Raw genomic sequence first — 449798 nt, forward strand, 5'->3', positions numbered from 1 at the left:
TTCCCTTTCCGGCGGTTCCGACTCTATCAGATCCTTTCGGCGTCTGATTCCCAGTCAGCGGGTGTTGTCTTCCCGGCTGTTGGGCCGTTCCGACGTCTCAAACCTTAGCGGATCCGCCTCCCGTTGCCCAATCGGGCCTTAGTGGCTCGACCGGACAGCACGGAGACCCGAAATCGAATTGAATTCGGGCGCGCCGAAATCAACCCGGTCGGGAGATCGTACTGATGGTGTGAGTGCCGCTCATGCGGCGGAGGTGCTGTCGAAGAACCGTTACGGCTCCGCGGCAACCCGAAGAACTATACGGATCGGGCAGGGCAGCGTCAACCACCCCTGTCAAGATTTTTTCCCGGCCCCCCTGACCTGCGTCAGTCCAGGTCGGTGAGGCGGCCGCCGGCGTCGGGCTGGGCGTGCTCCACGCGGCGCAGCAGCCGGGTGAGGACCTCGCCGAGCACACCGCGTTCTGCGGGAGAGAGGTCCTGGAGCAGGTCCTCCTCGAAGACGGAGGCGAGCCGCATGGCCTCCAGCCACTTCTCACGGCCCTCGGGCGTCAGCTCGACGATCACCCGGACCCGGTTGGACTCGTCGCGCTCCCGGGTGACCAGACCTTCGGCGACCATCCGGTCGATGCGGTGGGTCATCGCGGCCGGGGTGAGGCCGAGGCGCTTGGCCAGCTCGCTCGGGCCCAGGCGATAGGGGACTCCGGAGAGGACCAGGGCCTTGAGCACCTCCCACTCGGCGCTGCTGATGCCGAGGGCCGAGGTCTGGCGGCCGTAGGCGACGTTCATCCGGCGGTTGAGGCGGGACAGCGCCGAGACGACCTTCTCGACCTGGGGGTCGAGGTCCTGGAACTCGCGCTGGTAGGCGGCGATCTGTTCGTCGAGTGTCGGCTCGCCGGCGCCGGTGGTGTCGGCCATGCCCGAAGTATCGCACGAACGGGCTTGGCGTTGAAGTCCTTCACGATGTAGTCTTTAGCTTCGAACTTTAGCTTCTAAGTCTTCAGACTTCAGCAGTCCGCTGACTTAACGACCTGAGAGAGGTGAACGTGACCAGGGCGATGGGCGCAGCGATGCGCCGGATCCACGTGGGCAACGCACTCAGCGCGTTCGGGCTCGGCTTCACCGTCCCCTACCTGTACGTCTATGTGGCGCAGGTGCGGGGGCTGGGTTCCATGACAGCGGGGTTCGTGCTCGCTGTCTTCGCCGTGGCCGCGTTGATCGTGCTGCCGTTCGCCGGCCGGGCGATCGTGCGGCGCGGCCCTCTGCCGGTCCTCCTCACCGCCCTGGTCATGGCCTCGATAGGCGCGCTGAGCCTCGGACTGGCGGGACAGGCGGCCACCGTGCTGGCCGCGGCCGCGCTGCTCGGGGCCGGGCAGGCCGTGATGCAGCCGGCGCTGGCCACGATGATCGTGGACTGCTCGACGTCCCAGAACCGGTCGCGGGCGTTCGCGACGCAGTTCTTCCTGCAAAACCTGGGGCTCGGCGTCGGTGGCCTGATCGGCGGCCACCTGGTCGACACCACCCGGGTCTCCTCCTTCACGCTCCTGTTCGCGATCGAGGCGGCGATGTTCCTGCTGCTGGCCGGGGTGATGTCGACGGTGCGGATACCGCACGCGCCGCGGCTCGCGGACGTCCCCGGGTCGGCGGCGAAGAGCGGCTGGAAGCAGCTGCTCGGGAACCGCGCGATGGTGCAGCTGTGCGTGCTGGGCTTCGTCCTGTTCTTCGCCTGCTACGGCCAGTTCGAGTCCGGGCTGAGCGCGTACGGCGTGGAGGCGGCGGGGATATCGACGTCCGCGCTGGGGACGGCGCTGGCCGCGAACACGCTGATGATCGTGGTCGCCCAGTTCGCCGTGCTCCGGTTCGTGGAACGCCGGCGGCGGTCCCGGGTGATCGCGGCGGTCGGGCTGGTCTGGGCCCTCGCGTGGGTCGTGGCGGGGTACGCCGGGCTCGGGCACGGGAGCCAGGAGATGGCGACGGCCGCGTTCGTGTCGACGTACGCGCTGTTCGGGCTCGGTGAGGCGATGCTGTCGCCGACGGTCGCCCCGCTGGTGGCCGATCTGGCTCCGGCGGGCCAGGCCGGTCAGTACAACTCGGCGTTCGCCCTGGTGAAGCAGCTCGCGCTGGCGGTCGGCCCGGCGGTGGGCGGCCCGCTCGCGGCGTCCCTGCCCGCGCCGTACGTGGTGACGTTCCTGTTGTTCTCGCTGGGGATCAGCGTCCTGGCCGTACGGCTCGGACGGCGGCTGACCCTCGCCCAGGACCAGCCGTGGCTCGCCTCGAAGAGCGTGGTCGTGGCGCGGGGCGGAGCTGCCGCGGAGTCCGTCTCCGCGTAGCGGCGGTACGGGCCGGTGGGGCACCACCCGCTCGCCCTCGCCGCTTCCCGCGCCCCGGCACGGGCGCGGGAAGGCGTGCGATCAGTCCGCACACCCGCGGCGGCACCTCGCGGTCGTGCCGGTCGCTACCCCTTGGGCAGTACGAACTCGCACCACACCGCTTTCCCGCCGCCCGGGGTTCTTCGCGACCCCCAGCCGGAGGCGATCGTCGCCACGATCGCGATGCCCCGGCCGGACTCGTCGCCCGGTTCCGCGCGGCGGCGGCGCGGCAGGTGGTCGTCGCCGTCCGTGACCTCGATGATCAGGCGGCGGTCGGTGCGGCGCAGCCGCAGCCGCATGGGCGGGGTGCCGTGCTGGAGCGAGTTGGCGACCAGCTCGCTGGTGGCGAGGACGCCGAGGTCGTGGAGTTCGACGGGGAACCGCCAGCTGGTCAGGACGCCGGAGGCGAAGGCACGCGCGCGGGGTGCCGCCTCGACGCCGCCGAGCAGTTCCAGAGCCGCGTTGCGGAACAGCTCGCCGTCGGCGCCGGTGCGGGCCGGGTGCTGGAGGACGAGGACGGCGACGTCGTCGTCGTGGTCGGCGGTGACGCCGGCGGAGCGGACCAGGCGGTCGCAGACGACCTGCGGGGTGCCGGTGGCTCCCGCCAGCGCGCGTTCGAGCGCGGCGATGCCCTCGTCCAGGTCCTCGTCACGGCGTTCCACCAGGCCGTCCGTATAGAGGACAGCCGTGGAGCCGGGGCCCAGCGGTACCGAGCCCGACGTGTGGATCCAGCCGCCGGTGCCGAGCGGCGGGCCGGTCGGTTCGTCGGTGCGCAGCACGGTGCCGGTCTCGTCGCGGACCAGGATCGGCAGGTGGCCGGCCGAGGCGTAGACCAGCCGGCCCTCGTTCGGGTCGTGGATGGCGTAGGCGCAGGTGGCGATCTGGTTGGCGTCGATCTCGGTGGCGAGGCCGTCGAGGAGCTGGAGGACCTCGTGCGGGGGCAGGTCGAGGCGGGCGTAGGCGCGGACCGCCGTGCGGAGCTGGCCCATGACGGCCGCGGCCCGCACGCCCCGGCCCATCACGTCGCCGATGACGAGCGCGGTGCGGCCGCCGCCGAGGGTGATGACGTCGTACCAGTCGCCGCCGACCGCGGCCTCGGTGCCGCCGGGCTGGTAGGTCGCGGCGATGCGCAGGTCGTCCGGCTGTTCGAGTTCCTGCGGGAGCAGGCTGCGCTGGAGGGTGACGGCCGTCTCGCGCTGGCGGCGCTCGCTGGCGCGCAGCCGCTCGGCCGCCTCGGCGTGGTCGGTGACGTCGGTGGCGAACAGCAGGACGCCGCCGTCGTGGTCGGCGTTCTCGGCGACGGGTGTGCAGGTGAACGTGTAGGTGCGGCCGTCGAGGGCCTTGCGTGACTTCAGGGTGCGGGGCTTGCCGCTGCGCAGGACCTGGTCGAGGAGCGGGAGGAGACCGAGTTCGACGAGTTCGGGAAGGGCCTCGCGGGCGGGGGCGCCCGGGGGACGTACGCCGAAGGCCGCCGTGTAGGCGTCGTTGACGTACGCGATGTGGTGGTCGGGGCCGTGGACGAGGGCGACCAGGGCCGGGACGCGGTCCAGGACGTCGCGGGCGGGCAGTTCGTCGACGGCGGGCACACAGGGCGAGTCGTCAGTCAGTTGTTCGACGCGGGCAGCGGGCACGGAGCCTTCGCCCCGTCGGTCCGGGGGGACCGCGTGCTCGGTCCGCGCTGCGGCGCGGCGCTGCGTTCCGGGGAGCCGGGCGCTCCAGCGCGTGAAGTTCACGAATCCTTGCCTCGTGTCGTCGTCTCCGGCCTGCTTCGGGAGCGGCCGGGGTCCGGGGCATGTCCCCCGGTGCAGTTCTGGGGAGAAGCCTTGTGCTCGGTCGGGGGGCAGTCTGGCAGGGTGGCCGTCGGCGGCGACATCCGTCAGACGCCGGGGCGGGCCGTGGAGTTCCTGAGTTCCGTCAGGACGACCCGTTCGAGTCGTCGGAAGGACTGTGAGGAGGCTTTCCACCGGCCGCGAGTTCGAACTCCGCTCGGGGATGTTCGAGTGACCCGAGCGAGACGATCTCCCGCTTGAAGAGCCCGGAGAGGATCCATTCGGCGAGCACACGGGCCTTGCGGTTGAAGGTGGGCACCCTGCTCAGGTGGTAGACGCGGTGCATGAACCAGGCAGGGTAGCCCTTCAGCCTGCGTCCGTAGACCTGGGCGACGCCCTTGTGGAGTCCCAGGGAGGCGACGGAGCCGACGTAGGCGTGGGCGTAGGTGTCGAGGGGTTCGCCGCGCAGCGCGTGGACGACGTTGTCGCCGAGGACCTTCGCCTGCCTCACCGCGTGCTGTGCGTTGGGCGCGGTCTCGGTGCCGGGGGCGGCGGCGGTGACGTCGGGAACGGCGGCGGCGTCGCCCGCGGCCCACGCGTGGTCGACGCCGTCGATCGTCAGCTCGGCGGTGCATTTCAGCCGCCCGCGCGGGGTGAGCGGAAGGTCGGTGGCGGCGAGGACCGGGTGCGGTTTGACGCCGGCGGTCCACACGAGCGTGCGGGTGGGGAAGCGCTGGCCGTCGCTGAGGACGGCGACGCGGTCGGCGCAGGACTCCAGGCGGGTGTCCAGCAGTACCTGGATGTTGCGGCGGCGCAGCTCGGTGACGGTGTAGCGGCCCAGTTCGCGGCCGACCTCGGGCAGGATCCGGTCGGTGGCCTCGACGAGGATCCAGCGCATGTCCTCGGGCTGGACGTTGTGGTAGTACCGCGTGGCGTAGCGGGCCATGTCCTCCAGCTCGCCGAGGGCCTCCACGCCCGCGTAGCCGCCGCCGACGAAGACGAAGGTGAGGGCCGCGTCGCGGATCGCGGGGTCGCGGGTCGAGGAGGCGATGTCCATCTGCTCGATGACGTGGTTGCGCAGGCCGATGGCCTCCTCGACGGTCTTGAAGCCGATGCCGTGCTCGGCGAGACCGGGGACGGGCAGCGTGCGCGCGATCGAGCCGGGCGCGAGGACCAGTTCGTCGTACGGCAGGAAAGTGGCGCCTTTTCGCTCCTCGGCGGTGGCGAGGGTGGTGACTTCCGCGGTGCGCTTGGCGTGCTCGATGGACGTCACCTCGCCGATGACGACATGGCACCGGTCCAGAACGCGCCGCAGGGGTACGACGACATGACGAGGAGAAATCGAACCGGCGGCCGCCTCGGGCAGGAACGGCTGGTACGTCATGTAGGGATCGGGGGTGACGACGGTGATGTCGACCTCGTCCCGCCTGAGCTCCGCCTTCAGCTTCCGCTGGAGCCGCAGGGCCGTGTACATCCCGACGTAGCCGCCGCCGACAACGAGAATGCGCGCACGTTCCTTCACCATCCCATGACGCACCCGTGACTGTTGTTTGTCCACAGCCCCGGCAATTTGTGTGACCGGCGGACCGGTTCGGGGCGTGCCCGGCACCTGGTCAGGACCGGACGAAAGGGGCCAGGTCAGTGGGGGCGGGCGAGGGGGCGCGAAGGTGGTGAATCGGGATGTACGCGACCCGTACTCCGATCGGGGGGCGCTCCGTGCGGAACGTCCCCCTTCTGAATTGACAGCCTCTCAACTATGTTCGTGTGTCGACGGGGTGTAGGGGATGTGGCCGAACGGTCCGCGACGGGCGGGTCCGCCCGGCCGCCGGCCGATGGATCGGCGACAGTTCCACTCGCTCCGGCCTTCAAGTGCGGGGAGCGTCTCCGGGGGGAGACGTCATTAACCGGGGGAACACAGATGCATATTCAGGACACGCATTGGGCAACGGCTTCCGCGCTCGCGACGGGCGGCGGAGCGGTGAGCGCGGCGACGGGCGGGCGCGGCGACGGCCCGCGGACGACACCGCTGCGGGTGGACGCACAGCGCAATCTGGAGCACGTCCTGCGGGCGGCGCGCGAGGTCTTCGGTGAACTGGGCTACGGCGCGCCGATGGAGGACGTGGCGCGGCGGGCGCGGGTCGGGGTCGGCACGGTGTACCGGCGCTTCCCCAGCAAAGACGTCCTGGTCCGGCGGATAGCCGAGGAGGAGACCTCCCGGCTGACCGACCAGGCGCGCGCGGCGCTCGGGCAGGAGGACGAGCCGTGGTCGGCGCTGTCGCGGTTCCTGCGGACCTCGGTGGCGTCCGGGGCGGGGCGGCTGCTGCCGCCGCAGGTGCTGCGCGTCGGAGCGCCGGAGGAGGTCGGCGGGGCCGAGGAGGTCCGGGTGCCGCAGCAGCGGACGCAGCCGGCCGCGGGCGAGTTGCGGCTGGTGCCGGAGGAGCGGGAGCCGCTGGCCGCCGACGCCGACGACGCGGGCGCGGCCGCGCTGCTCGAGGTCGTCGGGCGGCTGGTGGAGCGGGCTCGTGCGGCGGGTGAGCTGCGGCCGGACGTCTCGGTCTCCGACGTGCTGCTGGTGATCGCCACCGCGGCGCCCTCGCTGCCGGACCCGGCGCAGCAGGCGGCCGCTTCGTCGAGGCTGCTGGACATCCTGCTGGAGGGGCTGCGGTCGCGGCCCTGAGGCAGCCGTGCCGGAGGGTGGCCCGCGCGGAGCCGGTTTCCCTTCCGGGTGACCGGTGGTGCGCCGCGCTGACCCGTGCGCTCGGACGAGTGGTAGGTCCGTCGCCCGGGGCCCCGGGAGGAAGCCGGTGTGGCAGTCTGACCCGGTGATTCGGTCGGATTGGGCAGGGGCATCGGGGGCGTTCCGCGATGGACGGTGACGGGTGGGACGAATCCGCCGGTGAGGAACTGACCTCGCCGCAGGTGCCCAGTCAGGGCGGGCGGGCCGGTGTACCGCCCGTCGGCGAACCGCCGGAAGGGAACGTTCCGGCACAGCGCAGCGGCAGTGTGCTGCCACCGCCCCGTGAACAGCCCCCCGCCGACGCCCAGTTGATCGAATGGATGCGCGGCGGCGACGACTCGGCGTACGAGGAGCTCTACCGCCGGCACGCGGACGCGGTACGGCGCTACGCGCGCACCTGCTGCCGGGACGCGCACACCGCGGACGACCTGACCGCCGAGGTGTTCGCCCGGATGCTGCAGGCGGTGCGCGGCGGATCCGGGCCCGAGTACGCCGTGCGCGCCTACCTGCTCACCTCCGTCCGGCGGGTCGCCGCGCAGTGGACCAAGTCGGCCCGGCGTGAGCAACTGGTCGACGACTTCGCGGTGTTCGCGGCGGAGTCCGCGCGCGGCTCCGACGTCTCCGACGCCGACACGCTCGATCTGGGCGCCGACGTACGGGCGATGCACGAGGCCGAGCGGTCGCTGGCGATGCAGGCCTTCCGTTCGCTGCCCGAGCGCTGGCAGGCCGTGCTGTGGCACACGGAGGTCGAGGACGAGTCGCCGAGCGAGGTGGCGACCTTGTTCGGGCTGGACGCCAACGGCACGCGTGTGCTGGCCAGTCGCGCCCGCGAGGGCCTGAAGCAGGCCTACCTCCAGGCGCATGTGAGCGCCTCCCTCATCGACGACGAGGAGTGCGCCCGCTACGCCGACCAGCTCGGCGGCTACGCCCGCCGCAAGCTGCGCATCCGCGCGGAACGGGGGCTGCGCAAGCACCTGGAGGAGTGCGCCAAGTGCCGGCTGGCCGCCGCCCAGATCGAGGAGGTCGCCGCCGGCATCCCGGCCGTCGTACCGGTCGCGGTCATCGGCTGGTTCGGGGCCGCCGGGTACGCCAAGGCGCTCGGGATCATCGCCGGCGGCGCCGGAGTGGGGGCCGCGGGCGCGGCCGCCGCGGCGGGCGGCTCGTCCGGCGGGGCGGGCGGTGGCGGTGCCGCGACCTCGGAGGGGCTGGGGGCACCGGTGAAGGCCGGTATCGCGGCCGGGGTCGTCGCGGTGGCCGCCGCCGCACTGGCCCTCGCCCTGGTGAACGACGGCCACCCGGCCAAGGAGGCGGCCCGCCCGGCCCCCACCACGCCGGTCGTCGAGCCCGGCACACCGACTCCGGCCCCCGCCCCGCCGAAGCGCGCGCCGCACCCCGAGCCGGTCGTCCTCGCCCCCGCGCCCGCCCCGAGCCCGACCCCGACACCGTCCCCCACACCGAAGCCCAGCCCCACCCCGACCCCCACTCCCCCTCCGGCACCCAGGCCGGCCCCGACGCCGACGCCGACACCCACTCCGCCGCCCGCTCCCCCGCCGGCCCCGGTCGTCTACCGGTGGAGCGAGCTGCGCTTCGACCTCACCGGCGACGGCACCCGGCCCGAGATGCGGCTCGGCGAGAGCAGCTGGGTGTGGCAGCGGTACGGGGTGACGGTGGCCGGCGAGCGGTACGCGAACGGCGTCACCGTGCACGGCCCGTCCTCCGTCACCATCGACCTCAACCGCGAGTGCACCGCCTACGACGCGATGGCCGGCGTCGACGACATGACCCTCGGCCTCGGCAAGGCCGCCTTCGCCGTCTACGCGGACGGGGAGCGGCTGTGGCGGTCAGGGACGGTCGAGGGCGGGCAGGCCGCCGTCCCCGTGCACGTGGACCTCACCGGCCGCCGGACCGTGCGCCTGGAGGTCGAACCGGGCGACGGGTTCGACGCGTTGGGGCTCGCCGACTGGGCCGATTCGAGGTTCACCTGCCGGTAGCCGTGCCCAGGGGCGTCCCGCTCGGCTCGCTCAGCTCGCGCAGGACGTCCTCCTCGGTGAGGGACGCACCGCGGGCGCGCTCGGCCGCGTAGCGGTCGGGGGTCAGTGCCGTGCGGGCGGCCGCGTCGATCTGCTCGGCGCGGGTGCGCTCCGGTTCGGAGCGCGGGCCGCCGGCCCGCCAGTGGTCGGTGGCCGCGAACAGCCGTACCGCGCCCGCCAGATCGCCGATCCGGGCCAGCAGGTCGGCGGCGACGTCCACGAGGGCCGCGGTGATCACCTCGGCGCAGCGGGCCTCCATCGCCTCGCGCAGCCCGTCGGCCACGATCGGCAGTCCGTGCCGCGGGCCGTCCTCCATCGCCGAGATCAGCGCCTCGACCGCGCGGAACCCCGCCGTGAACTGGGGAGGCGGGGTGCCGCCCAGCGTCGCCTCGCGCGACTCGTCCAGGTACCCGCGGGCACGGGCCGGGTCTCCCTCGTGCTGGGCCATGTGCGCGCGCAGCAGCGCCACGAACGCCTTCGACTCGGCGACCCCGTACCGCTCGGAGGCCTCGCTCGCCCGGTCCAGGGTGTCCCGTGCGGCCGCCAGGTCACCGGAGCGGTAGGCGATCTCGGCGAGCCGCGCGATCAGGAACGGCGTCTCGGCGTGCGCGCCGACCTCGTGGGCCAGCCGCATCGCCTCCGCGTACTCGGCCTCCGCCTCCGCGTACCGGCCGCGCGCCATGGCGGCCTCGCCGGCCGCGCTGCACACCTGCGCCCGCATCCAGCGGTCCCCGACCCGCCGGCTGAGGATCCGCAGCTCCGCGAGGTCCTCGTCGACGCCCCGCAGATTGCCGGGCGAGTCGACCAGGACGTGAGCGCGGTACATCAGGGTGGCGCCGATCTCCCAGTCACCGCCATAGGCACGGCAGTTGGCGACGACGGCGGACATGTCGGGACCGGCGTCCGCCGTGAGGCCGAGGAACCAGGCGGTCAGCGGCCAGACGATGCCCGGCAGCCGGGCGGAGCGCGGACCGCCCGCCTCGAAGGAGGACCGCACCAGCGCGACGTACTCCGGGGCCCGCTCGTCCTTGGCCAGCCCGGTCGGGACGGACTCGGAGGTCAGCAGCAGGTCGAACATCCGCAGGTCCATCCGCAGGTCGTACAGCGGATGCCCGCGCTCGGCGTCCGGCGCGGCCAGCAGCGCGCCCACCGGGTCCGCCGCGTCGGCCAGCGCGCGCAGCTCCTCCGGGCCCGCGCCGTCCGGCAGAGCGTCCCGCGCGACGCCCAGACGCAGCACCGCGCCCATCCAGGCCATGGCCTCCAGGCGGTAGTTCCGCAGCCACCAGAACCAGCTGACGGCGAGGACGATCCGGCCCGCCAGTGCCTCGTCGCCCGCCCGCACCGCGCGGTCGAGGGCGGCGCGGATGTTGTCGAGGTCGGTCTCCAGGCGGCGGATCCAGGGCAGTTGTTCCCCGGACCGCAGCTTGGGATCCGCCTCCTCCAGCAGCGCCCGCACCCAGGTGCCGTGCCGGCGCTCGGCGGCCGCGCGCAGCCCGGGGACCTCGGCGGCACGTTCGGCGGCGTACTCGTGGATGGTCTCCAGCATGCGGTAGCGCATGCCGCCGGTGCCGTCCGGACCGTCCGGGGCGGCGACGACCAGGGACTTGTCGACGAGCGCCCCGACGAGGTCGGCGACCGGGCCGGTGCACACGGCCTCCGCCGCCGTGAGGTCCCAGCCGCCGGCGAAGACGGACACCTCGCGCAGGACCGTGCGCTCGCCCTCGTCCAGCAGGTCCCAGGACCAGTCGACGACCGCGCGCAGGGTCTGCTGGCGGGGCAGGACCGTGCGGCTGCCGGAGGTGAGCAGGCGGAAGCGGTCGTCGAGCCGGTCGGCGATCTGCCGGGGCGTCAGCAGTCGCAGCCGGGCCGCCGCGAGTTCGATGGCGAGGGGCAGGCCGTCCAGACGGCGGCAGATCTCGTCCACCGCGGTCCGGTCGCCCGGTGCGCCGGGGCGGGCGACGGCGGCGCGTTCCTCGAAGAGCCGGTGCGCCTGTTCCGGGGCCAGCGGCTCGACCGGGCGCACCGACTCGCCGGGGACGCCGAGGGGTTCCCGGCTGGTCGCGAGGATCGTGAGGTCCGGGCAGTGGGTGAGCAGGGTCTCCGCGAGGGCGGCCGCCGCTTCGATGACGTGTTCGCAGTTGTCGAGGATCAGGAGCAGGCTGCGCCGCGCGCAGTACTCGATGAGCAGGGCCGTGGGGTCGGCCTGCGGGGGCGCGAGTTCGTTGCTCAGCAGCACGGTCTCGCGCAGACCGAGGGCGCTGACCACCGCGCCCGGCACCGCCTCGGGCCGGTCGAGCGGGGCCAGCTCGACGAGCCATGCCTGCGGGAGCGCGGCGGCGGCCTCCTCGGCGAGGCGGGTCTTTCCGGAGCCGCCCGGTCCGGTGAGGGTGACCAGGCGGGCCCCGCGCAATTCGGAACGAACCGCGTCGAGTTCGGGTTCCCGGCCCACGAAGGAGGTGAGCCGCGGACGCAGGTTGCCGGTGCGCGGCGGGGGCGGGACGGGCGGGGCCGGTTCCTGTCTGAGCAACGACGCGTGCAGCGACCGGAGTTCCGCGCCGGGGTCGGTGCCGAGGCCGTCGGCCAGGGTGCGGCGGGCGGTCTCGTAGGCGGCGAGGGCGTCCGCCGGGCGGCCGGCGTCGCGCAGGGCGCGGATGAGCAGGGCGTGCAGCGTCTCGTCGTACGGGTGCGCCGCGGTCAGCGCGGTCAGCTCCGGTACGGCGTCGCAGGCGCGGCCCAGGCGGAGGGCGGCGTCGGCCCGGGTACGGGTGGCTTCGAGCCGCAGGGCCTCGGGGCGGGCGGCGGCCGCCGTCCGGTCGGGCAGGTCGGCGAGGGCGGGGCCGCTCCACAGGGCGAGGGCGTCGGTGAGCAGGCGGTGCGCGGTGGCCGGGTCGGCGGCGGCCGCGCCCTCGCGGACCCGGCGTTCGAAGACGTGCAGGTCGACGTCGTCCTCGGTCGCCTCCAGCCGGTAGCCGCCGGAGGAGGAGCTGATGCTGTCCCTGCCGAGGACCCGGCGGAGCCGGCCGACGAGGGCCTGGAGAGCGGCCGGGGCGTCCTGCGGCGGGTCGTCGTCCGCCGCCCAGACCTCCTGGATCAGGGTCTCCGCGGTGAGGGTGCGATGCGGGTGGAGGGCGAGGACGGTGAGCAGCGCGCGCAGGCGGGGGCCGCCGACGGGTATGGGGGTGCCCTGCTCATCGGTCGCTCGGGTGACACCCAGGATTCGGTACCGCACCGGCTCATTGTCACCGGCCCACGGCAACGGGGCACGGGGGTTTCAGAGGCGCCCCACCCCCACCAGGACCGCGAGGAACTGCGCCAACACCCCCCACGGGCACATAGCCCCGACCCACCGCACAGCACCCCACCAGGGGCGCGAGGAACTGCGCGAACAACCCCCACCGGCCCGCAGCCGAAGAAGAAGCCGAAGCCGAGGTCGACGTCGAAGTGCCGGAGGCCCCGTCACGCCCCCGACGCCAGCGCCCCCCGCATCGGGCGGATCCCCGCCGGAACCGCACGCGCGCGGGCCGGTGTCCCCGTCCAGCAGGTCCCCCGGCGGGACAGCAGGCGGCGGAGCCACAGCTCCAGGGAGACCAGGTCGGCGAGGCCGTCCAGCGGCAGGGGCTCGCCCGCCGCCGCCGCGCGGACCGCCCGGCGGACCACCCGCGCCTCCACCAGCCCCGCCTGCGCCAGCAGCGGCGTGGAGAAGAGGGCGATCAGGTCGTCGGCCGCGACCCGCAGCCCGGTGCGGGTGGCGGCGGCGGAGGAGGCGTGGGAGGTGGCGCCCCAGCCGGGCGGGAGGTCGGCGACGCCGGCGCCCTCCAGGACCGTGCGGAGGATGGCGGCGCGGGCCCCCGGCTGCACGCGCAGGGCCTCGGGCAGGGCGCGGCAGGCGCGGACCACCTGGTTGTCGAGGAAGGGGGCGTGCAGGCGCTGCGAGCGGATCTCCGCGGCCTGTTCCAGGACGCGGATGTCGGCCGCGTGCCGGGCCAGCACCGCACGCGCGCGGTAGTCGCCGGGACGCTGGCCGGGCCCGACGCCGGACCGGTTCGCCGCCCCCTGGAGCAGAACCGATACTTCAGCCAGTGCCTCCCCCGTCAGCCACCGCGCGGCGGGCCCGGGTCTCGCCCAGCTGAGCGCCGCGAGCGACGCGCCCACCGCGCCCCCCGGCTCGTCGAAGCGGCGCCGCAGCAGGCGTTCGGCGAGCGACTCGACACCCGCGCCGTACGGCGTACGCGCGAGCCGTCGTGCCGCGCTGTACACGCGCGCGGAGACCATCACCGAGCCGTCGGCCTTGGCGAGCGCGGCGACCGGGCGGACCAGGTGCCGGCGCTTGCGGTCCATCAGCAGGTCGGCGAGGCGCGCGGGGTGCGCGTCCAGGACCTGGCGGGCGCCGTAGCCGGTGAAGTGGTCGGCGCTGCCGGCGGCCAGGCGGGCGCGATGTCTGGCGGCGTGCACCAGGGAAGGCCCCGGTTCGTCGGTCAGCGGGCCCTCCAGGTCGGCGTAGGGGAGCATGTCCTCGCCGCCGGTCACCACCACGTGGTGCAGCCGCGGGTTGGCCGCCAGGTTCCCCGCCCGTTGGAGTTCCGCCTCGCGGCCGCCGACGGCGAGGTCGTTGAAGGTGACCGCCAGCAGGCGCTCGCCGGCGCCCGTGCCGTGGCCCAGGACCGTGCCGGGCATGCCGGGCAGTCCGGCGGCCAGCAGGGCGAGGGTGCCGGAGGCGGGGCCGCCGGACAGGTCGGCGCCGATGCCCGGCACCGGCATCCCGCGCGCCGCACGCCGTTCGGCGGGGCCCATGCCGGGCACCGGACCGGGGTCGATGTCCGGGACGTGCCGGGGTGCCGACAGCCGCGCGCGTACGGCTTCTACGAGTGCGTCCCGTACGGCGTCCACCGCGCGGTCGGGGTCGGCGGCGGGCGCCGCGACGGCGAGCGAGGCGACCTGCTCGTACCCGGCGACCTCGCGCGCCCCGGTGCGCAGGATCAGCGCATGCCCCGGCGGAATGCGCCGCACGCCCTCGTACGGGGTCGAGTCGTGCACCGCCGCCGGTACGTCCGGGGCGGCCAGGAGGGCGGCGAGGTGGCCGTAGTCGAGGTTGGCCTCGATCAGGTCGGCGAGCGGCAGCGCGGCCGTGGCGTAGGCCGTACCGCCTGCCCAGGGGGTGTGGAAGACCGGGCGTGCGCCGGCCAGGTCGCCGCAGACGGTGATCCGGCGGCCGACCTGGACGACGGCGGTGTAGCTGCCGGACCAGGCGGTCAGATGCCGGAGTGCGCCCCCGCGCGCCGTGAAGAGGCCGAGGCGCAGCTCCTCGTCGGTGGCGCCGCAGGTGCCGAGGACGGCGATGCGGTTCTGCGCGTCGGCCCTGATGACGCGCACCTCGTCGGGGCGCCAGTCGCCGACCGCCCAGAGCGGGTCCGGGTCGCCCCACAGCAACTGGGAGCCGACGGGGTGGACGGTCTCGCCGTCGTAACCCGTGGCGCCTGCGGAGCCGAGCGTGGGGGCACCGGAGGCGGTGCTGCTCCATCCCACCAACCACCGCATCGACGCCTCCACAGGCTGTGGACAACCATGCACGGGTACGAACCGAGCCCCATGCTGCCATGAAGGACCGGCTGCGGAGTGGCGGTGGGGCCGCCTTTGATCCTCGGAAGTTTTCCGGGAGTTGCCGCAGGACCGGCGCCCGTGCGGCCGGTGCGCGAACGTCGCCTCGAAGCCGAACCGCCGTACGGCACAAGGTGGCTGCGACGCGAATGCGCCCCCTGTACGCTCCCTGAGAACGCCCTTCGCGCCCTCAATTCCCGTGGTAGGAGCGTTGATCGCCCGCAGAACGATGGGGCGATTTTCGGCCAATTCGGCGAGGTCGGTGCGGCGGTGCGCACGCTCCGTACATGCTTTGCGCACCGCACGCACTCGTACTCGAACGCGCACAGTCCGGGAGGCGGGCATCGCCTCCCGGACCGGTCCGCCACCCGCGGGGATTGAGGTGGCGGTGTCCCCCAGCCCACTGGATCCAGTACAGCGGGCCGACCCACGCACCACCCATGGAATCGCTCCCCCGATGGCCGGAGAAGAGCGCACGCACGGGCGCACGGCCACACGGCGGGGGCACGACGCGACCTGGTGTGCACGGTGCGTATATGGGCCGCACTCGCGTACGGACCACAATCCCGCCATCCGGAACAATGCCCCTTAACGCTTGGGATGCGGCGAACTACGCTGGGTTTACGAATGCCGCGTGGTTATGCCAGCGCGGCAGCCGTCTGTGTCGAGGGGTGGCGCATGTCCAGGGAGCAACGCGGGCCGAACGAAAAACTCGGCACCGTTCTCGCCCTCGCGGGAATCAGCAACGCAGGACTCGCGCGACGCGTCAACGATCTTGGCGCTCAACGCGGGTTGACTCTTCGCTACGACAAGACGTCGGTGGCGCGCTGGGTGTCGAAGGGCATGGTGCCGCAGGGCGCCGCGCCGCATCTCATCGCGGCCGCGATCGGCCAGAAGCTCGGCCGCCCGGTGCCGCTCCACGAGATCGGCCTGGCGGACGCGGATCCCGCGCCCGAAGTGGGCCTCGCCTTCCCGAGGGACGTCGGACAGGCGGTCCGCTCGGCCACCGAGCTGTACCGGCTCGACCTCGCCGGCCGCCGGGCCGGTACCGGCGGCATCTGGCAGTCGCTGGCCGGTTCGTTCGCGGTGAGCGCGTACGCGACGCCCGCCTCGCGATGGCTGATAACCCCCGCCGACAGCTCCGTCGCGCGCGAGGCGAACGCCGCGGAGGCCTCCGGCGCACCGCTCAAAGTCGGCCACAGCGACGTGCAGAAGCTGCGCGAGGCGGCCGAGGACGCGAGACGCTGGGACTCCAAGTACGGCGGCGGCGACTGGCGTTCCTCGATGGTGCCGGAGTGCCTGCGCGTGGAGGCGGCGCCGCTGCTGCTCGGCGCGTACTCCGACGAGGTCGGACGGGCGCTGTTCGGCGCGAGCGCCGAACTGACCCGGCTGGCCGGGTGGATGGCCTTCGACACGGGACAGCAGGAGGCCGCGCAGCGGTACTACATCCAGGCGCTGCGGCTCGCGCGCGCGGCGGCCGACGTGCCGCTCGGCGGGTACGTCCTGGCATCGATGTCGCTGCAGGCGACCTACCGCGGGTTCGGCGACGAGGGCGTCGATCTCGCGCAGGCCGCCGTCGAGCGCAACCGTGGCCTGGCCACCGCCCGGACGATGAGCTTCTTCCGGCTGGTCGAGGCGCGCGCCCACGCGCGTGCCGGTGACGCGCAGGCCGCGGGGGCCGCGCTGAAGGCCGCCGAGGGCTGGCTGGAGCGGGCACGGGAGGGCGACAACGACCCCTCCTGGCTGGGCTTCTACGGATACGACCGGTTCGCCGCCGACGCCGCCGAGTGCTACCGGGACCTGAAGGCGCCGCGGCAGGTGCGGCGGTTCACGGAGCAGGCGCTGTCGAAGCCGACGGAGGAGTTCGTGCGGTCGCACGGGCTGCGGCTGGTCGTCTCGGCCGTCGCCGAACTGGAGTCCGGAAACCTCGACGCGGCCTGCGAGCAGGGCGTGCGGGCCGTGGAGGTCGCCGGGCGGATCTCGTCGGCCAGGACCACCGAGTACGTGAAGGATCTGCTGCACCGGCTGGAACCGTACGGGGACGAGCCGCGGGTGGTGGAGCTGCGGGAGCGGGCGCGGCCCCTGCTGATGGCACCGGCGTGACAGCCGCCCCCGGCCACCGCCGGGGGCGGTCCGTCCCGGCGCGCGGGGGACGTTTCAAAGTGATGTCAGTGGCGCAGTGCACTATCGAGCGTGGGAGGTGGTGCGGGTGTCCGCCGGGGTCGCCTATGACTGTGATGTGCTCGTCGTCGGGGGTGGGATCGTCGGGCTGTCCACGGCGTACGCGATCAGCCGGGCCGCGCCGGGCACCCGGGTCACCGTCCTGGAGAAGGAGGCCGGGCCGGCACGGCACCAGACGGGCCGGAACAGCGGGGTCATCCACAGCGGGATCTACTACCGGCCCGGGTCGCTGAAGGCGCGGTACGCCGTCAAGGGCGGAGCCGAGATGGTCAAGTTCTGCGCGGAGTACGGCATCGACCACGCCGTCACCGGCAAGCTGATCGTCGCCACCGACCGGGCCGAGCTGCCCCGGCTGCACGCGCTCGTGCAGCGCGGCCGGGAGAACGGGATACCGGTCCGTGAGCTGGGGAGCGCCCAGATCGCGGAGTTCGAGCCCGAGGTGCGGGGGCTGGCCGCCATACACGTGGGGACGACCGGCGTGTGCGACTACGTGGAGGTCGCCCGGCAGTTCGGCGAGGCGTCCGGGGCGGAGATCCGCTACGGGGCCCGGATCGAGCGCGTCGACCGGCGGCCGGAGCGGGGCGTGGCCGTGCGCACCGAGCGCGGGGACGTCGTACGCGGGCGCGTGCTGGTGAACTGCGCCGGGCTGTACTGCGACGAGATCGCCCGGCTGGCCGGGGACGACCCGGGGATGCGGATCGTGCCGTTCCGCGGGGAGTACTACGAGCTGGCGCGGCGGGAGCTGGTGCGGGGGCTGGTCTACCCGGTGCCCGATCCGGCGTTCCCGTTCCTCGGCGTGCACCTCACCCGGGGCATCGACGGCGGCGTGCACATCGGACCCAACGCGGTGCCGGCGCTGGCCCGGGAGGGGTACGGCTGGGGAGTCGTCCGCCCCCGGGAGGTCGCCGGGACGCTGGCCTGGCCGGGATCGTGGGCGCTGGCCAGGCGGCACTGGCGGTACGGCGGCGGCGAGCTGCGCAGGTCGGTCTCGAAGCGGGCGTTCACGGCGGCCGTACGGCGGCTGCTGCCGGCCGTGACGGAGGCGGACCTGGTGCCTGCGCCGGCCGGGGTGCGGGCGCAGGCGGTGCTGCGGGACGGCTCGCTGGTCGACGACTTCCTGATCAAGGAGGGCGCGCGGACGGTGCACGTGCTGAACGCGCCCTCGCCCGCGGCGACGGCCTCGCTGCCCATCGGCCGGGAGGTGGCGCGCCGGGCGCTGGCGATGCTGGACTCGGTGTGACGGCCGCGGTGGCCGGGCCCGGCCCTGCCGGCCGGTTCCGCACGGGCCGTAAAATCGACGGCACTGTGTCTGACTCGCTCAATGCCCCAGAAGCCCCCAGGCCCGCCGAGACCGTCCCCGGCGCGGGCACTCCGCACGTTCCCGGTGTGCCGGTGCGGCACAACCGGGCCAAGGGGGAGCCGCGGTTCCCCGACGGGCCCAGCGCCGATCCGGCCGGATCCCACTTCGAGCGCCGGATCCGCAGTTTCCAGCCACGGCGCAGCCGGGTCACCGCCGGGCAGGCCGACGCCCTGCAGCGGCTGTGGCCCAAGTGGGGCCTGGACATCGACGGGCAGCACGTCATCGATCTCGGCGCGCTGTTCGGGAACGGCAACCCCGTCGTCCTGGAGATCGGCTTCGGCATGGGCGAGGCGACCGCGCAGATGGCCGCAGGGGACCCGGACACCAACATCCTCGCCGTCGACGTGCACACGCCGGGGCAGGGGAACCTGCTCAACCTCGCCGAACAGAACGGTCTGTCCCACGTCCGGGTCGGCAACGGGGACGCGATCATCCTGCTGCGGGAGATGCTCCCGCCCGAGTCGCTGGACGGGCTGCGGGTGTACTTCCCGGACCCCTGGCCCAAGAAGCGGCACCACAAGCGGCGGCTGATCCAGCCCGAGTTCCTCGACCTCGCCGCGACCCGGCTCAGGCCCGGGGCCGTCGTGCACTGCGCGACGGACTGGGAGCCGTACGCCGAACAGATGCTCGACGTCCTCGACGCGCACCCGGCGTTCGAGAACACCCAGGCCGGGGGCGGTTTCGCGGCACGTCCCGAACACCGGCCGCTGACCCGTTTCGAGGGGCAGGGGCTGGACAAGGGTCACGTGGTGAACGATCTGCTCTTCCGTCGCGTACAGCATCCGGTGCAGCAGGGCGAACCGCACCGACAGGAGTCACCTCGTTAGGGTCGATGCCGTGGCCACCTCCCCGCCGCCGTACCCGCCGTATCCGTCGTACCCGCCGCACCCCGCCGGTGCCGGGCTGCGGCATCCCCGCTGGTGGCAGCGGCGCTGGGTGCGCTACGGCGCGCTGGGCGGCCTGCTCGCGGTCTCCGGGCTGGTCATCCTGGCGCTGGTGCGTGAGCAGACCGGCACGGAGGGGTTCCTGGTCGGGCTCGGCCTGGCGGTGCTGCCGGTGCCGCTGCTGATGGGCGCGTTCCGCTGGCTGGACCGGGTCCAGCCGGGACCCTGGCGGAACCTGCTGTTCGCGTTCGCCTGGGGAGCGTGCGCGGCCGCGCTGATAGCGATCGTCGCCAACAGTTTCGCGACGCGCTGGATAGCGACGGCGACCACGGATCCGAGCAGCGCGGACACGCTCGGGGCGACCGTGATAGCGCCGATCGTCGAGGAGTCCGCCAAGGCCGCGGCCGTGCTGATGGTCTTCCTGTTCCGCAGACGCGACTTCACCGGGCTCGTCGACGGCGTGGTGATAGCCGGGATCACCGCCACCGGGTTCGCGTTCACCGAGAACATCCTCTATCTCGGTACGGCGTTCGGCACCGACCGGCTCTCCGGCGATTCCGGTATCGCCTCGGTCACCGCCGCGACGTTCTTCGTCCGCATCGTCATGTCCCCGTTCGCGCATCCCCTGTTCACCGTCCTCACCGGCATCGGCTTCGGCGTCGCCGCGCTCTGCGGGGAACGCCAGCGGGCGCGGCGGGCGCTCGCCCCGGTGGCCGGGCTGCTGCTCGCGATGGGCATGCACGCGCTGTGGAACGGCTCGTCGTCGTTCGGGCAGTACGGGTTCTTCGCCGTGTACGGCATGTTCATGGTGCCGGTGTTCGGGCTGCTGACCTGGCTGGCGGTCTGGACCCGGCAGCGGGAGCTGCGGACCGTCCGGGAGGAACTGCCCGCGTACGTGTACGCCGGCTGGATGGGACCGGCCGAGCCGTTCGTGCTGGGCTCGATGCGGGCGCGGCAGATGGCCCGGGAGTACGCCGCCTACCACTTCGGCAAGCCGGCCGGCCGTGCGGTGGCCGCCTACGAGGCGGACGCGACGACGCTCGCCCTGCTCCGCCGCCGGGGACGGCGGGGCCGGGCGGACGCCGACTTCACGGTGCGGGAGCGGCAGCTGCTCACGGCGCTGTGGGACCGGCGCGAGCTGGTCCGTCCGGCCCTGGACTACGCGGCCCGCGCCGCGGCCCCGAACGGCCGGCCGGGGTACGGGGCCTACCCGCCCCCGGCCGGTGGCGCACCCGGCTGGTACGGGGCCCCGGCGCCGTACGCGCCCCACAACCCGTACGGCGGCTCGTACGCGCCGAACAACCCGTACAGCGGCTAGGGCCTCACGAACCTCACGCGGAGGCGGCCGTGAGCCGGTTGAGTTCCTGCTCGGTCAGCTCCAGGCCGGCGACGGCCAGCAGGGCCGGCAGCTGCTCCAGCGAGCGGGCCGAGGCGATCGGGGCGGTGACGGTGGGCTGGGCCGCGAGCCAGGCCAGGGCGACCGTGGGGACCGCGGCGGAGTGGGCCTCGGCGATCTCGTCGAGGGCGGCCAGGACCTTCGGGCCCCGCTCGGTCTCCAGGTACTGGGCGGCGCGGCCCGCGCGGGCGCTGTCCACCGCCGCGCCGGGGCGGTACTTGCCGGTGAGGAAGCCCGCGGCGAGCGCGAAGTACGGGACCGCGGCCAGGCCCGTGCGGGAGGCCAGCTCCTGCAGGGCGCCCTCGTAGGTGTCGCGGGAGACCAGGTTGTAGTGGGGCTGGAGGGCGACGTACCGGGCCAGGCCCTCGCGGTCGGAGAAGTCCAGCGACTCCTGGAGCCGCTCCGCGGTGATGTTGGAGGCGGCGATGTGCCGGACCTTGCCGGCCCGCACCAGCTCGTCCAGGGCGCCGATGATCTCCTCGACCGGGATCTCGGGCTGGTCGAAGTGCGTGTAGTACAGGTCGATGTAGTCGGTGCCCAGGCGGCGCAGGGACGCGTCCGCGGCGGCCTTGATGTTCGCGCCGGACAGGCCGGGGTACTCGGGGTGCTGGCTGACCTTCGTCGCGATGACGACGTCGGCGCGGTTGCCGCGTTCCTTGACCCACTTGCCGATGACGGTCTCGGACTCACCGCCCTGGTGGCCCTCGATCCAGGCCGTGTACGCGTCGGCGGTGTCCACGAAGTTGCCGCCCGCGTCGGTGTACGCGTCGAGGACGGCGAAGGAGGCGGTCTCGTCGGCGGTCCAGCCGAAGACGTTGCCGCCCAGGCAGAGCGGGAACACCTCCAGATCGGAGGCGCCGAGCTTGCGGAGGGAGCCGGATGCGGGAGAAGCGGAAGAAGGGGTCATGTCCCAGTTCAACACCGGCCGCCTGCGGACCGATGCCGCCGCAACGCGAAGTTCTCGTAAAAGCGGAAGGCCCCGGCCCGGCCCGGGACACACCGGACCGGCAGCCCTGACGTCGGGGGGGTGTCGTCAGGGCCGCCGGGGATCAGTGGGGTCGGTCAGGGGTTGAGGCCCTTGCCGCGCAGCCAGGTCATCGGGTCGATGCCGGTGGCCTGGCCGCCGGGGTGGACCTCCAGGTGGAGGTGCGGGCCGGTGACGTTGCCGGTGGCGCCGACCCGGCCGATGACGTCGCCGGTGGCGACCTTCTGGCCGACCTTGACGCCGATCGAGGACTGGTGGCAGAACCACAGCTCGGTGCCGTCGTCGAGGGTGAGGATCGTGCGGTAGCCGTAGGAACCGGCCCAGCCGGCCTCCGTGACGGTGCCGCTGTGCACGGCCTTGATCAGGGTGCCGGTGGGAGCGGCGAAGTCGAGGCCGGTGTGGTACCCGGAGGCCCACATGGAGCCGGCCTGCCCGAAGGTGCCGGTGATCGTGTACGAGACGACCGGCAGCGTGTACTGCTTGGCCAGCGCGGCGAGCCGCTTCTGCTCGGCCTGCGCCTTCTCGGCGGCCTGCGCCTTCTCCTTGGCGTCCGCGGCCTGGGTGGCCGCGGCCTTCTCCGCCTTGGCCTCGGCGTCGGAGACCGCCTTGTCGGCGGCGGCCACGGCCTTGGCGGTGGCCCGGACGTCGATCTGGGTCTGCTGCTGCTCGGCCTGGGCGATGATCCGGCTGCGCAGTGCCTCACCGGCGTCGGAGGAGGAGTCCGCGTCGGTGGCGGTCGCCGTGGTGACGCTGCTGAGCGCGGTCTGGGTGGCCTGGTGGCCGGCGCCGTCGCCGAGCAGGGAGTCGACGGAGGACGGCAGGTCGGGCAGCGAGATGGAGACCGGCGGCTTGCCGGTGTTGGCGCTGGCCATGCCGCCCGCGCCGACGGCGGCGATGACACCGACGCCGAGGACCGTGGAGCTGCGGGCGAGTCCGCCGCCGCGCTGCTTGGAGACGCGGTGCCGGCCGCGTACCGGGGCGAGGGACTCCTCGGTGGGGTTCCACTCCTCCCAGGGGCCCTCGTCGGTGCGCAGGCCGCCGTAGCCGTAGGCCTCGGGCTGACGCTGGCTGGGCACGAACGGGGCTGTCGGAGCAGGCCGGTTGGACGCCACGCGGGCGCACTCCTTTCCTTCCGCTGCCTACCGGGTTAGCTGACGGGTTCGGAGCAGGAAGGTCTCCTACGCGCGTATACCGGCCGTTTCGTACCCGGCGACATACGTGCGATTCACCCCAAGTAGGTGGTTCCCCGGTTCCCTTGCGGGATTCGGCGCGTGCGCACGGAGCCGTCGCGGGTGACGGCTGGGACGACCGCGCTGCGTTATCGAACGTTAATAGACGCGGCTGGCAGATTCCAAGCCGTTCTCCTTGATCATTAAGCTTTCAAAGCAAGGACTTACCTGCCACGAACGGTCAAAAACGGTCGAGTTGGCCGTGCGTTCTGCGCGGCACAGGAGTCACGCGCGTTTTGATGGTGACTCAGATGTTATGCGGAGGGCTTCCGTCCGCACACCGAGGGTGACATCCCCCTGGACGGGCGCTCAGGTGCGCCGCACCACCAGCAGCGCCATGTCGTCCGCCATCCGGCCGCCGGTGTGCCGGCGCACCTCGGCCGCGAGACGGGCCAGCAGCGCCCCCGGGGCGGTGCCGGCCCGGCCGGCCAGCCGCCGCTCCGGGTCGAAGAACCGGCCGTGCGCGTCCCGGGCCTCGGAGAGGCCGTCGGTGTGCAGCAGCAACGCGGCCCCGCCCGGGAACGGCCGCTCGGCGGCCCGGTCCGGCCAGGCGCCCAGCTCGCCCATCCCCAGCGGCAGCGCGGCCTCGGACACCTCGACCGGGCGCACCGTGCCGTCGGCGTGCAGCAGCAGCGGCGGCGGATGGCCCCGGTTGACGACCCGGACCGTGCCCTCGCCGTGCGGGAGTTCGGCGAGCACGGCGGTGGTGAACCCCTCGAACGTGTCGACGCCGCCGCGCCGGACGCCCTCGCGGGCCAGCGCCCGTTCCAGCCTCCCCGCCACCGCCTCCAGCGAGGCCTCCTGCTCGGCGGCCTCCCGGAACGCGCCGAGCACCACCGCGACGGCGGCGACCGCGCCCATCCCCTTGCCGCGGACGTCGCCGACGACCAGCCGCACCCCGTACGGGGTGTCCTGGACGGCGTACAGGTCACCGCCGACGAGAGTGCCCTCCTGGGCCGCCTCGTAGCGGGCGGCGATCTCGAAGCCGCCGATCCGTTCGGCGGGCTCGGGCAGCACCGCGCGCTGGGCGGCCTCGGCGACCTCGCGGGCGGAGGCCAGCCGCTGGTCGCCGCGGCGCACGACCCGGTTGATGCCGGCGGCGAGGGCGGAGACGGTGGCCACGGTGGTCAGCTCGGTGACGGCGTCCGCGTCGGGCACGTAGCCGAAGCGCGCGTGCACGGCGTAGACGGCGAGGAAGGAGGCCAGGCCGGTCAGGACCGTGGTGCGCAGGGAGGAGAGGGGAGCGGCGACCAGCGGGGCGGCCGTGAAGAACGGCACGGCCGTGAAGGCGACCGGGGTGAGGGCGTCGTAGAAGACACCGCCGACGATCAGCAGGGCGGGCAGCAGGCGGGCCAGGGTGCGGACGGTCACGGACCCGTCCTCCGGCGCCTCTCCGAAGCCCACGGTACGACTCTCCTCTGTTCCGGGATCCCCCTGCGTGTCCGTCCAGATTTGCGGCTGCGAGCGGAGGGCGGCGAGCGGTGTGGGCCGGGCGGATGAGCGCGGGCGGATGTGACGACGGACACGTGCCGGTGGACGCCGGTCCGGGCCGGACACGACTCAGGGCCGGAATCCCTGTTCGGAATTCCGGCCCTGGGCCTTCAGTAGCGGGGACAGGATTTGAACCTGCGACCTCTGGGTTATGAGCCCAGCGAGCTACCGAGCTGCTCCACCCCGCGTCGGTGAAACCAGCATACGCCATCGGAAGAGGGCGAGTCACATCGGTTGAACGCGGTCAGCTCAGCAGGTGGCCGTTGGGGGCCTTCGCCAGGTCCTCGTACGCGCCGAGCACCAGCACCGCCACCCCCGCCTCACGCAGCGCTCCCGTCCCGTCGGCCGCCTCGACGAAGGTGTCCGGTTCGCGCCACGCCGTCACCACCCGCCGCACCCCGGCCCGCAGGATCAGCTCGGCGCAGGGATGCGGCCGGGAGGCGCGGCGGGTGCAGGGTTCGAGGCTGGTGTAGACGGTGGCGGTGGCCAGCCGCGGGTCGTCCGCGGGGATCTTGGCCAGGGCCGCCTCCTCCGCGTGCACGACGGGGTCGCCGGCCTCGCGCGAGTGGCCGCGGGCCAGTTCCGTGCCGTCGGCCGCGACCACCACGGCGCCGACGCTGAACGCGGTCCGCGAGGGCGGGCAGTCGGCCGCCAGTTCGCAGGCGATCCGCAGCCAGTGCCGGTCGGCGGCGGACACCGACCCGCCCGCGCCGGGCGCGGTGGGCTCGTACCGCATCAGGACGACGTCCTCGATACGGCGGCTCTCCACGAGCCGCAGCCGTCCCGCCTGGTATCCGCCGGGCCCGAACAGGCGCGGCGCCTTCGGGTCGCCGACGAAGAGGGGCGCCAGGACCAGCTGCAGTTCGTCGGCGAGGCCCTGCTGGAGGAGCTGGGTGTGGACGGTGCCGCCGCCCTCGACCATCAGCCGGCCGACCCCGCGCGCCTCGTACAGGTCCCGCAGCAGCGCGGGCCAGTCGAGCGCGGTGCCGAGGGAGACGACGTCGGCGGCGACACCGAGGCCGCGGATCCGCGCCGCGCCCTCGTCCGTGGTGTACACGACCTTCTCGCCGCCGGTGTGCCAGAACCGCGCGTCCGGGTCCAGGTCGCCGGTCGCGGTGACCGTGACCTTCAGCGGGTACTCGGGCCGGCCCGCGGCGACCCGGGCCGCGCGCCGGCCGGGGTCGTTGACCAGCAGCCGCGGGTTGTCCGCGCGGATGGTGCCGGCGCCGATCAGGATCGCGTCGACGCCGGCCCGCACCTCGTCGACGCGGTCGAAGTCGGCCGGGGAGGAGAGCAGCAGCCGGTCGGGGCCGGTGTCGTCGAGACAGCCGTCGAGGGAGACGGCGGCGGACAGCAGGACGTAGGGGTACGGCATCGGACGGGCTCACTCCCGGGGGCGACGGGCGGGCTGGGTCGAGGACGGCAGGCTTGGTTAAAGTTTGAAACAAACCTACACTGGCGGCATGACGACTCGCTGGCTGACGCCGAAGGAGCAGAGCGCCTGGCGCGCCTACATCTCGGCGACGAACCTCCTGGACGACGCGCTGGACCGGCAGCTCCAGCAGGACGCCGGCATGCCGCACCTGTACTACGGCATCCTCGTCAGTCTCTCCGAGGCGCCGGAGCGCAGGCTGCGCATGACCGACCTCGCCGAGAAGTCGAAGATCACCCGGAGCCGGCTGACGTACGCGGTGACCCGGCTGGAGAAGGACGGCCTGATCCGGCGCGAGGACTGCCAGTGGGACAAGCGCAGCAGCTTCGCCGCCCTGACCGACGAGGGCATGGCGGTCCTTGAGCGGGCCGCGCCGGGGCACGTCGAGACGGTGCGGGCGGCGGTGTTCGACCACCTCTCCGCCGAGCAGGTCGCGCAGCTGGAGGAGATCAGCTCGGTGATCACGCGGGCGCTGGAGGGGGACGCGTCGACCCCGCGGCCGACCTCCGACGAGGTTCCCTGGCGCCGGCGGTCCTCGCCCTGTTCCGGCCCGTCGTAGGGCCTCTCCGCAAGGACCTCCGCCGCCGGACGGCACACCGGCGGGAGCGTGTGGATATTCCCCTGAAACGCTGTTGCTTCAAATTTAAAACGTGGGTACGGTTCCCAGCGGTGGATCTGCTTCAAATCTGAAGCAGGCGCCGCCGCCGTCCTGCACCCGGACACAGGAGAACCGATGCCCGACTTCCCCGCCGCCACCCAGCGCGCCCGCGTCCGGGTTCCGCTGCGCTTCACCGACGGCTACACCGTCGACGCCGAACTCGTGACCTTCCACGGCCTCGCCGACGGCCAGGAACACGTCGCCGTCGTCCTCGGCGACCCCGCGCCCGGCACGCTCCCGCTGGTCCGCCTGCACTCCGAGTGCCTCACCGGGGACGTCTTCGGCTCGGCCCGCTGCGACTGCGGACCGCAGCTGCGCGAGGCCGTCGAGCGCATCGCGGAGCGCGGCGGCGTCCTGCTCTACCTGCGCCAGGAGGGACGCGGCATCGGCCTCTACAACAAGCTCGACGCCTACGCCCTCCAGGACCAGGGCCTCGACACCTACGAGGCGAACGCCGCCCTCGGCCTCCCCGAGGACGCCCGCGACTACACCGCCGCCGCCCAGATGCTCGCCGCCCTCGGCCTCAGCGAACTCGACCTGCTCTCCAACAACCCCGACAAGGCCGAGCAGTTGCGCGGCCTCGGAGTCACCGTCCGCGACCGCGTGCCGACCGGTGTCTTCCGCACCGCGCACAACGTCCGCTACCTGCGCGCGAAGGTCCTGCACACCCAGCACACGCTGCCGCTCGGCGAACTGACGGACCTCAACGCGGGCTGAGGCACCGCCGCGCCGTCACAGGCTCAGGGCGATCGCGGCGCCGATGCCGCCGAGGCCGAGCGCGACGGCGGCCTCGGGCCAGCCGCCGTCGCCCCACCGGAAGAGCCGGTCGACCGCCAGCCGGCCCGGACCGATCGCGGCGAGGCCGAGGGCGACCACGCAGATGGCGACGTTGTACTCCACGCCGCCGTCCTCGTCCCAGAAGCCGTGCGCCGCGGTGACGGTCACCATGGCGTTGATCATCACGCCGACCACCGCGGCGGCCGCGAGCGGCGTGAGCAGCCCGACGAGCAGGCCGAGACCGCCGAGGAGTTCGGAGAGCCCGCCGATCACGGCGAAGAGCTTCCCCGGGTGGTAGCCGAGGTCGGCGAATCCCTTGCCGGTGGCGGTCAGACCGGGCCCGCCGAAGAACCCGAACAGCTTCTGGGAGCCGTGCGCGGCCAGGAACAGTCCGAAGGCCAGCCTGATGAGCAGCAGCCCCCAGTCGCCGGCGGTGGTGTGCCGCTCACGGTCCCGCTGCGCCGGCTGCCGCGCGCGGACCGAGGGCCAATCCGTAGTGCGCCTGGCCATGTGAGAACTCCGGTACGGACGACGATGAGGCGTCTCCCCTGCCGGGAAAGGCGTCGTTGGACCGGACGGCGGCGAGCGCGCGCCACCGCGCCGCGTCGGCCGCCCCTACCGATGCTTCCGCACCCGCGCCGGGCTCGCACGTCGGGAGCGGCGCGTCACCCGCGGCGGTTCCCGCTCGGCGCCGGGCCGTCAGGCGAGCCGGTCGGTGTAGCGGGTGGGCGCGAGGCGGGCGTTCGGATCGGTGAGGACATCGCCCTTGACCAGCGCGAACATACCGGCGGTCGGGTCGGTGACGACGGTACGGTGATCGCCCTTGCGGGACAGCGTGAGCCGGTCCAGCTCGTCCAGGGGGAAGACGCCGGGTCCCGCGATGTCCCGGACGCCGTTCAGCGGGGCGCCCGCGGCGACCTCCGCGACCGCCGAGGCCACGTCGGCGGCGGCGATGGGCTGGACCGGCGTGGCCGGCAGCCGGACGGTGTCCGCGTCGGAGGTCGGGGAGTTCGTCAGGTCGACGACGACGTCGGCTCCGGCCGGCGCCTCGTCCAGCCCCTGGCCGCCGAGCACGTCGACACCGGTGGACTTCGCATGCGGCACCGCCTCGTGCCCGGCCGCGCGCAGCTCCCTGACGACCTGCGATCCGATCAGCCCGGTACCGCCGATGACTGCGATCTTCATGACATGCCTTTCGCGAGGCATACGACTGCTTTTGCACAGAGGCTGATGGACGGAGACCTGACGCCGTTCGGGATCCTGGCGACCATCGTGGGGACGGTGGGTGGCATCGTCATGGCGCTCATCAACCGGGACCGGAGGGCCGACGACGGGCCGCCTGACCCGGCGCTGGAGGCGATCCCCGAGCCCAAGGACGCCCCGGATCTGACCACCGTCGAGGGCATCGCCCGCATGGCCGTTCGGCAGGGCCGGCGGATCCGGCAGCTGGAGGTCGCGCAGGGGGACGACCGAGCCCGGCTCGGAGCGATGTCCCGGTACCTGCTCGTACTGAAGACCACGACCAGGACACTCGGCGGGTCCGTCCCCCGAGCCGGACCCATGCGTCTGACTGCGGCCCCGCCTTCCTTCCGGAAGGCGGGGCCGCTTTCGTGCATCCGGGGCGGTCACCCCCCGATGGCCGCCAGCGCGAGTTCGGTGTCGGACAGGTCTGGCAGGACGGCGTCGGCGCCTGCAGCCACCAGGTCCGCTTCGGTGGTACGCCCTGTGGCCACGGCGACCACGCGAACTCCAGCCGCGCGCCCGCCGGAGACGTCGGCCGGGGTGTCGCCGAGGAAAACCGCGTCGACAGCCGTCGCCCCGGACCGCGCCAGCGCCGCGCGCAGCAGCTCGGGGCGCTGGTCGCCGTCCTCGCCGTAGGCGCCATCGTCCAGGCTGAGGTACGAGTCGAGGCCGAACACGGCGAGCTTCACCTCGGCGGCCGCCCGGACGTTGCCGGTGACCACGGACTGGTGGACGCCGCGTCCGGCGAGAGCAGCGAGGACGGCGGCGGCCCCGGGCAGCGCGTGGCCGCGCTCCCGTAGCTCGGCGGCGCGGCGGACGTGCACGCTGCCGAGGGCGTCAGCGAACTGGGTGAACAGGTCGTCGCTGTAGGGGATGTCGTGCAGGCGCGCGGTCTCCCGCAGGATCACCCGCTCCGTCGACCCGGTCACGTCGGCCTGCTCCCGCAACGGCACCCCTGTCACCTGCTCGAAGGCGTCGGCCCACAGGTGGCCGCCGAGCCCTCGCGTGGCCATCAGCGTGTGGTCGATGTCCCACAGAACCAGCTGCGGCACCGACAGCTCCTCTCCGTGAACCAGGCGTCTCTGCCCGCCAGGAACCCTACGCTCGAAGCAAGCAGCGAGGAGCGGCATGATTGCAGCAGACCTCCCCATCGGGGACCGGATCAGGCACTACCGCGGTGGCCGCCGCCAGGACACCGTCGCCGGGCTGGTCGGTATCTCCCCCGACTACCTGTCGCAGATCGAACGCGGTGTCAGGATGCCGTCCCTGCCCATCCTGTACGCCCTCGCGCGGGAGCTGGGAGTTCCGGCGGCCGCTCTGCTGTCCGAGCAGACCCCAGCAGACGAGGGAGCTGCCGACACCGCCGAAGCCGCGGTGGGCCGGGCCCTGCTCGGGTACGGCCCGGCGCGCAGCAGCGCCCCAGCGGCGGGAGCCGATCTGAGAGACCGGGTGGAGGTCGCCTGGCGCAGCTGGCAGACCAGCGGCACCCGGTTCACCGAAGCGGCCGGCACCCTGCCCGCCCTCGTCGCCGACGTCGAGCACGCGACCCGGGCGGCGCGGACCGGTACGGACGCGGTGGAACGGCGCGTCGTCCTCCGAGCCGCCGCCGACCTGTACTGCCTGCTCCGCTCATACCTGCGCCGTACCGGCAGAGTCGACCTCGGCACCCTCGCCGCCGACCGGGCCATGCGCGCGGCCGAGGACGCCGACGACCCGCTGCGGATCGCGGCCGCACAGTGGAACCTGGGGCACGTCCTGCTCGCGGCCGGCCAGCCCGCCGAGGCGGAGGAACTGGCGCTGCGGGCGGCTGAGCAGGTGGCCGCCGCGCAGATCGCCGAGATGGAGCGGGCGGCGATGGGCGGCGCCCTCCAGCTGGTGGCAGTGGTGGGCGCAGCGCGGCGCCGCCGGTGGTGGGAGGCCCGGGAACGGCTGCGGGAGCACGCCGCGCCCGCCGCCCGGCAGGTGTCCGACGACACCAACGTCGCCAGGACGGTGTTCGGCCCGACCAACGTGGCACTGCACGCGCTGTCCATCGACATGGAGGCCGGCGAGACCGGCGAGGCCCTGCACACTGCGAACGCCATCGATACGAGCAGCATTCCGTCCCTGGAGCGCGAGTTCACCTTCGGCCTGGAGGTGGCTTCCTGCCACAGCCAGCGCCGGGACGATGCCGCGGTCCTCCTCGCCCTCCTTGGGCTGGAGGCCGTCGCCCCGGAGGATCTGGCGCGGACGCCTCTCGCCCGGCAGCTGGTCCTCACCGTGATCCGTCGCGCGCGGGCGATGCACGCCCGGCAGGCCGAGCAGCTCGCCGAGCGGATCGGCCTGGTCTGACGAGCGCGTGGCTCACCCGAGCTGTGAGCTCGGGTGGATCGCCGCAGGTCTGCATACGGTCGATGGTGTGAGACGGATCATCGTGACCGTGGAGGCCTGACCATGCCCACCGAGACCCCGAGTCCCAGCCTGAGTTCCGAGGCGGCGCTTCCGCTGCTCCTGCTGCCCGGCCCGGACAGCCTCACCGAAGAGCAGCGGAGCGGCACGGCCTGTGTGTGGACCGGGGCTCCGCTCACCACCGAGACGGCCGTCGACCTCGGCGAGCGCCGCGACGACTTCGGTGTGCTGTGGTTCCCCCGCTCCAACAAGCGCGGCATACACGACGCAACCATGCACACCCTGCACCTCCACACGCAGGCCTGTGAGCAGTGCACCGACGACTACCGGGCCTGCGAGACCGGGTACGCCCTGGTTCGCCTGGAGAGGCGGTACCGGTAGCCATGGCGATCTGCGCACGCTGCGACAAGAGGATCAAGGGCAAGCCGAAGACGTGGCAGAACCACGGAGGCACGGGCGGTGGGGCCACCGTGACCGTCTGTCCGACGAGCTGTCGGCCGCTGCCTCGCCAGACTCAGCCGAGCGGGCTCGGCCGTTGAAGCTCCCGGTCCCGGCGCAGACGGCGTGTCGGGTCCGGGACGGCGGCCGCCCCGCATGCCCCGCCGGGGCGGCCGCTCAGCGCACCAGATCGGCCAGCGGAACGCCGATGACCCGAAAGATCCGTAACAGCATCTCCAGGCTGGGGTTTCCGCTGCCACCCACGATGGCCTGATACGGGCTACGGCTGTGGAGAGGCGCCAAGGCGGTCCGGGTGGCCGCCCGCGCTGCGTTCCAGCCGACCTCTCGGGCCAGCAGCGGGCCGGCATACGGCCGAGCGCGGGCCCTGAAACGGCGTCGCCCCCAGCTCGAAGTACCTATGAGCTGGGGGCGATTCGGTAGGCCGTGTGGGACTCGAACCCACAACCAATGGATTAAAAGTCCACTGCTCTGCCAATTGAGCTAACGGCCCGGGCGATGTTGCCTCCCCGAGCATAGCCGGACGGAGCCGTGTCGCCGATCGGGTATCGGGGTCACGGCCGCGTCGCGCGGCAGAAGTGGCCCGGAGGGTCAGAGATCGACCAGTTTGGCGGTGTCCTCGTGGCGGGCCGGGTCCGGGCGGAGGAACCAGTTGCGGGCCGAGACCCGCCACCAGATCGCGGCGAAGCCGAGGACCGCGAGGACGGCCACCGGGGCGTAGTTGAAGGACTCCCAGGTGACCGGGGAGACCTGCGGGAGCATGAAGAGGACGGTGATGACGCCGACCCAGGTCACCGAGACCACGCCGATCACCCCGGACCAGCGGCCCAGGTGCCACGGCCCGCGTTCGAACGCGGCGCCCTTCCTGACCCGCAGCAGCGTCGGGATCACGTAGGCCACGTACAGCCCGATGACCGCGATGGAGGTCACCGCGGCGTAGGCCGTGTAGTTGATCAGGTACGGGAGGCCGAGGGCGAGCGCGGACAGGGCCGCCAGCCAGACCGCCGCGACCGGGGTGCGGGTGCGCGGGCTGACCGTGTGCCAGACGCGGGAGAAGGGGAGCGCGCCGTCGCGGGAGAAGGCGTAGATCATGCGGCTGTTGGCCGTCACCGACGCCATCCCGCAGAAGAGCTGCGCGCCGATCACGACGAGCAGCAGCAGCTTGCCGGTGGTCGCGCCGAGCGCGTCGAGGAGGATCTGGGCCGGGGGCGCGCCGGTCGGGGACGCCAGTTCCTTGTCGTAGGACTGGATGGCGAAGGTGAAGCCGAGGAGCAGGACGAAGCCGGCGATCCACGACGTCCAGATCGAGCGGACGATGCCGCGCGGGCCCGCCGTCGACGCGTCGTGGGTCTCCTCGGTCATGTGCGCCGAGGCGTCGTACCCGGTGAAGGTGTACTGGGCCATCAGCAGGCCGAGCAGGACGACGTAGGGGCCGCTGCTCCAGCCCGTCTCGTTGACGAACTTCGTGAAGACGAAGGAGGCCGACTGGTGGTGGTCGGGGACGAACGTCAGCGCGCCGACGATGACCGCGACGCCGACGACGTGCCACCACACGCTGACGCCGTTGAGCAGGGCGACGATGCGGACGCCGAAGGTGTTGAGCAGGCCGTGCAGCACGAGGATCGCCGCGAAGAGCAGGATCGTGCGGCCGGGGGTGACGGTGAAGTCGAACTGCAGGTTCAGGTAGGCGCCGAGGAAGGACGCGGCGCCGAAGTCGATGCCCGCGGTCACCGCGACCTGGCCGAGCACGTTGAACCAGCCCGTGAACCACGCCCAGGCGGCCGCGGAGCGCGGCGGGGCCAGGCGGTGGGCCCAGAAGTACAGGCCCGCCGAGGTGGGATAGGCGGAGCAGATCTCGGCCATGGACAGGCCGACGAAGAGGGTCATCAGGCCCACGGCCACCCAGCCCCAGGTGATCACCGCGGGACCGCCGGTGACCATGCCGAAGAGGTAGAGGGTGAGACAGCCGGAGAGGACCGAGATGATCGTGAAGGAGACCGCGTAGTTCGAGAAGGCCGACATCCGCCGGGCCAGGACCTGCGTGTAGCCGAGTTGGGCCAGGCGCTCCTCGTCCGAGGCCGCTTTGCCTATCGCGTCATCTGTCATGCCCCCAGCGATTCCCTCGCCGGGGGCGTGACATGCATCACAGCTTGGCTGAAAACGCCCTGGAACCCGCCGGAAACAGGCCTGGAAGAGACCCCTGTCGTGCTGCCGGCCCGTCGCGATCCTCACCCGGGCCGCGAACGTCCCCTTGCCGCTGCCGTAGCACCGGAACCGGTTGTTCGCCTCGCCCTGCGCGAGGATGTCGCCGCCGCCGTCCCCGCAGTGCCGAACGACGATCCCGTGGAAAGTTCCCGAGCAGCGGAAAGGGCCCGCACGACCGGAGTCGTACGGGCCCTTCCTCAGCTCACTCGGTGTCAGCCGTTGCGCTTCCAGCGCGGCTTGTCGTCGCGGCGGCCGAAGGAGCCGGTGCCGCGGTGGTCGTCACGACGGCCGTAGGGGCGGTCGTGGCCGCCGCTGCGGAAGCCCGGACGGTCGTCGCGGTGGTCGCGGTTGAAGGGGCGGTCGCTGCCCCGGTGGCCGGACGGGCGGTCGTCGCGGCGGAAGCCGCCACGGTCGCCGCCGTCACGACGGTCGTCCCGGCGGAAACCACCGGAGGGACGCTCGTCACGACGCTCGAAGGAACGGCCGCCACGGTCACCGTCACGACGGTCGTCGCGGCGGTCGTCCCGGCGGAAGCCGCCGGAGGGACGCTCGTCACGGCGCTCGAAGGAACGGCCGCCGCGGTCGTCCCGGCGGAAGCCGCCCGAGGACGGGCGGTCGTCGCGGCGGAAGCCGCCACGGTCGCCGCCGTCACGACGGTCGTCACGGCGGAAACCACCGGAGGGACGGTCGTCACGACGCTCGAAGGAACGGCCGCCACGGTCACCGTCACGACGGTCGTCACGGCGGTCGTCCCGGCGGAAGCCGCCGGAGGGACGCTCGTCACGGCGGTCGCGGCGCTCGTAGTTGCCCCGCTCGTCGCGCTGCTGGCGCGGACGCTCGTACGAGGCGGACTCCTGCCGGGCCGGCGCCTCGGCGGCCGGCTGCTGCTCCGTCGCCTCGACCGCGGCCTCGGTCGCGGCAGCGGCCTCGGCCACCGCCGTCTCCGGGTCGTCGCCGCGCTCGCGGGCCGCGCGGACGACCAGGCGGTCGGCCTCCTCGCGCAGCTCGACGGCACGGCGCTGCGCCCGCTCCAGCTCCTTGGTGAGCTGGGCGACCTCGCGCTCGGCCTGCTGCGCCGCGTTGCCCGCGGACTCGGCCTGGACCTCGGTCATCGAACGGGCGCCGGTGATCTCGGCGACCTCGGGCTCGAAGGCCGTGCCGGAGTTGATGATGTGACGGCCGGCGTCGACGCCCGCGTCCTCCATCAGCCGGAAGATCTGCCGGCGCTGGTGCGGGAGGGAGAGGGAGACGACGGTTCCGGTGCGGCCGGCACGGGCGGTACGGCCCGCGCGGTGCAGGTAGTCCTTGTGGTCGCCGGCCGGGTCCACGTTCAGGACCAGGTCGATGCCGTCGACGTGGATGCCGCGGGCGGCGACGTCGGTGGCGACGAGCGCGTTGACGTACCCGTCCTTGAAGTCGGCCAGCGTCCGGGTGCGGGCACCCTGGGTCATGCCGCCGTGCAGCGCGTCGGCCTTCACACCGGCGTCGCGCAGCTGCTCGGCGATCCGGTCGGCGCCCAGCTGGGTGCGGACGAAGATGATCGTGCGGCCCTTGCGGGAGGCGATCGCGGCGGTGACCGGCGCCTTGTCCTTGGGCTTCACGATGAGGATGTGGTGGGACATCGTCGTGACGTTGCCCTGGGCGCTGTCGACCTCGTGGGTGACCGGGTCGGTCAGGTAGCGCTTGACCAGCGTGGAGATCTCGTTCTCCATCGTGGCCGAGAACAGCATCCGCTGGCCGCCGGCCGGGACCTGGTCGAGCAGCTCGGTGACCTCGGGCAGGAAGCCCAGGTCGGACATCTGGTCGGCCTCGTCGAGGACGGCGATCTGCACGTCCTCCAGGGAGCAGGCGCCGCGGTTGATGATGTCGCGGAGACGGCCGGGCGTGGCGACGAGGATGTCGACACCGCGCTCCAGGGCGTAGATCTGGTTGCCCATGGACGTACCGCCGCAGACGACCTTCATCTTCAGGCCGAGGACGTCGCCGTACGGCTGGAGGGCGTCCGCGACCTGCATGGCCAGCTCACGGGTCGGGGTGAGGATGACGGCGCGGGGCCGCTTCTTCTCGGTGCGGCCGCCGGCCAGCGTGGCCAGGGTCGGCAGACCGAAGGAGAGGGTCTTGCCGGAGCCGGTGCGGCCCCGGCCGAGGATGTCCTTGCCGGCCAGGGCGTCCGGGATGGTCGCGGCCTGGATCGGGAAGGGGGTGGTCACACCGTTCTGCGCGAGCTTGCGCACGACGCCCTCGGGGAGGCCGAGGTCGGCGAAGGTGATCTCAGGGGTGGTGTCAGTGGTGTCGGTGGTGGTGTCAGCGGTCTCCTCGGAGACCTGGTTCACCAGCTCGTTGTCCTCGTTGTTCTCGGACACGACGAACTGATCAGTACTGGACACGGACATGCGAATGCGAAACCTTCCGGAGTCTCTTCGGCACGCGCCCGTCAACTCCGTGATTCGCTCACGACCGCCTCAATGCGGTCCGCCACGGCAAGGGAGAGTACGCGCCACACGGCGCGCTCTGTGGTGGCGCCGGGCAAATGGGATCAAACGATCTACCACCATACGCACCCAACACCCCTCAAGGCAAACCCGCCCTCAAACGCCCAGCTCACACCGCCTGCGACGTTGATCCAGAACCGGCGCTCGGGAGGGCGCGGACGCCTAGGCGGGCAGGCCCGCGCGCGGAGCCGGCTCCCGTTGGACCAGTTGCGGCCCGGTGTCCTCGTGAGCCGACGACGAGGGCTCGGCGGACGGCGGGTCGGTGTCCGGCGGTGGCGGCGTCGGGGAGGCCGGCGGCGGTGTGGGGGAGGCCGGCGGCGGGGTCGGGGAGGCCGGCGCGCCCGTCGGACCGGCCGGCGCCCCCGGAGCCCCGCTCCTGCCCGGCTTCACCGGCACCGTCGGCCCGGCGCTCGCGCCCTTCGTCGGCTCGGCGGACGCCGACCCGGACTCCCCCGGCCTCGGTTTCCCGCCGTGGCCGCGCTTCCCGTCGGCCGCCTCGCCGCCGTAGCCCGCACCGCCCTCGCCGGACACCCCGGAACCGCCGTCGGCCTCCTCACCGGCGTGGTGACCGGCGGAGTGCGACGGCTTGGCCTTCCCCGCGTCGTCCCCGACGTTCACACAGCCCGCGGCGGCCGCGACGGCCAGCACGGTCACGGCCAGACGGGCGGGTACGTACAAGGGGCGCACGGCGGCCACCTCCGAGGGCGGAGAAAGGAGTCAACCTCACCAACTCCCGCCGCCCGCAAGAGGACACGCAACCGACGTGTCACCCGTACCCCAGTGCGTGCAGCCGCGCGTCGTCGATGCCGAAGTGATGGGCGACCTCGTGCACCACGGTGACCTCGGTCTCGGCGACGACCTCCTCGCGCGAGGAGCACATCCGCAGCGTCGGACCGCGGTAGACGGTGATCCGGTCCGGCAGCACGCCCGCGTACCACTCCCCGCGGTCGGTCAGCGGGGTCCCCTCGTACAGCCCGAGCAGCTCGGGGTCGGACGGGTCGTCGGGCTCGTCCTCGACGAACACCGCCACGTTGTCCATCAGCCGGGTCAGCTCCGGCGGGATCCGGTCGAGCGCCTCGGCGACCAGTTCCTCGAACTCCTCGCGCGTCATCTCCAGCACACGCCCATTGTCCGGCACGAAGCACCGGTACGAGAGCCCCGGACGTCCCGGCGTCCTCGCATACGCGCCCGCAATCCTGGGCATACGGCACCAATGGCCAGCGTCCGAGCCCGAGCCCGTACCCGCCTCCCCGATCTGGAACTGGCCCCCGACGCCCATGCGCCGCCCGTCTGGATGCGGATCCTCGGCCTGACGGCCGTCGTCCTGGCCGGTGCCTGGCTCGGCCTGCTGGTGGTCGGGAACGTCCGGGCCCAGGTCGGCCCGATGGACACGACGATGACCCTGCGCCCGTCCCTGCACGGCGGCACGAAGATCAACGTCTCGCCGCTGGGCGCGCTCTCCCTGGACACGCACACCGCGCCGGTCCGCCTGGACGTCAACGTCGACCAGCTCGACCCGGTCCGCTCGCAGGCCTTGGTCGACCACCCCGAGCGCCTCTCCGGCCTCCAGGACGAGGTCGCCCAGGACGTCGAGCGCGGCACCCTCGACGTGGCCGTGCGCTCCTGCGTGGCCGTCGTCTGCGGCGCCACCGCCCTCGGTCTCGCCGTCTACCGCCGCCCGCGCCGCGCCCTGACCGCCGGCGGCCTCGCCCTGGCCCTGCTCGCCGCCTCCGGCGTGAGCGCGTACGCCACCTGGAACCCCGAGTCGGTCCTGGAGCCGAGGTTCTCCGGCCTGCTCTCCTCGGCCCCGGCCCTGGTCGGCAACGCCCGCAGCATCGTCACGGAATTCGACGTCTACCAGAAGGAGTTGGCGCGGCTGGTGACCAACGTGACGAAGCTGTACGACGCCACCTCCACGCTCCCCGCCTACGCGCCGGACCCGACCACCCTCCGCGTCCTGCACGTCTCCGACATCCACCTCAACCCGGCGAGCTGGAAGATCATCGCCTCGCTGGTGGCGGAGTACAAGGTCGACGTGATCGTGGACTCCGGCGACACCATGGACCACGGCACGGCCGCCGAGAACGCCTTCCTCGACCCGGTCGCCGACCTGGGCGTGCCGTACGTCTGGGTCCGGGGCAACCATGACTCGAAGACCACCCAGCGCTATCTGTCCCGCATGAAGAACGTGCACGTCCTGGACGACGGCCGCGCCGAGACGATCGCCGGGATGCGCTTCGCCGGGATCGGCGACCCCCAGTTCACGCCCGACCGCTCGGCCGCGCCGGGCGGGGACGCGGCGGAGGAGCAGGCCGGTGACCGGCTGGCGACCGCCCTGCGGGAGCAGCGCGCGGCCGGCACACCCGTGGACGTGGCCGTCGCCCATGAACCGACCGCCGCGCGGATGACCGACGGCGAGGTGCCCCTGGTCCTGGCCGGCCATCTGCACCACGAGCAGAACGAGGTCCTGGCGCACGGCACCCGGCTGCGGGTGGAGGGCTCCACGGGCGGCAGCGGCCTGCGGGCGGTCGAGGGCAAGTATCCGGATCCCATCGAGGCCTCGGTCCTCTACATCGACCGGGACACCCGGCGGCTCCAGGCCTGGGACGAGATCAGGCTGGGCGGCCTGGGCGAGACGACGGCCGAGGTCAGCCGGCACCTCACGACGGACACGTTCGACCAGCGGCTCCGCGGCGGACAGCCGGACGGCACGCCCTCCTCCCGGAAGGGCCCGTCAGCCCCGGGAAGCACCCCGCGCACCCCGACGCCCTCGGGGCCGTAAACCGTTTTGGCGATCCTCCCCGCCATCCCATATGCTTCTCACGTCCCCGACGCGCTGAGAAGCGCCCAGGCGGGCCGATAGCCCTCATCGTCTAGCGGCCTAGGACGCCGCCCTTTCAAGGCGGTAGCACGGGTTCGAATCCCGTTGGGGGCACAGCGCTTACGGTCCCCCTGACCAGCGAAAACGTCGGTCAGGGGGACTCTTTGTGTCTATAACGTCAGCACCGTGTCAGCACACATCTGATTTACGGTGCGCTGCATGGCGTACATCAAGCAGCGCGCAAAGAGCGACGGCACGTTCAGCCACACGGTGATGTGGCGTGGCCCCGAGGATCAGGACGGCAAGAGGAAGCAGGAATCGGAAGTCTTCGATGACGAGATGGCCGCCGAGCGCTTCAAGGACCTGGTGAACGGTCACGGCCAGGACTGGCCGCCGGGGTGGGTGCGCGGCTGCGGCTTCGTCACCGATGTACGCGAACCCGGCGAACTGTTCGAGCCCTTCGCGCTTCACTACATCGGACAGCTCACCGGGGTCCAAGGCGACACCAAGGCCGAGTACCGCAAGCTGGTTCACCAGAAGCTCTCGCCGTGGTTCCGCAGCTACTCGATGCGCGAGGGAGAAGGCGGGCTCACCTCGGACCACATACGTTCATGGGTCAACGACCTGGAGGCCGGTCGACTGGCGCCGCATGACGTGGAGGGCACCCGACGCCGCAAGCTCAGCCCGAAGACCATCCGGAACGTTCACGGGCTGCTCTCCGGCATCTGCCAGAGCGCGGTTGAGCGGAACCCGCCCCTGCGGACGAAGAACCCCTGCGCAGGCACTCGGCTCCCCCGCAAGGACGATGGCGTCGAAGACGAGATGGTCTTCCTCGAACGTGATGAGTGGGCACTGCTGCGCTCTCACCTGGTCGACCAAGACGCCCGCGAACTGGCCGACGCCCTTGCCGAGACCGGCGCTCGCTGGGGCGAGATTACGGCTCTCCAGCCTCGCGACCTCGTACGACGAAACGGCCGGCCAGCTATCCGCATCCAGCGTGCCTGGAAGCGCGACGAGGACGGCGCCGCATACCTCGGCGCCCCGAAGACCAAGAAGGCCCGCCGGACGCTGGTGATCACGACCAACCTGGACCAGATGCTCCGCAGGCGGGCGAAGGGGATCACCCCCAACGATCTCCTCTTCCAGGGCCCCAAGGGCGGTCGCTGGGACACCTGGACCTTCCGTAGCCTGCGCTGGCATCCGGCGATCGAGGGTGCCCGTGCCGACGGCCTCACCAAGGCCCCGCGCGTGCACGATCTACGGCACTCGCATGCTTCCTGGCTCATCGCTGCGAAGGTTCCCCTCCCGGCCATTCAGGGCCGCCTCGGGCACGAGTCCATCACCACGACGGTCGACCGCTACGGCCACCTTCTGGACGCCTTGGACGACGAAGTCATCGCCGCGGTCGACTGGGCCATGAACCCGAATGCACCCCTGGCCGTGTCAGCCCTAGCTGCGTAATCGCTGTGCTTCTCCCGCCCCTCGGGGGCGGGAGAAGCACAGCGATCAGGGCGGCACCAGCGGGGCGGGCAAAAAACTCATTTCAGCCCCACGGTCTCCGTCGGGTATAGTCAGCGTCGGTTCAGGCGCCAGCGCCGGAACCGACCCACAACATCACGTTCCCCCTAGCGGGTATCTGATGTGCGAGGTCCTGTGGAGCAGTTTGGAGTGCTCGCCACCCTGTCAAGGTGGAGGCCGCGGGTTCAAATCCCGTCAGGACCGCTGAAGTTCTTCATGAACTTCTTGGCTGGGTAGCTCAGTTGGTACGAGCGATCGCCTGAAAAGCGATAGGTCGCCGGTTCGACCCCGGCCCCAGCCACAACTAAGGCCCCAATCTCCGGATTGGGGCCTTGTGCATGTCGCCGAGCGTCTGCCGCCCGTGGTGCAGTGGGGCACACCGCCCGATCACATCGAAGCTAGTCCCCATAGACCAAATGGCTGCACCTCAATGGCCGCTTTGCCTCTTCGCCCCGGCGGCGACGCCCGTAAGGCGTCGCCGCCGGGGCGAAGACGCCAACGGCTCATGCTGCTGCGGACGGACGGGCGCGCACGGGGAAAGTCTGCCCCATGCTTCGTTCGATCGAGATTCTGATCGCCACGCGCTCAGGATCCGGCGCCGGCGTACGCCCATATCGCTCCCCGTAACGGGCAACAGCTTCCTGGACGATCGCCTCTTCGGCGCACACCTCCGCCACGCCTTCGAGCGTCGCCCAACGGCCCCCGTCAACCTGGCACACGGCCACGCGAGCTTCACCGCCCCACGCAAGGATGTTGGCTACTTTGCGGCTGGATTTGCGGGTAATAACCGTGGCCACTCCAGCAGCCGCATCTATGGTCACGCCGACCGGTACGACATGAGGCCGTCCATCGGGGCGCAACGTGGTCAATGTACACAGATGGTACTCGGCCCAGAACTCCAGGTAGCTGTCCGGCTGATCGGATATCGCGTTCGACATGACTGAAAGCCTAAACGTACCGGTTGCCCGAACTGCCCTGGAGTGACCGCTGCCACAGCGCTATAGATCTGGGTTTTTATCCCCTTCGGGGGCCTTTACGAAAGTATCCCCATCGTCAAATGTCTCAGATCAGTAACGGAGTCGCTGAGCACTCCCCACGGATTGATCAGTGCACGCCAGAAATTAAATTCCCAGTTCAGAGCACTTCTCGCCATTTGACACGCCCGTTTTAGGACGCTTTTACCACTCGCGGTTACCTGCGGTCCACAAGAATCGATCATGACTTTTAGGCCATGTCTCGTCAGACGCGTCACGTACTGTCCACAGAGGTTCCCGAAGGCTCCATGGGTCGCCGACTCGGGGTCTCATCGTGCGTTCGCGCATGTGACATCTGACAAGGCAAGAGACCCTGGACGCCACGGCATCCCACGATCTCCACGAGGTAGTGGAAAGAGCGCAGGCGTATCCGGCGTGGTCGCTTCCGGCCCCGGGAACCTGACGTCATTGGCTTCGGCGCGGTGCCGCCCGGCTTGGGGGAGCCATCACCTGCCGGTTGGAAGGATTACTCAGTGTGGTCGCATAAGAGGGGCCGGATCGCGGCGGAGTCTGGAACTCCTACTCAGGACGCAGCCCTCCGCCGGCGCCTCGGGCGTTGGCGGCCAGCCGCGGCCCGGACGGTGGAAAAGGATCTGCATCGCCTGATTCGCCGCGAGCTGCAAGACCTCGGGGTCACTCCCCCGCTCGACGTTGATGAACTCTGTCAGGCCCTGAGCCGACGCCGCGGGCGTCCCCTGTACCTGCGCGCAGCTCCGCTGCCCAAGCCCGGCCCCTCGGGTATGTGGGCCGAGTACGACACCTACGACGTGATCCTTTACCAGCAGGAGACAACTCGCCTGCACCAAGACCACATCATCCTGCACGAGGTCGGGCACATCCTCGTGGCCGAGAACGAGGGTGCTGCCGAGGACACCTCCGGAGAGGTGGAGATCGACACGTCGGTTGCCGAGCCCGATGAGGAGGCGTCGGCCGTAGACGTGGAGGGGTGGGCCACTCTGATGCCGGTCTTCGGCGTCGAGTCGATCAAGCGTGTCGCCCAGCGCTGCTCATACGACGACGGCGAGGAGTGCTCCGTCGAGCTTGTGGCAACGATCATCCTTGAGTGGTCGGCTCTGCTCGCAGACTCCACTCCTCCGGCCGATGACCCTGCCCTGCGACGGGTCGAGTCCGCGCTTGGCGACCGGCGAGGGTGGCTGTAGAACGTGGAATTCCTGCTCTTGGGGCTCCTGGCTGCGTTGGTCTGGAAGCTCTACCAGTGGAAGCGAAGTCCGCAAGACGCCCCTCTTCGCTCGGTCACTCTCTGCCTGCTGTGTGCCGCGATCTCATACCCCGTGGCGATGCCCGGCGGTGCGTCCGGCGTCGACACTGTCGCCGGCCACGGGACGGCGAAGCTGATCCAGAATGTGCTGCTGCTGCTCGCGGTGTACTTCCTGATGTGCTTCTACCTCTTCTCCGCTGCCGACGAGGACGCGGGCCGGCGCAGGGCTCGTACGGAGGCCGTCGTCGTCGCGGGCGTCGCGGTGGCTATCACCGTGGCTGCCGAGTCTGTGCCACACGAGGTGTTCGCCGGATCCTTCAGTACGGCGGACATGACAATTCCGCAGATCTCTTTCTTCTACGGCGGCGCTGGCCTCTACCTGATGTACGCCCTCAGCATGGCGTGCCGGTGGACTCGCCGCTATGCCCGCATGTCCCGGCGCCCTCATTCCACTGGGCTCTGGATGACCGCCGCGGGTCTGGGCGCAATGGCGGTAGCCTGCGCGATCCGCGCAGTCATTGTCGCCGTTCGCGCGGCAGGCGTAGAGGTATCCGAACCGCTGATGGCCGCCGTCGCCTTCCTCCTGGTGGCGTCCGTCCTCACGTTCGCGGCGGGCATCACGTACTCCGGAGCCCGCGCCCGGATCTCGTCTCTGCGCCTCTGGCTCCGCCACCGGCGCGATCACCGTCGCCTTGGTCCGTTGTGGGAGCTACTGGCAGAGGCCTACCCGGACAACGTGCTGCGGCCGGCGTCTGCGGCGGCCCTGGACCGGTGGCGGGCCCGCGGCGTGCACCGGCGCTACCACCGTCGCATTGTGGAGTGCCGCGACGGCTTGGTGGACATCAGCCCGTACCTGCTGGATGAGGGCGACGACGGCACGGTCCTCAACATCGACTCCGCTGAGCTTGCCGCTCGGCTCCGCCGGGCCTCCGCCCGGATCGAGAAGGGCGTTCCCGCGCCCCGCCGCGCGGTTCCCCTCGCGATGGCGCTGGGCAGCGACCGCGAGTCCGATGTGAAACAACTGATTGCGGTATCCGACGAACTGCGCGCAGCCGCATGACCTCGCACGATCAAGGAGTCACGATGCTGATTACCGGTGGACGAGTGCTCGTCGACTCGGGGACCTACCTGGAAGACGGCGCCATCCTCATCGAGGACGAGTCGATCGTCGCCGTCGGGCCACGCAAGGAGATCGAGGAACGGGCCGGGGCCGGCGTGCCCCGATTCGAATTCGGCGGAACCGTTCTGCCCGGCCTCATCGACGCCCACGTGCACTTGGCCTTCGACGGCGGCCCCGACCCCGTCGCGACCCTCCAGGGCTCCACGGACGATGCCCTCTTCGAGGACATGCGTCGTCGCGCCGAGCAGCTTTTGCGCAGCGGCGTCACTACGGCCCGAGACCTCGGGGACCGCGGCGGACTAGCTCTTCGCCTGGCGACCGAGATCAACGACCGCCGCACGGCCGGACCGCGGATCGTGTCCGCGGGCACCCCGGCCACCACCCTCGGCGGCCACTGCCACTTCCTGGGCGGCGAGGTCTCCGGGGAAGCCGAGATCCGCGACCTCGTACGGCGCAACCTCGCGTCCGGGGCAGGAGTCATCAAGGCGATGGTCACTGGTGGGGGCCTGACGAAGGACGGCCCCAAGAGCCACCAGAGCCAGTTCTCCGCAGAAGAACTCGCCGCCCTGGTGGAGGAAGCCCACGCGGCGGGCGTACCCGTCGCGGCCCATGCGCATGGCGCCGACGGCATCGCCGCAGCCGTTGAGGCGGGCGTCGACACCATCGAACACTGCACTTGGATGTCGAGCGACGGCCTCGACTTCCGGCCCGACGTGGTCCAGCAGATCATCGCGAAGAACATCACCGTGTGCCCGGCCGTGAGCCCACACTGGCAGATGCTCCCCAAGTTCTTCGGCGAGGAGCGTGCCGCCGCCATGTTCGACCTGGTGCGGCAGATGGCTGAGGCCGGTGTCCGCTTGATCGCCGGAACTGACGCGGGCGTTCAGCGTGCGGGCTTCGACGGCTTGGTTCCGGCGCTGGGGTTCTACTCGCACCTGGGCCTGTCGAACGCCTCGATCATCGACATGGCGACGTCGCAGGCGGCCGATGCCCTGGGCCTGGGGGACGTCACCGGCAAGGTCGCTCCTGGCTTCCGCGCGGATCTCCTCCTGGTCGACGGTGACCCGCTCTCAAATCTCTCCGCGCTGAGCGGAGTCCGGGCCGTGTTCGCCTCAGGCCGGCGCCACGAGCCGACCAGCAGGGGCGGCCGGTAGGGATTAAACGCCAGTGCCGTGCTTCTGGCACGTGCACGACCCCGTGTATGGCAGAACGACTTCCACCGGCTCGGCCGATGTGACAGTACGTGTGCCAGCCCCCGACACGACACGCTATGCCCGCGGAGCGGGATCAGTGAAGCGGCGCCGGGATAGAACTGGGGTCGGGTCCTGTCCAATCGCGGACGGCACCGCACCCAGACGAGCCGGCGAGTCCCGGCGGGATGTGAAGGGCACGAGTATGGCCAGCGGCACCGTGAAGTGGTTCAACGCAGAAAAGGGCTACGGATTCATCGAACAGGACGGCGGCGGACCGGACGTGTTCGCGCACTACTCCCAGATCTCCGGCAGCGGGGGGTACCGCGAACTCGTCGAGGGCCAGCATGTCGTGTTCGACGTGACTCAGGGCCCGAAAGGGCCCCAGGCCGAGAACATCGTCCGCAGCTGAGTTCATCAGTAGACAGTCAGCACAGTACGAGGTGGCCGGAGGTTTCGGCCTCCTGAAGACGTGAGGCCAGGTGACCAGGCATGAGGTCCCTGGCCCCATGTACGCCGGCGGACGCGTCCAGTCCATCTTGGCGCCAGCTGCGTCTGGGCAGCAGACTGTCAGTGGCTGCTCGGGGCCTTTGGCCTGCACAGGCTAGAGTGTCGAGATGAATACTCTGGGTGACGATGACGGGCTGTTGAGGGATGTCCGCCGGACGCTTGTGCGTGCCGGGTTCGATCTGGCGTCGTCCGACGAGGACGCGGATGGCCTGCGGGTGCGTCGGGAGGCGGATGCCGTAGACGTGACGTGGGAGCCCGGATCCGGTTTTGACCCTGCGGGTCGGCTCCAGGCAGGGAACGAGGGCATGCGCTCGGCTCTGCGTCACGCACTGACGGTGGTCCTGGTGCAGGCCGGTCATGCCGTCCAGGTGGGTCCCTTGACCGGCGAGGTACAGGTCAGGCTGGTTTCCTGATCCCACGGTCGTGGATCCCGTGAGCGTCATGCGGCGGGTGCGTGTAGGCGAGGCGTGTGTGGCCACTCGTGCATGGGTTGGGACAGCAGCCCCTGGGTCCCTTCGCCGCCGCGGCGGCGAAGAGACACCGCCTGCGGCGGGTGCGAAAATGTGAAGACGGGGGGCTGGCGCCGTTTTGGCGGGGCAGCTGTTCCTATGGCCCTGTCCCCGGTTTCAGAGGACTCTGTCATGCAGCCACCGCGTGAACCGTCCGCACCGGACGATCCTCAGAACGAGGAGAAGATGGCCCGACTGCAAGAGGAGAACGCGCAGTTGCGGCAGGCGGTCGATTCCCACGCGGTGATCGACCAGGCGATCGGCGTGCTCATGGCGGTGCGTCGGGTCCCCCCGGCCGACGGGTGGCACGTGCTACGCGAAGTCTCACAGCACGCCAACGTCAGGCTTCATGCCGTCGCCGACGAAGTCACCGGCTGGACCCTGGGCGAACGACCGATGTCGGCGCCGGTTCGTAAAGAACTGGAGGCCGCCCTGCAACGCTGGCGGCTCCGCAACTCCTACTGCCTGTCCCAGGAGAACGGACATGCGTGACCCGGGAGTGGAAGCATCCGTCAAGGACGCAGGCCGGGCGCGGTAAGTGCGCGGCGCACAATGGCCGTTCCGGTCCGTTCGTGCTCGCGACCTGAGCATCACGGTTACACGGCTCTCCCGTATCAGCCGTACGGGGGGACACAGACTGAGTGCCACCCGCAAGCACATGGTCTCCATCAGGCAGTCGTGCCAATTAGACCGGGGCCGGTGTCCCGTGTGCACGCCGTCCGAGGTTAGGTCAGGGGCAGCACAGGGAGGGGCCCGCCGGTAGGCCGGGCCCCTCCCTGTGCTGCGGCGGGGGGTCAGATACCCCGGTGGGTCTCGTAGTAGCCGCCGACCTGCTGGTGGTAGCCGGCGTCACCGAGGTGCTTGTCCTTGTCGAACTCCGGGGAGTCCTTGATCTGGTCCTTGGTGAGGCCGACGTAGATCTTGCGCTCGTCCGGGTCGACCGTGCGCACGGTGCCGGCGGGCAGCAGGACGTGCTTGCCGAAGATCCACACTCCGGTGTCAACGACGAGGTAGGCGGAGTCGACGTCGTCCGAGTGCTTGTCGACCTTGCCGATGCTGCCGTCGGTGGCCTCGACCTTGTAGCCGGTCAGGTCGGTGCCCGCGGTGTAGCCGGTGGTCGGCTGGTAGCCCCAGATGCTGTCACTCATATTGCACGGCTCCCTTGCAGAGATTCGCTACGTCCCACAGCTATACCGCGGGTTTGCTTTTCCGGAACGCCTTCCAATAGGTGACGTTCCCTCAGAATGCCGGGTGCCCCCGGCTTTCGCGGCTCACACCTTCGCGTCCTGAAAAGACGGGACGACCGGAGACGGCGTACTGGAGGCCGTGGTTCCCGGCGTCACGGCCGTCTCCGGCCGTTTACTTCCCGTACCCCGGATCGACAGGAAAACCGCTCCCCTCACGACAGCAGCACCAGAACGCCACCAGGGGGGTCCCGACGCGTTGGCGCCGAGACCCCCCTGGTGGATGGGCTGTTGGGGGCCGCCTACCAGCGGTACCAGCGGCCGCGCTTGCCGCCGCTGGTGGGACGGATCACGAACCCGAGGACCCACACGATCAGCACGATGACCGCGATCCACCACAGGGCCTTGAGTGCGAAACCGGCACCGAAGAGAATCAGAGCAAGAAGAAGAACAAGCAGAACGGGAACCATAGTTATCAACCTCCGGGCCGTCGTGTGTCCCGCGGATCGCTCTCCACTCCCACGGATCCGATAAAGGTTTTATAACCCCGCCGGCTGCGACTGACGGTGCGGCAAGCCCTCAGGTTTGGAAATGCCGCCGGGGGTCACCCGGAGGGCGTACTTGAATCCCGAGCGAGGCAGGAGTGAGTGGCTGTGGCTGCGGACGAGAAGGCTCAGGCCAAGGGCGAGCAGGCCAAGGGCAAGGTCAAGAAGCTTGCCGGCGGCGCAGTCGGCAACGAGCGCCTGAAGGCCGAAGGGAAGGCCGAGGAGTCCAAGGGCGACCTGCGCGCGGCCAAGGAGAAGGCCAAGGACGCGATCAAGCCCAAGTAGACCGCACCACTACAGATCCCGGGCACCGGTAGGTGTCCGGGATCCGTGCTGTCCGCCCCCTAAGAACGCAGCCCGCTGCATGCGGCCCACTCTGACGTCCCAGGTTCACGACCGCGGACGGCGCGAGCTTAGCCATTGCTGCCTGGGTCGGCCCTTTCGATGACCTCGCTGGCGATCTCATTCAGGATCGACAGGACATCGGCCGGCAGCCCCTCGGCTCCCATCCCGCGGGCACGGACGCGGCCGACCTTCCCCTGCTTGGCCGCGTACATGAGGCGAAGCCCTTCATAGACCTGCCTGGCCACGTCCTCGTTCTGCTCGAAGTAGAACTTCGAGACGTCGAAGAACTTGGCCAGACCTTCGAGGACGACGGGCAGCGGGTCGTCCTTCGCACCCGTGCGCAGGTCCTCGATGCCCGCCGCCGACGTGACCGCGGAGCCCGCGTAAGCGTTGACCGCATCCGCGATCTCCTGATCTCCCGGCGAGGGGCGCCCCGGGTAGGAGCGCTCCAGAAGGAGGGTGATCTTCTCGGCCAGCGTCTCCGGCACCTTGTCGGCCTCGGCGACGACCTCGTCAGGCTCTCCGAAAGACCGCTCCTGGGCACGCTTCAACTCGTCCTCGGTCACCCCGTAAGCAGCCGCCAGGAGAGGGATGTACCGGTCCTTGAGCCGCCGGACGCCCTGTTCAGCTCCAGACACCGGGCCATCGCTCTTGGTTCCGATGATCGCCCTGGTCTCGTACCGATAGAGGCCGGCGTCGCATCGCAGGTCCATCAGATCGGGCGAGCCGTCGCGCGGGAAGAGATCATCCAGGTCTCGGTTCAGCGCCCTGGCGAGAGCAGGCAACTTCTCCTGGTCGGGTGTCGTAGCCCCCGACTCCCAGCCCGCCACGGTCGAGTCCGCAGCACCGAGGGCAGACGCCACCTCGGTCTGCGGTACGTCGGCGGCTCGACGTACCGAGCGCACGCGTTCTCTGTCGAAACGGCGAGCTGGCATCGGACCTCGTTTTTTGTGTGAACCGAGGAAATCTCGGACTGTTGACTTTTGATGCGAACCAAGATAGCTTCATCTTAGCGAAAAACGAGGGGGTTCGCACCCCTCTCAGCTTTCGCCCACCTGCGGTTCCCATCGTGAACCGGTCCGGTGGAGAGGGGATATCGCGCAGCACTCGGGCGCGGCTCTTCCCCTGAAAACGCCACCGGCGTCCGAGAGTTCGCAGCTCTCGGACGCCAGACAGCTCGTGATTCGCCGCCCCCGACAAGGGCGCTGGTCACTCGCACGGCCACTCCGTGTCCTTTCGCATGGCACGACGGAGCGGCTTACCACATAGAGGAGTGTCGCATGTCCCCTGCTACGGACTGCAACCCGAAGGTGGAGATCCCTTCGGGCCCGGCCGAACGGCTGGCTGCACAACTGGCGTCCATGCTGCCGGAGGCCGCCGTCGTGCAGGTACGCCTTCAGGGGCCTCAAACCCTGTGGCCCCACCTTGGCCTGACGGCCGTGACCGACCGAGGTCGTCACCTTCGCGTCCCTCGGGCCAAGGCGCTCACCATCGCCCGGTGGATGATCCGCTCGTTCCCCCATGCCGGATGGGCGGCCTCGGGCGGACACGCCTTCGACCTGCGGACGGCTCAACTGCGCGGGCTGGACGCGTGATGGCGGCCGCGGCACCGGCGATTGCCGGACCGGCCCTGGACGTACAGGGACTCGTAGCCGTGGTCGACCTCTTGGCTCAGGCCGGCGGCCTGGACGCCCTGCTGGGCAACCGGGCGACGGATTCCCGCGACAAGCGTCTGCACATCGGATACAGCGAGGCTGCCGAACGGCTGAACATTCCGGAGAAGTGGCTGCGTGAGCGCATATCGACGCTCCCGCACCGGAAGTTCGGGAAGTTCGTTCAGTTCACGGAGGATGACCTCCACGCAATTTCCGATATGCACTTCGTCAGCCCTGGTTCTAAATCCCAAAGGGACGATGAGTCGGCGCTGATGGCGCTTCAGCCCTCAAAGCGCTCTCGTAAGCGTTCCTGATCTCCTCTCGCGCCCGACTGTCACCATTTGCGGCGCTGCGAACATCGCGAGATATCAATGAGCATTGACATATCAGGCCTCATCGAGGCTGCACACCAGGGAAATTGGCTACCTCTCATAGAGGAGTCTAAGAAGGCTCCGGGGAAACACTGGGCCGAATCGGCTCGGTGTACGAACCAGGACATCAACATGTTCGTGCCTCTCGTAGACGGACCACGAGAGGACCCCGACGTGGTGAAAACCAAGCTGGGAATCTCTCTCAACCGTCCGCGTAATCTCTGCGGGTCATGCCCGGTGGCCGTCGCCGCCCGATGCCTGGTGGAATCCCTCAAGGATGACGACGAGTACGGAATACGAGGCGGGCTTTTGGCCTCCGAGCGCTCAGAGTTGCGGCGCGCGTGGCAGGACCGGGACACCGAGAAAGCCGTGGAAGGCGCGCTCCGAGGATGCACCGCACCCCTGACCAAGCTTGCTAGGGAAGCCGTGATCGCCCGCTTCGCTACCGATCCCTCCTTCGACGCGGCCGCTGTCGCGCGCGGGCTCGGAGTAACGCACGAGTACCTATTGAAGCTCGCACGTCGCTACCGAAAGTCGCAGGCCGAACAAGGCAGCCCCTCGCTCCGAGTCGTCGCCTGAGTCCGCTCCCGAAGAAACGATCCTTCCGCACGGCGGACCCTGCGTCCACGGAGTTCTCCCCCATGCTTCAGAACAACCCCTCCGGACTTCGGCCTGTAAATATCTGCGCCGCGATCCGCGAGATTGCACCCTCAGCCGCACTCGTGCGGGTTTACCCCCAGCGTCGGTCTGTTACCCACCTCTTCGAATCGGACTTCTACCGCATGCTCATCGACCGCAGGAGCGAAGAAGAAGTGGCCCGCGTAATCAGGCGCGAATTCGGAAGGCTCGCAGACTGGCGCCTAGCTCACGATTTCTACCTCCCAACTGAAACGCTATACCTCGCTCCGGAGCCACACCAAAACGGTTACATCCCGGAGGACGACCACTCTTTCGGCCTCTCCCTCCACCGTCGAATAGCGGTAGCTGGCGGTGAGCGTTGATGAGCGACATAGCAACGGAACTGATCTGGTCGCAATCAAAGTCGTGCAGGGGATCACGCCTCGTCATGCTGGCGCTGGCCCGTGAGGCGGACGACAACGGCAAGGCCACGCTGACCTTGGACGAAATAGCCGGACTCACCCGCCTGACACCTCGCTCGATAACGAAATGCTTGGGGGAGCTGGCGAAACTCGGGGAACTCAGCCACGAGCGGGGAGGCGGAGCCTCCAACCCCAACACCTACTCGATACTGCTGTGCCAGGCGGGCGACCGCACCGGTTCAGAGAAGAAACTTCCCACTCTCCGCCCCGATGAGGGTAACAACTTCCAGGAAGTTACCTCCCAGAACTCCGCTTCGGAAAGTGGAAGCGGGAAGTTTCAGCGCAAAAATTCGGAAGTTTCTTCCTCGCGCACGCGTGGTGGTAATACTCCCTACGGGAGTATTACCACCACCAAAGAGCAAGCTAGCTTGCTGGGACCGCGTCGAGAGAACTTCATCGACAAGCAGGACTCCGTGAAGGTTCCCGACGGAGCGAAGGACCTGGTAACAGCGATAACGGGCGCTGGAATGCTCGTCGGCTGGCGCCTGACCGAATCCGAATGGGACCGGGTAACAGCTCTCGCAGCGCGCTGGGGAATTGAACGTCTGGTCGAGATGGTGGCGCGTCGATGGAACGCCGACCGGCCGCCACAGTCCGCCCGCTATCTGCTGCGAATCTGGGCGGATCTCCCGTCTCACGCTTCTGCCGCCGTCCCACAAGGAAATGTCGTGCCGCTGCGCCGACAGTCCGCAGGCTGGATCCCCTTTCAGAACACCGCAGCCCCCAGCGCCTACCAGAACGGATTTTGAGCATGGCAGAGCCGGAACGCGCGGGCAGCGCCAGGTCAATGCGCGCCATGGAACGAATACTCGCTGCGAAAGGACTTCAGGTCGTGCCGGACTCCAACCCTGCCGACGAGGTACCGGAAGAGAACCCCGGAGACCTCGAATGGCACAGCCGGGCTCGGGCCGACTATGCGCTGAGCCGCTGGCGGAGGGCGACCCCTCCCCGGTTCCGAGACGCGGAGGCCACGCTGCCGGAGGTCGTCCAGTGGGCCGACCGCGCCCTTGCGGACAACGCCACCGCCGGTGCTCTGCTCCTCACCGGCCTCACGGGGACGGGCAAGACGCACCAGGCGTACGGGGCCTTGCGAAGGATCGCGGCCGGCGCACCGGATCGCTTCGAGCTGATCGCCGTGAACTCGGCGGACATGTACGGCAACCTGCGGCCGTCACAGGTCATGGGCGCCTCGGAACACGAACTGCAACGGCTCAGCCGGGTCCAGTACCTGCTCCTCGATGACCTCGGTACGGCGAAGACCTCGGAATGGACCGAGGAAGTCACGTACCGGTTGATCAACTACAGGTACAACCACTGCCTACCGACGATCATCACGTCCAACCTTCCGGCTCGCGACGAGAACGGGCCGGACCTGAGCGACTTCGTCGGGGCGCGCGTGGCGAGCCGCCTGGCGGAGATGGTCACGACCCTGGTGCCGATGATCGGCGCCGACCGGCGTCGTGGCGGGAGGGCGGCCTGATGCCCGTCCGTCTTCGCGGAGCCTCCCGCGATGCCGCCGCACTGTCCACAGCCTGTGCATATGTCGGCCCGCGCAGCCGGTACGCGAACCCCTTCACGGCCGGGGTGCGCTCCCCGCTCGGTTCTCCGATGGACGGCGCGGAAGCAGTGGATCTCTTCGCCGCCACCCTCCGGGGCCCGGTAGGCCGCCACTACGCCGCTCGCTTCGCCCGAGCGCTTCACGGGCTCGACCTGATGTGCACATGCGCCCTTGACGCTCCGTGCCACGCAGACGTCCTCCTCCGTCTCGCCAACGAGTCCGGCGACGGAACCGCACTCCGCACCACCGATCTTCTGGAAGGCCCCCGATGAGTCACCCGATCATGTTCGCTGCGGCCAAGCGGCTCACCAGCGCGGAAGACCGGCGCAAGACCGCTCGGGAAGCGGTGTTCCGTACCTGGGGTCCACGGTCGATCACGGCCGCGTCAAAGCACGCACGCACCCTGTTGGGGGATGCCGCAGTCACGCTCGACTGGGAGGTGCTGGGCCTGCTCAGCTTTGAAGAGCACCTGCAAGCCTTCGCTTCGCTCGCCACGACCGGGGGCCAGCACCTGGAGCTCTATTACACCGACCAAGGCGGCACGGAACGGCTCTCGCTGCGGGTCTCGTGCGTGAGCTGCCCGAGTCAGCACGTGCACGAGGTGACGTCCCTGGAACAGCTCGGACAGCTCCTCTCGCAGACCCCGGCCTGGCAGGACATCGCGCCCCGCGAAGGGGGCAACCTCTGATGTCGCACACGCACATAGACACGACGGCGGGAACCGAACGGCAGGGCTACAGCCTGCGCGGTATGACGGCGTGGGATCGTAGCGCGATCATCCTGCTCGGCGCGGCCGGCTTCGCCTTCTCGTACGACGCCCTGCGTCAGATCGCCCTCGCGATCCACGCAAGGGAGAACCTGTCCTACCTGTTCCCGGTGTTCATCGACGGGTTCATTGCCTACGGCGTGCGCGCGATCGTTCTCCTGCGTCACGAGCGGTTCGCCGCGCGGTTCTACGCGTGGGTCCTGTTCCTTTCGGCGACCGGGGCGAGCCTCGGCGCGAACGCTCTGCACGCGATCACGCTGAACGATTCTCCGGCGGCCGGACGGTCCGCGCTGCACTTGGCGGACAGCGTCGTGGGGGTACTTTCGATGCTCGCGCCGCTCGCGCTGGCGGGGTCGGTCCACCTCTACATCCTGATGGCGCGGACGGCTGAGCGGGCGGTCCCGGACGGGAAGGAGACCGGTCCCGGACCGGTCCGGAAGGAGACTTCGACGCTCGAACGCGTCGCGGTCGAGCCGGGTCCTCGTCCGCTGGAGTCACCGGTGCAGACGGTCCGCCAACCGTTGCCCGGCGGTCCGTCCGCACTGGTGCAGTCCACCGCAACCGCAGTTGACCTGCACAAAGGCGCGGTTGAGCCCAAGGACCATGCGCACGCTGCCGGTACGGCGGTCTTCCCGTCCGCGGAGGCGGACGGCGGGGAGACGGACGGCGGGACTGCGGACGGACCGGTTCCCGCATCGCCGGGCCACGGTCCGACCACCGCCCCTTCGCCAGCCACCGATCCATCCGCTCCGGCGGCGGTCCGCGACGCTGCGGACGGAGAAAAGCCGTCCGTCCCGGACGGCCCGGAGGGTTCGCAGAACCGGGAGACGGACGACGACTGGCTGACGGATTTGCTGCCGATCGCACGGGCCGCCTGCGACCGGGCCGGACGGATCAGCCGTGAGGTTGTCGGCGACGCCGTCCGCAAGCATCAGGCGATCAGCAACGACCGCCTTGGTGTGCTGCTGACCCGGCTGAAGGAAGAGGACGACGAGGGGGCCAGGACACCCGCCGCCGCCTCCAGCGCCCTCTGGTGATTGCATCTCATGACGGGCCCGGGACCTGTGCGGCTTGTGCAGCGCAGGCCCCGGCCGGCCCGCTTGATCAGAAAGGAACGACGATGTGGTCTCGCCGACGCGACCGGGCGGAGGACGCCGTCCGCACCGATGCCGCACGGGCAGCGTCCGCGCTCACGCTGCACCTCCAGGACGGAGGCGGTCTTGTGGCAGTCCAGGTGCGCGGCCTTGCCCTCACGGCCGGTGAAGTCGCTTTCGCTGACGTGTCGTGTTCCGCCGCTCGCTTCTACGGGACGGACATCGAATATCCGACCTCGACCGGGTACTTCGAGCACCACCCGACCTTCGGCCGGCGCTGGGTGACCAACCGGCGCCTCGACGCCCGTCGGCGGCAGGAAGCGGAGGAGGCAGCCCTCCCCCAGTGGCGCGATCACACCGCGGCCCGAGTGGTGCTCACCTCGGCCGGGGTGCGCCTCCTGCCGGTGGGCGCCCGTGAGTGGATGCCCTTCGACCACGCCCTCCTAACCGGCGTCACCGCTGAACCGCCCGTCGTAGTGCTCTCATACAGCACGTGCGCGCCCCTGCTCCTGTCCGGCCCGGCCACGCCGTGGCTCGGCGTAGCGATCGAGCACCTGCGCCACGGGGCCGCGTAGGCAGCAGAACCTCCATCGGGACGAAAGCCGGAACTTAATTCCTAGAATTAAGTTCCGGCTTTTTTCGTGATTCGAGTTGTCCGCGAACTCCTGCAAGGATTCAGGCACGGCCAACGCCACAGGGCGCTTTCCGGCCGTAGAGATAACTCGTGATCTCGCCCGAATCTCGGAAGGGGCTGATGGCCTTGATATGAGTAACGCGCTCGACAGCTCAACCGTCTCGCAGATGCGAAACACGGTCGAACCCTTCCGCAGATGAGACAGGCGAATAGAGCTACACGCTCCGGCCTGCTTTGCGATTTCTCCGGCATTCGCCGGTAAAGCCCGCAGGAGGAATCCCCCCTTCTTCCTGCGAAGGAGCGGTGCGGCCCTCCGCCCCCGCAGGGCCGCACCGCTCGCTCTTCCGAAATCCCATGCACCAAGGTTGTGGTCCCCGCATGCCTCGATCCACCCGCTTCATACCCATATCAGCCGCGATAGGAGTGGCTGGTTCTCTGGCCTTCCTGTCGACCGGCTGCTCCAGCTCAGCCAACGACACCTCCGCGGCCCCGACCGCGTCGGCACCGCCGCAGTCCGTCTCGGCGGGCATCCTCGACACGGCGACGCCGTACAGCGGCGCTACCGCTTCCACCTCACCTGCCCGACTCCCGCACGACGTTGAGCGGGCCGCGCGGGCCTTCACCGTGGCCTACGCAGAGCACGACGCCCGCGACGGCGCAGACAGCTCGTACGCCGAGGCCGGCGCTCGGGCCGCCCGGCTCGCCTCGGGGGAACTCGCGGGCGTACTCGCCCAGAAGCGACCGAGCCAGGACGCCGCCTGGGCCGCGCTGCGGGCCGAGAAGGATCGCCAGACGGCCAAGATCACGGCCGCCGTGGTCCCCGACGGGGCACCCGCGGTGACAGCCTCCTCCGCTCTCGTCCGCGTGAGCTACACCCTCACGACCACCCCCAAGTCCGGGCACCCGCGCAGCAGTAGCGAACAACTCGCGCTCCGCCTGGAGCACACCTCCACGGGCTGGCGCGTCACCGCCCTGCCCTGGGCGTGACGGGCCGCGATGAACAAGGGCACGCAAGCGGGCCTGGGACTCGTCACGGCCGGGCTCATCACCGGTGTCGCCATGCTGACCACGTTCGGAGGGGCCGACAGCGCCTCCGCGCAAGGGGCCGGTCCGGGAGGCGGCATCACGACGGACGCCCCCGTGCCGGGCTGGGTCCGTGAACTGATCAACAAGCACGCGGGCGAGTGCCCGCAGGTCACAGCCTCGCTCCTGGCCGCTCAGCTCTACACGGAGAGCCACTTCGACTCGGGCGCAACCTCGCCCGTCGGCGCCCTCGGCATCGCGCAATTCATGCCGGGGACCTGGGCCCAACACGGCAAGGACGGCGACGGCGACGGGATCAAAGACGTCCGCAATCCCGCCGATGCCATCGCCGCGCAGGCCGCCTACGACTGCACCTTGGCCGACGAGGTCAAGAACGTACCGGGCGACTCGACGGACAACATGCTGGCCGCGTACAACGCGGGCGGCGGCGCGGTGATCAAGTACGGCGGCATCCCCCCGTACCCCGAGACCCGCGACTACGTCCGCAACATCCGCTCACTGGCGTCGAAGTGGGCCGACGCCGTCCGCCCGGACGCTCCGGCCGGCAAGGGCGCCGCCCGCGCGATCTCGGCCGCGAAGACTGCTCTGGGCACTTGGTACCAGTGGGGCGGCAGTTGCGTCATGCCGTACAGGGGCATGGGCGGCTGCGACTGCTCCTCGCTCACCAAGATGGCCTGGTCAGCGGCGGGAGTGAACTTGCCGCGCACCACGTACGACCAGGTCCACGCAGGGACCGCCGTCAAGGCCGTCTCCCAACTCACTCCGGGCGACCTGCTGTTCTCCGTACCCGGCTCCGCCGGGCCTGAGCACGTCGGTATGTACATCGGCGGCAGCCAGGTCATCGACGCCCCGCACACCGGCGCTCAGGTCCGGATCAAGCCGCTCTCGTACTGGAAACCGCAGATCATCGCGATGCGGCACGTCGGCTAATCACGCCTAAGCATCTCAAACCATTACTTACATCACTAAGGGGCTGAACATGCATAACCTTCTCTCTGCCGCATCCGATCCCTCCCTGCAAACGACCCTCGCCGCCGGTGCCGATGTCGTGTCCGGCGTGAAGCCGGACTGGGGCCCCTTCAGCAAGCTCGGCGGCACGGCGAAGGTGATCCTTGGCGTCATCGCGGCTGTCGTCCTCGTCGTCGGTGCCGGTGCCTTCCTCGCGGGTGTCGGCAAGTCGAAGGGCTGGTTCGGTGAGGGCCACTCAACGATGGACAGCTCACGCGGCAAGGGCATGATGGTCGGCGGTCTGACCTGTGTCTTCCTCGTGGCCAGCTTCGGCACCATCTTTGCCATCACGTACAGCATGGGTGTGTGACCGGTGGCTCCCCGATCACGGACGAACGTCTCCTTCAAGGCCAGCGGAGCCCGCCGCCCGTCGGCAGGTCTCTGGGGCATCGCCGCCGGCGGTGCGGCGGTGATCACCGCGGCCGGGGTGATCGTCAGCATGGCGACCGGCACCGCTCCGACCAAGGCGCCCTCGGCGCCCGCACCCGCTCACGTGGCTCCGCAGGCGAGCGGCGAAGGCGTGCGCGAGCTGCACGGTGTCCCCGTCGGCTACCCGCACACCCGTTCCGGCGCCAAGGCCGCTGCGGCCAACTACACCACGGTGTACGGCAGCTCGGGCTTCCTCACGGACAAGGACGCCCGTCACCGCGCGGTGGCCATTATGGCGGCCAAGGGCATGGCCGGATCGGCGGCGAAGAAGGCCGACCTCGCGGCCAAGAACGCGGTCGGCTCCCTGCGGGGGGACAACTCCAAGGCCTCCGCCAATAGGACCATCGCCCGTACCGGCGTCCTCTCCGCTCACGTTCTGGGTTACGACGCCCACGGCGCGATGGTGCGGCTGTGGACAACCACGGTTCGCGGCAGCGCGGTCGGCCACGCAACGCCGAAGAACGGCTTCCAGTCGGTGACGGTCACGCTCATCTGGGAGTCGAACGACTGGAAATTGAGGGACAGTTCGACCTCGGCGGGGCTCGTCGCTCCGATCGACGCACGGCAGGCGTCCAACGTGCCGGGCGACTTCTCGGACTACGTTCCAGCTGCTGCAGAAGACCCCGTGCTGAGCGGCACCGAGGACCAGAGCGGCTTCCCGGCCCCGTACGGACACAGCGAGCGCGGGGCTCGTGCCGCCGCCGTCAGCGCGACCATGCTCTACGGCGATCCTCGGTTCTTCACCGATGAGGACTGGCGGCACCGGATGCTGTCGGCCACGGCCGCGTCGAGTGTGCTGGACTCGGTCACCTCGGACGCCGACTCGACGGCTCGTCTGGTCACAGAGAACCGCGGCGTCGGCTCGGACGGTACGACCGCCGAAGGCAGCGAGCTGGTCACACGGACCGCAGCGCTCGCCACCCGCTCGATCTCCTATTCGGATCAGGCCGCGAGCGTTGACTTGTGGACGGCGTCGGTGGGCGGCGTCGCCGGGAACGACGAGACGGAGCGCCCGCAGGTCGCCTTCCTACGGATGATCGTGGACCTGGTCTGGGAGGACGGCACCTGGAAGACGACGGCTGTCACGCCGTCCGAGCCGCTGGTGCCGTCTCCGCCGGCCATGCAGGAGGCGGACCCGGCCAAGGGCTTCGCGGACGTGGGGGGTGCCAGCAATGCGCCTGCGACTGCGTGACGATGCCCCCGGACTGCTGGTCGTCGAGCAGGGAACGCCGGGTCGCTGGCGCCGCCGCCTCCAGACGGTGGCGATGGTCAACGTGATCATCGGGTTCGTGTTCGTGCCCTCGGCGTCAGCCAATCCCTTCTGCTACATCCCGATGGTGTGCGAGGCGCGGGCGGCGATCGACTTCGCGACGGATCCACTGGGGTTCCTGCTCCAGAAGCTCACCGAGGCGAACATCTGGTTCCTGCGCAAGATGCTGGAGCTGATGCAGAACACGTCGAAGGTCGACCTCACATCGGCCGGCTTCCTGAAGCAGTACGCGATCATTTTCGCGGCCTCCAGTCTGCTCACTGCGGCCCTGTGGCTGGTTGCTGTGGCCAAGCGGGCGGTCCGCGGAGTCTCCGTGACCACCGCCGTGGGTGAAGCCATCGGCTTCCTGCTCCTTCAGTTCATGGTCAACGCTTTGACCCCGGGCGCAATTGCCCTGCTGATGAGGGCCATTGACGAGGTCACGGCCATCTTCGAGCCGTACGCGACGAGCAACTTCAAACCGTTTCTGGAGAACACCCTCAAGGTCATGGCCGCGGACCCCACCGAGGGCGTGGGGCAGCTGCTGGTCGTCAACCTGATCATGATGTGTGGTGCCCTGCTGATGTGGATCGAACTCCTGATCCGCAGCGCGGCCATCTACGTGGCCGTCGCGCTCGGGCCCATCGTCAACGCGGGGCTCGTCGACAAAGATCTCTGGGGCAAGTCCAAGAAGTGGTTCGGGGCGCTCTTCGCCATCGGCCTGAGCAAGCCGGTCCTCTTCGCCTTGCTGGGTCTCGGCGGCGCGATCCTCAGCGACACCTCGGGAAGCATGTCCGACGCAGTCTCCAAGATCCTGGTCGGCGCGCTGATCCTCCTTCTCGCCGTCTTCGCGTCGGCCACCCTCTACAAGTGGGTTCCGGCCTTCGGCGACGAGATGACCAGCCTCCACCACGACCGGAAGAACGCCCAGTCCTCCGGGCCGGCCGCCGCGATCGACGGTCCCGGACAGCACGCCAACCGGGCGATGGGCGCACGGGTGCAGGACTCCTTGGTCGGCCGCTCCAAGTCTGCCGGTACCAAGACCACGGGTACCGAGAGCGCTGGCGCGAAGATGGGCGGCGGAACGGCTGTGGCCGGACCGGTCGCGGCCGGGGCCACCCTCGCCAAGGCCGGTATGGACGTGGCGAAGAACCGGGCTACCACTTCCCCCGGCGCGCAGGGCACCGACGCCGCTGGCGGCGAAAGGCACGAGCTGTCCGAAGGACAGCAGGGCGCGGACTCCGCCGGTACGTCCGGTGCACCGGCCGCCGCACGTCCGCAGGGGGCAACGTCCGATCCGGTGGTCAGCTCGTCCCCGGACTGGTCCTCGGCCGGTGGCCGCGCCTCGGCCGCCCGGCCGCCGAGTGCCAACGGCGTTCCGAGCACGGTTCAGCCGCCCCCACCGCCGTCACCCGGTCCGGGCGCTTCGGGTCCGACACCGCCCGCCTCTCCCTCCTCTGCATCAGGAACCTCCTCGGGTTCCGGGCCCTACGTCCCGCCCCCGCCGCCGTCGCGGCCTTCGGGCGGCCAGGCACCCGGACGACCGAACCCCAGCAAGGATCAGTGACACCCCATGTCGACTCGTACGTATCAGTTCGGAAAGCACCGCCCCACGGGACTGGTGGGCCGCCGCGACCTCGGCGAACAGGTCGTCCTCGGCATCGGCGCCGTCTCCGGCATCCTGTTCGGCTACCTCTTCAGCGGCGTCACGGCCGTCGCCGCGATGTGCCTGGTCCTGCCGATCCTGCTCGCCCTGGTCATCGTGTACGCCCCGTACCGGCCCAAGGGCACGTCCCAGCGGCGCACGCTGTACCGCTGGTGGCGGATCAACCGGTACCACCGCAAAGCGCTGCGTCGCACGGGCGGCGTGTGGGTGTCCCCGGCTGTCGAGGCCGGCGTGCGCGCGAACGGCACGCCGCCGGACGCAGCCCTGGTAGAGCCGGAGGGCGTCACGGGAATGACGTGGGTGCCGGTCACGGTCCGCGGGCAGCAGGCCGTCGTGATCCTCCAGCCAGAGGCCGGATGCGTCACGGCCACGCTGGAGATCGCCTCGCCCGGCCTCGGCGGCAAGGAGGTCAATGAGCAGGTCGTCGCCCTGGAGCGCTGGGGCGAACTCCTCGACGCCTTCGGCAACGTCGAAGAGCACCCGGTGAAGCGGATTCAGGTCCTCGCCCGGCAGATGAAGAGCGACCCCTACGCACACCAGCGGTTCATCGCGCAGCGCGACGAGTCGGCCGCGACGGCGCACGCCCCGCAGTGGCTGAAGGACTCCTACGACGTGCTCGCCGACGCCGTGTCGACCAGCGCGGAGGAGCACCGCTACTACATCACCATCCACGCGAAGTTCACCCGCGACCTGGCGGCCGAGGGCGCCGCCCGCGGCACCGGTGACGAAGGGATCGCCGCCGCGATGACCGCGTACCTGGATGAGCTGTGGTCCCGCGCAGAAGACGCCGACCTCTCCGTGATCGCGCCCCTGGACGCGGGCCGGATGACCGCGTTCATCCGGAACTCCTACGACCCGGACCACGCCATCTGGGACACCGACCTTCAGCAGGCGCACGCCTTCCCCCGCAACGTCGACGTCCGCAACGGCGCCCACCTCTCCACCCGCGCGGCGGGCTCCACCGAGAGCTGGTACCACGCCACGGCCGCCGTCGTCGGATGGCCGACCACCCCCGTCGGCCCCGACTTCCTCTCGCCCCTGCTCATCGGGATGCCCGACGTCATCCGCACCATCTCGATCACGCAGCAGCTCGAACCGAACGACAAGGCCGTGGAACGGATGCTCGCTGAGGACACGAACAACCAGGCCGAGATGGACCGCGACCGCAAGCGCGGCAAGGCCATCGACCCCCGCGACCAGATCGCCGCCACCGCCACCGGATCACGCGGCATGACCCTCGCGTCCTCCGGCGCGGCCGGCTCCGCCGTCGTCGGCTACATCACCATCTCCTCGCGCAGCGCCGAGGAGCTGGAGCGCACCAAGCGCACCACCGCCTCCCGCGCCCGCAACGCGCACCTGCGGATCGAATGGCTCGACCTCGAACACGCCCGCGCCTTCGCCACGACCCTTCCCCTCGCCGGAGGCATCAAGTGACTGATCTCCTCGACCTCGCCCCGCTGTCGCCGATGCACGAGACGGTGCGCCGTCCGCTCCACACCGAGACGACCACCAGCCAGGCCCTGTACCTGCCCATCGCCCCGCCGACCCTCGGCACGGCGGGCGCGATCATCGGCCGCGAGCTGTACAGCGGCAAGGCGTTCATCTACTGCCCCTTCTCGGCCTTCGGTGACGGCCTGCCCGGCGGCAACATGATCGTGATGGGCGACACCGGCAGGGGAAAGTCGGCCCTGACCAAGACCTACGCCGCCCGACAGATCCGTCTCGGCCGTCAGGTCGTCGTCCTGGACACCAAGGAACAGAAGGAGCGCGAAGAGGGTGAGTGGGCCGCACTTGGGCGCTCGCTGACCGGCAAGGCCCCGGTGAAGTTCGCGCCCGGCGGCGGCCGGGGCGCCTCGTGCATCAACCCGATGGACCCCGCCATCGCGGGCAAGCGGCAAGTCGAGCTGGTGCGCACCATCGTGGAACTCGGTCTGGGCAGGAACCTGGACGAGTTCGCCGGCTCCGCGCTCCGCATCGCGATCCGCCGGGCCCACCAGCGGGCCGGGGACCTCGGCCGCACCCCGGTCCTGGCCGACGTCGCCGCCTCGCTGCGGTCCCCGGAAGAGTCCGACGCGACGGCCAAGCAGCGCACGCGGGACGAACTTCTCGGTGACGGCCTGGAGGCGTCCTACGTCCTGGACCGCCTCTGCGGAAGCGAGCAGGACGCGACCGGCGACCTCGCCGGCATGCTCGACGGCCCGACCAGCCTCGGCGTGGATCTCAACGCCGACATGATCGTCTTCGACCTGACCAAGGTCCCGTCCGGCGGCGTCGCCATGACCATCCTCGTCGCCGTCATCAGCGTATTCCTCGAAGAGGTATGGCTCCGCCCGCTGTGCGAGTGCGGAACGGAACCGGGAGCACACGACCGCATCGTGGTTGACGCGAACTCAGGCGCCTGGGAGCTGGGGCCGAACCAGAACACCGGCTGCCGCCGCTACACCCAGCGCAAGCGCATCCTCGTCTGCGAGGAAGCCTGGCACATCCTCGGCACACCCCAACTCGCCAGCCTGCTGGAGAAGTTCCTCAAGTTCGCACGGGGATACGGCCTGTCCTGCATCTTCATCGTCCATCACCTGTCGGACATCGACGACAGCCCGGAGACTCAAGCGGCCCTGAAGATGGCCGACACCATCGTGATCTACAGCCAGAAGAAAGCCGAAGCGGAAGCGACGGTGGCCCGGCTGGGCCTGCCGTCCTGGACGGCCGAGCACATCATGCGCCTGCGCCGCGGTATCGCGCTGTGGAAGGTCGGCGAAGTGATCTACCCCGGCGTCCAACACCTCTTGGTCGAGGCCGAGCAGCACCTGTGCTTCTCCTCCGGCTCGATGACCGATCTGACCAACACCTCCCCGGACACCGAATGAGTGGCCACCGCCGCCACGCCGCCGCCCCTTTCCCCGCAGATTCGGAACGAGCCTCCTCTATGACCGTCAACACCGACCACTCAACGACCCGCGCCGACGAACGCACGGTGCGAGAGGACATCGACCAGCTGCACGCCGAAGCCCTCGACCTCGCCCGGCACGCGAAGGAACTGGCCCTCGTCCTGGACCACGGCGACTACTCCGCCGCCGGAGGGCGCGTGCATTCGGCCGTCGCCCACATCTGGCGGGCCGCTGAAGACCTGCACGGCGCCTTCCACACAGCGCCTCCGCGCTGTGCCGGCCCCGATGCGTCGATGTCGCGGCTGTGCGGCCGACGGATGCGCTACCTGGCGGCCCGCGTCGCCCGGAGGGCCGAGTAGTGGACCTCATGCCCGGCGGCATCTCGCTGGCCCTGTACGCCGTGACGGCCGTGTTCGCCCTGGCCCTGGTGACGCTCTATTTCCTGCTCAACCGCGGACGGCGCAACGCCGGATTCGCGAGCAAGGGACAGCTCAAGCGCCAGATGTCGGCCAAAGCAGTCCTGAAGGCCACCGAGATCAGGCCCTCCCTGCGCAGCAACGACGACCACAGCAGCCGCGCAGCCGGGGTTTGCTTCGCGAAGAAGCGCTCCACCGTCCGCTGACTGTCCCCCTACTCGCTCCGGAGTACGTCATGCACCACCCCCTCGACCCCCACGATTACGGCTACTCGCTGGGCGTCTCGCAACGTCCAAAGGGTGTCGATCTCTGGTCCCGTGCCGACAAGGCGTGCCGGGTCATTGGCCCGATGGGCAGCGGAAAGACGCTGCGCTTCTTCGCCCCGCTCGTCCGCCGCTGGGCCGGCCCGGTCCTGGCCACCTCGACCAAGCCTGATCTGGTCGAACTGACCCTCGACGCGCGGCAGCGGGATGGCCGCCCCGTCGCGGTCTTCGACCCGCAGAACATCGCGCCGAGCCTCCCGAAATTCCGGTGGACGCCGATCAACGGCGCAGCCGACACGGAGGTGGCAATGATGCGCGGCAAGGCGTTCATCGCAGGCTCACGCACCCCCAACAGTGCGGCACAGTCGAGCGAAGGCAGCGCCTTCTACAAGGGGCAGGCCGCCAAGATCCTCGCTGCCTTCTTCCACGCCGCCGCCCTCGACGGCGCGTCCCTCGACTGGGTGCTGCGGTGGGCCCGCAAGCTGACCGACCCGGCGCCCCTTGGCATCCTCGACGCCCACCCGGGCGCCGGCCCCGGCTGGGCGGACATGCTCCGCACGGCGACCACCGGAGACAGCCGCACCGTCGGCAACACGGCCTCGACCCTGGACGCGGCACTCGAACCCTTCATGCACCAGTCGGTGATCAACGCCCTCCAGGGAGACGGCGAGGAACCCACGGACTTCGGCTCGTTCCTCGACGCCGGCGGCACCCTCTATCTCCTGGGCAAGGACAGCGAGGTGAACAGTGTTGCGCCGCTAACCACCGCGATAGCCGAAGACCTGCTGGACCTCGCGGAGGCGCACGCTCTCGCCGCCCCGGCCGGGCGGCTCGACCCCGCTCTCCTCGCGGCTCTGGACGAGGCGCCGAACATTGCGCCCATCCCTTCCCTACGCCAACGAGTGGCTGACGGCCGGGGCCGCGGCATCACAGTCGTCTACGGCCTCCAGGCGTGGGCGTCCGCTCGTGCCCGCTTCGGCGAGGAGACCGCCAAGGAACTGGCGGCCTTCACCAACAACGTCATCGTCCTGCCCGGGGACAAGGACCCCGACTTCCTGAAAGACATGTCTGACCTGTGTGGTCAGGTCGAGCGAGAGCGCACGACGCGGACCACGTCCGGCGGGGACCGCGGCGGTCACTCGACGGCCACGCACATGGCGCTCGAACCCGTCCTCCGAGGAGACGAGGTCAGGGGCCTACCCGAGGGCCACGCCCTGGTCCTCGCGGACAACTTGCCACCGATCGTCACCCGGCTCGATGGCATGTGGACTTGGGATTCCTGGTCCGAGATCGAGGAGCACGTCCGGGACCTCCGAGCCGCCAACGAAACCGAGCGGACCCGGCGGGCCACCGAGAAGAGGAACCAGGCCAAGGCACACGCGGCGGCGTGGGCCAGCCGTGAAGGAGCGGCTGCCGCATGACCGAAACCCTGACCCACTTCGAGCCCTTCCCCGAGCCGCCCGCGCTGATCCTGGAGTACATCGCGGAGCGGAGCACCGAGGAATCCGTGACCACCGACGGTCCCGCCCCGTGGGACCTCGGGGCCCTTTCCGCCGAGTTGATCGCGCCGATGCCCGCCTGGCTCGACTCCGTGTGCCGCTGGCTGAACCGGACGTACGCCTGGCAACCGCAGGATGTGATCCCACCCTGCTGGGCGAAGCACGAGAGCCTGGCATACGAGATCGCGGCCCTGGCCTTCGCCAGGGGAGACGCCCACGTGGACGCGGGCTCGGCGCTGATCTGGCACGACCAATACGACCGCTTCCTCACACGGATGAACAAGACGCTGGGCAAAGCCGGCGACGAGTGCCGCGTCGGCAAGCACGACGAGCGCCCAGCGCGATTCCAGCTCGCGGCCTGGCCCGCCGCCAAGGGCGAGGAGACGGGAGCTGCGGGACGATTCGAGGAGACGGCCGGATGATGACGGACCCGAATATGGTCTTTTCGATGGACCCTCGTCACGGACTGGTGGCGCGAAGCGGCTGGGAGCAGGAGGAAGCCCGCACCGTGCTCCGTGATCTCGGTTGGGAGTGGGCGGAGGAACCGCACGCGCTGATCCCGCCGGACGACGTACCAGCGGGCGACGCCGGTATTCAGGCGGTCGCCGAACTGCACCTTCACGGGCATCGCACCGGATATTCGGTGGGACCATACGGCACGATGCGGCTGAGCCTCGGACGGGCGGAGCAGGTGTTTACGAAGCTTGCGGCAGTGGAAACTACCAGGGTTACGCCCGGCGCTCCCGAAATTGGGCACCAAAGACCTTGGAGCCGGGGGTGTCATTACGGCGAAAACGACACATTGCTGGACACCATCCCAACGCAAGAACTATTCGGTCCGGGCATTTGACGGCCCTAACTGGATTAGTAGTAGCGAGTGAGACGTCCGGAACACCGGTAGTCACCCGTACCAGACCTCACGCCAAGGAATCGGCTGCCCCCAGCGGAATCCTGGCCACCTCCTTCCACGTCATCGTCTTCGACCTCTCAGCGGTCTTGGCCGTGACGTCGACAAGATAGATGGCAGAGATGTAAAGAGGGGCGTGGCTTGGCCTGATACGGCGCAGTCGGCGCTGGACCTCATCCGAATCAGCGGAATCGTAAGCGTACGCAGTTGACAAATGCTGAACGCTCCACGGATATTGCGCAGCCTCCGCTCCGCACACTCTCCGGATGGTTTCGCGAGTGGCATTGTGGAGGGAGGCCAGGTCCTCATCGGGATGCAGATCGGCAATGACTCCCGTGTGATAACTCAGAAGTGACCCAACCATGACTTCCAGCGGCTTTACGCCCGCCAACCGCTGATTCAGAGTATCCACCAATTCCTGCCGCTCTTCCTCCGGGACGGCGGAAGCTGGACGACCACTGATTTGGTCGATGTTGATGTGAAGCCACCGCGGCTCGACCGGACACAATGGGAACCCTTCACTGATTAGCGCTTTATTCGAGTCAGTGATGAGGTTGATCAGTGGCGAATGGCGAGGGTCAGCGAGATCCACCAATACATAAACGTGAAGAACGCTCTCAGCACTCCACGCCTCCGTTCCGTGTAAGAACGTCAAAGCCTGCACCCTATGAACTCCAAGCTAGAGATTGATGCCAAACAGACCAGAGGGTTGTCCGTCTCGGCAGTGTAGCCGTGTTACCAATGGGCCATGCAGAAATCGGGCCTTTCGCTGGTCCGGTGCCTTGAGAACCGGACGTCGATAGCCGGCTGGTTCAGGAGGCTGGCCCTCAGACCACATCGCACAAGGAGACGACTACAGCAAGTCGTCTATGCGGCGGTCCAGGAACGGAGAAGAGAGAGCATGGCGAAGTACGGCCTGGGCGTAGTTCTTCACTGGCAGGTTCGCGGCGGCAGCATTCAGGGCGAGAGTCTCGTACTCGTGGTCGTCAAGAGCAACGACGACGTTCCGGGTGGGAGCGATCCCCAGGCTCCGTGGCGTGTAGGGGCGGTGTAGGTGCTCTGTCAGGAGTTCCGCGAGTAGTTCGGGGACCGGGGCGCGGGGCAGCTCGCCCCGACGAATCCAGCGTCCGACGCGCGTGTGGTCGATGGCGATTCCCAGGTAGCCCCGTTGCGTCGCACGCCTGTTGAGAAGCCGCGCGGTCTCGTGATTACTCCATCGGGCAGCGGCCAGGGCGACGGCGAGCAGGTAGTTCGGCGTGGTCACTGTGCGTCTCCTGCGCTGGTGGAAGTGGACGGACGGCTGGTGCGGATGGTGTGGGGGTGCGGATGCGTTCGCACCCCCACACCCCGTAGAGGCCACTCCGACGGAGGGGGATGGTGCTGACAGAGCACTCAACTTCCTTGTAGTGCATGCGAGTTGGGATGGCTGATGCCATCTCGGAGGAGGCAGTTTCATGTGTGAGACCGCAGTCCCCAGGATCAAATCGACCGTGCCCGCCGGCGGTCTCGATCTGACCCGTGTCCACTTCGTCGGTGTCGGCGGCACGGGCATGCTGCCGGTCGCCCGCGTCTGCATCGAGGGGCAGCATGCCCATGCCGTGTCCGGCAGCGACCACCGGACGTCGGAGGGGCTGAAGGAGCTGGCCCGGCTGGGTGCCAGCGTGCATACCGGGCACGCTGCCGAGAACGTGCCGGCGGACGCGACCACCGTCGTGTTCACGCACGCGATCGGACCGGACAACCCGGAGATCCAAGAGGCGCTGCTGCGCGGCATTCCCGTGGTGCACCGCTCCGCGGTGCTGAACGCGCTGATGGGGACCCGCCGCGTGTCGGTCGCCGTGATGGGGACCCACGGCAAGACGAGCACGACGGGGATGATGGCCTTCGCGCTCGACCGCATGGGGCAGGAACCGGGGTACGTCGTGGGCGGCGACCTGGACGGGCCGGGCAGCGGCGGCCGTTCCGGCGCGGGCGGCTTCTTCGTCGCCGAGGTGGACGAGTCGGACCGCTCCCACGTCGGTGTGTCGATGCGGGTCGCGGTGATCACGAACATCGCTCACGACCACCCGGAGAACTACGCCGAGGAGAGGGACCACATCGACGCGTACGAGGAGTGCGTGCGGACCGGGCTGCACGCGGACGGCGCGCTGGTGCTCAGTGCCGACTCCCCCGGATGCCGCGAACTCGCCTCCCGGCTGGCGATGTCCGGCGGTCCGAGGGTGGTCACGTTCGGCATGTCGTCGGGAGCGGACTGGCGCTTGACCGACGTGGTCAGCGTCGGCGGGCGCGGCTCGGCGACGCTGCGCGGGCCGGGCGGCCGGGAACTGGACCTCGCGCTGCGCACTCCGGGCGTCCACCAGCTGCTGAACGCTGCTGCCGCGGTCGCCGCCCTGGACGTCCTGGGCCAGGACAGCGACCTGGCGGTGCAGCAGCTGGCCGACTTCAGGGGTGTGGCGCGCCGGATGACCCCGGCCGCCGAAGCGGCCGGGGTGAGCATCTGGGACTCCTACGCCCACCATCCCGACGAGGTGAGTGCGGACCTCGCGGCGGCGCGTTCCCTCGCCAGCCCGGCCGGCCGCGTGATCGTGGTGTTCCAGCCGTCGGACCAGGTGCGCCTGGCGGCGTTCGGCACCGCGTTCGGCACGGCGCTGGTCGGCGGCGACGAGGTGGTGCTCACGGACGGCACCAGCCTCCTCGCCGCGGGGGCCCTGGAGCGGCTGGCCGCCCAGGTCGGTGACGCGGGTGGCAGCGTCCGGTGGGTGGAGCGGGACCGGGCCAGGGCCGTGGAGTGCGTGGCCATGATGGCTCAGCCGGGTGACGTGGTGGTGCTGATGGGCACCGGTGACCTCGCCGAGGCGGGCCCGATGCTCCGAGCCGCGCTCAGCGGGGTCGTCTCCGCGGCTGCCTAGGCGCCCGCGGGGTCGGGGTCCAGTTGCCGCAGCGTGTCGGCAAGCTGCTGCAACTGGACGCCCCGGCTGGCTTTGAACAGCACGACGTCGCCCGGCCGCAGCGTGTTGCGGAGCAGATTCAGGGCGGTGTCCTGGTCGGGGAGATGGACGGCTTTCCCGCCGCCGCCGGTCACGCCTTCCTGCATCCATCCCGCTTCGTCCCCTCCCACCAGGATGATCTGGTCCAGGTCCAGCCCGGCCGCGTAGCGGCCCACGGACTGGTGCGCATCCCGTGCCTGGTCCCCCAGCTCGTTCATCCGGCCGAGGACGGCCACCGACCGCTGGTCGCGGCCTCCGGTCATGGAGGCGAGCGCATCCAGGGAGTGGCGCATCGAATCGGGATTGGCGTTGTAGGCGTCGTTGACGATCGTGACGCCGTCCGGGCGGGTGGTCGTCTCCATCCGCCAGCGCGAGCGCGGAAGGGCCTGCGAAAGCCGAGTCGCGATCTGGGCGGTGTCGAGTCCGGCGTTGCGGCCGACGGCGGCGGCCGCCAGGGAGTTGTGGACCTGGACGTCGCCCACGAACTGGAGCGAGACGGGGGCGCTTCCCTCCGGGGTGACGAGGGTGTAGGAGGCGTGGCCGTTGCCGTCGACCGTCACGTCCTGGGCGCGGATCGTGGCCTGCTCGCTGAGTCCGTAGGTCACAACCCGGGCCTGGGTGCGGTCCCGCATCTCCCGTACGTAGGCGTCGTCGGCGTTGAGGACCCCGAGTCCGCCGGGCTGGAGTGCTTCGATGATCTCGCCCTTGGCCTGGGCGATGTTGTCCCGGCCGCCGAATTCGCCGATGTGCGCGGTGCCGACGTTGGTGACGACGCTGACGTCGGGCGGTGCGATCTGGGTGAGGTCACGGATGTCCCCGATGTGCCGGGCCCCCATCTCCAGGACGAGGTGATCGGTCGCCACGTCGGCCAGCGTGATGGTCAGCGGCAGGCCGATCTCGTTGTTGAACGACTCCGGGGTGGCCACGACGGTGCCGGGCAGCACCTGAGCGATGAAGTCCTTCGTGCTGGTCTTGCCGGCCGAGCCGGTGATGGCCACGACGGTGGTGTGGCCGAGCCCGTCGTGCAGGAGGAAGCGGCCGATCCGCGCGAACGCGGCAAGGACGTCGTCGACGACGATCGCGGGCACGCCGACGGGCCGGGTGACCAGGGCCACGACGGCGCCCTTGGCGGCGGCGGCCTTCGCGTAGGCGTGGCCGTCGGCGCTCTGCCCCTGAAGAGCGAGGAAGAGGGATCCGCGGCGGGCTTCGCGGGAGTCGAACACGGCGGGCTGCGTCACCTGGACCTCGGGGTCGGGGACATCGGTGAGACGCCCCCCGGTGACGGCCGCCATGGTGGTCAGTGTCATGGGGTTCACGGGATTCTCCCTGCTCAGGTGGTGGTTGGTGACGCTACCGGGCGGGACACGGGGGTCTGCGCAGGTCTGCGTCGTACGGTGCGGCGTGGGCCGACGGAGACACCCCGGCCGCCGAAGAAGGCGCCGAAGCGGTCCAGGGGCAGGACAGCGGCCCGGGTGTGCGGGGTGTGGCCGCTCGGATTGCGGAAGTGGACCCGTCCGTCCCGCAGGCCGGTGACGAGTACGAGGTGCCCGCCGGTGCGCTCCGGGTCCAGGTCGGGGCGCCGGATCTCCTTGGACACCGACGCCAGCACCATGTGGCCGCTGTCGAGAAGGGCGGCGAGGCCGTCCAGGTCGAGTTCGCCGTGCACGGTCGCCGGGAGGCCGTGGGTTTGACGGACGTACTCCGTGAACGGTGCGTAGATCAGGCCCTTGATCGTGCCGTCGGCGTTCTGACCGTAGGCACCGAACCGGCGGGCGCCACGCAGGAGCGTGAACAGGTACGGCGCGTGCCCGCTCTCGCTCTGGTGGAGCAGGATCATGCGCAGGCAGGCGATGCCGCAGATGTGCCGGCACCAGCGGGCGTACGCCGCGCGGGAGGGAGCACCGGTCTCCGCCCACGCCGGGTCGGCTGCCGGGTCGTAGCCCTGGTACGCGATGCGTTCGATCAGATCGGGTGACGCGTACTGGGTGACCACCGGAACCGGCTCGTGGACCCGGCCTGTGGCGGATGGGGTGTCAGCGCAGCACAGCAGCATGGGTGTTCCGTTCGGTTTCCATGGCGGCGTCGAGGAGGGTTCGGTACGAGGGCCAGTCGACGTTGCCGCCGGAGACGACGACCCCGACCGGTCCGTCCGGCAGACGGTCAACGCACTGGAGCAGGCCGGCGAGCGCCACCGCCCCGGAGGGCTCAGCGGCCGTGCTGTAGTGGCGCCACAGGTGCGCCATCGCGCCGGCGATGGCGCTTTCGGAGACGGTGACCACGTCGTGGATCAGCGGCTTGATGATCTCGAAGGGCAGCCGGGCGGGCTCGGTGTGGCGAAGACCGTCGGCGATCGTGTCGGGGGGCGGGATCGGCATGAGACGGCCCGCGCGGACAGAGCGGTGCATGTCGTTCGCGGTAGCCGGTTCGACCCCGATCACGCGCAGGTGCGGGTTGTGGCCCATCGCGGCGAGCACAGAGCCCGCGGCGAGTCCGCCACCACCGACGGGCACGACGAGCGCGACCAGGTCGGGGACTTCCTGCATCATCTCCCAGGCGACCGTCCCGGCCCCGGCGATGACGGCGTGGTGGTTGGAGGAGGGGATCACCGTCCAGCCCGCACGGTGCGCGATCTGCTGCACGAGAGCGTCACGGTGGTCGCGATGCCGGTCGTACGTGATGATCTGCGCGTCCAGAGCGTCAAGGGCGTCGCGTTTCGATGCGGGGGCGTCGCTGGGGATGACGACGGTGGCACTGGTGGTGTGGTGGAGCGCGGCGTGCGCGAGGGCCAGGGCGTGATTGCCGGAAGAACCCGCGATGAATCCTGCGGCGCGCTGGTCGCTGGTGGAGGTGGCCACCGCGTAATACGCGCCGCGGAACTTGAAGGACCCGCCGACCTGCTTGGTCTCGTCCTTGACCCACACGGACCGGCCAACAAGCGAGTCGAACACCGCGGAGGAGACCATCGGCGTCCGGACAGCGGTGCGCCGGACCAGTTCCATGGCCATCAGGACACTGGCAGAGGTCATCCGTCCCGCACCGTGGTTTCGCAGGCTCATGCGTGGGCCCGCCGATCGGTGCGGGCCCCGCGCAGGATGTGGCTGACCAGCTGCTCGTAACTGATGCCGGCGGCCCGCGCCATCCGGGCAAGGTTGCCTTGGTGGCTCAGCCCCGGCAGAGAGTTGGCCTCCAGCCACAGGGCTTGCCCGTCCGGGGTGACGATGAAGTCGTGGCGGCTGTAGCTGTGACAGCCCAGAGCGCGATGTGCGGCGACAGCCTGCTCGCGCACCGCCGCCTCCACCTCATCCGCCAGCGGGGCAGGGCAGCGATAGACGCACTGGTCGCTGTTCTCCTTCGCGGCCTGCGTGTAGATCCTGCCACCGGTCTCGGCCTCGATCGCAGGAAGCGTGTCGAGCCGCCCGGTCTCGTCCTCCAGTACCCCGACGCTGACCGACCGCCCGCGGTGGTATGTCTCGGCCATCAGGTCGGTGGTGAAGCCGTCCAGCAGTGCCTCTCTCAGCTCGTCGATGCCTCGGGGGAGGCGAACACCGACCGAGCAGCCTTCGTTGACGGGCTTGACGATGATGTCCGGCCCGAGCAGGCCGACCACTCGCGCAGCCTCGGTATCCCCCTTCACTTCGCGGCTGACGGGCGTGGCCGTGGGAGTCAGGACGCCGGCCGCCTGCACGACGGCCTTGGCCGTGAGCTTGTGCATCGATATGGCAGAGGCCAGAACACCGGACCCGGTGTAGTCCAGGCCACGGGTCTCCAGGTAGCCCTGGAGACGGCCATCCTCACCTCCTCGACCTGCGATGGCCAGAAAGACGGTGCCAGCACCGTCGAGCCGGCCGCTGAGTTCATGTCGGTCGTCCCGGAGATCAACGGCACCGGTCTGCACCCCCATCCCCTGGAGCGCGCTCACGACCGCACGCCCGGAGAGCAGGGAGCGGTGCCGTTCAGCTGACCACCCCCCGGTGATCACGACCACCCCCTTCGGGTAGTCATCTTGGCTGACGAGCGGGATGGTCATCGGCGTTCTCCTTGGGCGTGCGGCGCCGGGCTGGTCGTCCGGAGGAAGAGAGTGTGGGCGGTTCGTCCGGGGCCGGAGCGGGCTTCGGTCCGGCCCCGGGGCGGGGCACCCGACCGCCAGGGCGGCCGGGCAGCGGGATGAGCAGCGCCGAGGTTCGAAACCCCGCTTGGGGCTGCTCGACCGGCTCAATGACTGGGTCGCGGTACTCCGCAGTAATGGGGAGTCACAGCGGCCGCATCGGGGGCGGGATGTTCTCGGCATCTGCCGCGCCGAGCCCTGCACAGCCGGTTGGTGGCATGAAGGGCGTGCGCGGCAGCCATTAGGGAGCGGGGGCTCTTGGCCGGTCCTGGATGTGCGGCGTGCCGACCGCCGCTTCGCCGTGCCGGGCGGGAGCCGGGCCCTGCTTCACGTAGCGGTCGGCCCGCTCCTCCACCGCCGCCCCTGCCTGCAACCGGCGCCCGGTCCACAACACCACGAGCGCGATGAGAAGGGCCGGCACAACCCGGTAGACGCCGGGAACCAACACCTGGACGCTGGCGGCGCTGAGGTCGATTCCGGCGTGGACCGCCATGAGCGGGAGGAGGCGCTGATAGCGGCGGTACAGCCAGACCCGGCCGGCCGCGTAGAGGGCCATGGCGATGGCCGGGAGTCCCATGTAGGCGTGCGCCAGGACCTCGGCCAGGCAGATGAGCGTGTAGATCTCCCATGCGGGCCTGCGGATGGCTGTCAGCAGAGCCGCGGTGCCTGCCACCATCACGAAGTCCTCGACGGCCACGGCCGTAATCGCCGCCAGGCCGATCGTCCCGACGTCGTGGATGCCGAGCACGTCCCACTGGCTGCCCCGCATGACGGGAACGCCGTCGATGTCGGTCAGGAGCCCCGTCAGCAGCTTGGAAAGGCCCCCGGCGGCTATGCACACGAGGCTGACCGCCGTCGCGATCCGCCAGTCCCGCAGCCGGTCGCGGGCCGTGGCCGGGAACCACCCCGCCGGGCACACACCGTGCGCCCGGCAGACCTCCCACGCGAGCCAGGCGACCGTGCAGCCGAACACGGTGATAGCCGTCCGCCGGCAGGGGACCAGTCCGGCCGCGTACATGGACACCGCTCCGCACAGGACTGCGGCGCCGCGCACCATCAGGCGGCGTCGGCACGAGACCTGGTCCAGGGTGGTGCGGGCGATCACCAGCGCTGACAGCCAGAAGAACACCCAGCCGCCAAGGACGAATTCGCACACTCGGATCCACCGCAGGTCCTCCGGCGTCCACCGGACGCCGTACGCGGCCGCCGAGTACAGGACGTCGCTGGCCAGGGGCCGGAACGAGACCAGCACCAGTAGCGCGACCACCTGCGCGTACACACGGCCGGCCGGTGCGTCGGTGGACGGGGCGGCGGCCCGGTCCCGGGGAAGGCGGCCGGGAGCGAAGAGCAGGTCCGCGGCTTTCTCACGGAGCAGCGCCCGAGGCCCGAAGCGAGTCGTCACGCGCGGTCCCCCGTCGTGAAGGGGGCGTAGCCGTCGACGTCGTACACCCACAGCTGGTTCCACGGGTCGACGGCCGCACCGAACCGAGCGCTCTGCTGCGTCAGGTCGAACAGCAGGGCCAGCACGATGGCGGTGATGCGGTCCCAGCTGTCCTCCGCTATGGCGGGCAGCACGGTGGTGCGCACCGGGGCCGTCACGAACACGGAGGGGCGTTGGGGTAACAGGGGATGGCCTGCGCCGCGGTGCAGAGCGGAGCGAAGCGGTGTCACTGGAGGAGGTCCAATCGGGTTGTGTCGCGTCTGTCACCGGGCCGGGGGAGTTCCTGCGGCTCGGTGACGGGGTGTGGAACCCGTGCGCGGCAGGTGGCAACGCGGCGCTGCCGCACACGGGAGTCGGGAGCGGATCAGGGATTACGCGGCCGTTCTCGGTTTCGCCCAGAACCGTCTCCCAACCCTCGCCCTCAACAGCAGAGCGCCGGGAGACGGATTCCTAGACCGACCGGTGAAGTGCCGTCCGCGTACGGGGGATCGCCGGCCGTGAGGCGTGACGTCTGGAGCGATGTGGGTCAGGCCGCTGCCGGGTATTGCCTGGCGGCCCGGTCCAGTACAGCCGTGAGGGTCATGGCACGTTCGTCCCTGGCGGTTGCGGCCTCCTCCGCCCGGAGGTCACCGAACTTTGCCCGGTACGCCCGCACCACCTTGTTCTTCATCAGCATGGAGGCGATGAGGCCACGCTGGTCCTCGCTGACCATGCCCAGCCTGTCCCGCAGGCTGACGGCGCAGAGCAGGCGGTTGGCGTGCATGAGACCCATGTAGTCGTCGGCGCTCATGTCATCGGGCGCCCACAACTCGGCGAGGTGCCGATTCGTGGCCACCTGGGTCAGCCAGTCCATCTGGACGCGGGCGGCGGCGATCTCGGTACGGTCGCCGTGGTGCCGCTTCTCCTGGCGGATGCGGGCGGCGCCCACGATGGCAACAGCCGCCGAAACGGCGACTGCGGCGGTGAGCACGGCTGTGGTGGACTTCATGCGTGTGCATTCCCTTGTTGGCACGGAAGATCCAATCGGTTGTGTCGCTTGTGGTGCTCCTGTCACCGAGCCCGGGGAGGTCCTGCGGCTCGGTGGCAGGGGGTGGAACCCGCGCGCGGCAGTTGACGACGACGGGGCTGCCGCGCACGGGAGTCGAAGGGTGTCCCGCGAGCAGATCCGGGATTAGGCGGCCGTTGGATCGGGGTGGGTCCAGGCGGCTTCGGCGGCCAGCCGCTCGGACCACTCGATCTCGGTTTCGCCCAGAGCCGCCTTGGCCAACTGGATGCGTTGGAACTCACCGGTCCCGGCCGGCGGGTAGGTGTACTGGATGTCGCGGAAGAGGCGTTGGAGCGGGTAGTCGCCGTCCAGGGCGCGGGCGCCGTGCAGTTCCATCGCGTCCCGTGCGGAGGCCGCGGCGAGTTCGTGGCCGGTGTGCTTGGCACCGATGAGATGGGAGTCGCAGGGCTCGCGCCGGTCGAGGAGGTGGACGGCGTGATAGGCCAGGACCAGGGCGTTTTGGAGGCGGGCCTGCATGGCGCCCAGGCGGTCCCGCAGGATGGGCAGGTCGGACAGGTGCCCGTCGTAACGGGGCCGGCCGGACAGCCACTGGGCGGTGGTTTCCACCAGGGCTTCGTGGATGCCGAGGCTGACGGCGGTCAGGTTGGGGCGGCCGTACAGGATGCTGCTGCTCTGTGCGATGAACAGGCCCTGGCCCACGTCCCCGAGCACGTTGGCGTGGGGTACGCGGACCCGGTCTAGCCGTAGAAGGCCGGCGGTGAAGCCGTGCATGCCCAGACCGGGCCGGTGCCGGTCCACACTCAGCCCCTTGCGGTCGTGCTCGACCAGAAAAGCGGTCAGGGCCTGGGAGGCGGGGACGTCGTTCGGCGCGGTGCGCGCGATGACGACGTGGAGGCCGGCCAAGTGGCTGTTGCCGATGTGAACCTTGCTCCCCGTGATCACCCACCAGCCGCCATCGGCCTCGGCTTCGGTCTGGATGCCTCCGATATGGCCGCCCGCCTGCGGCTCGGTGACCGCGATCGAGAGGAGGAGGGTCCCTGCCGCCGCCTGCGGGAGCCACCGCATCTTTTGCTCGGGGTTTCCCCAGTGCTGCACCGCGCCTATCGGTATGTGACCCGCCTGGAGCTGGGCTGCCGCAGCCGCGGACACCACGCCGGTCCGGTGGATGAGGATCGTCTTGGCGACGTGTCCGGCCGCCATCCCGCCGTACTGCGTGGGAATGGTCACCCCGAACCAGCCCCTCTGTGCCATGAGCTGGGCGGTCCTGCGCTCCACCTTCTGGGGGGATGCCTCCATGCGCGGCACGCGGGGCGCGACGTGCTCGGCGGCGAACGCGTCGGCTTCGTGCCACAGCTGGCGATGGGCACCCGTGAGATAGAGGTTGAGTGCGGTCGGTGGGCTGGTGGGCATAGTCGTCTCCCTCTCCCTATGCGGGGTCGCAAGGCGGAGTGCGGCCGGATCCCCTGTTGGGGCCGCCAAGTGGGGGGTGGCGAGGCGGATCTCAGCGGGCAGACGTGTGGCTCGTGAAGGCGTCGAGAACCAAGGCGCCGCCGCCCTTCACGGCCTCCAGCAGGCGACGGGCGTCGGTGCGCGGGCGAGGCTCGGGGTCGATCCCGCACACCGTGCCCAGCACGACCCCCTCGTAGATCAGCGGAGCGCCGAAGTAGCTACGGATGCCGACCATGTCCACCACGAGGTTGCCGGCGAAGCGCGGGCTGGCGTGGACGTCGAACAAGGGAAGAGCCCTTTTCCGCTGGACCACGGCCGGGCACCATCCGTGCTCCAGGCTCATGGTGCGGCCGAGGATCATGTGGCCCGAGTCGGGCGGCGGATTGTGAAGGCCGACGAAGGTCTGCTCGGCGCGGAAGATGTTGACGAAGCCGTAGAGCAGACCGGTGGCCTCGGCGATGTGGTCCGCGAACTGGTCCATCAGGTCGTCCGGACCGGTGGGCACGCCAAGGCGCAGGAAAAGTTCCTCCCGAGCCTGCCTCTCGGCGATCTCCTCGGCCTGAGCCTGGCTCACCAGCTCCTGGCCCGAGCGGATGGCGCCAGGCAGCGGGACGATTGCCTCCTGCTGGCCGGGCGCGGGACGTAAGCCGGTTGCGGACCTGCGGGCGAGCGAGGGCGCGTAGGAGGTGCTGTGGTCGGTCATCAGGCGTCCAGAGAGGTGAGAGAGGCGGGGAAGAACGTCAGGGCGTGGTCGACGAGGCGAAGCAGGACTGCGGCAACCGACGTGGGATCGCGGGCGTCGCAGGTCACCACGGGGATATGGGCCGCCAGCTCGAAGGCCCGCCGGATCTCATCGAGGGGGTAGCGGTGGGCGTTGTCGAACTGGTTCACGGCTACGACAAACGGCAAGCGGGTGCGCTCGCAGAACGTGACGGCCGTGAAGCTCGACTCCAGCCGACGCGTGTCGGCGAGGACCACGATGCCCACCGCGCCACGGGCCAGGTCGTACCAGAGATCCACGAAACGGTCCTGCCCCGGCGTGCCGAACAGCATGAGTTCGATCGGCATGGGCAGGTCAAAGCCGACTCGGCCGAAATCGAAGGCAACGGTCGTGCGCCTCTTCGCCTCCACACCGAGAAGGCTGTCGGTAGCGGTGCTGGCGTCGGTCAGGTACTCCTCGGTGGAGATCGGTTCGATCTCGCTGACCGCGCTGACCGCCGTCGTCTTGCCGACTCCGAATCCTCCGGTGACCAGGATCTTCAGCACGGCCGGGCCGCCCGCGTCCTGGACCACGGGCTCCTGGCCTGCGCGGTCAACAGGCCTTAGCTGCGGCGTCGGACCACTTGCGGGTGAGACCGGCACGTAGTGCCTCCAAAAGCTGTTGGGTCGGGCGGTCCCCGACAGGTGAGTCAGGGGAGTCCGCGGGCGTGTAGGCAGCGGTGACGGAGAGCACCAGGACGCGGGCGTCAACCAGATCGGAGATCAGCACCCGGACCGCGGTGAGCGGGAGACGGATGGTGCCGGCCAACTCCGCGACCGACCGGTGCCTTTGGCGGCACAGCTGCACTATCTGCTGATACGCCTCCTCGGACAGTCCTGGGCCGGCTCTCCCGCTCCCGGCCACCAGCACGGTCTCCGGACTGAGCCAGTGGCGGGGACGGGTGCGGCCCCCGGTCGCGAGGTAGGGCCGCACGAAGGCACCGCCTGTCCCCTCCCGCGCCTGCAGCGGTGTCTGCCAGCGAGTCCCGCTCATCAGGCGCTGCGGACGGCCGCGACCATGTACGGGGCGAACCGGTCCACGAGTTCACCCATTTCGTAGCCCACCGTGCTCGCGCTGGCCATCGGTGCGGCAATCACCGCCAAGACCGTGTCGACCGCGCCCGCCGTGTTACCCGGCTGGTTCGGGAACACCGCGCTGGTCCCGGCGATCGTCACGAAGATCAGCGCGTCCTCGCGCTCGATCATGGCCATCTGGAGACCGCCCCTGCCGCCCTGCGGGCCCGGGATGTTCTCGGACAGCGAGGCCAGCGTGCCAAAGGTGGCCGCCCACTTGTCGGCCTCGGTCGGGGGCATCGCGCTGTTCACCAGCTTGAGTCCGTCACGGGAGACCAGCAGCGCGTGCGCGACCCCCGGTACGTCTTTGACGAACTCCTCCAGCAGCCCGGCCAACTGCTCGCGGGCCTTCAGCCCGGACGGGGTGGCCGTCACGGTGTCGCCACCGTTGTCGTAGGTCATCAGAAGTCACTCCTGCGGTTCGGGCCGGCCGCCATCACGCGGCGGCCTCGGGTGGGGGGTCTACGGCTGTGCGGTTGGCGCCGCGGTTCCGGATGAGTCCGACCCGCCGGAGAGCGGCCTGCTCTGCGACCGGACCGCGTCGACGCCGCCCTTGAACGCACCGGCCAGGCCGTATCGCGGCCGGGTAGCTGCGGGCCTGAGCCGGGCTGGGTCGGGTAGCGCCGGCTGCTCGGTCACCACACGATGAGGCAGGGGCGGGGCCGCCGGGGCAGCGTGCCCTGCGGAGGGAGGTGCACCCGTCCCTGGCCCAGGCGCTGTGCGGACCGGCTGTACATGCGATGGCGGCGCGGGCTGTGGGACCGGGGCGACGGGAGGCGCCAACGACACCAGCAGCTTGTCCGGGACAACAACCAACGCGGTCGTTCCCCCTGTGGGGTTCTCCACCAGCTGAACGGATATGCGGTGGCGGCGGGCGATCCGCGCCGCGGTGAGCAAACCGAGGCGTCCCGCGCTGACCAGCGCGCCCACGTCGACTTGATCGGGTTCGGTCAGCAGGCGGTTCCACCGCTCGCGGTCGCCCGATCGCATCGGGATGGCAACGCGGTCCTCGATCTCGATCGCCAGGCCCCTCGCTACGTGCTGGGCCCGCACGTGCACCTTTGTAGCGGGGTCGGAGAACTGCGTGGCATTCTCGATGAGTTCGGCCAACAGATGCGTCAGATCGGGTCCCACATGGCGGGGAAGGCCAAGCTCGGCTCCTACCGTGCTGGCAGCCACCGTGACCCTCGTGTAGTGCAGGATCTCCTGGTTCGCGCCCCGCAGCACCTGCATCACGCTCACCGGTTCACGCGCGCTGCGCAACGACTCGCCGGCGACCACGGCCTTGCTCTCGACCCACCGCCGCAGCCGGGTCACCAGATGATCGAGTGCGAAGAGCACCTCCAGCTGGTCAGGGTCCTCGGTCCCCGCCTGCAAGGCGTCGAGCTTCTCCAATGCTCGTGCCACCAGGGCGTGCTCGCGCTTGGCGAACTGGTGGAGCATGGACAGAAGCACCGCCGACTGCGACTCGTCGTGCACTCGCATCAGCCCTGCGACTGCCTGCACCTGAAGCTCAGCCAGCAGAGCCACCGCTTCGTCCGCAGATCCGGTCTCCTCAAATGGCGGGAGGCTTTCGGGGAGAGCCACCTTTCCACCCCGGCACAGCTCGTCCGCCGACCAGGCCACGAGCTTGTCCACAGCCGTCGCTGCTTCAACGACGCGTTGGAATTGCGCCGCGTGCATCGTCTCCACGGCCGTCGCCGTCGCTCGTGCCCGTACAACCCCCACGCCTGCGGCCGCCAAGAGCCCTGCGGCTAACCCCGTGAGAAGCAAACCGGCGGAGCCCGAAACCGTCCACCAGATGACGACGGCACCGCCCAGTACGGACATGACGATCACCAGCGGTGCAAGGACAGCAGCGCGGATCTTTTCGAGCAGAATCTGATCCACCGCAACTCGACGCTTTCTCCTACGCCGACCGTGGGGGGCTGGTCGAGCAGAGGGCTGGAGGGCAGGCATGGGGTCCTCAAAGTCAGGTCCAGCAGGGACGGTGGGCTGGCAGTACGTGTCAGTCAGCGGAGAGGATGGCTCGAACGGTCTTGCTGACGGCCTTGCCGTCCGCGTCCGCCTTCGCATCCCACGAGAGACAGCCTTTGTAGTGGGTGACCCACTGGAGGCCGTGGGGTTTGCCCGCGACATCGATGCCGTGATTGGCAACCTCACCGAAGCCGGGAAAGTCGGGGAACGCGTCGTCCACCTCGATGCGCAGTCCACGGGTTTTGGCGTCCACGATCAGACGTAGTGTGACGGTGCCGTCGGGAAAGGGCTCGCCGTGTTTGACGGCGTTGTCAACGAGCTTGTCGGCGATACGAGCCGCGACGTCGACGTCGCCCTCCCAGCTCCCGATCGTCAGCCACGGCCGCACGCGCTGACGCACAAGAAGGCCCGCAGCCGTAATGGCCTTGACCGAAATACCCAACTCGAAGGCTGGCTCCGCCTCTAGCCTCAAGGGCAAGGGCGTGACATCGGCGTGTGCGCCGGAACACAGCTGCTGGACATCGTTCGTGAGCCCGTCAGCGAAGAAAGATGTGGAGGCGGATGTCCAGTCGGTCACGACTGCCCCTCCGTCGGCGGCACTGCGAGACGGCACCAGGTCTCAGCGCCGGCTTTACTGGTGCCCCAGGACCCGCCGTGCTCCACAGCAATGGCATCGACCAGGTAGAGACCTCGCCCTGACTCCGTGGTGGCGTCCGTCGGTTTGAGCGACGCTTCCCCTGGCATTCCGTCCCTGACGACGATGTGCAGGTAGCCATCACGGGTGGTGATGATCACCCGACCTTCAGCCGTGCCGCTGTGTCTAACCGCATTGGTCACCAGCTCCGATACGACCAGCTGCACCGCGTCGATCAGGGTATCCAAGCCGTTAAACCTGAGCTTGGCCGCCGCGATCCGGCGCATGACGCGAACCCGGGCAGCGGCTTCAAGACTCGGCTGGGAATTGGAGACAAGTGGACCGATTGCGAAACGCTCGTCCATCAGATTCTGGTCACGGGCCCATACCATTAGGGTCCTTCGCACGGCTGTCGTGGTCATCACGTCCTCTTGGGGGGAGCGTGGGGCCGACCGGACAGTGCGCTTCGGGCATGGCTGTAGTGCGGTAGGGGTGTGTGGATCCGTACTTGAAAGGGCTTCAGCAGGTTTGCGTCGACAGTCGCTCTGCTGGGCCTGGGCGTGCTTCGTCGTCATGGTCGGCTCCATGTCGAAGTGGCCAGTGACGACATGGTGCAAGCACGACTAGGCCCTAACTATCACGAGCTGATGATAGTTAGGGCCAAGGCCTTACCTTCTGCGACTAGCGAGTGGTCAGCCACGATCCGTAAGAGAGGAAACTCTCCGGAAGCCGCCTGTGCGCGGCCTCCAATCCGCTGTAGGTCTCCCGCACCGTCGGGTGATACTTCGCCTGCTGTGGTGCCGCCTTACGAGCCTTAAGGAGGCTCTGAAAGGACGCTTCGAGCTTGCTTGTCCACATCTGTGCGCGAGCAACCTCCGCGTAGTGATGACTTGTTCGCGACTTCGGCCAGTCGTTCGGGATGGCGAGACCCGTAGCTGCCTCGACAGCTTCGCCGTACTGGTCGAGTTCGGCTAGGACGGAAACGCGATGGACCCAGACGTTGACGGGGCCGAAGGTCAAGTAGTGCACCTTGACCGCCTCTCCAGTGGTGCCCGCGATTCGCTGCGCCTCTGCGAGATGGGACATTGCGTTGCCTTGATCGTGCGCCCGCCCGGCCATCACGGCGCCCCCCAAGTGAAGCTGCCCAGTGACGACGTCGCGTTCGTAGGACGGGTCCGCTTGCTGGAGGGTGGACAGCCCCTTGTTGACGAGGCGCTGGCCGATCTCGAACTTCCCCTCGCGCAGGTAGCTCAGAGCACGCAGATACTGATACATGCCGCCGAGGACAGCATCGGAGCCTCGTTCCGCAGCCCAGTTCATGCGTGCGAGCGAGAGCTGCGCAAGATCGGGAAATCCAAGCTTGGCGGCAACGTCGTAGGCCGTGCGGTAGAAGGACGCGAGTGTCAGCCACCCCTCCGTGCTACTCAACGTCTGGGCTACCGTCGTGGCTTCCTCAATGAGCCCGGCGACACTACTGGCGGCTTTCTTGATCTCACCGGCGCGTACAGCCACCAGAAGCGCATCGGCGTCACTCTTGAGCTCATCGAGAGCTCGGGGGCGAACGTCAGAGTCTGCCCCGAGGTCGTAAATGTCCAGCGCCTCCCTGATAGGCCGTATCAGGATGTCGAGTTCATCCGTGCGCAACTCGTCCGTGTAGGGCTGGCCAACGACTGTGGCGACCTCGATGCGGAGGCCGCGAGCAAAAGCAGCGACAACGTGTGGGGTGGCCGCAATGACACCCTGCTCTGTCTTCGTGTACGTGCTGTACGGGATCCCGGTCAAGTCTGCGACGGCTCGTTGAGTGAGATGGCGTTCGCGGCGCAACCGGGCCATCCTCACACCGGTGTCGTCTTCGGGCAGAGCGTGCATACTGGCTCCTGTTCTGCGTCGACAACAGAACAGTACCTGCGGTCGGCTCCGTAGGGGCACGGACGAACTCCGCTCCGCCGATGGAGTGGGGTTATCCGTGCTTCCGAAGCCCTCCCCCTCACCGAACGACGCGTCCTTCGGGTAGTTCCCACGCGTTCACCTACATCAGCGGGGAGTCCGGCTCGGTCTCTGGAGTCTCACGGGGTCGCGGGAGGTCAGTCGCGGCCCGGAAGGTAAAGGGAGGTGCCGGCTTCGGGGCGAACGAGAGGTGTGGCTCTTCAACCACCGCCGGTTGCCCACCGCCCTGAGCACGGAGCGCCATCTCCCTTTCGAGCCCAGACACTCGGTGCTCAGCACCACGAGCGACGCTCCTCATCTTGACTGCCTCCGTTCGGAGGTGCTGGGCGCTCTGGTTGTCCTTCTCTTGGGCGCGGCGTAGGAGAACCGCCACCTCCTGCTCAGACATGTTCACTTCGGCAAGCATGACTTCGAATTCGCTCGCAGGGCCCGCGGCCTCCATCAATCCTTTGATCTGCCCCTGCAACCACTCCAGCTCACGACGGCTCTCTTCGTGTCCGCGGAGCAGATCGTCGCGACCGGCTTCCACTGTGGCTCGGGCATCACCCCGCAGCACCGGCCACCCCAATCGGCCTCTGGCGGCCAGCTGGCGTTCCAGCCCGTCAAGGCGCTTCTCGGCATCCTGAAGGCCCGCAGTGCGCTCGGTGAGCACTCTTTGCTTCGCCTGCACGTCGCTGATCGCAGTAGCTCGGTGTGCCACATCGTCGCGTCTCCGCCTGAGGGCGAGCACGTTCGAGCCTGTGCCCGCCTGGGCTTGCTGCGTGGCGCGATCGGCTGCTGCCCCGGCCTCTTCTGCTGCTGCCCCGGTCGCACGGGCCGCCACCATCGCCTTGCGAATCGCTTCTCGCAGGGACGAATTACTGAGGTGCGCGAAAGGTCGATCTCCTGGAGACATGGCATCCGCAGCCGACGTTGCGGAACGCTCGGCAGTGCTCAGGCCAGGTCGGCCCGCTGGCAGAAGTACTTCATCGGGACCGTCTTCCGCATGCGGACGTTGGGCTCCCAATCCACGCTGGGTCTGGAGGTCCGCTACGGCCTGGCGGACGTGGGCGGGGACCGAGTTCTTCGGGAGATCGGTGAGGATCATGCGTTCCTCGGTGCCGTTCTCGATCTCGCGGATGAGACCCGCGACGGCGCGGTCAAGCTGTTCCTGGTCGGTGAGTGCGTCGCCATGGCGGGCGCGGTCGGCGTCGGTCTCGTAGACGGAGAGCGGCAGGAAGAGGTGGGACTCCTTCTTGTCGCGGCTCATCATCGTGTAGAGGGCGTTCGCCTGCGCGCCGGGTCCGTAGACAAGGGCCTCCTGGACCGTGAGTCCCTGGGACTTGTGGCCGGTGATCGCGTATCCGAGGCTGAGTCCGCCCTGTGCGATGTAGTCGGCGTCCACCCATTCGGCAACGTCACGGTGGCCGTCGTCGGTCCCCTCGCGCCACTCGACCAGCACGCGGCGTTCCTCGTCCACGGCGCGCACGATTCCGCGGTAGCCGTTCAGGACGTCTTCGCTCGCGCCTCGGCTCCTCTTGCCCCGGTAGTCGTTGATACGTAGGAGGACCTGGTCACCGACGGACAGAGTCAGCTCACCGCCACCAGGCAGCGCGTATACGTGCTCGGGACCGGTGAGGTCGCCGTTCTCCTTCCGCAGCGCGCGGGCGCCGGCGTTCAGCTCTTCCACGATCTCGTTGGTGGCGGCGAGCATGAGGAGCTGCTGCACGGCGGTGTGGTCGTCGGTGTGCGCGGCCCGCTTGTCTGCCCAGATGGTGAGCATCGCGGCGAGGGTGGCGTCCTTGTCCGCGAGAGCGTGCACGCGGCCGGTCCCGGCGAAGGTGCGGAGGGTTTCCACGCGCTTGTCGTCTCGCCACAGTTCCAGTGCGCGGCGCTCGGCCCAGTCCTTCTGGCGGAAGTTCTCGGTGAGGCTGAGCCCTCCGACGATGTGGTGTACGGCGGCGAAGCTGCCGCCGATGCCGGGCGAGTGGAGCTGCTTGGGGTCACCGATGCCGACGATCTTCGTGCCGGTCTCAGCGGCGTGGGCGAGAAGTTCGGCGATGTCGCGGTCATCGCACATCGCGGCTTCGTCAACGACCAACACGTCCACGCCGGTGAGGCCGGAGCCTCCGTTGCGGATGCCGGTGAGCCAGGACGCGAGGGTGCGCGACTCGATGCCCGCTTCGGCCTTCAGGTTCGCGGCGGCGACGGCGGCCGTGCTCGCGCCGGCGATGACGAGACCGTGGGCCTCCCATGCCTGCCGCGCGGTGTCCATGATCGTGGTCTTGCCCGATCCGGCGATGCCTTCGACGGAGTCGATTCCGTGCCCGGCCGTGAGCAGCCGTTCGAGGACGGCACGCTGTTCGTCGGAGAACGTGAAGCTGCCGCCGTGCTGGGCTTCGACGGTGGACAGGGTCATGTCGACCGTGTCGCTACTGACTACCCCGGCCTGCTCGGTGAGGCGCCTCTCCGCCTCGGAGACGATCAACGTCTCCGCGGCCACGACGTCCGCCGTGGTGTACCGGTCGGCGTGCGCGAAGTGCTGGGCGCCCTTCGGGTTGAGCTGGACCGCGTAGCCGGCGTGCCGGAGTACGGAGTTAGTGAGCTGTTCGGCTTCGGCGGCGTCCGCGACGCCGTACGGGAGCGCGTCCAGCACGGCGGAGATGGCGGCGGCGTGCGTGAACTCTTTGGAGTGGCTGGTCAAGCCGGTCTTGGGGTCGAAGACCTGGGCGCACAGCTCGTCCAGGGTGGGGTTCTGCTCCGGTCGGTCTCGCTCCATCGCGCTGGCTGCGATGGCGTCGGGGTCGTCTCCGGCCGCACGGCCTTCGGCCTGCCAGTAGGCGCGGAGAACATCGTCCCCGACCCCGGCGGCCTCGCCGTTCTTCGCGGCCTTGGACGCGGTGGAAGCGGCGGTGCGCTCGCGGGTCGTGGCGCTGTCGTAGTCGATGCCGAGTTTCGTCAGCAGCTCGCGGACCTGGCTGTCGCGCTTGCTGAACAGCCGGATCGTGGCCTCGGGAATCGCCGCGATCTCCCACGCGCCGGTCCGCTCCTCGCGGCGGAAGCTGATGCCGAACTCGTTGGTCAGCTCGCGGCGGATGCGGGCGTTCATGAGGGACTGGGTCGCGCGGGTGTGCCGGTGGAGGTCGCGGCCCCCGCTGGCCATCGTGGACCACTTGCCGTCGGTGCCCTTGACCATGTTGGCGAGGGTGAAGTGCAGGTGAAAGTGGGGGTCGCCGTACGGGGCACCGTCGACGGGTCGGGCGGCACGGTGGACCATCATCCAGCCGGAGAACCCGCTCGTCTTCACGGTCCTGGCTTCTTCGCCGTCGCCGTGGTGGCCGCGCATGGCGTACGCGGTCCACCGCTCCAGGGCGCCGATGGATTCGCGGCCGGCGGCCGTGTAGATGCCCTCGACCTGAGCCGCGATCTCCTCGGGCGCGTACGCGAGGAACGCGGACTTCGACTTCGCCAGGTCCAAGGTGACGTCGGCACCGCGGTTGCCGACTTGCACGCGGCCTTCGAGGAGCGCGGCCTTGATCTCCTCGGCGTCCCACACCTCCTCGGGCGTGAGCCCTGCGGCCTTGGCCATCGCGACGGCTTCGCGGACGTCCATCGGTAGGTCCCGGAGACGGCGTGCACCCTCGCCTTCGGTCTGGGCGTACCGGCGCTTCATGGACGCGGCGTCAAACAGGTCGGCGGGCTGCTGGCCGGTCTCGGTGGCGCGGGCCTCGACCGCACGCAGGAGTGCACGGGCGTCCAGGTGGCCGCCCGCCTCGGCGGCGACGGCCTTCTCCACCACGTCTTCGCCGTAGAGGTCGACGGCGTCGATGCCGACTGCCTCGGCGAGCTTCAGCACCGTCGAGACGGGGACACGATGTGACTCCCCGAACCGCTTGAGCTGGCTCTCCATCCGGCGGAAAGCGTCCTGCTTGCGCTTGGAGTCGAGCAAGGAGGCCGGATTCACGCTGCGCTCGGCGGCGGCGCGGCGGATGGCGCGGGCCAGCGGAGCGGCGGGGAGCTTGGCGGCCGGCGCGATGGCCAGCTTGGGGTCCACGAGAGTCTGCCCGGTCCGGGGATCTTCCCCGAGCATGAGGCGCCGGGCGGCCGGGAACTGCTCGGGGGCGAGCACGCTGCCGGGCACGATGCCGAACTCGCTGAGCCCGCCGCCGATCCAGACCAGGGGCCGTTCGCTGGCGTCCAGGTGGTAGTCCACCTGTCCGTCCGCGCTCCGGGCGGGGAGGGCCTGTTCGCCGTAGAGGTCGTGGGCGTCGAGCCCGGCTGCTGCGGCGACTTCGACGGCGTCGAACCCGGTGAACCGCGCAGCGCCCTTGCTGCGGAGGAGTCCGCGGGCGCGGAAGAAGGCGCGCTTGGCCTCGCGGTTCGCGAGGAGGGAGGCGAGGGGGGCACCTGCGGCTTCGGCCTTCGCCTCGATGGCGGCAATGAGCGGCGCGGCGTCGACCGCGACAGACTTCCCGCATCCGTGGCCGCCGGTAAGGCGGTACTCAACCTGCTCGTCGGAGGGGCCGATCATGGTCACCCATCCCATCGGCCCACTCACCCCCCGCCCTCATCCGGTCAGTTCCGGCCGTCTTGGCTGATTGTATCGTCACGAAGTGACGATACCTTGGTCCTCCGATTTGAAGTCGAGATGTGGCAAAAGGAAGAACCTCGCAGCTCAAGGAGGTAGTCGACCTGAAGGGTCGGGTAGGTCGCTAGCAGGGCGCTGGTGTGACTGTTACCTGGAGCGGACGAGTCTGCTCATCCGCTGATGACTCTCCAACTCAGCTTGATCGGGGCGCCGTACGAGGTGATGACGTAGCCTCTCCCCCATGACCACCCGCCTTCAGCCAGCCCCCGCAGCGCGTACCGCTACGCTGGCGTGGCGGGCGATGTGGTCTCACTCCCTGGCGGACCTTGGCATCCACCCGGCGATCCGCAGCGATGCCCCGGGCGAGGCGGGGCATGGTGTGTTGCTGGTGACCAACATGGTGTCCCACGGCCTGCGCCGCTTCCAAGCTTTGGCTTCGGTCAGCGAATGGCTGCGTGACCTGGGGGACTCCGTACGCAGTGAATGGGGGGCCGGGTCCAGCCGCCTGATGGCTGGTGATGACGTGGCCCGCCTCCTCCTCCGAACGTCGGAGGAAGCCGGCGGTATCCCGTCCAGCGCTTCTGGTCTGCTTCACGGACTTGCGCCGACGCCGCCCCCCTACCGCATTGTGATGCTCGACGGATACCACCGGTATGCCCCCTTGGACGGACTCCCTCGTCTGGCCGCCGGCTCAGGAAAGACCCGGCTTCTCTTCGAGATGCTGGTCAGCCGACTAACTACACGCCTAAATCGGCTGAGCCGAGACGGCCGTGCTCCTACGGCGGTTGAGGCCACCCACATCGCGGACGACGCGTACGCCCTCTCAGCTCTGTTGCTGCACCTCGCGTGGCGTCTCCTGGCCGGCCGTGTCAGGTTCACCGGGCATCTCGTCGCCATTCCACCCAACGAGTGCTCGCCCTGCGGTGTCCTACGGCTGGCGGCCCCTCGCGTCCCCCGCGCTCCCGGAGTGGGCCCGGTTCCCGGCCCGACCGAGTTCGCCCTCGCTGCATAGCTTCGCGCGGGGGTACCGAGACCCGCGTGAGGTTGATCGTGAAGACGTCCCACTGGCTCCTCCTCTACCTGCTGCTCCTCTCCCTGCTGCTGATGCCCGTGCTCCTCGCGCACTACGGCCCACGAGTTCGCCAACGTGCGCGGCGCATCCGGTCATGGGCGGCGCACTTGAAGCGGCGGGCCGTCGCCGCGTTGCGGCGACGGCTGTGGCGCTGGCTGACGGAGCCCCCCACCGACGACGCCCCGGACGGCGCTCCCCCAGCCACTCCCTTGCGCCCGCGGCCCTGAACGGACACGCACATGGGGAGGGCCCCACCCCTCTGAGGGGTGGGGCCCTCCCCATGTACACCGTCTACTTCACCGGCCAATCACCGAACGGCACTGGTGTCTGCCCGGTGGCATCTCGAACAGCTTCTTCGGTCCCACAAACGGCGCAGATCCGAACGTCACGGTCAACCGTGATCCGGGATCGAGCGGACCGTTCACCGAGCGGGCCACCGCAGCGCGGGCATCGGGTGTCGGGCATGGGTCACTCCCCGGGGTGCTCGCGGGCGGACTTGATGATGTTGTTCCAGGTCGGGCGCGAGTAGGTCTTCTCCGTCAGCCCGAGGAGCTGGGGGATCAACTCGGCGTTCGTGGCCTTGGGGTTTGCCTCGATGGCTTGCCGGGCGAGGGTCAGCCGCTCGTCTCCCTGGTAGGGGTAGGCCAGGCCCTTGCGACCCGCAGTGCGGCCGCCGGCGTGCCCGCGGCCCTTGCGGTCCGCGAGGTACTGCCACAGGCGCCAGCGCTTCCACTTCGGGCGGCGCCGGGTCGGTAGCTCGTCCCAGCCGTCGGGCTCGGGCCATCCCTCGGGCGGGTTCTTGACGTAGTGGGAGACGGTGGCGGAGTCAGCGAACCCGCAGACCTTCGCGGCTTCGGCGGGGCCGACCATCTCTTCGGGGTCGCCGTCTAGCTTCGGCGGGTGGGTGGTGGCGGCGGCGGCCCGCTGCCGCTGAAGTTCGTGGTGCCACGTCGCCCAAACGTCGCCGTCCCAGTGCATGACACCGTCGATGGTGTCCGCGACGGGCGGGTGCCCGTTGTTCTCCCGGTCGGTCCACAGGTTCTGAAGGGTCGGCTCGCTGATGCCGTGGACCTTGCGCAGGTCCGCGCGCGAGTAGAGCGTGCGGCCGGTCTTCGGGGACACGGTCGCCTCCTGTTCTTGGTCGCGGTCGTGGCCGCTCGGCGCGGTCACTGGATGTCGTCCGGGTCTGGGGCCGGCGCCCACGTACGGCTGCCCGCCGGTTCGAGCCGGGTGAGGGTGGCGATGTCTGCCAGGGGGACGGCTGCGGCCCAGTCGGAGCGGCCGGGGTGGTCGACGGGGAGGTTGAGCACGAGGTGCCGGCCGGTCGGGGGGAAGTCCTCGACGATGACGAAGCTGTCGTTGGGGTCGGCGCCGATGCTGTTACCTCCTCTGAGCTGGGCGATGTCGCCGGGCTGGGGACAGTCGGGGTGTCGGTCGCATAGCATGGTGTGGTCTTTCTGGTGAGAGAGACACCGACGGCCAGCGCCTTGTTGCCCTTGTGCGCTGGCCGTCATCTGTTGTCTGGGGTGCGTTGCGCCCTGTGGGACGCACGGCCGGTCGGAGGTTGCCCGCTCCGCTGACGGCGGGGTAATTAAACCACCTTTGGATCGAGTGGGGCGGAGCCCTGATCCGGAGGACGGCGGTCATCAGAAGAGAGCCCCTTGATCTGTGGGGCGCCCGACGCGGTCGGCGGGTTGTGGGGGGATGCGGAGTTCGTAGCGGGGGCGGCCCGCATGCGGCGGGGCGTGGGCTTCGCGGCGGTACTGGCGCCACGCCACGACAGGGGCGCCTTGGTCGATCCAGCCCGCCGGGTACTGGGATGTGAGCTGACGCCAGCGGCGTCGGCTCCTCGGGATCCTCCATCGGTCTCCGACCGTGGTGATCGGTGGCAGCGTTCGCCAGCCGGGGAAGCAGTGGTCGTGGGCGTCCTCCACCGCTTCGTTGTCGCCGTGCCCGAACCCGTCGCCGCTGCGCACGGGGCCTTCCCATTGGCACGCGAGACATCCGCCGCGGAACTGTTGCTCGTCCCCCCGGTGGCCGGTCGGCCTCCTGCGGGAGAGCAGGGTCGGGGTGTGGTGTGCGGGCGGGTCCAGTTCATGGCCGAGGTCGCAGTAGGCGCCGCCGGGGTGTCCGGGCTGGATGTGCCACGCCTGGGCCGCGCTCTCGGGTCGGTGTCGTGTCCGTGCGTTGCGCACTCGCCAGTAGTGCGTCTGCCTTGCCCGTGCTCCGGTTGGCTCGGCGACGGTGGCGGTCACGACGTCCTGCTTCCGGCGGCGAGCACTTCGCGGAGGGGGTCCGCGAGCGCGGCCTGTTCGCCGGGGGCGTCGAGGAACCGGGGCCCGTATGCGCGGCGGACGGCGCGGCGGGCGTCCTGGTGGCGGTCGAGTTCCGGGTAATACGGGGATCGGTCGAGCACGTCATAGCCGTGGTGGGTGAGCACGTCGGCTATGAGCGACCGGACCTGTACGGGGTCGAGGGCGGAGAGGTCGGTTTCCCCGGGGGCCGCGAGGAGTACGCGGATCAGCTCGGTCGCGCTGAGCCGGGGGTGGAGGGGGACGCTTACTCGGTGGACGCCGTCCCGGCTGGGGGTGGCGGCTCCTCGGCGGCTCGGTGTCCTGGTGGTGCTTCGGTCTTGTGTCGTCTCGTCCATCGCGGGGCCTTCGGTGACTCGGGGTGCTGGCGGGCTTCGGGGTCAGAACAGGGCGTGCTCGGCGCGGGCGGCGGCAGTGCGGAATGCGCGGGCGGCGTCGGCGGCGGTACGGCCGGGCTCGGCGCTCCACCGGTCGATGACGTCGCGGTGCAGGGCCTTGGCGGCGGTGGGGTCGGCGGCGTCGACGGGGTGACCGGCGAGAGTTTCCGCGAGGAGGGCGAACGCCTGGTCGCGTGCGCGGTCGATGCGGTCCCAGTCGTACGTCCGGCCGGCGGCTCCCCGCCCGTGGCCGGCGGCGACCTGGAGGGCGCCGCGCGGCCAGCACGGCAATGTGGCGGTGCGGCCGGGACCGTCGAACAGGTGCGGGCCCTGGTGGATGCCGACGTGTTCGATGTGGCGGGCGGCCCATTCCAGGATGGCGGCGGGGGTGTCCGCGATGACGATGCTTTCGGGGGTGTGGTGGGTCGGCACGGTGCTGTCCTTCGGGAAGGGCGGGGGCGGCGGCACGTGGCCGCCGCCCCTCGGTCGGGCTGCTAGTGGTAGGCGGGGATCAGTCGGCGGACCTGGTCCTCTCCGATGCATCCGCCCTTGTGGCGGCGCGCGCTCGGCGGCTCTCCGTTGCGCCCGCGTAGGTGGCTCCAGAACTTCGGGCCTTCCCAGTCGCACAATTCGCAGGTGAGGTACCAGTGGTTATCGCTGCCGGGGAACCCTGTGAGCACTGCCCGCCAGTAGTGGGCCGCGAGTCCTGCGAATGCGGTCTGCGCGCCCTCGGTGTTGCGATCGTTGACCGGCATCCGCGGGTGCAGGAGGGGCACCGGTCCGCACAACGGCGTGGGGGCCTCGGCGAGCACCTGTTCCAGGGGGACCGCGCCGATCCGACCGGCGGCGTACTCCTCGGCAAGGTGGGCGGCGGCCATGTCGGTGCCGGGGGTTCCCTTGGGCGGGCGGCGGAGGTTGCGTTCGCCTGCGGTGGTGAGGACGAGCCAGTCTCGGTGCCACCGGTAGGCGCGGCCGATGACCTGGTCGTCGCCGATGATCACGGGGTATCGGCACTGGATGTCGGGGGTGCCGACGCGGTACGTCGGGACGGTGGCGCTGCCCCCGGTCGCGGGGACGATGAGCCTGCCCGCTTCGGTGTCGGGGACGGTGATGGTCGCGGGTCGTTCGAGGAGTTGCGTGGTCATGGTGGTGCCCTGTTCTGGTGAGAGAGGGGGCCCGCCCCGGCGCGGTCGGCCGCCGGGCGGGCGGGGGCGCGGTTACGCGGCCGCGGCCGCCGGGGCCTGCGGGGCGGCGGTCCACTCACGGCGCGGGGTGATGCCCAGCTCGCTGAGGACCGGCGCGTGGCTGCCGTTGTCCGGGACCCATTCCCAGTCGGCGCCCTCGGTGCCGGGCCGGTCGGTCCAGATGAGCATGTAGGAGCGGCCGGAGGTGCGGGGGTCGCCGCATACGGCTTGTGCTTCGCGGCGGGTCATCGCCCACAGGGCACGCCGCTTGCGGGAGCGGCTGGAGCCCTTCGAAGCGATCAGCACCAGCGCCATGCCGTCCGGCCAGTTCGCCCACGCGGCCGGGGTCGCTGCGGCGGTCGGCTTCCCGACCGGCACCTGTTCCTCGACCGCCGGGGACTGCTCGGCCTGTTCCTGCGGTTCGGTGCCCGGGGCCTGGGGCGGCGGCTGCATCTCGTCGGCGCTCTTACGCCCGGACACGCCGTCGTAGGGGGCAGTCCATGTCCAGTCGTCGTGCTGGTTGCCGGTGGCGCGGACGATGCGCTTGCCGGTGCTGTTGTGGATGTGCGGGATGGTCACGGACTTCGGGTTGACCCGCAGGACCTCGTACCAGGTTCCGCGGTAGAGAACGAAGTCACCGCGCTTGAAGTCGGCCCGCGACCACACCTTGAAGCCTTCGGCTTCGGCGTCCTTGATGACCTTCTCCCAGTGGGCAATCTCCTCGGCCAGCTCCTGGTGCTCGATCTCCAGCTCCGGGTCTGCCGGGTTCCGGGAGAACCCCTTGGCGGACTGGCCGCGCTGCCACTTCTCGACCGCGCGGAGGTCGGCTTGCAGCTTGTCGAGACGGCGGAGCGTGCGGCCGGGGTCCTTCTTGAACTGCTGGTAGTTCGCGGCGGCCTGCGCCCGGCCGCTCCAGTGGGCGGCGCGGTCGTGCTCGCTGATGCTCTTGCGCATCGCGTCGTCCATCCGCGCGTGATCGCGGCGGGCGCGGCCCTCGGAGTGATGACCGACGAGGATCGGCTGACCGAAGGCGAACCGCTCGGATATGTCGTGGCTCTTCCGGTGCGCGGCCTCGGAGGACTGGGCGGCGCTGGCGGCGTACCCCCCGAACCGGTCCGCCCGGCCTTCGGCCCTCTCCTCCCGCTCCTCCTCGGCCTCGCTGAAGCTCCGGCGGTCGGCGTTGTCGACGGTCAGCGTGACCTCGAACCCCTTCTCCCGGAGTCGCTGCGCGAGGCGTTCGAGCGAGGGGGTGTAGGTGGCGTGGTCGCGGCTGTGCGGGAGGTACCAGCAGTCAAGGTTCCTGCTCCAGCGGAAGGGCTGGCGCTGGGTGCGGCCGTACTCACGGAGTCGCAGGATCTCGGCCGATCCGTCGTCCCGGCTGGTCCCCTCGATCAGGGTGCCTTCTCGGCGGGTGTGGGTGATCTCGATAGTCACTGAACTGGTCTTTTCTGGTGAGAGTTTGTGGTCCGGCCGCAGGGCGGACCGTGCGTCGGCAGCGGCGCTGCACCCCCGGCGCGGGCCGTGAGGGACGATCGGCTCGCGGGTCGTCGCGCCTGCGCGGCGGCAGGGGCAGTCGCGCCCCCGCGGGGCGCGTCCGCTGCGGTCCGGTGCCCGTCGTCGGTCGGCGGAGCCGCCTGCGGCGGAGTCGGCCGGCGGCGGTGAACGCACCGGGCCATGTGCTGCCGCCCCGAAGGGGTGTCCGCTGGGGTGCTGGGGGCCTGCCGGTCCGGAGGGTTGCCCTCCCCCGGACCGGCAGGCCTCGGTGTCAGCTGCGGTGGAGCGTGTGGCGGGCGGCCGGGGCGGCGTCGGCCAGTCCGGTCCGCTCGCGCCACGTCTGGCGGACGGCGGCGCGGAGCGCGTCCCCGTCGTCGTAGGCGAACCGGCCCCGGCGCAGGCTGCGGACGATGTCGCGGAACGTGTCCTGGTGCATCGTGGTGAGCGTGTCGTCCAGCGGGGTCAGCTCGTGCGGGAACATCGCCTGGACGGAGTCGCCCGGCTGCGGGGCTCCGAGGGTGAAGTACCAGACCACGGACATGGTGGCCTCGTCCGCGAACTCCGGCCCGCCGAACGGGCCGACGACGACGGCCGGGCGGGTGTCGAGTTGGTGGCCCCGGAACCAGGGTCCGGCGATCACGAGCGTCGCGGTGGGGAAGTCCTGGACGGTGGGCTTCTGGTCGGTGGTGAGCATGTCGTGTCCTGTCTGGTGAGAGGTTCCGCCGGGGCCGGTCGGCCCCGGCGGGGGTGTCGGTCGGGGGGTTGCCCTCCCCCTTCCGACACAATTAATTAAACCATGTTCTTGGGTTCGGGTCAACCGGTTACGGCAAGTTCGCGGCGGCGTTCGGCGGCGGCCCGGACTGTGCTTGCGATGGCGCGGCCGGTCTCGATGGCCCGTACGGCGGCCTCGTGAACCGGGGGCTTCTTGCCGTCGGTGATGATGCCCGCGAGCGGCGGCATTACGGCGGGGCCCGGAGCGATTCCGAGGATGAGCGCGGCGACGTGGGCGGCGGACGCAACTTCCGCTTCGCGCTGCCCGTACACGGGTGCGTCAAGTTCGCTGATGCGCCGAAGCGCGGAGTTGTAGAGGTGGAGGCGGACGGCGTAGTCGCACTCCCCGTCGGCGTCGAGTACTCCATCGGCCCCGGAGATGGCGGCCCAGACATCTTCGACGGTGAACCGCGCGGGTGTGGGCGGCTCGTAGGCGTCGCCGTCGGTCTGGCTGATGTCGAAAACCGGTCCGGCCTTGAAGCCGGACACCCTGCGCGCCTCACCCCCGGCGGCCTCGTCGGCGGCCTCCCGCTGCCCGCCGTCGGCGGCTGCGGCCGTGGCCTCCTGGCCACTCTCGGGCCGCCGCTTGATCGGCGTCCAGATACGGAGCGAGGTGGAGCCCTTGGCCGGGAAGCGTCCGACCTTCCGCCAGTCGCCGGAGCTGAGTATGTGGGTGGCGTTGGGGTGCTGGGCCGCGACGGCAATGCAGTTGGTGGGGCTGCGGTCGTCGCGGTCCGTGTGGGTGAGGTTCGCGGCCGTGCGCATAACGGTGGCCCAGAAGTCTTCGCTGCTGACCATCGCCCCGTACGCACGATCCATCACAGATTCGAGCTCGCCGCGCATCTTGGCGGAGTAGGCCCGGCGCTCTTCGTCGGTCATCTTCGGCTTGCGGGGCATGTCGCGGTCCTCCTGGTGAGAGATAGACGTCCGGGGCCGGCTGGCCCTCGGGAGTGTCGGTCGGGGGGTTGCCCTCCCCCTCCCGATACCATTAATTAAACCACGTTCTTGAGTGATCGGCAACCCCTACATCCAGTACAACTCCGCTTCACTCACGTCTTGATATGTGGCTATGACCTCGTCCTCTATTTGTGTCCAGCGCTCAAGGATATTGGGGGCAGTCTTCTTTCCGCTGGCCGCCTGCGTGGCCCTGCGCCACTCGATGGCGATTTTCAGTGTGCGAAGTTGGGAAAGGGTCAGCTCCCATCGGCCGGAGTCTGGGAGTAGATCGCCGTAGGCCATCTCTACGGCATTGTTGATGTGCTCGGTTCCGGACCACACGTTGTGAGCGGCCTGGAGCGCAAGAGCGCGCTTGAGGGTGCACCGGAGGTGCGGGGCCTGCACGATCCATTGCGGCTCGATCACGAATATGTCGGCGCTCATCCTGGGGCCTTTCTGGGGGGGGCGGCGCGCTGGCAGCGCGCCGCCGTAACGAAGGGGGAGTTAGAGGGTGTATCCGTCGACGTATTCGCCGCGTTCTCCCTCGGGAGTCTGGACGTGGGGCAGGAATCGGCCCACCGCGAATACGACGGCGTCGGCGATGATCCGGGGGACGTCGTTGAGTACGAGACTCACGGTGTCACCGTCGAGTCCGATGCGGACTTCGCCCGGTTCAAGATTCATGTAGACAAGGGCGGTTGTGCCGTCGATCCGGGTGCGCGCTCCGGGGAGTCGGGCGGAGAGATCGCGTGCGGCTGCCTCGACGTCCCGGCACATTTCTGCCTGTGCGCGGTTGTGCTCCTTCACGCGCTCATGAACGTCACGGTGCACGGGGATGAGATCTGCGGCGATCCGGGCCGCGATGTTTGCCGGGTCCTCGCTCATGTCGACTCGGACCGTGTCGCGCTCGCCCCTGCGGAACGGGTAATCGGTGGTGGGGAACGCGCCCCGGATGTGCAGGTGTCCGGGGTCGTCGAACCGCTCGGAGAGGTGGAGCTGTCGGCCGTCCAGGTGCGTGAACGTGGCGGCGTGGTCCAGCTCCTGGACGCCGTGACGCGCGGGCTGCGGTCGCCAATTCCCGCCGAGTTCGAGGGCGATCGGGTGGGACAGTTCCGCGACGGTGAGACGCGTGTTCATCGTTCATCTCCTGGTGAGAGAGGTTGTCGGCGGCCGGTCGGCCCGCCGTGCGCCGGTCGGGGGTTGCCCTCCCCTTCCGACATCACTAATTAAACCATGTTCTAGGGGATGGGTCAACCTGGATATGGGCTCTGACCTGCTCTTTTTCACCCCCACCCGCCCGCACCCGCCCGGCCGGGCCCGGCCACAACGGGCCTGGGCGGGGTTCCCTCCTCGGTCGGACAGCTCCGCCGTACCAGGGTTCCGGGCGCGGTGTCCTGGCTCGCGAAGCGACCGCGAAGCGGCTCGGCCTGGACGCCGTGTCCGGGTTCCTGGTACGCCCCCTGGGTGTCCGGCCGAGGAGGGAACCCCGCCTCCACCTGCACCACGACGCTCCCGCACCCAACCGACCAGCCCCCACCCCCTCCGAGGAGGACCCGCCGGAGGCACAGCCTTTCCACACCCGACGGCACCCGACGAAGCCGTTCGGCGAATTGCGGTTGGCCGGATGGCGCCCTGGATGCGTCACCGTCACCAGAGGGCGGGTTGCACGGCGGTGTGCCGGTGCCGGGGCAGGATGAGCCGGGCGGGCGGGCTCGTGACGAAGTTCACCGCGGGGCTCGGCGTGTGCGTGCCGTGGCAGTGGCCGCCCTCGTCCTCCCATCGGTCGGCGGCGTCGCGCTCGGCGCGGGCCCGCTGTTCGGTGAGGGTGACCGGCTTCCGGTACAGGTTCCGGGCGCTGGAATCGAGCGGTGGGAGCACGCGGGCTGCGGCCTTCTGGTCGTCGCGGCGCTTGTGGCGTCGCCGGACCCGGGCGAACCGTGCCTCGTAGGCGGCCTGGTCGCTGTCGTGGAGTCCGGCGGGGTGCAGCCGGGCCAGTTCAAGGGCGACTTGGCCCATCGGGCTGGGGGTCAGTACGCGGGTGCCGTCGTCCTGGCGAACGGCGACGAGGAACCGTGCGGCGAACAGTGCCTCGGTCCGGTCGCGGCTGATCCGCCGGCCACCGTTCCACACGCCGTGCCGGGCTGCCTGCCGGGCCCTCCCGTCTCGCCAGTACAGGCGCCCTGACTCGGCGGCCTCCAGGACGCGGACGTGCCCCGCCGTCCAACCGAGTTCGGCAACGTGGCCCTCGGCGAGATACCGGTTCATCACCATCCGGTCCCGGTTGTACGCGTCCATGCCGGTGGCCGCGCGCTCCTCGGCCTCCCGCCCTGCCTCTTCCCGACGACGTTCGGTCTCCCGCTCGGCGTACTCGGCCGCCGTCAGCTTTCGCTCCAGCTCGGCCCACAAATCCTGGGCTGTTGTCTGGACTTCGGCGGCCGACTGCGCCCGAACAGCGTGGGTGACGGCCTCACGGGCGCAGTACAAGGGGGCACTGTCCGGCATGGTGAGGTCGCCGGCGTACTGCTCGGCGCGATCGGCCCATCTCTCGGCTTCGACGGCTTCCTTGTGCGCCGCGTGCATGATCGCCTCCAGGCGCGCGACGGCGCCGGATCGGCTGCGGCACACGGCGGTCATGGCGTCGTCGGCTGCGGTGACTGCAAGGATCGCGGCCTGCCGGGCGATCTGGATGCAGGTCTGCGGAGATGGGTCTCCGGGGTGGACAACCTGATGCTGGGCGGCTGGTGCGTTCTCAGGCATGGGGGATGTTCCTCGGGATATCGGTGGTGCGGTCGGCGATGCGCCGTAGGGCTTCGGAGAGGTCCCGCCCGTCATCGTGCGGAGCGCGATGGACAGCGCCGTCGTGCCCGAAGGGCACGCCCTTCGGCCCGGCGTCCGGACGGGGCGGGAGGGCCGTCCGCGGCCCGGACGTTCCGGCCGGCTCCGAGCCGGGCCAGGCTGAGCCGTCCCGGAGGGACGCCCTTTCGTACGGGGCCGGGTGACCGGCGCCGGCCGCCGACATGGGCGGCCCCGCCGGATGGTGGGCGCTGCGTGGGGTGGGCGGCTCGATGCCGCCCACCCCACGGCCCGGCGGCCGGGATCCGGCCGGGCGGTGGCTCCCGCCCGGCCGGGGTGCTGCTACGCGGCGACCAGTTCGCGGGCGGCGACGCGGCACCGGGTGAGCACGGTCTGTGCGGTCTCGCCGTAGATGCTGTGGTCCTTGACCGTGCCGGTCAGCTCGACCTCGTCCCCCTGATCGGGAACGTCGGCGGCGGAACTGAACCAGACGAACACGTTGCCGCTCGGGTCCTGGAACTTCACCAGTCGGCGGCGCTGGGCGTGGTAGCCGTAGGTCCGGCCCTCCAGTTCGATCACGGTGGTGACGGTGGCGGCGGTGGTGATCCGCTCGCCCACGGTGCCCTGCGGCCGGGAGTTCTGGGCGGCCCGCTCGGTGGCCTCCTTCTCCTGGTCGCGGTACCACCCCGCGATGGCGGACACCAGCGTCGGCAGGTGGCGCGGGTCGACGGTCTCTCCCTTCGCCAACTGGCCCACCTTGTGGCGGTAGTCGGAGAGGCTTCCGTGTCCCTGGACGGCCCATGCCCGGACGGCTGCGGCGGTGGTCGGCGCGTCGGGGTCGGCGTCGATGGCGGCCCGCCAGTCCATCGGGGCCTTGCGGTCGAAGAAGTACGCTTCGACGCCGTCGGCGGTCGGCATCTTGTTCTTCCACTGCTCGGACCGGCTGTAGAACCTTCCCTCCGTCTTCACGATGGCGGCGGTCACCCGCAGGACCTCGATCACCGGGACCCGGAGATCGGCCGGGATGCCGCCGCCCTCGCCGTCCCAGTCCGAGTCCTTCAGCGTGCCGAACCGCCACAGGGCCTCAAGTCCCTTGATCGGCAGACCGGTGTACGGCTCGACGCACGTCGTGCCCAACTGCCGCATCTCGCCGTTCTCGTGGCGGGCAAGGTAGGTAGCGGTGCGGTGCCGGGCGACGGCGCACCCGTGGCAGAAGTTCTCGATGGCGCGGTACTGGCGGGCGGCCTCGGCGTCCTGCTCGGGCAGACCGGGGAACAGGCTGGTGATCGTCTCGCCCTCCTCGTCGTGGTCCAGGCGGGCGATGACGGTCCAGCCGTGGTGACGGGGGATGTCACCGGAGATCGTCACGGTGACGGTGGGGCGCTGGCCGATCAGGCGGCCGTCGATGTCGTGGTAGTCCGCAAGGAACGGCTTGGAGATGTCCAGCGAGTACGCGCTGAGGTGGTGGACGGCGGCACGGGCGTTGGTCGCCTCGACGAGCTGACGGACGCGGGACTGGGCGGTCGCGGGGATGGAAAAACGCATGGCTGCGCTGGTCATCGTGGGTGCTCCTGCTGGTGAGAGAGGAATCGCGGGCCGGGCCGAGCGGGTTGCCCTCCGCGTACGGCCGGGGTCGGGCCGACTGGCGGCCCGTCGTGTCGGAGGGGGGTTGCCCTCCCCCTCCGATACCATTAATTAAACCATGTTCTGGGGTGTGGGGCAAGCATCCCGGCCGGGGATGTCGAATGCCGCGCGGTCGCGCAGGAACGCGGCGAACAGGGCGGCGGTGTAGCTGTCGGCGGTGCCGTACGTGCGGCGGCAGTCCAGCGCTCCGATGCGCTCGCCCCGGTGGCGGACGGGGAACGGCTGGCCGGGGGCCGGGATGGCGAGCGCGTACAGTCCGCGCGGGGTATCCACTCGCAGGACGACGGCGGCGGCCTGGCGGTCGTAGGCGGCGGACCAGCGGCGGGGCCCGATGCCGAACTCCGCGAGTCCGCCCGCGATGGCGCGGGCCTGCATGAGGTCGGCGGTGGTTCCGGGGTCGGGCTCGGCGGGGGCGGGGACGCATCCGCAACCGTGGTCGTCGGCGTGGGTCTCGAACAGAGCTGTACGGGTCACTGTGGGCTCCTGGGGTGGCCGGGGGCGGGGGTCCGCCCCCGGCGTCGGGTGGCTGAGGTGGTTAGGCGGCGGCTTCTTCGTCGCTGGCCGGGTCGTCGGCCTCCTCGGCTTCCGACTCGCCCGCCTCCTCGTCGGTGCCGAACTCCTGCTCGGCTTCCGGCGCGCCGCTGCCGGACGTGATCGCGCGGGGCTTCTTCTTCGACGGGTCGTAGGGCTCCCCGTCCACGACCGACTGCTCAATGGGCGTGAGCGGGTACCCGAGGGACGCGAGCACCTGGAACCAGCGGCCGGTGGGCTTCCGTGTCCACGGGGCGTGCTGGCCGTCCGTCCTCCACGCGGCGCGGTTCGCGCACTTTTCCCGGACGGCGGCGATGGCGGCGAACTGAAGCTGCGGGGCCCTGCGGGGGTCCTTGGCGACGTGCCCGGCGAAGCTGCCCCGGTCCTTGGCCTGCGCGGGGTTCAGCCCCAGGAAACCGGCCAGAATCTCGGTGGTGCCCTCCTTGTTCAGGTCGTCACTGATGCCCCAACTGCCGTTCAGGAGAGCATTATTGACGTGTGCGATCAGGGTGTTGGTCGTGGTCTTCGCAGGGTTGCGCTGCTTGATCAGGTCGGTGATCCACTTGCGGCGAAGGGCCTCGGCCGCGTCCCAGTCGATGTTCCCCTTCTTGACGGCGGCTCGGGCCGCGCGCTCGGCCTCCACTTCGGCAGCGGTCTTCGTGCCACCGCTGCCCTCGGGCACCGTGTGCCCGTACAGACCGGGGGCGGAGCAGTAGGGCTCATAGCGGTCACCCCTCCGCTCATCGAAGATCCACACAAGCCCCTTGCACTCGGCGTGCTCCTCGGTGCTGATGCCGCGCAGTCGTGACACGGGCATGGCGCGCTCGGACAGTTCCTCGGCGTCCCGGATCCTCTTCCCGGCCGCCTCCAGTTCCGCGCGGTGCGCCTCTGCCGCGATCCGCTTGTCTCGCTTGGTCCGCTCGACGGCGATGGCCCACTCGACATCGCGTGAGCTGGCGCGCACCTTGGCGGCGGCCTTACTGATCGCGTCGAGTGCTTCGGGGTCGTCCGCGAACTCCGAGAGCGCAGCCAGGTGCTCAAAGGTCCACTCGTAGCTGCTCGCGCCGCTGACGGCGGCCGACAGCTTCTCGTCGGACCGGACCTTGACCAGGGTCTTGACGTCCTTCTGCCGTACGCCTGCGGCCTTGGCGATGCGGCCGACCTGCGCGCCCGCCTCGGCCGCGCTGAACATCGCCTGGTTCATCTCGGCCGGGGTGAGGCTCTTGCGGTGCTGGGCGGTCGTGATCATGTCGAGGAACTGTCCGGCCGCGTCGCGGTCGTCGTTCTCCCACTCGTACGGCAGGTGAGTAAGGCCCGCGTCCGTCGCGGCGTGGTAGCGGCGGTTTCCGTCGTTGACCTGGAGGACTCCGCCGTCAAGTCGCTGGATCTTGACGGGGATGCGGCACCCCTCAATGCGGAGGGATTCCAGGAACGGCGCGTTGAGGTCGAGGTCTTCGCGGGCGTTCTTCGGGTGCGGGGTAAGCGCGTCGATCCGGATTACGGGGCGCGGGGTGACCGGCACGGTCTCCAGCCCTGCGGCGACGGCGGCGGCCAGTCGCTGGAATCCGTCGATAACCTGCGGCACGTCGCCGTGGGTGCGCACGACGTACAGCGGCTCCACGACGCCGTTGTCCTTCACGTCCGCCAGCAGATCGGCCGGGGCCTCAATGTCGCGGACGTTGCCGGGGTGCGCGGCCAGCTCGGCGACCGTGAGGGTCGGCCACGGGGCAGGGGCGGTCTGGACGCCGGCCTGGGCCTTGGTGTTCGTCATCGGTCCTTCTCTTTCTGGTGAGAGTTCGTCGGGCGTTCGGCCCGGTGGGGTGTCGGTCGGAGGGTTGCCCTCCCCCTTCCGAGACCATTAATTAAACCATGTTCTTGGAGGTGGGGCAACCGGGGGTGCTGTGATCGCGGTCACTCGGGTGCAGGGCTGTGGCGGTGCGGATCATGGCGGCGGCCTCGACGGTGGTCCGCTCGGGCTCGTCCCCCCAGCACCACAGGAGGGTGCGCCGGTAGGCGCCCTCCGTGAGCCGCAGCTTTCGCCACCGGACCCCGGACACGGGGCGGCCGTTGACCTGGTTGCTGAGCACCACAAGGGAGTCGAACAGAGCGCGCTGGAAGATGTCCCACGGTTCTCCGCATACGGACCAACGGGGCCGGACGGAGCGCACGCCGCGCTCCCATGCGTGCAGCACGGTGCACGGGGCGGTGTCGCCCATCCGGCCGGGCTGCCAGAGGTGGTCACCCTGGTAGAGCCCGACACGCTCGATGTGGTCGGCGGCGGCGGTGAGGATGCGGGCGGGGGTGGCCGCAGTTCGACGCTGGGGCACGGCGTTCTCCTGGAAGGGCGAAAGGGTCAAGAGGGGCTGACGGCGGGCTTGGCCTGGTTCAGTTCGGACCATTCAAGGAAGTCCTGCTGGGCGGTGTCGTAGCTCTCACCGTGGTAGTGGCCCTGCCACCACTCGGAAGGGTCGGGGCCGAAGGACTTCGGGACGACGGCGGTAACCCATTCGTCGCCGTTGTGGAGCAGCACCGTACGCATGCCGGTCCTGCGGTTGGTGTGGAAGCTGAGCACTTCGTGGTTGCCGATCTTCACGGCTTGCCCTCCGGGGCGTCTTCGAAATTCCGGGGCGCGGCCGATCAGGAACCGCACCGGGGGCGGGGCCGGGGCGGCGGGCTGCCGCCCCGGCGGGGACGAGTGGTCAGGCTGCGAGCACTCCGGCGGTCTGGGCACCGATGCGGCGGGTGCCTCCGATGTCGGCGCGGTTGCCTGCGGCGGCTCCGTCGCCGTATCCGCTGCCGCTGTACGAGCCGCGCGAAGTCCTGACGTGCGGGTGCTCCTTGCGGTAGGCGGCCTCCACCATCGCGTCGCGGTCGGCCAGCACGAGTTCACCGCTGCGGCCCGTGGCCGACGTTTCCCCGCTGGCGGCGGCGCGGGCGGCCTGCTCGATCGCCTTGAGCCGTTCTATGACGCGCTCGATGAATCCGATGGTCCACGAGTTACGCCATGCTCGGGCACTGCGGACGCCGTACGGGACAACCTGCGCGTTGAGCCCGCCGAGCATCTGGATCAGGAGAGAGGTGTAGAGGACTTCGGCGCGCTGAACGTCGGACTCGTAGCCGACGATGTGAACACGGCGCACGCTGCCCCGCACGCCCATGTGCACGGCCTTGCAGCCGACGTTCTGCGCGATGAAGCAGAAAAGGCGGACGCGAGACATGGACCACGGGTTGGGGAGGTCGATGTACCGCGCGGTGACCGCGTCCCGCGACGGCTGCCCGTCGCTCAGCAAGGCCTCTTCGACGCCGTACTTCGCCATCATTTCGAACGCCCGCTTCCGGGCCAACTCCGCCTCCGACTCCGGCGTACGGGGGTCCTCCGCCTTGGCGAGCAGAGCGCGGATGGTGTCGAGTTTTCCGGGCGCCTTCATGGTGCTCACGTGCGTTCTCCTGGTGAGAGAGGTTGTCGGCGGCCGGTCGGCCCGCCGTGCGCCGGTCGGGGGTTGCCCTCCCCTTCCGACATCACTAATTAAACCATGTTCTAGGGGATGGGTCAACCTGGATATGGGCTCTGACCTGCTCTTTTTCACCCCCACCCGCCCGCACCCGCCCGGCCGGGCCCGGCCACAACGGGCCTGGGCGGGGTTCCCTCCTCGGTCGGACAGCTCCGCCGTACCAGGGTTCCGGGCGCGGTGTCCTGGCTCGCGAAGCGACCGCGAAGCGGCTCGGCCTGGACGCCGTGTCCGGGTTCCTGGTACGCCCCCTGGGTGTCCGGCCGAGGAGGGAACCCCGCCTCCACCTGCACCACGACGCTCCCGCACCCAACCGACCAGCCCCCACCCCCTCCGAGGAGGACCCGCCGGAGGCACAGCCTTTCCACACCCGACGGCACCCGACGAACTCGTGGTTCGAGATGTCCGCGGACCTGTGCCTACGGTGCGCGCGACGAGCACTGATTTCGAACAGGACTGGGGGCACGGATGAGCACCAATTCAGCAGGGCCGGTGAGCGCGTCGGAGCTGCGGCGACGGGTTCGCGCTGCTGAAGCACTGAAGGCGAAGACGCGCGAAATGGCCGCCGCGAACGCGCTGACCGCACGAGAGGCCGCGGCGAAGGCGGCAAGGGCGAAGGAAGAGGCCGACGTCACCGCGCGGGAAGCCGCTGCTGTCGTCCTGCGCCTGTTCGACAACGACGCCGAGTTGGTCTCGGAACTGCTGGGCGTCCCGGCGGAGGAGTTGGAACGGGAGGCGAAGCCTGTTACCGCCGCACGGGCGAAGGAGGTCATCGAGGAGCTGCGGGCCCGCGCCGAGAGGCCCCGCCCCACCCGATCCCGTAAGCCTCGACCGGATGCCGCCGGCGCGGCTTCCCTCACCTTGGACACCCCGCCCCCGGCGGTCACGACGGATGACGGCCGAGCTGATGCCGCCTGAGCACGACTCCGGGCCCGGCCTCTTCCCGCTCTCGGCGGTAAACGGGGCCGGGCCCGTTCACGTTGACGAGCAACTTTCGCTCATCGGCGAGCCAACGCCCGTCCGCATACCATCTGTTGAGTGGAAGCGCTGGCTGGCCGACGAGTCCGTACAAGCCCGGTACTGGGCGAAGGTCTACCAGACCCCGTCAACCGAGGACTGCTGGTTCTGGACGGCGGGGGTCTCAAGCACCGGCCACGCCAGCTTCAGGGCTGCGTCGCGGCCGGGTAGAACGCGAACGGGCACGGTGCCGGGCCATCTGTTCGGATACCAGCTCGCGCACGGTGTCATCCCTCGACTCGGCTGGGAAACCGACAGCCCGACCGTCTGCCACACCTGCGACAACCACTCCTGCCAGCAGCCGGCACACCTCCGGCTCGGCACGGCGGCGGAGAACCGAGCCGAATGGCTGGCCCGGCGCAGAGACCCCGGTAGCCCGTTGGCTGACCTGCGTGGCCCAGCTGGCCGCTCCCGCGCAATCGGGGCGACGATTCGAGCCGGCCAGGCCCGCGACGAATCCGAGGCTGAGATCATGAGTCGCCTCCGAGTAGCGATCGCCGCGGGTCGTCCCCTCTGCCTCTGGTGAGTCGCCGCCATCCTTTTGAGGGCGCCACCAATGAACGGCGACCAGACGATCAGCCCGCCAGTGGCTTCGGAACGAATGGAGGCAGGGGCTGGTCCGTCCGCGACGGCCAGGTACCTCACCTGTCCGGCCGCTCCGCTGTTGGCTGCGCGCACGAACAGGCCTCTGCTGACGTTCAAGAAGATCACCGCTGTGCTCGACGTGGAGTCCGAGCAGACGGCCCAGATCCTCTACCGCCGCAAGGTCGGCGCCCTCGACGGCTCGGCTTCCGGGATGGACGGCACCCTCGTAGGAGCGGCCGGGATCAGGCTTCTTCCCTGCCTTCGTTCACCCACCTCACGGCATCGGCGAGGTTCGCGGCGGTGCCGGCGGGCTCGTAGGAAAACCCGTTCCATTCCTCTAGGGCGCGGGGCTCGTCGGGGCGTAGGTGTCCGCCACCGTCGTGGAGGGGGCGGTGCCGACGGTGGATGTCCAGCGGCGGGCGGCGTCGCTTGTTGTACGCCGCGAGCGGGTCGTCGGCGTCGGCGTGGGGGATCGCGCGGGACGGCTGATTCGGCGGTCCGGGTCGGCAGTGCTTGCCCATGCCTTCGATGGTCTCAGGCGGCGACGGTGGTCGGCCGAGCTGCGGCAAGGTCCGCTGCACGGGTGCGGACCTCGTCCATGTCGCCAGTGCGGTAATGGCGGGCGGCGTCCAGGAGGATGTTCAGCCGGGAGGCCACGAGGGCGGAGTCCACACGGGCGGCGTCGTTCAGCGCCTGGTGGGCAGCGGCGGCGCCCTGCTCGGGCTCCCCCTCGGCGAGCAGGGCGGCGGCCAGGCCGATCCGGTCCATGACCTTCACCCGGTCGAAGCCGGGCCTGCGCAGCCGCAGGGCGTCGGTGAAGTACACGCTGGCGGGCCGGTGATCGCCGTGGATTCCGGAGAGGTCACGGGCGGAAACCGCACGGGCGCCTGCGTGCTCGGCCGCGTCGAAGTACGCCACCCACTGCGGAACGTCGTCGCCGAGGCCTGCGGCCACCAACTCGTCGGCGGCGCCAAACTGCCGCTCGGCGCTCTGCTCGTCGCCGAGTGCCGCGTGGACTCTCCCGGTCTGGGAGGCGACCAGTGCCCGGGTCGCGGGCAGCGTCGCCTTCTTCCCGGCGATGCCGAGGAGGCCGAGGGCGTCCTGGGGATGCCCGAGGTAGATCATCTGGTGGGACATGCGGGTGACGATCTCCACCCCGCGGTCGGGTTGCTCTGCCTCGGTGGCTGCATAGATGCCGTACGACCAGTAGCGCTGAGCGATGGCGTACCGACCGCTGTCGTGGCTGACCCACCCGGCCAGAGCTGCAAGGTCGGCGGTCGCCGCGAACACCCGCGTCTTCAGGGAGGCGGGGACGCCGTCCTGGATACGGCGGGCGACTTCGGCGAGCTGGGCGACGATCGCGGAGCGGTAGAGGCCGCCGCCCTTGGAGGCATCGGCCTTCGTGAAGAAGGTGGTCACCTCCTCCAGCGCGGCGGTGGTGTCGGCGTCGAAGCCCTTGGTGCTGGGGTTCAGCCGGCGAGCGGTGCCGCCCAGCATCCGCTCGGCGGCGAGAATGAGCGGGGCGCCGAGGGCGAGCTTGAGGGTGTCGCGGCGGTCGAGGAAGAGGTCCATCTGGGTCCATCCGGCCAGGGTCTGGGCGGCTGCCTCGGTCAGCAGCGGGAGCTGGATGCTATCCAGTGTGGGTCCGGCGGCGGTCAAGCCGAGGTCACTCGGGGTGAGGGGCTGGCCGGCCGCGTCGGAGATCACCCTGGCGAGCAGGGACGGGACCGGTGGGCGGGGGCGTTCGCCGTCGATCCAACGGCGAATGCGGGTGGCGTCCGGGGCGACCTGCGGGTGACCTTGGCGGATCCCTTCCGCGGCGGTGCGGCGGGCGATCTCGCCGTGGGACAGGCCGGTCGCCGCGATCCACAGCGCCAGGTGCGCATTGCCCGATCTGCTCGGCACCGATGCCTCCCCTCTCCGCCTCAACGTCACGGAGCGTGGCCTTTTCGCGACGGTTCGCCACACCTACGGTACTGGTCAGAAGTGGGGGCAGGAGCGGATTCTGCATCTGCGGTAGCCGTCCGGCTATCGGCATGAGGCACAGAGGAAGGACGAACGCATGGCAACGCTTGCACCCAAAACTCCGTGGGCGATGAGGCTGGTCACCGACCGGCTCCCGGTCGGCCCGCCGCCGTATGCCGCGGTGGCGCTAGACGCGGCGACGCAAACCGCCCTCTACACCGACGCCGCCGGCCAGGTGGTGGAAATGGGCAAGCACGGCACGAACAAGACCGTCGGTACAGCGTCGACGTCCGGTGGCGGCGACGGGCAGAACCCGCAGCCGCAGACGCAGGACGACAACACCACCGACTACGCGTCGGACTGATCCGATGGCCTCCACCGTCCTGGTCGTCACCGCGCTGGAAGACGTCACCGCGGACTACGTGATCGCCGCACTGAATGAGCGCGGGGTGCCCGTGGTACGGGTCGACCCGGCCGACCTCGGCGCCGGGCTGTCCTTCGGCGCCCGCATCGGCGCGGGGTTATCGGCCTGGGACGGGCACCTGGTCACCGGCAGCCGGGAGGTGGAGCTGGGGGAGGTGGCGGCGGTGTACTACCGTCGCCCCACCCCCTATGCCGCCCGGTTCGAGTACCTGCCCGCCCAGCAGCGCGACTTCGCCGCCGCCGAGGCCCGGCACGGGCTCGGCGGCGTCCTGAACCACCTGCATAGCGCCACGTACGTCAACCACCCCAGCGCGGTGACCGCCGCGGACTTCAAGCCCGCCCAGCTCCAGCGCGCTGCCCAGCTCGGCCTGGCCATCCCGCCGACGCTGGTCACCAACGACGCCGAGCAGGCTCGCAGGTTCGCCGCCGACCACGGTTCCGTGATCTACAAGACGTTCCGCGGCCTGCCCCGCGCCCAGGACGGGCACACCGCAGCAATCTGGGCCCAACGCGTGGACCCCGACACCTTCGACGACACGCTCGCGGTGACCGCCCACCTGTTCCAGGCCGAGGTCCCCAAGACCGGCGATGTGCGCGTCACCGTGGTCGGGAAGAACGTCTTCGCCCAGCAGATCGCCGCGCCGGACGGCGCGCTGGACTGGCGGCGCGGCGACTGGGACTTGCTCCTTCACGCCCCCATCACTGTGCCGGCACCGGTCGCGGCCGCGCTGCACAGCTACCTGGCCGCGTTCGGCCTGGTCTTCGGCTGCTTCGACTTCGCCCTGACCGGCGACGGCGACGCGGCACAGGATTGGGTGTTCATCGAGTGCAACCCCAACGGCCAGTGGGGCTGGCTGCCCGATGCCGCCGCCATCACAGGGGCGTTCGCCGACATCCTGACCACAACTACGGAAGGAGGCGGACCGCGATGATGCCCGCCGATCTGGAAACCGATGCCGCCCGTCTGCGCGAGGCCATGGTCAAGGCTCTCGCCGCAGACGGCGCCCTTGCCGACCCCGGCTGGCGGGCGGCGGTCGGGAAGGTGCCCCGGCACCCCTTCGTGCCGGGCTTCTACCTGCCCGCCGATGAGCGCGACGGGCAGGGCCTGACGGTGTGGGAGCCGGTCACCGCCGAAGCCGACTACGGCCGGTGGCTGGCCGCCGCCTACTCCGACGCCACGCTCATCACGCAGTTCGACGGCGATGAGACGGACTGGAAGGCCCCCGCGGCACGGCACGGCGGCGCCCCCACCTCCTCGTCCACCCTTCCTTCGCTCGTTGTACGGATGTGGGCTGATGCCGACGTGCAGGAGGGACACATGGTGCTGGAGATCGGCACCGGCACCGGCTACTCCACCGCGCTCGCATGCGAGCGTTTCGGCTCCGCCCATGTCACATCGATTGAGGTCGACCCCCACCGGCTTGAGCGAGCCGCGAGTGCGCTGTACAGCTGCGGCTACACCCCCACCCTCGCTGTGGCGGACGGCATGTACGGGTACTGGCCGGAGTCGCAGTTCGACCGGATCGTGGCCGCCTGCTCCTTCCGCGCGATGCCGCCCGCGCTGCTGGCCCAGACCCGGCCTGGTGGGAAGATTCTTCTCACGCTGTCGGGCTGGCTCTACGGCTACGCACGGGTGCTGCTGACGGTGGCCAAGGACGGCACCGCGGAGGGGCCGCTGCTGGGTGGCACCGTGTCCTTCATGTCCGCGCGTACGCACGCAGCGCCGGCGTTCGGCAACCCCGCCCACTGGGCCGCGGGGCTGCCCACGACTGCCCGAGCCACGCGGCACAGCCCTAAGCGGATCACCGCCGCGACCCAGGAAGCGTTCCACCTGCGCTTCCTCGCCCAGAGCGCGGTCCCCGACGCGCAGATGACCACAAACGGGGAGACGGTGCTCCTGGTCGACGTCGTCACCGGCTCAGCCGCCGCCGTCGCCCCCGACGGCAACAGCTGGGCCGTGCGCGAGGGCGGGCCGACCAACCTGTGGGAGCGGATCGAGCGCGTCCTCGACGCCTACGACGCGGCCGGTGCCCCAGGGCCGGAGACGTTCACCCTGCACGTGTCCGGCGGCGGACAACACCTGCGGCATCCGCAGATTCCCGGCCTGCAGATGCCCTGGCCCTGATTTGCCCGTCTGCTCCAGGCTGCTCAGAGGGGGAAGGTCTTCTCCGCCGCTGCGAGGTGATCGCCAAGCAGACCGCGCGCAACGAGCTGCACAGCGACCCCGACGTGCGGTACTGGTGTATGGCCTGGTCACTGAGATCAACCAGGGCGCCATCTCCACGCCCCGTTGCCGACCGCTCCTCCGCCCGGTCTGTACGGGCGCGGCCCGGCACCTTCCGGGCCGACGTCGGTGTCGGCGTACGGCAGGAGGACGCCAGGTGCGGCTCCCCAGAGGGGTACCTAGACCCACTGTATGGCAACAGTTGTTGCAGGTCAGAGGCATTTCCTGCTTCAGTCCTGCACGGGAATTGCCTAGCCAATGTTGTTCGGAGGAGCTGCACCGATGCGCCCGTTCGCGGTCAGACTCTCCTTGAGATGCCTCTGGCCTCCCGTCAGTATCAACCCGTACAAGGCCGGTTACTGCGCTCGTGACTGGCTGGCAGGCTGGGATGGCTGGACCAGGTTTGAGCTGCGAAGACTCCCTCCGGCTGCCCGCGCCCCCGCACCATTCATGAGTCGGTCAGGGAAGAGATGTAATGCTGCGCGGACGGCTCACGTTTCACAAATTGACGGTCGACCAATTAGGGCCACTTTCGGAGGCGTCTGTAATTGGCAGCCGCCGCGCGAAATTTAAACGCTGTCCGGGGTCAATTAAGGGACGGCAATGCGCCATGATTGCTTAATTGGATTTAGAGTCGTGCTACCGTAGCCGCAGTGGTTCACACATCAGTGTGGCCCCCGCGAGTCTCGCGGGGGCCACGGGGCTAGACGTGGACCCGGGGGGATCCGCCCACGCGCGGGCGGGTCTCCCCTTGCTTCTTCGCAGGTCAAGGGTCCAGTTCGTCTGCGATGCGAATCGCGTAGTAGACGACCTTGAGTCCTGCACCTACGAGCTTCAGCGCCGGCAATACTGCCCGGATGAAGCGGTAAAGCTGGGTCTCGTCCGGCCTGGGATCGGTGATCTCAGGTTCGGACAATGTCTCGTCACCCCCTTTCAGTACGCGGGCCGACTGGAGTCGGCCGACCGTCCGGGAACAACGCCGATCACTTTACACTGGCGCCGGTGTAGATAAATCGCGTGATGGTGTTCCGTGTGCCGGTGCCGAGATTTCCCCGCCGGAAACCGTCAGGTTGACGCTATAGGGTGCCCTCAAATCTGCAGGTCAGGCGGGTCGCAAATACCGTGCGCCCAGCAAGCGGATTTCTTATGGAATGACATAAGCGTGATGGGCGTCACAGGGGCGCCTGGTTGGGGGCGCCCCTGAGGCTCGGCCGGCGTCGCGGACCTGGCGGACCGTATCGGCCGGTGGAAGTCCGTCCGGGTCTGCCTTCCTGGGGGGCGTCGTGATCGTCGGCCACCGGCCCGTCGACGGTGTGTGCCCTGGATCTGCCCGTGTGCCGCCCGCGCTGGCCGCAGAATTCGAACACTGCCCGAATTTGGGCTGTGGGCGGTACGCCGTTCCGGCGGTCGCTCATGAGGTGGTACCGGCCGTCGCCTCCGAGCGCGGCGACCCGGGGCGAGACCGGCGTGGACACGCCCGACAGGTGGCACGGCTTCCCGGCCTGCTCCCGGACCATGTCCTCGATCCGGTCCGCCCCGAGGGGGCCGTACTCCCACAGCAGCTTTGCCCGACGGTACGGGGGAAGATCATCGAGGGTCGGCATGAGCGGCATCGCGCCGGACAGCACTGACAACGCCGTCCGAGGCCGTCATCCGGTCCAGCCGACCTCGTACACCTCGATGTCGCCCCGTACGCCACCCACTCAAGCCACCCCTAGTGCACCGCACCCTCCCAGCCCCAGGCGCTCGCCACGCTCATGACTCCGCCACTTCACAGCCGTCACGGTTCGGAACACGGCACCCTCGGTACAGAATCCCGGAATCATGGTGGCGTGCGTCCTCCTCGGAGATCCAAAATTTGCAGTCACAACGACACGGCTTCCCGTGCTGACATGTCAGCACGGGGGCAGGATCGAGGAGGATCCAGCTAGACTCAGGAGGACTCAGAAGGGCGTAGATACTGCGCCCCCGCGCGTCGTCGCAGGTCAGGAAGGTAAAGCTTTCGGGTTCGAATCCCGTTGGGGGCACGCAAGATCGTGTGCGACACTGTTGCACGCAAAGCTTGGTCCTGTGGAGCAGTTTGGAGTGCTCGCCACCCTGTCAAGGTGGAGGCCGCGGGTTCAAATCCCGTCAGGACCGCTGGGGTTTCACGTGAAACCTCGTGGCTGGGTAGCTCAGTTGGTACGAGCGATCGCCTGAAAAGCGATAGGTCGCCGGTTCGACCCCGGCCCCAGCCACAATGAACAGCCCCTCCGGAATCCGGAGGGGCTGTTTCGCGTCATGAGGCACTGCCGTGCCGTGGTCGCCGCGTCTTGGGAAAGATCAGAGCGGACTATGGCATTCCTTTGAGATCACGCTGCGAGCATGACGGCAGCATGCCAACGCCGTGCCGGACGCTCCGTGGAGACCTCATGCACAGACCCCGCCCCGCCGCAGCACTCTCCCTCGCCACGATCGCCGTCGTGGGGGTGCTGAGCGGCTGGGGAACCGGGGCCGCGGTGGCCGACCCGGGATCCGGCGGAACGCTCTACGTGGACCACGACATCCGGTGCAGCGACAGCGGGACGGGAGCGCAGAGCCTGCCGTTCTGCACGGTGCAGGCCGCGGCGGACGTGGCCGAACCCGGGGACACGGTCAGGATCCTCGGAGACCCCCTCTCCCCGTACACGGCACCGGTCACCGTCACCCGGTCCGGGACCAGCGACGAACCGATCACCTTCAGCGGGGCGCCCCTGCCCCCGACCCGCCTGGCGGCGGTCCTCGCCGCACCCGCCTCCGCACCGGCCCTGACGCTGAAAGGCGTGCACGACGTACGTGTCGAGTCGCTGACCTTCAGCGACGAGCACCACGGGGACGTGGTGGCGGTGACCGGGTCCGGGCATGTGACCCTCGACCGGCTGACGGTGACCAACTCGGCCCCGACGGTCCCCGTCACCGGAACGGCGATCGGCGTGGACGGCACGTCCTCGGACGTGACCGTGTCGCGGAACTCGGTCTACCCCAACACCGCGTACGGCGTCCGGGTGGCACCGGGAGCGGCCCGGGTCACGGTGACGACCAACGTGATCCTCACGCAGCAGCAGGGCGGCATCGCGGTGTCGGGCGCGACCGGCACGGACGTGACCGGCAACACCGTCTTCGCGCCCTGTGCCACCGCGATCTCGCTGGACGGCGCGAGCTCCGGCGTGGTGGAGAACAACGTGGCCGCCTTCGTCGGCAACGGCTCGCAGCAGACCGGCGACTGCCCGGCGCCGACCGCTCCGCTCTACGCGGTGTCGGCCGACTCCGCGAGCCACGTCACCGCCGACTACAACGCGGTGACGCACCAGCAGTCCTCCACCGCCGCGGCCCGTACCGAGTACGCCTGGGCCGGCACCTCCTACCCCTCCAGCGGAGCGTTCCGGGACGGGACCGGCCAGGGCGCGCACGATCTCGACGGGATCACCGCGGGCCTGGCGGCGCCCTCCGAGCACTCCCCGCTGATCGACTCGGCCGACGCCACCGCGCCCGGCGCGCTCGACACCGACCAGGCAGGGCACGCCCGGGTAGACGACCTGCTGGTCGCGAACACCGGCAACGGCACCGGCCACCCCGACCGGGGCGCCCTGGAGCGGCAGGACACCCTCACCGTCTCCGCGGGCGACGAGCCGGCGCCGACGCAGGGGCTCGCGCCGCTCGGCATCTCCCTGAAGACCGACGCCACCAGCGCCTGGGGCGCGGCCCTGGCCTACTCGGTCGACTTCGGCGACGGCAGCGACCCGGCCACCGGCACGCCCGGCACCACGGTCGCCCACACCTACACCACGCCGGGGCGGTACACGACGCGCATCACGGTCACCGAACCCGACGGGACGACCACCGAGAGGTCCTACGCCGGGGTGACGGCGGGCACGGCCGCACCGCCCGCCGCCGCCCTGTCCGTCGCCCCGGAGACCTCGGACGGCCAGGTCGACGCCGGGTACGCGCACTTCACGGTGCCCATGCCGGCCAACCCGTGGGAGGTCGCGTACCGGACCCTGGACTACGGCGACGGCACGTACGACAACCTCGGCTCCGCCACCCTCGCCACCCACCAGTACCCGGCCCCCGGCACCTACACCGCCACCCTGACCCAGACCGACCTGCTCGGCCGGACCACCACCGCCGGCACCGTCTTCCACTCCGCGGACGCCTTCGTCGCCGTGACCCCGCAGTACGACACCCACAGGACGATCGCCGCGCACGGTGTCCTGAACCTCTCGGCGGCCACCCTGCGGGCCGACGCCGGGGGCGTGGACGCGGCACAGCTCCAGCTCGTCACCAGCGCCGCGAAGGCGAGCGGCACGCTCACCCTCTACGCCCACGGCACCACCCGCCCGGGCACCGCCGCCACCGCCTTCGAGCCGGGCCGCACGACCAGCGCCGTCACGACGGTGAAGGTCACCCCGACCGGGTCGGTCGACCTCTACAACGGCAGCTCCGGTGCGGTGACCGTCGACGTCGCCACCGTCGGCCTCCAGTCCCACGCCCAGTACGCCGACACCTACCACCCGGCCACCCCGGTCCGCCTGCTCGACACCCGCACCGGCACCGGCGCCACGCGGAGCCCGGTCAGCGGCGGCCACTCGGTCACCCTCTCCGTCGGCGGCACCCACGGCGTCCCGACGACCGCGCGGGCGCTGGTCCTGAACGTCACGGCGACGACCACCAAGGCGTCCGGGAACCTGACCGTCGCCACGCACGGCACCGGCGACTCCGCCGTGACCGGCCCCTGCTGGACCACCGGCCAGACCGTCACCACCCAGGTCGTCATCCCCGTGCGCGACGGCAAGGTCGTCCTGCACAACGCGAGCAAGGCGTCGGCGAACCTCGTCGCGGACCTCGCCGGCTGGTACGGCGGATCCACCGCGGGCGGCGCGGAGTTCCGGCCCGTCACCCCGGTCCGCGTCCTCGACACCCGTACCGGAACCGGCGCCGGCAAGGTCGCCAGGATCGCCGCGCACGGCACCGTCAAGATCAAGGTCGTCGGCGCGCACGGCGTCCCCGCCACCGGGGTGAGCGCGGCCGACCTGAACCTGACCGTGCCGGCCCCGTCCGGCAGCGGCTACCTCGTCGCCCATCCCGACGGCACCACGCGCCCCGGCGTCTACTCCCTGAGCTTCACCAAGGGGCACACCGCGGCCGGCCGCGCCCTGGTCAAGGTCGGCGCCGACGGCGCGATCGACCTCTACAACGCCGGCACCGTCCCGGTGGACGTCTACGCGGACCTGGTCGGCGACGACCTCGTCTTCCCGGCGGGCTGATCAGCCTCCTTGGCGCCGGGGCGGGCCCGGCGCTAGGTTCTGCCGCGTCGAGTCGTCGTCAGGGTGGGGAAGATGAGCCGGGACCAGGACGTGGAGCTGGAGAAGGTTCGCGCGAGATACGGCCTGCTGGCCGTCGTCATCAGCAACCTCGCGATCGCCGCGGTCGCGGTGTTCGGCGTCTGGCGGCTGAGCGGTGACACGTCGGTGATCATCGGCGTGCTGACCGCGGCCTTCACCGCGGTGAGCAGCATGACCACGGCCTACCTGGGCATCAAGGCCGTGTCGAACGCGGCGAAGTCCATCGCCGCGGCCACCGCCCCCACGGCCCCGGCCCAGCCCGCCGCGGCCCCGGCACCCGCCGCGGACGCCGCCGACTCCGCGGCCACCGCTCCCGCCCCGCGCGCCGGGTAACCGGCCGCCGGCGCCCGGCCGAACCGCCGGAGGCAAAAGCGTTCGCCAGGAATTTCCCCGAGGTGAGATCCTGGACCGCGTATGTCTACGCATCCCGCCCCCGCCCTCGGCGCCCTCGCTCCCCGCCTGACCGAGCTTTCGCTGCGCGACGCGCACCGGCTCGGGCGCAGGCTGGAAGGCGCACGCAAGATCCGTAAGCCGGAGGCCCGCGCCGCCGTCCTCGCGGAGATCGAGACCGAGGTGGCCAGGGCCGAGGAACGGATGGCCGCCCGACGTGCCGTCGTGCCCGCCGTCTCGTACCCCGAGCAGCTGCCCGTCAGTCAGAAGAAGGACGAGATCGCCGAGGCGATACGCGACCACCAGGTCGTGATCGTCGCCGGTGAGACCGGGTCCGGCAAGACCACGCAGATCCCGAAGATCTGTCTGGAACTCGGCCGCGGTGTGCGGGGCATGATCGGGCACACCCAGCCCCGCCGGATCGCCGCCCGCACGGTGGCCGAGCGGGTCGCCGAGGAGCTGCGCACGCCGCTCGGGGAGGCCGTCGGCTGGAAGGTCCGCTTCACCGACCAGGTGAACCCGGACGCCACCTTCGTGAAGCTGATGACGGACGGCATCCTGCTCGCCGAGATCCAGACCGACCGCGAGCTGCGCGCCTACGACACGATCATCATCGACGAGGCCCACGAGCGGTCCCTCAACATCGACTTCCTGCTCGGCTACCTGGCCCAGCTGCTGCCCAAGCGGCCGGACCTGAAGGTGGTCATCACCTCCGCCACCATCGACCCCGAGCGGTTCTCCCGGCACTTCGGCGACGCCCCGATCGTCGAGGTCAGCGGCCGGACGTATCCGGTGGAGGTGCGCTACCGGCCGCTCCTCGAAGAGGACTCCGAGGACGCCGACCGCGACCAGATCACCGCCATCTGCGACGCCGTCGAGGAGCTTCAGACCGAGGGCAAGGGCGACATCCTCGTCTTCCTGTCGGGCGAGCGCGAGATCCGGGACACCGCGGACGCGCTGGAGAAGAAGAACTACCGGTTCACGGAGGTACTGCCGCTGTACGCGCGGCTCTCGCACGCCGAGCAGCACCGCGTCTTCCAGCCGCACACCGGCCGCAGGATCGTTCTGGCGACCAACGTCGCCGAGACCTCGCTGACCGTGCCCGGCATCAAGTACGTCATCGACCCCGGCTTCGCCCGCATCAGCCGCTACAGCCACCGCACCAAGGTGCAGCGGCTGCCGATCGAGGCGATCAGCCAGGCCAGCGCCAACCAGCGCAAGGGCCGCTGCGGCCGGACCAGCGACGGCGTCTGCATCCGGCTGTACGACGAGGACGACTTCCTCGCCCGCCCGGAGTTCACCGACGCCGAGATCCTGCGGACCAACCTCGCCTCCGTCATCCTGCAGATGACCGCGGCCGGCCTCGGCGACATCGAGAAGTTCCCCTTCATCGACCCGCCGGACCACCGCAACATCCGCGACGGCGTGCAGCTGCTCCAGGAGCTGGGCGCGATCGACCCGGACGAGAAGGACCCGCGCAGACGGCTCACCGACAGCGGCCGCAAGCTCGCCCAGCTGCCCGTGGACCCGCGGCTGGCCCGGATGGTCCTGGAGGCCGACAGGAACGGCTGCGTCCGCGAGGTCATGGTCATCGCCGCCGCGCTCTCCATCCAGGACCCGCGCGAACGCCCGGCCGACAAGCAGACCCAGGCCGACCAGCAGCACGCCCGCTTCCGCGACGAGACCAGCGACTTCCTCGCCTTCCTGAACCTGTGGCGGTACGTCAGGGAGCAGCAGAAGGAGCGCGGCTCCAGCTCCTTCCGGCGGATGTGCAAGCAGGAGTACCTGAACTTCCTGCGCATCCGGGAGTGGCAGGACATCTACACGCAGCTGCGCACGGTCGCCAAGCAGATGGGCATCCACCTCAACGAGGAGGACGCGCCCGGCGACCGCGTACACGTCTCGCTGCTCGCGGGTCTGCTGTCGCACATCGGCATGAAGGACGTGAAGGACGGCACGAAGAACGAGTACCTGGGTGCCCGCAGCGCCAAGTTCGCGATCTTCCCGGGCTCGGCGCTGTTCAAGAAGACGCCCCGGTTCGTCATGTCGGCGGAGCTGGTGGAGACCTCACGGCTGTGGGCCCGGGTCAACGCGAAGATCGAGCCGGAGTGGGTGGAACCCCTCGCCGGGCACCTCCTGAAGCGGACGTACAGCGAACCGCACTGGGAGAAGGACCAGGCCGCCGTGATGGCGCTGGAGAAGGTCACGCTGTACGGCGTGCCGATCGTCGCCGACCGGAAGGTCAACTACGGCCGGATCGATCCCGAGGTCAGCCGCGAGCTTTTCATTCGCAACGCACTGGTCGAGGGCGACTGGCGCACCCACCACAAGTTCTTCGCCGACAACCGCAGGCTGCTCAGCGAGGTCGAGGAGCTGGAGCACCGGGCCCGGCGCCGGGACATCGTCGTGGACGACGACACGCTCTTCGACTTCTACGAGCAGCGGGTGCCCGAGCACGTCGTCTCCGGCGCCCACTTCGACTCCTGGTGGAAGCGCAAGCGGCAGGAGCAGCCGGAGTTCCTCGACTTCGAGCGCGCGATGCTCATCCGGGAGTCGGCGGAGGCGGTCACCAAGGCCGACTACCCGGACTCCTGGCGCCAGGGGCAGCTCAAGTTCCGGGTGACGTACCAGTTCGAGCCGGGCGCGGACGCCGACGGCGTGACCGTGCACATCCCGCTCCAGGTCCTCAACCAGGTCAGGGACGAGGGCTTCGACTGGCAGATCCCGGGCCTGCGCGAGGAGGTCGTCACCGAGCTGATCCGCTCGCTGCCCAAGCCGATCCGCCGCAACTACGTGCCGGCGCCGAACTTCGCCAAGCGCTTCCTCGACTCGGCGGTCCCGCTGCAGGAACCGCTGACCACGACCATGGCGCGCGAGCTGAAGCGGATGGTCGGCGTGCCCTTCGAGGCCGAGGACTTCGACTGGGCGAAGGTCCCGGACCATCTCAAGATCACCTTCCGGATCGTCGACGAACGGCGCCGGAAGCTGGCCGAGGACAAGGACCTGGAGGCGCTGAAGCTCCGGCTGCGGCCCAAGGCCCGCCAGGCCATCTCGCAGGCCGCCGCGGCCACCGCGGAGCGCGAGGGCGGCGAGTCGCTGGAGCGCTCGGGCCTGACGGACTGGACGATCGGCACGCTCACCCGCGTCTTCGAGACCCGCAGGGCCGGCCAGCCGGTGAAGGCGTACCCGGCGCTCGTCGACGACGGCGACACGGTCTCGGTGCGGCTCTTCGACACCGAGGAGGAGCAGGCCGAGGCGATGTGGAAGGGGACGCGCAGGCTGATCCTCCGCAACATCCCGGTCAACCCGGCGAAGTTCGCGTCCGAGAAGCTGACGAACGCCCAGAAGCTGGCGCTGTCCGCGAACCCGCACGGGACGATCCAGGCCCTGTTCGACGACTGCGCGATGGCGGCCGCGGACAAGCTGATCGGCGACTTCGGGGGCCCGGTGTGGGACGAGGAGTCGTACCGGAAGCTGTACGACAAGGTGCGCGCGGAGATCGTCGACACGACGGTCCGCACGGTCGGGCAGGTGCAGCAGGTGCTGGCCGCCTGGCAGGCCTGTGAGCGCCGTCTGAAGGGCGCCGGGAGCCCCGCGCTCCACGCGAACCTGACGGACGTCCGCAAGCAGCTGGACGCCCTGGTGAAGCCGGGGTTCGTGACGTGGGCCGGCATCCGCCGCCTGCCCGACCTCATGCGCTACCTGGTGGCCGCCGACCGGCGTCTGCAGCAGATGCCGACCAACGTCCAGCGGGACACCACCCGGATGGAGAAGGTCCACGAGATGCGGGACGAGTACGCCTGGCTCCTGGAGCAGCTGCCCAAGGGCCGGCCGGTGCCGCAGCAGGTGCTGGACATCCGCTGGATGCTGGAGGAGCTGCGGGTCAGCTATTTCGCGCACGCGCTGGGCACGGCGTATCCGATCTCCGACAAACGGATCGTGAAGGCGATCGACTCCGCGCTGGGGTGACCGGCCGGGCACGCTGAGTGAGTTCGACCAGGACCCTCACCCTCCTGTACAGTCCTTCTCGCAGCACAGCGCAGACAAAGTGCCGCAAAACCTGGTCCTGTGGAGCAGTTTGGAGTGCTCGCCACCCTGTCAAGGTGGAGGCCGCGGGTTCAAATCCCGTCAGGACCGCATCGAATGAGGCCCGCATCCCGCAAGGGACGCGGGCCTCTTTCACGTCCCGCCCGTCCCGCGCCCGCGCTCCGCGCTCCGTGCGCCGCCCGCGCTCCCGGGCCCGCGTGCGCGAACACCAGTGCCCCGTGAGGCGCGTGGGCCCGCACGCCGTCCCCGCGGGCGGCCGGGCGCCGGTGGCGGCCCACTGGGCGGTGGCCGGGGCCCGCAGGTGCGCTCTTGACGGGGTCACATTCGGTCGGTACCCAGAAGACAGGGCTCGCTTCCCCTCGGCCCCCCTCCTGGAGGTGGCGTATGGCGGCTTCGGCGCGGCACGAGACGCGAGCCCTGCTGCGGGCCCACCTGGCGGCCGCCTCGTCGTACCGGCACCTGACCCGGAACTGCCCGGTCTGCCATCGGCTGCTGCGGCTGGCCATGGACTCCGCGCCGTGCGCGACGGAGGCACCCGAGGACTCCGCGGAGGACGAGGGATCCGTCGGCGTGTGAGCCGCCGCCGGCCCCAACGCCCCTTCCCCCGGGGGGTGGTGGAACCTCAGACTCCATTAGCGCACCTGGGGCGGTACAAACAAGCCGTGCGGTATGTGACGGGAGTCACCGTATAAGTTCCTGAAACAACGGTACTTACCCCCCGCCTACACCAAGTCAATTTAATATGTGCAATTGCACCACCCTGAGACGCCTCCCACGGTATGCCCGCGGACTCCCCCCGGACCTCCCGCCACCCCCGTTCCGGGCGCGTTCACAGCAGATCCGACAGGCCTCCCCAGACTCCGACAAGGGTGCGCACAGAAGCGTCCGCCAGGATCGGCCGGATCCCACGGACGCACAAAAAAGATCGCGCTGGACCCGGCGGAGTCCAGCGCGATCTACGACGCACCCTGTGTCGCTGCCTGAAAAGTTCTGTCGGCGTGGGCGTGGGTCCCGTTGGGGCAGGTCCCGCGTCGCTCGGAGCTAGGGTTCGGGGCACCTCGACCAGTTGGGGGACCGGCCGGTTTGCCCGCTATTCAGTTGGTCAGGCCTCGCTGCGCTGCTGCGGAATGCCCGCGAGCAGTGCGCGGACCTCAGCCTCGCGATAGCGCCGATGTCCGCCCAGCGTGCGGATCGACGTGAGCTTGCCGGCCTTCGCCCACCGCGTGACCGTCTTGGGGTCGACACGGAACATGGTGGCGACCTCAGCCGGGGTCAGCAGCGGCTCGGCATCAGGGGTGCGAGCGGTCATGAGCGGCCTCCTCGGGAGAACCGAACCTTCTCGGTTCTTTCCTCTAAATTCTGCACCTTGACCCGCGTTGCCCGAAATGGCGGACGCGAGTCGAGTCGGTTATAGGACGAACGGCTTGTCCTCGGCACTACAACTACACCATCCGTCCAGCCGCGTCGGCCAAACCGATGGAATTGCCCTCCCAGGTAGTCATCAGCCGCGGAAGCCGATGGACCATGCCATAGCGGACAGTCACGCCACTGTGACGATCAGTCACATGGCGATCAGGAGGCACCAGACCCCCCAAAGCGAGTGCAATGCTGAGATTCCGCCCACAGTGCACCACAAGTGGACGGAAGGAGCCCTCCCCGGACTCCTTGTCCTATTTTGGCACGAGGAGTGGCAAGAGGCGCAAGAGCCGTGTAAGTGCGGTCCGTCACCCTTGACGCAAAAGCCCGGATCGGGACCAACGTCCCGTGCGTTCACTGAAGTGCCGTCAACGTACGTTGTTTCATGGCATCTGGGCCGTGACCTACATCACTCGGCACTCACCCGTCACCGAGGTGTCATCCATCTGTCACACCATCAGGTGATCCGACAGTCAGTACGGAATGATCGGCTCCCGCGCTCAGACCCGGGGCCCGGATCCGGCGCTCAGTTCGCGGACCGACGGTCCCTGACCGCCCGCCAGCGCTCCACCAGCCGCCCGTACGCCTCACCGGCCGCGGCGCCGTCGCCCTGCCGCAGCGCCTCGATGCCGGCCGCCACGTCGGCCGCCGAACGGTCGCCCTCCAGGTCGCCGGCCGGCAGGGCGTGCACCAGGCCGCCGTAGTCCAGCTCGACCAGGGACCGCGGATGGAACTCCTCCAGCCAGCGGCCCACGTCCACCAGGCCGTCGATCAGCGGCCCCTCGTCGATGGTGTCCTTGAGCGTGCGCAGCGCGCGGGCGACCCGGCGCCGGGCCTGCACCATCGGCGTGCGGTAGCGCAGCATCGGCGGGATCTCGCCGGTGCCCTTCTCGTACCGGCGCTCCTCGTCGGAGACCAGCACGAACCAGTTCAGCGGCACCTGCCAGGTCGCCGTACGGATCCAGGGCCGGGCGTCGGGGTTGCGGGCCAGCCAGCGCTCGTAGTCCATCGTGGCCTGCCGGCGCACGACCGGCGGCAGCATCGCGTCCAGGACGAGGTTCGGCAGCTCCTCGGGCAGCTCCTGCAGGGCCTGCCAGCCGCGCAGCCGCGTCCGCCACGGGCACACGCACACCACGCCGTCGACCTCCAGCACGAAGGCCTCGGCGCTCTCCTGCACCGGCACCGGGACCGGCGGGGTGGGCAGCAAGTCGGCCAGCGAGCGGCGCAGTTCGTCCTGGTAGGAGGGGCGCTCGGCACGGCGGGCGTACCGCATCCAGTGGCCGCGCTCGGGCTCCGGGAAGGCGGCCAGCGGCTCGTACACACGCAGGTACGCCGCGTAGGGGACGATCACCGAGGACACCTTGGGCACGCCTGCTCCCTCCCCATCCGACCGGGCTCGAAACCAGCGGAACCCACTACGGAGCAGCCGCGAAACCACAGCAAATCGTCCCACGCTCATACGTGCGTACACGGCGCGGGAGAGTGATCCTGAACACGGCGCGGATGGTGGGCGGGCAATAGCTCTACGCTCATGCCACGGCCCCCGCCACCCGTACGGAGGCCCCCCGTCTCCACTCGCCGCGAACACAACCGGGAGTCACCACAGTGACCGACGTTTCCACCGGCGTCCTGCACACCCTGTTCCACTCGGACCAGGGCGGTCACGAGCAAGTCGTGCTCTGCCAGGACCGCAAGAGCGGCCTCAAGGCCGTCATCGCCATCCACTCCACCGCGCTGGGCCCCGCCCTCGGCGGCACCCGCTTCTACCCGTACGCCAACGAGGAGGAGGCCGTCGCCGACGCCCTCAACCTCGCGCGCGGGATGTCGTACAAGAACGCCATGGCCGGGCTCGACCACGGCGGCGGCAAGGCCGTGATCATCGGGGACCCCGAGCGCGACAAGACCGAGGAGCTGCTGCTCGCCTACGGGCGGTTCGTGGCCTCGCTCGGCGGCCGGTACGTCACCGCCTGCGACGTCGGCACCTACGTCGCCGACATGGACGTGGTGGCCCGCGAGTGCCGCTGGACCACCGGCCGCTCTCCGGAGAACGGCGGCGCCGGCGACTCCTCCGTGCTCACCGCCTTCGGCGTCTACCAGGGCATGCGGGCCAGTGCCCAGCACCTGTGGGGCGACCCGTCGCTGCGCGGCCGTACCGTCGGCATCGCGGGCGTCGGCAAGGTCGGCCACCACCTGGTGGAGCACCTGCTGGAGGAGGGCGCCCGGGTGGTGATCACCGACGTGCGCCAGGACGCCGTCGGCCGGATCTCCGACCGGCACGCCCAGGTCGCGGTGGCCGCCGACACCGAGGCCCTGATCCGCGTCGAGGGGCTCGACATCTACGCCCCGTGCGCGCTCGGCGGCGCCCTGAACGACGCGTCGGTGGCGGCGCTGACGGCGAAGGTGGTGTGCGGCGCGGCCAACAACCAGCTCGCCCACCCCGGCGTCGAGAAGGACCTCGCCGACCGCGGGATCCTCTACGCGCCCGACTACGTGGTGAACGCCGGCGGCGTCATCCAGGTCGCCGACGAGCTGCACGGGTTCGACTTCGACCGGTGCAGGACGAAGGCGGCGAAGATCTTCGACACCACGCTGGCCATATTCGCTCGTGCGAAGGAGGACGGGATTCCGCCCGCCGCGGCGGCCGACCGGATCGCCGAACAGCGGATGCACGAAGCGGCAACGGCGGGTGGCCGCTGACCGAACGCCGGGTTTCCGCACGGATTTCCGGTACCCGCCGGCGGGCAGTTGGAGAGAACTCTCACGTTCGTCGGCGGGTCGCCCGCCAGGAAGTGGTTAAAATCGTCGTTGACCAGCGGGGACGGGGCACCTCGCGGGTCGTGCAGCCAGGCGCGTGGTGCGGGCGACGTACCGTATGGGCGCGGGCTCAGGTACCGTGGAAGCCCTACGGACCGGTCTCTCCGAGGAGAGTCCGTTCCGGATCATGAACGCGTGTCAGACTCTGGGGCCGTCGAGCCCCGTCACCGAGGGGGTCGAGCCATGGGGCGCGGCCGGGCCAAGGCCAAGCAGACGAAGGTCGCCCGCCAGCTGAAGTACAACAGCGGTGGGACTGACCTGTCACGTCTGGCCAGCGAGCTGGGCGCATCGACTTCGAGCCAGCCGCCGAACGGCGAGCCGTTCGAGGACGACGACGAGGACGACGACCCGTACGCCCAGTACGCGGATCTCTACAACGACGATGACGACGAGGACGAGGACGACCAGTCCGGTCCTCAGTCTCAACATCGTCGCGGTGCGTAATGCCTGCGGCTGCTTAGCCGTTCACCGACCCGGTCCGGGGTTTCCACGCCGGACCGGGTTTTGTGCTGGCCTCACGTGCCGGCGGGTCTACGCGTAGTCGCCGACCAGTTCCGCACCCGTGGTGTGGTCGCCGCGCTCGGTGATCTCGCCGGCCACCCAGGCGTCGACCCCGCGGTCGGCCAGTGCGGCCAGGGCCACGTCGACCGATTCCTGCGGCACCATCGCGATCATGCCGACACCCATGTTGAGCGTCTTCTCCAGTTCGAGCCGCTCGACGTTGCCGGTCCGGCCGACCAGGTCGAAGACCGCGCCGGGCGTCCAGGTCGTCCGGTCGACGCGCGCGTGCAGGTGGTCCGGGATCACCCGGGCCAGGTTCGCCGCCAGCCCGCCGCCGGTCACGTGGCTGAACGCGTGCACCTCGGCGGTGCGGATCAGGGCCAGGCAGTCCAGCGAGTAGATCTTGGTCGGCTCCAGCAGCTCCTCGCCGAGGGTGCGGCCGAACTCCTCGACGTGGGCGTCGAGGGCGAGCCCGGCCTGGTTCAGCAGCACGTGCCGGACCAGGGAGTACCCGTTGGAGTGAAGCCCGGAGGACGCCATGGCGATCACCGCGTCACCCGTACGGATACGATCCGCGCCGAGCAGCCGGTCGGCCTCCACGACGCCCGTACCGGCACCGGCCACGTCGAAGTCGTCCGCGCCGAGCAGGCCCGGGTGCTCGGCCGTCTCGCCGCCCACCAGGGCGCACCCGGCCAGCACGCAGCCCTCGGCGATGCCCTTGACGATCGCGGCGACCCGCTCCGGGTGGACCTTGCCGACGCAGATGTAGTCGGTCATGAAGAGCGGCTCGGCGCCGCACACCACGATGTCGTCCATGACCATGGCGACCAGGTCGTGGCCGATGGTGTCGTACACGCCCAGCTGCCGGGCGATGTCGACCTTGGTGCCCACGCCGTCCGTGGCGGAGGCGAGCAGCGGGCGCTCGTAGTGCTTGAGGGCGGAGGCGTCGAAGAGGCCGGCGAAGCCGCCGAGGCCGCCGAGGACCTCCGGCCGCCGGGTCTTCTTCACCCACTCCTTCATCAACTCGACGGCGCGGTCGCCCGCTTCGATGTCGACACCGGCAGCCGCGTAGGAGGCACCGGAAGGCTGGCTCTCAGACATTGCCTGGGATCTTTCGGGTTGATGACAGGGCTTACGGGCGACGGATCGCGTCGGCCGCGGCCGTGGCTGCCGGACCGGCGGCCAGCTCGGTCTCCAGGAGCTGCTTGCCCAGCAGTTCGGGGTCCGGGAGCTCCATCGGGTACTCGCCGTCGAAGCAGGCGCGGCACAGGTTCGGCTTGGCGATGGTGGTCGCCTCGATCATGCCGTCGATGGAGATGTAGGCCAGGGAGTCGGCGCCGAGCGAGGTGCCGATCTCGTCGATGGTCATGCCGTTGGCGATGAGTTCGGCCCGGGTGGCGAAGTCGATGCCGAAGAAGCAGGGCCACTTCACCGGCGGCGAGGAGATCCGGATGTGGACCTCGGCCGCGCCCGCCTCGCGCAGCATGCGCACCAGCGCCCGCTGGGTGTTGCCGCGCACGATCGAGTCGTCGACGACGACCAGGCGCTTGCCCTTGATGACTTCCTTCAGCGGGTTCAGCTTCAGGCGGATGCCGAGCTGCCGGATGGTCTGCGACGGCTGGATGAAGGTCCGGCCGACGTAGGCGTTCTTGACCAGACCGTTGCCGAAGGGAATGCCCGAGGCCTCCGCGTAGCCGATGGCCGCGGGGGTGCCGGACTCCGGGGTCGCTATGACCAGGTCGGCGTCGGCCGGGGCTTCCTTGGCGAGCTTCCGGCCCATCTCCACGCGGGAGAGGTACACGTTCCGGCCGGCGATGTCGGTGTCGGGGCGGGCCAGGTACACGTACTCGAAGACACAGCCCTTGGGCTTCGCATCCGCGAATCGCGAGGTGCGCAGACCGTTCTCGTCGACGGCGACGAACTCGCCCGGCTCGATCTCGCGCACGTAGCTGGCGCCGCAGATGTCCAGGGCGGCGGACTCGGAGGCGATGACCCAGCCGCGCTCCAGGCGGCCGAGGACCAGCGGACGGATGCCCTGCGGGTCGCGGGCCGCGTAGAGGGTGTGCTCGTCCATGAAGACGAGCGAGAAGGCGCCCCGGACCTTCGGCAGGACCGCGTGCGCGGCCTCCTCGATGGTCAGCGGCTTGCCGTCGGCGTCGACCTGGGCCGCGAGGAGCGCGGTGAGCAGGTCGGTGTCGTTGGTCGCGGCGACCCGGGTGGACCGGCCGTGGGTGTCCTTGGGGAGGTCGGCGACCATCTCGGCGAGCTGCGCCGTGTTGACCAGGTTGCCGTTGTGACCGAGCGCGATCGAACCGTGCGCGGTGGCGCGGAACGTCGGCTGGGCGTTCTCCCAGACGGAGGCACCGGTGGTCGAGTAGCGGGCGTGACCGACCGCGATATGTCCCTGGAGCGATCCGAGGGAGGTCTCGTCGAAGACCTGGGAGACCAGCCCCATGTCCTTGAAGACGAGGATCTGGGAGCCGTTGCTGACCGCGATTCCCGCGGATTCCTGGCCCCGATGCTGGAGGGCGTACAGCCCGAAGTACGTGAGCTTGGCGACCTCTTCACCGGGAGCCCAGACACCGAAGACGCCGCAAGCGTCCTGGGGGCCCTTCTCACCGGGGAGCAGATCGTGATTGAGGAGACCGTCACCACGTGGCACGGCACCGAGTGTAGGCGAGATCGACCACTGGTCCGAATTGGGGATGTCCGGCCGGAGTGGATCTACGACCACGGCCGCACTGGTGGGTTTCTACATTTCCGCTGGTCAGCGCGGTGAGAGGATTCTCCAGCCGGGGCGCTTTCGGGCGCACCGGGGCCCGCGCAACCCCCTCACACCGTATCTCTGAGTGAGGTGTCGCACATCATTCGGGGCGCCGGAGGTCACTTCCGGACCAGCTCGACCCGGTCGCCGCCGGCCGCGGTGAGGGTCAGTTCCCTGCCGTCGGCGCGGGTGGTGAGCGGGCCCGCGGTGAGGACACCGGCGAGGGCGCGCTCGAAGGCCGTGCGGGCGCCGTCGCAGGCCATGCGGGTGGTGCGGAGGCCGCCGAGGCGGATCCGGTCGTCGGTGATCCGTGCCGTGGCGCTGAACCGGTTGCAGCCGAGGCCGCCGGCGGCCCGGCCGTCGTCGATCCGCAGGTGGGCGCGGGACGGGGCGTCCCGGGTGGTGCCGTGCGCGGTGACGCGGGCGACCGTCCACTCGATCCCGGTCACCGCCGGCCGGCTCGCCACCGACTCACCGGCCCGCTCGCCGCCGCAGGCCACCGCGAGCGGGACGAGCACGGCGGTGGCCGTCATGGTCAGGGTCCTGTGCCGTGTGCGCTGCCTGTACCCGTACATGCCGGTTCGACGGATCGCACCGGCCGGCCGGTTCCCTCAGCCCATCAGGGGCAGCAGGCCGCCGATGTCCGCGCGCTCGCCGCTGGCGCTGACCCTGGCCTGCGCCAGGGCCTCCTGCCAGGCCAGCCGCCCGGTGGCCAGCCGGATCCAGGTCAGCGGATCGGTCTCGACGACGTTCGGCGGGGTGCCCCGGGTGTGCCGGGGGCCTTCGACGCACTGGACCACGGCGTACGGCGGCACCCGGACCTCGGTGGAGCCGCCGGGCGCCTTGACCGCGAGCGCGTCGGCGAGCAGCCGCGTACAGGCGGCCAGGGCCTGCCGGTCGTGGGGGACGTCGAGCCCCGGGACGGCCGCGCCGAGGTCGTCGGTGTGCACGACCAGCTCGACGGCCCGGGTGACCAGGTAGTCGTCCAGGGACATCGCGCCGGCGCTGGTGGCGAGCAGCCGACTGCCGGGGTGTGCCGCCAGCAGGGCGCGGAGGCCGTCGTCGGCTGCGGCGAGGTAGGCGTCGAGGTCGGGATGGCCGTCGGCGAGGCGCCGGGTGAAGTCGGAGATCGCCGCGGAGTTGGCGGCGGTGCGGAAGGGCCAGTCGAGGAGGACCGCGTCGGCCTTGGCCGGCTCGGGCTCGTCCAGGGCCCGCTGGACGGCGGTGAGGGCCATGCCGATGTGGGCGACGAGGTCCCGCACGGTCCACTCGCCGAGCCGGGTGGGCAGCGCGAGCTGCTCCGGGGTGAGGGTGCGGACGGCGTCCCGCACGTGGGCGAACTGGGCGAGGACCGCCGCACGGGTCCGGGCCGGGTCGTACGTCCTGGTGCGCTTCTTGGCGGGAGGCATGCCGGCGAGCGTATGCCCGCGACGCCTTCCCGTCGTCCTGGGTGACCTCTCGCAAGCGCATGCCGGCAGGCACGGGCCGTCCGCTCTCCGGTCCAAAAGGGTACGGACGTCATCTGCGGCGGTCGGAGGCGATCACTCGCGCGTGTGATGAGCACGGAATCCCGCCCCACGCCGCCCCGGTGTCCGACGACACTGGCCTTCGCCTGGAAGGGGGTGCAACATGACGGTTATGGCCGAGCGCACGTCTCAGATGTCGGTGGAGGAGTTCGAAACGATCGCCTCCACCGCTCCCGAGACCGTCACGTTGGAGTTCATCGACGGACGGATCGGGGTCAAGAAGGTGACGGACGGAGACCACGACACCATCGTGTCCTGGCTGGCCCGGCGCTGTATGCAGACCAGGCCAGACCTGGACCTGTACTACGGCCGAGGGCTCCGGGTGGAGGCCTATCGACAAGGCAGGGCGAGACCGGACGCAGTACTCGCGCCGGAGGCCCATTTCGCAGGATACGGCGAGTGGGCCGACCCAGAAGGCGCGCTCATGGTCGTCGAGATCACCTCGTACGACTCGGACACCGACCGGCGGGACCGGCACGAGAAGCCGACCGCTTACGGGCAGGCCGGGATCCCCCTGTACCTCCTGATCGACCGGGACTCCTGCACGGTCACGGTGCACAGCGGCCCGGACCGGCAGATCGGCGGCTACCGCACCGTCCAGACCGCGAAGTTCGGCGAGACGGTGGTGCTCCCGGATCCGATGGGCATCGAGCTCGACACGGAGATCCTCAAGAACTACGTCCGATGAGGCTGCGAAGGCCCCGCCCGGACACATGAGTCCGGGCGGGGCCTTCGGCGTCGCGGCAGGGGCTACCCGAGCAGGGCCTCGATCGTGCCCTCGTGGGCCTCGCGGAGTTCGTCCAGGGTGAGCGCGAACTCGCCCTGGATCTCGACCGTGTCACCGTCCACGACACCGATGCGCGCCACCGGCAGGCCGCGGGCGCCGCACATGTCGTTGAAGCGGACCTCCTCGGAGCGCGGCACGGCCACGACAGCGCGGCCCGCCGACTCGGAGAGCAGGAACGTGAACGCGTCGAGCCCGTCCGGTACGACCAGCCGCGCGCCCTTCCCGCCGAGCAGCGCCGACTCCACGACCGCCTGGATCAGACCGCCGTCGGACAGGTCGTGCGCGGAGTCGATCATGCCGTCGCGGGAGGCGGAGATCAGGATCTCGGCCAGCAGGCGCTCGCGCTCCAGGTCGACCTTCGGGGGCAGGCCGCCGAGGTGGTCGTGGACGACCTGGGACCAGGCCGAGCCGCCGAACTCCTCGCGGGTGTCGCCGAGGAGGTAGAGCAGCTGGCCCTCCTCCTGGAAGGCGACCGGCGTGCGCCGGGCGACGTCGTCGATGACGCCGAGGACGGCGACGACCGGGGTCGGGTGGATGGCCGCCTCGCCGGTCTGGTTGTAGAGCGAGACGTTGCCGCCGGTCACCGGGGTGCCCAGCTGCTGGCAGGCGTCGGCCAGGCCCCGGACCGCCTCGGCGAACTGCCACATCACCGCCGGGTCCTCCGGCGAGCCGAAGTTCAGGCAGTCGGAGACGGCGAGCGGCTTGGCGCCGGTCGTCGCCACGTTCCGGTAGGCCTCGGACAGCGCCAGCTGCGCGCCCGCGTACGGGTCGAGCTTGGCGTAGCGGCCGTTGCCGTCCGTCGCGATGGCGACGCCGAGGCCGCTCTCCTCGTCCACACGGATCATGCCGGAGTCCTCCGGCTGGGCGAGGACGGTGTTGCCCTGCACGAAGTGGTCGTACTGCGAGGTGATCCACTTCTTGGAGGCCTGGTTCGGGGAGCCGACCAGCTTCAGGACCTGGTCCTTCAGCTCCTCGGCGGTCGCCGGGCGCGGCAGCTTGTTCGCGTCGTCCGCCTGGAGGGCGTCCTGCCAGGCCGGGCGGGCGTAGGGGCGCTCGTAGACCGGGCCGTCGTGCGCGACCGTGCGCGGGTCGACGTCGACGATCTTCTCGCCGTGCCAGAAGATCTCCAGGCGGTCGCCGTCGGTCACCTCGCCGATGACGGTGGCGATGACGTCCCACTTCTCGCAGATCTCCAGGAAGCGGGCGACCTTCGCCGGCTCGACCACCGCGCACATGCGCTCCTGCGACTCGCTCATGAGGATCTCCTCGGGCGAGAGCGTGGAGTCGCGCAGCGGTACGTCGTCGAGGGTGACGGTCATGCCGCCGGAGCCGTTCGAGGCCAGTTCGCTGGTCGCGCAGGACAGGCCCGCCGCGCCCAGGTCCTGGATGCCGACGACCAGCTTCTCGGCGAAGGCCTCCAGCGTGCACTCGATGAGGAGCTTCTCCTGGAACGGGTCGCCGACCTGCACCGCGGGACGCTTCGACGGCTTGGCGTCGTCGAAGGTCTCGCTCGCCAGGATGGAGGCGCCGCCGATGCCGTCGCCGCCGGTCCTGGCGCCGTACAGGATGACCTGGTTGCCCGCGCCTGAGGCCTTGGCGAGGTGGATGTCCTCGTGCCGCATCACGCCGATGGCACCGGCGTTGACCAGCGGGTTGCCCTGGTAGCAGGCGTCGAAGACGACCTCGCCGCCGATGTTGGGCAGGCCCAGGCAGTTGCCGTAGCCGCCGATGCCGGCGACGACGCCGGGCAGCACGCGCTTGGTGTCGGGGTGGTCGGCGGCGCCGAAGCGCAGCGGGTCGACCACGGCGACCGGACGCGCGCCCATCGCGATGATGTCGCGGACGATGCCGCCGACACCGGTCGCGGCGCCCTGGTAGGGCTCGACGTACGACGGGTGGTTGTGCGACTCGACCTTGAAGGTCACCGCGTAGCCCTGGCCGACGTCGACGACGCCGGCGTTCTCGCCGATGCCGACGAGCAGCGCGTCGCTCTGCGGGGCCTTCTCGCCGAACTGGCGGAGGTGGACCTTGGAGGACTTGTACGAGCAGTGCTCGGACCACATGACCGAGTACATGGCGAGTTCGGCGCCGGTCGGGCGGCGGCCGAGGATCTCCACGACCCGCTCGTACTCGTCCTTCTTCAGGCCGAGTTCGGCCCAGGGCAGCTCGACGTCGGGGGTCGCGGCCGCGTGTCCGACCGTGTCCAGAGGCGTCCGGCTCATGCGCCCACCAGCTTCTTGAGGATCGAGGTGAAGAAGGGCAGACCGTCGGTGCGGCCGCTGCCGATGAGCGGCTCGACGGCGTGCTCCGGGTGCGGCATCAGGCCCACGACGTTGCCGGCCTCGTTGGTGATGCCGGCGATGTCGCGGAGCGAGCCGTTCGGGTTCAGGCCGAGGTAGCGGAAGACGACGCGGCCCTCGGCCTCCAGCTTGTCCAGCGTGTACTCGTCGGCGACGTACCGGCCGTCCATGTTCTTCAGCGGGATGTGGATCTCCTGGCCCTCGCGGTAGTCGCCGGTCCAGGAGGTCCCCGCGTTCTCCACCCGCAGCTTCTGGTCGCGGCAGATGAAGTGGAGGTGGTTGTTGCCGAGCATCGCGCCGGGGAGCAGATGGGCCTCGGTGAGGACCTGGAAGCCGTTGCAGATACCGAGGACCGGGAGGCCGGCCTTCGCCTGCTCGATGACGGTCTCCATCACCGGCGAGAAACGGGAGATGGCGCCGGCCCGCAGATAGTCGCCGTACGAGAAACCACCGGGAAGGACCACCGCGTCGACCTGGTGGAGGTCCTTGTCCTTGTGCCAGAGGGCCACCGGTTCGGCACCCGCGAGCCGGATCGCGCGCTGGGTGTCCCGGTCGTCCAGACTTCCCGGGAAAGTGACGACGCCAATACGAGCGGTCACTTGGCCGCCTCCGCGACTTCGTCGACCCGAACGGTGAAGTCCTCGATCACGGTGTTGGCGAGGAAGGATTCCGCGAGGTCGTGGATGCGGGCGAGCGCGGCCTCGTCGACCGGCCCGTCAACTTCCAGTTCGAATCGCTTTCCCTGACGTACGTCGGAGATGCCTTCGAAACCCAGGCGCGGCAGCGCACGCTGGACCGCCTGGCCCTGGGGGTCGAGGATCTCCGGCTTGAGCATGACGTCGACTACGACGCGTGCCACTGGCACTCCCGGTGTTGTGGTGCTGGCTGCTGAGCAGTTACCCGCCGGTGCTCCGACAGGCGTCTTCAGACTACCCGCACAAAATTTCTACGCGGGTAGAGTTGTAGGAAACTACGTGAGCCGCATCACGATCGGGTGACGGCGGGGGATCCGCACGAAAAGTTCTGGGAAAGTTCCCCGGGTTCGCCCACGACATCTATTGCGCCGGAGACACGCGGCGGATTTAGTCGGGCTTCACTTTGTATTGCCAGGCACTGTACAAATGAATTGGCAATAGCCGATACTCGGCACGTCATCTCCACCGTCGCGTCATCGCCGATGAGCTGTATAGACGTGCCACTCGAAGGGACCGATATTCGTGGCGCAGAAGGTCGTGGTCACTCTCTTTGACGACATCGACGGCTCGGAAGCGGCGGAAACGATCGCCTTCGGACTCGACGGCAAGTCGTACGAGATCGATCTGAATCAAGCCAACGCCGAGGAACTGCGCAAGGCGCTGGAACCGTACGTGTCGGCCGGCCGCAAGCGGTCGAAGTCCGGCAAGGCGTACAAGCAGACGGAGGTCGCCCCCGACCCCGCCGCCGTCCGCGCCTGGGCGCAGGCGAACAAGATGGACGTCCCGGCGCGCGGCCGCATCCCGAAGAAGGTCTACGAGGCGTTCAGCGCCGCGCAGTGAGGCGCGGCGCGGGCTGCCCTCAGGGACCGTCACCGAGCCCCGAGGGCAGCCGACTTGCGCTACCCCCCTGCTGATCAGCTAATGTCTGGAGCACGCCGAGGGGCGAGGCCGAAAGGCCGAATCCCAAGGAGTACATGCGGGTGTAGTTCAGTAGCAGAACATCCCCCTTCCAGGGGGAAGGCGCAGTGTGCAATTCCTGTCACCCGCTCTGCACCGCCGGTCCTGGTCATGCTTGTGGATCAGGTAGGCTGGTGCTCGCACCGATCGGTGGGAGCCGGTCGGGAGCAGTGCGGACGTAGCTCAGTTGGTAGAGCGCAACCTTGCCAAGGTTGAGGTCGCGAGTTCGAGCCTCGTCGTCCGCTCCAGCTCACGAGAGAAACCCCAGTCGTATGACTGGGGTTTTTTCGTGTCCCGTGACGCGCTCTGACATTTGTCATGGCGAGTGATGACACCGCGCACTGCCACCGGGTCCGGGCGCCGGGGACGCTCGTTCCATGGAAGCCATCGAGGACAACGAACACGTGATTGAGGTCACAGACCTCCGGCGTGCCTACGGGGGCGGGTTCGAGGCGGTCCGCGGCGTCACCTTCTCCGTGGACCGCGGGGAGATCTTCGCGCTCCTCGGCACCAACGGCGCCGGCAAGACCTCCACCGTCGAACTGCTGGAGGGCCTCGCACCGCCGAGCGACGGCCGGGTCCGGGTGCTGGGCCACGATCCGCACCGGGAACGGGCCGCCGTACGGCCGCGCACCGGCGTGATGCTCCAGGAGGGCGGCTTCCCGTCCGAGCTGACCGTCGCCGAGACCACCCGCATGTGGGCGGGCTGTACGACCGGCGCGCGGCCCGCGGCCGAGGCGCTCGGCCTGGTCGGGCTCGCCGGAAAGGCCGACGTCCGGGTCAAGCAGCTCTCCGGCGGCGAACGGCGCCGCCTCGACCTGGCGCTCGCCCTGCTCGGCCGGCCCGAGGTGCTGTTCCTCGACGAGCCGACCACCGGGCTCGACGCCGAAGGCCGCGGCGCCACCTGGGAGTTGGTGCGGTCCCTGCGCGACGCCGGGACCACGGTCCTGCTCACCACGCACTACCTGGAGGAGGCCGAGGACCTCGCCGACCGGCTCGCCATCCTGCACGAGGGACGCATCGCGGCCGCCGGAACGCCCTCCCAGGTGACCGCGGACCGGCCGGCCCGGATCTCCTTCGAGCTGCCGCTCGGCTACTTCGTCGGCGACCTGCCGCCGCTCGCCGCCCTGGGCGTGTGCGGTCACGAGACCGACGGCCGGGCGGTGCGGCTGCGGACCCGCGAGGTGCAGCGGACCGCCACCGGCGTACTGGACTGGGCAGAGCGGACCGGCGTCGCGCTGGACCGGCTGGAGGTGCGGTCGGCCTCGCTGGAGGAGGCGTTCCTCGGGATCGCGAAGGAGGCGGTCGTATGAGCACGGCGGACCTCGCCGCGGCCGGGCGCCGGGCGGCGCGTGCCGCGTCCTGGCGGCGGCTGAGCGCGCTCGGCCGCGCCGAACTGCTGCTCCTCGGCCGCAATCGCGGTGCGGTGCTCACCGCGCTGCTGGTGCCGCTCGCGCTGCCGTTCAGCGTGCGGCCCGTGATCGACCAGCCCGGCCTGAAGGGCCAGGGGCTGGACGTCGGCACGCTGATGCTGACCGCCGCGACCGGCTTCTCCTTCCTCTTCGCCGTGTACACGCCCCTGGTGAGCGCCTTCGTGGCCCGTCGCGAGGAACTCGTCCTCAAGCGGCTGCGCACCGGCGAACCGGCCGACGCGGAGATCCTCGCCGGCACCGCCCTGCCCGCCCTCTGCCTCGGCCTGGCGCAGGCCCTGGTGCTCGCCGCCGGCTGCGCGGTTTTGCTCGGCGCGGGTGCGCCGAAGGCGCCGTACCTCACCCTGCTCGGGCTGCTCCTGGGCCTGCTGCTCGGCGCCGCGCTCGCCGCGCTCACCTCGGCCGTCACCCGGACCACCGAGAGCGCCCAGGTGACCGCGCTGCCGCTGGTCCTCGTCTCGATGCTGGGCTCGGGCATCGCGCTGCCCACCGATGTGCTGCCCGACCGTGCCGCCTCGGTCTGCGCGTTCCTCCCGCTCTCCCCGGCCGTCCGGCTGGTCCGCGCGGGCTGGACCGGCGGACTCGGACCGGCCCAGGCCACGGGCACGATCCTCCTCGCGCTGGCCTGGACCGCGGTCGCGGTGTTTGCTGTACGGCGGTGGTTCCGCTGGGAACCCCGGCGCTGAGACCCCGCCGGGCGCCCCGGCGCGGGGCGGCGACGGCGACGGCGGGACGGGACCGGGCGGCACAGGACGACGCGGAACGGCACAGGACGGCGCGGGACGGGACGGGACCGGGGATGAGCGGGGCAGGCGGCTGGTGGCGGGCGAAGACCACGCCCGCCAAGGTCGAGACGTACACACGCTGGTCGTTCCACTTCTTCGCGGTGATCGAGGTCTCCGCGATCGGACTCCCGGTGACCGGGCAGGGCGGTGCGACGCTCTCCGGCCGGCTGGTCGCGCTGGTCGCCGCCCACGCGGTGCTCTGCGCCGTGACCGCCTCCCGGGCGCTGGACTGGACGCGGGGCCGCCGGGAGCAGCCGGTGCGCATGCTGTGGGTGCTCGGCGCGGGCACGTACCTCTTCGCCACCCTCGCGCTCTCGCTGCGCGGGAACGGCGATCCGGGCGACGGCGCGCACGGCGCGGCGGCCACCGTCTTCGTGGGGATCCTGGCCTTCGGCGCCGGCACCACGGCGCTCGGCGTGCGCGACCGGCGGCGGGCGCTCGCGCTGATCGCGGGCTTCGCGTGCGGGGCGGCCGTGGTGTCCTGTGCGCTGGGCGTGCCCTGGATCGCCGCGCTGATCACGGCGGTCGCGGTGCTCGTCGCGGGCGGCTTCCTCGCCGCCACCTCGGTCTTCTCCGTCTGGCTGCTCAACGCCGTCTACGAGCTCGACGAGGCCCGGGAGACCCGGGCCCGGCTCGCCGTCGCCGAGGAACGGCTCCGGTTCGGCCGCGACCTGCACGACGTGCTCGGCCGCAACCTCGCCGTGATCGCCCTCAAGAGCGAACTGGCCGTGCAGCTGGCCCGCCGCGAACGGCCCGAGGCCGTGGAGCAGATGATCGAGGTGCAGCGGATCGCGCAGGAGTCGCAGCGGGAGGTGCGGGCCGTCGTACGGGGCTACCGCGACGCCGACCTCGCGGCCGAACTCGCGGGCGCGCACGGCGTGCTGAGGGCCGCGGGCATCGACTGCACGGTGACCGGCGACACCGCGGGCCTGCCCGTAGAGGTGCAGTCGGCACTGGGCTGGGTGGTCCGCGAGACGACCACCAACGTCCTCAGGCACGGGAACGCGGAGCGGTGCACGGTGAGTCTGCGGGTGACGGAGGGACGCGTGGTGCTGACGGTGGAGAACGACGGGGTCACCCCGCCGACCGGTGGCGGGACCGGCGGGTCCGGCATCGCCGGGCTGCGGGAACGGCTCGCGGCGGTGGCCGGGACTCTGGAGGCGGGACCGGTGCGCGCGGACGGGTTCCGGGTGGTGGCCTCGGTGCCGCTGTCCGGCCGGACGGCCGGCGCGCGGGTGGGCGGAGTCGCCTCATGACCGCTCCGGTACGGCTGCTGCTCGCCGACGACGAGCACCTGATCCGCGGTGCGCTCGCCGCGCTGCTCGGCCTGGAGGACGACCTCGTCGTGGTCGCCGAGGCGGCCACCGGGCCGGAGGCGCTCGCCATGGCGCGGGCCCACCGGCCCGACGTGGCGGTCCTGGATCTGCAGATGCCCGGCGCGGACGGTGTGAGGGTCGCCACATCGCTGCGGTCCGAACTGCCCGGCTGCCAGGTGCTGATCGTGACCGGCCACGGCCGCCCCGGACACCTGAAACGGGCCCTGGCCGCCGGTGTGCGGGGATTCGTCCCGAAGACCGTCAGCGCGCAGCGGCTCGCGGAGATCATCCGTACCGTGCACGCGGGAAACCGCTACGTCGACCCGGAGTTGGCCGCCGACGCGATCTCCGCCGGGGACTCGCCGCTGACCGCGCGGGAGGCCGAGGTACTGGAACTGGCGGCCGACGGCGCGCCGGTCACGGAGATCGCCGAGCGGGCCGCGCTGTCGCCGGGAACGGTACGGAACTACCTCTCCTCGGCGGTCACCAAGCTCGGTGCGGAGAACCGTCATACGGCAGTGCGTCTCGCACGGGAGCGAGGTTGGGTATAGTTGCTCTCGCGCCACGGCGCATGCGGACGTAGCTCAGTTGGTAGAGCGCAACCTTGCCAAGGTTGAGGTCGCGAGTTCGAGCCTCGTCGTCCGCTCCACGGAGAAGGCCCCCGGTTTCCACCGGGGGCCTTCCGCGTTCACGACCAGGTGTTGCCCGTCAGCCGCTCGTACGCCTCGACGTACTTGGCCCGGGTCGCCTCGACGACCTGGTCCGGCAGCGGCGGCGGGGGCTGCTCGCTCCTGCGGTCCCAGCCGGACTCGGCCGACGTCAGCCAGTCGCGCACGAACTGCTTGTCGAACGACGGCTGGGCGCGGCCCGGCTCCCACTCGTCGGCCGGCCAGAAGCGGGAGGAGTCCGGGGTGAGCACCTCGTCGGCCAGGACGAGGGTGTCGCCGTCGAAGCCGAACTCGAACTTGGTGTCGGCCAGGACGATGCCCCGGTCGCGGGCGATGTCCCGGGCCCGCCCGTACACCGCGAGGGTGGCCTGGCGCAGCTGGGCGGCCGTCTCGGCACCGACCTGCCGGGCGACCTCCTCGTAGGAGACGTTCTCGTCGTGCTCGCCGACCTCGGCCTTGGTGGCCGGGGTGAAGATCGGGGCGGGCAGCTCGGAGCCGTCGACCAGGCCCTCGGGGAGGGCGAGTCCGCAGACCGTGCGGGACTCCTGGTACTCGGCCAGGCCCGAGCCGGTGAGGTAGCCGCGGGCCACGCACTCCACCGGGAGCATATTCAGCGACTTGCAGATCAGGGTGCGGCCCGCCCAGTCGGCGGGCGCGCCCTCGGGCAGCTCGGTGCTGACTACGTGATTGGGCGCGAGATCGGCGAGCTTGTCGAACCACCACAGGGACAGCTGGGTGAGCACCCGGCCCTTGTCGGGGATCTCGGTCGGCAGCACCCAGTCGTACGCGGAGATGCGGTCGCTGGCGACCATCACGAGGTCCCCGGCCGCGTTCTGGTACAGCTCGCGCACCTTGCCGGTGTGCAGATGCACCAGGCCCGGCACCTCGACGGGCTCGGGCTTTTCAACGAATCCGGACACGGTTCCTCCCCGTGGTTCTGTACAGGTGCCCCCGATTCTCCCGTATGCCGGGTTGCCGTCGGACACGGGGTCAGTCCCGTTTGCAGATGCGGTCCAGGAGATTGGCGGTGGCGCGCTGGACCCGGGGGTCGACGTGACCGGGGCGGTCCAGGGCCGGGGACCAGGCGAACGTGCCGGAGGCGAAGACCAGGGCGCCGGAGGGGGCGCGGTAGAGCGAGGTCTCCTGATGGCGCAGGACGCCGTCGCCGTCGGTGTACGGGGAGTGCGCCAGCAGAATGCGCTCCTCGTGCTCGGGCAGCGCGGTGCGCGGGAAGTAGCGGTCGGCCTCCCCGGCCACCAGGCCCGGCAGTTCGTCGCCCTCCTGCGCGCCGGTGGCCTCCCACAGCCAGTGCCGTGCGTTGCGGACGATCAGCGGGTGCGGCTCGGGGACCCGCCCCGCGTACTGGATGCCGACCGTCTGCTGCTCGGCCCGGTCGATCTCGCGCCAGAGCACGGCCCTGCCGGGTCCCTTGCGTTTGCGGCAGGTGAGCAGGCGGTCCGCGACCCCGGACGGGGACGGCCCCAACTCCACCTGCCAGTACATGGTGTTGGCCGAGAGGAAGACCAGCGAGGTGCCGCTGTCGCGGGCCAGGTCGACGGTGCGGCGCATCCGCGGCGACCAGTACTCGTCGTGCCCCGGGAAGACCAGGCCCCGGTAGCGGGCCGGGTCGACCCGGCCGGCGTGCAGGTCGCGGGCGTCGGCGTAGGCGAGGTCGTAGCCGTAGCGCTCGGCCCAGCGGATGAAGTCGTAGGCGTGGCCGACGTGCAGCGGCAGGCCCGCGCCCGCGTACGGCCGGTCGAAGGAGACCGTGGTGGCCGCGTCGGCCTCGCCGAGCAGCCGGCCGCCCTCGTCCCAGGCGTGGTACAGGCTGGCGCCGGTGCGGCCGTCCTCGGGGTAGAGGTTGTAGGCCTGCCAGGTGATGTCCGGCAGCAGCAGGAGCAGGTCGGCCGGGTGGTTGTCGCGGATCGTGAACGGTACGTGGGAGCGGTAGCCGTCGGCCGTGGTGAGCACGGCCACGTAGGCGCCGATGCTCCAGTACGACGGGACCTGCAACCGCCAGGACAGCCACCAGTGGTGGCAGGAGACCGTGCGGTCGGCGGCCAGCGGCGGCGGCTGCACGATGCCGGACAGCCGCGGGCTGGTGGTGATCTTGGCGGCGCCGTCACCGCCGTAGTGGCCGATCCGGTAGACGTCGACGCTGAATTCCTGCGGCGGATCGACGGTGATGTGGAAGTCGACGGCCTCGCCGGGACAGACCGCGCCGGTCGAGGTGAAACCTTTGATCTGCCGGTGCACGTCGTCCGCCGAGCGGGGGCCGCCGGCGCTGCGGGGCGCCGGGATCCGCGGGTTCTCGCCGGTCGGCTGCGGCCGGCTCGGGTCGACGTACCAGGGGACGACGTGACCGGTGTCGTCGAAGTAGGTCTCGCTGCCGCGCAGCCAGGGGACCGGCCCCAGGCCGAAGGGATCCGTGACGGCGTGCGCGAGTGCTCCCGACTCCCAGCGGCGGATGTGGTCCGATGCCATGGTGGCTCCCCTCCCTCGTGCCCCCGTGAAACGTGCTGGGACGAGTCGTCGTGCGGTGGCGCGGTCCCGGGCGGATGCCGGACCGTGGCCGGCTGTCCTGTGGCGCTTGTCTTATGTCGGATGCGCTTGCCATATGACCGAACGGTCCCAGCACATCACATAACGCACGTGTCCGGTCACGGTTCGTTGTGAATTTGCCTGAAGTGGAACGCTTCGCTCCGCCAAAGCCCCGAAACGCCGAGGTCAGACCAGCCGTACGGGCTTCTCGGGACGTATCCCGGACTCGACCAGCCAGGCTCGCAGCGGGGCCGGGTCTCCCTCCTCGATGAGACTGAGGACTCTGGGCGTCAGGTCGGCGGCTCGCTCGCCGTCGACCAGCAGGGACGGGCCGTCGAGCCAGTCCAGGCCGGGGGTGGCTCCGGCGGTGTCCACGGCCGCGCAGCACACCATCGCCCGGACGTGGTCGGCGAGCAGCTCGCGGGCGGTGCGCGGGGGCTGGAGGGGGAAGAGGGGCAGCGCGCAGTCGTCCCACAGGGCGCTGTGGGGGCCCTGTCCGGCGGGCGCGGGCCCGTCGGGGCCGGGAGTGGCCGCGGCGGCCTCCTCACGGGCGAGGGCGGCGGTGAGGCCGGCGGCCAGGGCGGCGCTGCACTCGGTGCCGGCGGCCTCCTCGGCGTCCTCGGCGTCCTCGGCGGGGGCCGGCGCCTTGGGCCCGTCGGGCGCGGCCGGTTCGGTCAGGTGGTCCAGGACCCGGGCCAGCGTGGGGCCGCCGGGATCGGGGGCGGCGGGGTCGAGGGTGGCGCGGACGCCGAGGGAGTCCAGGACCCGGTGCAGCCGGGCCGCCTCGGTGCGCCAGGTGCGGTCGACGACCTCCTCCGGATACTCCTGCCAGGCCACCGGCGACCAGTCGGGACCCGGTTCGGCCGGGCCGCCGTGGAAGAGGCGGGCGGCGAGCAGCGAGGCCGCCTCGTCCACCAGGCCCGGCTCCTCCAGCAGGTCGCAGGCGGGCCGCTCGCCGAGCCGGGAGGCGAAGCCCTCGGCCAGCCGGTCCCGCCGGGACAGTTCGGTGAGTGCCGCCACCACGCCCGCGTCCAGCCGGGAGGGCCAGCGGCCCATCCGCCAGGCGGGCAGGGCGACCCGGGTCAGGAGCCGGTCCCAGCCGGCGTAGGCGAGGCCGACCTGTTCCTGGGCGACGATCCGCAGGCCGTAGTCCACGGCCTGCGCGCGCTCGGCGGCCGCGGCGGCGACTCCGCGCTCCATCAGCGCCGCGTGCTCCCGGCAGCTCCGCAGCAGCAGCCGGGCCACCCAGCCGAGGCCCGCGCACACCAGGCGGGTCGCCGGACATCGGGCGGCCGTCGAGGAGACGGCGACCGTCGCGTCCAGACCGCGCACGAAGCGGCGGGCGGCGGCTATGTCCGGCTGCGCGGAGGGGCCCGTACCGGCGACGACCGGGGCGAGGACGGCCCGCAGTTCGCCGACGCGCATCCACCACAGGAACGGGGAGCCGATGACGAGCACGGGTGCGGCCGGTACCCGGCGGTGCGGGCCCGGACTGCCGAGCTCGTCGCGGCCCTTGGGCGCGGGCGGGCCGTGCGCCGGATGGGTGCGGTCCTCCAGCCAGCTGTCGCAGTCCGGGGTGAGGGCTATCGCGGAGGGCGCCGGGACGTCGAGGCGGTCGGCGAGGTCGCGCACCATCCGGTACAGGTCCGGGGCGGACTCCTCCGGGATCGGGACCGTCGGGCTCACGGCCGGCCGGGCGCGGGCCACGACCAGCGCGACACCGGCGGCGGCCAGCAGGACGACGACGGCGAGCGCGCCGACCGTCCAGCGGGCCGTGTCCCAGCCGTGGCCCACGAAGTGCCCGGTGGAACCGCCGGCCAGCAGGATCACCGTGGCCGCCGCCGGCAGCAGCGCCACGGCCAGGGCCCGGCCGCGGACGCGCAGCACGGCGAGGGCCCGGGTCCGCGCCGCCTGCGCGCCCGCCTCCACACCGATTCCGCTGCTGGTACTGGTCACCGGGACCTCACCCCCTCCCTGCTGTCCTCGGCCTGTCCTGGCTGTTGCTCACTCCCCCACTGTGGCACCCGCCACTGACATCGCAATGCCGGTGGGCCAAGTGCCGGAACGCCTGCGCCGCACCATAGTTGGGGCCTCGGCCCCCGTCAGCCGGATGGGGCATCGGTCACTCGATGGAATGGCTTTGGTCAGAGGTGATCGACAGACAGCAATGATCAGGCCCCGGATTTCGGGGTCCGGGGCCTGGTCGGGATCGTTCGGTGACGCGGCGGCGGGCTCAGGCCTCGGCCGCCGCCTTCGCCGCGATGTCCGTCCGGTGCTGCGAGCCGTCGAGCCCGATCCGCGCCACGGCCGCGTACGCGCGCTCACGCGCCTGGGTCAGGTCCTGTCCGGTCGCGGTGACCGAGAGGACGCGGCCGCCGGCGCTGACGACCGCCTCGCCGTCCCGCTTCGTGCCCGCGTGCAGGACGTAGGCGTGCGGGGCGTCCTGGGCGGCCACCGCGTCGAGCCCGGTGATGGGGTCGCCGGTGCGCGGGGTGCCCGGGTAGTTGTGGGAGGCGACGACCACGGTGACCGCGGCGTCGTCGCGCCAGCGCAGCGGCGGGAGGTCGTCGAGGGTGCCGTTCGCGGCGGCGAGCAGGACACCGGCCAGCGGGGTCCGCAGGCGGGCGAGGACCACCTGGGTCTCGGGGTCGCCGAAACGGGCGTTGAACTCGATGACCCGGACCCCGCGCGAGGTGATCGCGAGACCGGCGTAGAGGAGTCCGGAGAACGGGGTGCCGCGGCGCCGCATCTCGTCGACGGTGGGCTGCAGCACCGTCTCCATGACCTCGTCGACCAGCTTGGGGTCGGCCCAGGGCAGCGGGGAGTAGGCGCCCATGCCGCCGGTGTTCGGGCCCAGGTCGCCGTCTAGGGCCCGCTTGAAGTCCTGGGCGGGCTGGAGCGGGAGGACCGTCACGCCGTCGGTGATCGCGAAGAGGGAGACCTCGGGGCCGTCCAGGAACTCCTCGATGACCACGCGGTCGCACTCCGCGGCGTGCGCGGTGGCGGTCGCCAGGTCGTCGGTGACGACGACGCCCTTGCCGGCCGCGAGCCCGTCGTCCTTCACGACGTACGGCGCACCGAAGGCGTCGAGGGCCGCGGCGACCTCGTCGGCGTCTGTGCAAACGTACGAACGGGCGGTGGGCACGCCGGCCGCCGCCATCACGTCCTTGGCGAACGCCTTGGACCCCTCGATCCGCGCGGCCTCCCCGGAGGGGCCGAAGACGGGGACGCCCGCCTCGCGCACGGCGTCGGCGACCCCGGCGACGAGCGGGGCCTCGGGGCCCACCACGACGAGATCGGCGCCGACTTCCCGGGCCAGGGCGGTGACGGCGGCACCGTCCAGGGCGTCCACCGGGTGCAGCTCGGCGACCTCCCCGATACCGGCGTTGCCGGGGGCACAGTGCAGCGCGGTGACGTCGGAATCGAGGGACAGAGAGCGGCACAGGGCGTGTTCGCGGGCGCCGCTGCCGATGACGAGGACCTTCACGGGGGCCAGCGTAGCCGGGCGGGGGTACTGGAGGTTCCTCCAAGGGGGGGCGCGGGGGCGGGGAGGGCCGCCGCGCGGGAGGTCACTCGTTCTGGAACTCGTCCACCACGGTCGCCCCCAGCTCCCGCACGATCAGCTCGTGGCCGGAGAGGGCCGACTCGTCGAGATCGGGGTCGTCCTCCTCGGGGATGTCGTCCTCAGGGGAGACGGGAGGCGGTTCGGGGGCCACGGGCGGCGGGGCCGCGGACGCCGGTGACGCCTGCGGCGGAGCGGACTGCGGTGCGGGCCGGGGAGCCGCCGAACGGGCCGGGGCCGCCGGGGCGGCGCCGCCGTAACCGGACGGCGCCGCGGGCGCGCCGCCGTAACCGGGACCGGCCGGGGCCGAGCCGCCGCCGCCCGTCGGGTCGACGACCGCCTCGATCCGCCACGTCACGCCGAACTGCTCGGTCAGTGCCTGCCGCAGCACGTCCTCGCTGCCGCTGCTCGCGAAGTTGTCGCGGGCACCGGCGTTGACGAAGGCGAGCTGGAGGGTGGTGCCGTCGAAGCCGGCGACCTGGGCGTTCTGGCTGAGCAGGATCCAGGTGAAGCGGCGGCGGTTCTTGACCGCCTCCAGGATGTTCGGCCAGAGGTCACGGGGGTTCGGGCCGCCGACGGGAGCGGCGGCCGCAGCGGCGGGGGAGGCCTGCGCGGAGGGTGCCGGGGCGGCCGGAGCCGCGGCCGGCTGGGCCGCCGGGGCGCCCGCGGCCGTGGGCCAGCCGCCGGGGCGCCGGGCGACGCCGCCACCGGCGGAGGCGGCGGTCGGCCAGGCGCCGGGCGCGGCGGCGGGCGCGGTGGCGGCGGGCGGGGCCGCGGCGGCGGCCGCGGGGGCCGGAGGAGCCGCCGGGGCCGAGGACACGGGTGCCGGGGACACGGGTGCCGTGGACACCGGCGCGGACGGCTGCGGGGCGGACGGCTGCGGGGGCGCCTGCTGGACCGGCGCGGGGGCGGGCTCGGGTGCGGCGCCGCCTCGTACGGCGGCGCGGGCCGCGGCGGGGCCGCCGCCCTGCGGGACGGCGCCCTGCGGCACCTGGGGCGCCGGATGGGCCTCGGGCCCCGGCACGTATCCCATCGCGGGCGCCGCGCCGCCCCCCGAGAAGTTGACGCCCCGCTCCAGCCGGTCGAGGCGGGCCATCAGGGACCGCTCGTCGCCGTAGGCGGCCGGGAGCAGCACGCGCGCGCAGATCAGCTCCAGCTGGAGCCGCGGCGAGGTGGCGCCGCGCATCTCCGTCAGGCCCTCGTTGACGAGGTCGGCGGCGCGGCTCAGCTCGGCCGCGCCGAACGTGCCGGCCTGGGCCTGCATCCGCTCCAGGACGTCGGCGGGCGCGTCGAACAGCCCCTTCTCCACGGCGTCCGGGACGGCGGCGAGGATCACCAGGTCCCGCAGCCGCTCCAGCAGGTCGGCGACGAACCGGCGCGGGTCGTTGCCGCCCTCGATGATGCGGTCGACGACCTCGAAGGCGGCGGCGCCGTCACCGGTCGCGAAGGCCTCGACGACGGAGTCGAGCAGGGACCCGTCGGTGTAGCCGAGGAGGGAGGTGGCCATGGCGTAGGTCACACCGTCGGCTCCGGCCCCGGCGAGCAGCTGGTCCATGACGGACATGGAGTCACGCACGGAACCGGCGCCCGCGCGCACGACGAGGGGCAGCACGCCCTCCTCGACGGGGATGTCCTCCTTGCCGCACACCTCGCCGAGGTAGTCCCGCAGCGTGCCGGGGGGCACCAGCCGGAAGGGATAGTGATGGGTCCGTGACCGGATGGTCCCGATGACCTTCTCGGGCTCGGTGGTGGCGAAGATGAACTTCAGGTGCTCCGGGGGCTCCTCGACGACCTTGAGCAGCGCGTTGAAACCGGCCGACGTGACCATGTGGGCCTCGTCGATGATGTAGATCTTGTAGCGGCTTCCGGCGGGGCCGAAGAACGCCTTCTCGCGTAGCTCACGGGCGTCGTCCACACCACCGTGAGAGGCCGCGTCGATCTCGATGACGTCGATGGAACCCGGCCCGTTGCGCGCGAGGTCCTGGCAGGACTGGCACACGCCGCAGGGCGTCGGCGTCGGACCCTGCTCGCAGTTCAGGCAGCGGGCGAGGATCCGTGCGCTGGTGGTCTTCCCGCACCCACGCGGCCCGCTGAACAGGTACGCGTGATTGACCCGGTTGTTCCGCAGCGCCTGCTGCAACGGGTCGGTGACATGCTCCTGCCCGATGACCTCGGCGAACGACTCCGGGCGATAGCGGCGGTACAGCGCGAGAGACGACACACATACGAGGTTATAGGCGCCCACTGACAACCAGCCCCGCCCGCAAACGCAAGCGCCCCCCACGCACCCGCCAGAGCCGACCTACCCTTGCTGCCTTCCGGCCCTGGGGGAGTTCAGTCAGATAGCGCCGCGTGAGGGGCTCCGCACAGAGTACCCGACGTCAGGGGGTGAGAACGAGTTCGCGAGCACTCCTCCCGGTCATGTAATGTCTCCAGCGGAGGATTCGCCTAGAGGCCTAGGGCGCACGCTTGGAAAGCGTGTTGGGGGCAACCCCTCACGAGTTCGAATCTCGTATCCTCCGCCAGTGCCTCACCGGGCACGATGTCGAAGGGCCCCACCGCAAGGTGGGGCCCTTCGACGTTGTCCTCAGACCCCGTTGTCCTGGTTTTTGTCCACAGTGGGTTTCTCCGGGGATCCCCAGATGGCTTCGGCGATCTTCCGGGCCACGTCCTTGAGCATGGCGTCGGGCACGTGGAGGTACCGCGCCCGCATGCTCGCGGAGGTGCCCGGCTCCCAGCCCATGATCTGGTCGATGACTCGGGCCGGGACACCGAGCAGCATGAGCACGGTGGCGGCGGTGTGCCGGGCGTCGTGCAGCCGGCCGTTCCGCACCCCGGCGTCTTCCAGCAACCTCTTCCAGTCGTGATAGTCCGTGTTCGGGCTGAGCGGGCCACCCAGCAGCTTGGTGAACACGTAGTCCGACTCGGTCCACAGGTCACCGGCCGCCTTGCGCTCTCGCGCCTGCGTCTCGGCATGGGCTCGGAGCATGGCGACCAGCGGGCCCGGCAGGGGCACGGCGCGTCGGCCGGCACGGGACTTGGTGTTCTTCGTCTCGCGCCTGACCTGCGCCTTGTCCGGGCAGTACCCCGCCTTCCGGCCGCACGGCGAGTCTTCCGCGCACCCGTGCTCGTACCGGGGGCGGAGGCGGTTCCGGCGCAGCTTGAGGTACTCATTGGTGAGGTCGACGTCAGACCAGCGCAGGCCGAGCGTCTCGCCCTGCCTCAGTCCGAGCGCCAGTGCCAGCATCCAGCGAGCGCTATTGCGGCGTTTGTTGGCTTCGAGCAGCAGGCACTGCACCTCTTCCACGGAGTAAGGCTCCACCTCGGATTCGTCCTCTTCCATCCGCGGCGGCTTCGCCAGTGCGGCGGCGTTCTTCGCCGCGTAACCGCGCCGTACCGCCTCCCCCAGCGCGGTACGGGCCGTGCGATGGGCCTGGTGAGCCGTTCCGGCCTTGCGCGCACCGTTCGCCTGCATGCGACGGTACAGGCTTTCCAGGTGCTCGGGCTGCAAGCGGTCAAGGCGGTGCTTGCCGACGCCGGGCACGAGGTGAACGCGAACGGCGACCTCGTACCCGTCGTAGGTGTTCTCACTGACGGTCGGCTTGGCAATGTCCTCAACCCAGTGTTGAAGCCACTTCTCAACCGTCCACGCCTTGCCCGGCTGCTGTGCAGAACCCCCGTCGCGCTGCTTCTCCAGCTTCTTGACCTCATCAACCAGGTCCTCGCGCGTCTTGCGCGTCAGGTGCCGTCGGTAGGGCTCCCCGTTGTCCTTGTAACCCATCGGGACACGCGCGTGCCAACGGCCATCCGCACCCAGGTAGACAGCGGATTCGCCGTTAGCGCGGCGAGTGCCCTTCTTCTTCTCTGCCACAGGCAGGCTCCTGCTTCTTGATGCGGGAATTGGAAACCGGGGCGGCGGATTGCCCAAGCGGCAGCGCGGCCGCCCCGGGCGCCATCAAGCGGCGCGGTAGACGGTGCGGAGGCGAGCGACGTACGCGGCCGGCGCGTCGGCGGGAACGCGACGGAGACGGCCGACGGGTACGGACTCCAGCTCCCCGGAGCGGATGAGCGCGTAGCACGTGGTCCTGCCGATGCGGAGGCGCCGGGCAGCCTCTTCGACGGTCAGCAGCACGAGGGTGGGGTCCATGACATCGGCGACCTTGACCGTGTCCATGTGGATGACGCTCCTTCGTCTCGCGTGGTGGGAGTTGGGAGCGGGGCCCTTCCGGGCCCCCTTCTGAGGGGTGCTACTTCCGCTACCGCCGCTACCGCGCAGGTCAGGGGCCTGTTCGGGGTAGCGGGAAGGGGTAGCGGTAGCGGATGGGTAGCGGGACGGTAGCGGCGACTCGGGGCCGTTGCCGCTACCGCGTTGTTGCTGGTCAGGCCAAGTTTTCGGTGCCGGGTAGCGGAGGTAGCGGACTTTCCGGGGGTGGGGGGCAGTAGCGGGCCCACGCGTCCCACAGATCGGCGGCGTGATAGCCCTTGAGGACGCTCCCGGCGGTCTTGATGTTGCGGGAGGCGATCGGCTCGTTGTCCGCCGTCATGTACTCGGCGAGCATCCGCGACAACCGGCGGTTGTCGAGCGGCTTGCCGTGCAGATCGGCCCACGGCGCGTCGTCCAGGGCGTTGAGCCGGTCCAGGATGGCGACGGTGGGCAGGCGGTCGATACCGACCATGACGTGGTCGCGCAGGTCGGCGAGCAGCCGGATCCCGAGACTGCCCTTGTCGTTGGCCGTGGACGCGGTCACCAGCGCCACACACGCGGCACGGGCCCGCTCGGGCCACTCCCCGCCGACCGCGTCCGCGATGGCCAGCAGCGGTTCCCACACGTCCGCCGGCCGGTCGGTGACCCCCTCGGGCATGTCGGGCCAGGCGCCCATCACGACCCCCCGCGCGTGTTCGGCCCATGCGGCGAGCCGGTCACGGAGCTTGTGCCCTTCCGCCTCGTGGACGCGGGCCCGGAACGATTCCACGCGCTCGTTGCGGGCCCGCCGGCGCATCCGGATGATGACCGACCGCGTCATGATCGTGTCCGGGAGCGAGCCGAGACCCGCGACCGCAACCGCGCAATACGAAGGGAACTCCTGAACGGTCTGGTTGCCGCCGTCTCCGACGCACCGGTAGGTGACCCCGGTCCGGCGGTGCCCGGCGTTCAGGAACCCCCGCAGTTCCTCGTTCTCCCCCGCCTTCGGGCCGAACACGGTGTCGATCTCATCGAAGAGGATCGTGGGCCGGCCGTTCGGGTTGGAGACGGAGCGGAACAGGGCGGCGGCGGACGCGTTGACCGCCGTCATCGGGGCGGGCACGAGGGTTTCCACGATCTCCAGCGCGCGGGACTTCCCCGACCCCGGCTCCGGGGACAGGAACGCCAGGCGTGGGGTGGAGTCGAAGCAGTCGAGCAGGTGGGCGTGCGCGTCCCACAGCGCGACGGCAACGTAGGCCGCTTCGGTGGGGAAGACGTTGAAGCGGCGGTGGAAGGCTTCCACCTCGTTGAGCAGCGCGGCGCCGTCGATGACGTCGGTCATGCGGCGGCCCTCCCTTCGGTGAGCGAGGCGGCGGCCCCGGTGCATTCCTTGGCCCGGTGGTACTCGTAGTCGGCGATCAGCGCGGCGACGTCGGGGGCCCCGGTCGCGGTGGCGGTGAGCCCGCACGCGCAGGCACAGGCGGCGGTGGGGGTGTCGGCGTAGCGCTTGGACCAGCGGGCGCCGTCGTAGGGGTGGCGGTAGACCGGCGGCGCGTAGACGCGGATGCCGGGCCGTTCCGGCGTCGGGTCCGGGAGGGTGCCTGTGCGCGGGTCAGGGCTTGTCCGGACGCCCTTGCGGGCGGCGCCTTTCGGCTCGCCCACGGCCACCGCGTCCACAGGCTGTGGAGCGGCGCGCGGGCCGTCCGGAGTGGTGGGGATGCTCTTCAGGAGGGGGCGGGATCGGGGGCTCATGCCGCCTGCCTGCGACCGGTGTTGTGGGTGATGGACCAGTCCAGAGCACTACGGAGGGTCGACCGGCACTCGGCAGCCGACAGTCCGGCCCCTTGCCCCGCCTCCTGAAGAGCGTCCTCGACCACGTGCCGGGGGAGGTCGCCCCACGCGACGAAGCGCCCCAGAGCACGCGCCGCCCGGAACAACGAGCCTTCCCGCGAACCCTGTTGGGCCATCGCCACGTTCCGGATCTCGTTGGCGAGTGCTACATCCGCATATCGCCGCGATTGCCCCGCTACGGCCCCTGAGGGGGTCTGTGCGGGCTTGGGGGAGGGTTGCAGGACGCTTTGGAGCCAGTACGGCAGAGGGGCCACCACAGGGGCGCACGGGGCTTCGTAGGCTCCGGCGGGGGTGATGCTGCCGGCGGCGACCACGTATCCGCCCCACGCTCGGGTGTCGACCGAAGGGGCCACGGTCCCGGCGGTGTTGGCGAGCCGGACGCCGTGCGGTGCGGTGAAGTACAGGTGTTCCCCGCCGCTTGCGGTCCGGACGCGGTAGGTGTCGGGGACGGCGTGCCCGGCGCGCTCGCAGAGCGCTCCGAAGGTTGCCGCGCCGCCAGGCGCGTCCGAACTGCCCTTGCCCTTGCCGTTGTTCTTGGGTACGTCCAGGTCGACGACCAGCAGCCCGGAGGGGCCGCATGCGATGCCGACGTTGAACGGGGCCCGTGACCATGCGGCGCGGATGCGGGCCGGGTCGGTGGTGGCGCGCTGCTCCCACTTCCGGTGCCCGGCCGTGCACTCCCCGGTGCCGGGGCACGCGCGTTCGCCGTGGAGGGCCGGGGGCTTGGCTCCGGGGCGTAGGGGGAAGACGTGCCAGCCGCGTCCGGCGGCGTCTAAGGCTGCATGGAGCAGCGCGGTTTGGGTGTCATGGGTCATGCTGGATGTCTCCAGTTCCTCGTACGGATGCTGGGTGACAAGGGCGGCCCCGCGACTTTGGCGAGAGGTGGGGCCGCCCTTGGCGTAGCTAGAAGGGGGGTTCGCTGCTGTAGCCGTTGGGCGGGGTGCGGCGCGTCCAGCGGGGCAGGGGCAGCAGGGTCATGCGCCAGGTCGACCAGCACGGGCACGGCTCGATGTCACTGCCCCAGTACTCCCCGGTGTCGGGGTAGCTGTAGTGCTGCTCGATGCCCCCCAGTCCCTGGCAGTCCGGGCAGTCGGGGCGGGGGGTGTCGGTCAGGATCAGGGCGCGGCGGGTGTAGTCGATGACCTTGAGTCGCAGACGGAACATGAGCGTTGGATCTCCTGTCAGCCGTTGTGCTCGTTGTGGGTGCGGGCGATGACTCCGTAGGTCTTGCTGCTGGTGTGGTGCTGGCTCACCGGCGCCCGGTAGTGGTGGTGGGTCTCGGTGTGGACGCCCTTGAGGGAGCGCAGCGCGGTCCCGATCGCGGCGAACACTCCGGCGACGGCGGCGATGGGCAGGGTGACGAACAGGACCGAGGTGAGGGAGACGGCGGCGAAGCCCTGGCAGGCGAGCCAGACTCCGCAGCCGACGCCGACGAACGCGGCTCCGACGCCGATGCCGGCGACGGCGGTCCCGGCGGCCCACGCGGGCACGATCCGCCGGTCCGGCTGCATGACCGGGGGCGTGTCGCCGTAGGCGGGAAGCGGGCTGTCGTCCCGGTAGCTGGTCGGGGTGTCGGGGGCGGGCTTGTAGGCGTCGGCGATGATCCGGGCGGCTTCGGCTGCGGCCACGTCGTCGCTCATCCGGACGCCCGGCGCGGACGTGTCGGGGGTGGTGTCGGGGTGCATGCGGAATCCCTTCCGGTCACGGTCCAGGGAGGAGAAGGCACCCCCTTCCGGGGGCGCTGAGAGGGGGGTTCAGGGGCCTGACCTGCGCTGCCTCCCTGCCTCCCTGACTGATCATTCATGCAGGTCAGGGCCAGGGAGGCGGGTCAGGGAGGGGGTCAGGGAGTTCTCCCTGTCTCCCTGACCCGGCACGGTTCGACTCCCTGTCATTCGGAAGCGGAAGCGGAACCCTGGTTGTCGCGGTCGGCGAGCGCGCGGGTGATCCGGTCGCGGGCGATGGTCATCTTCCCGTCGGACTTGTAGGGCTCGGCTCCGGTGCCGTCCAGGACGCCGGTCAGATCCAGGAACGACCATCCGCCGTAGGTGCCGGCGTCCAGCGCGGCGAGCCGGGCGAGAACGTCCTTGGTCCGCACCCTGGCCGCGTCGCCCATCACCTGCGCGATGTCGGCGAGCGGGTCACGCGGCGCGTCCGACTTGACCACGCTGAGGGTGGTGACCCCGTCGCGCAGGGCCTTGGCCCGCTCGCAGATCGTGTACGCGGCGTCGTTGTCGATGTAGTGCGTGCGGACCGTGATGGACGCCTGGCCCTTGGGGATCTCGATGCCGTCCGAGGCGACCACGAGGGTTCCCTTGTCCAGACCGGGACGCAGCAGGTGAGGGGCCGCGCCGCCGTCAACGGCCTTGTCCCCCAGCGCCATGCGTGCCTGTGACTCGGTGCCGAGCGCGAGGGAGGCGCGGGTGTGGGCGCCCTCGCGCACGAGCTTGGGAAGGTTCTGGTCGGTGGGGTCCTGGGTGCCCTGCCAGAGCAGCACGTTCACGGCGCGGCCCTGGTTGTGGACCTTCCGGCAGGCCATGAAGTACCGGGAGTTGGACTTGGACCCGCCGTACGGGCGCTTCTCGTCGTCCTTGACCGGGCACATGAACGCCACCTGCGCTTCGTCCACCAGCAGGATGAGCGGCGGGAACTCGGTGCCGGGCGGGGCCTGGAGACGGCGGTTCATCTCCTGAACGCCGGCCTCAACCATCTCGGTCGCCTCGATCACGTGCTCATCGGTCGGGCCCTGGATCAGGACCGTGGCCAGACCCTCGAACATGGCCCAGTCACCTGCGCCCTTGAGGTCGGCGATCCGGAACTCAATGGTCCTGTCCAGGACCGCCCACAGGGCGAGCGCCCGCAGTCCTGCGGTCTTGCCCTGGTTCGACATGCCGGTGACCAGGATCATCCGCTGGAACAGGCTCAGGGCCGCCGCGTCGCCGCGCAGGTCCTGACCCCACGGGGCCTTGCCCTTCTTGTAGTCGGCGGTCATCGTCTCGTCGGTGACCAGCGGCGACGGACCGATCGGCTCATCCAGCGCACCCGAGTCGGCGACCCACAGGCGGACCGTGCGGGCGGCCGGCGGGATCGTGATGAACACCTCGTGCTCGTGCCGGGTCAGGTTCTCGGCAAGCTTCCGGCGCCGGTTCTGCACCTCGATCGTGGACACCCCCGACGGAAGCGTGACGTCTACCTCGACACCACAACCCGCGATCCGGATCGGCCCCAGCATCGACGCGCCGGCGTCGCCCATCTCCTTGATGGCGTTGCGCAGCGCGGGTACTCCGAGGTCGCGCAGGGCCTTGACCACGATCGAGGGGGTGATGGGCTCGCCGTCGCTCGATCGGTGCTGCTCGGGCAGCGACCACGACGGGGCGGCCTTCTGGTGGGCGCCCACCGACCAGAGGGCGAGCAGCGCGAGGAACGGGCCGATCGTGACGGCGGGACCCCAGACGACCTGAACGATGGTGATCATCAGGTTGATGAACTTGATGACCGCCATCAGCGGCGTGACCACCTCGGTCACGTCCTTCGTGGCGATGGCCATGCAGACCCCGAGCGCGACCAGTAACCCAACGCCCGTGCCGGCGGACACGGCGGCGCCCTTGGCCGCTTCCACCGGGGAGTGGAGGAGGTCCATGCGGCGGCGGTGGCGTGCCTCCCGGAAGTGCTGGCCGCGCTCTTCCCACTCGCGGGCCTCTTCCAGGTTCCCCGCCGCCTCAGCGGCCCGCATCAGCCGCTCGTAGCGGGCGGGGGTGCGGGCCTCCCACGCGCGGCGGGTGACGATGCGTCCGCCGCCGTAGACGTAGAGGGCGTGCCGGGCCGCCGCGCGGGCCGACGTCTTGGTGACGTCGTGCGTCACGGCCGTACGGATGGCCCGCCCGGAGCGGATCCACAGCGGCAGCCGCGGGGCGGGTGCCGGGTCGGGGACGACCGTGAGGACCGTCGGGCCGTGGGCGTCGGCGGCCGGGTCGGTGGGCTTGTGGAGGTCGATGACGTTCTCGGTCATGACGGCAGGTCTCCTGAACGGGAGGCGAGGGAGGGAAGGTCGGTGCACCGTGCGCGCTGTTCGGCACGGCTGAGCTGGGACGACTCGGTGCGGGGGCCGTCGACCCAGCAGAACGGGCGGATCGTGTCGGCGGCGGTGAAGACCCGGATGGCGCTGCCGGCCGGGGCGTCGGGCAGCGGGTAGACGCGGGCCCGGTCCACGCTGGCCAGCAGGCGGGCGCCGTGGTGCTCGCACCCGTTCGCCCCGGCGTTGAAGGCGTCCAGCACGGTCACCACGACCGGACCGACACAGCCGGTCGGGTCGTCGGGGTGAGCGGCGGGGCAACGGCGGTCCATGCTCACCACCACCCGGAAGACGTCTTCTTGGCCTTGGCCTGCGCGTACTCGGTGACGATCCGCTGGCGCTCGCCGTACAGGGCGGTCAGTTCGGCGTTCAGCCGGTTCTCCACCGACGATCCGATGGAGTCCATGCGGGATTCGGCGCGGCCGGTGGAGCGGCCCTGGTGGATGCTGCGGGCGCCGCCGGCCATCGCCCGGAACATGTCCCGGCGCTCACGGCCGGTCAGCGGCCACCACTCACCCCGGCGGACCGCTTCCAACTTCTTCTGCGTCTTGCTGATCTCGCGGTCCACGCGGCGGGTGTCGGGCTTGCCCATCTCAGACGGTCCCTTCCGGGAAGGCGCACGGCGTGCAGGCACCGAGCGCGGTGGGGATGACGTAGCCGGCGTCACGCCGGCAGGCGGGGCAGGTGCGGCGGGCGGCATTGGCCTTGGCGAGCGCCGCCCATCGGCCCGCCGTCATGGGCCGGACCGGCTTGGCCAGGTCGACCCGGTACAGGTAGGCGACCAGCGGCGGGCGCCTGCGGCGGGGGCGTTCGAGCTGCGCGGCCACCTGCTGACCGCCGGGGCGCAGGTTGCGGGCCCTGAGTTGGCGGCGGGTGGCGTAGCCGTCCGGGGCCAGGTGCCACCGGAACACCGGCAGCGCGGCCATCAGGCGACGCGCTTCCAGGACGCCCGAAGGCGGACCTCGGATGCGGAGTGGCCGGCGGCGCGGAAGCGGGTGGCCATCTCCCGGTACGACAACGGCGGCTGCTCACTGAGCCGGATGGCGTCTACCACGACGTCGAGTGCGTCATCGGTGAGCGCGGGACCGGACTCCAGCGCTGCAACCGTCTCCGAGGGGCCCCAGACGGGCAGTTCCCAGGAGGGGGTGACGTCGGGTGTGACGCGGGCCGTCACGCTGTTCAGGGCCCGTCCGGTGCTCTCGCCCTTGCGGGCGGTCTCCAGCTTCGACCACGCGTCGGCGAGGGTGTCGGCGGTCCGGGCTTGGACGCGGGCGACGCGCGCCCCCGCCTCCGTCACGGCCGTCAGCCGCGTCTCTTCCGTGGACGCTTCGGCACGGAGCCGAGCGCGGGCTACGGCCGCGTCATCGCGGGCGTCTTGCTGAATGCCCCGGATCAGGTCCAACGCCGCCGGGGTGAGTGCGGTGCGCTCCCACAGGCCGTGGACCAGCCACAGGGCCTTGGCGGCGACCGGCAGCCACGCCACGGCCAACCACGCGCCCTGAGATGTTTCGTCGGCGAGCAGGGCGTGAGTGACCAGGACCCCGGAGGCGACGGCGCCGAAGCCCCAGCCGACGCCGGTCACGGCGTTGCTGTGGTCGCCCTGCGCGGCCAGGCGGCGTTCGTATGCGAGGGTGGCGAGCCAGCCGCCGTCGATACCGAGGCCGACGACCAGGGCGACGCCCTTGGGCATCGACTCCCCGAGCCACATCACGACCACAGCCAGGGTGAGGACCATGGACACGGCGGTCATGGCGACCGCCGGCAGCACGGTCAGCAGCCGTTTGGCGTTGATGTTCCTCATGCCGCACCGCCGGGCAGGCTCGCGCCGGCCGTGCGGTTGACCAGGGCCACCCGGGCGGCGAGCGCACGGCGGCGGGCCCGACGAATCCGGCGGTCGTCCAGCTCGGTGGGGGTGCGGTCCAGGGTCATGATCTGCGCGTCGAGCAGGTCGACGTCCGCCAGGATTACGGGCATCTCCAGCTCGATCGCGTCCAGCTCCGCGGCCGTGGGTTCCATCCACGGCTCGAACGCGGTAACAGCGTCCTGAACAGTCACGATGGGGTTCATAGGGTCTTGTTCCTCTCATCCAGGAACGGCCCGAACAGCGGCCCCGGTGTTCCAGCACCGGGGCCGCACGCCGTTGAAGTCGGGTGATCCGGCTCCCCTCAGCGCTGCACGTACAAGACGTGCAGCGGAGGCAACCGGCCGCAGCGCAGTGAGTGGTGCGGTGGTCGTGCGGGTGTCTCCTTCGGGAACGCGGGCTCCCGTTTCAGGCGTATGGAGAAGCGACCCTTCGGTCTGAGCCCTCCGGTTGACCAGGGGTCCGGGTCCCTCGGCCTGCTCTGTCCCAGGCCCCTTCGCCGCAGGGCAGCCCTGAGAAAGCACAGGAATGCCCGAGGCGCTGTAGCTATTGTCCGTACAATGGCTACAGACAGGATGTTGGCAGAGCCTAGGTGTGACTGCAAGGGCATTGGCCACATTGACTAGACAATGGAGTCGGTGAGCGGCTTCCATGGGAGGCATGGCAGTGACTCGTCTCGGGCGGAACCCGATGTACCAGCAGATCGCGGACACGCTGCGGGAGCAGATCACGTCCGGGAAGCTCGAACCAGATGCGAAGCTTCCGACGGAAGGGGAGCTGCGTGATCAGTACGGCGTGTCGCGGGAGACCGTGCGCAAGTCGCTCGCTCAACTCGTGAACGAGGGGCTCGTCATCTCGGCGCGTCCGCAGGGGCACTTCGTCCGGCGCCGCCGGCCGATGGTGTTCCGCCCCCAAGCCGAGTTCCGGAAGCGGCCGTACTCGCCGGAGATGGACGCCTTCATGACCGAGTACTCGGCAGAGGGGCGCGAGCCACAGCAGGTAATCGAGGTGGCCATTGTGGAGCCGCCGGAGGACGTAGCCAAGCGGCTTCGCTTGGAACCGGGCGAACTGGTCGCAGTGCGGAAGCGCGTTCGCTACCTCGACGGCGAGCCGTTCAACATCAATGACAGCTACTTCCCGCTCTCGATGGTGCGGGATTCGGAGATCATGCGCCCGGAGGACATCGCCCGGGGCGCCAATGAGGTTCTAGCCGAGCTTGGATACCGGCAGGAACGGGCGCTGGACGAGCTCTACATCCGGATGCCCACACCGGAGCAGGTGCGCCGCCTGGACCTCGGTCCTGGAACACCGGTCGGCCTCCATGTCTTGACCGGATTCACAATCGAGGGGCAACCCGTGCGGGTCGCAGTGACCGTGCTACCCGGTGACCGACACGTGATCTCCTACGAGCGACAGCGCGAAGCGCCGAACGAGGACGCATGAAAGATCTACTCATTCGCCCCGGGCGCCTTGATGAACTGGGCACCGTAGAAGCGCTGCTGCGTGAGGCGTCTGCATGGCTTGCCTCGCGCAACATCGACCAGTGGCAGTACCCGCCGCACCGTGATCGCATCACGGTGGCTTTGGAGCGGGGCGTGTGCTTTCTCGCGTTCCAGTACGGCGAGCCGATCGCAACCATTCAGGTGGACGACTTCGCAGACCCCGAGTTCTGGACTCCGGACGACAAGCCGGACACGGCTCTTTACGTTCATCGCATGGCCGTAAGGCGCGAGACGGCCGGCGTCGGCGTCGGCGGCATGCTATTGGATTGGGCGTCGGAGCATGCCGCAGCGCAGGGCAAGCAATGGCTGCGGCTGGATGCGTGGAAAGATAACAAGGGTTTGCACCGCTTCTACAAAGGCGCAGGTTTCACGCTCCTCCGTATTGTGGATCTTCCGCACCGCAGGTCAGGAGCCCTGTTCCAGCGCGCAACCGGGTGGGCGTCTGACATCAGCAGTTGACATCAGCACGGTCGTACAACGGCGAACGAGAGTGGCGTGCGCGGGGTGCTTCCATCCCGTCTGCAATCGACCCAGGCAGAGCCGAGCAGACGCGGCCCATAGCGTCCAGGTCGTTCGTACAGTGGCGCGCTCCATCCGGACGCCATGAACCACGCCCGCTCCACGGTATGTGGGCCGACGGCAGACGGGATGGAAGCCGGGGTGAGTGGTGGGAACGAATCGAGCGGACCGGTTACGTCATGTGCGGGATCTCAGACTGCCGACCAGCCACAGAGAGCAAGCGATAGTGTTTCTGCCCAACCTTGCCCGACTGAGACCTTTGGACGGTTACCTCTAGCGTGACCTCGACATCCCGGTCGAGATTTTCCTTTACTGCCGGAATTAGAGAATCATCCACGTAGCCATGAATTTCAGTCCCGGCCTTAGTCTCGAAATAAAAGATTTGGCGCCTCGTCCGTAGGCCATCCAATCGGCCGAGCATCTTCGCTGTGACTCTCTCTTCGCGGGCAACCTCTAGTCGCCTACGGATCTCTCGGGCGTGGCCAGGAGTCAGCTGCGACCGAAGCTTCTCACCTCCCCGCCGGGTAAGAGTGAGGCCTACGCTTACCTCAGAATTGAATCCGTCGATCAGATCAGAAACGGCGCGCCTGACCACCGGTGAAGCACCCATGAGTGAATCAATGGAATCCTCGTCTTCCCCTGTCTCCGGCAGCGCTCTAATTAGCTCCGCCATCCCGATTTCCGCCCAGCCTGGGCCATCGAGGGAAACCACATCGTCGTGCGCATGGTCCACGTTCGGAGTCAACTTGACCGACAAGGAACCGAAAGCGGCTGAAGCTACATTGAATCGGGCAACTTGAAAATCTTCGGGGAATAGCCTGACCACGTCAGCTAGGCGGGAGCGCCGAGACTTCGCCAAACGAGCTACTGCGCGCTGGATTCGCCGCAGAAAGTCTCCGGCGTCATTCGCGGATACCGCGTGATCGGGGGCAAGCTCATCGCGAAGATAAACCTCGAAGTCCGCCGTTGCAGCAGGCGTCATAGCGAGATCGGGAATCTTCTCTGCCGCCGCCATGAGGGAAGCGCGCCGGATGGCTGCCAGAGGGCCACCCAGATCCGCGTTCTCCAGTGCGCGGGCATGTAGATGACGGAGGTCGTTGGCTACCATGTCACCTCCAGATATCCCTTACTTGCGCCCGGCGTGATCGTGCCATCTGCCTCTTTGATGCTGGACCAGGTAAGGTCCCACATCTTGAGAGCATCTTCGTCAATTGACAGGACGAAGAAGCAGTCGATCAAACCGCCCATTGGCTGAACCCTCGGTGTTGTGAAGCCAGGCTGCTTAACCTCTACACCCTGCAAGGTGAGCAACTGAACAAGGCGCTCCTCCTCGGCGGGACCGAAGTTCTGCACTTCACCCGGATCGACGATGATCACCATGTCGATGTCCTTCGGTGCCGTCGGCTTGTGCGTACAGAACCCACCGTCTACCCACAGTGTGCCGTGTGAGAAGAGCTGGCGCAGTAGAGAGTAGTGGATCTTGAAAGCGTCGAAGATGAGTTGTCGCGCTTCCTGATGAGGAGCGCGAGCCACGAAAAGATCATGCATCTCTTCGAGGCTTGCAGGGTGCTTTCCCGCAGGAAGCCGCCCGTGTGGGGTGAGCTGAAGAATGGCAGCCCCCTCTCCTCGCCGCCCCACTGTGGGCAACACTGCCATGAGAGCCATACCCTACCCGTCCCCCCTTAGCACGCGGCAATCCTGCTGTTCCAGGAGCTTTCGGTGCTAGAACCGTGAATCGGCAGCTAGGTTCGCCATCCGGCTGTCGTCTAGCAAGGTCTCGGCGTGTGCAGACCTGCCGATACGGCCGCCGTGGCGCCCGCGGCCCTCTGCGGCTGGCACGGGGAAGCCTAGCTCCGACGACCGACAGCAGCGGTAGGTACCGGGGGCGAAATGCTGGATGCGTGCACCGAAGGTTCCCTCACGGACGGGGACCCCTCGCTGCCTATGGGCTGCCCGTCTAGGCGATGTGCCCCCGCGCAGAGCTCACCGCCCATCCAGGGAGGGCACGTACAGCAGCGGCGTACCGCAACCACAGCAACCGGCTATGCCCAGCAGTGCCCATCGGCGCCCTTCCGGCAGCCTGTATGACCCCTGATGACTGATCTCTGTAGAGCTACGGATCAGGTGGTTGTAATCGGTTCGGCCGACTGTTGAGACGGTAGAACTGCCAGCCCGGACCTCCTCAGCCACTCCTCGTACCGCCAGTGCAGAGCATCGGTGTGCGGGCGCTTCGGCAGGTCCCGTAGATGAGCCTTCGTGATGCGCAGGTCATCGAGGGTGGGACCGCCTGGCACTGTTACGACGTCGAGCGTGTCCGGGTGGAAGGCGAAGAGATACGCGTCGTAGGCACGGTGCAGAGCGGCATTGAGAGGGATGCCGTTGCGGGGGTCGTTTGTGCCGTCCTCGCTGACCGGGCGAAGGTGGGCGGCATCGAGCATCTCCCGAACTGTGATGTCCGTCAGGGGGCAACGCGGCGAGTAGCGCTGGAAGACACGTAGCTTGAAACGTGGCTGGCCAGGGCGCTCGGTCACGTCTCGCCGACTTCGCCGGGTTTCGTTCCCCGTGAGGACGAAGGGCTCGTCGTCTGAGTGATCCTCGCTGAGCACCTGCTCGGGGGGCGTCTCGTCGTACGAGAGCAGGAACGTACTGCTCTGGTCGTCCCATCCCTCGACCCAAGCAAGGCGTGCGATGCGCCACTCAGATCTAGGCGTCGGTTTGGCGGAAGTGAAGATCGGCAACCGTAGGTCGGCTGCCGCCTTCATCGCGTTAATCTCCGCGGCATCGCGCCCGCCGGGCCGCGCGGTCTGCGGGTAACGGTAGAGCGCCCCGTCTTCGGTGAAGTCGTCTGAGTAGTGAGCACCGGTGTGGAGGATGCCGACAGCGATTCCGCCGTCGTGGATGGCGTCAGTTCTGGCTACGTCCGCCCAGACGCCCTGTCCGCCGCCGTAGGCGCCGTACTCGCGTAGGGCCCGTGCCGGGACCCTACTCAGGTCAGGGTTCGTCGCTCGCAGATGCGACCACACGGCGAGCCGCCAGGCACGCTCTCCTTCGACCGACTTCGGTCGACCATCAACGATGACGAAGCCCAGGCGGGCGAGCATGCGGTTGGCGTGGTCCCGTCCGCCGCTGATGACCGGCTCGGGGAGGATCCCGTGTTGGTGCTTATGGGCCACGTTGAGAACGGCTTTGGCGTCGTACAGCTTCTCGTCGTGCTGTAGGTAGAACTGGTTCGCTCGGTCGAAATCGTGAGCGGCGAGGAAGGTGTCCCGCCCCGCTTCGTCGTACTCGGCCAACGTATCCAGCACCGCTTCCCTGCTGATCTCGCCCCTAGTCATGGCGGAAGCCTAGGCCGCACCACCGACAGCGCTGCCATGTCATGTCGGTATGCGCCCGCGACGGGCCATAGGTGAGTGGCCCGGCGCGTGCGGCCCCACCGACGAGCGAGCAGGACACCCGGCCGGCCGGCTCCCGGCACGCACCATGCACCGTCACGCCGATCGTTTCTGCGGTGAATTCGGTGGCCCACCCGGGTGAGAGCCCCAGGGAGCGGCGCGCGGCCCGGTATCCGCTACCGGTACACCCACTGGCGTGATCAAGAACGTGCTGCGCGCTCTGCCCGCGCTCGCCCTGACCGTCCTCCCGCTCGCCGCTCCCGCGGTCGCCGCCCCCGCTGGAGACCGGCCGGCCGGACAACTCCCGGCAGCCGTGGTATCCGCCGCGGCCGCCCGAATGGCCCCGCCGTCAGCAGCCGAGGTGCCGCTGTTCGAAGCTCTGTCATGGATCACAGAGGCCGAGGAGGGCTCCCGGAACGGCTACAGCCGGGAGCAGTTCAAGCACTGGAACCGGGGTGAGAACCCGTCCGACGGCTGCGACACCCGCAAGGAAGTCATCCTGTCCGAGGCGCTGGAGGCCCCCGAGGTCGGCCCCAAGTGCGCCCTGAGCGGGGGCCGCTGGTTCTCCGAGTACGACCAGAAGTGGGTGACGTCCTACCGGGACCTGGATGTCGACCACATGGTCCCGCTCGCCGAAGCCTGGGACTCCGGGGCCGCGGGTTGGACGGCGGCCCGCAGGGAGGCGTACGCCAACGACCAGGGCGCACCCAACAGCCTGATCGCAGTCTCCGGCAGCTCGAATCGCTCGAAGGCCGACAAGGACCCAGCGGACTGGATGCCGGTCCCGGTCGACCGCTGCAAATACACCGTCGACTGGGTCGCCGACAAACTCCGCTGGCGCCTGACTGCCGACGTCGCCGAAGTCCAGGCACTGGACCGCTTCGCCGAACAATGCCCAACTGCGACCGTCACCTACCAGCAGGCCCTCTAGGACCTTCCCTCAGCATGTAGGCGGCTGGACAAAGGGGTGGAGACGCATCACCGAGGTTCCAGCCTTGTGAGCATGACGCAGGCAGCGGCGCAGGAGTCGCCTGGTGGGGAAACGGTGCTACTCCTGCGCCGAAGTCTCCGCACTCTTAGATATTCGACCGGGTGACTCGGAGATTACCCGCGTACGATGTCTACAACATCGAGGGCACTCCGGGCACCACGACCGTAAAAAAGCGTAATCGAAATAAGCCCCGTTGCCCCCATGAGTGCGGTAATTGCGGGATCCGGCATATCGAAGAAGGAAACCGCAATAGCCGTTCCTGCGATCAGCGTTGCCGCCAGCACCAGACGTAGAGGCTCCCAGTCCCGCCCAGGCTCGATGCCCTCCAACTTGTCCGGCGCAAGGAGTGCTCCGTACAGACCGCGAGAATAGTTCTCCGCAATTTCTAAAATGCACACAACAACAGCTTTTAGGGATTCGCTGGGGGCTCTATCAAGGTCCTTCTCGATCTTCTCTAGAGCCGCAATGACGATGCGTTGGTGAGTCCTCAACCTGCGCGCTCGTGCGGAGAAAATTGGAACGTATGCGCTCTGGTGCTGCCGTGCCAGTTGCCGCTTCAGGGTTCGCAAATCGCGGAACAGTCGATTCATGTTCTGGGCATGATTTCGTACCCCCATCCGTCGCACACGATCCGCAGAGATCGCCACAGCGGCAATTCGGCCAATGAGTACAGTTTGGCGGGCCATGGCAGATTTACTTCGCCTACTGCTTACGCCGAGCGTTGTGATGCGCATCGCTAGAGCATACGGAACTCCGACGAGTATCGTGAAGGCTACATAGAAAAAAAGGTGTAAAAAAGGAGGGTGACGGCAATCAGTGCGGCCAAAAGTACGGGCATACCGACAAGCTGATCCGCGAAACCTTGCACCCTTTTCTGCGGTGGGCGATAACTGCTACCGACCGTAAAGGCAAATCTCTCGTACCAGAAAATGACTTGAGCATACAGGGCCATGAGTACGATGATTAGAGCCGCATGAATAAACCGAAAAGGAATTTTGTAGTTTCGCGCCCACGCCCATCTATGTAGTGCAATGCGCACCCGAGGAGAAGGTCTCTCAACTCCTAGGCTGCTCAAGGCTGCGTAGAACGTGGGCAGAGTCTTACGCGATCTCTCGGAAGAAATGAAGGATTCGATGCGCAACGGACCCCCTGAGTCGATATTTCCTCTCAGTCGAGCGTAGCGGCGGATGGGGCGGGAGGGGCCGTGGATGCGTGAACTGTGTAGGTGCCGAGGATCGGCACGTTAGGAATCTACGTTGCCTAGAAGGCGCACGGTCCAGCTTCCTAGGGGGCGCCGGAGGGAGCGTGCGGCCAACCTGCGGCCAGCGCGCCGTTTGTTTGGTCCAGGGCGAAGATTGAATGGCCAGGTCACGGCCTTAGTCGATCGCAGTACCGGGCCGGTCTTGAAAGCCGCTGTGCTGCCTGCGGAGTGCGTACCCCCTGCTTCATCAAGCCCCGGCTGCGCTCCGCTCCGCCGCCGCTCCTGCCTTCGGCCCGCTTCGGCGGGCGGCGCCGACGTACCCCATAGCGGCTGGGCGGTCGCGCCAAGTCATCCGAGTGCTCAGATCCTCTGACGTTCGTTCAGGTCCCTAAGTAGATCAGGAGAATCGGCGACGGCAGCTCGGACGTCCGCCATAGCCCTCCTAAGACGTGCTCTCCAAAAGAGACGTGAGCGTAGTGGATGCCAAAGCGCGTGGTAGACGACCTCGGTTGCCGCATTCAAGCCACGGACATACCGGGTGGCCAGACCACCGCCATACTCGGGGTCGGGGTATTGCTCAAAGCTGCGACGGCTCTCCAAGAAGAAGGCGACCCGAGTTCTCGAGTACCACTCGGACACTTCGCGTGGTACTCCGGCAATCATCGCGGCCGACTCAAAAGCGTGGACTGCCCTGCGCAGTCGTCCCCACTCTTCTGGATCACCTTGGGACCAGACTGCTTCCTCTAGAGCCGTCATTGCTGCGCGAGCAGCAGCGCGAGCCTGACGACGCTCGGGTGCCGCACTGACGTACTGGGCAACGACTGCACCTACGCTGCCCGCCCCGAGGAGCTGAAGCACCCCCACAAGATCCGCCACGTAGGGACCGTATCAGCGGCCAACTGTCCATCTAAGGCGTTTGAGGAACCGGGCCGTTACTGGGCCGTCCTAGGGGACTGAACGACGGCCAACGGCCCCTTCCGACCGCCCTACTGGACACTTCGCAGGTCAGAGGAGCACTCGCCCAACCTCCCCGAGAGCGGTTGCTGTCCTCTCCTTGTCCTGGTCTTTGTCCAGTGCACCCACGACCACCACTGTTCGTGGACGTACGCGAGCCCCGTCTGACCTGCCCCGCGAACCTCAGCGAACGCCTCCGGACGGCCGCGCGGACAGTTGGAAAGCGTGTTGGGGGCAACCCCTCACGAGTTCGAATCTCGTATCCTCCGCCAGTGCCTCACCGGGCACGATGTCGAAGGGCCCCACCGCTTGCGGTGGGGCCCTTCGACGTTCTCCGTCTCAGTTTCCGTCTCAGTTCGTTTTCGGGAGCTCCCAAAGCGCGTCGCCGACTTGCTGCGCGACTTTGCGGAGCATGGTCCCAGTCACGTGCATGTACCGAGCACGCATTCGGGCCGCTCCCCCAGGCTCCCAACCCATGATCGAGTCGATCACGACGTCCGGGACGCCGAGGATCAGCAGGACGGTCGCGGCGGTGTGGCGAGCGTCATGGAGACGGCCGTCCCGCACGCCCGCGTCCCTGAGGAGCCGCTTCCAGACGTGGAAGTCGGTGTTCGGGCTCAGTGGTCCGCCGATCGGCGACGCGAAGACATACCCCTTGCCCTCCCAGTCGGCACCGGCCGCGATCCGGTCCAGCCCCTGAGCTTCCTGGTGCTGGCGAAGAATCTTGATCAGCGGATCGGGCAGGCCGATGGTGCGCCGACCCGCGCGGGACTTGGTGGACTTGTGCTCGCGGCGCGTCTGCTCCTTCTGAGGGCAGTAGCCCGCCTTCCGGCTGCACGGGTTGGCGCCACATCCGTGGGCGTATCTGGGACGCAGCCGGTTCTTACGGATGCGGACATACCCCGCGTCGAGGTCGACGTCTTCCCAGTGCAGGCCGAGCGCCTCACCCTGCCGCAGCCCGAGCGCCAGGGCAACGACCCAGCGCGCGCTGTTGCGGAGCTTGGCCGCTTCCACGAGCAGGCTCCGAACCTCCTCCATCGTGTACGGCTCGATGTCCTCCTCTTCGAGCCGCGGAGCCTTGGCGATCTCCGCCGCATTGGTGACGACGTGCCCACGACGCACAGCCTCGCCAAGGGCCACTCGGATCGTCCGGTGGGCGTGGTGGGCGGTGCCGGCAGAACTCCCGGACTGCTGCATCTTCCGGTAAAAGCGTTCGAGGTGCTCCGGCTCCAGGCGGTCGAGCTTGTGAGCACCCAGGCCGGGGACGAGATGCACGCGTACGTCGACCTCGTACCCGTCGTACGTGTTCTCCGAGACGTAGGGCTTGGCAATGTTCTCGACCCAGTGCTCAAGCCAGGATCGGAGCGTCCAGCTCTGCCCCGGCTTCCTCAACTTCCTGTCGTCCCGCGCCCGCTCCATCTCGCGGACGGCCTTGGTCACCTCAGCCTTGGTCTTGCGCTCGATGTGGCGGCGGTCGGGCTTGCCGTCATCACGAACGCCGACCGTCACCCGACCGTGCCACTTCCCGTCCTTGCCGAGGTAGATGGTCGAGGCTCCGTTGGGCTGGCGAGTGCGCTTCTGCTCTGTCACGTCGTCCCCCTCAGGCCGCGTGGGCAGGTCGGTGGCGAAGCTTGGCCACGTAGGCGGGTACGGCGTCGGCGGGGACCCGGCGGAGCCGCCCAACCGTGACGGACTCGATCTCTCCGGCGAGGACGAGCCGAAAGCACGTCGTACGGCCGATACGGAGTCGACGAGCGGCTTCCTCGACGGTCAGGAGGGCCAAGGACGGGTCGAAGGGTTCAGCCATGAGTGGGTTCTCCTTCCGTTCCGGGGGTGGGTTCGATGGATGCGGCGAGCCAGGCTTCGGCGTCGGAGAGGCCGGTGCCGGCGAAGACCCAGTGGGCGAGGACGTACGTCGTCTCGGGGGTCGGTTCGCTCGTGACCGCTTGGGCTCGGCGCCATTCGGCGCGGGCGGTGCGGAGGGCGCCGAGGGTGGTGGAGTAGCGGCGGGATTTGGTGGAGAAGTGGCCGCGGAAGCCGAGCATGTGGGCCCAGGCGCGCAGACGGAGGTGTTCGAGCTCCTTGCGAGCGCCGAGGGTCCAGGCGGTTCGGATGAGGCGGCGGGCGTGGTCGCTGATGTCGAGCTGGGCGAGTTCGGCGGCGAACTTCAGTGGGCGGTCGAGAGCTCCCGTGGCCGTCTCGGCACCCTTGGTGGCGTACTTGGCGATGTATGCCGCTACGGCCCGCTCGGTCAGCTCCTGGCCGTCGTCGAAGTCGGCGGATCGGATCGTGCGGACGTCGAGTTGGCGGCCGAAGGTGAAGGTGTGCGGGCGTCCCTCGATGAGCGGGCCGTCGACTCGGACCTTGGACGCGGCCGCGCCGATGGCGTCGGTGAGCAGCTCGGCGGTGGCCCAGGCCGGGGGCGGGGTGTCCCCGCCGCCGGGGCCGTCGAGGCGTATGACGGCGTGGAAGTGGACCGCGCCGCGCTTCTGGTACTCGGCGACCTTGGCGAAGGACACGCGGGCGTGGTCGCGGAAGGCGCGTTGGGAGAGCCCGGCACGCTTGGCGACCTCCCGGCGGAGGTAGGTCGAGAAGCGTCGCCAGAGGGGTCCGGCATGGGCGTTCCAGAGGACGGCCGACTCGTAGTCGTAGGTGTCCGGGTCCAGCGGGGTCCCGAGTGCTTCGTCCTCCGAGGCGTGGCGGGTGCCGCAGCGGCAGGGGCGGCCGTCGGTGCGGCGGTTGTGGACCGGGCCGAACCCAGGGGCGGTGAGGGTGGCGAAGACGCGCGGATGGGCCGCGACGCGTTCGGGGGTGCCCTTGCCGCCGCGCAGTCCGGCGGTGATCAGTTGGAAGGTGTCGCGGCGGTACACCTCGGCGCAGGCCGGGCAGCGGGTGACGCGGCGGTTGTTGCAGCGGACGAGAAGTTGGCCGGCCGGGAGGCTGTTCGAGTCGAGGTGCTGGAGGATCCGGCCTATCTCGCCGGTCGCGGTGTCGACGTCGTACTCGGTGCGGTGGCCGTCCAGGCGTATGGGGTGGGTGCAGCCGCCGAGCCCGGAGAGCTGCCGGAGGATACCGGGCAGGGTGCCGTGTGAGGCGAGCTTGGCAAGTTCCGGAAGTGGCGGCGGAGTACTGCGGGTGAAGATGGCGTCTCCTTCTGGCTGGCTCGGTCAGGAGTGATGGGCCCCGGGGCGGCCGACTGCATGGCGGTGCTGTGGCCGCCCCGGAGGCGGGCGCGGTTCAGCGGCGGTGCTGGTCGCGGAGCAGGGAGCGCAGGACCACGGCGGCGACGGCGACGGATATCGCCGTGACGGCGACAGCGGCCAAGAGCGCGGTGAGGACGACTCCGCCGACGAGGACGACCGCGACCGTCTTCTGATCGAGGGAGACCGACGGAAGCGAGTGACGGGCGGGAGCCGGGTCGGTCGGCGTGTGGGTGTGCGCGGGCGGCGGTGTCGGGTTGTCCGGGTACTTGGGCAGGAACACAGCGAGCCTCTCCATGTCTACTCGTCTAGTCATGTGAGCCGTTTATGACGGTCACGCCGGAGCGTGTGCCGGACTCGATGGCGGGGGCGAAGAAGGTGTGCGAGAGCCAGAAGCCGAAGAGGGCGATCAGGACGACGACCCAGGTACGTACGCCGAGGTACTTGATCGCTCCCCAGACGAAGAAGCCGAGGACCAGGACGAGCGGCAGGCTGACGGTCACGGTGTAACGGTTCCTTTCAACGGACGGGGCAGCGATGGGTGCGGGCGGCGAGTTCGGCGGCGGCGCGGCTGTCGTAGTCGGCGGAGAAGTTGCAGCGCGGGGCGGTGCAGGCGGCGGTGTGCTTCTCCCGGCCGCGATGGTCGTAGGCGGTGCCGACCTGCACGGGGCCGATGCGGGTGACGTTGCGGAAGCGGCGGTTCGCGGACATCGGGCTTCCTTTCAGAGGTGGGCGGCGATGGCTTCGGCCATGGGTGCTGGGACGCCGAGGCGGGCCCGGAGGGTCGGGGTGTCGATCGGGGCGCCGGTGCGGGTGTGATGCTCGGCAGCGACCTTGCGGGCGTGGTCGATGAGGGCTGTCGGGACAGGGACGGGAGGATGTTCCGCCGGTGCCTCGATGACGGGCGGGGCCGGGGCTTCGGGGACGGGTTCGGGCTCGTTCTCCTGGTTGTCGATGACCTCGGCACGGTCCGGGGCCGTCTCGGGAGCCGAGTGGGCGAGGAGGGTTCCGCCGAGGAAGGCGACGGCGGGCCAGCCCGCGACGAGGATGCGCAGCCAGGCCGGGACGTCGGCCAGGTCGAGCAGGCCGGCGGTGGCGACGTTCGCGCCGAGGGACGCGGCGAGTGCGATGACGAACCAGCACCAGGCCGCCGCCTTGCCGGTCCCGGAGCGCAGTCGACGCCAGGCCGCGACAAGCAGCAGGTCCACGGACACCGGGTAGGCCCAGGCTTTCCAGCCGTCCTGCCCGGCCGCCGTGGCGATGTCGTGGATGTGGGCGAAGGACAGCGCGGCAGCGATGAGCGCCTGCACGAGTACTGCGTCGACCCGGGCCAGCTGGGCACGCACGATGGCAACTCCTTCCGGATTCGGGGCGTGGAGGAGTAGGGACGTGGCGTGAGGAGGTCACGCCGACCGGTGAAGAGGTGTGGGAGCAGCTAGGCGACGTCGGCCAGCGGCTCGACGGGCCGTACGGGCACGTCGGGGCGGAAGGGCTTCAGCGCGGGTACGTCGGGGGCCAGGTGGGCCGTCTCGCGGCAGATGTCGGAAGCGTCGCCGAGGGAGAGGTAGGGCGTGCGGATGCGGGACCAGCCGCCGGACGTGTCTCCCGCGACGGCGAGGCCGGGCAGCTCAGGGGCGATGGCACAGGCGGCGAGAACGGCTTCCGGGGCGATGTCGCCCAAGGCCATCTTGGCCGAGGCTTCGTCGTTGACGCGGTGGCACACGCGGCCGGTCAACTGGGCCCGGAGCATGGTGGCGCCCTTGCCGAGTTCGGCGCCGAAGCGCTGCCCGCACACCTCCAGATAGATGCCGGCCGCGCGGCCGAGCTGGGCGAGCCGGATGAGCTGCGTGACCATCTCGTCGCGACGGTCTTCGTCCTTGCGGGTGGCCGTGAGGAACAGTTCGGCCACCTCATCGACGAACAGGACGACGGGCACGGGCCGTTCGTTCTCGGGCAGTCCCCAGATGTCCGAGGTGATCTCCTCGTCCGGGGTGCCGGGTGCGATGCCCTGTCGGGCCTTGATCAGGTCGTATCTGTCCTCCATCTCCTTCACGAGCACGGGCAGCAGTTCCGCGGCTTCGTCCGGGTCGGTGGCGAGGGCGGACAGGCGCGGGGCGAACGGCGCCAGCTCGACGCCGCGCTTGCAGTCGATGCCGGCGAGGGCGACGGGCTGCGAGGCGAGTCCGGAGACGAGATGGCGCAGGTACATGGACTTGCCCGAGAGCGTTGCACCGAGGGTGAGTTGGTGGGGTACGGCCCGGTAGTCGCGTACGAAGGGCATGGCGTCCTCCCGCAGCGCGACCGGGACCTTGAGGAGCCTGGCATCGAGCTTGCGAGGCATCCGCACCTTGCGCAGGACGTCGAAGCCGACGAGCCGCAGTTCGACGACACCCGGCTTGACGGTGGAGACGTAGACGGCGTGGACGCCCCAGGCGTGCCGCAGGCGTTCTGCCGAGGCGGCGACGTCGGCGGGTTCTTGCCCCGGAGCGAGGCGAAGGCGGACCCGTAAGCCGGTGGTCGTGGGCCGGATGATGCCCCGGCGGGGCGGTACAGGCCGTACCTCCCGCCGTGTCGTGGCCTTGACGGCGAGGACCCGCAGTCGGGACGGGGCCACGGTCAGACCGCAGGCCTCCATGACGGAGGCGTACGAGCCGAGCAGCCGGACGGTGGATATCGGACCACCGACGGCCGACCAGTACAGGGCCGGATGCTTGGCCCTGGTGTAGGCGGCCCCACCGCCGAGCGCGGCAGCAGGACCCCCCACTTCCAGAAGCGACACGAGATCGGTCATCAGGCCGTGGCCCCCAGAGCGGCCGGGAAGGCAGCCGGGGTGACGGCGGCGGCCCGGTAGGCGATGCCGTGACGCTGCTGCCCGTTGAACACCGACTCCCACGGCCGGGCGATGAGCCCCGGCAGCGAGACGGGCGAGCCGAGGGCCAGCCCTTCGGACACGCCGCCCTCCGGGACGGTGACCTTGATGAGTGAGGACTCTCCGTCCTCGATGTACACGACGCCGACGGTCATCAGCGCCTCACCGCTCACGGCGTCCTTGGCGATCTCGCCGGTCTGCCGGTCCCGGACCTTCGGTTCCGGAGCCTCCGTCAGCAGGATCGTGGCGGCGGCGGTCTCAACACGGATGGTGCGCAAGGCACATACCACTATCTACTCGTCTATACAAGAAGCGATCCACGAACCCGACTCGCCGGGCTCACGTGACCACCCTGCCACACAACTTGCCAACTCGTCTATACGAGTAGGCCTGTTGGGGTGTACGAGTTCGAAGAAGCGTCCCCACGCACCCGCCAGCAACCCTCCCTGCATCATCCGAACGAACCGTCTTCCCGCACGACGAACAGGTCGCATCCGTCATGTTCGAAGCGGACCCGCCCGTCGAACTCCGAGGCGGCGCGGGTACAGACTCCCCAATCCCGCCCCAGCTCCCCGCTCAGCGCGACCCAGTACCGACAGCCGCCGCACTGCTCGTCGTACCAGTCGTCCCGATAGTCAGACCGGCGCGTCGACCTGTTCTGCACCTGCGACCAGCGTTTATGGCACGCGTGGTTGTGCGCGCGGTCGTCACCCGTCCACGTGCCGCCGGATACAGCCGAGTCCCCGCTCATGTGGCCGGGAGCTGGTACGACAACACGTAGGCGTCCGCCGCCATGACCGTGTCGCAGACTTCGACGGGCCGCTTCTCGGTGTCGAAGGCGGTCCGGATCAGGTGGATCACGGGCACGCCGGCCGCCAGGTGGAGCGTCTTCACCTCGGCGGGCGAGGGCATCCGGGCGCGGATCTCCTCCTCGAAGTGGTCGAGACGGTGGCCGAGTTCTTCGAGACGGGCGTAGATGCCGCCGGGGCCGGGGTTGGGTTCGGCGATCTGCGTACCGCGGGCGATGTCGAGGGGCAGGTAGGAGGTCGCGAACTCGACCGGCCGCCCGTCGAGGAGGTACCGGCGTCGCCGTGCGAGCACCCGCCGCACGGAGCCCAGCCGGGCGGAGACGTCCTGGCTGGCCTTCTCTTCCTTCACTTCGAGGCTGTCGACCTGGGGGTGACTGCCGGCGGCGTCCGCCTCCACGATGAACGCGGACTTCCCCTGCTCACGGTGGCGCCGGGCGAACCGGTCGGAGGCGAGTCGCCGCACGGGCGGGCGCGGCCGGACGAACACGCCCTTGCCGTGCTCGGCGTGCACCAGACCCTCGCCCGTGAGGATGGAGAAGGAGTTCCGGACGGTCATCCGGGACACCCCGTAGTGGTCCACCAGCTCCGCTTCCGAAGGCAGCTTCTCGCCCTCACGGAACTGCCCGCGGTCGATGGCTTCGCGCAGTTGATCGGCGATCTGCCGGAAGACCGCACGATCGCTCGTGGGGTCGAGATCACCGAGGAGGCCCGAAGGAAGCGAAGGGCTCACGTGTGTACTCCTTTAGGTATCTAGACGAGTGGGCGAGTGTTGTTGCTACGGTGGAGAGCCTAGCCATCCGAGAGGGCCGAGGAACGTGAGCACAGAACGCCCGCACTCCGTGAGCGTGGCCGGGGTCGTCGTCGACGGCCAGGGCCGGGCCCTCTTGATCCAGCGCCGGGACAACGGCAAGTGGGAGCCCCCGGGCGGCGTCCTCGAACGCGAGGAGACCATCCCTGAGGCCCTGCAACGCGAGGTCCTCGAAGAGACCGGCATCAAGATCGCGCTTCCCGCGACCCTCACCGGCGTCTACAAGAACATGACGGGCCTGATCGTCTCTCTGGTCTTCCGCTGCGAGGCTGCCGACGGCACGCCCACTACCGGCGACGAGACCCGCGCACTGCGCTGGGCCACCCGTGAAGAAGTCTCCGAACTCGCCGACGAGGCTTACGCGATCCGCGTCCTGGACGCACTCGACGCGACAGCTCCGCCGGCCATGCGCGCCCATGACGGCGTGAAACTCGTCTAGTCCGAACCCGCTGCACATGGCGGCCTACCAGCATGAAGGAACTTGTATGCACGAGTATACGAGTAGAGCGCGGGTCTGGGGCCTGTCTTGCCCAGGTTTCCCGGAAGAGGTCAGCCGGGCCCGCCGCTGGACCCGGGACATCCTGCGCGGCTCCCCTTTAGCCGACGACGCCGAACTGATCGTGAGCGAGCTGAGCGCGAACGCGATCCTTCACACAGCGAGCGGTGCCGAGTGCGGCAGCTTCCACCTGGCCGTGGCCGTCTCGGCGCAGGTGATCGCGGTATCGGTGACGGACGACGGCGGCACGGGCATGGCCCCCAAGGCCGAGCACCAGGACCAAGACGCCGAACACGGCCGCGGACTCGGCATGGTCAGCGCGCTCGCTCACCGGGTCGTCGTCCGTCAGAGCCAGGCCGGCCACACGGTCACCGCGGAGCTCTTTACCGACGGCCTTCCCGGCGGCCACCCATGCTGAGGACGACGACCAGGCCCGGATTCTGGTGCGAATGCTGGACCCGCCGCCTGGACGACAAGCAACCACCGACGCTCCTCGGCTCCTACGACGCGTACACCGAGGTCGAGGCGAACAACTGGGTCTCCACGATCCTGCGGACCATTTCACCGGCCCTCGACACGGACACCTCCCAGGAAGCGTGGGGACAACTCCACGACCACCGGGTCAACACCCGCCGAGCCCTGATCCGCCGTGTGCCCTGGACAGTCTCAGTCACCCACGCCCGCACACTCGTCACCTGGACCGTGAGCCCGGTGGCCTATCTGCCACTCGCACACCGCCAGAGCACCGAACTCCCGCGGTGCGCCTACACCTTCAAGACCCATCAGCCCTAAACGACGAAGTGAGTTACAACTTTCTCTACTGGTTCAAGCCCCGGCTGCGCTCCGCTCCGCCGGGCGGGCTCCCGGCGCCGCTCGGGGCGCCGCTCCTGCCTTCGGCCCGCTCCGCCCCGGCTGCGCCAACGCCCGCCCACACGTGGATAGGCCCGGAGGCCATGAGTCAAGCACCCGACGTTCATGGCCCACGGTCACAGACGATGCCTCCGGCGGGGGATCGGCCGGCACCGGGATGGAAGGGGCGCCGTTCCCGGCCGCGGGCACATCGTGGCGAGCGTTGGGGGCTCCCATCCCGTCCACCATCGACCCAGGCAGAGCCGAGCAGACGCGGCCCATGGCGTCCAGGTCGTTCGTCCAGTTGGGCGCTCCACCTGGACGCCATGAACCACGCCCGCTCCACGGTGTGTGGGTCGACGGCGGACGGGATGGGAGCTGGGGAGAGTGGTGGGTTGAGGTAGAGGATGTTGCCATGGCAGATGAACCGAGACGCCCTCTCAGCGAGCTTCGGCAAGGCGAGACAGTTCAAGCAACGATCACTAGTCACCGGCCATGGGGCCTCACGGCAAAGCTCGACGAGTACGACCCGGTGGGCGCCTCACTGGACGCGATTCGCCGCGGAAGCGAGCCGGGAGTGAAGCGACTCGTGCAGGAGCTGCCGCCCGTGGGAGAGACCGTCGACCTCGTCATAGGCGAGGTGCGTGATTGGCACAGCAAGCCGTGGATATGGGTCGACCTCACGGCACCTAGTCCAGCCGAAGACTGACCGTGCCCCGGCATGCCCGATCGAGCGGTGAGCAGGCAGCGAGAGCCGAGCTGTCAAGGGCGCCCGGATCGTCTGACACCAGTGGCTGACACCAACAACGGCGTACGGCGCCGATCAACGCCGAACCTCAGCGGCAGCCGGACCAGGGTTCAACGGATGCTCACCGTGGTCGACAGGTACATGCGATCGACCTGATAAGGATGAGGTCAGAGTGCAAAGCCTGCGTTCGGGGCGCTGCACGGCCGGCAAGCAATGAACGACGCCCCACCAGCTTGCCCCCAGCCAGAGTCCACTGATCGTGGGCCGACGGCGGCAGCTCCAGCCCAGAGTCTCGGAGCCGACCTCTCACCATCGCTGGCGACGATCGCACATGGGGCCTACGTGCAAGCGACGCAGCTTCCGAGGTCTCCGGCCAAGAAGAGGGTGCAATTCTGCCGCCGGTCAGCCGGGTAGATAGCACCAAGGCAGATCGGATCATCCCCGGCTGCTCGCAGGGCCCGAACTGCCTCGGCTAGCCCTGCCTTGCTGATGCCCTGCTCAAGCAGGCACTCCTCACGCCACGCCCAAACATCCCATAGGCGACGAGCCGAGACAGGATTGTTGGACCAGACCACAAACTCAGCGCCGGCAGCGAGGCGCTCGACTGCCTCGCGTGAGCGATCGCTCCCATTGCTCTGCAACAGAGCCACGAGTCCCTCACGGTTCACACGCACAGTATGACGGGCGCGTTCGGATGTGCCTGCGGGAGGAAGCTGAGCGTCTCGTCGAGAGTCCAGGCCGTGGGCACCCGCCACGCCTAGGATCAGCGGCTATGAGCGACTCGGACAGCGTTCTTGGCTGGCTGCAGGGGTGGTACGCCGAGCAGTGCGACGGCGATTGGGAGCACGAATGGGGTGTCAAGATCGCGACGCTCGACAACCCTGGGTGGACCATCGCCATTGATCTTGAGGACACTTCGCTCGAAGAACGCGAGTACCCCAAGCAGACCATCAGGCGCGGCCCCCATGACTGGATCTTCGCGCGAGTGGTAGACCATCAATTCGACGGCGCCTGCGGTCCCGGCAACTTGACCGAGCTCCTGACGATGTTCCGGTCGTGGGCCGAAGAGCGCTAGCTGTACAGCAGCGGAGTACAGCAACCACCGCGACCGGTCCCGTCCCGTAGCGTCCTTGTAGACCCGAAGCGCGGCCTGTATGACCGTCACTGACCGATCTATCTAGAGCTACGGATCAGAAGGTCGCTGACATCCACGGCTGACATCAACGACGCCGGACGGAGGCGTATGCCAGCGCCCGTGTCCGGCCGTCGCACCAGTCGACGACCCCAGCCGGAGCGCGCCCGGATCGAACTTACAAGGCGGCGGTCGTGGGGCTCTCGCACACCCAAGGCTCCTCCGTCCGTCCTGGCGCGAGGCGAGAAAGCAGTGCAACCGGTGAGCCTCCTGAGGTGTCGTATGGAGCATGATCGACATACGTGTGCGGCACGTCTTCCGTGCTTCTTCGCTCGTGGTGGTCCTGGCGTCTTTGTCGCTCGCCTGCTCTGGCGGCCAGGGCGCGGCTCCGGGTGACGGGAAGTCCCCCGTCACCGATGTCCGCAAGACGGCATCGGCCGCTGCGGCCGAGGGGACGCCTGCCCCGAGCACAGCGCAACCGGCACCGGGAGCCGGTGTCGAGAAGGTCCGCGACGTGTTCGCCCAGCTTCAGGCCACCTACAACGACGGGTGCACGACCCCGGGGAACTGCGAATACTTCCTCGGGCGCGTGTTCGACAACCTCAGCGCTCTCGACAAGGCGATGGAAGCGGATCCTCAGGGCCCTGGACATTTCAAGGAGCCCCGTGCGTGGATCGCGCAACTCCGGACCAGACTGGGCGGCGACAAGTCCTTCGAAAACCTCAAAAAGCACCAGGACCTGCTCACCGGAACGCGGGACAAGATCAATGCCTGGATGCAGAACCACCCGGAGGACTACCGATGAGCCGAGGCAGAGCCGCAACGACATCGCCGTCATCTACCGGGAGGCCGAAGCCGTACAGCACGGAAGTCAGCAACCTCAGTAACCGAGACTGTGCCTCAAAAGCCAGCCACGGCTGACTGAACAGCGGGGAACCGATCAGCCATCTACCGCGCGCCTGTGGGCCTCCGCCGCAGCTCGGGCCAAGAGCAAGCCTTAAATGCCCTCAGCTTCCCAAGCTGAGGTCTCCGCCGTCGCGGTCCGTCAGTCCAGCCAGACGAGCATCGCGTCGTCCGCCCTGGCAGCCGCCTCGAAGAACTGTGTGAGGTCGTCGTACCAGGGACGTCCCCACTCCAGCGTGCCGGGCTCACTCCATCCGAGTGGATACACCTCGGCACTGGTCAGTTCAGCGGGGTCCACCCCACTAATCAGCTGGGCATAGGTGATTCCTCGCAGAGCTTCCGCTGCGAGCCGGACCCGCTCAGGCCGCAGGTACCTCGGAGGCCCGTACCCCCAGTCCTCGTCCTCGGCGAACGGCTCCTCACCGTGGATCACGTTCACGGGGAACTCGGCACGCGCCATCAGGAAGCGGAGCATGTCCCAGGTCTTGTACGTGCTGAAGTGGCGCGCCTCGGCCAGCGCAGGATCCGACTCCTCCTCGGCATCCTGGACCTCTTCGACGAAGTTCAAAGCCCAGTCGGGATCATGGATCACTCGGTCAAGCTCAGCAGCCGTGACGCGCAGGTACTCACCGATCATGCTCATGGCCGGAGACTAGGCGAGACCACTGACAACTGCCGTCGGACGGGTCCGTCTCAGTTTCCGTCTCATTCAGCCCGGTTCACCGGCGTTCGGCCAGGACCTGGAGCCGATCCCAGCCTGGTGACGAGCCGCCGTTGAACGCAGGTGAATGCCCCCGAACGCAGCCTTAGACCCCACCACCACAGTTGGAAAGCGTGTTGGGGGCAACCCCTCACGAGTTCGAATCTCGTATCCTCCGCCAGTGCCTCACCGGGCACGATGTCGAAGGGCCCCCTGGAAACAGGGGGCCCTTCGACGTTGTTCGTCTAGTTTCCGTCTCGGTCGGCCTCCGCGGAGAAACAACCAGGTGCGCTCTCCTCGGTGACGACCGGTTCCGCCCAGGCCGCGAACGCGAGGACGTCCCGCTTCGCCATGTGTCCGTCCACGACGTCGTAGAACTGCCGACGCACGCGCGGCCCGAGCCGGATCACGTAGCGCACGCCCTCGACGTCCACCGCGCCGATCTCGCCCCGGTCGCCGTCCCCGGCGAACCCCTCGGCCTCGGTCACCTGCCAGCCGGCCTTCGAGGCGAGATACACCCAGGTGCCGAACGCCCGCTCGCGATCCGAGTAGGGCGTCACACCGCCGACGCGCGCGATGATCTCGACGGGGTCCGTCCGCTTGTCCATGGTTCCTCCACCGCTGTCTCCTCCCGGACGGGAGACAGGCGACCCCGGATCATGACAGACGCCAGGCCCGGCGCCTCCTCGGGCGTGGACGACCTGGAGAAGCTCCTCCCGGACACCATCGTCGTCACGCGAGGGTGACCGGCCCCTGACGCGTCCCTGTCTTCCGGCGAAGGCTCAGAGAAGGTCCCGCCAGAAGGGGGCCGTCGCCTGTGGGTTCCAGCTCTCGTCGACCTCGCCCCGTGCGCCGTCGAACTCCTGGTGCATGTAGTCGGCCAGGTCAAGGCCGTAGTAGATGATGTCGGTCTGCCACATCGAGAGGACCGGGTGTCCGAAGCTTCCCCGGCCGGCCGGCAGGTACCGGTGGGCGTAGACGGGCACCAGCACCGGCGCTTCCGACAGGTGATGCCGCGCCGTCTCCAGTGCCGCCGTTCCGTCAGCCGGACGCTCGCCCCAGCCCTCGTGCCAGAAGGTGTGGTGCCCGACGTCGAGCAGAACGCCCTCGACCGGCCAGGCGAGTTGTTCTCGCAGGCTGTCAGAATCGCCGCTCCGCCATTCCGGCCAAGGTCTGGACCAGGTCTGCCCGTCCCTGGGCGGGATGTTGACCGGGAGCCCGGCCGCGAGGAACGACCGGTGGTCTTCCGCGAACTCGAAGCCGAACTCGCCCTCGATGCGACTGAACTCTGCGTCCGTCAGGCCCGGTTCGAACGCGTAACGGCCCGTCCGTGCGAGGCGGCGTGCGGCCTCCGCACCCAGGCGTGCTCCCTTGTCATTGCCGATCACCGTCGCACGTTAACGCCGGCCAGGGCCGGGAGTCACCCGAGTTGTGAACGGGACGCCACCGCCCCGGCCCTACCCCGCGATCCGGATCCCCTTGGTCACCGTCACCTGGTCCAGGTCCGACACCCGGACCGTCAGGTTCATCGTCCACTCGCCCGGGATCGGGAGGTTCACCGCGTCGGTGGCCCAGTAGCCGCCGCGGTCGGTGAGGGCTGCCGGGAGGGGGCCGATCTTCTGGGCGGCGAGGGTGAAGGAGAGGCGGAGTTCGGGGACGGCCGAGATGCCGTCGTCGGGGCCGAAGACGACCGCCTGGACGGAGTTGGCGCCGACCCGGCCCGGGTCCAGGGTGATCTGCACCTTGCCGTGGCCGTTCGGGGTGCCGACGTCGAAGGGGACCATCGCGACGGCGGCGGCCGGGATGCCGCCCGCCGTGGCCCCTCCCGTCCCCTGCTCCGCCGCCTCGGCGGCCGCGCGGCCGGGCAGCGTGCCGGTCAGGATCGTTGTGACGACCAGGACGGCGACACCGACGGCGACCTCGGCGAGGACCGAGCGGCGCAGGCCCCGGTGGTCCGGTGCGGGATCCGGCTCCGGCGCGGCCGGCGGGGTCGCCTCGGGCGGTGCGCCGACCGTCTGCGGGACGCGGTCGCGGGCCGTCGCCGCGGCCGTGACGGGCGCGCCCGCCAGCCTGGCCGTCCAGCGGCGGGACTGGGACGCCGCCGCCAGCAGCAGGATCACGGCGGCGATCTTCAGGAGCAGGAGACGGCCGTACGTCGTGCCGGTGAGCGCCTGCCAGGAGCCGAGGCCGCGCCAGGACTGGTAGACGCCGGTGACCACGAGGACCGTCACCGAGGCGAAGGCCACCCGGGAGAAGCGGGTGACGACGGCGGCCGGGAGGGAACCGGCGTCGGTCCGGCGGAGGACGGTGAGCAGGGCCGTGAGGCCGCCCAGCCAGAGCGACATCGCCAGCAGGTGGAGCACCGAGGACGTGATCGCCAGCGGCACCTGGATGCCGGCCGAGGCGTGTTCCGCCGTCGCCCAGGTCAGGGCCAGCGCGACGGCGAGGACGCCGGTGGTGACCAGGAACGGGCGGGACGACGGGCGGAGGCGGTCCGCGCGGCGGCGGACGAGGACGGCGTACAGGCCCGCCGTGACCGCCAGCAGGGCGACCCTCGCCAGCAGCACCAGACCCGGGCGGCCCGTCGCGGTCCTGCCGAGCGCGGAGAGGTCGAAGGCCGCCGCCGGGGAGGTGCCCTCCTCGTACGGGGAGCGGAGGAGGAAGAGGAAGAGGGTGGCGGCCAGCAGGGTCCACCAGGCCGTCCGGATCGGCCCCCGCAGCGGTGCCGGGTCCGGCGGCCGGCACAGGGCCAGGAAGGCGGTCCCGCCGAGCAGCAGCGCCACCGCGAGGTAGGCGACGTAGCGGCCGATGTCGTAGAGGCTGCCGGTGGCCGGGTTCTCGACGGGTCCGGCGGGGACGGCCGCGGTGGTCGCCGACGGTTCGCCGACGGAGAAGGTGAGGGCTCCGGAGACGGGGTGGCTGTCCGCGGACACGACCCGCCACGCCACGGTGAATGTGCCGGTGCCGAGCCTCTTCGGGAAGGTGATCCGGGCGGTGTCCGCGCCGCCGGGTCCGTGTCCGGGGCCGCCGGTGGTCACGCGGTGGTTGGTGGGGTCGTACACCCGGAACGAGTCGTCGAGCAGGCCGACGGACTCGGTGAAGGTGAGGGTGACGGAGCCGGGCGACGACTTCAGTACGGCGCCGTCGGCGGGGTCGCTGCCGCGCAGGGCCGCGTGCGCGGAGGCGGGGGCGGCGGAGGCGAGGAGCAGGGCGGTGAGGAGGCTGCCGAGGAGGGCGAGGGCGCGCAGGGTCCCGCGGGGGGCCGTCGTGCACCGCCGGCCGTGTTCTTGGCTCACGTCACCGTCCTGAGTCCGGAAGCAGGCGTTCCCGGAGGATACGGATACGGGGCCCGCAGCACTCATCGGGGTGCGGTACTCCTGGTGCGGTGTTCGTGGTGCGGTGCGCCGTCACCACGTCGGGCGGGCGGACACCCCGCCGTCCACCACGAGGTCGTGGCCGGTGATCCAGGACGCCAGCGGGGACGCCAGGAAGACCACCGCGTCCGCCACGTCCTCGGGGCGGCCGAGGCGGCCCGTCGGCACCGCCTCCTGCCATCGGCGCACCCCCTCCGGCCAGGCCTCGGCCAGGCCCTCCCGGTCGATCAGGCCGGGCGAGACGGTGTTGACGCGGATGCCGAGGCGGCCGTACTCCAGGGCCGCGGAGCGGGCGTGCATCACCACCGCCGCCTTGGCCGCGCTGTAGTGGGCGTGGCCGACGGCCGGGTGGGACGCCTCGATGGAGGCGATGTGGGTGATCGTGCCGCCGCCGGGCTGGGCGCGCATGATGTCGGCGGCCGCCTGGGTGCACGCGAAGACGCTGCCGAGATCGGTGTCCACGACCGCGCGCCACTCGGCCGCGGTCATGCCGGGCAGGGGCTGCACGGGCTGCACGGCCGCGTTGTTGACCAGCGCGGTCAGCCGTCCGCCGAACCGGTCCGCGGCCTCCTGGACGATCCGGTGGCAGGTCTCCTCGTCGGACAGGTCGCCCTGCACGACGACCGCGCGGTCGCCGATGGCCGCGGCGACCTCGCGCGCCGCCGCCAGTGCCGTACGGCAGTGCACGGCGACCGCCGCGCCCTGTTCCGCAAGGCGCAGCGCGATGGCCCGTCCGATGCCGCCGCTCGCGCCCGTGACCAGGGCCGTCTGTCCGTCCAGTAGCTGGTTCATGGACGGCAGAGTCCCGTGATGCGGGCGGCTTCGGAGGGGTAACGCGCCGTGAGACCGGCCGCGTTCCCGTGTTCGTACCCCTCGAAGGTGAATCCGGGGGCCATCGTGCAGCCGAACAGGGTCCAGGCGCCGGGCGCCGCCACCCGGCCGCCCATCCAGGTGCCCGCCGGGACGGTCAGCTGGATCTGCTGGCCGCCGCCGAGGTCGGGACCGAGGACGGCGCTGCGGGTGCTGCCGTCGGGGGCGAGGAGCAGCAGGTCCAGCGGGTCGCCGAGGTAGTGGTGCCAGATCTCGTCGGTGGGGAGGCGGTGCAGGGCCGAGAAGTCGTCCGCGGTGAGGAGGCCGACCATCGCGGTGCCCTCGGGCCGGCCGTCGGCACGGTCGGGACCGGCCCAGGTCTGCCGGAACAGGCCGCCCTCGCGCGGGATCGGCTCCAGGCCGTAGTGGGCGATCAGGTCATCGGGGGTCAGCATCCGCGAAGGCTACCGCCCGGGTCAGGAAGGCCAGTTGCGCGTGCTTCTCGGGCAGCCGGACGTCGGGCAGGTCGATCTCGGGGAGCACGACGGCCGGGCCGCGGGTGAAGCCCTGGCGGGTGAAGCGGGCGATGGCCTTCTCGTTGCGGACGTCCGGGTCCACGACGATGCGCCGGCGGTCGAGGGTGCGCAGGGCGAACTCCGTGACGGCGGACAGGAGGGCGTCGGTCCAGCCGGGGCGGGGGCCGTCCGGTCCGGCCGGGGCGAGCAGGACGTGGATGCCGATGTCGCCGGGGCGGACGTCGTAGCACTCGCCCACACGGTCGGCGGCCGGGTCGTACGTCTGGAGGAGCGCGGCCGGGACGCCGTCCTTCTCGGCGAGGTAGGCGTGGTGGGTGTCGAGGCCGGCCAGGTGGGCGTAGATCTCCACGACCCGGGCGCGGGTGAGGCCGGTCATGCCCCAGAAGGCGGCACGTTCCTCGGCGACCCAGGCGTGCACGACGTCCGCGTCGCGCTCGGGGTCCAGGGGGCGGATCCGGACGGTGCCGTAGCCGTCGACGGTGTACTCAGTCATGGGTCTCCTCCACGAGGTGCAGCCGGTCCCAGTCGGTGCCGACCGGGGCCAGGTCGCCCTTGAGCCACAGGGCGAGTTGATCGGTGTGGTGCGGTGCGCCGGGGACGCCGTCGGCGCCGAAGGGCACCACCCAGCGGCTGTTGTCGCGGTCGGCCAGGTCCCAGACGTACCGGGCGGCCGGGCCGCGGGCGGCGAGGTCGGTGAGGCCGGGGACGGCGGAGGTGCACAGCACGCAGTCGTGGTCGCCGGACAGGGCCGGTCCCTCGTACGGCCCGTCGGGCAGCGCCCGCCAGGGGGCGAGGCGGTGGGTGTCGCCCCAGGTGCCGGCGGGCCCGCTCACGGCGACGTCCTCCACCGCCGCGCGGACGACGGCGGCACGGTCGATGCCGAACAACTCCTCCGCCCTCAGCAGGTGTTCGAGGGCGAAGGCGATCCGGGGGGTGAGGGCGAGCCAGGGCAGCAGGACCTCGGGGACGGCGGGGGGTTCGGCGAGGGCGGCGAAGGCGGGGTGGGCGGCGAGGCGTCGTACGACCGCGGTGCGCAGGGCCGCGTAGGCGGCGGCGCCGGTGCTGTCGGCGTCCATCCGGCGGTCCCAGGCCAGCAGCAGGTCGCGCAGGCCGGCCGCCCCGGTGGTGAGGCCGTCCAGGGCGGCGAGGTGGTCGAGGAGGGGCGCGGCGGAGGCGAGGTGGGTGTCGGTGTGGATCGCCGGCAGGTCGGCGGCGGACCAGGTGCGGCGCTCGTCGAGGAGGGCGCGGATGCGGTCGGCGCGGTGCGGCGGGGCGAACTCGACACCGAGGGGGGTGGCGGGGCCGCGCTGGTTCGCCATCACGGCGACGCCGTCGGTGATCTCGCCGTACGGCATCTCGTGCCAGCCCTGCCAGGCGTGGCCGTCCGTCCAGGCGGGCGCGAGGCGGAGGCGGTTGGTGCGGGAGCGGACGGGGACGCGGCCGGCGACGCGGTGCAGGACGCCTCCGGCGGTGTCGGCGGCGTGCACGACGTTGACGGGCTCCGTCCAGGCGTCGAAGGCGCGGTCGACGTCGGCGACGCTGCGCGCCCGGAGCAGGGGGAGGAGGGCGCCGAAGCCGAGGTCGCCGGTGACGCGGGGCGGGTATCTCAGGGCCAGCGCCTCGGTTTCGCCGTCGGCGTCGGCGTCGGCATCCGGCGTGCCGTCCGTGCCGTGCGCGGAGCCGGCCGGTCCGTGGGCCGAGATCACCGGGCCGCGGGCGGTTTCGAGCACCTCGACGCCGATCGGCGGGCCGTCCGCCACCTCCACCGTCTCCGTGTGCCGTTCGGTCCGCCGCCAGGTGCCGTCCGGGTCCAGGGCCGTCACGTCGGTCCCGGTACGGCGCAGGCGTTCGCGGTAGAGGTCCTGGTAGTCGGCCATCGCGTTGGTGATGGACCAGGCGACCGTGCCGGTGTGGGCGAAGTGCGCGATGCCGGGGACGCCCGGGACGGCCAGGCCGACCACGTCGAACTCCGGGCAGGCGAGGCGGATCTGCTGGTAGACGCCGGGCGCTTCGATGAAGCGGTGCGGGTCGCCGGCGAGCAGGGCGTGGCCGGTGGTGGTGCGGGAGCCCGCGAGGAGCCAGCCGTTGCTGCCGGCGGTGCCCGGACCGTCGGTGGCGAACAGCGGGACCGCCTCCTCTCCCAGGTGCCGGATCGCCTGCTCGCGCCAGAGCTTGGCCGGGAAGCCGGCGAACAGGATGTGGGTGGCCAGCCAGACGCCCAGCGGGTGCCAGGGCTCCCAGGTGCCCGGGGTGAGGCCGGTGCGGGCGAACTCGGGCGCGCGGGCCGCGCCTGCGGCCAGGCCCTCGTTGACCCCTCGCACGTAGGCCCGCACCCAGTCGGCGGTCTCCGGGTCCTGTCTCTCCAGCGCCTCGAAGCAGCGTCTCGCGGTGTCCGCGAGGCGGGCCCGGCGGGCGAAGACGTCCCAGGCCGCGGCCTCCGAGCCGAGGAAGGACGCCGAGGTGCCCTGGGCCCGGTGCCGTTCGACCTCCAGCTGCCAGGCCCGGTCGTGGGCGGTGACCCGGCCCTGCGCACGGGCGAGTCCGCGGGCGTCGGCCGCCCGCAGGTGCGGAATGCCCCAGGGGTCTCGGTACGTCGTGACGGTCACCTGCGACACCTCTTGTCTAAGGTTAGGCTTGCCTAAGCTGAATCGTGGGGGAATCGTACGCGAGCGGTGCGGGAGCGACGCGGGCCGGGCCGGGGCGGTGCGGGGCCGGTGCGGGCGCGGAGCAGGTGCGGGTGCGGGTGCGGGCGCGGGCGCGCGGAGGGGGTGCGGGCGCGCGGGGCCGGTGCGGGCGCGGGATCATCGAGCCATGGACGCCACTTCCGACCGGAACGACACGAGCGCCGGCGCCACGGCCCTGCGCCTCGCCCAGGACCCCGAGGCCGACGCACTGCTCGGCCGCAGCAGGCTCGCCGACCTCATCGGCATGCTGCTCGACCAGCAGGTGCCGATGGAGTGGGCGTTCAAGGGACCGGCGGCCATCGCCCGGCGGATGGGGACGGACGGCCCGGACGCGCACGAGATCGCCGCCCAGGACCCCGAGGCCTTCGCCGCGCTGCTCTCCGAGAAGCCCGCGGTGCACCGCTACCCCGGCTCCATGGCCAAGCGGATCCAGCAGCTGTGCCAGTACCTCGTCGACCACTACGACGGTGACGCCGAGGGCCTGTGGCACGACGTCGGCAGCGGCGCCGAACTCCTCGCGCGGCTGGAGGACCTGCCCGGCTTCGGCAAGCAGAAGGCGCAGATCTTCCTGGCCCTGCTGGGCAAGCAGCTGGGGGTCCGGCCGAAGGGCTGGCGGGAGGCCGCGGGGGCGTACGGGGAGGCGGAGGCGTTCCGGTCCGTCGCCGACATCACCGGACCCGAGTCCCTGGCGAAGGTGCGGGCGCACAAGCAGGAGCTGAAGGCCGCCGCGAAGGCGGCGAAGGCCGGGGAGAAGAAGCCGGGACGGTAGCGGGAGAACAAGCCTGGACGGTGGCGGGAGAAGAAGCCTGGACGGTGGCGGGAGAAGAAGCCGGGACGGTGGCGGCTCCGTCACCCGATCGGCCGCCTCCTGCTGGCAGCGGTGAACCCGCAGGTTTCAGCTGGAGGCATGACCGAGCCTCCCAGCACCGGCCCCGCCGACGACGACCGCACGGCCCACGCCGCCCCGGCCTCGGCTTCAGCCCACCCGCCCGCCACCGTCCCCACGCCCGGGTATCCGACGGCCACCGCCTCCCGGCACGAGCCCGAACCGCCTTTCGAGGGACCGCTGCACGCCCTCTCGAAGGCGGCCTGGCAGACCGTCCTGCTCACCGGGATCGCCTCGCTGATCCTGGGCGTCCTGGTCCTCGTCTGGCCGGGCGCCTCACTGCTCGCCGCCGGCGTGCTCTTCGGCATCTACCTGCTGATCAGCGGTGTCTTCCAGCTGGTCTCGGCGTTCGGCACGCACAAGACGACCTCGCTGCGCGTGCTGGCCTTCATCAGCGGCGCGCTGTCGATCGTGCTGGGCCTGTTCTGCTTCCGCGGCCCGCTGGAGTCGATCCTGCTGCTCGCCCTGTGGATCGGGATCGGCTGGCTGATCCGCGGCATCACCCAGACGATCGCCGCCGTGCACGACCCCGGGATGCCCGCCCGCGGCTGGATGGTCTTCCTCGGGATCGTCACCTTCATCGCCGGCATCGTGCTGATCGTCTCGCCGTTCGAGTCGGTCGCCGTGCTGACGCTGGTCGCCGGTATCTGGCTGGTGGTCGTCGGCATCGTGGAGATCATCTCCTCGTTCGGCATCCGCGGCCGGGCCAAGCACATCCCGCAGACCCTGTGAGCGCCGTCAACCTCGCGCCTCACCGGTACGCCGAGCGAGCGGATCTCACGCCGGGTGCGGTGAACACCTCCGGCCGCGCGGGGAGATGACCGCCATGAGCAGCGGTTCGCCTTGCGGGCGCCCGCGGCCGGGACACACCTGGCTGCGGGCGCTCGTGCTGCTGCTCGCCCTGCTGCTGGCCGGTGCGGGAACCGCGGCCGGGTCCCGCACCGCGTCCGCCGCACCGGCCGCCTCCGCCGAGACGGCCGAACACGACGCCCTCGACACCCCGCTGCGGCTCCCCGCCCGCGCCGTCCACCGCGCCGACGTACCCCAGCGCCCCGCACCGCTCTCCGGTACGGCGCCCGCCGATCCGGCGGACCGCCACCGCCCGTGCGCGGCGGCACCGCGTCCGCCGTACGCCACACCCCTGCTGCGCACCGTGGTCCTGCGCTGCTGACCGACCGACAGCTCCCGCACTCCCCCAGGTCAGTCGGTACTACGCAAGGAACACAGCCATGTCCTCAGACCCGTACGCCGTCCTGCGCGCCCTGCTGCGCGCGGAGGCCGCCCGCAGCATGCCGAAGCCGGAGGCGAAGATGACGGAGCCGCCGAGGCCGCGCCCGCAGCAGCAGAAACGCGGCTGACTCCCGGAACCACCGGACGGCCGGGCGGCCCGCGCGGGGCGCCCGGCCCGGCCGGCCGTCCCGTCAGCGGCGCCGGCGCGCAGTACCGAACAGCGAACGGGTGATCTCGCGGCCCAGCTGGGTGCCCACCGATCGGGCCAGGGACCTGAACATCCCGCTGCCGACCACCTGTTCGACGAGCGAGGGTTCCGCCGCGCGCGCGGGTTCCCTCCCCGCGGGTGCCGCCGGCGCGGACTCCCGGGCCCGCTGCAGTTTCTCGTAGGCCGACTCCCGGTCCACAGCCTGTGCATAACGTCCGTACAGGGCGGACTCCCGGACCGCCTCGTCCAGCTCGGCCGCGTCGACCGGCGCCATCAGGGACTCCGGGGCCCGCAGCCGGGTCGCCGCGACCGGGGTCGGGGCGCCCCGCTCGCTGAGCACGGTGACGACGGCCTCGCCGGTGCCGAGGCCGGTGAGCAGCTCTTCGAGGTCGTACGACGACTTCGGGAAGGTCTGCACGGTGGCCCGCAGCGCCTTCTGGTCCTCGGGCGTGAAGGCGCGCAGCGCGTGCTGGACGCGGTTGCCGAGCTGCGCCAGGACGTCGGACGGTACGTCCTTCGGAGTCTGCGTGACGAAGAAGACGCCGACCCCTTTCGAGCGAATCAGGCGGACCGTCTGGGTGATGGCCTCCAGGAACGCCTTCGAGGCGCCGCTGAACAGCAGATGCGCCTCGTCGAAGAAGAAGACCAGCTTCGGCTTGTCGGCGTCGCCGATCTCGGGGAGGTCGTGGAAGAGGTCGGCCAGCAGCCACATCAGGAAGGTGGAGAAGAGCAGCGGCTTGTCCTGTACGGCGGCCAGCTCCAGGACCGAGACGACGCCCCGGCCGTCCGCCGCCGTACGCAGCAGGTCGGCCGTGTCGAACTCCGGCTCGCCGAAGAAGTCCGCCATGCCCTGCGCCTCGAAGGCGGTCAGGGAGCGCAGGATCACCCCGGCCGTGGCCGTCGACAGCCCGCCGATGCCCTTCAGTTCGGGCCGGCCCTCGTCGGAGGTGAGGAAGGCGACCACCGCGCGCAGGTCCTTGAGGTCGATCAGCTCCAGGCCCTTGGTGTCGGCGTAGTGGAAGATCAGGCCGAGGCACTGCTCCTGGGTCGGGTTGAGTCCGAGCACCTTCGCGAGCAGGACCGGGCCGAAGCTGGTGATCGTGGCGCGGACCGGGACGCCGTGGCCGAGGCCGCCGAGCGCCAGGAACTCCGCGGGGAAGCCGGTCGCCGTCCACTCCTGCCCCACCTCGCCGGCCCGTCCCAGCACCCGTTCGTCGCGCCGTCCGGGGCGCGCGATGCCGGACAGGTCGCCCTTCACGTCCGCGAGGAAGACCGCAACGCCCTGCGCCGAGAGCTGTTCGGCGATCAGCTGGAGCGTCTTGGTCTTGCCCGTGCCGGTGGCGCCGGCGACCAGGCCGTGCCGGTTGAGCACGGCGAGCGGGATGCGGACCTGGGCGTCGGGACGGCACCGGCCGTCCCAGAGGAGGGCACCGAGGTCCAGGGCCGGACCGGTGAAGGCGTACCCGGCGGCGATCGCGGCGGCTTCACCGGCACTCATCATCGGAGCCCCTGTTCCGTTTTGCCTTTTTGTTGACCTTTACGGTGTCTTTTCCAGCGTCGCACTCGGGCGCCATGGCTGCGCCCGGAACGTCAGGACCGGTAGGCTTTCCGTGTGATCTTCAAGCGCATCGGAAACGGCCGGCCGTACCCCGACCACGGCCGGGAGAGCACCCGGCAGTGGGCGGACGTCGCACCGCGCCCGGTCCGCCTCGATCAGCTCGTGACGACCAAGGGGCAGCTCGACCTGGAGACCCTCCTCGCCGAGGACTCGACGTTCTACGGCGACCTCTTCGCGCACGTCGTGAAGTGGCAGGGCGACCTGTACCTGGAGGACGGGCTGCACCGCGCGGTCCGTGCCGCCCTCCAGCAGCGCCAGGTGCTGCACGCGCGCGTGCTCGAACTGGACTGACCGGGACCGACCGGGTCGGTCCGGGCACCCCGGCCGACACCCTTTCGTCACCCGCCGGTTGACGCCGGTTGACCCTTTCGGGTTGGACCGCGCGACGTCGGATGATCATCTATTAGTCAACGCTCCCGCGGCGCACTACGCTGCGCTCATGAGCATGCTGACTCCCCCCGGCATGGGCGGCCAGTACCGGATCACAGGGGACAAATACCCACGCATGCGCCCGCGCCGGCGGCATGCCCGGCTCGTCCTCTCCGCGGTCGCCTCCGTCACCGCGCTCGGCCTCGTCGGCTGGGGCACGCTGCAGCTCATCGACGTCTTCACGGGCGGCGGCAAAGAGGCTGCGGCGGCCGGAGCCACGGCGTGCGTGAAGCAGGCCGCGGCCAGTGCGAAGCCCGCGGCCGGCACTTCCGCAGCGGTCCTGCCCAAGCCGGCCCAGATCACGGTGAACGTCTTCAACGCCACGACCCGTACGGGGCTGGCGAAGGACACCGCGGACGAACTCAAGAAACGCGGCTTCAAGATCGGCGACGTCGGCAACGCGCCGGCGAAGTTCGACGCCAAGGTGAAGGGCACGGCCGTCCTGCTCGGACCGGCCGCGGCCCTGCGCACCTCGCTGCCGGTGCTGGCCACGCAGGTCACGGCGCCGGACCAGCGCACGGAGGCGGGCCGCAAGGGCGCCGCCGTGGACCTGATCATCGGCGACGCGTTCAAGGCCCTCACCCCGCAGGCGGCCGCCGTGAAGGCCCTGACGGCCCTCTCCCATCCCGAACCGCCGGCGAACACCACCAAGAAACACTGCTGACACCCCCGTCCGCCCGACCGCCCGGCCGGACGGGCCCCGGGCGAGGGCCGAACCCCCGTCCGGGCGCGGCCCGTCGGGCGACGGCAATCGGGTGTCGTCCGAGCCCGCCGGGCAGGATCGGGGCCGTGCGGGTCAGGGCCGCCACGTCTTTGCGTGGGGCAGCCGCGGCCGTGCGGGCCGACTGTCGCCCGGCCCGCACTCCGCGGCGCCCCGCCTGGTACTACTCGGGCGTCCCGGCGGGTGCTACTCGGCCGCCCCGCCGGTGCTACTCGGCCGCCCCGGCGGGTCCTACTCGGCCGCCCCGTACAGGCGGTCGCCCGCGTCGCCCAGGCCCGGGACGATGTAGCCCTGCTCGTTGAGGTGGTCGTCGACGGCCGCCGTGACGACCGTGACCGGCGTCCCCGCCAGCTCCCGCTCCATGACCTCGACGCCCTCCGGCGCGGCCAGCAGGACCACCGCCGTCACGTCGTCCGCGCCCCGCCTGATGAGCTCGCGGATCGCCGCGACCAGCGTGCCGCCCGTGGCCAGCATCGGGTCCAGGACGTACACCTGGCGCCCGGAGAGGTCCTCCGGCATCCGCGAGGCGTACGTGGACGCCTGGAGCGTCTCCTCGTTGCGGATCATGCCGAGGAAGCCCACCTCGGCGGTCGGCAGCAGCCGGACCATGCCGTCCAGCATGCCGAGCCCGGCGCGCAGGATCGGCACCACCAGCGGGCGGGGACGGGCGAGCTTGACGCCGGTCGTGCGCGAGACCGGGGTCTGGACGTCGACGGCCTCGGTCCGCACGTCACGCGTCGCCTCGTAGGCGAGCAGCGTGACCAGTTCGTCGGCGAGCCGCCGGAACGTCGCGGAGTCGGTGCGCTGGTCGCGCAGGGTGGTGAGCTTGTGGGCGACCAGAGGGTGGTCGACGACGTGGAGACGCATGTCCACAACAGTAACCGCGTCCGCGAACACCTCGCGCGGACCCACCCGGCGTCTCGTTGGCATCAAACCCCCCGTCCGGGGGAACGTGGGAGTGACCGGACTGGGGTGGTGTGACCGTGTCTGATCTTCCTGAAGTGCCAGGATCCGCCGACCGCGGCTACGGCGCGCCCGAGGGCGAGACGGAGGCTGAGCGCCGGCGCCGCCGTGCCCGCTTCCTGCGCGACCTCGCCGAGGCCAGGGCCCTGCGCGACCGCGTCCAGCCGCGCCGCGTCAAGACGGCCCGGCTGCGACACGCCATGCGCATGCGGACGTTCCGCTGGTAGGAATCGGCGACACCGCGGGAACGGCGGACGTCGTACGGCCGATCGTCCGGCAAAGATCCACTGCTTGGGGGGCGTTGCGGTCCGTCATGGGGAAGGCCGTGCGTGGCCCGCGGGAAAACCCGCGTACGATCCGCAGGTGGCGGCAACGAGTGCGCTGGTGGTTCCGTACGCGGGCGGCTGGAAGCCTCTTTGCATACGTGCGATCAAAACTGCCGGACACAGGGAGCCGAAGACGTCCCCTGAACGCCTTGTTTCTGCCACGATTCCGAGTGGGTGGGCTCGGAGCCCAGCTCTCCCCGCCCAGAACCTCCGCCGGGGGGACCCCCAACCGGCACGCCTAGGACCAGTGGGAGAGTCACGGTGTACTTCGCCGCACTGCTCGCGCGCACCGAAGACGGGTGGGAAGCGAGCGACACAGAGCTCGACGATGTGGAGACCCTGTCGGACCTGGCCGACCTGGCCAGGGAATCGGCGCCGGACGCCGACGACACGGTGCTCGTCTTCATCGAGCAGGAGGACGCGTGGTTCGGCGTCGTACGCGTGGACGGCGAGGAGGACCCCCGGGTCTTCGTCTCCAACGCGGCCGCTGCCGCCCGTAGCTCGTACGGCGAGCTCCTGCTCACGGACGAACTGCTCGGAAGGGAGCCCAAGGACGAGGACGACGACCTGGACGCCCTCGATCTCGACGGCACCGAGGACGGCGAGCCGGAGGCCGAGGACGACGAGGACACCGACACCTCCGCCGTGCCGTCCGGCCCGGTGGGCGACAGCGGGATCCTCGACGACCTGGGCGTGAGCGCGAAGGAGCTGCTCTCGCTCAGCGACGACGCGCTCAGTGAGATCGCCGAGGTGCTGGGCGCCGCCGAGGTCCTGGAGACCGTCCGCTGACCTCCCACGAGGCAGCCGGGTCCCCGGACCCGGTACGCGACCGCTGGCGGGCCGCCATGCGACTCGCCCTGGACGAGGCCGGACAGGCCGTCCGGGGCGGGGACGTCCCCGTCGGCGCCGTCGTGCTGTCCCCGGACGGTACGACGGTGCTCGCGACCGGTCACAACGAACGTGAGGCCACCGGCGACCCCACCGCGCACGCCGAGGTCCTCGCGCTGCGCCGGGCCGCCGCGGCGCTCGGGGAGTGGCGGCTCACCGGCTGCACCCTCGTGGTGACGCTGGAGCCCTGCACCATGTGCGCGGGCGCCCTGGTCCAGTCCCGGGTGGACCGGGTCGTCTACGGCGCGCGCGACGAGAAGGCCGGGGCCGCCGGCTCCCTCTGGGACGTCGTGCGCGACCGGCGCCTGAACCACCGCCCGGAGGTCGTCGAAGGCGTCCTGGCCGGGGAGTCCGCCGGGCTGCTCACGGAATTCTTCCGGGACCGCTGAGGACCGGACGAGAACCGGACGAGGACGGGCACGAGGCTGGACCGGACGAGAGCCCGACGAGGACCGCACGAGGACCGCACGAGGCTGGCGGATGACCTGCCGTGACCGGCCGGGGAGCCCTTCCCCGCACCGGTCCGTGGACCGGTCCCCGGGCTGTTCCCGGCTCCCGAAAAGCGATTTCAGAGCACGGCCCTCCGTGCTGTAAGGTCTCTCTCGGTAGCGTGTCCGAGCGGCCGAAGGAGCTCGCCTCGAAAGCGAGTGTGGCGCAAGTCACCGAGGGTTCAAATCCCTCCGCTACCGCCGTGAAAGGGCCCCGTCGAAAGACGGGGCCCTTTGCGCGTCCACGGTCGCGGACAGCCCCGTCACGCGCCCCCGTTCACGCCCCCCGGCCCGGCAACGGGCCTCGACCAGCGGGCCGTTGGCCCGCGAGGGGGGCGTGAAGGTTACACTCGCGGCCGGCAGCAGGGTCCACAGGCTACGCAGACACGCCGGCAGAGGCAGGCACAGGGGAGGCCGCGGTGGCGGTGAATGCCAAGAAGATCGCCACGTACGTGCTCGTGGTCTTCGCGCTCTACGTGATCATCACAGACCCGGCCAAGGCGGCCGATTACGTCCAGATAGGATTTGAGGGCATTTCGGACGCCGCCAAGGCCGTCGGAACGTTCATGACCTGGCTCGTCGACGGAGCCAAATAGCGCACCACCCCGGGAGCAACCATGATCCGCCACCTGGTCCTCTTCAAACTCAACGAGGGCGTGGAGCGCGACGATCCGCGGGCCGTCGCGGGCGCCGCCGCCTTCCGGGCGCTCGGCGGAGCGATCGAGGAGCTGCGCTTCTGGGAGTGCGGCTGGAACATCACCGACCGGCCCATCGCCCACGACTTCGCCATCAACTCGGCCGTCGAGGACGCGGAGGCGCTCACGCGGTACATCGAGCACCCGGCCCACCAGGAGGCCGCCGCGCAGTGGCGGGAGTTCGCCACGTGGGTGATCGCCGACTACGAGTTCTGAGCCGCCGCACGCCCCGCCGCGGGCGTACGGCGCCCGCTGGCGACAGGCCCTCCGCCCGGAACGGCGGGGGGCCTTTTCGCGTCTTATGCCCCAACTTGCCAACTTTCACTCTCAACACGACGTTATGCGGTGCTTGCGCACAGTGCACATGTCTTGTGATGCTATGACCGCTTTTGACGGATGATTGACCGATGAAGAGGTGGCGTTGACCGTGTCGGCCAGTTCTGCGCCGCCCCAGGAAGAGGCGCCAGCTCCCGCTCCCCCCACGCCCCAGCCGCCCGCCCAGGCGCCCGCACCGCCCCCGGAGAAACGGCGGGGCGCCGACACCCGGGCGCTGACCCAGGTGCTCTTCGGGCAGCTGAAGGACCTCAAGCCGGGCACGCCGGACCACGGCCGGGTGCGCGCGGCGCTCATCGAGGCGAACCTCCCGCTCGTGCGGTACGCGGCCGCCCGCTTCCGCTCCCGCAACGAGCCGATGGAGGACGTCGTCCAGGTCGGCACCATCGGCCTGATCAACGCCATCGACCGCTTCGACCCGGAGCGGGGCGTACAGTTCCCGACCTTCGCGATGCCGACCGTCGTCGGCGAGATCAAGCGCTACTTCCGGGACAACGTCCGCACGGTGCACGTCCCGCGCCGGCTGCACGAGCTGTGGGTCCAGGTCAACAGCGCCACCGAGGACCTGACCACGGCCTTCGGGCGCTCCCCCTCCACCGCCGAGATCGCCGAGCGGCTGCGGATCAGCGAGGAGGAGGTGCTGTCCTGCATCGAGGCCGGCCGGTCGTACCACGCGACCTCCCTGGAGGCCGCCCAGGAGGGCGACGGGCTGCCGGGCCTGCTGGACCGCATCGGCTACGAGGACCCCGCCCTGGACGGCGTGGAACACCGCGACCTGGTCCGCCACCTGCTGGTCCAGCTCCCCGAGCGCGAGCAGCGAATCCTGCTGCTGCGCTACTACAGCAACCTCACCCAGTCGCAGATCAGCGCGGAGCTGGGCGTCTCCCAGATGCACGTCTCCCGGCTCCTGGCCCGCAGCTTCCAGCGCCTGCGCTCGGCGAACCGCATCGAGGCCTGACCCTCCACCGGCCCGACCCCCGCCGCCCCGCCCCGCCCGACGCCCCACCCGCCTCCCGGCCCCTGGTGCCCGCCCCGGCTCCGCGCCCAGCCCGACGCCCCACCCCGACCGACTCCCGGCCCGAGGGCCCACCCCGACCGACACCCGGCCCGACGCCCCACCCCGGCCCGAGGGCCCGCCCCGGCCCCGGTCCAGGCCCGATGGCTCCGCCTCCGTCCGGCGCCCGCCCCGGACCGACGCTCCGGCCCCGCGCCCACCCCGGCGCCCCGCCTGGAAACGCGGCTCAGCCGCCGCCCCTCGTCCGGCCCGAGCCCCCGGCCACAGGCCGCGCGCGCCGTCGCACACGCCGTCGTACGGGCCGCCGTGCGCACCGGCGCAGCGCCCGCGGCGGGACCCGTTATCCCGTCGAGACACGCTTCCGACGACTTCGCGCGGCCATAACCGCAAGCAGGATCGAGCCATCACCGTCGCGAGCGAATCGCTCACCAGCACAGTTCCCGACAGTTCGGGGTCGAAAAAGCGTCAGACCCCCTGCATCCAGGGCGGATTCGGTTTTTGGATGTCGACATGTCACTACAGCGTGTTGCCGACATGTGACATTCTGCGGGAAGCGCGTTTGCCGGGGCTCCGGCTCCGGTATTCAGGTGAAGGCGCCGTTCCTCGTGAGGGGCGTCGCCGCGACCGTCCCGCGACCCAAAGGGGGTGGCATGTCCGCAGAACAGGGCAGCTCGAAGGTGCTTACGCCCACGAAGAGCGAGGCAGCGCCCAAGGAGCTCGACGCCATCGACGTGCTCGACAGCATCGACGGCGCCCCGGCGCTGGAGACCCCGCCGACCCCGGAGGTCCCGGGCACCACGGAGGGCCTCGACACCCGCACCCTGTCCCGCTCCCTGTTCCTGCGCCTCGCCGCACTCGATGAGGACAGCCCCGAGCGTGCCTACGTCCGGGACACCCTGATCGAACTGAACCTCCCGCTCGTGCGCTACGCGGCGGCCCGCTTCCGCAGCCGCAACGAGCCGATGGAGGACATCGTCCAGGTCGGCACCATCGGCCTGATCAAGGCGATCGACCGCTTCGACTGCGAACGGGGCGTGGAGTTCCCGACGTTCGCGATGCCGACGGTCGTCGGCGAGATCAAGCGGTTCTTCCGCGACACCTCCTGGTCGGTCCGCGTCCCGCGCCGCCTCCAGGAGCTGCGCCTGGCCCTCACCAAGGCCAGCGACGAGCTGTCCCAGAAGCTGGACCGCTCCCCGACGGTCACCGAACTGGCCGCGGTGCTGGGCGTGTCCGAGGAGGACGTGGTCGACGGCCTGGCCGTGGGCAACGCCTACACCGCCTCCTCGCTCGACTCCCCGGCCCCCGAGGACGACGGCGGCGAGGGCTCGCTGGCCGACCGCCTCGGCTACGAGGACACGGCCCTGGAGGGCGTCGAGTACCGCGAGTCGCTGAAGCCGCTGCTGGCCAAGCTCCCGCCCCGCGAGCGCCGGATCATCATGCTCCGCTTCTTCGCGAACATGACCCAGTCCCAGATCGGCGACGAGGTCGGCATCTCCCAGATGCACGTCTCCCGGCTGCTCACCCGCACCCTGGCCCAGCTCCGCGAGGGCCTGATCGCGGACTGAGCGGTGCCGACGGGTTCCTTACTGACGGAGCGTCAGCCACACTGGCGCGATGCTTCTCCGTAGGACACCGAGCGGCCGCCGGGGCGCCGTCACGGCGGCATCGGCGGCCGCGCTCTGCCTGGCCTCCGCACTCACGGCGTGCGGAGGCGGTGGCGGCGGTTACACGGCGGTGGGGGCGGTGGGCACCGGCCCGGGGTCACCCGGGCCGTCATCGGGCCCCACGGGCTCGGTGACGCTGGTCCCGCTGGACGGCTCACCGGCCGGGACGCCGCACGGGTCGGCCGGAGCGGGCGGAGGTCCGGCGGCCGGCACCGCGGGCGCACCCACCGGTCCCGCGGCCACGACCACGAGCCCGCCTGTCGCCTCACCGGGGCACAGCGGCACCGGGAACCGGCGGTCGGACGCGCCGGAACCGCACGCGCCGGAACCCGACCCGTCTGTGTCGGCACCCTCCTCGCCCGCCCCCACGAGCCCCGCCGCCCCCGCCGACCTCACCTGGAGCGCTCCCGTCCGCGAGGCCACCGACAAGCGGTGGTGCGAGAAGGTGACGGTCGGGTTCCGCAACACGGGCGGCACGGCGGTCCGTTCGGGCACGATCACCCTCGGCACGCACATCATCGGCGCGCTCGGCGTCGACTGGGCGACGATCACCTCGACGCGGCCGCTGCCGGTCCCGGTCGCGCCCGGCTCCCGCGGGAGCGGGACCTGGACGGTCTGCGTGGACGACTGGCGGGTGCCGCTGGGCATGCACGTCGAGACCCGGATCGTGACGGTCGACTGGAGCTGAGCCGTCCCGTCCGTGCGGGTACGACGAAAGCCCGGGGCGCCGGACACCCCGGGTTCCACGTCGCGCCGCCGCCGCGGCCCTCGTAGCGCCGAGGGGCCGGGCGGGCGGCGGGTGACTACTTGAGCGCCAGCCAGGCCACCGCCGCGACCACGACCACCACGGCGACGACGCCGAGGATCAGGCCGATGCGGGGGCCGCCGGAGGCGGAGGGGGAAGCCGTCTGCTGAGGGGTCTGCGGGGCCTCGTCGACGAACGCGCGGAACATCTGGGTGCTGCCGGCGGGGTCGTAGTTGCCCTGGGGGCCCTGGGTGTTAGCCATGCCCCGAGACATTAGCGAATCCAGTGGTCCGGCCCAAGTGGGGGGCCACCCGCAATCACAAGCCGCCTCACCTGGCTGTTTACGATCGCAATACTTGCCTTTGCCAAGTTTTGGCCTCCAGCATCGCCCATATATTTGCCTGTGGCAACCAAGTAGTTCTATGGTTGCCCCAAGCAACGAATACGGGAGGTGTGATGGCGGAGCAGGCGCAGTTCGAGGAGCTGGCGCGTCAGCTCAGCGCCGTCGGAGCCGTGAAGCGGGACCTCGCGCGGATTCTTCCGCACGAATGCCCGGCCGGTTCCGCGGCCGTGCTGACGCTGCTCGGCCGCTACGGATCCATGCGCATGAGCAAGCTCGCCGAGCTGCTCGCGGTGGACATGTCCGTGACCAGCAGGCACGTGGCGCACGTCGCCGAGCGCGGCTGGATCGAGCGGTCTCCCGACCCGGCGGACAAGCGGTCCCGCATCCTGCGCCTCACCCCCGCGGGCGAGGCGACGCTGGTGGACCTGTCCCGGCGCAGCACCGAACTGCTCACCGAACGGCTGGGCGACTGGAGCGACGAGGAGGTCGACCAGCTGATCCGGCTGATGACCCGGCTCCGGGACAGCTTCGACTGCCGGCCCGCCACGCCGCGGCTGACCGCGACGGCCCCCGCCGGACCGGTCCCCGGCGCCGCAGGCACCACGGCCGAGGTCACCTCCGCCGCCCGCGCCCCCACCGCCCCCGTACTCGCACCGACCACCCGTACACCCGCATAAGACGTAGAAAAGGAAGCCCATGGCAACGACCACACCAGCCGGTGTGCGGGCCCATGCAAAGCACGGGGGAGGCTCCGTGGAGCAGGCTGCCCCGATGTCCCACCGGCAGATCATGGAAGCGATATCCGGGCTGCTGCTCGGCATGTTCGTGGCGATCCTGTCCTCCACGATCGTCACCAACGCGCTGCCGCACATCATCACCGACCTGGGTGGCGGCCAGTCCGCCTACACCTGGGTCGTCACCGCCTCGCTGCTGGCGATGACCGCGACCACCCCGCTGTGGGGCAAGCTCGCCGACCTGTACGACAAGAAGGCGCTCGTCCAGATCGCCCTGGTCATCTACGTCCTGGGTTCCGCGGCGGCCGGTCTGTCGCAGAACTCCGGCATGCTGATCGCCTGCCGTGTCATCCAGGGCGTCGGTGTCGGCGGTCTGTCGGCGCTCGCCCAGATCGTCATGGCCGCGATGATCTCGCCGCGTGAGCGCGGCCGTTACTCCGGCTACCTCGGTGCCACCTTCGCCGTCGCCACCGTCGGCGGCCCGCTGCTCGGCGGTGTCATCACCGACACCTCGTGGCTGGGCTGGCGCTGGTGCTTCTACGTCGGTGTCCCGTTCGCCGTCATCGCGCTGATCGTGCTGCAGAAGACCCTGCACCTGCCGGTGCTGAAGCGTGACGTCAAGGTCGACTGGGCCGGCGCGTTCTTCGTCGCCGCCGCCGTCTCGCTGCTCCTGGTCTGGGTCACCTTCGCCGGTGACAAGTACGACTGGATCTCGTGGCAGACGTACGCCATGATCGGCGGCTCGATCGTCCTCGGTCTGATCTTCATCCTGGTCGAGTCGAAGGCCAAGGAGCCGATCATCCCGCTGCGGCTGTTCCGCAACCGCACCATCACGCTGGCCTCGATGGCCTCGCTGTTCGTCGGTGTCGCGATGTTCACCGGCACCGTCTTCTTCAGCCAGTACTTCCAGCTGGCCCGCGACAAGTCGCCGACGATGTCCGGCGTGCTGACGATCCCGATGATCGGCGGCCTGTTCATCTCCTCCACCGTCTCCGGGCAGTTCATCACCCGTACCGGCCGCTGGAAGGCCTGGCTGGTCAGCGGTGGCGTGCTCGTGACGGCCGGTCTCGGCCTGCTCGGGACCATCCGGTACGACACGGCGTACTGGAAGATGGCGATCTTCATGGCGCTGCTGGGCCTCGGCATCGGCATGATGATGCAGAACCTGGTGCTCTGCACGCAGAACCAGGTCGAGCCCGCCGACCTCGGGTCGGCCAGCTCCACGGTCACCTTCTTCCGTTCCCTCGGCGGTGCGGTCGGCGTCTCCGCGCTCGGCGCGGTGATGGCCCACCGGATCACGCACTACGTGACCCAGGGTGCCGCCGACCTCCCGCACAAGTACCAGGCCGCCCTCGCGGGTTCGAGCTCGTCCAGCGACAGCCTCCCGGACCTGGGCGCGCTGCCCGCCCCGCTGCGCATCCTCTTCCAGAGCGCCTACGGCCACGGCATCGCCGACGTCTTCCTGATCGCCGGCTGCCTCGCGGCCCTCGCGTTCCTGATCACCCTGTTCATCAAGGAGGTCCCGTTGCGGACCAAGGGCGCGCTCGCCCAGGCCGCGGCCGACGCCGAGGAGCAGGGCATCGACGCCGCTCCGGCCGCCGCCGTCACCGCCGTCACCGCCGCCGTCCCGGCTCCCGCCGAGGAGACGGTCCCCAGCTGGGCCGTCCCGGTCGCCGCCGCCGGCACGGACACCGCCGCCGAGACCGCCGGGCAGTTCACCGCCGTGGCGACCCTCGCCGCCCCCGAGCAGTCGGCGGGCTCCGGCTCCACCCCGGTGCACGGCTTCGTGCGCGGCGCCGAGAGCGCCCCGGTCGCCCAGGCCGCGGTCACCCTCATCTCGCTCTCCGGCCGCCAGCTCGGCCGCGCGGTCGCGGGCTTCGACGGCTCCTACCGCCTGGACGCCCCCGGCGCCGGCTCGTACGTGCTGATCGCCTCCGCCGACGGCTACCAGCCGCAGGCCTCCACCGTCCTGGTGGGCGAGGAGCCGCTGCCGTACGACATCCTGCTCAGCGGCACCAGCGGCCTGAGCGGTGTGGTCCGCGGCGCGGGCAGCGCGCTGCCGGTCAAGGACGCCATGGTGATCGTCACCGACGTGCGCGGCGACCTGCTGGCCACCGCGGCCACCGGCGAGCAGGGCCAGTTCGTCTTCGGCGACCTGGTGCCGGGCGTGGTGACGGTCGCGGTGAACGCGGCCGGATACCGCCCGCGCGCCCTGCCGGTCCAGATCGGCACCACCGGTGTCACCCGGATCGAGGTCGACCTGGACGCCGGCGCCCAGCTCCAGGGTGTCGTGCGGGCCCCGCACGGGCCGCTGGCCGACGCCCGCGTCACCCTCGTGGACGCGGCCGGCAACGTGGTGGGCACCTCCACCACCGGCCTGGACGGCGCGTACGCCTTCGCCGACCTGGACGGCGGCGACTACACCGTGATCGCGACGGGCTACCCGCCGATCGCCACCGCCCTGAACGTCACCGGCGCCGGTGTCGACGGGCACGACATCGAACTCTCCCACCCCGGCGAGTAGTTCACCCCGGCCCGGGGCAGCGATGGTGCATCGGCTGCCCCGGGCCGTCACACTCTGCGCAATTTATATGGCTTTTCACGCCTCTAGATCGGTTTTCAGGGAGAATTCGGGATGGGACTCACCGCCAGGATCCGCACCCGGGACGGATGGGCCGTGTCGCACGCGGTCGTCACGGTGACCGACATGACCGGCACCCAGGTGCTGCGCGTCGAGGCGGACGAGGAGGGCACGGTACGGGACCCGAACCCGCTCGCGCCCGGGGCGTACACCGTCATCGTGACCGCCGTGGGCTACGCGCCCGCCGCCTCCAGCGCCATCGTCACCGCCAGCGGGCGGGCCGAGATCGGCAAGGTGACGCTGGCCCGGCAGGGCGGCACCGAACTGCCGCCGCCGGGCCCGTGGACCGTCGACCCGGCGCACTCCACCGTCGCCGCGGTCGCCCAGCACCTCGGCATCTCCAGCGTCCGCGGCCGCTTCACGGACTTCACCGCGGCCATCGAGATCGCCCCCGACGACGTCACCAAGTCCCGTGTCCAGGCCGTCATCCGGGCTGCGTCCATCGACACCGGCAACGGCATGCGCGACACGCACCTGCGCTCCGCCGACTTCCTGGACGTCGAACGCTTCCCCGAGCTCACCTACACCTCGACGGGTCTCACCGTGGCCGGCTCCGACCGCTGGACGGTCCACGGCGAACTGGCGATGCGCGGTGTCGTGCGCCCCGTCGACCTGCACCTCGCCTACCTCGGCACCGGCGCCGACCCCTGGGGCGGCACCCGGGCGGCGTTCCGCGCCACGGCCGAGCTGCACCGCGAGGACTTCGCGATGAACTACAACCAGGTCGTCCAGGCGGGCATCGCGGCCATCGGCACCACCCTCAAGGTCGAGCTGGAGATCCAGGCGGTCCAGGGCGAGTCCCTGCCCCAGGCGTAGGACCGGCAGGGACAGGCAGCGGCCGGGCGGGGCCGGGCAGGGCGGCCTAGGCTGACGCCATGGCACCGAACATCGCGACGAACACCGCCGTCTCCCTCGACGAACTGCTGGACTTCGTACGGCCCCGCCACCGCGCGATCCTGCTCACCCGCCGCGCCGACGGCGGCCCCCAGGGGTCGCCGCTGACCTGCGGGGTCGACGACTCCGGGCGGATCGTGGCCTCCACGTACCCCGAACGGGCCAAGACCCGCAACGCCAGGCGGGACGAGCGGGTGAGCCTGATCGTCCTCAGCGACGACTGGAACGGGCCGTGGGTCCAGGTCGACGGCACCGCCGAGGTGATCGACTCGCCGGAGTCCGTGGAGCCGCTGGTGGAGTACTACCGGAACATCGCGGGCGAGCACCCGGACTGGGACGAGTACCGGGCGGCGATGCTGAAGCAGGGCAAGTCCATCATCCGGGTGACGCCGGAGCGGTGGGGGCCGGTGGCCACCGGCGGATTCCCGTCCCGGCTGGCCGCGCCCGAGGCCTGAGGCCTCTAGGACGGGCGGGTCACCTTGGCCTCGATGCCTGCGATCAGCAGGTCCAGGGCGAAGGTGAAGTCCCTGTCGAGCATGTCGGCGACCGTGTCGCCGCCCCTGGCGGCCATGAGGTCCGCCGACTCCTCGATGATGGCGGCCGTCGCCGGGGACTCGGTCACCGCGGTCATCGCGGTGCTGAAGTACTCGTCGGGGGTCATGCCGGCCGTCGTCACCCGCTCGGCGAAGTGGCCCTCGATCGTGCCGAACCCGTACACGAACTGGAAGACGGCCGAGATCGCGCCGGTCACCCCGTGCGCGGGCAGGCCGGCGCGGCGGACGACCTGCTGGACCGCCCGGGAGAACGCCAGCGAGTGGGGGCCGATGTTGAGGTAGCGGCCGGCCAGCGGGGAGAGCCAGGGGTGGCGGACCAGCAGCGCCCGGTACTCCGAGGCCAGCGCCCGCAGGTGCACCCGCCAGTCCGCGTCGGACCCCTCGGGCAGGCTCAGTTCGCCGAAGGCCGCGTCGAGGGCGAGTTCCAGCAGGTCGTCCTTGGTGTCGACGTACCAGTACACGGACATGGCGGTCACGTTGAGCTCGGCCGCCAGCCGCCGCATGGAGAACTTGTCGAGCCCGTCGGAGTCCAGGAGCCGGACGGTGACGGAGGTGATGCGGGCCCGGTCGAGACCGGACGGCTGACCGCTACGACCGCCCTTGCGGGCCTTCTCCCCCAGCCACACACTGGCCCGCGCCATCATGGCCTCCTCCTCGACGATCACTTCCGACGATGCTACGACCGCAAGGTCCCTTCGGGGTTGCGGGGAACCGCCCTACCGGCCACCCACGGTCCCGCAGCCGCAAACCCACCCATACCCCCTGCCCCCTAGGCGGCATTCCTCTCCGCCCGGCGGAGAAGTCCCGCCGCCACGAACCCTCCGGCCACCACGGCCACCGCCCCCACCAGTTGCCCGGCGCCCAGCCCCGCCGACAGCGAATCGCCCGACGCCACCCGGGAGCTGAGCACCGCGCCCAGCACGGCCACCCCGAGCCCGTTCCCGAACTCCGCCAGCGTCCCGTTGATCCCGGCCCCGACCCCGGCCTTCTCCGGCGGGATCGCGCTCATGATGGCGTGCGCCATGGCCGGGTTGGCGATCGCGCACCCCGCGCCGATCAGCAACAGCCCGAGCAGCGTGCCGCCGTAGCCGCTCGCGTCCAGCACCGCGATGGACCCGAGGCCGCACGACATCAGCACCATGCCCAGGGCTATCGCCGCCGGCGTACCCAGCCGTGCCGCCCACCTGGCCGACACACCGGTGAAGTTGAGGGCGACGACCGTGAGCGCGAGCGGCGCGGTGCGCAGGCCCGCCTCCAGCGGGCCGTAGCCGAGGACGAGTTGCAGGTGCTGGGTGAGCAGGAAGAGCGCGCCGCCCATGCCGAAGGTGATGAGGACCGCGCCGGCGACGGCACCCGTGAAGCGGCGGTCGCGGAAGAAGTGGGGGTCGAGCATGGGCGAGGGGGTCCGGTTCTCCCAGTACGCGAACAGGGACAGGACCGCCACCGCCACGGCCGCCGTGGCCAGGACCCGCGGCGAGGCCCAGCCGTGCACGGGACCGGAGATGATCGCGAAGACCAGCGCGGTCATGCCGACGGTGGAGAGCAGCGCGCCGGGCAGGTCGGGCCGGTCGCCGCGCGGGGCCTTCGACTCGGGGACCAGGACGACGACCGCCGCCAGGGCCAGCGCCGCGACCGGCAGGTTGATCAGGAAGATCGCGCCCCACCAGAAGTGGTTGAGCACGAACCCGCCGATCAGCGGCCCGGCGGCGAAGCCGAGCGCGTTGACCGCGCTCCAGATGCCGATGGCCTTCGGGTGCTCGTCCGGGGTGAAGATCTGCATCACGACGGCCAGGGTCGTGGTGAGCAGGAGCGCCCCGCCCACACCCATGCCGGCCCGTGCGGCGACCAGTTGGGCCGTGGACCCGGCCAGTCCGGCGGCCAGCGAACCCGCGCCGAACAGGACGAGTCCCGTGATCAGCATCTTCTTGCGGCCGTAGCGGTCGGCCGCGCTGCCGGCGGTGAGCAGCAGGCCGGACTGGACGAGCGAGTAGGCGTTGATCATCCATTGGATGTCCGCGGTGGTGGCGTCCAGCTCCCGGGTGAGGGAGGGGATGGCCACGTTCAGAACGGTGTTGTCGAGCAGCACGGTGAGCTGGGCCAGGCAGATCACACCGAGGATCAGCCAGCGCTGGGGGTGGCCCTGAGACATCATGCTGTACACCGTAAAGGGACTCTTCTACGGTGTACAGCATGATTTCTCGAGGGGTCCCCCAGCCGGTCCCTCAGCTGCCGCCGGTCTTCCGTGTCAGGTCGTAGAAGGTGGACGAACCGGCGGTCACCTTCGTGAAGTTCTTCTCGACCCACGAGGTGATCTGCGCGGACGTCCCGCTGCCGCTGCCGCCCATGCCGCCGCCGGTGCCCGAGGCGATGAAGTAGTGGATCCTGCCGTCCGCCACGTACTCCTTGAACCGCGCGAGCGTCGGGGACGGGTCGGTGCCGTTGAAGCCGCCGATCGCCATCACCGCGTCGCCGGTGGCCAGCTGGTAACTCGCCGCGTTCTGGGCGCCGATGGCCGCCGCGACCCAGGTGTACCCGGACGCGTCCTCCTTCAGCAGCTTCTTGGCCTCGGAGCCGACAGTCGCGCCGTTCAGCAGGCCGCCGACGCCACCGCCGCCAGGCATGCCGCCGCCCTCGCCCGTCCGGCCGCCGGGGAAGCCGTTGCCGTTCTGGCTCTGGCCGCCCGGCATGCCGCCACCGGGGAAGCCGCCGGTGCCGGTGCCGCCGCCCGGGAAGCCGTTCTGGCCCTGCTGGTTCTGGCCCTGCTGGCCCTGCTGGTTCTGGCCCTGCTGGTTGCGGCCGAAGCCACCCGGACCACCGCGGCCGCCGCCGGGACCGCCGCCACCGCCGAAGCCCATCATGCTCGCGCCCGCCGGACCCGCCGTCGGGATGGAGCCGGTGTGCGCGGAGTTCACCGTGCTCAGGGTGTACGCCGTCGGCCCCGCCAGCGCGGCCGCCAGACCGGCCGCCGCCGCCCCGAGAGCGAGCCGGCGGCCGATCCGGCCCGCGAAGACCAGGCCGAGCGCGGCGGTCAGACCGCCCACCAGGACCAGCCACTTCAGCCAGGGCAGGTAGTCGGCGGTGCGGTCGAGGAGCGCGTAGCCCCAGACCGCGGCCGCGACCACGGCGGCGGCGAGGGTGACCGACGCCCACGGCTCGGCGCGCCTCTCCCACAGCAGCCCGGCGCCCATGCCGATCACGGCGGCGAGGTAGGGGGCCAGGGCGACCGTGTAGTACTGGTGGAAGATGCCGGCCATGTAGCTGAAGACGACCAGGGTGATCAGCAGCGAACCGCCCCAGACCAGGAACGCGGCCCGGGTCACCGACGTCCGCCTCAGCCTGCGCGTCGCCACCAGACCCGCCACCAGCAGGATCAGCGCCGACGGGAGCAGCCAGGAGATCTGGCCGCCGATCTCGGAGTCGAACATCCGGTCCCAGCCGGTCTCGCCCCACTGCCCGGACCCGGTGCCGCCGCCACCGCCGCCGACGCTGCCGGTCTCGTCGCCGCTGATCCGGCCGAGGCCGTTGTAGCCGAAGGTCAGCTCCAGGAAGCTGTTGTTCTGCGACCCGCCGATGTAGGGGCGGGAGGAGGCCGGCCACAGCTCGACGACCGCCACCCACCACCCGGCCGAGACGATCAGGGCGCCGGTCGCGAGGGCGAGCTGGCCGATCCGCCTCCGCCACGTGCGCGGGCCGGCGGCCGCGTACACGAGGGCGAGCGGCGGCAGGATCAGGAAGGCCTGAAGGGTCTTGGCGAGGAAGGCGAAGCCGATCGCCACGCCCGCCCACACCAGCCACCTCGTCCTGCCGTCCTCGACGGCGCGGACGACGAAGTAGCAGGCCAGCGCCATCAGCAGGGCCAGCATCGCGTCCGGGTTGTCGAACCGGAACATCAGCGCGGCGACCGGGGTGAGCGCCAGCACGGCGCCCGCGATCAGACCGGCCGCGGGGCTGGAGCGGCGGCGCACGGAGGCGTACACGACCGCGACCGTGCCGACGCCCATGAGGACCTCGGGGCCGAGGATCGTCCAGGAGTTCAGGCCGAAGAGGCGGGCCGCGATCTCCATCGGCCACAGGAACGCCGAGGGCTTGTCGACGGTGATCGCGTTGCCCGCGTCCAGCGAGCCGAAGAACATCGCCTTCCAGCTCTTGGTGCCGGCCTGGACGGCGGCCGAGTAGAAGGAGTTGGAGTAGCCGTTCGCGCTCAGGTCCCAGAAGTAGAGCACCGCGGTGGCGAGCAGCAGGCCGAGGAAGGCCGGGCGTGCCCAGCGCGGGTCCTCGGGGCGGCCGCGCCACAGCCGGCGGGCGAGGGGCCGCCGGGGCTCGGCGCGGGCCGCCCGCGGTACCGGCGGGGCGGGGACGTCCGGCGCCCGCAGTGCCGCCGGGGGAGCCTCGGGCTCGGGTGCCGGCCGGTCCTGACGGTCGGTGGGGGTGCTGGTCATCGGGGTTCCCCCGGATCGGTGTCATGGGGGCGCACGGGCTGCAGCCGCAGGGTGGCGTCCCTCCGGGTGCCGTCCGCGGCCTCGTCGGCGCGGAGTCGGGTGGTGGTGCCCCGGTCGTACGGGTGGTGGGCCGGGCGTTGCGGGAGCGGGCCCTGCGGCAGGTGTCCGCCGGGGACCGTGGTGTACGTGGGCGACGACGGGTGGTGCGCTGCCGCCGTCGCGGAGGCCGTCTCCCGGCCGCCGTCCCGGTCCGGGAAGACCCAGGCGCGGAAGAGCAGGAACCTGAGGACGGTCGCGGCGAGGTTGGCGGCGACCAGCACCGCCAGTTCGGTGGAGTGCGCGGGGTCGCCGCTCGCCGCGTTCAGGGCGGCGAGCGAACCGCTGGTGAGCGCCAGGCCGATGCCGAAGACGACCAGGCCCTGCGCCTGGTGCCGGACCGCCCCGCCCCGGCCGCGCACCCCGAAGGTCAGCCGCCGGTTGGCGGCCGTGTTGGCGACGGCCGACACCAGCAGCGCGAGCGCGTTGGCGACCTGCGAGCCGGCGAACTGCCGGAAGAGGCTGTAGAGCAGGAGGTAGAAGAGGGTCGACAGGGCGCCGACCACGCAGAAGCCGACGAGCTGGCGGGCCAGGCCCTTCGGCACGTCCTGGATGTCCCGGTCGCGCGGGTCGTCGCCGAACGGGCGGGCGATCCGGTCCAGCGGCAGCGAACCGGTGGCCAGCGCCTTGCCGACCCGCCACACGCCTGCGAGGTCGTCGGCGGCCGTCCGCACGATGTGCACGGTCGAGTCCGGGTCGTCGACCCAGTCGACCGGCACCTCGTGGATGCGCAGGCCCGCGCGTTCGGCGATGACCAGCATCTCGGTGTCGAAGAACCAGCCGGTGTCCTCCACCATCGGCAGCAGGACCTGCGCGACGTCGCGCCGGATCGCCTTGAAGCCGCACTGCGCGTCCGAGAAGCGGGCCTGCAGCGAGCCGCGCAGGATCAGGTTGTACGAGCGGCTGATGAACTCCCGCTTGGCGCCGCGCACCACGCGCGACGAGCGGGCCAGCCGGGAACCGATCGCCAGGTCGGAGTGGCCGGAGATGAGCGGCGCCACCAGCGGCAGCAGCGCGTTCAGGTCGGTCGACAGGTCCACGTCCATGTAGGCGAGGACCGGTGCGTCCGAGGCCGACCAGACGGTCCGCAGCGCACGGCCGCGGCCCTTCTGCTCCAGCCGGAACGACCTGACCTCGGCGATCTCCGCCGCCAGGCGCCGCGCCACCTCGGGGGTGGTGTCCGTGGACGCGTTGTCCGCGACGGTGATGCGGAACGCGTACGGGAAGGTGCGCTTGAGGTGATCATGCAGTCTGACGACGCATGGGCCGAGGTCCTTCTCCTCGTTGTAGACGGGGATCACTACGTCCAGGACAGGCGTACCGGCGTCTGCGGCCGGGAGGTGCTCCCGCGCCGGCAGGGTGCCGGGAGAAGAGTCGGTTCGCATGGAACGACTCTGTTCACGTGCCCTGTTGCACCCATGTGGTGGCACTGTGCTGGGCCTGTGAGTGCGGTTGCCGGCAGGTTTCGGGATCCGGCCGCGGGACCGCCGGGGCGAGCGCGGGCAGGTAGAGGGTGAACACCGTGCGGCCGGGAACGCTGTCCACGGTGACGGCACCGCCGTGCGCGGAGGCGACGGCCTGCACGATGGCGAGCCCGAGCCCGGTGGACCCGGTGGCCCGCGAGCGCGCGGAGTCACCGCGCGCGAACCGCTCGAAGACGTGTGGCAGCAGCTCGGGCGGTATGCCCTGGCCGTCGTCCTCGACGTCCACGCACAGCCACGGGCCGCGTCGCTGGACGCGGGCGGTGACGGTGGTCCCGGGCGGGGTGTGCTTGCGGGCGTTGCCGAGCAGGTTGACGAGCACCTGCTGGACGCGGGCCGCGTCGGCGGCCACCGGGGCGGGCTCGTCGGGCAGGTCCAGGCGCCAGTTGTGGTCCATGCCGGCCGCGCGGGAGTCGCTGACGGTGTCGACGACGAGCGGGACGAGGTCGGTGTGCTCGAACTGGAGCGGACGGCCCGCGTCGAGGCGGGCGAGCAGCAGCAGGTCCTCGACGAGCAGTGTCATCCGGCCGGCCTCGGACTCGATACGGCCGAGGGCGTGCCGGGTGTCGGGCCCGATCTCCTCCCGTCCGCGCCGGGTCAGTTCGGCGTACCCGCGGATGGAGGCGAGCGGGGTGCGCAGCTCGTGGCTGGCGTCGGCGACGAACTGCCGTACCCGCATCTCGCTCTGCTGGCGGGCGTGCAGGGCGCCGTGCACGTGGTTGAGCATGCGGTTGAGCGCGGCGCCGACCCGGCCGACCTCGGTGTGCGGGTCGCACTCCGACTCCGGGACCCGCTCGCTGAGGTTGACCTCGCCGGTGTGCAGGGGGAGTTCGGAGACGCGGGTGGCGGTGCTGGCGACCCGGCGCAGCGGGCGGGTGGCCACGCCGACCATGACGGTGCCGGCGAGGGAGGCGGCGATCAGGCCGGAGAGGGTGAGGCTGATCTCGACGATGATCAGGGTGTTGATCGTGCCGTCGACGTCGGAGGTCGGGATGCCGACGTAGAAGGTGCCGTTGTTGCCCACGACGTACTGGACCTGGTAGCTGCCGAGGCCCGGGAGGTCGACCGTGTGCGCCCGCTGGTCCCGGGCGACGGAGCCGAGGACCCCGCGCTGGGCCTCGGTGAGGTTCTCGGGGGTCATCTGGGTGAAGCCGGCCGAGTTGTTCTTCTTGGTGCCGACCTTGCCGCTGGTGATCGACCCGTTCTCCACCTCGGCGGCGACGGTCCGCTGCGGCTGCGGCCCCTGGGTGACGAAGTCGCCGAGGCCCTTGGTCTGCTGCGGCGCGAGGGTGCCGGCCTTGCCGCCCGCCGGATCGCCCCTGCCGCCGAAGCCGCCCACGGGCCCGCCGGCCACGCGCAGCGCGACCTCGCGGAGGTTGCTGTTCAGCTGCCCGTACAGGTGGTCGCGGAGCACGAGGGTGGTGACGGTCCCGATCACCGCGCAGACCACGGCGATCAGGGTCACGGACACGACGACGAGCCGGGTCCGCAGGGTGCGCGGCTGACCTACCCGTCGCTGCTGCGCCCGCGGCCGTCGTCGCCCGCTCATGACGCGGCGGGCTTGATCAGATAACCGGCCCCCCGCCGGGTGTGGATCATCGGCTCGCGGCCGGCGTCGATCTTCCTGCGCAGGTAGGAGATGTACAGCTCGACCACGTTGGCCTGGCCGCCGAAGTCGTAGGACCAGACACGGTCCAGGATCTGGGCCTTGCTGAGCACGCGCCGCGGGTTGCGCATCAGGAAGCGCAGCAGCTCGAACTCGGTGGCGGTGAGGTGGATCGAGTCACCGGCCCGGGAGACCTCGTGGCTGTCCTCGTCCAGGGTGAGGTCGCCGACGACGAGCACCGAGTCCGACCGCCGGTCGGCGGCGCCGGAGCGGCGGATCAGCCCGCGCAGCCGCGCCACGACCTCTTCGAGGCTGAACGGCTTGGTGACGTAGTCGTCGCCGCCCGCGGTCAGGCCGGCGATGCGGTCCTCCACGGCGTCCTTCGCGGTGAGGAACAGCACGGGGACGTCGGGCAGTTCGCGCCGCAGCCGGCCGAGGACGGTGAGGCCGTCCATGTCGGGCAGCATCATGTCGAGGACGACGGCGTCCGGCCGGAACTCCCTGGCGGTCTGGAGGGCACCCGTGCCGTCACCGGCGCTCCGGATCTGCCAGCCCTCGTACCGCAGGGCCATGGACAGGAGTTCGGTGATCGACAGCTCGTCGTCCACCACAAGCACTCGGACGGGGCTCCCGTCCGGCCTCAGCAGTTCGGTGCGCCCCTGGGGCGAGGTCGTGGTCATGGTGGACACCCTGTCGGGGCCCTCTGAGAACACGCTTTCAGAGATCTGTGTTTTCCCTGAGAAACGCACAGGTACCTCTCAGGGAACCCCTGGGAATCCCCTCGCCCGCCCACGGCTCGGCGCCGCCGCCCGGCCCCGGGCTGTGCGGATCATGTACGTCCGGGGTGCGTCCGGGGTGCGTCCGGGCGGGCCGACGAGGCCTCGATGAACCGCTGATGAGAGCGTACCGCCGCGGAACGCCGGGCGCCCGCCGGTGATGTGCCGTGCCGGGCGGCTCCGGACCGCCCCCGCCGGGTCCGTCCCGGGGATGCTCCCCGGGTCTCCGGCGCGGCTCAGAACAGTCCTTCCTGAGGCGCCGTGAACTCGCGGACAGGTACGTCGATTTCGCCCTCCCGCCCCGCTTCCGCGGCGGCCAGCTCCCAACCGGGCAGCAAGCGCGTGTCGAGGACGACGACGCCGCGCCGGGTGGCGAGATGCAGGTCCGGCCCGGCGGCCGCGACGAGTTCACCGCTCACCGCGCCGCCCGGGGTCAGCTCGGCCACCTCGCCGACGGCGGCGGGTGCCCCGTCGAGTCCGAACACCCGGACGTGGTCGACGACTCGGCAGGGTTCGGGCACGAGCGCCTCCGGCCACTCCCCGAGCGCCAGGGCCCGCTCGTGCAGTACGACGATCTCGGCGGCCCGCTCGGCGGCGCTCCCCGGCAGGGCGGACCGTACGGCGCGCTTGGCGCCGTAGGGGATCCGGTCGGGCACCCGGAGCGCGGCCCGCAGCAGCTCCTCGGCCCGCCGCGCGGCCATCAGCGGCCCGGCGCCCAGCCAGCTGAAGCACACGGCACCCTGTTCCAGCAGCCGGGCCGGGCCGCGCTCGACGGCGGTGATCCCGACCTTGGCCATCCCGGGCCCGAACCACGCCAGATACACGTGGTAGGGCCGGGGATCGTCGGGTACGCCGTCGGCGGCCACCGAGTGCGCCCGGTCCAGCCGGGCGCACTCCTCGCAGCGCGCGCCCGTACTGCGTCCGGACACCGTGGCGCGGACCGCGCAGGCGTGCCCCCGCGCTCCCACGCACTCCCGGACACCCGCGCCGGCCGCCCGGAAGGCGACACGGCCGCCCGGCCCGAGCGCGCTGCGCCGCCCGCCGCTCCACACCAGCACGGGGCCGCCGTCCGGCCACCGCAGCCCCGAGCATTTCCACACCTGTGCCATCACTCACGAGCGTAGACGCGGGGACTGACAACGCGGGGCGGGGCGTGGCGGGGTCGGGGTGGCGGCACGGGCAGTCACGTGCGGCCGCCCGGCGCCGAGCCGTCGGTCAGCCGCCGGCCCGTGCGGGGGCCGGTTCGGTCTCCCCGGCGCCGGACACCGGGGCGAGCAGGGATCCGGCGGGCCTGCCCCGGCCCGCGAGCCGGCATCCCACGCATCCGGGGTGGCCGTCGCGCGCGCCGGCGTCCCGGGTGCCGAGGGCCCACTCGGCGCGGGGCCGCGGGCCGGGCGGCTTGCCCCAGCCGGTGAGGTGCAGAGACCAGGTGACCAGGACGCTCACGACGGTCACCACGCCGCCCGCGACCAGGGCGGGCACCGAGACGGCGCACACGCCCCACCCCAGCACGCCGCTCCCGGCCGTCGCGATCGCGGTGCCCGTCCACCCGGCGACCGTATGGCCCTCATCGTGCAGACTCATGTACCCGCCTCCCCTTTCATAGGCAGCGGAAAGCCCACCGGCGGCTGAGGCCCGGCGCCCGACGCGAGGGCGACCGGAATCTCTCACCACCTAAGACATTTACCAGCCATATATCTCACGCGCTAAGAGAATATGCCAGCCCTCCGGCGAAACTTCTAGGAATCGGGAACGACCATGCACGGCAAGCCGCGACCGCCCGCGGACCCCGCCCGCGCCCTGTCCGCGATGGACCACCTCATCGCGGCCCACCTGCTCGGCCAGCAGGAGCTGGCCAGGCGGCTCGGGGTCGGCGTCACCGACCTCACCTGTTTCGGCTTCGTCCTGGAGGCCGGCGAGGACCTGCTGACCGCGGGCGACCTGGCCGCCCGCGCCCATGTGACGACGGGCGCGGTGACGGGCATCCTCAACCGCCTGGAGCGCGCGGGCTACGTGACCCGGCGCCCCGACCCCGACGACCGCCGCCGGGTCCGGGTGGCCGCGGTCCCGGACGCGGTCGGCCGGGTCGGCGCGGTGTACGCCGGTCACTACCGGGGCCTCGCCGACCTGTTCGCCGACTACACCGCCGACGAACTGGCCGTCCTCACCGACTGGTTCACCCGCGCGACGCGTCTGGCCCACGAGTCACTGGAAGGGCTGTCCTCCCCCGGGTAGAGGGGCCGCATCCACCCGTTTTCCACCCCGCTTCCACCCATGGGCCGAAGTGCCGGACGGGGCCGGAACCGGATAGTCGAGGCATGACGCTTTCGGACTGGATCATCGATGTCGCCCTCATCCTCGTGGTCGTCAGGCAGCTGCGGGAGGAGAGGCTGACGGCCTTCCGGCTGCTGCTGCCGCTGGGTCTGGTCACCTGGGTGGCGACCAGCTACCTGCACGACATCCCGACAGCGGGCAACGACCTCGTCCTCATAGGGACGTTCGCCGGCATCGGCATCGCCTGCGGCGTGGGCGGCGGCCTGCTCACCCGGGTCCGCCTCGCGGACGGGCACGTCCGGGTCAAGGCGACCCTGGGCGCGGCGGCCCTGTGGGTGCTCAGCATGGGCTTCCGGCTGGGCTTCGCGGTCTGGACCTCGCACCCCTCCGGCCAGACCCGCATAGGCCGCTTCTCCGCCGACCACGACATCACCAGCGCACAGGCCTGGGTCGCCGCACTGGTCCTCATGGCCGTCAGCGAGGTCGTCGTCCGGCTGGGCATCATCGTGCTGCGCGGACAGACCCTCCGCGGCCGCGAGCGCACCCGCGTCCTGACCACCGCCTGAGCCGCGCGGGCCTCCTCCGAAGGCCCGCCTCCCCGCCCATCGTCCCTGTCCCTCCCCTGTGTTACGTTGCGCGCCTTGATCGTGAGGGTTGTGTGGGGGGCCTTTCATGAAGTCGGCACGTATCTCGGTGCCAACCACCGCGGCACTGCTCCTGGGACTGACGACCGTCATCGGTCCCGGTGCCACCGGTTCGTACGCGGCACCGTCGGACACGCCTCTGCCCCTCGCGCACTTCGCGCACCTGGTGGTGGACGCTCCGCACGGGCACCTGTTCTTCAGCGGCGGCGCGGGCACCGACGGGATCCTCGTCACCGACCTCGACGGCGGACACCCGACGACGATCGGCGACGAGCCGGGCGCCACCGGCCTCGCCCTCTCCGCCGACGGATCCACGCTGTACGCGGCCCTCCCGGACGAGGACGCGATCTCGGTGATCAGCACCGAGAAGCTGACCGAGTCGGCCCGCCTGTCCACGGGCTCGGGCACCCGTCCCGACTCGCTGGCCGTCGCCGGGGGCACCCTCTGGTTCGGTTACGGCACGGCGGGCGCCGGCGGCATCGGCTCCGTCGACGGCACCGGGGCGGTCACCCTCCGGCAGGACCCGGACGGCTGGACGGCGCCGCCGATGCTTGCCACGACGCCCACGCCCTCGGGCGCACTCGCGGCCGCGGCACAGACGGGCGGCACCTCCGCCGTCGTCACCTACCGGGCCGAGGACGGCGCCCTGACCCGGCAGGCCGCCAAGGAGCTGCCGGTCCCCGACCTGAGCGACATCGCGCTCACGGCGGACGGGACCCACCTGGCGGTCCCGACCGTCCGCGGCGCGACCGCCGGCCGCTACCGCACCTCGGACCTCGCGCTCGACGGACGGTTCGCGGACGGGGTGTACGGCAAGGCCGTCGCCGTGGCGGCGGACGGCACCCTGGCCACCGGCTCCCACTCGCTCGTGACGTTCCCGGAAGCCGGCGAGGGCGAGTACACCGAGTACACCTGGGCCCGGGACCTGGACTCCGCCCCGCACGGGCTCGCCTGGACACCGGACGGCAGCCGGGTCTACGGCGTGGCCGTCGACGCCTCCGGGGGGACACCGACGCTCCACATCGCCACCGCCCCGGAGACCGCACCGGTCACGCTCTCCGGAAAGGCGACCACTCCGCTCGCCCCGGGCGAGGCCTACTCGTTCGTGGTGTCGCCCGCGTCCAGCCTCGCCCTCGGCGCCGGACAGTCCCTGCTCCCCGGCACGGTCCGCATTACGCGCTACGACGACGCCGACCCGGACGGCGTGCTCGTCCCGGACCCGGTCACCACCCCGGCAAGGATCCCGGTCGACTTCTTCGGCTCCTACCGCGTCGACGGCACGGCCCCGAGCACCGGCGGGCTGAGCTTCCGCGTCGAGTACTCCGGCGGGGGCGCCTACGGACCGGCCGCCCGGCCCTTCGACGTCCCGGTCGCCAAGTACGCGCCCACCATGGCGCTGACCGCCCCCGCCACCGCCGCCCGCGGCGGGGCGCTGACCGTCACCGGACGGCTCACCTGGCCGCACCCGCAGGTGCGGACCGGCACGGTGCACGTCCTCAAGACGGACGCGGCGCACCCCTCCGGCTACCCGGCGGGCACCGCGTCCGTCGCCGCCGACGGCACCTTCGCCTTCCACGACACCCCGCAGGTCGGCGGTACGAACACCTACGCCTTCACCTACGACGGCGGCACGTCCTACCTCCCGGTCACGGCGTCGGCGAAGGTCCAGGTGTCCCGGACCACACCCGCCCTGACCGTGACGGCGAACGCGAAGTCGTACCGCTCCGGCACGACCGCCAAGGTCACCGCGCACCTGGGGACCACGAACGACTCCCGCACCGTGACGCTCTACGCCCAGCCCGCCGGCGCGTCCCGGACCCAGCTCAGAAGCGGCAAGGTGGACGCGCACGGGAACCTCACCGCCTCGTACAAGATCACCCGTAACACCGTCCTCAGCGCGGCCTTCACCGGCGACTACCACTACGCCCCGCGGACGGTGACCACGACGGCGACCGTCACCCCGACGACCCGGACACAGGTGCAGTGGCCGGTCTCGACCACCCGCATCGGTTCCACCACCTACCGGGTGTTCTACAAGTCCGAGGCCACCATGGGCTTCGACGTCCAGGTCACACCCCGTCAGTCCGGCGGCTGCACGACGGTCTACGTCGAGCACTACCAGTCGGGGTCCTGGCACCAGGTCGCCGCGAAGAGCTGCGTCGCCCTGTACGGCGACGGCTGGTACGGCTACAGCCGCTCCCTGAAGCTCTTCACGAGCAACGACCGCTACCGCGTCCGCGCCCACTACACGCCCCCGGCCAAGGGCGCCCAGACCGGCAGCACGTGGACCGCGTGGACCTACCTGACGGTCCGCCCCGGCAGCCCCGGGTAGGCCGGAACACCTCACTGCCAGGAAACGCCGAAGGCCCCGGAGAGATCCGGGGCCTTCGCTGTCGGCTGCCGGCCGCCAGGGCCTGTCCTAGGCGGCCCTGGACGACGCTGAGGGCGCGGCGGGCTCCTGCGCGTCCTCGGACCAGGAGCTCTCGTCCTCTCCGAAGTCCGGGGCCTGGAAGGGCATGATCGCGGGAGGCGGGGAAACAACGGTGGAGCGGCGGGGTTGCCCTTCCACGGCGGAGAACAGCGACGTCGAGTCGATGAGAGGTCTGCCTTTCGTTACGGGTCCCCGGAAGGACCCGGCGTGCCGTGACCGGGCACAGCGGTCCTACAGCTTGGTCATCTTGGCGTACGGGCTCAGGATCCGCATCTGTGCCGAACCGAAGTCCACGAGGGCCGCGGTTCCGTCCTCGACACCGATGACCCGGCCGAGTCCGTACACGTCATGAGTGACCTGGTCGCCCACCGCGAAGTGCTTGGGAACCGGTACGACCGGGGCCTTGAACGGGCTGGTGGGCAGATGGCGCTTCGGCGCCGCAGGCTTTGTCATGACTCAGTATGAGCCTACGCACGGCCCATTCCGCTGTGGTCGTCGGCACAGATCCACACCCGACACCCCGCATCATGCCACTGACCTGGTATTTCCCGCTTCCATTAGATCTGCGCATCGTGACGGCCGGGTCGGTGAGCGAGCCTCCGTTCGAACCAGCGGTACGCGTACCGCGTCCGTCTCCTCCGCAAGAGGCGGACATATAGGGACGAACCTAGACTGGCGGGGTGGGAGAAGCCCCCGGACCAGGGAGATGGGCACCATGGCCAAGCGTGGGAACAAGCGGCGGGCCCGCAAGAAGAAGAAGTCGAACCACGGCAAGCGGCCCAACGCCTGAGCCGGCCGACACCCGAGGCCCCGGATCTCTCCGGGGCCTCTTGTCTCTGTGCACTCGGCAGGATTCGAACCTGCAACCTTCTGATCCGTAGGATCGGGCAGCGCACCGTAAAGACTGCCTGCGGCCCCTCACTCCGTTTGCATAGATTGGCGATCTTGTGCGCCCGTGTGCCGTCGTTGCCGTCAAGGCTGCCGTCACCTCCGAGCGATGGTGTAGCAGCGATTCGACCTGGCCTCGCGCATCAGGCGCGGACTCGCAGCGATCAGGACGAGCCGGATGCGGACTTCCACTACACCAGGCCAACCCGCCCTCCCGCCTCCGCACCAGTCTTGCTGTCCAGAAGCGCATGCAGAGCAGTCAACCGCTTGACTCCGAGTTGGGAGCACGTCACAACCGGTCTGCTCCTACCGCCCAGACTGGCAGCATATTAGAACACAAGTTCTTGTGACTAGTCAGACTAAAGCGGTCAAAGTTACTGATATAGAGAAACGGGTTGTCTGTGACCAGAGACCAGCTCCATGATTAGTTGGCATGAGGATGATCCGAGCGCGGATTGAGAACTTCCGCTGCCTTCAGTTGGCCGAAGTGCGGTTTGATGGCGTCACATCCATCATCGGCCCCAATGGAGTTGGCAAATCAACTATCTTGCGCGCGCTCGATTGGTTCTTCAACGGAGAAAAGGGAACGTCCCTAGATCTCGACGATCTGTGCGTTGAGGCAGGTAGCAGTCGCATCCGTGTAGAAGTTGAGTTCGACTCACTCACCACGCAAGATCGGGAAGAGCTAGGCCACTACGCCCCCGACGGGGTGGACAGTCTCATCATTTGGCGCACATGGGATAACGGCGACGACAAGATCACCGGAAAAGGGATGACCTTCCCGCCATTCGAAGCGGTCCGCAGTCAGCCAAACGCTACCGCCAAGCGGAAAGCTTACAATTCGCTACGCGAGGAACGGCCTGATCTTGAACTTCCATCAGCTGGCAGTGAAGCACTGGTGGAAGAGGCGATGATCGTTTGGGAAAGAAATCACCCCGATAGGCTCATAGAGTCCGACATCCAGGCAAATAACTTCTTCGGCTTTGCCGGAAAAGGGAAGCTCGCCAGCCTATTCGAATTCATCCTCGTGAGCGCAGACCTGCGCGCTCTTGAGGAATCGACTGACACCCGATCTGCGATTTTTGGGCGAATCATCGAACGCGCCGTGGACAGAAAGATCGCTGATGCCGAACTGGCGGATCTCGATGCACGATTGAATCTGGAACGGGCGCGCATTTCGACCAAAAACTTTGCCCCTCAGTTGGATCTAATCTCCAAAGAACTAACCAAGGCAGTCGAGGTTTTCTCAGCAGGCAGAAACGTGACGGTCTCGCCAGTCGACAACCCTTACAAGCCCGTCAGGGCATCCTTCAAGGTGAGTATTGTGGATGGCCCTGTCGAAACAACCGTCGAGCGTCAAGGGCACGGATTCCAGCGTGCCATGATTATTGCCGCACTAAAACTTCTTTCGGATCGCGGTGGCGAAGGATCGCGATCCAAGGCTGTGTGTTTGGCCATCGAGGAGCCAGAGCTATATCAGCATCCCGTACAGGCCCGAGCCTTCTCTCAGGTGCTACGTAAAATTGCTGAAGATCCGAGCCAAATGGCCCAAGTGGCATATGCCACCCATAATCCGATCTTCGTTGACCCGCATCACTTTCACGAAATCCGCCGAATCAGCCGTGTGCGGAACAGTTCCAGCCATAGGGCCATTTCCATTGCCCATGTGCGAGTTGATGACGTGATCGAGAAGTTGTCAGGTTTCGTACCTGAGGAGCGAGTTCGCAAGCAAATTGGGGCGGCGATTCTAAACAGGCTACCTGAGGCCCTCTTCGCCTCTGCCGTTGTACTAGTAGAGGGGGAAACCGACAAGGCCGTCCTGGAAGGAACCGCCACACGTGATGGAGCCCCGTTGGCGGTGGAAGGCGTTCATGTGGCCGAGGCCGGCCACAAGACAGCTATCTACCTAAGCCATGCCATCCTTACGCTGCTCGGAATCCCATGTTTCGCAGTATTTGATGCCGATGCCGGGGTTGGCATCAGAATGGAAAAAAATGGAAGGAAACCGCGAGATATCCGCAATGCAGAACTGAGTGAGCGTGCGGAGAATCACCGCCTTCTTATGTATCTCGGACAATCGAGCATCTCAGATCTGCCCCCCACTCACGCAGACATTGACTACGCAGTGTTCGCAGACTGTCTGGAGGAGACGCTTAAATCCGATTGGCCCGAGTGGGGAGAGAAGGTCGATGAACTCATTCAATCCGGCATCGGGTACAGCGAAAAGAACACCTACACCTACGCGCGAGCAGCATTCGAGGCAAGTGGAGAACCGCCGTTCGTCATTAAGCAGATCATCCAGAACGCAAAAGCCATGGCGAGACAGGGGCAGTGATGGAGAGACTTCCGGTTACCTCTTCCAACATCATATCGGTCGGCTACGAACCGGCAGAGATGGTGCTAGAGATCGAATTTCATTCTGGGATCTACAGGTACTTTTCCGTCCCGGAAAGCGTCCATAGTGGCCTGATGTCGGCTTCTAGTCACGGCCGCTACTTCGCTCGCACAATCAAGGACCGATACTCATTCTCGAAGGTTGCCTAAGCTGGCGATTAGCGAAACAAAAAACAGCAAGAGCCCCCGCAGCTTGCGCATGCGGGGCTCTTGTTCGTCAGCTCAGGTAAGGAGTGCGCCGACAACGCTGTTCGTGGCGATCGCTTCGGCCACTTGCATGCCCGCGATCAATGTCATCCTGATTTTTGTCATGATGCACTCCTTTCGTTCGAAGATGGACTATCGGACTCCGGTTTGTTTCTCTTCAGGAACTGGATTCCGTAATTCAGACCAACTGCGACCAAAACGAGCACCAAGATCAGCGCTACGGGAGTCGAACCCGCCCCACATACCCCTGGCCTCAACTGACGACGCCTCAAAATAGCACGAGCTCCCGAGTTGGGCACCTATCAGGTCAGGTTGATCGTCCGTCAAGGTGCCCTCCCAACGACTTGGAGGGTGAGTTGTAAGTCGCCTCCGTCAGAGTTGCCGTTCACCGCGGTCTACGAGGTCAGCCGAGATAGGGCCGCTCACGGTGCTCAAGGAAGTGACGGATCCGGAGCCGCTGCGTGTGGTGCATCGGCAGTTCATCGATCTCTTCCGGCTGGACGAATCGCAGCTCCGTGGACTCGTCCGAGATCGCAAGTCGGCCGCCCACCATGCGGGCGGTGAAGCAGACGTTGAACTGCCGACGCACCTCACCGTCCGAGTAGGCGATGACGTGGCGAGGGTCTGTGTACGTGCCCACGAGCCCGGTGATCTCTACGTCCAGACCCGTTTCTTCCTTCACCTCGCGGGCGGCCGTTCCTGGGAGGGAATCGGTCATCTCCATGCCGCCACCAGGTAGCGCCCAGAGATCGTTGTCCCGGCGGCGCTGAAGGAGCACACGCCCTTCGTCGTCGGTGACCACGGCAGACGCGGCGACCACCAAGCTGTTCGGCTCTGGTGCTGCTGGGTCGTCGTAGTACTCGGTCCGTGCCATGGTCACTCTTCCGTTACCGGTGTCGCGGTCTCCCACACAGCGTCGAAGCTGCTGGCGTAGGTGTCGAACATGCCGCCCTCTCCGTTGCGCCGAAGATGCCACACGGGAGCACCGTAGGCGTTCACGCCCCAGACATGGGCATTGACCAGTGTCTGGTCATCCGCGCGGTAGATCGAGTTGTAGAGCGTGGTGGCATGGGTCCGCACCTCGATGCCAGGTACCCCGGCAAGGGGGCGATAGTGCATGAGGGCGAGTCGGCAACGGGACTCGATGCCGTGGCCGAACCGCTCTTCCGTGCCGCGCTGTTGAACATTCACGCTGTCCGGATCGCCGATCGCGATACGAACCGCGCACCCGTCGGCAGCTCGCTCTCGCAGCAGGTCGTTAAGCCGCGGGTACGCCTCGTGCAGGAAGACGGCGGCATACACCAACACGTCGATGTGCCTGCGGGCCTGGGTCAACATGTCCACGAAGGTGGAGACGGGGATGTCCGCCCGCTGATCGTAGAGAGCCACAAGTTCCGGGCTGACTGCGCGGGCAGGGCGTGCCTGCCGGAGCGCGGGCCATAGAGCGTGCACGTCTTCTCCTAGCGTTTCCGCTGCCAGCATGGCCGTGGCACGACGCGGCGTACGCCCCAAATTGACCCATCGTTCAACGGACTTGGGATCGACTTCGACCTTGTCCGCAAGGGCGGTGTACGTCCAGCCGCCGGCCGCCATGGCAGCACGTAGCCTCTCGTTCGGCATCCCAATCTCTCCCAGCACTCGGGGACGGCGATAGGGACGTTCTACCCGACGCGGGACGTCCCGAAGTGGTGTTTGTCGGAGGTTCCGACGTCCCCATGAGCGACAGGATGCTCGTGCACATGGCGAGCAACCAGCAGACCAGACCAGGCATCGGTGAACTGGCGAAGGACACCTCCAGGAACCGCATCGGCGTCGTCATGGATGAGGTCGGCGGCCGTGTGCAGATAAGGCCGATCGGCGGCGGCGCCGAGTGGGACGCCATGCCGGACGACGTGGAGCCGCCGAGTGCGCGGGAGGAACTGAGCGCACGTCTGGCCATCAAGAACCGCAATCGTCGGGCCGGGCTGTGATGCGCGTTATCGGCCAGTACGCGGGAGTCCTGTTCATCGTGGTGATCAGCGGGTCGTGCGGCCTGGTGATCGGCATAACTCTCGCCATGGGCCAGTAGACGGGCCGCCCCGGACGGGTGCCAACTCCCCGGCTCCCCCTTCCCCGTTCGGGGCCGGCCATCCAACCCACGCACCGCCACACACGAGGAGTAGTCGCATGACGGCAACGGTGAACGATCAGAAGACCGGTCGCGCGGTGGCTGGTGAGGAGCTGTTCGAGAGCCTCGCCCACTTCGTGGTCGTCCACAACGGGCAGTCGCCCGAGCGCGCCGAGCGGATCGCGGACCAGGCGGTCGCCTTCCTGGTCACCGCAGCCACGGCCAACGTCCCCATGGTCCCGTCCGATGACGTGGACCTCGGCCTGCACGCCCTCATCCTGCACACGAAGGAGTACGCGAGGCTGTGCGAGCGGTACGCGGGCCGCTTCCTGCACCACAACCCGAAGCCGGGCGGCGGGCCCCGCGATCTGCTGATGGTCATCACCGCGGCACGCGCCATGAAGGCAGCGGGCTTCAAGGTCTTCGACGACCTGTGGACCGTGGACGGCACGAACCTCGCGCAGTGCGACTCGGACTGCGGCCGTCCGTACGGTCAGGACTACCAGGAGTAGGACACGACAGCAGCGACGCGGCCGGCCTCGACTCGTGGTCGGCCGCGTTCACCCGGAAGGAGAACAGACGTTGCCCGGGTCACCCCCTGAACTGCCGATCGTGGTGTTCGACGCGCTCATGCCCACGTCCCAGCGCCTGGTCCTCGACCGCCGGGGCTCCATGGTGTGGGAGGTAGAAAGCCGTCGCGGCCACTACGCCGTGAAAGTCGGCTACCCGATCGAGGCCACGGCCGAATGGGCCGCCCAGCCCTGGACCGCCCTCGCGCCCGCACGTGAAGGGGCCGTTCTGCTGCGCCTCGGCCTGGTCGACCTCGCGTACGGCGAGTGGGAACGCGGTACCTGGAACTTCCAGCCGTGGCACGAAGGGCCGGACCTGTACCAGCTCTGGGAGCCCTGCCGTAGGCCGGACTCGTCCATCACACCGCACACCAGCGTGGCGTTGGGCTGCGTAGAGGCGCTTGCCGAACTGCACGCCAAGGGCTGGGCGCACGGTGACGTACAGCCCGCCCACTTCATCATCGGCCCGGAACAAACGCACCTCATCGACCTCGCCCTTGCCCGAGGCGGCCATGTGCCCGAGGGGTACGACTTCCCGTTCCGCGGCTGCCTCGTTCACTACGAGGCACCGGAGATCGCGCGCAGCGTCCTCGACACCGGAGAAGCCGAGCCGACGCCGGAAGCCGACGTGTACGCGCTCGGGGCTTCCCTGCTGATCTCCGCTACCGGTTGGCGGGCGATGGAGTACCCGGACGACGCTCCTCGCTCGGTGCAGAGAGAGGCCGTGGCGGACGGTCGGCGCCGGCTCGTGAAGGCGCCCGGTGAGCTGGGCGAGTTGATCGACGCCATGCTCAGCCACGCGCCAGGGGACCGGCCCACCATCTACGAGGTGGGCAAGGCTCTGAGCTGATTCCGAAGCGCCGGTTTCGTCGGCGCAGCTGGCACGGCTAGGGCCAACAACCAAAAGACCGGACCACCCCTCAGCCTGGACAGCATTCCGGGTGGTCCGGTCGCGAAAGCCCTGATCAGGACCCCGATGCCGACGGTACCGGGGCGGTTGGCGTGCTCGAAGGTGGGTGCGGCTGCAACCCCGGCGTCCGCAAGGTCCGCTTCCACGACCTGCGCCTCGCTCCTCCACGAACAGCGAGCCGACGTCCGCATGATCATGGAAGTCCTCGGCTGCAGCTCGATCCGAGTGACCATGGAACATCTACACCTTCGTCCGGCTCGACTCCCAGCGCTCCACCTTCGACCGCGTCGGCGACGCGCTGAGGGGTGACGGCAACGATCCGGACGACGATGACGGCGCGGCCGGCATCCGGGTAGCCGTCTGATCGGCCTCCGAATCCAGTCGCCGTCAACCACTGCCGTCAAGACAAAAGCCAGAGGCCCTGTGGATCGCTCCACAGGGCCTCTGGTCTGCTGTGCACTCGGCAGGATTCGAACCTGCAACCTTCTGATCCGTAGTCAGATGCTCTATCCGTTAAGCTACGAGTGCTTGTTTTTTTGTTTTTTCTGTCTTGGCTCCCGGCCCTTCCGGCCCGCTCGCGGCGACAGGAAGAACATTACATGACTGCCGCCGCCATGTGAAATCCGTTAGCCGCACCCCTTGTGAGCTGCGGAAACGACGGATCCGGGGCCGTGAACGACTCAGGGAGCCCGACCTGAATGGTCGGACTCCCTGAGGCAGGTGCGGAGGCGGAGGGATTTGAACCCTCGATGGGCTTTAAGGCCCAAACCGCATTAGCAGTGCGGCGCCATAGACCGGACTAGGCGACGCCTCCAGCACAGCCGCCCGCGCGAGCGCGAGTGGTGCGTGCAGATGATGACACAGTCGAGCGTGCTGTCACCAATCGGCTCCCACGGTACTAGGCAGTCGGGCCGCAGGGCAAAGCCCTTCCGGTGGGTCGGGGCGGCGCAACGTCCGGGCCGCCGGCGCGTTGGGCAGGGCATGTCTCACTTCGCCGTGCGGGGCGCCCTCGGGGCCGTCGCCGCCGTCCTCGGATCCCTCCCCGCCCTGCCCGCCGCCGCGGGGCAGGGCGACCACCTCACCGTCACCGTGCGGCACGCCGGGGCCGGGCGGGACGGGACGTACGAGCTGTCCTGTCATCCCGGCGCCGGCAGTCACCCGGACGTGAGCGCGGCCTGCGAGGCACTGGACCGGAACACCCGCTGGGGACATGACACCTTCGCCCCGGTCGCCCCCGGCACCGCCTGCACCATGCTCTACGGCGGACCCGCCACCGCCCACGTCACCGGCACCTGGGCCGGCCGCCCGGTCGACGCCGACTACGACCGCAGCAACGGCTGCGAGATCGGCCGCTGGAACCAGCTGGTGCCGCTCCTGCCCGACCTCGGTGGCTGACCCGCCGGCCGCCTCGTCGGCCTCCCCGGCGGCCCGGCCGGCGCACGGCGAAGGCCCCGCGCCCGCGAAGGTTCCGCGAAGGCGCGGCGAAGGTGACGTGTGTCGGTCACATGTTCGCCGTCACTTCGTCGTGCGACCTCCCTCTCATCCGGCGCCGTGAGCGCAATCGGTGCCTTTAGACTCCCTCGCGTGACACGTCGCGGGCCGGTTGGCAAGATGGCCCGAGCGGTCGGCAAGGTGCGGTAACAGGGAGGAAGCGTCTCGTGAGCAGCAGGCCATCCCGAGGCGCTGCTCGCCTCGCAGCCATACTCGATGCACTTCCGGACGCGTTGGTGCTGGTCAACGCCAACGGGACCGTCGTCAACGCGAACACGATCGCTCTGGAGGCGTTCGAGGCACCGGGTACCGCGCTGGTCGGGCGAGGGCTGCTGGATCTGCTGCCGGACTTCGACTCGCGGCTGATCCCCGGGTCGATGCGCCGGCCCGACCACATGGACCCGCGTGGACGCACCAAGCCGACGCGGATGATCGCCCGCCGGACCGACGGGTCCGAGTTCCCGGTCGAGGTGACCAGCGCCAACCTGGAGAACGGCCAGCAGGCGTACGACGGTTACGGCTACGGCGCCGACGAACTGCTGATGCTCGTCGTGCGCGACCTGACCGGCACCGTGGACACCGAGGCCGAGCTGGCCCGCTCGCAGCGGCAGACCGAGATGATCCTGCGGGCCGCGAGCGAGGGCGTCGTCGGGACGGACACCGACGGGCGGATCGTGCTCGTCAATCCGGCCGCCGCCCAGATACTGGGCTACCGCGCCGGCGAACTGGGCGGCAAGGAACTGCACAACCTGGTGCTGCACGCCCGCGCGGACGGCTCCCCCTTCCCGTACGCCGAGTCGCCGCTCGCCGACACCCTGCGCTCCGGGCGCAAGCACCGGGTGCGCGGACAGGTGCTGTGGGCCAAGGGCGACAAGAAGGTGCCGGTCGACCTGACGACCGCGCCGGTCCGCGACGGCGACCAGCTCGTCGGCGCCGTCATGACCTTCACCGACCGGCGGCCGTACGACAACCTGGCCGAGGAGAAGGACGCCCGGGAGAAGGCGCACGCCGAAGAGCTGGAGCGGCTCTCCGAGGAGCACGCCTCCGACCTGACCGCGCTGCGCCAGAAGCACGTCACCGAGGTCGAGGAGCTGCTGGAGCGGCAGGCCGAGGAACTGGCGTCGGGCGAGGAGCGGTACGCGGCCCTCGGCGAGCGCGAGAAGGACCGTTACGAGGCCCTGTACGGGCGGCACGAGCAGCTGCTGACCCTGCTGGCGCAGTCGCTGCGCGGCCCGCTCGACGAGCTGCGCCGGGAACTGGCCGCGCTCGCCGCCGACGACGCCGGGCAGCTGTGGCCCGAGGCCAACCAGGTGCTGCACCACCTCTCGGCCGGTTACTCGCGCATCACCCAGCTCATCGACAACGTGCTCGGCTACCAGGCGCTGGACGCCGGGACCGAGGACATCAGCCGCACGAAGGTGATGCTGGACGCCGTCGTCGCCGCCGGTGTGGAAGGCGCGGTGGAGCTGATCGGGCCCGGCCGGGTCCAGTTCGCCGTGCACGCGCCGCCCATCGAGGCCGAGGTGGATCCGCAGCGGCTCGCCGTCGCGCTCGCCCACCTCGTCGCGGACGTCGCGGGTGTCGACGCGACCGGCAACTCGCCGGTCTCCGCAGGCGGCTACATGGACAACACCGTGGTCGTCGCGGCGGCCCAGCGCGGCGAGGTCGTCCGTATCGAGGTGCGCGGGCCCTACCCCGGCGGCGATCCGGTGCACGAGCCGATCGTGCGGGGCATCGTGCGCGCGCACGGCGGTGTGCTGCAGACGCACGAGGTGCCCGGCATGAGCGGCAGCGCGTTCGTCCTGGAGGTGCCGATCGGCGGCGGCGCGGGTGCCGTGCCCGCGCCGGTCGGTACGGCCGTGGCCACGCTCCCGGCCGCTTCCGCCGACGACGGCGGCGGCGGCGCGGGCGGGCGGCGGCGGGCCCGGCGGTCCTCCGTGGACGCCTTCCTGGACAGCGACGTGCCCGGCGGCGAGGCCGCCGAGGGCGAGGCCCCGGCCGGTGCGCCGACCGGGCGCCGGCGCCGGCGGGCCGCCGGGGCGGCGGACCAGGAGAGCGGACCGGCCGCGATCGAGAGCGCCGCGGTCCCCGACGGTGCCGAACCGGCGTCCGGGGGCACCGGGCGGCGGCGCGGGCGTCCGGCCGACGCCGCCGCGGGGTCCGGTGCGGGCGACGGCGGGGCCTCCGAGGGCGCCGTGGTGACGGCGGCCGAACAGGGATCGGGTACGGCCGCGGCGGGGACGGGCCTCGGTGGCACCGTGCCGCCGCAGGGCGTGCCCGCGCCCGCGGCCGGACGCCGCGCCCGGCCTGAGCCCGACGAGCGTCTGGCGCTGCCGCCGGCGCTGCCCGCGGCCACCGCGCCCCAGGACGACGAGGAGCAGCCGAGCGGACGCCGGCGGCGGGCGCTGGCCGCGGCGGCGGAGCGGGCCGAGCAGCAGCAGGCGGGCCCGCGCCCGGTCTTCGCGCTGCCGCCCGCCGAGGCCGACCGGGTCCCCGAGCCGGCCCCGGTGGCCGCCGAGGAGGGCCGGCACGACGCCGTGGCGCACGACCCGGCCGAGGACCACACCCCGCCGCAGCCGCATCCCACCAGCGCGCCCACCGGCCGCCGCAGGCGTTCCGTGGGCCAGCCCGAGGAGGCCGCCCAGGCCGTCGTGCCGTCGGTGCCGGCGCAGGCGGGCGCCCCCGGTCTGCCCGTCCCGCCCGCGCAGCCAGGTCCGGGCATCCCGGCCCAGGCGGGTCCGCCCGGTCAGCCGGTTCCGCAGGCGCCGGCGGGCGCGAGCGCCGTACCGGTGCAGACGCAGGCACCGGCGCAGCCGCAGGGCGTCGCCGTACCGGTGCAGGCACCGGCGCAGACGCAGGGCTCCGCCGTGCCGGTTCCGGGGCAGCCGGTGCCCGCGCAGCCCGCCCCGGCCGGCGCCCAGCCGCTCCCGGCGGAGGCCGCCCCCGCGGCTCCCGGGCCGCGGCAGTGGCCGGACGGCGCCGAGGAGGCGCCCGCGGCCGCCGCTCAACCCGCGCGCGCCGCACAGCCGTTGCCCGCCGAGGCGACGCCCGCGCCGGTCGACCCGGACTCCACCCAGGGCCGCGCGTTCAGCGTGCGGACGCTGGGCCAGGGCGTGCCGTTCTCGCGGCAGGCCGCGCAGGTGCAGCAGCCGACGGCGACCCCGCCGCCGCACCAGCCGAACGGCAACGGACGGCGCCGCAAGCTGGGCACGCGCGACGACCAGCAGCAGCCCGAACCGGGTGCCCGGCCGCATCCGCAGGCCGACCAGACGGCGTCCCAGCCGCTGCCCCAGCCGTCGACGGCCGGGCAGTCCCGGCTCGTGGGGGCCACCGAGGGTGCCGGACGGTCGTACGCCATAGGCGCACCGGACGTGAACGCCGCCGAGGGCCCGGAGCCGCTGGACGGTCCGGGCGGCGCGGTCGAGGTCGCGGATCCGCCGCGTCCGCAGCCGCTGGACGACGAACTGCCCCCGGAGCCGCTGGACAACCCGCGCCGGCTGCTGGTGTGGCCCGCGCCGGACGTCACCACGCAGCAGGCGCTGAGCGACCGCGGCTACCGGCCGGTGATCGTGCACTCCCGCGAGGAGGTCGACGCGCAGATCGCCGCGTTCCCCGCGGCGCTGTTCGTGGATCCGCTGACCGGGCCGATCACCCGGACCGCGCTGCAGTCGCTGCGGCAGGCGGCGGTGGCGGCCGAGGTGCCGGTGATGGTCACGGCCGGACTGGGCCAGGCGACACGCGAGGCGGCGTACGGCGCCGATCCCGCGGTGCTGCTGAAGGCGCTCGCGCCGCGGGACACCGAGCAGCATCCGCCGCGGGTGCTGCTCATCGAGGAGCACGCGGAGATCGCGCTCGCCCTGACGGCGACGCTGGAGCGGCGCGGGATGCAGGTCGCGCGGGCGGCCAGCGACGCGGACGCGGTGGCGCTGGCCGGGCAGCTGCGGCCGAACCTGGTGGTGATGGACCTGATGCAGGTGCACCGCGGCCAGGCCGGGATCATCGACTGGCTCCGTGCCAACGGGCAGCTCAACCGGACGCCGCTGGTCGTCTACACGGCGGCCGTCGACGAGGCCGACCTGCCCCGGCTGGCGTCCGGCGAGACGGTGCTGTTCCTCGCGGAGCGGTCCACGAGCAACGAGGTGCAGGACCGGATCGTGGACCTGCTGGCCCGGATCGGCACGAACTAGGACATCGCCAACTTGGGCATCGGCAACTAGGACATCGGCAACTAGGACATCGCCGACCAGGGCATCGGCAATCAGGACATGGCCTGGGGCCCGCTTGAGCGCCCCGGAAGGGGCGCGGGGAACCGCGCGGCCGGCCGCGGACGTGCCGCGGCCGGGCGAGGGCGGTTCCCCGTCGTCGGCCCGGCGCCGGTCAGAGGCTGGTCACGTCCAGGTCGCCCTCGGCGTACCGCCTGCGCAGCACCTTCTTGTCGAACTTGCCGACGCTCGTCTTGGGCACCGCCGTCACCATCGTCCAGCGCTCCGGCAGCTGCCACCTGGCGATCTTGCCCTCCTCAGCGAGGAAGACGCGCAGGGTCTCGAAGGTGGCCGTGGAGCCCTCCCGCAGCACGACCGTCGCCAGCGGGCGCTCGCCCCACTTGTCGTCCGGTACGGCCACCACCGCGGCCTCGGCGACGTCGGGGTGGGACATCAGCGCGTTCTCCAGCTCCACCGAGGAGATCCACTCGCCGCCGGACTTGATGACGTCCTTCGCGCGGTCGGTCAGGGTGAGGAAGCCGTCGGGGGAGATGGTGCCGACGTCACCGGTCTTCAGCCAGCCGTCCTCGCTGAACTTGTCGTCGGGGCGCAGCGGGTCGGCGTCGGGGCCGTTGTAGTAGGCGCCCGCGATCCAGGGGCCGCGAACCTCCAGCTCGCCGGCCGACTCGCCGTCCCAGGGGAGGCGTTCGCCGCCGGGGCCGGTCAGCCGGGCCTGGACACCGGCCGGGAAGCGGCCCTGGGTGAGGCGGTAGGCGAACTCCTGCTCGGTACCGACGGCGTGGGCCGGCGGGCGGGAGACCGTGCCGAGCGGGGAGGTCTCGGTCATGCCCCAGGCGTGGCAGACCCGCATGCCCAGCTCGTCGAACGCGGCCATCAGGGAGGGCGGGCAGGCCGAGCCGCCGATGGTGACCTGGGTGAGCGAGGTGACGTCACGGGGCCGGGCGGTGAGTTCGCCGAGCAGGCCCTGCCAGATGGTGGGGACCGCGGCCGCGTGCGTGGGCCGCTCGCTCTCGATCATCTCGGCGAGCGGGGCGGGCTGCAGGAAGCGGTCCGGCATGAGGAGGTTGACGCCGGTCATGAAGGTGGCGTGCGGCAGGCCCCAGGCGTTGACGTGGAACTGGGGCACCACGACCAGCGAGGTGTCCTGGTCGGTCAGGCCCATCGACTGGGTCATGTTGACCTGCATGGAGTGCAGGTAGATCGAACGGTGGCTGTACACCACGCCCTTGGGGTCGCCGGTGGTGCCGGAGGTGTAGCACATGGCGGCGGCCTGGCGTTCGTCCAGCTCGGGCCAGTCGTACGTGGTCGGCTTGCCGGCGATCAGGTCCTCGTACTCGTGGACGGGCACGGTCGCGCCGTCCAGCAGGGACCGGTCGCCGGGTCCGGCGACCACGATGTGCCGGAGCGGCGCGAGGTGCGGGAGCAGCGGGGCGAGCAGCGGCAGCAGCGAACCGTTGACGATCACGACCCGGTCGGCCGCGTGGTTCACGATCCAGGCCAGCTGTTCGGCGGGCAGCCGCAGGTTGAGCGTGTGCAGGACCGCGCCCATGGAGGGGATCGCGAAGTACGCCTCGGTGTGCTCCGCGTTGTTCCACATGAGGGTGGCCACGCGGTCGTCGTCCCGGACCCCGAGGTCGTCGCGGAGGGCGTGGGCCAGCTGCGCGGAGCGGGCGCCGATCTCGGCGAAGCTGCGGCGGTGCGGCTCGGCCTCGCCCGTCCAGGTGGTCACCCGTGATGCGCCGTGGACCCGTGACCCGTGCGTCAGGATCGTGGAGATCAGCAGCGGTACGTCCTGCATGGTGCTCAGCACGGCGTCCTCCCGTGGCGACATTGCCTACTCGGCGGTAAAGGGGCTGCGCTGATTCTGCTCACATACCGGTCGGTATGTCACTAGGGGCGAGACAACTGACACAGTCGGCGGTGGTCTGTCCGGCTATCGGGCGATCTCCAGCTCGGGATCCTCGCGCAGCTTGCCGAGCGCACGCGACACGGCGGACTTCACCGTGCCCACGGACACCCCGAGCACCTCGGCCGTCTGCACCTCGCTGAGGTCCTCGTAGTACCGCAGCACGACCATCGCCCGCTGCCGCGCGGGCAGCTTCATGATCGCCCGCCACATCGCGTCGTGCAGCGCCTGCCGCTCGGCCGGGTCGTCCCCGCCGCCCACCGGCTCCGGCTCGGGCAGCTCGTCGCAGACGAACTCGTCGACCCGGCGCTTGCGCCACTGCGAGGTCCGGGTGTTCAGCAGGGCCCGGCGCACGTAACCGTCGAGGGCCCGGTGGTCCTCGATCCGCTCCCAGGCCACGTAGGTCTTGGCGAGCGCGGTCTGGAGCAGGTCCTCCGCGTCGTTCGGGTTCGCGGTCAACGAGCGGGCGGTACGGAGCAGCACCGGCTGGCGGGCCCTGACGTACGACGCGAACGACGGGTACGGCCGGGTCTGCCTCGCCGAGACAGCGGCGCCCGAAGCGCTGGTGCAGACGGGTGTGGTCATGGCTCCACGCTATGAGCGAACGGTACGAGGGCGGATCGGCCGCAGGTCCCGAAGGAGAGTCCGCCTCAGGTTGTAGGGGTGGGGCCGGCTACACCTCCTGAAGGTGGAGTACGAGGGCGGTACTCCTGCGGGTTCACCCCTGGGGGTGCGGACCGGCCGGGGCCCCAAAGCGGGCGCCGGCCGGCCCCCGGTTCACCCGTCCGAGGTCAGGACCAGCCCCGATGTCGGCACCCCGGTGCCGGCCGTCACCAGGACCCGGCCCGCGCCCGGTATCTGGTTCGCGCCCGTGCCCCGCAGCTGGCGTACTCCTTCCGCGATCCCGTTCATCCCGTGGAGGTACGCCTCCCCGAGCTGTCCGCCGTGCGTGTTCAGCGGCAGCCGCTCCTCGGCGACGAAGTCCGCCGCCTCCCCGCGTCCACAGAACCCGAACTCCTCCAGCTGCATCAGCACGAACGGCGTGAAGTGGTCGTACAGGATGGCCACGTCGACGTCGGCCGGGGCCAGGCCCGAACCGCGCCACAGCTGTCCGGCCACCACGCCCGTCTCCGGGAGGCCGGTCAGGTCGTCCCGGTAGAAGCCGGTCATCTGCTCCTGGCCCCGGCCGGCACCCTGCGCGGCCGCCGCGATCACGGCCGGCGGACGGGGCAGGTCCCGCGCCCGCTCCACCGAGGTGACCACGAGCGCCTGGCCGCCGTCCGTCTCCTGGCAGCAGTCCAGCAGGCGGAGCGGTTCGACGATCCAGCGGGACGCCGCGTGGTCGGCGAGGGTGATCGGACGGCCGTGGAAGTAGGCGGCGGGATTGGTCGCCGCGTACTTCCGGTCCACCACCGCCACGTGGCCGAACGCCTCCGGGGTCAGCCCGTACGCGTGCAGGTAGCGCTGCGCCGCCATCGCCACCCAGGACGCCGGGGTGAGCAGCCCGAACGGCAGCGCCCAGCCGAGCGCCGCGCCCTCCGCCGACGGCTCCCTGCGCTGCACACCCGAGCCGAACCGGCGTCCCGACCGCTCGTTGAACGCCCGGTAGCAGACGACGACCTCGGCCACTCCCGCCGCCACCGCCAGCGCCGCCTGCTGGACCGTCGCACAGGCCGCGCCGCCGCCGTAGTGCACGCGGGAGAAGAACGACAGCTCGCCGATCCCGCAGGCCTGCGCCACGGTGATCTCCGGACTGGTGTCCATCGTGAACGTCACCATCCCGTCCACGTCGGCCGCGGTCAGCCCGGCGTCGGCCAGCGCGGCCCGCACCGCCTCCGCCGCCAGCCGCAGCTCGCTGCGCCCCGAGTCCTTGGAGAACTCGGTGGCCCCGATCCCGGCGATCGACGCCCGCCCGCCGAGCGTGTCCCGGCCCCGGACGCTCATGCCTCCTCCTCGTCGACGATGGTGACGGTCACCAGGGAGCCGGTGAGTTCGACGGTCACCGTGCCGGTGACGTGGTCGCCGAGGCCGTTGGTGCCGGTCACCCGGATCACCGCCGTGTCCGTGGTGTGGTCCAGCTCCTCGATGCGGCCGGTCAGCACCATGGTGTCTCCCGGGTGGTTGGGCGCGCCGAGCCGGATGGCGACCTTGCGGAGTTCCGCCGTCGGGCCGAAGTAGTCGGTGACGTACCGGCCGACCAGGCCGTTGGTGGTCAGGATGTTCATGAAGATGTCCGGCGAGCCCTTCCGGCGGGCCAGCTCGGCGTCGTGGTGCACGTCCTGGTAGTCCCGGGACGCGATCGCTCCGGCCACGATCAGCGTCCGGGTGATCGGGATCTCCAGGTGCGGCAGCTCGGTGCCCACGCCCGGCCGTGTCGTCTCAACCCGCATGCGCGATCAACTCCCCCAGTTCCTGGAGCACTTCGCTCCCGCTGCCCAGATAGGCGTCCAGCTGGCGCCCCCACAGGAAGTGCCGGTGCACCGGATGGGCGACGTCGGCGCCCGCGCCGCCGTGCAGGTGCTGGCCGGTGTGCACCACCCGCTGCCCCGCCTCGGACGCCCACCACGCCGCGGTCAGCGCGTGCGTGGCGTACGGCAGCCCCGCGTCCCGCCGCCAGGCCGCCTCGTAGGCCGTCACCCGGATCGCCTCGACGTCCATGTGGGCGTCGGCGGCCCGGAGCTGGACGGCCTGCCGGGTGGCGAGCGGGCGCCCGAACTGCTCGCGGGTGTTGGTGTGCGCGACGGCCCGGGCCAGCGAGCCCGCGCAGACACCGGCCTGGAGCCCGGCGAAGGCGGTGCGGGCGACGGCCAGGACGTCGGCGTAGGCACCGGGGCCGCCGGGTCCCGGAGCGCCGCCGAGGGGCTCGGCCGGGGCTTCGCGGAGCGTGAGCCGTCCGGCCGACCAGGGCGCGGTCAGCTCGGTCTCCTCGACGCCGGTGCCCTCGCCCGCGCCGAGCGGCACCAGCCAGAGCCGCCGGCCGGCGTCCGCGACCAGCACGTGCGTGGCGTCGCGCAGCCAGGGGACGACGGGGACGGTGCCGGTCAGTCCGCCGCCCGCCGCGGGCCGTACCCCCCGCTGGGCCGGAAACGCCCCGGCGACGACCACCGAGCCGTCCTCGATCCCCGGCAGCAGCCGCTCCCGCTGTTCCTCCGTGCCGTGCGCGGCGACCGCCAGCAGCCCGTACGCGCAGCTCGCCGCGTACGGCACCTGGGCCGTGGTCCGCCCCTGTTCCTCCAGCAGCAGGACCAGCCCCAGCAGGCCCAGTTCGCCGACCGCGGCGACCAGTCCGGCGCCGGTGAGGGCCTTCCACAGCTCCTGGTCGCTGCCGGTGCCGGCGGCCCGCAGCCGTTCGTGGGTGGCGAGGTCGGCGAAGACACCGGCGGCCAGGTCGCGGGCCGCGGCCTGCGCTTCGGTGGGCGTGAAGTCCATGTCAGGCCTCCCCGCCGCCGGGACCGGCGAGGCCGTCGACGGTCCGGAAGACGGGCAGGGTCAGCGTGCCCTCCTCGTCCTCGTAGCGGCGGAACTCCACCCGTACCGGCAGGCCGATCCGCACTTTGTCGTACGGCACCCCCACCACGTTGCTCACCATCCGCACGCCCTCGGCGAGTTCGACCAGGCCGACCGCGTACGGAGGGGAGAAGGCCGGGAAGGGCGGGTGGTGCATCACGACGTACGAATGGACCGTCCCCTCGCCGGCCGACTCGACGGTGTCCCAGTCGAGGCCGCCGCAGGCGTTGCAGCCCGGCAGCCAGGGGTGGCGCAGGGTGCCGCAGCCGGTGCAGCGCTGGATGAGCAGGCGGCCCTCGGCCACGCCCTCCCAGAAACCGGCGTTGTCCCGGTTGACCACCGGCCGGGGCCGCGCCGGGGCCCTGACCGGCCGCCCGGCGGGCGCGTACTTCAGGACGCGGAGGCGGTGCACGCCCACCGGCTCGCCGCCGACCCGGATGTCCGTGCGCGTGGTGATGAAGTAGCCCGTGCCCAGTCTCGTCGTCTTCCGCGCGGACACCGTCTCGATCACCGTGTCGAAGACCGGTTCGTCGCCCGGCCGCAGCGGGCGCAGGTACTCCTGCTCGCAGTCGGTGGCGACGATCGAGACGCAGCCCGCGTCGTCGAGCAGGGCGGACATCTCGTCGTACGCGCCGGTGCGTGACGGGTTCCCGGACAGGCCGCCCATCGTCCAGGCCTGGAGCATGGTGGGCGGGGCGATCGCGTCCGGCCCCTCGTACGCCGGGTTCGTGTCGCCCATCGCCTCGCACCAGTGCCGGATCATGGGCAGGTTGACCGGGTCCTTGGCGGTGCCCGCCCGGGAGGCCGGCAGCCCCTCGTACGCCTTGAGCCGCGCTCCCAGCGCGTCAGTCTCCCCGGCCACGGCCACCCCTCCTCATCCCGAGCCGCATCGTCGCGACGATCTCCCGCTGCACCTCGCTCACCCCGCCCCCGAACGTGTTGATCTGCGCCGCCCTGTTGAGCCGCTCCAGCTCGCCGCCTTCGAACGCCCCCGGCGATCCGGACCGGACCAAAGCCGCTTCGCCGACGATCTCCTGACACATGCGATACGTCGCGACCGCCGATTCCGTTCCCGCGAACTTCACCCCGCTGGCCTCCGCGGGGGCCACCCGGCCCGCCCCCGTGTCCCCCACCAGACGCCAGCTGAGCAGGCGGTTCGCCGCCAGCCGGGCATGCGCTTCGGCCAGCCGGAAACGCACCCAGGGCTCGTCAACACGGCGAGCGCCGGTCACCGGATCGGGGGTGCGGGCGGCGGTGAGTGCCGCCTCGTAGAAGTCCTCGGCCTGCATGGCGGTCGCGGCGAGGGCGACCCGCTCGTGGTTGAGCTGGTTGGTGATGAGCGACCAGCCGTCGTGCTCGGCGCCGACCAGGTGCCCGGCCGGAACGCGGACGCCGTCGTAGTACGTGGCCGTGGTGGTCTGGCCGCCCACCGTCTCGATCGGGGTCCAGGAGAAGCCGGGGGCGTCGGTGGGGACCAGGAGGATCGAGATGCCGCGGTGCCTGGGCGCGTCCGGGTCGGTGCGGCAGGCGAGCCAGATCCAGTCGGCGTGCTGGGCGCCCGAGGTGAAGATCTTCTGGCCGTCGATCCGCCAGCCGTCGCCGTCCCGCACCGCCCGGGTGCGCAGGGCCGCCAGGTCGGTGCCCGCGGAGGGTTCGCTGTAGCCGATGGCGAAGACCAGGTCGCCGCCGAGGATGCCGGGCAGGAACCGGGCCTTCTGCTCGTCGCTGCCGTACTTCATGAGCGTGGGCCCGACCGTGTTGAGCGTGACCATCGAGACGGGGGCGCCGGCCCGGTACGCCTCGTCGAAGAAGACGAACTGCTCGTCGGCGCCCCGCCCTTGACCGCCGTACTCGACGGGCCAGCCGAGCCCGAGCAGACCGTCCGCGCCGATGCGGCGCAGCAGGGCACGGCGCTCCTCGGGTGCCTCGGGCACGAGGGAGGGCATCAAGGACGCGAAGTAGGCGCGGAGTTCGGCGCGCAGCCGCTGCTGGCGTTCGGTGGGGGCCAGATGCATGGTTTCTGACTGTCCGTCAGATACGGACGCCTGTCAAGGTCGAACCGGCGGGCGCCGGGAGCCGCGAGGGCCGGCGGCGCGCGGGAAAAACGCCTGCGCGGCGGTACCGGAGTACCGCCGCGCAGACGCGCTACATCCCCACGGAGCACACCCCACCAGGGCTCAGAGGGGGACTACCACAGCTGGGTGAAGTGGACGGCAACGTTGTCGTTGCCCTGCTGGAGAGCCGTCCAGGCGGAGCCGTTGACCTGCGCGGTGTTGCTCTGGTTCGACGCCCCGTTGCCCACCGCGTTCTGCTGTGTGGTGGAGGAGTTGCCGTTGTTGTCGTGGCCGACACCGCTGCCGATGATGCCCGCCACACCGGCGTTGGCGCTCGATCCGTTGCCGGCGATCGCACCGTTGTCCGCGGCGGCGACACCGGCGAAGAGAGCGGCGGCGAGCGGGAGGGCGGAGACGGCAGCGAGGACGCGGGCGGTACGGATGCTTGCCATGTTGTTTCCTCTCAGAGCCCGGCTAAGCCGGAGAGTACGTCAAGTACGGCTGTTTCCCAGGCAGTTGGCCGACCGCCTCGGGGTTGTCATCGACGTCGCGAGATCAGGATTGCCCACCGAATCCCCGGCGAACCAGTCCTTCCGGTCTCATTCGCCCTCAAGCGTGATGACAAGTCGATAAACCCCTTTCGCCATCTTTGGTCGATTCACGTCCTGATCGTGACCAGTCAGGACAGCACCACCACAAGCACTCCAAGAGGAGAACCGATCCGGCACCGATTCCGGCCAGACCCCCGCCCCTGGCACGGCACGCCGGCTCCCCCTTCCCTTTTTCGAACGTACGTACGAACATGGATCCATGGCCACCACCGACCGGCAGGCCACGACGCTGGCCCTCGCACACGCCCTGTCAGCCGCCGAGCGCGGCCTGGCCGTCATCCCCCTGTCCCGGACCAAACTCCCGGCCCTGCGCTCCCCCCACCGATCCCCCCACCCCGACCAGCCGCGACAGGCGCTGCCGCCCTGCCACGGCGAGTGCGGCCGCCCCGGCCACGGCGTGTACGACGCCACCACCGACCAGACCCGCATCCGCGAACTGTTCGCCGCGGCACCCTGGGCGACCGGCTACGGCATCGCCTGCGGACTGCCCCCGTACCGCCTCATCGGCGTCGACCTCGACGTGAAGACCGGCACCGACGCCCCCGGCGCGCTGCGCGAACTGGCGCTCCGGCACCTGTTCACCATCCCGCCCACGGTCGTCGTGCTCACGCCCAGCGGCGGCCGCCACCTCTGGCTGACCGGCCCGCCGGACGCCGTGATCCCCAACTCGGCCGGCCGGCTCGCCCCCGGCATCGACATCCGGGGCGCGGGCGGCTACCTGGTCGGCCCCGGCTCCCGCACCGACCACGGCGTCTACGCCACCGCCCCCGGCACCGAACACCTGGTCCCGGCCCCCTGCCCGCCGTCCCTCCTCCGCCTCCTGCTGCCACCCCCGCGGGCCCCGCACCCGGCGACCCACCCCTCGGTCGGCGACCGGGGCCAGGGCCTGGTCCAGTTCGTCCTCGCCGCCCACGAGGGCCAGCGCAACACCCGCCTGTTCTGGGCGGCCTGCCGCGCCTACGAGAACGGCATCGGCCGCGCCCTGCGCGCCCCGCTGACCGACGCGGCGGTCCACACCGGCCTGACCGAACGCGAAGCCCGCGCCACGATCGCGTCGGCGGCCCGCATGACGGGCCACCGCCCCTGAACGGCGGGCCGTCCGCCATGTCCGGCGGCCCTGAAGGACCCGAGGTCAGGGCCGCGGGGGCGGCGGCCTCCGGGGCGGGGTGCGAGAAGTCGTACACCGCCCAGTCCGTGACGCGGACGTACCCGAGGCGCTGGTAGAGGGCGTTGCTGGTCGGGTTGGCCGCGTTCGTGTAGAGCACCACCTCGCGCGCGCCCGCGGCGCGTGCGGCCCGGCTCACCTCGGCGGTCACGGCACCCGCGTAGCCGTGGCCGCGCAGGTGGGCCGGGGTGTAGACGGGGTCGACCCGGACCATGCCGGCGACCATCGGGTTCACGCCCGCCATGGAGACGGGGGTGCCGTCCGGCGTCTCCCACAGGGTGTAGCGCTTCTCGGCGAAGCGGGTGCCGGCCCAGGAGGCGGCGTCGATGACGACGTCCTCCCCGACGTCCGCCGCGAACTCGCGGCACCAGCGCATGAGGTGCTCGTGGTCCGCCCCGCCCATGATCCGGCCCCGGCCCGCCGGGAACGGGTCGGGCGGCGTGAGCGTGCCGAGCCGGTAGAGGTGCATCCGGACCCGGAGCGCCGGCGTCGCGCCGGTGTGCCGGGACCAGGCCTCGGCGAAGGCGGCGGCGGTGTCGTGGTCCGCGCTGACGAAGGGCAGGGAGTGCCCGAGGGCGGCCAGGCGGGCGGCGAGTCCGTCGGCCTGCCCGGAGTCCAGCGCGGAGACCGTCAGACCGCCGGGCAGGAACCGGTAGAAGAACGCACCGACCTCCCCCGCCTCCTCCAGCCGCCCCAGCACGGGAACCCGTCCGCCGACCCCGGCCCGCCCGAGGACGCGCAGCCTCTCCAGCACCGAGAGCTGGGAGGTGTGCACCACGGGCCGCGACCGCAGGAAGCCCCCTGCGGTCGCGAGGAACTCCTCGACGTCGTCGGTCAGACACCAGTCGGCTGAACGCATACCGCAAGCCTTCCGAGCGCCGGGGGATCCGTCCAGTGCCCGGAGGTCATCCGCTTCCAAGCGCTTCCTTGACCGGCTCCGGAGACGGTCATGGCCGTTCATTCATCGCGCCGTTACCTGCGACAACGCCTCTTTGACAGGGGTCTCGACGGGCTTGTAGACGTTCATGGTTCTCGGACGTCCGTGCTCGCGCATCGAGCCGGCGGACCTCCGTCGCATCCCTCAACGACCGAAAAGGACAAGCGTGTTCCTTTCCCCTCACACCGCCAGAGCGGCGCGTGTCATAGGCACGTTCGGCGCCGCCGCCGCACTCTCCGTCGGGGTGGCCGCCACGGCGTCGGCATGCACCATCGGCGACTTCTCGGCGGCTGCCGTGTGCGACGCGGGCGGCAACGGCGTCATCCGCGTCACCGACAGGGACGCCTCCGGCACCCCGGCCACCGTCAGCCTGTACGTGCAGCTCAGCATGCCCGGCGGTGAAAGGCTCATCACCACCAGGACGATCGAGCACCCGACCGCACAGGGCGTCTCCGTCGACCTCACGCCCCTGGACTGGTACGCGGGGGAGACCTTCCGGATCCACGTCAAGGCGACGGACAAGGTCGACGACGACATCCAGCCGATGACCGTCGTGGGAGACGAGACCTGCGCGCCCTCCGGGACCCCGTCCTCGTCCCCCTCCACGACGCCCGCGCAGCCCTCCGCGACGCCCTCCGCCACCGCCACCGGCGCTCCGAGCCCGGCGCAGAGCAGCAGCACGGCCGCCGCTCCCGCAGCGAGCGGCGCGCCGTCCCCCGCGGGCGGCAGCGGCAACCTCGCCGAGACCGGCGCGAGCAGCGGCACCACTGTGATCGCCGGCACCGCGGCGGCCCTGGTCGTGGCCGGCGGCGGCATCGTCCTCGCACTGCGCCGCCGGGCAGCCCACGGCTCCCGCTGACAGCCCCTTGACGGCCCCTGGGCACGGCCGTGGCTTCCTTCCGCCCGGGTGCCCGGTGGAGAACCGGGCCCGCACGGAGACCCACGGAAGCCTGCGGGGCCCGGGCAGCGGAACGGCCCCTGACCATGTCATCCGGTCAAGGGCCGTTCGGCCTGGCGGTGGGTGTGGGATTTGAACCCACGGTGACATCGCTGCCACGACGGTTTTCAAGACCGTTCCCTTAGGCCGCTCGGGCAACCCACCCCGCGTCGACCGAGATCGGCGCGGGGAACAGAGTAACCGGTCGGCACGCGCGTGTGCGGGTCAGTTGTCGCCCACACGGGAGCCCAGGGTCATTTCGACCGTGTGCTCGGAACCGCCCCGCTTGTAGGTGACCTGGACCTTGTCGCCGGGCTTGTGGGTCCAGATCTCGCCGATCAGGGTGGGGCCGCTGTCGATCACCGTGTCGTCGAGCTTGGTGATGACGTCGCCGGGCTTGAGGCCGGCCTTGGCGGCGGGGCCGCCCGACTCGACCGCGGCCGAGCCGCCCGAGCCGGAGTCGGTGATCTGCGCGCCGCCGCTGCTGTCCTCCAGGGACACCGACGCGCCGATCTTCGCGTAGACCGGCTTGCCGGACTGGATCAGCTGCTGGGCGACGTACTTGGCCTGGTTGATCGGGATGGCGAAGCCGAGGCCGATCGAGCCCGACTGCCCGGTGCTGCCCAGGCCGCCGCTGGTGGAGGACTGGATCGCGGAGTTGATGCCGATCACCGCGCCCGAGGCGTCCAGCAGCGGGCCGCCGGAGTTGCCGGGGTTGATGGAGGCGTCGGTCTGCAGGGCGCTCATGTAGGACGCCTTGCTGGTGGAGCTGCCGTCGCTGGAGGCGACCGGACGGTTCTTGGCGCTGATGATGCCCGTGGTGACCGTGTTGGACAGGCCGAAGGGGGCGCCGATCGCGATGGTCTCGTCGCCGACCGCCACGTTGTCCGAGTTGCCGAGGGCGAGCGGCTTGAGGTCCGACGGCGGGTTCTTGAGCTTGATGACCGCGACGTCGTACCCCTGCGCGTGGCCGACGACCTCGGCGTCGTACTTCTTGCCGTCCGGGAAGGTGGCGGTGAGCTTGCCGCCGTCCAGGGCGTCCGCGACCACGTGGTTGTTGGTGACGATGTGGCCCTGGGTGTCGAAGACGAACCCGGTGCCGGTGCCGCCCTCGCCGTTGGTCGACTCGGCCTCGATGGTGACCGTGCTCGGCAGCGCCTTGTTGGCGACCGCCGCGATGGTGCCGGCGGCGCGCTTGACCTGGGTGGCACCGCCGTCGGCGGAGGCGGAGACGGTGGTGGAACCGAGGTTGTCGTTGTTCTTGGCCAGCGTGTAGCCGAGGCCGCCGCCGAGGCCGCCCGCGACCAGCGCGGCCACCAGGACGGCGGCGATCAGACCGCCGCGTCCGCTGCCCTTCTTCGGCGCGGTCTGCGGCTGCTGGAAGGGCTGGTGCTGCGGGTACTGCTGGTCGTACGACGAACCCCAGCCGGCGCCCGCGGCGGCCCCGGCACCCGCGCCGGAGTCGGCGTAGGAGGGCGTCGCGGGGGGCGGGGGCGGCCAGGAGCCCTCGGGGCCCTGCGGCGCGGCGTACGGGTCACCCGCGGGCGCGCCCTGGGGCACCGGCGGGATCGGGGTGGTCGGCGATTCTCCGCCGTCGGACGCGGCTGCCTGCGGCGGGGCAGCGGGAGACGTCGGCGGCACAGGAGGTGCGGACGGGGCCGGAGGTACCGGGTTGCCCTCGTTCTCGGTGCTCACAGCTTCTCTCCTCGGTCCACGGCTTTTCGTCTCGGTCGCACTCGGTCACGCTCTTTCACGCTTGCAGTCGTCCGGCGCGATTCAGCTGAGCATGTGCTTTTGTACGTCGTCAGCTTTTCCCACCGGCCGTCAGGGCACCATAAGCGGTGGCTGTGGGTACACCGACAACCTTTATATAGGGCCTGTCTGACAAAAGTTCCCTTTACCGGCATCCTGGATGCCCCCACGCGCGTCCGCACGGTGGCACCATGTCGCGGTGACCCACGCACCACAGCATCGCATTCAGGTCGTCGCCCACCGCGGGGCCTCCGAGGACGCCCCCGAGCACACCCTCGCCGCGTACAAGAAGGCCATCGAGGACGGCGCCGACGCCCTGGAGTGCGACGTACGGCTGACCGCGGACGGCCATCTGGTCTGCGTCCACGACCGCCGGGTCAACCGTACGTCGAACGGCCGCGGCGCGGTGTCGGCCCTGGAGCTCGCGGACCTGGCCGCCCTGGACTTCGGCTCCTGGAAGAAGGGGCCGGCCTGGCGGGGCCGGGACGAGGAGCCCGAATGGGAGGTCCGGCCCGAGGACCGCGGGGACACCTCCGTCCTGACGCTGGAGCGGCTGCTGGAGCTGGTCGCGGACGCCGGGCGGCGGGTGGAGCTGGCGATCGAGACCAAGCACCCCACGCGGTGGGCCGGGCAGGTCGAGGAGCGGCTGCTGCACCTGCTGAAGCGTTTCGGCCTGGACTCCCCGGCCACCCCGGCCGAGTCGCGGGTGCGGGTGATGAGCTTCTCGGCGCGGTCGCTGCACCGGGTGCGGGCGGCCGCGCCGACGCTGCCGACGGTCTACCTGCTGCAGTTCCTCTCGCCCCGGCTGCGCGACGGACGGCTGCCGGCCGGGGTGGGCATCGCGGGTCCCTCGATCCGGATCGTGCGCAACCACCCCGCCTACATCGAGCGGCTGAAGCGCAACGGCCACCAGGTGCACGTCTGGACGGTGAACGAGCCGGAGGACGTCGACCTGTGCCTGGAACTCGGCATCGACGCGATCATCACCAACCGGCCGGGGGCGGTGCTGCGCCGGCTCGGCCGGTGAGCCGGAGCGAGCAGCCGTGGCATCCGGCGGGAACCGGCCCGGACGTGGCACGGGACCCGGCCCCGACGTGCGACGGGACCCGTCCCGGAGACGGAGCGCGACCCGGCCCGAGATGAGGAGCCGCACCCGTGCCGGGATAAAGAGTCGCGTAAGTAATTCCCGCACCCCTTGACCGCACAGCCCGCTCACACCATCCTCACGTATCGGCCACACCATCGAAATCCAGCCACACGTAGCCGTATCCGGGGGATACGGCGACGGGTTCGTCACGGGGTGTGCTCCGGCGCGTTCGGTCCGTATTCGCCCGTTGCGAGTGCGTCACCGGGCATTCATTGGCCGGTTTCCGGTTCAGGCCAATGGGGCATCCACACCGTGGCGTGGGGCAAAGGAGGTCTCGGGGGTGGCGTTGGTGGTGGCACAGGAGGTGCCCACGTCGTCGAGCATGGCCGTACCCCATGGCCCTGCGGGCGTGGGCAAGGCGAGGCACCGCATGCGCGATCAGCTGCGCACCGGCGGTGTATCGGAATCGGTCATCGACGATGCCGTACTTATCCTTTCCGAACTTTTGAGCAATGCCTGCAAGCACGGGCGGCCCCTGGGGGACGCCCTGGCCGGTGACGGGGACGTCCGGGCCGCGTGGCGCGTGGACGCGCGCGGCAGACTGGTCGTCGAGGTGACGGACGGCGGCGGGCCCACCCGCCCGGCTCCGATGACCCCGTCGGTCACGGCGCACGGCGGCCGCGGGCTGAACATCATCACGGCCCTGTCCGACGACTGGGGCGTCCGGGACGACGCCCGGGGCGAGGTGACGGTCTGGGTCGTGATCCACAAGGGCGTGGTCGATCCCGACGGCCCGGTCCGCCGCGACGCCTTCGCTACGCGCGTCATGGCACCCGCTGCGGCGGAACTGGCCGGCCTGGACTTCGCCGACGCGTTCGACGACCTCGACTGACCGGAACGGTGCGTTCGGCACCGGGTCCGACCGCACCGACGCGTTCACCGACCCCGACCGACCGCACCGTCGCCTTCACGACAGCGACCGACCGCACCGCCGCGTCCGCCGACCCCGACGCCGACCCCCACCGACCGCACCGACCCGTCCGGCGGTGCCCGCGCCGCGGCTCCGTCCACAGGTACCCGTGGCCCGGGGCGCGAACGGCTAGGCTCCCGCCCGTACGAGACGAGCCGTAACCGGGAGACACCCAGATGGCCAAGAAGCGCCCCCAGACAAAGGCCACGCGGCCGCAGCTCAGCGATGCAGCCAAGGCCGGCGGCACTGGAGACTTTCCGGTCGTCGGCGCCCGCGAGCCCTGCCCCTGCGGCAGCGGCCGGCGCTACAAGGCGTGCCACGGCCGGGCGGCCTCGCACGCGGCGACCGAGCTGGTGCACCGCCCGTTCGAAGGGCTGGCCGGCGAGGGCGACTGGGTGGCACTGCGCGAGCTGGTCCCCGCCGCCACGGTCGAACTGGCCCTGAAGGACGGCCTGCCCGAGGGTGTTCCCTCGGTCACACTGGCGACGGTGCTGCCGATGGCCTGGCCCGCGCTGCGCCGCGAGGACGGCACCGTCCTCCTCGGCCTACAGAACGACACGTCGTCCGGCGACATCAGCCGCGACCTCGCCGACACCCTCCAGCGTGCCCTGGCCGCCGAGCCGGGCACTCCGGTGCAGGGCCGCCGGGCGCCCGCCGACAGCCCCCGGCTGCAGGATCTCCTCGACCCCGAGGGCGCGTTCGAGCCCGTCGTGCACGACGGTTTCGAGTTCTGGGTGCAGGACGCGGAGAACGCCACCGCGGAGGTCGCCGCCTCCCTGGAGCGGGCCAACGCGGCCGCCATCCCCACGGTGAAGCTGACCGGCGTCGAGTCCGCCTACTGGTGCGAGACGCCGGACAAGAACCACCTGCGGTGGGTCATGCCGTATCCCGAGGAGCAGCTTCTGGACGCTCTCGCGCGGCTGCACGCGGCGGGCAGGTCCGGTCTCGGCGAGGGGACCCGGCTGGTCGGTTCCTTCCGCGCCCACGGCCTCACCGTGCCGGTCTGGGACCTGCCGAGCGGGATCGGCGCGGAGGACGTCGAGAAGCCAGCCGCCGAGTTCGCCGAGCGCCTCACGGCTGCGCTGGCCTCGGAGGCACCGCTCACGGCGGACGAGCGTCGGGCCCGCGGCGGGCTGACCAACCGGCAGGTCACGCTCAGCTGACGATCAAGGGAGCGGAGGGACGCGGCTGACCGACCGGTCAGCCGCTCCGAGCCCGTGCGCAGGGGTGACTCCGGTCACAACTTCCGTACGCAGCAAGCAGATACGTGTCCGAATAGCCGAGACCGAATTTGCGAACCGCCGATCTCTTGTTACCGTCTCAGTAGCCCGGTTGCTGGTGCATCCCCCGTCGCCAGCAACCGGGCCTTTCCATGCCCGGCTCCGGTGTACGAACCGACGGGATACGTCAACTCCCGTCAGTGGCAGCGGAGTTGCCTTCGTCGCCCGCGGAGTTGTTCTCGTCGCCCGCGGTGTTGCTGGCGCTGCGCAGCAGCAGCGGTCCGTCGTCGTCGCGCGCCGCGAACTCCGTGACAGCCGTGTAGGCGTCCAGCGAGCCCCGCGTGTGCTCCCGGGGCGTCTCACAGGTGGCGGGGTCGTCGGCGGCGTCCGCGGCGCAGTGCGTCTGCACGGTGCGGCCCTGCGGGCCCATCAGGCTCAGCACCGACTCCAGGTCCGCCCCGGTGGCGTTGCGGTAGTAGGTGCGCGCCCAGGTGTCCGCGCCCTGGGCCATCACGCAGGTCTGCGCCTCCACCCCGCCGGGGGAGGTGAGTTCGGGACCGCAGCGGGCGGCCGTGGCCAGGCCGAGGCCGAGCGTCTTCGGAGAGCGGGCGGGCGCCGGCAGCTTCTCGTCGTCGCTCCGGGCCGGGTGTCCGGCGGCCTCGCCCACCTGCCCCGCGGACGCCACGGTCAGCGGCAGCGCGACCGCGCACACCATCACCCCCGCGAGGGCGAGCAGACGGAGTCGGGGGTCCGGGGGTTGCCCCCCAGAATTACGCAGCATGAGCGGAAGATAACCAGCGAGGCGCGAGAAGCGGCGCTCTCGCGCCCGACACCCTTACAACTCGGGTGCGCTCACACCCGTACGGGTGAGGGCGTCGACCACGGCGTCCACCACGGCCTCCACATCGGGCACCCACGGCTTGGCCGAACCGGGCAGCGGAGCACGCTCCCAGCGGATGCCGCCCTGGCCGGTCTCGGACGGCGGCAGGGCCAGATAGCCGCCCTCACCGTGGAAGCGGAGCGAGCCGGGGACGAAGTCCTTGGCGTACAGCAGCTCGCCCAACTGCTCCATGGAGTACGGCTTGACCAGCAGCGCCCAGCGGGTGGGCGACGCGACCACCGGGCCCAGGCGCATGCCGCGGCGGTCGAGCAGGGTGAGCGCATGGGAGGCGGCGAGGGCGGGCAGACTGACCGCGCAAGGCGCCTTGCCGGCGGCTCCGGTGGCGAGGACGACCGGCGCGGCCGGCCGGTTGCCCCACCACCAGCGCACCATGCGCTCGTCGGTGGTGGCGGCGAGCAGACCGGGATCGAAGGGGTGCGCACCGGGCACCGTGCACTCCGGGTCTGGACAGGCGCAGCGGGCCCGGCCCTGCGGGTCCGGAGCCACGCCGGGGAGCACGGGCCACTGCCATTCCGTGGCGAAGGTCAGGGCCGCGCCGAGAAGCTCAGACCCCTTGTCTTTCCGCCTGGACAGGAGCCTGCGTCGCCTTCCGAGGATCTCGCGCATGAGCGCTCGTTCCTTTCCGTTGCACCGCTGGCAACACCGTGGACCACATCACGTCATGTGTCGATCACTTCACTGTGCGTACCTGTTGGCGCATCACACCCCTGCGCTGGCAAGGGGAACCCCAGGGGGTCGAGCCGGGGGCCGCGCCGGCATCCACATACTGCGTCCATCAAAAGCACGGCCACGGCGTGGGGGTGGCGAAGTCTGGCGTTTTGCCGTTCCGAGTGTTTCTCTCCGCCGCCGCCACGGGAGGATGGGGCACGGTCGTCGGTGGTTAAGACGCCCGGGTCCGTCGCCAGGTTCCGGGTGATCCCCAACCACCCCTGGCCTTCTCCGAGTACGTACCCATCACGACCGCTGTGACGCTCCGTGGAGCAAGGCCAGTCGACCGCAATGAACCGTTGCCCGAGTCAGTTTTAAGCCAACTTCGCTTTTGTGCAAGCCGTCCGGGAGAAGTCACCGCAAGGCTCGTGGACACCAGGAATCCCGGCAGGACAATGCTGGACATCCCCTCACGAGTGCGTGTACATGTGGAGCCACCGCCGGTGGCGCAGGAAGACATGGGGGTTTGCGATGCTTCTGAGCAATACGCACAGGTCTGAAAGCCGGACGCGATGAACGCCCCGCACCCTCCGAAAGTGGCTGGAATCGATTCAACGGTGCCCACGCCCGCACACACTGTCGCACCGGTCTCCCCCGCCCCGGGCGCCCCTCCCGTTCCGAAGCCCCCCGCCGCACCGGCACCCGGCACCGTCCTCCAGGACCGTCTGGCCGGCTGGGTCTCCGACCTCACCACCCTCCACGAACTGACGGAACGGCTGGCCCGCACCGCCGCACTTGAGCCCGCGCTCCACGAACTGCTGCGCGCCGGTGCCGCCCTGGTGGGCGCCCGGCGCGGACTCGTGGCGCTGGAGCCGGCCGACGGCCTCGGTCCGCACACCACGCTCGGTCTCGGACTCGGCCGCGCGGACCTCGGCCACCTGGAGACCGTCCCGGCGGGCGCGCTGCCGTACGACACGGGCACCGCCGCCGAGATCGTGCACCCCGACCTGTTCGCCGAGGACGGCCTCGACCCCCGCCACCGCGAGGTCGCCGCCCGGCTCGGCTACGCCGCCAGCTACGCGCTGCCGCTGACCACCGACGCGACCGCCCGCCTGGGCGCCGTCCTGTGGCTGTACGACGGCCCCGCCGAGCCGGACGATCGCCAGCGCCATCTCGTCGGCCTGTACGTCCGCTTCGCCGCCGAGCACTTGGCGCGGCTGCTGGAGGTCGAGCGCACGCGCGCGTGCATGGCGACCATCGCCGAGGAACTGCTCCCCTCCCGGCTGCCCCGGGTGGCCGGGGTCCAGCTCGCCGCCCGGCACCGCACCGGACCGCGCGGCGGCGGCGACTGGTACGACGCACTGCCGCTGCCGGACGCCGCACTCGGCCTCGCCGTCGGCTCGGTCACCGGCTCCGGGCCCAGCGCGGTGGCCGCGATGGGCCGGCTGCGGGCGTCCCTGCGGGCGTACGCCGTGATGGAGGGCGAGGACCCGGTCGCGGTCCTGTCCGACCTCGAACTGCTGCTGCGGCTGACCGAACCGGCCCGCTCCGCCACCGCCCTGTTCGCCTACGTCGAGCCCGCGCTGCGCAAGGTCACCCTGGCCGGCGCCGGGCACAGCCCGCCGCTGCTGATCGGGGAGCGCCGCACCGAGTTCGCCGAGACGTCGGTCTCGGCGCCGCTCGGGATGCTGGCCTGCTGGGAGGCGCCCAGCGTGGAGATCGAGGCCGCGGCCGGGGAGACCGTGCTCTTCTACACCGACGGCCTGCTGCACCGCACCGGCGACCCCATGGACCGCGCCTTCGCCCGGCTGCACACGGCCGCCGCGAGCGTCCCGCGCGCGCTGCGCCACGACCCCGGGGCGATCGCCGACCACGTGCTGCGCACGGTGCTGCCGGACGGACTGGACTCGGCCGACGGCGCGGAGGACGTGGTCCTGCTCGCCGCCCGTTTTGACTGATCGGTCAGTCAAAAGGCCAGGTCACCCCGTAAGGCACCGTCCGGCCCTGGGTCACCGTTCAGTACGACCGTACGATGGACGCGATTCAGTGCAGTGTCGAGGAGGATGACCGTGGCCGACGAGCTCAACCCGGAGACCCCGGAGACCGAGCAGGAAGAGCCGATCAAGCAGCGCAAGAACGGCCTGTACCCGGGCGTGTCCGACGAGCTCGCCGAGAGCATGAAGTCCGGCTGGGCCGACACGGAACTGCGCGACCTCAAGCCCGTCGAGCAGGCCGGGCACACCGCCCGCCGCCGCGCCGAGCTGTCCGCCCGCTTCCCGGGCGAGCGCCTGGTGATCCCGGCCGGCAACCTGAAGACCCGCTCGAACGACACGGACTACCCGTTCCGTGCGTCGGTCGAGTACGTCTACCTCACCGGCAACCAGACCGAGGACGGCGTACTCGTCCTGGAGCCGAAGGACGACGGCCACGTGGCCACCGTCTACCTGCTGCCCCGCTCCGACCGCGAGAACGGCGAGTTCTGGCTCTCCGGGCAGGGCGAGCTGTGGGTGGGCCGCCGCCACTCCCTGACCGAGTCCGAGGCGCTCTACGGCATCCCCGCCGCCGACGTCCGCGAACTCGCCGACGCGCTGCGCGAGGCCACCGGCCCGGTGCGCGTCGTGCGCGGGTACGACGCCGGCATCGAGGCCGCGCTGACCGACAAGGTCACCGGCGAGCGCGACGAGGAACTGCGCGTCTTCCTCTCCGAGGCGCGGCTGGTCAAGGACGAGTGGGAGGTCGGCGAGCTGCAGAAGGCCGTCGACTCCACGGTCCGCGGCTTCGAGGACGTGGTGAAGGTCCTCGACAAGGCCGAGGCCACCTCGGAGCGCTACATCGAGGGCACGTTCTTCCTCCGCGCGCGCGTGGAGGGCAACGACATCGGCTACGGCTCCATCTGCGCCGCCGGCCCGCACGCCTGCACGCTGCACTGGGTCCGCAACGACGGCCCGGTGCGCTCGGGCGACCTGCTCCTCCTGGACGCCGGCGTGGAGACGCACAGCCTCTACACCGCCGACGTCACGCGCACGCTGCCGGTCAACGGCACGTACAGCGAGGTGCAGAAGAGGGTCTACGACGCGGTGTACGACGCCCAGGAGGCCGGCATCGCCGCGGTGCAGCCGGGCGCCAAGTACCGCGACTTCCACGACGCCGCGCAGCGGGTGCTGACCGAGCGGCTCGTGGCGTGGGGGCTCGTGGAGGGCCCGGTGGAGCGGGTGCTGGAGCTCGGGCTGCAGCGCCGGTGGACGCTGCACGGGACGGGCCACATGCTCGGCCTGGACGTCCACGACTGCGCCGCCGCGCGGACCGAGACGTACGTGGAGGGCGTCCTCGAACCGGGGATGGTGCTCACCGTCGAGCCGGGCCTGTACTTCCAGGCCGACGACATGACCGTGCCCGAGGAGTACCGCGGGATCGGCGTCCGGATCGAGGACGACATCCTCGTGACGGCCGACGGGAACCGGAACCTCAGCGCGGGCCTGCCCCGGCGCTCGGACGAGGTCGAGGCGTGGATGGGCTCGCTCAAGGGCTGACGCGCGCGCCGAACGGCCGGGCACCCGATGGGTGCCCGGCCGTCGTCGTTTTCGGCGGGCGAGGGCTGTGCGCGGGTGCGGTCACGCGGTCACAGGGCCGGATCACGGTCGTGCAGGACCCGCTGGAACAGCCTGCTGTCCCGCCATTCTCCATTGATGTGGAGATACTGCGGCGCATCGCCGATCGTCTCGAATCCGCATTTCTTCAGCACGCGTTGCGACGTCGTGTTGTCGATGAGGGTGGAGGCCTCGATCCGGTGCAGCCCCAGGTCGTCCCTGGCGATCTCGCACACTCGCTCCAGGGCGGCGCTGGCGAGCCCGCGGCCCGTCTGGTCACCGGCCACCCAGTAGCCGACGTACGCACTGCAGAAAGGCCCGAGGGAAATTCCGGAAAGGGTGATCGCGCCGACGATCCCGCGGTCCGGCGCGGTCTCCATGACCCAGGGGACCATGATCCCGTCGGCGGCCTGTCGCAGCAGGCCATCGATGCGTTCGGTCTGGCCCTCGACGGTGAAGAAGGAGTCGGGTCTGAGCGGCTCCCAGGGTTCGAGATGCTTTCGGTTCCCGGCGTACGCGGCGGACAGCGGTTTCGCGTCGCCGACGGCAATGGGACGCAATATCACGCCGGGCAGGATTGCCTTTTCTTTAATCTTTTCGAGAATCATGCGCGCACCTTAGCGCGCGGGTTATCCGGGAGGGAGAGTCACGCCGAAAGCAGAGAAGGATCTTTGGTCCACTTGAGGATCTTGTCGAAGCTGACGACCGTGCCGTCGCGACCCGGTTTGTTGCCGATGTGGACGTGATCGGCGAGTTCCCTGATCAGACAGAGCCCTCTGCCGTGCTCGGCGTCGGGACGGGCGGGCCTGATCTCCTGGGTGCGGGTGAACCCCGGCCCGAGCCCCGGCCCCGAGTCGGTCACCTCGATACGGCACTTCTCGCCGTCCAGGTAGGCGGTGACCCGGTACGCCTCCGAGGGGCGGTCCGCCCCGCCGTGCTCGACGGCGTTCGCGCAGGCCTCACTGAGGGCGACGGAGAGGTCGTAGGAGATCTCGGGATCGACGCCCGCCGTCTCCATCGTGCCGATCAGCAACCGCCGGGCGAGCGGGACGCTCGCGGCCTCACGCCGCAGATGGAGTGACCACCAGATGCTCATGCTCCAGCCTCCTGGCCGCGGCTCGACATACCGATACCTATTGCCACCCGTGCGCGCGTGTAAGCACTCCGTTGATGTGAGAACGCCCATCCGGAGGATGCGCCCGGGGAGGTTTCGGTGTATGTGCGGGTGGTTCGCGGCAAGGGCGATCTTCCGCTTCTTCCACTCCTTTCACCTGTAACCGAATCTTGCGGACCTGCCGTACGACGGGCGGGGGCCCAGTGCGATGATGAGCCCGCCATGAACGCCCCCCACCCGCGCGCGGCGCGCACCGGAAGAGGACTGCGGCTCCTGCGGGCCGTGGTGTTCGCCGCGCTCTGCGTCGTGCTGGCGGCGGCGGGGCACGCCCTGGCGTCCTGCGCGACCGTTCCGCTGTGGACGCTCGGCGCGGGCTTCCTGGGCACCCTGGCGCTCGTCGTCCCGCTCACCGGGCGGGCCCGCACGCTGCCGGGGATCGTGGCGCTCCTGACGCTCGTGCAGGCCACGCTGCACACGCTGTTCGGGCTCGGGCAGCACGGCGCCGCGGCGATGTCCGCGGGCTCGGCGTCGTCGATGACGTCGATGACGTCGATGACGTCGATGTCCTCGATGCCGGGCATGTCGGCGACCGACGCCTCGCTGGTCGAGCGGGCCGCGCGACTGGTGTGCGGGGCCGGGGCGGCGCAGCTCAGCCCCGCCCACGCCTACAAGATCCTCTCCGACGCGCACCTCAGCACGGCCGCCCCCGGTCCGGGCACGGGCACGGTGGCGGACGCCGCCGGGGCCTCCGGCCCGATGCTGCCCTCCGTGCCCATGCTGCTCGGGCACCTCCTCGCGGCCGTGATCGCCGGGTGGCTGCTGCGCCGGGGCGACCTGGCGCTGCTGCGGCTCATCGACCTGTCGACGCACGGAGTCGCCGAGGGAGCGCTCGTCCGTGCCCTGCGCGGGGCGCTCGCGCTGGCGTGCGCTCTGCGCGCCGGACTCGTGGCCGTACCCGAGGCACCCGTCCACGGCCGCCGCGCCACCTGGGCCGAGCCGCCCGCGCCGCACACCGTCGCACTCCAGCACTTTGTGATCCGGCGCGGTCCGCCCGCGGACGCCGCCGAACTCGTTCTCGCCGCCTGACGCGACGCGACCAGAGCACTTCCCGGGACCTGTCCGGTCCGGAAGGCCTGCCGCCGTCGCGCGGCACGCGCGCGTGCCCGCACTTCCCGCTGCCCGCGCGCCCTTTCGACGACAGAACTCACTCAGAGTGGAGTGCTCCCCGCCATGAAGGCTTTCCGTGCCATGAAGGCTTCCCGTCTCGCCGCCGTCACCGCTGTCGCGGGCACGGCCGTCCTGGCCGTCTCCTCGCCCGCGTTCGCCCACGTCAGCGTGCAGCCCGAGGGCACCGCCGCCAAGGGCGGTTACGCGGTCATCGACTTCAAGGTCCCCAACGAGCGCGACAACGCCTCGACGACCAAGGTCGAGGTCACCTTCCCCGCCGACCACCCGCTCGCCTCCGTCATGCCGCAGCCGATGGCCGGCTGGAAGATCGAGGTCACCAAGGCCAAGCTCGCCAAGCCGATGGAGATGCACGGCGAGAAGATCTCCGAGGCGGTCACCAAGGTCACCTGGACCGCCGAGGACAAGGGCGTCGAGCCCGGCTACTTCCAGAAGTTCCCGCTCTCGGTCGGCGCCCTGCCCGAGAACACCGACGAGCTGATCTTCAAGGCGATCCAGACGTACTCCAACAAGGAGGTCGTCCGCTGGATCGAGGTCCAGCAGAAGGGCCAGGAGGAACCCGAGAACCCGGCGCCGACGCTCGCGCTGTCCGCCGCCACCGACGACCACCACGCAACCGCCGCCGAGGACACCGCGGCCAAGACCGAGACCACGGCCTCCGACGACTCCGGTGCCACGGGCGGCAGTGACACCACCGCCCGCGTCCTCGGTGTCGTCGGCATCGTGGTCGGCGCGGCCGGGGTCGCCTACGGCGCCCTCGCCGGCCGCCGCCGGTCCACCGGCTCCGAGGCCTGAGCTCCACGTCCGTAACGCGCACAGGGGGCCGTGCGAGGCTGTCGAGGCTCCGACAGCTTCGTACGCCCCGGTAGCCCTCGTACGCCCCCGGTGCGCGCCGGATCTCTCACATCTGGGACATTTTCCTATGCGCAAGAAGACGTTCGCCGCGGCCGCGCTGCTCGCCGCCGCCACTCTCACCCTCTCCGCCTGCGGCAGCGGCGACGACGCCAAGTCACCCGTCACCGTGGTCGCCGGAGACACCTCGAACAAGGCCGCGACCGTCCTGGACCAGCCGTTCACGAAGCCCGACCTGGTCCTCACCGACACCCACGGCAAGAAGTACGACCTGCGGGCCGAGACCAAGGGCAGGCCGACGCTCGTCTACTTCGGCTACACGCACTGCCCTGACGTCTGCCCGCTGACCATGAACAACCTCGCGGTCGCGAAGAAGGCGCTGCCCAAGGCGGACCAGGAGAAGCTGCGGGTCGTGTTCGTCACCACCGACCCGGGCCGCGACACCCCGGCCGAACTCGGCAAGTGGCTCAAGGGCATCGACCCCGAGTTCATCGGCCTGACCGGCGACTTCCCCACCATCCAGGCCGGTGCCCGCAGCATCGGCATCTCCATCGAGCCGACCCACAAGGACAAGAAGACCGGCAAGACCGTCTCGGTGCACGGCACCCAGGTCATGGCGTTCTCCCCGAAGACCGACGGCGGGTACGTCCTCTACGGCGAGAACGCCACGGTCGACGACTACACCAAGGACCTCCCCAAGCTGATCAAGGGGGAGAACCCGTGAGGCGTCCGGTCCTGAGGCTCCCGGCGCCGACCGGACGGCGGCTCGCCCTGACCGGCGTGGCCACGACCGGCATAGCCCTGACGAGCGCGCTGCTCCTCGCGGGCTGCGGCGGCTCGGACACCGCCTCGGGAACCGACCTGTCCGTCGGCGCCTCTTACATGCCCCAGCCGGTCTCCGCCGACATGGCCGCCGGCTTCCTGACGATCACCAACAGGAGCGGCACCGAGGACGAACTGACGTCCGTCACCAGCGACTCCGCGGGCCAGGTCACCCTGCACGAGACCACCGGCGGGGCGATGGAGCAGGTCAGCTCCTTCGAGGTGCCCGCCCACGGTCAACTCGTGTTCAAGAGCGGTGGCAACCATCTGATGTTCGAGAAGCTGAAGCGCCGCCCGGAGCAGGGCGACACGATCACCTTGAAACTGAAGTTCGCCAAATCCGGTCCGCTCACCGTCGAGATGCCGGTGAAGTCCGCCACGTACAACCCGTCGACCGGACACTGAGGGAGGGACCGACCTTGACCCGGACCATCACCCCCCGCCTGCGCACGCTGGTGCTGCTGTTCCTCGCCGTCACCGGCGCGCTGCTGGCGGGCGCCGGACCGGCCTCCGCGCACGCCGCGCTGACCGGCAGCGACCCCGCCCAGGGGGTGGTGGTCCCGAAGGCACCCGACCAGGTCTCGCTCACGTTCTCCGAGAACGTGTCGACGAACGACGACTCGATCAGGGTCCTCGACCCGCAGGGCAAGCGGGTCGACCTGGGCAAGCCGAACAACCTGACCGGGACGAGCTACGGCGTCCAGCTCAAGAGCGGCCTCGGCAAGGGCACGTACACCGTCGCCTGGCAGGTCGTCTCGGCGGACAGCCACCCCGTCGCCGGCGCCTACACCTTCTCCGTCGGCGCCCCCTCCGCGACCGTCGCCTCGGTCGGGGACCAGAACGCGGGCGGCGGAGCGGTCGGCTGGCTCTACGGCTTCGGGCGGTACATGTCCTACGCCGGGTACATCGTGCTCGTCGGCGGCGCCGCCTTCGTGCTCGCCTGCTGGCAGCGCGGCGCCGGGGTGCAGGCCCTGCAGCGGCTGGTCGTCGGCGGCTGGCTGACGCTCACCGCGGCCACCCTCTGGCTGCTGCTGCTGCGCGGCTCGTACACCACCTCCGGCAGCTTCGGCGACATCGTCGACCTCGACCTGCTCGGCCAGGTCCTGCAGACCAAGACCGGCGCCGCCCTGGTCTCCCGGCTGCTGCTGCTCGCGGCCGCCGCGCTGTTCATCGCCGTCCTCTTCGGGACCTACGACAAGCGCGAGGAGGGCGCGGACAAGCGCGACCTGACCTTCGGCCTCGCCATCGGCGGAACCGTCGTGGCCGCCGGGCTCGCGGCGAGCTGGGCCATGGCCGAGCACGCCTCCACCGGGCTCCAGCCGGGCATCGCGATGCCGGTCGACGTCCTGCACCTGCTGGCCGTCGCCACCTGGCTGGGCGGCCTGGCCGCGCTGCTGGTCGCCCTCTACCGGGCCCCGGCCGACATCCCCGTCGACTCCACCGCGGTCCGCCGCTTCTCCCGCGTGGCCTTCGGGAGCGTGGTGGCGCTGGTCGGCACCGGCGTCTACCAGTCCTGGCGGCAGCTGGGCTCCTGGTCGGCCTTCACCGACACCGCCTACGGACAGCTGCTGCTGGTCAAGATCGCCTTGGTGGCGCTCCTGGTCGGCATCGCCTCCGTCTCCCGGCGCTGGACGGGACGGCTCGCGGCCACGGCCGTGGCGAGGACCGACGAGGACGACGCGACGACGACGGACTCGGCCCGGACCGAGAGCGAGGCCGATGTCGATGTCGAGGCCAATGTCGACGCCTCGGTGGAGGCGGAGGAGGAGAGGGAGACCGTCAAGGCGTCCGCCGCCACCAAGCAGGCGGCCGGCACGGCGGACACGGCCGTGGGCACCGGCGCCCCCGCCCGTGACGAGACGGCGGACCCGGACCGCGCGGCCCAGCTGGCCAGGCAGCAGGCCGCCAAGGACGCCGCCCGGCAGAAGCGCGTGCGGGACGCCGATCCGAACCGCTTCGGCCTGCGCCGCTCGGTGCTCGCCGAGGCCGGGGTCGCGGTCGTCCTGCTCGCGGTCACGACCGTGCTGACGCAGACCGAACCGGGCCGCACCGAGCAGGACGCCAAGGCCGCGGCGGCGTCCTCCTCGTCGTCCTCGGCGTCGAGTTCCTCCGGGGGCGCGCTGACCCTCGACATGTCGTTCGACACCGGCGGCACGGACGGCAAGGGCGTCGTCCGCGTCGACCTCGACCCCGCGGCCGTGGGCCTCAACGAGATGCACGTATACGTCCAGCGCCCCAACGGCCGGGCCTTCGACATCCCCGAGGTGAAGGTCGCCTTCACGCTCGCCGCCAAGAAGATCGGCCCGCTTCCCGTCGCCCCCGACCACGTCACCACCGGGCACTGGGCCGCCGACGGCGTGCAGATCCCGATGGCCGGCGACTGGCAGGTCTCGGTGACCGTGCGGACCTCCGACATCGACCAGGTGACCGTCTCCAAGAACGCGCAGATCGGCTGAACCGCACCATGGCTGAACCATCCCAGTCCCTCCGCCCGCCGGTCACCGGGGAGAGCCCGCCGGCCGCGGGCCTCAGCCGGCGCGCGCTGCTCGGCTCCGCCGGGGCCGGCGGCCTCGTGCTCGGCGCTGCGGGCGCGGGCGTCGGCTACGCGGCCGCACCCGCGCAGGCCACTCCGCTGACCTCGGTGGGTTCCGACCGCGCGATGTTTCACGGGAAACATCAGCCCGGCATCACCGAGGGTCTCCAGGCGCGCGGCCATCTCGTCGCCTTCGACCTGGCGGCGGGCGCGGGCCGCAAGGAGGCCGCCGCGCTGCTGCGCCGCTGGTCGACGACGGCCGAGCGGCTGATGGCGGGCGAGGCGATGACGCAGGACGACACGGACGTGGCCCGTGACGCCGGTCCCTCGTCGCTGACCGTCACCTTCGGCTTCGGCAACAGCTTCTTTTCCCGCACCGGCCTGGAGAAGCAGCGCCCGTCCGCCCTGGACCCGCTGCCCGACTTCTCCTCCGACCACCTCGACCCGTCCCGCAGCAACGGCGACCTGTGGGTGCAGATCGGGGCCGACGACGCCCTGGTCGCCTTCCACGCGCTGCGCGCCGTCCAGAAGGACGCGGGCAGCGCCGCCCGGGTGCGCTGGCAGATGAACGGCTTCAACCGCAGCCCGGGTGCCACCGGCCGTCCCATGACGGCCCGCAACCTCATGGGCCAGCTCGACGGCACGCGCAATCCGAAGCCGACGGAGTCCGACTTCGACCGGCGGATCTTCGTGCCGTCCTCCGGTTCCCCCGGCCCGGCCTGGATGGCGAACGGCTCCTACGCCGTGGTCCGCCGCATCCGCATGCTCCTCGACGACTGGGAGAAGCTGTCGCTCGCGGACCAGGAGAACGTCGTCGGACGCAGGAAGTCGAACGGGGCACCGCTGTCCGGAGGGTCCGAGACCACCGCGATGGACCTGGAGAAGGCCAGGTCCGACGGCGAGTACGTGGTCCCGCTGAACGCCCACGCCCGGATCACCCGGCCCGACCAGAACGGCGGCGCGGCCATCCTGCGGCGCCCGTTCTCGTACCACGACGGCATCGACGCGGACGGTACGCCGGACGCGGGACTGCTCTTCGTCTGCTGGCAGGCGGATCCGCTGCGCGGGTTCGTGCCGGTGCAGCGGAAGCTGGACCGCGGGGACGCGCTCTCGCAGTACATCCGGCACGAGGCGAGCGGACTGTTCGCGGTGCCGGGCGGGGCGGCCGCCGGGGAGTACGTGGGGCAGCGGCTGCTGGAGGGCTGAGGCGGCCCGGCGTTGCGCTTCCGGGTTTCAAACCACCCGGTCGAGTGGATCCGATGGATACGGGCGGCCCTTGCTCCCCTGCGCCCATTAGGGTGAGGGCATGCCAGCGAGCTATGCGTATCTCGGTCCCGAAGGCACCTTCACCGAAGTCGCCCTGCGCACGCTTCCGGAGACGGCCACCCGGGAGCTCGTCCCCTACGTCTCCGTGCAGTCCGCGCTGGACGCGGTACGCGTCGGCGAGGCCGAGGCCGCGTTCGTGCCGATCGAGAACTCCGTCGAGGGCGGGGTCACCACGACCCTCGACGAGCTGGTCGCGGGCGAGCCGCTGACGATCTACCGCGAGGTGCTGCTGTCGATCACCTTCGCGCTGCTGGTCCGGCCGGGCACCAAGATGTCCGACATCAAGACGGTGACCGCGCATCCGGTCGCCCAGCCGCAGGTCCGCAACTGGCTGCGGACCCACCTGCCCAACGCCCTGTGGGAGTCCGCCGCCTCGAACGCGGACGGCGCCCGGCTGGTGCAGGAGGGCCGGTACGACGCCGCGTTCGCCGGCGAGTTCGCGGCCGAGCGGTACGGCCTGGAGGCCCTGGAGACCGAGATCCACGACGCGCAGAACGCGCAGACCCGGTTCGTCCTGGTCGGCCGTCCGGCCCGGCCCGCGGCCCCGACCGGCGCGGACAAGACCTCGGTCGTGCTCTGGCAGAACGACGACCACCCCGGCGGTCTGCGCGATCTGCTCGGCGAGTTCGCCACCCGGGGGATCAACCTCATGCTGCTGCAGTCCCGGCCCACCGGCGCGGGCATCGGCAACTACTGCTTCTGCGTCGACGCCGAGGGCCACATCTCCGACCGCCGGGTGGCGGAGGCCCTGATGGGGCTGAAGCGGATCTGCCGCCAGGTGCGGTTCCTCGGCTCGTACCCGCGTGCGGACATCAGGCCGGGAGAGACGGCCGGACCGACCCGTCCGGGGACGTCGGACGCGGAGTTCATGGCGGCCTCGGACTGGGTGGCGCGCTGCCAGGACGGCCGCTTCTAACCGGCCATACGTCCATATCTTCGTTATCCACAGGAGTTATCCACAGGTCCTCAACTCGACCTGGGGACAAGTCGACAGGAACGCCTGACCCTGTCGACAAATCGGCCCACAGCCCACCGGCGGGCCGGTGATCACCCACATCACCCTTCGTCCACTCGTTTCCCATGGTTCATCTTTTGGAGCGACGCCTTTCCACTCGAAAGTGGGTGTTGTCCAGGTTTGGATGGGGAATTCCCTTCTTCGCGGACCGGCCACGGAGTGATCAATTCCGGAGTCCACACGTCGTCCACACACCCTGTGGATAACTCTCCGGAGGGTGTGGATCCCTGTGGACAACCGATCCCCAAATCCCGTTCTCCACAAGGGAATCAAGTCAACCGCGGGCCGTCGGCGTGCCCCGTCCCAGGGAGTGAGACACTTTTTATTGACACGCTCGGCAATTCCCTCATAGCGGAACGTAAGCCGCGATTCGGAACACGGGTCCATAGTGATTAGTGGGGGGCAACCCCGCACCGGTAGCCTTGGCCCCGTGATTGACCTACGTCTGCTCCGTGAGGACCCCGACCGTGTGCGCGCGTCCCAGCGCGCCCGTGGAGAGGACGTCGCCCTCGTCGACGCCCTCCTCTCCGCCGACGAGCGGCGCAGGTCCTCCGGCGTCCGCTTCGACGAGCTGCGCAACGAACAGAAGCAGCTCGGCAAGCTCATCCCGAAGGCCTCCGCCGACGAGAAGGCCGAGCTGCTGAAGCAGGCCGAGCAGCTGAAGGCGGACGTCAAGAGCGCCGACGCCGAGCGCGACGCGGCCGACGCCGAGACCCAAGAGCTGCTGCTCAGGCTCGGCAACCTCGTCCACCCCGACGTGCCCGTCGGCGGCGAGGAGGACTTCGTCACGCTGGAGACGCACGGCACGATCCGCGACTTCGGCGCCGAGGGCTTCGAGCCCAAGGACCACCTGGAGCTCGGCCAGCTGCTCGGCGCGATCGACGTCGAGCGCGGCGCCAAGGTCTCCGGCTCCCGCTTCTACTTCCTGACCGGTGTCGGCGCCCTCCTGGAGCTGGCGCTGGTCAACGCGGCGATCGCACAGGCCACCGAGGCCGGCTTCACGCCGATGCTGACCCCGGCGCTGGTCCGGCCGCAGTCCATGGCGGGCACCGGCTTCCTCGGCCAGGCGGCCCAGGACGTCTACCACCTGGACAAGGACGACCTCTACCTGGTCGGCACGTCCGAGGTGGCCCTCGCCGCCTACCACATGGACGAGATCATCGACGCGGAGCGGCTGCCGCTGCGCTACGCCGGCTTCTCGCCCTGCTTCCGCCGTGAGGCCGGTTCGCACGGCAAGGACACCAAGGGCATCTTCCGCGTCCACCAGTTCGACAAGGTCGAGATGTTCTCCTACGTCGCCCCCGAGGACTCGGAGGCGGAGCACCAGCGTCTGCTGGCCTGGGAGAAGCAGTGGCTGACCTCGCTGGAGCTGCCGTTCCGCGTGATCGACGTCGCCACCGGCGACCTCGGCTCCTCCGCGGCCCGCAAGTTCGACTGCGAGGCGTGGATCCCGACGCAGGGCAAGTACCGCGAGCTGACGTCGACCTCGGACTGCACCGAGTTCCAGTCCCGCCGGCTGTCGATCCGCGTCCGTGACGGCAAGCAGATCAAGCCGCTGGCCACGCTGAACGGCACGCTGTGCGCCGTACCGCGGACGATCGTGGCCATCCTGGAGAACCACCAGCTGCCCGACGGTTCGGTCCGGGTCCCCGAGGTGCTGCGCCCGTACCTGGGCGGCCGGGAGGTCCTGGAGCCGGTGTCCCGGTGAGCTTCCCCTACGGGCTCATCGCCACCGACCTCGACGGAACCCTGCTCGGCGCCGGTGAGTCGATCTCGCGGCGCACCCGTGACGCGCTCGCCGCGGCCACCGCGGCGGGCGCCGCGCACATCGTCGTCACCGGCCGTGCCGTCCCCTGGACCCGGCACATCCTGGACGACCTCGGCTACCACGGCCTCGCCGTGTGCGGTCAGGGCGCGCAGGTGTACGACGCCGGGTCGCACCGCCTGCTGACGTCCGTGACCCTGGACCGTCAGCTGGCCGGGGTCGCGCTGGCGAAGATCGAGGCGGAGGCCGGTCCGCTGTACCTCGCCGCGAGCCGTGACGGCCTCGACGGCGAGGTGCTGGTGGGTCCCGGCTACGCGGTGACCGGCACGCTCCCCTCGACGCCGCTGACGGACGTGGCGGACCTCTGGGCGGCGCCGCTGAACAAGATCTACATCCAGCACCCGCGGCTCTCCGACGACGAGCTGGCCGAGGTCGCCCGGCGGGCGGCCGGCGGTTTCGTCACGGTGGCCATGGCGGGCGAGGGAATCGTGGAGCTGCTGCCGCTGGGGCTGTCGAAGGCGACCGGCCTGTCGCTGGCCGCGCGGCGGCTCGGGCTGAAGTCGGGCGACACGATCGCCTTCGGCGACATGCCGAACGACATCCCGATGTTCGCGTGGGCGGCTCGTGGCGTGGCCATGGCCAATGCGCACGAGGAACTGAAGGCGGTGGCCGACGAGGTGACGTCCTCCAACGAGGAGGACGGGATCGCGGTGGTGCTGGAGCGTCTGCTCGGCTGAGCCCTGCCGGGCCGCCGCGGCGGTGCGGAGGATGCACGGATCGAACGTGCGCGGGCTTTCCGGGCCCGACCATGGCTCGCTTTCCTGAAGCACAGGGCGAGCCGGTGCCTTACCACTCGGCCAATCCTCCGGGTGGGCGGCCCACGCGAGAGCGACCATCGCGTGCTCGAAGCGGCCGCCCCGGGCAGCTACCCGGCGATCCGCCGACGGCTGCCCTGACGGGAGCGGGACGTACTGCCGTGCATGGACATCGTCCGGCTCCTCTCCCCGTTCGTGGTGGTACAACGAGTGTGGCCTGGGGCCGAGTCGGCTGCCACCGAATTAACCGGTGGCCGCGGGACCGGCCCCGCGGCCCGGGACCCGCCCGCCGGCCCGCGGTCGAAGACCGCCTACCGGCGCCACCACTTGCGCCGTGCCTTGCTGAAGAACCATCCCGCCGGCGCCCTGTCCGACCGCCACGGCTGCGGTTCCGGCGCCTCCGCGCGCCACTTCGCGGCCAGCATCCGGGCTCGCGCGGACGGCTCCGAGGTCTCGGCCGACCGTATGAACTCCTCGTTCAGGACGACGCCGTCCCAGTCCTCAGCCATCCCCGTTCCTCTCCACAGAGCGCCCTCCTTTGCCCAGTGTGCCTGGGCAAAGGTCAAGCCCCCGTCAGTAAAGCGGGTGTCTACTCCTCGCCCGCCAGCGTCAGCGAGCGCAGCTTCTGGCCGGCGTACCAGGTGGCGAGGACCGTCACCACGACCAGCAGCACCGTGGCCGTCGTCAGGGACACGTCGGACGTGACCAGCTCGCCGCCCGTCACCTTGTGGGCGACCGCCAGGGCCCACTGCTGGACGCTCAGCGTGCGCGCGCCGGGGACCAGGGAGCCGAACAGGGCCTCCCAGACCAGCGCGTAGACGAGACCGAAGACCACCGCGTGCCGGGACACCGTGCCCAGCAGCAGGAAGAGCGCCGCGTAGGCGATCGACGCGACCAGCGCGGCGACGGTGTAGGCGACGGCGATCTGCTGGCCGTTGCCGTTCAGGATGAAGCCGGCGATCAGCGTCGGCAGGGCCGAGAACACCATCGTCACGGCGATCGCCACGATCAGCTTGGTGAGGATGATCGTGGGCCGCTTGATCGGCTTGGACAGCAGGTACACCACCGAGCCGTCGTCGATCTCCGGGCCGATCGCGCCGGTGCCGGCGATGACACCGATGATCGGCACCATGGTCGCGAGCGCGAGGCCGCCGAGCAGGTCGGAGGCGGTCTGGTCGTCCGCTCCCGCCAGGCCGCGGACGACGACGGAGATCGCGATGAGCAGCAGGGGCAGCGCCCCCAGGATGAGGGCCCGGCGGCGGCCGAGCAGGGCTCGATAGGTGAGCCGGGCGACTGTGGGGTCGTACATCTTCGGCCTCCTACGCCGCGACCAGGTAAGAGAACACGGATTCCAGGGACTCGTCGGACGGCGAGACCGTGAGCAGCCGGATGCCGTGGTCGCGGGCGACCTTCGGCAACAGGGCGGTGAACCGGCCGAAGTCGACGGCCTGGATGCGCAACGCGCCCTCGGTGACGTCGACTTCGATGCCCGAGGTCGACGGGTCGGCGATCAGCGCGGCCGCGAGGGCCCGGTCGTCGCTGGAGCGGATCAGGTAGCGGTGCGGGCGGTCGGTCATCAGCCGGCGGATCTTGCGGAAGTCGCCGCTGGCCGCGTGCCGTCCGGCGACCACCACCTCGATGTGCCAGGCGAGTTGCTCGACCTCTTCGAGGATGTGCGAGGAGAACAGCACGGTGCGGCCGTCGTCGCCCATCCGGCGCAGCAGGTCCATCAGCTGCATGCGCTGGCGCGGGTCCATGCCGTTGAAGGGCTCGTCGAGCAGGAGCAGCGAGGGGTCGTGGACCAGGGCGGACGCCATCTTCACGCGCTGGCGCATGCCCTTGGAGTACGTCGAGATCTTGCGGTCCTGCGCATACTCCATCTCGACGGTGGCCAGCGCCTTCTGCGCGGCCTTGGCGCCGAGACCGTGCAACTCGGCGTTGGCGACGACGAACTCGCGGCCGGTGAGGAAGTCGTACATCGCCTCCCGCTCGGGGACGATGCCGATGTGCCGGTAGATGTCCTCGTTGCGCCAGACCGGCTGCCCGTCGAGGGTGACCGTGCCGGTGGAGGGGGCGAGGAAGCCGCCCATCATGTTGATGAGGGTGGACTTCCCGGCGCCGTTGGGGCCGAGCAGGCCGGTGACGCCGGGGCCGATGGTCATGGTGATGTCGTTGACGGCGACCACGTTGCCGAACCAGCGGGAGACGTGGTCGATGGAGAGCGTGGTCACAGTCCCACCTTCTTGTAGCGGCGCAGCAGCAGGCCGTAGCAGGCGGCGATGAGGCCGACGATGACGAGCAGGTACACCGCGCCCTGGGCGTGCGAGGGACCGTCGCCGCCCGGGAAGGTGTTGGTGCCGCCGAGCAGGGCGGTGCTCAGGCCGCCGATCAGGGTGACCGGGGAGAACAGGCCGATCCACGGGACGGCGCCGGTGCTGCCCTGGGCGTCGGCGATGGCCTGGAGGGTGGAGACCGCGCCGTAGGAGATGGTCAGTACGGCGATCACGGCGGCGATGCCGAAGCCGCGGCGCGGCGTGACCGACGCGATGACCAGGCCGATGCCGGCCAGCAGGAGGGACAGCAGGGCCACCGAGAGCAGGCCCTGGCCGAACCCCTCGCTCTGGTGGGCGAAGTCCATCTTGGAGAGCAGGGCGCCCACGTAGAGCACGACCAGCGGGGCGCCGGTGAGGATGAAGAGAGCCGAGGCCAGGGCCGCGAACTTGGCCTGGACGTAGTCTGCGGTCTCGATGGGCCGCGAGAAGTACAGCGGGATGGTCTTGAAGCGCAGGTCGCGGGAGACGGCCTGGGGTGCCTGCGAGGCGACGTACAGGCTGATGACGGCCTGCATGATGATCGCGTAGCGGGTGTAGGACACCGGCAGGTCGTGCGCCTTGGTGGCGACGGCGACCGCGACCATGATGGCCGCCGGCACGCACATCACCGCGAACAGCAGCATCGGCAGCACCTTGGACTTCACCGAGCGGCCGAGGCCGTAGGAGCCGCGCAGCGTCTGCGAGTAGAGGGAGACGCGCGCGTAGGCGCGGCCCAGGCGCGGGCCGTCGTAGCCGCGGTAGCCGATGTCGTGGATCCGGGACTGGTCACCCGCGGGGGTGGCCAGAGGCTGCTCAACCGCCATGGACGGCCGCCTCCTTCCGCTGCTCGTCGCTGCTGGTGAAGACCTCGGAGATGTGGTGTCTGCGCTGCTCCATGCGGACCAGGCCGAGCCCGAGGTCGGCGACGACGTCACGCACCAGGTCGTACGTCTCCTCGCCCTGGGCGGTGAGCAGCAGGATGTGGCCGGCGCCGGGGAGTCCGCCGCCCTCGGCGTTCGTCTCCACCCCGCGCGCGTGCAGCGCCTCGCGCACCGCGCGGGTGCCGTCGGGGTGCTCGTCGCTGTCGGTGACCTCGATCGCGAGGGTGGTCGTGGACTGCGTGAAGTCGGTGGTGGAGCTGGACCGCAGCAGCTTGCCGCCGTCGACGACGACCACGTGGTCGCAGGTGCGTTCCAGCTCGCCGAGCAGGTGCGAGGTGACCAGGACCGAGATGCCGAAGTCGGTGTGGATCCGGCGGATCAGGCCGAGCATCTCGTCACGGCCGACCGGGTCGAGGCCGTTGGTCGGCTCGTCCAGGAAGACCAGCTGCGGGTCGTGGACCAGCGCCTGCGCGAGCTTCACGCGCTGCTTCATGCCGGTCGAGTAGCCGCCGATGGGGCGGTACCGCTCCTCGTAGAGCCCGACATGGCGCAGGGTGTCGGCGGTGCGCTCGCGCGCGGCGGCGGGCGGCAGGCCGGACATGCGGGCCATGTGCACGACGAACTCGGTGGCCGAGACGTCGGGCGGCAGGCAGTCGTGCTCCGGCATGTAGCCCACCCGCTCGCGGATGGCGGCACCCTTGGTCGCCACGTCCAGGCCGAGCACTTCGGCTCGGCCTTCGCTGGCGGGGGACAGACCCAGCAGGATCTTGATCAGGGTGGACTTGCCGGCGCCGTTGGCTCCGACGAGTCCGGTCACACCGGGTCCGATGTCCACGGACAGCCGGTCGAGCGCGGTCACCCGGGGGAACCGCTTGCTCAGGCTTTCGGTCGCGATCACAGTCACGCCATCGAAGGTAGTGACCCGGACCGCCGGGGGTCGTCAGACCCGAGAGCCGTCTTCGGGTCACTCTCGAGTATTACGGGACCCTAGGGGATCCCCTGCCTGAGGGCTACGCGGAGTTGTCCACAGCCCCCGCACCTCCTATTGACGTTGTCTCTAACAACTGTCACATTCACCAGTGTCAGGTTACGGACGCGTACCGCAGTCGACGGGGACGGAGCGGATGACGACGACAGCGCAGGACGTACTCTCCGAACGCGCCACGGAGCTCCAGGGTTTCCGGCGCGTGCAGCGGCTCGCCTACGACTGCGCGGAGGCGGTCGCGGCCCGGCTGGAGCCCGGGATCACCGAGCGCGAGGCGGCCCGGATGCAGCGCGAGTGGCTGCGCGCCCGCGGCGTGCGGGACTGGTTCCACCTCCCCTTCGCCTGGTTCGGCGACCGCACCGCCTTCACGGACTTCCGCGTACCGCTGCAGTTCTTCCCGACCGACCGCAGGCTGGAGCCGGGGATGCCGTTCATCCTCGACATGGCCCCGGTGTTCGAGGGCTGCACGGCCGACATCGGCTACTCCGGGTCGCTCGGCGTCAACCCGGTGCAGGACCGGCTGATGGCCGACCTGGAAGCACACCGGGCACTGATCCTGCGCGAGGTGCGCGAGCGCCGCCCGCTGCGCGAGATCTACGAGGACGTGGACCGCCTCATGGTCCGCCAGGGCTACGCCAACCGGCATCGCGCGTACCCGTTCGGCGTGATCGCCCACAAGGTGGACCGGGTGAAACAGCGCCGCTGGTCACCGCAGCTGTTCGGGTTCGGCACCCAGTCCCTGAAGGGGCTCGCCTCCGACGCCCTGCACGGCCACCGCGACGGCTGGTCGCCCCTGTGGTCGCCGTACCGCTTCTCCGACCACCCGCCGCGGCCCGGCCTGTGGGCGGTCGAACCCCATCTCGGCTTCCGGGGCACCGGAGCCAAGTTCGAGGAGATCCTCGTGGTCACCGACTCCCGGGATCCCGAGCAGAGCGCCTTCTGGCTGGACGACGATCTGCCGCACGTGCGGCGCTGGGCGGAGGACAAGTGACGGCACTGAAGGGCGCACGCGAGCGGCGGGTGCACACCGGCGGCATCGAGCTGTGCGTGGCGGAACTGGGCGACCCGGCACAGCCGACGGTCGTCCTCGTCCACGGCTATCCGGACAGCAAGGAGGTCTGGTCCGAGGTCGCGCCCCGCCTGGCCGAGCGCTTCCACGTGGTGCTCTACGACGTCCGGGGCCACGGCCGCTCGACCGCACCGCAGCCACTGCGCGGCGGCTTCACGCTGGCCAAGCTGACCGACGACTTCCTCGCGGTGATCGACACCGTCAGCCCGGACCGGCCGGTGCACCTGGTCGGCCACGACTGGGGCTCGGTGCAGTCCTGGGAGTTCGCCACCGTGGGCCGCACGGAGGGCCGGATCGCCTCCTTCACCTCGATGTCCGGCCCCTCCCTCGACCACTTCGGGCACTGGATCAACGCGCGCGTGAAGCGCCCGACGCCCCGCCGGGTCGGCCAGCTCCTCGGCCAGGGCGCCAAGTCCTGGTACGTGTACCTGCTGCACACCCCGGTCGTGCCGGAACTGGCCTGGCGCGGCCCGCTCGGCAGGGCCTGGCCCGGCATCCTGCGACGGGCCGAGAAGCTCCCCGCCGGGGACTACCCGACCGATTCCCTGCGCTCCGACGCGGCCCACGGCGCCTGGCTGTACCGCGACAACGTCCGGCCCCGGCTGCGCCGCCCGCGCGAGGACGCCTACGCGCACGCGCCCGTGCAGCTCATCACGCCCCTCGGCGACGCGTTCCTCTCCGAGCGCCTCTACGACGACCTGGAGCGCTGGGCACCCCGGCTGACCCGCCGCACCCTGCCCGACAAGCACTGGATCCCGCGCACCCGCCCGGACCAGGTGGCGGCCTGGATCGAGGAGTTCGTGATCTCCGTGGAGGACGGCCGGGGCGCCGAGCCGAAGCGTGCGGACCGCCATGCCCAGCGGTTCGGCGGCCAGTTGGTCCTGGTCACCGGCGCGGGCAGCGGCATCGGCCGGGCCACGGCGTTCGCGTTCGCGGAGGCGGGCGCGCGCGTGGTGGCCGTCGACCGGGACGCCGAGGCCGCCGTCCGCACCGCCGAGCTGTCCCGGCTGATCGGCGCGGCGGACGCCTGGGCCGAGACGGCCGACGTCTCCGACGAACAGGCCATGGAGAGGCTCGCCGAGCGCGTGCACCGCACGTACGGGGTGCTGGACGTGCTGGTCAACAACGCGGGCATCGGCCTGTCCGGCTCCTTCCTCACGACGACCACGGAGGACTGGCGCAAGGTCCTGGACGTCAACCTGTGGGGCGTGATCCACGGCTGCCGCCTGTTCGGCGCCCGGATGGCCGAGCGCGGCCAGGGCGGCCACATCGTGAACGTCGCCTCGGCGGCCGCCTTCCAGCCCTCGCGGGCACTGCCGGCCTACAGCACGTCCAAGGCCGCGGTCCTGATGCTGTCCGAGTGCCTGCGCGCCGAACTCGCCGGCCGGCGCATCGGCGTGACCGCGATCTGCCCCGGCATCGTCAACACCGGCATCACGTCGACCGCCCGCTTCACCGGGGTCGACGAGGAGGAGCAGCGGCGCAGGCAGCAGCGCTCGGCCCGGCTCTACGGGATGCGGAACTACCCGCCGGAGAAGGTCGCCTCGGCGATCCTGGAGGCGGTGGAGCACAACCGGGCGGTGGTCCCGGTGACGCCGGAGGCGCGCGGGGTGCGGCTGCTGTCGCGGGTGGCACCGGGGGTGCTGCGCAGGATCGCGCGGGTGGAGCCGAGGCTGTGACAGCCGGGTCCCCGGCCGGGTCCGCCTATCGCATCGAGGACCTGGCCCGCCTGTCCCGGACCACCGTCCGCACCGTCCGCGCCTACCAGGACAAGGGCCTGCTCCCCCGCCCCGAGCGCCAGGGCCGGGCCAACCTGTACTCCGACGCGCATCTCACCCGCCTCCACCAGATCGCCGACCTCCTCGCCCGCGGCTACACCCTGGCCTCCATCAGGGAACTGCTCGACGCCTGGGACACCGGCCGCGGCCTGGCCGGTGTCCTCGGGCTCGTCACCGAGGCCGAGGGTCCCTGGACCGACGAGCAGCCGGCCCGTCTGTCCCGCGCCGACCTGGACGCCCGCTTCGGCGGCGCACCCGACGACACGGCCGTGGCCGAGGCCGTGGCGCTCGGCATCCTGGAGCCGGTGCCCGGCGACCCCGGTTCGTTCCTCGTGCCGAGCCCTCAGGAGCTGGCCGTGGCAGCCGAGTTGCACGCGGCCGGGGTACCGCTCACCGCGATCGCCGGTCATCTGCGGGAGTTGAGGGTCCAGGTGGAGCACATAGCCGCCCGTTTCCTGGAGTTCACCACCGAGCACGTCTTCGCCCGCTATCTCGACGACCCGCACCACCGCACCGACGCGAAGGCGGCCGAAGCGGCCTCGCTGGTACGGCGCCTGCGTCCGCTGGCCCAGCTGACGGTGGACGCCGAACTGGCGCGGGCCATGCGCCTGTTCGCCACCCGCGAGGTGCGCAGACGGCTCGGGGCGGAGGAGCGGGCGGAGACCCCGGACCAGACGCGCACCGTGGCCCTGCCCGCCGACACGATCGAGTCCGTACGGAGCCTCGTTGGCCCGGAGCACATCGCCGAGTTCATCGCACTGGCCGCCGAACGGGAGGCGCGAGCGCGGCACTTGGACGCCCTCACCGCAGATCACAGGCCTGTTACCGATCTTGGCGAAACACCCTGAATCACCCGGCCGTTGTCCACAGCGCCGCCAAATTCCTTGTGGATAACAGCACTTGGCTGTGGATCAAACCTCCCGCGAAAAAAGAGCTGCGTGATCCGCGTCTCTCCCGGCACGCTGGCCGGATGAACGACGAGAAGAACCACAGACCGAACGGCGAAACGAACGACAAGCCGACCATAGGACAGAACGACAGGATGAGGGACGAACGGCGCACCGTGAAGGTGTCGAAGTACCTCTCGAAGCACCTGCGCCACCAGCCCGAGCGCATCGGCCTCACGCTCGACGAGGCCGGCTGGGTGGAGATCGACACACTGCTCGCCGCCGCGGCCGCGCACGGCTTCCCCGTCACCCGCGAGGAACTGGACCACGTCGTCGCCGCCAACGACAAGCAGCGCTTCGCGATCGAGGGCGCCCGGATCCGCGCCAGCCAGGGCCACAGCGTCGACGTCGACCTCGGACTGCCCCCGGCGACCCCGCCGCCGTACCTCTACCACGGGACCGTGGACCGGTACCTGGACGCGATCCGGAGCGAGGGGCTGCGCCCGATGAACCGGCACGACGTGCACCTGTCGGCCGACCGCGAGACCGCGACCCGGGTCGGCGCCCGCCGCGGACGCCCGGTCGTCCTCTCCGTCGACGCCGGCGCGATGCACCGGGACGGGCACGTCTTCCACGTCAGCGCGAACGGGGTGTGGCTGACCCGGGCCGTACCGCCGGGGTACCTGCGCTTCCCCGGCCCGCACTGACCCTGCATGATGACCGGTATGGACCAGAGCGACCGCAGGGACCACCTCCCCACGACCGAGGCGGCCGTGACCGCCCTGCACGCGATCGCCGCCGAGCACGGCCGCGAGATCGAGGTGACCCACGACATCGGCGCCGACCGGACCTCCCGGCGCGTGGCGGCGGGCGTCGGTGTCACCGCGGACCCCGACGGTTCGCTGCCGCACGAGGCGTACGCCGAGTTCGGCGGGGCGCCGCAGGTGAGCGTGCGGCTCTACCCGGACGACGACGCGCTCATCACGGTGGAGGGCGTCGAGTTCCACGACGTCCCGCGCGACGACGTGCCCGCGTTCCTGCGCTCGGTCTTCGGCGGCCTGGCCAGCGTCCGCTCCCGCCGCTTCCCGCCCGTCTCCTCGCTGGTCGTGCCGCTGCCCGGCGACCGCACGTACAAGGAGACCGTCCCCGTGTACCTGCTCACGCCGTGGCTGAGCCGCCGCATACGGTGACCGTTTCGTCCACCGCCGACGGCGCCCCTTAGTCTCGAACGCATGAGTCTGCGCCTGAGCACCGTGATCCTGCCGTACCGCCGCTGGAACGAAGGCGGCCGTACCGCCTGGACGCGGGCCGAGGAACTGGGCTTCCACACCGCGTACACCTACGACCACCTCTCCTGGCGCAGCTTCCGGGACGGCCCGTGGTTCGGCGCGATCCCGACGCTCACCGCCGCCGCCTCCGTCACCGACCGGATCCGCCTGGGCACCCTCGTCACCTCGCCGAACTTCCGGCACCCCGTGACGCTCGCCAAGGAACTGATCTCCCTCGACGACATCTCGGGAGGCCGGGTGACGCTCGGCATCGGCGCCGGCGGCACCGGCTTCGACGCCACCGCACTGGGCCAGGAGCCGTGGACCGCGCGCGAGCGTGCCGACCGGTTCGCCGAGTTCGTGCCGCTGCTCGACCGGCTGCTCACCGAGGACTCCGTGACGCACGAGGGCACGTACTACTCGGCCCACGAGGCGCGCGACATCCCCGGCTGCGTGCAGCGGCCCCGGCTGCCCTTCGCGGTCGCGGCCACCGGCCCGCGCGGGCTGAAGCTCGCCGCGCGGCACGGACAGGCATGGGTCACCACCGGCGACCCGAAGCTGTACGAGAACGGCACGCCCGAGCAGTCCGTCGAGGCACTGCGCGGCCAGACGGCGCGGCTCGGCGAGGCCTGCGCCGCGATCGGCCGGGACGCGTCCGCGCTGGACAAGGTGCTGCTCACCGGCTTCACCCCGGACCGGGCCCGTCCGCTGACGTCCCTGGACGCCTTCGTCGACTTCGCCGGCCGCCACCGGGAGCTGGGCTTCACCGAGCTGGTGATCCACTGGCCCATCCCGGACTCGGACTTCGCCGCCGACGAGAAGGTCTTCGAGCAGATCGCCATGGAGGCCCCGGCCCAGCTGACCTGAGCCCGCGGGACGGGGGACCGGGTCCGGCCGGGGGCCGCGAAAGTCGTCTGTGTCTCATCTGTGCGCCGCACCGCACTGGCGTGCGGGCATATGCGCGAGAATGGGCCGGTGACCTCAGCGACCAGACAGCCCGAGACCCCCGCCTGCGCGACCCCGCCCCGGCTGATCGCCACCGATCTCGACGGCACCCTGCTGCGCGACGACAAGTCGGTCTCCCCGAGGACGGTCGCCGCGCTGGCCGCCGCCGAGGAGGCGGGCATCGAGGTCTTCTTCGTCACCGGCCGCCCGGCCCGCTGGATGGACGTGGTCAGCGCGCACGTGCACGGCCACGGCCTCGCGATCTGCGGCAACGGCGCCGCCGTGGTCGACCTGCACGGCGGCCCCGGCGCCCACCGCTTCGTGAAGGTACGCGAACTGGCCAGGGAGAACGCGCTGGACGCGGTGCGCCTGCTGCGCGAGGCCGCGCCCGGCACGGTGTACGCGGTCGAGCAGACGTACGGCTTCCACCAGGAGCCCGCCTATCCCAAGCTGCACATGGAGAAGCCGGACCACCTGCTGCCCGCCGAGGAGATCCTCGCGGCCGACGGGCTCGGCACCGGCGAACCCGTGCTCAAGATCCTCGCCTTCCACCCCGACCTCGACCCCGACGCCTTCCTCACCCTCGCCCGGCTGGCCGTCGGCGACCGCGCCACCGTCACCCGGTCCAGCCCCAGCGCCCTGCTGGAGATCAGCGGTCCGGGGGTCTCCAAGGCCAGCACGCTGGCCCTGGAGTGCGCCGAGCGCGGCATCTCCCACGAGGAGGTCGTGGCCTTCGGCGACATGCCCAACGACGTCGAGATGCTGACCTGGGCCGGACGCTCGTACGCGATGGGCAACGCCCACCCCGCCGTGATCGCCGCCGCCTCCGGCCGCACGGCCGCCAACAACGAGGACGGTGTCGCGGTCGTGATCGAACGGCTGCTGGCCGCCCGCGACTGACCCGGAGCGCCGGGCGGTCCTAGGGCGCGGTCAGCAGGCCGCCAGGCGCCTGCGCCGGTGATTCCGTCGCCGCCTCCCGTTCCGCCATCGTCCGGAACGGGCCGGTCACGGCGGCCAGTTCCCGGTACGGCCCGCGCTGCGCCACCCGGCCGCCGTCGAGCACGATCACCTCGTCCACCGCCTCCAGGCCCGCCAGCCGATGGGTGATCAGTACCGTCGTCCGGCCCTCGGTGGCCGCCAGCAGGTCGGCGGTGAGCGCGTCCGCGGTGGCCAGGTCGAGGTGCTCGGCGGGTTCGTCCAGGACCAGTACAGGGAAATCGGCGAGCAGCGCCCGGGCGAGCGCCAGCCGCTGCCGCTGGCCGCCCGACAGCCGGGCCCCGTGCTCGCCGACCAGCGTGTCGAGCCCATCGGGCAGCCCGTCCACCCAGTCCAGCAGCCGGGCCCGGTCCAGCGCGTCCCGCAGATCCGTGTCGGTGGCGTCCCTGCGCGCGAGCAGCAGGTTCTCGCGCACGGAGCTGTCGAAGAGGTGCGCGTCCTGGGCGCACAGCCCGACGAGCCGCCGGACGTCGTCGCTCTCCACCGCGTACGCGTCGACGCCGGCCAGCGTGTAGGAACCCGCTTCCGGGTCGAGGAACCGCAGGAGGACCTGGGCGAGGGTCGTCTTGCCGGAACCGGAGGCACCGACCACGGCGACCCGCCGTCCCTGGTCGAGGGTCAGGTCAAGGCCGCTGAGCGCGTCCCGGTGCTGGCCCTCGTGACGGGCCGACAGCCCCCTCAGGACGAGGGGGAAGGGCGCGGCGGGCGCCCGGCGCGGGCGCTCGGGCTCCCGTACGGGTTCCGGCGCGTCCAGCACCTCGTAGATGCGCTCGGCGCTCTTGCGCACCCGCTGCCGGTGCCGCACCGCGAGGGGAAGCCCGAGGACGGCCTCGAAGGCGGCCAGCGGCGTCAGCACCACCACCGCCATCGCCACCCCGCTCAGCCGCCCGTCGGCCACCCCCTGGGCGCCCACCAGCGCCGTGGCGGCGACGGTCAGGCCCGTCAGCAGGGCGGTCAGTCCGTCCCCGAGCGCGGTGACGGCGGCCGCCCGCGAGGCGATCCGGGTGAGCGTGCCGTCGGCCTGCCGGACCTCGCCGGTACGGGCGGGCAGCGCGCCGGCGACGGTCAGTTCGGCGGTACCGGTCAGCAGGTCGGTGACCCGGGTCGCGAGCAGGCCGCGGGCGGGCGCCAGCCGCTGCTCGGCCCGGCGGGCCACGGCGGAGGTCACCAGCGGGACACCGACACCGGCCGCCAGCAGCCCCACGGCGAGGGCGGCCCCCGCCTCGGGCAGCAGCCAGGCGGTGAAGCCCACGGCCGCCGCCGACACGGCCGCCGCCGCCCCGGCGGGCAGCAGCCACCGCAGCCAGTAGTCCTGCAGCGTGTCCACGTCGGCGACCAGCCGGCTGAGCAGATCCCCGCGCCTGGTCGCACGGAGTCCGGCGGGAGCGAGCCGTTCGAGGCGCCGGTAGACCGCTACCCGGGTGTCGGCCAGCATGCGCAGCACCGCGTCGTGCGAGACCAGCCGCTCCCCGTAGCGGAACACGGCCCGCCCGATGCCGAAGGCCCGGGTGGCCGTCACGGCGACCATCAGATAGAGCACCGGCGGCTGTTGCGAGGCCCGCGAGATCAGCCACCCGGAGGTCGCCATCAACCCCACGGCACTTCCGAGCGCCAGCGCACCCAGCAGCAGCGCGAGCGCCAGCCGTGCCCGCCGGGCCCCGGAATCCGCCCGCACCCGGGCCAGCACGCCCTTCCCCGGCACGGCCGCCGAGCCCGCCCCACCGCTCGGAGCAGGCACGGGCCGCTCCTCCGAGCCGCGCTCCGGCCGGTCGGCCGCCTCACCCTCCCGACGACCCGGTCGAGCAGGGGCCGGGCGGAGTTCCCCGGGGGCCTCGCCGCCGGAGAGCCGCACCACCCAGTCCGCCGCCGGGAGCAGCGCCGGCCGGTGCACCACCAGCAGCACCGTCCGCCCGGCGGCCAGCCGCCGTACCGCCGCCACGACCTCGGCCTCGGTCGCCCCGTCCAGCGCTGCCGTCGGCTCGTCCAGCAGCAGCACCGGCCGGTCCGCCAGGAACGCCCGTGCCAGCGCCAGCCGTTGCCGCTGTCCGGCGGAGAGCCCCGCGCCGTCCTCACCGAGCACGGTGGCGGCGCCGTCCGGCAGCGCGTCCACGAACTCCAGGGCGCCGGCGTCCCGCAGCGCCCGCCGCACCGCCTCGTCGTCCGCGTCGGGACGTGCGAGCCGTACGTTCTCGGCGATCGTGCCGGCGTACAGATGCGGTCGCTGCGGCACCCACGCGATCCGCGACCGCCACGCCTCCAGGTCGACCGCACCGAGTTCGGCTCCCCCGATCCGTACCCGGCCCGCCGTCGGCCGCACGAACCCCAGCAGCACGTCCAGCAGCGTCGACTTGCCCACTCCGCTCGGGCCGACCAGCGCCACGGTCTCGCCGGGGGCCACGGTGAACGACACGTCGGTCACCGCGTCCGCCGAGCGGCCCGGATAGCGGACCGTCACCCCCTCGAAGGCCAGGGACGCCTCGGCCGGGACCTCGCCCGCACCGGACGCCGGCAGCGGCGTCTCCAGCACCGCGAAAATCTCCTCCGCGGCCGCGACCCCCTCCGCCGCCGCGTGGAACTGGGCACCCACCTGCCGGAGCGGGAGGTACGCCTCCGGGGCCAGCACCAGGATGACCAGTCCGATGTACAGGTCCATGTCGCCGTGCACCAGCCGCATGCCGATGGTTACGGCCACCAGCGCCACCGAGAGCGTGGCGAGCAGTTCCAGGGCGAAGGACGAGAGGAAGGCGATCCGCAGGGTCCGCATGGTCGCCTGCCGGTACTCGCCGGTGATGCGGCGAATGGACTCGGCCTGCGCCTTGGCCCGCCCGAACACCTTCAGCGTGGGCAGCCCTGCGGTCACGTCCAGGAAGTGGCCGGACAGCCGCGACAGCAGCCGCCACTGACGGTCCGTCCGGGACTGGGTGGCCCAGCCGATCAGCACCATGAACAGCGGGATGAGCGGCAGCGTGCCGACGATGATCGCCGCGGAGACCCAGTCCTCGGTCACGATCCGGGCCAGCACCGCGACCGGGACGACCACCGCGAGACCCAGCTGCGGCAGGTAGCGCGAGAAGTAGTCGTCGAGGGCGTCGACACCTCGCGTGGCGAGCGTGACCAGCGATCCGGTCCGCTGACCGGTCAGCCAGCCGGGTCCGAGCGCGACCGCCCGGTCGAGAAGCCGGCCGCGCAGTTCGGACTTGACCGCCGCGCTCGCCCGGTGCGCCGCCAGTTCGGTCAGCCAGGAGACCAGCGCCCGGCCGACAGCGACGCACACCAACAGCACGAGCGGTGTGCGGAGTTCGGATGCCGAGTGGCCGTGCTGGAAGGCGCCGACCACCACGTCGGCGATGAGCATCGCCTGGGCGATGACCAGCCCGGCGCCGACGGCACCGAGGCCGACGACGGCAGCCAGGAAGAGACGAGTGGCTCGGGCGTAACGCAGCAGACGCGGATCGATTGGTTTCACGTGAAACATGCCCTTCGGCCCGGAGTGGGTGTTTCACGTGAAACACCCACTCCTTGGACTCTTACGGACTCAGTGGGCGGCTTCGGCTGCGATGTGCTGCGTGCCGATCCGCTTGCGGAACACCCAGTACGTCCACCCCTGGTAGAGCATGACGAGCGGCGTGGCGATCGCCGCCAGCCAGGTCATGATCTTCAGGGTGTAGGGGCTCGACGAGGCGTTCGTGACCGTGAGGCTCCACTCCGGGTTGAGCGACGACGGCATGACGTTCGGGAAGAGCGACAGGAAGAGCATCGCCACGGCGGCCACGATGGTGACGCCGGAGAGGGCGAACGCCCATCCCTCACGGCCCCGCAGATTGGCTCCCAGGGCGGCGACCAGCGCGACGACCGCCACCACCAGGGCCACCAGGCTCTTGCCGTCCCCGCTGTCGGCCTGGGTCCACAGCAGGAAGGCCAGCGCCAGCACGGCGCTGAGCAGACCGACCTTGGTCGCCAGCTTCCGCGCCCGCACCCGTATGTCACCGACGGTCTTCAGCGCGGTGAACACCGCCCCGTGGAAGGTGAACAGGGTCAGCGTGACGAGTCCGCCGAGCAGGGCGTGCGGGTTGAGCAGGTCCCCGACGCTGCCGACGTACTCGAAGTGCCGGTCGATCTTCACGCCCCGCACGATGTTGCCGAAGGCCACGCCCCACAGGAACGCCGGGATCAGCGAGGTCCAGAAGATCGCGGTCTCCCAGTTGCGCTGCCAGTTCTCCTCGGGCCGCTTGGCCCGGTACTCGAAGGCGACACCCCGGACGATCAGGCAGACCAGGATGACCAGCAGCGGCAGGTAGAAGCCCGAGAAGAGCGTGGCGTACCACTCGGGGAAGGCGGCGAAGGTCGCCCCGCCCGCGGTGAGCAGCCACACCTCGTTGCCGTCCCAGACCGGGCCGATCGTGTTGATCAGCACCCGCTTCTCGGGCCGGTCGCGGGCGAGCAGCTTGGTGAGGATGCCGACCCCGAAGTCGAAGCCCTCCAGGAAGAAGTAGCCGGTCCATAGGACGGCGATCAGGACGAACCAGACGTCGTGAAGTTCCATGACTGCGTCTCCCTGGGCCTAGTACGAGAAGGCCATCGGCTTGTCGGCGTCACGCGCCTCGCCGCCGATCTTCGTGGGCGGGTTGAGGTCGTCGTCGGTGAGCTCGGGCGGACCTCCCTTGATGTACTTCACGAGCAGCTTGACCTCGATGACGGCGAGGACGGCGTACAGCGCGGTGAAGGTGATCATCGAGATGAGGATCTCGGTCTGGGAGACACCGGGGGAGACGGCGTCCCGGGTCTGCAGGACGCCGTAGACGACCCACGGCTGCCGGCCCATCTCGGTGAAGATCCAGCCCCAGGAGTTGGCGATCAACGGGAAGCCCAGCGTCCATATCGCCACCAGCCAGTACAGCCGGCCGAGCTTCGGGCTGAGGGCCTTGTTCTTGAAGAGGACCAGGTGCGGTACCTCGTCCTCGCCGACCCGCAGATGCTGCGGCAGCATGAACTTCCTGCGGGTCAGCCAGAGTCCGGCCAGGCCGATGGCGAAGGACGCCATACCGAAGCCGATCATCCAGCGGAACGCCCAGAAGGTGACGGGGATGATCGGGCGGTAGTCGCCCGGACCGTACTTCTGCTGTTCGGCCTTGTTGGTGTCGTTGATGCCGGGGACGTAGGAGTTGAAGTCGTCGTCGGCGAGGAACGACAGGACACCGGGAACCGACAGTTCGACGCTGTTGTGGCCCTTGCTCACGTCGCCGTAGGCGAAGATCGAGAACGGTGCCGCGTTCTGCCCGTCCCACAGGGCCTCCGCGGCGGCCATCTTCATCGGCTGCTGCTTGAACATGACCTTGCCGAGGGTGTCGCCGCTGATCGCGGTGAGCATGCCGGCGATGACGACGGTGACCAGACCCAGCCGCAGCGAGGTCTTCATCACGGTGATGTGCTTCTTGCGGAACAGGTGGAAGGCGGCGATGCCCACCATGAACGCGCCACCGGTCAGGAAGGACGCGGCCAGCGTGTGGAACGCCTGGGCCAGCGCGGTGTTCTGGGTCAGGACAGCCCAGAAGTCGGTCAGCTCGGCGCGCCCCTTCACCTTGTCGATCTTGTAGCCGACGGGGTGCTGCATCCAGGAGTTGGCCGCGAGGATGAAGTACGCGGACAGGATCGTGCCGATGGAGACCATCCAGATGCAGGCCAGATGGATCTTCTTGGGCAGCTTGTCCCAGCCGAAGATCCACAGCCCGATGAAGGTGGACTCGAAGAAGAAGGCGATCAGCGCCTCGAAGGCGAGCGGGGCGCCGAAGATGTCACCGACGAACCGCGAGTAGTCGGACCAGTTCATGCCGAACTGGAACTCCTGCACGATGCCGGTGACCACGCCCATCGCGATGTTGATCAAGAAGAGCTTGCCCCAGAATTTGGTCGCCCTGAGGTACTTCTCCTTCTCCGTGCGCACCCATGCGGTCTGCAGGCCCGCCGTGAGGGCGGCCAGGGAGATCGTCAGCGGGACGAACAGGAAGTGGTAGACGGTGGTGATGCCGAACTGCCAACGCGCCAGCGTCTCCGGCGCCAGGGCCAGGTACACGTCGTCAGTCTCCTTACGTCGCCGAGAACCAGCGGCACTTTGTGCCCTTTGTCACGTACATACGGAACAAACGAGACGAGCTTGTGAATGCATTCACATTCACAAGCCATTATGACCTACTGATTTTCGAAGGAACCACGGGGGTCATGTCTTCTCCGTCACGTCGCCTCGCGACCAGACCGACGGCGACAGCGACAGCGACAGCGACAGCGACGGGCGCAGTGTCGGCCGCGGCGACCGGTTTCACGTGAAACCCCAAACGAAACGGGGCCGCCTCACCGGCGACCCCGTACGAGTGCGAACAGCTCGACTGCCGGACTCCCGGCGGTCAGAGCTCCTTGCGGAAGTGCTCCGCCGCCTTCAGGAAGATGTCGTTCGCCTCGGTCTCCCCGATCGTCACCCGGACACCCTCGCCCGCGAACGGCCGGACGACCGCGCCGTGCCCCTCGCAGAGCTGGGCGAAGGCCGTCGTACGCTCGCCCAGCCGCAGCCACACGAAGTTGGCCTGGGTCTCGGGCACCGTCCAGCCCTGGGCACGAAGGTCGCCGACCACGCGCTGTCGCTCGCACACCAGCGAGCCGACCCGGCCGAGCAGTTCGTCCTCGGCCCGCAGGGAGGCGATCGCCGCCTCCTGGGCGAGCTGGCTCACGCCGAACGGCACCGCCGTCTTGCGCAGCGCCGCCGCCACCGGCTCATGGGCGATCGCGAAGCCGACCCGCAGGCCGGCGAGGCCGTACGCCTTGGAGAAGGTGCGCAGCACGCAGACGTTCGGCCGCTCGCGGTAGATCTCGACCCCGTCGGGCACCTCGGGGTCGCGGATGAACTCCCGGTAGGCCTCGTCGAGGACCACCAGCACGTCCTTCGGCACCCGGTCCAGGAAACGCTCCAGCTCGGCCCGCTTCACGACCGTGCCGGTCGGGTTGTTCGGGTTGCAGACGAAGATCAGGCGCGTCCGGTCGGTGATGGCGTCCGCCATCGCGTCCAGGTCGTGCACCTCACCGGTCGTGAGCGGCACCTGGACCGAGCGGGCGCCGCTGATCTGCGTGATGATCGGGTACGCCTCGAAGGACCGCCAGGCGTAGATCACCTCGTCGCCGGGACCGCTGGTGGCCTGGAGCAGCTGCTGGGCCACGCCGACCGAGCCGGTACCCGTGGCCAGATGTCCGACGGGGACGCCGAAACGGTCCGCCAGCTCGTCCATCAGACCCGTGCACGCCATGTCCGGGTAGCGGTTCAGGGCCGCCGCGGCGGCGGTCACCGACTCCATCACGCCCGGCAGCGGCGGATACGGGTTCTCGTTGGAGGAGAGCTTGTAGGCAACCGGGCCGTCCGCCGCAGCGGGCTTGCCCGGCTTGTAGGAGGGGATACCCTCCAGCTCGGCGCGCAACTTGGGGCTCGTCTCGCTCACCGCAGTCCTCCTCGCGACCACCGGCGGACCCTCCGCGCCGCCGGCATCCAATACTGCTTACCTTATGAGGATTCGGCTCCGCTGCGTACAGGAGCGGTGCGACCCGGTAGGTGAGGGCCTGACCTCGTCCGTCCCACCGGCATCACGGGCAACACGACACGAAGGCGCATTTTTCGGGGGCGCGCCCTACATATATCTACGCGCCGGTGGCTCGCGCCGTAGCGCGCATCACCCGTGAAGGTGAGTTGAGACCTCTTCGAGACATCGGGCACTTGGCAGGCCCATGCGTGCCGACACGACACGTCTCCCTATTGGATCGTTCAACTGACTTTTTTTCTAAGGTAGTTGACCCGCTTTGACCTTGCAGAAACGTGCCTGTCAACGCGTGCATATGCGTCCGCACTACCCCACCGCATGAGCCCTACTATCGGCTCGCCATGACAGCAGCAGGGAAGCACCAGGTGAGCCGCGCGGAAACCTCCCGGCGAGGCAGCCGGCCGGGCCGAGCGGGCATCAGAGACGTCGCCGCCGCCGCCGGGGTCTCCATCACGACCGTCTCCGACGCCCTCAACGGCAAGGGCCGGCTCCCGGATGCCACCCGGCGCCATGTCCGCGAGGTCGCCGACCGGCTCGGATACCGCCCCTCGGCCGCCGCCCGCACCCTCCGTACCGGCAAGTCGGGACTCATCGGCCTGACCGTGACCACGTACGGGGATGAACCTTTCACCTTCACCGAGTTCGCGTACTTCGCCGAGATGGCACGGGCCGCCACCTCGGCCGCGCTCGCCCGCGGCTACGCCCTGGTGATCCTCCCCGCGACCTCGCGCCACGACGTGTGGTCGAACGTCGCCCTGGACGGCACGGTCGTCATCGACCCCTCCGACCAGGACCCGGTGGTCAGCGAGCTGGTCCGGCAGGGCCTGCCGGTGGTCTCCGACGGCCGTCCGGCCGGCGAGCTCCCGGTCACCGCCTGGGTGGACAACGACCACGAGGCCGCCGTACTCGGCATCCTCGACCATCTCGCCGACGCGGGCGCCCGCCGGATCGGCCTGCTCACGGGCACCACGACGGACACGTACACCCACCTGTCCACCACCGCCTACCTGCGCTGGTGCGAACGGGTCGGCCAGGACCCCGTCTACGAGGCCTATCCGGCGCACGACCCGTGCGCGGGCGCGGTCGCCGCCGACCGGCTGCTGGCCCGCCCGGACCGCCCCGACGCCGTCTACGGCCTCTTCGACCCCAACGGCACCGACCTGCTCGCCGCCGCCCGCCGCTACGGACTGCGCGTCCCCGACGACCTGCTGCTGGTGTGCTGCAGCGAGTCGACCGTGTACGCCAACACCGAGCCGCCCATCACCACGCTCTCGCTGAAGCCGCGCCGGATCGGGACGGCGGTGGTGCAGCTGCTCATCGACGCGATCGAGGGCGTGGAGTCGGACCAGCCGGTCGAGCAGGTGATACCGACCGAACTGATCGTGCGCACCTCCTCCCAGCGACGTCCGCCGCGCACCACGGTCAGCCCGCCACGGGCACCGGAGGAGGAGTAGCACGAACGGCTCCTGCCCACGCGCGGACGCCCCGCACGCACGCCCGGCCGGGCGGTACGCGTGCGGAGGCGGCCGACGCGCCTGCCGGCCGTCGTCACAAGACGGCCGGCGAGCGGCCCGCGCGCGGCCGAACCCCCGCCCAACCGGGACGAAAGCCGCGCTGAAGTGGAGTCCTGCTCCGATTCACCACCCCTGGGTCATCACACGGCGCGACGGGCGTTCCTATGATGGGCCCACGACACCGCGGGCCGCTGCGACCAGGCAGTCCGAAGCGGTGCAGCTGCGGCGCGATGGTGGAGGGGTCTGATGACTCAGGGGGCCGGTCAGGGACCCGAGGCGGAACGAACGGCGACGTTGCGCGACTTCCGGGTGCCCGCGTACGTCAACGAGACCGGTCCGTACGCCGAGAGCACCCACCCGGGCGAGGCCGCCCCGCCGCTCGACGAGCCGTACCCGGACGGATATCCCGAGGGGTACACGCCCACCCAGCGCGACCTGCCCGTCATCAACCGCGGCGACACGGTCCAGCTGCCGGTCGAACCGGACCCCGATCCGGCCGCTCGGACGGCGACCGGTAACGGCCCGCTGTACGTCGTCGGCGACGTGCACGGCTACGTCGACGAACTGCTCGGCGCGCTGCGCGAGCAGGGGCTGATCGACGCCGACGGGCAGTGGTGCGCGGGCACCGCCCGGCTCTGGTTCCTCGGCGACTTCACCGACCGCGGCCCCGACGGCATCGGCGTCATCGACCTGGTGATGCGGCTGTCCGCCGAGGCGGCCGCGGCCGGCGGCTACTGCAAGGCCCTCATGGGCAACCACGAGCTGCTGCTGCTCGGCGCCAAGCGGTTCGGCGACACGCCCGTCAACTCGGGCGCGGGCACCGCCACCTTCCAGGCGGCCTGGCTGCTCAACGGCGGCCAGAAGACCGACATGGACCGGCTCCAGGACCACCACCTGCAGTGGATGGCCCGCCTGGACGCGGTCGAGGAGGTCGACGGCTACCTGCTGGTCCACTCCGACACCACGGCCTACCTCGACTACGGGGACTCGATCGAGGCGGTCAACGACACGGTCCGCGAGACCATCACCCGCAATGACGCGGACGAGGTCTGGGACCTGTTCCGCAAGTTCACCAAGCGGTTCTCCTTCCGCGACGAGGGGGGTGCAGACGCCGTCCGTTCCCTTCTCGATACGTACGGCGGCACCCGCATCGTTCACGGACACAGCCCGATTCCCTATCTGCTCGGGGAAGTCGGCTCCGAGGACGGCGAGGAGAACGCGGGTCCCGTGGTGGAAGGACCGCACGTCTACGCGGACGGGCTGGCCATCGCCATGGACGGCGGAGTGACCATGGCCGGAAAGCTGCTCGTCAGGCAACTTCCACTGGACGTCTGAGGGTTCGGCGCGCTGTTCTGTACCCCGACGTCACACGCGGGCCACCCCCAATTTCCGGCAACCCCCTGTCACCGCGTGCCTTGACGGCTCTACCATCGGTTTATCCGTAGCAGGCTCCCCTCCGTTTCTGCCCGACGGTTCGCCGGCGTGCGAGCCACCAGCCCTACGGAGCATCGGGGGATGCACATGAACAGCGTTCCGCAGCACCTGCACAGCGAGGACCGCCAGGAATACGAGCGGATCCTCGATGAGGCGCTGCGCTCCGCCCCTTACCGTCCCGAACTGGCCGGCGCCGGCCGGCCTCTGAACACCGAACAGCTGCGCACCATGGCGCTCAACGCCACCGCCCTGATAGCGGCGGCCGCGGCGGCCGAGTACCAGCACTACGTGAAGGTCCGCGAGGAACTGCGCAACCCCGCGCGGTCCACCCCGTCCACCGTCCACGAGTCCGGCTCCGCGGAGCCGGCCACGGGCGGCGCCATGGGGCTCGCCACCACCCTCGGCGAGGCCGCCGAGACCACCGGCGCCGGCGGTTTCGCCCTCGCCCTGGTCCTGGCGCCCGTGCTCGCCGGCACCGCCGCCGCGATCTTCCTGCTCGTCGGCTACGTCCTGAAGATGCTGGATCCGGCTCCGGCGTTCGCCCAGACCATGCTCACGGCGGGCTGGGTCTTCGGCGTCGTGACCGCGGCCGCCATCCTCATGGCCGGCGCGGGGCTGCTGCTCACCGCACTGCGCAACAGTCCCTCACTGGAGGCCGGAGCCTACGGTGAACCCGGCGGGGAGGTCTCCAAGGCCCGCGACGCCTGGCGGGACGCCCTGCTCGAACGCGGCATCCTGCCCTTCCTGCGCGAGGCGCTGGCCGCGGGACCGGGCACGGCCGAGCTGCGCCGCACTACCCCGTCGGGTCCCGGCAGCCGGATGCCGCGGCTCGGCTACGGCCGTCCCGGCTTCAGCACCGACGACGGCGCCGCGCCCGCCCCCCGGCCGAGCTTCACGAGCCCGGACTACACCAGCCCGGACTTCGGGGGGCCCGAACACCAGCCGGAATAACCCGGCTTGCGCCCCGGCGGGGGCGCAGGCCGGACACCCGGCGGCGAAGGGGGGCTGGGTACACCCTGCATGGGGAGGACAGTCCCATCCTCCGACGTCTCCTGTCCCGGTTAGCTGGTGATCGACGCCGACCAGGACTCAGAGGACCGGGGGATTCGGACATGCACAAGCCGTCGTCGAGGAAGGCCGGGGCAGCCGTGCTGGCAGCAGCGCTGCTCGCGCTCGGCTCGCCCGCTCTCGCCACCGCCGCCGCGGGGCACACGGCCGCACGGCACGCGTACGACCAGGACACGCTCCGGCGGGACCTGGCCGCGGTACGGAAGGCCGGGGGCGGTGACGTGAACGTGCTGGCCAGGGTCGACCGGGCCGACGGGCCTCCGCTCATGGCACGCATCGGGACCAGGACGGCCGGCTCCTCGGCCCCGGTCCCGTGGAACGCGCACTTCCGTGTGGCGAGCACGACGAAGACGTTCGTGGCGACCGTGGTCCTGCAACTCGTCGCGGAGAATCGGCTGTCGCTCGACGACACCGTCGAGCACTGGCTGCCAGGCGTCGTCACCGGGAACGGCAACGACGGCGGCCGTATCACCGTCCGCGACCTGCTCCGCCAGACCAGCGGGCTGTACGACTACATCGACGACCCGGACATCCAGGACCGGCTGCTCCACCACTTCGACGAGAACCGCTACGACACCACGCCGGCGGCCGACCTGGTCGCGGTGGCGATGCGGCACCGGCCGGCCTTCGTGCCCGAGCCGCACGGACCCACCCGGTGGGCGTACTCCAACACCAACTACCTGCTGGCCGGGATGATCGCGGAGAAGGCCGGGGGCGCTCCCTGGGACGCGCTGGTCGAGCACCGGGTGATCGCGAAGCTGGGACTGCGCGACACCTCCGTCCCCGGTCTCGACCCGTTCCTGCCCGGCCCCTATGTGCGCGCGTACCTGACGGGCGCCGACGGCGAGCGGCTCGACGTCACCGAGCACAGCCTTCAGCACACCGCGGACTCCGGTGTGGTGAGCACCACCGCCGACCTGAACACCTTCTTCCGGGCCCTGGCCGGCGGAGAGCTGCTGCCCGCCGCGCAGTGGCGGGAGATGCGGCAGTTCGTGGAACGGACCGACGACCCGGAGGACGTGGCCGAGATGCCCGAGGGCACCTACGGCCTGGGGCTGCGCGAGATCCCGCTCTCCTGCGGCGGCTTCTACTACACCCACGAGGGCGACGGAGCGGGCGTCAACACCCGCCCCGCGGTGAGCGCCGACGGCAGACGCGCGGTGACCGTCTCCCTGACGACCACCACCGCCCCACCGGACCTGCCGGCCCTCAACCGAGCGACGAACGCCCTCATCGACCACGCCCTGTGCACCCGGCCGCCTAAGGCCTGACCCCGCCTCCTGCGCCGGCTCGGTCCACGACGGGGAGAGGGACCCGGCTCCCGCTCGCCGCGAGGGCCGCCGGGACTCGGGGCGCTCAGAGCAGGCGCAGGTCGGGCAGCCGGCCGACCACGACCACGACGCTCACCGGCTTTCCCGTGCTCGCACGTCCCAGCCACACCGGATGCGTGCCGTCTCCGTCGGTGCAGAAAGATACGAGGTCACCGCCGGTCGCTTGATCCGTGGTGCGCACGTACCCGTCGCTGACGGTCTCTCCGGCGTCGTCCTCCTGCTCCACGAGGTAGCGCCGGTAACGGTCCGCGAGTCCTTCCCACCCCGAGGCATCGGCGAAGGCTCCCGCGGCGCCGTCCGTGTCGAAGCCGTATATCTCGTTCTCACGCAACAGCCTGACGTCGTCGCCCTCGGCCAGTGCCGGCTCCCAGGAAGCGGCTGGTTCCTCCGCCAGCAGGAGGCGGACGGCGACCTCCTCCTTCACAGCCGTGCGCACGTCCTCGTACTCGCTCTCAAAAGCGACCACGGCAGCCTGCACGCGGTACTCACCCGGGGGGATCCGCTCGGACAACTCGCGGCCGGCGCCGCGGCCCTCGGTGAGCGGATCCGCGACGACCAGCCTGCCGCTGGGCAGGCGAAGAGTCGCGATGTCCAAGATCGCGCTGACCGTCATCTCCGGCTCGACGCTCGTCGCGATCCGTGTGCCCGGCTCGAACAGCTCGTCGAGATGGGCTCGTCGAGCCGGACGCGGAGGCCGCCAGAGGGAAGGACGGGCATCGGCGGCGCGGTGCGCGCCCCATGCGTCGGTCCCGCTCCCGGTGGCGTCCACGAACTCCGGCTGCTGCCCCGAGGGCAACGGCTGCGACAGGAGCAGCTGCCCGACCCCGCGTACGCCGAACGCCTCCCGCGCATGCCACCGCTCCTCTTCGGGGATGTTCGCGGGCGTGTGGTGCGACGGTCCGCTGTCCCCCTTCGGCCGGCTCACCCTGCTCCCCTTGCCATCCGGAAAGAGATCCACGTAGCTACGTCCGGCTTCGGGGGCGAACTCGGCCTGCCCCTCGGTGTCATAGCGCCATTGCCCGACGTGGCGCAGAAACAGACGCCCGGGTTCGAGCAGGCGCCAGTCGACCTCCATGGTTCGCCGACCCTGATCGTCGTACACCCATGCGCCCACGTGAGAATCGCCCCAGGCCACCAGGTGCACCTCGACCGGTGAGGTGCGGCCCTCCAGCCGGTGGACCATGACGTAGGGCTGCCCCGCACGGTCCCGTGCCTCGGCCTCTGAGCGCGAGAGCGGGTGGACCACGGTCCGGGAGGCGAGGTCCCATCCTTGCGCGAAGGACACCTTCACCGTCTGCTCACCATCGCCCATCATGCCTCCCGAGCTGCGCCGATCCTGCTCCCGCCGTTTCGAGGAACCATAGGCGCGGCATGTGACAACGGCCGGGGCGCTGTGGACGAGCGGTAGGACAGGCGGTGCCCGGATCGGCCGACCCCGAGCACCGCCCGGATGTCAGTCGGCGATGGGCAGATACACCCGGTTCCCGCTCGCCGCGAACTCCTTGGACTTCTGGGCCATGCCCTCCTCGATCTCACCCCGGCTTCCGCCGTGCTCGCGGCGGATGTCCTGGGAGATCTTCATCGAGCAGAACTTCGGTCCGCACATCGAGCAGAAGTGCGCCGTCTTGGCGGGCTCCGCCGGGAGCGTCTCGTCGTGGAACTCGCGGGCCGTGTCCGGGTCCAGGGCGAGGTTGAACTGGTCCTCCCACCGGAACTCGAAGCGGGCGTCGGACAGCGCGTCGTCCCATTCCTGCGCGCCCGGGTGGCCCTTGGCGAGGTCGGCCGCGTGGGCGGCGATCTTGTAGGTGATCACGCCGGTCTTGACGTCGTCCCGGTTGGGCAGGCCCAGGTGCTCCTTGGGCGTGACGTAGCAGAGCATCGCCGTGCCCCACCAGGCGATCATCGCGGCACCGATGCCGGAGGTGATGTGGTCGTACGCGGGCGCGACGTCCGTGGTCAGCGGGCCGAGCGTATAGAACGGAGCTTCATCGCAGATCTCCTGCTGAAGGTCGATGTTCTCCTTGATCTTGTGCATCGGGACATGGCCCGGGCCCTCGATCATCGTCTGTACGTCGAAACGCCTGGCGATCCGGTTGAGTTCCCCGAGCGTGCGCAGCTCCGCGAACTGGGCCTCGTCGTTGGCGTCGGCGATGGAGCCGGGGCGCAGGCCGTCGCCCAGTGAGTACGTGACGTCGTAGGCGGCGAGGATCTCGCAGAGTTCCTCGAAGTTCTCGTACAGGAACGATTCCTTGTGGTGCGCGAGGCACCAGGCCGCCATGATCGAACCGCCGCGCGAGACGATGCCGGTCTTGCGGTTGGCGGTGAGCGGCACGTACGGCAGCCGTACGCCCGCGTGGACGGTCATGTAGTCCACGCCCTGCTCGGCCTGTTCGATCACCGTGTCTTTGTAGATCTCCCAGGTCAGCTCCTCGGCCCGGCCGTCGACCTTCTCCAGTGCCTGATACAGCGGCACGGTGCCGATGGGGACGGGGGAGTTGCGCAGTACCCACTCGCGGGTGGTGTGGATGTTGCGGCCGGTGGAGAGGTCCATGACCGTGTCGGCGCCCCAGCGGGTCGCCCAGGTCATCTTCTCCACCTCCTCCTCGATGGAGGAGGTCACCGCGGAGTTGCCGATGTTGGCGTTGACCTTCACCAGGAACCGCTTACCGATGATCATCGGCTCGATCTCCGGGTGGTTGACGTTGGCCGGCAGCACGGCCCGCCCCGCCGCGATCTCCTCACGGACGACCTCGGGGGAGACGTTCTCCCGGATGGCCACGTACTCCATCTCCGGGGTGACCTCGCCCCGGCGGGCGTAGGCCAGTTGCGTGACCGCCTCACCGTCCCGGCCGCGGCGCGGCTGGCGCGGACGGCCCGGGAAGACCGCGTCCAGGTTGCGCAGCCCGCCACGCGGAGCGGTGTGCTTGATCCCGTCGTCCTCGGGGCGGACGGGGCGCCCGGCGTACTCCGCGGTGTCCCCGCGGGCGATGATCCAGTTCTCCCGCAGCGGCGGCAGGCCCCTGCGGACGTCGGTCCCGACGAGCGGATCGGTGTACGGGCCGGAGGTGTCGTAGAGCGTGACCGACTGCCCGTTGGTGAGATGCACCTGACGGACCGGCACCCGGAGGTCGGGGCGCGAACCCTCGACATACCCCTTGTGCCAGCCGATGGACTTCCCGGCCTCCGTGGACGGTTCACCCGGAACGGGCGATTCGTCCTGACTGGAGGCAGGCGTGCGTACGTCCTTGTTGGTCATGAGACCTACTCCCTACGCCGGCATTACCCGGTAACAGGTTCGGCGGTCGACGCAGCGGCTTCCGTCGGGCGGCGTTTCCTGTGAAACATCACTCGTTCCACGTGAAACATCGCGAATACGGAGGTCAGCGCCCTCTCAGCCCGGTGCTCCGAGCTCCCGCGTGTGCAAAGGTGCCTCCACGCTAGCGTCAATTCGGGCGCGGTGAACAGAGGGCCCCTGTCGTTCTTGCGATGATCTGGCGGTGACCACGACACAGCAGCACCCCTATCCGCCCCCCGACCCGAGGCGTGGCAACGGCGCCGGGCAGGGCGGGGGAACCGGCCACGGGGGCCATGGTGCCGGTGACGGACCCGGCCACGGACCGGGTGGCACGCACACGCAGGGCCACGGACGGGACGGCGTGCACGACCAGGGGCACGCCCACAGTCACGACGACGGCCACTCCCACGGCCACCCGCCGGGTCAGGGCTCCGGTCAGGGCGGTTCCGGGGCAGGCGGCGGACACGGTCACTCGCACAGCCACAGCCATGGACCCGCCACGCCGGTCTCCAAGCACCTGCGCAAGGTCATCGCGGCGATCCTCATCCCCTTCACCGCCGCGGTCGTGGTCGGCCTCGCGGTGCTGTGGCCCGGTGGCGCTCCGCCGCACGAACGCACCGGCGTCGGCTTCGACCGCCAGACCCAGCAGGCCACGGTGACGAAGGTCATCTCGGTCAGCTGCAAGTCCGTCAACGCCTCCGGGGGAGGCTCGGCCGGGGACACCTCCACCGGCGAGGGCGACTCGGCGAAGCCGGAGGACGGCACCTGCAAGAAGGCAACGGTCCGGGTCGGTACCGGAAAGGACACGGGCCGCACGTTCACCGAGATCGTGCAGCCCGACCAGTCGCGGCAGTTGCACGAGGGCGAGAAGGTCGTGGTCGCCTACGAGCCCTCGGCGCCCAGGGATCTGCAGTACTCGGTCACCGACGTGAACCGGAAGTTCCCGATGGCGCTGCTGGCCGGGATCTTCGCGCTCGCCGTCGTCGTGGTGGGCCGGCTGCGCGGTGTGATGGCCCTCGTCGCGCTCGCCGTCAGCTTCATGGTGCTCACCCTGTTCATCCTCCCGGCGATCCTGCAGGGCTCGAATCCGCTGCTGGTGGCGGTGGTCGGGTCGAGCGCGATCATGCTGATCGCGCTGTACATGTGCCACGGCCTGTCGGCCCGGACCTCGGTGGCGGTCCTCGGCACACTGGTGTCGCTGTGCCTGATCGGCGTCCTCGGTTCGGAGTTCATCGACTGGGCGGCGCTCACCGGCAACACCGATGACAACACCGGCCTGATCCACGGCCTGTACCCGTCGATCGACATGAGCGGTCTGCTCCTGGCCGGCGTCATCATCGGCTCCCTCGGTGTCCTGGACGACGTGACGGTGACCCAGACCTCGGCCGTCTGGGAACTGCACGAGGCCAACCCGACGATGGGCTGGCGCGGGCTGTACCGGGCGGGCATCCGCATCGGCCGCGACCACATCGCCTCCGTGGTCAACACCCTGGTCCTGGCCTACGCGGGCGCCGCGCTGCCGCTGCTGCTGCTCTTCTCCATCGCGCAGAGCAGCGTGGCGACCGTGGCCAACAGCGAGTTGGTGGCCGAGGAGATCGTGCGCACCCTGGTCGGCTCGATCGGCCTGGTCGCCTCGGTGCCGGTGACCACGCTGCTCGCGGCCCTGGTGGTGTCGGCCGACCGGCCGGGCAGGGAGGCGGTCGCCTCCGCGGAGGTTCCGGCGCGCGGCGGGCGGGGGCGGCGCAGGAAGCGGTGAGGGCGCCCCTGAGGCGGTGAGCACGCTCAGGGAGCACGGTGCGGGCGCTGAGGCGCGGTGTGCGCCTCAGGTCGCGGTGTGCGCCGGGAGCGGGCCCGCGTCGGCGGGCAGAGGGGCCAAGGTCGAGCCGGGGACGCGCAGAAGCGTTACTGCGCGTCCTCGCACGACACGGCGGAGCGGCACGCGGCTGTGCCGTAACGCTTCAGCCCGCGCTCTGCTCCTCGGCCAGGATGCGGTCCAGGGCCTCTTCGAGATGCGCGTCGAAGTCGGCGAGCGCCCCTTCCTGCCCCAGGGGCACCAGCTTGTCCGTACGGTCGAGAAAGGCCACCAGCGGCGGCGCCGACGACCGGAACACCGCCTGGTCGCAGCCGACCTGAAGCCTGATCAGCACCTCGCCCAGCACCTCGGAGTCGGCGGGGGCGATGTGCACGTCGCCCTCCCCGCAGGGCCGGCCCACCCCGTCGATCAGCAGCTCACGGCCGAAGGCCCAGGTCACCGGCGCGTCCCCGGGCAGATGGAAGGTGAGCCGTACGGCATACGGATCACTGGTCTCGTAGCGCAACTCCACGGGGATGCGGAAGGAGAGCTCCTCCGAGACGAGAAAGCTCATCATGACTTCTGCTTGTACGGACTCGCGCATCGCCTACCCCGTCATATGGCACCGACTGGCCGGTTTATCCCTGAGATGGTGGTCAAATCTTGCTGAACGTACACAGCAGATCACAAGGAGTGAGTTTTCAGATACTGATAGCGATCGCCAGCGAGCCCAGATGCCGTCCCACCTCGGCCTGCAGCTGCCGCGCGGCGGGCAGCAGCCGGTCCGCCTGGTGGACGGGCAGGGAGATGGCCACCGTGGCCGCCGTGGTGCCGACGGTGATGGGGATCGCCGCGCACACCGCGCCCAGCGCGTACTCCTGACGCTCCATCACCGGTTCCATCCGCCGCGTCCGCTCCAGCCGCCGCAGCAGCGTATGGCTGTCACGGACGGTGTACGGGGTGAGCGTCTGCAAGGGGTACCGGTCGAGATGGTCACGGCGGGCGTTCTCGTCCAGCTGGGAGAGCAGGCACTGGCCGACGGCGTGCGCGTGGCCGGTCTCGCGGAAGTCGGCCCATTCCTCGACCGCCGGAGTGCCCGGCGAGTCGGCGACGCACATGACCTCGATCTCACCGTCCCGGTACATCGCGTAGTACACCGGAGCGCCGATCGCGTCCCGCCAGTGGGCGAGGGTGTCGACGACCGCGCTGCGACGTTTCTGCTGCGCTCCGCTGCTGCTCAGCCGCTCCGCGGCCTCGCCGAGGAAGAAGAATCCCTTGTCCCGGCGCAGATAGCCCTCGTGGACGAGGGTGCGCAGCAGGTGGTAGGCGGTGGGCAGCGCGAGGCCGGTCTCGCGCGCCAGTTGTTTGGCGGGGGCGCCGTGTTCGTGTCCGGCGACACATTCCAGCAGGCGCATCGCGCGCCGCACGGATCCGATGAGGGTGGCCGAGTGCGGCTGCGCGGGGTCGGGCGGGGAGGCCGGCCGCTGCACGGGGGGCGTGCTGGACCGGCGCTGGGTGGGGGGTGGGGGATGTTCCGTGGGTGCGGAGGTGGCGTCAAGCGTGGCCAAGGGTCACTCCCGGAGCGCGAGGGGGTCAGCGACTCTAACCGTCTGCCGCCGCTCCGGGTCGGCCTCTGCGCGAAACTTCCCTCCCCCGAGGGAACAGGCGATTCCTGTTACCGGTCACCGATTCCCACGGTGCTCACCAGTCGCTCTTCGACGAGGAGTTCGACATGAACTTCCGCACGACGTAGATGAGACCACCGACCAGCGCCACGAAGATCAGCAGCTTGAAGAGCAGGTAGGCCAGGAAGCCGACGATGGAGCCGATCAGACCGCCGAACACCACCAGCGCGATCACCGGCACCGCGATCCACTTCACCCACCACGGCAGACCCGTGAAGATCTCTCGCATTGCCCTGCCCTCTGCTTTCCCGTGCGCCTCGGCACGTACGGTCGTCTCGTGCGTGCCGCACGATGCGATGTCCTGCACACGATGCTAGAGCCGCGAAGGGTGCGTCCGGGGGCCTCTGATCCCCCGTCCTCCCCTGACCTCTCCCCTAGGGAACCCTGAGGGCGGGCATCAGGCCTCGGGCGGAGAGAAGACGACCAGAACCCTCAGGTCCTCGCTGATGTGATGGAACTTGTGGGCCACACCGGCCGGCACGTACACGACGCTGCCCCGGGCCACCTGGGTGGTCTCCATGCCGACGGTGATCGCGGCGCGGCCGCTCACGACGAAGTAGACCTCGTCCTGGCCGTGCGGGTTCTGCGGGTCCTGGGCGCCCGCGTCCAGGGCGTAGAGGCCGACGGACATGTTCCTCTCCCGCAGGAACTGCAGGTAGGCCCCGTCGTTGGCGGCGCGCTCCGCCTCCAGTTCGTCCAGCCGGAATGCCTTCATCGCCGTCGTTCGCCCTCGCCTCACTGCTTGCATCGGATCTCTTCTGCCACGATCAGACACATGATGAATTTCCTAGTCAAGACGATCGCCAACGCGGGCGCCCTCGCCGTCGCCGTGTGGCTGCTCGACAAGATCACCCTGACCGGCGACAGCACCGCCAAGAAGGTCTGGACGCTGATCCTGGTCGCCCTGGTCTTCGGTCTGGTGAACTTCCTGGTCAAGCCGATCGTCAAGATTCTTACCTTCCCGCTGTTCATCCTCACGCTCGGCCTGATCACCCTGGTGGTCAACGCGCTGATGCTGCTGCTGACCTCCTGGGTCTGCGACAAGCTGGACCTGAGCTTCCACGTGCAGGGATTCTGGACGGCCGTGCTCGGCGGCCTGATCATCTCGATCGTGTCCTGGGCCCTGAACATGATCCTTCCCGACACGGACTGACCCCCGATGACCTACCGCGTCTGCTTCGTCTGCACGGGCAACATCTGCCGCTCCCCGATGGCCGAATCCGTCTTCCGCGCCCGGTCGGCCGAGGCCGGGCTCGACGACCGTGTCGAGGTCGACAGTGCCGGCACCGGCGGCTGGCACGAGGGCGACGGCGCCGACCCGCGCACCGTCCGCGTCCTTGAGGAGCACGGCTACGAGGGCGAGCACACCGCGCGCCAGTTCCAGGCGTCCTGGTTCGACCGCCTCGACCTCGTGATCGCCCTCGACTCCGGCCACCTCAAGGCGCTGCGCGCCCTCGCCCCCACCGACGAGGACGCCCGCAAGGTACGGCTCCTGCGCTCCTACGACCCCGGTGCCGCCGGCGACCTCGACGTACCGGATCCGTACTACGGCGGTCTGGACGGCTTCGAGGAGTGTCTTGAGATGGTGGAGGCGGCGAGCAAGGGACTGCTCGCCGCCGTACGCGACGAAGTGGAGGGAACGGCGGCATGAGTGAATCCGACTCCGGCCCGGTGACGGGTGAGGGCACGCGCGCGGTGCGCGCGGGACTGCCCGAGCCGGTCAAGAACGAACCGACCCTGCCCGGTCCGGTGTTCGCCGCGCACTTCCACCTGCCCGGCGAGGTCAGCGGGCCGTACGCCTACGGCCGTGACGAGAACCCGACGTGGACCCACCTGGAGCGCGCCATCGGCGAGCTGGAGGCGCCGGGCGAGGACGTCGAGACACTGGTGTTCGCCTCGGGCCTCGCGGCCGTCTCCGCCGTGCTCTTCTCGCAGCTGCGCGCCGGGGACGCGGTCGTACTGCCGTCCGACGGCTACCAGGTGCTGCCGCTGGTCCGCGCCCAGCTGGAGGCCTACGGCATCGAGGTGCGCACCGCTGCGACCGCGGGCGACGCCCAGCTCGACGTCCTGGACGGGGCGAAGCTGCTGTTGATCGAGTCGCCGTGCAACCCCGGGCTCGACGTGTGCGACATCCGGCGGCAGGCCGTGGAGGCACACGCGCGGGGCGCCCTCGTCGTCGTGGACAACACCCTCGCGACCCCGCTCGGCCAGCGGCCGCTGGTGCTGGGCGCCGACTTCTCCGTGGCCAGCGGCACCAAGCAGCTCACCGGGCACGGCGACGTCCTGCTCGGCTACGTCTGCGGACGCGACGCTCAGGCCATGGCCGCCGTGCGCCGGTGGCGCAAGATCATCGGTGCGATCGCCGGGCCCATGGAGGCCTGGCTGGCCCACCGGTCCCTGGCCACCCTGGACCTGCGCGTGGACCGGCAGAACGCCACCGCACTGGTGCTCGCCGAAGCACTCGGCGAGCGGCCGGAGGTGACCGGGCTGCGCTACCCGGGACTGCCGGACGATCCCGCGCACAAGATCGCCACACAGCAGATGCGGCGCTACGGCTCGGTGGTCTCCTTCGCGCTGCCCACGCGCGCGCGTGCCGACCGTTTCCTGGAGTCCCTGCGGCTGGTCGACGACGCGACGAGCTTCGGCGGGGTGCGCTCCACGGCCGAGCGACGGCGGCGCTGGGGCGGGGACGACGTACCGGAGGGCTTCATCCGGCTGTCGGTCGGGGCGGAGGATCCCGACGATCTGGTGGCCGACGTGCTCCGTGCCCTCGACGAGTCGGGGCAGTGACCGGATTACGGACGCTCGGGCCGATCCGGCTACGCATGTCGGACGGTCCGAGCCTCCCCCCTCGTGGCTCGGACCGCCCCGGTTCTCGCGCGTCAAGAACCGCGCGACCAAGGCTAGTTGACTCTGCGTCAGTGTCCAATCACTGTAGGGGCAGAGACCTATCGACTTATTTATAGTTGGGGACCTGCCCCGAGGGCCGGCACGGGGCAGGGCGAAGGGAAGGGCGAACGATGGACCTGGCCTTGCTGCGGACCTTCGTGACCGTGCACCGGGCCGGCTCCTTCACCCGCGCCGCCGCCCTGCTCGGACTCTCGCAGCCGGCCGTGACCTCGCAGATCCGCACCCTGGAAAGACAGCTGGGCCGTCCGCTCTTCCTGCGCCAGGCCCGTGGGGTGACCCCGACGACCATCGGTGACGAACTCGCCCACAAAGCCGCACCGCACCTCGACGCCCTCGTGGAGATAGCGGAACGCGGCCGCCACGACGACTCCTCCGTGCGCACCCTGCATCTCGCGGGCCCGCCCGAGTTCACCGCCGAGCGGGCCCTGCCCGCCCTCTCGGAGCTCGCCGCCGACGACGGCCAGGCCTTCGCGCTGCGCGCCTCGTTCGGCAACGCCGAGGAGACCCTGGAGGGGCTCTCCGCAGGCCACCACGACCTGGCCATCAGTACCGTCCGGCCGCGCGGCGCCCTGCTCACCGCCACCGCCCTCTGCGATGAGGAACACGTTCTGGTCGCGGCTCCCCGCTGGGCCGAGGAGATCGGCGCCGGGACGGTACGGGACAAGGGTGCGCCGGTCCTGGAGAACCTGCCCGTCGTCGAGGTCCACGAGTCGCTGCCCTTCGTCTCGCGCTACTGGGGTTCCGTCTTCGACGCCCGGCCGGCCGCCTCCGGCACCGTCGTCGTACCCGATCTGCGGGCCGTTCTCGCCTGCGCGGTCGCGGGCGCCGGTCTCGCCGTGCTGCCCCGCTATCTGTGCGCGGCCGCCCTGGGCCGCGGCGAGGTCCAGGAGCTGCACGAGCCCGCGATCCCCCCGCTGCGGACCTACTTCCTGGCGGTGCGGACCGGCACGCTCGCCATGCCGCATGTGGCGCGGGCACACGAGTGGCTCCACCACGCCGCCGCGGACTGGGGCTGACCAGATCAGGCGGTGTTGACGCGCTGCGGCCGCACGGTGGCGCTTCGCGATGTTTCACGTGGAACGAGCTGGGCCACATTTCTCCCATGACCGTCCGACCCGTGGTCAAGCGCACCGCACGCGCCGTTCTCCTGGACGGCGACGACCTGATCCTGATCAAGCGCACCAAGCCAGGTGTCGATCCCTACTGGGTCACCCCCGGTGGCGGGGTCGAACCGGAGGACACCACTGTCGTCGACGCCCTCCACCGCGAGGTGCACGAGGAACTCGGCGCCAAGATCACCGACGTGGTGCCGTGCTTCGTGGACACCGTGGAGCACATCGGCGACACCGGCAGTGCCACCGGTGTGAAGGTGCAGCTCTTCTTCGTCTGCCGGCTGGAGTCCATGGACCCGGCTCTGCGGCACGGCCCCGAGATCGAGGAGCCCGCCGGCGAGTACGAGATCGTGCGCGTCCCGTTCACCCGGGTCGGCATCGCCTCCGTGCACCTCGTGCCGCTCTCCCTGCGCCACTACCTCGACGGCAACATCGAAGGCGTACGGGCCATGCACGCCCCCGACCTCGGGTGACGGATCAGTCGCCGACGACGACCAGTTCCTCGACCGAGTCATGCCGGATGCGGTGCGCCGGGATGCCGACGTCCCGCAAGGCGTGCACACCGTTGCGGATCATGCCGGGCGGCCCCGAGAGGTAGGCGTCGTACTCGCTCCACGATCCGTACGTGCGGATGGCGTCCGGCAGCTGGAGGTGCGCCTGCTGGTCGACGATCGTGCGGACCGAGAGCCAGGGGTGGCTCTGCTGGAGCCGGAGCAGGGGGTCGATGTCGTACAGGTCGTAGTCGGTGCGGGCGCCGTAGAACACCTCGACCGGTCGGCGGGCGCCGCGTTCGGCGATGTCCTCGACCAGCGCCTTGATGGGGGCGATGCCGGTGCCGCCGCCCAGGCAGAGCAGTCCGTTGTCCTTCGTGTGGTCGACGGTCATCGAGCCGACGGGCGGCCCGAGGCGGATGACGTCACCGGGACGGGCGCGGTGCACGAGCGCGTTGGAGACCCAGCCCGCCGGCACGGCCTTCACATGGAACGTCAGCAGCCCGTCCGAACGGGGCGCGGAGGCGAAGGAGTAGTGCCGCCAGACCCGTGGCCACCAGGGCGTCTCCACGCTCGTGTACTGCCCGGCGAGGAAGGGGTACGGCTGGTCGGGGCGGACCGTGATCACCGCGACGTCCGGGGTCCTGAGGTCGTGGGCGACGACCTGCGCATGCCACCAGGCCGGCGCGCGCAGTTCGTCCACCGACGCCGCGTCGATCATTACCTGGGACATCGTCGTGTACGCCCGCACCCAGGCCGCCTCCGTCTCCGGGTCCCAGACGGCCGCGGCGTACTTGCTCAACGCACCGATCAGGCACTCGCCGACCGCCGGATAGTGCTCCGGGCGGGTGCCGTACTTGCGGTGGCCGCGGCCCAGGTTCTGGAGGTACTCGACCAGGACGGGCGTGTTGTCGATGTGTTCGGCCGCGGTGAGCAGCGCCTTCAGCAGCCGGTCCCGCTGGGTGTCCATGGCGGCCGGGAACAGGGAACGCAGTTCGGGATGGCGCACGAAGAGCAGCGCGTAGAAGTACGAGGTGACCTTGTCGGCGACCGGGCCGACCTCGGCCATGGTGTTCTGGATGCGTGCCGCGTCCGGGGAGGCCCCCGTGCCCGGCTGCGCGGCGCGCTGCGGCGGGATCCGCTGCCCCGCCGCGGGGGCGTGCTGCCCGACCGGCGGGCCCTGAGCGGGGCTCTGGAGGCCGCCGGGCTCCTCCGTGGGCCGTATTCGCGCCTGAGCCCCTTCCGGCGCGGGAGGACGGCCCTGAGACGGTTCTTGCCGACCGCCCGGTCCCACGACCGGATGTTCGGCGGCGGGCTCGACCGGGGCCGCCTTGCTGGGGGACGTGAACCAGCTGCTGCCGCCGGCCCCGTCGTTGCCCGCCGACGTGGTGGTCGGAGCATCCATGGTGTGCCTCGCCTCGAACATCTTTCGGTCGGTCTGCGCACTTCACTCGGAAGGTGCTGGTCTTCCCCCGTTGACGGCTGGCTCTTCCCGGTCCGGCCTGTGGCCGACACACGACCCCATTGAACCCGCGCTTCTTACGCGTACGGACAAGTACGGCGAAAGTGTGACATGGACCGCAGTCGCTCCCGGCGGGACAACTCCTCCCGGACAGGAACCGGAGTCGACCCTACCGGCCGCCGCCTCCCACACAAGTTCCCCCTGTCTCCCCCACCAATCCGACAACGGGCGAACCACAAGGTCCCTCAACTACCGGACGCCACGAGTCAATTCGTAGGCATCCCACAGATCCTGGCCCGTGTACGAGTACGTCGCGAGACCGGCTAGATGTCCGTCCGCGTTGACCGCCACGGAGACCGGAACCACGCGGAACAACTCACGGTCCGACAGGGAATCCCCGTAGGCGACACAGTCCGCCCGGCCCACTCCGAACTCCGCGCACAGGCGGTCGGCGATGGTCACCTTGGCCGCGGCGTCGAGAAGGCCCGCCGGATCCACCGGATCGACGAAGGGCACCGCGGGGAAGCGCGACCCGAAGGCCGCGTGGGCGCCCCAGTCCAACAGCCGCTCCACGAAGAACGAGGGCGAGAGCGAGACCACCGCGCAGTAGTCGCCCGCTGCCCTGATCTCGGCCCAGACATCCCGGATGCGGGCCAGCCAGGGCGCTCCGTCGAACGCGGCGGCCACCTCCGCGACGGTCAGCTCGGCCCAGAGGGCGTAGACCCGCGCCGCGTACTCGGGCGGGGTCATCCGGCCCGCCGACATCACCCGGTCAAGCTCTACCGTCTCCGCTTCCAGACCGAGTTGACGGGAGATCTCGACGGGAGCGGAGGTGCCGTGCAGCAACGTGCCGTCGAGATCGAAGAGGTGAAGTCTCGCCATGCCTCCCGAGGCTACTGGGAAGCCACCTCGTCCTGGGCAGGTCCCGGGCAGCGACTGTGAGGCGATGTTTCACGTGAAACGTCCCCCGTCTGTCCAGAGGTTGTGCACGGGGCTACCGCATGGCCAAAACCCCGTGCGTCTCCCTCGAAACGGGTGGACGCCACGGCTGCCGGTCGGACAGCCTGACCTGCGTGCCCACTCCTGCCGTCGCCACTCTGCCCATTCGCCGGCTGACGCCACGCGACCTCACCGCCTGCGCCGACTTGTCCGAGGACCGGGGGTGGCCGCGCGAGGAACACAAGTGGCGGCTGCTCCTGTCGGCCGGGACGGGGCACGGCATCGACGACCCCGCCGGAGGCCTGGTCGCCGCCTGCGTCGTCACGGAGTACGGCTCAGGGGAACGTCCGGATCTCGGTGCGATCGGCATGGTCCTGGTGGCCGCGCGGCACGCTCGTCAGGGTGTCGGACGCCGGTTGATGCGGCACGTCGTCTCGGCGATGGGGACGGTCCCCCTGACCCTGTACGCGACCCCCTACGGCCGTCCGCTCTACGAGGAGCTGGGGTTCAAGACCACGGGACGCTCGGAGATGCTGACCGGGTTCTTCACGCCGGGCGGCCCGCAGTCCCGCGTGGCGACACGGAAGGCCAACGCCGAGGACCTCGGCGCCATCCTGCGGCTGGACGAGGAGGTGTTCGGCACCGACCGCACGCCTCTCATCGCCCGCCTGCCCGCGTTCTCCGACCAGTTGCGGGTGGCCGTGGACGGCGGAGAGATCGTCGGCTTCGCGGCCGCCTGGCCCAACATGGACACGCACGTCGTCGGACCGCTGATCGCCCGCGACACGGAGACGGCGAAGTCCCTCGTCACGTCGCTCGCCGCCCACACCGACCGGCCGCTGCGCACCGACATCGACGTCCGTCACGAGGACCTGCTGGCCTGGGCCAAGGACCGGGGGCTGGCTTCGGTCGCCATGAACTCCGTCATGACCTACGGCATCACGGAGGTGCCGGGAGACTGGACCCGGCGGTTCGCGCCGCTGACGGTGGCGGCGGGCTGAGGCTCCGCCCGCACGGCGCCCGTCGGCCTCCCTGAGGAGGCGACGGGACGGCTCAGTGGTGCATCGACTCCTGCCGTGCCTCCCGCGCACCGTCCGCGGTCGCCGGGCTCGGGACGGCATCACGGCGCTCCAGCGCGGCCGACAGGAAGGCGAGGACGAGGGCGGCCGCGGCGAGGGCGGCGCCGACCCAGTTGGGGGAGGTGTAGCCGAATCCGGCGGCGATCACCATGCCGCCGAGCCAGGCGGACAGGGCGTTGCCGAGGTTGAAGGCGCCGATGTTCACCGCCGACGCCAGGGTGGGAGCGCCGTGCGCCTGGTCGAGGACGCGCTTCTGCAGCGGCGGTACGGTCGCGAAGCCCAGGGCGCCGATCAGGGCGACGGTCACCGCTGCCGCGATCTTGTTGTGCGCGGTGACCGTGAAGAGGGCGAGGACGACGGCCAAGGCGCCCAGGGACACGTACAGCATGGGCATCAGGGCCCGGTCGGCGAACCTGCCGCCGACGAGGTTGCCGCCGACCATCCCGAGGCCGAAGAGGACCAGTAGCCAGGTGACGGAGCCGTCGGCGAAGCCGGCGACGTGGGTCATCATCGGCGCGATGTAGGTGATGGCCGCGAAGACACCGCCGAACCCGAGGACGGTCATCGCCATGGCGAGCAGGACCTGGGTGTTCTTGAACGCGGCCAGCTCGTGCCGCAGGTGCACGCCTTCCGGCTTGGGCAGCTCGGGCACCAGCCTGGCGATGCCGGCCAGGCCGACCACACCGAGGGCGGCGACGATGCCGAAGGTCACGCGCCAGCCGACGTGCTGTCCCACCAGGGTGCCGAGCGGGACACCGATGACGTTGGCGACGGTGAGCCCGGTGAACATCATGGCGATGGCCCCGGCCTTCTTGCTCGGCGCGACCAGTTCGGCCGCCACCACTGAGCCGATGCCGAAGAAGGCGCCGTGGGCGAGGGAGGCGACCACGCGGCCGATCAGCATGACGGCGAAGGAGGGGGCGAGGGCGGACACCAGGTTGCCCGCGACGAACAGGGCCATCAGCAGCATCAGCATCCGCTTGCGCGGGACCTTGGTGCCGAGGACGGTCATCAGCGGGGCGCCCAGCACCACACCGAGCGCGTAGCCGGTCACGAGAAGGCCGGCGGTGGGGATGGAGACACCGAAGTCACCGGCGACCTCGGGCAGCAAACCCATGATCACGAACTCGGTGGTGCCGATTCCGAAGGCCCCGATCGCGAGGGCCAGAAGCGCGAGAGGCATGGAAGACCTTCCCAGACGATTGCAGGTGCGCTTAGCGTGCGTCCACATTAATTGCAGACGCGGGCTAAATGCAACCGCCGGATATTGCGCGTCTGCTCTATCCTGGGTTCAGCCGCTCCGGGACGGAGGAACACGCCAATGACAGCGACGGACCCAGCGCTCACCGCCCTAGCCCAGGGCTGGTGCGCACTTTCCCTGCTCCACGGGAGGATCGAGGCGCACATCGAGCGCGCCCTGCAGGCCAGGCACGACCTCAGCGTGCGCGAGTACTCCCTGCTGGACGTCCTCAGCCGGCAGCACGACGACGAGGGCGGCCATCTGCAGATGAAGCAGGTCGCCGACGCCGTCGTGCTCAGCCAGAGCGCCACCACACGGCTGGTGACCCGCCTCGAGGACCGGGGCCTCCTGGAGCGCTACCTCTGCCCGACGGATCGGCGCGGCATCTACACGAACGTCACCGAGACGGGGCTGCGGCTGCTCGAAGAGGCTCGCCCCACCAACGACACCGCGCTGCGCGAGGCCCTCGACGAGGCGGCCAGGAACCCCGAGCTGGCTCCCCTGGTACGGGTCGTGGAATCGCTGAACGTGCCCGCATAGGCTGCGAGCATGGGAGATCTTGACATACGCGCCGCGGTCGCCGACGACGTCCCGGCCATCGTCGGCATGCTCGCCGACGACCCGCTGGGCGCCCGGCGGGAATCACCGGACGACCTGACCCCCTACTTCAGCGCCCTGGAGCGGCTCAACGCCGACCCCAACCAGCGGCTGGTGGTCGCCGTGCGCGAGGGCCGCGTCGTCGGCACGCTCCAGCTCACGTTCATCCCCGGCCTGTCGAGGCGGGGCGCGACCCGGTCGATCATCGAGGCCGTACGCATCCACGCGGACGAGCGCGGCGGCGGGCTGGGCACCCGGTTCATCGAGTGGGCGATCGAGGAGTCCCGCCGTCAGGGCTGCCAGTTGGTGCAGCTGACCTCGGACGCGTCCCGCACCGGCGCCCACCGCTTCTACGAGCGGCTCGGTTTCACCGGCTCGCACGTCGGTTTCAAGCTGGAGCTCTGACCCGCGGGCGTTGACGGTCCGCGCGATCCTCAGGGTGGCGTTTCACGTGAAACGCCACCCTCCGCCGGTCTAGCCGATCCCCCGCCATCCCTCGGGGTCCACCCCACCGGGTACCGGAGCGGTCTCTTCGTACGGCTGGCGCGTGAACACGAAGGATCCGAGGTCCAGGTGGCTCACGGTGTCGTCGGACCGCCGTACGGGCCGTAGAAGCTCTCCGGCGTAATAGCCCTCGAGTCCGGTCCAGGTGCCGTCGCCGTTGGCCCGGAAGCACGCACGGCGGCCCGCGCCCGACAGCGGCCCCAGCGAGATGAGCCCGTCGGCCGTCACCCGCAGGGCGAAGGGGTGCGTGCCCCAGTACCACTGGCCCGCCAGCTCCAGGACCGACGGGTCCACCTGGGCCAGCGGCCGCCACGGCTCGGGAATGCGCGGCTCGGCCTCCGCGACGATGCGTACGAGGTCGGCGCCGACGGCGGTCACCGTGGGGCCCGAGGTGCAGTTGGTGAGCACCACGGCCGCGACGTCGTCGTCCACGCTGATGGTGAGACTGGCCAGGAAGCCGGGCAGCGAGCCGGAGTGCCCGACCAGCAACCGGCCGTCACGGCGCTGGATCTGCAGACCGAGCCCGTAGGTGGCACCGTCCAGCACATCGGCGGGCTCGGCGGGAGCCGCGGGGACGCGCATCTCCCGTACCGACTCGGCGCTCAGAACCCGGTCGTCACCGGCCGCCAGGAACACCGCGAAGCGGGCCAGATCGCCCGTGGTCGACCAGAGCTGCCCCGCCGGTGCCATCCGCCCGAGGTCCTCCAGCGGCTCCGGAAGCATCGCATCGGCCCAGGGATGCACCGCCCAGCCACCCGCGTGCGGCGCGAGCGGCCGGCAGCTCGTGCGGTCTAGACCCAGCGGTTCGAGCACCTCCCGCCGGAGCACCTCCTCCCAGGGAGCACCGCGCAGCCCCTCGACCAGGGCGCCGAGCAGGGTGTAACCGGGGTTGGAGTAGTGGTGCCGGCGGCCGACCGGGTGCAGGAGAGGCTGCTCTCCGAGGACGTCGCTCAGCTCGGGCCGCAGCGAGCCCGGAGTCCGCTCCCACCAGGGCGCGGGCGACTCGGCCGCCAGCCCGCCGGTGTGCGCGAGGAGTTCGGCGATCGTCGCCTCCCCCGCGCCGGTGCCCGGCAGATGCTTCTCCAGCGGATCGCCGAGATCGAGCAGCCCTTCGTCACGCAGCCGGAGCACCAGGACCGCCGTGAACGTCTTGGTGATCGAGCCGATGCGGTACTGCACGTCCTCGTCCGGCTGGTGCCCGCCCACCGAGGTCCGCGCTCCGTGCCAGACGGCCCGGCCGCCGCGCACGACGGCGGCCACCAGTGACGGCGCCCGTCCCTCGGCCTGGGCGACGGCGATCCGATGCAGCAGCGCCCGTCGGGTGGCGGGCAGCAGCTCTTCCTGAAATGTCGTCATGCGCCCAGTCCACCCGGTGAGCAGGGCCGCGTCGAGTCCATTTCGGTGGTGCGGATCAGGTCTGTGCCATGTCCACGAAGCGGGAGTAGTGGCCCTGGAAGGCCACGGTGATCGTCGCGGTCGGACCGTTTCGGTGCTTGCCGACGATGATGTCGGCCTCGCCCGCGCGCGGCGACTCCTTCTCGTAGGCGTCCTCGCGGTGGAGCAGGATGACCATGTCGGCGTCCTGCTCGATGGAGCCGGACTCACGCAGGTCGGAGACCATCGGCTTCTTGTCCGTACGCTGCTCGGGACCACGGTTGAGCTGCGAGAGCGCGATCACCGGGACCTCCAGCTCCTTGGCCAGCAGCTTGAGGTTACGGGACATGTCCGAGACCTCCTGCTGACGGCTCTCGGAGCGCTTGGAGCCGGACTGCATCAGCTGCAGATAGTCGATGATCACGAGCTTGATGTCGTTGCGCTGTTTGAGCCGGCGGCACTTGGCCCGGATCTCCATCATCGACAGGTTCGGGGAGTCGTCGATGTACAGCGGCGCGGCCGACACGTCGGGCATCCGGCGGGCGAGCCGGGTCCAGTCCTCGTCGGTCATCGTGCCGGAGCGCATGTGGTGCAGGGCGACCCTGGCCTCGGCGGACAGCAGACGCATCGCGATCTCGTTGCGGCCCATCTCAAGGGAGAAGATGACGCTGGGCAGGTTGTTCTTGATCGAAGCGGCCCGGGCGAAGTCCAGCGCGAGGGTGGACTTACCCATGGCGGGGCGGGCGGCGATGACGATCATCTGGCCTGGGTGCAGGCCGTTGGTGAGCGAGTCCAGGTCGGTGAAGCCGGTGGGCACGCCGGTCATCTCACCGGTGCGGGAGCCGATCGCCTCGATCTCGTCGAGGGCACCCTCCATGATGTCGCCGAGCGGCAGGTAGTCCTCGCTGGTCCGCTGCTCGGTGACCGCGTAGATCTCGGCCTGCGCGCTGTTGACGATCTCGTCCACGTCGCCGTCGGCCGCGTATCCCATCTGCGTGATCCGCGTTCCGGCCTCGACGAGACGGCGCAGCACCGCACGCTCGTGGACGATCTCCGCGTAGTACTCGGCGTTCGCGGCCGTCGGCACCATCTGGACGAGGGTGTGCAGATAGGAGGCCCCGCCGACCTTGTTGATCTCACCGCGTTTGGTGAGTTCGGCGGCGATGGTGATGGGGTCGGCCGGCTCGCCCTTGGCGTAGACGTCGAGGATCGCCTGGTAGATCGTCTCGTGCGCAGGCTTGTAGAAGTCGTGGCCCTTGAGGATCTCCACGACGTCGGCGATGGCGTCCTTGGACAGCAGCATGCCGCCGAGCACGGACTGTTCGGCGTCGAGGTCCTGCGGCGGGATCCGCTCGAAGGTGGACCCTCCGCCGTCCCAGTCCCCGCTGTCCCGGCCCCGGTCGTGCCGGTCGTCCCGCCCCCGGCCGCTGTCACCGCGTCCGCGGGAGGCGGGCAGGCGATCACTGGGACCGGCCTCGGCCCACGGATCGTCCAAGGGCTCGGAAATACTCACCGAGCCACCTCCTCCCGTCCGCCCGGCGGACCTCGCCGTGGCCACATTTCTACGGCACGGCACTGACAAACCAAGGCGCCCATTCCGGTTCCCAGCGCGTCGGTTTTGTGAGGTTTCCGAGGCCATGTGGAGGAGCGTGCGCCGGACCACGGTAGGCCCGCGGGCACCGTCAGCCAATCTGGTTATCCACAGGCCATGTGGACGACGGCCCGTATGCTGTGGAGAACTCGCCGAAACCTGTGCACGACACGGTGGACAGCCCTGTGAACAAGCCCTCGAACTTTCTTGGCGACTCGCTCTGACCTGCACCTTTCCCGTCCACCGGCTGTGCAGAAGAAAAACTTTCCCAGTCGGATCAAGATCGCTTCAGCCGATCCGTGAAGGCATGGCCCACACCGACCCGAGTAAGGGGCGCATGGCAATTGCATCTCTTACCTGTGGACGATTAGATTAGCGCCCATGTCACAGGCTCCCGCGATCCCCGAGGCCACCCGACGCCGGCACGACCGCGAGATCGTCGCACTGGCCGTCCCGGCCTTCGGCGCGCTCGTCGCCGAGCCTCTTTTCGTCATGGCCGACAGCGCCATCGTCGGCCATCTCGGCACCGCGCAGCTCGCGGGCCTCGGCGTCGCCTCCGCACTTCTCACCACCGCCGTGAGCGTCTTCGTCTTCCTCGCCTACGCCACCACTGCGGCCGTCGCCCGCAGGGTCGGGTCCGGCGATCTTCCCGCGGCCATCCGCCAGGGCATGGACGGCATCTGGCTGGCGCTCCTGCTCGGACTGGGCGTCATCGCCGTCACCCTGCCCCTGGCCCCCGGCATCGTTGATCTCTTCGGGGCCTCCGCCACCGCCGGACCCTACGCGACCACCTATCTGAGGATCTCCGCACTGGGCATCCCGGCCATGCTGATCGTGCTCGCCGCGACCGGCGTCCTGCGCGGCCTCCAGGACACCCGAACCCCGCTGTACGTAGCCGTCGGCGGCTTCGTCGCCAACGCCGCCCTGAACGCCGGGCTCGTCTACGGCGCCGGACTGGGCATCGCCGGCTCCGCCTGGGGCACCGTCATCGCCCAGTGCGCGATGGCGGCGGTCTATCTGACCGTCGTCGTGCGGGGAGCCCGCAAGCACGGAGCATCTCTGCGCCCCGATGCGGCCGGGATCCGTGCCTCGGCCCAGGCCGGGGCACCTCTGCTCGTCCGGACGCTCTCCCTGCGGGCCGTCCTCATGATCGCCACTGCCGTGGCCGCCCGGCTCGGCGATGCCGACATCGCCGCCCACCAGATCGTGCTGTCCCTGTGGAGTCTGCTGGCCTTCGCCCTGGACGCGATAGCCATCGCCGGGCAGGCCATCATCGGCCGCTACCTCGGCGCGGGCGACACCGCCGGCGCTCGTGAGGCATGCCGTCGGATGGTCCAGTGGGGCATCGCCACCGGAGTCGTCCTCGGTCTGCTCGTGGTGGCCGCCCGGCCGTTCTTCCTGCCCCTGTTCAGCAGCGATCCGACCGTCAAGGACATCGCGCTGCCGGCGCTGCTCATCGTGGCACTCTCCCAGCCGATCTCCGGCGTGGTCTTCGTCCTCGACGGCGTCCTCATGGGTGCGGGAGACGGGCCGTATCTCGCCGGGGCCATGGTCATGACGCTGGCCGTCTTCACGCCGGTGGCGCTTCTGGTCCCCGCCTTCGGCGGCGGGCTCACGGCACTCTGGGCGGCCATGACCCTCATGATGCTCACCCGGATGCTGACGCTCTGGCTGCGCACCCGCTCGGGCCGCTGGATCGTGACCGGTGCGACGCGCTGACGGTCCACCACCCCGCGCCTGTTTCACGTGAAACGTGAATCACCGCGAGCTGCCACGTTTCACGTGAAACACCCGCCGCACTGCACGATGCCGGCAGACCGAAGGGGGCCGCACCCTCGCGGGTACGGCCCCCTTCAGCTACTGCTCGATCCGATCGCAGCCTCAGGCCGCGACGACCTCGATGCTGACCTTGGCGGCAACCTCGGGGTGCAGACGCACGAACGTCTCGTGGGCGCCCAGCGTCTTGATGGGCGAGCCCAGCTCGATGCGGCGCTTGTCGACCTCGGGGCCACCGGAAGCCTTGATCGCCGAAGCGACGTCGGCCGGGGTGACGGAACCGAAGAGACGACCGGCGTCGCCCGAGCGGACGGCCAGACGGACCTTGACGCCCTCGAGCTGGGCCTTCACGGAGTTGGCCTGCTCGATGGTCTGGATCTCGTGGATCTTGCGAGCACGACGGATCTGCTCGACGTCCTTCTCGCCACCCTTGGTCCAGCGAATAGCGAACTTCCGCGGGATCAGGTAGTTGCGAGCGTAACCGTCCTTGACGTCGACGACATCGCCGGCGGCACCGAGGCCAGAGACCTCGTGGGTGAGGATGATCTTCATGTGTCGGTCACCCTTCCCTTATCGCGCGGTGGACGTGTAGGGCAGCAGCGCCATCTCACGGCTGTTCTTGACGGCCGTGGCGACGTCACGCTGGTGCTGCGTGCAGTTGCCGGTCACGCGGCGGGCACGGATCTTGCCGCGGTCGGAAATGAACTTCCGCAGCATGTTCGTGTCCTTGTAGTCCACGTACTGGACCTTGTCCTTGCAGAACGCGCAGACCTTCTTCTTAGGCTTGCGCACAGGCGGCTTCGCCATGGTGTTTCTCCTGTGTGATCAAGAAGTGGGGATGCGAGCCGTGCCCTAGAAGGGGGGCTCGTCCGAGTAGCCGCCGCCACCGCCGCCGCTGCCGCCGGAGCCGCCGCCCCAGCCGCCGCCACCCTGGTTGCCACCGCCGGCGGGAGCGCCGGAGGCCCAGGGGTCGTCGTTGGGAGCGCCGCCGCCCTGCTGGCCACCGCCGGAGCCGCCGCCCCAGCCGCCGCCACCCTGGCCGCCACCGCCGCCGTAACCGCCCTGGCCACCGCGTCCGCCACCACCGGCGGTCTTGGTGACCTTGGCCGTGGCACTGCGCAGGCTGGCGCCGACTTCCTCGACGTCCAGCTCGTAGACCGTGCGCTTGACACCCTCACGGTCCTCGTAGGACCGCTGCTTCAGCCGGCCCTGCACGATGACGCGCATGCCTCGCTGGAGCGACTCGGCGACGTTCTCCGCCGCCTGACGCCAGACCGAGCAGGTCAGGAACAGGCTCTCGCCGTCCTTCCACTCGTTGGTCTGACGGTCGAAGGTGCGGGGAGTGGACGCGACGCGGAACTTCGCGACCGCCGCACCGGACGGGGTGAAGCGCAGCTCGGGGTCGTCGACAAGATTGCCGACGACCGTGATGACGGTCTCGCCTGCCATGGGGGTACCTCTCGGCGGGTTTGCTGCTGGCTGCTTGCTGCTACTCGAAACCCGAGATCAGCTGAGCGGGAAGCTCAGTGGGTCTCGGGACGGAGGACCTTGGTCCGGAGGACCGACTCGTTCAGGTTCATCTGGCGGTCGAGCTCCTTCACGACCGCAGGCTCGGCCTGCAGGTCGATGACCGAGTAGATGCCCTCGGGCTTCTTCTTGATCTCGTACGAGAGACGACGACGGCCCCAGGTGTCGACCTTCTCCACCTTGCCGTTGCCCTCACGGACGACGGAGAGGAAGTTCTCGATCAGGGGGGCGACAGCGCGCTCCTCCAGATCGGGGTCGAGGATGACCATCACCTCGTAGTGACGCATGTGGAACCCACCTCCTTTGGACTCAGCGGCCACGGTCGTTCCGTGGCAGGAGGGTTGTGATGCGTACGCAACGGTATCGGCCGCCACTGACAAGCGGGGGGCTTCCCTCGGGATCCCCGGCCGCGGGCCTGGGCAGACACCGGTGCAGACGGTACACACTACCCGCACACCTGCTTCCGGTTGAAATCCGGCCGCCGGGGCCCACAATCTGTACACATCGGGTGTGTACGGCGCTACGATGCGCCGCTTTCCGCAGGAGGTGCCCCATGGCACAGGCATTGCGACCCAACACCGCCGGATCCCTGTTCGCCACCGACGGCAAGACCCATGTGCTCCAGGACACGCTGATGGCCGTGACGCTGGCGCTCGGCCTGATCGCCTTCATCACGTCGTTCTTCCACAGCCTGCACCTGCTCAGCTCGTGGGCCGGCCTCATCGGCATCTTCACCGGCCTGTACGGCCAGTGGGTCTCGATCACCACACGCGAGCGCTTCGGTCTGATCCTGGGTCTCGGTGCCGCGGGCATCGGCTTCTTCATCGGCATGGCCCACGGCGGCCTGTTCGGATAGGCCTCCGGCCCCCTCCCGCACCACCGCGTCACGCCCCGGCCGCACCGGTGCCGGGGCGTTGGTGGTGTACGCCCAGTCGGGTCACGGACAAGGCGCAGTAGGCTTCGCCGCGAGAGCCGGAGCCCCTGTACCCATGGGGACACACCAGCCCGAGGAGCGCCCCGACATGAGCCTGACCCTGCGGACCATCAGCCGCGAACAGCATCTGGCATACATCCAGAGCCTGCCTGCGGCTAGCCACATGCAGGTCCCGGCCTGGGCAGATGTCAAGGCGGAGTGGCGTTCGGAGAACCTCGGCTGGTTCGACGAGCGCACCGGCGAGATGGTCGGCGCGGGCCTGGTGCTGTACCGCCAGCTGCCCAAGATCAAGCGCTATCTCGCGTACCTCCCCGAGGGCCCGGTCATCAACTGGTTCGCGCCGAATCTCGACGAGTGGATCCAGCCGATGCTGGCCCACCTCAAGCAGCAGGGCGCGTTCTCCGTGAAGATGGGCCCGCCGGTGATCATCCGGCGCTGGGAGGCCAACTCCATCAAGGCCGGCATCCAGAACCCGGACGTGAAGCGCCTGCGTGACATCGAGGCCGACTTCATCGAGCCGCGCGCCTTCGAGGTGGCCGACAAGCTGCGCCGGATGGGCTGGCAGCAGGGCGAGGACGGCGGCGCCGGCTTCGGTGACGTGCAGCCGCGTTACGTCTACCAGGTGCCGCTGGCGAACCGTTCCCTTGAAGAGGTCCACAAGAACTTCAACCAGCTGTGGCGCCGCAACATCAAGAAGGCCGAGAAGGCCGGCGTCGAGGTCGTCCAGGGCGGTTACCAGGACCTGGCGGAGTGGCAGCGGCTGTACGAGATCACGGCGGTGCGCGACCACTTCCGGCCGCGTCCGCTGTCGTACTTCCAGCGCATGTGGACGGCGCTCAACACCGAGGACCCCAACCGGATGCGGCTGTACTTCGCCCGGCACAACGGGGTGAACCTGTCCGCGGCGACGATGCTGATCGTCGGCGGGCACGTCTGGTACTCCTACGGCGCCTCCGACAACATCGGCCGCGAGGTGCGCCCGTCCAACGCCATGCAGTGGCGGATGCTGCGGGACGCCTACGCACTCGGCGCCACCGTCTACGACCTGCGCGGCATCTCGGACTCGCTGGACGAGACGGATCACCTCTTCGGCCTCATCCAGTTCAAGGTGGGCACCGGCGGCCAGGCCGCCGAATACCTCGGCGAGTGGGACTTCCCGCTGAACAAGCTGCTCCACAAGGCTCTCGACATCTACATGTCGCGCCGCTGACGTCACGCTCCGTGCTTCTATAGCCTGAAACACCCCAGCCATCCAGAAAGGTCCCAGGTCCGGCCATGGCGCTCACGCTCTACGTCGACACCGCGCGCTGGCGTGCGCACCACAAGCACGTGCAGGAGCAGTTCCCGGGTCTCGTCCCGGTCTGCAAGGGCAACGGCTACGGGTTCGGGCACGAACGCCTGGCGGAGGAGGCCACCCGCCTCGGCTCGGACGTCCTGGCCGTCGGCACGACGTACGAGGCCGCGCGCATCAAGGACTGGTTCGGCGGCGACCTGCTGGTGCTGACGCCGTACCGGCGCGGCGAGGAGCCCGTCCCGCTGCCCGACCGGGTCATCCGCTCGGTCTCGTCCATCGACGGCGTGTACGGCCTGGTGGGTGCACGCGTGGTCATCGAGGTGATGTCCTCGATGAAGCGCCACGGCATCAGCGAGCAGGACCTGCCGCAGCTCCACTCGGCCATAGAGAACGTCCGGCTTGAGGGCTTCGCCATCCACCTGCCGCTGGACCGGACCGACGGCTCGGACGCCGTCGAGGAGGTCATCGGCTGGATGGACCGGCTGCGCGCGGCCCGGCTGCCGCTGCACACGATGTTCGTCAGCCACCTCAAAGCCGACGAACTCGCGCGGCTGCAGCAGCAGTTCCCGCAGACCCGCTTCCGGGCCCGGATCGGCACCCGGCTGTGGCTGGGGGACCACGACGCCACCGAGTACCGCGGGGCGGTCCTGGACGTCACCCGCGTCGCCAAGGGCGACCGGTTCGGCTACCGGCAGCAGAAGGCGGCCTCGGACGGCTATCTGGTGGTCGTGGCGGGCGGTACGTCGCACGGGGTGGGCCTGGAGGCGCCGAAGGCCCTGCACGGCGTCATGCCGCGCGCCAAGGGCGTCGCACGGGCCGGCCTGGCCACGGTGAACCGGAACCTTTCGCCGTTCGTCTGGGGCGGCAAGCAGCGCTGGTTCGCGGAGCCGCCGCACATGCAGGTGTCGATCCTGTTCGTGCCGAACGACGCTCCGGAGCCGACGGTGGGCGAGGAGCTGGTGGCCCATCTGCGGCACACCACCACCCAGTTCGACCGCATCGTGGACCGCTGACCGGTCCCCGGAACGCGAGAAGGGCCGTACACGGTTTTCGTGTACGGCCCTTCCCTCTGGCGTCCTCTGCTCCTGCGGTCCGAGCCGCTCCCTGCGGAAGCTGTTCGCTCAGAGCGAACTGTCCTCGGGGGCCCGGTTGCCCCACTCCACCTGCGGCCCCTCGAACTGGGCGGCATGACGCGGGGGACGGGCCGCCGCGCCGAGCACGAAGACGTCCTCCGCGCCGTCCAGCACTCCGCCCGAGGGGTCGTCGTCACCGGAGCGACGCACCACGTCCCGCTCGGGCATGAGGGCGTCGCGTACGACCATCGCGCAGAGGTAGAGCGTGCCGAGCAGGTGCACCGCGATGGCCCAGTGGTAGCCGGCGGTCGGCAGGCCCTTGTGCGCGTCACCGCTGGTCGTGTACGCGAGATACATCCAGATCCCCAGGAAGTACGCCACCTCGCACGCCTGCCAGATCAGGAAGTCCCGCCACTTGGGCCGGGCGAGGACGGCCAGCGGCACCAGCCACAGGACGTACTGCGGGGAGTAGACCTTGTTGGTGAGGATGAAGGCGGCCACCACCAGGAAGGCCAGCTGCGCGAAGCGCGGCCGGCGCGGTGCGGTGAGGGCCAGGGCCGCGATGCCCAGGAAGCAGAGCACCACCAGGACCGTCGCCGCGTTGTTCACGAACGTGGTGCTGGGCGGGCTCGTCGTGTTCTGCGCCCAGATCAGCCAGAAGGAGCCGAAGTCGACACCCCGCTCCTGGCTGAACGTGTAGAACTTCGACCAGCCGTCGAAGGCGAAGATCATCACCGGCAGGTTCACGGCGAGCCAGGCGACGACGGCGCCGCCGGCCGCGGTGAGGAAGTCCCGCCATTTGCCCGCACGCCAGCACAGCAGGAACAGGGGCCCCAGGAGGAACACCGGATACAGCTTGGCGGCCGTGGCGAGCCCCAGGAGGACGCCGAAGGCGAGAGGACGGCTCCGGGACCACATCAGCATCGCCGCGGCCGTCAGAGCGACCGCCAGGAGGTCCCAGTTGATGGTGGCGGTCAGGGCGAAGGCGGGCGCCAGGGCGACCAGCAGACCGTCCCAGGGCCGCCGGCGCTGCGTACGGACGACGCACACCGCGATGACGGCGGCGCAGATCATCAGCATCCCGGCGTTGACGAACCAGTACACCTGCTCCTGGAGCTGGATGCTGCCGCTGCCCGGCGTGAGCCACGCGGCCACCTCCATGAACACACCGGTCAGCACCGGGTATTCGAGGTAGTCCATGTCGCCCGGGAGCTTGTCGAAGTACGGCACCAGGCCGTCCGCGAAGCCCCGCCCCTGGTAGAGGTGCGGGATGTCCGAGTAGCAGGCGTGGGTGTACTGGGAACTCGCGCCGAAGAACCAGCCGCCGTCGTAGCAGGGCGCCTTCTGGATCAGGCCCAGGGCGAACATGCCGATCGCCACGAGGACCACGACCCGCAGCGGCGTCCACCAGGACGTCCCGAGCAGCGCACGCCGCCCGATGGGGCCACCGATCAGCTCACTACCGGCGGCGGCGACCGGGTCCTCCCGGGTCGGACGCACCGGCTCCGGCTCGCGCACGCCCGCGGGCGTCGTCTCTGCACTGGGCATGGGGCCCATCCTGCCGTACCTCTCTAGGAAAACGCCGAGGGCCGCCGCACCTCGTCGGATGCGGCGGCCCATGTTTCACGTGAAACACACGTCGGCGGGCGAAATGGTCACCTACCGGTCAGATCTCACGGCTAGCCGTTCGGTCCGCCGAAGAGATTCCCGTTGCCTCCACCATTGGCATTGCCTCTGGTGTCGCCTTCACCGGTCGACTCGGTGGCCGATGGCGAGGACGTCGTCCCTCCCGTGCCGCCCGCGTCGGTACCGCCGTCGCCCTGGCAGTTCCAGGCGAACCGGCAGGACTCGGTCACGGTGGGCGAGGGAGCGGTGACCGTCTCGCTGGGCGTGGCGCTCGGCGTCTCGCTGGGCGTCTCGCTCGGCGTGATGGTCGGGCTCGGCGTCGGGGAGGGGGCACCCGCCTCGTCGGCGATCTCACCGATCTTGGTGGCGTCCGGGAAGCCGGGGTCGTTCTTGCCCTTCAGCGCGGCCAACATGTACTCGGTCCACACCGAGGTCGGAATGTCACCACCGTGGATGGACGCCACGCCGGCGGTGCCGTTCATGGAGAGCAGCTCGGCGTCCTTGGGGTTCTCACGGAACATCGCCACCGAGGTCGACAGCTGCTGCGTGTAGCCGACAAACCATGCCGACTTGTTGCTGTCGGTGGTACCGGTCTTGCCCGCTGCCGTACGGCCCAGGGCCTTGGCATTGGTACCCGTACCGTTCTGGATGACGTTCTGCAGGACGTCCGTCACATTGTTCGCGACGTTCTCTTCCATGGCCCTGGTCTGCTTCGGCTTCTCGAAGCCGCTCAGCTCCCGTCCGTCCTCCTTGACCGTGATCACGGAGTACGGGTCCACGTGTTCGCCGGACGCAGCGAAGGTCGCGTACGCATCGGCCATGCGGATGGCGCTGGGAGTGGACGTACCGATGGCGAACGACGGGTTCAGGCCCTGCAGCATGCTGTCGGTCAGAATGCCGGAGGCATGGGCCATGTCCCGCACCTTCGTGAGTCCCACGTCCACGCCGAGCTGCACGAACGGCGTGTTGACCGACTGCTCCATCGCCTTGCGCAGGGTGATGTAGCCCCAGGGATAGCCACTCTCGTTCCTCTGCCGGAAGATCGAGTTGTCCTTGTTCAGGTAGTACGTACCGTCCGGCCTCCGCACCTTGAGGTTGTCGTCGCCGTTGTACTTGCTCAGCGGCGAGACCCCTTCGCCGTCGGTCTTGTACGTGCCCTCCTGCATGGCCGCAGCCAGGACGAACGGCTTCCACGTCGAGCCGACGGGGACACCGGAGGTGTCGGCGTTGTTGGTGAAGTGGTTGTTCTCGTAGCCGGCGCCGCCGTACAGGGCGACGATCGCGCCGTCCTTGGGAACGACGGACGCCGCGCCGAACTGGACGTACTTGTCCTTGTCCCGGTGCTTGGGATCCAGGCGCGCCTTCTGGACCTTGTTCACGGCCGCGTTCAGCGCGTTGACCTTGTCCTTGTCGAAGGTCGTGTAGATCTGGAAGCCGCCCTTGTCGAACTGCGCCTCCGTGACGTTGGAGTGCGCGAGGACATACTTCTTGGCCGTGTCGGCGAGGTAGCTGATCTGCCCGGTCATGCCCTTGACCGCTTTACGGCCCTGGGGCTCCGGGTACTTCTTGATGGCCGTCTGGTACTCGGCGTCCGAGAGGTGCTGATCCTTGTGCATCTCCCCGAGGATCCAGCCCCAGCGGTCGTGCGAGCGCTTGTAGTTGGCGTCCTTGGTGGCCGCCGGGTCGATGTCCGGGTTGCCGGCCGGGTCGTAGTAGGTCGCGCCCTTCAGCAGGGCCGCCAGGACCGCGCACTGGCTGGGCTTGAGTTCCTTCGCGTCCACGCCGTAGTAGGTCTGGGCGGCGGCCTGGATGCCGTACGCCCCACGGCCGAAGTACGAGGTGTTCAGGTAGCCCTGCAGGATCTCTTGCTTGGTGAACTTGGTGCCCACCTTGACCGAGATGAACATCTCCTTGAACTTACGGGTGACCGTCTGGTCCTGGCTGAGGTAGGTGTTCTTCACGAACTGCTGGGTGATCGTCGAACCACCCTGCGTCTCACCGCCCTGGGCCATGTTGACCAGCGCACGGGCGATGCCCTTGAAGTCAACGCCGGGGTCCGTGTAGAAGCTCTTGTTCTCCGCCGAGATCACCGAGTACTGCATCGCCTTGGGGATCTGGTCGATGGTGACGTTCTGCCGGTTGATGCCGGTGCCCGTCGCGACCATCTGCTTGCCGTCGGCCCAGTAGTAGACGTTGTTCTGGGACTTGGCAGCGGTGTTCTCGTCCGGGACGCCCACCATGGCGTACCCGACGCCGACCAGCGCCACCAGGCTGCCGAAGAACGTGATGCACAGGCCGGAGGCGAGCTTCCAGGAGGGAACCCAGCGGCGCCAGCCGAACCTGTTCGCCCTGGGGTAGTCGATCAGGCGCTTCTTGCCGGGCGCCGTCGACGCCCGGCCTCTGCCACGCCCCGGCCCGGCAGGACCACCGGGACCGCGGCCTCCGTTGTCGGGCGTTCTGCGGCGGCCTCCGGTGCTCTTCTGCGCCGCCCGGCGTGCCTCGGCTCGGCCGCCGTAGGGGCGCTCTTCACCCCCCGAGCCCTGGGAGTCCGGCCCGGAGGAACGGGACCCATAGGAGTCGGAAGGAGACCCGGTGGCGCCTCGCGGGGCCGCACGGCGGCCGGCGGACGGGTCGGACTGGCCGCGTCGGGCCGCGGCACGTCCGCCTCCCTGCGGCTGCTGCGGTTTGCGACGGTGCTCGCTCATCGAACGATTACTCCTCGGGCAGGCGCACCCGTGCGCGCCTGGAAACGGCGGCTGGTTTCCGGTCCCCCCGAAGTACGGATGTGGTCGGTCCTGCATTCACCCGTACTGCACCGAGGACAGGGACGCCCCCCAGGCGTCACTTGGTTCCCGGTGGTCTGCATGCCGCACAGACTACGCACCACCAAAACCCGCCGAGCCCCGAAGTTCACCCCAAATCAGGCAAGTTGCCTCCTACGAATCGGTGATGTGATCCCGTTCACCGTCGTTCCTCTTGTCGCACCGGGATCGCCGATCTATCGTCATGATGTATCGAGCCGATACATCAGAGCGAGATAAGCGCATCAGAGACGAGAGGAGGCGCTCATGAGCCGGCGGTCCGGCATTCTTGAGTTCGCCGTACTCGGCCTGCTCCGCGAATCCCCGATGCACGGCTATGAGCTGCGCAAACGGCTCAACACCTCGTTGGGCGTCTTCCGGGCGTTCAGCTACGGGACGCTCTACCCCTGCCTCAAGACGCTGCTCGCCAACGGCTGGTTGATCGAGGAACCGGGCAGCACCTCCGAGGACGCCCTGGCCGCGCCGCTCTCCGGCCGCCGCGCCAAGATCGTCTACAGGTTGACGGCCGAGGGCAAGGAGCACTTCGAGGAGCTCCTCTCCCAGACCGGCCCCGACGCCTACGAGGACGAGCACTTCGCCGCCCGGTTCGCCTTCTTCGGCCAGACCTCGCGCGACGTGCGGATGCGCGTGCTGGAGGGCCGACGCAGTCGGCTGGAGGAGCGCCTGGAGAAGATGCGCGCCTCGCTGGCACGCACCAGGGAACGCCTCGACGACTACACGCTTGAGCTCCAGCGCCACGGAATGGAGTCCGTGGAGCGCGAAGTGCGCTGGCTGAACGAGCTCATCGAGAGCGAGCGGGCCGGGCGGGACATGAAGAGTCCCGCTTCCGGGGGGTCCGCTCAGCAGAACACCACCAATGGAACGGCGGGCAACCTGCCCCGGTCCGGGGAGACCCGGCCGGATTTGCCCGGCGACACCACCACGTGAGACCCGGTCAGGGCCTCACTCGTACACACAGGGAGCAACCGGAATGGGTTCGGTGCGCGTAGCCATCGTCGGCGTCGGCAACTGTGCCGCGTCGCTGGTGCAGGGAGTCGAGTACTACAAGGACGCCGATCCGGCGTCCAAGGTCCCCGGCCTGATGCACGTCCAGTTCGGCGAATACCACGTCAAGGACGTCGAGTTCGTCGCCGCGTTCGACGTGGACGCCAAGAAGGTCGGCCTCGACCTCGCGGACGCCATCGGCGCCTCCGAGAACAACACCATCAAGATCTGCGACGTGCCGAACACCGGCGTCACCGTCCAGCGCGGCCACACCCTCGACGGTCTCGGCAAGTACTACCGCCTGACCATCGAGGAGTCCGAGGCCGAGCCGGTCGACGTCGTCCAGATCCTCAAGGACAAGCAGGTCGACGTCCTCGTCTGCTACCTGCCCGTCGGTTCCGAGGACGCGGCGAAGTTCTACGCCCAGTGCGCCATCGACGCCAAGGTCGCGTTCGTCAACGCCCTCCCGGTCTTCATCGCCGGCACCAAGGAGTGGGCGGACAAGTTCACCGAGGCGGGCGTCCCGATCGTCGGTGACGACATCAAGTCGCAGGTCGGCGCCACCATCACGCACCGCGTCATGGCGAAGCTGTTCGAGGACCGGGGCGTCATCCTGGACCGCACGATGCAGCTGAACGTCGGCGGCAACATGGACTTCAAGAACATGCTGGAGCGCGACCGGCTGGAGTCCAAGAAGATCTCCAAGACGCAGGCCGTCACCTCCCAGATCCCTGACCGGGACCTCGGCGAGAAGAACGTCCACATCGGCCCGTCCGACTACGTGGCCTGGCTCGACGACCGCAAGTGGGCCTACGTCCGCCTTGAGGGCCGTGCCTTCGGTGACGTCCCGCTGAACCTGGAGTACAAGCTCGAGGTCTGGGACTCCCCGAACTCCGCGGGTGTCATCATCGACGCCCTGCGCGCCGCGAAGATCGCCAAGGACCGCGGCATCGGCGGCCCGATCCTCTCCGCGTCGAGCTACTTCATGAAGTCCCCGCCGGTCCAGTACTTCGACGACGAGGCCCGCGAGAACGTGGAGAAGTTCATCCGCGGCGACGTCGAGCGCTAGGTCGACACAGCGCGGGGCGCTGGCGTCCCGCGCTCGCAAAAAATCGCTCCTGCCAGGGCTGTGAGAGTCCCCGGGTCCCCCGACCCGGGGACTTTCCCCATGTGTGAGGCTGTGCCCCATGCCTGTCGTCCGCGACCTGCGTGTCCTGCTCCGCCTGCGGAACTTCCGCCGTCTGCTCGCCGTCCGTCTGCTCTCCCAGGGCGCCGACGGCGTCTACCAGGTCGCGCTCGCCGCCTACGTGGTCTTCTCGCCGGAGAAGCAGACCTCACCGGCAGCGATCGCCTCGGCGATGGCGGTCCTGCTCCTCCCGTACTCCCTCGTCGGCCCCTTCGCCGGTGTCCTGCTGGACCGCTGGCGCCGTCGCCAGGTCTTCCTCCACGGCAATCTGCTGCGCGCGCTGCTGGCCGCCGTCACCGCCGCACTCATGGCCGCCCAGGTCCCCGACTGGCTCTTCTACGCCTCCGCCCTGTGTGTCACCGCCGTCAACCGCTTCGTCCTCGCCGGCCTGTCCGCCGCCCTGCCGCGGGTCGTCGACACCGAACGCCTGGTGCTGGCCAACTCCCTGTCCCCGACCGCGGGAACCCTCGCTGCGACGATCGGCGGCGGTCTCGCCTTCACCGTCCGGCTGCTGGCATCGGACTCCGACACCGCCGTGGTGCTCCTGGGCGCGACGCTGTACCTGTTCGCGGCACTCGCCTCCCTGTCCATGGCTCCCGGGCTCCTCGGCCCCGATCGGCACCCGGCACGGCCCGGTCTGGGCACGGCCGTGATCACCACGGCACGCGACCTCCGGGAGGCGATACACCACCTCGCCGAACCCCGGCGCCGCGAGACGGTCCGGGCGCTGCTCTCCATGACGGTGATGCGCTTCTGCTACGGCGCCCTGCTGGTCCTCGTGCTGATGCTGTGCCGCTACGCGCTCTCCTCCGACCCGGACGACGGACTCGGGCTGCTCGGACTGGCGCTGGGCATATCCGGCGCGGGCTTCTTCGCCGCGGCCGTGGTGACACCGTGGGCCGTGGGCCGGCTCGGCCCCGGGCGCTGGATCGCGGTGTGCGCCGCGACCGCCGCCGTACTGGAGCCCGCCTTGGGTCTCCCGTTCACGACCGTCCCCATGCTCATCGCCGCCTTCGTCCTGGGACTGATCACCCAGGGCGCGAAGATCGCCACCGACACCATCGTCCAGTCGTCCGTCGACGACGACTTCCGGGGCCGGATCTTCTCCGTGTACGACGTGCTCTTCAACGTGGCTTTCGTGGGCGCAGCCGGCGTCGCCGCCCTGATGCTTCCACCGGACGGCCGCTCCGCCGCTCTCGTGGTCACCGTCGCCCTCATCTACGCCGGTGTGTCGACGTTCATGGCCCGCTTCGAACGCCGCTGAGAGTCACACCGGCCCTGCCGGTCCTGCCTGTACGGCGAAGGGGCGATGTTTCACGTGAAACATCGCCCCTGTCTTCCGTTCACGCGCCGTGTTTCACGTGAAACATGCCCCGCTCATGTACTCAGCCCTGCTCGGCCCACCACTCCTTGAGCGCTGTCACGGCAGCGTCCCGCTCCATCGGCCCGTTCTCCAGCCGGAGCTCCAGCATGTGCTTGTAGGCCTTGCCGACCTCCGGGCCGGGCCGGATGCCCAGGATCTCCATGATCTGGTTGCCGTCGAGGTCCGGACGGATGGAGTCGAGTTCCTCCCGTTCCTGAAGCTCGGCGATCCGCTCCTCCAGGCCGTCGTAGGCGCGGGAGAGCGTCGCCGCCTTCCGCTTGTTACGCGTGGTGCAGTCGGAACGGGTCAGCTTGTGGAGACGGCCGAGCAGAGGTCCCGCGTCACGGACGTAGCGGCGGACCGCCGAATCCGTCCACTCACCGGAGCCGTAGCCGTGGAACCGCAGATGGAGTTCGACCAGGTGCGAGACGTCCTTCACCAGGTCGTTGGAGTACTTCAGAGCCGTCATGCGCTTCTTGGTCATCTTCGCGCCGACCACCTCGTGGTGGTGGAACGAGACACGACCGTCCTGCTCGAAACGGCGAGTGCGGGGCTTGCCGATGTCGTGCAACAGCGCGGCGAGACGGAGAGTGAGGTCAGGACCGCCCTCCTCCAGCGCCATGGCCTGCTCCAGGACGATCAGCGTGTGGTCGTAGACGTCCTTGTGCCGGTGGTGCTCGTCGCTCTCCAGGCGCAGGGCCGGAAGCTCCGGCAGGACGTGGTCGGCCAGGCCCGTGTCCACGAGGAGCGTCAGCCCCTTGCGGGGGTGAGCGGAGAGGATCAGCTTGTTCAGCTCGTCCCGGACCCGCTCGGCCGAGACGATCTCCAGCCGGCCGGCCATGTCCTTCATCGCGGCGACGACCTCGGGGGCCACCTCGAAGTCGAGCTGAGCCGCGAAACGGGCGGCGCGCATCATCCGCAGCGGGTCGTCCGAGAAGGACTCCTCGGGCGTCCCCGGAGTGCGCAGCACACAGGCCGCGAGGTCGTGCAGCCCGCCGTGCGGGTCGATGAACTCCTTCTCCGGCAGCGCCACCGCCATGGCGTTGACGGTGAAGTCACGCCGGACGAGGTCCTCCTCGATCGAGTCGCCGTACGACACCTCGGGCTTGCGCGAGGTGCGGTCGTACGCCTCGGACCGGTACGTCGTGATCTCGATCTGGAAGGCTCTGACAGCGCCTCCCACGTGGGCTTCCTTCTGTACCCCGACGGTGCCGAAGGCGATGCCGACCTCCCAGACGGCGTCCGCCCAGGGCCGGACGATCTTCAGTACGTCCTCGGGACGCGCGTCGGTCGTGAAGTCCAGGTCGTTGCCGAGCCGGCCCAGCAACGCGTCCCGGACCGAGCCGCCGACCAGGGCAAGCGAGAACCCGGCCTCCTGGAATCGGCGGGCGAGATCGTCGGCGACGGGCGCCACCCGCAGCAGCTCGCTCACCGCGCGCTGCTGCGCCTGGCTCAGGGCAGAGGAAGGAGTCTCTTCATTGGCGTTCGGCACAACAGAAAAGGGTACGTGCCCCGAGCGGCCCGAATCTCCTCCATATCCCGGCAGCGCCCCACACAGAGCCTCCATGAAAAGGCGTGGGACATCTCACTGGATTCCCCTACAAGGGCAGCGCTCGGCACTTACACGAATCCCGCGGTGATACTGGATATAGGGGACGGGCCGGTCTCCTCTTCCGATCTTGTGGAGCAGACCGCGGCACTTCCGTTCAGCGCACCTCGTTACCATGCGTGGACGCACATTCCGACGACCGCTGACAATGACGAGGGACGGACGAGCGCGTGGCCGAGGCGGCAGACTTCCAGGGGACGCCCTCACCTGCCCGCCGCTGGCTGCGGCGCACCGGGGCACTGCTCGCGGGCGCGCCGCTGCTGGCCGCGCTGGTGCAGCTGCCCGCCGCGCTGCCGGCGCAGGCGGCCGACTCGGACGCCGTGTCCGTCGCTCTGGACTCGCTCAGCCCCAGCGCGCCCACGGACGGGGACACCGTCACGGTCTCCGGCACGGTGACCAACAACGGCAAGCAGGCCGTCACGGACGCCCACGTGGACGTACGCGTGGGTTCTCAGCTCAGCGCACGCTCCGCCATCGACGCCGCGGCCCGGCATCCCGACGATCTCCAGTCGGGTGTGGGTACGGCGGTCGGCGGCAAGTACAGCGAGGACTTCGACTCGCTCGCCCCGGGCGTCGCCGAACACTTCAGCATCTCCGTACCGGTCGACAAGCTCGGCCTCGGCCAGGACGGCGTGTACCCGTTCGGCGTCTCGCTGTCCGGCCAGACCTCGGCGCAGCCGTGGGACCAGGTGCTCGGCATCCAGCGGACGTTCCTGCCGTGGCAGTCCTCCGCGGCGGACACGCAGACCAGGACGACGTACCTGTGGCCGCTGATCTCCTCCGTCCACGTGACGGCGAAGACCGGCGCGGGCGAGCTGCAGACGCCGGTCTTCCTGAACGAGGACCTCGCCAAGGAGATCTCGCCCGGCGGCCGGCTGGCCCAGATGCTGGCGCTCGGCAAGGACCTCGACGTCACCTGGGTGCTCGACCCTGATCTGCTGGCCTCCGTGGACGCGATGACCCGCAGCTACCGGGTCCAGGGCCCCGGCGAGAGCACCACGGCGGGCACCCACCAGGCGGTGGCCAAGCAGTTCCTGGCCGACCTGCAGAGCGCGGTGGCGGACAAGGAGGTCGTGACCCTCCCCTTCGCCGATCCGGACCTCGCTTCCCTCGCCCACAACGGCACCAGCGTGACCGGCTCGCTGAGCCACCTCAAGGACGCCACCGATGTCGCCGCCACCACGGTGGAGACCGTGCTCCACGTCACACCGAGCACGGACTTCGCGTGGCCGGTGAACGGCGCGGTGGACCCGTCGATCATCAAGGTCGCCACCTCGGGGGGCGCCGACAAGGTGATCGCCCGCAGCGACAGCCTCCAGGAGACGGGCGGGCTGTCCTACACGCCCTCCGCGGCGCGTCCGATCGGCGGTGGCACGACAGCGGTGGTCGCCGACGCGCGCCTGTCCACGGCGTTCCAGGGCGACCTGACGAACGCCGACTCGGCCACCCTCGCCGTGCAGCGGTTCCTGGCCCAGAGCCTGGCGCTGAACACCCAGACCGACAAGCAGCGCAGCATCGTGGTCGCCCCGCAGCGCATGCCGTCGGCCGGCCAGGCCCAGGCGATGGCCGCGGCGATCACCGCGCTCCAGGACAGCAACTGGTCGCAGCCGCAGACCCTCGCGGCGGCGGCCAAGGACAAGCCCGATCCCGGCGCGACCACGAAGATCCCTTCGTCGTCCGCCTACCCCTCCTCGCTGCGCAAGCAGGAGCTGCCCCGGACGGCCTTCGAGCAGATCGCCCGCACCCAGGACAAGCTCGACAACTTCCAGGTGGTCCTCACCAACCAGTCGCGGGTGGTGACCCCCTTCGGGCGGGCCATAAACCGTGAGATGTCCACGTCGTGGCGCGGACGCGGCAGCGAGGCCGACAGCTTCCGCACGGGCGTGGAGTCCTGGCTCGACAGCCTCCTCGGCCAGGTCAAGCTGATCGACAAGTCCGAGACCAAGCTCTCCGGCCGCAGCGCCGTCATCCCGGTGACCGTCCAGAACAACCTGGTCCAGGGCGTCGACCATCTCGTCCTGCGGCTCACCTCGACGATGCCGACCCGCCTGGAGATCGGCGGCAAGGCCTACTACGAGCAGCCGGTCGAGGTCTCCGGCGGCCACACCCAGTCCGTGAAGTTCTCCACGTCGGCCAACGCGAACGGCCGGGTGGAGGTCATCGCCCAGCTCTACACACAGGACGGGCAGGAGTACGGCGCCCCGGTCCAGTTCGACGTGAAGGTCACCGAGGTCACGCCCACCGTGATGCTGGTCATCGGCGGCGGTGTGCTGCTGCTGGTGCTGGCGGGCTTCCGGATGTACACCCAGCGCAAGCGGGCGGCCGCCCGCCGCGCCGGGGAGGACGGCGGCCCCGACGAGACGGGCGAGGACGCCCCGGAGACCCCCGAGGCCCCGGAGGCCCCGGAGGGCACCGGACCCGAGGTCTCCGGCGGGCCCGGGAACCCCGACCCTCGCGGCGATCGTCTCCACGAAGAGTCCGAGGCGGGCTCCGGGGCAGACGACCCTGAGCAGCCGAGTGACCCGACACCGGACACCGCACCGGAAAGCGCCGACCCGTCCGGAACGGGTGAGAGAGTGGACCGTTGAGCGATGTCGTGGCCGGTGTGGCCCGGGACGATGAGGTGGGGTAACCATGAACGCGCCGTACGACGGTGAACGCGGCCAGGGCGCGGCCGGTTCGGGCTACCCCGAGCCGCCGCCGGAGGCCGGCCAGGTCCCGCCGCAGCAGCACGCGGCTGACATGTACCTCCAGGACGCCTACGACCAGGACCCCTACCGGGCGCGGGACCTCTCCGCCCAGGACCCGGTCGCCGAGGCGCTCTACGACCGCGCCGCGCACCCGCCGCCGCCCCCCGGCACGTACCCGCAGCAGCCGCTGTACGGCCAGCCCGCCCAGTCGCCGTACGCCCCCGACCCGCACGTGTGGGCCCAGACGCCGGCGCCGGAGCCGGAGAGCCCGAACCAGTACCTGCCCTACGGCGACAACCCGCGCACCACCCAGTACGTGGGCGTGGACGACCTGGTCACGCACTCCGGCGAGGAGCACCACGAGCCGGACGCCTTCGCGCACCTGTTCCGGGACCAGCAGCAGGGCGGCGGCACCCCGCGGTCCGTCCCGAATCCCGCGGCCCAGTACCCGCAGCAGCCCTCCGGTCCGTACCCGTCGGCGCCGCAGGCTCCCGCCGCCCAGAACCAGTACGGGACCCCTCAGTACCAGGCGCCCCGTTACCCGCAGGCACCCGTCGCGCCCGAGACCCCCGCCACCGAGCCGGAGCCCATCCCTCCCGCCGCTGCCACGGCGTCCTCGGCCCCCGCTGCCAAGAAAGGCGGGCGTGCTTCCGGGCTGCTGAAGTCCAGCGCCGTGATGGCGGCGGGCACGATGGTCTCCCGCCTCACGGGTTTCGTCCGCTCCGCCCTGATCGTCTCCGCCCTCGGTGTGGGCCTGCTCGGTGACACGTTCCAGGTCGCCTACCAGCTGCCGACGATGATCTACATCCTGACCGTCGGCGGCGGCCTCAACTCCGTCTTCGTGCCGCAGCTGGTGCGGGCCATGAAGGAGGACGAGGACGGCGGCGAGGCCTTCGCCAACCGCCTGCTCACCCTCGTCATGGTGGCGCTCGGCCTGCTCACCGCTGCCACGATCGCGGCCGCCCCCCTGCTGATCCGGGTGCTGTCCGACTCGGTCGCCAGCGACCCGGCGGCCAACGAGGTCGCCATCACCTTCGTCCGCTACTTCCTGCCCTCGATCTTCTTCATGGGCATCCACGTGGTGATGGGTCAGGTCCTCAACGCGCGGGGCAAGTTCGGCGCGATGATGTGGACCCCGGTCCTCAACAACATCGTCATCATCGTCACCCTCGGCCTGTTCATCTGGGTGTACGGCACCGCGGCGCACTCCGGGATGAAGGTCACCACGATCCCGCCGGAGGGCCAGCGGCTGCTCGGCCTCGGTGTCCTGCTCGGCCTCGTGGTCCAGGCCCTGGCGATGATCCCCTACCTGCGCGAGACCGGCTTCCGGATGCGGCTGCGCTTCGACTGGCGGGGCCACGGCCTCGGCAAGGCCGCCACCCTCGCCAAGTGGACCGTGCTGTTCGTCCTCGCCAACCAGGCGGGCGCGCTCGTCGTCTCCCAGCTGTCGACCTCGGCCGGAAAGAGCTCCCCGGTCGACGGCACCGGCTTCGCCGCCTACGCCAACGCGCAGCTGATCTGGGGCCTGCCGCAGGCCATCATCACGGTCTCCCTGATGGCGGCCCTGCTGCCGCGGATCTCCCGCTCGGCCGCCGAGGACGACACCGGCGCCGTCCGCGACGACATCTCCCAGGGCCTGCGGACCACCGCCGTCGCGATCGTCCCGATCGCCTTCGGATTCCTCGCACTCGGCATCCCGATGTGCACCCTGATCTTCGGCTCCTCGGGCACCAGCTCGGCCACCAACATGGGGTTCATGCTGATGGCCTTCGGCCTCGGCCTGATCCCGTACTCGGTGCAGTACGTCGTCCTGCGCGCCTTCTACGCCTACGAGGACACCCGCACCCCCTTCTACAACACGGTCATCGTCGCCGCGGTCAACGCGGGCGCCTCGGTCGCCTGTTACGTCCTGCTGCCGTCCCGCTGGGCGGTGGCCGGCATGGCCGCCTCCTACGGCCTCGCCTACGCGATCGGCGTCGGCGTGGCCTGGAAGCGGCTGCGCAAGCGGCTCGGCGGCGACCTGGACGGCTCCCGCGTCACCCGCACCTACGCCCGGCTGTGCATCGCGTCCCTGCCGGCCGCTCTGCTCAGTGGTGCGGCCTGCTACGGCATCGGCCACACTCTGGGTCAGGGCGTGGCCGGGTCCCTCGCCGCGCTGCTGGCCGGCGGGGCCGTACTGCTCGGTGTCTTCTACATCGCCGCGCGCCGCATGCGGATCGAGGAGCTCAACTCTCTCGTCGGTATGGTGCGCGGGCGTCTGGGGCGCTGAGGCAGGGGTACGCGCACAACCATCGACCGCCGCCGTGTGTCGTGCATAGCGGCAGACTGTGGGCACAATTGGTTTCGGCGTCGGACGGCGTGCAACGGATGGGGAGGCAGGGAACGACGGTGGCGGAACGGAGCACGGCTGCCGTCGACGTGGCAGACAACAGCGGTGACAAGCCGCTGACCGCCAAGGCGGTCCAGTCCACGGCCGACGGGGTGGCCCAGAACCCGGAGCGGGACACGGACAGCGAAGAGGTACAGGGGAGCAGCACGGCGGCAGGGACAGACAACAAGGCCGCACCCCCCGAACTGCACAGCGGTCACAAACTCGCCAGACGCTACCGCCTGGAGGAATGCGTCACCCGTCTGGACGGATTCAGCAGCTGGCGTGCGGTCGACGAAAAACTGCGTCGCGCCGTCGGCGTGCACATCCTGCCGTCCGACCATGTCCGCACCCGCGCCGTGCTCGCCGCGGCCCGCTCCGCGGCACTGCTCGGGGATCCGCGCTTCGTACAGGTTCTCGACGCGGTCGAGGAGAACGACCTCGTCTACGTCGTGCACGAGTGGCTCCCGGACGCGACCGAGCTGACCGCGCTGCTCGCGGCCGGACCGCTGGAGCCGCACGACGCCTACCAGATGGTCAGTCAGATCGCCTCCGCGATGGCGGCCTCGCACCGTGAGGGGCTGGCCCATCTCCGGCTGAACCCCAACGCCGTGCTGCGCACCTCCACCGGCCAGTGGCGCATCCGCGGCCTGGCGGTCAACGCGGCGCTGCGCGGTATCGGTTCGGACACTCCGCAGCGCACCGACACCGAGGCCATCGGCGCCCTCCTGTACGCGGCGCTCACCCAGCGCTGGCCGTACCCGAGCGATGCCTACGGCCTGCCGGGTCTGCCCAAGGACATCGGCCTGATCGCTCCCGACCAGGTACGGGCCGGCGTCCACCGCGGCCTGTCGGAGCTCGCCATGCGGGCCCTGGTCAACGACGGCGCCACCGCCTCCCGCCACGAGTCCGCATGCACCACGCCGGAGGAGCTGGTGAAGGCGATCGGCGAGATGCCCCGCATCCGCCCGCCGGAGCCGTCGTTCGCGGCGCCGCCCGAGTACCAGCGCACCACGTACCAGCAGGGCACCTACGGCCGCCCCACGCCTCCCGGCGCCACCCAGGTGCTCCAGAGCCCGCCGCCCCCGCTCCAGAGCCGTACCGGCAAGGCCCTCAAGTGGGCGGTCTCCGCCCTGCTGATCGCCGCGCTGGGCCTGGGCAGCTGGCAGCTCGCGGACGCCCTGATGGACCAGGGCGACAAGTCCGGTGACACCACGAACACCAAGACGACCGACGACGGCGACAAGGGCGCGCCGAAGCCGGTCAGCAAGCCGATCGCCATCAGCGGGGCACAGGACTTCGACCCGTTCGGAGACGGCTCCGAGAAGCCGGCCGACGTGGGCAAGGTCTACGACGGCAGCCCGTCGACCTACTGGCAGACCGACTTCTACAAGGGCGCCACCTTCGGAAACCTGAAGCCGGGCCTCGGCGTCATCCTCGATCTCGGCAAGGTCCAGCAGATCGGGAAGGTGACCGTTACCTTCATGGGAGACACGTCCGTGGAGTTGCGTGCCGCGGCCGGCGGCGCCGCCTCGCAACCGACCTCCTTCGACGCCTACACGAAGGTGGCCGACGGCTCGGGGACGAGCGTGACCCTGAAGCCCGGCAGCTCCCTCAAGTCCCGGTACCTGCTGGTCTGGCTGACCAAGCTGCCGCTGACGGAGGACGGCAACTACCGGGGACGGGTGGCGGACATCAAGGTGACCAGCTGATCACAGGGCGGAGGGGCAGATGGCGGAGGGGGCCGGCTTTGACGGTGTGAGCGATCAGGATCTGCTCGCCCGCCATGTCGAAGGCGACCCCGACGCCTTCGGGGAGATCGTGCGCCGCCACCGGGACCGGCTCTGGGCGGTGGCGCTGCGGACCCTGGGGGACCGCGAGGAGGCCGCGGACGCCGTCCAGGACGCCCTCGTCTCCGCCTACCGCGCCGCCCACACCTTCCGGGGCCAGTCGGCCGTCACCACCTGGCTGCACCGGATCACGGTCAACGCCTGCCTCGACCGGGCCCGCAAGGCGGCCTCCAGGAAGACCGCGCCCGTCGACGACACGGAGCGGCTGGAGCAGCTGCTGGAGCCGCACGAGTCGGCCTCCGCTCCGGCCGAGCGCAATGATCTGCACCGCCAGCTCCTCGAAGCCCTCGGCACGCTTCCGCACGATCAGCGTGCGGCCCTCGTCCTGGTCGACATGCAGGGGTATCCGGTGGCGGAAGCGGCCCGGGTCCTCGACGTGCCCACGGGGACGGTGAAGAGCCGCTGCGCCCGTGGCAGAGCCAGACTCCTCCCGCTGCTCACCCACCTCCGACCGGAGAGCGCGGCCGCCCGGAAAGAGACGGACCCGGCACGGAACCGGGCGGAGGGGACATCCGTCCCACCGGCAGCGGGTCCCGAGGACGGAGACGCGCGGAAGACCGGGCCGAGTGATTCAGCCGCAGTGAAGGGCGGAGGTGGGCGAGCGTGACTTCCTCGACAGACACGACCGGGCACCCGGACGTCGCGGAGATCTCCGACCTCACCGAGGGCCTGCTCCCGGCCGGCCGCACCGCTGAGGTGCAGCAGCACCTGGACAGGTGCGAACTCTGTGCCGACGTCCTCGCCTCGCTGACGGAGATCCAGAGCCTCCTGGGCGAGCTACCGGGACCGCAACGCATGCCAGCGGACGTCGTGGGTCGTATCGACGCCGCCCTCGCCGCCGAGGCGCTGCTCGACGCCACGGCACCCGAGACTCATGTTTCACGTGAAACATCGCCTGTCCCGTCGGCTCCGGTGCACCCTCCCGCCGGACGGTCGAGCGCGTCGACCGGTCCCGGCCGTAAGGATCGCGGACAGGGACGCGGGCACGACCGGCGTGGGCGACGCCGACGCACCGTCGCGCTCGGGGCCGTCCTCACCGCGGCCGTCCTGGGTGCCGGCTCGTTCCTCCTCCACTCGCTGAGCGACAACGGAACGACGACGGCGCAGAACCGGCCGACGAACTCCGCCGCGGGCTTCTCCAAGTCCACTCTCCAGACCGAGGTGGACGACCTTCTCGGCACGAAGACGGGCCTGCAAGGCTCCAAGAAGCCGGATCTGGGGATCCAGGGCACGTCCACCGCGCCCGGCACGTCGGACACTCCCTACACCACCCGGATCCAGCCCTCGGTGTCGGTGCCGCAGTGCGTCCGTCAGGGCATCAGCCGCCCGGACGACGTCCTCGGTGCGAAGAAGGGGACGTACGAAGGGAAGGACGCCTACCTAGTCGTTCTCCCCGATGCCTCCGACAGCTCCCGGGTCACGGTCTTCATCGTCGATGCCACCTGCGTGAGCCGACCGTCGGCCCCGGCCGGTCAGGTTCTGCTGACGGAGTCCGTGGCACGTCCCTGAGCGGACTCGGAGTGCCCCTCGGTGCGATCCACCGCGGCAAAGGACGCATCGTCCGTCGCACCCTGGAAATCCGTACGGTAAGGGACCCCCGTGTGCCCGGACACACCGGGAATGCACGCCCCGTAGGATCCGTTGGGTGGGATGAGAGCTTCTGAGAAGAGCTCTCACCGGTCGAATGACGTAGACCAGAGACGAGGAATCAAGCCGTGAGCGACGTCCGTAACGTGATCATCATCGGCTCCGGGCCCGCCGGCTACACGGCGGCGCTCTACACCGCGCGCGCGTCGTTGAAGCCCCTCGTGTTCGAGGGTGCCGTCACCGCCGGCGGTGCGCTGATGAACACCACCGAGGTGGAGAACTTCCCGGGCTTCCGCGACGGCATCATGGGTCCCGACCTCATGGACAACATGCGTGCCCAGGCCGAGCGCTTCGGTGCCGAGCTGATCCCCGACGACATCGTCTCCGTCGACCTGACCGGTGAGATCAAGACCGTCACGGACACCGCCGGTACGGTCCACAAGGCGAAGGCCGTCATCGTCACCACGGGCTCCCAGCACCGCAAGCTGGGTCTCCCGAACGAGGACGCCCTGTCCGGTCGTGGAGTCTCCTGGTGTGCCACCTGTGACGGGTTCTTCTTCAAGGAGCAGGACATCGCCGTGATCGGTGGCGGCGACACCGCGATGGAGGAGGCGACCTTCCTCTCCCGGTTCGCCAAGTCCGTGACGATCGTCCACCGCCGGGACACCCTGCGCGCCTCCAAGGCGATGCAGGAGCGTGCCTTCGCCGACCCGAAGATCAAGTTCGCCTGGGACAGCGAGATCGCCGAGGTCCAGGGCGAGCAGAAGCTGTCCGGTCTGAAGCTGCGCAACGTCAAGACCGGTGAGCTGTCGGACCTCCCGGTGACCGGGCTGTTCATCGCGATCGGCCATGACCCGCGCACCGAGCTGTTCAAGGGTCAGCTGGACCTGGACGAGGAGGGCTACCTGAAGGTCGCCGCGCCCTCGACGCACACCAACCTGACGGGTGTGTTCGCCGCAGGTGACGTGGTGGACCACACCTACCGCCAGGCGATCACCGCGGCCGGCACCGGCTGCTCCGCTGCTCTCGACGCCGAGCGTTTCCTCGCCGCCCTCGCGGACGAGGAGAAGGCCGAGCCCGAGAAGACCACCGTCTGATCATCCCCCTTCCGCCCCACCGCACGAACGAGTAAAGGAGCCCGCCGTGGCCGGCACTCTGAAGCATGTAACCGACGCCGACTTCGATGAGGTCGTCCTCAAGAGCGACAAGCCTGTCCTGGTGGACTTCTGGGCCGAGTGGTGCGGCCCGTGCCGCCAGATCGCCCCGTCCCTTGAGGCCATCGCCGCCGAGCACGGCGAGAAGATCCAGATCGTCAAGCTGAACATCGACGAGAACCCGTCGACGGCCGCCAAGTACGGCGTCATGTCGATCCCCACCCTGAACGTGTACCAGGGCGGCGAGGTCGCCAAGACCATCGTCGGTGCCAAGCCGAAGGCCGCGCTCCTGCGCGACCTCGACGACTTCATCGCCGAGTGACGTTTCACGTGAAACACGAATGGGCCAACCCCCCGGGGTTGGCCCATTCGCTTTGAGGGCTCACCCGGACCGGCCGGATGAGCCCTGAGGCGGACCGGCCGGATGACACCGTCAGAGCGGCCGCAGGGCCGGCTCCTTCTGTACGGCCCCCAGAAGCCGGTCGAGGGCCAGTTCCACGTCTTCCTTCCAGGAGAGCGTGGTGCGCAGCTCCAGCCGCATCCTGGGGCGTGTGGGGTGCTGCCTGACCGTCTTGAAGCCGACCGCGAGCAGATGGTCGGCGGGCAGCAGACAGCCCGGCTCCTTGTAGCGGGCGTCGCCGAACGCCTCGATCGCCTTGAAGCCCCGCCGCAGCAGATCCTTGGCGACCGTCTGGATCATCACGCGCCCGAGACCCTGTCCCTGGTAGCCGGGCATGATGTAGCCGGTCATCAGCTGGACCGCGTCCGGCGAGACCGGGCTCGTGGGGAACGCGGTGGACCGGGGCACGTACGCGGGCGGTGCGTACATCACGAACCCCACGGGTGCGTCATCGACGTAGACCACCCGGCCGCACGATCCCCAGTCGAGCAGGACGGCGGAGATCCAGGACTCCTTCTCGGCCGCAGGCGTACCCGCCCTTACCGCTGCTTCGCCGCTGACGGGGTCCAGCTCCCAGAAGACGCACGCGCGGCAGCGCTTGGGAAGGTCCTGGAGGTTGTCCAGCGTGAGCGGTACGAGCCGACGCCCCATGAAGGCTGATCCTCGCTTCCTTCGCCCGCAGCATCGCGAGCGGCTGTCAGAGCACTGCGTTCTCTGAGCAGACTGCCGACGAATCCGACGGTCGCGCCCAGTCCCAGGGCCGCGCTCACCAGTCCGGTGCGGCTCATCGATCGCATGGCCCCCGCCTCCCATTCAGAGGTGCTGCCAGCTGTCAGGTGGATCCGCCGTACCCGAACGCATGCTATCCACCCAGCGATTCCATCGAAACCGACTAAAAGCAAAGAGCGGATCGTGTTCCGGTACACACCGGACACGACCCGCTCCGCTGGGCGCCGAGGTCAGTCCTCGGACTCCTCGGACTCCTCGGAGTCACTGTCCTGGACTCCCTGGGGCAGGACCGGGCCCTCGCCCGGAGCCAGCGTGCCGAGGATCCGCTCAAGGTCCTCCATCGAGGCGAACTCGACGGTGATCTTGCCCTTCTTCTGGCCGAGGTCCACCTTCACCCGGGTCTCGAAGCGGTCCGAGAGCCGGGTCGCGAGATCGGTCAGCGCCGGGGAGACCCGCGCGCCCGCACGAGGACCCTTGGCCCGGGTTGCTGCCTGCGGTCGCGAGCCCATGAGGGTCACGATCTCCTCGACGGCCCGCACCGAGAGCCCTTCGGCGACGATGCGGTGGGCCAGGCGGTCCTGCTCCTCCGAGTCGTCGACGGAGAGCAGCGCCCGGGCATGCCCGGCCGACAGGACACCGGCCGCGACCCTGCGCTGGACGGCCGGCGAGAGCTTCAGCAGCCGCAGGGTGTTGGAGACCTGCGGCCGCGAACGCCCGATACGGTCGGCCAGCTGGTCGTGCGTGCAGTTGAAGTCCTTCAGCAGCTGGTCGTAGGCGGCGGCCTCCTCCAGCGGGTTCAGCTGAGCACGGTGGAGGTTCTCCAGCAGCGCGTCCAGAAGAAGCTTCTCGTCATCCGTCGCCCGGACGATCGCCGGGATCGCCTCCAGGCCGGCCTCACGGCAGGCCCGCCAGCGCCGCTCACCCATGATGAGCTCGTAGCGCGAGGGACCGAGCTGGCGTACGACGACCGGCTGGAGAAGACCGACCTCCTGGATGGAGGTGACCAGCTCCTGCAGAGCGTCCTCGTCGAAGACCTCACGCGGCTGGCGAGGGTTCGGCGTGATGTCGTCGAGCGGGATCTCCGCGAAGTGGGCGCCCATCGGAGACGCCGGCGCCTCGGGAACCACACCGAAGACCGAGGGCTCCTCGGGCTCCTGTGACACCGCCGGCAGCGTCGTCACCTTCGCGGCGGCGACGCCTCGCTCGGTCGTCAGCACCGGGCCCGCTGCCACCGACGGAGACCCCGTGCCACCCATCGCTGCCTGGGCCGGGTTCTTCTCGGTCGGGGCAGCTGGGATCAGCGCGCCGAGGCCACGTCCCAGCCCCCTCCGTCGCTCGCTCACTGAATGCCCTCCACCATGCTCGTGTTGCTCTGGGTGCCGATGTGGGCCTGCGTCGGGTCGTAGCTGACACCGAGGCCCCTCAGCGCGATTTCTCGGGCCGCCTCAAGGTAGGAGAGGGCACCGCTCGATCCAGGATCGTAGGTCAGAACCGTCTGCCCGTAGCTCGGCGCCTCGGAGATACGGACCGAGCGGGGAATGCTCGTCCGCAGCACCTCTTCGCCGAAGTGACTGCGCACCTCTTCGGCGACCTGGGAAGCGAGTCGCGTCCGGCCGTCGTACATGGTGAGCAGGATGGTCGACACGTGCAGGGCGGGGTTGAGGTGCCCCCGCACCAGGTCGACGTTGCGCAGCAGCTGGCCGAGGCCTTCCAGGGCGTAGTACTCGCACTGGATCGGGATGAGCACCTCGGCGCCCGCGACCAGTGCGTTGACCGTCAGGAGGCCGAGCGAGGGCGGGCAGTCGATGAGGATGTAGTCCAGCGGCTGCTCGTACGCCTGGATCGCCCTCTGGAGACGGCTCTCCCGTGCCACCAGCGACACCAGCTCGATCTCCGCACCGGCGAGATCGATCGTGGCGGGGGCACAGAAGAGACCTTCGACGTCGACCACCGGCTGGACGACCTCGGCCAGCGGCTTGCTCTCGACCAACACGTCGTAGATGGACGGAACTTCGGCGTGGTGGTCAATGCCCAGCGCGGTGGAGGCGTTGCCCTGTGGGTCGAGGTCGATCACCAGAACGCGGGCACCGTGCAGGGCCAGTGACGCGGCAAGGTTGACGGTCGTCGTCGTCTTGCCGACACCGCCCTTCTGGTTGGCCACCACCATGACTCGGGTCTGCTCCGGACGTGGCAGACCCTCACCGGCACGGCCCAGCGCTTCTACCGCGAGTTGGGCAGCACGACCGATGGGAGTGTCGTCCATCGGAGGCGGTGTTTCACGTGAAACATCCGCCCCCATCGACTCGGTTCGGGGACCGGGGACCGGATCGGTCATCGGTCCCGCGATGTTGGCGTCGGACCGCAAGGATTCACTCTCCTCGACTTCAGGCTCGCAATGAACAGAGCCTCCCATGCCTTCGGGGTCGTGAACCAGTGAGGCCTGGTGTTCTGTGGAGAAATCCACCTCTGTGGACAACTCCGTGCCCCGCAAGAAGGACGGAGTGTCACGGGCTGCCCCCTCTCTGAGAGAACCGAGAGGCTTTCGGTCGCGTGGTTCGGCCGCGGCGCGGCCCCGGCCGATGATGCCGTGCAACAGTGAGCGACGTTTCACGTGAAACACGATGACAACAATTTGTCCTTTATGCGGGTGACACTCCGCCGCAGAGCACCCCGTCTCCCCCGCAGGGGTAAACATCGTCTTTTGCTACGAGCAGGAACATGCGGAGCCGGGGAGCTTCACGTCGCACGAACAGCGACGTTGAGCACTGTGCCCCTCACGCCGCAGAGGCGCCCTCCCGGGCCGGGAGGGCGCCTCTGCGGCGTTCATAGCTCTGCGCTGCGGTCAGCGTCGTCGCCGTACTCGGCCCGTGCGAGCGGCCTTGGCCCGCTTCGCCGCGAACCGGACGCCGCCCGGGCTCTCGCCGACCTCCACCCGCACGACCGTGGAGAGCGGGTCCACCACCCCTTCACCCACATGCAGGATGGACGTGGAGACCGCGCCGAGCTTGGTCAGGGCGGTGGACGCGGCCTTCAGCTCCTCCTCCGCCGTGTCCCCCTTGAGGGCGAGCATCTCGCCGTAGGGACGCAGCAGCGGAACGCCCCAGGTGGCCAGCCGGTCCAGCGGGGCCACGGCCCGCGCCGTCACCACGTGCACGGGAGGCAGCTTGCCCATGACCTCTTCGGCACGGCCGCGCACCACGGTCACATGATTCAGACCGAGCAGCTCGACGACCTCGGTGAGGAAGTTCGTGCGCCGCAGCAACGGCTCCAGCAGGGTGATGTTGAGGTCCTCCCGGACCAGTGCCAGCGGAATGCCCGGCAGCCCGGCGCCGGAGCCGACATCGCACACCGTCACCCCTTCGGGGACGGCCTCGGAGAGCACCGCGCAGTTCAGCAGGTGCCGCTCCCACAGGCGGGGCACCTCCCGAGGGCCGATCAGACCACGCTGCACGCCTGCCTCGGCGAGCAGCTCCGCGTAGCGGACCGCATCGGCGAAGCGCTCGCCGAACACTTCCCGCGCCTGCTCAGGCGCCGGGGGGAGCTCCGCAGCCTCCGTCACGGGGACCGTCCTTCCGTACCGCGCCGGCGCTCCGCGCACCGGCCACCAGAACCACCAGGCTGACAAAGTTCGGCCCCGCCTGCTCAACAGACGGGGCCGGTGAAACGGTGCGGCCGATCAGGCGGGCAGCACGACGACGAACCGCTGCGGCTCCTCGCCCTCCGACTCGCTGCGCAGCCCGGCGGACTTGACCGCGTCGTGCACGACCTTGCGCTCGAACGGGCTCATCGGCTTGAGCTTCACGGGCTCGCCCGTGCTCTTCACCTCGGCCGCGGCCTTGGCCCCCAGCTCGGAGAGCTCGGTGCGCTTCTGGGCGCGGTAGCCCGCGATGTCGAGCATCAGGCGGCTGCGGTCACCGGTCTCCCGGTGCACGGCCAGCCGGGTCAGCTCCTGGAGCGCCTCCAGCACCTCGCCGTCGCGGCCGACCAGCTTCTGCAGGTCGCGGCCGCCCGCGTCGCTGATGATCGACACGGAGGCTCGGTCGGCCTCGACGTCCATGTCGATGTCGCCGTCGAGGTCGGCGATGTCCAGCAGACCCTCGAGGTAGTCCGCCGCGATCTCGCCCTCCTGCTCCAGGCGGGTCAGGGTGTCTGCACCCTCGGCAGCGGAGGTGGTGCCTTCCGTCACGGGATGGGCTCCTTCTTACTTCTTGGACGGGGACTTGGGGCGCTGCGGACCGCCCTTGCGCTGACCGGACTGGGCCCTGCTGCGGCCGTTGGCCCCGCCCTTCGGGGGCTGCTGGGCGGCCGGCTTGGCGTCCTGCGGCTCGTCGGACTTCTCCAGCGAGGTCGTCGGCTCGGCGGAGTCCTCCGTCTCGGAGGCGGACGGCTCGGCCGAGGCGGACGGCTCACCGGCCGTCTTCGTGGTGCCGGACTGGCGCTGGGCCTTGGTCTGGCGCTTGGGCTGCTGACGCTTGGCGGCGGTGACCGCGACGCCGTCCTCGGTCCCCGCGGCGGCCTGGGCCTCGCCCTTGACCACACTGCCGTCGGCCTGGGCCACCAGACCCGCCTTGGTCAGCGAGTTGATGAACTTGCGCTCGAACTCGTTGCGGTCCCGGCCCTTGGACACGATCGCCTTGATGATGGTGCGCTCGCTGCGCTTGCGGGCCTTGCCGTGGGCGGTGACGTGGTGGGTCAGACGCTCCAGGTAGGAGGCCTGCGCCTTGGAACCCGGGGTCGGGTTGTTGCGGATGACGTACATCTGCTGACCCATGGTCCACACGTTGGTGGTGAGCCAGTAGACGAGGACACCGACCGGGAAGTTCACACCGAAGACGGCGAACATGACCGGGAAGACGTACATCAGCATCTTCTGCTGCTGCATGAACGGCGTCTTCACCGTGGTGTCGACGTTCTTCGTCATCAGCTGGCGCTGCGTGTAGAACTGCGACGCCGACATCAGCACGATCATGACGGCCGTCACGATCCGGACGTTGGTCTGCGAGGCGTCGAGCGAGGTGATCTGCGCTTCGCTGCTGAAGAACTTGGCAGCGAGGGGAGCGCCGAAGATGTGCGCCTTCTGCGCGCTCTCCAGCAGGCCCTGGTTGATCACACCGATCGTCGTGCCCGAGGCGATGCCGTTGAGCACGTGGTACAGGGCGAAGAAGAACGGCGACTGAGCGAGGATGGGAAGGCACGAGGAGAGCGGGTTGGTACCCGACTCCTTGTACAGCTTCATCATCTCTTCGGACTGGCGCTGCTTGTCGTTCTTGTAGCGCTCCTGGATCTTCTTCATCTCGGGCTGCAGCGTCTGCATGGCCCGGGTCGCCTTGATCTGCTTCACGAAGAGCGGGATCAGGCAGATGCGGATCAGGATCACCAGAGACACGATGGACAAGCCCCAGGCCCACCCGGTGTCGGGACCGAAGATCTTCCCGTACACCGCGTGGAACTGGACGATGACCCATGAAACGGGTGTCGTGATGAAGCTGAAGAGGCTGGCAATCGTGTCCACTAATCATGCTCCTTGGGCATGGGACGAAGTCTCTGCGGCCGGGCTCGAAGGAAGCTCGGGGGCGAGCTTCTCCTCGGTGGCCGGTTCGGCGGCGGAGGGCCCGCCCTTGCGTGCACGCCAGGCGTCACGCAGCATTTCGTGCCACCGCGGTCGCTTCCGCGGAGGAACATGATCCACACCGCCCAGCGACCACGGATTGCACCGCAGGATCCGCCAGGCAGTGAGTGCCGTCCCCTTGATCGCACCGTGCCGGTCGATGGCGGTGTAGCCGTAGTGGGAGCACGACGGGTAGTACTTGCACACCGGCCCCAGCAATGGACTGATCGTCCATTGGTACAGCTTGATCAGAGCCAGCAGTGGGTACTTCATCGCGCGCCCCCTCCCAGTAGCCGTTCGATGGCGGCGTCCAGGTCTCGGGCCAGCTGTCCATGGTCGGCGTCGCCCGCTCCGGGCAGCGCTCGTACGACTACCAGGCTACCGGGGGGAAACAGGGCGACTCGGTCGCGCATCAGGTGACGCAGTCTGCGCTTGACTTTGTTGCGTACGACCGCGCCACCCACTGCTTTGCTCACGACGAAACCCGCACGCGTCGAGGGAGCGCTCTCCCCAGGCGCGTGCGGGTCCGTGGAACCGCTACGAAGGTGGACGACGAGGGACGGGCGGCCGGCCCGGCGCCCCCGTCGTACAGCGGTCGCGAAGTCCTCGCGCCGCCTCAGCCGGTTCTCGGTGGGCAGCACGATGTCATGACCTGATCGGAATCAGGCGGACAGGCTGGCGCGACCCTTGCTGCGGCGGTTCGCCAGAATCGCGCGACCGGCACGGGTACGCATCCGCAGGCGGAAGCCGTGGGTCTTGGCGCGACGACGGTTGTTCGGCTGGAAGGTGCGCTTGCTCACTCGGGGGCTCCAGAAATCAAATCGGTGTGGCGGGTGCCGTCCTGGCTGTCACCGTGCGCCCACGAGTAGCTCGCGTCACGCCCGAGTGCACCGCTTCCCGATCACCTTCAGCGATCTGTGCCCATCGGAGGCAGGCGGCAGCAGCCATCGACAACTCGACCTGGTTACGGTACGCGGGGCTACGCCATTCGGTCAAACCAGCAGTGACCGAGAGACACTATCCACAGGCTGGGGACAACAACTTGAACCGCACCCGCCACGCTGACTACCGTGGCTGAACTCCGATTCGTTCCTTTATCCCCGCCCGACCCGATATTCATCCCGACCCGTCCGCGAACCACACGTTCGTGGGACCTGTGAGAGAGCGTGCCCTGTGGCTGACGTACCTGCCGATCTTGCCGCAGTGTGGCCACGCGTATTGGAGCAGCTCCTCGGCGAGGGCCGCGGGCAGGGCGTGGAGGGCAAGGACGAGCACTGGATCCGGCGCTGCCAGCCGCTCGCCCTGGTGGCGGACACCGCCCTGCTCGCCGTGCCGAACGAATTCGCGAAGAACGTGCTGGAGGGCCGTCTGGCCCCCATCGTCAGCGAATCGCTCAGCCGCGAGTGCGGGCGCCCGATCCGGATCGCGATCACCGTGGACGAGTCCGCGGGCGAACCCCCGACCCCGCCGGCGCCCCCCGCGCAGTCCCACCGCTACGAGGAGCCCGAGCAGCTGCCCGCGCCGCAGTACGACGGCGGATACGGCCGGCACCGCGCCGAGCACCCGGGCGAGCAGGGCGGCCGCGACCAGCTGCCGCCGCGCGCCGACCAGCTGCCCAACGCCCGGCCGGCCTACCCGTCGGAGTACCAGCGCCCCGAGCCCGGCGCCTGGCCGCGCGGCGGTCAGGACGAGTACGGCTGGCAGCAGCCCCGGCTCGGCTTCCCCGAACGCGATCCCTACGCCTCGCCGTCCCAGGAGACCTACCGCTCGGACGGCTACGGCGACTCCTACGGCCAGGAGTACCGGCCCCAGCAGCCCGCGGACCGGCCGTCGTACGAGCAGCAGCGCGGCGACTTCGAACCGCAGCGCTCCGACTACGACCGTTCCGAGTACGACCGGCCGGGCTACGACCGTTCCGACTACGACCAGCGCGACGGCGGCCGCCGCGAGCGCTCCGAGCCCCCTGGCGGGCAGGGCCAGGGCCGCCGTGGCGGACCCGGACGCCCGGACCTGCCGGCGGCCGGCGGCGGTCCGGGCGCGCCCGGACCGCTGGGGGCCAAGCCCGCGCCGGCGCCGGGACCGGGCGAACCGACCGCCCGCCTGAACCCCAAGTACCTCTTCGACACCTTCGTCATCGGCGCGTCCAACCGCTTCGCCCACGCGGCCGCGGTCGCCGTCGCCGAGGCGCCCGCCAAGGCCTACAACCCGCTGTTCATCTACGGCGAGTCGGGCCTCGGCAAGACGCACCTGCTGCATGCCATCGGGCACTACGCGCGCAGCCTCTACCCGGGCACCCGAGTGCGGTACGTCAGCTCGGAGGAGTTCACCAACGAGTTCATCAACTCGATCCGCGACGGCAAGGGCGACAGCTTCCGCAAGCGGTACCGAGAGATGGACATCCTGCTCGTCGACGACATCCAGTTCCTCGCGGACAAGGAGTCGACGCAGGAGGAGTTCTTCCACACCTTCAACACGCTCCACAACGCGAACAAGCAGATCGTGCTCTCCAGCGACCGGCCGCCCAAGCAACTGGTCACCCTGGAGGACCGGCTGCGGAACCGTTTCGAATGGGGCCTGATCACCGACGTCCAGCCGCCGGAGCTGGAGACGCGCATCGCGATCCTCCGCAAGAAGGCGGTGCAGGAGCAGCTCAACGCGCCGCCGGAGGTACTGGAGTTCATCGCCTCCCGGATCTCGCGCAACATCCGTGAGCTGGAGGGCGCGCTGATCCGGGTGACGGCGTTCGCGTCGCTCAACCGGCAGCCGGTCGACCTCGGCCTGACCGAGATCGTGCTGAAGGACCTGATCCCCGGCGGCCAGGACTCGACGCCGGAGATCAGCGCCTCGGCGATCATGGCGGCGACCGCGGACTACTTCGGCCTCACGGTCGAGGACCTGTGCGGCAGCTCGCGCGGCCGGCAGCTGGTCACGGCGCGGCAGATCGCCATGTACCTGTGCCGTGAGCTCACCGACCTGTCGCTGCCGAAGATCGGGGCGCAGTTCGGCAACCGGGACCACACGACGGTGATGCACGCCGACCGGAAGATCCGGGCACTGATGGCGGAGCGGCGCTCGATCTACAACCAGGTGACGGAGCTGACGAACCGGATCAAGAACGGGTAGCGGTCCGGCAGGCGGTCCTACGGCGTCCCAGGCGCCCTCGGGAGAGATCCCGGGGGCGCCTTTTCGTGTCCTGGGGACGGTTCGGAGGGACCCGGTTCGTGTCCTGGGGACGGTTCCGAGGGGCCCGGTTCGCGTCCTGGGAGCGGTTCGGAGGGGTCCGGAGCCGGTCGGCGGAGGCCGGTCGCGCGGTCGCGCCGTCCTCGCGAAGGCCCGTCGGCCGGGTCCGCTGTTCGATTACCAGCCGGGTTACGGGCGTCCTCCACAGATTTGCCGACTTTCTTGCGTCCACACCCTGGGGACTGCGAAGTTGTCCCGAACGCCGTCCACAGGCCGACCGGTGAAACGGCATCAGACCAGCTCAGGTGGGTGTGGATTCGTGGACGACGGATCTCCACAGCCTGTGGACGAAGAAATGATCCACAGGCTGTGCACGAAGTTGTCCACCGCTACCCCACAGGCCGAGGGGCAGTTGTCCCCAGCGATCCCCAGCTTCTCCACACCGCTGTCCACTGTTCGGCAACGTGACGCGCCCGCTCACCGTGTCGAGTGAAAGGCGTCACACGAAGCTGCCAGGTTGGCCTGTGGGAAAGGTGGGTAAAGCTGGGGACGGCGTTGGGGAGAACTCCCCTCGGGCTGTGCACGGGATGTGCAGAACTTTCTGTTCTCCACAGAGACACCCGGTTGTCCACCGGCTGAACCCACAGGGGCGGTGGACAAAATCTGGCCCCTGAGCTGCGAAAACAGGGTTATCCACGGTATCCACAGCCCCTACTACTACTGCCAACTAGAGAGAGCTGGGAATCCGTTTCGAAGAGGGCCCTGTGCACAACTCGCTCTTCGGCCTCTGACCGCGCCTCGTCACGACTTGACCCCGAGGGGCACCAGCTGTCAGTGCGGTGCGTCAGACTGGTCCCCGGTGTTCTTCCCCTCCCGGGGACCGACGACACCGAGTCAGACGACGAAGACGCAGCAGGGCGAGAAGCCCCGGCAACAGCAGGAGGCGGGCTTACGGTGAAGATCCGGGTGGAACGCGACGTACTCGCGGAGGCAGTGGCCTGGGCGGCACGCAGCCTCCCGGCCCGTCCGCCGGCGCCGGTCCTCGCCGGCCTGCTGCTGAAGGCGGAGGACGGCCAGCTGAGCCTGTCCAGCTTCGACTACGAGGTCTCCGCGCGGGTCAGCGTCGAGACCGAGGTCGAGGAGGAGGGCACGGTCCTCGTCTCCGGCCGGCTGCTCGCCGACATCTGCCGCGCCCTGCCCAACCGGCCGGTGGAGATCTCCACAGACGGTGTACGGGCCACGGTGGTCTGTGGATCGTCCCGCTTCACGCTGCACACCCTGCCGGTGGAGGAGTACCCCTCCCTGCCGCAGATGCCGAACGCGACGGGCACCGTCCCCGGTGAGGTCTTCGCCTCCGCCGTCTCCCAGGTGGCCATCGCCGCCGGGCGTGACGACACCCTGCCGGTGCTGACCGGTGTGCGCATCGAGATCGAGGGCGACACCGTCACCCTGGCCTCCACCGACCGCTACCGATTCGCGGTCCGTGAGTTCCTGTGGAAGCCGGAGAACCCCGAGGCGTCCGCGGTGGCCCTGGTGCCCGCCAAGACGCTCCTGGACACCGCCAAGGCCCTCACGAGCGGCGACAGCGTGATCCTGGCGCTGTCCGGCTCGGGCGCGGGCGAGGGCCTCATCGGCTTCGAGGGCGCGGGCCGGCGTACGACCACGCGGCTGCTCGAAGGCGACCTGCCCAAGTACCGCACGCTGTTCCCGACCGAGTTCAACTCCGTCGCCGTGATCGAGACCGCCCCGTTCGTGGAGGCCGTCAAGCGCGTCGCCCTGGTCGCCGAGCGGAACACCCCGGTGCGGCTCAGCTTCGAGCAGGGCGTGCTGATCCTGGAGGCGGGCTCCAGCGACGACGCACAGGCTGTGGAGAGGGTCGACGCGCAGCTGGAGGGCGACGACATCTCGATCGCCTTCAACCCGACCTTCCTGCTCGACGGCCTGAGCGCGATCGACTCGCCGGTGGCCCAGCTGTCGTTCACGACGTCCACGAAGCCGGCGCTGCTGAGCGGGAAGCCCGCGCTCGACGCGGAGGCGGACGAGGCGTACAAGTACCTGATCATGCCGGTGCGCCTCAGCGGCTGAGCGCCCGGAGTTGTCCACAGCTGTGCACGGCGCCGTGGGATCCCTGTGGGTGACCGGCGCTGTGCACAGGTGGGTTTCCCCAGGTGAGCGGCTATGCCCACAACTGTGCGCAAAGGGTCGCGATTAGGCTCGGGCGCGGCACGCACGTGCCACTCCTGCCTCACCGCAACCTAAGGAACCAACTGATGGAGCTCGGTCTCGTCGGCCTCGGCAAGATGGGCGGCAACATGCGCGAGCGGATCCGCCGCGCGGGCCACACCGTCGTCGGATACGACCGCAACCCGGACCTCGCCGACGTCCACAGCCTGGAAGAGCTTGTGGGCAAGCTCAGCGCTCCGCGCGTGGTGTGGGTGATGGTCCCGGCCGGCGCCCCGACCCAGTCCACGATCGACGAGCTGGCCGGGCTGCTGGAGCCCGGTGACGTGGTCGTCGACGGCGGCAACTCCCGCTGGACGGACGACGAGCGGCACGCCGAGGAGCTGGCGGCCCAGGGCATCGGCTTCGTCGACTGCGGTGTCTCCGGCGGCGTCTGGGGCCTGGAGAACGGCTACGCGCTGATGTACGGCGGCGACGCCGAACACGTCGAGACGGTGCGGCCGGTCTTCGACGCGCTCAAGCCCGAGGGCGACTTCGGCGCGGTGCACGCCGGCCGGGTCGGCGCGGGCCACTTCGCGAAGATGGTCCACAACGGCATCGAGTACGCGATGATGCAGGCCTACGCTGAAGGCTGGGAGCTGCTGGAGAAGGTCGACTCCGTCACGGACGTCCGTGAGGTCTTCCGCTCCTGGCAGGAGGGCACGGTCATCCGTTCCTGGCTGCTCGACCTCGCGGTGAACGCCCTCGACGGGGACGAGCACCTGGACCAGCTGAAGGGTTTTGCACAGGACTCCGGCGAGGGCCGGTGGACCGTGGAGGCCGCGATAGACAACGCGGTGCCGCTGCCCGCGATCACCGCCTCGCTGTTCGCGCGGTTCGCCTCCCGTCAGGAGGACTCGCCGCAGATGAAGATGATCGCCGCGCTGCGCAACCAGTTCGGCGGCCACGCCGTAGAGACGAAGTAGCGGGTCGGGAGGTCGGCGAAACACTCATGCACGTCACGCATCTGTCGCTGGCCGACTTCCGCTCCTACGCCCGGGTCGAGGTCCCGCTCGACCCGGGCGTCACCGCCTTCGTCGGACCGAACGGCCAGGGCAAGACCAACCTGGTCGAGGCCGTCGGCTATCTGGCCACCCTCGGCAGCCACCGGGTCGCCACCGACGCTCCGCTGATCCGGATGGGCGCCGAACGGGCGGTCGTCCGGGCGCAGGTGCGGCAGGGCGACCGGCAGCAGCTGATCGAACTCGAACTCAACCCCGGCAAGTCCAACCGCGCCCGCATCAACAGGTCCTCGCAGGTCAGGCCGCGGGACGTGCTGGGGATCGTACGCACGGTGCTGTTCGCTCCGGAGGACCTCGCGCTGGTGAAGGGCGATCCCGGCGAGCGGCGGCGCTTCCTGGACGAGCTGATCACCGCGCGCTCGCCCCGGATGGCCGGTGTGCGGTCGGACTACGAGCGGGTTCTCAAGCAGCGGAACACCCTGCTGAAGTCCGCGGCCCTCGCCCGGCGGCACGGCGGCCGCTCCATGGACCTGTCCACCCTCGACGTGTGGGACCAGCACCTTGCGCGCGCGGGCGCCGAGCTGCTCGCCCAGCGGCTCGACCTGGTCGCCGCGATCCAGCCGCTGGCCGACAAGGCGTACGAGCAGCTGGCGCCCGGGGGCGGCCCGGTCGCGCTGGAGTACAAGCCGTCGGCGCCCGGCGAGGCCCACACCCGCGAGGACCTGTACACCCAGCTGATGGCGGCCCTCGCCGAGGCCCGCAAGCAGGAGATCGAGCGGGGCGTCACGCTGATCGGCCCGCACCGCGACGACCTGGTCCTCAAGCTGGGGCAGCTGCCCGCCAAGGGGTACGCCTCGCACGGCGAGTCCTGGTCGTACGCGCTGGCGCTGCGCCTGGCCTCGTACGACCTGCTGCGCGCGGAGGGCAACGAGCCGGTCCTGGTCCTGGACGACGTGTTCGCCGAGCTGGACGCGCGGCGCCGGGAGCGGCTGGCGGAACTGGTCGCGCCCGGCGAGCAGGTGTTGGTCACCGCCGCCGTCGACGACGACGTGCCGCATCTGCTCGCCGGCGCGCGGTACGCGGTGGCGGACGGGACGGTGGAGCGCGTATGAGCACCGACGATCCCGGTCCCCGGAAGGAGCCCTCCGGCGTGGACCTGGCGCGGGTGGCGCTCAGGGCCGCGAAGGAGGCGGCACGCGCGCGGGGCGACGCGGCACAGCAGCGCAAGCAGGCGCGGCGCGGGGGCCTGCGCTCCGGCGCGCGCGCCGACGGCCGCGACCCCATGCCGCTGGGCCCGGCGATCAACCGGCTGATCACCGAGCGCGGCTGGGAGACGCCGGCCGCGGTCGGCGGGGTGATGGGCCGCTGGCCGGAGATCGTCGGCGAGGACCTCGCCAAGCACTGCGTGCCCGAGCGATACGACGAGGACGAGCGGGTGCTGGTCGTGCAGTGCGACTCCACGGCCTGGGCGACCCAGCTGCGCCACCTCGCGCCGGCGCTGGTCGCCCGCCTGAACGAGGACCTCGGGCACGGTTCGGTGCGGATGATCAAGGTCCTGAATCCCGGCGGTCCGGCCCGGCGCTACGGCCCGCTGCGCGCCCCCGGAAGCACCGGTCCCGGCGACACCTACGGGTGACTTACGTCACGCGATGAGCCGAGTGCGGAGCCGTCGTACGGCCCCCTCGGCCCCTTGGCGTACCACCCCGCGCGGGTGCGTACCTCGACCTGACCCCGGAGTAGCCAAGGGTTGACGGCCCGAAGCGCTGAGTGCCGCTGTGAGCCTCTTGGAGCCCCCATCCGTATATCGGGAGTCGGCGGCGACCGGTTCAGGGCGGCACATGCGGACTCAGGTACCGGCAAACCCCCATCACTGTCGGCGCTACCGGTAGACTGGAAGACAATCCCGCCCCGCCCGTGGGGACCGCCCGGGAAAAGCTGAGCAACGCTGATCAAGGCTTACCAACGCAACATGCCGCAGCCGCTCCGGCAGCCCTCTCTCGAGGGGGACCCTCAGGAGTCCGGCTCGTGCTGTGCCAGTGCCAGAAAGGGCGCTTCGTGGCCGATTCCGGCAACCCCAACGAGAACATCCCGTCCACCGACGCCGGCGCGAGCAGTGAGGTCACCGCCTCCTACGACGCCAGCGCCATCACCGTGCTCGAAGGGCTGGACGCGGTCCGCAAGCGGCCCGGCATGTACATCGGCTCCACCGGCGAGCGCGGTCTGCACCACCTGGTGTACGAGGTGGTGGACAACTCCGTCGACGAGGCTCTGGCGGGTCACGCGGACACCATCGACGTGACGATCCTGGCCGACGGCGGCGTGCGCGTCGTCGACAACGGCCGTGGCATCCCCGTGGGCATCGTGGCGTCCGAGGGCAAGCCGGCCGTCGAGGTCGTGCTGACCGTGCTGCACGCGGGCGGCAAGTTCGGCGGCGGCGGCTACGCCGTCTCCGGCGGTCTGCACGGTGTGGGTGTCTCCGTCGTGAACGCCCTGTCGTCGAAGGTGTCCGTCGAGATCAAGACCGACGGCCACCGCTGGACGCAGGACTACAAGCTGGGCGTCCCGACCGCTCCGCTGGTGCAGCACGAGGAGACGGCCGAGACCGGCACCTCGGTCACGTTCTGGGCGGACCCGGACATCTTCGAGACCACCGAGTACTCCTTCGAGACGCTGTCGCGGCGCTTCCAGGAGATGGCCTTCCTCAACAAAGGCCTCACCATCCGGCTCACCGACGAGCGCGAGTCGGCGAAGGCCGTCGCCGGCGCCGACGAGGCGGGCGCGGACGAGAAGGCCGAGGTCAAGACCGTCACGTACCACTACGAGGGCGGCATCGTCGACTTCGTGAAGTACCTCAACTCCCGCAAGGGCGACGTGGTGCACCCGACGGTGATCGACCTGGAGGCCGAGGACAAGGACAAGAGCCTGTCCCTCGAGGTCGCCATGCAGTGGAACAGCGGCTACAGCGAGGGTGTGTACTCGTTCGCCAACATCATCCACACGCATGAGGGCGGCACCCACGAGGAGGGCTTCCGCGCGGCGCTGACCTCGCTGATCAACAAGTACGCGCGCGACAAGAAGCTGCTCCGCGAGAAGGACGACAACCTCACCGGCGACGACATCCGCGAGGGTCTGACCGCGATCATCTCGGTCAAGCTGAGCGAGCCGCAGTTCGAGGGCCAGACGAAGACCAAGCTGGGCAACACGGAGGCCAAGACCTTCGTGCAGAAGGCGGTCTACGAGCACCTGAACGACTGGCTGGACCGCAACCCGGTCGAGGCGGCGGACATCATCCGCAAGGGCATCCAGGCGGCCACCGCGCGCGTGGCGGCCCGCAAGGCCCGTGACCTCACCCGCCGCAAGGGCCTGCTCGAATCGGCGTCCCTGCCGGGCAAGCTCTCCGACTGCCAGTCGAACGACCCCACCAAGTGCGAGATCTTCATCGTCGAGGGTGACTCCGCCGGCGGCTCGGCCAAGTCCGGCCGCAACCCGCAGTACCAGGCGATCCTCCCGATCCGCGGCAAGATCCTCAACGTCGAGAAGGCGCGGATCGACAAGATCCTGCAGAACCAGGAGATCCAGGCGCTGATCTCCGCCTTCGGCACCGGCGTGCACGAGGACTTCGACATCGAGAAGCTCCGCTATCACAAGATCATCCTGATGGCGGACGCCGACGTCGACGGCCAGCACATCTCCACCCTGCTGCTGACCTTCCTGTTCCGCTTCATGCGGCCGCTGGTCGAGGCCGGGCACGTGTACCTCTCCCGCCCGCCGCTCTACAAGATCAAGTGGGGCCGGGACGACGTCGAGTACGCGTACTCGGACCGCGAGCGCGACGCGCTCATCGAGATGGGCCGGCAGCGCGGCAAGCGGGTCCGCGAGGACTCGATCCAGCGCTTCAAGGGTCTCGGCGAGATGAACGCCGAGGAGCTGCGCGTGACCACCATGGACCAGGAGCACCGGGTCCTCGGCCAGGTCACCCTGGACGACGCCGCCCAGGCCGACGACCTGTTCTCGGTCCTGATGGGCGAGGACGTCGAGGCCCGCCGCGCGTTCATCCAGCGCAACGCCAAGGACGTCCGCTTCCTCGACATCTGAGTCGGTCTCAGCTGACCGCACAGGGAAGGATCTTCACCAGCAATGACCGACGAGAACACTCCCGTCACCCCTGAAGAGGGCGGCGAACTGGCGATGCGTGTCGAGCCCGTCGGGCTCGAGACGGAGATGCAGCGTTCGTACCTCGACTACGCGATGTCCGTCATCGTCTCCCGGGCGCTGCCGGACGTGCGGGACGGACTCAAGCCCGTCCACCGCCGGGTGCTGTACGCGATGTACGACGGCGGCTACCGCCCCGAGCGCGGCTTCTACAAGTGCGCGCGCGTGGTCGGCGACGTCATGGGCAACTACCACCCGCACGGCGACAGCTCCATCTACGACGCGCTGGTCCGCCTCGCCCAGCCGTGGTCGATGCGCATGCCGCTCGTCGACTCCAACGGCAACTTCGGCTCGCCCGGCAACGACCCGGCGGCCGCCATGCGGTACACCGAGTGCAAGCTCGCGCCGCTGTCGATGGAGATGGTCCGCGACATCGACGAGGAGACCGTCGACTTCACGGACAACTACGACGGCCGCTCCCAGGAGCCGACCGTCCTGCCCGCCCGTTTCCCGAACCTGCTGATCAACGGCTCCGCCGGTATCGCGGTCGGCATGGCCACCAACATCCCGCCGCACAACCTGCGCGAGGTCGCGGCCGGCGCCCAGTGGTACCTGGAGAACCCGGAGGCCTCGCACGAGGAGCTCCTGGACGCGCTGATCGAGCGGATCAAGGGCCCCGACTTCCCGACCGGCGCGCTGGTCGTGGGCCGCAAGGGCATCGAGGAGGCCTACCGCACGGGCCGCGGCTCGATCACCATGCGCGCGGTCGTCGAGGTCGAGGAGATCCAGAACCGCCAGTGTCTGGTGGTCACCGAGCTGCCGTACCAGGTGAACCCCGACAACCTGGCGCAGAAGATCGCCGACCTGGTGAAGGACGGCAAGGTCGGCGGCATCGCGGACGTCCGCGACGAGACCTCCTCGCGCACCGGCCAGCGCCTGGTCATCGTGCTGAAGCGGGACGCGGTCGCCAAGGTCGTGCTGAACAACCTCTACAAGCACACCGACCTGCAGACCAACTTCGGCGCCAACATGCTGGCGCTGGTCGACGGCGTGCCGCGCACGCTCTCCCTGGACGCCTTCATCCGGCACTGGGTGACGCACCAGATCGAGGTCATCGTCCGCCGTACGCGCTTCCGCCTGCGCAAGGCCGAGGAGCGGGCGCACATCCTGCGCGGCCTGCTGAAGGCGCTGGACGCGATCGACGAGGTCATCGCGCTGATCCGGGCCAGCGAGACGGTCGAGATCGCGCGCACGGGCCTGATGGGGCTCCTGGAGATCGACGAGATCCAGGCCAACGCCATCCTGGAGATGCAGCTGCGCCGGCTGGCCGCCCTGGAGCGCCAGAAGATCATCCAGGAGCACGACGAGCTCCAGGCGAAGATCACCGAGTACAACGCGATCCTGGCCTCGCCGGAGCGGCAGCGGGCGATCGTCAGCACCGAGCTGGCGGCGATCGTGGACAAGTTCGGCGACGACCGCAAGACCATGCTGGTGCCCTACGACGGTGACATGTCCATCGAGGACCTGATCGCCGAGGAGGACATCGTCGTCACGGTCTCGCGCGGCGGGTACGTCAAGCGGACCAAGACCGTCGACTACCGGGCGCAGAAGCGCGGCGGCAAGGGCGTGCGCGGGACGAAGCTGAAGGAGGACGACATCGTCGACCACTTCTTCGTCTCCACCACCCACCACTGGCTGCTGTTCTTCACCAACAAGGGCCGGGTCTACCGGGCCAAGGCGTACGAGCTGCCGGACGCCGGCCGGGACGCGCGCGGTCAGCACGTGGCGAACCTGCTGGCCTTCCAGCCGGACGAGGCGATCGCCGAGATCCTCGCCATCCGCGACTACGACGCGGCGCCCTACCTGGTGCTCGCCACCAAGGCCGGTCTGGTCAAGAAGACGCCTCTGAAGGATTACGATTCGCCCCGCTCCGGCGGTGTCATCGCGATCAACCTGCGTGAGAGCGAGGACGGTTCCGACGACGAACTGATCGGAGCCGAACTGGTCTCGGCGGACGACGATCTGCTTCTGATCAGCAAGAAGGCTCAGTCGATCAGGTTCACCGCCTCCGACGACACCCTGCGGCCCATGGGCCGTGCCACCTCGGGTGTCAAGGGCATGAGTTTCCGCGAGAGCGATGAACTTCTGTCGATGAATGTTGTTCGACCCGGTACGTTCGTGTTCACTGCCACCGACGGGGGGTACGCGAAGCGGACCCGTGTCGACGAGTACCGCGTCCAGGGCCGTGGCGGCCTCGGCATCAAGGCCGCCAAGATCGTGGAGGACCGCGGTTCGCTCGTCGGCGCGCTGATCGTCGAGGAGAACGACGAGATCCTCGCCATCACCCTGTCCGGCGGTGTGATTCGTACGCGAGTCAGCGGGGTCAGGGAGACGGGCCGTGACACCATGGGCGTCCAACTGATCAACCTGGGCAAGCGCGATGCCGTGGTCGGCATCGCACGGAACGCCGAGGCCGGCAGCGAGGCGGAGGAAGTCGACGGCGAGGACGTCGTGGACGAGGCCGTCGAGACCGTCGAAGGTGTCGAGACCAGCGGTACGGACGAGGGTGAGGCGCCCTCGGCCGAGTAGCACGAGGAGAGAGTCATCGTGAGCGGAGCCACGGGCGCCGGATCGGCCGGTACCTCCACGGGTACGGACGCGGACGGCGGCGGCCGTGGCTCCGCCGCGTCCGGCGGGCCCACCGAGGGCGGTGCGCAGCCGATGGACACGCACACCACCCAGCTGAAGGCGGTCAAGGCGTCCCCGGCGGACGCGAAGGGAACCCAGGGGGGAACCGTGACCGACACCCGGGGCGGCCAGCAGCCGAACCCCTCCCCGCTCCCCGGGGAGCGGCGCCAGGAGCAGTCCGCGGGCCCCTACCACCCGCCGCAGGCCTACCCGGCGGCCCAGGCCGCCGCGCAGGCGCCCGCAGGGGCGGTACGGCGGCCGCGCACGGGCGCCGGGACCCGCACCGCCCCGCGCACCCGCAAGGCCCGCCTGCGGGTCGCCAAGGCCGACCCGTGGTCGGTGATGAAGGTCAGCTTCCTGCTCTCCATCGCGCTCGGCATCTGCTCGATCGTGGCGGCGGCGGTGCTGTGGATGGTCCTGGACGCGATGGGCGTGTTCTCGACGGTCGGCGGCACGATCTCGGAGGCGACCGGCTCGAACGAGTCGAACGGCTTCGACCTCCAGTCGTTCCTGTCCCTCCCGCACGTCCTGATGTTCACGGCGATCATCGCGCTCATCGACGTCGTCCTCGCGACGGCGCTGGCGACCCTCGGCGCGTTCATCTACAACCTCTCCGCGGGCTTCGTCGGCGGCATCGAGCTGACCTTGGCCGAGGACGAGTAACCGGCGTCCAAACCTCTGCCGTCGGTCCGCCGACAACCGATTTTGGGACTGCCCCGGTCGTGCGCTAATCTTCAGGAGTCAGCGCGCGGGACACACACCGCAGAGCGCGGCGGGGCTATAGCTCAGTTGGTTAGAGCGCATCCCTGATAAGGATGAGGCCACAGGTTCAAATCCTGTTAGCCCCACCAGTACGAAGGCCCCCGGTCCGGACGGATCGGGGGCCTTCGGCGTTTGTCGGCGGGCGGAGCCGGTGGTGGTGCGGGCGGGGCTCCGCGGGCCGGCGCCCGGGAATGCGAAAGCCCGGTCGCTGGCGACGGGGGATGCACCAGCGACCGGGTTGCGGCCAGCCTAACAAGGCGGCCTGTGCGGCGGGAGTCAACTTCTCAGCCGTCGTGCGCAGTTGTGATCGGGATCACTCAAAGGCGGTCGGGCGGCGGGCCGGTTCAGGTGTCGCACGGCGGGTCGTAGGCGAGCCGGGGGAGGTACTCCCGCCACTTCGCCTCGGTCAGGACGTTGCGGGTGGCCGAGCAGATGCGGCCGACGGCCCGGTCGACGTCCAGACTCCACAGCCGGACCGTGCCGGCGCCGCTGGAGACGCCGAGCATGTTGCTCCTCGGGCTGAACGAGAGGAAGTTGCCCGTCTTGGCGTTGGGACTCATGGACTGGCCGATGGGGTGGGCGGCGGACGGGGCCGAGACGTTCCAGAGGCGGACCGTGTTGTCGTTGCCGCCGCTGGCCAGGGTCCTGCCGTCGCGGCTGAAGGTCAGGGACACCACCGCCTCGGTGTGACCGGTGAGGGCCGCACCCAGGCGGGTCGCACGGGCCGGGTCGGCGACGTTCCAGAGGCGGACCGTGTCGTCGTCGCTGCCGCTCGCCAGCGTCGCCCCGTCGGGACTGTAGGCGAGGGTGTTCACGGGGCCCAGATGGCCCCTGAGGGGCCCGCCGAGGGCCTTGGGGCGGGTGCGGTCGGAGACGTCCCACAGCCGGACGGTGCCGTCCGCGCTGCCGCTCGCCAGCGTCCTGCCGTCCGGGCTGAAGACCAGCGCGTTGACGTAGCCGGTGTGGCCCCTGAGGGGCTCACCGAGCCGCTTCGGACGGGCCGGGTCCGTGATGTCCAGGAGCTGGACCGTGCGGTCGTCGTAGTCGGCGGCCACGGTCCTGCCGTCCGGGCTCAGCGCCAGCGCCTCGGCGCCCGCGTACCGGGTCTCCAGCCGGACCGGCGGACCGTAGCGGTGCGGACGGGCCGGGTCGGAGACGTTCCACAGCTGCACCCGGCTGACGCTGTTCTCGCCGGTCAGGACGACCAGGGTGCGGCCGTCGCGGGTGAACACCATCGAGCGCAGGTCCCGCCACCCGGTTCTGAACGGCTCGCCGAGCGCCCTGGGCCGGGCCGGGTCCGCGATGTCCCACAGCCGCATCCGGCTGTCGCCGCCGCCGGTGGCCAGGACCCGGCCGTCCGGGCTGAACGCCCCCGACGCACCGATCATGTCCGCCCCGGGTATCGACCACAGCCGTACCTTGCCGTCTCCGCTGCCGGTCGCCAGGGTGTGCCCGTCGGGGCTCCAGCCGACGGCGTACATCTCCCCGCTGCTGCCCGCGAGCGGCTCGCCCACCTGCGACGGGAAGGCCGGGTTGCCGACGTTCCACACGCTGGCCGTGGAGTCCGCGCTGCCCGCGGCGAGCATCGAGCCGTCGGGACTGAAGGCCACCGACCAGACGGGCCCGGTGTGGCCGGTGAGCGGGGCGCCGAGGGCCTTGGCGTGCTCCCGGTCGGTGACGTCCCACAGCCGTACGGTGTCGTCCGTGCTGCCGCTGGCCAGCGTGTGGCCGTCGGGGCTGAAGGCCACGGAGTGCACGGTGCCGGTGTGCCCTGTCAGAGGCGCCCCGACCCGTTCGGCACGCCGGGGGTCGGACACGTCGTAGAGCAGGATCGTGTTGTCGTCGCCGCCGGTCGCGAGCGTGCGGCCGTCGGGGCTGAACGCGAGCGAGCGTACGGCCTCGGAGTGGCCGGTCAGGGTGGTGATCGGGCGGGGGCGGCGCGGGTCGCGCACGTCCCACAGACGGACGGTGTGGTCCTCGTCGGCGGTGGCCAGCGTCCTGCCGTCGGGGCTGAAGGCCACCAGGTAGATCGTGCCGTCGTGACCGTCCAGCGGGGTGCCCAGGGGCGCCGGGTGCCGCGGGTCGGAGACGTTCCACAGCCGTACGGTGCCGTCGTCGCCGGCGCTGGCCAGGGTCCTGCCGTCGGGGCTGAAGACCGCGCTGGAGACCCAGCTGGTGTGGCCGGACAGCGGCGCGCCCAGTGCTCGGGGCCGGGTCGGGTCGCTGACGTCCCAGAGGCGGACCGTGCGGTCGTAGGCGGCGGTGGCGAGCGTCCTGCCGTCCGGGCTGAAGGTGGTGAGGTAGACGGCTCCGGTGTGGCCGAGCAGCGGTGTCGCCAGCGGGGCGTTGACGATCGACACGAGGCGGTTGTCGGCGCCCTCGTCGCCCGGACGCAGATCGTGTGCGACCAGGTCCAGTTGGGCGGAGAGCGCCGGGTCCGAGTACTGGAACCGGTCGGCCTCCGCGACCACCTGCTCGAAGACGGCGTCGTCCCGCTGCTGCCGGGCGACCACGGCGGCGCCTCCGGCCAGCAGCGCCAGCACGACCAGCGCCGACACGGCGGCCCTGCCGAGCCACACGGTGCGCCGGCGCAGCCGGACCGAGGCCGCCAGGAACCGCACCGCGCTGCGGGTCAGCAGGGTGTCGTCGGCCGACCTCGCCCAGGTGTGGGCCTGCTCCAGCCGTGAACCCCGGTACAGCAGGGCGGGATCGTTCCCGGACTCGTCCCAGGAGCGGCCGTCCTCCTCCAGACGCTGGCGCAGCAGATTGCCGTTGCGGTCCTCGTCCAGCCAGTCGCGCAGCCGGGGCCAGGCGTGCAGCAGCGCCTCGTGGGTGATCTCCACGGTCTCGGCGTCCAGCGTCACGAGGCGGGCCCGCACGAGCGCTTCGAGGGACTCCTCCGTCTTGTTCGGGTCGGTGGACTCCGCGGCCAGCTGGCGCCGGGTGCCCCGCCGGCGGGTCGCCTGGGTGTCCTCGCCGAGGCGGACCAGGCGGAGCAGCAGCAGCCGGGCGGCGGTCCGGGCCGCCGGGTCCAGGCTCGTCCAGGCCCGCTCGGCGGTCGCGGCGACAGCGCCCTGGATGCCGCCGGCGGCCCGGTAGCCGGCCAGTGTCAGGCGGCCTGCCTTGCGGCGCTGCCAGGTCGCCAGCAGGGCGTGGGAGAGCAGCGGGAGGGCGCCTGCGTCGTGGGCGCCCCGCGGACCGTCGTCGCTCACCTCGCGGACGATCAACTCGGCGAGACCGGGCTCCAGTTCCAGGCCGACCGCCTTGGCGGGGGCGGTCACCGCCTCGCGCAGCTCGGCCGTCGTCAGCGGGCCGAGCACCATGTGACGGTGCTGGAGCGCGTCGGCCAGCTCGGGATAGCCCAGGCACTGCTCGTAGAAGTCGGCGCGGATGCCGAGGACGACCAGCGCGGGAGCGGGTTCGCCGGGACCGGCGGAGGTGCTGGCCGCGTGCAGGAGCTGGACGAAGGCGTGCCGGTCCGCCTCGTCCGCGCAGAGGGTGAAGGTCTCCTCGAACTGGTCGACGATCAGGACCGGCCGGGCCGTATCGGATCCCGAGGGCCATGTTTCACGTGAAACATCCTCGCCCTCGCGCCCGGCCCAGGACCTGACCGCCTTTCGCACGGCCTCCGGATCGTCCAGGTCCTTCAGACCGGCCAGCTCGGGTATGCGCCGGGTCAGTTCCCTGACGGGTTCGGCCCCGGGGACGAGCTGCACCACCTCGTGCGGGCGCTCCGCCTCCTCGGCCAGGGCGCCGTTCTGCAGCGCGGTGACCACGCCGGCGTTCAGCAGCGAGGACTTTCCCGCCCCCGAGGCTCCGACCAGCATCACCAGACCGCCGGTCGCCTTCGCCGAGCGGAGCTGGTTGATCAGGGCCTCGGTGCTGCGCTCGCGGCCGAAGAACCAGCGCGCGTCCTCACGGCGGTAGGAGGCCAGGCCCCGGTACGGGCAGACGCCGTCGGCCGGTACCAGGGCGCCCTGATCCTCGGCCGCCTCCGGCGCGGACAGTTCGCCGGCCGGGTCGGCCACGGCCCGCTCCCACAGCTTCTGCCACTGGGTCAGGTCGTACAGCCCGGAGGAGACGGGGGCCGGCTGGGAGCGCCGGGCCTGGGGGATGAGGACCTGGAGCACGGCGGCGAGCGCGGCGAACTGCGCGGGCACGTTCTTCGCCCGTCGCCAGTCGCTGATCCGCTGGGCGGAGACCCGTACGGGACGGCCCCGCTCATCGATACGATGCAGCCGGTCGACCGCCTCGGCGACGCGTTTGAGCGGAGGATTACCGGCCTCCTTGTACAGCAGCGCGAGACGTTCCGCGAAGGCTGTGCGTGCCCCTGCGTCGGGCCCCAAGGCGCTCCACCCCTTACTCCCGGGCTGCTGGTCATCCGGACCGGAAAACTCACTTTATACGGCTGACCTGCGGCGAAGCCGTGGACCGGACGTCCGGACCTCCTCAGATGTGCACCTCGACTGGCAGGATTTCGCTCCAGCAAGGCGGTGGCCGGGCCTCGCCCGGCGGGCCGACCAGCTCAGCGTCCGCGAAGCCGGCGCACGGCACCGCATGTTCTCGGTCAGGTTCCACCGGCGATTCCCCGCCGGTGTGGCGCGACGACGGCAGCTGCTCTCTGCGACCGAGCGGACCCCACGGGGCCCGAGATCACCCGCGCCGTTCGGCGCCGGTCCCCACGTGGGGAGGGACCGGAGCCGAACGGCACGGGTCACCGTGCACGAAGAGCCTCGGCGCGGGACGCGCCGGGAGCGGCGCTCAGGGCCGCGAGGGGGCCGGCCGGCAGCCGGAGCGTGTCGGCCCGGCCGACCGGGCCGGTGCGCGCGTACGCACGGCCGGCACGCGCGGAGTGCAGCTCTCTACGAGGCGAACAGGCCCAGAGCCGAGTCCAGGGACCAGGTCTGCCAGCACAGGGCGAACAGGCCGACCGCGGAGATCAGGGCCATCATCAGGTTCTGGCCCTGTTCCGCCCAGTCGTGGATCATGAGCGTCAGATAGACCATGTTGAGCAGGAACCCGGCCACCAGGGCGACCGGTGTGAGGAAGCCGAAGACCAGGCCGAGGCCGAGGGCCAGCTCCGCGTACGCCACCACGTAGGCCATCAGCCGGGGCCGCGGCGCGACGACCGTGTCGAAGCCCCACCGGACCACCGGCCAGCGGTGTTTCTCCGCGACACCGGCCGCCCACTGGATGCCCCCGCCGCCGAACCACTGCTTCTTGTCCTTGTGCCGCCAGCTCTCCAGCCACCACAGACCGAGCCCGATGCGGAGCACCGCGACCCACTCGGCACCGCTCAGCAAGGCAGATCGCATCCCGCACCCTCCCCGGATCCGTCCCATCATCTGACGATCCGTCAGTTCAGCGGAAGCCGGCGTGACCCGCAAGGGGTCCGGCGGCTCTTGCTGGCGCGGGCTCGCGGGCCTAGCCTGAGGGCCACAGCAAAATCTGATGGACCGTCAGTTAAGCGGGCATCCAAGCAGGCAGCAGGGGGTAGGCATGGCAGAGAACGCGACCGGCACCCAGGAACTGCCCAGGGTCGTCAGCGTGGACGACCACGTGATCGAGCCCGCGCACCTCTTCGAGAGGTGGCTGCCGGGCAAGTACCGGGACAAGGGCCCCAAGCCCTTCACCGCGGGCATCGGCGAACTCGCCTACGTCGGCGGAAAGTACCGCTTCACCACCGACCCCGAGGGCCAGATCACCGACTGGTGGGAGTACGAGGGGCTGCTCTTCCCCTACAAGCGCATCATCGCGGCCGTCGGCTTCTCCCGGGACGAGATGACGCTCGACGGCATCACCCGGGAGCAGATGCGGCGCGGCTGCTGGGACCCCAAGGCCCGCCTCGACGACATGGACATGAACCACGTGGAGGCCTCCCTCTGCTTCCCGACCTTCCCCCGGTTCTGCGGGCAGACCTTCGCCGAGGCCGAGGACAAGGAGGTCGCGCTGGCCTGCGTCCGCGCCTACAACGACTGGATGGTCGAGGAGTGGTGCGGCGACAGCGGCGGCCGGCTGATCCCGCTGTGCCTGATCCCGCTGTGGGACATCGACCTCGCCGTCGCCGAGATCCGGCGCAACGCCGCGCGGGGCGTCCGGGCGGTCACCTTCAGCGAAATCCCCACCTACCTGGGCCTGCCGTCCATCCACTCCGGCTACTGGGACCCGTTCTTCGCGGTCTGCGAGGAGACCGGGACGGTCGTCAACATGCACATCGGCAGCAGCTCGCAGATGCCCGCGGCCTCGCCCGACGCCCCGCCCGCCGTGCAGGCCTCGCTGAGCTTCAACAACGCCATGGCCTCGATGATGGACTTCCTCTTCTCCGGGGTCCTGGTGCGCTTCCCGCGCCTCAAGCTGGCCTACAGCGAGGGCCAGATGGGCTGGATCCCGTACGCCCTGGAGCGCGCCGACGACGTCTGGGAGGAGCACCGCGCCTGGGGCGGGGTCAAGGACCTGATCCCGGAGCCCCCGTCGACGTACTACTACCGGCAGATCTTCTGCTGCTTCTTCCGCGACCGGCACGGCATCGAGGCGATCGAGACCGTCGGCGTGGACAACGCGACCTTCGAGACGGACTACCCGCACGTCGACTCGACCTGGCCGGAGACCAAGCGGGTCGCCCAGGAGCACGTCGGCGGGCTGGCACCGGAGGTGGCCTACAAGCTGCTGCGCGGCAACGCGATCCGGATGCTGGAGCTGCCTTTCACGTAACCCGGTTCGACGGGCCGCCGGATGGGCAGGGGACCACCCATGAAGGTCTCCGTGTCGGTCTCCGTCGACGCCGACGTCTGTTACGGGTCGGGCGAATGCGCCTTCCGGGCACCCGCGGTGTTCGGCTTCGAGGACGGGTACGGTTTCGTCCTGCCCGGACGCGAGGAGTCCGAGGACGACGACCTGCTCCGGGACATCGCCGAACGCTGCCCGTCCCAGGCGATCCGGATCAACGGCACGAGGGTCACCGGCTAGCGGATGAGCACCACCGGCACGCAACGCACCGGACCCGGCGGGCTTGCCGACCTCCTGGCCACCCTCGGCCGCGGCTGGGTCCGGGACTCCCCGCTCCCCTGGGGAAAGCCCCGCGCCGTCCGCGCGCTCAACGCCTACCTGCGCGACCATCCGCGCCGGCGGGTCGTCGAGACGCGCTCCGGCGCCCGGTTCGCCGTCGACACACAGGACCTCATCCAGCGCTACCTCTACCTCTTCGGGGTGTGGGAACCGCACATGACCCACTGGCTGCGCGGCAGGCTGGCGCCGGGGGACTGCTTCGTGGACGTGGGCGCCAACATCGGTGTCTTCAGCGTCCTGGCCTCCGGGCTGGTCGGGGAACGGGGCCGGGTCGTGGCCGTCGAGGCCTCTCCCGTCTTCCACCGCCGCCTCGAACAGCAGCGCGCGCTCAACGGCTGCCGGAACATCCGGGCGGTCAACGCCGCCGTCTCCGACGTACGCCGCACCCTGACCTTCGTGCTCGCCAGCTCCGCCAACATGGGCGCCAACAGCATCGTCCCGTGGGACGGCCCGGCCGAGTCGAGCTTCGACATCGAGGCCGTGCCGCTGCCCGAGCTGCTGCTGCCGCGGGAGATCGCGACCGCACGCGTCGTCAAGATCGACGTGGAGGGCGCCGAGGGCGCGGTCGTGCGCGGGCTCGCGCCGCTGCTGGAGAGACTGCGCCCGGACGCCGAGATCACCGTCGAGGTCACCCCCGACCGCATGGCGCGGCTCGGCGACTCGGCCGAGGACCTGCTGCGCACCATGACCGACGCCGGCTACCACGTCTACCGGCTCGCCAACGGCTACGCGGCCGACAGCTACCCGCGCATCCTGCACGACGGGCCGCTCGCCCCGGTCCGCTGGGAGGGACCGGTGACGGAGGAGAGCGACCTGGTCTTCTCCCGGACCGACGCGGCGACGCTCACGCCCTAGACCGGAACGCCCCGGGCCGGACGAGCCCCAGGCCGTGTCCGGCTCAGAACTGCTGCTCGGACGGGTCCCGGTCCCGCGCGGCCGGGTAGCGCCAGCCGAACTCCGCCAGCGCCCGTGCCCGGGCCGCCACGACCGCCATCCGGGCCTGCCGTTCGGCCGGGTCGGTGTGCGCGGGCCGGGCGGTGACCTGGCCAGGCCACTTGCGGTACAGCAGCCCGGCCTCCGCCGTGAACCAGCCCCGGCTGACCGCGTCCAGGGCCAGCAGCAGCCCGGTGTCCTCGGAGGCCGGCAGCGCCATCCAGCCGCCCAGGGCGAGCAGCAGGTCGCGGCGGACGAAGAGGCCGGCCGGGTGGACCGGGGCGCGGAAGTCGTTCGCCGCCCAGGAGGCGAGCACCGTCCCGGGCTCGATCGGCCCGTCCGCCGGGTCGCCGGGGAAAGTCACCGTGGAGCCGTCGGGCAGCAGGTCCAGGACGCGTGAGGTGGCCCAGCCGACCGCCGGGTGGGTCTCCAGGACGGCCAGGTCACGCGCCAGCGCACCCGGCACGAGCCGGTCGTCGGCGTCGAGGATCTTGACGTACGGTCCCTCGGCACGGGCCAGCGCGAGCGTGCGGGCCACGCCGGGACCGCCGGGGCGGCCCTGCCGGTACGACACCCGGTCGTCGTCCGGGACGTACGGGCGGACCTCGTCGCCGTAGCCGTCCTCCTGGATCAGCCACCGCCACCGCCAGCCGTCCGGCAGCCGCTGCTCGCACAGCGACCCGTAGGCCTCGGGCAGGAAACGGGCCGACGGCGCGTGGACCGCGGTGACGACGGTGACGCACCGGCTCACGGCGGCGCTCACCACCTTTCCAGGTGTGTGGTGAAGAGCAGTTCCGTGCGGTCGCCCGGGAGCGTGACGACGGAGACGTCCACGACACGGCCGTGGATGTCGTACGACGTCTTGCGCAGCACGATCACCGAGGTGCCGGCCGGCAGGTCCAGCTCCCGGGCCTCCTCGGGCGTCGGCGGCCGGGCGGTGAGGCGTTCCTCGACGCGGGCGACCTCGATGCCGACGGTGCGCAGCTGATGCTGGGTGCCGCCCGGCCAGGGTTCCCTGGTCTCGTCCAGGAGCGCCGGGTTCGCCGCGATCAGGTCCCGGACGAGGTAGGAGCTGACCAGGCTGAAGGGCGCGGGTTCGGCCGAGCACCGGGTCCGGTAGGTGCGTTCCAGGAGCACCGTGCCCGCCGGTACGCCGAACGCGTCGGCGAGGTCGCCGGGCGCGTCCAGTTCGCGGTACCGGGCGAAGAAGACCAGGTCGTCGAGGACCAGTCCGGTCTCGTGTTCGGTCGCGCCGGTCGCCGCGCGGGTGGCCTCCGGCATCCTGGCGCGGTCCTTCTCCCACTGGTGGCGCGTGTTGTCGCGGAGCATCCGGGTGCGGGGCCCGCGCACGAAGGTGCCGCTGCCGTGCCGCTTGTCGATCAGGCCCTCCGCGCACAGCAGCCGCAGCGCGTTCCGGACCGTGGGCACGCTCTTGCCGAAGTGCCGGGCCAGTTCCGTCTCGGCGGGCAGGCGGGCACCGGGTGCGAGGCCGCCGCTCCTGATGGAGCGGCGCAGGTCGTCGGCGATCTCCTCGTACGCCTTGGGCACCACTTCAGCCTACGACTCCTGAAGAGGAGCTGAGGAGTCGAGCCGGGCCCGGACGTGCGAAGACCCGCGGCCGGATCCCGGTCGCGGGTCTGTGTCGCAGTAGGCGCTGGTACGTACGCAAGTCGCCCTTGCGCCGTTGCGTCTGAGCCGTCTGGGGAGGATCAGCAGTCGAGGTTGGCCGCGGGGGGTTCGGCGGGGTTGTCCGATTCCGTCGTGTCCAGGGGCCGCTGGCGGCAGCCGGGGGTTTTTCCGTGGGCCTCGGCCCTGATGCGCTGCTTCATCGTGGGGGGCAGGGACCTGGCCTGTGACCAGAGCCAGTGGGTCTGTGCCGGGATCATCACCCGGCCGGTCGGGCCGTGCTCGTCTCCGGTGTTGCTGTTGCGCGGGGTCTCGGTCTGCGGTACCGCGGCGGCGGTGGTGGCGGAGACGAGTCCGAGCGCCGTGCACAGCGCGAGGAAGGCGGTGACGAAGGCGGTCCACAACTTCATGACCTTGGCGTTCCGAGCCATGGCCCCTCACTTTCGGGTTGGGCGATTTGCGTACTTTCCTCATGATGTGTATGTGCGTCGCGAAGTGGGGGACGTCGACCTGTGGCGCGGCGATGTTCTGATGAACACCACCCGGACGGACGCAAGGGGTCCAAAAAATCAGAAGAAAGGCCCGCGAAAGCGGGCGAGAGGCCGCAAAGTAACCGTCCGTGGGGGTGTGATCACCCTCCGGCCGAAACGGTCCGCCCGGGCGTGACGCCCCCCGCAACACCGTGCGGTGAGCCGGAGTTGGGGCCGGATGCCAGGTCACCGATCGATATCGGTCGGTGTGTATAGTCGGGCGCCAGAGGTCCCCTACGTCAAGGAAGAGACGAGGTCGCGCGGTGAAGAAGCTTCTCCTGGTCGCACTGGCCGCCATCGGCGGGCTCCTCGTGTACCGCCAGATCCAGGCGGATCGCGCCGAGCAGGATCTGTGGACGGAGGCGACTGACTCCGTGCCCACGGGTTCGTGAGTACCGACAACCAACGACACTGAGACCCCGACCGCCTCGCGGTCGGGGTTTTGCGTTGTCCCGGGCCGTCCGACGGGTCCGGGGCGCGCGCGAGGGGGCCGTTTCGGACGGTGGTGCGAATCGCCGGGTGGCGCGGCGGCGCGCGCGGCAGTATGGGCGCGGTCCGGGCCTGGACGGCTGACGAGCGAGTGCTGGGGGCGCGCGTGATACGGCGGTGGCGTACGGCGGCGGGACGGCGAGGCGGCGCGAGGACCGCCCTCGCGCTGACGGCCGTGCCGGTGACGCTGCTGGCGGCACTGCTGCTGCCGGCCTCTCCGGTTGCGGCGGACGACGGCAGCGGTTATGCCTTCGCCCCGGGCGCCCGCACGATCGAGGGTGCCGCCGGCAGCGCGGCCGCCGAACCGCTGGAGCCTGGCACGACCTACCGCAGCACCCTGCCGGACCGGGGCAAGCGGTACTTCCGCCTCGAACTCGCCGCCGGCACCACCGCCTACGTCCCGGTCACGGCGGTGCCGCCGGCCGACGCCACCGTCTCGGCGAGCGACGGCATCGGCGTGTCGGTCCAGGACGCCAACGGCGCCACCTGCGGCTACGACGGCGCCCGCTTCGGCGCCGGCCTGAGCCCCCGGCCGGTCACGGCGCTGGGACGCCGGGACACGGGCCGCACGCTCTGCAAGGACGCGGGCACCTACTACGTGGTCGTCGAACGGCTGGCGTCCGGCTCGCGGACCACGACCCCGGGCAGCTGGGACCTGGAGATCGCGCCCGTCACCGAACCGGGCCTGGTCAGAGCCGGCGCCACCACCGCACCCGGGACCTGGGACTCGGCCTCCCCCGAGCCGGTCACCGGCACCGCCCGCCGCCGTACCGCGGGAGCCGGATTCGCCACCGCCCGCACCCTGGGCCCGGGAGTCTGGCGGACCGGGATCAGCCCCGGTCAGACCCTGTACTACGCGGTACCGGTCGACTGGGGACAGCAGCTCGCCGCCACCGTCGAACTGGGCAGCGGCGGCGACGGCCACGGCTATGTCAGCGCCGCGCTCAACCTCTCCCTGTACAACCCGGTCCGCGGCCCCGTGGAGGACGTCTCCCTCGGCTACGACGGCACCCAGAAGACGTCCTCGCCGGCGCCCCTGCCACCCGTGGCCTACGCCAACCGGTACGCCGTCCCCGGCGAGGAGAACGCCGTCCGCTTCGCCGGCGCCTACTACCTCGTCGTCCACCTCACCGGCCAGACCGCCGACACCTTCGGCAACGGGCCGTACGACGTGACCCTGCGGGTCCGCGTCGACGGCACCCCCGGATCCGGCCCCCGGTACGCCGGTTCACCCGTCCCCAAGGGCGTCTTCGACCCGCCGTCCGACCAGGGCGGCGGCGGCCTGTCGGTCCCGACCGGCGGCGACGGCACGTCGATGCGGCTGCTCGCGGCCGGCGGGATCGGCACGGGCACCGCCCTGCTCCTGGTCCTGGGCGTGTGGACGCTGACCGCCCGCCGGGCTCAGATGCGGGTCAACGCCCAGAAGCCCACGGCGTAACAGGCCAGCGCCAGCAGCAGGATGGGCACGGCGGCCGCCGCGGGCGGCCCGGGCCGGCGCACCTTGCGCCGACGCCGTCCGTGGGTACGCGCCGGGGGCCGCGGCGCCGGCTGCGCGTCGTGGGCGGTGTAGGTGGCCGTGCCGGTGGTACCGGTGCCACCCGTGGCACCGCTGTGCGGCTGGACCGGCGGTAGGGGCTGGGCCGGGGGCCACGGGCTGTGCGACGGGTCCGGCTGCGGCTGCTGATGGGCGGCGTACGGCGGGTACTGCGGTGCGGGCCGCGGCTGTTGCGAGGGCTCCGGGATCGGGGCGGGGGAGAACGGCGCGCTGGGCGGCGGGAGACGGAAGCTCCCGGTGTCGGACATGTCGGCCGGGACCGAGGCGGAGCCCGTGGCGGCGGAGCCGGTGGCGGGGGCGGCGGCCGGAGGCGGGGCCGCGGCCGGTCGCGGGTCGGTGCTTCCCGTCCGGTCCGTGGCTCCCGGTACGGAAGCCGAGCCGGTCGGCGTCGCCGCACCCGGCTGCGGTGTCGCGCCGTGGTCCGCCGGACCGGCGCTCGCCCGCGAACTCGGCTCTCCCGAAACTCCAGTTGTGTTCGCCGTGCCTGTCGCGGTCCCTGTCGGGTCGATCCCGGACGCCGTGCGCAGCGGGCCTGTGGGATCGAATCCCGGCGGCAGCGGGCCCAGTTGGTCGAAGATCTCGATCAACTCGTCGTCGGCGCCCGGCTCGGGGAGGAGTTCCACCGCCTGGGCGAGGGCCTTGCGCGCGCCGGTGGCCGTGCGGAAGCGGCGCTCCGGATCGGGCTGGAGGAGGGTGGCGACCACCTGCCACAGCGGCTCGGGGATGCCCTTGGGCGCTCCCGGTGTGCCGTGTTCGGCGAAGTGCTGGACGAGCGCCTTGGCGTCGGGTTTGGCGCCTTCCAGGAGGAACAGGGCGACCAGGCCGACGGCGAACAGGTCGGCCCTGAAGTCGGGTTCCGCGCCGAGGAGTTGTTCGGGCGCGATGTAACCGGGCGTGCCGACCACGAGGTTGGTCTCGGTCAGCCGGGCCTCGCCGAACCGCATGGCGATGCCGAAGTCCGACAGGCGCAGCCGCGGCCGGGCCGTCCCGCTGGCCTCCAGCAGGATGTTCGCGGGCTTGATGTCCCGGTGGACCACGTCCTCGGCGTGCACCGCGGCGAGGCCGGAGAGCAGTTGGTCCAGGAGCGTGCAGACGAAGCCGGGAGGCAGGGGACCGTAGTCCCCCACGAGGTGGACCAGCGAACCGCCGGCGACCAGGTCCATCGTGAACAGGACCTTGTCGTCGTCGGCGGCCCAGCTGGCCGGAGCCAGGACATGGGGGTGGTCGATGCGCAGCGCCTGCTCGCGGACGAAGCGCAGCAGCGCGTGGGCGTCGCTCTGCTGGAGCACCTTGGCGGCCACATAGCGCTTGCGCCGGTGGTCCCAGGCGCGCCAGACGGCACCCACCCCGCCGTGACCGATCGGGTCGGCCAGTTCGTACCGGCCTGCGAAGACCTCACCCATGACTGCCCGTAGCCCTCCCCCTGCGGTCCCCTCGGTCCCCCCTGCCTCACACCCCCGTTGCCTTCCCCCCGATGAGCGATACGACCCCTCTCGCGTGACCCCCTCGGCCAGGGCCGGGCCCCGCCCGGTTCACCGGACCCCCTCCGGTGCGCCGGGCCGCGGCTCAGCTCTGGTGCGACTGGTAGTGCGTGACGGCGTCGGAGGTACGGCCGGCGCCGTAGACGCGGAGGAACTCCGCGAGCTCCGGATGGGTCGGAGCCAGCGTGTCCGCCGCGTCGATGATGTCACCGGCGGCCGCCACCGAGCGCAGCAGCGACTGGATCTCGCGGACCACCCGCTTGACCGTGGGCGCGCCCGAACCGCTCGTCGTCTGCGTGGTGTTGCTGAGCACCGAGCCCCCCTGGGACTTCTTGATCTCGTCCATCCGCTCGGTCGCCTCGGCCGCGCTCACGCTGCCGTCCGCGACCTGCGCCGCCAGGTCCTGGAGCAGCTGCACCCGCTGGACCACGGCCGGGTTGCCGATCTTCGCCCGCTGCCCGCTCATCAACTGCGACAGCATGGGCGCGGACAGCCCGAGGACCGCCGCGAGACGTGCCTGGTTGAGCCCCAGGTCGTCGATGAGCTTACGGAAGAGCGCCCCCAACGGCTCCCCGTACCAGTTCCGCTGCAGCTCCCGCGCTCTGGCGGTGGCTTCCTGCTGTGCGGCGTCCATTGCGTCTCCCCATCGCTTCCCCAAAAAATCCACGGTTCGCTACAGCGAACCCCGTCGAGCATCCTACGGAGCGTGGTCATCCGCCGGGACCCCCAATCTTTTTGTGAGGTACGGGGGGTGACCCGGTACTCTGGTCTGCGGCACCGGTCGGCGGACGTTCCGCAGGGTCGGCGCTTCCCTCACGGGGCCTTAGCTCAGTTGGTAGAGCGCCGTCTTTGCATGGCGGATGTCAGGGGTTCGACTCCCCTAGGCTCCACCCCGTGAGACCCCTTCGACCTGCGGAAACGCAAGTCGAAGGGGTCTTTTTCGTGCCGGGTCCCGGCCGGATGCCCGCGCGTACGTCTCGTGCCGAGGCGGCTACGTCACGTGACGGAAGCGTGACCGGGCAGTTCGACGGTGACGCGGAGCCCGCCGGCCGCCCGCGGGGTGAGGGCGAGGGTGCCGTCGTGGGCCCGGGCGATGGTCTTGACGATGGCCAGGCCGAGGCCGACCCCCGCGTGGCCCGTCCGTACCCGCTCGGTGCCGCGCTGGAACGGCTCGGTCAGCGTCGAAACCAGCTGCGGACCGAGGGGGCGGCCGGTGTTCTCCACGGTGAGCACCGCGGTTCCGCGGCGGACCCGGGTGGTGACCCACACGGTGCCCTGGCCGGGCAGGTTGTGGACGATCGCGTTGTGCACGAGGTTCGTGGTCAGCTGCAGCAGGAGCGCCGGCGACCCGGTGGCGGGCGTGACCTCGCCGGAGGTCTCGAGGGTGACGCCGTGCCGCTCCGCGAGGGGCAGGAGCGTCTCGGTGGCCTCCTCCGCCATCAGGGACAGATCGACCTGTTCCCTGGTGAAGGACCGCTGGTCGGCGCGGCTGAGCAGCAGGAGCGCCTCGGTCAGGTCGATCGCCCTGGTGTTCACGGCGTCGAGGCGTTCGATGATCTCGCCCGACCGGTGGTCCGGGTCGCTGCGGGCCACGTCCAGGAGCGCCTTCGAGACGGCGAGCGGGGTGCGCAGTTCGTGCGAGGCGTTGGCGGCGAACCGCTGCTGCTCGGCCACGTGCGCTTCCAGCCGCGCGAGCATCGTGTCGAAGGCGTCGGCGAGTTCACGGAACTCGTCCATGCGGCCCGGCAGCCGGATCCGGTGGGACAGCGATCCGTCCGTGGCCAGCCGGGTGGCGTCCGTGATGCGGGTCAGCGGGGCCAGCATCCGCCCGGCGAGGACCCACCCGCCCACCAGGCCGAACAGCAGCAGGAACGTCAGGACGGCGACCGCGGTCGGCGCGAAGGTGCGCACGACGGCCAGGCGGTACTCGGGATCGATGATCAGCCCGGGGTGCGACACGCGGTTGAGGAACACCCACACCGCCGCCAGCAGCAGCGCGCCGGCCAGCATGACGAATCCCGCGTAGCTGAGGGCGAGTTTGAGGCGGGCGCTGGGCCCCGGTGCCCTATCCACGGCCCTCCGCTCCCTCCCGCCCCGTGTCCGGCCGGGTGTCGATGCGATAGCCGACGCCCGGCACGGTGGCGATGACCCAGGGCTCGCCGAGCCGCTTGCGCAGCGCGGAGACGGTGATGCGGACGGCGTTGGTGAACGGGTCGGCGTTCTCGTCCCACGCCCGCTCCAGGAGTTCCTCGGCGCTGACCACACCGCCCTCCGCGCCGACCAGGACTTCGAGGACCGCGAACTGCTTCCTCGTCAGCGCGACATAGCGGCCGTCCCGGAAGACCTCCCTGCGGAACGGGTCCAGACGCAGTCCCGCGATGTCCCGTACGGGAGGCCGGTGGTGGGCGCGTCTGCGGTCCAGGGCCCGGAGCCTGAGGGCGAGTTCCCGGAGCTCGAACGGCTTCGTGAGGTAGTCGTCGGCGCCGAGTTCAAAACCGGAGGCCTTGTCGTCGAGACGGTCGGCCGCGGTGAGCATCAGGATCGGCATGCCGCTGCCGGACGCGACGATGCGTGCGGCGATCTCGTCGCCGGAGGGCCCGGGGATGTCACGGTCGAGGACGGCGATGTCGTAGCTGTTGGTGTCCAGCATCTCCAGGGCGGTCTCGCCGTCGCCCGCGATGTCGGCCGCGATCGCCTCCAGGCGCAGGCCGTCGCGGACCGCTTCCGCCAGGTAGGGCTCGTCCTCGACGATCAGCACACGCATGCGGTCGATGCTACGAGTCGGCCCCTGTCGTCCGCGTATCGAAAACCGCATACGCGGCGGCGACACCGCACGGTGTCGACTGGCGGGACGACGCCGGGAACGCCGGCCGTCGCCGGAGTGATCGAGGACGGACGATGACGCGGAGGGACACCGCTGCGGCGGACACGCCGGACACCGCTGCCACGAGGGACGCGGCCGGTGCGGCGGGTGTGGTGGAGCCCGGCCGGGACGGCTCGGGCCGTCGGGACTCCGGCGCCGGGAGCAGGACCGGACGTGCCCGCTGGGCCGTCCGGGGCCTCCTGCGCCGCGCCGCCCGGCCCGGACCCTGGAGACGCGGCCGGGTGCTCGCCGCCCTGGCCCTGCTGCTCGGCCTGGTCATGCTGCTGCACGCCGGCATCCCGAACCGGATCGGCCACCTGGGCTCTCTCGTGGAGAGCCTGCTGCCCTGGTGCGGCCTGTTCGTGCCGGTGCTGCTGGCCGCCGCGCTGTGGCGCCGCTCCGCTACGGCCGTGGCCGCGCTGCTGCTGCCCGCCGTGGTGTGGCTGAACCTCTTCGGCGGGCTGCTCGCCCACAAGTCCCTCCCGGGCGGCGACCTCACGGTGGCCTGCCACAACGTCGACGCCGGCAACCCCGACCCGGCCGGCACCGCCCGCGCCCTGGCCGCCTCCGGCGCGGACGTGCTCGCCCTGGAGGAGCTGACCGGCGGGGCCACGGACACGTACGAGAGGGAGCTCGCGAGGACCTACCCCTACCACGCGGTGCTGGGCACGGTCGGGCTGTGGAGCAGGCTGCCGCTGTCGGACACCCGGCCGGTCGACATCGGCACGGACCAGGGCCCGCTGGCGGACACCGTCCCGGCCGCCGTCAAGGCGGGGTACAACCGGGCCCTGCGCACCACGGTGACCACCGCCCACGGCCCGCTGGTCGTGTACGTCGCCCATCTCGGCTCCGTACGGCTGCTGCCCAGGACCGGCTTCTGGACGTCCCAGCGGGACGCCGGCGCGCAGGCCCTCGCCAGGGCCGTCGCCGCCGAGCGGACCGAGCGGGTGGTGCTGCTCGGCGACCTGAACGGCACCACGGACGACCGCGCGTTCGCCGGGCTGACCGGCATCCTGCGCTCGGCCCAGGAGGCGGCGGGCGACGGGTTCGGTTTCACCTGGCCCGCGGCGTTCCCGGTGGCCCGGATCGACCAGATCCTCGTCCGCGGCGTGCGGCCTCGGAGTTCCTGGGTGCTGCCGGCCACCGGCAGCGACCACCGGCCGGTGGCGGCCCGGGTCAGCTGGTGAACAGGCCCGCCGCGCCCCGTACCCACGGGACGCGGCGGCGCGCCTGTTTCACGTGAAACGTCGGCTCAGAGTCCCTGGTCGTCGCGGGACGCCTGCTCCTCCGCCTCCTTGGCCTGTACCTCCGGATGCAGGGCGGCACTGCCGTCCACCGAGCCGAGGTGCCCGGATTCCGGGACCTCCGTGGCCGCCGGGGGCTCGACCAGCCAGTCCGGGTTGGCCTGCTTGTCCCACCACTTCCACGTGGCGAAAGCCGCCCCGGCCAGCACGCCGACCACGGCGAACGCCTTGAAGGCACGGCCGAACGACGAACGCCGCTCGTTCCTGCGGGCCAGCTTCTCGATCTCCTCGGCCGAGACGTTGCCACGCAGCGCGGCCAGCGCGGCCGCACCCCGCGACGCGGCCTCGTCACGGACCGGCCCGGCCGCCGCCACGGCCTGCTCGATCCTCGGACGCGAGTAGTCGGCCGCCTGCCGGGCGGCCTTGCGGGTCAGGTCGGCAGCATCGTGCGCCGCCTGGTCCACCATCGGTGGCACATGGGTCCGCGCCTGTTCCAGACGCGGCACGAGACGAGCGTCGTACTGGACGCGGGCCTGCTCGGCGGCCTGCGACACCACGGGCGCGAGCCGTACGCGTGCCTCCTGCGCGTAATACGCGGCACGCTCCTTGGCCGTGTCGGCGTAGGGCGCCACCACGTCCGCGGCGTGCCGCACGCTGTCCTTCGCCGAGCTGGTCGCGGCGCGCACGCTCTCTTTGCGGGTCACGGGTTTCCTCCTCCTCGGTGGCGTACGGTATTTCGACTTTCCACCCTTTAACGGATCATGCCTGTCGACAGGCCGAGCGGCGCGCGAGGACGGGCATACGGGTGCAACCGGAGCTGAGAGGGACCTGCCGACGACGATGCCACGGATCGGTGCCCCGCGCTCCCGACCGGAGTACCCCGTCGGGGTTTCCGCAAGCGATTCGTGAGGATCCGTGTGGGGAGCCGCCTGGCGGGCCACCCGGCCGCCGTGGCGTGCGAGGATCGTGAGGGCGGACCCACTCACCGGGTCACCCCCGCGCACACGAGAGCACGACGGAAGGCGGACCGTGGCCGAGCAGCTCTACGCCACCCTGAAGACCAGTCTCGGTGACATCGAGGTCCGGCTCTTCCCGAACCACGCGCCGAAGACGGTCAAGAACTTCATCGAACTGGCGCAGGGCGAGCGTGAGTGGACCCACCCCGCCACCGGCGCGGTCTCCACCGACCCCCTGTACGACGGCACGGTCTTCCACCGGGTGATCGGCGGATTCATGATCCAGGGCGGAGACCCGCTGGGCACCGGCATCGGCGGGCCCGGCTACAAGTTCGAGGACGAGTTCCACCCCGACCTCCGCTTCGACCGCCCCTACCTGCTGGCCATGGCCAACGCGGGCCCCCGCACCAACGGCTCGCAGTTCTTCATCACGGTCAACCCCGCGCCGCACCTCAACCGCAAGCACACCATCTTCGGCGAGGTCGTCGACGCGGACAGCCAGAAGACCGTGGACAAGATCGCCTCGGTCACCGTCAGCGGGCCGAACAAGCGCCCGGAGAACGACGTCGTCGTGGAGACGGTCGTCGTCGAGAAGCGCGGCGGCTGATCCGGCCGAAGGGAACCAAACGCCCCGCTCGTCCGTAAGGATGTGCGGGGCGGCGTATTGCCCACGACGAACGAGGGGACCCCATGGAGGACCAGGCGACAGGCAGCGCGCGCGACGCCCACAGCCTGCCCATGTGCTACCGGCACCCGGACCGGGAGACCGGTGTGCGCTGCACCCGGTGCGAGCGCCCCATCTGCCCCGAGTGCATGGTCAGCGCCTCCGTGGGCTTCCAGTGCCCCGACTGCGTACGCGGCACCACCCCCGGCGCGAGCGGCCCGCCCGCCGCCGACACCCGCCCGCGCACCATCGCCGGCGGTACCGTCACCTCCGACCCGCGGCTGCTCACCAAGATCCTGATCGGCCTGAACATCGCGGTCTTCCTGGTCCAGCTGTCCGTCGGGGACAGCTTCACCAACCGCTTCGACCTGATCGGCCAGGCCTTCTTCCCGCAGTTCGGCGACATCGAGGGTGTCGCCCAGGGCCAGTACTACCGGCTGCTGACCGCGATGTTCCTGCACGACAGCTCGAACTACATGCACATCGCGTTCAACATGCTCAGCCTGTGGTGGATCGGCGGCCCGCTGGAGGCCGCGCTCGGCCGCGCCCGGTACATCACCCTGTACCTGGTCTCCGGCCTGGCCGGCAGCGCCCTCACCTATCTGCTGGCCGCCCAGAACCAGCCCTCGCTCGGCGCGTCGGGTGCCATCTTCGGTCTCTTCGGCGCGACCGCGGTCCTCATCCGCCGGCTCAACTACGACATGCGGCCGATCATCGCTCTGCTGGTGATCAACCTGATCTTCACCTTCAGCGGCGGCATCGCCTGGCAGGCCCACATCGGCGGCCTGGTCGCCGGTGTGGTCACCGGCTACGCGATGGTGCACGCCCCGCGCGAGCGGCGGAACCTCATCCAGTACGGCACCTGTGCGCTGGTGCTGGTCGTGTCCCTGGTCATCACGGTCGTCCGGACCGCACAGCTCACCTGAGCCGTTCCGCCCGCGCGGCTCACCTGACCCCCTCCGCCCGCGCAGCCGCCTGGGCCCTACCAGCCCACGCGGCTCGTCCGGGCCGGATCACGGCGGCTCACCGCACCGATACCGAACCGTTGTCCACAGTCGGTGGCGGATCTTGTGCACAACGTGCGCGCACGGCTGCGCCCCCTCCATCTCGCCTGTGTTACCGCAGGTCAGGGAGGGGGCGCGGCAAGTCGCGGCGGGCGTTGTGGTAGTCGTACCGGCGTCAACGCCCGACGGGTTATCCACAGATCGTCTTCTTTTCCCCAGGAGGGTGTGGACAGAAGGTCAGGCCTGTGGATAACTCAGCGAACAGCCATGGGTAGAGCTACTTCCACTGCGTGGAGACGCCGAAGCCGGCCGCGATGAACCCGAAGCCCACGACGATGTTCCAGTTGTCGAGGCTGTCGATCGGCAGCGAGCCGTCGGTCACGTAGAAGACGACGATCCAGGCCAGTCCGATGAGGAACATGGCCAGCATCACCGGCGCGACCCAGGCACGGCTGTTCAGTTTGATGGCGGTCGCCTGCTTCGCCGGGGGCGGCGTGTAGTCGGCCTTCTTGCGGATACGTGACTTCGGCACGAGGGTCTCTCCTGTCGATGCGCTGCGTGGCCGCGCAGGTAACTGGGTCGGGCTCGGAGCAGCGTACAAGGGGACACTAAGGGCACACTGACCGCTCCCCCGGGCGTCCGTTAGCGTAGTGCTTCCGCGGCGCCGAAGGAGATAAGGGTACGTTGAGCAATTCTGCCGACTCCAACGCCACCGGATCAACGGGTGAGGACCCGGCGCGCAAGGGTGGCTTCCGGCCGGTGCGGATTCTCACCGTGGCCGTCTTCGCCCTGGCCGGTCTTCTCTTCTTCACCAGCTTCAACACGGCCAAGGGCACCGACATCCGCTCGGACGACAATCTGCTGAAGCTGTCCGACCTGATCCAGGAGCGCAGCCGCAAGAACAAGGAGCTGGACGAGTCCAACGCGGGCTCGCGGGACCGCAACGAGAAGCTCGCCGAACGGGACGACGGCTCCACCAGGGCCGACGACGACAAGCTCTCGGGCCTGGAGAAGGACGCGGGCACCCAGAAGCTGACCGGCGACGCGATCACCGTCACGCTGAACGACGCCCCGCCGAACGCCACCGCCAAGCTCCCCGGCTACCCGGAGCCGCAGCCCGACTACCTGGTCATCCACCAGCAGGACCTGCAGGCCGTGGTGAACGCCCTGTGGCAGGGCGGCGCCCGCGGCATCAAGGTCATGGACCAGCGGCTGATCTCCACCAGCGCCGTCCGCTGCGTGGGCAACACGCTGATCCTCCAGGGCCGCGTGTACTCACCGCCGTACAAGATCCAGGCGGTCGGGGACCCGGCGAAGATGCAGCAGGCGCTCGCGGACTCCGAGGCGATCCAGAACTACATGGTGTACGTCAACGTCTACGGCCTCGGCTGGAAAGTCACCGAGGACGGGGCGGTGACTCTGCCGGGCTACTCGGGCACAGTGGATCTGCACTACGCGAAGCCTGTGGGGTAAGCAGCCCGTCGTTCTCTGGAGCCGCCGGTGCGCGTGATCGTCAGGACCGTCAGCGAGCTCTGCATCACCGTCGGCGCACTCATCGTCCTCTTCGTGGTCTACGTGCTGTTCTGGACCGGGGTGAAGGCCGACAGCGTCATGCACGACCAGATCGACCGGCTGCAGCGGCAGTGGTCGGACAGCGCCACGGTGCAGCGGCCCGGGACCGACGCGAGCGCCGCTCCCGCGGCGCCGGCCGCCTACCACTACGGCAAGCCCTTCGCGATCATGTACATCCCGCGGTTCGGTTTCACGTGGAACAAGCCGGTCCTGGAGGGCACCGGCACCGACGTGCTGCAGAAGGGCCTCGCCCACTACGCCAGGACCGCCCGGCTGGGCCAGGAGGGCAACTTCGCGGTCGCCGGCCACCGCCGCACCTACGGGGACCCGTTCCTGGACTTCCCTCAGCTCCGTCGGGGCGACGCGATCGTACTGACGGACGGTACGACCTGGTTCACGTATCGGATCGACAAAGGCCCCTACAAAACAGTTCCGACGGACGTTGAAGTGATCGACCCTGTGCCACGTAAGTCCGGGTATACGCGTCCAGGCCGCTATCTCACGCTGACCACGTGCGATCCGGAATGGGGGCACAGTCACCGGCTGATCGTCTGGGCGCATCTGGACTCCACACAGCCTGTGGACGAAGGCAAACCCGGGGCGCTGCGCCGTTAGTCTGGTGCAGTACGGCGGGATTCTGGTGCCGTGGTGGAACGGAAGGGACGGCATGTACGGCTGGATCTGGCGGCATCTGCCGGGCAGCGTGTGGGTGAGGGCGTTGATCTCACTCGTGCTGGTCCTGGCCGTGGTCTATGTCCTCTTCCAGTACGTCTTCCCCTGGGCCGAACCACTGCTGCCCTTCAACGATGTGACGGTGGACAACCAGTGAGCGCGCGGATTCTCGTCGTCGACAACTACGACAGCTTCGTCTTCAACCTGGTCCAGTACCTCTACCAGCTGGGCGCCGAGTGCGAGGTGCTGCGCAACGACGAGGTGTCGACGGCGCACGCCCAGGACGGCTTCGACGGCGTCCTGCTCTCGCCCGGCCCCGGTACGCCGGAGCAGGCCGGCGTCTGCGTGGAGATGGTCCGCCACTGCGCCGCCACCGGCGTGCCGGTCTTCGGTGTCTGCCTCGGCATGCAGTCCATGCAGGTGGCGTACGGCGGTGTGGTGGACCGGGCCCCGGAACTGCTGCACGGCAAGACCTCGCCGGTCGAGCACGAGGGCAAGGGGGTCTTCGCCGGGCTGCCGAGCCCGTTCACCGCGACCCGCTACCACTCGCTCGCGGCCGAGCCGGCCACCGTGCCGGCCGAACTGGAGGTCACGGCCCGCACCCACGACGGGATCATCATGGGCCTCAGGCACCGTGAACTCCCGGTCGAGGGAGTGCAGTTCCATCCCGAGTCGGTACTGACCGAGCACGGGCACCGGATGCTGGCCAACTGGCTGGTGGAGTGCGGTGACCAGGGGGCCGTGGCGAGGTCGGCGGGGCTCGCCCCGGTGGTGGGTAGGGCCACGGCGTGACCGCGCTGCGCCCCGAGCGCGAGACCGATACCTCGTACGGGGATCAGTCGTACGGGGGACCGAGCGCGCTCGGGGACACGGCGCACCTCCCGCCGATGGACGACGAGACCGTGGCGCTGCGGATCCCCGATCCGCCGCCCATATCGGCCTCTGCGGGCACGGCGGCATCATCGGCCTCCGGAGTCCCAGGGGGCGGCCGAGCGGCCCGCAGAAAGGCAGCCAGGCGGCGCGGTGGCCGTCACGGCGGCGCAGCGGAGAGCGCGCCGCCGGAGGACGGTCCGTCGGGGCGTCCGCTCTCCCGGGTGGAGGCCCGCCGGCAGGCGAAGCTGCGCAAGCCGAGCCCGGCCGTCATGGCGAGCCGGGCGATAGGAGAGGTGTTCATCACCACCGGCGTGCTGATGCTGCTGTTCGTCACCTATCAGCTGTGGTGGACCAACGTCCGGGCCCATGCCCAGGCGGGCAGCGAGGCCAGCAGCCTGCAGAAGGACTGGGAGAGCGGCAAGCGCGCGCCCGGCGTCTTCGCCCCCGGACAGGGTTTCGCCATCCTGCACATCCCCAAGCTGGACGTCGTGGCGCCGATAGCGGAGGGCGTCAGCAACAAGAAGGTCCTCGACAAGGGCATGGTCGGCCACTACGGCGAGGGTGCCCTGAAGACCGCGATGCCGCAGGACAAGGCCGGCAACTTCGGTCTGGCCGCGCACCGCAACACGCACGGCGAGCCGTTCCGGTACATCAACCGGCTGACGGCCGGTGACGCGGTCGTGGTCGAGACGCAGGACGAGTACTTCGTGTACAAGGTGACGTCGATGCTGCCGGTGACGTCGCCGAGCAACGTGAGCGTGCTGGATCCGGTCCCGAAGGGATCGGGTTTCACCACGCCGGGCCGGTACATCACGCTGACCACCTGCACACCGGAGTTCACCAGCAAGTACCGGTTGATCGTGTGGGGCAAGATGGTCGAGGAACGCCCGCGCAGCAAGGGCAAGCCAGACGCGCTCGTCGAGTAAGGGCAGAGGCAGAGGAACAGTGGCAGCGACCGCCGACGACACCGAAGAGCAGACCGACGCGCAGGACGTGGTGCCGGGGCCGGGCCGCCGGCCGATCGGGCCGGTCGCGACGGCGGTCAGCTTCTTCGGTGAACTCCTCATCACGGCAGGCCTGGTGCTCGGCCTGTTCGTCGTCTACTCGCTCTGGTGGACGAACGTCATAGCGGACCGCAAGGCGGACCGGGAGGGCGACCGGGTCCGGGACACCTGGGCCCATCAGGACACCGGTCCCGGCGCGCTGAACACGAAGAACGGCATCGGCTTCCTGCACGTGCCGTCCATGAGGAACGGCGAGGTGCTGGTCGAGAAGGGCACCTCGACGGACGTCCTCAACGACGGCGTGGCCGGCTACTACACGGACCCGGCCAAGGCGATGCTGCCCACCACCGGCAAGAAGGGCAACTTCACCCTCGCCGCCCACCGCGACGGCCACGGCGCGAAGTTCCACAACATCGACAAGGTCAAGATCGGCGACCCGATCGTCTTCGAGACGCGGGACGACTGGTACGTCTACAAGGCCTACTCGATCCTCCCCGAGACCTCGAAGTACAACGTCAAGGTCCTCTCCCAGATCCCCAAGGAGTCCGGCAAGACCAAGCCGGGCCACTACATCACCCTGACGACGTGCACACCGGTCTACACGAGCCGCTACCGGTACGTGGTCTGGGGCGAACTGGTCCGCGTGCAGAAGGTCGACAGCGAGCGGACCCCGCCCAAGGAACTGGGCTGACGGGTCCTCCCGGGCGGGCAAGCCAGAGCCCCGGCGTCCTTCCCTGAGGAAGGGCGCCGGGGCTCTGTCGAACCGGGGGCCTCGGTCAGCCGTTGTTGCCGCCGATGAAGCCTCCGCCGCCGTTGCCGCCGTTGTTGCCGCCGACGTTCACCGTGGTGAGGGTGACCTGCGTGCCGCCGGGGTTGTCGACGGGGCTGTTGGCATTCGGGTCCTGGCCGATGACGCGGGCGTTGTCGCTGTTGTCACCGTTGAACTGGATGTTGGTGAAGCCGGCCGCCTGCAGGGTCTGCTTGGCCTGCTGGACGGTCTGGCCGACCACGCTCGGCACGGGCGTCTGCTGCTGCTGCTTGGCCTTGCCGATCTGGATGTTCACCGTGGAGTTCTTGTCGACCTGCGTGCCGTTCGCCGGGTCGGTCGAGACGACCTTGCCGACCAGGTTCGGGTCGTCGGTCTCCACCTCGGAGCAGTTGCCGGTCAGGTTGTTCGCCTGCATCTGCGCCTTGGCCTCGTCACAGGACTTGCCGCTGACGTCCGGGACCGTCGACTTCTCCGCGGCCTTGGCGACCTCCAGGGTGATGGTCGAGCCCTTTTCCTTCTCCGTGCCCGGGTCGGGGTTCTGACTCAGCACCGTGCCCTCGTCCTGGGTGGAGACGGTCTTGGTCACCTTGACCTTGAAGCCCTTGTCCTCCAACTGCGAGGTCGCATCGTCGATGTTCTTGCCGATCACGTTGTCGACGGCGACCTTCGGCGCGCCCGTCGACACCACCAGGCTGATCGTGTCGCCCTTGTTGACGTTCGCGGGGGCGGCCGGGTCCTGGGAGCAGACCTTGCCCTTCGGCTGGTTCTCACAGGGCTTCTTGGTCGGCGCCGCCAGTTTCAGGCCCGAGTTGTCGGCCATCTTCTGGGCGTCCGCGTAGGTCGAACCGACGAAGTTCGGGACGGCGAACGGTTTGTCGCCGCCGTTGCCGCTGACCACCCACTTGCCGATCAGGATCGAGCCGACCAGCACCAGTACGCCGGCGACCACGAGCAGGATCGTCGAGGTGTTGCTCTTCTTCTGCTGGCGCCGGCGGTCCGGGCGCTCGTCGTAGCCGTAGCCGCCGTCGTCCGGGTTCATCGGCGGCAGCATGGTCGTGGCGCCGGCGTCCGAGCGCATCGCTGTCGTCTGCTGGTCGTCGGGGTAGCCGTAGCCGACCGATCCCATGGCGGCGGTGGCGGCGACCGGCTGGCCGTCGAGGCAGGCCTCGATGTCGGCGCGCATCTCGTCGGCCGACTGGTACCGGTAGTTCGGGTCCTTGACCAGGGCCTTCAGGACGATGGCGTCCATCTCGGGCGTGATCTCGGGGTCGAAGACCGACGGGGACTGCGGTTCCTCGCGGACGTGCTGGTAGGCGACGGCCACCGGGGAGTCGCCCACGAACGGCGGCCGTACCGTCAGCAGCTCGTAGAGCAGGCAACCCGTCGAGTACAGGTCCGAGCGGGCGTCGACCTGCTCGCCCTTGGCCTGCTCCGGGGAGAGGTACTGGGCGGTGCCGATGACCGCGGCCGTCTGGGTCATGGTCATGCCGGAGTCGCCCATGGCGCGGGCGATGCCGAAGTCCATGACCTTGACCTGGCCGTTGCGCGTGAGCATGACGTTCGCCGGCTTGATGTCACGGTGGACGATGCCGCTGCGGTGCGCGTACTCCAGGCCCTGGAGGATGCCGATGGTCATTTCCATCGCGCGTTCGGGCAGCAGCTTGCGACCGGAGTGCAGCAGCTCACGGAGTGTCGAGCCGTCCACGTACTCCATGACGATGTACGGGATCGAGACCCCGTCGATGTAGTCCTCGCCCGTGTCGTAGACCGCGACGATCGCGGGATGGTTGAGCGAGGCGGCCGACTGGGCCTCCCGGCGGAACCGGGCCTGGAAGGACGGATCGCGTGCGAGGTCCGCGCGCAGCGTCTTCACCGCCACCGTGCGGCCGAGCCGGGTGTCATGCGCGAGGTAGACCTCCGCCATGCCACCACGGCCGAGCACGTGGCCCAGTTCGTACCGGCCGCCTAGGCGACGCGGCTCTTCCATAGTTCCCTACCAGCCCTCTCCGTCGGTCCCGACCGGCACGGGTGTGCGGTCGGAGGCTGCCGTCCGGGCCTACCGTACCCGGCTGAGTTTGTGTGACCTGGCCAAGCCCGTAACCCGATACAGGACCGGTATGTCAACGTGCACCGATGTGAAGGGGACGTGAGCGGGGTCACTTCTTGGAGTTGATGACCGCCTCCATCACGCTCTTCGCGATCGGGGCCGCGAGGCCGCCGCCGGAGATGTCGTCACGGTTGGCCTGGTCGTCCTCGATCACGACGGCGACGGCGACGGGCTTGCTGCCGTCGGGGAGCTTCGCGTAGGAGATGAACCAGGCGTACGGGTTCTCGCTGTTCTCCACACCGTGCTGGGCCGTACCGGTCTTGCCGCCCACGGTGACGCCGTTGATCTGGGCGTTCGTGCCGGTGCCCTGCTTGACCACCGTCTCCATCATCGACTGGAGGACCTGGGCGTTCGCTGCGGACAGCGGCTGGCTCATCTCCTCGGGGTCGGTCTGGGAGATGGTGTCCAGGTTCGGCGACTGGAGCTTGTCGATCATGTACGGCTTCATCAGCTTGCCGTCGTTGGCGACCGCGGAGGCGACCATGGCCATCTGCAGCGGGGTCGCGGCGGTGTTGTACTGGCCGATCGAGGACAGCGCGGTCTGCGACTGGTTCATGTCGTCGGAGAAGACCGAGGCGCTGGAGCGGACCGGGGTGAACTGCTCCTGGTCGAAGCCGAACTTCTTGGCCTCGGCGAGCATCTTGTCGTTGCCGAGGTCGGCGCCGATCTTGCCGAAGACGGTGTTGCAGGAGTACCGCAGCGCGATCCGCATGGTCGCGTTCTTGCAGGGGATGGTGCCCTCGTTCTTCAGCTCGGTGGTGGTACCCGGCATGACGTACGGCAGCGGGGACTTCGTGGCCTCGTCCGCGGAGGTGTACAGCCCGTTCTGGAGCGCGGCCGCGGCGGTGACCACCTTGAAGGTGGAGCCCGGCGGGTAGGTCTCGCGCAGCGCCCGGTTCAGCATCGGGTCGCTCGGGTTGTACTTCTTCTGCAGCTTCTTCCAGGCCTCGGCGTCGGTGTCCGAGGCGCCGGCGAAGGCCGAGGGGTCGTACGAGGGGTAGCTCGCCAGGGCCAGGATCTTGCCCGTGGCGGGGTCCAGGGCGACCACCGCGCCCTTGCCGCCCTGCTTCTTCAGCCCGTTGTAGGCGGCGTTCTGGGCGGCGGCGTTGAGGGTGGTGACGACGTTGCCGCCGGACCGCTGCTTGCCGGTGATCATGTCGAGGGTGTTGCGGAAGAAGAGCCGGTCGTCGTCGCCGGTGAGGATGCCGTCCTCCAGGGACTCCAGCTGGTTGGCGCCGAAGGCCTGGGAGGCGTAGCCGGTGACCGGGGCCCACATGGGCCCGTTCTTGTACGTCCGCTTGTACTTCAGGTCGTTGAGACCCGAGGAGCTGGACGCCGTGGAGCCGGTGACCGGGTCGCCGTCGACGATGATGTCGCCGCGCGGGGTGGAGTAGCGGGCGATGGTGACGCGGCGGTTCTTCGGGTCGGTCTTGAGGGTGTCCGCCTTGACGTACTGGAGCCAGTTGTCCCGCAGCAGCAGGGTGAGGACCAGCAGGCCGCAGAAGATCGCGATCCGGCGCAGGGGCTTGTTCATGAGGGGCGCACCACCTGGGTCATCTCGGCGTCGGGGTTGGCGGCGGGGGCGGGCGCCGGGCGGCGCGCCGTGTCGCTGATTCTGATGAGGATGCCGATGAGAGCCCAGTTGGCGATCACGGAGGAACCGCCGTAGGCCAGGAACGGCATGGTCATACCGGTCAGCGGGATCAGGCCCATCACACCGCCCGCGACGACGAAGACCTGGAGCGCGAAGGCGCCGGACAGGCCGACGGCGAGCAGCTTGCCGAACGGGTCGCGGGCGGCGAGCGAGGTGCGCACACCGCGCTCCACGATCAGCCCGTAGATCAGCAGGAGCGCCATGATGCCGGCCAGGCCCAGCTCCTCGCCGAAGGTGGCGAGCACGAAGTCCGAGTTGGCGGCGAACCTGATGAGGTCCGAGTGGCCCTGGCCGAGGCCGGCGCCGAGGGTGCCGCCGGAGCCGAAGGCCCACAGGGCCTGCATGGACTGCTCGGAGTGGCCGGCGACGCCCTGCTGGCTGAGCGTGTACTCCTTCATCGGGTCGAGCCAGGCCTGCACACGCTGCTGGACGTGCGGTTCGAAGCTGGCCACGCCGACCGCGCCGGCGCCGGACATCAGCAGACCGAAGACGATCCAGCTGGTCCGCTCGGTGGCGACGTACAGCATGATGACGAACATGCCGAAGAACAGGAGCGAGGTGCCGAGGTCGGTCTCGAATACCAGGATGAGGATCGAGATGAACCAGACGACCAGGATCGGGCCGAGGTCGCGGCCGCGCGGCAGGTAGAGGCCGACGAAGCGGCGGCTGGCGAGCGCGAGGGCGTCCCGCTTCACCATGAGGTACCCGGCGAAGAAGATCGCCAGGACGATCTTGGCGAACTCACCGGGCTGGATGGAGAAGCCGGCGATCGAGATCCAGATCTTCGCGCCGTAGATGTTGGCGCCCAGGCCCGGGACCAGCGGGAGCAGCAGGAGGAACAGCGCGCCGACCATCGAGATGTAGGTGTAGCGCTGCAGGACGCGGTGGTCCTTGAGGAACACCAGCACCACGATGAAGAGCGCGATGCCCATGGCCGTGTAGAGCAGCTGGCGGGGCGCGGCGGTGCCGGCCTGCTTGATGGACTGCAGCAGCTTGGACTGGTCGAGTCTCCAGATGACGACCAGGCCGAGCCCGTTGAGCAGGGTGGCCAGCGGCAGCAGCAGCGGGTCCGCGTACGGGGCGAACTTGCGGACGGCGAGGTGGGCGACGGCGGCCAGGAGGCCCAGGCCCAGGCCGTAGCTCAGCAGTCCGGCGGGGACCTTGTCGTTGATGGCCAGGCCCACGTTGGCGTAGGCGAACACCGGGATGGCGACGGCGAACACCAGGAGCGCGAGCTCGGTGTTGCGCCGGCTCGGGGTGCCGATGGAGCCGATGGTGGACGTGTGGTTCGTCGACGTGTTGGTAGTACTGCTCATCGTGTGACAGGGCCTCTCACGGCTTGCCTACTGCTTACCGCACAGCGAGACGACCTTCTGCTCATCCTCCGAGAGGGTGGGGCCGGGGCTGGGGGTCGCTGAGGTGGACGGGGACGGTGACGCCGTGGAGGACGCCGAGTTCGAGGGGCTTGGCGAGGCCTTGGACGTGAGCGACGTCTTGGTGGTTCCCGTGGTGCCCGCGGTCTGGCCCTTGTCGGTCTTGGAGCTGGTCTTGGACCCGGCCGCCGCGCGCTCCGACTCCTTCTTGCAGGCTGAGGCCTGCACGGCCAGCTCCTGGACCTTCGACCGGGCGTCGGTGAGCCCGCCTTCGGCGATGGTGGCCTTGACCTGCTTCTGCTGGTACGGCGGCAGGTACTTGAGTTCGATCTCGGGGTGGTCCGTCTCCACCTTCGAGAGCGACACCCAGGCCAGGTCCTGGCTGATGCCCTGGTAGAGCGCGACGTGCTCGCCGTTGGCGCCGACGTAGTACTGGGTCTGCGTCCAGCGGTAGCCGCCGTACAGGCCCCCGCCGATCACGGCGAGGGCGAGGATGCCGAAGAAGGATCTCTTCAGCCACCGGCGGCCCTTGCGGGGCTTGACGAAGTCGTCGTCGGTGTAGTCGCCGAAACTGCCGGCCGGCGTGTATCCGGTGGTGTCGCCGGAGCCGGGCGGGCCGAACTCGCCGCCCCCGCCCTGGCCGGGCACCTGGCGGCCGAGGTTCGAGGCACGGCCGGCCGGGGTCTGCATGAAGCCGTTGTCGTGCAGGTGGTGCTGGTTCTCGGCGACGGCGCCGACCACGACCGGGGTGTCGGAGAGCTGCCCGGCGAGGGTGTCCCCGGTGTCCAGGTCGAGGACGTCGGCGATGATGACCGTGATGTTGTCCGGGCCGCCGCCGCGCAGCGCGAGCTGGATCAGCTCCTGCACGGTCTCCTGCGGTCCCTGGTAGCTGGCGAGGGTCTCCTCCAGGGTCTGGTGGGAGACGACGCCGGAGAGCCCGTCGGAGCAGATGAGGTAACGATCACCCGCGCGCACCTCGCGGATGGACAGGTCGGGCTCGACATGGTCGCCGCTGCCGAGGGCGCGCATGAGCAGCGAGCGCTGCGGGTGCGTGGTCGCCTCTTCCTCGGTGATCCGGCCCTCGTCGACGAGCCGCTGCACCCAGGTGTGGTCCTGGGTGATCTGCGTGAGCAGGCCGTCCCGCAGCAGGTACGCGCGGGAGTCGCCGACGTGCACCAGGCCGAGCCGCTGCCCGGTCCACAGCAGGGCGGTCAGGGTGGTCCCCATGCCCTCCAGCTGCGGGTCCTCCTCGACCATGGCGCGCAACTGGTCGTTGGCGCGCTGCACGGCGTGGCCGAGGGAGGTGAGGATGTCGGAGCCGGGCACGTCGTCGTCGAGCGTGACCAGGGTGGAGATCACCTCGGAGGAGGCGACCTCACCGGCGGCCTGGCCGCCCATGCCGTCGGCGATGGCGAGCAGGCGGGGACCGGCGTAGCCGGAGTCCTCGTTGCCCTCCCGGATCATGCCTTTGTGCGATCCGGCGGCGAAGCGCAGTGACAGACTCATGCGCACCTCGCCCGTCGGCTCCGGGTACATCCGCACGGTGCCCACCCTCCGGTCGGGAGCGCGCCGGGGACCGGCGTCCGGTCCGCCGCCGCGTGCTCGCTCCGCTCGCGCCTATCCATGATGTAGCACTACTTCCGCAGCTCGATGACGGTTTTGCCGATGCGGATCGGCGCGCCCAGCGGGATCGGCGTGGGAGTCGTCAGCCGGGACCGGTCCAGATACGTGCCGTTCGTGGATCCGAGGTCCTCGACGATCCACTGGCCGTCGCGGTCCGGGTAGATCCTGGCATGGCGGCTGGAGGCGTAGTCGTCGTCCAGCACGATCGTGGAGTCGTGGGCGCGGCCCAGGGTGATGGTCTGCCCCTGGAGGGCGACCGTCGTACCCGTGAGCGTGCCCTCGGAGACGACGAGCTTGCTGGGTGCGTTGCGCCGTCGGCCGCTGCCGGCCGCCTGCTGCTGGCCGCGCTGCTGCGGAGGCGCGGCCTGCTGGCGGGCGGCGGGCTGCTGCCGGCGTCCTTCTTCCCTACGCGATCCGCGCTGGGTGACGCGCGTACCGAACAGGTCGCTGCGGATGACCTGCACGGCCACGATCACGAACAGCCACAGTACGGCCAGGAAACCCAGCCGCATGACCGTGAGGGTCAGCTCTGACATTGCCCCCGCTTCACCCTTCGGCTTGCCGGTAAATGATGGTGGTGCTGCCCACGACGATCCGCGAGCCGTCGCGGAGCGTAGCGCGGGTGGTGTGCTGCCCGTCCACCACGATGCCGTTGGTGGACCCGAGATCCTGGATCGTCGAGGGCGTTCCGGTCCGGATCTCGCAGTGCCGGCGGGAGACGCCGGGGTCGTCGATCCGCACGTCGGCCTCGGTGCTGCGGCCCAGCACGAGCGTCGCGCGGGAGATCTGATGGCGGGTGCCGTTGATCTCGATCCAGTAGCGGGTGCGGGAGCCGGGCGCCGGGGCGCCGACCGGCCCGGAGGGGCCGGCGGGCCGCTGGGCCGCGGGCTGCGCCGGCTGCGGGTAGCCGTAGCCGGCCGGGCGCTGCGGAGCGCCGGGCGGCGGTGAGCTGGGCATGGGCGGGGCCGCGGCGGACTGCGGGTAGCCGTAGCCGCCCTGTCGCTGCGGGGCGCCGCCGGCGGGCGCGCGATCGGGCGCGGCCTGCTGGTTGCTGGAGGAGGCGAGGGTGCGGCTGCGCACCCGGTACAGGCCGGTGTCCAGGTCCTCGGCCTTCTCCAGGTTGACCTTGATCGGCCCCATGAAGGTGTAGCGCTGCTGCTTGGCGTAGTCGCGGACCATCCCGGCCAGCTCGTCACCGAGCTGTCCGGAGTAGGGGCTGAGCCGCTCGAAGTCGGGAGCGCTCAGCTCGACGATGAAGTCATTGGGTACGACGGTCCGGTCGCGGTTCCAGATGGTCGCGTTGTTGTCGCACTCGCGCTGCAGCGCACCGGCGATCTCCACGGGCTGGACCTCGGACTTGAACACCTTCGCGAAGGTGCCGTTGACCAGACCTTCGAGACGCTGCTCGAACTTCTTCAGGACTCCCACAGGGCACCTCCTCTGTCGCGTTGCCCGTACGGCTTGCCTTACCGCTACTGCTCACTGATCGTATCTACGCGCCCGGCAATCAGCCGGTTCCCCCAGCGGCCCCCCTTCGAACTCCTCGGCGTGCTTCTTCCCGTCCGGGATCGGCACTCCGCTGCCAAGGATCGTAGAGGCGGCTCACGACCAGTGTCCCGCACCCGGCTGCGGACCCGATCCCTCTGTGGACAGATGGCCTGGACCGGTACGAGGTTGATACGTGACCGCAGACTGCTCGGTACGTGGACTTCAGGTGAGCGCTGCCCGCGGATAAGGGATGTGAACCCACCTCCTCCCACGTGCTAGTGTTCTGCATGTCGGAAGGCGCCGCCCCGAAAGAAACACAGGGGCCGGAGACGGAAGACACACCCAATGCGCGGGTGGCGGAATAGGCAGACGCGCTGGATTCAGGTTCCAGTGCCCGCAAGGGCGTGGGGGTTCAACTCCCCCCTCGCGCACAGAGGCAGAGGGCCCATCGTGATCACGATGGGCCCTCTTGCTGTGCTCTCGTCGTCCCGGGCCTGGGTCCAGGGCCCGACGTTTCCCGGGGGCGGGCCAGGACCCGACACCTCGGTGTGGTGATGTGATTTTCCTGCCGGTGTGAGGTGTCTCTCACCGGGCGGTCGAGGGCTCGGTCACCGGACCGGCGGGTGCGGTTCCGGGGCGGCCGCGAAGTTGTCCACAGGGTCTGCCGGGGTCCCGGCGCCCACCTGTACCGTTTTCCCGAGTTGATGTTCGTGCGGGCGGGATGCGCGGAGTACGGGGGAGGCGGTCGACGTGACCGGACGGGAAGAGACGGCGACGGCCGAGGCGCGCAAGCTGCCCTCGCCGAGGGGCTTCGCACGGTGGCCCGTGGAGGGCTCGCCCAAGGAGGAGGGCAAGGCGCTCCGTTCTGCCGTGCCGCGCAGCGCTCACGCGGCCCTGGACGTGGACGGCTCCCGGCCCGACGCGGTGAGCGCGGTCGAGGAGTCCAACCGTGACCGTATTCCGGAGCTGGTCCCGATACGGGTCGGCAGGATGGCGGCGAGCCCGTTCGCGTTCCTGCGCGGCTCGGCCGGCCTGATGGCGCACGACCTGGCCCGCACCCCCATGACCAGGATCGCCACCCAGATCTGCGGCGACGCCCACGCGGCCAACTTCGGCCTGTACGGAGACCCGCGCGGCGACCTGGTCATCGATCTGAACGACTTCGACGAGACGGTGCCCGGCCCCTGGGAGTGGGACCTCAAGCGGCTCGCCGCCTCCCTGGTCCTCGCCGGGCGCGAGGCGGGCGCCGACGAGGACACCTGCCGCAAGGCCGCGGGCGACGCGGCCGGCGCCTACCGCCGCACCATGCGCCTGCTGGCGAAGCTCCCGGTGCTGGACGCGTGGAACGCCATCGCGGACGAGGAACTGGTCTCCCACTCCGACGCCCACGACATGCTCGGCACCCTGCACCGGGTCTCGGAGAAGGCCCGCGCCAACACCAGCGGCCGGTTCGCGGCCCGCTCCACCGAGCCCACCGGGAACGGCGGCCGCCGCTTCGTCGACGCGGCACCGGTGCTGCGCCGGGTCACGGACGCGGAGGCGGAGGCGGTCGTCGCCGGGCTGGAGCACTACGTCACCACCCTCTCCGAGGACCGCCACCCCCTGCTCGCCCGGCACGCCCCGCACGATGTCGCCTTCCGCATAGTCGGCACCGGCAGCGTCGGCACCCGGTCCTACGTCGTGCTGCTCCTCGACCACCGCGACGAGCCGCTGATCCTCCAGGTCAAGGAGGCCCGTCCGTCCGCGCTCGTGCCGCACCTGGCGACGGCCGGTTTCGACGCGCCCGCCGCCGGTCACGAAGGGCGCCGGGTGGTCCTGGGACAGAAGCGGATGCAGGTCGTCAGCGACATCCTGCTCGGCTGGACCACGGTCTCCGGCCGGCCCTTCCAGGTCCGCCAGTTCCGCAACCGCAAGGGCAGCGTCGACCCGGCAGCCCTGGCGTCCGACCAGATCGACGACTACGGCCGGATGACCGGCGCCCTGCTGGCCCGCGCCCACTCGCACGGCGCCGACCCCCGGCTGATCGCCGGCTACTGCGGCAAGAACGAGGAACTGGACGAGGCGATCGCCGCGTTCGCGGTGGCCTACGCGGACCGCACGGAGGAGGACCACGAGGAACTGGTGACCGCGGTCCGGGCGGGCCGGATCCCGGCGGAACTCGGGGTGTGACCGCGGGCGACGGGTTCCGGGCCCCGCGGTGAGGCGCGCCGCGGGACGGGGCCGCGGCGGGCCCGCCGTCCCGGACGCCCCCCCCCGCGTGGCCCGCGGAGATCGGGCCGCCGGGTGGGTGGCGGCCACCGCCGGGGACGACAGGCCCTAGTCTGGTCGGGTGACGACCCCGGAAGCTGAGCAGCCTGAGGCACCGCGGCCCGAGGAACGCCTGGAGCGGTCCGTGCGGGCCGCCGAGCAGGCGCTGATCGAGTTCGAGATCGCGGTCGAGACCTTCCGTGTCGAGGTCGAGAACTTCTCGCGCCTGCACGAGCAGAAGCTCGGCCCGTTCTATCTCCGCCTGGAAGAGCTGGACGCCCGGATCGCCGAGGCGAAGGCCGCCCGCACCGGCGACCCCGAGGACGTCCGCGCCGCCGAGGAGGCCCGCGCCAGGGTCCTGCCCATCCCCGGCGTCGAGGACCTGCTGCACGGCTGGATGGACGGCGACGGCCTGTTCCCGGAGGCCGTCGCCATGCTCACCGAGCAGGAGGTACGGCCTCCGCAGCGGGTGCGGCCCAGCGAGGAGGCCCGCCGGCTCTACCGCGACCTGGCCCGCAAGGCCCATCCCGACCTGGTGCCGGAGGGGGCCGAGCAGGAGCGCCGCGAGGAGTTCCTGACCCGGGTCAACGCGGCCTACGCCCGTGGCGACGAGGCCCTGCTGCGGGAGCTGGCCGCGGAGTGGGAGGCCGGTCCGGTCCCGCCCGAGCGCAGGCCCAGCCGCGCCGAGGAGCTGTACGCCCGCCTGGAATGGCTCTCCGAGCGCAAGGAACTGCTCACCCTGGTCGCAAGGGAACTGGAGGACGGTCCCATCGCAGGCCTGCTCCGGCTGGCCCCCGAGGACCCCGACGGCCTCCTCGACGAGATCGCCGAGAAGCTCCGCAAGGACGTCGCCGAGCGGGAGACGGAACTGGCCGCGCTGCTCGCCCAGGAGTAGCGGTCGGGTAGCGTCGAAGGCATGAACTTCGCAGCGCGTGTGCCCACGGTCGAGGTCACGGACCTCAAGGACGGCGACTTCCTGCTGGACGTCCGCGAGGACGACGAGTGGGAGGCGGGCCACGCCGCGGGCGCCCTGCACATCCCGATCAGCGAGTTCGCCGCCCGCTACGGCGAGTTCACCGAGGCCGCTCCCCAGGACGGCCGGGTCAACGTCATCTGCCGTTCCGGCGGCCGCTCGGCGCAGGTCACGATGTACCTCGTCCAGCAGGGCATCGACGCGGTGAACGTGGACGGCGGCATGCAGGTCTGGCAGGCGGCGGGCCGCGAGGTCGTCACGGACGCCGGAGAGCCGGGCTTCGTCGTCTGACGCGCCCCGAGGCGGAGCGCACGGCCCGAGGGGCACGGGAAACCGCACGGCCGGCCCGCACCGGGTCACACACCGTGCGGCCCGGTGCCCTTCGTCACCCCTTCACCCCAGCGCATGGGCGGCCAGCAGGTCGCCGAGCGCCTCCTCGTGGGCCGCCGCCGGCCCGAGCGCCAGCTCCAGCTGCTTGGCCCAGGCGTGGTAGCGGTGCAGCACATACTCCGTGTCGGCCCCGAACCCTCCGTGCAGGTGCTGCGCGGTCTGCACCACCCGCCGTACCCCCTCCGCCGCCCAGATCTTCGCCACCGCCACGTCACCGGCCGCCGGCAGTGCCCCGGCCGCGCCGGAGGCGATCCGCCAGGCCGCCTGCCACAGCGTGGCCTCCATGGCCCGCAGGTCGATGTACCGGTCGGCGGCCTGCACGGCGACCGCCTGGAAGGTGGCGACGGGATGCCCGAACTGTTCCCGCCTGCCGGTGTACTCGCCGGTCATCCGCAGCACCCTCTCGCCCACCCCGAGCGCCAGCGCGCAGGTCCCGGTGGTCAGCAGCTCCCGCAGCCACTCCCAGGCCCCCTCGGCCGTCACCACGTCCGGCCCGGCGACCCGCGCTGACTCCAGCCGCAGCTCACCGAGCCGTTCCCCGCTGGTCGACACCTGCTCGCCGAGCGTGACCCCGGCAGCCGAGGGCGCCACCAGCGCCAGCACGCTCCGGTCGCCGTCGGTGTGCGCCGGTACGACGACGAGGTCGGCGTCGTAGGCCCACGGCACCGCCGTCTGCACGCCGTCCAGCACCCAGGTCCCGCCGTCGCGGCGGGCGGTCACCGCCAGCTCGGCCGGGTCGTGCCCGGTACGTCCGCTCGCGGCGACGGTCAGCACGAGTTCGCCGCGGCCCGCCGGCGCCAGCAGCCGGTCCCGCAGCTCCTCGTCGCCGTACGCCTGCACGGCGGCCAGCGCCGCGCTGTTCTCCAGCAGCGGCACCCGGGCCAGCACCTTCGCCGATTCCCGCAGCACCAGGCAGAGCGCGATCGCGTCCAGCCCCGCGCCGCCGTGCTCCTCGGCCGGCAGCAGGCTCAGCAGGTCCGCGGCGGCCAGCGTCTCCCAGAGCTCCCGGTCGAAGTGGTCCGCGACGGCGCCGGTGGTCAGCGCCGGGCTCGGCACCGCGTCCGGCGCCACCGCGGCGAACACCCCGCGCGCCGCCTCGGCCGCCGCCAACTGCTCCTCGGTGAAGGTGAAGTCCACGGTCCTGTCCTCCCGGCCGGTCCGCTGATCTGACGGTCCGTCAAGATAGAACAGGTTCTAGAAGAAGGGAACCGAAAACCCCTCCGATCACCAGCTCCTTCCGTCGTAGGCTGACGGCCGCTGTCCGCCGACGCGGGGCGGACACACGAGGGAGGACACATGGGGATCCGAAGCCTGACCCGCATCGAGGCCGAGCGCCGGTCGGCACTGGTGACGGTCGAGCGGTACGACATCGCCATCGACCTGACCGCCCTGCCCGACGGGCCGGAGATCCGCTGCGTCTCGACGATCGCCTTCGGCTGCTCGGAGCCGGGAGCCGAGACCTTCGTCGACTGCGCGGCCGAGGTCCGCTCCGCCACCCTCAACGGCACCCCCCTCACCCCGGGCGACGACGGCCGGATCCCGCTGCCCGCCCTGGCCGCGCACAACGTGCTGCGGGTCGAGAGCGTCCAGGCCGACACCACGACCAGCCCGGGCGCCCACCGGGCCGTCGACCCCGCCGACGGCGAGGTCTACCTCTGGACCAGCTTCGAACCGGACGAGGCCCGCTACGTCTGGGCCTGCTTCGACCAGCCCGACCTCAAGGCCCCGCACGCCTTCACCGTCACCGCCCCGGCCGCCTGGACCGTCCTGAGCAACTCCGGCGACCCGCGCGTCGAGGAGCAGGGCACGGCCCGCCGCTGGAGCTTCCCCGACACCCCGCCGCTGTCCGTGTACAACACCGTCGTCAACGCGGGCCCCTTCCACGGGATCCGCCGCGAGGCCGACGGCCACGACCTCGGCGTCTTCGCCCGCCGCTCGCTCGCCGAGGTCCTGGAACGCGACGCCGACGAGATCTTCACGCTGACCCGCCAGGGCCTCGCGTTCTACGCCGAGGCCTTCGCGATGCCGTTCCCGCAGCGCAAGTACGACCAGGTCTTCATGCCCGAGTTCGGCGGCGCGATGGAGAACTACGGCTGCGTGACCTGGTCGGACATGTTCCTGCGCCGGGCCACGCCCACCCACGCGGAGCGCGAGGTGCTCGCCGTCGTGCTGCTGCACGAGATGGCGCACATGTGGTTCGGCAACATCGTCACCATGCGCTGGTGGGACGACCTCTGGCTGAACGAGGCGTTCGCCGAGTTCGCCTGCCACTGGGCCGCCGAGGGCGCCACCCGCTACACCGACGTCTGGGCCGGCCACCTCGCGGGCGGCAAGCTCCGGGCCTACCTCTCCGACCAGGGCCCGGTCTCCCACCCGATCCACCAGCCCATCCACGATGTCGCCCAGGCCGCGTCGATCTTCGACAACATCACGTACCCCAAGGGCGCCTCCGTCCTCCAGCAGCTGAAGACCTATGTCGGCGAGGACCGGTTCCGCACCGGGATGGCCGCCTACTTCGCCCGTCACGCCTGGGGCACCACCACCCTCCAGGACCTGATCGACGCCCTCGCCGAGGCCGGCGACCGGTCCCTCGCCACCTGGCGGAAGTCCTGGCTGGAGACGGCCGGCACCGACCGCTTCACCCTGGAGCACGACGGCGACACCGTCACCCTGGTCGCCGACGGCACCCCGCGCCCGCAGGTCCTGGCGATCGGCGCGTACGACCGCGCGGGCGACGCCCTCGAACGCACCGCGCTGGTGCGCGTCGAGGTGGCCGAGCCCCGCACCCCGGTCACCGGCCTTCCCGCCACGTCCCACCTCCTCCTGATCAACGACGACGACCTCACCTTCGCGACCACCCGCCCGGACGCCGCCACCCGCGACACCCTCTTCGCCGCGGCGGCCCGGCTGCCCACGGCCATCTCCCGAGGCGTGGCCGCCGCCACCGTCTGGGACATGCTCACGGCCGGTGAGGCCACCGCGGCCGAGGCCGGACACTGCCTCACCGCGGTCCTCGCCGCCGAGACCTCCGACGCCGTGATCGAACCCCTCCTGACCCTCGTCACCGCCATCGCCGAACTGTGGGCCCCGGACGCCGACCGTCCGGCGCTGACCGAGGCCGTGGCCGCGGCCTGCCTGCGGCTCGCCGACGACCCGGGCCGCCGCCAGGTGGCCCTGCGCGGCCTGGCCCGCACCGCGACCGCCGAGGGCCTGGCCCGGCTCCGCGAGCAGGCCGGCGACGACGTGGACCTGCGCTGGCGCGCCCTGGTCCGCGAGGCCGAGCTCGGCGGCGACATCACCGCCGAGTCCGCGGCCCTGCTCGCACGCGACCCCGACCCCGACGCCTGGGTCCGCGCCCTCACCGTCCGGGCCGCCCTGCCCGACCCGGCCGCGAAGGCCGAGGTCTGGCAGCAGGTGGCCGTGGACCGCACGGTGCCCGTGCAGTCGGTCGGCGCGGTGGCGGCCGCCTTCTGGCGCCCGGGCCAGGACGCCCTGCTCGCTCCCTACGCCGAGCACTACCTGACCGAGATCCCCCAGCTGGACCAGGGCGGAATGATCCCGGCGATGGTCTACACCTCCCAGCTCTTCCCGCTGTACGGGATCGACTCCGCATTCGTGGAGAAGGCGCAGCAGGCGGGCCAGGAGGCGGTCCCCGTGGTCCGCAAGACCCTCCTGGAACGCGCCGACACCGTCCTGCGGATGCTCCGCGCCCGCACCGCGAACGCCTGATCCGTCCGCCGCGCCCGGCCCCGGGGCGATCACCAGTCTCGGCGGCCGGGTCCCCGGCATCAACCGCTGTGGACAACCTCCCGCGCGGCCTGTGGAGAACGCGCCGAGGGGAGGTCTTTAGGGCCGTCCCCACCCGCCGCCGCACCGGCCGTGACCTGGGACGCGGGCCCCGGCCACGCGGCGCGGACACCGCCGCCGGGACCGGCCGCAGTGGTGATGGCCACGTCCCCGGGCCGCGCCCCGGGGCTGCGCCCGGCGGCCGGTGCTGAGTACCGTTCCGTGCGAGTGCCGGGCAGCGGCACACCGGGCGGCCCCGGACGGGCCCTCCGGACGGCACGGCGGTACCGGCGAACGGGGCGGCATGGACGCGTACGACGGCGACTCGGACGCCCGGCACGGGCCTAAGGGTCCGGGCGGGCCGCGTCCGGCACCGGGACCCGCCGTACCGGCCGTACCCACGGCGTCCGAGGGCCCCGGCACGGCGGCCGCACCGCATGCCGGTGTCCGCCCGGAGCCGCCGCCCCTTCCGCCCCGGACCGGCGTCGCCGCCCTGTCCCCGCGCTACCAGGTCGGCGCGGCCCTCGCGCTGGCCCTGGTCGCGGTCACCGTCTGCGTGCACCTGGGGATGGTGTTCCTGAGCGTCGCGCCGGCGAACACCGTGACCCGGCAGCACGGCAAGGCGATCGAGGAGTGGGTGTACCCGGAGTTCGAGCAGAACTGGAAGCTGTTCGCGCCGAACCCGCTCCAGCAGAACATCTCCGTACAGGTGCGCGCCGACGTTCTGATGCAGGACGGCACCACGACCACCACCGGCTGGAACGACCTGTCCGCCGAGGACGGCAGGGCCATCGACGGCAGCCTGCTGCCGAGCCACACCGTGCAGAACGAACTGCGCCGGGCCTGGGACTTCTTCGTCACCACCCACGGCACCGACAACCGCGCGATCGGCCTGCGCGGCTCGCTGTCCGAGCAGTACCTGCGCCGGATCGTCGTGATGCGCCTGTACGAGGGCGACGCGACCAGCAAGAAGGGCACCGTCCAGCGGGTCCAGGTGCGCTCCAGCACCACGAACGTGCCGCCGCCGCACTGGAGCGGCGAGAAGGTCTCCGACACCCCGCTCTACCGGGTGCTGCCCTGGTGGACGGTCACCGCGGACGAGGCGAACGGAGGTGTGCGATGAACCGCGTCGCCCTGTGTTTGTCCCGCGCGATCGCCCGGGTCACCGGTTCGGCGCTCGGCCCGTACCAGACGGCCGTCGTGCGGATCGGCTTCGCCGCCACCTGGCTGCTGTTCCTGCTGCGCGAGTATCCGCACCGCCAGGAGCTGTACGGCCCCGACGGTCCCTGGGACTTCGGCCTCGCCCAGCGGCTGACCGCGGACAACCACGCCTTCACGGCGCTGCTGGCCTCCGACGGCCAGGCCTTCTTCGAGGCCTTCTACGCCCTGGCGGTCCTCACGAGCGCCCTGCTGCTGGTGGGCTGGCGCACCCGCACCATGTCCGTGCTGTTCATGGTCGGCGTGCTGTCCCTGCAGAACCGCAGCGTCTTCGTCGGCGACGGCGGGGACAACGTGCTGCACCTGATGTCCTTCTACCTGGTGTTCACCCGCTGCGGTCAGGTGTGGTCCCTGGACGCGCGCCGCGCGGCCCGCGCGCGTGCGGAGCAGGAGCAGGAGCAGGAGAAGGAGCAGCGGCCGGGCACCGACCTGGTCGGACCGGCGCTGTGGACGGTGTCCGGCGTCCTGCTGGTCGCGGCGGCCCTCACCGGCCGCTCCGGCGGCGGCTGGCTGGTCCCGGCCGTCCTGTGGGGGACCTGGGCGGGCACCGCGCTGCGGTGGGCCGTGGGCCGCTGGGCGCGCTCCGCCGAGCCCCGGATCCTGCTGGACGTCGTCGCCGACGTCCTGCACAACGGCGCCCTGTTCGTGATCATGGCCGAGGCCTGTCTGATCTACGCCACGGCCGGCTGGTACAAGATCCAGGGTTCCCGCTGGCAGGACGGCACCGCCGTCTACTACCCGCTGCACCTGGACTACTTCTCGCCCTGGCCGGCCCTGGCCGACCTGCTGTCCGCCAGCGGCACCCTGGTGCTGCTGGTGACCTACGGGACGGTCATCGTGCAGGTCGCCTTCCCGTTCACCCTGTTCAACCGCCGGGTCAAGAACGTGCTGCTGGCCGCGATGATGACCGAGCACGCGGTGATCGCGGTCGTCCTGGGCCTGCCGTTCTTCTCGCTCGCCATGATCGCGGCGGACTCGGTCTTCCTGCCGACGGCCTTCCTGCTCTGGCTGGGCGGCCGGGCGGCACGCGCGCGGGACCGCGTCCTCGGGCGCGGGGCTCCCGCACTGCCGTCCGCCCGCTCCCCGGAGGCGGACGAACGGCCCCGCGTAGGCTTCGGGGCATGACCGACCCCTTGGACCTGTGGGCGCGGGAGGCGCGCTCCGCCGTCCTGCTCGACGGCTTCCACGCCCTCAAGCACGCCCTGCGCTTCGGCGCCCGGGTGCCGGTGGCGGTCACCACGGACCGGGCCGCGGCCCTGGCCCTCGCGGACGAGCTGGCGCCGGACGTGCGCGAGGCGCTGGCCGCCCTGCTGACGGAGGTGGACCCGCGGACGTACGCGTCGCTGGTCGCCCGCCCGCATCCCACGGCGGTGGCTGCGCTGGCGGTACGGCCGTCTCGCGAGGCCAACCTGCGCGAGCTGGCCCGGGACCCGCGCGTCGCACCCGTCGTCGTCCTGGACGAGCCCCGCAACCTCGGCAACGCCGGCGCGGTGATCCGCCTGGCGGCGGGCTTCGGCGCGACGGGAGTGATCACCACCGGCACGCTCGACCCGTGGCACCCGACGGTCGTACGCGGCGGCGCGGGCCTGCACTTCGCCACGGCGGTCGAACGGCTGACCGTCCCGGAGCTGCCCGCCGGTCCGGTGTACGCGCTGGACCCGGAGGGCGAGGACATCCGGAACACGAAGCTCCCGGACCACGCCGTCCTCGCCTTCGGCTCGGAGCGGACCGGCCTGTCGGCGGAGCTGCGCGAGCGGGCCGACCACCTGCTCCGGCTGCCGATGCGCCCGCAGGTCAGCAGCTACAACCTGGCGACCAGCGTGGCCATGACCCTGTTCCACTGGAGCGCTCCCTAGCGGCACGGCACCGCTCCGCCGCGTGGGCGCGACCGGTCTCGGCCGGCGCGCCCCCCGCGGGGCCGGGAGCCGGGGCGGTCAGGCCTCCCGGCGCACCTCGATCACCCGGAAGCGGTTCGCCACGAACGCTCCGTCGCACAGGGCCGCGTTCGCCGCCGCGTTGCCGCCCGAGCCGTGGAAGTCGGAGAACGCGGCCGTCTGGTTCACGTACACCCCGCCGACCAGGTTCAGCGACAGCTGGGCCGCCTCCTCCAGGCAGACCTCCTCCACGGCGCTCTCCACGTCCGGGTGGACGGTGTACGCGCCGACCGTCATCGCGCCCTTGTCGCGGACCGTGCGCCGCAGCAGCTCCACCGCGTCGGCGGCCGAGTCGACGGCGACCGCGAAGGAGACCGGGCCGAAGCACTCGCTCATGTACGCGGCCTCGTCGTCGGGCTTGGCGCCGTCCAGCTTCACGATCACCGGGGTGCGCACGACCGCGTTCGGGAAGTCCGGGTTGGCGATCTCACGGGAGGCGAGGGCGACCTCGCCGAGCCCGGCGGCGGCCTCCAGGCGGGCCTTGACGTCGGGGTTGACGATCGCGCCCAGCAGGGCGTTCGCGCGGGCGTCGTCGCCGAGCAGGCCGTCGACCGCGCGGGCGAGGTCGGCCACCACCTCGTCGTAGGTCTTGGGGCCCTCGTCGGTGCGGATGCCGTCGCGGGGGATCAGCAGGTTCTGCGGGGTGGTGCACATCTGGCCGCTGTACAGGGAGAGCGAGAACGCCAGGTTGGAGAGCATCCCCTTGTACTGGTCGGTCGACTCGACCAGGACCGTGTTGACACCGGCCTTCTCGGTGTACACCTGCGCCTGCCGGGCGTTGGCCTCCAGCCAGTCGCCGAAGGCGGTCGAGCCCGTGTAGTCGATGATCCTGATCTCCGGGCGGGTGGCGAGCGTCTTCGCGATGCCCTCGCCGGGGCGCTCGGTCGCCAGGGCCACCAGGTTCGGGTCGAAGCCGGCCTCGGCGAGCACCTGGCGGGCGACCTGCACGGTGAGGGCGAGCGGCAGCACCGCGCGCGGGTGCGGCTTCACCAGCACCGCGTTGCCCGTGGCCAGGGAGGCGAACAGGCCCGGGTAGCCGTTCCACGTCGGGAACGTGTTGCAGCCGATGACCAGCGCGATCCCGCGCGGGACCGCCTTGAACGTCTTCGTCAGCGCCAGCGGGTCGCGCTTGCCCTGCGGCTTGGACCACTCGGCCGTGTCGGGGGTGCGGACCTGCTCCACGTACGCGTAGGCCACCGCCTCCAGGCCGCGGTCCTGGGCGTGCGGGCCGCCGGCCTGGAACGCCATCATGAACGCCTGGCCGCTGGTGTGCATGACCGCGTGCGCGAACTCGTGCGTCCGGTCGCTGATCCGCTTGAGGATCTCCAGACACACCACCGCGCGTGCCTCCGCGCCCGCGTCGCGCCACGCGCGCCGGCCGGCCGCCATGGCGGGCAGCAGTGTGTCGACGTCGGCGTGCGGGTAGGTCACGCCCAGCTCGATGCCGTACGGGGAGACCTCGCCGCCGGTCCAGTCGTCGGTGCCGGGCTGGCCGAGGTCCACGCGGGTGCCGAGGAGGGCGTCGAAGGCGGCCTTGCCGGCCGCCGCGTCCAGGCTGCCGTGCTCGCCGTAGGCCTTGGGGTGCTCGGGGTGGGGGGACCAGTACGCACGCGTGCGGATCGCCTCCAGCGCCTGGTCAAGCGTGGGCCGGTGCTTGGCGATCAGCTCGTGCACGGTGAGTTCGGCGGTCATGCGGGACCAACTCCTCGTCTGATGAGCTCCCCTTGAGCTCATGACCTGGGCGGAAACGGCCGGACAGAGTTAGAGTAACCGAACGATCGGTCGGGACAAGGGGGCCTGCCGCATCTGTGGAAAACCCCGTGCGGGAGGATCGCGCACATGACAGCACTCGACCTCAGCAGCCCCGTGGGGGTCGCCGGCACCGGCACCATGGGCCAGGGCATCGCCCAGGTCGCCCTCGTCGCGGGCCATCCGGTACGGCTGTACGACGCCGTCCCCGGACGGGCCCGGGACGCCGCCGAGTCGATCGGCACCCGTCTCGACCGGCTGGTCGAGAAGGGCCGTATGGCCGCCGCCGACCGGGACGCGGCCCGCGCCCGGCTGCTGCCCGCCGGGGAACTGGCCGAGTTCGCGGACTGCACCCTGGTCGTGGAGGCCGTCCAGGAGCGCCTGGAGGTCAAGCAGGAGCTGTTCCGGGCTCTTGAGGACATCGTCGACGGCGACTGTCTGCTGGCCACCAACACCTCCTCCCTGTCGGTGACCGCCATCGGCGGTGCCCTGCGCAGCGCCGCCCGGCTGGTGGGGCTGCACTTCTTCAACCCGGCCCCGCTGCTGCCGCTGGTCGAGGTCGTCTCCGGGTTCGCCACCGACGTCACGTCGGCCACGCGCGCGTACGAGACGGCCCGTGCCTGGGGCAAGACGCCGGTCGCCTGCGCGGACACCCCCGGCTTCATCGTCAACCGCATCGCGCGGCCCTTCTACGCCGAGGCGTTCGCGGTCTACGAGGCGCAGGCCGCGGACCCGGCCACCATCGACGCGGTGCTGCGCGAGAGCGGCGGCTTCCGGATGGGCGCCTTCGAGCTGACCGACCTGATCGGCCAGGACGTCAACGAGGCCGTCACGCACTCCGTGTGGCAGGCCTTCTTCCAGGACGTCCGCTTCACGCCCTCGCTGGCCCAGCGCAGGCTCGTCGAGTCCGGCCACCTCGGCCGCAAGACCGGGCAGGGCTGGTACGACCACACGGCCGGCGCCGAGCGGCCCGAGCCGGACACCGCGGGACCGGCCGAGCGGCCCGCCTACGTCGTCGCGGAGGGCGGCCTGGGCCCGGCGGCCGAACTCCTCACGTTGATCCGCGAGGCGGGCATCCAGGTGCGTGAGGAGGAAGAGGACCACGGCACCCGCCTGATCCTGCCCAGCGGCGGCCAGCTGGTCCTCGCCGACGGCCAGACCTCGGTGGAGTTCCGCGACGTCGTCTACTTCGACCTGGCGCTCGACTACCGCCGCGCCACCCGCGTCGCCCTGTCCGCGGGGCACGACATCCAGCCCCGGACGCTCAGCGAGGCCGTCGGTCTCTTCCAGGCGCTCGGCAAGAAGGTCAGCGTCATCGGTGACGTCCCCGGCATGATCGTCGCCCGTACGGTCGCCCGGATCGTCGACCTCGCGCACGACGCCGTCGCCAAGGGCGTCGCCACCGAGGAGGACATCGACACCGCGATGCGCCTGGGCGTCAACTACCCGCTCGGCCCCTTCGAGTGGAGCCGCCGCCTCGGCCGCGACTTCGCCTACGACCTCCTCGACGACCTCCACCTGCGCGACCCGAGCGGCCGTTACGCGCCCTCCCTCGCGCTCTACCGCCACGCGTACGCCACCGAGAAGCGGGAGGGCGCCTCATGACCACCGCCAAGCGCGACACCTACACCCCCGAGACCCTGCTCTCGGTGGCCGTGCAGGTCTTCAACGAACGCGGCTACGACGGCACCTCCATGGAGCACCTCTCCAAGGCGGCCGGCATCTCCAAGTCGTCGATCTACCACCACGTCTCCGGCAAGGAGGAGCTGCTGCGCCGGGCCGTCAGCCGCGCCCTGGACGGCCTGTTCGGGATCCTCGACGAGGAGCACGCGCGCGTGGGGCGCGCCGCCGACCGCCTGGAGCACGTCGTACGGCGCATGGTCGAGGTGCTGATCACCGAACTGCCCTACGTCACGCTGCTGCTGCGGGTGCGGGGCAACACCGGGACCGAGCGGTGGGCGCTGGAGCGGCGCCGGGACTTCGACCACCGGGTGGCCGACCTGCTGAAGGCGGCCGCCGCCGACGGGGACGTCCGCGGTGACATCGAGGTGCGCCTGGCCACCCGGCTGGTCTTCGGCATGGTCAACTCGATCGTGGAGTGGTACCGCCCGGACGGGCGCGGCGCGACCGAGCGGGAGGTCTCCGACGCGGTGGCGCGCCTGGTCTTCTCGGGGCTCCGCGCGGCCTGACGGAGCCCGTCAGCCTCCCGGACCCAGGTCCTCCTCCTCGAACACCAGCAGGGTGCGGGTGCTGAGCACCTCCGGGATGGCCTGGAGCCGGGTCAGCACCAGCTCGCGCAGCGCCCTGTTGTCGGGCGTGTGCACCAGGAGCAGCACGTCGAAGTCCCCGCCCACCAGGGCGATGTGATCGGCGCCCGGCAGCTGCCGCAACTCCTCGCGCACGGTGCGCCAGGTGTTCTGGACGATCTTCAGCGTGACGTAGGCGGAGGTGCCGTGGCCGGCCCGTTCATGGTCCACGCGGGCGCCGAATCCGCGGATCACGCCGTCCTCGACGAGACGGTTGATACGCGCGTAGGCGTTGGCGCGGGAGACGTGGACGCGTTCGGCGACCGAGCGTATCGAGGCCCGGCCGTCCGCCTGGAGGATCTGCAGGATGTCCTGATCAATGGCGTCCAGCGGGCGGGCGGGCGGCAGCCCCGCGCGGTCCTGCGGGCCCTCGGCCATTTGTTCAGGTGGCATGTCCCCCCGCCTTCCTCCCATGGACGTACTGCATTCATTCCAGGTTGTGGAGAACCGTTTGTCCACAGCCTGGAGCCGCCTGTAGCCAAAATGTGCCGGCGACCGAACAATCGGTAGGTGAGACGGGTCACAGCCGACCCGTCTCCCAGCCACCCCCACGAGGAGGTGCCGTCATGACGGTCCTGGAGCAGCGAGGCGCATACCGCCCGTCGCCGCCGCCCGCCTGGCAACCCCGGACGGACCCCGCGCCCCTGCTGCCCGACGAGCGGCCGTACCGCGTCCTCGGGACCGAGGAGGCCGCCGGGGCCGACCCGGAGCTGCTGCGCCGGCTCTACACCCGGCTGGTGCACGGCCGCCGGTACAACACGCAGGCCACCGCCCTCACCAAGCAGGGCCGCCTCGCCGTCTACCCGTCCAGCACCGGCCAGGAGGCCTGCGAGGTCGCCGCCGCGCTGGCCCTCGAAGAGCGCGACTGGCTCTTCCCCAGCTACCGCGACACCCTCGCGGTCGTCGCCCGGGGCGTGGACCCCGTGGAGGCCCTCACCCTGCTCCGCGGCGACTGGCACACCGGCTACGACCCCTACGCCCACCGCGTGGCCCCGCTCTCCACCCCGCTCGCCACCCAGCTCCCGCACGCCGTCGGCCTCGCCCACGCGGCCCGCCTCAAGGGCGACGACGTGGTCGCGCTCGCCATGGTCGGCGACGGCGGCACCAGCGAGGGCGACTTCCACGAGGCGCTGAACTTCGCCGCCGTCTGGCGCGCCCCGGTCGTCTTCCTCGTGCAGAACAACGGCTTCGCCATCTCCGTCCCGCTCGACAAGCAGACCGCCGCCCCCTCCCTGGCCCACAAGGCCGTCGGATACGGCATGCCCGGCCGCCTGGTCGACGGCAACGACGCGGCCGCGGTGCACCAGGTCCTCTCCGACGCCGTGCGGCACGCGCGCGAAGGCGGCGGCCCCACCCTGGTCGAGGCGGTGACCTACCGCATCGACGCCCACACCAACGCCGACGACGCCACCCGCTACCGCGGCGACGCCGAAGTGGACGCCTGGCGCGACCACGACCCGATCCTGCTGCTGGAGCGCGAGCTGACCGACCGGGGACTGCTCGACGACGACTTCGTGCGGCACGCGCGCGAGGACGCCGAGACCATGGCCGCCGACCTGCGCGAGCGCATGAACCGCGACCCGGAACTCGACCCGATGGCCCTCTTCGACCAGGTGTACGCCGAGAGCACCACCCAGCTTCGCGAGCAGCGCGCCCTGCTGCGCGCCGAGCTCGAAGCCGAGCAGGACGACCAGGGCGAAGGCGGCCACCGATGACGACCGTCGCGGCCAAGCCCGCCACCATGGCGCAGGCCCTCACCCGCGCCCTGCGCGACGCGATGACCGACGACCCCGCCGTGCACGTCATGGGCGAGGACGTCGGCGCCCTCGGCGGCGTCTTCCGCGTCACCGACGGCCTCGCCAAGGAGTTCGGCGAGGACCGCTGCACCGACACCCCGCTCGCCGAGGCCGGCATCCTCGGCACCGCCGTCGGCATGGCCATGTACGGACTGCGCCCGGTCGTGGAGATGCAGTTCGACGCCTTCGCCTACCCCGGGTTCGAGCAGCTGATCAGCCACGTCGCCCGGATGCGCAACCGCACCCGCGGCCGGATGCCCCTGCCGATCACCGTCCGCATCCCCTACGGCGGCGGCATCGGCGGCGTCGAGCACCACAGCGACTCCTCCGAGGCCTACTACATGGCCACCCCCGGCCTGCACGTCGTCACCCCGGCCACCGTCGCCGACGCCTACGGCCTGCTGCGCGCCGCCATCGCCTCCGACGACCCGGTCGTCTTCCTCGAACCCAAGCGCCTGTACTGGTCCAAGGACACCTGGAACCCCGAGCAGCCGACGGCCGTCGAACCCATCGGCCGCGCGGTGGTGCGCCGTACGGGGCGCAGCGCCACGCTCATCACGTACGGCCCGTCCGTACCGGTCTGCCTGGAAGCCGCCGAGGCCGCCCGGGCGGAGGGCTGGGACCTCGAAGTCGTCGACCTGCGCTCGCTGGTGCCGTTCGACGACGAGACGGTCTGTGCCTCGGTGCGGCGCACCGGGCGCGCGGTCGTCGTACACGAGTCGGGCGGGTTCGGCGGACCGGGAGGGGAGATCGCGGCCCGGGTCACCGAGCGCTGCTTCCACCACCTGGAGGCACCGGTGCTGCGCGTGGCCGGGTTCGACATCCCCTACCCGCCGCCGATGCTGGAGCGCCACCACCTGCCCGGCGTCGACCGCATCCTGGACGCCGTGGCGCGTCTGCAATGGGAGGCCGAGGGCTGATGGCACAGGTGCTGGAGTTCAAACTGCCCGACCTCGGGGAGGGACTGACCGAGGCGGTGATCGTCAGCTGGCTGGTCCAGGTCGGCGAGGTCGTCGCCATCGACCAGCCGGTCGTGGAGGTCGAGACGGCCAAGGCGATGGTCGAGGTGCCCTGCCCCTACGGCGGTGTGGTCACCGCCCGCTTCGGGGAGGAGGGCGCCGAACTGCCCGTCGGCGCACCGCTGCTGACGGTCGCCGTCGGCGGGACCGACCCGGTCCCCGAGCCGGAGGGCTCCGGCAACGTCCTGGTGGGCTACGGCACCGGGGCGCCCCCGGCCCGCCGCCGCCGGGCCCGCCCGACCGCACCGGACCGGGCCAACGGCTCGGCGGCGCCCGCGGCCGCCGCCGGGACGGCGGTCCACGCGCGTGTGCCCGCACCGCCCGCGGTCACCGAGGGCCCGGTCCCGGTGATCTCCCCGCTGGTGCGCCGGCTCGCCCGGGACAACGGCCTGGACCTGCGCGGGCTGTCCGGCTCGGGTCCCGACGGCCTGATCCTGCGCGCCGACGTCGAGGACGCGCTGCGGGTCGGCGCGACCCGCACCGTCGCCCAGCCCCCGGCCGGCCCGCAGGCCGCCCCGGACGAGGCGGCGAACGGCCGGACCGGCACCCGCACGCCACTCAAGGGCATCCGGGGCGCGGTCGCCGACAAGCTCTCCCGCAGCCGCCGCGAGATCCCCGACGCGACCTGCTGGGTGGACGCCGACGCGACCGAACTCATGCGGGCGAGGACCGCGATGAACGCCGCGGGCGCGTCGAAGATCTCCCTGCTCGCACTCCTCGCCCGGATCAGCACGGCGGCCCTGGCCCGGTACCCCGAGCTGAACTCCTATGTCGACGTCGAGGCCCGCGAGATCGTCCGACTCGACCGGATCCACCTGGGCTTCGCCGCCCAGACCGACCGGGGCCTGGTCGTCCCCGTCGTCCGGGACGCCCACGCCCGTGACGCGGAGTCCCTGACCGCCGAGTTCGCGCGGCTGACCGAGGCGGCCCACGCCGGGAAACTCACCCCAGGCGAACTCACCGGCTCCACCTTCACGTTGAACAACTACGGCGTCTTCGGCGTCGACGGCTCCACGCCGATCATCAACCACCCCGAGGCGGCGATGCTGGGCGTGGGCCGGATCGTCCCGAAGCCGTGGGTCCACGAGGGCGAGCTGGCGGTCCGGCAGGTCGTCCAGCTGTCCCTGACCTTCGACCACCGGGTGTGCGACGGCGGCACGGCGGGCGGCTTCCTGCGCTACGTGGCCGACTGCGTGGAGAACCCGGCGGTGCTGCTCAGGACGGTCTAGGGCCGGTCCGGCCATTCCGTCGGCCGCGCGGCGCCCGCCGGGCGCCCGGCAGATCGCCCGGCCGCCATCGGTTCCCAGTGATCCACCCTCCCTCCATACTCGAAAGGTGACCGACACCGAGCCGCCGGCCTACGACGCGATCGTGTTGGCCGGCGGCGCCGCGAGACGCCTCGGCGGCGCCGACAAACCCTCCGTCCGGGTGGGCGGCCGGCCGCTGCTCGACCGAGTCCTGACGGCCTGCGCGGGCGCCCGGGACACCGTCGTGGTGGCCGCCCCGCGTCCCACCGTCCGGCCGGTCCGCTGGACCCGCGAGGACCCCCCGGGCGGCGGCCCCGTCGCCGCCCTCGACGCCGGCCTGCGCCAGGTCACCGCCGACCACGTGGTCGTACTCTCCGCGGACCTGCCGTTCCTCGCGCCAAAGACCGTGGAGCGGCTGTCCGCGGCCCTGCGCGCCTCCGGCGCCGACGCCGCCCTGCTCACCGACGCGGACGGCCGCGACCAGCCCCTCGTCGCCGCGTACCGCACGGCACCGCTGCGCCGCGCCCTGTCGGACCTGGCCGCGGGCGGCGGCACGGGCGACGGCGCGGCCGCCGGCCTCACCGGTCTCCCGCTGCGGCGCCTGACCGCCGTACTCGACCTCACCCGTGTCCCGGACCCCTTCGCGTCCTTCGACTGCGACACCTGGGACGACATCGCCGACGCCAGGGCACGCATCAGGGAGCATGGTCACGTGTTGGATGAATGGATCTCCGCAGTCAAGGACGAGCTGGGCATCGACCTGGACGTCGACACCGGCGTGCTGCTCGACCTGGCCAGGGACGCCGCGCACGGCGTGGCCCGGCCGGCCGCCCCGCTGACGACGTTCCTCGTCGGCTACGCGGCCGCCCAGGGCAAGGGCGGCCCCGAGGCGGTCGCCGAGGCGGCCCGCAAGGCCGCCGCGCTGGCCCTGCGCTGGGAGGAGGAGGCGAACGCCGGACCGTCCGCTCCCGGTCGGCCCGCCACCGATGCCGGACCCGGCCGGTGACGGCCCCCGGCATCCGGGTCGGCGCGTCCGCCGGGAACACCGACGACGATCTCGACGTCGAGGAGGCGCTCGCCCTCGTGAGAGAGCCCAGGCAGCCCAGGGAGTTCGGCGAAGGGGTCACCGGCGGCCACGGCCGCCCGCCCGCCGCCCAGGGCGAGCACGCCCACGGCGGTCCGCCGGAGCACCAGCACCACCGGGCCACCCCCTGGCCCCAGGCCCGCGAGGCGGCCGCCCGCGCCGCCCGCTCGGGCGCCCGCCGGGCCCCCGTCTCCTTGGCGCTCGCCGACGCCCTCGGCCTGGCGCTGGCGACCCCGCTGGACGCGCTCACCGACCTGCCCTCCTTCGACACCTCGGCGATGGACGGCTGGGCGGTGGCCGGTCCCGGCCCCTGGGACGTGCGCGAGGAAGGCGTGCTGGCCGGGCACGCCCAGCCGGAACCGCTCACCGACGGCGAGGCGGTACGGATCGCCACCGGCGCCCGGATCCCGGCGGACACCACCGCGGTGCTGCGCAGCGAGCATGGCCGCACCGACATCCAGGGCCGGCTGCACCCCACCCGTGAGGTCGTGCACGGCCAGGACATCCGCCCGCGCGGCCAGGAGTGCCGCAGCGGCGACCAGTTGCTCTCCGTCGGCACCCTGGTCACCCCGGCCGTCCTCGGCCTCGCCGCGGCCGCCGGATACGACACCGTCACGGTTGTTCCCCGTCCCCGTGCCGAAGTGCTGGTGCTCGGTGACGAGTTGCTCACCGAAGGCCTCCCGAGCGAAGGACGCATCCGGGACGCGCTCGGCCCGATGCTGGCGCCCTGGCTGCGTGCGCTCGGCGCCGAGGTGACCGCCGTACGCCGGCTCGGCGACGACGCCAAGGCCCTGTACAAGGCGATCACCTCGTCCGGCGCCGATCTCGTGGTCACCACCGGCGGCACCGCGTCCGGCCCGGTCGACCACGTGCACTCCACCCTGGAGCGCGTCGGCGCCCAACTCCTCGTCGACGGCGTCAAGGTCCGCCCCGGCCACCCCATGCTGCTGGCGCGCACCCAGCAGAACCAGCACCTCGTCGGTCTCCCCGGCAACCCCCTCGCCGCCGTCTCCGGCCTGCTCACCCTCGCCGAACCCCTGCTGCGCACCCTCGCCGCCCACCCGGCCCCCGAGCCGTACGCGCTGCCCCTCGCGGAGGCGATCCAGGGACACCCCTACGACACCCGGCTCATCCCGGTCGTCCTGCGCGGTGACACGGCCGTTCCGCTGCACTACAACGGCCCCGCGATGCTCCGTGGCATCGCCGCCGCCGACGCGCTCGCGGTCGTCCCGCCGGGCGGGGCCCAGCGGGGCGAGGAGGCGGAACTCCTGGACCTGCCGTGGGCCGCCGCGGGCATCGAGGTGTGTTTCACGTGAAACTTCCGGGCCATGACGCCATCGCCCGCCAGGCGGACGAACACCTGCTGTCCCAGCGGGTGAAACTCCCGACGAAGGTCGTGGACCGTCCGTTCCTCCAGGTCAGCAAGCGGCTGGCCCTGGCCCTGCTGGTCCTGGTCGCCACCGCGTTCATCGTCTACGCCGACCACGACGGCTACAACGACACCTCGGACGGCGGCGTCGATCTCCTGGACGCCTTCTACTACGCGACCGTCACCCTCTCCACCACGGGGTACGGCGACATCACGCCGGTCAGTGACGCCGCCCGGCTCACCAACATCTTCGTCATCACGCCGCTGCGCGTGCTGTTCCTGATCATCCTGGTCGGCACCACGCTCGAAGTCCTCACCGAACGCACCCGGGAGGAATGGCGCCAGAACCGCTGGAGGTCCGCCTTGCGCGATCACACCATCGTCGTCGGCTTCGGGACCAAGGGACGGTCGGCGATCCAGACCGTCTGCGCGACCGGGCTGAAGGCGGAGCAGGTGGTCGTGGTCGACCCCAGCGTCAAGGCGATCGACGCGGCCACCGCCGAAGGCTTCGCCGGAGTGATCGGGGACGCGACGCGCAGCGAGGTGCTGAAGCGGGCCGAGGTGCAGCGCGCCCGGCAGATCATCATCGCCACCCAGCGGGACGACACGGCCGTGCTGGTGACCCTGACCGCCCGGCAGCTCAACAAGGGCGCGAAGATCGTGGCCGCGGTCCGCGAGGAGGAGAACGCCCCGCTGCTGAAGCAGTCCGGAGCCGACTCCGTGATCACCAGCGCCAGCGCCGCCGGCCGTCTCCTGGGGCTGTCGGTGCTCTCTCCGGCGGCCGGCATGGTCATGGAGGACCTGATCCAGCAGGGCACCGGCCTGGACCTGGTGGAGCGCCCGGCGGTCAAGGCCGAGGTCGGCAAGAGCCCGCGCGAGACGGCCGACCTGGTGGTGAGCGTGCTGCGCGGACACCGGGTGCTCGGCTACGACGACCCGGCCGTCGGCACCATCCAGCCGACGGACCGGCTGATCACGATCGTCCGGGCCTCTCCGGGCGCCCAGGTCGCGCCGGACATACGTCCGCTGCCCCGAGCCTGACCGCGACATCCGGTCACGGTCCCGGTCCTGACCAGGACCGCGGCCGGGCGGGGAGTAGCGTCGCAGGCATGTATGCGATCACGATTCCCGAACCTGGTGGGCCCGAGGCGCTGGTGTGGGACGAGGTCCCCGATCCCGTGCCCGGCGAGGGCGAGGTGCTGGTCGAGGTGGTGGCCAGCGCCGTCAACCGCGCCGACATCCTGCAACGGCAGGGCCACTACAACCCGCCGCCGGGCGCCTCCGCCTACCCCGGTCTGGAGTGCTCCGGCCGGATCGTCGAGATCGGTGACGGTGTCTCCGGCTGGTCGGTCGGCGACGAGGTGTGCGCCCTGCTCGCCGGCGGCGGCTACGCGCAGAAGGTCGCGGTGCCCGCCGGGCAGCTGCTGCCCGTGCCCGCGGGCGTGGACCTGCGGCAGGCGGCCGCACTGCCCGAGGTGGCCTGCACGGTCTGGTCGAACGTCTTCATGATCGCCCACCTGCGCCCCGGCGAGACCCTGCTCGTGCACGGCGGCTCCAGCGGCATCGGCACCATGGCCGTCCAGCTGGGCAAGGCGATCGGCGCCAGGGTCGCGGTCACCGCCGGTACCAAGGAGAAGCTGGACTTCTGCGCGGAACTGGGCGCGGACATCCTCGTCAACTACCGCGACCAGGACTTCGTCGCCGAGCTGCGGCAGGCCACCGACAACGCCGGGGCCGACGTCATCCTCGACAACATGGGCGCGAGCTACCTGGAGCGGAACGTGCAGGCCCTCGCCGTCAACGGGCGGCTCGCGATCATCGGCATGCAGGGCGGGGTCAAGGGCGAGCTGAACCTCGGCGTCCTTCTGGGCAAGCGGGCCGCGATCACCGCGACCTCGCTGCGTGCCCGCCCGCTCACCGAGAAGGCGGCCGTCGTCGCGGCCGTACGTGAGCACGTGTGGCCGCTGATCGAGGGCGGCCGGGTCCGGCCCGTCGTCGACCGGGAGCTGCCGATGTCCGAGGCGGCCGAGGCACAGCGGCTGGTGGAGGCCAGCGGACACATCGGCAAGGTGCTCCTCGTCGCCCCCTGAGCCGTACCGCGCCGGTCCGTACCGCGCCGCTCGGTGAGGGGCCGTCGTCCTAGTCCCGCCGTACCCGCAGGGCGACGAAGGCGAGGCCGAGGCCGAGGCCGATCAGGATCAGGCCGCTGCCCAGCGGAAGGATGTGCAGCACGGGCTCGGAGGAGTCGTCCTCGGCGGGGGCCGCGGCCTGCTGGGCGGGCTGCTGCCGGGGCGTGCTGGGCACCGGGCCGGAGGTCCCGGACGGCCGCGCCGAGGTGACGGCCGGGCTCGGGCCGCCGGTCCCGTCGCCGGGCGCCTCCTCGTCCTCCTCCGGCTCGTCCGGCTCGTCCTCGTCCTGGTCCTGCCCCTGGACGGCCGCCGCCGGGCCCTGGGGCCGTCCCGGCCGCATCCTGCCCTCACCGGCCAGGGTCCCGGCCCGGGACGGCTCGGCGGAGTCCGACGCGCTCGCCGAGTCCGAGGGCGTCGCCCCGGGATCCTGGGCGACCACCGGACCGGGGTCGTACGCGTGGGCCGTGCCGTGCGGCAGCAGGACCGCCGCGAGGACGAGCAGCAGGCGGACCAGCGCGAGCCGTACACCGCCCGAGGTGGGTCGTGGCCTTGGAGTCACGTCGGTGACCTCCTGGAACACAGTCGTCAGGGCCGACGATCACCAGCCTCACATCCACCGCCGTGCCCGGCACCTCCGGTTCCGCCGATGGGTCTACGCCCGCCCGGGGCGGCGCGGTGCGGTGGATCAGCCGCCATGGGGGGCACCACGGTGGTGGGAGGCAGGGGTGCGAGAGAATGGCCGCATGGAGATGCCGAGGAACGAACGGTCGCCGGAGAACCCCCCGATCCTGGTCGTGGGCCAGGACGGGATGGCACTCGGAGGCGGCAACGGGGGCGAGGACTCCCGCGAGATCCCGGTGACGGAGATGGTGGAACAGCCCGCCAAGGTCATGCGGATCGGCAGCATGATCAAACAGCTGCTGGAGGAGGTGCGCGCGGCTCCTCTCGACGAGGCCAGCCGGGTCCGGCTCAAGGAGATCCACGCCAGTTCCGTGAAGGAGCTGGAGGACGGTCTGGCGCCGGAGCTGGTGGAGGAGCTGGAGCGGCTGTCGCTGCCCTTCACCGACGACGTGACTCCGACCGACTCGGAACTGCGCATCGCGCAGGCCCAGTTGGTGGGCTGGCTGGAGGGCCTCTTCCACGGGATCCAGACGACGCTGTTCGCCCAGCAGATGGCCGCCCGCGCCCAGCTGGAGCAGATGCGCCGGGCGCTGCCGCCCGGTGTCGGCCACGAGGGCGAGGAAGGCGGCCCGGCGGCCGGCCGCTCCGGCGGGCCGTACCTCTAGGACCGGCTTTTGGCGGACCCCGCCTCAAGGACTGTGACGGCGAAGGGCCCGGCGACAGCGTCGCCGGGCCCTTCCTACCGCTTCGGCCCGCCCGCGGGGCCACGGCGCCGGCGCCTCAGCCGGTGGCCGGGTTGCCCGTCGAGACCTTGAGCTCGACGGTCGGCATGTTCTTGGGGTCGACATCCGTGCCGGCGGCCGGGAACTGGTCCATGACCGTGCCGTCGCCGAAGGTGTTCTCGTCCACGGAGGTGAGCTTCATCCGCCAGCCCGCGGCCTGGAAGCACTCCTTGACGGACCTGATGTACTTGAACTTGAAGTCGGGCACCTGGATCTTGTCGGGGTCGTCGTACGACTCCTGCGGCTCGGTGCACACGGTCTTCTCGACGGTCTTCGAGGTGTCCGGGCCGCGGTAGCCCGAGGCCTGCGAGGCCGAGGCGCTCGTGGTGGCGCCGCCGCTGCCGCCGCTGCCGCCGCCCTTGTCGTCGTCGCCACCGCCGCCGCTGTTCAGCACCAGTGCGACGACCAGGCCGACCACGGCGATCAGCGAGACCGCGACCGACCCGATGACCACCGGCCGGTTGCCCCGGCCACCGCCGGACGGCGACGTGCGGGTCGTCAGGTCGTAGGGCGGCGGGGTCGGTGCCTGAGCGCCGTATCCGGCGGGCGTCTGGTAGCCGGGCTGCTGCGGATAGCCGTACGCCGGAGCGGGCCCCGGAGCCGGGGTGCCGTACGGGTTCGGCGTCGGGTGGTACGGCGTCTGCACCGGCCCCTGAGGCGCCGGAGCCGTCTGGTCGACCGGCGGGAACACCGCGGAGCCGACCCCGGAACCGCTCTGCGTGGGCGGGATGCCCGGGACGATGCTGGGCGCGGCGGTCTGCAGCGAGGCGGCGACCCGCAGGCACTCGTCGCGCATGGACTCGGCGGTCGGGAAGCGCTCGTTCGGGTTCTTCTTCAGCGCGCGGGCGATCAGCGCGTCCACGGCCGGGGGCAGCGCCCGGTTGACCGAGGAGGGAGCGACCGGCTGCTCCTGGACGTGCGCGTAGGCGATCGCCAGCGGCGAGTCCGCGTCGAACGGCAGCCGCCCGGTGACCAGCTGGAACAGCATGATGCCCACCGAGTAGAGGTCGGAGCGGGCGTCCACGCCCCGGCCGAGCGCCTGCTCGGGGGAGAGGTACTGCGGAGTGCCGACGACCATGCCGGTCTGGGTCATCGAGGTGACCCCGGACTGCATGGCACGGGCGATGCCGAAGTCCATCACCTTGACGACCCCGCGCCTGGTCATCATCACGTTGCCGGGCTTGATGTCGCGGTGGACCAGCCCCATCTCGTGACTGATCTCCAGCGCCGCCAGCACGTCGGCGGTGATCTTCAGGGCCTTGTCGGCGGGCATCGCGCCGTGCTGCGCGACGTCCGCGTCGAGCACCGAGCCGAGCGGGCGGCCCTCGACGTACTCCATGACGATGTACGGCATGGTCGAGCCGTCGAGGTCCTCCTCGCCGGTGTCGAAGACGGAGACGATGTTGGTGTGCGTGAGCTTGGCCACGGACTGGGCCTCGCGGCGGAAGCGCTCGCGGAAGGCCTGCTCCCGGCCCAGTTCGGTGTGCAGGGTCTTGATCGCCACCTGGCGGTCCAGGACCGAGTCGTACGCCAGGTGCACGGAGGCCATGCCGCCCGCACCGAGCAGGTCGCGCAACTGGTAGCGGCCAGCGGCCAGCGCCCGCCCCGCGTAACGGCCGTGTGCGCCGTCCTGGCTCATTTTCCCCGTCCCCCGTCGTGCGCTCGCGCACCCTTGTCGATCGAATGTCCCGTTCCTGGTCAAGTCCGGGGCCAAGTCTGCCCGAGGGCACTGACACGTCAAGCGGGGTGCCCGTTCCGTGACCGTACGCGAAAGAAGAGGCGCGGAAGCGTTACGACTGCCGTACGCCCGGTACACAGGATTTGCACGCCGTCGCGGGGTACCGGTTTGATGGCCGGTCCGTCCACGGGACGGAACCCGGACCTGGGGGTTGCGCTGAGGCTGTAGCGTGGCCGACGGAGACCGTGACAACACCGCGCGCACCGCGGGCAGAAACGACGGCGAGGACCGATGGCACAGACGCACAGCGCCCAGGGCCCGTCCGACCCCGAGGCGACTGGCGGCGGCATGTCAGACACGCCGGAGATGTGGGGCAACGGCGGCCTGGTGGGCGACGGCCGTTACCGGCTCACGCACCGGCTCGGCCGGGGCGGTATGGCCGAGGTGTTCGCCGCGGAGGACGTACGGCTCGGCCGGACCGTGGCCGTCAAGCTGCTGCGCGCCGATCTCGCCGAGGACCCGGTCTCCAAGGCCCGCTTCACCCGCGAGGCACAGTCGGTCGCCGGGCTGAACCACCACGCGATCGTGGCGGTCTACGACTCCGGCGAGGACGTCGTCGGCGGCCAGTCCGTGCCGTACATCGTGATGGAGCTGGTCGAGGGCCGCACCATCCGTGACCTGCTGATCAACGCCGAGGCGCCCGGTCCCGAGCAGGCCCTGATCATCACCTCCGGGGTGCTGGAGGCGCTGGCCTACTCGCACCAGCACGGCATCGTGCACCGGGACATCAAGCCCGCCAACGTGATCATCACGCACAACGGCGCCGTCAAGGTGATGGACTTCGGCATCGCGCGCGCCCTGCACGGCGCCTCCACGACGATGACGCAGACCGGCATGGTCATGGGCACGCCCCAGTACCTCTCCCCCGAGCAGGCGCTCGGCAAGGCCGTCGACCACCGTTCCGACCTGTACGCCACCGGCTGCCTGCTGTACGAACTGCTCTCGCTGCGGCCGCCCTTCATCGGCGAGACCCCGCTGTCGGTGGTCTACCAGCACGTCCAGGACATCCCGGTGCCGCCGTCCCAGAGCTCCGAGGGCGTCGCCCCGCCGGAGCTGGATGGCCTCGTCATGCGCTCGCTCGCCAAGGAGCCCGACGACCGCTTCCAGACCGCCGAGGAGATGCGCGGCCTGGTCCAGTACGCCCTGCAGATGCTGTACGACCAGGGCGCCCACACCGGCACCTGGAACACCGGCCCGGTCACCGTGCCCGACGGCCGGCACGCGGCGGCCGGCGGTTTCGCCGGCACCACGGCGATGCAGCACCCGATGAACTCCGCCGGGACCTCGCAGATCCCGCAGCCGATCCTGCCGGCCGGCTACGGCGGCGGTGACGACGGCGGCTTCGAGGGCCACGGCAACCGGGGCAGCGGCCGCGGCAAGCTGTGGATCCTGGCCGTCTTCGCGGTGATCGCGATCGCGGCGGGCGTCGCGCTGGCCCTGAACAAGGGCGGCGGCGACGGCGGCGGCACGGGGACGACGCCGACGCCGAGCGTCTCGCGGAGCGCCAAGGACGAGACGCCCAGCTCCAGCCCCTCCGACAAGTCCAGCGACAAGGCCACGGACAGGGCCACCGACACCAGCGGCTCGGGCGGCGACGACAACTCCCACTACACGCCGTCGGAGACCCCGTCGTACACCCAGTCCCAGACGGAGAGCTCGGACCCGACCGACGAGCCGTCGGACACGGCGAGCGCCTCCCAGCCCACCGACACCGCCAGCTCCCCGCAGACCGACCCCTCCGAGTCGTCGGGCGCGGACGGCGGCAGCGGCAACACGGACGAGGGTTCCGTCGCCGGCACCGGCCTCGGCAACCCTTGAAGGACACTGTCGCCCCTGCGGGGCTGAGCGGCGGGCGGCCTCACCGGACGAACGCGTCGCACACGGCGTCGTACTCGCTGGTCCACCACACGGCCAGCGCGGAGGCGGCCGGGAACTGCGGGTCCGCGCGGGTGTCGCCGCGCTCGTAGTGCCAGCGCAGCATCCAGAAGTCGTTGAGCCGTTCCCACCACACCCGGTGCACGGCCGCCGCCAGCTCCGAGGGCGTGGCGCCGGCCGCGCGCCGGTACGCGCGCGCGTAGGCCCGCACCTTCGCCAGGTCCAGCGGTCCCGACGGGCGGACGAAGAAGATGGCGGCGGCGCGGACGGCCTCCTCCGCGCGGGGCTGCACGCCCAGCCGGTCCCAGTCGACGATCGCGGCGGGCGCGTCGTCCTTGTAGAGCAGGTTGAACGGGTGGAAGTCGCCGTGCACCCAGCCCACCGAGGCGCCGCGCGGCGGACGGCGGCCGGCGTGCTGTTCGAGGAGGGCGCGGCGTTCGAGCAGCCGGTGGCGGGCGAGTTCGTCGAAGGAGTCGGCGGGGCGGTGCCGGCTGACCCGGGCGAGCAGGTCGTCGATGAGCGCGTAGGTGTCGGCGGGGTCGGCGCTCTCGACCGGATGGGGGCTGGTGGCCGGGCGGGTGCGGCCCTTGGGCGGCATCACGCGCTCCAGACACGCGTGCACGGCGCCCAGGAGCGCGCCGAGCCGCGCGCACTGCGTGCGCGTGAGCTGTCCGCCGTGCCGGTGTCTGCCGTCGATCCAGGGGTGCAGCGCGTAGGCGTGGCCGCCGACGACGGCGACCGTACGGCCCTCGCGGTGGGCCAGCGGCGGCGCGACCGGGACGCCGAGGGCGGCCAGGCGCTGGGTGGCCAGATGGCGGCGCTCGATGGCGGCCGGGTCGGCGGTGTCGGGGTCGAAGTGGTGCTTCAGGAAGTAGCGGCCGAGGGTCGTGCGGACGTGGTATCCGCGGTTGAGTAGTCCTTGTTCCACGGGTCGGCAGGCGAGCGCGGAACCGGCGGCGTACAGCCGGAGCAGGGCGCCCAGAGGGGGCGCATGGGGCACGAGGGGTGGTAAGCATGAGCGCAGCACGCGGCAGATGCTAGGGCACCGCCTGGGCCTGTGACCTGGGGATTGTCGCAGGCAGTCGCTGTTGGTCACTTTCGGTCACGTGGTGGACGGTGACGGACCCACTTGCGTGTCCGTCCCCGGGGTGGAAGGTGCCCGGCCGTCGCCCCTTCGGCCGCACGCTCCCTGAAATATGCCCATTCGCCCGTTCTCGACCCGCGACACCTCACTCGTCCGCGAACTCTTCCCGTGGCCCGGTGCGGCGGGATAACGTGCGGTAGTTCCGGCCTCCCGCAGGGCTCTGACCAGCAACCTTCCGGTCACTGTCGATCCACTGGGAAACCCAAGCGGAAAGTACTTGGATTTCCAAGCAAAATCGCAGGTCAGGAGGGGTTTCACAGAAATGTGGAGCACTGGGTAACGTGCATCTTGCAGGGCGCTCGCCGGGGCACCTGTCACGCCTGTTCCCGGCCGAGTGGCACCCACCCCGTGCCACGGGTGTCGGAAACAGGTGAGCCGCACTGGTTCACCCGGCAACCCCGGGGGCCGGACCGACGGAGGAGCACACGTGACCGTGGACAGCAGTGCCGCGAGCCAACCGCGACGCAGCGCCGCAGGCAAGGCCGGTACCACCGGCAGCAAGACCGGCACCAAGCGCACCACTCGCACCACCACGAAGAAGAGCACCGATCCCGAGCTCGTGCAGCTGCTGACCCCGGAGGGCAAGCGGGTCAAGAACGCCGAGTACGACGCCTACGTCGCCGGGATCACCTCCGAGGAACTGCGCGGCCTGTACCGCGACATGGTGCTCTCCCGCCGCTTCGACGCCGAGGCCACCGCCCTGCAGCGCCAGGGCGAGCTGGGCCTGTGGGCGTCCCTGCTGGGCCAGGAGGCCGCCCAGATCGGCTCCGGGCGCGCCACCCGCGAGGACGACTACGTCTTCCCGACCTACCGCGAGCACGGCGTGGCCTGGTGCCGCGGGGTCGACCCGACCAACCTGCTGGGCATGTTCCGCGGCGTCAACCACGGCGGCTGGGACCCCAACAGCAACAACTTCCACCTCTACACGATCGTCATCGGCTCGCAGACCCTGCACGCCACCGGCTACGCCATGGGCGTCGCCAAGGACGGCGCGGACTCGGCGGTCATCGCCTACTTCGGCGACGGCGCCTCCAGCCAGGGCGACGTCGCCGAATCGTTCACCTTCGCCGCGGTCTACAACGCCCCGGTGGTGTTCTTCTGCCAGAACAACCAGTGGGCGATCTCCGAGCCGACCGAGAAGCAGACCCGCGTCCCGCTCTACCAGCGCGCCCAGGGCTTCGGCTTCCCCGGCGTCCGCGTCGACGGCAACGACGTCCTCGCCTGCCTCGCGGTCACCAAGCGGGCGCTGGAGCGCGCCCGCAGCGGCGAGGGCCCGACCCTGGTCGAGGCGTACACCTACCGGATGGGCGCCCACACCACCTCCGACGACCCGACCAAGTACCGGGCCGACGAGGAGCGCGAGGCGTGGGAGGCCAAGGACCCGATCCTGCGGCTGCGCCGGTATCTCGAGGCCGCAAACCACGCGGACGAGGGATTCTTCGCGGAACTCGAGGCCGAGTCCGAGGCGTTGGGCAGGCGAGTGCGCGAATCGGTCCGGGCCATGCCGGACCCGGACAACTTCGCCATGTTCGAGCACGTGTACGCGGACGGGCACGCGCTCGTCGACGAGGAACGAGCCCAGTTCGCCGCCTACCAGGCGTCGTTCGCGGACGTAGAGGGGGCCTGACCATGGCGGAGACCGTGACTGTCAAGAACATGGCGCTGGCCAAGGCGATCAACGAGTCGCTGCGCCGGGCCCTGGAGACCGACCCCAAGGTCCTCGTCATGGGCGAGGACGTCGGCAAGCTCGGCGGCGTCTTCCGGGTCACCGACGGCCTGCAGAAGGACTTCGGCGAGAGCCGCGTCATCGACACCCCCCTCGCCGAGTCCGGCATCGTCGGCACCGCGATCGGCCTGGCGCTGCGCGGCTACCGCCCGGTCGTGGAGATCCAGTTCGACGGCTTCGTCTTCCCTGCCTACGACCAGATCGTCACCCAGCTGGCGAAGATGCACGCGCGTTCGCTGGGCACGGTCAAGCTGCCGGTCGTCGTGCGCATCCCCTACGGCGGCGGCATCGGCGCGGTCGAGCACCACTCGGAGTCCCCCGAGGCGCTCTTCGCGCACGTGGCCGGCCTGAAGATCGTCTCTCCCTCGAACTCCTCGGACGCCTACTGGATGATGCAGCAGGCCATCCAGAGCGACGACCCGGTGATCTTCTTCGAGCCCAAGCGCCGCTACTGGGACAAGGGCGAGGTGAACACGGAGGCCATCCCGGGCCCGCTGCACAAGGCGCGGGTGGTCCGCGAGGGCACCGACGTCACCCTGGCGGCCTACGGCCCGATGGTGAAGCTCTGCCAGGAGGCCGCCGACGCGGCCGCCGAGGAGGGCAAGTCCCTGGAGGTCCTGGACCTGCGGTCCGTCTCCCCGCTGGACTTCGACTCCGTCCAGGCCTCGGTCGAGAAGACCCGCCGCCTGGTCGTGGTCCACGAGGCGCCGGTGTTCTTCGGCTCGGGCGCGGAGATCGCCGCCCGCATCACCGAGCGCTGCTTCTACCACCTGGAGGCCCCGGTGCTCCGGGTGGGCGGGTACCACGCCCCCTATCCGCCGGCCCGCCTGGAGGAGGAGTACCTTCCGGGCCTTGACCGGGTGCTCGACGCCGTCGACCGTGCCCTGGCGTACTGAGGAGAGGGTCGTGACGACGATGACGGAAGCGTCCGTACGCGAATTCAAGATGCCGGACGTGGGCGAGGGGCTCACCGAGGCGGAGATCCTCAAGTGGTACGTCCAGCCGGGCGACACGGTCACCGACGGCCAGGTGGTGTGCGAGGTCGAGACGGCCAAGGCCGCCGTCGAACTGCCCATCCCCTACGACGGCGTGGTGCGCGAGCTGCGCTTCGCCGAGGGCACCACGGTGGACGTCGGCACGGCGATCATCACGGTGGACGTGTCGGGCGGTGCCGCTCCCGCGGCGGAGCCCGCGCCGGCCGCCGAGCCCGTACCGGCCGCCGAGCCGGAGGAGAAGCCGCAGGCCCGCCAGCCGGTTCTCGTCGGCTACGGCGTCGCCGCCTCCTCCACGAAGCGCCGCCCGCGCAAGGGTACGGAGCCGACGGCCGCCGAGACCGCGGTCCAGGCGGCGGTCCAGCGGGAGCTGAACGGCCACGGCCACGCCGTCGCCGCCCAGCCCGCCCCCGAGGCCCCCGCCGTGGAGCGTGCCCGCCCGCTGGCGAAGCCGCCGGTGCGCAAGCTCGCGAAGGACCTGGGCGTCGACCTCGCCACGGTGACCCCGTCGGGCCCCGAGGGCGTCATCACGCGCGAGGACGTCCACGCGGCGGTGGCCGCCGCACCGGCGGCCGGGCCCGTGGCGGTCCCGGAGCAGGCACCGGCCGCGCCGGCGGCCGCTCCCGTGGCGTCGTACGACGGCCCGCGCGAGACGCGCGTCCCGATCAAGGGTGTCCGCAAGGCGACGGCGGCGGCCATGGTGGGCTCGGCGTTCACGGCGCCGCACGTCACCGAGTTCGTGACGGTGGACGTGACCCGCACGATGAAGCTGGTGGAGGAGCTCAAGCAGGACAAGGACCTGCAGGGCCTGCGCGTGAACCCCCTCCTGCTCATCGCCAAGGCGCTGCTGGTCGCCATCAAGCGCAACCCGGACATCAACGCGTCCTGGGACGAGGCGAACCAGGAGATCGTGCTCAAGCACTACGTCAACCTGGGCATCGCCGCGGCCACCCCGCGGGGCCTGATCGTCCCGAACATCAAGGACGCCCACGCCAGGACGCTGCCGCAGCTGGCCGAGTCCCTCGGCGAGCTGGTGGCCACGGCCCGGGACGGCAAGACCTCGCCCGGCGCCATGCAGGGCGGCACGGTCACGATCACCAACGTCGGTGTCTTCGGCATCGACACGGGCACGCCCATCCTCAACCCGGGCGAGGCCGCGATCCTGGCGGTCGGGGCCATCAAGCTCCAGCCGTGGGTCCACAAGGGCAAGGTGAAGCCCCGTCAGGTCACCACGCTGGCCCTGTCCTTCGACCACCGCCTGGTCGACGGCGAACTGGGCTCCAAGGTCCTCGCGGACATCGCGGCGATCCTGGAACAGCCGAAGCGGCTGATTACCTGGGGCTGAAAGCGGATAGGCTGAGAAGCGGGCGGTCGCAAATTTCTCTTGCGACCGCCCGCTCACTCTCAGATCCGGTCCAGCACGTAGACCGGCGCCCCCTCCTCCGTCCCGCCCTGCGCGTGGATGCAGGCGTGCTTGCGCAGCAGCCGTAGGCACTCGTTGACGCGATGCACCGTCAGCCCGGTGCGGGCGGCGATCGATTCGAGCGGCTCGCGCAGCTCACCCTTCTCCACGAGGACCGGGGCGATGACGACGGCCACCGTCCACACGTCCTCGGTCACCGACAACCGCCCCCGCCAGTCAGCGAGCACGGACTCGGTGGTCGGCAGCGCCACCGGCGGACCGTAGGGCCTGCGCCGTTCGCGGACGAGTTCGTCGAGCCGGTCGGCGATCCGCTCCATGGCCAGCACCATGGCCTGCTGCACGGCGAGCGTGCTCTTCTGCAATTCGATCAGTTCGCGCTGCCCGCTCGCCAACTGCTCGTCCAACTGCAGGTTGTGCGCCTCCAGCCGGATGATGGCCTCCGCGATCTGCTCCGGCATGGCGTACGCGATCGGAGCACCCGGCTCGGCGGGCTGCACCTCGGCCTCCTCCAGGGTGTAGGAACCCTCTCGCTGGACCGTCGCGATGACCTCGACGACCCACTCCTTGAAGGGGGCGCAGGCGGGCTTCGTGCAGCCGTTGACGAGAGCGATGAGACCCTGGAGATCGATGAGGTTCATGTCTCGACGCCACTCTCGACCTGCGGGAACGCTGAGAGCGTAACCTCCAGTTACGCTCTCGATCGTCTCTCGATGCTCCTCCGGGACGTGATCGGCCAGAGCCTTCCGGGCGTTGGCGTACCCCAGCTCCTTGCACACGTCCACCGCCGGGAACCAGTGCGTTCCGTCCGGCATGGTCAGTCGTCGTACGCGGGCTCCGGTCGCCGCGTACACGAAGTCGCCGACGTCGATCGCCTCGTGGGACCTGGTGTGCTTGGCCTGCTTGTCGGGTTCGTTCATGTGAACCACCTCCGCCGCGGAACCTAGGGCGAAGAAAATCGAATATGCCAGTCAAATACTGTGATGTTCACGATTGTGAGGGAAGGTCACCTGTTCTGCTGCGCCGGGGCGTTCGGGTGTGCGAAAGGCCCGCCGCACGGATTGCGGCGGGCCTTCGTAGGCTCGGTTCCAGGTGAGTCAGATCGTCGCGAAGCCGTAGTTCAGGAGCTTCGTGGCGTCCGTCGCGCGCTGGGTGATGGAGGAGGAGGCGAGGACGGTGCCGATGACCGTCTTGCCGTTCCGGGTCGCGGCGAAGACGAGGCAGTACTTGGCCTCGGGGCCGGATCCGGTCTTGATGCCGATGGCGCCGCTGTAGCTGCTGAGCAGCGTGTTGGTGTTGGTCCAGGCACCCATGGTGCGGGTGGAACCGGTCTTGGTGATCGTCTTCGCCGTGTACTTCTTCGTCTTGACGACCGCGCGGAAGTTGGCGTTCTTCATCGCGCTGCTGGCGATCTTCGTCAGGTCGCGCGGCGTCGAGTAGTTGTTGCCGTTGCCGATGCCGTCGAACGAGTCGAAGTGGGTGTGGGTGAGACCCAGGCTCTTCGCGGCGGTGTTCATCTTGCCGATGAAGTTGGCGACACGCTTGGCGCGCGTGGTGCCGGAACCGTACTTGTCGGCCAGCGCGTAGGCGGCGTCGCAGCCGGAGGGCAGCATCAGCCCGTACAGCAGCTGGCGGACGGTGACCTTGTCGCCGACGATCAGGTGCGCCTGGGAGGCGTTGTTGCGGACGACGTAGTCGCTGTATTCCTTCTGGATGGTGACCTTGGAGTCCAGGTTCAGGTTCGACTGCGCGAGCACGACCTTGGCGGTCATGATCTTCGTGGTCGAGCCGGTGGACAGCTTGGTGTCCGCGGCCTTCGTGTACAGCGTCTTGGCGTTCGAGTTGTTCATGATGTAGCCGCCCTTGGCCACGATGCTGGGCTTCGTGACGGCCTGGGCGGGCGCCGCGGTGAGGGCCCCGGTGGCGAGCAACGCGCCGGACGTGACGGCGACGGCGGCAGCCTTGCGAATGCGGGTGCCCTTAATGCCGGTAATCAAGTGAGTTACCCCGAGTCGAGTCGAATGCCCCTGTAGTGCGGCCAAGTTGAGGCGGCAGGGAAGTGCGGGCCGCACGTGTAGGACACGTAACTAGCACAGATGGTTGTGCGGTCGCTGGGGGAGACATGAGTCACGTCCGCATGGTGGACGTCGCTCGGCATGCGTACGTGTTGTATCTATGCTGTGGGCATGAGCCTGGCCGTCAAGCAGCCCCCCGCCGCCGACCGCGTGTACGCGCACGTCAAGCAAGCCGTACTGGACCGCCACTACGAGGGCGGCACGCTGCTCACCGAGGGTGAGCTGGCCGAGGCCGTAGGGGTCTCCCGCACCCCGGTCCGCGAGGCGCTGCTCCGCCTTGAGGTGGAGGGCCTGATCAAGCTCTACCCGAAGAAGGGCGCCATGGTGCTGCCGGTCTCCGCGCAGGAGATCGCGGACGTGGTGGAGACCCGGATGCTGGTCGAGGAGCACGCGGTGCGCAAGGCCGTACCGCCGTCCGCGCTGCTCGTGGCCCGTCTGGAGGAACTCCTGGACCGGCAGAAGACCGAGGCCGCCGACGGCGACCTGGCGGCCGCGGCCGTCACGGACCGCTGCTTCCACGCCGAGATCGTCCGCGACGGCGGCAACGAGATCCTCTCCCGCCTCTACGACCAGCTCCGCGACCGCCAGCTGCGGATGGGCGTCGCGATCATGAACGCGCATCCGGACCGGATCGCCAAGTCGCTCACCGAGCACGAGGAGATCCTGGACGCGCTGCGCGCCGGGGACGCCGACCTCGCCGTCGAGCTGGTGCACCGGCACGTCGACTGGTTCGCGCACCTGGCGCGGGGTGAGGTCCGATGAGCCGCGGCGGCACCTCGTTGCCCGGTGACCCGCCCGGCGGCCGGCGGGCCGTCGCGGTCTGGTCCATAGGCGTCTCGGTCTACTTCGTCGCCGTCATCTTCCGTACCTCCCTCGGTGTCGCCGGTCTCGACGCGGCCGACCGCTTCCACGTCAACGCCTCGGCGCTGTCCACCTTCTCCATACTCCAGCTGCTGGTCTACGCCGGCATGCAGATACCCGTCGGCCTGCTGGTCGACAGCCTCGGCACCAAGAAGGTCCTCGCCATCGGTGCCGTCCTGTTCACGGCGGGCCAGCTCGGTTTCGCGTTCTCCCCGTCCTACGGCACCGCGCTCGCCTCGCGCGCGCTGCTCGGCTGCGGCGACGCCATGACCTTCATCAGCGTGCTGCGGCTCGGCACCCGCTGGTTCCCGGTCCGGCGCGGCCCGCTCGTCGCCCAGCTCGCCGGCCTGGTCGGCATGGCCGGCAACCTCGTCTCCACGCTCGTCCTCGCCCGGCTGCTGCACGGCATCGGATGGACCCCGGCGTTCGCGGGCAGCGCCCTGGCCGGCGTGGTCGTCCTGGTCCTCGTGCTGTGCTTCCTGAAGGACCACCCCGAGGGGTACGAGCCGGCGCCCTTCCCGCACCGGGGCGCCGCCTACGTCCGCCGGCAGATCGCCGCCTCCTGGCGGGAGCCCGGGACCCGGCTCGGCCTGTGGGTGCACTTCACCACCCAGTTCCCGGCGATGGTGTTCCTGCTGCTGTGGGGCCTGCCGTTCCTGGTCCAGGCACAGGGCCTGTCCCGCGCCACCGCGGGCGAGCTGCTGACGCTGGTCGTGCTCTCCAACATGGTCGTCGGGCTGGTCTACGGCCAGGTCGTCGCCCGGCACCACGCGGCGCGGCTGCCGCTGGCGCTCGGTACCGTCGGCGCGACGGCGCTGGTGTGGGCGGCGACGCTGGCGTACCCGGCCGAGCACGCGCCGATGTGGCTGCTGGTGGTGCTCTGCACGGTGCTGGGGGCCTGCGGTCCGGCGTCCATGCTCGGCTTCGACTTCGCCCGGCCGGCGAACCCGCCCGAGCGGCAGGGCACCGCGTCCGGGATCACCAACATGGGTGGTTTCATCGCCTCGATGACGACGCTCTTCGCGGTGGGCGTGCTGCTGGACGCGACCGGCGACGACTACTCGGTGGCGTTCTCCTGCGTCTTCGTGCTCCAGGCGCTCGGGGTGAGCCAGATCCTGCGGCTGCGCGGGCGGGCGGCCCGGCGCGAGCGGGAACGCCTGGTGGCGAGCCGGGTGGAGACCGTGCACGTGCCCGCGTGACCGCTTCGCCCCGCCACTCCCGGGGATCCGGTCACACGGCCGGCGGGACCGCCGTCGGCACGAGGGTGAGGTAGGCCAGGCCCAGCACGCCCCGGTAGGTCAGCCAGGACGACCGGTGGGCGTCCAGCCGGGCCCGGGTCTCGGTGGCCAGCGGATGTCCCGGACGGGCCGCCAGCCACACCTCCTGGTCCGCCTGGTACGCCGACTCGAACTCCTCCCACTCCGCGAGGTCGGCCGTCTCCGTCCACTCCGGGCGGAACCCGGCCGCCACCGCCAGGCCGACCAGGGCCGCGAGCCCGTGGTGGTCGGCGGCCGAGGCGCCCGGCCACATACCGGAGAGTTCCTCCTCGGTCGGGGTGCGCTGCCAGAAACCCTCACCGAGCAGGACCCGCCCGCCGTCGGCCACCAGCCGCCGCAGCTCCCGCAGGGCCGTCTCCAGATCGTCGTCCAGCGCCTGGCTCGCCCCGAGGCACAGCACCACGTCGGCCGGTCCGCGGCCGGTGCCCGCCGCCGACTCCTCGGCGAACTCCACCCGGCCGGCCAGCCCGCGCTCCCCGGCCGCCCGCCGTCCCCGCGCCAGGTCCCCGGCGTGCACGTCCACACCCACGCCGCGGGCGCCGGGTACGGCCTCCAGCAGGCGCAGCATCAGTTCGCCCCAGCCGCAGCCGATGTCCAGCACGGAGGCGGGACGGGTGGCGGCGAGCCGTCGTACCATCGCGGCCGCGCGGGCCTCGGAGAGCGGGCCGTGGAAGGTGAGCCGGGTCAGGCGGGGCGGGAGGTCGCCGTGCGGAGCGGTGGCAGTGGTCATGCCGGGCAAGGTAGATGCCCGCGGTCGCCGCGGCCCACCGAATTACCGGTGTCCGCCTCCGGCGTCCCCCGGGTGAGCGCGCACCGCTACTGGGTGACCGCGAAGTTCCGCAGGATCGCCGCCGTCAGCTCCTGGTCGCCCTCCGCCTTCACGCGGTCCGCGGCTGCGTCCGGCGTGGTGCGGCCGCAGGCCAGGCGGACGTAGGTCTCCCAGTCGAGGGTGAAGATGGCGGCGGGGCCGAGCGCGGGCGTGGTCTCCAGGGTGCCGCGGCCCTGGATGTCGATGCGGATGGTGCGCAGGAACTCCACCGGCCCGTGCACGTCGAAGATGACGGCCGAGCTGCGCGGGGCGTCGGCCAGGGTGGCGACCACCCGGGGCAGCTCGTCGAGCAGCACGTCCCGGGCGATCTGCGCGCCCGGCGAGTCGAGGTTGCCGGGCCGGCCCAGTGCCGCGCGCAGGTCCTGCTCGTGCACCCACACGTTGAACGCGTGGGAGCGCATGGACTCTTCGAGGGTGATCTCCGTGCTCATCGGCCCGCGCACCGTGTGCCCCGGCTCCCGCGACTCGTTGCGCAGCTGGCGGTTGCGGCGGATGACCGTGTACTCCAGCTCCGAGGTCATCTCCGGCGCCGTGTGATGGCGCCGTACGTCGACCTGCATCTCCATGTAGCGCTGGGGCTCGTTGGTGACGTGGTAGAGGTCGCGCGGCAGGGTGTGGATCGGACGTGGGTCGCCCAGCATCTCGCAGTCCAGCCCGATGACGTGGGAGACCACGTCCCGCACCGACCAGCCCGGGCACGGTGTCCGCCGGTTCCACTCGCCCTCGGGGAGGGGCGTCACCAGCTCGGATATCGCTTCGATGGAGTGGGTCCAGGCGTCGGCGTAGGGCTGGAGAGTGGGATGCAGACTCACGGAACGGGACCCCTCGGCGGTCGGTACTCGGGCAGGTTGTGGCGGCGCTGCCAATGGGTGGTGGCTGCTGTCGGCGGGTGTCTTGAAACGCTAAGTTACGCTGCTGTGAGGCACCCCGGCAGTGCTTTCGTGTGACGATCGTAGGCCCGTGTGGACGGCTCGAATGCCAGGACGGTGGTAGTGTGCGCGCCTCGCTGATCCAGATCGATGTAAACGAGAACGAATCGGTCGAAGCGCGTCGGCGGCGCGTGGCCGCACTGGTGCGCGAACAGGCGGGCGCCGATCTCGTCGTCCTGCCGGAGCTGTGGACCACCGGCGCCTTCGCCTACGAGGAGTTCGCCACCGAGGCCGAGCCGCTCGAAGGCCCCACCTTCGAGGCGATGGCGAAGGCGGCGAGCGACGCGGGCGTCTGGCTGCACGCCGGCTCCATCCCCGAGCGGGACCCCGAAGGCCCCCTCTACAACACGGCTCTCGTCTTCTCCCCCTCCGGTGAGCCGGCCGCGGCCTACCGCAAGATCCACCGCTTCGGCTTCGACAAGGGCGAGGCGGTGCTGATGGGCGCCGGGCAGGACCTGGTGACCGTCCGGCTCCCGGAGACCACGCTGGGCGTGGCCACCTGCTACGACCTCCGTTTCCCCGAACTCTTCCGCGCGCTCGTCGACGCCGGCGCCGAGACGATGGTGGTCTCGGCGGGCTGGCCCGAACGCCGGCGCGCGCACTGGACCCTGCTGGCCAAGGCGCGGGCGGTGGAGAACCAGGCGTTCGTGCTCGCGTGTGGAACGGCCGGGACGCACGCCGGAGTTCCGCAGGCCGGTCACTCGATCGTGGTCGATCCCTGGGGCGAGGTGCTGGCCGAGGCGGGCGCCGGCGAGCAGGTCCTGACCGTCGACCTCGACCCGGCCAGGGTCGCCGCCACCCGCGAGCAGTTCCCGGCGCTCAAGGACCGCCTGCTCGGCCTGGCCCCGCCGGCCCGCCGCTGATCCTCCGCCGTTCTTCCCCCGGCCCTTCGCTAATCCTCCTCGCGCTCCTTGTCGGCGAGATGGATCACGCACACCGCCACCGCGATCAGCAGCGCCGGATCCGCGTCGTCGCGCACGACGTCGACACCGTAGGTCTCCCGGACGTGCAGCCAGCGCCGGGAGACCACGGCCAGCAGTTCGCCGTCGTACTCCACGGCGAACTCACGGTCGAGGATCTTGCCGCTGACGTCCAGCTCGGTGCCGTCGACCAGCTGGACGCGGTAGTGGTTGCGCAGCAGCGAGAGCCGCTTGCGCCTGATGGTGGCCAGCGGCTCGCCGTCGCGTTCGATCACCATGGTGTCGCGCAGGGCGAACATCTTCTGGTGGATGTCGACCAGCACGCGCCCCTGCCGGTCCTTCAGCTCGAACGTGTCCCGCACCCGCATGGCCTTGCCGTCGACGAGGAAGACCTTGTCGCCGTGCTCGTCCTCGATCCAGTAGTCCTCGCCGAAGCCGAGGAGCCGGTCGCGTACCAGGAATCTCATGTCTGTACCCCTTCCCGGCCGACCGGCCCGAAACGCCGCCGGTAGTCCGTCGGGCTGAGCCCGGTCTCGCGCCGCAGCCGGGCCCGCAGGTTGGCCGCCGTGCCCAGCCCGCTGCGCGCGGCCACCGGCCGCACCCTCGCCTGACCAGGGAGGACGTGGGTTGTCCACAGGGGTGGACGCGCTTTTGCCGGCAAGTGGCACCCTTGGTCCATGAGCGACACATCCCCGGCCCCCACCCCGCGCCGTGCCCGCGTCCGTGCCCCCGAGCTGATCGGCGAGGGCGGCTGGCTGAACACGGGCGACAAGCAGTACACCCTCGCGGACCTGCGCGGACGCATCGTCATCCTCGACTTCTGGACGTTCTGCTGCATCAACTGCCTGCACGTCCTGGACGAGCTGCGGGAGCTGGAGGAGAGCCACCGGGACACGGTGGTGATCATCGGGGTGCACTCGCCGAAGTTCGTCCACGAGGCGGAGCACCAGGCGGTCGTGGACGCCGTGGAGCGGTACGGCGTGGAGCACCCGGTGCTCGACGACCCGCAGCTCGCCACCTGGAAGCAGTACGCGGTACGGGCCTGGCCGACGCTGGTGGTGATCGACCCCGAGGGATACGTCGTCGCCCAGCACGCCGGTGAGGGGCACGCGCACGCGATCGCCCGCCTGGTGGAGGAGCTGGAGGCGGAGCACGAGGCGAAGGGCACCCTGCGGCGCGGCGACGGCCCGTACGTGCCGCCGGAGCCCGAGCCGACCGCCCTGCGCTTCCCCGGCAAGGCGCTGCGGCTGCCCTCCGGGACCTTCCTGGTCAGCGACACCACCCGGCACCAACTGGTGGAGCTGGCCGAGGACGCGGAGACGGTCCTGCGGCGCATCGGCTCCGGCGAGCGCGGCTTCGCCGACGGCCCGGCGGCCGAGGCCGCCTTCAGCGAACCGCAGGGCCTGGCGCTCCTGGAGGACGGCTCCGTGGTCGTCGCCGACACCGTCAACCACGCCCTGCGCCGCCTCGACCCGGCCACCGGCGAGGTGACCACGCTGGCCGGCACCGGCCGCCAGTGGTGGCAGGGCTCCCCGACCTCCGGCCCGGCCCGTGAGGTCGACCTGTCCTCCCCGTGGGACGTGGCCGTCTTCGGCGGCAAGGTGTGGATCGCCATGGCGGGCGTCCACCAGCTGTGGACGTACGACCCGGCCGGCGGCACGGTCGCGGTGGCCGCCGGCACCACCAACGAGGGGCTGGTGGACGGTCCCGCGGCCGAAGCCTGGTTCGCGCAGCCGTCCGGGCTCGCCGCCACCGCCGACCGGCTCTGGCTCGCCGACTCCGAGACCAGCGCGCTGCGCTGGGTCGACCTGGACGGGCACGTGCACACGGCCGTGGGCACCGGCCTCTTCGACTTCGGGCACCGGGACGGCGCGGCCGCGCAGGCGCTGCTCCAGCACCCGCTGGGCGTGACGGCGCTTCCCGACGGCTCGGTCGCGGTGTCCGACACCTACAACCACGCGCTGCGCCGCTACGACCCGGCGACCGGCGAGGTCACCACGCTGGCGACGGATCTGCGGGAGCCGAGCGACGCGGTGCTGGCCGGCGACGACATCGTGGTCGTCGAGTCGGCCCGGCACCGCCTGACCCGGCTGCGGCTGCCCGAGGAGGCGGTCCGGGTGGAGTCGGTCGCGCACCGCACCCAGCGGGCGGCGACCGAGGTGGCGCCCGGCCGCCTCCGCCTGGACGTGATCTTCCAGGCCCCGTCGGGCCAGAAGCTCGACCTGCGCTACGGCCCCTCGACGCGGCTCCTGGTGTCCTCGACCCCGCCGGAGCTGCTGCTCAAGGGCGAAGGACCGGACACGGACCTGTCCAGGGACCTGGAGCTGAACCCGGCCGTGACCGAGGGTGTCCTGCACGTCTCGGCCATGGCCGCGTCCTGCGACGACGACCCGGCGAACGAGTACCCGGCCTGCCATGTGCACCAGCAGGACTGGGGGGTCCCGGTCCGCCTCGCGGAAGGCGGGGCGGACCGGCTGCCGCTGGTCCTGGCCGGCATGGACGAGGAGGCCGAGAAGGCCGGGGAGGCCTAGGCCTCGGCATCCGCGTCAGGCGCCGTACCCGTTGCCGTACTCGTCCCGGTGGTGGTGCCGTTCCTCGACGACCGTCGTCGGTGGCACCATGACCCGCCGGCGACGGGCGACGTTCGTGAACGTGGCGACGCCGATGATGCCGACGGCCATCAGGATCAGGCCCACGACGTCGAGGTTGACGCCCTGCATGTGCCAGTCGGTCGCGAACGTGAGGATGGCCCCCACGGCGATGAGGATGATGCACCCGCCAAGGCCCATGAGCGTTGCCTCCCCTTCAGGTTCGGTGGTTCCGGTCTCCACCGGGTACCCAGGGGCGGGCGGTACATGTGCAACTACCCCTCCAGGAAAGCCGCCAGGGCGTTCGCGAGGTGGAACGGGTCGTCGGAGCCGCACAGTTCGCGGGCGCTGTGCATGGAGAGGATCGCCGCGCCGATGTCGACGGTGCGGATGCCGTGGCGGGCCGCGGTGATCGGGCCGATCGTGGTGCCGCAGGGCATGGAGTTGTTGGAGACGAAGGTCTGGAAGGGGACGCCGGCCTTCTCGCAGGCGGCGGCGAAGACCGCGCGGCCCGAACCGTCCGTCGCGTAGCGGTTGTTGACGTTGACCTTGAGGATCGGGCCGCCGTTGAGCCGCGGGTGGTGCGTGGGGTCGTGGCGTTCGGCGTAGTTGGGGTGCACGGCGTGGCCGGTGTCGGAGGAGACGCAGACGCTGGCGGCGAGCGCGCGCGCCCGGTCCTCGTAGGATCCGCCGCGCGCCAGGACCGACCGCTCCAGCACGCTGCCGAGCAGCGGGCCGTCCGCGCCGGTGTCGGACTGGGAGCCGGTCTCCTCGTGGTCGAAGGCGGCGAGCACCGGGACGCAGGGCAGCTGCGGGCCGCCCGCCGCGACGGCCGCGAGGGCCGCCGTCCCGGCGTGCACGGACAGCAGGTTGTCCATCCGGGGGCCGGCCATCATCTCCTGGTCGCGGCCCAGGTAGGCCGGCGCTTCCACGGGGTGGGTCATCAGGTCCCAGCCGGTCACCGAGCCGGCCGGCACGCCCGCCTCCTGCTCGAGGAAGGCGATCAGGTCGCCGTCGCGGACGTCGTCGCCGAGGCCCCAGACGGGCTGCAGGTGGCGCTGCTTGTCGAGCTTGAGCCCGTCGCTGCTCACCGCGCGGTCCAGGTGGATGGCGAGCTGGGGGACCCGCAGCAGCGGGCGGCGCACGTCGACCAGGCGGGTGGTGCCGTCGCGCAGGCTGAGCCGGCCGGCCAGGCCGAGGTCCCGGTCGAGCCAGGAGTTCATGAGCGGCCCGCCGTAGATCTCCACGGCGACCTGCCGGAAGCCGTGCGCGCCGGTGTCCGGGCGGGGCTTGACCCGCAGGTTCGGGGAGTCGGTGTGCGCGCCGACGATCCGGAACGGCGTGTGCGGCGCGGCGCCCTCGGGGACGTACCAGGCGATGATCGCGCCGCCGCGCAGGACGTACTTGCCGCCCGCCGTCCCGTCCCAGGCGTCCGTCTCGGCGACCTGCCGGAAGCCGGCCTTCTCCAGCCGTTCACCGGCGGTGGCCACGGCGTGGTACGGCGTGGGGCCGGCCGCGAGGAAGGACATCAGGTCGTCGGTGTGGCCGCGGTCGAAGCGGGCTGGTTCGCTCATGCTCCTCACCTTAACGACGTACGGTGGCCCGCTCCCCGGCGAGGGAGCGGGCCACCGTGGAGGAGCGGCGGGCCGGATCAGAAAGCGGCCTCGTCCAGCTCCATCAGGTCGAGGTCGACGTCGGCCGCGATCTTGCGGGCCAGGGTGACGCCCGGCAGCACGTTGGCCGCGAAGAACTTCGCCGCCGCGATCTTGCCGGTGTAGAAGGGGACGTCCTTGGCGGACGCCGTCTCCAGCTTCTCGGCGGCGACCGCGGCGCCCTTGAGCAGCAGGTAGCCGACGATCACGTCGCCGGAGGCGAGCAGCAGGCGGCTGGTGTTGAGGCCCACCTTGTAGATGTTCTTGACGTCCTGCTCGGTGGCGGCGAGGTCGGTCAGCATCAGGCCGACGATCGCCTCCAGCTCCACGGCCGCCTTCGCCAGGTGCTCGCGGGCACCCGCGAGCCGCTCGCCGCCGGTGCCGAGGGCCAGGAACTTCTTGATGTCCTCGGCGAGGGAGTTCAGCGCGGCACCCTGGTTGCGGACGATCTTCCGGAAGAAGAAGTCCTGGCCCTGGATCGCGGTGGTGCCCTCGTAGAGGGTGTCGATCTTGGCGTCCCGGATGTACTGCTCGATCGGGTACTCCTGCAGGAAGCCGGAGCCGCCGAAGGTCTGCAGCGACTGGGCGAGCTGCTCGTAGCCCTTCTCGGAGCCGTAGCCCTTGACGATCGGCAGGAGCAGGTCGTTGAGCGCGTGCTCGGCCTTCGGGTCCTCGCCGTTCGTCTCCTTGACCATGATCGCGTCCTGGATCGAGGCGGTGTAGAGGACGAGGGCGCGCATGCCCTCGGCGTACGCCTTCTGCGTCATCAGCGAGCGGCGGACGTCGGGGTGGTGGGTCACGGTGACCTTGGGCGCGGTCTTGTCCATGAAGTTCGCGAGGTCCGGACCCTGGACGCGCTCCTTGGCGTACTCCAGGGCGTTGAGGTAGCCGGTGGAGAGCGTGGAGATGGCCTTCGTGCCGACCATCATGCGGGCGAACTCGATGATCCGGAACATCTGGCGGATGCCCTCGTGCTTGTCGCCGATCAGCCAGCCCTTGGCCGGGTGGCGGTCGCCGAAGGTCATCTCGCAGGTGTTGGACGCCTTGAGGCCCATCTTGTGCTCGACGTTGGTGGCGTAGACGCCGTTGCGCTCGCCCAGCTCGCCGGTCTCGAAGTCGAAGAGGTACTTGGGCACCAGGAAGAGGGAGAGGCCCTTGGTGCCGGGGCCGGCGCCCTCGGGGCGGGCGAGGACGTAGTGGAGGATGTTCTCCTCCATGTCGTGCTCACCGGAGGTGATGAAGCGCTTCACGCCCTCGATGTGCCAGGAGCCGTCCTCCTGCTGGACCGCCTTGGTGCGGCCGGCGCCGACGTCCGAGCCCGCGTCGGGCTCGGTGAGCACCATGGTCGAACCCCAGGTGCGGTCCACGGCGATCTGCGCCCACTTCTTCTGCTCCTCGGTGCCCTCCTCGAAGAGGATGCGGGCGAACGCCGGGCCGGAGGAGTACATCCACACGGCCGGGTTGGCGCCGAGGACCAGCTCCGCGTAGGACCAGATGAGCGAGGGGGGAGCGGTGGTGCCGCCGATCTCCTCGGGCAGGCCGAGCCGCCAGTACTCGGAGTCCATGAAGGCCTTGTAGCTCTTCTTGAACGAGGCCGGGACCGGCGCGGTGTTGGTCTCCGGGTCGAAGACCGGCGGGTTGCGGTCGGCGTCGGTGAAGGACGCGGCCAGCTCGTTCTCGGCGAGCCGGGTCAGCTCCTCCAGGACGCTCTTGGCGGTGTCGGTGTCCATCTCGGCGAACGGGCCGGTGCCGTACAGCTTGTCGCGACCGAGCACTTCGAAGAGGTTGAACTCGATGTCGCGGAGGTTGGACTTGTAGTGCCCCATGGTGACGGCTCCGTATCCGGATCGGCGAGGCACTGAATCCCCGCGCAAGCTTTCACATACCAACGAGTGGCTCCGATGATGCTACCCGTCGGTAATAAGGCGCAACCCCCACCCGGTGAAGTGTGAGATGGGTCTACCTTCTCGCGGAGGCCGCGCGTCTCGGTAGGCTTGCGCGCATGTACGGCTATGACCAGAACGTCGGCGCACAGCAGCAGTACGCCCAGCCGCAGCAGCAGATGCCCGGCGGCCTCGGCGGGTACGGTCAGCAGCCCCCGCTCTACCCCGAGCCGTCCCCGCCCTCGCTCGCGGACGCGGTGCGCGCCTTCACCACGGGCCAGGTGACCGCCGAGGACTTCCAGCAGGTCTTCGCCACGTCCAAGGTGTACTGCCCGCGCGGTGACAACCCCGGTTTCCTCGCCCTGCACAACACCCAGCAGCCGGTGATCCCGATGTTCACCTCGCTGAAGGAGCTGCGCCGGTACGCGGGCAAGGAGTCCAAGTACTTCGTGATCACGGGCGCGGAGGTCATCGACCTGCTGCCGACCGGCTACGGCTTCGTCCTCGACATGGAGGGCGAACACCGGATGGTCTTCGACGCGAAGGCGGTCGAGCAGATGGTGGACTTCGCGATGCGGCGGATGTACGGCTAGTTCCGATCCGTTGATCGGCGGTGACCGGGCCCGGAGGGAATGTCCTCCGGGCCTTCGTCGTTGGGGGTGGCAGAAAGTTCAACGCTCAACTAAATTGGGCGTACAAGGAGGAGCCAACATGCCTGCAGTGACCGTCGAGAACCCGCTGACCCTTCCCCGCGTGGCCGCACCGGCCGACGCCGTGGCCCGTCCCGTGCTCACCGTCACGACCGCGCCGAGCGGTTTCGAGGGCGAGGGCTTCCCGGTACGCCGGGCGTTCGCGGGGATCAACTACCGCCACCTCGACCCGTTCATCATGATGGACCAGATGGGTGAGGTGGAGTACGCGCCGGGCGAGCCCAAGGGCACGCCGTGGCACCCGCACCGCGGCTTCGAGACCGTCACCTACATCATCGACGGCATCTTCGACCACCAGGACAGCAACGGCGGCGGAGGCACCATCACCAACGGCGACACCCAGTGGATGACGGCCGGTGCCGGCCTGCTCCACATCGAGGCGCCGCCGGAGTCCCTGGTCATGTCCGGCGGTCTCTTCCACGGCCTCCAGCTGTGGGTGAACCTCCCGGCCAAGGACAAGATGATGGCCCCGCGCTACCAGGACATCCGCGGCGGCAACGTCCAGCTGCTCACCACCCCCGACGGCGGCGCGCTGCTCCGGGTCATCGCCGGTGAGCTGGACGGACACAAGGGTCCCGGTATCACGCACACCCCGATCACCATGATCCACGCGACGCTGGCCCCCGGCGCCGAGATCACCCTGCCCTGGCGCCAGGAGTTCAACGGGCTGGCGTACGTGCTGGCAGGCAAGGGCACGGTGGGCGTCGAGCGCCGCCCGATCCACCTCGGCCAGACGGCCGTCTTCGGCGCGGGCTCCTCGCTGACCGTCCGCGCGGACGAGAAGCAGGACGCGCACACCCCGGACCTGGAGGTCGTCCTCCTCGGCGGCCAGCCGATCCGGGAGCCCATGGCCCACTACGGCCCGTTCGTCATGAACACCAAGGACGAGCTGATGCAGGCCTTCGAGGACTTCCAGAAGGGCCGCCTGGGCACCGTCCCGGCCGTCCACGGAATGACCGAGACCGGCCCGCAGGCGTAACGCGGCAACGGCTCCGAGAGGCCCGGCGCGACCACCGCGCCGGGCCTCTCCCCTGCCCGGACACCCGCCCGGCCACCCGCACGGCCGCCGGTTCACCCGGCAGGAGGCGTACGGCAGGGCGTGCGGCGCCCGCACGTGATCCGCTGGAGGCGTGTCCCTGTTGCCCGAGCCCGTGCGCCGGTTCGCCGCCTGGTGCGCCGTGCTGCTCCTGGCCGCGGGCGTCGGCTGGGTCTGCGTCCGGCTCTGCTCGGAGCTGCGCACCGCGGTGACCCCGGTGCTGCTCGCCCTGCTCGGCACCGCCCTGCTCGGGCCGCTGTACCGGCGGCTCCTGACAGCCGGCGTGCAGCGCTCCCTGGCCGCCGGCCTCACCTGCGTCGCCGTCGTCGCCGTGGCCGGCGGCGCCGTGTACATCGTCGTCGCCGCCCTCGTCGACACCGGCGGCCAGATCACCTCGTCCCTCAAGAACGCGGCGAAGTCGCTCGCCCGGCACTTCGGCGCCGCCGGGACCTCCCTCGACGACCTCACGGGCAACGCCAAGGAGCTGCTGGCCAAGTTCGGCGGGACGGCCGCCTCCAACGTCATCAGCGGGGTGAGCGTGGTCGCCGAGGGCATCGCCGTGGCCGTGCTCGCGCTGCTGCTCGTCTTCTTCTTCCTGCGGGACTCGCACCTCTTCGTCGACTCCCTGCGGGCCGTGGCGCCCGGCGACAGCGCCGACATGCTGGAGGCCATGGCCCGCCGTGCCTTCCAGGGCGTCGAGGGGTTCATGCGCGGTACGACCGTCATCGCGCTGATCGACGCCGTCTGCATCACCGTCGGCCTGCTGATCCTGCGGGTCCCCGGCGCGGTCGGGCTCGGCGCGCTGGTCTTCGTCTTCGCCTACATCCCCTACCTCGGCGCCTTCATCTCCGGTGCGGTGGCCGTGCTGGTCGCCCTCGCCGACCGGGGTTTCGTCATCGCGCTGTGGGCGCTCGGCGTGGTCCTCGCCGTGCAGGTGCTGGAGGGCCATGTGCTGCAGCCCATGATCCAGAGCCGGACCGTGCAGCTGCATCCGGCGGTGGTGATGCTGACGATCACGGCGGGCGCCTCGGTCGCCGGGATCCTCGGCATGCTGCTGGCCGTCCCGCTCACCGCGGCCGCCTTCGGGGTCGTGCACGAGCTGCGGGCCCGGTACGCGGCGACCTGACGGCGCCCGGCCCGGCCGCCTAGGCGCCGTCGTCCCCGCCCCTCTCGTACAGCTCGAACCAGATGCTCTTGCCCTCGCCGCCGCGCGGGTCGACGCCCCAGGCCTCCGCCAGGATCTCGATCAGGACCAGGCCGCGGCCCGAGGAGGCCAGCTCGCCGGGGCGGCGCTTGTGCGGGAGGTCGTCGCCGGAGTCCGTGACCTCGACCCGCAGCCGGCGCTCCGGTGCCTGCCCGGAGACCTTGGCGAGCAGCAGCGCGTCCGCGTCGGTGTGCACCAGCACGTTCGTGAGCATCTCGGAGACCAGCAGCACCGCCGAGTCGACCTGGTCGGGCGAGCTCCAGTCGTGCAGCAGCTCCCGCACGTGCTGACGGGCCTCGGCGACCCGCTCGGGCTCGTCCTGGGCCACCGACAGCAGGGTGCGGCGGATCCGGGGCCGTACCGTCAGGGAGTCGTCGCTGCGTCCGGCACCGGGCCGGGACAGCAGCAGGAGCGCGATGTCGTCCTCGCGGCGGTCGGCCAGCGGCCCGGTGGTGTGGTGCGACGAGGGACCGTGCACCGCCTGGACCAGGCCGTCGGCCATCTTCTCCAGGTCGCCGTCGTGGTCCTCCATGATCTCCCGGACCCGCTGCCAGCCGCTCTCCATGTCATGGCCGCCGGTCTCGATCAGGCCGTCGGTGCAGAGCATCATGACCTCGCCGGGTTCGAGGGTGAACCGGGTGGTCGGGTAGTCCGCGTCCGGGTCGATGCCGAGCGGCAGCCCGCCCGCCGTCGGCCGCCGCAGCACCGTGCCGTCGGCCATCCGGATCGACGGGTCGAGATGGCCCGCACGGGCGATCTCCAGCACCCCGGTCGCCGGATCCGCCTCGACGTACAGGCAGGTCGCGAAGCGCGTGTCGGTGATCTCCTCGTCGTAGGTGATTCCGTGCAGGAAACGGGAGGCGCGGGTCAGGACCGCGTCCGGGCGGTGGCCCTCCGAGGCGTAGGCGCGCAGCGCGATCCGGAGCTGGCCCATCAGACCCGCGGCCCGGACGTCGTGCCCCTGGACGTCACCGATGACCAGGGCGAACCGGCCGGACGGCAGCGGGATCATGTCGTACCAGTCGCCGCCGACCTGGAGGCCGCCGCCGGTCGGTATGTAGCGGGCGGCCACGTCCATGCCCGGTATCTCGGGACCCAGCGTCGGCAGCATGGAGCGCTGGAGCCCGTCCGTCAGCTCCCGCTCCGAGTCGGCGATCCCGGCCCGCGACAGGGCCTGCGCCAGCATCCGGGCCACCGTGGTGAGCACGGACCGCTCGTCGGGGGTGAACGACACCGGATAGGCGAAGCCGGCCATCCAGGCGCCCATGGTCCGCCCGGCCACCGTCAGGGGCAGGAAGGCCCAGGACCGGCGGCCGAAGCGCTCGGCCAGCGGCCAGGTCACCGGGTAGCGGGACTTGTACTGCTCGGGCGAGGAGAGGTACACGGCCCGGCCGGTCCGCACCACCTCCGCCGCCGGATAGTCGGTGTCCAGCGGCATGCTGGTGAAGGGGCTGTCCTCGTCGATCTGCTGACCGTGGTGGCCGATGATCGACAGCCCGTCGCCCTTGGCCCCGAAGACGGCCAGACCGTCCGGGGAGAACCCGGGCATCGACAGGCCGCCGGCGACCCGCAGCACCTCCTCGGTGGACCGCGCCTCGGCCAGCGCCCGGCCCGCGTCCAGCAGGAAGGCCTCACGGGAGCGCCGCCAGTCGCCGGTGACCGGATGCTGGGCCGCGGTACCGGGAGACGGCTCGGAGACCTCCTGGATGGTGCCGGTCACCCGGTAGACGCGCTCCTTGGCGTCGTACACCGGCCGGAAGCGGCTGCGCACGGTACGGATCAGCCGGCCCCGCTCGTCCATGACCCGCAGCCGTACCTCGCCGAGCGTGCCCTCGGTGGCTGCCAGCCGGGTGATGCTGGTGTTCTCGTTCCAGTCCACGGGGTGGAAGCGCGACCGGACCAGGGCCTCGGAGAGCAGCGACGGTTCGGCCGGCAGGCCGATGAGCCGCGCCGCCTCCGCATCCGCGGTGACCAGCCCGGTGGCCGTGTCCCAGTGCCACAGCCCGGTCGCGAGGGCGGCAAGGACGTCCTCCACGGCGGGCAGGGGCTCGCCAGTTCGCATTGCCCCACTTTAGGAAGATGAGATCGAAAAAAGCTACTGATCACCGACCTGTGAATGGGGAGAGGCGGCCCTGGGGGGCCCGGTACGCTGGGTGGTGTTTCACGTGAAACACCACGCTGACTCCACACCCCGATCCGCGAAGGCTGGATGAACCACGATGCATCGGTACAGGTCCCACACCTGCGGCGAGCTCCGCTCCTCTGACGTCGGCACCGACGTCCGGCTGAGCGGCTGGCTGCACAATCGGCGCGACCTGGGCGGCATCCTCTTCATCGATCTGCGCGACCACTACGGCATCACCCAGCTGGTGGCCCGTCCGGGTACGCCCGCCTACGAGGCCCTGGACAAGCTCAGCAAGGAGTCGACGGTCCGGGTCGACGGCAAGGTCGTCTCCCGCGGCACCGAGAACATCAACTCCGACCTGCCCACCGGCGAGGTCGAGGTCGAGGTCGGCGAGGTCGAGCTGCTCGGCGCCGCCGCCCCGCTGCCGTTCACGATCAACGCCGAGGACGGGGTCAACGAGGAGCGGCGCCTGGAGTACCGCTTCCTGGACCTGCGCCGCGAGCGCATGCACCGCAACATCATGCTGCGTACGGCCGTGATCTCGGCCATCCGCCACAAGATGGTCGCCCTCGGCTTCAACGAGATGGCCACCCCGATCCTCACCGCGACCTCCCCCGAGGGCGCCCGTGACTTCGTGGTGCCCTCCCGCCTGAACCCGGGCAAGTTCTACGCGCTGCCGCAGGCCCCGCAGCAGTTCAAGCAGCTGCTGATGATCTCCGGCTTCGACCGCTACTTCCAGATCGCGCCCTGCTTCCGCGACGAGGACGCCCGCGCCGACCGCTCGCCGGGCGAGTTCTACCAGCTCGACGTCGAGATGAGCTTCGTCGAGCAGGAGGACGTCTTCCGCCCGATCGAGCAGCTGATGACCGAGCTGTTCACCGAGTTCGGCGGCGGCCACGAGGTCACCTCGCCGTTCCCGCGGATCCCGTTCCGCGAGTCGATGCTCAAGTACGGCTCCGACAAGCCGGACCTGCGCGCCCAGCTCGAACTGGTCGACATCACCGACGTCTTCGAGGGCTCGGAGTTCAAGGCCTTCGCCGGCAAGCACGTCCGTGCGCTGCCGGTGCCGGCGGTCCAGGACCAGCCCCGCAAGTTCTTCGACCAGCTCGGCGACTTCGCCGTCTCGCAGGGCGCCAAGGGCCTGGCCTGGGTCCGCGTCGCCGAGGACGGCTCGCTGTCCGGCCCGATCGCCAAGTTCCTCACCGAGGAGAACGTCGCCGAGCTGACCAAGCGGCTCCAGCTGGCCGCCGGTCACGCCGTCTTCTTCGGCGCGGGCGAGTTCGACGAGGTCTCCAAGATCATGGGCGCGGTGCGGGTCGAGGCCGCCAAGCGTGCCGGGCACTTCGAGGAGAACGTCTTCCGGTTCTGCTGGATCGTCGACTTCCCGATGTTCGAGAAGGACGAGGAGACCGGGCGGATCGACTTCTCCCACAACCCGTTCTCGATGCCCCAGGGCGGCATGGAGGCCCTGGAGACCCAGGACCCGCTGGACATCCTCGCCTGGCAGTACGACATCGTCTGCAACGGCGTCGAGCTGTCCTCCGGCGCCATCCGGAACCACGAGCCCGACATCATGCTCAAGGCGTTCGGCATCGCGGGCTACGACGAGGAGACCGTCGAGCGCGAGTTCGCCGGCATGCTGCGCGCGCTGCGCTTCGGCGCCCCGCCGCACGGTGGCATCGCCCCGGGCGTGGACCGCATCGTGATGCTCCTCGCCGACGAGCCCAACATCCGCGAGACCATCGCCTTCCCGCTCAACGGCAACGCCCAGGACCTGATGATGGGCGCGCCGACCGAGCTGGAGGAGACCCGCCTGCGCGAGCTGCACCTCTCCATCCGGAAGCCGCAGCCGAAGTAGCGGCGGCCCGAGGTCGATTTCCGGCCCCCTTGCGCACGAGAGTGCGCAAGGGGGCCGTTTTCCAAGGTCGTTGACAGGCTGCGCTCCTACCTTCCGGCGCCATGACAGACAACGAGCAACTTCCCCAGCCCCAACAGTCCGACGGGGCAACACGACTGACGCGCCGCAAGGTGGTCGTGGCGGGCACCGGAGCCGTCGCCGCGTTGGGCCTCGGCGGCACCTTCGCGGCGAGGGCCGTGGCCGGGGAGAGGAACCCGGCGGAACCGGAGCCGCGCGACGCCTGCTACACGCTCACCTCCGAACTGGTCGAGGGCCCCTACTACATCGATGCCGACAAGCTCCGCCGGGACGTCACCGAGGACCAGGAGGGCATTCCTCTGCACCTCACCCTCAAGGTGATCGATGCGGAGACCTGCAAGCCGCTCGGGAACGCGGCCGTGGACATCTGGCACTGCAACGCGTCGGGCGTCTACTCGGGGTACGAGGCGGTGGGGAGCGGCGGAGGCGGCGCCCCGCCGACCGGAATGCCCACCGACGCGCCCACCGGCGCCCCGACCGGTCCTCCGCCCGGCGGTGGCGGCGGACATCAGGAGCCCACCGACGACACCCGCTACCTGCGCGGCACCTGGCACACGGACCGGCACGGGCAGGTCACCTTCAGGACCGTCTTCCCCGGCTGGTACCAGGGGCGGTGCGTGCACATCCACGTCAAGGTGCACGTGGACGGCGAGTGGACGGACGCCGGGTACGAGGGCGGGCACACCTGCCACACCGGCCAGCTGTTCTTCGACGAGAGGTCGGTCCTGCTGTCGGCCGAGGTGGAGCCGTACGCGAGCAACACCACCACCCGCACCACCCTCGACGAGGACACCATCTACCCGGACAACGGGCCCGAGGGCGGCCTGCTCCACCTCACCTACGACCGTCACCACATCGCCCGCGGTGTCCGCGGGCGTCTGACCCTGGGCGTGGAGCCGGACACGACGAACGACGGCTGACATCCGTGAGGCGGCCGTGACGCGGTCGTCCGGGAGTCACGGAGGAGACCCCGGGCGACCGCGGCGCGTTCAGACCACGGAGAGCAGTCCGTCGCCGCCCAGCAGGGTGCCCCACTGCTGTGTGAGGCCGACGGCGTTCGGCGTGATGACGCGGCTGCCCGTGGCAGTCGGCCGGGTGGAGCCACCGGGGAAGACCCAGACGGCTCCGGTGGAGTTGTTCTCTCCCGCCGCGCCGACGAACAGCTCCGGCCTGCCGTCCTTGTCGATGTCCCCGACCGAGACCGTCGTACCGAAGAAGTCGTCGGTCTCGGAGGCACCCGGCACCCCCGCGGTGTCCTGGGAGAAGGAGTACGAGCCGGTGCCGAGCGCCCCGCTGCTGCGGCCGGGGATGACGGTGACCTGCCCGGCCCTGTTTCTGGCGAGGTCCTCGAAAGGCGACCCCACCACGATGTCCGCCCGGCCGTCCCGGTTCAGGTCGGCCACGGTGACGGACGTGCCGAAACCGTCGTACTTCTCGCTCGCACCGGGGACGCCTGCGGTGTTCTGGGTGATCTGGACCGGTTCGGCGTCGGTCGCGATGCCCTTCTTCGAGCCGTACCAGAGCAGTACCCGGCCACCCGGTGCCCCGTCCACGCCGGCCTTCTCGGGCTCATCCGGGTCACCGGCCACGAGGTCGGTGAAACCGTCGCCGTTGACGTCGCCGGCGGCCACGATGAGGCCGTTGCCGCGCAACTCGTTGTCGTGCCACGGGTTCACGTAGATGTTGCCGCCGGTCAGGGCGGAGCCCCGGAAGGTGGCGGAAGCCAGGTCCGGTGCCGTGTCACCGTCGAAGTCGCCGAGTGCCACGGACAGCGGGGACAGGGTGCCCTCGTTGTCCACGGCCGACCCGAACGTCCCGCTGCGGGTGAACGGTCCGGTGAAGTACACGGTCGAGTCCATCGCGCTGACCGCGACCCGCGTATGCCAACCGGCTCCGAGGCCGAGCGCGGCGACATCCTCGCCGTAACGGTGTGTCCAGGACAACGGAGACGGCAGGTCCGTGCCGCTCGTCAGGCCGCTCCGGCTGCCCCAGAGCACCGTCACCGCACCGGAGTCGGTACCCTTCGAGCCGTCCTCGTCCGGTGTGCCGACCACCAGGTCGGCGTAGCCGTCCCGGTTCACGTCGGCGGTGGCGGTGGCGGCGCCGAAGGCGTCCCCGGTCTCGCTGACGCCCGGCACACCCGGAGTGTTCTGGGTGATGGTCTTACGGCGGCTCGTCGACAGCCCCGAGGCGGAGCCGTACAGCACGACGACCGCGCCCGCGCCCTCCTTGCCGGACACGTTCGCGCCCGGCGCGGGCAGGACCGCGTCACGGTAGCCGTCGCCGTTGAAGTCACCCGGCACGGCGCCGTGCACGGCCGCGGCCGGGACGGCCGGCAGCAGCACGCCGCCGACCAGAGAGGCGGCCACGAACGCGGCGACACCCCATCTGCGCATGAGTCCCCCCTGAGGATTCCCCGGCGCGGACCCCCGGACGACCGTGTGCCATCGCGGTCGTTCCGGTCGATCGGTGCGGGCCGGGCGACAAGTAAGCGGACTTTACCAGCGCTTGGCCCGGCGACGAGCGGTCAGGTGTCGTAGGTGCCGTCCCAGGGCTCGCTGAAGCCCAGGTTGTCCGGGTAGAGCTCGGCCCAGCCGCCGTCGTCGTCCTCCTTGGCGACCAGGCCGAAGAACACGCCGTCCACGGTGAGCTGGAACGGGCGTATCGCGATGTCCGTGTACGTCCGCTTCGGCAGGCTGCGCAGCATGCCCGCCAGGTGCGCGCGGGCCCGCGTCAGCACCGAGTCGGCGCCGTCCGGATCGCGCTGCTGCTCGGCCCAGCTGCCCGCGCACCAGATCTGCGAGTCGCGGTAGTGGCCGTCGCCGTCGAAGAGATGGAGCACCGCGTAGAGCCGTTTCTGCTCCTCCCAGCCCTCGTCGAGCCGGAACCCCTCGGGGAACGCGTACGTGACCGACGCCAGGAACTGTCCGTCGGAATAGCGGCCGATCGCCTCGGTACGGCCGTGCGGCTCGTAGGCGACCGGGATGAGCTCAGGGGTCATGGCGAAACCATACGGAGGTGTCGTGGGCATGCGCAGGTGGGGTCGGGTGGGTGCGGAAAAATTCACGGCACATTTCTCATCTCCACAACCACCGACGGGTGCCGGGCCCGCTCAGTCGCGTGGGGCGGCGGGCTTCGGGCGGTGCACCCGGCGGCGCAGGGCCGGGCCCAGGCGGACCAGGAGACGCTTGTCGATGCCGGTGACCCGGCGTTCCACGGCCGAGAGCTGCTGGGTGGCGGCCTTCAGCTCCTTGTGGAGGGCGTCGAGCCGGCGGCTGGTCTCGGTGGCCTGCTTCTCGGCGGTGGCGAGCCGGGAGCGCAGTTCCCGGTTCTCCTTGGCGTGCTGGGCCGCCTTCGCGTCGGCCGCGGTGATCCGCTCGCGCAGCCGGCTGACCCGGTACCGCATCTGGCCGTCGTCGCCGCCGTCCCAGACCGGCATCGACGCGGGCAGGTCCAGGGCGGCCAGGCGGGCGTCGAAGGCGGCGCCGCCGTCGCCGTGGGTGTAGGTGTTCTCCAGGCCGTTGCGGTCGAGGAAGGCGATGATGCGCTCGAACCGCTCACCGTGGCCCTTGAGCATCGCGGAGAAGTCGGCGTCCTCGTACAGGTCCCGCGGGTCGGTGCCGGCGTCCAGTTCGGTGAGCGGGCGGTGCGGGATGTCGAAGTAGCGGCAGAGTTCGAGGGTGCGGGAGTCGTGGGTGAGGACCACGCTCGGGGTGCCGGCCAGCAGGGCGGCGACGTTGCCGTGGATGCGGGTGCCGTAGGCGAAGTCGTAGCCGCGCAGTTCGTCGATCCAGGTGGCCGGGTCCAGGGGCATGCGGACCTTGTCCTCCTGGAACAGCGCGTGGCTGAGCTGGAGCGGGAAGGCGTCGGTGTGCCCGGACTCCGGTGAGGTGTCGCCCCACATCAGCAGTTCCGCGTCGACGGTGTTCTGCGCGTAGTAGGCGAGGTGGGGGTAGCGCTCCCACGCGTGCCGGGCGATGCCCGCTATGTCGCCGACGGGTATCGCGTCCGGGGAGAGGTTGAGCGCGATGCGTGAGGCGGCGTCCAGCTCGGTCGCCCGGATCTCCGGGAAGGTGTCGCCGTACAGGAACATCGACGGGCAGCCGATGATGTCGACGTCCTTGAACCCGAGGCCCTTCAGGTAGTCCGAGGTCAGCTCGCCGCGGACGCCGATGGAGGCCGAGCGGTCCAGGACGGCGCGGGCGAAGCGGCGGACCGAGTCCGCCATCGGCTTCAGCCAGTCGGTGTCGTAGTCCGCGGGCGCCTGCGCGCCGACGCCGAACACCACGACCGGGACGGTGAGTTGCTCGATCAGCGTGGTCAGCCGGTCCAGCGAGGCGCGGAACGACGGGCGGAAGGCGTTGGCGAGCGGGACGACGAAGACGTCGTACTGCTCGTTGATCTCCGCGGCCCGCCGTGCCGAGGGGTCGGTCTTGATGCCGTTCGACGTCACCTCGGTGTCCGGGGTGGTCAGCATCTTGTGGGCCGAGTCGCTGAAGAGCAGGTTCCCGGTGTTCGTTCCGATCAGATCCTGGTGGATGAACTCCGCCGGGGTGGCGACACGGAACGGGCTCTTCCCGGAACGGATCAGAATTCGCTTCACGGGCCGCACACTATCCCGGTGGTAAACGTGAGGTGAAGGAGCGGTAAGAGTCTGATAGGTCTCTTTCCTCGGTCTTACCCCGCGCCGGAGGCCCGGTCTTACCCCACGCCGGAGGCCCGGTCCTGCCGCACGCCGAAGGCCCGGCGGAGGGGTCTCCTGCCGGGCCTTCGGGGTGTGCGCGGTGCGGGTCACTCGGCGGGTGCGCCGCCGAAGCGCTCCTTGTACGTCTCCAGGTCCTCGTCCGTGAGCTTGGCGAAGAGGACCGGCGGGACGGTGAAGGGGGTGCCGGCGGGGACGGAGACCAGCGCCTTCGCCTCCTCGGCGGTGACCCAGGCGGCCGTGTCGTCGGTGAGCGCGAACGCCTCGCGCATCGTCTTCGCCGTCGCCGGGATGAAGGGCTCGGAGACCACCGCGTAGAGGTGGATCAGGTTCATCGCCGTACGCAGGGTCAGGGCCGCGCCGTCCTTGTCCGTCTTGATCTCCAGCCAGGGGGCCTTCTCCTCCAGGTAGGAGTTGCCGGCCGACCACAGGGCGCGCAGGGCGGCGGCCGCCTTGCGGAACTGGAGGGTCTCCATGTGCGACTCGTACTCGGCGAGGAGCTCCGCGATCTGGCCGCCCAGCTTCGTCTCGGCCTCGCCGGGCTCGCCGCCGGCCGGGACCTCCTCGCCGAACCGCTTCTTGGAGAAGGACAGGACGCGGTTGACGAAGTTGCCGAGGGTGTCGGCCAGGTCCTTGTTCACCGTGGCGGTGAAGTGCTCCCAGGTGAAGGACGAGTCGTCGGACTCGGGGGCGTTGGCGATCAGGAAGTAGCGCCAGTAGTCGGCGGGGAGGATGGCGAGGGCCTGGTCGGTGAAGACACCGCGCTTCTGGCTGGTGGAGAACTTGCCGCCGTAGTACGTCAGCCAGTTGAAGGCCTTGACGTAGTCGACCTTCTTCCACGGTTCGCGCACGCCGAGTTCGGTGGCCGGGAACATCACCGTGTGGAACGGGACGTTGTCCTTCGCCATGAACTCCGTGTAGCGGACGTCGGTGTCGACGTCGTACCACCAGGACTTCCAGTCGCGGGTCGAGGGGTCCTGGTCCGCCCACTCCTTCGTCGCGCCGATGTACTCGATCGGGGCGTCGAACCAGACGTAGAAGACCTTGCCCTCGGCCGCCAGCTCCGGCCAGGTGTCGGCCGGGACCGGTACGCCCCAGTCCAGGTCACGGGTGATGGCGCGGTCGTGCAGGCCCTCGGTCAGCCACTTGTGGGCGATGGAGGAGGCCAGCTGCGGCCAGTCCTTGTCGTGCTGGGAGACCCACTCGCGGACCTCGTTCTCCAGCTTGGACTGGAGCAGGAAGAGGTGCTTGGTCTCGCGGATCTCCAGCTCGGTGGAGCCGGAGATCGCCGAGCGCGGGTTGATCAGGTCGGTCGGGTCGAGCACCCGGGTGCAGTTCTCGCACTGGTCGCCGCGGGCCTTGTCGTAGCCGCAGTGCGGGCAGGTGCCCTCGACGTAGCGGTCCGGCAGGAAGCGGCCGTCGACCGGGGAGTACACCTGGCGGATCGAGCGCTCCTCGATGAAGCCGTTCTCGTTCAGGCGGCGCGCGAAGTGCTGGGTGATCTCACGGTTCTCGGCGCTGGAGCTGCGGCCGAAGTAGTCGAAGGCGAGCGCGAAGCCGTCGTAGACCGCCTTCTGGGCGTCGTGCGCCTGCGCGCAGAACTCGTCGACCGGCAGTCCCTGCTCCTTGGCGGCGAGTTCGGCGGGGGTGCCGTGCTCGTCCGTCGCGCAGATGTAGAGGACCTCGTGGCCGCGCTGGCGCAGGTACCGGGAGTAGACGTCCGCCGGGAGCATGGACCCCACCATGTTGCCCAGGTGCTTGATCCCGTTGATGTACGGAAGGGCGCTGGTGATGAGGTGTCGAGCCATCGGGGGCTGCTCCCAGGTCGGTTTCGTTGCTGCTTTTGCGAACCTTGAAATCGTAGCCGACATGTGTATGCCGCCCGCCTCTCGTTTTACGGGGTGAGAAGCGGGCGGCACGGGTCCTGCGGTGGGGCCGGGGTGGAACCCGGGGCTTACGGGCGCCAGTCGATCAGTACGCCGTCGTACAGCTCCGCGTCCGTGAGTTCCAGCGGGGTCGGGCCCGCGTGGAAGAAGGCCGCGTTGCCGGTCTTCAGCTTCCGGAGGTAGTCGAAGGCCTTGTTCTCGTGCTCGCCGAACGCGACGAAGGAGAAGAACACCGAGGGGTGCGACGTCGCGGCGTCGGTGAGGGACTGGGTGGCGGGGGTCTTCGCGTCGGGGGCGCCGTCGGTCTGGAAGACGACCAGGGCCGGGGTGCCGGGGGCCTTCGCGGCGATGTTCTCGTCGTAGTGCGCGAGGACGGCCGCCACGGCGGCGTGGTAGCTGGTGCGGCCCATGCGGCCGAGGCCGGCGTGCGCCTCGTCGATCGCGTTCTCCGGGGAGGCCGGGGTGAGGTCGGTGGTGCCGTCCACCTCGGTGGAGAAGAAGACGACGTGGACGGAAGGGGTCTCGGCGTCCGGGGTCAGCCGGGTGGCGAGAGCGAGCGTCTGGTCGGCGAGGGCCGCGGCGGAACCGTCCTTGTAGTACGCGCGCATGCTCGCCGAGCGGTCGAGGACGAGGTAGGTGGCGGCGTGAGTGCCGGTCAGGCCGGCCTTGTCCAGAGCGGCGGCGGCGGCACCGTCGTCCACGGGGTGCGCTGGGTCGGGAGCGGCGGCGGTGGGGGTGGCGGCCTCGGCGACCGGGCCGGTCTCGGTCTCCGCCTCCGGCGCGGGTTCGGCGACGGCGGCCGCGACGGGCTCGGCCGCGGGCTCCGGCCGCGCCTCTCCGTCCGCCTCGGCAGCGGCCTCCGGCGCGTGCTCGGCCTCGACGTCGGCTTCGGCCTCGGCCTTGGCTTCCGGTTCGGTGACCGGCTCCGCCTCGGGCTCGGGCTCGGCGACCGGCTCGGCGGCCACGGCCGTGGCTTCGGCGGTCTCGGCCTCGGCCACGGGCTCGGCGGCCTCCGCGTCAGGCGTCGGCTCGGCGACCGGTTCGGCCACGGCCTGGGCCGCGGGCTCGGACTCGGACTCGGTGGCCGGCTCGGCAGCCGCCTCGGTCTCGGGCTCGGCGGCAGCCGCCTCGGGCGCGGGCGCGGTGACGGCCGGGGCCTCCGGCTCGGCGACCGGCTCGGCCTCGGTGGTCGCGTCGGCGGCGGCCTGGGCCGAGGGCTGCGCCTCGGGCTCGGCGGCCGGTTCCGTGGTCGCGTCGGCCTCGGCGTCCGCGGTGACGGCGGCTTCGGCCTCCGTCGACTCGGCGACGGCCGCCGCCTCCGTTCCGGGCGCGGCGGCGGCTTCCGCCTCGGTCTCCGTCGCGGCCTCGGCTACTGCCTCCGCCTCGGCTACTGCCTCCGCCTCGGCGACTGCCTCGGCCTCGGCCACCGCTTCCGCTTCGGCCACTGCCTCGGCTTCGGTGACCGGCTCGGCGACGGCCTCCGCCTCGGTGACCTGTTCCGCGGCGGCTTTGACCACCTGCTCCGCCTCGGCGACGGCCTCCGCCGCTGCCTCGGCGTCGGTGACCTGCTCGGCCGCCGGTTCGGTCTCCGTGACCGGCTCGGACTCCGTGACCGGCCCGGTCCCGGGTTCAGGCTTCGTGCTCGACTCGGCCGTGGCCTCCGGCTCGGCGTCGGCGAGCGACGTCGTGTCGGCCTCGGGGCGCGGCTCCGGCACGGTGTCGTCGGCCGCCGCCGGCTCCGGCGTGACCTCGATCTCCGGTTCGATGGTCCGAGATGCCTGCTTCGGCACGGTCACGTTGTCGAACGCGGCGGACACCAGATCGTGCTCGTCGGTGTCTGCGGGGCGGGGTTCGGGGACCGCCGCCGGACCGGCCGGTTCCGGTGCTTCCTGCTTCGGCGCCGGCGTCGGCGTCGACTGCGAGGGGAGCTGGTCCGCACCCTCTGCCTCGGCGGGGCGCTGCTTTCGCGACCGGCCGAATGCGTTCCGCAGGAGAGTGAGAATGCCCATGTGCGCAACCCTTCGCGTGAGTTGATACCCGTCAATCGCTGGCCAGGACGGACACGTAAGGTTAGCGGCCCCAGGTTGCGATCTTGGGGAGGGTCGATGACTCCTGTCGGACGTACGGAGGTCGAGTTCCGGCCCCTCCTCAACTCCCCTTCGGCTCCTCTTGGTTCATCCTTCGTTCACGGGGATTGTAACGGGATGGCAAAGCCCTGCGCACGCAACCGCTCCGCGTCACCGGCACGATGCCGTGTGCCGGAGTGATCCGCCCATCAGCTCCACGTGCTCCGTGGCCGTGACCCCGTCGCGCACGACGGTGACGGTGACCCGCCCGGCCGTCGGTTCCGAGAGGTCGAAGGCGTACAGCGTCCGCCGGCCGTCCAGCACCGGCGGCAGCCGGCGGACCGGGATGGGGCTGCCGCCGCACGTCACCGACCGGACGGTCTCGCGGTCCGCGCCGAACACGTGGACCTCGGCGAACGTGAACGTGCTGAGCAGCGGAACGAGCCTGGGACGGGCCGAGATCGGGGCGTCGCGGCGCTCGGACAGGCACGACGACGTGATGAACCCGCCGTCCGTGGCGGCCGAACCCGAGCAGAAGTGCCCGTCGCCGGTCTCCCAGACGAACGTGGCGGCACTCCGGCCGACGGCGGCGGTGGACATCCCGAGCGGGCCCGGAAGGTCCCCGTCGGACAGCTGTGCCGTCAGGCGGGTCCGGGAGGCGTCGACCACCCGGGTCCGGTCGGCCGTGGTGGCCCGCGGCGACGCCGTGTGCGCCGGGGAGGCCGCCGGTGAGGTCCGCGTCCCGGACGGTCCGCCGCCCGCGGTACAGGCCACCGCCGAGAGCAGTACCGCACCGGTCCCGGCCCATGCGAGAAGCCTGTTCATGTGTCCCCCGTCGGCCCATGCCCACGCCCGTGCCCGTGCCCCTGCCCGGAGGGTAGCGCCGGGACCGGTGCCGGGGCAGGCCCTTTCCGCGGCCGACGGGTTCTAGTGCGGTGCCGTGATCGCGCGGGCCGCCGCCACCTCCTGGCGCAGCGGTTCCAGGACGCTGCCCGGCGGGCCCGTGAGGTCGGTGCCGACCGGGACCGGGGTGTCCGCCTCGCGGAGGCTCTCCGCCAACTCGTGCAGGTGCCGCGCGATCCCGTCCACCTCGGTGCGGGACGGGTGCGGCGCGCCGTGCCGCACCCGGACCCTGGCCGCCGTCGTCGCGTCGATGATGCGTTCCACGGCGACGACGAGCGGCCACCAGGCCGCCGCCCGCCGTCCCGTCGGCGGCGGCTCGCTCAGCGCCCGCTGGAACTCCGTGCGGACGCCGGACAGGTCGCGGTAGAGGCGGCGGCGCATCCGGGCCCGCGCGGCCGGGTCGGCGCCGGGCTCGAAGGCCAGGGCGACGTAGGCCGCGGTGTCCGCCACCGCGTCCGCGAGCCGGTCGCCGACCCGGGTGCGCCAGCTCTCCGGCCACAGCAGGTACCCGGCGATCAGCGCGATGGCGCAGCCCAGCACGGAGTCCAGGAG

General features: G+C 70.6%; 412 protein-coding genes, 20 tRNA genes, 1 other RNA gene, 2 pseudogenes and 2 riboswitches (1 of these 437 running past the window's edge). Of the genes and pseudogenes, 213 read left to right on the forward strand and 222 right to left on the reverse strand.

Annotated features, from left to right (window positions below):
- Window positions 1–365 precede the first annotated feature (365 nt).
- Window positions 366–914 (reverse strand): MarR family transcriptional regulator, encoded by a 549-nt coding sequence (locus ACIQOE_RS23255; RefSeq protein WP_351328871.1) that lies wholly within the window; start codon window positions 912–914, stop codon window positions 366–368.
- A 140-nt stretch (window positions 915–1054) separates the two neighbouring features.
- On the opposite strand from ACIQOE_RS23255, the gene ACIQOE_RS23260 reads away from it, so the two are divergent.
- Complete coding sequence (locus ACIQOE_RS23260; RefSeq protein ID WP_351328873.1) at window positions 1055–2326, forward strand: MFS transporter; 1272 nt, start codon at window positions 1055–1057, stop codon at window positions 2324–2326.
- A gap of 125 nt (window positions 2327–2451) precedes the next feature.
- Here the strand turns inward: ACIQOE_RS23260 and ACIQOE_RS23265 are convergent, their stop codons facing one another.
- Window positions 2452–4098 (reverse strand): SpoIIE family protein phosphatase, encoded by a 1647-nt coding sequence (locus tag ACIQOE_RS23265; protein WP_351328869.1) that lies wholly within the window; start codon window positions 4096–4098, stop codon window positions 2452–2454.
- Between the two features lie 181 nt (window positions 4099–4279).
- Window positions 4280–5659, reverse strand: coding sequence for an NAD(P)/FAD-dependent oxidoreductase (locus tag ACIQOE_RS23270; RefSeq protein WP_351328868.1), 1380 nt, complete (start codon window positions 5657–5659; stop codon window positions 4280–4282).
- Between the two features lie 393 nt (window positions 5660–6052).
- Between ACIQOE_RS23270 and ACIQOE_RS23275 the strand changes: the two genes are divergently transcribed.
- Window positions 6053–6811 carry a helix-turn-helix domain-containing protein gene (locus tag ACIQOE_RS23275; RefSeq protein WP_351328866.1) on the forward strand — a complete coding sequence of 253 codons (759 nt, stop codon included), beginning with the start codon at window positions 6053–6055 and terminating at the stop codon, window positions 6809–6811.
- A 188-nt stretch (window positions 6812–6999) separates the two neighbouring features.
- The gene (locus ACIQOE_RS23280; protein ID WP_401413421.1) at window positions 7000–8862 is read left to right on the forward strand and encodes a sigma-70 family RNA polymerase sigma factor; all 1863 of its coding nucleotides are present in this window, start codon (window positions 7000–7002) and stop codon (window positions 8860–8862) included.
- Here the strand turns inward: ACIQOE_RS23280 and ACIQOE_RS23285 are convergent.
- Both ACIQOE_RS23285 and ACIQOE_RS23290 read right to left on the reverse strand, forming a co-directional pair.
- Window positions 8849–12130 carry a BTAD domain-containing putative transcriptional regulator gene (locus ACIQOE_RS23285; protein WP_401413423.1) on the reverse strand — a complete coding sequence of 1094 codons (3282 nt, stop codon included), beginning with the start codon at window positions 12128–12130 and terminating at the stop codon, window positions 8849–8851. The two genes, ACIQOE_RS23280 and ACIQOE_RS23285, sit on opposite strands and share 14 nt — an antisense overlap.
- A gap of 227 nt (window positions 12131–12357) precedes the next feature.
- On the reverse strand, window positions 12358–14436 hold the full coding sequence (locus ACIQOE_RS23290) for an asparagine synthase-related protein (RefSeq protein ID WP_363013060.1): 2079 nt from the start codon (window positions 14434–14436) through the stop codon (window positions 12358–12360).
- A gap of 738 nt (window positions 14437–15174) precedes the next feature.
- Here ACIQOE_RS23290 and ACIQOE_RS23295 point away from each other — a divergent pair.
- The 4 genes from ACIQOE_RS23295 to ACIQOE_RS23310 all read left to right on the forward strand — a co-directional run bounded on the left by ACIQOE_RS23295 (window position 15175) and on the right by ACIQOE_RS23310 (window position 20239).
- Window positions 15175–16599, forward strand: a complete 1425-nt coding sequence (locus tag ACIQOE_RS23295; protein ID WP_365565659.1) for an MFS transporter — start codon at window positions 15175–15177, stop codon at window positions 16597–16599.
- Window positions 16600–16675: 76 nt separating this feature from the next.
- Complete coding sequence (gene lhgO, locus ACIQOE_RS23300; protein WP_351328858.1) at window positions 16676–17917, forward strand: L-2-hydroxyglutarate oxidase; 1242 nt, start codon at window positions 16676–16678, stop codon at window positions 17915–17917.
- Between the two features lie 65 nt (window positions 17918–17982).
- The gene (gene trmB / locus ACIQOE_RS23305) at window positions 17983–18864 is read left to right on the forward strand and encodes a tRNA (guanosine(46)-N7)-methyltransferase TrmB (protein ID WP_365565662.1); all 882 of its coding nucleotides are present in this window, start codon (window positions 17983–17985) and stop codon (window positions 18862–18864) included.
- A gap of 10 nt (window positions 18865–18874) precedes the next feature.
- Window positions 18875–20239, forward strand: coding sequence for a PrsW family intramembrane metalloprotease (locus tag ACIQOE_RS23310; RefSeq protein ID WP_401413426.1), 1365 nt, complete (start codon window positions 18875–18877; stop codon window positions 20237–20239).
- Between the two features lie 13 nt (window positions 20240–20252).
- Here ACIQOE_RS23310 and ACIQOE_RS23315 read toward each other — a convergent pair whose 3' ends face one another.
- The 5 genes from ACIQOE_RS23315 to ACIQOE_RS23335 form a co-directional block, all read right to left on the reverse strand.
- On the reverse strand, window positions 20253–21224 hold the full coding sequence (locus ACIQOE_RS23315; RefSeq protein ID WP_401413428.1) for an aldo/keto reductase: 972 nt from the start codon (window positions 21222–21224) through the stop codon (window positions 20253–20255).
- 155 nt (window positions 21225–21379) lie between these two features.
- The gene (locus ACIQOE_RS23320; protein WP_362649181.1) at window positions 21380–22414 is read right to left on the reverse strand and encodes a M23 family metallopeptidase; all 1035 of its coding nucleotides are present in this window, start codon (window positions 22412–22414) and stop codon (window positions 21380–21382) included.
- A gap of 7 nt (window positions 22415–22421) precedes the next feature.
- A riboswitch (cyclic di-AMP (ydaO/yuaA leader) is annotated at window positions 22422–22582 on the reverse strand.
- Between the two features lie 258 nt (window positions 22583–22840).
- Window positions 22841–23935: a PP2C family protein-serine/threonine phosphatase gene (locus tag ACIQOE_RS23325; RefSeq protein WP_401413431.1), complete on the reverse strand. Its 1095-nt coding sequence runs from the start codon at window positions 23933–23935 to the stop codon at window positions 22841–22843.
- 201 nt (window positions 23936–24136) lie between these two features.
- Window positions 24137–24210 (reverse strand) — tRNA-Met (locus ACIQOE_RS23330).
- A gap of 56 nt (window positions 24211–24266) precedes the next feature.
- On the reverse strand, window positions 24267–25397 hold the full coding sequence (locus ACIQOE_RS23335) for a dihydrofolate reductase family protein (RefSeq protein WP_351328848.1): 1131 nt from the start codon (window positions 25395–25397) through the stop codon (window positions 24267–24269).
- 88 nt (window positions 25398–25485) lie between these two features.
- Between ACIQOE_RS23335 and ACIQOE_RS23340 the strand changes: the two genes are divergently transcribed.
- Both ACIQOE_RS23340 and ribA read left to right on the forward strand, forming a co-directional pair.
- Complete coding sequence (locus tag ACIQOE_RS23340; RefSeq protein ID WP_351328846.1) at window positions 25486–26013, forward strand: MarR family transcriptional regulator; 528 nt, start codon at window positions 25486–25488, stop codon at window positions 26011–26013.
- Window positions 26014–26187: 174 nt separating this feature from the next.
- On the forward strand, window positions 26188–26829 hold the full coding sequence (ribA, locus tag ACIQOE_RS23345) for a GTP cyclohydrolase II (protein ID WP_399012023.1): 642 nt from the start codon (window positions 26188–26190) through the stop codon (window positions 26827–26829).
- A 15-nt stretch (window positions 26830–26844) separates the two neighbouring features.
- Here ribA and ACIQOE_RS23350 read toward each other — a convergent pair whose 3' ends face one another.
- From ACIQOE_RS23350 to ACIQOE_RS23360, 3 genes are all read right to left on the reverse strand, one after another.
- Entirely contained in the window at window positions 26845–27399 is a 555-nt protein-coding gene (locus ACIQOE_RS23350) for a DoxX family protein (protein WP_351328843.1), read from the reverse strand.
- A 189-nt stretch (window positions 27400–27588) separates the two neighbouring features.
- Window positions 27589–28074: a hypothetical protein gene (locus ACIQOE_RS23355; RefSeq protein ID WP_401413434.1), complete on the reverse strand. Its 486-nt coding sequence runs from the start codon at window positions 28072–28074 to the stop codon at window positions 27589–27591.
- A gap of 440 nt (window positions 28075–28514) precedes the next feature.
- On the reverse strand, window positions 28515–29183 hold the full coding sequence (locus ACIQOE_RS23360; RefSeq protein WP_401413436.1) for an HAD family hydrolase: 669 nt from the start codon (window positions 29181–29183) through the stop codon (window positions 28515–28517).
- A 76-nt stretch (window positions 29184–29259) separates the two neighbouring features.
- Here ACIQOE_RS23360 and ACIQOE_RS23365 point away from each other — a divergent pair, with 76 nt between their 5' ends.
- Together ACIQOE_RS23365 and ACIQOE_RS23370 are read left to right on the forward strand one after the other, a co-directional pair.
- Window positions 29260–30462 (forward strand): helix-turn-helix domain-containing protein, encoded by a 1203-nt coding sequence (locus ACIQOE_RS23365; RefSeq protein ID WP_401413438.1) that lies wholly within the window; start codon window positions 29260–29262, stop codon window positions 30460–30462.
- 102 nt (window positions 30463–30564) lie between these two features.
- Window positions 30565–30900, forward strand: coding sequence for a hypothetical protein (locus tag ACIQOE_RS23370; RefSeq protein WP_401413440.1), 336 nt, complete (start codon window positions 30565–30567; stop codon window positions 30898–30900).
- 495 nt (window positions 30901–31395) lie between these two features.
- On the opposite strand, the gene ACIQOE_RS23375 is transcribed toward ACIQOE_RS23370, so the two are convergent.
- The 5 genes from ACIQOE_RS23375 to ACIQOE_RS23395 form a co-directional block, all read right to left on the reverse strand.
- A tRNA-Lys gene (locus ACIQOE_RS23375) sits at window positions 31396–31468 on the reverse strand.
- A gap of 98 nt (window positions 31469–31566) precedes the next feature.
- On the reverse strand, window positions 31567–33081 hold the full coding sequence (locus ACIQOE_RS23380; protein WP_365569492.1) for an amino acid permease: 1515 nt from the start codon (window positions 33079–33081) through the stop codon (window positions 31567–31569).
- Between the two features lie 311 nt (window positions 33082–33392).
- Window positions 33393–35573: a DEAD/DEAH box helicase gene (locus ACIQOE_RS23385; protein WP_401413442.1), complete on the reverse strand. Its 2181-nt coding sequence runs from the start codon at window positions 35571–35573 to the stop codon at window positions 33393–33395.
- Between the two features lie 261 nt (window positions 35574–35834).
- Window positions 35835–36359 carry a hypothetical protein gene (locus ACIQOE_RS23390; protein WP_365559209.1) on the reverse strand — a complete coding sequence of 175 codons (525 nt, stop codon included), beginning with the start codon at window positions 36357–36359 and terminating at the stop codon, window positions 35835–35837.
- 79 nt (window positions 36360–36438) lie between these two features.
- Window positions 36439–36792 (reverse strand): metallopeptidase family protein, encoded by a 354-nt coding sequence (locus ACIQOE_RS23395; protein WP_351316094.1) that lies wholly within the window; start codon window positions 36790–36792, stop codon window positions 36439–36441.
- Between the two features lie 93 nt (window positions 36793–36885).
- Here ACIQOE_RS23395 and ACIQOE_RS23400 point away from each other — a divergent pair, with 93 nt between their 5' ends.
- The 5 genes from ACIQOE_RS23400 to ACIQOE_RS23420 all read left to right on the forward strand — a co-directional run bounded on the left by ACIQOE_RS23400 (window position 36886) and on the right by ACIQOE_RS23420 (window position 40312).
- Complete coding sequence (locus tag ACIQOE_RS23400) at window positions 36886–38454, forward strand: metallophosphoesterase (RefSeq protein WP_401413445.1); 1569 nt, start codon at window positions 36886–36888, stop codon at window positions 38452–38454.
- Between the two features lie 80 nt (window positions 38455–38534).
- Window positions 38535–38607: transfer RNA gene (locus ACIQOE_RS23405), tRNA-Glu, on the forward strand.
- Window positions 38608–38712: 105 nt separating this feature from the next.
- Window positions 38713–39954 carry a tyrosine-type recombinase/integrase gene (locus tag ACIQOE_RS23410; RefSeq protein WP_401413447.1) on the forward strand — a complete coding sequence of 414 codons (1242 nt, stop codon included), beginning with the start codon at window positions 38713–38715 and terminating at the stop codon, window positions 39952–39954.
- 186 nt (window positions 39955–40140) lie between these two features.
- A tRNA-Asp gene (locus ACIQOE_RS23415) sits at window positions 40141–40215 on the forward strand.
- 23 nt (window positions 40216–40238) lie between these two features.
- Window positions 40239–40312, forward strand: a tRNA-Phe gene (locus ACIQOE_RS23420).
- A 202-nt stretch (window positions 40313–40514) separates the two neighbouring features.
- Here the strand turns inward: ACIQOE_RS23420 and ACIQOE_RS23425 are convergent.
- Window positions 40515–40949: a pyridoxamine 5'-phosphate oxidase family protein gene (locus tag ACIQOE_RS23425; RefSeq protein WP_401413449.1), complete on the reverse strand. Its 435-nt coding sequence runs from the start codon at window positions 40947–40949 to the stop codon at window positions 40515–40517.
- A gap of 677 nt (window positions 40950–41626) precedes the next feature.
- Between ACIQOE_RS23425 and ACIQOE_RS23430 the strand changes: the two genes are divergently transcribed.
- The 6 genes from ACIQOE_RS23430 to ACIQOE_RS23455 all read left to right on the forward strand — a co-directional run bounded on the left by ACIQOE_RS23430 (window position 41627) and on the right by ACIQOE_RS23455 (window position 46085).
- The gene (locus tag ACIQOE_RS23430; RefSeq protein ID WP_401413451.1) at window positions 41627–42205 is read left to right on the forward strand and encodes a hypothetical protein; all 579 of its coding nucleotides are present in this window, start codon (window positions 41627–41629) and stop codon (window positions 42203–42205) included.
- A gap of 3 nt (window positions 42206–42208) precedes the next feature.
- Window positions 42209–43324, forward strand: coding sequence for an MAB_1171c family putative transporter (locus ACIQOE_RS23435; protein WP_401413453.1), 1116 nt, complete (start codon window positions 42209–42211; stop codon window positions 43322–43324).
- Window positions 43325–43347: 23 nt separating this feature from the next.
- Window positions 43348–44538 (forward strand): amidohydrolase family protein, encoded by a 1191-nt coding sequence (locus ACIQOE_RS23440; protein ID WP_401414200.1) that lies wholly within the window; start codon window positions 43348–43350, stop codon window positions 44536–44538.
- A gap of 241 nt (window positions 44539–44779) precedes the next feature.
- Window positions 44780–44986: a cold-shock protein gene (locus tag ACIQOE_RS23445; protein WP_392076635.1), complete on the forward strand. Its 207-nt coding sequence runs from the start codon at window positions 44780–44782 to the stop codon at window positions 44984–44986.
- A gap of 205 nt (window positions 44987–45191) precedes the next feature.
- Window positions 45192–45497, forward strand: coding sequence for a hypothetical protein (locus tag ACIQOE_RS23450; protein ID WP_401413455.1), 306 nt, complete (start codon window positions 45192–45194; stop codon window positions 45495–45497).
- Window positions 45498–45725: 228 nt separating this feature from the next.
- A complete protein-coding gene (locus tag ACIQOE_RS23455; RefSeq protein ID WP_401413457.1) occupies window positions 45726–46085 on the forward strand; it encodes an ANTAR domain-containing protein in 360 nt (119 codons plus the stop codon).
- 302 nt (window positions 46086–46387) lie between these two features.
- Here the strand turns inward: ACIQOE_RS23455 and ACIQOE_RS23460 are convergent, their stop codons facing one another.
- Window positions 46388–46741, reverse strand: coding sequence for a PRC-barrel domain-containing protein (locus tag ACIQOE_RS23460; RefSeq protein ID WP_399013449.1), 354 nt, complete (start codon window positions 46739–46741; stop codon window positions 46388–46390).
- A 338-nt stretch (window positions 46742–47079) separates the two neighbouring features.
- Window positions 47080–47247, reverse strand: a complete 168-nt coding sequence (locus tag ACIQOE_RS23465; RefSeq protein WP_351313579.1) for a hydrophobic protein — start codon at window positions 47245–47247, stop codon at window positions 47080–47082.
- A 183-nt stretch (window positions 47248–47430) separates the two neighbouring features.
- On the opposite strand from ACIQOE_RS23465, the gene ACIQOE_RS23470 reads away from it, so the two are divergent.
- Window positions 47431–47607 carry a CsbD family protein gene (locus ACIQOE_RS23470; protein WP_401414202.1) on the forward strand — a complete coding sequence of 59 codons (177 nt, stop codon included), beginning with the start codon at window positions 47431–47433 and terminating at the stop codon, window positions 47605–47607.
- A 128-nt stretch (window positions 47608–47735) separates the two neighbouring features.
- On the opposite strand, the gene ACIQOE_RS23475 is transcribed toward ACIQOE_RS23470, so the two are convergent.
- A complete protein-coding gene (locus tag ACIQOE_RS23475) occupies window positions 47736–48602 on the reverse strand; it encodes a helix-turn-helix domain-containing protein (RefSeq protein WP_401413459.1) in 867 nt (288 codons plus the stop codon).
- A 345-nt stretch (window positions 48603–48947) separates the two neighbouring features.
- Here ACIQOE_RS23475 and ACIQOE_RS23480 point away from each other — a divergent pair, with 345 nt between their 5' ends.
- The 21 genes from ACIQOE_RS23480 to ACIQOE_RS23580 all read left to right on the forward strand — a co-directional run bounded on the left by ACIQOE_RS23480 (window position 48948) and on the right by ACIQOE_RS23580 (window position 66157).
- On the forward strand, window positions 48948–49262 hold the full coding sequence (locus ACIQOE_RS23480; RefSeq protein ID WP_401413460.1) for a transcriptional regulator: 315 nt from the start codon (window positions 48948–48950) through the stop codon (window positions 49260–49262).
- Window positions 49263–49321: 59 nt separating this feature from the next.
- Window positions 49322–49636, forward strand: a complete 315-nt coding sequence (locus ACIQOE_RS23485) for a hypothetical protein (RefSeq protein ID WP_401413462.1) — start codon at window positions 49322–49324, stop codon at window positions 49634–49636.
- 57 nt (window positions 49637–49693) lie between these two features.
- Window positions 49694–50272, forward strand: a complete 579-nt coding sequence (locus ACIQOE_RS23490) for a WhiB family transcriptional regulator (RefSeq protein WP_401413464.1) — start codon at window positions 49694–49696, stop codon at window positions 50270–50272.
- A 421-nt stretch (window positions 50273–50693) separates the two neighbouring features.
- Entirely contained in the window at window positions 50694–51542 is an 849-nt protein-coding gene (locus ACIQOE_RS23495; protein WP_401413466.1) for a hypothetical protein, read from the forward strand.
- A gap of 83 nt (window positions 51543–51625) precedes the next feature.
- Window positions 51626–52273 carry an ATP-binding protein gene (locus tag ACIQOE_RS23500; protein WP_401413468.1) on the forward strand — a complete coding sequence of 216 codons (648 nt, stop codon included), beginning with the start codon at window positions 51626–51628 and terminating at the stop codon, window positions 52271–52273.
- Window positions 52273–52623, forward strand: a complete 351-nt coding sequence (locus ACIQOE_RS23505; RefSeq protein ID WP_401413470.1) for a DUF4326 domain-containing protein — start codon at window positions 52273–52275, stop codon at window positions 52621–52623. The genes ACIQOE_RS23500 and ACIQOE_RS23505 overlap by 1 nt, the downstream gene beginning before the upstream one ends.
- Window positions 52620–53039, forward strand: a complete 420-nt coding sequence (locus ACIQOE_RS23510; RefSeq protein WP_401413472.1) for a DUF6195 family protein — start codon at window positions 52620–52622, stop codon at window positions 53037–53039. The genes ACIQOE_RS23505 and ACIQOE_RS23510 overlap by 4 nt, the downstream gene beginning before the upstream one ends.
- Window positions 53039–54154, forward strand: a complete 1116-nt coding sequence (locus ACIQOE_RS23515; RefSeq protein ID WP_401413474.1) for a DUF2637 domain-containing protein — start codon at window positions 53039–53041, stop codon at window positions 54152–54154. Before ACIQOE_RS23510 ends, ACIQOE_RS23515 begins: the two co-directional genes overlap by 1 nt.
- Window positions 54155–54237: 83 nt before the next feature.
- A complete protein-coding gene (locus ACIQOE_RS23520; RefSeq protein ID WP_401413476.1) occupies window positions 54238–54786 on the forward strand; it encodes a hypothetical protein in 549 nt (182 codons plus the stop codon).
- 482 nt (window positions 54787–55268) lie between these two features.
- Window positions 55269–55832, forward strand: coding sequence for a hypothetical protein (locus ACIQOE_RS23525; protein WP_401413478.1), 564 nt, complete (start codon window positions 55269–55271; stop codon window positions 55830–55832).
- A gap of 9 nt (window positions 55833–55841) precedes the next feature.
- On the forward strand, window positions 55842–56819 hold the full coding sequence (locus ACIQOE_RS23530; protein WP_401413480.1) for an NlpC/P60 family protein: 978 nt from the start codon (window positions 55842–55844) through the stop codon (window positions 56817–56819).
- A gap of 49 nt (window positions 56820–56868) precedes the next feature.
- Window positions 56869–57207 (forward strand): hypothetical protein, encoded by a 339-nt coding sequence (locus tag ACIQOE_RS23535; protein ID WP_401413482.1) that lies wholly within the window; start codon window positions 56869–56871, stop codon window positions 57205–57207.
- A 3-nt stretch (window positions 57208–57210) separates the two neighbouring features.
- Window positions 57211–58518, forward strand: coding sequence for a hypothetical protein (locus tag ACIQOE_RS23540; protein ID WP_401413484.1), 1308 nt, complete (start codon window positions 57211–57213; stop codon window positions 58516–58518).
- Window positions 58499–60142, forward strand: coding sequence for a hypothetical protein (locus tag ACIQOE_RS23545; RefSeq protein WP_401413486.1), 1644 nt, complete (start codon window positions 58499–58501; stop codon window positions 60140–60142). The genes ACIQOE_RS23540 and ACIQOE_RS23545 overlap by 20 nt, the downstream gene beginning before the upstream one ends.
- A gap of 6 nt (window positions 60143–60148) precedes the next feature.
- Entirely contained in the window at window positions 60149–61675 is a 1527-nt protein-coding gene (locus ACIQOE_RS23550) for an SCO6880 family protein (RefSeq protein ID WP_401413487.1), read from the forward strand.
- Entirely contained in the window at window positions 61672–63108 is a 1437-nt protein-coding gene (locus ACIQOE_RS23555) for an ATP/GTP-binding protein (protein ID WP_401413489.1), read from the forward strand. The genes ACIQOE_RS23550 and ACIQOE_RS23555 overlap by 4 nt, the downstream gene beginning before the upstream one ends.
- A 59-nt stretch (window positions 63109–63167) precedes the next feature.
- On the forward strand, window positions 63168–63488 hold the full coding sequence (locus ACIQOE_RS23560) for a DUF6238 family protein (protein ID WP_401413491.1): 321 nt from the start codon (window positions 63168–63170) through the stop codon (window positions 63486–63488).
- Window positions 63488–63751: a hypothetical protein gene (locus ACIQOE_RS23565; protein ID WP_401413493.1), complete on the forward strand. Its 264-nt coding sequence runs from the start codon at window positions 63488–63490 to the stop codon at window positions 63749–63751. Before ACIQOE_RS23560 ends, ACIQOE_RS23565 begins: the two co-directional genes overlap by 1 nt.
- A 29-nt stretch (window positions 63752–63780) precedes the next feature.
- Window positions 63781–65229 carry a type IV secretory system conjugative DNA transfer family protein gene (locus ACIQOE_RS23570; RefSeq protein WP_401413495.1) on the forward strand — a complete coding sequence of 483 codons (1449 nt, stop codon included), beginning with the start codon at window positions 63781–63783 and terminating at the stop codon, window positions 65227–65229.
- Window positions 65226–65729, forward strand: a complete 504-nt coding sequence (locus tag ACIQOE_RS23575; RefSeq protein WP_401413497.1) for a hypothetical protein — start codon at window positions 65226–65228, stop codon at window positions 65727–65729. The genes ACIQOE_RS23570 and ACIQOE_RS23575 overlap by 4 nt, the downstream gene beginning before the upstream one ends.
- The gene (locus ACIQOE_RS23580; RefSeq protein WP_401413499.1) at window positions 65726–66157 is read left to right on the forward strand and encodes a hypothetical protein; all 432 of its coding nucleotides are present in this window, start codon (window positions 65726–65728) and stop codon (window positions 66155–66157) included. The genes ACIQOE_RS23575 and ACIQOE_RS23580 overlap by 4 nt, the downstream gene beginning before the upstream one ends.
- Window positions 66158–66224: 67 nt before the next feature.
- On the opposite strand, the gene ACIQOE_RS23585 is transcribed toward ACIQOE_RS23580, so the two are convergent.
- Window positions 66225–66869 carry a 2'-5' RNA ligase family protein gene (locus ACIQOE_RS23585; protein WP_401413501.1) on the reverse strand — a complete coding sequence of 215 codons (645 nt, stop codon included), beginning with the start codon at window positions 66867–66869 and terminating at the stop codon, window positions 66225–66227.
- 198 nt (window positions 66870–67067) lie between these two features.
- Entirely contained in the window at window positions 67068–67478 is a 411-nt protein-coding gene (locus tag ACIQOE_RS23590) for a hypothetical protein (protein WP_401413503.1), read from the reverse strand.
- Window positions 67479–67668: 190 nt separating this feature from the next.
- Here ACIQOE_RS23590 and murC point away from each other — a divergent pair, with 190 nt between their 5' ends.
- On the forward strand, window positions 67669–69123 hold the full coding sequence (murC, locus tag ACIQOE_RS23595) for a UDP-N-acetylmuramate--L-alanine ligase (RefSeq protein ID WP_401413505.1): 1455 nt from the start codon (window positions 67669–67671) through the stop codon (window positions 69121–69123).
- Here the strand turns inward: murC and murF are convergent.
- The 17 genes from murF to mobF form a co-directional block, all read right to left on the reverse strand.
- The gene (murF, locus tag ACIQOE_RS23600; RefSeq protein ID WP_401414204.1) at window positions 69120–70508 is read right to left on the reverse strand and encodes a UDP-N-acetylmuramoyl-tripeptide--D-alanyl-D-alanine ligase; all 1389 of its coding nucleotides are present in this window, start codon (window positions 70506–70508) and stop codon (window positions 69120–69122) included. The genes murC and murF overlap by 4 nt on opposite strands.
- A gap of 23 nt (window positions 70509–70531) precedes the next feature.
- Window positions 70532–71194: a peptidase gene (locus tag ACIQOE_RS23605; protein ID WP_401413507.1), complete on the reverse strand. Its 663-nt coding sequence runs from the start codon at window positions 71192–71194 to the stop codon at window positions 70532–70534.
- Between the two features lie 40 nt (window positions 71195–71234).
- Window positions 71235–72227: a threonine/serine dehydratase gene (locus ACIQOE_RS23610; protein ID WP_401413509.1), complete on the reverse strand. Its 993-nt coding sequence runs from the start codon at window positions 72225–72227 to the stop codon at window positions 71235–71237.
- Between the two features lie 26 nt (window positions 72228–72253).
- Complete coding sequence (locus tag ACIQOE_RS23615) at window positions 72254–73228, reverse strand: D-alanine--D-alanine ligase (protein ID WP_401413511.1); 975 nt, start codon at window positions 73226–73228, stop codon at window positions 72254–72256.
- A gap of 319 nt (window positions 73229–73547) precedes the next feature.
- Window positions 73548–74708 carry a hypothetical protein gene (locus ACIQOE_RS23620; RefSeq protein WP_401413513.1) on the reverse strand — a complete coding sequence of 387 codons (1161 nt, stop codon included), beginning with the start codon at window positions 74706–74708 and terminating at the stop codon, window positions 73548–73550.
- Window positions 74705–74911, reverse strand: a complete 207-nt coding sequence (locus tag ACIQOE_RS23625; protein WP_401413515.1) for a hypothetical protein — start codon at window positions 74909–74911, stop codon at window positions 74705–74707. The genes ACIQOE_RS23620 and ACIQOE_RS23625 overlap by 4 nt, the downstream gene beginning before the upstream one ends.
- Before the next feature lie 362 nt (window positions 74912–75273).
- On the reverse strand, window positions 75274–75735 hold the full coding sequence (locus ACIQOE_RS23630) for a DUF6082 family protein (RefSeq protein ID WP_401413517.1): 462 nt from the start codon (window positions 75733–75735) through the stop codon (window positions 75274–75276).
- Between the two features lie 183 nt (window positions 75736–75918).
- Window positions 75919–77163 carry an acyl-CoA dehydrogenase family protein gene (locus ACIQOE_RS23635; RefSeq protein ID WP_401413519.1) on the reverse strand — a complete coding sequence of 415 codons (1245 nt, stop codon included), beginning with the start codon at window positions 77161–77163 and terminating at the stop codon, window positions 75919–75921.
- Window positions 77164–77254: 91 nt separating this feature from the next.
- Window positions 77255–77905, reverse strand: coding sequence for a GAF domain-containing protein (locus tag ACIQOE_RS23640; RefSeq protein ID WP_401413521.1), 651 nt, complete (start codon window positions 77903–77905; stop codon window positions 77255–77257).
- Window positions 77905–78495 (reverse strand): GTP-binding protein, encoded by a 591-nt coding sequence (locus ACIQOE_RS23645; RefSeq protein WP_401413523.1) that lies wholly within the window; start codon window positions 78493–78495, stop codon window positions 77905–77907. Before ACIQOE_RS23645 ends, ACIQOE_RS23640 begins: the two co-directional genes overlap by 1 nt.
- A 19-nt stretch (window positions 78496–78514) precedes the next feature.
- Window positions 78515–78955, reverse strand: a complete 441-nt coding sequence (locus tag ACIQOE_RS23650) for a DUF742 domain-containing protein (RefSeq protein WP_401413525.1) — start codon at window positions 78953–78955, stop codon at window positions 78515–78517.
- A complete protein-coding gene (locus tag ACIQOE_RS23655; RefSeq protein WP_401413527.1) occupies window positions 78955–79437 on the reverse strand; it encodes a roadblock/LC7 domain-containing protein in 483 nt (160 codons plus the stop codon). The genes ACIQOE_RS23650 and ACIQOE_RS23655 overlap by 1 nt, the downstream gene beginning before the upstream one ends.
- A 60-nt stretch (window positions 79438–79497) precedes the next feature.
- A complete protein-coding gene (locus ACIQOE_RS23660; RefSeq protein ID WP_401413530.1) occupies window positions 79498–80925 on the reverse strand; it encodes an ATP-binding protein in 1428 nt (475 codons plus the stop codon).
- Window positions 80926–81043: 118 nt separating this feature from the next.
- Complete coding sequence (locus ACIQOE_RS23665; RefSeq protein WP_401413532.1) at window positions 81044–81589, reverse strand: hypothetical protein; 546 nt, start codon at window positions 81587–81589, stop codon at window positions 81044–81046.
- The gene (locus ACIQOE_RS23670) at window positions 81586–82011 is read right to left on the reverse strand and encodes an ATP-binding protein (RefSeq protein ID WP_401413534.1); all 426 of its coding nucleotides are present in this window, start codon (window positions 82009–82011) and stop codon (window positions 81586–81588) included. Before ACIQOE_RS23670 ends, ACIQOE_RS23665 begins: the two co-directional genes overlap by 4 nt.
- Before the next feature lie 316 nt (window positions 82012–82327).
- Window positions 82328–83515, reverse strand: coding sequence for a helix-turn-helix domain-containing protein (locus ACIQOE_RS23675; RefSeq protein ID WP_401413536.1), 1188 nt, complete (start codon window positions 83513–83515; stop codon window positions 82328–82330).
- 160 nt (window positions 83516–83675) lie between these two features.
- A complete protein-coding gene (mobF, locus tag ACIQOE_RS23680; RefSeq protein WP_401414207.1) occupies window positions 83676–88103 on the reverse strand; it encodes a MobF family relaxase in 4428 nt (1475 codons plus the stop codon).
- Window positions 88104–89198: 1095 nt separating this feature from the next.
- Between mobF and ACIQOE_RS23685 the strand changes: the two genes are divergently transcribed.
- Complete coding sequence (locus tag ACIQOE_RS23685; RefSeq protein ID WP_401413538.1) at window positions 89199–89459, forward strand: hypothetical protein; 261 nt, start codon at window positions 89199–89201, stop codon at window positions 89457–89459.
- A gap of 241 nt (window positions 89460–89700) precedes the next feature.
- Here ACIQOE_RS23685 and ACIQOE_RS23690 read toward each other — a convergent pair whose 3' ends face one another.
- The 18 genes from ACIQOE_RS23690 to ACIQOE_RS23775 form a co-directional block, all read right to left on the reverse strand.
- Complete coding sequence (locus tag ACIQOE_RS23690) at window positions 89701–90354, reverse strand: hypothetical protein (RefSeq protein WP_401413540.1); 654 nt, start codon at window positions 90352–90354, stop codon at window positions 89701–89703.
- Between the two features lie 44 nt (window positions 90355–90398).
- Window positions 90399–90677 (reverse strand): DUF6211 family protein, encoded by a 279-nt coding sequence (locus tag ACIQOE_RS23695; RefSeq protein WP_401413542.1) that lies wholly within the window; start codon window positions 90675–90677, stop codon window positions 90399–90401.
- A 201-nt stretch (window positions 90678–90878) separates the two neighbouring features.
- Entirely contained in the window at window positions 90879–91487 is a 609-nt protein-coding gene (locus tag ACIQOE_RS23700) for a DUF6349 family protein (protein WP_401413544.1), read from the reverse strand.
- Window positions 91484–91882, reverse strand: a complete 399-nt coding sequence (locus tag ACIQOE_RS23705; RefSeq protein WP_401413546.1) for a DUF6181 family protein — start codon at window positions 91880–91882, stop codon at window positions 91484–91486. The genes ACIQOE_RS23700 and ACIQOE_RS23705 overlap by 4 nt, the downstream gene beginning before the upstream one ends.
- Before the next feature lie 42 nt (window positions 91883–91924).
- Window positions 91925–92353, reverse strand: coding sequence for a DUF6197 family protein (locus tag ACIQOE_RS23710; protein WP_401413549.1), 429 nt, complete (start codon window positions 92351–92353; stop codon window positions 91925–91927).
- Between the two features lie 62 nt (window positions 92354–92415).
- A complete protein-coding gene (locus ACIQOE_RS23715; RefSeq protein WP_401413551.1) occupies window positions 92416–93066 on the reverse strand; it encodes a hypothetical protein in 651 nt (216 codons plus the stop codon).
- A gap of 72 nt (window positions 93067–93138) precedes the next feature.
- Entirely contained in the window at window positions 93139–94539 is a 1401-nt protein-coding gene (locus ACIQOE_RS23720) for a DUF3560 domain-containing protein (protein WP_401413553.1), read from the reverse strand.
- Window positions 94540–94870: 331 nt separating this feature from the next.
- Window positions 94871–95293: a DUF6409 family protein gene (locus ACIQOE_RS23725; protein ID WP_401413555.1), complete on the reverse strand. Its 423-nt coding sequence runs from the start codon at window positions 95291–95293 to the stop codon at window positions 94871–94873.
- A 119-nt stretch (window positions 95294–95412) separates the two neighbouring features.
- Window positions 95413–96267, reverse strand: a complete 855-nt coding sequence (locus tag ACIQOE_RS23730; RefSeq protein ID WP_401413557.1) for a hypothetical protein — start codon at window positions 96265–96267, stop codon at window positions 95413–95415.
- Between the two features lie 126 nt (window positions 96268–96393).
- A complete protein-coding gene (locus tag ACIQOE_RS23735; RefSeq protein WP_401413560.1) occupies window positions 96394–96750 on the reverse strand; it encodes a hypothetical protein in 357 nt (118 codons plus the stop codon).
- A gap of 60 nt (window positions 96751–96810) precedes the next feature.
- Window positions 96811–97443: a hypothetical protein gene (locus tag ACIQOE_RS23740; RefSeq protein ID WP_401413562.1), complete on the reverse strand. Its 633-nt coding sequence runs from the start codon at window positions 97441–97443 to the stop codon at window positions 96811–96813.
- Window positions 97444–97953: 510 nt separating this feature from the next.
- A complete protein-coding gene (locus tag ACIQOE_RS23745; RefSeq protein ID WP_401413564.1) occupies window positions 97954–99063 on the reverse strand; it encodes a hypothetical protein in 1110 nt (369 codons plus the stop codon).
- A 378-nt stretch (window positions 99064–99441) separates the two neighbouring features.
- Window positions 99442–100659 carry a hypothetical protein gene (locus ACIQOE_RS23750; RefSeq protein WP_401413566.1) on the reverse strand — a complete coding sequence of 406 codons (1218 nt, stop codon included), beginning with the start codon at window positions 100657–100659 and terminating at the stop codon, window positions 99442–99444.
- Window positions 100660–100794: 135 nt separating this feature from the next.
- Window positions 100795–101217 carry a hypothetical protein gene (locus tag ACIQOE_RS23755; protein ID WP_401413568.1) on the reverse strand — a complete coding sequence of 141 codons (423 nt, stop codon included), beginning with the start codon at window positions 101215–101217 and terminating at the stop codon, window positions 100795–100797.
- Between the two features lie 61 nt (window positions 101218–101278).
- Window positions 101279–103045: a ParB N-terminal domain-containing protein gene (locus tag ACIQOE_RS23760; RefSeq protein ID WP_401413570.1), complete on the reverse strand. Its 1767-nt coding sequence runs from the start codon at window positions 103043–103045 to the stop codon at window positions 101279–101281.
- Between the two features lie 91 nt (window positions 103046–103136).
- Window positions 103137–103601, reverse strand: coding sequence for a DUF6197 family protein (locus ACIQOE_RS23765; protein ID WP_401413572.1), 465 nt, complete (start codon window positions 103599–103601; stop codon window positions 103137–103139).
- Between the two features lie 26 nt (window positions 103602–103627).
- The gene (locus ACIQOE_RS23770) at window positions 103628–103867 is read right to left on the reverse strand and encodes a hypothetical protein (protein WP_401413573.1); all 240 of its coding nucleotides are present in this window, start codon (window positions 103865–103867) and stop codon (window positions 103628–103630) included.
- Window positions 103868–103973: 106 nt separating this feature from the next.
- Window positions 103974–104702 (reverse strand): DUF2786 domain-containing protein, encoded by a 729-nt coding sequence (locus ACIQOE_RS23775; RefSeq protein ID WP_401414209.1) that lies wholly within the window; start codon window positions 104700–104702, stop codon window positions 103974–103976.
- 549 nt (window positions 104703–105251) lie between these two features.
- Between ACIQOE_RS23775 and ACIQOE_RS23780 the strand changes: the two genes are divergently transcribed.
- Complete coding sequence (locus ACIQOE_RS23780) at window positions 105252–105701, forward strand: hypothetical protein (RefSeq protein WP_401413575.1); 450 nt, start codon at window positions 105252–105254, stop codon at window positions 105699–105701.
- Window positions 105702–106627: 926 nt separating this feature from the next.
- On the opposite strand, the gene ACIQOE_RS23785 is transcribed toward ACIQOE_RS23780, so the two are convergent.
- Together ACIQOE_RS23785 and ACIQOE_RS23790 are read right to left on the reverse strand one after the other, a co-directional pair.
- On the reverse strand, window positions 106628–106906 hold the full coding sequence (locus ACIQOE_RS23785; protein ID WP_401413577.1) for a DUF6087 family protein: 279 nt from the start codon (window positions 106904–106906) through the stop codon (window positions 106628–106630).
- 13 nt (window positions 106907–106919) lie between these two features.
- Window positions 106920–108290 (reverse strand): Tat pathway signal protein, encoded by a 1371-nt coding sequence (locus ACIQOE_RS23790; RefSeq protein ID WP_401413579.1) that lies wholly within the window; start codon window positions 108288–108290, stop codon window positions 106920–106922.
- Between the two features lie 157 nt (window positions 108291–108447).
- Here ACIQOE_RS23790 and ACIQOE_RS23795 point away from each other — a divergent pair, with 157 nt between their 5' ends.
- From ACIQOE_RS23795 to tgmC, 3 genes are read left to right on the forward strand one after another with little or no spacing between them, the layout of a single operon-like run.
- Window positions 108448–108714 carry a putative ATP-grasp-modified RiPP gene (locus ACIQOE_RS23795; protein ID WP_401413581.1) on the forward strand — a complete coding sequence of 89 codons (267 nt, stop codon included), beginning with the start codon at window positions 108448–108450 and terminating at the stop codon, window positions 108712–108714.
- A gap of 4 nt (window positions 108715–108718) precedes the next feature.
- Window positions 108719–109705 (forward strand): ATP-grasp ribosomal peptide maturase, encoded by a 987-nt coding sequence (gene tgmB, locus ACIQOE_RS23800; RefSeq protein WP_401413583.1) that lies wholly within the window; start codon window positions 108719–108721, stop codon window positions 109703–109705.
- Window positions 109702–110898 carry an ATP-grasp peptide maturase system methyltransferase gene (tgmC, locus tag ACIQOE_RS23805; RefSeq protein WP_401413585.1) on the forward strand — a complete coding sequence of 399 codons (1197 nt, stop codon included), beginning with the start codon at window positions 109702–109704 and terminating at the stop codon, window positions 110896–110898. The genes tgmB and tgmC overlap by 4 nt, the downstream gene beginning before the upstream one ends.
- A gap of 865 nt (window positions 110899–111763) precedes the next feature.
- Here tgmC and ACIQOE_RS23810 read toward each other — a convergent pair.
- A complete protein-coding gene (locus ACIQOE_RS23810) occupies window positions 111764–111913 on the reverse strand; it encodes a hypothetical protein (RefSeq protein WP_401413587.1) in 150 nt (49 codons plus the stop codon).
- A 1148-nt stretch (window positions 111914–113061) separates the two neighbouring features.
- On the opposite strand from ACIQOE_RS23810, the gene ACIQOE_RS23815 reads away from it, so the two are divergent.
- The 7 genes from ACIQOE_RS23815 (at window position 113062) to ACIQOE_RS23845 (ending at window position 121370) form a co-directional block, all read left to right on the forward strand.
- Window positions 113062–113136, forward strand: a tRNA-Asp gene (locus ACIQOE_RS23815).
- Between the two features lie 24 nt (window positions 113137–113160).
- A tRNA-Phe gene (locus tag ACIQOE_RS23820) sits at window positions 113161–113234 on the forward strand.
- A 174-nt stretch (window positions 113235–113408) separates the two neighbouring features.
- On the forward strand, window positions 113409–116279 hold the full coding sequence (locus ACIQOE_RS23825; protein ID WP_401413589.1) for a PKD domain-containing protein: 2871 nt from the start codon (window positions 113409–113411) through the stop codon (window positions 116277–116279).
- A 72-nt stretch (window positions 116280–116351) separates the two neighbouring features.
- Window positions 116352–116690, forward strand: a complete 339-nt coding sequence (locus tag ACIQOE_RS23830) for a hypothetical protein (RefSeq protein ID WP_351316103.1) — start codon at window positions 116352–116354, stop codon at window positions 116688–116690.
- A gap of 81 nt (window positions 116691–116771) precedes the next feature.
- Entirely contained in the window at window positions 116772–120716 is a 3945-nt protein-coding gene (hrpA, locus tag ACIQOE_RS23835) for an ATP-dependent RNA helicase HrpA (RefSeq protein WP_401413591.1), read from the forward strand.
- A gap of 93 nt (window positions 120717–120809) precedes the next feature.
- Window positions 120810–120884 (forward strand) — tRNA-Asp (locus ACIQOE_RS23840).
- Between the two features lie 294 nt (window positions 120885–121178).
- Window positions 121179–121370, forward strand: coding sequence for a DUF6274 family protein (locus tag ACIQOE_RS23845; RefSeq protein ID WP_351316109.1), 192 nt, complete (start codon window positions 121179–121181; stop codon window positions 121368–121370).
- 526 nt (window positions 121371–121896) lie between these two features.
- On the opposite strand, the gene bldC is transcribed toward ACIQOE_RS23845, so the two are convergent.
- Window positions 121897–122103, reverse strand: a complete 207-nt coding sequence (gene bldC, locus ACIQOE_RS23850; protein WP_003949541.1) for a developmental transcriptional regulator BldC — start codon at window positions 122101–122103, stop codon at window positions 121897–121899.
- 633 nt (window positions 122104–122736) lie between these two features.
- Window positions 122737–123579: a hypothetical protein gene (locus ACIQOE_RS23855; protein ID WP_401413593.1), complete on the reverse strand. Its 843-nt coding sequence runs from the start codon at window positions 123577–123579 to the stop codon at window positions 122737–122739.
- Window positions 123580–123815: 236 nt separating this feature from the next.
- Between ACIQOE_RS23855 and ACIQOE_RS23860 the strand changes: the two genes are divergently transcribed.
- Both ACIQOE_RS23860 and ACIQOE_RS23865 read left to right on the forward strand, forming a co-directional pair.
- Complete coding sequence (locus ACIQOE_RS23860; protein ID WP_351316115.1) at window positions 123816–124907, forward strand: Glu/Leu/Phe/Val dehydrogenase; 1092 nt, start codon at window positions 123816–123818, stop codon at window positions 124905–124907.
- 300 nt (window positions 124908–125207) lie between these two features.
- Window positions 125208–125468 (forward strand): DUF3073 domain-containing protein, encoded by a 261-nt coding sequence (locus tag ACIQOE_RS23865; protein ID WP_351937593.1) that lies wholly within the window; start codon window positions 125208–125210, stop codon window positions 125466–125468.
- Between the two features lie 87 nt (window positions 125469–125555).
- On the opposite strand, the gene purM is transcribed toward ACIQOE_RS23865, so the two are convergent.
- From purM to ACIQOE_RS23885, 4 genes are all read right to left on the reverse strand, one after another.
- The gene (gene purM, locus ACIQOE_RS23870) at window positions 125556–126626 is read right to left on the reverse strand and encodes a phosphoribosylformylglycinamidine cyclo-ligase (protein WP_362170112.1); all 1071 of its coding nucleotides are present in this window, start codon (window positions 126624–126626) and stop codon (window positions 125556–125558) included.
- 31 nt (window positions 126627–126657) lie between these two features.
- Window positions 126658–128187 carry an amidophosphoribosyltransferase gene (gene purF, locus ACIQOE_RS23875; protein WP_351316121.1) on the reverse strand — a complete coding sequence of 510 codons (1530 nt, stop codon included), beginning with the start codon at window positions 128185–128187 and terminating at the stop codon, window positions 126658–126660.
- A gap of 221 nt (window positions 128188–128408) precedes the next feature.
- The gene (locus ACIQOE_RS23880; protein WP_401413596.1) at window positions 128409–128822 is read right to left on the reverse strand and encodes an META domain-containing protein; all 414 of its coding nucleotides are present in this window, start codon (window positions 128820–128822) and stop codon (window positions 128409–128411) included.
- A 78-nt stretch (window positions 128823–128900) separates the two neighbouring features.
- Window positions 128901–129698 (reverse strand): sterol carrier family protein, encoded by a 798-nt coding sequence (locus tag ACIQOE_RS23885; RefSeq protein WP_365559201.1) that lies wholly within the window; start codon window positions 129696–129698, stop codon window positions 128901–128903.
- A 220-nt stretch (window positions 129699–129918) separates the two neighbouring features.
- Here ACIQOE_RS23885 and ACIQOE_RS23890 point away from each other — a divergent pair, with 220 nt between their 5' ends.
- Entirely contained in the window at window positions 129919–130503 is a 585-nt protein-coding gene (locus ACIQOE_RS23890; protein WP_401413598.1) for a Uma2 family endonuclease, read from the forward strand.
- Between the two features lie 62 nt (window positions 130504–130565).
- On the opposite strand, the gene purL is transcribed toward ACIQOE_RS23890, so the two are convergent.
- The 3 genes from purL to purS are packed head-to-tail and all read right to left on the reverse strand — an operon-like array spanning window position 130566 to window position 133761.
- Complete coding sequence (purL, locus tag ACIQOE_RS23895; RefSeq protein ID WP_401413600.1) at window positions 130566–132824, reverse strand: phosphoribosylformylglycinamidine synthase subunit PurL; 2259 nt, start codon at window positions 132822–132824, stop codon at window positions 130566–130568.
- On the reverse strand, window positions 132821–133501 hold the full coding sequence (gene purQ / locus ACIQOE_RS23900; protein ID WP_351316139.1) for a phosphoribosylformylglycinamidine synthase subunit PurQ: 681 nt from the start codon (window positions 133499–133501) through the stop codon (window positions 132821–132823). Before purQ ends, purL begins: the two co-directional genes overlap by 4 nt.
- Complete coding sequence (gene purS, locus ACIQOE_RS23905; RefSeq protein ID WP_093501106.1) at window positions 133498–133761, reverse strand: phosphoribosylformylglycinamidine synthase subunit PurS; 264 nt, start codon at window positions 133759–133761, stop codon at window positions 133498–133500. The genes purQ and purS overlap by 4 nt, the downstream gene beginning before the upstream one ends.
- Before the next feature lie 358 nt (window positions 133762–134119).
- Here purS and ACIQOE_RS23910 point away from each other — a divergent pair, with 358 nt between their 5' ends.
- The 8 genes from ACIQOE_RS23910 (at window position 134120) to ACIQOE_RS23945 (ending at window position 138734) form a co-directional block, all read left to right on the forward strand.
- The gene (locus ACIQOE_RS23910) at window positions 134120–134437 is read left to right on the forward strand and encodes an Lsr2 family protein (RefSeq protein WP_351316143.1); all 318 of its coding nucleotides are present in this window, start codon (window positions 134120–134122) and stop codon (window positions 134435–134437) included.
- Window positions 134438–134573: 136 nt separating this feature from the next.
- Window positions 134574–134645 (forward strand) — tRNA-Gly (locus tag ACIQOE_RS23915).
- Between the two features lie 81 nt (window positions 134646–134726).
- Window positions 134727–134802: transfer RNA gene (locus ACIQOE_RS23920), tRNA-Gly, on the forward strand.
- A 129-nt stretch (window positions 134803–134931) separates the two neighbouring features.
- Window positions 134932–135867 carry an ABC transporter ATP-binding protein gene (locus ACIQOE_RS23925; RefSeq protein ID WP_401413604.1) on the forward strand — a complete coding sequence of 312 codons (936 nt, stop codon included), beginning with the start codon at window positions 134932–134934 and terminating at the stop codon, window positions 135865–135867.
- Complete coding sequence (locus tag ACIQOE_RS23930) at window positions 135864–136670, forward strand: ABC transporter permease (RefSeq protein WP_399011986.1); 807 nt, start codon at window positions 135864–135866, stop codon at window positions 136668–136670. Before ACIQOE_RS23925 ends, ACIQOE_RS23930 begins: the two co-directional genes overlap by 4 nt.
- Before the next feature lie 113 nt (window positions 136671–136783).
- Complete coding sequence (locus tag ACIQOE_RS23935) at window positions 136784–138025, forward strand: sensor histidine kinase (protein ID WP_401413606.1); 1242 nt, start codon at window positions 136784–136786, stop codon at window positions 138023–138025.
- Window positions 138022–138636, forward strand: a complete 615-nt coding sequence (locus tag ACIQOE_RS23940) for a response regulator transcription factor (RefSeq protein ID WP_351316155.1) — start codon at window positions 138022–138024, stop codon at window positions 138634–138636. The genes ACIQOE_RS23935 and ACIQOE_RS23940 overlap by 4 nt, the downstream gene beginning before the upstream one ends.
- A gap of 22 nt (window positions 138637–138658) precedes the next feature.
- Window positions 138659–138734 (forward strand) — tRNA-Gly (locus ACIQOE_RS23945).
- Between the two features lie 39 nt (window positions 138735–138773).
- Here the strand turns inward: ACIQOE_RS23945 and ACIQOE_RS23950 are convergent.
- The 6 genes from ACIQOE_RS23950 to ffs all read right to left on the reverse strand — a co-directional run bounded on the left by ACIQOE_RS23950 (window position 138774) and on the right by ffs (window position 147221).
- Window positions 138774–139673, reverse strand: coding sequence for a phosphoribosylaminoimidazolesuccinocarboxamide synthase (locus ACIQOE_RS23950; RefSeq protein WP_401413608.1), 900 nt, complete (start codon window positions 139671–139673; stop codon window positions 138774–138776).
- A gap of 70 nt (window positions 139674–139743) precedes the next feature.
- Window positions 139744–141237: a N,N-dimethylformamidase beta subunit family domain-containing protein gene (locus ACIQOE_RS23955; protein WP_351316161.1), complete on the reverse strand. Its 1494-nt coding sequence runs from the start codon at window positions 141235–141237 to the stop codon at window positions 139744–139746.
- Between the two features lie 243 nt (window positions 141238–141480).
- Window positions 141481–143250, reverse strand: a complete 1770-nt coding sequence (locus tag ACIQOE_RS23960) for a hypothetical protein (protein ID WP_401413611.1) — start codon at window positions 143248–143250, stop codon at window positions 141481–141483.
- Window positions 143251–143527: 277 nt separating this feature from the next.
- A complete protein-coding gene (gene purD, locus ACIQOE_RS23965) occupies window positions 143528–144781 on the reverse strand; it encodes a phosphoribosylamine--glycine ligase (RefSeq protein WP_351316167.1) in 1254 nt (417 codons plus the stop codon).
- 82 nt (window positions 144782–144863) lie between these two features.
- The gene (locus tag ACIQOE_RS23970; RefSeq protein WP_401413613.1) at window positions 144864–147077 is read right to left on the reverse strand and encodes a DNA polymerase III subunit gamma and tau; all 2214 of its coding nucleotides are present in this window, start codon (window positions 147075–147077) and stop codon (window positions 144864–144866) included.
- Window positions 147078–147122: 45 nt separating this feature from the next.
- Window positions 147123–147221: signal recognition particle sRNA small type (ffs, locus tag ACIQOE_RS23975), an RNA gene on the reverse strand.
- Window positions 147222–147293: 72 nt separating this feature from the next.
- Here ffs and ACIQOE_RS23980 point away from each other — a divergent pair.
- Window positions 147294–147381 (forward strand) — tRNA-Ser (locus tag ACIQOE_RS23980).
- 62 nt (window positions 147382–147443) lie between these two features.
- Here the strand turns inward: ACIQOE_RS23980 and ACIQOE_RS23985 are convergent.
- From ACIQOE_RS23985 to ACIQOE_RS24045, 13 genes are all read right to left on the reverse strand, one after another.
- The gene (locus ACIQOE_RS23985) at window positions 147444–148727 is read right to left on the reverse strand and encodes a tyrosine-type recombinase/integrase (RefSeq protein ID WP_401413615.1); all 1284 of its coding nucleotides are present in this window, start codon (window positions 148725–148727) and stop codon (window positions 147444–147446) included.
- An 84-nt stretch (window positions 148728–148811) separates the two neighbouring features.
- Window positions 148812–149030 (reverse strand): excisionase family DNA-binding protein, encoded by a 219-nt coding sequence (locus ACIQOE_RS23990; RefSeq protein ID WP_401413617.1) that lies wholly within the window; start codon window positions 149028–149030, stop codon window positions 148812–148814.
- Window positions 149031–149235: 205 nt separating this feature from the next.
- Entirely contained in the window at window positions 149236–150381 is a 1146-nt protein-coding gene (locus ACIQOE_RS23995) for a DUF3631 domain-containing protein (RefSeq protein ID WP_401413619.1), read from the reverse strand.
- The gene (locus tag ACIQOE_RS24000) at window positions 150378–150791 is read right to left on the reverse strand and encodes a hypothetical protein (RefSeq protein WP_401413621.1); all 414 of its coding nucleotides are present in this window, start codon (window positions 150789–150791) and stop codon (window positions 150378–150380) included. The genes ACIQOE_RS23995 and ACIQOE_RS24000 overlap by 4 nt, the downstream gene beginning before the upstream one ends.
- Entirely contained in the window at window positions 150788–151705 is a 918-nt protein-coding gene (locus ACIQOE_RS24005) for a bifunctional DNA primase/polymerase (protein ID WP_401413623.1), read from the reverse strand. The genes ACIQOE_RS24000 and ACIQOE_RS24005 overlap by 4 nt, the downstream gene beginning before the upstream one ends.
- A gap of 88 nt (window positions 151706–151793) precedes the next feature.
- A complete protein-coding gene (locus ACIQOE_RS24010) occupies window positions 151794–152054 on the reverse strand; it encodes a hypothetical protein (protein ID WP_401413625.1) in 261 nt (86 codons plus the stop codon).
- Window positions 152055–152071: 17 nt separating this feature from the next.
- Entirely contained in the window at window positions 152072–152575 is a 504-nt protein-coding gene (locus tag ACIQOE_RS24015; protein ID WP_401413627.1) for a hypothetical protein, read from the reverse strand.
- A gap of 203 nt (window positions 152576–152778) precedes the next feature.
- Window positions 152779–154896, reverse strand: coding sequence for an ATP-binding protein (locus tag ACIQOE_RS24020; protein WP_401413629.1), 2118 nt, complete (start codon window positions 154894–154896; stop codon window positions 152779–152781).
- A complete protein-coding gene (locus ACIQOE_RS24025; protein WP_401413631.1) occupies window positions 154893–155231 on the reverse strand; it encodes a hypothetical protein in 339 nt (112 codons plus the stop codon). The genes ACIQOE_RS24020 and ACIQOE_RS24025 overlap by 4 nt, the downstream gene beginning before the upstream one ends.
- 2 nt (window positions 155232–155233) lie before the next feature.
- Window positions 155234–155551 carry a hypothetical protein gene (locus ACIQOE_RS24030; protein WP_401413633.1) on the reverse strand — a complete coding sequence of 106 codons (318 nt, stop codon included), beginning with the start codon at window positions 155549–155551 and terminating at the stop codon, window positions 155234–155236.
- A 1-nt stretch (window position 155552) separates the two neighbouring features.
- On the reverse strand, window positions 155553–155885 hold the full coding sequence (locus tag ACIQOE_RS24035) for an RRQRL motif-containing zinc-binding protein (RefSeq protein WP_401413635.1): 333 nt from the start codon (window positions 155883–155885) through the stop codon (window positions 155553–155555).
- A complete protein-coding gene (locus tag ACIQOE_RS24040) occupies window positions 155885–156760 on the reverse strand; it encodes a protein spdB (protein WP_401413637.1) in 876 nt (291 codons plus the stop codon). Before ACIQOE_RS24040 ends, ACIQOE_RS24035 begins: the two co-directional genes overlap by 1 nt.
- Window positions 156757–157026, reverse strand: a complete 270-nt coding sequence (locus ACIQOE_RS24045) for a DUF6284 family protein (protein WP_401413639.1) — start codon at window positions 157024–157026, stop codon at window positions 156757–156759. Before ACIQOE_RS24045 ends, ACIQOE_RS24040 begins: the two co-directional genes overlap by 4 nt.
- Window positions 157027–157510: 484 nt before the next feature.
- On the opposite strand from ACIQOE_RS24045, the gene ACIQOE_RS24050 reads away from it, so the two are divergent.
- Together ACIQOE_RS24050 and ACIQOE_RS24055 are read left to right on the forward strand one after the other, a co-directional pair.
- Window positions 157511–158263: a GntR family transcriptional regulator gene (locus ACIQOE_RS24050; protein WP_401413641.1), complete on the forward strand. Its 753-nt coding sequence runs from the start codon at window positions 157511–157513 to the stop codon at window positions 158261–158263.
- On the forward strand, window positions 158260–158781 hold the full coding sequence (locus ACIQOE_RS24055; protein WP_401413643.1) for a GNAT family N-acetyltransferase: 522 nt from the start codon (window positions 158260–158262) through the stop codon (window positions 158779–158781). Before ACIQOE_RS24050 ends, ACIQOE_RS24055 begins: the two co-directional genes overlap by 4 nt.
- Window positions 158782–159013: 232 nt before the next feature.
- Here ACIQOE_RS24055 and ACIQOE_RS24060 read toward each other — a convergent pair whose 3' ends face one another.
- The 3 genes from ACIQOE_RS24060 to ACIQOE_RS24070 form a co-directional block, all read right to left on the reverse strand.
- Window positions 159014–159949 (reverse strand): hypothetical protein, encoded by a 936-nt coding sequence (locus ACIQOE_RS24060; protein ID WP_401413645.1) that lies wholly within the window; start codon window positions 159947–159949, stop codon window positions 159014–159016.
- On the reverse strand, window positions 159943–160497 hold the full coding sequence (locus tag ACIQOE_RS24065) for a DUF6932 family protein (protein WP_401413647.1): 555 nt from the start codon (window positions 160495–160497) through the stop codon (window positions 159943–159945). The genes ACIQOE_RS24060 and ACIQOE_RS24065 overlap by 7 nt, the downstream gene beginning before the upstream one ends.
- Window positions 160498–160961: 464 nt before the next feature.
- Window positions 160962–162176, reverse strand: coding sequence for an HNH endonuclease (locus ACIQOE_RS24070; RefSeq protein ID WP_401413649.1), 1215 nt, complete (start codon window positions 162174–162176; stop codon window positions 160962–160964).
- A gap of 253 nt (window positions 162177–162429) precedes the next feature.
- Here ACIQOE_RS24070 and ACIQOE_RS24075 point away from each other — a divergent pair, with 253 nt between their 5' ends.
- A complete protein-coding gene (locus tag ACIQOE_RS24075; protein WP_401413651.1) occupies window positions 162430–163164 on the forward strand; it encodes an HNH endonuclease family protein in 735 nt (244 codons plus the stop codon).
- 173 nt (window positions 163165–163337) lie between these two features.
- Here ACIQOE_RS24075 and ACIQOE_RS24080 read toward each other — a convergent pair whose 3' ends face one another.
- The 13 genes from ACIQOE_RS24080 to ACIQOE_RS24140 all read right to left on the reverse strand — a co-directional run bounded on the left by ACIQOE_RS24080 (window position 163338) and on the right by ACIQOE_RS24140 (window position 172987).
- The gene (locus ACIQOE_RS24080; protein ID WP_401413653.1) at window positions 163338–163958 is read right to left on the reverse strand and encodes a hypothetical protein; all 621 of its coding nucleotides are present in this window, start codon (window positions 163956–163958) and stop codon (window positions 163338–163340) included.
- A gap of 38 nt (window positions 163959–163996) precedes the next feature.
- Window positions 163997–164176, reverse strand: coding sequence for a hypothetical protein (locus ACIQOE_RS24085; RefSeq protein WP_401413655.1), 180 nt, complete (start codon window positions 164174–164176; stop codon window positions 163997–163999).
- A gap of 1554 nt (window positions 164177–165730) precedes the next feature.
- A complete protein-coding gene (locus ACIQOE_RS24090; RefSeq protein ID WP_401413657.1) occupies window positions 165731–166969 on the reverse strand; it encodes a tyrosine-type recombinase/integrase in 1239 nt (412 codons plus the stop codon).
- Window positions 166970–166979: 10 nt separating this feature from the next.
- Window positions 166980–167186 carry an excisionase family DNA-binding protein gene (locus tag ACIQOE_RS24095; protein WP_401413659.1) on the reverse strand — a complete coding sequence of 69 codons (207 nt, stop codon included), beginning with the start codon at window positions 167184–167186 and terminating at the stop codon, window positions 166980–166982.
- Window positions 167179–168459: a replication initiator gene (locus ACIQOE_RS24100; protein WP_401414211.1), complete on the reverse strand. Its 1281-nt coding sequence runs from the start codon at window positions 168457–168459 to the stop codon at window positions 167179–167181. Before ACIQOE_RS24100 ends, ACIQOE_RS24095 begins: the two co-directional genes overlap by 8 nt.
- Window positions 168460–168616: 157 nt before the next feature.
- Window positions 168617–168862, reverse strand: coding sequence for a SpdD protein (locus ACIQOE_RS24105; RefSeq protein WP_401414213.1), 246 nt, complete (start codon window positions 168860–168862; stop codon window positions 168617–168619).
- Between the two features lie 25 nt (window positions 168863–168887).
- Entirely contained in the window at window positions 168888–169082 is a 195-nt protein-coding gene (locus ACIQOE_RS24110) for a hypothetical protein (protein WP_401413661.1), read from the reverse strand.
- Between the two features lie 16 nt (window positions 169083–169098).
- Window positions 169099–169290, reverse strand: a complete 192-nt coding sequence (locus ACIQOE_RS24115) for a mobile element transfer protein (RefSeq protein WP_079661311.1) — start codon at window positions 169288–169290, stop codon at window positions 169099–169101.
- Window positions 169291–169301: 11 nt separating this feature from the next.
- The gene (locus tag ACIQOE_RS24120) at window positions 169302–169925 is read right to left on the reverse strand and encodes a DUF2637 domain-containing protein (RefSeq protein WP_401413663.1); all 624 of its coding nucleotides are present in this window, start codon (window positions 169923–169925) and stop codon (window positions 169302–169304) included.
- Between the two features lie 89 nt (window positions 169926–170014).
- Window positions 170015–171370 carry an FtsK/SpoIIIE domain-containing protein gene (locus ACIQOE_RS24125; RefSeq protein WP_401413665.1) on the reverse strand — a complete coding sequence of 452 codons (1356 nt, stop codon included), beginning with the start codon at window positions 171368–171370 and terminating at the stop codon, window positions 170015–170017.
- Window positions 171370–171726, reverse strand: coding sequence for a hypothetical protein (locus ACIQOE_RS24130; protein ID WP_401413667.1), 357 nt, complete (start codon window positions 171724–171726; stop codon window positions 171370–171372). The genes ACIQOE_RS24125 and ACIQOE_RS24130 overlap by 1 nt, the downstream gene beginning before the upstream one ends.
- 173 nt (window positions 171727–171899) lie before the next feature.
- The gene (locus tag ACIQOE_RS24135; RefSeq protein ID WP_401413669.1) at window positions 171900–172199 is read right to left on the reverse strand and encodes a DUF3027 domain-containing protein; all 300 of its coding nucleotides are present in this window, start codon (window positions 172197–172199) and stop codon (window positions 171900–171902) included.
- Window positions 172196–172987, reverse strand: coding sequence for a GntR family transcriptional regulator (locus tag ACIQOE_RS24140; RefSeq protein WP_401413671.1), 792 nt, complete (start codon window positions 172985–172987; stop codon window positions 172196–172198). Before ACIQOE_RS24140 ends, ACIQOE_RS24135 begins: the two co-directional genes overlap by 4 nt.
- A 109-nt stretch (window positions 172988–173096) precedes the next feature.
- On the opposite strand from ACIQOE_RS24140, the gene ACIQOE_RS24145 reads away from it, so the two are divergent.
- The 5 genes from ACIQOE_RS24145 (at window position 173097) to ACIQOE_RS24165 (ending at window position 177095) form a co-directional block, all read left to right on the forward strand.
- On the forward strand, window positions 173097–173504 hold the full coding sequence (locus ACIQOE_RS24145; protein ID WP_401414215.1) for an NUDIX hydrolase: 408 nt from the start codon (window positions 173097–173099) through the stop codon (window positions 173502–173504).
- 46 nt (window positions 173505–173550) lie between these two features.
- Window positions 173551–173979 carry an ATP-binding protein gene (locus tag ACIQOE_RS24150; protein ID WP_401413673.1) on the forward strand — a complete coding sequence of 143 codons (429 nt, stop codon included), beginning with the start codon at window positions 173551–173553 and terminating at the stop codon, window positions 173977–173979.
- Window positions 173973–174353 (forward strand): hypothetical protein, encoded by a 381-nt coding sequence (locus tag ACIQOE_RS24155; RefSeq protein WP_401413675.1) that lies wholly within the window; start codon window positions 173973–173975, stop codon window positions 174351–174353. Before ACIQOE_RS24150 ends, ACIQOE_RS24155 begins: the two co-directional genes overlap by 7 nt.
- Window positions 174354–175930: 1577 nt before the next feature.
- Window positions 175931–176233, forward strand: a complete 303-nt coding sequence (locus ACIQOE_RS24160) for an immunity 53 family protein (protein WP_401413677.1) — start codon at window positions 175931–175933, stop codon at window positions 176231–176233.
- 346 nt (window positions 176234–176579) lie between these two features.
- Window positions 176580–177095 carry a hypothetical protein gene (locus tag ACIQOE_RS24165; protein ID WP_401413679.1) on the forward strand — a complete coding sequence of 172 codons (516 nt, stop codon included), beginning with the start codon at window positions 176580–176582 and terminating at the stop codon, window positions 177093–177095.
- 240 nt (window positions 177096–177335) lie between these two features.
- On the opposite strand, the gene ACIQOE_RS24170 is transcribed toward ACIQOE_RS24165, so the two are convergent.
- The 8 genes from ACIQOE_RS24170 to ACIQOE_RS24205 form a co-directional block, all read right to left on the reverse strand.
- Window positions 177336–177836 (reverse strand): YfbM family protein, encoded by a 501-nt coding sequence (locus tag ACIQOE_RS24170; RefSeq protein ID WP_401413681.1) that lies wholly within the window; start codon window positions 177834–177836, stop codon window positions 177336–177338.
- Window positions 177837–178138: 302 nt separating this feature from the next.
- A complete protein-coding gene (locus ACIQOE_RS24175) occupies window positions 178139–178501 on the reverse strand; it encodes a hypothetical protein (protein WP_399011976.1) in 363 nt (120 codons plus the stop codon).
- Between the two features lie 174 nt (window positions 178502–178675).
- Window positions 178676–179281, reverse strand: a complete 606-nt coding sequence (locus tag ACIQOE_RS24180) for a hypothetical protein (RefSeq protein ID WP_401413683.1) — start codon at window positions 179279–179281, stop codon at window positions 178676–178678.
- 69 nt (window positions 179282–179350) lie between these two features.
- Window positions 179351–181255, reverse strand: a complete 1905-nt coding sequence (locus ACIQOE_RS24185; RefSeq protein WP_401413685.1) for a copper resistance protein CopC — start codon at window positions 181253–181255, stop codon at window positions 179351–179353.
- Between the two features lie 45 nt (window positions 181256–181300).
- Window positions 181301–182059 (reverse strand): SDR family oxidoreductase, encoded by a 759-nt coding sequence (locus tag ACIQOE_RS24190; RefSeq protein WP_365559185.1) that lies wholly within the window; start codon window positions 182057–182059, stop codon window positions 181301–181303.
- A complete protein-coding gene (locus ACIQOE_RS24195) occupies window positions 182056–182529 on the reverse strand; it encodes a cupin domain-containing protein (RefSeq protein ID WP_362640219.1) in 474 nt (157 codons plus the stop codon). Before ACIQOE_RS24195 ends, ACIQOE_RS24190 begins: the two co-directional genes overlap by 4 nt.
- Window positions 182516–183106 carry a GNAT family N-acetyltransferase gene (locus tag ACIQOE_RS24200; protein ID WP_351316182.1) on the reverse strand — a complete coding sequence of 197 codons (591 nt, stop codon included), beginning with the start codon at window positions 183104–183106 and terminating at the stop codon, window positions 182516–182518. The genes ACIQOE_RS24195 and ACIQOE_RS24200 overlap by 14 nt, the downstream gene beginning before the upstream one ends.
- Window positions 183099–185219 (reverse strand): penicillin acylase family protein, encoded by a 2121-nt coding sequence (locus ACIQOE_RS24205; protein WP_401413687.1) that lies wholly within the window; start codon window positions 185217–185219, stop codon window positions 183099–183101. Before ACIQOE_RS24205 ends, ACIQOE_RS24200 begins: the two co-directional genes overlap by 8 nt.
- 205 nt (window positions 185220–185424) lie before the next feature.
- On the opposite strand from ACIQOE_RS24205, the gene ACIQOE_RS24210 reads away from it, so the two are divergent.
- The 4 genes from ACIQOE_RS24210 to ACIQOE_RS24225 all read left to right on the forward strand — a co-directional run bounded on the left by ACIQOE_RS24210 (window position 185425) and on the right by ACIQOE_RS24225 (window position 187541).
- Window positions 185425–186066 carry an HhH-GPD-type base excision DNA repair protein gene (locus tag ACIQOE_RS24210; protein ID WP_365559180.1) on the forward strand — a complete coding sequence of 214 codons (642 nt, stop codon included), beginning with the start codon at window positions 185425–185427 and terminating at the stop codon, window positions 186064–186066.
- 138 nt (window positions 186067–186204) lie between these two features.
- A complete protein-coding gene (locus ACIQOE_RS24215; RefSeq protein ID WP_351316191.1) occupies window positions 186205–186915 on the forward strand; it encodes an HdeD family acid-resistance protein in 711 nt (236 codons plus the stop codon).
- 94 nt (window positions 186916–187009) lie between these two features.
- On the forward strand, window positions 187010–187354 hold the full coding sequence (locus tag ACIQOE_RS24220; RefSeq protein ID WP_401413690.1) for a hypothetical protein: 345 nt from the start codon (window positions 187010–187012) through the stop codon (window positions 187352–187354).
- Window positions 187355–187412: 58 nt separating this feature from the next.
- On the forward strand, window positions 187413–187541 hold the full coding sequence (locus ACIQOE_RS24225; RefSeq protein WP_401413692.1) for a hypothetical protein: 129 nt from the start codon (window positions 187413–187415) through the stop codon (window positions 187539–187541).
- A 63-nt stretch (window positions 187542–187604) separates the two neighbouring features.
- Here the strand turns inward: ACIQOE_RS24225 and ACIQOE_RS24230 are convergent, their stop codons facing one another.
- The gene (locus ACIQOE_RS24230; RefSeq protein WP_399011964.1) at window positions 187605–189122 is read right to left on the reverse strand and encodes a helicase HerA-like domain-containing protein; all 1518 of its coding nucleotides are present in this window, start codon (window positions 189120–189122) and stop codon (window positions 187605–187607) included.
- A 111-nt stretch (window positions 189123–189233) separates the two neighbouring features.
- On the opposite strand from ACIQOE_RS24230, the gene ACIQOE_RS24235 reads away from it, so the two are divergent.
- Both ACIQOE_RS24235 and ACIQOE_RS24240 read left to right on the forward strand, forming a co-directional pair.
- Entirely contained in the window at window positions 189234–189530 is a 297-nt protein-coding gene (locus ACIQOE_RS24235) for a type II toxin-antitoxin system VapB family antitoxin (protein ID WP_003999914.1), read from the forward strand.
- 148 nt (window positions 189531–189678) lie between these two features.
- Window positions 189679–190332, forward strand: coding sequence for a LytR C-terminal domain-containing protein (locus tag ACIQOE_RS24240; RefSeq protein WP_362639789.1), 654 nt, complete (start codon window positions 189679–189681; stop codon window positions 190330–190332).
- A 288-nt stretch (window positions 190333–190620) separates the two neighbouring features.
- Here ACIQOE_RS24240 and upp read toward each other — a convergent pair whose 3' ends face one another.
- Window positions 190621–191256 (reverse strand): uracil phosphoribosyltransferase, encoded by a 636-nt coding sequence (gene upp, locus ACIQOE_RS24245; RefSeq protein WP_351316206.1) that lies wholly within the window; start codon window positions 191254–191256, stop codon window positions 190621–190623.
- Between the two features lie 134 nt (window positions 191257–191390).
- Between upp and ACIQOE_RS24250 the strand changes: the two genes are divergently transcribed.
- The 9 genes from ACIQOE_RS24250 to ACIQOE_RS24290 all read left to right on the forward strand — a co-directional run bounded on the left by ACIQOE_RS24250 (window position 191391) and on the right by ACIQOE_RS24290 (window position 197449).
- Window positions 191391–191579, forward strand: coding sequence for a hypothetical protein (locus ACIQOE_RS24250; RefSeq protein ID WP_351316209.1), 189 nt, complete (start codon window positions 191391–191393; stop codon window positions 191577–191579).
- A gap of 360 nt (window positions 191580–191939) precedes the next feature.
- On the forward strand, window positions 191940–192467 hold the full coding sequence (locus ACIQOE_RS24255) for a hypothetical protein (RefSeq protein ID WP_351316212.1): 528 nt from the start codon (window positions 191940–191942) through the stop codon (window positions 192465–192467).
- Between the two features lie 56 nt (window positions 192468–192523).
- Window positions 192524–192955 (forward strand): tRNA adenosine(34) deaminase TadA, encoded by a 432-nt coding sequence (gene tadA / locus ACIQOE_RS24260; protein WP_351316214.1) that lies wholly within the window; start codon window positions 192524–192526, stop codon window positions 192953–192955.
- 215 nt (window positions 192956–193170) lie between these two features.
- Window positions 193171–193255 (forward strand) — tRNA-Ser (locus ACIQOE_RS24265).
- Between the two features lie 218 nt (window positions 193256–193473).
- Entirely contained in the window at window positions 193474–193650 is a 177-nt protein-coding gene (locus ACIQOE_RS24270) for a hypothetical protein (RefSeq protein ID WP_351316217.1), read from the forward strand.
- Window positions 193651–193671: 21 nt separating this feature from the next.
- Window positions 193672–193965 (forward strand): Dabb family protein, encoded by a 294-nt coding sequence (locus ACIQOE_RS24275; RefSeq protein ID WP_401413696.1) that lies wholly within the window; start codon window positions 193672–193674, stop codon window positions 193963–193965.
- A 205-nt stretch (window positions 193966–194170) separates the two neighbouring features.
- Entirely contained in the window at window positions 194171–195040 is an 870-nt protein-coding gene (locus ACIQOE_RS24280) for an RNA polymerase sigma factor SigF (RefSeq protein ID WP_351317819.1), read from the forward strand.
- 707 nt (window positions 195041–195747) lie between these two features.
- Window positions 195748–196662: an RNA polymerase sigma factor SigF gene (locus ACIQOE_RS24285; RefSeq protein ID WP_365559171.1), complete on the forward strand. Its 915-nt coding sequence runs from the start codon at window positions 195748–195750 to the stop codon at window positions 196660–196662.
- A 439-nt stretch (window positions 196663–197101) separates the two neighbouring features.
- Window positions 197102–197449 carry a hypothetical protein gene (locus ACIQOE_RS24290; RefSeq protein WP_399011956.1) on the forward strand — a complete coding sequence of 116 codons (348 nt, stop codon included), beginning with the start codon at window positions 197102–197104 and terminating at the stop codon, window positions 197447–197449.
- A gap of 115 nt (window positions 197450–197564) precedes the next feature.
- On the opposite strand, the gene ACIQOE_RS24295 is transcribed toward ACIQOE_RS24290, so the two are convergent.
- A complete protein-coding gene (locus tag ACIQOE_RS24295; protein ID WP_351316229.1) occupies window positions 197565–197768 on the reverse strand; it encodes a hypothetical protein in 204 nt (67 codons plus the stop codon).
- Between the two features lie 194 nt (window positions 197769–197962).
- Here ACIQOE_RS24295 and ACIQOE_RS24300 point away from each other — a divergent pair, with 194 nt between their 5' ends.
- The 4 genes from ACIQOE_RS24300 to ACIQOE_RS24315 all read left to right on the forward strand — a co-directional run bounded on the left by ACIQOE_RS24300 (window position 197963) and on the right by ACIQOE_RS24315 (window position 202573).
- Entirely contained in the window at window positions 197963–198526 is a 564-nt protein-coding gene (locus ACIQOE_RS24300; RefSeq protein ID WP_351316231.1) for a MarR family transcriptional regulator, read from the forward strand.
- A gap of 19 nt (window positions 198527–198545) precedes the next feature.
- Window positions 198546–201107, forward strand: coding sequence for an MFS transporter (locus ACIQOE_RS24305; RefSeq protein WP_363013014.1), 2562 nt, complete (start codon window positions 198546–198548; stop codon window positions 201105–201107).
- A gap of 111 nt (window positions 201108–201218) precedes the next feature.
- Window positions 201219–202040, forward strand: coding sequence for a YceI family protein (locus tag ACIQOE_RS24310; protein WP_363013013.1), 822 nt, complete (start codon window positions 201219–201221; stop codon window positions 202038–202040).
- A gap of 59 nt (window positions 202041–202099) precedes the next feature.
- Window positions 202100–202573 (forward strand): PPOX class F420-dependent oxidoreductase, encoded by a 474-nt coding sequence (locus tag ACIQOE_RS24315; RefSeq protein ID WP_351316239.1) that lies wholly within the window; start codon window positions 202100–202102, stop codon window positions 202571–202573.
- 5 nt (window positions 202574–202578) lie between these two features.
- On the opposite strand, the gene ACIQOE_RS24320 is transcribed toward ACIQOE_RS24315, so the two are convergent.
- The 8 genes from ACIQOE_RS24320 to ACIQOE_RS24355 form a co-directional block, all read right to left on the reverse strand.
- Window positions 202579–203316 (reverse strand): TetR/AcrR family transcriptional regulator, encoded by a 738-nt coding sequence (locus ACIQOE_RS24320; protein WP_351317821.1) that lies wholly within the window; start codon window positions 203314–203316, stop codon window positions 202579–202581.
- A gap of 125 nt (window positions 203317–203441) precedes the next feature.
- Window positions 203442–204824: an MFS transporter gene (locus ACIQOE_RS24325; protein WP_401413700.1), complete on the reverse strand. Its 1383-nt coding sequence runs from the start codon at window positions 204822–204824 to the stop codon at window positions 203442–203444.
- 70 nt (window positions 204825–204894) lie between these two features.
- Entirely contained in the window at window positions 204895–207111 is a 2217-nt protein-coding gene (locus tag ACIQOE_RS24330; RefSeq protein WP_401413702.1) for an ArnT family glycosyltransferase, read from the reverse strand.
- Window positions 207108–208592 carry a glycosyltransferase gene (locus ACIQOE_RS24335; protein WP_401413704.1) on the reverse strand — a complete coding sequence of 495 codons (1485 nt, stop codon included), beginning with the start codon at window positions 208590–208592 and terminating at the stop codon, window positions 207108–207110. Before ACIQOE_RS24335 ends, ACIQOE_RS24330 begins: the two co-directional genes overlap by 4 nt.
- 13 nt (window positions 208593–208605) lie before the next feature.
- Complete coding sequence (locus ACIQOE_RS24340; protein ID WP_401413706.1) at window positions 208606–210237, reverse strand: ATP-binding protein; 1632 nt, start codon at window positions 210235–210237, stop codon at window positions 208606–208608.
- Window positions 210234–210974, reverse strand: coding sequence for a response regulator transcription factor (locus ACIQOE_RS24345; protein ID WP_362170207.1), 741 nt, complete (start codon window positions 210972–210974; stop codon window positions 210234–210236). Before ACIQOE_RS24345 ends, ACIQOE_RS24340 begins: the two co-directional genes overlap by 4 nt.
- 332 nt (window positions 210975–211306) lie before the next feature.
- On the reverse strand, window positions 211307–212179 hold the full coding sequence (locus ACIQOE_RS24350; RefSeq protein ID WP_401413708.1) for a DUF2797 domain-containing protein: 873 nt from the start codon (window positions 212177–212179) through the stop codon (window positions 211307–211309).
- A gap of 106 nt (window positions 212180–212285) precedes the next feature.
- Window positions 212286–212654, reverse strand: a complete 369-nt coding sequence (locus tag ACIQOE_RS24355) for an HGxxPAAW family protein (protein WP_365559162.1) — start codon at window positions 212652–212654, stop codon at window positions 212286–212288.
- A 174-nt stretch (window positions 212655–212828) separates the two neighbouring features.
- On the opposite strand from ACIQOE_RS24355, the gene ACIQOE_RS24360 reads away from it, so the two are divergent.
- The 3 genes from ACIQOE_RS24360 to ACIQOE_RS24370 all read left to right on the forward strand — a co-directional run bounded on the left by ACIQOE_RS24360 (window position 212829) and on the right by ACIQOE_RS24370 (window position 216320).
- On the forward strand, window positions 212829–213305 hold the full coding sequence (locus tag ACIQOE_RS24360) for a helix-turn-helix domain-containing protein (RefSeq protein ID WP_351316263.1): 477 nt from the start codon (window positions 212829–212831) through the stop codon (window positions 213303–213305).
- A gap of 83 nt (window positions 213306–213388) precedes the next feature.
- A complete protein-coding gene (locus tag ACIQOE_RS24365; RefSeq protein WP_401413711.1) occupies window positions 213389–213910 on the forward strand; it encodes a hypothetical protein in 522 nt (173 codons plus the stop codon).
- Between the two features lie 106 nt (window positions 213911–214016).
- On the forward strand, window positions 214017–216320 hold the full coding sequence (locus ACIQOE_RS24370) for a hypothetical protein (RefSeq protein ID WP_401413713.1): 2304 nt from the start codon (window positions 214017–214019) through the stop codon (window positions 216318–216320).
- A gap of 330 nt (window positions 216321–216650) precedes the next feature.
- Here the strand turns inward: ACIQOE_RS24370 and ACIQOE_RS24375 are convergent, their stop codons facing one another.
- Entirely contained in the window at window positions 216651–216872 is a 222-nt protein-coding gene (locus ACIQOE_RS24375; protein WP_401413715.1) for a hypothetical protein, read from the reverse strand.
- Between the two features lie 262 nt (window positions 216873–217134).
- On the opposite strand from ACIQOE_RS24375, the gene ACIQOE_RS24380 reads away from it, so the two are divergent.
- The 3 genes from ACIQOE_RS24380 to ACIQOE_RS24390 all read left to right on the forward strand — a co-directional run bounded on the left by ACIQOE_RS24380 (window position 217135) and on the right by ACIQOE_RS24390 (window position 219851).
- Complete coding sequence (locus tag ACIQOE_RS24380) at window positions 217135–217209, forward strand: 50S ribosomal protein bL37 (protein ID WP_106960698.1); 75 nt, start codon at window positions 217135–217137, stop codon at window positions 217207–217209.
- A 531-nt stretch (window positions 217210–217740) separates the two neighbouring features.
- Window positions 217741–219642, forward strand: coding sequence for an ATP-dependent nuclease (locus tag ACIQOE_RS24385; RefSeq protein ID WP_401413717.1), 1902 nt, complete (start codon window positions 217741–217743; stop codon window positions 219640–219642).
- Window positions 219642–219851 (forward strand): KTSC domain-containing protein, encoded by a 210-nt coding sequence (locus ACIQOE_RS24390; protein WP_401413719.1) that lies wholly within the window; start codon window positions 219642–219644, stop codon window positions 219849–219851. The genes ACIQOE_RS24385 and ACIQOE_RS24390 overlap by 1 nt, the downstream gene beginning before the upstream one ends.
- A 460-nt stretch (window positions 219852–220311) precedes the next feature.
- On the opposite strand, the gene ACIQOE_RS24395 is transcribed toward ACIQOE_RS24390, so the two are convergent.
- Entirely contained in the window at window positions 220312–220782 is a 471-nt protein-coding gene (locus ACIQOE_RS24395; RefSeq protein ID WP_401413722.1) for an NUDIX domain-containing protein, read from the reverse strand.
- Between the two features lie 2 nt (window positions 220783–220784).
- Window positions 220785–221528, reverse strand: coding sequence for a helix-turn-helix domain-containing protein (locus ACIQOE_RS24400; protein ID WP_053560280.1), 744 nt, complete (start codon window positions 221526–221528; stop codon window positions 220785–220787).
- Window positions 221529–221635: 107 nt separating this feature from the next.
- On the opposite strand from ACIQOE_RS24400, the gene ACIQOE_RS24405 reads away from it, so the two are divergent.
- The 3 genes from ACIQOE_RS24405 (at window position 221636) to ACIQOE_RS24415 (ending at window position 223434) form a co-directional block, all read left to right on the forward strand.
- Window positions 221636–221878, forward strand: a complete 243-nt coding sequence (locus ACIQOE_RS24405) for a hypothetical protein (RefSeq protein WP_030047640.1) — start codon at window positions 221636–221638, stop codon at window positions 221876–221878.
- Window positions 221879–222074: 196 nt separating this feature from the next.
- Window positions 222075–222527 (forward strand): glycine-rich domain-containing protein, encoded by a 453-nt coding sequence (locus tag ACIQOE_RS24410; RefSeq protein ID WP_401413724.1) that lies wholly within the window; start codon window positions 222075–222077, stop codon window positions 222525–222527.
- Window positions 222528–222597: 70 nt separating this feature from the next.
- Window positions 222598–223434 (forward strand): protein kinase, encoded by an 837-nt coding sequence (locus tag ACIQOE_RS24415; protein ID WP_401413726.1) that lies wholly within the window; start codon window positions 222598–222600, stop codon window positions 223432–223434.
- A 515-nt stretch (window positions 223435–223949) separates the two neighbouring features.
- Here the strand turns inward: ACIQOE_RS24415 and ACIQOE_RS24420 are convergent.
- A tRNA-Arg gene (locus ACIQOE_RS24420) sits at window positions 223950–224022 on the reverse strand.
- A 195-nt stretch (window positions 224023–224217) separates the two neighbouring features.
- Window positions 224218–224308, reverse strand: a tRNA-Ser gene (locus tag ACIQOE_RS24425).
- A gap of 167 nt (window positions 224309–224475) precedes the next feature.
- Here ACIQOE_RS24425 and ACIQOE_RS24430 point away from each other — a divergent pair.
- Both ACIQOE_RS24430 and ACIQOE_RS24435 read left to right on the forward strand, forming a co-directional pair.
- On the forward strand, window positions 224476–224889 hold the full coding sequence (locus ACIQOE_RS24430) for an SSI family serine proteinase inhibitor (RefSeq protein ID WP_362639816.1): 414 nt from the start codon (window positions 224476–224478) through the stop codon (window positions 224887–224889).
- Window positions 224890–225152: 263 nt separating this feature from the next.
- A complete protein-coding gene (locus tag ACIQOE_RS24435) occupies window positions 225153–229172 on the forward strand; it encodes a PAS domain-containing protein (protein WP_401413728.1) in 4020 nt (1339 codons plus the stop codon).
- Between the two features lie 190 nt (window positions 229173–229362).
- Here ACIQOE_RS24435 and ACIQOE_RS24440 read toward each other — a convergent pair whose 3' ends face one another.
- From ACIQOE_RS24440 to ACIQOE_RS24475, 8 genes are all read right to left on the reverse strand, one after another.
- On the reverse strand, window positions 229363–231039 hold the full coding sequence (locus tag ACIQOE_RS24440; RefSeq protein ID WP_365559147.1) for a long-chain fatty acid--CoA ligase: 1677 nt from the start codon (window positions 231037–231039) through the stop codon (window positions 229363–229365).
- A gap of 102 nt (window positions 231040–231141) precedes the next feature.
- Window positions 231142–231699, reverse strand: coding sequence for a SigE family RNA polymerase sigma factor (locus ACIQOE_RS24445; protein ID WP_362639821.1), 558 nt, complete (start codon window positions 231697–231699; stop codon window positions 231142–231144).
- Window positions 231700–231891: 192 nt separating this feature from the next.
- A complete protein-coding gene (locus ACIQOE_RS24450) occupies window positions 231892–233058 on the reverse strand; it encodes a lipid-transfer protein (RefSeq protein ID WP_401413731.1) in 1167 nt (388 codons plus the stop codon).
- Complete coding sequence (locus ACIQOE_RS24455; protein ID WP_401413733.1) at window positions 233055–233504, reverse strand: acyl dehydratase; 450 nt, start codon at window positions 233502–233504, stop codon at window positions 233055–233057. The genes ACIQOE_RS24450 and ACIQOE_RS24455 overlap by 4 nt, the downstream gene beginning before the upstream one ends.
- Window positions 233494–234543, reverse strand: coding sequence for an acyl-CoA dehydrogenase family protein (locus ACIQOE_RS24460; RefSeq protein WP_365559143.1), 1050 nt, complete (start codon window positions 234541–234543; stop codon window positions 233494–233496). The genes ACIQOE_RS24455 and ACIQOE_RS24460 overlap by 11 nt, the downstream gene beginning before the upstream one ends.
- Window position 234544: 1 nt before the next feature.
- Complete coding sequence (locus tag ACIQOE_RS24465) at window positions 234545–235483, reverse strand: bifunctional MaoC family dehydratase N-terminal/OB-fold nucleic acid binding domain-containing protein (protein ID WP_401413735.1); 939 nt, start codon at window positions 235481–235483, stop codon at window positions 234545–234547.
- Window positions 235467–236636: an acyl-CoA dehydrogenase family protein gene (locus tag ACIQOE_RS24470; protein ID WP_401413737.1), complete on the reverse strand. Its 1170-nt coding sequence runs from the start codon at window positions 236634–236636 to the stop codon at window positions 235467–235469. The genes ACIQOE_RS24465 and ACIQOE_RS24470 overlap by 17 nt, the downstream gene beginning before the upstream one ends.
- A gap of 173 nt (window positions 236637–236809) precedes the next feature.
- Window positions 236810–237127 (reverse strand): hypothetical protein, encoded by a 318-nt coding sequence (locus ACIQOE_RS24475; RefSeq protein ID WP_351316303.1) that lies wholly within the window; start codon window positions 237125–237127, stop codon window positions 236810–236812.
- Between the two features lie 358 nt (window positions 237128–237485).
- On the opposite strand from ACIQOE_RS24475, the gene ACIQOE_RS24480 reads away from it, so the two are divergent.
- On the forward strand, window positions 237486–238373 hold the full coding sequence (locus ACIQOE_RS24480) for a bifunctional DNA primase/polymerase (protein WP_351316306.1): 888 nt from the start codon (window positions 237486–237488) through the stop codon (window positions 238371–238373).
- A gap of 124 nt (window positions 238374–238497) precedes the next feature.
- On the opposite strand, the pseudogene ACIQOE_RS24485 reads toward ACIQOE_RS24480, so the two are convergent.
- Window positions 238498–238920: pseudogene (locus ACIQOE_RS24485) on the reverse strand (GNAT family N-acetyltransferase); the annotation flags it as partial.
- A gap of 69 nt (window positions 238921–238989) precedes the next feature.
- On the opposite strand from ACIQOE_RS24485, the gene ACIQOE_RS24490 reads away from it, so the two are divergent.
- Together ACIQOE_RS24490 and ACIQOE_RS24495 are read left to right on the forward strand one after the other, a co-directional pair.
- The gene (locus ACIQOE_RS24490; RefSeq protein WP_401413740.1) at window positions 238990–239304 is read left to right on the forward strand and encodes a hypothetical protein; all 315 of its coding nucleotides are present in this window, start codon (window positions 238990–238992) and stop codon (window positions 239302–239304) included.
- A gap of 250 nt (window positions 239305–239554) precedes the next feature.
- On the forward strand, window positions 239555–240247 hold the full coding sequence (locus tag ACIQOE_RS24495; protein ID WP_365559134.1) for an LAETG motif-containing sortase-dependent surface protein: 693 nt from the start codon (window positions 239555–239557) through the stop codon (window positions 240245–240247).
- Window positions 240248–240400: 153 nt separating this feature from the next.
- Here the strand turns inward: ACIQOE_RS24495 and ACIQOE_RS24500 are convergent.
- Window positions 240401–240490 (reverse strand) — tRNA-Ser (locus ACIQOE_RS24500).
- Window positions 240491–240550: 60 nt separating this feature from the next.
- Window positions 240551–242020, reverse strand: coding sequence for a trypsin-like peptidase domain-containing protein (locus tag ACIQOE_RS24505; protein WP_365559133.1), 1470 nt, complete (start codon window positions 242018–242020; stop codon window positions 240551–240553).
- A 256-nt stretch (window positions 242021–242276) separates the two neighbouring features.
- Between ACIQOE_RS24505 and ACIQOE_RS24510 the strand changes: the two genes are divergently transcribed.
- The 3 genes from ACIQOE_RS24510 (at window position 242277) to ACIQOE_RS24520 (ending at window position 245297) form a co-directional block, all read left to right on the forward strand.
- Window positions 242277–243104 carry a glycerophosphodiester phosphodiesterase gene (locus ACIQOE_RS24510; protein ID WP_351316315.1) on the forward strand — a complete coding sequence of 276 codons (828 nt, stop codon included), beginning with the start codon at window positions 242277–242279 and terminating at the stop codon, window positions 243102–243104.
- Window positions 243105–243417: 313 nt separating this feature from the next.
- Window positions 243418–244056, forward strand: coding sequence for an ATP-binding protein (locus ACIQOE_RS24515; RefSeq protein ID WP_351316317.1), 639 nt, complete (start codon window positions 243418–243420; stop codon window positions 244054–244056).
- A 254-nt stretch (window positions 244057–244310) separates the two neighbouring features.
- Complete coding sequence (locus tag ACIQOE_RS24520; protein WP_401413744.1) at window positions 244311–245297, forward strand: DUF5926 family protein; 987 nt, start codon at window positions 244311–244313, stop codon at window positions 245295–245297.
- 244 nt (window positions 245298–245541) lie between these two features.
- Here ACIQOE_RS24520 and ACIQOE_RS24525 read toward each other — a convergent pair whose 3' ends face one another.
- Both ACIQOE_RS24525 and ACIQOE_RS24530 read right to left on the reverse strand, forming a co-directional pair.
- The gene (locus ACIQOE_RS24525) at window positions 245542–246135 is read right to left on the reverse strand and encodes a hypothetical protein (RefSeq protein WP_401413746.1); all 594 of its coding nucleotides are present in this window, start codon (window positions 246133–246135) and stop codon (window positions 245542–245544) included.
- Window positions 246136–246189: 54 nt separating this feature from the next.
- A complete protein-coding gene (locus tag ACIQOE_RS24530; RefSeq protein WP_351316325.1) occupies window positions 246190–246861 on the reverse strand; it encodes a bifunctional DNA primase/polymerase in 672 nt (223 codons plus the stop codon).
- A gap of 614 nt (window positions 246862–247475) precedes the next feature.
- Between ACIQOE_RS24530 and ACIQOE_RS24535 the strand changes: the two genes are divergently transcribed.
- Both ACIQOE_RS24535 and ACIQOE_RS24540 read left to right on the forward strand, forming a co-directional pair.
- The gene (locus ACIQOE_RS24535; protein WP_365569362.1) at window positions 247476–248861 is read left to right on the forward strand and encodes a PP2C family protein-serine/threonine phosphatase; all 1386 of its coding nucleotides are present in this window, start codon (window positions 247476–247478) and stop codon (window positions 248859–248861) included.
- 105 nt (window positions 248862–248966) lie between these two features.
- Window positions 248967–250433, forward strand: coding sequence for an aminopeptidase P family protein (locus tag ACIQOE_RS24540; protein ID WP_351316331.1), 1467 nt, complete (start codon window positions 248967–248969; stop codon window positions 250431–250433).
- Window positions 250434–250522: 89 nt separating this feature from the next.
- Here the strand turns inward: ACIQOE_RS24540 and ACIQOE_RS24545 are convergent, their stop codons facing one another.
- The gene (locus tag ACIQOE_RS24545; RefSeq protein WP_399011876.1) at window positions 250523–251098 is read right to left on the reverse strand and encodes a GNAT family N-acetyltransferase; all 576 of its coding nucleotides are present in this window, start codon (window positions 251096–251098) and stop codon (window positions 250523–250525) included.
- A gap of 38 nt (window positions 251099–251136) precedes the next feature.
- Window positions 251137–251586 (reverse strand): ATP-binding protein, encoded by a 450-nt coding sequence (locus ACIQOE_RS24550; protein WP_351316337.1) that lies wholly within the window; start codon window positions 251584–251586, stop codon window positions 251137–251139.
- 240 nt (window positions 251587–251826) lie between these two features.
- On the opposite strand from ACIQOE_RS24550, the gene ACIQOE_RS24555 reads away from it, so the two are divergent.
- The 9 genes from ACIQOE_RS24555 (at window position 251827) to ACIQOE_RS24595 (ending at window position 261839) form a co-directional block, all read left to right on the forward strand.
- A complete protein-coding gene (locus tag ACIQOE_RS24555) occupies window positions 251827–252690 on the forward strand; it encodes a hypothetical protein (protein ID WP_401413750.1) in 864 nt (287 codons plus the stop codon).
- 162 nt (window positions 252691–252852) lie between these two features.
- On the forward strand, window positions 252853–253584 hold the full coding sequence (locus ACIQOE_RS24560; RefSeq protein ID WP_401413752.1) for a YcnI family protein: 732 nt from the start codon (window positions 252853–252855) through the stop codon (window positions 253582–253584).
- 127 nt (window positions 253585–253711) lie between these two features.
- Complete coding sequence (locus tag ACIQOE_RS24565; protein WP_351316345.1) at window positions 253712–254365, forward strand: SCO family protein; 654 nt, start codon at window positions 253712–253714, stop codon at window positions 254363–254365.
- Window positions 254362–254868 (forward strand): copper chaperone PCu(A)C, encoded by a 507-nt coding sequence (locus ACIQOE_RS24570; RefSeq protein ID WP_399011872.1) that lies wholly within the window; start codon window positions 254362–254364, stop codon window positions 254866–254868. Before ACIQOE_RS24565 ends, ACIQOE_RS24570 begins: the two co-directional genes overlap by 4 nt.
- A 14-nt stretch (window positions 254869–254882) precedes the next feature.
- Window positions 254883–256919, forward strand: a complete 2037-nt coding sequence (locus tag ACIQOE_RS24575) for a copper resistance protein CopC (protein WP_401413754.1) — start codon at window positions 254883–254885, stop codon at window positions 256917–256919.
- Window positions 256920–256927: 8 nt separating this feature from the next.
- Window positions 256928–258202: an iron uptake transporter deferrochelatase/peroxidase subunit gene (efeB, locus tag ACIQOE_RS24580; protein ID WP_401413756.1), complete on the forward strand. Its 1275-nt coding sequence runs from the start codon at window positions 256928–256930 to the stop codon at window positions 258200–258202.
- 100 nt (window positions 258203–258302) lie between these two features.
- Window positions 258303–259238 (forward strand): prephenate dehydratase, encoded by a 936-nt coding sequence (gene pheA / locus ACIQOE_RS24585; protein ID WP_351316354.1) that lies wholly within the window; start codon window positions 258303–258305, stop codon window positions 259236–259238.
- Between the two features lie 529 nt (window positions 259239–259767).
- Window positions 259768–261045 carry a serine--tRNA ligase gene (serS, locus tag ACIQOE_RS24590; protein WP_351316357.1) on the forward strand — a complete coding sequence of 426 codons (1278 nt, stop codon included), beginning with the start codon at window positions 259768–259770 and terminating at the stop codon, window positions 261043–261045.
- Complete coding sequence (locus ACIQOE_RS24595; protein WP_351316360.1) at window positions 261042–261839, forward strand: HAD family hydrolase; 798 nt, start codon at window positions 261042–261044, stop codon at window positions 261837–261839. Before serS ends, ACIQOE_RS24595 begins: the two co-directional genes overlap by 4 nt.
- A gap of 25 nt (window positions 261840–261864) precedes the next feature.
- On the opposite strand, the gene ACIQOE_RS24600 is transcribed toward ACIQOE_RS24595, so the two are convergent.
- The 6 genes from ACIQOE_RS24600 to ACIQOE_RS24625 form a co-directional block, all read right to left on the reverse strand.
- A tRNA-OTHER gene (locus ACIQOE_RS24600) sits at window positions 261865–261969 on the reverse strand.
- A 259-nt stretch (window positions 261970–262228) separates the two neighbouring features.
- Complete coding sequence (locus ACIQOE_RS24605) at window positions 262229–262426, reverse strand: hypothetical protein (RefSeq protein WP_351316362.1); 198 nt, start codon at window positions 262424–262426, stop codon at window positions 262229–262231.
- 80 nt (window positions 262427–262506) lie between these two features.
- Window positions 262507–263226 carry an ABC transporter permease gene (locus tag ACIQOE_RS24610; protein WP_351316365.1) on the reverse strand — a complete coding sequence of 240 codons (720 nt, stop codon included), beginning with the start codon at window positions 263224–263226 and terminating at the stop codon, window positions 262507–262509.
- A gap of 10 nt (window positions 263227–263236) precedes the next feature.
- On the reverse strand, window positions 263237–264148 hold the full coding sequence (locus ACIQOE_RS24615; RefSeq protein ID WP_351316368.1) for an ABC transporter ATP-binding protein: 912 nt from the start codon (window positions 264146–264148) through the stop codon (window positions 263237–263239).
- Window positions 264145–265053: an ABC transporter permease gene (locus ACIQOE_RS24620; RefSeq protein WP_351934172.1), complete on the reverse strand. Its 909-nt coding sequence runs from the start codon at window positions 265051–265053 to the stop codon at window positions 264145–264147. Before ACIQOE_RS24620 ends, ACIQOE_RS24615 begins: the two co-directional genes overlap by 4 nt.
- Window positions 265043–266008: an ABC transporter ATP-binding protein gene (locus ACIQOE_RS24625; protein ID WP_351317825.1), complete on the reverse strand. Its 966-nt coding sequence runs from the start codon at window positions 266006–266008 to the stop codon at window positions 265043–265045. The genes ACIQOE_RS24620 and ACIQOE_RS24625 overlap by 11 nt, the downstream gene beginning before the upstream one ends.
- A 226-nt stretch (window positions 266009–266234) precedes the next feature.
- On the opposite strand from ACIQOE_RS24625, the gene ACIQOE_RS24630 reads away from it, so the two are divergent.
- From ACIQOE_RS24630 to ACIQOE_RS24660, 7 genes are all read left to right on the forward strand, one after another.
- Window positions 266235–267086 (forward strand): M24 family metallopeptidase, encoded by an 852-nt coding sequence (locus tag ACIQOE_RS24630; RefSeq protein ID WP_401413760.1) that lies wholly within the window; start codon window positions 266235–266237, stop codon window positions 267084–267086.
- A complete protein-coding gene (locus ACIQOE_RS24635) occupies window positions 267083–268843 on the forward strand; it encodes an SDR family oxidoreductase (protein WP_401413762.1) in 1761 nt (586 codons plus the stop codon). The genes ACIQOE_RS24630 and ACIQOE_RS24635 overlap by 4 nt, the downstream gene beginning before the upstream one ends.
- On the forward strand, window positions 268840–269790 hold the full coding sequence (locus tag ACIQOE_RS24640) for a MerR family transcriptional regulator (protein WP_401413764.1): 951 nt from the start codon (window positions 268840–268842) through the stop codon (window positions 269788–269790). Before ACIQOE_RS24635 ends, ACIQOE_RS24640 begins: the two co-directional genes overlap by 4 nt.
- 194 nt (window positions 269791–269984) lie before the next feature.
- Window positions 269985–270536, forward strand: a complete 552-nt coding sequence (locus ACIQOE_RS24645) for an RNA 2'-phosphotransferase (RefSeq protein WP_351934164.1) — start codon at window positions 269985–269987, stop codon at window positions 270534–270536.
- An 18-nt stretch (window positions 270537–270554) separates the two neighbouring features.
- Complete coding sequence (locus ACIQOE_RS24650) at window positions 270555–271019, forward strand: hypothetical protein (RefSeq protein ID WP_401413766.1); 465 nt, start codon at window positions 270555–270557, stop codon at window positions 271017–271019.
- Between the two features lie 42 nt (window positions 271020–271061).
- Window positions 271062–271964, forward strand: coding sequence for an LLM class flavin-dependent oxidoreductase (locus tag ACIQOE_RS24655; protein WP_401413768.1), 903 nt, complete (start codon window positions 271062–271064; stop codon window positions 271962–271964).
- Window positions 271965–272054: 90 nt separating this feature from the next.
- Entirely contained in the window at window positions 272055–272942 is an 888-nt protein-coding gene (locus tag ACIQOE_RS24660; protein ID WP_365559108.1) for a Cof-type HAD-IIB family hydrolase, read from the forward strand.
- A gap of 19 nt (window positions 272943–272961) precedes the next feature.
- Here the strand turns inward: ACIQOE_RS24660 and cydD are convergent, their stop codons facing one another.
- The 4 genes from cydD to hisC form a co-directional block, all read right to left on the reverse strand.
- Window positions 272962–276504, reverse strand: coding sequence for a thiol reductant ABC exporter subunit CydD (cydD, locus tag ACIQOE_RS24665; protein ID WP_401413771.1), 3543 nt, complete (start codon window positions 276502–276504; stop codon window positions 272962–272964).
- A gap of 69 nt (window positions 276505–276573) precedes the next feature.
- A complete protein-coding gene (gene cydB / locus ACIQOE_RS24670; RefSeq protein ID WP_362170325.1) occupies window positions 276574–277581 on the reverse strand; it encodes a cytochrome d ubiquinol oxidase subunit II in 1008 nt (335 codons plus the stop codon).
- A gap of 18 nt (window positions 277582–277599) precedes the next feature.
- Window positions 277600–279108: a cytochrome ubiquinol oxidase subunit I gene (locus ACIQOE_RS24675; protein WP_351316401.1), complete on the reverse strand. Its 1509-nt coding sequence runs from the start codon at window positions 279106–279108 to the stop codon at window positions 277600–277602.
- A gap of 328 nt (window positions 279109–279436) precedes the next feature.
- Window positions 279437–280516, reverse strand: coding sequence for a histidinol-phosphate transaminase (hisC, locus tag ACIQOE_RS24680; protein ID WP_365559105.1), 1080 nt, complete (start codon window positions 280514–280516; stop codon window positions 279437–279439).
- Window positions 280517–280953: 437 nt separating this feature from the next.
- On the opposite strand from hisC, the gene ACIQOE_RS24685 reads away from it, so the two are divergent.
- From ACIQOE_RS24685 to ACIQOE_RS24700, 4 genes are all read left to right on the forward strand, one after another.
- Window positions 280954–282066: a LacI family DNA-binding transcriptional regulator gene (locus ACIQOE_RS24685; RefSeq protein WP_351316407.1), complete on the forward strand. Its 1113-nt coding sequence runs from the start codon at window positions 280954–280956 to the stop codon at window positions 282064–282066.
- Window positions 282067–282372: 306 nt separating this feature from the next.
- On the forward strand, window positions 282373–283461 hold the full coding sequence (locus ACIQOE_RS24690) for a metallophosphoesterase (RefSeq protein WP_351316410.1): 1089 nt from the start codon (window positions 282373–282375) through the stop codon (window positions 283459–283461).
- Between the two features lie 180 nt (window positions 283462–283641).
- A complete protein-coding gene (locus ACIQOE_RS24695; protein WP_399011845.1) occupies window positions 283642–284511 on the forward strand; it encodes a hypothetical protein in 870 nt (289 codons plus the stop codon).
- A gap of 161 nt (window positions 284512–284672) precedes the next feature.
- Window positions 284673–285899 carry a serine hydrolase domain-containing protein gene (locus ACIQOE_RS24700; RefSeq protein WP_401413775.1) on the forward strand — a complete coding sequence of 409 codons (1227 nt, stop codon included), beginning with the start codon at window positions 284673–284675 and terminating at the stop codon, window positions 285897–285899.
- 85 nt (window positions 285900–285984) lie between these two features.
- On the opposite strand, the gene ACIQOE_RS24705 is transcribed toward ACIQOE_RS24700, so the two are convergent.
- Window positions 285985–287274 (reverse strand): DUF4241 domain-containing protein, encoded by a 1290-nt coding sequence (locus tag ACIQOE_RS24705; RefSeq protein ID WP_401413777.1) that lies wholly within the window; start codon window positions 287272–287274, stop codon window positions 285985–285987.
- A 138-nt stretch (window positions 287275–287412) separates the two neighbouring features.
- A complete protein-coding gene (thiC, locus tag ACIQOE_RS24710) occupies window positions 287413–289215 on the reverse strand; it encodes a phosphomethylpyrimidine synthase ThiC (protein WP_363012964.1) in 1803 nt (600 codons plus the stop codon).
- Window positions 289208–289385, reverse strand: a riboswitch (TPP riboswitch). (Overlaps the previous gene by 8 nt.)
- A gap of 71 nt (window positions 289386–289456) precedes the next feature.
- Between thiC and ACIQOE_RS24715 the strand changes: the two genes are divergently transcribed.
- Complete coding sequence (locus tag ACIQOE_RS24715) at window positions 289457–291010, forward strand: YibE/F family protein (protein WP_401413779.1); 1554 nt, start codon at window positions 289457–289459, stop codon at window positions 291008–291010.
- 202 nt (window positions 291011–291212) lie between these two features.
- Here ACIQOE_RS24715 and ACIQOE_RS24720 read toward each other — a convergent pair whose 3' ends face one another.
- The 4 genes from ACIQOE_RS24720 to ACIQOE_RS24735 all read right to left on the reverse strand — a co-directional run bounded on the left by ACIQOE_RS24720 (window position 291213) and on the right by ACIQOE_RS24735 (window position 293446).
- Window positions 291213–291650: an SsgA family sporulation/cell division regulator gene (locus ACIQOE_RS24720; RefSeq protein WP_351316428.1), complete on the reverse strand. Its 438-nt coding sequence runs from the start codon at window positions 291648–291650 to the stop codon at window positions 291213–291215.
- Between the two features lie 97 nt (window positions 291651–291747).
- The gene (locus ACIQOE_RS24725; RefSeq protein ID WP_365559096.1) at window positions 291748–292536 is read right to left on the reverse strand and encodes an IclR family transcriptional regulator C-terminal domain-containing protein; all 789 of its coding nucleotides are present in this window, start codon (window positions 292534–292536) and stop codon (window positions 291748–291750) included.
- Between the two features lie 211 nt (window positions 292537–292747).
- Window positions 292748–292960 (reverse strand): DUF5326 family protein, encoded by a 213-nt coding sequence (locus ACIQOE_RS24730; protein WP_351748160.1) that lies wholly within the window; start codon window positions 292958–292960, stop codon window positions 292748–292750.
- A gap of 168 nt (window positions 292961–293128) precedes the next feature.
- Window positions 293129–293446 carry a cupin domain-containing protein gene (locus ACIQOE_RS24735; RefSeq protein WP_351316437.1) on the reverse strand — a complete coding sequence of 106 codons (318 nt, stop codon included), beginning with the start codon at window positions 293444–293446 and terminating at the stop codon, window positions 293129–293131.
- A 60-nt stretch (window positions 293447–293506) separates the two neighbouring features.
- Here ACIQOE_RS24735 and ACIQOE_RS24740 point away from each other — a divergent pair, with 60 nt between their 5' ends.
- The 5 genes from ACIQOE_RS24740 to ACIQOE_RS24760 all read left to right on the forward strand — a co-directional run bounded on the left by ACIQOE_RS24740 (window position 293507) and on the right by ACIQOE_RS24760 (window position 297226).
- A complete protein-coding gene (locus ACIQOE_RS24740; RefSeq protein WP_351316440.1) occupies window positions 293507–293884 on the forward strand; it encodes a phage holin family protein in 378 nt (125 codons plus the stop codon).
- A gap of 6 nt (window positions 293885–293890) precedes the next feature.
- Window positions 293891–294382, forward strand: coding sequence for a low molecular weight protein-tyrosine-phosphatase (locus tag ACIQOE_RS24745; protein ID WP_401413783.1), 492 nt, complete (start codon window positions 293891–293893; stop codon window positions 294380–294382).
- Window positions 294379–295521, forward strand: coding sequence for a cystathionine gamma-lyase (locus ACIQOE_RS24750; protein WP_401413786.1), 1143 nt, complete (start codon window positions 294379–294381; stop codon window positions 295519–295521). The genes ACIQOE_RS24745 and ACIQOE_RS24750 overlap by 4 nt, the downstream gene beginning before the upstream one ends.
- A 230-nt stretch (window positions 295522–295751) precedes the next feature.
- Window positions 295752–296657: a LysR family transcriptional regulator gene (locus ACIQOE_RS24755; protein WP_401413789.1), complete on the forward strand. Its 906-nt coding sequence runs from the start codon at window positions 295752–295754 to the stop codon at window positions 296655–296657.
- Between the two features lie 86 nt (window positions 296658–296743).
- On the forward strand, window positions 296744–297226 hold the full coding sequence (locus ACIQOE_RS24760; RefSeq protein WP_351316452.1) for an NUDIX hydrolase: 483 nt from the start codon (window positions 296744–296746) through the stop codon (window positions 297224–297226).
- Between the two features lie 4 nt (window positions 297227–297230).
- On the opposite strand, the gene ACIQOE_RS24765 is transcribed toward ACIQOE_RS24760, so the two are convergent.
- A complete protein-coding gene (locus ACIQOE_RS24765) occupies window positions 297231–298649 on the reverse strand; it encodes a globin domain-containing protein (RefSeq protein WP_401413791.1) in 1419 nt (472 codons plus the stop codon).
- A 306-nt stretch (window positions 298650–298955) separates the two neighbouring features.
- Window positions 298956–299588, reverse strand: a complete 633-nt coding sequence (locus ACIQOE_RS24770) for an HAD-IB family phosphatase (protein ID WP_362639891.1) — start codon at window positions 299586–299588, stop codon at window positions 298956–298958.
- Window positions 299589–299779: 191 nt separating this feature from the next.
- Here ACIQOE_RS24770 and ACIQOE_RS24775 point away from each other — a divergent pair, with 191 nt between their 5' ends.
- Entirely contained in the window at window positions 299780–300646 is an 867-nt protein-coding gene (locus ACIQOE_RS24775) for a GNAT family N-acetyltransferase (RefSeq protein ID WP_401413795.1), read from the forward strand.
- Window positions 300647–300698: 52 nt separating this feature from the next.
- On the opposite strand, the gene ACIQOE_RS24780 is transcribed toward ACIQOE_RS24775, so the two are convergent.
- Complete coding sequence (locus ACIQOE_RS24780; RefSeq protein WP_401413797.1) at window positions 300699–301907, reverse strand: MFS transporter; 1209 nt, start codon at window positions 301905–301907, stop codon at window positions 300699–300701.
- A 138-nt stretch (window positions 301908–302045) separates the two neighbouring features.
- Between ACIQOE_RS24780 and ACIQOE_RS24785 the strand changes: the two genes are divergently transcribed.
- A complete protein-coding gene (locus ACIQOE_RS24785) occupies window positions 302046–302504 on the forward strand; it encodes a MarR family transcriptional regulator (RefSeq protein WP_362639896.1) in 459 nt (152 codons plus the stop codon).
- A 9-nt stretch (window positions 302505–302513) separates the two neighbouring features.
- A complete protein-coding gene (locus ACIQOE_RS24790) occupies window positions 302514–302966 on the forward strand; it encodes a GNAT family N-acetyltransferase (protein WP_362639898.1) in 453 nt (150 codons plus the stop codon).
- Between the two features lie 69 nt (window positions 302967–303035).
- Here ACIQOE_RS24790 and ACIQOE_RS24795 read toward each other — a convergent pair whose 3' ends face one another.
- Both ACIQOE_RS24795 and dnaB read right to left on the reverse strand, forming a co-directional pair.
- A complete protein-coding gene (locus ACIQOE_RS24795) occupies window positions 303036–304421 on the reverse strand; it encodes a serine hydrolase domain-containing protein (protein WP_401413799.1) in 1386 nt (461 codons plus the stop codon).
- 55 nt (window positions 304422–304476) lie between these two features.
- Window positions 304477–305952 (reverse strand): replicative DNA helicase, encoded by a 1476-nt coding sequence (gene dnaB / locus ACIQOE_RS24800; RefSeq protein WP_351316472.1) that lies wholly within the window; start codon window positions 305950–305952, stop codon window positions 304477–304479.
- A 459-nt stretch (window positions 305953–306411) separates the two neighbouring features.
- Between dnaB and ACIQOE_RS24805 the strand changes: the two genes are divergently transcribed.
- Window positions 306412–307749, forward strand: a complete 1338-nt coding sequence (locus ACIQOE_RS24805; RefSeq protein WP_401413801.1) for an MATE family efflux transporter — start codon at window positions 306412–306414, stop codon at window positions 307747–307749.
- A 162-nt stretch (window positions 307750–307911) separates the two neighbouring features.
- Here the strand turns inward: ACIQOE_RS24805 and rplI are convergent, their stop codons facing one another.
- From rplI to rpsF, 4 genes are all read right to left on the reverse strand, one after another.
- Window positions 307912–308358 carry a 50S ribosomal protein L9 gene (gene rplI / locus ACIQOE_RS24810; RefSeq protein ID WP_351316483.1) on the reverse strand — a complete coding sequence of 149 codons (447 nt, stop codon included), beginning with the start codon at window positions 308356–308358 and terminating at the stop codon, window positions 307912–307914.
- An 18-nt stretch (window positions 308359–308376) separates the two neighbouring features.
- Window positions 308377–308613, reverse strand: a complete 237-nt coding sequence (rpsR, locus tag ACIQOE_RS24815; RefSeq protein ID WP_006381652.1) for a 30S ribosomal protein S18 — start codon at window positions 308611–308613, stop codon at window positions 308377–308379.
- Window positions 308614–308658: 45 nt separating this feature from the next.
- Window positions 308659–309255, reverse strand: a complete 597-nt coding sequence (locus tag ACIQOE_RS24820) for a single-stranded DNA-binding protein (protein WP_365559081.1) — start codon at window positions 309253–309255, stop codon at window positions 308659–308661.
- Window positions 309256–309329: 74 nt separating this feature from the next.
- Window positions 309330–309620, reverse strand: a complete 291-nt coding sequence (gene rpsF / locus ACIQOE_RS24825; protein ID WP_005482942.1) for a 30S ribosomal protein S6 — start codon at window positions 309618–309620, stop codon at window positions 309330–309332.
- Window positions 309621–309886: 266 nt separating this feature from the next.
- Here rpsF and ACIQOE_RS24830 point away from each other — a divergent pair, with 266 nt between their 5' ends.
- The 3 genes from ACIQOE_RS24830 to ACIQOE_RS24840 all read left to right on the forward strand — a co-directional run bounded on the left by ACIQOE_RS24830 (window position 309887) and on the right by ACIQOE_RS24840 (window position 312574).
- Window positions 309887–310189: a hypothetical protein gene (locus ACIQOE_RS24830; RefSeq protein WP_399011815.1), complete on the forward strand. Its 303-nt coding sequence runs from the start codon at window positions 309887–309889 to the stop codon at window positions 310187–310189.
- A gap of 166 nt (window positions 310190–310355) precedes the next feature.
- Entirely contained in the window at window positions 310356–311477 is a 1122-nt protein-coding gene (gene femX, locus ACIQOE_RS24835; protein ID WP_351317829.1) for a peptidoglycan bridge formation glycyltransferase FemX, read from the forward strand.
- Between the two features lie 65 nt (window positions 311478–311542).
- Window positions 311543–312574 (forward strand): alanine racemase, encoded by a 1032-nt coding sequence (locus ACIQOE_RS24840; RefSeq protein ID WP_351316492.1) that lies wholly within the window; start codon window positions 311543–311545, stop codon window positions 312572–312574.
- A gap of 108 nt (window positions 312575–312682) precedes the next feature.
- Here ACIQOE_RS24840 and ACIQOE_RS24845 read toward each other — a convergent pair whose 3' ends face one another.
- On the reverse strand, window positions 312683–314182 hold the full coding sequence (locus ACIQOE_RS24845; RefSeq protein WP_365559079.1) for a glycosyltransferase 87 family protein: 1500 nt from the start codon (window positions 314180–314182) through the stop codon (window positions 312683–312685).
- A 131-nt stretch (window positions 314183–314313) separates the two neighbouring features.
- Window positions 314314–316965, reverse strand: coding sequence for a transglycosylase domain-containing protein (locus ACIQOE_RS24850; protein ID WP_401413805.1), 2652 nt, complete (start codon window positions 316963–316965; stop codon window positions 314314–314316).
- Between the two features lie 363 nt (window positions 316966–317328).
- Here ACIQOE_RS24850 and ACIQOE_RS24855 point away from each other — a divergent pair, with 363 nt between their 5' ends.
- The 3 genes from ACIQOE_RS24855 to ACIQOE_RS24865 all read left to right on the forward strand — a co-directional run bounded on the left by ACIQOE_RS24855 (window position 317329) and on the right by ACIQOE_RS24865 (window position 320516).
- Window positions 317329–318009 (forward strand): helix-turn-helix transcriptional regulator, encoded by a 681-nt coding sequence (locus tag ACIQOE_RS24855; protein ID WP_401413807.1) that lies wholly within the window; start codon window positions 317329–317331, stop codon window positions 318007–318009.
- A 43-nt stretch (window positions 318010–318052) separates the two neighbouring features.
- Entirely contained in the window at window positions 318053–319135 is a 1083-nt protein-coding gene (locus ACIQOE_RS24860; protein WP_401413809.1) for an inositol-3-phosphate synthase, read from the forward strand.
- Window positions 319136–319253: 118 nt separating this feature from the next.
- Window positions 319254–320516, forward strand: coding sequence for an MFS transporter (locus ACIQOE_RS24865; RefSeq protein ID WP_401413811.1), 1263 nt, complete (start codon window positions 319254–319256; stop codon window positions 320514–320516).
- Between the two features lie 121 nt (window positions 320517–320637).
- Here the strand turns inward: ACIQOE_RS24865 and ACIQOE_RS24870 are convergent, their stop codons facing one another.
- The gene (locus ACIQOE_RS24870) at window positions 320638–322107 is read right to left on the reverse strand and encodes a CCA tRNA nucleotidyltransferase (protein WP_401413813.1); all 1470 of its coding nucleotides are present in this window, start codon (window positions 322105–322107) and stop codon (window positions 320638–320640) included.
- Between the two features lie 287 nt (window positions 322108–322394).
- On the opposite strand from ACIQOE_RS24870, the gene ACIQOE_RS24875 reads away from it, so the two are divergent.
- The 7 genes from ACIQOE_RS24875 (at window position 322395) to trxA (ending at window position 332195) form a co-directional block, all read left to right on the forward strand.
- Window positions 322395–324812 (forward strand): DUF6049 family protein, encoded by a 2418-nt coding sequence (locus tag ACIQOE_RS24875; protein WP_401413815.1) that lies wholly within the window; start codon window positions 322395–322397, stop codon window positions 324810–324812.
- A gap of 46 nt (window positions 324813–324858) precedes the next feature.
- Complete coding sequence (murJ, locus tag ACIQOE_RS24880) at window positions 324859–327183, forward strand: murein biosynthesis integral membrane protein MurJ (RefSeq protein ID WP_401413818.1); 2325 nt, start codon at window positions 324859–324861, stop codon at window positions 327181–327183.
- 119 nt (window positions 327184–327302) lie between these two features.
- The gene (locus tag ACIQOE_RS24885; RefSeq protein WP_399011805.1) at window positions 327303–328994 is read left to right on the forward strand and encodes a serine/threonine protein kinase; all 1692 of its coding nucleotides are present in this window, start codon (window positions 327303–327305) and stop codon (window positions 328992–328994) included.
- 19 nt (window positions 328995–329013) lie between these two features.
- The gene (gene sigM / locus ACIQOE_RS24890; RefSeq protein ID WP_351316521.1) at window positions 329014–329739 is read left to right on the forward strand and encodes an RNA polymerase sigma factor SigM; all 726 of its coding nucleotides are present in this window, start codon (window positions 329014–329016) and stop codon (window positions 329737–329739) included.
- On the forward strand, window positions 329736–330641 hold the full coding sequence (locus ACIQOE_RS24895; protein ID WP_401413820.1) for an anti-sigma factor family protein: 906 nt from the start codon (window positions 329736–329738) through the stop codon (window positions 330639–330641). Before sigM ends, ACIQOE_RS24895 begins: the two co-directional genes overlap by 4 nt.
- A 206-nt stretch (window positions 330642–330847) precedes the next feature.
- Window positions 330848–331816 (forward strand): thioredoxin-disulfide reductase, encoded by a 969-nt coding sequence (gene trxB, locus ACIQOE_RS24900; protein WP_401413823.1) that lies wholly within the window; start codon window positions 330848–330850, stop codon window positions 331814–331816.
- 46 nt (window positions 331817–331862) lie between these two features.
- Window positions 331863–332195, forward strand: a complete 333-nt coding sequence (gene trxA, locus ACIQOE_RS24905; protein ID WP_351316530.1) for a thioredoxin — start codon at window positions 331863–331865, stop codon at window positions 332193–332195.
- 111 nt (window positions 332196–332306) lie between these two features.
- On the opposite strand, the gene ACIQOE_RS24910 is transcribed toward trxA, so the two are convergent.
- From ACIQOE_RS24910 to rpmH, 9 genes are all read right to left on the reverse strand, one after another.
- Window positions 332307–332924, reverse strand: a complete 618-nt coding sequence (locus ACIQOE_RS24910) for a GNAT family N-acetyltransferase (protein ID WP_401413826.1) — start codon at window positions 332922–332924, stop codon at window positions 332307–332309.
- Between the two features lie 308 nt (window positions 332925–333232).
- Window positions 333233–334345 carry a ParB/RepB/Spo0J family partition protein gene (locus ACIQOE_RS24915; RefSeq protein ID WP_401413828.1) on the reverse strand — a complete coding sequence of 371 codons (1113 nt, stop codon included), beginning with the start codon at window positions 334343–334345 and terminating at the stop codon, window positions 333233–333235.
- Window positions 334342–335415 (reverse strand): ParA family protein, encoded by a 1074-nt coding sequence (locus tag ACIQOE_RS24920; protein WP_351317831.1) that lies wholly within the window; start codon window positions 335413–335415, stop codon window positions 334342–334344. Before ACIQOE_RS24920 ends, ACIQOE_RS24915 begins: the two co-directional genes overlap by 4 nt.
- 429 nt (window positions 335416–335844) lie before the next feature.
- Window positions 335845–336561, reverse strand: coding sequence for a 16S rRNA (guanine(527)-N(7))-methyltransferase RsmG (gene rsmG / locus ACIQOE_RS24925; RefSeq protein WP_351316538.1), 717 nt, complete (start codon window positions 336559–336561; stop codon window positions 335845–335847).
- A gap of 117 nt (window positions 336562–336678) precedes the next feature.
- The gene (locus ACIQOE_RS24930) at window positions 336679–337188 is read right to left on the reverse strand and encodes a R3H domain-containing nucleic acid-binding protein (RefSeq protein ID WP_351316540.1); all 510 of its coding nucleotides are present in this window, start codon (window positions 337186–337188) and stop codon (window positions 336679–336681) included.
- Window positions 337189–337203: 15 nt separating this feature from the next.
- Window positions 337204–338514, reverse strand: a complete 1311-nt coding sequence (gene yidC, locus ACIQOE_RS24935) for a membrane protein insertase YidC (protein ID WP_351316543.1) — start codon at window positions 338512–338514, stop codon at window positions 337204–337206.
- A gap of 3 nt (window positions 338515–338517) precedes the next feature.
- Window positions 338518–338883, reverse strand: coding sequence for a membrane protein insertion efficiency factor YidD (yidD, locus tag ACIQOE_RS24940; RefSeq protein WP_351316546.1), 366 nt, complete (start codon window positions 338881–338883; stop codon window positions 338518–338520).
- Entirely contained in the window at window positions 338880–339251 is a 372-nt protein-coding gene (rnpA, locus tag ACIQOE_RS24945) for a ribonuclease P protein component (protein ID WP_365569285.1), read from the reverse strand. The genes yidD and rnpA overlap by 4 nt, the downstream gene beginning before the upstream one ends.
- 21 nt (window positions 339252–339272) lie before the next feature.
- Window positions 339273–339410: a 50S ribosomal protein L34 gene (gene rpmH / locus ACIQOE_RS24950; RefSeq protein ID WP_005482975.1), complete on the reverse strand. Its 138-nt coding sequence runs from the start codon at window positions 339408–339410 to the stop codon at window positions 339273–339275.
- Window positions 339411–339783: 373 nt separating this feature from the next.
- Here rpmH and dnaA point away from each other — a divergent pair, with 373 nt between their 5' ends.
- From dnaA to ACIQOE_RS24995, 9 genes are all read left to right on the forward strand, one after another.
- Window positions 339784–341733, forward strand: coding sequence for a chromosomal replication initiator protein DnaA (dnaA, locus tag ACIQOE_RS24955; RefSeq protein WP_401413832.1), 1950 nt, complete (start codon window positions 339784–339786; stop codon window positions 341731–341733).
- Between the two features lie 1011 nt (window positions 341734–342744).
- Window positions 342745–343875: a DNA polymerase III subunit beta gene (gene dnaN, locus ACIQOE_RS24960; protein WP_123975717.1), complete on the forward strand. Its 1131-nt coding sequence runs from the start codon at window positions 342745–342747 to the stop codon at window positions 343873–343875.
- 185 nt (window positions 343876–344060) lie between these two features.
- Window positions 344061–344936, forward strand: a complete 876-nt coding sequence (gene gnd, locus ACIQOE_RS24965; RefSeq protein WP_365559059.1) for a phosphogluconate dehydrogenase (NAD(+)-dependent, decarboxylating) — start codon at window positions 344061–344063, stop codon at window positions 344934–344936.
- 26 nt (window positions 344937–344962) lie between these two features.
- Window positions 344963–346084 carry a DNA replication/repair protein RecF gene (gene recF / locus ACIQOE_RS24970; protein WP_365569279.1) on the forward strand — a complete coding sequence of 374 codons (1122 nt, stop codon included), beginning with the start codon at window positions 344963–344965 and terminating at the stop codon, window positions 346082–346084.
- Entirely contained in the window at window positions 346081–346608 is a 528-nt protein-coding gene (locus tag ACIQOE_RS24975) for a DciA family protein (RefSeq protein WP_351316559.1), read from the forward strand. The genes recF and ACIQOE_RS24975 overlap by 4 nt, the downstream gene beginning before the upstream one ends.
- A gap of 419 nt (window positions 346609–347027) precedes the next feature.
- Window positions 347028–349067 carry a DNA topoisomerase (ATP-hydrolyzing) subunit B gene (gyrB, locus tag ACIQOE_RS24980; RefSeq protein ID WP_351316562.1) on the forward strand — a complete coding sequence of 680 codons (2040 nt, stop codon included), beginning with the start codon at window positions 347028–347030 and terminating at the stop codon, window positions 349065–349067.
- Between the two features lie 42 nt (window positions 349068–349109).
- A complete protein-coding gene (gene gyrA / locus ACIQOE_RS24985; protein ID WP_351316565.1) occupies window positions 349110–351713 on the forward strand; it encodes a DNA gyrase subunit A in 2604 nt (867 codons plus the stop codon).
- A gap of 18 nt (window positions 351714–351731) precedes the next feature.
- Window positions 351732–352475 (forward strand): DUF3566 domain-containing protein, encoded by a 744-nt coding sequence (locus ACIQOE_RS24990; protein WP_351316568.1) that lies wholly within the window; start codon window positions 351732–351734, stop codon window positions 352473–352475.
- A gap of 111 nt (window positions 352476–352586) precedes the next feature.
- Window positions 352587–352663: transfer RNA gene (locus ACIQOE_RS24995), tRNA-Ile, on the forward strand.
- Window positions 352664–352918: 255 nt separating this feature from the next.
- Here the strand turns inward: ACIQOE_RS24995 and ACIQOE_RS25000 are convergent.
- Both ACIQOE_RS25000 and ACIQOE_RS25005 read right to left on the reverse strand, forming a co-directional pair.
- Window positions 352919–356920 carry an AAA family ATPase gene (locus tag ACIQOE_RS25000; RefSeq protein WP_401413836.1) on the reverse strand — a complete coding sequence of 1334 codons (4002 nt, stop codon included), beginning with the start codon at window positions 356918–356920 and terminating at the stop codon, window positions 352919–352921.
- A gap of 516 nt (window positions 356921–357436) precedes the next feature.
- The gene (locus tag ACIQOE_RS25005; protein WP_401413838.1) at window positions 357437–357889 is read right to left on the reverse strand and encodes a DoxX family membrane protein; all 453 of its coding nucleotides are present in this window, start codon (window positions 357887–357889) and stop codon (window positions 357437–357439) included.
- Between the two features lie 184 nt (window positions 357890–358073).
- Between ACIQOE_RS25005 and ACIQOE_RS25010 the strand changes: the two genes are divergently transcribed.
- From ACIQOE_RS25010 to ACIQOE_RS25020, 3 genes are read left to right on the forward strand one after another with little or no spacing between them, the layout of a single operon-like run.
- Window positions 358074–359285, forward strand: a complete 1212-nt coding sequence (locus tag ACIQOE_RS25010; protein WP_351316577.1) for an amidohydrolase family protein — start codon at window positions 358074–358076, stop codon at window positions 359283–359285.
- Between the two features lie 39 nt (window positions 359286–359324).
- Window positions 359325–359540, forward strand: a complete 216-nt coding sequence (locus tag ACIQOE_RS25015) for a ferredoxin (RefSeq protein WP_362639936.1) — start codon at window positions 359325–359327, stop codon at window positions 359538–359540.
- Window positions 359541–359543: 3 nt separating this feature from the next.
- Entirely contained in the window at window positions 359544–360494 is a 951-nt protein-coding gene (locus ACIQOE_RS25020) for an FkbM family methyltransferase (RefSeq protein WP_401413842.1), read from the forward strand.
- A gap of 43 nt (window positions 360495–360537) precedes the next feature.
- On the opposite strand, the gene ACIQOE_RS25025 is transcribed toward ACIQOE_RS25020, so the two are convergent.
- The 3 genes from ACIQOE_RS25025 to ACIQOE_RS25035 form a co-directional block, all read right to left on the reverse strand.
- A complete protein-coding gene (locus ACIQOE_RS25025) occupies window positions 360538–361335 on the reverse strand; it encodes a glycosyltransferase family 2 protein (RefSeq protein WP_401413844.1) in 798 nt (265 codons plus the stop codon).
- Window positions 361332–362120: a GntR family transcriptional regulator gene (locus ACIQOE_RS25030; RefSeq protein WP_365569270.1), complete on the reverse strand. Its 789-nt coding sequence runs from the start codon at window positions 362118–362120 to the stop codon at window positions 361332–361334. Before ACIQOE_RS25030 ends, ACIQOE_RS25025 begins: the two co-directional genes overlap by 4 nt.
- A 161-nt stretch (window positions 362121–362281) precedes the next feature.
- Window positions 362282–362629: a DUF6344 domain-containing protein gene (locus ACIQOE_RS25035; protein WP_351316589.1), complete on the reverse strand. Its 348-nt coding sequence runs from the start codon at window positions 362627–362629 to the stop codon at window positions 362282–362284.
- Between the two features lie 362 nt (window positions 362630–362991).
- On the opposite strand from ACIQOE_RS25035, the gene ACIQOE_RS25040 reads away from it, so the two are divergent.
- Complete coding sequence (locus tag ACIQOE_RS25040; protein ID WP_003999697.1) at window positions 362992–363120, forward strand: DLW-39 family protein; 129 nt, start codon at window positions 362992–362994, stop codon at window positions 363118–363120.
- A 203-nt stretch (window positions 363121–363323) separates the two neighbouring features.
- Window positions 363324–364655 (forward strand): hypothetical protein, encoded by a 1332-nt coding sequence (locus ACIQOE_RS25045; RefSeq protein WP_401413846.1) that lies wholly within the window; start codon window positions 363324–363326, stop codon window positions 364653–364655.
- Here the strand turns inward: ACIQOE_RS25045 and ACIQOE_RS25050 are convergent.
- On the reverse strand, window positions 364619–366175 hold the full coding sequence (locus ACIQOE_RS25050) for a serine/threonine-protein kinase (RefSeq protein WP_401413848.1): 1557 nt from the start codon (window positions 366173–366175) through the stop codon (window positions 364619–364621). The two genes, ACIQOE_RS25045 and ACIQOE_RS25050, sit on opposite strands and share 37 nt — an antisense overlap.
- Before the next feature lie 163 nt (window positions 366176–366338).
- Entirely contained in the window at window positions 366339–366887 is a 549-nt protein-coding gene (locus ACIQOE_RS25055) for a transcriptional regulator (protein ID WP_046727633.1), read from the reverse strand.
- 183 nt (window positions 366888–367070) lie between these two features.
- On the opposite strand from ACIQOE_RS25055, the gene ACIQOE_RS25060 reads away from it, so the two are divergent.
- A tRNA-Ala gene (locus ACIQOE_RS25060) sits at window positions 367071–367143 on the forward strand.
- A 106-nt stretch (window positions 367144–367249) separates the two neighbouring features.
- On the opposite strand, the gene ACIQOE_RS25065 is transcribed toward ACIQOE_RS25060, so the two are convergent.
- On the reverse strand, window positions 367250–368326 hold the full coding sequence (locus tag ACIQOE_RS25065; RefSeq protein WP_401413850.1) for a sensor histidine kinase: 1077 nt from the start codon (window positions 368324–368326) through the stop codon (window positions 367250–367252).
- Complete coding sequence (locus tag ACIQOE_RS25070) at window positions 368319–369017, reverse strand: response regulator transcription factor (RefSeq protein WP_399011751.1); 699 nt, start codon at window positions 369015–369017, stop codon at window positions 368319–368321. The genes ACIQOE_RS25065 and ACIQOE_RS25070 overlap by 8 nt, the downstream gene beginning before the upstream one ends.
- Window positions 369018–369151: 134 nt before the next feature.
- On the opposite strand from ACIQOE_RS25070, the gene ACIQOE_RS25075 reads away from it, so the two are divergent.
- Complete coding sequence (locus tag ACIQOE_RS25075; RefSeq protein WP_401413854.1) at window positions 369152–370303, forward strand: endonuclease/exonuclease/phosphatase family protein; 1152 nt, start codon at window positions 369152–369154, stop codon at window positions 370301–370303.
- A 65-nt stretch (window positions 370304–370368) separates the two neighbouring features.
- Here the strand turns inward: ACIQOE_RS25075 and ACIQOE_RS25080 are convergent, their stop codons facing one another.
- Window positions 370369–371064 (reverse strand): DUF5324 family protein, encoded by a 696-nt coding sequence (locus tag ACIQOE_RS25080; protein WP_365569255.1) that lies wholly within the window; start codon window positions 371062–371064, stop codon window positions 370369–370371.
- A gap of 325 nt (window positions 371065–371389) precedes the next feature.
- On the opposite strand from ACIQOE_RS25080, the gene ACIQOE_RS25085 reads away from it, so the two are divergent.
- Together ACIQOE_RS25085 and ACIQOE_RS25090 are read left to right on the forward strand one after the other, a co-directional pair.
- A complete protein-coding gene (locus tag ACIQOE_RS25085) occupies window positions 371390–371923 on the forward strand; it encodes a peptidylprolyl isomerase (protein WP_362639947.1) in 534 nt (177 codons plus the stop codon).
- An 83-nt stretch (window positions 371924–372006) separates the two neighbouring features.
- Window positions 372007–372906, forward strand: a complete 900-nt coding sequence (locus ACIQOE_RS25090; protein WP_401413856.1) for a rhomboid family intramembrane serine protease — start codon at window positions 372007–372009, stop codon at window positions 372904–372906.
- 355 nt (window positions 372907–373261) lie between these two features.
- Here the strand turns inward: ACIQOE_RS25090 and crgA are convergent, their stop codons facing one another.
- Window positions 373262–373516 carry a cell division protein CrgA gene (crgA, locus tag ACIQOE_RS25095; RefSeq protein ID WP_046727637.1) on the reverse strand — a complete coding sequence of 85 codons (255 nt, stop codon included), beginning with the start codon at window positions 373514–373516 and terminating at the stop codon, window positions 373262–373264.
- A 152-nt stretch (window positions 373517–373668) separates the two neighbouring features.
- Here crgA and ACIQOE_RS25100 point away from each other — a divergent pair, with 152 nt between their 5' ends.
- From ACIQOE_RS25100 to ACIQOE_RS25125, 6 genes are read left to right on the forward strand one after another with little or no spacing between them, the layout of a single operon-like run.
- Complete coding sequence (locus ACIQOE_RS25100; RefSeq protein WP_401413859.1) at window positions 373669–374457, forward strand: DUF881 domain-containing protein; 789 nt, start codon at window positions 373669–373671, stop codon at window positions 374455–374457.
- Between the two features lie 27 nt (window positions 374458–374484).
- A complete protein-coding gene (locus ACIQOE_RS25105; protein ID WP_401413861.1) occupies window positions 374485–375171 on the forward strand; it encodes a class E sortase in 687 nt (228 codons plus the stop codon).
- A 52-nt stretch (window positions 375172–375223) separates the two neighbouring features.
- The gene (locus tag ACIQOE_RS25110; protein ID WP_339130468.1) at window positions 375224–375385 is read left to right on the forward strand and encodes a hypothetical protein; all 162 of its coding nucleotides are present in this window, start codon (window positions 375224–375226) and stop codon (window positions 375383–375385) included.
- Window positions 375382–376020 (forward strand): aminodeoxychorismate/anthranilate synthase component II, encoded by a 639-nt coding sequence (locus ACIQOE_RS25115; RefSeq protein ID WP_351316620.1) that lies wholly within the window; start codon window positions 375382–375384, stop codon window positions 376018–376020. The genes ACIQOE_RS25110 and ACIQOE_RS25115 overlap by 4 nt, the downstream gene beginning before the upstream one ends.
- The gene (locus ACIQOE_RS25120; RefSeq protein WP_362639953.1) at window positions 376017–377027 is read left to right on the forward strand and encodes a class E sortase; all 1011 of its coding nucleotides are present in this window, start codon (window positions 376017–376019) and stop codon (window positions 377025–377027) included. The genes ACIQOE_RS25115 and ACIQOE_RS25120 overlap by 4 nt, the downstream gene beginning before the upstream one ends.
- Window positions 377028–377046: 19 nt before the next feature.
- Complete coding sequence (locus ACIQOE_RS25125; RefSeq protein WP_365559031.1) at window positions 377047–377796, forward strand: class E sortase; 750 nt, start codon at window positions 377047–377049, stop codon at window positions 377794–377796.
- Window positions 377797–377881: 85 nt separating this feature from the next.
- Here ACIQOE_RS25125 and pknB read toward each other — a convergent pair whose 3' ends face one another.
- From pknB to ACIQOE_RS25155, 6 genes are all read right to left on the reverse strand, one after another.
- A complete protein-coding gene (pknB, locus tag ACIQOE_RS25130; protein ID WP_401413864.1) occupies window positions 377882–379861 on the reverse strand; it encodes a Stk1 family PASTA domain-containing Ser/Thr kinase in 1980 nt (659 codons plus the stop codon).
- 169 nt (window positions 379862–380030) lie between these two features.
- A complete protein-coding gene (locus ACIQOE_RS25135; protein ID WP_365569245.1) occupies window positions 380031–381515 on the reverse strand; it encodes a penicillin-binding protein 2 in 1485 nt (494 codons plus the stop codon).
- Window positions 381512–382951 carry an FtsW/RodA/SpoVE family cell cycle protein gene (locus tag ACIQOE_RS25140; protein ID WP_365559029.1) on the reverse strand — a complete coding sequence of 480 codons (1440 nt, stop codon included), beginning with the start codon at window positions 382949–382951 and terminating at the stop codon, window positions 381512–381514. The genes ACIQOE_RS25135 and ACIQOE_RS25140 overlap by 4 nt, the downstream gene beginning before the upstream one ends.
- 27 nt (window positions 382952–382978) lie before the next feature.
- Window positions 382979–384544, reverse strand: a complete 1566-nt coding sequence (locus ACIQOE_RS25145; RefSeq protein ID WP_399012066.1) for a Stp1/IreP family PP2C-type Ser/Thr phosphatase — start codon at window positions 384542–384544, stop codon at window positions 382979–382981.
- Between the two features lie 98 nt (window positions 384545–384642).
- Window positions 384643–385167 carry an FHA domain-containing protein gene (locus ACIQOE_RS25150; protein WP_351316637.1) on the reverse strand — a complete coding sequence of 175 codons (525 nt, stop codon included), beginning with the start codon at window positions 385165–385167 and terminating at the stop codon, window positions 384643–384645.
- 10 nt (window positions 385168–385177) lie between these two features.
- Complete coding sequence (locus tag ACIQOE_RS25155) at window positions 385178–386059, reverse strand: DUF3662 and FHA domain-containing protein (RefSeq protein WP_362639964.1); 882 nt, start codon at window positions 386057–386059, stop codon at window positions 385178–385180.
- 407 nt (window positions 386060–386466) lie between these two features.
- Here ACIQOE_RS25155 and ACIQOE_RS25160 point away from each other — a divergent pair.
- From ACIQOE_RS25160 to ACIQOE_RS25175, 4 genes are all read left to right on the forward strand, one after another.
- A tRNA-Leu gene (locus tag ACIQOE_RS25160) sits at window positions 386467–386550 on the forward strand.
- 319 nt (window positions 386551–386869) lie between these two features.
- The gene (locus ACIQOE_RS25165) at window positions 386870–388288 is read left to right on the forward strand and encodes a DUF2252 domain-containing protein (protein WP_401413867.1); all 1419 of its coding nucleotides are present in this window, start codon (window positions 386870–386872) and stop codon (window positions 388286–388288) included.
- Window positions 388289–388448: 160 nt separating this feature from the next.
- On the forward strand, window positions 388449–389261 hold the full coding sequence (locus tag ACIQOE_RS25170; RefSeq protein ID WP_362639969.1) for a hypothetical protein: 813 nt from the start codon (window positions 388449–388451) through the stop codon (window positions 389259–389261).
- Between the two features lie 39 nt (window positions 389262–389300).
- Window positions 389301–389630, forward strand: a complete 330-nt coding sequence (locus ACIQOE_RS25175) for a rhodanese-like domain-containing protein (RefSeq protein WP_351317837.1) — start codon at window positions 389301–389303, stop codon at window positions 389628–389630.
- A gap of 102 nt (window positions 389631–389732) precedes the next feature.
- Here ACIQOE_RS25175 and ACIQOE_RS25180 read toward each other — a convergent pair whose 3' ends face one another.
- Window positions 389733–390866 carry an acyl-CoA dehydrogenase family protein gene (locus ACIQOE_RS25180; RefSeq protein ID WP_401413869.1) on the reverse strand — a complete coding sequence of 378 codons (1134 nt, stop codon included), beginning with the start codon at window positions 390864–390866 and terminating at the stop codon, window positions 389733–389735.
- 159 nt (window positions 390867–391025) lie between these two features.
- Between ACIQOE_RS25180 and pepN the strand changes: the two genes are divergently transcribed.
- The 4 genes from pepN (at window position 391026) to ACIQOE_RS25200 (ending at window position 396589) form a co-directional block, all read left to right on the forward strand.
- Window positions 391026–393458, forward strand: coding sequence for an aminopeptidase N (gene pepN, locus ACIQOE_RS25185; RefSeq protein WP_401413871.1), 2433 nt, complete (start codon window positions 391026–391028; stop codon window positions 393456–393458).
- Window positions 393459–393819: 361 nt separating this feature from the next.
- Window positions 393820–394638 (forward strand): DUF5819 family protein, encoded by an 819-nt coding sequence (locus ACIQOE_RS25190; RefSeq protein ID WP_401413873.1) that lies wholly within the window; start codon window positions 393820–393822, stop codon window positions 394636–394638.
- Entirely contained in the window at window positions 394635–395858 is a 1224-nt protein-coding gene (locus tag ACIQOE_RS25195) for an HTTM domain-containing protein (protein WP_365559023.1), read from the forward strand. Before ACIQOE_RS25190 ends, ACIQOE_RS25195 begins: the two co-directional genes overlap by 4 nt.
- Window positions 395855–396589 (forward strand): TrmH family RNA methyltransferase, encoded by a 735-nt coding sequence (locus ACIQOE_RS25200; RefSeq protein ID WP_362639978.1) that lies wholly within the window; start codon window positions 395855–395857, stop codon window positions 396587–396589. Before ACIQOE_RS25195 ends, ACIQOE_RS25200 begins: the two co-directional genes overlap by 4 nt.
- A 78-nt stretch (window positions 396590–396667) precedes the next feature.
- Here the strand turns inward: ACIQOE_RS25200 and paaN are convergent, their stop codons facing one another.
- The gene (paaN, locus tag ACIQOE_RS25205) at window positions 396668–398359 is read right to left on the reverse strand and encodes a phenylacetic acid degradation protein PaaN (RefSeq protein WP_401413876.1); all 1692 of its coding nucleotides are present in this window, start codon (window positions 398357–398359) and stop codon (window positions 396668–396670) included.
- A 147-nt stretch (window positions 398360–398506) separates the two neighbouring features.
- Between paaN and ACIQOE_RS25210 the strand changes: the two genes are divergently transcribed.
- Entirely contained in the window at window positions 398507–400021 is a 1515-nt protein-coding gene (locus tag ACIQOE_RS25210) for a 3-hydroxyacyl-CoA dehydrogenase (protein ID WP_362639981.1), read from the forward strand.
- Window positions 400018–400605, forward strand: coding sequence for a TetR/AcrR family transcriptional regulator (locus ACIQOE_RS25215; protein ID WP_351938710.1), 588 nt, complete (start codon window positions 400018–400020; stop codon window positions 400603–400605). The genes ACIQOE_RS25210 and ACIQOE_RS25215 overlap by 4 nt, the downstream gene beginning before the upstream one ends.
- 9 nt (window positions 400606–400614) lie before the next feature.
- Here ACIQOE_RS25215 and ACIQOE_RS25220 read toward each other — a convergent pair whose 3' ends face one another.
- A complete protein-coding gene (locus ACIQOE_RS25220; protein WP_399011720.1) occupies window positions 400615–401115 on the reverse strand; it encodes an Lrp/AsnC family transcriptional regulator in 501 nt (166 codons plus the stop codon).
- Between the two features lie 173 nt (window positions 401116–401288).
- On the opposite strand from ACIQOE_RS25220, the gene pdhA (ACIQOE_RS25225) reads away from it, so the two are divergent.
- The 7 genes from pdhA (ACIQOE_RS25225) (at window position 401289) to ACIQOE_RS25255 (ending at window position 409327) form a co-directional block, all read left to right on the forward strand.
- Entirely contained in the window at window positions 401289–402437 is a 1149-nt protein-coding gene (gene pdhA / locus ACIQOE_RS25225; protein WP_365559020.1) for a pyruvate dehydrogenase (acetyl-transferring) E1 component subunit alpha, read from the forward strand.
- Window positions 402434–403438 carry an alpha-ketoacid dehydrogenase subunit beta gene (locus tag ACIQOE_RS25230; RefSeq protein ID WP_362170471.1) on the forward strand — a complete coding sequence of 335 codons (1005 nt, stop codon included), beginning with the start codon at window positions 402434–402436 and terminating at the stop codon, window positions 403436–403438. Before pdhA (ACIQOE_RS25225) ends, ACIQOE_RS25230 begins: the two co-directional genes overlap by 4 nt.
- Window positions 403438–404766: a dihydrolipoamide acetyltransferase family protein gene (locus ACIQOE_RS25235; RefSeq protein WP_365559018.1), complete on the forward strand. Its 1329-nt coding sequence runs from the start codon at window positions 403438–403440 to the stop codon at window positions 404764–404766. Before ACIQOE_RS25230 ends, ACIQOE_RS25235 begins: the two co-directional genes overlap by 1 nt.
- 106 nt (window positions 404767–404872) lie before the next feature.
- The gene (locus ACIQOE_RS25240; protein WP_401413880.1) at window positions 404873–405790 is read left to right on the forward strand and encodes an NTP transferase domain-containing protein; all 918 of its coding nucleotides are present in this window, start codon (window positions 404873–404875) and stop codon (window positions 405788–405790) included.
- A complete protein-coding gene (locus tag ACIQOE_RS25245; protein WP_401413882.1) occupies window positions 405787–407184 on the forward strand; it encodes a molybdopterin molybdotransferase MoeA in 1398 nt (465 codons plus the stop codon). The genes ACIQOE_RS25240 and ACIQOE_RS25245 overlap by 4 nt, the downstream gene beginning before the upstream one ends.
- Complete coding sequence (locus ACIQOE_RS25250) at window positions 407181–408278, forward strand: potassium channel family protein (protein WP_351316688.1); 1098 nt, start codon at window positions 407181–407183, stop codon at window positions 408276–408278. Before ACIQOE_RS25245 ends, ACIQOE_RS25250 begins: the two co-directional genes overlap by 4 nt.
- 68 nt (window positions 408279–408346) lie before the next feature.
- The gene (locus ACIQOE_RS25255; RefSeq protein WP_399011712.1) at window positions 408347–409327 is read left to right on the forward strand and encodes an NAD(P)H-quinone oxidoreductase; all 981 of its coding nucleotides are present in this window, start codon (window positions 408347–408349) and stop codon (window positions 409325–409327) included.
- A 49-nt stretch (window positions 409328–409376) separates the two neighbouring features.
- Here the strand turns inward: ACIQOE_RS25255 and ACIQOE_RS25260 are convergent, their stop codons facing one another.
- Window positions 409377–409925, reverse strand: coding sequence for a hypothetical protein (locus ACIQOE_RS25260; protein ID WP_365565098.1), 549 nt, complete (start codon window positions 409923–409925; stop codon window positions 409377–409379).
- Window positions 409926–410109: 184 nt separating this feature from the next.
- Between ACIQOE_RS25260 and ACIQOE_RS25265 the strand changes: the two genes are divergently transcribed.
- Complete coding sequence (locus ACIQOE_RS25265) at window positions 410110–410652, forward strand: bacterial proteasome activator family protein (protein ID WP_351316697.1); 543 nt, start codon at window positions 410110–410112, stop codon at window positions 410650–410652.
- Window positions 410653–410767: 115 nt separating this feature from the next.
- Here the strand turns inward: ACIQOE_RS25265 and ACIQOE_RS25270 are convergent, their stop codons facing one another.
- The gene (locus tag ACIQOE_RS25270) at window positions 410768–412408 is read right to left on the reverse strand and encodes a protein kinase (RefSeq protein WP_401413885.1); all 1641 of its coding nucleotides are present in this window, start codon (window positions 412406–412408) and stop codon (window positions 410768–410770) included.
- 330 nt (window positions 412409–412738) lie between these two features.
- Between ACIQOE_RS25270 and ACIQOE_RS25275 the strand changes: the two genes are divergently transcribed.
- The gene (locus ACIQOE_RS25275; RefSeq protein WP_351316703.1) at window positions 412739–414325 is read left to right on the forward strand and encodes a protein kinase domain-containing protein; all 1587 of its coding nucleotides are present in this window, start codon (window positions 412739–412741) and stop codon (window positions 414323–414325) included.
- A gap of 40 nt (window positions 414326–414365) precedes the next feature.
- Here ACIQOE_RS25275 and ACIQOE_RS25280 read toward each other — a convergent pair whose 3' ends face one another.
- Window positions 414366–415382, reverse strand: a complete 1017-nt coding sequence (locus ACIQOE_RS25280) for a phosphotransferase (protein ID WP_351316706.1) — start codon at window positions 415380–415382, stop codon at window positions 414366–414368.
- A 571-nt stretch (window positions 415383–415953) separates the two neighbouring features.
- Between ACIQOE_RS25280 and pdhA (ACIQOE_RS25285) the strand changes: the two genes are divergently transcribed.
- The 3 genes from pdhA (ACIQOE_RS25285) to ACIQOE_RS25295 are packed head-to-tail and all read left to right on the forward strand — an operon-like array spanning window position 415954 to window position 419589.
- Window positions 415954–417153 carry a pyruvate dehydrogenase (acetyl-transferring) E1 component subunit alpha gene (gene pdhA, locus ACIQOE_RS25285; RefSeq protein ID WP_351316709.1) on the forward strand — a complete coding sequence of 400 codons (1200 nt, stop codon included), beginning with the start codon at window positions 415954–415956 and terminating at the stop codon, window positions 417151–417153.
- 2 nt (window positions 417154–417155) lie between these two features.
- A complete protein-coding gene (locus ACIQOE_RS25290; protein WP_351316712.1) occupies window positions 417156–418148 on the forward strand; it encodes an alpha-ketoacid dehydrogenase subunit beta in 993 nt (330 codons plus the stop codon).
- Window positions 418149–418158: 10 nt separating this feature from the next.
- On the forward strand, window positions 418159–419589 hold the full coding sequence (locus tag ACIQOE_RS25295) for a dihydrolipoamide acetyltransferase family protein (protein ID WP_401413889.1): 1431 nt from the start codon (window positions 418159–418161) through the stop codon (window positions 419587–419589).
- A 59-nt stretch (window positions 419590–419648) separates the two neighbouring features.
- Here ACIQOE_RS25295 and ACIQOE_RS25300 read toward each other — a convergent pair whose 3' ends face one another.
- Together ACIQOE_RS25300 and ACIQOE_RS25305 are read right to left on the reverse strand one after the other, a co-directional pair.
- On the reverse strand, window positions 419649–420584 hold the full coding sequence (locus ACIQOE_RS25300) for a Bro-N domain-containing protein (RefSeq protein WP_365569203.1): 936 nt from the start codon (window positions 420582–420584) through the stop codon (window positions 419649–419651).
- Between the two features lie 177 nt (window positions 420585–420761).
- Window positions 420762–421661: a D-alanyl-D-alanine carboxypeptidase gene (locus ACIQOE_RS25305; protein WP_362639996.1), complete on the reverse strand. Its 900-nt coding sequence runs from the start codon at window positions 421659–421661 to the stop codon at window positions 420762–420764.
- Between the two features lie 189 nt (window positions 421662–421850).
- On the opposite strand from ACIQOE_RS25305, the gene ACIQOE_RS25310 reads away from it, so the two are divergent.
- Together ACIQOE_RS25310 and ACIQOE_RS25315 are read left to right on the forward strand one after the other, a co-directional pair.
- Entirely contained in the window at window positions 421851–422501 is a 651-nt protein-coding gene (locus ACIQOE_RS25310; RefSeq protein ID WP_351316724.1) for a GntR family transcriptional regulator, read from the forward strand.
- Window positions 422498–423799 (forward strand): MFS transporter, encoded by a 1302-nt coding sequence (locus ACIQOE_RS25315; RefSeq protein WP_362639998.1) that lies wholly within the window; start codon window positions 422498–422500, stop codon window positions 423797–423799. The genes ACIQOE_RS25310 and ACIQOE_RS25315 overlap by 4 nt, the downstream gene beginning before the upstream one ends.
- A gap of 31 nt (window positions 423800–423830) precedes the next feature.
- Here ACIQOE_RS25315 and ACIQOE_RS25320 read toward each other — a convergent pair whose 3' ends face one another.
- Window positions 423831–424607 (reverse strand): class I SAM-dependent methyltransferase, encoded by a 777-nt coding sequence (locus ACIQOE_RS25320; protein WP_365569200.1) that lies wholly within the window; start codon window positions 424605–424607, stop codon window positions 423831–423833.
- Window positions 424608–424693: 86 nt separating this feature from the next.
- Window positions 424694–425518, reverse strand: a complete 825-nt coding sequence (locus ACIQOE_RS25325) for a maleylpyruvate isomerase family mycothiol-dependent enzyme (RefSeq protein WP_351316732.1) — start codon at window positions 425516–425518, stop codon at window positions 424694–424696.
- Between the two features lie 182 nt (window positions 425519–425700).
- Between ACIQOE_RS25325 and ACIQOE_RS25330 the strand changes: the two genes are divergently transcribed.
- A complete protein-coding gene (locus ACIQOE_RS25330; protein WP_401413893.1) occupies window positions 425701–426498 on the forward strand; it encodes a carbon-nitrogen family hydrolase in 798 nt (265 codons plus the stop codon).
- A 29-nt stretch (window positions 426499–426527) separates the two neighbouring features.
- Here the strand turns inward: ACIQOE_RS25330 and ACIQOE_RS25335 are convergent, their stop codons facing one another.
- Complete coding sequence (locus ACIQOE_RS25335) at window positions 426528–427022, reverse strand: LURP-one-related family protein (protein ID WP_351316738.1); 495 nt, start codon at window positions 427020–427022, stop codon at window positions 426528–426530.
- Window positions 427019–427168 (reverse strand): annotated as a pseudogene (locus ACIQOE_RS25340) (AraC family transcriptional regulator); the annotation flags it as partial. The pseudogene ACIQOE_RS25340 and the gene ACIQOE_RS25335, both read right to left, overlap by 4 nt.
- Window positions 427169–427232: 64 nt before the next feature.
- Between ACIQOE_RS25340 and ACIQOE_RS25345 the strand changes: the two are divergent.
- The gene (locus ACIQOE_RS25345) at window positions 427233–429086 is read left to right on the forward strand and encodes an NHL domain-containing thioredoxin family protein (protein ID WP_401413896.1); all 1854 of its coding nucleotides are present in this window, start codon (window positions 427233–427235) and stop codon (window positions 429084–429086) included.
- Window positions 429087–429101: 15 nt separating this feature from the next.
- On the opposite strand, the gene ACIQOE_RS25350 is transcribed toward ACIQOE_RS25345, so the two are convergent.
- From ACIQOE_RS25350 to ACIQOE_RS25360, 3 genes are all read right to left on the reverse strand, one after another.
- Complete coding sequence (locus tag ACIQOE_RS25350; RefSeq protein ID WP_351316744.1) at window positions 429102–429344, reverse strand: DUF6458 family protein; 243 nt, start codon at window positions 429342–429344, stop codon at window positions 429102–429104.
- Between the two features lie 74 nt (window positions 429345–429418).
- The gene (locus ACIQOE_RS25355; protein ID WP_351316747.1) at window positions 429419–430717 is read right to left on the reverse strand and encodes a M18 family aminopeptidase; all 1299 of its coding nucleotides are present in this window, start codon (window positions 430715–430717) and stop codon (window positions 429419–429421) included.
- Between the two features lie 77 nt (window positions 430718–430794).
- Window positions 430795–432621: an acyl-CoA dehydrogenase gene (locus tag ACIQOE_RS25360; protein ID WP_351316750.1), complete on the reverse strand. Its 1827-nt coding sequence runs from the start codon at window positions 432619–432621 to the stop codon at window positions 430795–430797.
- Between the two features lie 176 nt (window positions 432622–432797).
- Here ACIQOE_RS25360 and ACIQOE_RS25365 point away from each other — a divergent pair, with 176 nt between their 5' ends.
- The 3 genes from ACIQOE_RS25365 (at window position 432798) to ACIQOE_RS25375 (ending at window position 435550) form a co-directional block, all read left to right on the forward strand.
- The gene (locus ACIQOE_RS25365) at window positions 432798–433271 is read left to right on the forward strand and encodes an SseB family protein (protein ID WP_351316753.1); all 474 of its coding nucleotides are present in this window, start codon (window positions 432798–432800) and stop codon (window positions 433269–433271) included.
- A 118-nt stretch (window positions 433272–433389) separates the two neighbouring features.
- Window positions 433390–434367: a pirin family protein gene (locus ACIQOE_RS25370; RefSeq protein ID WP_365565126.1), complete on the forward strand. Its 978-nt coding sequence runs from the start codon at window positions 433390–433392 to the stop codon at window positions 434365–434367.
- Window positions 434368–434518: 151 nt separating this feature from the next.
- Window positions 434519–435550 (forward strand): AI-2E family transporter, encoded by a 1032-nt coding sequence (locus tag ACIQOE_RS25375; protein WP_351316759.1) that lies wholly within the window; start codon window positions 434519–434521, stop codon window positions 435548–435550.
- A gap of 19 nt (window positions 435551–435569) precedes the next feature.
- On the opposite strand, the gene ACIQOE_RS25380 is transcribed toward ACIQOE_RS25375, so the two are convergent.
- Window positions 435570–437690: a SpoIIE family protein phosphatase gene (locus ACIQOE_RS25380; RefSeq protein WP_351316762.1), complete on the reverse strand. Its 2121-nt coding sequence runs from the start codon at window positions 437688–437690 to the stop codon at window positions 435570–435572.
- A 157-nt stretch (window positions 437691–437847) separates the two neighbouring features.
- Here ACIQOE_RS25380 and aspS point away from each other — a divergent pair, with 157 nt between their 5' ends.
- Both aspS and ACIQOE_RS25390 read left to right on the forward strand, forming a co-directional pair.
- Window positions 437848–439611, forward strand: a complete 1764-nt coding sequence (gene aspS / locus ACIQOE_RS25385) for an aspartate--tRNA ligase (RefSeq protein ID WP_365565129.1) — start codon at window positions 437848–437850, stop codon at window positions 439609–439611.
- 101 nt (window positions 439612–439712) lie between these two features.
- Window positions 439713–440609, forward strand: a complete 897-nt coding sequence (locus ACIQOE_RS25390; RefSeq protein WP_401413899.1) for an intradiol ring-cleavage dioxygenase — start codon at window positions 439713–439715, stop codon at window positions 440607–440609.
- Window positions 440610–440678: 69 nt separating this feature from the next.
- On the opposite strand, the gene ACIQOE_RS25395 is transcribed toward ACIQOE_RS25390, so the two are convergent.
- The 7 genes from ACIQOE_RS25395 to ACIQOE_RS25425 all read right to left on the reverse strand — a co-directional run.
- Window positions 440679–442085: an FG-GAP-like repeat-containing protein gene (locus ACIQOE_RS25395; protein WP_401413901.1), complete on the reverse strand. Its 1407-nt coding sequence runs from the start codon at window positions 442083–442085 to the stop codon at window positions 440679–440681.
- Between the two features lie 131 nt (window positions 442086–442216).
- A complete protein-coding gene (locus ACIQOE_RS25400) occupies window positions 442217–442690 on the reverse strand; it encodes a hypothetical protein (protein ID WP_351316773.1) in 474 nt (157 codons plus the stop codon).
- 111 nt (window positions 442691–442801) lie between these two features.
- On the reverse strand, window positions 442802–444292 hold the full coding sequence (locus ACIQOE_RS25405) for a polysaccharide pyruvyl transferase family protein (protein ID WP_401413903.1): 1491 nt from the start codon (window positions 444290–444292) through the stop codon (window positions 442802–442804).
- Window positions 444293–444480: 188 nt separating this feature from the next.
- Window positions 444481–446199 carry a methionine--tRNA ligase gene (gene metG, locus ACIQOE_RS25410; RefSeq protein ID WP_365569180.1) on the reverse strand — a complete coding sequence of 573 codons (1719 nt, stop codon included), beginning with the start codon at window positions 446197–446199 and terminating at the stop codon, window positions 444481–444483.
- Between the two features lie 146 nt (window positions 446200–446345).
- Window positions 446346–448286: a VWA domain-containing protein gene (locus ACIQOE_RS25415; RefSeq protein WP_401413905.1), complete on the reverse strand. Its 1941-nt coding sequence runs from the start codon at window positions 448284–448286 to the stop codon at window positions 446346–446348.
- Window positions 448287–448514: 228 nt separating this feature from the next.
- Window positions 448515–449168: a hypothetical protein gene (locus tag ACIQOE_RS25420; protein WP_365569175.1), complete on the reverse strand. Its 654-nt coding sequence runs from the start codon at window positions 449166–449168 to the stop codon at window positions 448515–448517.
- Window positions 449169–449270: 102 nt separating this feature from the next.
- Window positions 449271–449798 carry the 3' portion of an FUSC family protein gene (locus tag ACIQOE_RS25425; RefSeq protein WP_401413909.1) on the reverse strand. It continues 1419 nt past the right edge of the window, so 528 of the gene's 1947 nt are visible here — the last part of the coding sequence; the start codon falls outside the window, past its right edge — the gene reads right to left on this strand; it ends in the stop codon at window positions 449271–449273.

The organism is Streptomyces sp. NPDC091282 (genome assembly GCF_044757385.1).
GTDB lineage: Bacteria > Actinomycetota > Actinomycetes > Streptomycetales > Streptomycetaceae > Streptomyces > Streptomyces gramineus.

What these genes read in the sequence shown, in the direction of transcription:
- ACIQOE_RS23255 (WP_351328871.1), bottom strand. Translation starts at nt 914, where the DNA reads ATGGCCGACACCACCGGCGCCGGCGAGCCGACACTCGACGAACAGATC.
- ACIQOE_RS23260 (WP_351328873.1), top strand. Translation starts at nt 1,055, where the DNA reads ATGGGCGCAGCGATGCGCCGGATCCACGTGGGCAACGCACTCAGCGCG.
- ACIQOE_RS23270 (WP_351328868.1), bottom strand. Translation starts at nt 5,659, where the DNA reads ATGGTGAAGGAACGTGCGCGCATTCTCGTTGTCGGCGGCGGCTACGTC.
- ACIQOE_RS23275 (WP_351328866.1), top strand. Translation starts at nt 6,053, where the DNA reads ATGCATATTCAGGACACGCATTGGGCAACGGCTTCCGCGCTCGCGACG.
- ACIQOE_RS23280 (WP_401413421.1), top strand. Translation starts at nt 7,000, where the DNA reads ATGGACGGTGACGGGTGGGACGAATCCGCCGGTGAGGAACTGACCTCG.
- ACIQOE_RS23290 (WP_363013060.1), bottom strand. Translation starts at nt 14,436, where the DNA reads ATGCGGTGGTTGGTGGGATGGAGCAGCACCGCCTCCGGTGCCCCCACG.
- ACIQOE_RS23295 (WP_365565659.1), top strand. Translation starts at nt 15,175, where the DNA reads ATGTCCAGGGAGCAACGCGGGCCGAACGAAAAACTCGGCACCGTTCTC.
- ACIQOE_RS23315 (WP_401413428.1), bottom strand. Translation starts at nt 21,224, where the DNA reads ATGACCCCTTCTTCCGCTTCTCCCGCATCCGGCTCCCTCCGCAAGCTC.
- ACIQOE_RS23335 (WP_351328848.1), bottom strand. Translation starts at nt 25,397, where the DNA reads ATGCCGTACCCCTACGTCCTGCTGTCCGCCGCCGTCTCCCTCGACGGC.
- ACIQOE_RS23340 (WP_351328846.1), top strand. Translation starts at nt 25,486, where the DNA reads ATGACGACTCGCTGGCTGACGCCGAAGGAGCAGAGCGCCTGGCGCGCC.
- ribA (WP_399012023.1), top strand. Translation starts at nt 26,188, where the DNA reads ATGCCCGACTTCCCCGCCGCCACCCAGCGCGCCCGCGTCCGGGTTCCG.
- ACIQOE_RS23350 (WP_351328843.1), bottom strand. Translation starts at nt 27,399, where the DNA reads ATGGCCAGGCGCACTACGGATTGGCCCTCGGTCCGCGCGCGGCAGCCG.
- ACIQOE_RS23355 (WP_401413434.1), bottom strand. Translation starts at nt 28,074, where the DNA reads ATGAAGATCGCAGTCATCGGCGGTACCGGGCTGATCGGATCGCAGGTC.
- ACIQOE_RS23365 (WP_401413438.1), top strand. Translation starts at nt 29,260, where the DNA reads ATGATTGCAGCAGACCTCCCCATCGGGGACCGGATCAGGCACTACCGC.
- ACIQOE_RS23370 (WP_401413440.1), top strand. Translation starts at nt 30,565, where the DNA reads ATGCCCACCGAGACCCCGAGTCCCAGCCTGAGTTCCGAGGCGGCGCTT.
- ACIQOE_RS23380 (WP_365569492.1), bottom strand. Translation starts at nt 33,081, where the DNA reads ATGACAGATGACGCGATAGGCAAAGCGGCCTCGGACGAGGAGCGCCTG.
- ACIQOE_RS23385 (WP_401413442.1), bottom strand. Translation starts at nt 35,573, where the DNA reads ATGTCCGTGTCCAGTACTGATCAGTTCGTCGTGTCCGAGAACAACGAG.
- ACIQOE_RS23400 (WP_401413445.1), top strand. Translation starts at nt 36,886, where the DNA reads ATGGCCAGCGTCCGAGCCCGAGCCCGTACCCGCCTCCCCGATCTGGAA.
- ACIQOE_RS23410 (WP_401413447.1), top strand. Translation starts at nt 38,713, where the DNA reads ATGGCGTACATCAAGCAGCGCGCAAAGAGCGACGGCACGTTCAGCCAC.
- ACIQOE_RS23425 (WP_401413449.1), bottom strand. Translation starts at nt 40,949, where the DNA reads ATGTCGAACGCGATATCCGATCAGCCGGACAGCTACCTGGAGTTCTGG.
- ACIQOE_RS23440 (WP_401414200.1), top strand. Translation starts at nt 43,348, where the DNA reads ATGCTGATTACCGGTGGACGAGTGCTCGTCGACTCGGGGACCTACCTG.
- ACIQOE_RS23445 (WP_392076635.1), top strand. Translation starts at nt 44,780, where the DNA reads ATGGCCAGCGGCACCGTGAAGTGGTTCAACGCAGAAAAGGGCTACGGA.
- ACIQOE_RS23450 (WP_401413455.1), top strand. Translation starts at nt 45,192, where the DNA reads ATGAATACTCTGGGTGACGATGACGGGCTGTTGAGGGATGTCCGCCGG.
- ACIQOE_RS23455 (WP_401413457.1), top strand. Translation starts at nt 45,726, where the DNA reads ATGCAGCCACCGCGTGAACCGTCCGCACCGGACGATCCTCAGAACGAG.
- ACIQOE_RS23460 (WP_399013449.1), bottom strand. Translation starts at nt 46,741, where the DNA reads ATGAGTGACAGCATCTGGGGCTACCAGCCGACCACCGGCTACACCGCG.
- ACIQOE_RS23465 (WP_351313579.1), bottom strand. Translation starts at nt 47,247, where the DNA reads ATGGTTCCCGTTCTGCTTGTTCTTCTTCTTGCTCTGATTCTCTTCGGT.
- ACIQOE_RS23475 (WP_401413459.1), bottom strand. Translation starts at nt 48,602, where the DNA reads ATGCCAGCTCGCCGTTTCGACAGAGAACGCGTGCGCTCGGTACGTCGA.
- ACIQOE_RS23480 (WP_401413460.1), top strand. Translation starts at nt 48,948, where the DNA reads ATGTCCCCTGCTACGGACTGCAACCCGAAGGTGGAGATCCCTTCGGGC.
- ACIQOE_RS23490 (WP_401413464.1), top strand. Translation starts at nt 49,694, where the DNA reads ATGAGCATTGACATATCAGGCCTCATCGAGGCTGCACACCAGGGAAAT.
- ACIQOE_RS23495 (WP_401413466.1), top strand. Translation starts at nt 50,694, where the DNA reads ATGAGCGACATAGCAACGGAACTGATCTGGTCGCAATCAAAGTCGTGC.
- ACIQOE_RS23505 (WP_401413470.1), top strand. Translation starts at nt 52,273, where the DNA reads ATGCCCGTCCGTCTTCGCGGAGCCTCCCGCGATGCCGCCGCACTGTCC.
- ACIQOE_RS23510 (WP_401413472.1), top strand. Translation starts at nt 52,620, where the DNA reads ATGAGTCACCCGATCATGTTCGCTGCGGCCAAGCGGCTCACCAGCGCG.
- ACIQOE_RS23515 (WP_401413474.1), top strand. Translation starts at nt 53,039, where the DNA reads ATGTCGCACACGCACATAGACACGACGGCGGGAACCGAACGGCAGGGC.
- ACIQOE_RS23520 (WP_401413476.1), top strand. Translation starts at nt 54,238, where the DNA reads ATGTGGTCTCGCCGACGCGACCGGGCGGAGGACGCCGTCCGCACCGAT.
- ACIQOE_RS23530 (WP_401413480.1), top strand. Translation starts at nt 55,842, where the DNA reads ATGAACAAGGGCACGCAAGCGGGCCTGGGACTCGTCACGGCCGGGCTC.
- ACIQOE_RS23535 (WP_401413482.1), top strand. Translation starts at nt 56,869, where the DNA reads ATGCATAACCTTCTCTCTGCCGCATCCGATCCCTCCCTGCAAACGACC.
- ACIQOE_RS23545 (WP_401413486.1), top strand. Translation starts at nt 58,499, where the DNA reads ATGCGCCTGCGACTGCGTGACGATGCCCCCGGACTGCTGGTCGTCGAG.
- ACIQOE_RS23550 (WP_401413487.1), top strand. Translation starts at nt 60,149, where the DNA reads ATGTCGACTCGTACGTATCAGTTCGGAAAGCACCGCCCCACGGGACTG.
- ACIQOE_RS23560 (WP_401413491.1), top strand. Translation starts at nt 63,168, where the DNA reads ATGACCGTCAACACCGACCACTCAACGACCCGCGCCGACGAACGCACG.
- ACIQOE_RS23570 (WP_401413495.1), top strand. Translation starts at nt 63,781, where the DNA reads ATGCACCACCCCCTCGACCCCCACGATTACGGCTACTCGCTGGGCGTC.
- ACIQOE_RS23575 (WP_401413497.1), top strand. Translation starts at nt 65,226, where the DNA reads ATGACCGAAACCCTGACCCACTTCGAGCCCTTCCCCGAGCCGCCCGCG.
- ACIQOE_RS23580 (WP_401413499.1), top strand. Translation starts at nt 65,726, where the DNA reads ATGATGACGGACCCGAATATGGTCTTTTCGATGGACCCTCGTCACGGA.
- murC (WP_401413505.1), top strand. Translation starts at nt 67,669, where the DNA reads ATGTGTGAGACCGCAGTCCCCAGGATCAAATCGACCGTGCCCGCCGGC.
- murF (WP_401414204.1), bottom strand. Translation starts at nt 70,508, where the DNA reads ATGACACTGACCACCATGGCGGCCGTCACCGGGGGGCGTCTCACCGAT.
- ACIQOE_RS23610 (WP_401413509.1), bottom strand. Translation starts at nt 72,227, where the DNA reads ATGACCTCTGCCAGTGTCCTGATGGCCATGGAACTGGTCCGGCGCACC.
- ACIQOE_RS23615 (WP_401413511.1), bottom strand. Translation starts at nt 73,228, where the DNA reads ATGACCATCCCGCTCGTCAGCCAAGATGACTACCCGAAGGGGGTGGTC.
- ACIQOE_RS23630 (WP_401413517.1), bottom strand. Translation starts at nt 75,735, where the DNA reads ATGAAGTCCACCACAGCCGTGCTCACCGCCGCAGTCGCCGTTTCGGCG.
- ACIQOE_RS23635 (WP_401413519.1), bottom strand. Translation starts at nt 77,163, where the DNA reads ATGCCCACCAGCCCACCGACCGCACTCAACCTCTATCTCACGGGTGCC.
- ACIQOE_RS23640 (WP_401413521.1), bottom strand. Translation starts at nt 77,905, where the DNA reads ATGACCGACCACAGCACCTCCTACGCGCCCTCGCTCGCCCGCAGGTCC.
- ACIQOE_RS23650 (WP_401413525.1), bottom strand. Translation starts at nt 78,955, where the DNA reads ATGAGCGGGACTCGCTGGCAGACACCGCTGCAGGCGCGGGAGGGGACA.
- ACIQOE_RS23655 (WP_401413527.1), bottom strand. Translation starts at nt 79,437, where the DNA reads ATGACCTACGACAACGGTGGCGACACCGTGACGGCCACCCCGTCCGGG.
- ACIQOE_RS23670 (WP_401413534.1), bottom strand. Translation starts at nt 82,011, where the DNA reads ATGGACGAGCGTTTCGCAATCGGTCCACTTGTCTCCAATTCCCAGCCG.
- ACIQOE_RS23675 (WP_401413536.1), bottom strand. Translation starts at nt 83,515, where the DNA reads ATGCACGCTCTGCCCGAAGACGACACCGGTGTGAGGATGGCCCGGTTG.
- mobF (WP_401414207.1), bottom strand. Translation starts at nt 88,103, where the DNA reads ATGATCGGCCCCTCCGACGAGCAGGTTGAGTACCGCCTTACCGGCGGC.
- ACIQOE_RS23695 (WP_401413542.1), bottom strand. Translation starts at nt 90,677, where the DNA reads ATGCTATGCGACCGACACCCCGACTGTCCCCAGCCCGGCGACATCGCC.
- ACIQOE_RS23705 (WP_401413546.1), bottom strand. Translation starts at nt 91,882, where the DNA reads ATGGACGAGACGACACAAGACCGAAGCACCACCAGGACACCGAGCCGC.
- ACIQOE_RS23715 (WP_401413551.1), bottom strand. Translation starts at nt 93,066, where the DNA reads ATGACCACGCAACTCCTCGAACGACCCGCGACCATCACCGTCCCCGAC.
- ACIQOE_RS23725 (WP_401413555.1), bottom strand. Translation starts at nt 95,293, where the DNA reads ATGCTCACCACCGACCAGAAGCCCACCGTCCAGGACTTCCCCACCGCG.
- ACIQOE_RS23730 (WP_401413557.1), bottom strand. Translation starts at nt 96,267, where the DNA reads ATGCCCCGCAAGCCGAAGATGACCGACGAAGAGCGCCGGGCCTACTCC.
- ACIQOE_RS23735 (WP_401413560.1), bottom strand. Translation starts at nt 96,750, where the DNA reads ATGAGCGCCGACATATTCGTGATCGAGCCGCAATGGATCGTGCAGGCC.
- ACIQOE_RS23740 (WP_401413562.1), bottom strand. Translation starts at nt 97,443, where the DNA reads ATGAACACGCGTCTCACCGTCGCGGAACTGTCCCACCCGATCGCCCTC.
- ACIQOE_RS23745 (WP_401413564.1), bottom strand. Translation starts at nt 99,063, where the DNA reads ATGCCTGAGAACGCACCAGCCGCCCAGCATCAGGTTGTCCACCCCGGA.
- ACIQOE_RS23750 (WP_401413566.1), bottom strand. Translation starts at nt 100,659, where the DNA reads ATGACCAGCGCAGCCATGCGTTTTTCCATCCCCGCGACCGCCCAGTCC.
- ACIQOE_RS23760 (WP_401413570.1), bottom strand. Translation starts at nt 103,045, where the DNA reads ATGACGAACACCAAGGCCCAGGCCGGCGTCCAGACCGCCCCTGCCCCG.
- ACIQOE_RS23775 (WP_401414209.1), bottom strand. Translation starts at nt 104,702, where the DNA reads ATGAAGGCGCCCGGAAAACTCGACACCATCCGCGCTCTGCTCGCCAAG.
- ACIQOE_RS23780 (WP_401413575.1), top strand. Translation starts at nt 105,252, where the DNA reads ATGAGCACCAATTCAGCAGGGCCGGTGAGCGCGTCGGAGCTGCGGCGA.
- ACIQOE_RS23785 (WP_401413577.1), bottom strand. Translation starts at nt 106,906, where the DNA reads ATGGGCAAGCACTGCCGACCCGGACCGCCGAATCAGCCGTCCCGCGCG.
- ACIQOE_RS23795 (WP_401413581.1), top strand. Translation starts at nt 108,448, where the DNA reads ATGGCAACGCTTGCACCCAAAACTCCGTGGGCGATGAGGCTGGTCACC.
- tgmB (WP_401413583.1), top strand. Translation starts at nt 108,719, where the DNA reads ATGGCCTCCACCGTCCTGGTCGTCACCGCGCTGGAAGACGTCACCGCG.
- tgmC (WP_401413585.1), top strand. Translation starts at nt 109,702, where the DNA reads ATGATGCCCGCCGATCTGGAAACCGATGCCGCCCGTCTGCGCGAGGCC.
- ACIQOE_RS23825 (WP_401413589.1), top strand. Translation starts at nt 113,409, where the DNA reads ATGCACAGACCCCGCCCCGCCGCAGCACTCTCCCTCGCCACGATCGCC.
- ACIQOE_RS23830 (WP_351316103.1), top strand. Translation starts at nt 116,352, where the DNA reads ATGAGCCGGGACCAGGACGTGGAGCTGGAGAAGGTTCGCGCGAGATAC.
- hrpA (WP_401413591.1), top strand. Translation starts at nt 116,772, where the DNA reads ATGTCTACGCATCCCGCCCCCGCCCTCGGCGCCCTCGCTCCCCGCCTG.
- ACIQOE_RS23845 (WP_351316109.1), top strand. Translation starts at nt 121,179, where the DNA reads ATGGCGGCTTCGGCGCGGCACGAGACGCGAGCCCTGCTGCGGGCCCAC.
- bldC (WP_003949541.1), bottom strand. Translation starts at nt 122,103, where the DNA reads ATGACCGCTCGCACCCCTGATGCCGAGCCGCTGCTGACCCCGGCTGAG.
- ACIQOE_RS23865 (WP_351937593.1), top strand. Translation starts at nt 125,208, where the DNA reads ATGGGGCGCGGCCGGGCCAAGGCCAAGCAGACGAAGGTCGCCCGCCAG.
- purM (WP_362170112.1), bottom strand. Translation starts at nt 126,626, where the DNA reads ATGTCTGAGAGCCAGCCTTCCGGTGCCTCCTACGCGGCTGCCGGTGTC.
- ACIQOE_RS23880 (WP_401413596.1), bottom strand. Translation starts at nt 128,822, where the DNA reads ATGACGGCCACCGCCGTGCTCGTCCCGCTCGCGGTGGCCTGCGGCGGC.
- ACIQOE_RS23885 (WP_365559201.1), bottom strand. Translation starts at nt 129,698, where the DNA reads ATGCCTCCCGCCAAGAAGCGCACCAGGACGTACGACCCGGCCCGGACC.
- ACIQOE_RS23890 (WP_401413598.1), top strand. Translation starts at nt 129,919, where the DNA reads ATGACGGTTATGGCCGAGCGCACGTCTCAGATGTCGGTGGAGGAGTTC.
- purL (WP_401413600.1), bottom strand. Translation starts at nt 132,824, where the DNA reads ATGAGCCGGACGCCTCTGGACACGGTCGGACACGCGGCCGCGACCCCC.
- ACIQOE_RS23925 (WP_401413604.1), top strand. Translation starts at nt 134,932, where the DNA reads ATGGAAGCCATCGAGGACAACGAACACGTGATTGAGGTCACAGACCTC.
- ACIQOE_RS23930 (WP_399011986.1), top strand. Translation starts at nt 135,864, where the DNA reads ATGAGCACGGCGGACCTCGCCGCGGCCGGGCGCCGGGCGGCGCGTGCC.
- ACIQOE_RS23935 (WP_401413606.1), top strand. Translation starts at nt 136,784, where the DNA reads ATGAGCGGGGCAGGCGGCTGGTGGCGGGCGAAGACCACGCCCGCCAAG.
- ACIQOE_RS23940 (WP_351316155.1), top strand. Translation starts at nt 138,022, where the DNA reads ATGACCGCTCCGGTACGGCTGCTGCTCGCCGACGACGAGCACCTGATC.
- ACIQOE_RS23955 (WP_351316161.1), bottom strand. Translation starts at nt 141,237, where the DNA reads ATGGCATCGGACCACATCCGCCGCTGGGAGTCGGGAGCACTCGCGCAC.
- ACIQOE_RS23990 (WP_401413617.1), bottom strand. Translation starts at nt 149,030, where the DNA reads ATGGACACGGTCAAGGTCGCCGATGTCATGGACCCCACCCTCGTGCTG.
- ACIQOE_RS23995 (WP_401413619.1), bottom strand. Translation starts at nt 150,381, where the DNA reads ATGACCGACGTCATCGACGGCGCCGCGCTGCTCAACGAGGTGGAAGCC.
- ACIQOE_RS24000 (WP_401413621.1), bottom strand. Translation starts at nt 150,791, where the DNA reads ATGAGCCCCCGATCCCGCCCCCTCCTGAAGAGCATCCCCACCACTCCG.
- ACIQOE_RS24005 (WP_401413623.1), bottom strand. Translation starts at nt 151,705, where the DNA reads ATGACCCATGACACCCAAACCGCGCTGCTCCATGCAGCCTTAGACGCC.
- ACIQOE_RS24010 (WP_401413625.1), bottom strand. Translation starts at nt 152,054, where the DNA reads ATGTTCCGTCTGCGACTCAAGGTCATCGACTACACCCGCCGCGCCCTG.
- ACIQOE_RS24015 (WP_401413627.1), bottom strand. Translation starts at nt 152,575, where the DNA reads ATGCACCCCGACACCACCCCCGACACGTCCGCGCCGGGCGTCCGGATG.
- ACIQOE_RS24020 (WP_401413629.1), bottom strand. Translation starts at nt 154,896, where the DNA reads ATGACCGAGAACGTCATCGACCTCCACAAGCCCACCGACCCGGCCGCC.
- ACIQOE_RS24025 (WP_401413631.1), bottom strand. Translation starts at nt 155,231, where the DNA reads ATGGACCGCCGTTGCCCCGCCGCTCACCCCGACGACCCGACCGGCTGT.
- ACIQOE_RS24030 (WP_401413633.1), bottom strand. Translation starts at nt 155,551, where the DNA reads ATGGGCAAGCCCGACACCCGCCGCGTGGACCGCGAGATCAGCAAGACG.
- ACIQOE_RS24035 (WP_401413635.1), bottom strand. Translation starts at nt 155,885, where the DNA reads ATGGCCGCGCTGCCGGTGTTCCGGTGGCACCTGGCCCCGGACGGCTAC.
- ACIQOE_RS24040 (WP_401413637.1), bottom strand. Translation starts at nt 156,760, where the DNA reads ATGAGGAACATCAACGCCAAACGGCTGCTGACCGTGCTGCCGGCGGTC.
- ACIQOE_RS24045 (WP_401413639.1), bottom strand. Translation starts at nt 157,026, where the DNA reads ATGAACCCCATCGTGACTGTTCAGGACGCTGTTACCGCGTTCGAGCCG.
- ACIQOE_RS24050 (WP_401413641.1), top strand. Translation starts at nt 157,511, where the DNA reads ATGTACCAGCAGATCGCGGACACGCTGCGGGAGCAGATCACGTCCGGG.
- ACIQOE_RS24055 (WP_401413643.1), top strand. Translation starts at nt 158,260, where the DNA reads ATGAAAGATCTACTCATTCGCCCCGGGCGCCTTGATGAACTGGGCACC.
- ACIQOE_RS24060 (WP_401413645.1), bottom strand. Translation starts at nt 159,949, where the DNA reads ATGGTAGCCAACGACCTCCGTCATCTACATGCCCGCGCACTGGAGAAC.
- ACIQOE_RS24065 (WP_401413647.1), bottom strand. Translation starts at nt 160,497, where the DNA reads ATGGCAGTGTTGCCCACAGTGGGGCGGCGAGGAGAGGGGGCTGCCATT.
- ACIQOE_RS24070 (WP_401413649.1), bottom strand. Translation starts at nt 162,176, where the DNA reads ATGACTAGGGGCGAGATCAGCAGGGAAGCGGTGCTGGATACGTTGGCC.
- ACIQOE_RS24080 (WP_401413653.1), bottom strand. Translation starts at nt 163,958, where the DNA reads ATGCGCATCACAACGCTCGGCGTAAGCAGTAGGCGAAGTAAATCTGCC.
- ACIQOE_RS24085 (WP_401413655.1), bottom strand. Translation starts at nt 164,176, where the DNA reads ATGGCCCTGTATGCTCAAGTCATTTTCTGGTACGAGAGATTTGCCTTT.
- ACIQOE_RS24095 (WP_401413659.1), bottom strand. Translation starts at nt 167,186, where the DNA reads ATGGCTGAACCCTTCGACCCGTCCTTGGCCCTCCTGACCGTCGAGGAA.
- ACIQOE_RS24115 (WP_079661311.1), bottom strand. Translation starts at nt 169,290, where the DNA reads ATGTCCGCGAACCGCCGCTTCCGCAACGTCACCCGCATCGGCCCCGTG.
- ACIQOE_RS24125 (WP_401413665.1), bottom strand. Translation starts at nt 171,370, where the DNA reads ATGACCGATCTCGTGTCGCTTCTGGAAGTGGGGGGTCCTGCTGCCGCG.
- ACIQOE_RS24135 (WP_401413669.1), bottom strand. Translation starts at nt 172,199, where the DNA reads ATGAGCGGGGACTCGGCTGTATCCGGCGGCACGTGGACGGGTGACGAC.
- ACIQOE_RS24150 (WP_401413673.1), top strand. Translation starts at nt 173,551, where the DNA reads ATGCACGAGTATACGAGTAGAGCGCGGGTCTGGGGCCTGTCTTGCCCA.
- ACIQOE_RS24155 (WP_401413675.1), top strand. Translation starts at nt 173,973, where the DNA reads ATGCTGAGGACGACGACCAGGCCCGGATTCTGGTGCGAATGCTGGACC.
- ACIQOE_RS24160 (WP_401413677.1), top strand. Translation starts at nt 175,931, where the DNA reads ATGAGCGACTCGGACAGCGTTCTTGGCTGGCTGCAGGGGTGGTACGCC.
- ACIQOE_RS24165 (WP_401413679.1), top strand. Translation starts at nt 176,580, where the DNA reads ATGATCGACATACGTGTGCGGCACGTCTTCCGTGCTTCTTCGCTCGTG.
- ACIQOE_RS24170 (WP_401413681.1), bottom strand. Translation starts at nt 177,836, where the DNA reads ATGAGCATGATCGGTGAGTACCTGCGCGTCACGGCTGCTGAGCTTGAC.
- ACIQOE_RS24175 (WP_399011976.1), bottom strand. Translation starts at nt 178,501, where the DNA reads ATGGACAAGCGGACGGACCCCGTCGAGATCATCGCGCGCGTCGGCGGT.
- ACIQOE_RS24185 (WP_401413685.1), bottom strand. Translation starts at nt 181,255, where the DNA reads ATGAGTGCTGCGGGCCCCGTATCCGTATCCTCCGGGAACGCCTGCTTC.
- ACIQOE_RS24190 (WP_365559185.1), bottom strand. Translation starts at nt 182,059, where the DNA reads ATGAACCAGCTACTGGACGGACAGACGGCCCTGGTCACGGGCGCGAGC.
- ACIQOE_RS24200 (WP_351316182.1), bottom strand. Translation starts at nt 183,106, where the DNA reads ATGACTGAGTACACCGTCGACGGCTACGGCACCGTCCGGATCCGCCCC.
- ACIQOE_RS24210 (WP_365559180.1), top strand. Translation starts at nt 185,425, where the DNA reads ATGGACGCCACTTCCGACCGGAACGACACGAGCGCCGGCGCCACGGCC.
- ACIQOE_RS24215 (WP_351316191.1), top strand. Translation starts at nt 186,205, where the DNA reads ATGACCGAGCCTCCCAGCACCGGCCCCGCCGACGACGACCGCACGGCC.
- ACIQOE_RS24220 (WP_401413690.1), top strand. Translation starts at nt 187,010, where the DNA reads ATGAGCAGCGGTTCGCCTTGCGGGCGCCCGCGGCCGGGACACACCTGG.
- ACIQOE_RS24225 (WP_401413692.1), top strand. Translation starts at nt 187,413, where the DNA reads ATGTCCTCAGACCCGTACGCCGTCCTGCGCGCCCTGCTGCGCGCGGAG.
- ACIQOE_RS24230 (WP_399011964.1), bottom strand. Translation starts at nt 189,122, where the DNA reads ATGATGAGTGCCGGTGAAGCCGCCGCGATCGCCGCCGGGTACGCCTTC.
- ACIQOE_RS24240 (WP_362639789.1), top strand. Translation starts at nt 189,679, where the DNA reads ATGAGCATGCTGACTCCCCCCGGCATGGGCGGCCAGTACCGGATCACA.
- upp (WP_351316206.1), bottom strand. Translation starts at nt 191,256, where the DNA reads ATGCGTCTCCACGTCGTCGACCACCCTCTGGTCGCCCACAAGCTCACC.
- tadA (WP_351316214.1), top strand. Translation starts at nt 192,524, where the DNA reads ATGCGACTCGCCCTGGACGAGGCCGGACAGGCCGTCCGGGGCGGGGAC.
- ACIQOE_RS24275 (WP_401413696.1), top strand. Translation starts at nt 193,672, where the DNA reads ATGATCCGCCACCTGGTCCTCTTCAAACTCAACGAGGGCGTGGAGCGC.
- ACIQOE_RS24285 (WP_365559171.1), top strand. Translation starts at nt 195,748, where the DNA reads ATGTCCGCAGAACAGGGCAGCTCGAAGGTGCTTACGCCCACGAAGAGC.
- ACIQOE_RS24295 (WP_351316229.1), bottom strand. Translation starts at nt 197,768, where the DNA reads ATGGCTAACACCCAGGGCCCCCAGGGCAACTACGACCCCGCCGGCAGC.
- ACIQOE_RS24300 (WP_351316231.1), top strand. Translation starts at nt 197,963, where the DNA reads ATGGCGGAGCAGGCGCAGTTCGAGGAGCTGGCGCGTCAGCTCAGCGCC.
- ACIQOE_RS24305 (WP_363013014.1), top strand. Translation starts at nt 198,546, where the DNA reads ATGGCAACGACCACACCAGCCGGTGTGCGGGCCCATGCAAAGCACGGG.
- ACIQOE_RS24310 (WP_363013013.1), top strand. Translation starts at nt 201,219, where the DNA reads ATGGGACTCACCGCCAGGATCCGCACCCGGGACGGATGGGCCGTGTCG.
- ACIQOE_RS24315 (WP_351316239.1), top strand. Translation starts at nt 202,100, where the DNA reads ATGGCACCGAACATCGCGACGAACACCGCCGTCTCCCTCGACGAACTG.
- ACIQOE_RS24320 (WP_351317821.1), bottom strand. Translation starts at nt 203,316, where the DNA reads ATGATGGCGCGGGCCAGTGTGTGGCTGGGGGAGAAGGCCCGCAAGGGC.
- ACIQOE_RS24325 (WP_401413700.1), bottom strand. Translation starts at nt 204,824, where the DNA reads ATGATGTCTCAGGGCCACCCCCAGCGCTGGCTGATCCTCGGTGTGATC.
- ACIQOE_RS24330 (WP_401413702.1), bottom strand. Translation starts at nt 207,111, where the DNA reads ATGACCAGCACCCCCACCGACCGTCAGGACCGGCCGGCACCCGAGCCC.
- ACIQOE_RS24335 (WP_401413704.1), bottom strand. Translation starts at nt 208,592, where the DNA reads ATGCGAACCGACTCTTCTCCCGGCACCCTGCCGGCGCGGGAGCACCTC.
- ACIQOE_RS24340 (WP_401413706.1), bottom strand. Translation starts at nt 210,237, where the DNA reads ATGAGCGGGCGACGACGGCCGCGGGCGCAGCAGCGACGGGTAGGTCAG.
- ACIQOE_RS24345 (WP_362170207.1), bottom strand. Translation starts at nt 210,974, where the DNA reads ATGACCACGACCTCGCCCCAGGGGCGCACCGAACTGCTGAGGCCGGAC.
- ACIQOE_RS24350 (WP_401413708.1), bottom strand. Translation starts at nt 212,179, where the DNA reads ATGGCACAGGTGTGGAAATGCTCGGGGCTGCGGTGGCCGGACGGCGGC.
- ACIQOE_RS24355 (WP_365559162.1), bottom strand. Translation starts at nt 212,654, where the DNA reads ATGAGTCTGCACGATGAGGGCCATACGGTCGCCGGGTGGACGGGCACC.
- ACIQOE_RS24360 (WP_351316263.1), top strand. Translation starts at nt 212,829, where the DNA reads ATGCACGGCAAGCCGCGACCGCCCGCGGACCCCGCCCGCGCCCTGTCC.
- ACIQOE_RS24365 (WP_401413711.1), top strand. Translation starts at nt 213,389, where the DNA reads ATGACGCTTTCGGACTGGATCATCGATGTCGCCCTCATCCTCGTGGTC.
- ACIQOE_RS24370 (WP_401413713.1), top strand. Translation starts at nt 214,017, where the DNA reads ATGAAGTCGGCACGTATCTCGGTGCCAACCACCGCGGCACTGCTCCTG.
- ACIQOE_RS24375 (WP_401413715.1), bottom strand. Translation starts at nt 216,872, where the DNA reads ATGACAAAGCCTGCGGCGCCGAAGCGCCATCTGCCCACCAGCCCGTTC.
- ACIQOE_RS24385 (WP_401413717.1), top strand. Translation starts at nt 217,741, where the DNA reads ATGAGGATGATCCGAGCGCGGATTGAGAACTTCCGCTGCCTTCAGTTG.
- ACIQOE_RS24390 (WP_401413719.1), top strand. Translation starts at nt 219,642, where the DNA reads ATGGAGAGACTTCCGGTTACCTCTTCCAACATCATATCGGTCGGCTAC.
- ACIQOE_RS24395 (WP_401413722.1), bottom strand. Translation starts at nt 220,782, where the DNA reads ATGGCACGGACCGAGTACTACGACGACCCAGCAGCACCAGAGCCGAAC.
- ACIQOE_RS24400 (WP_053560280.1), bottom strand. Translation starts at nt 221,528, where the DNA reads ATGCCGAACGAGAGGCTACGTGCTGCCATGGCGGCCGGCGGCTGGACG.
- ACIQOE_RS24405 (WP_030047640.1), top strand. Translation starts at nt 221,636, where the DNA reads ATGCTCGTGCACATGGCGAGCAACCAGCAGACCAGACCAGGCATCGGT.
- ACIQOE_RS24410 (WP_401413724.1), top strand. Translation starts at nt 222,075, where the DNA reads ATGACGGCAACGGTGAACGATCAGAAGACCGGTCGCGCGGTGGCTGGT.
- ACIQOE_RS24430 (WP_362639816.1), top strand. Translation starts at nt 224,476, where the DNA reads ATGTCTCACTTCGCCGTGCGGGGCGCCCTCGGGGCCGTCGCCGCCGTC.
- ACIQOE_RS24440 (WP_365559147.1), bottom strand. Translation starts at nt 231,039, where the DNA reads ATGTCGCCACGGGAGGACGCCGTGCTGAGCACCATGCAGGACGTACCG.
- ACIQOE_RS24445 (WP_362639821.1), bottom strand. Translation starts at nt 231,699, where the DNA reads ATGACCACACCCGTCTGCACCAGCGCTTCGGGCGCCGCTGTCTCGGCG.
- ACIQOE_RS24450 (WP_401413731.1), bottom strand. Translation starts at nt 233,058, where the DNA reads ATGAGCGTCCGGGGCCGGGACACGCTCGGCGGGCGGGCGTCGATCGCC.
- ACIQOE_RS24455 (WP_401413733.1), bottom strand. Translation starts at nt 233,504, where the DNA reads ATGCGGGTTGAGACGACACGGCCGGGCGTGGGCACCGAGCTGCCGCAC.
- ACIQOE_RS24460 (WP_365559143.1), bottom strand. Translation starts at nt 234,543, where the DNA reads ATGGACTTCACGCCCACCGAAGCGCAGGCCGCGGCCCGCGACCTGGCC.
- ACIQOE_RS24470 (WP_401413737.1), bottom strand. Translation starts at nt 236,636, where the DNA reads ATGCATCTGGCCCCCACCGAACGCCAGCAGCGGCTGCGCGCCGAACTC.
- ACIQOE_RS24475 (WP_351316303.1), bottom strand. Translation starts at nt 237,127, where the DNA reads ATGGCAAGCATCCGTACCGCCCGCGTCCTCGCTGCCGTCTCCGCCCTC.
- ACIQOE_RS24480 (WP_351316306.1), top strand. Translation starts at nt 237,486, where the DNA reads ATGGCCACCACCGACCGGCAGGCCACGACGCTGGCCCTCGCACACGCC.
- ACIQOE_RS24520 (WP_401413744.1), top strand. Translation starts at nt 244,311, where the DNA reads ATGGCCAAGAAGCGCCCCCAGACAAAGGCCACGCGGCCGCAGCTCAGC.
- ACIQOE_RS24525 (WP_401413746.1), bottom strand. Translation starts at nt 246,135, where the DNA reads ATGCTGCGTAATTCTGGGGGGCAACCCCCGGACCCCCGACTCCGTCTG.
- ACIQOE_RS24530 (WP_351316325.1), bottom strand. Translation starts at nt 246,861, where the DNA reads ATGCGCGAGATCCTCGGAAGGCGACGCAGGCTCCTGTCCAGGCGGAAA.
- ACIQOE_RS24535 (WP_365569362.1), top strand. Translation starts at nt 247,476, where the DNA reads ATGAACGCCCCGCACCCTCCGAAAGTGGCTGGAATCGATTCAACGGTG.
- ACIQOE_RS24540 (WP_351316331.1), top strand. Translation starts at nt 248,967, where the DNA reads ATGACCGTGGCCGACGAGCTCAACCCGGAGACCCCGGAGACCGAGCAG.
- ACIQOE_RS24545 (WP_399011876.1), bottom strand. Translation starts at nt 251,098, where the DNA reads ATGATTCTCGAAAAGATTAAAGAAAAGGCAATCCTGCCCGGCGTGATA.
- ACIQOE_RS24550 (WP_351316337.1), bottom strand. Translation starts at nt 251,586, where the DNA reads ATGAGCATCTGGTGGTCACTCCATCTGCGGCGTGAGGCCGCGAGCGTC.
- ACIQOE_RS24555 (WP_401413750.1), top strand. Translation starts at nt 251,827, where the DNA reads ATGAACGCCCCCCACCCGCGCGCGGCGCGCACCGGAAGAGGACTGCGG.
- ACIQOE_RS24560 (WP_401413752.1), top strand. Translation starts at nt 252,853, where the DNA reads ATGAAGGCTTCCCGTCTCGCCGCCGTCACCGCTGTCGCGGGCACGGCC.
- ACIQOE_RS24565 (WP_351316345.1), top strand. Translation starts at nt 253,712, where the DNA reads ATGCGCAAGAAGACGTTCGCCGCGGCCGCGCTGCTCGCCGCCGCCACT.
- efeB (WP_401413756.1), top strand. Translation starts at nt 256,928, where the DNA reads ATGGCTGAACCATCCCAGTCCCTCCGCCCGCCGGTCACCGGGGAGAGC.
- pheA (WP_351316354.1), top strand. Translation starts at nt 258,303, where the DNA reads ATGCCAGCGAGCTATGCGTATCTCGGTCCCGAAGGCACCTTCACCGAA.
- ACIQOE_RS24605 (WP_351316362.1), bottom strand. Translation starts at nt 262,426, where the DNA reads ATGGCTGAGGACTGGGACGGCGTCGTCCTGAACGAGGAGTTCATACGG.
- ACIQOE_RS24610 (WP_351316365.1), bottom strand. Translation starts at nt 263,226, where the DNA reads ATGTACGACCCCACAGTCGCCCGGCTCACCTATCGAGCCCTGCTCGGC.
- ACIQOE_RS24620 (WP_351934172.1), bottom strand. Translation starts at nt 265,053, where the DNA reads ATGGCGGTTGAGCAGCCTCTGGCCACCCCCGCGGGTGACCAGTCCCGG.
- ACIQOE_RS24630 (WP_401413760.1), top strand. Translation starts at nt 266,235, where the DNA reads ATGACGACGACAGCGCAGGACGTACTCTCCGAACGCGCCACGGAGCTC.
- ACIQOE_RS24645 (WP_351934164.1), top strand. Translation starts at nt 269,985, where the DNA reads ATGAGGGACGAACGGCGCACCGTGAAGGTGTCGAAGTACCTCTCGAAG.
- ACIQOE_RS24650 (WP_401413766.1), top strand. Translation starts at nt 270,555, where the DNA reads ATGGACCAGAGCGACCGCAGGGACCACCTCCCCACGACCGAGGCGGCC.
- ACIQOE_RS24655 (WP_401413768.1), top strand. Translation starts at nt 271,062, where the DNA reads ATGAGTCTGCGCCTGAGCACCGTGATCCTGCCGTACCGCCGCTGGAAC.
- ACIQOE_RS24660 (WP_365559108.1), top strand. Translation starts at nt 272,055, where the DNA reads ATGCGCGAGAATGGGCCGGTGACCTCAGCGACCAGACAGCCCGAGACC.
- cydB (WP_362170325.1), bottom strand. Translation starts at nt 277,581, where the DNA reads ATGGAACTTCACGACGTCTGGTTCGTCCTGATCGCCGTCCTATGGACC.
- ACIQOE_RS24685 (WP_351316407.1), top strand. Translation starts at nt 280,954, where the DNA reads ATGACAGCAGCAGGGAAGCACCAGGTGAGCCGCGCGGAAACCTCCCGG.
- ACIQOE_RS24690 (WP_351316410.1), top strand. Translation starts at nt 282,373, where the DNA reads ATGACTCAGGGGGCCGGTCAGGGACCCGAGGCGGAACGAACGGCGACG.
- ACIQOE_RS24695 (WP_399011845.1), top strand. Translation starts at nt 283,642, where the DNA reads ATGCACATGAACAGCGTTCCGCAGCACCTGCACAGCGAGGACCGCCAG.
- ACIQOE_RS24700 (WP_401413775.1), top strand. Translation starts at nt 284,673, where the DNA reads ATGCACAAGCCGTCGTCGAGGAAGGCCGGGGCAGCCGTGCTGGCAGCA.
- ACIQOE_RS24705 (WP_401413777.1), bottom strand. Translation starts at nt 287,274, where the DNA reads ATGATGGGCGATGGTGAGCAGACGGTGAAGGTGTCCTTCGCGCAAGGA.
- thiC (WP_363012964.1), bottom strand. Translation starts at nt 289,215, where the DNA reads ATGACCAACAAGGACGTACGCACGCCTGCCTCCAGTCAGGACGAATCG.
- ACIQOE_RS24720 (WP_351316428.1), bottom strand. Translation starts at nt 291,650, where the DNA reads ATGCGCGAGTCCGTACAAGCAGAAGTCATGATGAGCTTTCTCGTCTCG.
- ACIQOE_RS24730 (WP_351748160.1), bottom strand. Translation starts at nt 292,960, where the DNA reads ATGCGAGAGATCTTCACGGGTCTGCCGTGGTGGGTGAAGTGGATCGCG.
- ACIQOE_RS24735 (WP_351316437.1), bottom strand. Translation starts at nt 293,446, where the DNA reads ATGAAGGCATTCCGGCTGGACGAACTGGAGGCGGAGCGCGCCGCCAAC.
- ACIQOE_RS24740 (WP_351316440.1), top strand. Translation starts at nt 293,507, where the DNA reads ATGATGAATTTCCTAGTCAAGACGATCGCCAACGCGGGCGCCCTCGCC.
- ACIQOE_RS24745 (WP_401413783.1), top strand. Translation starts at nt 293,891, where the DNA reads ATGACCTACCGCGTCTGCTTCGTCTGCACGGGCAACATCTGCCGCTCC.
- ACIQOE_RS24750 (WP_401413786.1), top strand. Translation starts at nt 294,379, where the DNA reads ATGAGTGAATCCGACTCCGGCCCGGTGACGGGTGAGGGCACGCGCGCG.
- ACIQOE_RS24755 (WP_401413789.1), top strand. Translation starts at nt 295,752, where the DNA reads ATGGACCTGGCCTTGCTGCGGACCTTCGTGACCGTGCACCGGGCCGGC.
- ACIQOE_RS24760 (WP_351316452.1), top strand. Translation starts at nt 296,744, where the DNA reads ATGACCGTCCGACCCGTGGTCAAGCGCACCGCACGCGCCGTTCTCCTG.
- ACIQOE_RS24765 (WP_401413791.1), bottom strand. Translation starts at nt 298,649, where the DNA reads ATGGATGCTCCGACCACCACGTCGGCGGGCAACGACGGGGCCGGCGGC.
- ACIQOE_RS24770 (WP_362639891.1), bottom strand. Translation starts at nt 299,588, where the DNA reads ATGGCGAGACTTCACCTCTTCGATCTCGACGGCACGTTGCTGCACGGC.
- ACIQOE_RS24780 (WP_401413797.1), bottom strand. Translation starts at nt 301,907, where the DNA reads ATGCCTCTCGCGCTTCTGGCCCTCGCGATCGGGGCCTTCGGAATCGGC.
- ACIQOE_RS24785 (WP_362639896.1), top strand. Translation starts at nt 302,046, where the DNA reads ATGACAGCGACGGACCCAGCGCTCACCGCCCTAGCCCAGGGCTGGTGC.
- ACIQOE_RS24790 (WP_362639898.1), top strand. Translation starts at nt 302,514, where the DNA reads ATGGGAGATCTTGACATACGCGCCGCGGTCGCCGACGACGTCCCGGCC.
- ACIQOE_RS24795 (WP_401413799.1), bottom strand. Translation starts at nt 304,421, where the DNA reads ATGACGACATTTCAGGAAGAGCTGCTGCCCGCCACCCGACGGGCGCTG.
- ACIQOE_RS24805 (WP_401413801.1), top strand. Translation starts at nt 306,412, where the DNA reads ATGTCACAGGCTCCCGCGATCCCCGAGGCCACCCGACGCCGGCACGAC.
- rplI (WP_351316483.1), bottom strand. Translation starts at nt 308,358, where the DNA reads ATGAAGATCATCCTCACCCACGAGGTCTCTGGCCTCGGTGCCGCCGGC.
- rpsR (WP_006381652.1), bottom strand. Translation starts at nt 308,613, where the DNA reads ATGGCGAAGCCGCCTGTGCGCAAGCCTAAGAAGAAGGTCTGCGCGTTC.
- ACIQOE_RS24820 (WP_365559081.1), bottom strand. Translation starts at nt 309,255, where the DNA reads ATGGCAGGCGAGACCGTCATCACGGTCGTCGGCAATCTTGTCGACGAC.
- rpsF (WP_005482942.1), bottom strand. Translation starts at nt 309,620, where the DNA reads ATGCGTCACTACGAGGTGATGGTCATCCTCGACCCCGATCTGGAGGAG.
- ACIQOE_RS24830 (WP_399011815.1), top strand. Translation starts at nt 309,887, where the DNA reads ATGGCACAGGCATTGCGACCCAACACCGCCGGATCCCTGTTCGCCACC.
- femX (WP_351317829.1), top strand. Translation starts at nt 310,356, where the DNA reads ATGAGCCTGACCCTGCGGACCATCAGCCGCGAACAGCATCTGGCATAC.
- ACIQOE_RS24840 (WP_351316492.1), top strand. Translation starts at nt 311,543, where the DNA reads ATGGCGCTCACGCTCTACGTCGACACCGCGCGCTGGCGTGCGCACCAC.
- ACIQOE_RS24845 (WP_365559079.1), bottom strand. Translation starts at nt 314,182, where the DNA reads ATGCCCAGTGCAGAGACGACGCCCGCGGGCGTGCGCGAGCCGGAGCCG.
- ACIQOE_RS24850 (WP_401413805.1), bottom strand. Translation starts at nt 316,965, where the DNA reads ATGAGCGAGCACCGTCGCAAACCGCAGCAGCCGCAGGGAGGCGGACGT.
- ACIQOE_RS24855 (WP_401413807.1), top strand. Translation starts at nt 317,329, where the DNA reads ATGAGCCGGCGGTCCGGCATTCTTGAGTTCGCCGTACTCGGCCTGCTC.
- ACIQOE_RS24860 (WP_401413809.1), top strand. Translation starts at nt 318,053, where the DNA reads ATGGGTTCGGTGCGCGTAGCCATCGTCGGCGTCGGCAACTGTGCCGCG.
- ACIQOE_RS24865 (WP_401413811.1), top strand. Translation starts at nt 319,254, where the DNA reads ATGCCTGTCGTCCGCGACCTGCGTGTCCTGCTCCGCCTGCGGAACTTC.
- murJ (WP_401413818.1), top strand. Translation starts at nt 324,859, where the DNA reads ATGAACGCGCCGTACGACGGTGAACGCGGCCAGGGCGCGGCCGGTTCG.
- sigM (WP_351316521.1), top strand. Translation starts at nt 329,014, where the DNA reads ATGGCGGAGGGGGCCGGCTTTGACGGTGTGAGCGATCAGGATCTGCTC.
- ACIQOE_RS24910 (WP_401413826.1), bottom strand. Translation starts at nt 332,924, where the DNA reads ATGGGGCGTCGGCTCGTACCGCTCACGCTGGACAACCTCCAGGACCTT.
- ACIQOE_RS24920 (WP_351317831.1), bottom strand. Translation starts at nt 335,415, where the DNA reads ATGGGAGGCTCTGTTCATTGCGAGCCTGAAGTCGAGGAGAGTGAATCC.
- yidD (WP_351316546.1), bottom strand. Translation starts at nt 338,883, where the DNA reads ATGAAGTACCCACTGCTGGCTCTGATCAAGCTGTACCAATGGACGATC.
- gnd (WP_365559059.1), top strand. Translation starts at nt 344,061, where the DNA reads ATGGAGCTCGGTCTCGTCGGCCTCGGCAAGATGGGCGGCAACATGCGC.
- recF (WP_365569279.1), top strand. Translation starts at nt 344,963, where the DNA reads ATGCACGTCACGCATCTGTCGCTGGCCGACTTCCGCTCCTACGCCCGG.
- ACIQOE_RS24975 (WP_351316559.1), top strand. Translation starts at nt 346,081, where the DNA reads ATGAGCACCGACGATCCCGGTCCCCGGAAGGAGCCCTCCGGCGTGGAC.
- gyrA (WP_351316565.1), top strand. Translation starts at nt 349,110, where the DNA reads ATGACCGACGAGAACACTCCCGTCACCCCTGAAGAGGGCGGCGAACTG.
- ACIQOE_RS25005 (WP_401413838.1), bottom strand. Translation starts at nt 357,889, where the DNA reads ATGCGATCTGCCTTGCTGAGCGGTGCCGAGTGGGTCGCGGTGCTCCGC.
- ACIQOE_RS25010 (WP_351316577.1), top strand. Translation starts at nt 358,074, where the DNA reads ATGGCAGAGAACGCGACCGGCACCCAGGAACTGCCCAGGGTCGTCAGC.
- ACIQOE_RS25015 (WP_362639936.1), top strand. Translation starts at nt 359,325, where the DNA reads ATGAAGGTCTCCGTGTCGGTCTCCGTCGACGCCGACGTCTGTTACGGG.
- ACIQOE_RS25020 (WP_401413842.1), top strand. Translation starts at nt 359,544, where the DNA reads ATGAGCACCACCGGCACGCAACGCACCGGACCCGGCGGGCTTGCCGAC.
- ACIQOE_RS25035 (WP_351316589.1), bottom strand. Translation starts at nt 362,629, where the DNA reads ATGGCTCGGAACGCCAAGGTCATGAAGTTGTGGACCGCCTTCGTCACC.
- ACIQOE_RS25050 (WP_401413848.1), bottom strand. Translation starts at nt 366,175, where the DNA reads ATGGGTGAGGTCTTCGCAGGCCGGTACGAACTGGCCGACCCGATCGGT.
- ACIQOE_RS25055 (WP_046727633.1), bottom strand. Translation starts at nt 366,887, where the DNA reads ATGGACGCCGCACAGCAGGAAGCCACCGCCAGAGCGCGGGAGCTGCAG.
- ACIQOE_RS25070 (WP_399011751.1), bottom strand. Translation starts at nt 369,017, where the DNA reads ATGCGTGTGCTGATCGTCGAGGACGAGCCCTACCTGGCGGAAGCGGTC.
- ACIQOE_RS25075 (WP_401413854.1), top strand. Translation starts at nt 369,152, where the DNA reads ATGACGCGGAGGGACACCGCTGCGGCGGACACGCCGGACACCGCTGCC.
- ACIQOE_RS25090 (WP_401413856.1), top strand. Translation starts at nt 372,007, where the DNA reads ATGGAGGACCAGGCGACAGGCAGCGCGCGCGACGCCCACAGCCTGCCC.
- ACIQOE_RS25110 (WP_339130468.1), top strand. Translation starts at nt 375,224, where the DNA reads ATGTACGGCTGGATCTGGCGGCATCTGCCGGGCAGCGTGTGGGTGAGG.
- pknB (WP_401413864.1), bottom strand. Translation starts at nt 379,861, where the DNA reads ATGGAAGAGCCGCGTCGCCTAGGCGGCCGGTACGAACTGGGCCACGTG.
- ACIQOE_RS25135 (WP_365569245.1), bottom strand. Translation starts at nt 381,515, where the DNA reads ATGAACAAGCCCCTGCGCCGGATCGCGATCTTCTGCGGCCTGCTGGTC.
- ACIQOE_RS25140 (WP_365559029.1), bottom strand. Translation starts at nt 382,951, where the DNA reads ATGAGCAGTACTACCAACACGTCGACGAACCACACGTCCACCATCGGC.
- ACIQOE_RS25145 (WP_399012066.1), bottom strand. Translation starts at nt 384,544, where the DNA reads ATGTACCCGGAGCCGACGGGCGAGGTGCGCATGAGTCTGTCACTGCGC.
- ACIQOE_RS25150 (WP_351316637.1), bottom strand. Translation starts at nt 385,167, where the DNA reads ATGTCAGAGCTGACCCTCACGGTCATGCGGCTGGGTTTCCTGGCCGTA.
- pepN (WP_401413871.1), top strand. Translation starts at nt 391,026, where the DNA reads ATGGGGATCCGAAGCCTGACCCGCATCGAGGCCGAGCGCCGGTCGGCA.
- ACIQOE_RS25190 (WP_401413873.1), top strand. Translation starts at nt 393,820, where the DNA reads ATGGACGCGTACGACGGCGACTCGGACGCCCGGCACGGGCCTAAGGGT.
- ACIQOE_RS25195 (WP_365559023.1), top strand. Translation starts at nt 394,635, where the DNA reads ATGAACCGCGTCGCCCTGTGTTTGTCCCGCGCGATCGCCCGGGTCACC.
- ACIQOE_RS25200 (WP_362639978.1), top strand. Translation starts at nt 395,855, where the DNA reads ATGACCGACCCCTTGGACCTGTGGGCGCGGGAGGCGCGCTCCGCCGTC.
- paaN (WP_401413876.1), bottom strand. Translation starts at nt 398,359, where the DNA reads ATGACCGCCGAACTCACCGTGCACGAGCTGATCGCCAAGCACCGGCCC.
- ACIQOE_RS25210 (WP_362639981.1), top strand. Translation starts at nt 398,507, where the DNA reads ATGACAGCACTCGACCTCAGCAGCCCCGTGGGGGTCGCCGGCACCGGC.
- ACIQOE_RS25215 (WP_351938710.1), top strand. Translation starts at nt 400,018, where the DNA reads ATGACCACCGCCAAGCGCGACACCTACACCCCCGAGACCCTGCTCTCG.
- ACIQOE_RS25220 (WP_399011720.1), bottom strand. Translation starts at nt 401,115, where the DNA reads ATGCCACCTGAACAAATGGCCGAGGGCCCGCAGGACCGCGCGGGGCTG.
- pdhA (WP_365559020.1), top strand. Translation starts at nt 401,289, where the DNA reads ATGACGGTCCTGGAGCAGCGAGGCGCATACCGCCCGTCGCCGCCGCCC.
- ACIQOE_RS25230 (WP_362170471.1), top strand. Translation starts at nt 402,434, where the DNA reads ATGACGACCGTCGCGGCCAAGCCCGCCACCATGGCGCAGGCCCTCACC.
- ACIQOE_RS25235 (WP_365559018.1), top strand. Translation starts at nt 403,438, where the DNA reads ATGGCACAGGTGCTGGAGTTCAAACTGCCCGACCTCGGGGAGGGACTG.
- ACIQOE_RS25255 (WP_399011712.1), top strand. Translation starts at nt 408,347, where the DNA reads ATGTATGCGATCACGATTCCCGAACCTGGTGGGCCCGAGGCGCTGGTG.
- ACIQOE_RS25265 (WP_351316697.1), top strand. Translation starts at nt 410,110, where the DNA reads ATGGAGATGCCGAGGAACGAACGGTCGCCGGAGAACCCCCCGATCCTG.
- ACIQOE_RS25270 (WP_401413885.1), bottom strand. Translation starts at nt 412,408, where the DNA reads ATGAGCCAGGACGGCGCACACGGCCGTTACGCGGGGCGGGCGCTGGCC.
- ACIQOE_RS25275 (WP_351316703.1), top strand. Translation starts at nt 412,739, where the DNA reads ATGGCACAGACGCACAGCGCCCAGGGCCCGTCCGACCCCGAGGCGACT.
- ACIQOE_RS25290 (WP_351316712.1), top strand. Translation starts at nt 417,156, where the DNA reads ATGGCGGAGACCGTGACTGTCAAGAACATGGCGCTGGCCAAGGCGATC.
- ACIQOE_RS25300 (WP_365569203.1), bottom strand. Translation starts at nt 420,584, where the DNA reads ATGAACGAACCCGACAAGCAGGCCAAGCACACCAGGTCCCACGAGGCG.
- ACIQOE_RS25310 (WP_351316724.1), top strand. Translation starts at nt 421,851, where the DNA reads ATGAGCCTGGCCGTCAAGCAGCCCCCCGCCGCCGACCGCGTGTACGCG.
- ACIQOE_RS25315 (WP_362639998.1), top strand. Translation starts at nt 422,498, where the DNA reads ATGAGCCGCGGCGGCACCTCGTTGCCCGGTGACCCGCCCGGCGGCCGG.
- ACIQOE_RS25320 (WP_365569200.1), bottom strand. Translation starts at nt 424,607, where the DNA reads ATGACCACTGCCACCGCTCCGCACGGCGACCTCCCGCCCCGCCTGACC.
- ACIQOE_RS25335 (WP_351316738.1), bottom strand. Translation starts at nt 427,022, where the DNA reads ATGAGATTCCTGGTACGCGACCGGCTCCTCGGCTTCGGCGAGGACTAC.
- ACIQOE_RS25345 (WP_401413896.1), top strand. Translation starts at nt 427,233, where the DNA reads ATGAGCGACACATCCCCGGCCCCCACCCCGCGCCGTGCCCGCGTCCGT.
- ACIQOE_RS25350 (WP_351316744.1), bottom strand. Translation starts at nt 429,344, where the DNA reads ATGGGCCTTGGCGGGTGCATCATCCTCATCGCCGTGGGGGCCATCCTC.
- ACIQOE_RS25355 (WP_351316747.1), bottom strand. Translation starts at nt 430,717, where the DNA reads ATGAGCGAACCAGCCCGCTTCGACCGCGGCCACACCGACGACCTGATG.
- ACIQOE_RS25360 (WP_351316750.1), bottom strand. Translation starts at nt 432,621, where the DNA reads ATGGGGCACTACAAGTCCAACCTCCGCGACATCGAGTTCAACCTCTTC.
- ACIQOE_RS25365 (WP_351316753.1), top strand. Translation starts at nt 432,798, where the DNA reads ATGTACGGCTATGACCAGAACGTCGGCGCACAGCAGCAGTACGCCCAG.
- ACIQOE_RS25370 (WP_365565126.1), top strand. Translation starts at nt 433,390, where the DNA reads ATGCCTGCAGTGACCGTCGAGAACCCGCTGACCCTTCCCCGCGTGGCC.
- ACIQOE_RS25380 (WP_351316762.1), bottom strand. Translation starts at nt 437,690, where the DNA reads ATGCGAACTGGCGAGCCCCTGCCCGCCGTGGAGGACGTCCTTGCCGCC.
- aspS (WP_365565129.1), top strand. Translation starts at nt 437,848, where the DNA reads ATGCATCGGTACAGGTCCCACACCTGCGGCGAGCTCCGCTCCTCTGAC.
- ACIQOE_RS25390 (WP_401413899.1), top strand. Translation starts at nt 439,713, where the DNA reads ATGACAGACAACGAGCAACTTCCCCAGCCCCAACAGTCCGACGGGGCA.
- ACIQOE_RS25395 (WP_401413901.1), bottom strand. Translation starts at nt 442,085, where the DNA reads ATGCGCAGATGGGGTGTCGCCGCGTTCGTGGCCGCCTCTCTGGTCGGC.
- ACIQOE_RS25400 (WP_351316773.1), bottom strand. Translation starts at nt 442,690, where the DNA reads ATGACCCCTGAGCTCATCCCGGTCGCCTACGAGCCGCACGGCCGTACC.
- metG (WP_365569180.1), bottom strand. Translation starts at nt 446,199, where the DNA reads ATGGCTCGACACCTCATCACCAGCGCCCTTCCGTACATCAACGGGATC.
- ACIQOE_RS25415 (WP_401413905.1), bottom strand. Translation starts at nt 448,286, where the DNA reads ATGGGCATTCTCACTCTCCTGCGGAACGCATTCGGCCGGTCGCGAAAG.
- ACIQOE_RS25420 (WP_365569175.1), bottom strand. Translation starts at nt 449,168, where the DNA reads ATGAACAGGCTTCTCGCATGGGCCGGGACCGGTGCGGTACTGCTCTCG.